This window comes from Pantoea sp. F_5 (assembly GCF_008631595.1).
Lineage (GTDB): Bacteria > Pseudomonadota > Gammaproteobacteria > Enterobacterales > Enterobacteriaceae > Pantoea > Pantoea gossypiicola.
Window position 1 is genome coordinate 1 of record NZ_VWUO01000004.1, and the last position, 346,996, is coordinate 346,996.

Annotated in this window: 311 protein-coding genes, 2 tRNA genes, 1 other RNA gene, 3 pseudogenes and 1 other annotated feature; of the genes and pseudogenes, 155 read left to right on the top strand and 162 right to left on the bottom strand. The window is 55.4% G+C overall.

Annotation, left to right across the window (positions count from 1 at the left end):
• Positions 1-252: 252 nt before the first annotated feature.
• Entirely contained in the window at positions 253-1,734 is a 1,482-nt protein-coding gene (gene dtpA, locus F3I44_RS06650; RefSeq protein ID WP_150016004.1) for a dipeptide/tripeptide permease DtpA, read from the bottom strand.
• A 679-nt stretch (positions 1,735-2,413) separates the two neighbouring features.
• Between dtpA and F3I44_RS06655 the strand changes: the two genes are divergently transcribed.
• A complete protein-coding gene (locus F3I44_RS06655) occupies positions 2,414-3,109 on the top strand; it encodes a CTP synthase (RefSeq protein ID WP_150016005.1) in 696 nt (231 codons plus the stop codon).
• 40 nt (positions 3,110-3,149) lie between these two features.
• On the opposite strand, the gene F3I44_RS06660 is transcribed toward F3I44_RS06655, so the two are convergent.
• The 12 genes from F3I44_RS06660 to ydgT form a co-directional block, all read right to left on the bottom strand.
• Complete coding sequence (locus tag F3I44_RS06660; protein WP_150016006.1) at positions 3,150-4,493, bottom strand: enolase C-terminal domain-like protein; 1,344 nt, start codon at positions 4,491-4,493, stop codon at positions 3,150-3,152.
• The gene (locus F3I44_RS06665) at positions 4,471-5,814 is read right to left on the bottom strand and encodes an MFS transporter (RefSeq protein ID WP_150016007.1); all 1,344 of its coding nucleotides are present in this window, start codon (positions 5,812-5,814) and stop codon (positions 4,471-4,473) included. Before F3I44_RS06665 ends, F3I44_RS06660 begins: the two co-directional genes overlap by 23 nt.
• Positions 5,815-6,057: 243 nt before the next feature.
• Positions 6,058-6,777 (bottom strand): HPP family protein, encoded by a 720-nt coding sequence (locus tag F3I44_RS06670; protein WP_150016008.1) that lies wholly within the window; start codon positions 6,775-6,777, stop codon positions 6,058-6,060.
• 204 nt (positions 6,778-6,981) lie between these two features.
• Entirely contained in the window at positions 6,982-7,614 is a 633-nt protein-coding gene (gene nth, locus F3I44_RS06675; protein ID WP_150016009.1) for an endonuclease III, read from the bottom strand.
• A complete protein-coding gene (locus F3I44_RS06680) occupies positions 7,611-8,315 on the bottom strand; it encodes an electron transport complex subunit E (protein WP_150016010.1) in 705 nt (234 codons plus the stop codon). Before F3I44_RS06680 ends, nth begins: the two co-directional genes overlap by 4 nt.
• Positions 8,308-8,940 carry an electron transport complex subunit RsxG gene (gene rsxG / locus F3I44_RS06685; RefSeq protein WP_150016011.1) on the bottom strand — a complete coding sequence of 211 codons (633 nt, stop codon included), beginning with the start codon at positions 8,938-8,940 and terminating at the stop codon, positions 8,308-8,310. The genes F3I44_RS06680 and rsxG overlap by 8 nt, the downstream gene beginning before the upstream one ends.
• A gap of 3 nt (positions 8,941-8,943) precedes the next feature.
• A complete protein-coding gene (gene rsxD, locus F3I44_RS06690) occupies positions 8,944-10,002 on the bottom strand; it encodes an electron transport complex subunit RsxD (RefSeq protein WP_150016012.1) in 1,059 nt (352 codons plus the stop codon).
• Positions 10,003-12,582 (bottom strand): electron transport complex subunit RsxC, encoded by a 2,580-nt coding sequence (gene rsxC, locus F3I44_RS06695; RefSeq protein WP_150019361.1) that lies wholly within the window; start codon positions 12,580-12,582, stop codon positions 10,003-10,005.
• Positions 12,575-13,153, bottom strand: a complete 579-nt coding sequence (rsxB, locus tag F3I44_RS06700; RefSeq protein WP_010245386.1) for an electron transport complex subunit RsxB — start codon at positions 13,151-13,153, stop codon at positions 12,575-12,577. The genes rsxC and rsxB overlap by 8 nt, the downstream gene beginning before the upstream one ends.
• Complete coding sequence (rsxA, locus tag F3I44_RS06705; protein WP_150009952.1) at positions 13,153-13,734, bottom strand: electron transport complex subunit RsxA; 582 nt, start codon at positions 13,732-13,734, stop codon at positions 13,153-13,155. The genes rsxB and rsxA overlap by 1 nt, the downstream gene beginning before the upstream one ends.
• A 123-nt stretch (positions 13,735-13,857) precedes the next feature.
• Positions 13,858-14,301 carry a DUF2569 domain-containing protein gene (locus F3I44_RS06715; RefSeq protein WP_150009956.1) on the bottom strand — a complete coding sequence of 148 codons (444 nt, stop codon included), beginning with the start codon at positions 14,299-14,301 and terminating at the stop codon, positions 13,858-13,860.
• A 111-nt stretch (positions 14,302-14,412) separates the two neighbouring features.
• The gene (ydgT, locus tag F3I44_RS06720) at positions 14,413-14,628 is read right to left on the bottom strand and encodes a transcription modulator YdgT (RefSeq protein WP_033782999.1); all 216 of its coding nucleotides are present in this window, start codon (positions 14,626-14,628) and stop codon (positions 14,413-14,415) included.
• A 683-nt stretch (positions 14,629-15,311) separates the two neighbouring features.
• Here ydgT and ytfQ point away from each other — a divergent pair.
• The 4 genes from ytfQ to yjfF all read left to right on the top strand — a co-directional run bounded on the left by ytfQ (position 15,312) and on the right by yjfF (position 19,857).
• Positions 15,312-16,268: a galactofuranose ABC transporter, galactofuranose-binding protein YtfQ gene (ytfQ, locus tag F3I44_RS06725; protein WP_150009958.1), complete on the top strand. Its 957-nt coding sequence runs from the start codon at positions 15,312-15,314 to the stop codon at positions 16,266-16,268.
• 76 nt (positions 16,269-16,344) lie between these two features.
• Entirely contained in the window at positions 16,345-17,865 is a 1,521-nt protein-coding gene (locus F3I44_RS06730; RefSeq protein ID WP_150009960.1) for a sugar ABC transporter ATP-binding protein, read from the top strand.
• Entirely contained in the window at positions 17,858-18,874 is a 1,017-nt protein-coding gene (gene ytfT, locus F3I44_RS06735) for a galactofuranose ABC transporter, ATP-binding protein YtfT (protein WP_150009962.1), read from the top strand. The genes F3I44_RS06730 and ytfT overlap by 8 nt, the downstream gene beginning before the upstream one ends.
• A complete protein-coding gene (gene yjfF, locus F3I44_RS06740) occupies positions 18,871-19,857 on the top strand; it encodes a galactofuranose ABC transporter, permease protein YjfF (protein WP_150009964.1) in 987 nt (328 codons plus the stop codon). Before ytfT ends, yjfF begins: the two co-directional genes overlap by 4 nt.
• 46 nt (positions 19,858-19,903) lie before the next feature.
• On the opposite strand, the gene F3I44_RS06745 is transcribed toward yjfF, so the two are convergent.
• From F3I44_RS06745 to F3I44_RS06755, 3 genes are all read right to left on the bottom strand, one after another.
• A complete protein-coding gene (locus F3I44_RS06745; protein ID WP_150009966.1) occupies positions 19,904-20,368 on the bottom strand; it encodes a GNAT family N-acetyltransferase in 465 nt (154 codons plus the stop codon).
• A gap of 583 nt (positions 20,369-20,951) precedes the next feature.
• Entirely contained in the window at positions 20,952-22,451 is a 1,500-nt protein-coding gene (araA, locus tag F3I44_RS06750) for an L-arabinose isomerase (protein WP_150009968.1), read from the bottom strand.
• Positions 22,452-22,654: 203 nt separating this feature from the next.
• Positions 22,655-24,358, bottom strand: a complete 1,704-nt coding sequence (locus tag F3I44_RS06755; protein ID WP_150019362.1) for a ribulokinase — start codon at positions 24,356-24,358, stop codon at positions 22,655-22,657.
• 365 nt (positions 24,359-24,723) lie between these two features.
• Between F3I44_RS06755 and F3I44_RS06760 the strand changes: the two genes are divergently transcribed.
• The 5 genes from F3I44_RS06760 (at position 24,724) to F3I44_RS06780 (ending at position 30,465) form a co-directional block, all read left to right on the top strand.
• Positions 24,724-25,707: an arabinose ABC transporter substrate-binding protein gene (locus F3I44_RS06760; RefSeq protein ID WP_150009972.1), complete on the top strand. Its 984-nt coding sequence runs from the start codon at positions 24,724-24,726 to the stop codon at positions 25,705-25,707.
• Positions 25,708-25,806: 99 nt separating this feature from the next.
• Positions 25,807-27,327, top strand: a complete 1,521-nt coding sequence (gene araG, locus F3I44_RS06765) for an L-arabinose ABC transporter ATP-binding protein AraG (RefSeq protein WP_150009974.1) — start codon at positions 25,807-25,809, stop codon at positions 27,325-27,327.
• 12 nt (positions 27,328-27,339) lie between these two features.
• On the top strand, positions 27,340-28,323 hold the full coding sequence (gene araH / locus F3I44_RS06770) for an L-arabinose ABC transporter permease AraH (RefSeq protein ID WP_013357784.1): 984 nt from the start codon (positions 27,340-27,342) through the stop codon (positions 28,321-28,323).
• 76 nt (positions 28,324-28,399) lie between these two features.
• Positions 28,400-29,317: an arabinose operon transcriptional regulator AraC gene (gene araC / locus F3I44_RS06775; protein ID WP_150009976.1), complete on the top strand. Its 918-nt coding sequence runs from the start codon at positions 28,400-28,402 to the stop codon at positions 29,315-29,317.
• Positions 29,318-29,418: 101 nt separating this feature from the next.
• Positions 29,419-30,465: an oxidoreductase gene (locus F3I44_RS06780; RefSeq protein ID WP_150009978.1), complete on the top strand. Its 1,047-nt coding sequence runs from the start codon at positions 29,419-29,421 to the stop codon at positions 30,463-30,465.
• 373 nt (positions 30,466-30,838) lie between these two features.
• Here the strand turns inward: F3I44_RS06780 and add are convergent, their stop codons facing one another.
• From add to manA, 3 genes are all read right to left on the bottom strand, one after another.
• Positions 30,839-31,834: an adenosine deaminase gene (add, locus tag F3I44_RS06785; RefSeq protein ID WP_033732594.1), complete on the bottom strand. Its 996-nt coding sequence runs from the start codon at positions 31,832-31,834 to the stop codon at positions 30,839-30,841.
• A gap of 180 nt (positions 31,835-32,014) precedes the next feature.
• A complete protein-coding gene (locus tag F3I44_RS06790) occupies positions 32,015-33,514 on the bottom strand; it encodes a YdgA family protein (RefSeq protein ID WP_150019363.1) in 1,500 nt (499 codons plus the stop codon).
• Positions 33,515-33,637: 123 nt separating this feature from the next.
• A complete protein-coding gene (gene manA / locus F3I44_RS06795) occupies positions 33,638-34,822 on the bottom strand; it encodes a mannose-6-phosphate isomerase (RefSeq protein ID WP_150019364.1) in 1,185 nt (394 codons plus the stop codon).
• 199 nt (positions 34,823-35,021) lie between these two features.
• Here manA and fumC point away from each other — a divergent pair, with 199 nt between their 5' ends.
• Positions 35,022-36,419, top strand: coding sequence for a class II fumarate hydratase (gene fumC, locus F3I44_RS06800; protein ID WP_150009984.1), 1,398 nt, complete (start codon positions 35,022-35,024; stop codon positions 36,417-36,419).
• A gap of 41 nt (positions 36,420-36,460) precedes the next feature.
• Here fumC and tus read toward each other — a convergent pair whose 3' ends face one another.
• Positions 36,461-37,390: a DNA replication terminus site-binding protein gene (tus, locus tag F3I44_RS06805; protein WP_150009986.1), complete on the bottom strand. Its 930-nt coding sequence runs from the start codon at positions 37,388-37,390 to the stop codon at positions 36,461-36,463.
• A gap of 186 nt (positions 37,391-37,576) precedes the next feature.
• Between tus and F3I44_RS06810 the strand changes: the two genes are divergently transcribed.
• The 4 genes from F3I44_RS06810 (at position 37,577) to F3I44_RS06825 (ending at position 40,259) form a co-directional block, all read left to right on the top strand.
• Positions 37,577-38,776, top strand: coding sequence for an MFS transporter (locus F3I44_RS06810; protein WP_190285915.1), 1,200 nt, complete (start codon positions 37,577-37,579; stop codon positions 38,774-38,776).
• Positions 38,777-38,983: 207 nt separating this feature from the next.
• Positions 38,984-39,478, top strand: coding sequence for an Rrf2 family transcriptional regulator (locus F3I44_RS06815; RefSeq protein ID WP_150009990.1), 495 nt, complete (start codon positions 38,984-38,986; stop codon positions 39,476-39,478).
• A 195-nt stretch (positions 39,479-39,673) separates the two neighbouring features.
• Positions 39,674-39,910 (top strand): type II toxin-antitoxin system HicA family toxin, encoded by a 237-nt coding sequence (locus F3I44_RS06820; RefSeq protein ID WP_150010322.1) that lies wholly within the window; start codon positions 39,674-39,676, stop codon positions 39,908-39,910.
• Complete coding sequence (locus F3I44_RS06825) at positions 39,903-40,259, top strand: type II toxin-antitoxin system HicB family antitoxin (protein ID WP_150010324.1); 357 nt, start codon at positions 39,903-39,905, stop codon at positions 40,257-40,259. Before F3I44_RS06820 ends, F3I44_RS06825 begins: the two co-directional genes overlap by 8 nt.
• A gap of 68 nt (positions 40,260-40,327) precedes the next feature.
• On the opposite strand, the gene oqxB is transcribed toward F3I44_RS06825, so the two are convergent.
• Both oqxB and F3I44_RS06835 read right to left on the bottom strand, forming a co-directional pair.
• Positions 40,328-43,480, bottom strand: a complete 3,153-nt coding sequence (gene oqxB, locus F3I44_RS06830; RefSeq protein ID WP_150009992.1) for a multidrug efflux RND transporter permease subunit OqxB — start codon at positions 43,478-43,480, stop codon at positions 40,328-40,330.
• A gap of 12 nt (positions 43,481-43,492) precedes the next feature.
• A complete protein-coding gene (locus tag F3I44_RS06835; protein WP_033732608.1) occupies positions 43,493-44,647 on the bottom strand; it encodes an efflux RND transporter periplasmic adaptor subunit in 1,155 nt (384 codons plus the stop codon).
• A gap of 301 nt (positions 44,648-44,948) precedes the next feature.
• Here F3I44_RS06835 and F3I44_RS06840 point away from each other — a divergent pair, with 301 nt between their 5' ends.
• The 3 genes from F3I44_RS06840 (at position 44,949) to F3I44_RS06850 (ending at position 46,077) form a co-directional block, all read left to right on the top strand.
• Positions 44,949-45,290 (top strand): helix-turn-helix domain-containing protein, encoded by a 342-nt coding sequence (locus F3I44_RS06840; RefSeq protein WP_013357796.1) that lies wholly within the window; start codon positions 44,949-44,951, stop codon positions 45,288-45,290.
• An 86-nt stretch (positions 45,291-45,376) separates the two neighbouring features.
• Complete coding sequence (locus tag F3I44_RS06845) at positions 45,377-45,811, top strand: ribonuclease domain-containing protein (protein WP_150009994.1); 435 nt, start codon at positions 45,377-45,379, stop codon at positions 45,809-45,811.
• 2 nt (positions 45,812-45,813) lie between these two features.
• On the top strand, positions 45,814-46,077 hold the full coding sequence (locus F3I44_RS06850) for a barstar family protein (RefSeq protein ID WP_150009996.1): 264 nt from the start codon (positions 45,814-45,816) through the stop codon (positions 46,075-46,077).
• On the opposite strand, the gene F3I44_RS06855 is transcribed toward F3I44_RS06850, so the two are convergent.
• The 4 genes from F3I44_RS06855 to F3I44_RS06870 form a co-directional block, all read right to left on the bottom strand.
• Positions 46,074-48,440, bottom strand: coding sequence for a virulence factor SrfC family protein (locus tag F3I44_RS06855; protein ID WP_150009998.1), 2,367 nt, complete (start codon positions 48,438-48,440; stop codon positions 46,074-46,076). The genes F3I44_RS06850 and F3I44_RS06855 overlap by 4 nt on opposite strands.
• Complete coding sequence (locus F3I44_RS06860; RefSeq protein WP_150010000.1) at positions 48,437-51,400, bottom strand: virulence factor SrfB; 2,964 nt, start codon at positions 51,398-51,400, stop codon at positions 48,437-48,439. Before F3I44_RS06860 ends, F3I44_RS06855 begins: the two co-directional genes overlap by 4 nt.
• 2 nt (positions 51,401-51,402) lie before the next feature.
• Positions 51,403-52,797 (bottom strand): SrfA family protein, encoded by a 1,395-nt coding sequence (locus tag F3I44_RS06865; RefSeq protein WP_150010002.1) that lies wholly within the window; start codon positions 52,795-52,797, stop codon positions 51,403-51,405.
• Positions 52,798-52,968: 171 nt separating this feature from the next.
• Positions 52,969-54,141: a benzoate/H(+) symporter BenE family transporter gene (locus tag F3I44_RS06870; protein ID WP_150019365.1), complete on the bottom strand. Its 1,173-nt coding sequence runs from the start codon at positions 54,139-54,141 to the stop codon at positions 52,969-52,971.
• A 122-nt stretch (positions 54,142-54,263) separates the two neighbouring features.
• Here F3I44_RS06870 and F3I44_RS06875 point away from each other — a divergent pair, with 122 nt between their 5' ends.
• The 3 genes from F3I44_RS06875 (at position 54,264) to F3I44_RS06885 (ending at position 55,889) form a co-directional block, all read left to right on the top strand.
• The gene (locus tag F3I44_RS06875) at positions 54,264-54,821 is read left to right on the top strand and encodes a helix-turn-helix domain-containing protein (protein ID WP_150010007.1); all 558 of its coding nucleotides are present in this window, start codon (positions 54,264-54,266) and stop codon (positions 54,819-54,821) included.
• Between the two features lie 66 nt (positions 54,822-54,887).
• Positions 54,888-55,313 (top strand): MarR family winged helix-turn-helix transcriptional regulator, encoded by a 426-nt coding sequence (locus tag F3I44_RS06880; protein ID WP_150010009.1) that lies wholly within the window; start codon positions 54,888-54,890, stop codon positions 55,311-55,313.
• A gap of 15 nt (positions 55,314-55,328) precedes the next feature.
• Positions 55,329-55,889 (top strand): isochorismatase family protein, encoded by a 561-nt coding sequence (locus F3I44_RS06885; RefSeq protein ID WP_150010011.1) that lies wholly within the window; start codon positions 55,329-55,331, stop codon positions 55,887-55,889.
• A gap of 52 nt (positions 55,890-55,941) precedes the next feature.
• On the opposite strand, the gene pqqU is transcribed toward F3I44_RS06885, so the two are convergent.
• Positions 55,942-58,062 carry a TonB-dependent receptor PqqU gene (pqqU, locus tag F3I44_RS06890; RefSeq protein WP_190286016.1) on the bottom strand — a complete coding sequence of 707 codons (2,121 nt, stop codon included), beginning with the start codon at positions 58,060-58,062 and terminating at the stop codon, positions 55,942-55,944.
• A 182-nt stretch (positions 58,063-58,244) separates the two neighbouring features.
• On the opposite strand from pqqU, the gene F3I44_RS06895 reads away from it, so the two are divergent.
• The 9 genes from F3I44_RS06895 (at position 58,245) to F3I44_RS06935 (ending at position 66,617) form a co-directional block, all read left to right on the top strand.
• Positions 58,245-59,117: an NAD(P)-dependent oxidoreductase gene (locus F3I44_RS06895; protein WP_150010013.1), complete on the top strand. Its 873-nt coding sequence runs from the start codon at positions 58,245-58,247 to the stop codon at positions 59,115-59,117.
• 152 nt (positions 59,118-59,269) lie between these two features.
• On the top strand, positions 59,270-60,286 hold the full coding sequence (locus F3I44_RS06900; protein ID WP_150010015.1) for a dipeptidase: 1,017 nt from the start codon (positions 59,270-59,272) through the stop codon (positions 60,284-60,286).
• Positions 60,287-60,429: 143 nt separating this feature from the next.
• Positions 60,430-60,501, top strand: a complete 72-nt coding sequence (gene pqqA / locus F3I44_RS06905) for a pyrroloquinoline quinone precursor peptide PqqA (protein ID WP_010245082.1) — start codon at positions 60,430-60,432, stop codon at positions 60,499-60,501.
• A gap of 54 nt (positions 60,502-60,555) precedes the next feature.
• Positions 60,556-61,473 (top strand): pyrroloquinoline quinone biosynthesis protein PqqB, encoded by a 918-nt coding sequence (gene pqqB / locus F3I44_RS06910; RefSeq protein WP_150010017.1) that lies wholly within the window; start codon positions 60,556-60,558, stop codon positions 61,471-61,473.
• A gap of 3 nt (positions 61,474-61,476) precedes the next feature.
• Positions 61,477-62,232 carry a pyrroloquinoline-quinone synthase PqqC gene (gene pqqC, locus F3I44_RS06915; protein WP_010245074.1) on the top strand — a complete coding sequence of 252 codons (756 nt, stop codon included), beginning with the start codon at positions 61,477-61,479 and terminating at the stop codon, positions 62,230-62,232.
• Between the two features lie 3 nt (positions 62,233-62,235).
• Positions 62,236-62,514: a pyrroloquinoline quinone biosynthesis peptide chaperone PqqD gene (pqqD, locus tag F3I44_RS06920; RefSeq protein WP_098050560.1), complete on the top strand. Its 279-nt coding sequence runs from the start codon at positions 62,236-62,238 to the stop codon at positions 62,512-62,514.
• Positions 62,477-63,643, top strand: coding sequence for a pyrroloquinoline quinone biosynthesis protein PqqE (pqqE, locus tag F3I44_RS06925; protein ID WP_370452830.1), 1,167 nt, complete (start codon positions 62,477-62,479; stop codon positions 63,641-63,643). Before pqqD ends, pqqE begins: the two co-directional genes overlap by 38 nt.
• On the top strand, positions 63,643-65,916 hold the full coding sequence (pqqF, locus tag F3I44_RS06930; protein WP_150010021.1) for a pyrroloquinoline quinone biosynthesis protein PqqF: 2,274 nt from the start codon (positions 63,643-63,645) through the stop codon (positions 65,914-65,916). Before pqqE ends, pqqF begins: the two co-directional genes overlap by 1 nt.
• Positions 65,917-66,032: 116 nt before the next feature.
• A complete protein-coding gene (locus F3I44_RS06935) occupies positions 66,033-66,617 on the top strand; it encodes a YceI family protein (protein ID WP_013357817.1) in 585 nt (194 codons plus the stop codon).
• Positions 66,618-66,670: 53 nt separating this feature from the next.
• Here the strand turns inward: F3I44_RS06935 and F3I44_RS06940 are convergent, their stop codons facing one another.
• The gene (locus tag F3I44_RS06940) at positions 66,671-67,573 is read right to left on the bottom strand and encodes a pyridoxal-phosphate dependent enzyme (RefSeq protein WP_150010023.1); all 903 of its coding nucleotides are present in this window, start codon (positions 67,571-67,573) and stop codon (positions 66,671-66,673) included.
• A 586-nt stretch (positions 67,574-68,159) separates the two neighbouring features.
• On the opposite strand from F3I44_RS06940, the gene F3I44_RS06945 reads away from it, so the two are divergent.
• The 9 genes from F3I44_RS06945 to F3I44_RS06985 all read left to right on the top strand — a co-directional run bounded on the left by F3I44_RS06945 (position 68,160) and on the right by F3I44_RS06985 (position 74,505).
• Complete coding sequence (locus F3I44_RS06945) at positions 68,160-69,140, top strand: 6-phosphofructokinase (RefSeq protein WP_150010025.1); 981 nt, start codon at positions 68,160-68,162, stop codon at positions 69,138-69,140.
• A gap of 10 nt (positions 69,141-69,150) precedes the next feature.
• Entirely contained in the window at positions 69,151-69,465 is a 315-nt protein-coding gene (locus tag F3I44_RS06950) for a PTS sugar transporter subunit IIB (protein WP_013357820.1), read from the top strand.
• A complete protein-coding gene (locus F3I44_RS06955; protein ID WP_033732644.1) occupies positions 69,458-70,825 on the top strand; it encodes a PTS sugar transporter subunit IIC in 1,368 nt (455 codons plus the stop codon). The genes F3I44_RS06950 and F3I44_RS06955 overlap by 8 nt, the downstream gene beginning before the upstream one ends.
• Positions 70,812-71,654 carry a class II fructose-bisphosphate aldolase gene (locus tag F3I44_RS06960; protein ID WP_150010027.1) on the top strand — a complete coding sequence of 281 codons (843 nt, stop codon included), beginning with the start codon at positions 70,812-70,814 and terminating at the stop codon, positions 71,652-71,654. Before F3I44_RS06955 ends, F3I44_RS06960 begins: the two co-directional genes overlap by 14 nt.
• 94 nt (positions 71,655-71,748) lie before the next feature.
• Entirely contained in the window at positions 71,749-72,018 is a 270-nt protein-coding gene (locus tag F3I44_RS06965) for a hypothetical protein (RefSeq protein WP_150010029.1), read from the top strand.
• Positions 72,019-72,027: 9 nt separating this feature from the next.
• Positions 72,028-72,465, top strand: a complete 438-nt coding sequence (locus F3I44_RS06970) for a PTS sugar transporter subunit IIA (protein ID WP_033732648.1) — start codon at positions 72,028-72,030, stop codon at positions 72,463-72,465.
• Complete coding sequence (locus tag F3I44_RS06975; protein ID WP_150010031.1) at positions 72,462-73,085, top strand: AAA family ATPase; 624 nt, start codon at positions 72,462-72,464, stop codon at positions 73,083-73,085. The genes F3I44_RS06970 and F3I44_RS06975 overlap by 4 nt, the downstream gene beginning before the upstream one ends.
• Positions 73,054-73,494 carry a thiol-disulfide oxidoreductase DCC family protein gene (locus F3I44_RS06980; RefSeq protein WP_150010033.1) on the top strand — a complete coding sequence of 147 codons (441 nt, stop codon included), beginning with the start codon at positions 73,054-73,056 and terminating at the stop codon, positions 73,492-73,494. Before F3I44_RS06975 ends, F3I44_RS06980 begins: the two co-directional genes overlap by 32 nt.
• Before the next feature lie 111 nt (positions 73,495-73,605).
• Complete coding sequence (locus tag F3I44_RS06985) at positions 73,606-74,505, top strand: LysR family transcriptional regulator (RefSeq protein WP_150010035.1); 900 nt, start codon at positions 73,606-73,608, stop codon at positions 74,503-74,505.
• On the opposite strand, the gene F3I44_RS06990 is transcribed toward F3I44_RS06985, so the two are convergent.
• Positions 74,480-75,289 carry a substrate-binding domain-containing protein gene (locus tag F3I44_RS06990; protein WP_150010037.1) on the bottom strand — a complete coding sequence of 270 codons (810 nt, stop codon included), beginning with the start codon at positions 75,287-75,289 and terminating at the stop codon, positions 74,480-74,482. The two genes, F3I44_RS06985 and F3I44_RS06990, sit on opposite strands and share 26 nt — an antisense overlap.
• Before the next feature lie 10 nt (positions 75,290-75,299).
• Positions 75,300-76,604 carry an MFS transporter gene (locus F3I44_RS06995; protein ID WP_370452831.1) on the bottom strand — a complete coding sequence of 435 codons (1,305 nt, stop codon included), beginning with the start codon at positions 76,602-76,604 and terminating at the stop codon, positions 75,300-75,302.
• 314 nt (positions 76,605-76,918) lie between these two features.
• On the opposite strand from F3I44_RS06995, the gene F3I44_RS07000 reads away from it, so the two are divergent.
• On the top strand, positions 76,919-77,812 hold the full coding sequence (locus tag F3I44_RS07000) for a dihydrodipicolinate synthase family protein (RefSeq protein ID WP_150010041.1): 894 nt from the start codon (positions 76,919-76,921) through the stop codon (positions 77,810-77,812).
• A 12-nt stretch (positions 77,813-77,824) separates the two neighbouring features.
• Here F3I44_RS07000 and F3I44_RS07005 read toward each other — a convergent pair whose 3' ends face one another.
• The 3 genes from F3I44_RS07005 to F3I44_RS07015 form a co-directional block, all read right to left on the bottom strand.
• Positions 77,825-78,319, bottom strand: a complete 495-nt coding sequence (locus F3I44_RS07005; protein ID WP_150010043.1) for an ATP-binding protein — start codon at positions 78,317-78,319, stop codon at positions 77,825-77,827.
• 307 nt (positions 78,320-78,626) lie between these two features.
• Positions 78,627-78,866, bottom strand: a complete 240-nt coding sequence (locus tag F3I44_RS07010) for a hypothetical protein (RefSeq protein WP_150010045.1) — start codon at positions 78,864-78,866, stop codon at positions 78,627-78,629.
• Positions 78,867-79,130: 264 nt separating this feature from the next.
• A complete protein-coding gene (locus tag F3I44_RS07015; RefSeq protein ID WP_150010047.1) occupies positions 79,131-79,460 on the bottom strand; it encodes a cupin domain-containing protein in 330 nt (109 codons plus the stop codon).
• 139 nt (positions 79,461-79,599) lie between these two features.
• On the opposite strand from F3I44_RS07015, the gene F3I44_RS07020 reads away from it, so the two are divergent.
• The gene (locus F3I44_RS07020) at positions 79,600-80,238 is read left to right on the top strand and encodes an RpiB/LacA/LacB family sugar-phosphate isomerase (RefSeq protein ID WP_150010049.1); all 639 of its coding nucleotides are present in this window, start codon (positions 79,600-79,602) and stop codon (positions 80,236-80,238) included.
• A 65-nt stretch (positions 80,239-80,303) separates the two neighbouring features.
• Here the strand turns inward: F3I44_RS07020 and F3I44_RS07025 are convergent, their stop codons facing one another.
• From F3I44_RS07025 to F3I44_RS07050, 6 genes are all read right to left on the bottom strand, one after another.
• The gene (locus F3I44_RS07025) at positions 80,304-81,068 is read right to left on the bottom strand and encodes an ABC transporter ATP-binding protein (protein ID WP_150010051.1); all 765 of its coding nucleotides are present in this window, start codon (positions 81,066-81,068) and stop codon (positions 80,304-80,306) included.
• A gap of 10 nt (positions 81,069-81,078) precedes the next feature.
• Positions 81,079-81,945 (bottom strand): ABC transporter ATP-binding protein, encoded by an 867-nt coding sequence (locus F3I44_RS07030; protein WP_150010326.1) that lies wholly within the window; start codon positions 81,943-81,945, stop codon positions 81,079-81,081.
• Positions 81,917-82,822: an ABC transporter permease gene (locus F3I44_RS07035; protein WP_150010053.1), complete on the bottom strand. Its 906-nt coding sequence runs from the start codon at positions 82,820-82,822 to the stop codon at positions 81,917-81,919. The genes F3I44_RS07030 and F3I44_RS07035 overlap by 29 nt, the downstream gene beginning before the upstream one ends.
• A complete protein-coding gene (locus F3I44_RS07040; RefSeq protein ID WP_150010055.1) occupies positions 82,819-83,850 on the bottom strand; it encodes an ABC transporter permease in 1,032 nt (343 codons plus the stop codon). Before F3I44_RS07040 ends, F3I44_RS07035 begins: the two co-directional genes overlap by 4 nt.
• Positions 83,847-85,478, bottom strand: coding sequence for an ABC transporter substrate-binding protein (locus tag F3I44_RS07045; RefSeq protein WP_150010057.1), 1,632 nt, complete (start codon positions 85,476-85,478; stop codon positions 83,847-83,849). The genes F3I44_RS07040 and F3I44_RS07045 overlap by 4 nt, the downstream gene beginning before the upstream one ends.
• Positions 85,479-85,568: 90 nt before the next feature.
• Positions 85,569-86,723 (bottom strand): mandelate racemase family protein, encoded by a 1,155-nt coding sequence (locus F3I44_RS07050; RefSeq protein WP_150010059.1) that lies wholly within the window; start codon positions 86,721-86,723, stop codon positions 85,569-85,571.
• A gap of 346 nt (positions 86,724-87,069) precedes the next feature.
• On the opposite strand from F3I44_RS07050, the gene F3I44_RS07055 reads away from it, so the two are divergent.
• The 4 genes from F3I44_RS07055 (at position 87,070) to F3I44_RS07075 (ending at position 91,336) form a co-directional block, all read left to right on the top strand.
• Entirely contained in the window at positions 87,070-88,185 is a 1,116-nt protein-coding gene (locus tag F3I44_RS07055) for an ABC transporter substrate-binding protein (RefSeq protein ID WP_150010061.1), read from the top strand.
• Positions 88,186-88,350: 165 nt separating this feature from the next.
• Positions 88,351-88,758: a DUF2231 domain-containing protein gene (locus F3I44_RS07060; RefSeq protein ID WP_013357848.1), complete on the top strand. Its 408-nt coding sequence runs from the start codon at positions 88,351-88,353 to the stop codon at positions 88,756-88,758.
• Positions 88,759-88,770: 12 nt separating this feature from the next.
• The gene (locus F3I44_RS07065) at positions 88,771-90,072 is read left to right on the top strand and encodes a sorbosone dehydrogenase family protein (protein WP_150010063.1); all 1,302 of its coding nucleotides are present in this window, start codon (positions 88,771-88,773) and stop codon (positions 90,070-90,072) included.
• Between the two features lie 631 nt (positions 90,073-90,703).
• Positions 90,704-91,336: a DapH/DapD/GlmU-related protein gene (locus tag F3I44_RS07075; RefSeq protein WP_150019366.1), complete on the top strand. Its 633-nt coding sequence runs from the start codon at positions 90,704-90,706 to the stop codon at positions 91,334-91,336.
• A 62-nt stretch (positions 91,337-91,398) separates the two neighbouring features.
• On the opposite strand, the pseudogene F3I44_RS07080 reads toward F3I44_RS07075, so the two are convergent.
• Positions 91,399-91,653, bottom strand: a pseudogene (locus F3I44_RS07080) (MFS transporter); the annotation flags it as partial.
• Between the two features lie 393 nt (positions 91,654-92,046).
• Here F3I44_RS07080 and F3I44_RS07090 point away from each other — a divergent pair.
• Positions 92,047-93,477 carry a cytosine permease gene (locus F3I44_RS07090; protein ID WP_150010065.1) on the top strand — a complete coding sequence of 477 codons (1,431 nt, stop codon included), beginning with the start codon at positions 92,047-92,049 and terminating at the stop codon, positions 93,475-93,477.
• Positions 93,478-93,589: 112 nt separating this feature from the next.
• On the opposite strand, the gene F3I44_RS07095 is transcribed toward F3I44_RS07090, so the two are convergent.
• Positions 93,590-94,912 carry an MFS transporter gene (locus tag F3I44_RS07095; protein WP_150010067.1) on the bottom strand — a complete coding sequence of 441 codons (1,323 nt, stop codon included), beginning with the start codon at positions 94,910-94,912 and terminating at the stop codon, positions 93,590-93,592.
• A 190-nt stretch (positions 94,913-95,102) separates the two neighbouring features.
• Positions 95,103-96,107 (bottom strand): GT-D fold domain-containing glycosyltransferase, encoded by a 1,005-nt coding sequence (locus F3I44_RS07100; RefSeq protein ID WP_150010069.1) that lies wholly within the window; start codon positions 96,105-96,107, stop codon positions 95,103-95,105.
• A gap of 668 nt (positions 96,108-96,775) precedes the next feature.
• On the opposite strand from F3I44_RS07100, the gene F3I44_RS07105 reads away from it, so the two are divergent.
• The gene (locus F3I44_RS07105) at positions 96,776-99,133 is read left to right on the top strand and encodes a membrane-bound PQQ-dependent dehydrogenase, glucose/quinate/shikimate family (protein WP_150010071.1); all 2,358 of its coding nucleotides are present in this window, start codon (positions 96,776-96,778) and stop codon (positions 99,131-99,133) included.
• Positions 99,134-99,391: 258 nt separating this feature from the next.
• On the opposite strand, the gene F3I44_RS07110 is transcribed toward F3I44_RS07105, so the two are convergent.
• Positions 99,392-100,423: an NADP-dependent oxidoreductase gene (locus F3I44_RS07110; protein WP_150010073.1), complete on the bottom strand. Its 1,032-nt coding sequence runs from the start codon at positions 100,421-100,423 to the stop codon at positions 99,392-99,394.
• A 188-nt stretch (positions 100,424-100,611) separates the two neighbouring features.
• On the opposite strand from F3I44_RS07110, the gene F3I44_RS07120 reads away from it, so the two are divergent.
• Complete coding sequence (locus F3I44_RS07120; protein ID WP_223811657.1) at positions 100,612-101,280, top strand: glutamate racemase; 669 nt, start codon at positions 100,612-100,614, stop codon at positions 101,278-101,280.
• Between the two features lie 50 nt (positions 101,281-101,330).
• On the opposite strand, the gene F3I44_RS07125 is transcribed toward F3I44_RS07120, so the two are convergent.
• Both F3I44_RS07125 and F3I44_RS07130 read right to left on the bottom strand, forming a co-directional pair.
• Positions 101,331-102,431: an NADH:flavin oxidoreductase/NADH oxidase gene (locus F3I44_RS07125; protein WP_150010075.1), complete on the bottom strand. Its 1,101-nt coding sequence runs from the start codon at positions 102,429-102,431 to the stop codon at positions 101,331-101,333.
• A gap of 229 nt (positions 102,432-102,660) precedes the next feature.
• Complete coding sequence (locus F3I44_RS07130; protein ID WP_150010077.1) at positions 102,661-103,410, bottom strand: SDR family oxidoreductase; 750 nt, start codon at positions 103,408-103,410, stop codon at positions 102,661-102,663.
• 152 nt (positions 103,411-103,562) lie between these two features.
• Between F3I44_RS07130 and F3I44_RS07135 the strand changes: the two genes are divergently transcribed.
• Positions 103,563-104,486, top strand: a complete 924-nt coding sequence (locus F3I44_RS07135) for a LysR family transcriptional regulator (RefSeq protein WP_150010079.1) — start codon at positions 103,563-103,565, stop codon at positions 104,484-104,486.
• 14 nt (positions 104,487-104,500) lie between these two features.
• Here the strand turns inward: F3I44_RS07135 and uraH are convergent, their stop codons facing one another.
• A complete protein-coding gene (uraH, locus tag F3I44_RS07140; RefSeq protein ID WP_150019367.1) occupies positions 104,501-104,923 on the bottom strand; it encodes a hydroxyisourate hydrolase in 423 nt (140 codons plus the stop codon).
• A gap of 369 nt (positions 104,924-105,292) precedes the next feature.
• Here uraH and F3I44_RS23890 point away from each other — a divergent pair, with 369 nt between their 5' ends.
• The 3 genes from F3I44_RS23890 (at position 105,293) to F3I44_RS07155 (ending at position 108,504) form a co-directional block, all read left to right on the top strand.
• Positions 105,293-106,486 (top strand): thioredoxin domain-containing protein, encoded by a 1,194-nt coding sequence (locus F3I44_RS23890; RefSeq protein ID WP_223811658.1) that lies wholly within the window; start codon positions 105,293-105,295, stop codon positions 106,484-106,486.
• 314 nt (positions 106,487-106,800) lie between these two features.
• Positions 106,801-107,316 (top strand): O-acetyl-ADP-ribose deacetylase, encoded by a 516-nt coding sequence (locus F3I44_RS07150; protein ID WP_150010083.1) that lies wholly within the window; start codon positions 106,801-106,803, stop codon positions 107,314-107,316.
• A gap of 852 nt (positions 107,317-108,168) precedes the next feature.
• Positions 108,169-108,504, top strand: a complete 336-nt coding sequence (locus F3I44_RS07155) for a gamma-glutamylcyclotransferase family protein (protein WP_150010085.1) — start codon at positions 108,169-108,171, stop codon at positions 108,502-108,504.
• A gap of 308 nt (positions 108,505-108,812) precedes the next feature.
• Here F3I44_RS07155 and F3I44_RS07160 read toward each other — a convergent pair whose 3' ends face one another.
• From F3I44_RS07160 to hipB, 5 genes are all read right to left on the bottom strand, one after another.
• Complete coding sequence (locus F3I44_RS07160; protein WP_150019368.1) at positions 108,813-110,858, bottom strand: FUSC family protein; 2,046 nt, start codon at positions 110,856-110,858, stop codon at positions 108,813-108,815.
• Positions 110,859-110,972: 114 nt separating this feature from the next.
• Entirely contained in the window at positions 110,973-112,355 is a 1,383-nt protein-coding gene (locus tag F3I44_RS07165; protein ID WP_150010089.1) for a Xaa-Pro peptidase family protein, read from the bottom strand.
• A gap of 227 nt (positions 112,356-112,582) precedes the next feature.
• The gene (locus F3I44_RS07170; RefSeq protein WP_013357880.1) at positions 112,583-112,789 is read right to left on the bottom strand and encodes a type II toxin-antitoxin system MqsA family antitoxin; all 207 of its coding nucleotides are present in this window, start codon (positions 112,787-112,789) and stop codon (positions 112,583-112,585) included.
• 104 nt (positions 112,790-112,893) lie between these two features.
• A complete protein-coding gene (locus tag F3I44_RS07175; protein WP_150010091.1) occupies positions 112,894-114,207 on the bottom strand; it encodes a type II toxin-antitoxin system HipA family toxin in 1,314 nt (437 codons plus the stop codon).
• Positions 114,207-114,455 carry a type II toxin-antitoxin system antitoxin HipB gene (hipB, locus tag F3I44_RS07180; RefSeq protein WP_150010093.1) on the bottom strand — a complete coding sequence of 83 codons (249 nt, stop codon included), beginning with the start codon at positions 114,453-114,455 and terminating at the stop codon, positions 114,207-114,209. Before hipB ends, F3I44_RS07175 begins: the two co-directional genes overlap by 1 nt.
• Positions 114,456-114,635: 180 nt before the next feature.
• On the opposite strand from hipB, the gene F3I44_RS07185 reads away from it, so the two are divergent.
• Positions 114,636-115,037 carry a GNAT family N-acetyltransferase gene (locus F3I44_RS07185; protein WP_150010095.1) on the top strand — a complete coding sequence of 134 codons (402 nt, stop codon included), beginning with the start codon at positions 114,636-114,638 and terminating at the stop codon, positions 115,035-115,037.
• Positions 115,038-115,112: 75 nt separating this feature from the next.
• Here F3I44_RS07185 and F3I44_RS07190 read toward each other — a convergent pair whose 3' ends face one another.
• The 4 genes from F3I44_RS07190 to F3I44_RS07205 form a co-directional block, all read right to left on the bottom strand.
• Positions 115,113-115,904 carry an inositol monophosphatase family protein gene (locus F3I44_RS07190; protein WP_150010097.1) on the bottom strand — a complete coding sequence of 264 codons (792 nt, stop codon included), beginning with the start codon at positions 115,902-115,904 and terminating at the stop codon, positions 115,113-115,115.
• Between the two features lie 23 nt (positions 115,905-115,927).
• On the bottom strand, positions 115,928-116,989 hold the full coding sequence (locus F3I44_RS07195; RefSeq protein ID WP_150010099.1) for an ABC transporter ATP-binding protein: 1,062 nt from the start codon (positions 116,987-116,989) through the stop codon (positions 115,928-115,930).
• Positions 116,986-119,211, bottom strand: a complete 2,226-nt coding sequence (locus tag F3I44_RS07200; protein ID WP_150010101.1) for an iron ABC transporter permease — start codon at positions 119,209-119,211, stop codon at positions 116,986-116,988. The genes F3I44_RS07195 and F3I44_RS07200 overlap by 4 nt, the downstream gene beginning before the upstream one ends.
• Before the next feature lie 88 nt (positions 119,212-119,299).
• A complete protein-coding gene (locus tag F3I44_RS07205; RefSeq protein ID WP_150010103.1) occupies positions 119,300-120,322 on the bottom strand; it encodes an ABC transporter substrate-binding protein in 1,023 nt (340 codons plus the stop codon).
• 224 nt (positions 120,323-120,546) lie between these two features.
• On the opposite strand from F3I44_RS07205, the gene F3I44_RS07210 reads away from it, so the two are divergent.
• The 3 genes from F3I44_RS07210 (at position 120,547) to F3I44_RS07220 (ending at position 124,655) form a co-directional block, all read left to right on the top strand.
• Positions 120,547-121,581, top strand: a complete 1,035-nt coding sequence (locus tag F3I44_RS07210; RefSeq protein ID WP_150010105.1) for a substrate-binding domain-containing protein — start codon at positions 120,547-120,549, stop codon at positions 121,579-121,581.
• A 264-nt stretch (positions 121,582-121,845) separates the two neighbouring features.
• Positions 121,846-122,739 (top strand): SDR family oxidoreductase, encoded by an 894-nt coding sequence (locus F3I44_RS07215; protein ID WP_150010107.1) that lies wholly within the window; start codon positions 121,846-121,848, stop codon positions 122,737-122,739.
• Positions 122,740-122,831: 92 nt separating this feature from the next.
• The gene (locus F3I44_RS07220; protein WP_150010109.1) at positions 122,832-124,655 is read left to right on the top strand and encodes a glycoside hydrolase family 15 protein; all 1,824 of its coding nucleotides are present in this window, start codon (positions 122,832-122,834) and stop codon (positions 124,653-124,655) included.
• 13 nt (positions 124,656-124,668) lie between these two features.
• On the opposite strand, the gene F3I44_RS07225 is transcribed toward F3I44_RS07220, so the two are convergent.
• The 4 genes from F3I44_RS07225 to F3I44_RS07240 form a co-directional block, all read right to left on the bottom strand.
• A complete protein-coding gene (locus F3I44_RS07225; RefSeq protein WP_150010111.1) occupies positions 124,669-124,953 on the bottom strand; it encodes a hypothetical protein in 285 nt (94 codons plus the stop codon).
• Positions 124,953-126,107, bottom strand: coding sequence for a class C beta-lactamase (ampC, locus tag F3I44_RS07230; protein WP_150010113.1), 1,155 nt, complete (start codon positions 126,105-126,107; stop codon positions 124,953-124,955). The genes F3I44_RS07225 and ampC overlap by 1 nt, the downstream gene beginning before the upstream one ends.
• 30 nt (positions 126,108-126,137) lie before the next feature.
• Positions 126,138-126,383, bottom strand: coding sequence for a hypothetical protein (locus F3I44_RS07235; RefSeq protein WP_150010115.1), 246 nt, complete (start codon positions 126,381-126,383; stop codon positions 126,138-126,140).
• Between the two features lie 67 nt (positions 126,384-126,450).
• Positions 126,451-127,632 (bottom strand): glycosyltransferase family 4 protein, encoded by a 1,182-nt coding sequence (locus F3I44_RS07240; protein ID WP_150010117.1) that lies wholly within the window; start codon positions 127,630-127,632, stop codon positions 126,451-126,453.
• Between the two features lie 628 nt (positions 127,633-128,260).
• Between F3I44_RS07240 and hpxO the strand changes: the two genes are divergently transcribed.
• Entirely contained in the window at positions 128,261-129,418 is a 1,158-nt protein-coding gene (gene hpxO / locus F3I44_RS07245) for an FAD-dependent urate hydroxylase HpxO (protein ID WP_150010119.1), read from the top strand.
• A gap of 43 nt (positions 129,419-129,461) precedes the next feature.
• Here the strand turns inward: hpxO and dcp are convergent, their stop codons facing one another.
• Genes dcp through guaD form a run of 5 tightly spaced genes read right to left on the bottom strand, consistent with a single transcriptional unit; the run spans position 129,462 to position 137,451 of the window.
• Positions 129,462-131,504, bottom strand: coding sequence for a peptidyl-dipeptidase Dcp (gene dcp, locus F3I44_RS07250; protein WP_150019369.1), 2,043 nt, complete (start codon positions 131,502-131,504; stop codon positions 129,462-129,464).
• A 60-nt stretch (positions 131,505-131,564) separates the two neighbouring features.
• The gene (xdhC, locus tag F3I44_RS07255) at positions 131,565-132,341 is read right to left on the bottom strand and encodes a xanthine dehydrogenase accessory protein XdhC (protein ID WP_150010123.1); all 777 of its coding nucleotides are present in this window, start codon (positions 132,339-132,341) and stop codon (positions 131,565-131,567) included.
• Positions 132,328-134,694, bottom strand: a complete 2,367-nt coding sequence (gene xdhB / locus F3I44_RS07260) for a xanthine dehydrogenase molybdopterin binding subunit (protein ID WP_150010125.1) — start codon at positions 134,692-134,694, stop codon at positions 132,328-132,330. The genes xdhC and xdhB overlap by 14 nt, the downstream gene beginning before the upstream one ends.
• Complete coding sequence (gene xdhA / locus F3I44_RS07265) at positions 134,684-136,126, bottom strand: xanthine dehydrogenase small subunit (RefSeq protein ID WP_150010127.1); 1,443 nt, start codon at positions 136,124-136,126, stop codon at positions 134,684-134,686. Before xdhA ends, xdhB begins: the two co-directional genes overlap by 11 nt.
• A complete protein-coding gene (gene guaD, locus F3I44_RS07270; protein ID WP_150010129.1) occupies positions 136,123-137,451 on the bottom strand; it encodes a guanine deaminase in 1,329 nt (442 codons plus the stop codon). The genes xdhA and guaD overlap by 4 nt, the downstream gene beginning before the upstream one ends.
• 403 nt (positions 137,452-137,854) lie before the next feature.
• Between guaD and ydfG the strand changes: the two genes are divergently transcribed.
• Entirely contained in the window at positions 137,855-138,601 is a 747-nt protein-coding gene (gene ydfG, locus F3I44_RS07275; RefSeq protein ID WP_150010131.1) for a bifunctional NADP-dependent 3-hydroxy acid dehydrogenase/3-hydroxypropionate dehydrogenase YdfG, read from the top strand.
• A 31-nt stretch (positions 138,602-138,632) separates the two neighbouring features.
• On the opposite strand, the gene F3I44_RS07280 is transcribed toward ydfG, so the two are convergent.
• A complete protein-coding gene (locus F3I44_RS07280; protein WP_197042345.1) occupies positions 138,633-138,959 on the bottom strand; it encodes a YnfA family protein in 327 nt (108 codons plus the stop codon).
• Positions 138,960-139,092: 133 nt separating this feature from the next.
• On the opposite strand from F3I44_RS07280, the gene F3I44_RS07285 reads away from it, so the two are divergent.
• The gene (locus F3I44_RS07285; protein WP_150010136.1) at positions 139,093-139,416 is read left to right on the top strand and encodes a DUF1283 family protein; all 324 of its coding nucleotides are present in this window, start codon (positions 139,093-139,095) and stop codon (positions 139,414-139,416) included.
• A gap of 45 nt (positions 139,417-139,461) precedes the next feature.
• Positions 139,462-139,758 carry a DUF1161 domain-containing protein gene (locus F3I44_RS07290; protein WP_150010139.1) on the top strand — a complete coding sequence of 99 codons (297 nt, stop codon included), beginning with the start codon at positions 139,462-139,464 and terminating at the stop codon, positions 139,756-139,758.
• Positions 139,759-139,797: 39 nt separating this feature from the next.
• Here the strand turns inward: F3I44_RS07290 and F3I44_RS07295 are convergent, their stop codons facing one another.
• Positions 139,798-141,264, bottom strand: a complete 1,467-nt coding sequence (locus tag F3I44_RS07295; RefSeq protein ID WP_150010141.1) for an MDR family MFS transporter — start codon at positions 141,262-141,264, stop codon at positions 139,798-139,800.
• A gap of 392 nt (positions 141,265-141,656) precedes the next feature.
• On the opposite strand from F3I44_RS07295, the gene F3I44_RS07300 reads away from it, so the two are divergent.
• The 4 genes from F3I44_RS07300 to osmV are packed head-to-tail and all read left to right on the top strand — an operon-like array spanning position 141,657 to position 145,095.
• Positions 141,657-142,373, top strand: coding sequence for an ABC transporter permease (locus F3I44_RS07300; protein ID WP_150019370.1), 717 nt, complete (start codon positions 141,657-141,659; stop codon positions 142,371-142,373).
• 17 nt (positions 142,374-142,390) lie between these two features.
• The gene (locus tag F3I44_RS07305; protein ID WP_150010145.1) at positions 142,391-143,302 is read left to right on the top strand and encodes a glycine betaine ABC transporter substrate-binding protein; all 912 of its coding nucleotides are present in this window, start codon (positions 142,391-142,393) and stop codon (positions 143,300-143,302) included.
• A gap of 9 nt (positions 143,303-143,311) precedes the next feature.
• A complete protein-coding gene (gene osmW / locus F3I44_RS07310; RefSeq protein WP_010244802.1) occupies positions 143,312-143,959 on the top strand; it encodes an osmoprotectant ABC transporter permease OsmW in 648 nt (215 codons plus the stop codon).
• Positions 143,959-145,095: an osmoprotectant ABC transporter ATP-binding protein OsmV gene (gene osmV / locus F3I44_RS07315; protein WP_150010147.1), complete on the top strand. Its 1,137-nt coding sequence runs from the start codon at positions 143,959-143,961 to the stop codon at positions 145,093-145,095. Before osmW ends, osmV begins: the two co-directional genes overlap by 1 nt.
• Before the next feature lie 272 nt (positions 145,096-145,367).
• On the opposite strand, the gene F3I44_RS07320 is transcribed toward osmV, so the two are convergent.
• The 4 genes from F3I44_RS07320 to F3I44_RS07335 form a co-directional block, all read right to left on the bottom strand.
• On the bottom strand, positions 145,368-146,744 hold the full coding sequence (locus F3I44_RS07320; protein ID WP_150010149.1) for a nucleobase:cation symporter-2 family protein: 1,377 nt from the start codon (positions 146,742-146,744) through the stop codon (positions 145,368-145,370).
• A gap of 180 nt (positions 146,745-146,924) precedes the next feature.
• Complete coding sequence (gene bioD / locus F3I44_RS07325; RefSeq protein ID WP_150010151.1) at positions 146,925-147,623, bottom strand: dethiobiotin synthase; 699 nt, start codon at positions 147,621-147,623, stop codon at positions 146,925-146,927.
• Between the two features lie 113 nt (positions 147,624-147,736).
• Positions 147,737-148,954: an ROK family transcriptional regulator gene (locus F3I44_RS07330; protein WP_150010153.1), complete on the bottom strand. Its 1,218-nt coding sequence runs from the start codon at positions 148,952-148,954 to the stop codon at positions 147,737-147,739.
• Between the two features lie 130 nt (positions 148,955-149,084).
• Entirely contained in the window at positions 149,085-149,978 is an 894-nt protein-coding gene (locus tag F3I44_RS07335; protein WP_150010155.1) for a LysR family transcriptional regulator, read from the bottom strand.
• A gap of 95 nt (positions 149,979-150,073) precedes the next feature.
• On the opposite strand from F3I44_RS07335, the gene F3I44_RS07340 reads away from it, so the two are divergent.
• The 3 genes from F3I44_RS07340 to F3I44_RS07350 all read left to right on the top strand — a co-directional run bounded on the left by F3I44_RS07340 (position 150,074) and on the right by F3I44_RS07350 (position 153,225).
• A complete protein-coding gene (locus F3I44_RS07340; RefSeq protein ID WP_150019371.1) occupies positions 150,074-151,324 on the top strand; it encodes an MFS transporter in 1,251 nt (416 codons plus the stop codon).
• A 168-nt stretch (positions 151,325-151,492) separates the two neighbouring features.
• Positions 151,493-151,753, top strand: coding sequence for a hypothetical protein (locus tag F3I44_RS07345; RefSeq protein WP_033732735.1), 261 nt, complete (start codon positions 151,493-151,495; stop codon positions 151,751-151,753).
• A gap of 287 nt (positions 151,754-152,040) precedes the next feature.
• Complete coding sequence (locus F3I44_RS07350) at positions 152,041-153,225, top strand: sugar transporter (protein ID WP_150010159.1); 1,185 nt, start codon at positions 152,041-152,043, stop codon at positions 153,223-153,225.
• A gap of 75 nt (positions 153,226-153,300) precedes the next feature.
• Here the strand turns inward: F3I44_RS07350 and F3I44_RS07355 are convergent, their stop codons facing one another.
• Complete coding sequence (locus F3I44_RS07355) at positions 153,301-153,558, bottom strand: YdgH/BhsA/McbA-like domain containing protein (protein WP_090960886.1); 258 nt, start codon at positions 153,556-153,558, stop codon at positions 153,301-153,303.
• A 37-nt stretch (positions 153,559-153,595) separates the two neighbouring features.
• A complete protein-coding gene (locus tag F3I44_RS07360) occupies positions 153,596-153,853 on the bottom strand; it encodes a DUF1471 domain-containing protein (protein ID WP_150010161.1) in 258 nt (85 codons plus the stop codon).
• 308 nt (positions 153,854-154,161) lie between these two features.
• Here F3I44_RS07360 and F3I44_RS07365 point away from each other — a divergent pair, with 308 nt between their 5' ends.
• Complete coding sequence (locus F3I44_RS07365) at positions 154,162-154,812, top strand: TetR/AcrR family transcriptional regulator (RefSeq protein WP_150010163.1); 651 nt, start codon at positions 154,162-154,164, stop codon at positions 154,810-154,812.
• Positions 154,813-154,846: 34 nt separating this feature from the next.
• On the opposite strand, the gene rhaM is transcribed toward F3I44_RS07365, so the two are convergent.
• Genes rhaM through rhaB form a run of 4 tightly spaced genes read right to left on the bottom strand, consistent with a single transcriptional unit; the run spans position 154,847 to position 158,725 of the window.
• A complete protein-coding gene (gene rhaM / locus F3I44_RS07370; protein ID WP_150010165.1) occupies positions 154,847-155,161 on the bottom strand; it encodes an L-rhamnose mutarotase in 315 nt (104 codons plus the stop codon).
• Entirely contained in the window at positions 155,151-155,993 is an 843-nt protein-coding gene (gene rhaD, locus F3I44_RS07375; protein ID WP_150010167.1) for a rhamnulose-1-phosphate aldolase, read from the bottom strand. Before rhaD ends, rhaM begins: the two co-directional genes overlap by 11 nt.
• 10 nt (positions 155,994-156,003) lie before the next feature.
• Positions 156,004-157,260: an L-rhamnose isomerase gene (locus F3I44_RS07380; RefSeq protein WP_150010168.1), complete on the bottom strand. Its 1,257-nt coding sequence runs from the start codon at positions 157,258-157,260 to the stop codon at positions 156,004-156,006.
• Positions 157,253-158,725 carry a rhamnulokinase gene (gene rhaB, locus F3I44_RS07385; protein WP_150010170.1) on the bottom strand — a complete coding sequence of 491 codons (1,473 nt, stop codon included), beginning with the start codon at positions 158,723-158,725 and terminating at the stop codon, positions 157,253-157,255. Before rhaB ends, F3I44_RS07380 begins: the two co-directional genes overlap by 8 nt.
• A 291-nt stretch (positions 158,726-159,016) precedes the next feature.
• Between rhaB and rhaS the strand changes: the two genes are divergently transcribed.
• The gene (rhaS, locus tag F3I44_RS07390; RefSeq protein ID WP_150010171.1) at positions 159,017-159,838 is read left to right on the top strand and encodes an HTH-type transcriptional activator RhaS; all 822 of its coding nucleotides are present in this window, start codon (positions 159,017-159,019) and stop codon (positions 159,836-159,838) included.
• Positions 159,839-159,849: 11 nt separating this feature from the next.
• On the top strand, positions 159,850-160,716 hold the full coding sequence (gene rhaR, locus F3I44_RS07395) for an HTH-type transcriptional activator RhaR (protein ID WP_150010173.1): 867 nt from the start codon (positions 159,850-159,852) through the stop codon (positions 160,714-160,716).
• A gap of 54 nt (positions 160,717-160,770) precedes the next feature.
• Here rhaR and rhaT read toward each other — a convergent pair whose 3' ends face one another.
• Positions 160,771-161,805: an L-rhamnose/proton symporter RhaT gene (gene rhaT / locus F3I44_RS07400; RefSeq protein ID WP_095707163.1), complete on the bottom strand. Its 1,035-nt coding sequence runs from the start codon at positions 161,803-161,805 to the stop codon at positions 160,771-160,773.
• Positions 161,806-162,163: 358 nt separating this feature from the next.
• On the opposite strand from rhaT, the gene F3I44_RS07405 reads away from it, so the two are divergent.
• Together F3I44_RS07405 and F3I44_RS07410 are read left to right on the top strand one after the other, a co-directional pair.
• A complete protein-coding gene (locus F3I44_RS07405; protein WP_013357928.1) occupies positions 162,164-162,487 on the top strand; it encodes a hypothetical protein in 324 nt (107 codons plus the stop codon).
• Positions 162,488-162,530: 43 nt separating this feature from the next.
• Positions 162,531-162,629 (top strand): YoaK family small membrane protein, encoded by a 99-nt coding sequence (locus tag F3I44_RS07410; protein WP_008925225.1) that lies wholly within the window; start codon positions 162,531-162,533, stop codon positions 162,627-162,629.
• A 3-nt stretch (positions 162,630-162,632) separates the two neighbouring features.
• On the opposite strand, the gene F3I44_RS07415 is transcribed toward F3I44_RS07410, so the two are convergent.
• On the bottom strand, positions 162,633-162,899 hold the full coding sequence (locus F3I44_RS07415) for a DksA/TraR family C4-type zinc finger protein (protein ID WP_098050469.1): 267 nt from the start codon (positions 162,897-162,899) through the stop codon (positions 162,633-162,635).
• Positions 162,900-163,095: 196 nt separating this feature from the next.
• On the opposite strand from F3I44_RS07415, the gene aldA reads away from it, so the two are divergent.
• Positions 163,096-164,532, top strand: coding sequence for an aldehyde dehydrogenase (gene aldA, locus F3I44_RS07420; protein ID WP_150010175.1), 1,437 nt, complete (start codon positions 163,096-163,098; stop codon positions 164,530-164,532).
• A gap of 418 nt (positions 164,533-164,950) precedes the next feature.
• Here the strand turns inward: aldA and F3I44_RS07430 are convergent, their stop codons facing one another.
• On the bottom strand, positions 164,951-166,219 hold the full coding sequence (locus F3I44_RS07430) for an MFS transporter (RefSeq protein ID WP_150010178.1): 1,269 nt from the start codon (positions 166,217-166,219) through the stop codon (positions 164,951-164,953).
• Positions 166,216-167,637, bottom strand: coding sequence for a M20 family metallopeptidase (locus F3I44_RS07435; RefSeq protein ID WP_150010180.1), 1,422 nt, complete (start codon positions 167,635-167,637; stop codon positions 166,216-166,218). Before F3I44_RS07435 ends, F3I44_RS07430 begins: the two co-directional genes overlap by 4 nt.
• A 140-nt stretch (positions 167,638-167,777) precedes the next feature.
• Between F3I44_RS07435 and F3I44_RS07440 the strand changes: the two genes are divergently transcribed.
• Complete coding sequence (locus tag F3I44_RS07440) at positions 167,778-168,692, top strand: LysR family transcriptional regulator (protein ID WP_150010182.1); 915 nt, start codon at positions 167,778-167,780, stop codon at positions 168,690-168,692.
• Between the two features lie 346 nt (positions 168,693-169,038).
• On the opposite strand, the gene F3I44_RS07450 is transcribed toward F3I44_RS07440, so the two are convergent.
• Complete coding sequence (locus tag F3I44_RS07450) at positions 169,039-170,634, bottom strand: ABC transporter substrate-binding protein (protein WP_150010185.1); 1,596 nt, start codon at positions 170,632-170,634, stop codon at positions 169,039-169,041.
• Positions 170,635-170,761: 127 nt separating this feature from the next.
• Here F3I44_RS07450 and pepT point away from each other — a divergent pair, with 127 nt between their 5' ends.
• Complete coding sequence (gene pepT / locus F3I44_RS07455) at positions 170,762-171,988, top strand: peptidase T (RefSeq protein WP_150010187.1); 1,227 nt, start codon at positions 170,762-170,764, stop codon at positions 171,986-171,988.
• A 36-nt stretch (positions 171,989-172,024) separates the two neighbouring features.
• On the opposite strand, the gene F3I44_RS07460 is transcribed toward pepT, so the two are convergent.
• Both F3I44_RS07460 and F3I44_RS07465 read right to left on the bottom strand, forming a co-directional pair.
• A complete protein-coding gene (locus F3I44_RS07460) occupies positions 172,025-172,801 on the bottom strand; it encodes a transporter substrate-binding domain-containing protein (RefSeq protein WP_150010188.1) in 777 nt (258 codons plus the stop codon).
• 60 nt (positions 172,802-172,861) lie between these two features.
• A complete protein-coding gene (locus F3I44_RS07465) occupies positions 172,862-174,028 on the bottom strand; it encodes a methionine aminotransferase (RefSeq protein ID WP_150010190.1) in 1,167 nt (388 codons plus the stop codon).
• 125 nt (positions 174,029-174,153) lie between these two features.
• On the opposite strand from F3I44_RS07465, the gene F3I44_RS07470 reads away from it, so the two are divergent.
• Positions 174,154-175,035: a LysR substrate-binding domain-containing protein gene (locus F3I44_RS07470; RefSeq protein ID WP_150010192.1), complete on the top strand. Its 882-nt coding sequence runs from the start codon at positions 174,154-174,156 to the stop codon at positions 175,033-175,035.
• On the opposite strand, the gene F3I44_RS07475 is transcribed toward F3I44_RS07470, so the two are convergent.
• From F3I44_RS07475 to F3I44_RS07490, 4 genes are all read right to left on the bottom strand, one after another.
• A complete protein-coding gene (locus tag F3I44_RS07475) occupies positions 174,993-176,657 on the bottom strand; it encodes a methyl-accepting chemotaxis protein (RefSeq protein WP_150010193.1) in 1,665 nt (554 codons plus the stop codon). The two genes, F3I44_RS07470 and F3I44_RS07475, sit on opposite strands and share 43 nt — an antisense overlap.
• Positions 176,658-176,874: 217 nt before the next feature.
• On the bottom strand, positions 176,875-178,395 hold the full coding sequence (locus tag F3I44_RS07480) for a carboxylesterase/lipase family protein (RefSeq protein WP_150010195.1): 1,521 nt from the start codon (positions 178,393-178,395) through the stop codon (positions 176,875-176,877).
• 431 nt (positions 178,396-178,826) lie between these two features.
• Positions 178,827-180,170, bottom strand: coding sequence for a VOC family protein (locus F3I44_RS07485; protein WP_150010196.1), 1,344 nt, complete (start codon positions 180,168-180,170; stop codon positions 178,827-178,829).
• A gap of 67 nt (positions 180,171-180,237) precedes the next feature.
• Entirely contained in the window at positions 180,238-181,572 is a 1,335-nt protein-coding gene (locus tag F3I44_RS07490; protein WP_150010198.1) for an aromatic acid/H+ symport family MFS transporter, read from the bottom strand.
• A gap of 322 nt (positions 181,573-181,894) precedes the next feature.
• Here F3I44_RS07490 and F3I44_RS07495 point away from each other — a divergent pair, with 322 nt between their 5' ends.
• Positions 181,895-182,815: a LysR substrate-binding domain-containing protein gene (locus tag F3I44_RS07495; RefSeq protein WP_150010199.1), complete on the top strand. Its 921-nt coding sequence runs from the start codon at positions 181,895-181,897 to the stop codon at positions 182,813-182,815.
• Here the strand turns inward: F3I44_RS07495 and smrA are convergent.
• On the bottom strand, positions 182,812-183,378 hold the full coding sequence (gene smrA, locus F3I44_RS07500; RefSeq protein ID WP_150010201.1) for a DNA endonuclease SmrA: 567 nt from the start codon (positions 183,376-183,378) through the stop codon (positions 182,812-182,814). The two genes, F3I44_RS07495 and smrA, sit on opposite strands and share 4 nt — an antisense overlap.
• Before the next feature lie 317 nt (positions 183,379-183,695).
• Between smrA and F3I44_RS07505 the strand changes: the two genes are divergently transcribed.
• Together F3I44_RS07505 and uspE are read left to right on the top strand one after the other, a co-directional pair.
• On the top strand, positions 183,696-184,448 hold the full coding sequence (locus F3I44_RS07505; protein WP_010244686.1) for an FNR family transcription factor: 753 nt from the start codon (positions 183,696-183,698) through the stop codon (positions 184,446-184,448).
• Positions 184,449-184,565: 117 nt separating this feature from the next.
• The gene (gene uspE, locus F3I44_RS07510; RefSeq protein WP_150010203.1) at positions 184,566-185,522 is read left to right on the top strand and encodes a universal stress protein UspE; all 957 of its coding nucleotides are present in this window, start codon (positions 184,566-184,568) and stop codon (positions 185,520-185,522) included.
• A gap of 47 nt (positions 185,523-185,569) precedes the next feature.
• Here the strand turns inward: uspE and pntB are convergent, their stop codons facing one another.
• Complete coding sequence (gene pntB, locus F3I44_RS07515) at positions 185,570-186,958, bottom strand: Re/Si-specific NAD(P)(+) transhydrogenase subunit beta (RefSeq protein ID WP_033732759.1); 1,389 nt, start codon at positions 186,956-186,958, stop codon at positions 185,570-185,572.
• A 3-nt stretch (positions 186,959-186,961) separates the two neighbouring features.
• Positions 186,962-188,494, bottom strand: a complete 1,533-nt coding sequence (gene pntA / locus F3I44_RS07520) for a Re/Si-specific NAD(P)(+) transhydrogenase subunit alpha (protein WP_150010205.1) — start codon at positions 188,492-188,494, stop codon at positions 186,962-186,964.
• Positions 188,495-189,034: 540 nt separating this feature from the next.
• Between pntA and ydgH the strand changes: the two genes are divergently transcribed.
• On the top strand, positions 189,035-189,988 hold the full coding sequence (ydgH, locus tag F3I44_RS07525) for a DUF1471 family protein YdgH (RefSeq protein ID WP_150010207.1): 954 nt from the start codon (positions 189,035-189,037) through the stop codon (positions 189,986-189,988).
• A gap of 205 nt (positions 189,989-190,193) precedes the next feature.
• On the top strand, positions 190,194-191,585 hold the full coding sequence (locus F3I44_RS07530; RefSeq protein WP_150010209.1) for a basic amino acid/polyamine antiporter: 1,392 nt from the start codon (positions 190,194-190,196) through the stop codon (positions 191,583-191,585).
• A 19-nt stretch (positions 191,586-191,604) separates the two neighbouring features.
• On the opposite strand, the gene F3I44_RS07535 is transcribed toward F3I44_RS07530, so the two are convergent.
• Positions 191,605-192,018, bottom strand: coding sequence for a hypothetical protein (locus F3I44_RS07535; protein WP_135910551.1), 414 nt, complete (start codon positions 192,016-192,018; stop codon positions 191,605-191,607).
• Between the two features lie 178 nt (positions 192,019-192,196).
• On the opposite strand from F3I44_RS07535, the gene rstA reads away from it, so the two are divergent.
• The 5 genes from rstA (at position 192,197) to F3I44_RS07560 (ending at position 197,455) form a co-directional block, all read left to right on the top strand.
• Positions 192,197-192,922 (top strand): two-component system response regulator RstA, encoded by a 726-nt coding sequence (rstA, locus tag F3I44_RS07540; RefSeq protein ID WP_150010211.1) that lies wholly within the window; start codon positions 192,197-192,199, stop codon positions 192,920-192,922.
• Positions 192,919-194,220: a two-component system sensor histidine kinase RstB gene (gene rstB / locus F3I44_RS07545; RefSeq protein ID WP_150019372.1), complete on the top strand. Its 1,302-nt coding sequence runs from the start codon at positions 192,919-192,921 to the stop codon at positions 194,218-194,220. The genes rstA and rstB overlap by 4 nt, the downstream gene beginning before the upstream one ends.
• Positions 194,221-194,239: 19 nt before the next feature.
• The gene (locus tag F3I44_RS07550; protein WP_150010215.1) at positions 194,240-195,727 is read left to right on the top strand and encodes a carboxypeptidase M32; all 1,488 of its coding nucleotides are present in this window, start codon (positions 194,240-194,242) and stop codon (positions 195,725-195,727) included.
• 159 nt (positions 195,728-195,886) lie between these two features.
• Positions 195,887-196,351, top strand: a complete 465-nt coding sequence (gene asr, locus F3I44_RS07555; RefSeq protein ID WP_150010217.1) for an acid resistance repetitive basic protein Asr — start codon at positions 195,887-195,889, stop codon at positions 196,349-196,351.
• Positions 196,352-196,645: 294 nt separating this feature from the next.
• Entirely contained in the window at positions 196,646-197,455 is an 810-nt protein-coding gene (locus F3I44_RS07560; RefSeq protein ID WP_150010219.1) for a serine protease, read from the top strand.
• 55 nt (positions 197,456-197,510) lie between these two features.
• Here the strand turns inward: F3I44_RS07560 and hrpA are convergent, their stop codons facing one another.
• Positions 197,511-201,413, bottom strand: coding sequence for an ATP-dependent RNA helicase HrpA (hrpA, locus tag F3I44_RS07565; protein WP_150010221.1), 3,903 nt, complete (start codon positions 201,411-201,413; stop codon positions 197,511-197,513).
• Positions 201,414-201,670: 257 nt separating this feature from the next.
• Between hrpA and F3I44_RS07570 the strand changes: the two genes are divergently transcribed.
• Positions 201,671-202,270 carry an FMN-dependent NADH-azoreductase gene (locus tag F3I44_RS07570; RefSeq protein ID WP_150010223.1) on the top strand — a complete coding sequence of 200 codons (600 nt, stop codon included), beginning with the start codon at positions 201,671-201,673 and terminating at the stop codon, positions 202,268-202,270.
• 61 nt (positions 202,271-202,331) lie between these two features.
• Here the strand turns inward: F3I44_RS07570 and F3I44_RS07575 are convergent, their stop codons facing one another.
• From F3I44_RS07575 to F3I44_RS07585, 3 genes are read right to left on the bottom strand one after another with little or no spacing between them, the layout of a single operon-like run.
• Positions 202,332-202,670, bottom strand: a complete 339-nt coding sequence (locus F3I44_RS07575) for a YdbL family protein (protein ID WP_150010225.1) — start codon at positions 202,668-202,670, stop codon at positions 202,332-202,334.
• A gap of 11 nt (positions 202,671-202,681) precedes the next feature.
• A complete protein-coding gene (locus tag F3I44_RS07580; protein ID WP_013357961.1) occupies positions 202,682-202,870 on the bottom strand; it encodes a YnbE family lipoprotein in 189 nt (62 codons plus the stop codon).
• A complete protein-coding gene (locus tag F3I44_RS07585) occupies positions 202,867-205,494 on the bottom strand; it encodes a YdbH family protein (RefSeq protein ID WP_150010227.1) in 2,628 nt (875 codons plus the stop codon). The genes F3I44_RS07580 and F3I44_RS07585 overlap by 4 nt, the downstream gene beginning before the upstream one ends.
• 145 nt (positions 205,495-205,639) lie before the next feature.
• On the opposite strand from F3I44_RS07585, the gene F3I44_RS07590 reads away from it, so the two are divergent.
• Entirely contained in the window at positions 205,640-206,632 is a 993-nt protein-coding gene (locus F3I44_RS07590) for a 2-hydroxyacid dehydrogenase (protein WP_150010229.1), read from the top strand.
• Between the two features lie 46 nt (positions 206,633-206,678).
• On the opposite strand, the gene F3I44_RS07595 is transcribed toward F3I44_RS07590, so the two are convergent.
• Positions 206,679-206,954 carry a DUF333 domain-containing protein gene (locus tag F3I44_RS07595; RefSeq protein ID WP_003853763.1) on the bottom strand — a complete coding sequence of 92 codons (276 nt, stop codon included), beginning with the start codon at positions 206,952-206,954 and terminating at the stop codon, positions 206,679-206,681.
• 184 nt (positions 206,955-207,138) lie between these two features.
• Here F3I44_RS07595 and F3I44_RS07600 point away from each other — a divergent pair, with 184 nt between their 5' ends.
• The 3 genes from F3I44_RS07600 (at position 207,139) to ttcA (ending at position 210,319) form a co-directional block, all read left to right on the top strand.
• Positions 207,139-207,795 (top strand): MgtC/SapB family protein, encoded by a 657-nt coding sequence (locus F3I44_RS07600; RefSeq protein WP_150010231.1) that lies wholly within the window; start codon positions 207,139-207,141, stop codon positions 207,793-207,795.
• A 232-nt stretch (positions 207,796-208,027) separates the two neighbouring features.
• Positions 208,028-208,288, top strand: coding sequence for a hypothetical protein (locus tag F3I44_RS07605; RefSeq protein WP_150010233.1), 261 nt, complete (start codon positions 208,028-208,030; stop codon positions 208,286-208,288).
• 1,095 nt (positions 208,289-209,383) lie between these two features.
• The gene (ttcA, locus tag F3I44_RS07615; RefSeq protein WP_150019373.1) at positions 209,384-210,319 is read left to right on the top strand and encodes a tRNA 2-thiocytidine(32) synthetase TtcA; all 936 of its coding nucleotides are present in this window, start codon (positions 209,384-209,386) and stop codon (positions 210,317-210,319) included.
• A gap of 45 nt (positions 210,320-210,364) precedes the next feature.
• On the opposite strand, the gene F3I44_RS23700 is transcribed toward ttcA, so the two are convergent.
• The 3 genes from F3I44_RS23700 to F3I44_RS07625 all read right to left on the bottom strand — a co-directional run bounded on the left by F3I44_RS23700 (position 210,365) and on the right by F3I44_RS07625 (position 213,556).
• Positions 210,365-210,511 carry a hypothetical protein gene (locus tag F3I44_RS23700; protein WP_190285916.1) on the bottom strand — a complete coding sequence of 49 codons (147 nt, stop codon included), beginning with the start codon at positions 210,509-210,511 and terminating at the stop codon, positions 210,365-210,367.
• Positions 210,512-210,834: 323 nt separating this feature from the next.
• Positions 210,835-211,818 carry a zinc transporter ZntB gene (gene zntB / locus F3I44_RS07620; RefSeq protein ID WP_150010239.1) on the bottom strand — a complete coding sequence of 328 codons (984 nt, stop codon included), beginning with the start codon at positions 211,816-211,818 and terminating at the stop codon, positions 210,835-210,837.
• Positions 211,819-211,936: 118 nt separating this feature from the next.
• Positions 211,937-213,556: an ABC transporter substrate-binding protein gene (locus F3I44_RS07625; RefSeq protein WP_150010334.1), complete on the bottom strand. Its 1,620-nt coding sequence runs from the start codon at positions 213,554-213,556 to the stop codon at positions 211,937-211,939.
• Between the two features lie 152 nt (positions 213,557-213,708).
• Here F3I44_RS07625 and mpaA point away from each other — a divergent pair, with 152 nt between their 5' ends.
• A complete protein-coding gene (gene mpaA / locus F3I44_RS07630; protein ID WP_150010241.1) occupies positions 213,709-214,416 on the top strand; it encodes a murein tripeptide amidase MpaA in 708 nt (235 codons plus the stop codon).
• Here mpaA and ycjG read toward each other — a convergent pair.
• Positions 214,391-215,374 carry an L-Ala-D/L-Glu epimerase gene (gene ycjG, locus F3I44_RS07635; protein ID WP_150010243.1) on the bottom strand — a complete coding sequence of 328 codons (984 nt, stop codon included), beginning with the start codon at positions 215,372-215,374 and terminating at the stop codon, positions 214,391-214,393. The two genes, mpaA and ycjG, sit on opposite strands and share 26 nt — an antisense overlap.
• A 146-nt stretch (positions 215,375-215,520) precedes the next feature.
• On the opposite strand from ycjG, the gene tpx reads away from it, so the two are divergent.
• Positions 215,521-216,024, top strand: a complete 504-nt coding sequence (gene tpx / locus F3I44_RS07640; protein WP_150010245.1) for a thiol peroxidase — start codon at positions 215,521-215,523, stop codon at positions 216,022-216,024.
• A 321-nt stretch (positions 216,025-216,345) separates the two neighbouring features.
• On the opposite strand, the gene tyrR is transcribed toward tpx, so the two are convergent.
• Complete coding sequence (tyrR, locus tag F3I44_RS07645; RefSeq protein ID WP_150010247.1) at positions 216,346-217,911, bottom strand: transcriptional regulator TyrR; 1,566 nt, start codon at positions 217,909-217,911, stop codon at positions 216,346-216,348.
• Positions 217,912-218,140: 229 nt separating this feature from the next.
• On the opposite strand from tyrR, the gene F3I44_RS07650 reads away from it, so the two are divergent.
• Genes F3I44_RS07650 through F3I44_RS07660 form a run of 3 tightly spaced genes read left to right on the top strand, consistent with a single transcriptional unit; the run spans position 218,141 to position 220,914 of the window.
• Entirely contained in the window at positions 218,141-218,497 is a 357-nt protein-coding gene (locus tag F3I44_RS07650; protein ID WP_150010249.1) for a GtrA family protein, read from the top strand.
• The gene (locus F3I44_RS07655) at positions 218,497-219,447 is read left to right on the top strand and encodes a glycosyltransferase family 2 protein (protein ID WP_150010251.1); all 951 of its coding nucleotides are present in this window, start codon (positions 218,497-218,499) and stop codon (positions 219,445-219,447) included. Before F3I44_RS07650 ends, F3I44_RS07655 begins: the two co-directional genes overlap by 1 nt.
• 48 nt (positions 219,448-219,495) lie before the next feature.
• Positions 219,496-220,914: a hypothetical protein gene (locus tag F3I44_RS07660; protein ID WP_150010253.1), complete on the top strand. Its 1,419-nt coding sequence runs from the start codon at positions 219,496-219,498 to the stop codon at positions 220,912-220,914.
• Between the two features lie 42 nt (positions 220,915-220,956).
• On the opposite strand, the gene F3I44_RS07665 is transcribed toward F3I44_RS07660, so the two are convergent.
• Genes F3I44_RS07665 through pspA form a run of 6 tightly spaced genes read right to left on the bottom strand, consistent with a single transcriptional unit; the run spans position 220,957 to position 224,972 of the window.
• Positions 220,957-222,018, bottom strand: a complete 1,062-nt coding sequence (locus F3I44_RS07665) for a YcjF family protein (protein ID WP_150010255.1) — start codon at positions 222,016-222,018, stop codon at positions 220,957-220,959.
• Positions 222,015-223,412, bottom strand: coding sequence for a YcjX family protein (locus tag F3I44_RS07670; protein ID WP_150010257.1), 1,398 nt, complete (start codon positions 223,410-223,412; stop codon positions 222,015-222,017). Before F3I44_RS07670 ends, F3I44_RS07665 begins: the two co-directional genes overlap by 4 nt.
• Positions 223,393-223,641 carry a phage shock protein PspD gene (pspD, locus tag F3I44_RS07675; RefSeq protein WP_003853796.1) on the bottom strand — a complete coding sequence of 83 codons (249 nt, stop codon included), beginning with the start codon at positions 223,639-223,641 and terminating at the stop codon, positions 223,393-223,395. Before pspD ends, F3I44_RS07670 begins: the two co-directional genes overlap by 20 nt.
• A 55-nt stretch (positions 223,642-223,696) precedes the next feature.
• Positions 223,697-224,047, bottom strand: coding sequence for an envelope stress response membrane protein PspC (gene pspC / locus F3I44_RS07680; RefSeq protein ID WP_150010259.1), 351 nt, complete (start codon positions 224,045-224,047; stop codon positions 223,697-223,699).
• Positions 224,044-224,271: an envelope stress response membrane protein PspB gene (gene pspB / locus F3I44_RS07685; protein ID WP_150010261.1), complete on the bottom strand. Its 228-nt coding sequence runs from the start codon at positions 224,269-224,271 to the stop codon at positions 224,044-224,046. Before pspB ends, pspC begins: the two co-directional genes overlap by 4 nt.
• A gap of 35 nt (positions 224,272-224,306) precedes the next feature.
• The gene (pspA, locus tag F3I44_RS07690; RefSeq protein ID WP_098050427.1) at positions 224,307-224,972 is read right to left on the bottom strand and encodes a phage shock protein PspA; all 666 of its coding nucleotides are present in this window, start codon (positions 224,970-224,972) and stop codon (positions 224,307-224,309) included.
• Positions 224,973-225,136: 164 nt separating this feature from the next.
• Between pspA and pspF the strand changes: the two genes are divergently transcribed.
• Entirely contained in the window at positions 225,137-226,138 is a 1,002-nt protein-coding gene (gene pspF / locus F3I44_RS07695; protein WP_150010263.1) for a phage shock protein operon transcriptional activator, read from the top strand.
• 2 nt (positions 226,139-226,140) lie between these two features.
• Positions 226,141-226,451: pseudogene (locus tag F3I44_RS23895) on the top strand (type VI secretion system tube protein Hcp); the annotation flags it as partial.
• A 12-nt stretch (positions 226,452-226,463) separates the two neighbouring features.
• On the opposite strand, the gene F3I44_RS07705 reads toward F3I44_RS23895, so the two are convergent.
• Positions 226,464-227,699, bottom strand: a complete 1,236-nt coding sequence (locus F3I44_RS07705; protein ID WP_150010265.1) for an MFS transporter — start codon at positions 227,697-227,699, stop codon at positions 226,464-226,466.
• Between the two features lie 707 nt (positions 227,700-228,406).
• Here F3I44_RS07705 and sapA point away from each other — a divergent pair.
• From sapA to F3I44_RS07740, 7 genes are all read left to right on the top strand, one after another.
• Entirely contained in the window at positions 228,407-230,029 is a 1,623-nt protein-coding gene (gene sapA, locus F3I44_RS07710; protein WP_150010267.1) for an ABC transporter substrate-binding protein SapA, read from the top strand.
• Positions 230,030-230,995, top strand: coding sequence for a putrescine export ABC transporter permease SapB (sapB, locus tag F3I44_RS07715; protein ID WP_150010269.1), 966 nt, complete (start codon positions 230,030-230,032; stop codon positions 230,993-230,995). It abuts the gene before it with no gap.
• Complete coding sequence (gene sapC, locus F3I44_RS07720) at positions 230,982-231,872, top strand: putrescine export ABC transporter permease SapC (protein ID WP_150010271.1); 891 nt, start codon at positions 230,982-230,984, stop codon at positions 231,870-231,872. Before sapB ends, sapC begins: the two co-directional genes overlap by 14 nt.
• Positions 231,873-232,868, top strand: a complete 996-nt coding sequence (gene sapD / locus F3I44_RS07725; RefSeq protein ID WP_150010273.1) for a putrescine export ABC transporter ATP-binding protein SapD — start codon at positions 231,873-231,875, stop codon at positions 232,866-232,868.
• Between the two features lies 1 nt (position 232,869).
• Positions 232,870-233,673 (top strand): putrescine export ABC transporter ATP-binding protein SapF, encoded by an 804-nt coding sequence (sapF, locus tag F3I44_RS07730; RefSeq protein WP_013357993.1) that lies wholly within the window; start codon positions 232,870-232,872, stop codon positions 233,671-233,673.
• Between the two features lie 141 nt (positions 233,674-233,814).
• The gene (gene fabI / locus F3I44_RS07735) at positions 233,815-234,603 is read left to right on the top strand and encodes an enoyl-ACP reductase FabI (RefSeq protein ID WP_009090006.1); all 789 of its coding nucleotides are present in this window, start codon (positions 233,815-233,817) and stop codon (positions 234,601-234,603) included.
• Positions 234,604-234,820: 217 nt separating this feature from the next.
• Positions 234,821-235,930 carry an oxidoreductase gene (locus F3I44_RS07740; RefSeq protein ID WP_150010275.1) on the top strand — a complete coding sequence of 370 codons (1,110 nt, stop codon included), beginning with the start codon at positions 234,821-234,823 and terminating at the stop codon, positions 235,928-235,930.
• Between the two features lie 5 nt (positions 235,931-235,935).
• Here F3I44_RS07740 and F3I44_RS07745 read toward each other — a convergent pair whose 3' ends face one another.
• The 7 genes from F3I44_RS07745 to F3I44_RS07775 all read right to left on the bottom strand — a co-directional run bounded on the left by F3I44_RS07745 (position 235,936) and on the right by F3I44_RS07775 (position 245,277).
• Positions 235,936-236,832 (bottom strand): LysR family transcriptional regulator, encoded by an 897-nt coding sequence (locus tag F3I44_RS07745; protein WP_150010277.1) that lies wholly within the window; start codon positions 236,830-236,832, stop codon positions 235,936-235,938.
• A gap of 295 nt (positions 236,833-237,127) precedes the next feature.
• The gene (locus tag F3I44_RS07750; protein ID WP_150010279.1) at positions 237,128-238,618 is read right to left on the bottom strand and encodes a sensor domain-containing diguanylate cyclase; all 1,491 of its coding nucleotides are present in this window, start codon (positions 238,616-238,618) and stop codon (positions 237,128-237,130) included.
• 431 nt (positions 238,619-239,049) lie between these two features.
• Complete coding sequence (locus F3I44_RS07755; protein ID WP_150010282.1) at positions 239,050-239,616, bottom strand: DUF4142 domain-containing protein; 567 nt, start codon at positions 239,614-239,616, stop codon at positions 239,050-239,052.
• Between the two features lie 228 nt (positions 239,617-239,844).
• Positions 239,845-240,030, bottom strand: a complete 186-nt coding sequence (locus tag F3I44_RS07760; protein WP_150010336.1) for a general stress protein — start codon at positions 240,028-240,030, stop codon at positions 239,845-239,847.
• Between the two features lie 1,055 nt (positions 240,031-241,085).
• Entirely contained in the window at positions 241,086-241,817 is a 732-nt protein-coding gene (locus tag F3I44_RS07765) for a YoaK family protein (RefSeq protein WP_150010284.1), read from the bottom strand.
• 143 nt (positions 241,818-241,960) lie between these two features.
• Complete coding sequence (locus tag F3I44_RS07770) at positions 241,961-243,505, bottom strand: methyl-accepting chemotaxis protein (protein WP_150010286.1); 1,545 nt, start codon at positions 243,503-243,505, stop codon at positions 241,961-241,963.
• Positions 243,506-243,690: 185 nt separating this feature from the next.
• Positions 243,691-245,277, bottom strand: a complete 1,587-nt coding sequence (locus F3I44_RS07775) for a PTS transporter subunit EIIC (protein WP_150010288.1) — start codon at positions 245,275-245,277, stop codon at positions 243,691-243,693.
• A gap of 261 nt (positions 245,278-245,538) precedes the next feature.
• Here F3I44_RS07775 and F3I44_RS07780 point away from each other — a divergent pair, with 261 nt between their 5' ends.
• From F3I44_RS07780 to pdeR, 5 genes are all read left to right on the top strand, one after another.
• On the top strand, positions 245,539-247,842 hold the full coding sequence (locus tag F3I44_RS07780; RefSeq protein WP_150010290.1) for an FdhF/YdeP family oxidoreductase: 2,304 nt from the start codon (positions 245,539-245,541) through the stop codon (positions 247,840-247,842).
• A 112-nt stretch (positions 247,843-247,954) separates the two neighbouring features.
• A complete protein-coding gene (locus F3I44_RS07785) occupies positions 247,955-249,889 on the top strand; it encodes an exoribonuclease II (protein WP_150010292.1) in 1,935 nt (644 codons plus the stop codon).
• A 200-nt stretch (positions 249,890-250,089) separates the two neighbouring features.
• A complete protein-coding gene (locus tag F3I44_RS07790; protein ID WP_150010294.1) occupies positions 250,090-252,159 on the top strand; it encodes a carbon starvation CstA family protein in 2,070 nt (689 codons plus the stop codon).
• Entirely contained in the window at positions 252,152-252,442 is a 291-nt protein-coding gene (locus F3I44_RS07795) for a YbdD/YjiX family protein (protein WP_150010296.1), read from the top strand. The genes F3I44_RS07790 and F3I44_RS07795 overlap by 8 nt, the downstream gene beginning before the upstream one ends.
• Positions 252,443-252,601: 159 nt before the next feature.
• On the top strand, positions 252,602-254,587 hold the full coding sequence (pdeR, locus tag F3I44_RS07800; protein WP_150010298.1) for a cyclic di-GMP phosphodiesterase: 1,986 nt from the start codon (positions 252,602-252,604) through the stop codon (positions 254,585-254,587).
• A 12-nt stretch (positions 254,588-254,599) separates the two neighbouring features.
• Here pdeR and F3I44_RS07805 read toward each other — a convergent pair whose 3' ends face one another.
• The 3 genes from F3I44_RS07805 to araD form a co-directional block, all read right to left on the bottom strand.
• Positions 254,600-255,466 (bottom strand): crotonase/enoyl-CoA hydratase family protein, encoded by an 867-nt coding sequence (locus F3I44_RS07805; protein WP_150010300.1) that lies wholly within the window; start codon positions 255,464-255,466, stop codon positions 254,600-254,602.
• 145 nt (positions 255,467-255,611) lie between these two features.
• The gene (gene kdgT / locus F3I44_RS07810) at positions 255,612-256,595 is read right to left on the bottom strand and encodes a 2-keto-3-deoxygluconate transporter (RefSeq protein ID WP_150010302.1); all 984 of its coding nucleotides are present in this window, start codon (positions 256,593-256,595) and stop codon (positions 255,612-255,614) included.
• A gap of 205 nt (positions 256,596-256,800) precedes the next feature.
• Positions 256,801-257,499 carry an L-ribulose-5-phosphate 4-epimerase gene (gene araD / locus F3I44_RS07815; RefSeq protein ID WP_150010304.1) on the bottom strand — a complete coding sequence of 233 codons (699 nt, stop codon included), beginning with the start codon at positions 257,497-257,499 and terminating at the stop codon, positions 256,801-256,803.
• Between the two features lie 348 nt (positions 257,500-257,847).
• Here araD and osmB point away from each other — a divergent pair, with 348 nt between their 5' ends.
• Positions 257,848-258,063 carry an osmotically-inducible lipoprotein OsmB gene (osmB, locus tag F3I44_RS07825; protein WP_003853848.1) on the top strand — a complete coding sequence of 72 codons (216 nt, stop codon included), beginning with the start codon at positions 257,848-257,850 and terminating at the stop codon, positions 258,061-258,063.
• 77 nt (positions 258,064-258,140) lie between these two features.
• On the opposite strand, the gene yciH is transcribed toward osmB, so the two are convergent.
• The 5 genes from yciH to pgpB form a co-directional block, all read right to left on the bottom strand.
• Positions 258,141-258,464: a stress response translation initiation inhibitor YciH gene (yciH, locus tag F3I44_RS07830; protein ID WP_150010306.1), complete on the bottom strand. Its 324-nt coding sequence runs from the start codon at positions 258,462-258,464 to the stop codon at positions 258,141-258,143.
• Positions 258,464-259,183, bottom strand: a complete 720-nt coding sequence (pyrF, locus tag F3I44_RS07835; protein ID WP_190285917.1) for an orotidine-5'-phosphate decarboxylase — start codon at positions 259,181-259,183, stop codon at positions 258,464-258,466. The genes yciH and pyrF overlap by 1 nt, the downstream gene beginning before the upstream one ends.
• Before the next feature lie 196 nt (positions 259,184-259,379).
• Positions 259,380-260,549 carry a lipopolysaccharide assembly protein LapB gene (lapB, locus tag F3I44_RS07840; RefSeq protein WP_150010308.1) on the bottom strand — a complete coding sequence of 390 codons (1,170 nt, stop codon included), beginning with the start codon at positions 260,547-260,549 and terminating at the stop codon, positions 259,380-259,382.
• Between the two features lie 6 nt (positions 260,550-260,555).
• Positions 260,556-260,864 carry a LapA family protein gene (locus F3I44_RS07845; protein ID WP_013358009.1) on the bottom strand — a complete coding sequence of 103 codons (309 nt, stop codon included), beginning with the start codon at positions 260,862-260,864 and terminating at the stop codon, positions 260,556-260,558.
• Positions 260,865-260,998: 134 nt separating this feature from the next.
• Entirely contained in the window at positions 260,999-261,757 is a 759-nt protein-coding gene (gene pgpB, locus F3I44_RS07850; RefSeq protein ID WP_150010310.1) for a phosphatidylglycerophosphatase B, read from the bottom strand.
• A 227-nt stretch (positions 261,758-261,984) separates the two neighbouring features.
• Here pgpB and ribA point away from each other — a divergent pair, with 227 nt between their 5' ends.
• A complete protein-coding gene (gene ribA / locus F3I44_RS07855; protein WP_033783243.1) occupies positions 261,985-262,578 on the top strand; it encodes a GTP cyclohydrolase II in 594 nt (197 codons plus the stop codon).
• Positions 262,579-262,920: 342 nt separating this feature from the next.
• On the opposite strand, the gene acnA is transcribed toward ribA, so the two are convergent.
• The 4 genes from acnA to topA all read right to left on the bottom strand — a co-directional run bounded on the left by acnA (position 262,921) and on the right by topA (position 270,711).
• Positions 262,921-265,602 (bottom strand): aconitate hydratase AcnA, encoded by a 2,682-nt coding sequence (acnA, locus tag F3I44_RS07865; protein ID WP_150010314.1) that lies wholly within the window; start codon positions 265,600-265,602, stop codon positions 262,921-262,923.
• Between the two features lie 597 nt (positions 265,603-266,199).
• Complete coding sequence (locus F3I44_RS07875; protein WP_003853864.1) at positions 266,200-266,358, bottom strand: YmiA family putative membrane protein; 159 nt, start codon at positions 266,356-266,358, stop codon at positions 266,200-266,202.
• A 496-nt stretch (positions 266,359-266,854) separates the two neighbouring features.
• Entirely contained in the window at positions 266,855-267,829 is a 975-nt protein-coding gene (cysB, locus tag F3I44_RS07880; protein WP_150010316.1) for an HTH-type transcriptional regulator CysB, read from the bottom strand.
• Between the two features lie 257 nt (positions 267,830-268,086).
• The gene (topA, locus tag F3I44_RS07885; RefSeq protein ID WP_150010318.1) at positions 268,087-270,711 is read right to left on the bottom strand and encodes a type I DNA topoisomerase; all 2,625 of its coding nucleotides are present in this window, start codon (positions 270,709-270,711) and stop codon (positions 268,087-268,089) included.
• Between the two features lie 371 nt (positions 270,712-271,082).
• Between topA and F3I44_RS07890 the strand changes: the two genes are divergently transcribed.
• Positions 271,083-271,331 (top strand): YciN family protein, encoded by a 249-nt coding sequence (locus F3I44_RS07890; protein WP_150015109.1) that lies wholly within the window; start codon positions 271,083-271,085, stop codon positions 271,329-271,331.
• Between the two features lie 27 nt (positions 271,332-271,358).
• Here F3I44_RS07890 and sohB read toward each other — a convergent pair whose 3' ends face one another.
• Positions 271,359-272,405, bottom strand: coding sequence for a protease SohB (sohB, locus tag F3I44_RS07895; RefSeq protein ID WP_150015111.1), 1,047 nt, complete (start codon positions 272,403-272,405; stop codon positions 271,359-271,361).
• A 171-nt stretch (positions 272,406-272,576) separates the two neighbouring features.
• Between sohB and F3I44_RS07900 the strand changes: the two genes are divergently transcribed.
• Both F3I44_RS07900 and cobO read left to right on the top strand, forming a co-directional pair.
• Positions 272,577-273,338, top strand: a complete 762-nt coding sequence (locus F3I44_RS07900; protein ID WP_150015113.1) for a YciK family oxidoreductase — start codon at positions 272,577-272,579, stop codon at positions 273,336-273,338.
• Positions 273,338-273,928, top strand: coding sequence for a cob(I)yrinic acid a,c-diamide adenosyltransferase (gene cobO / locus F3I44_RS07905; RefSeq protein WP_150015115.1), 591 nt, complete (start codon positions 273,338-273,340; stop codon positions 273,926-273,928). Before F3I44_RS07900 ends, cobO begins: the two co-directional genes overlap by 1 nt.
• 54 nt (positions 273,929-273,982) lie before the next feature.
• On the opposite strand, the gene rluB is transcribed toward cobO, so the two are convergent.
• Positions 273,983-274,873 (bottom strand): 23S rRNA pseudouridine(2605) synthase RluB, encoded by an 891-nt coding sequence (gene rluB, locus F3I44_RS07910; protein ID WP_150015117.1) that lies wholly within the window; start codon positions 274,871-274,873, stop codon positions 273,983-273,985.
• Positions 274,874-275,654: 781 nt separating this feature from the next.
• Between rluB and F3I44_RS07915 the strand changes: the two genes are divergently transcribed.
• Positions 275,655-276,302, top strand: a complete 648-nt coding sequence (locus F3I44_RS07915) for a serine protease (RefSeq protein ID WP_150015119.1) — start codon at positions 275,655-275,657, stop codon at positions 276,300-276,302.
• 12 nt (positions 276,303-276,314) lie between these two features.
• Here F3I44_RS07915 and F3I44_RS07920 read toward each other — a convergent pair whose 3' ends face one another.
• Positions 276,315-276,935, bottom strand: coding sequence for an L-threonylcarbamoyladenylate synthase (locus F3I44_RS07920; protein WP_150015121.1), 621 nt, complete (start codon positions 276,933-276,935; stop codon positions 276,315-276,317).
• A 12-nt stretch (positions 276,936-276,947) separates the two neighbouring features.
• The gene (locus F3I44_RS07925; protein WP_190285974.1) at positions 276,948-277,865 is read right to left on the bottom strand and encodes a PHP domain-containing protein; all 918 of its coding nucleotides are present in this window, start codon (positions 277,863-277,865) and stop codon (positions 276,948-276,950) included.
• 120 nt (positions 277,866-277,985) lie between these two features.
• Positions 277,986-278,087, top strand: a sequence feature (Trp leader region).
• A 23-nt stretch (positions 278,088-278,110) separates the two neighbouring features.
• On the opposite strand from F3I44_RS07925, the gene F3I44_RS07930 reads away from it, so the two are divergent.
• From F3I44_RS07930 to F3I44_RS07960, 6 genes and pseudogenes are all read left to right on the top strand, one after another.
• On the top strand, positions 278,111-279,676 hold the full coding sequence (locus tag F3I44_RS07930) for an anthranilate synthase component 1 (RefSeq protein WP_150015124.1): 1,566 nt from the start codon (positions 278,111-278,113) through the stop codon (positions 279,674-279,676).
• Positions 279,676-281,270: pseudogene (trpD, locus tag F3I44_RS23900) on the top strand (bifunctional anthranilate synthase glutamate amidotransferase component TrpG/anthranilate phosphoribosyltransferase TrpD). The gene F3I44_RS07930 and the pseudogene trpD overlap by 1 nt, the downstream one beginning before the upstream one ends.
• A gap of 2 nt (positions 281,271-281,272) precedes the next feature.
• A complete protein-coding gene (gene trpCF / locus F3I44_RS07945; RefSeq protein ID WP_150015126.1) occupies positions 281,273-282,634 on the top strand; it encodes a bifunctional indole-3-glycerol-phosphate synthase TrpC/phosphoribosylanthranilate isomerase TrpF in 1,362 nt (453 codons plus the stop codon).
• A 46-nt stretch (positions 282,635-282,680) separates the two neighbouring features.
• A complete protein-coding gene (gene trpB, locus F3I44_RS07950) occupies positions 282,681-283,871 on the top strand; it encodes a tryptophan synthase subunit beta (protein ID WP_150015127.1) in 1,191 nt (396 codons plus the stop codon).
• A complete protein-coding gene (gene trpA / locus F3I44_RS07955; RefSeq protein ID WP_150015128.1) occupies positions 283,871-284,674 on the top strand; it encodes a tryptophan synthase subunit alpha in 804 nt (267 codons plus the stop codon). The genes trpB and trpA overlap by 1 nt, the downstream gene beginning before the upstream one ends.
• Before the next feature lie 149 nt (positions 284,675-284,823).
• Positions 284,824-285,138, top strand: a complete 315-nt coding sequence (locus F3I44_RS07960) for a BON domain-containing protein (RefSeq protein WP_009089937.1) — start codon at positions 284,824-284,826, stop codon at positions 285,136-285,138.
• A gap of 47 nt (positions 285,139-285,185) precedes the next feature.
• Here F3I44_RS07960 and ompW read toward each other — a convergent pair whose 3' ends face one another.
• Positions 285,186-285,875 (bottom strand): outer membrane protein OmpW, encoded by a 690-nt coding sequence (gene ompW, locus F3I44_RS07965; RefSeq protein ID WP_223811659.1) that lies wholly within the window; start codon positions 285,873-285,875, stop codon positions 285,186-285,188.
• A gap of 197 nt (positions 285,876-286,072) precedes the next feature.
• On the opposite strand from ompW, the gene F3I44_RS07970 reads away from it, so the two are divergent.
• The 4 genes from F3I44_RS07970 to yciA are packed head-to-tail and all read left to right on the top strand — an operon-like array spanning position 286,073 to position 288,324.
• The gene (locus F3I44_RS07970) at positions 286,073-286,489 is read left to right on the top strand and encodes a YkgJ family cysteine cluster protein (RefSeq protein ID WP_150015129.1); all 417 of its coding nucleotides are present in this window, start codon (positions 286,073-286,075) and stop codon (positions 286,487-286,489) included.
• A gap of 27 nt (positions 286,490-286,516) precedes the next feature.
• Positions 286,517-287,251: a YciC family protein gene (locus F3I44_RS07975; protein WP_150015130.1), complete on the top strand. Its 735-nt coding sequence runs from the start codon at positions 286,517-286,519 to the stop codon at positions 287,249-287,251.
• A 51-nt stretch (positions 287,252-287,302) separates the two neighbouring features.
• Positions 287,303-287,842, top strand: coding sequence for a septation protein A (locus F3I44_RS07980; protein WP_111140053.1), 540 nt, complete (start codon positions 287,303-287,305; stop codon positions 287,840-287,842).
• 59 nt (positions 287,843-287,901) lie between these two features.
• Positions 287,902-288,324 carry an acyl-CoA thioester hydrolase YciA gene (gene yciA, locus F3I44_RS07985; protein WP_013358032.1) on the top strand — a complete coding sequence of 141 codons (423 nt, stop codon included), beginning with the start codon at positions 287,902-287,904 and terminating at the stop codon, positions 288,322-288,324.
• A gap of 36 nt (positions 288,325-288,360) precedes the next feature.
• Here the strand turns inward: yciA and tonB are convergent, their stop codons facing one another.
• Positions 288,361-289,098 (bottom strand): TonB system transport protein TonB, encoded by a 738-nt coding sequence (gene tonB / locus F3I44_RS07990; RefSeq protein WP_150015131.1) that lies wholly within the window; start codon positions 289,096-289,098, stop codon positions 288,361-288,363.
• Between the two features lie 197 nt (positions 289,099-289,295).
• Between tonB and F3I44_RS07995 the strand changes: the two genes are divergently transcribed.
• Both F3I44_RS07995 and F3I44_RS08000 read left to right on the top strand, forming a co-directional pair.
• Positions 289,296-289,592, top strand: coding sequence for a YciI family protein (locus tag F3I44_RS07995; protein ID WP_150015132.1), 297 nt, complete (start codon positions 289,296-289,298; stop codon positions 289,590-289,592).
• Between the two features lie 77 nt (positions 289,593-289,669).
• Entirely contained in the window at positions 289,670-289,849 is a 180-nt protein-coding gene (locus F3I44_RS08000; RefSeq protein WP_150015133.1) for a hypothetical protein, read from the top strand.
• 208 nt (positions 289,850-290,057) lie between these two features.
• On the opposite strand, the gene ycgZ is transcribed toward F3I44_RS08000, so the two are convergent.
• The gene (gene ycgZ, locus F3I44_RS08005) at positions 290,058-290,300 is read right to left on the bottom strand and encodes a regulatory protein YcgZ (RefSeq protein WP_033732828.1); all 243 of its coding nucleotides are present in this window, start codon (positions 290,298-290,300) and stop codon (positions 290,058-290,060) included.
• Between the two features lie 345 nt (positions 290,301-290,645).
• Between ycgZ and F3I44_RS08010 the strand changes: the two genes are divergently transcribed.
• Positions 290,646-290,963, top strand: coding sequence for a hypothetical protein (locus F3I44_RS08010; RefSeq protein WP_150015134.1), 318 nt, complete (start codon positions 290,646-290,648; stop codon positions 290,961-290,963).
• A gap of 22 nt (positions 290,964-290,985) precedes the next feature.
• On the opposite strand, the gene F3I44_RS08015 is transcribed toward F3I44_RS08010, so the two are convergent.
• Positions 290,986-291,159: a YciY family protein gene (locus F3I44_RS08015; protein WP_095707117.1), complete on the bottom strand. Its 174-nt coding sequence runs from the start codon at positions 291,157-291,159 to the stop codon at positions 290,986-290,988.
• A 160-nt stretch (positions 291,160-291,319) separates the two neighbouring features.
• Between F3I44_RS08015 and cls the strand changes: the two genes are divergently transcribed.
• A complete protein-coding gene (gene cls / locus F3I44_RS08020) occupies positions 291,320-292,780 on the top strand; it encodes a cardiolipin synthase (RefSeq protein WP_150015135.1) in 1,461 nt (486 codons plus the stop codon).
• A 45-nt stretch (positions 292,781-292,825) separates the two neighbouring features.
• Entirely contained in the window at positions 292,826-293,149 is a 324-nt protein-coding gene (locus F3I44_RS08025) for an HI1450 family dsDNA-mimic protein (RefSeq protein WP_003853921.1), read from the top strand.
• A 43-nt stretch (positions 293,150-293,192) separates the two neighbouring features.
• Here the strand turns inward: F3I44_RS08025 and oppF are convergent, their stop codons facing one another.
• From oppF to F3I44_RS08060, 7 genes are all read right to left on the bottom strand, one after another.
• Entirely contained in the window at positions 293,193-294,194 is a 1,002-nt protein-coding gene (oppF, locus tag F3I44_RS08030) for a murein tripeptide/oligopeptide ABC transporter ATP binding protein OppF (RefSeq protein WP_150015136.1), read from the bottom strand.
• Positions 294,191-295,204: an ABC transporter ATP-binding protein gene (locus tag F3I44_RS08035; RefSeq protein ID WP_033732831.1), complete on the bottom strand. Its 1,014-nt coding sequence runs from the start codon at positions 295,202-295,204 to the stop codon at positions 294,191-294,193. The genes oppF and F3I44_RS08035 overlap by 4 nt, the downstream gene beginning before the upstream one ends.
• An 11-nt stretch (positions 295,205-295,215) precedes the next feature.
• A complete protein-coding gene (gene oppC, locus F3I44_RS08040; RefSeq protein ID WP_150015137.1) occupies positions 295,216-296,124 on the bottom strand; it encodes an oligopeptide ABC transporter permease OppC in 909 nt (302 codons plus the stop codon).
• A gap of 14 nt (positions 296,125-296,138) precedes the next feature.
• A complete protein-coding gene (gene oppB / locus F3I44_RS08045) occupies positions 296,139-297,059 on the bottom strand; it encodes an oligopeptide ABC transporter permease OppB (protein ID WP_061062598.1) in 921 nt (306 codons plus the stop codon).
• 92 nt (positions 297,060-297,151) lie between these two features.
• Entirely contained in the window at positions 297,152-298,792 is a 1,641-nt protein-coding gene (gene oppA / locus F3I44_RS08050; protein WP_150015138.1) for an oligopeptide ABC transporter substrate-binding protein OppA, read from the bottom strand.
• A gap of 154 nt (positions 298,793-298,946) precedes the next feature.
• The gene (locus tag F3I44_RS08055) at positions 298,947-300,572 is read right to left on the bottom strand and encodes an ABC transporter substrate-binding protein (protein ID WP_150015139.1); all 1,626 of its coding nucleotides are present in this window, start codon (positions 300,570-300,572) and stop codon (positions 298,947-298,949) included.
• 581 nt (positions 300,573-301,153) lie between these two features.
• Entirely contained in the window at positions 301,154-301,801 is a 648-nt protein-coding gene (locus F3I44_RS08060; RefSeq protein WP_150015140.1) for a YchE family NAAT transporter, read from the bottom strand.
• Positions 301,802-302,260: 459 nt separating this feature from the next.
• On the opposite strand from F3I44_RS08060, the gene adhE reads away from it, so the two are divergent.
• Complete coding sequence (gene adhE / locus F3I44_RS08065) at positions 302,261-304,948, top strand: bifunctional acetaldehyde-CoA/alcohol dehydrogenase (protein WP_150015141.1); 2,688 nt, start codon at positions 302,261-302,263, stop codon at positions 304,946-304,948.
• A gap of 67 nt (positions 304,949-305,015) precedes the next feature.
• On the opposite strand, the gene tdk is transcribed toward adhE, so the two are convergent.
• A complete protein-coding gene (tdk, locus tag F3I44_RS08070) occupies positions 305,016-305,636 on the bottom strand; it encodes a thymidine kinase (RefSeq protein ID WP_150015142.1) in 621 nt (206 codons plus the stop codon).
• A 407-nt stretch (positions 305,637-306,043) separates the two neighbouring features.
• Between tdk and hns the strand changes: the two genes are divergently transcribed.
• A complete protein-coding gene (gene hns, locus F3I44_RS08075; RefSeq protein WP_150015143.1) occupies positions 306,044-306,454 on the top strand; it encodes a histone-like nucleoid-structuring protein H-NS in 411 nt (136 codons plus the stop codon).
• A gap of 77 nt (positions 306,455-306,531) precedes the next feature.
• Here hns and F3I44_RS08080 read toward each other — a convergent pair whose 3' ends face one another.
• The 5 genes from F3I44_RS08080 to rssA all read right to left on the bottom strand — a co-directional run bounded on the left by F3I44_RS08080 (position 306,532) and on the right by rssA (position 312,034).
• A complete protein-coding gene (locus tag F3I44_RS08080; protein ID WP_150015144.1) occupies positions 306,532-307,539 on the bottom strand; it encodes an NAD-dependent epimerase in 1,008 nt (335 codons plus the stop codon).
• A 14-nt stretch (positions 307,540-307,553) separates the two neighbouring features.
• Positions 307,554-308,894 (bottom strand): UDP-glucose/GDP-mannose dehydrogenase family protein, encoded by a 1,341-nt coding sequence (locus F3I44_RS08085; protein ID WP_150015145.1) that lies wholly within the window; start codon positions 308,892-308,894, stop codon positions 307,554-307,556.
• A 22-nt stretch (positions 308,895-308,916) separates the two neighbouring features.
• Complete coding sequence (gene galU, locus F3I44_RS08090) at positions 308,917-309,825, bottom strand: UTP--glucose-1-phosphate uridylyltransferase GalU (protein WP_150015146.1); 909 nt, start codon at positions 309,823-309,825, stop codon at positions 308,917-308,919.
• A gap of 193 nt (positions 309,826-310,018) precedes the next feature.
• Positions 310,019-311,035: a two-component system response regulator RssB gene (rssB, locus tag F3I44_RS08095; RefSeq protein WP_150015147.1), complete on the bottom strand. Its 1,017-nt coding sequence runs from the start codon at positions 311,033-311,035 to the stop codon at positions 310,019-310,021.
• A gap of 99 nt (positions 311,036-311,134) precedes the next feature.
• The gene (gene rssA, locus F3I44_RS08100) at positions 311,135-312,034 is read right to left on the bottom strand and encodes a patatin-like phospholipase RssA (protein ID WP_150015148.1); all 900 of its coding nucleotides are present in this window, start codon (positions 312,032-312,034) and stop codon (positions 311,135-311,137) included.
• Positions 312,035-312,130: 96 nt separating this feature from the next.
• Here rssA and F3I44_RS08105 point away from each other — a divergent pair, with 96 nt between their 5' ends.
• From F3I44_RS08105 to xthA, 6 genes are all read left to right on the top strand, one after another.
• Complete coding sequence (locus tag F3I44_RS08105; RefSeq protein ID WP_150015149.1) at positions 312,131-312,586, top strand: YchJ family protein; 456 nt, start codon at positions 312,131-312,133, stop codon at positions 312,584-312,586.
• 56 nt (positions 312,587-312,642) lie between these two features.
• The gene (purU, locus tag F3I44_RS08110) at positions 312,643-313,491 is read left to right on the top strand and encodes a formyltetrahydrofolate deformylase (RefSeq protein ID WP_150015150.1); all 849 of its coding nucleotides are present in this window, start codon (positions 312,643-312,645) and stop codon (positions 313,489-313,491) included.
• 144 nt (positions 313,492-313,635) lie between these two features.
• A tRNA-Tyr gene (locus F3I44_RS08115) sits at positions 313,636-313,720 on the top strand.
• 38 nt (positions 313,721-313,758) lie between these two features.
• Positions 313,759-313,843, top strand: a tRNA-Tyr gene (locus F3I44_RS08120).
• 41 nt (positions 313,844-313,884) lie between these two features.
• Positions 313,885-314,012, top strand: a non-coding RNA gene (locus F3I44_RS08125) — RtT sRNA.
• Between the two features lie 170 nt (positions 314,013-314,182).
• Entirely contained in the window at positions 314,183-314,989 is an 807-nt protein-coding gene (gene xthA / locus F3I44_RS08130) for an exodeoxyribonuclease III (protein WP_150015151.1), read from the top strand.
• Between the two features lie 33 nt (positions 314,990-315,022).
• Here xthA and F3I44_RS08135 read toward each other — a convergent pair whose 3' ends face one another.
• The 3 genes from F3I44_RS08135 to F3I44_RS08145 form a co-directional block, all read right to left on the bottom strand.
• Positions 315,023-315,334 carry a YnjH family protein gene (locus F3I44_RS08135; RefSeq protein WP_150015152.1) on the bottom strand — a complete coding sequence of 104 codons (312 nt, stop codon included), beginning with the start codon at positions 315,332-315,334 and terminating at the stop codon, positions 315,023-315,025.
• Entirely contained in the window at positions 315,331-317,247 is a 1,917-nt protein-coding gene (locus F3I44_RS08140; protein WP_150015153.1) for a DNA topoisomerase III, read from the bottom strand. The genes F3I44_RS08135 and F3I44_RS08140 overlap by 4 nt, the downstream gene beginning before the upstream one ends.
• Before the next feature lie 194 nt (positions 317,248-317,441).
• Positions 317,442-317,993, bottom strand: a complete 552-nt coding sequence (locus F3I44_RS08145; RefSeq protein WP_150015154.1) for an NAD(P)H nitroreductase — start codon at positions 317,991-317,993, stop codon at positions 317,442-317,444.
• Positions 317,994-318,166: 173 nt separating this feature from the next.
• Here F3I44_RS08145 and sppA point away from each other — a divergent pair, with 173 nt between their 5' ends.
• The 3 genes from sppA (at position 318,167) to pncA (ending at position 321,753) form a co-directional block, all read left to right on the top strand.
• Positions 318,167-320,029: a signal peptide peptidase SppA gene (gene sppA, locus F3I44_RS08150; protein ID WP_150015155.1), complete on the top strand. Its 1,863-nt coding sequence runs from the start codon at positions 318,167-318,169 to the stop codon at positions 320,027-320,029.
• Positions 320,030-320,114: 85 nt separating this feature from the next.
• Positions 320,115-321,128, top strand: a complete 1,014-nt coding sequence (gene ansA, locus F3I44_RS08155) for an asparaginase (protein WP_150015156.1) — start codon at positions 320,115-320,117, stop codon at positions 321,126-321,128.
• 16 nt (positions 321,129-321,144) lie between these two features.
• A complete protein-coding gene (gene pncA, locus F3I44_RS08160; protein WP_150015157.1) occupies positions 321,145-321,753 on the top strand; it encodes a bifunctional nicotinamidase/pyrazinamidase in 609 nt (202 codons plus the stop codon).
• A 28-nt stretch (positions 321,754-321,781) separates the two neighbouring features.
• Here the strand turns inward: pncA and F3I44_RS08165 are convergent, their stop codons facing one another.
• Both F3I44_RS08165 and msrB read right to left on the bottom strand, forming a co-directional pair.
• Positions 321,782-322,063, bottom strand: coding sequence for a YeaC family protein (locus tag F3I44_RS08165; RefSeq protein WP_013358061.1), 282 nt, complete (start codon positions 322,061-322,063; stop codon positions 321,782-321,784).
• 4 nt (positions 322,064-322,067) lie between these two features.
• Positions 322,068-322,478: a peptide-methionine (R)-S-oxide reductase MsrB gene (msrB, locus tag F3I44_RS08170; RefSeq protein ID WP_150015158.1), complete on the bottom strand. Its 411-nt coding sequence runs from the start codon at positions 322,476-322,478 to the stop codon at positions 322,068-322,070.
• Between the two features lie 341 nt (positions 322,479-322,819).
• Between msrB and gapA the strand changes: the two genes are divergently transcribed.
• Together gapA and F3I44_RS08180 are read left to right on the top strand one after the other, a co-directional pair.
• On the top strand, positions 322,820-323,818 hold the full coding sequence (gene gapA, locus F3I44_RS08175; RefSeq protein ID WP_013358063.1) for a glyceraldehyde-3-phosphate dehydrogenase: 999 nt from the start codon (positions 322,820-322,822) through the stop codon (positions 323,816-323,818).
• Positions 323,819-323,892: 74 nt separating this feature from the next.
• Positions 323,893-324,792, top strand: coding sequence for a D-hexose-6-phosphate mutarotase (locus F3I44_RS08180; protein ID WP_150019374.1), 900 nt, complete (start codon positions 323,893-323,895; stop codon positions 324,790-324,792).
• Here F3I44_RS08180 and F3I44_RS08185 read toward each other — a convergent pair.
• On the bottom strand, positions 324,789-325,640 hold the full coding sequence (locus F3I44_RS08185) for an aldo/keto reductase (protein ID WP_150015160.1): 852 nt from the start codon (positions 325,638-325,640) through the stop codon (positions 324,789-324,791). The genes F3I44_RS08180 and F3I44_RS08185 overlap by 4 nt on opposite strands.
• 72 nt (positions 325,641-325,712) lie before the next feature.
• Positions 325,713-326,462, bottom strand: a complete 750-nt coding sequence (locus tag F3I44_RS08190; protein WP_150015161.1) for a MipA/OmpV family protein — start codon at positions 326,460-326,462, stop codon at positions 325,713-325,715.
• Positions 326,463-326,882: 420 nt separating this feature from the next.
• Here F3I44_RS08190 and yeaG point away from each other — a divergent pair, with 420 nt between their 5' ends.
• The 6 genes from yeaG (at position 326,883) to F3I44_RS08220 (ending at position 335,633) form a co-directional block, all read left to right on the top strand.
• Complete coding sequence (gene yeaG, locus F3I44_RS08195; RefSeq protein WP_003852739.1) at positions 326,883-328,817, top strand: protein kinase YeaG; 1,935 nt, start codon at positions 326,883-326,885, stop codon at positions 328,815-328,817.
• Positions 328,818-328,906: 89 nt separating this feature from the next.
• A complete protein-coding gene (locus F3I44_RS08200; RefSeq protein WP_150015162.1) occupies positions 328,907-330,181 on the top strand; it encodes a YeaH/YhbH family protein in 1,275 nt (424 codons plus the stop codon).
• Between the two features lie 248 nt (positions 330,182-330,429).
• Positions 330,430-332,157, top strand: a complete 1,728-nt coding sequence (locus F3I44_RS08205; protein WP_150015163.1) for a potassium/proton antiporter — start codon at positions 330,430-330,432, stop codon at positions 332,155-332,157.
• Between the two features lie 78 nt (positions 332,158-332,235).
• The gene (locus F3I44_RS08210) at positions 332,236-332,469 is read left to right on the top strand and encodes a DUF1480 family protein (RefSeq protein WP_013358069.1); all 234 of its coding nucleotides are present in this window, start codon (positions 332,236-332,238) and stop codon (positions 332,467-332,469) included.
• Between the two features lie 376 nt (positions 332,470-332,845).
• Positions 332,846-334,312 carry an undecaprenyl-phosphate galactose phosphotransferase WbaP gene (wbaP, locus tag F3I44_RS08215; RefSeq protein WP_150015164.1) on the top strand — a complete coding sequence of 489 codons (1,467 nt, stop codon included), beginning with the start codon at positions 332,846-332,848 and terminating at the stop codon, positions 334,310-334,312.
• Between the two features lie 127 nt (positions 334,313-334,439).
• Entirely contained in the window at positions 334,440-335,633 is a 1,194-nt protein-coding gene (locus F3I44_RS08220; protein ID WP_150015165.1) for a multidrug effflux MFS transporter, read from the top strand.
• On the opposite strand, the gene dadX is transcribed toward F3I44_RS08220, so the two are convergent.
• Together dadX and F3I44_RS08230 are read right to left on the bottom strand one after the other, a co-directional pair.
• Positions 335,626-336,696 carry a catabolic alanine racemase DadX gene (gene dadX, locus F3I44_RS08225; RefSeq protein WP_150015166.1) on the bottom strand — a complete coding sequence of 357 codons (1,071 nt, stop codon included), beginning with the start codon at positions 336,694-336,696 and terminating at the stop codon, positions 335,626-335,628. The two genes, F3I44_RS08220 and dadX, sit on opposite strands and share 8 nt — an antisense overlap.
• 19 nt (positions 336,697-336,715) lie before the next feature.
• Positions 336,716-338,017 (bottom strand): D-amino acid dehydrogenase, encoded by a 1,302-nt coding sequence (locus tag F3I44_RS08230; protein ID WP_150015167.1) that lies wholly within the window; start codon positions 338,015-338,017, stop codon positions 336,716-336,718.
• A 504-nt stretch (positions 338,018-338,521) separates the two neighbouring features.
• Between F3I44_RS08230 and F3I44_RS08235 the strand changes: the two genes are divergently transcribed.
• Entirely contained in the window at positions 338,522-340,057 is a 1,536-nt protein-coding gene (locus F3I44_RS08235) for a SpoVR family protein (RefSeq protein WP_150015168.1), read from the top strand.
• Positions 340,058-340,099: 42 nt separating this feature from the next.
• Here the strand turns inward: F3I44_RS08235 and fadR are convergent, their stop codons facing one another.
• Complete coding sequence (gene fadR, locus F3I44_RS08240; RefSeq protein WP_150015169.1) at positions 340,100-340,819, bottom strand: fatty acid metabolism transcriptional regulator FadR; 720 nt, start codon at positions 340,817-340,819, stop codon at positions 340,100-340,102.
• A 471-nt stretch (positions 340,820-341,290) separates the two neighbouring features.
• Here fadR and dsbB point away from each other — a divergent pair, with 471 nt between their 5' ends.
• On the top strand, positions 341,291-341,821 hold the full coding sequence (gene dsbB / locus F3I44_RS08245) for a disulfide bond formation protein DsbB (RefSeq protein ID WP_150015170.1): 531 nt from the start codon (positions 341,291-341,293) through the stop codon (positions 341,819-341,821).
• 72 nt (positions 341,822-341,893) lie between these two features.
• On the opposite strand, the gene F3I44_RS08250 is transcribed toward dsbB, so the two are convergent.
• The 3 genes from F3I44_RS08250 to F3I44_RS08260 form a co-directional block, all read right to left on the bottom strand.
• Entirely contained in the window at positions 341,894-342,340 is a 447-nt protein-coding gene (locus F3I44_RS08250) for a YcgN family cysteine cluster protein (protein ID WP_150015171.1), read from the bottom strand.
• A gap of 65 nt (positions 342,341-342,405) precedes the next feature.
• A complete protein-coding gene (locus tag F3I44_RS08255) occupies positions 342,406-343,065 on the bottom strand; it encodes a fumarylacetoacetate hydrolase family protein (RefSeq protein WP_150015172.1) in 660 nt (219 codons plus the stop codon).
• Positions 343,066-343,381: 316 nt separating this feature from the next.
• Positions 343,382-343,657 carry a YcgL domain-containing protein gene (locus F3I44_RS08260; protein ID WP_003852719.1) on the bottom strand — a complete coding sequence of 92 codons (276 nt, stop codon included), beginning with the start codon at positions 343,655-343,657 and terminating at the stop codon, positions 343,382-343,384.
• 155 nt (positions 343,658-343,812) lie between these two features.
• Here F3I44_RS08260 and minC point away from each other — a divergent pair, with 155 nt between their 5' ends.
• From minC to minE, 3 genes are read left to right on the top strand one after another with little or no spacing between them, the layout of a single operon-like run.
• A complete protein-coding gene (gene minC / locus F3I44_RS08265) occupies positions 343,813-344,526 on the top strand; it encodes a septum site-determining protein MinC (RefSeq protein ID WP_150015173.1) in 714 nt (237 codons plus the stop codon).
• 33 nt (positions 344,527-344,559) lie between these two features.
• Positions 344,560-345,372, top strand: coding sequence for a septum site-determining protein MinD (gene minD / locus F3I44_RS08270; RefSeq protein WP_003852716.1), 813 nt, complete (start codon positions 344,560-344,562; stop codon positions 345,370-345,372).
• Positions 345,373-345,375: 3 nt separating this feature from the next.
• Positions 345,376-345,645, top strand: a complete 270-nt coding sequence (minE, locus tag F3I44_RS08275; RefSeq protein WP_008925314.1) for a cell division topological specificity factor MinE — start codon at positions 345,376-345,378, stop codon at positions 345,643-345,645.
• A gap of 53 nt (positions 345,646-345,698) precedes the next feature.
• On the opposite strand, the gene rnd is transcribed toward minE, so the two are convergent.
• Positions 345,699-346,820, bottom strand: coding sequence for a ribonuclease D (gene rnd / locus F3I44_RS08280; RefSeq protein WP_150015174.1), 1,122 nt, complete (start codon positions 346,818-346,820; stop codon positions 345,699-345,701).
• Between the last annotated feature and the right edge of the window lie 176 nt (positions 346,821-346,996).

Sequence of the window (346,996 nt, forward strand, 5' to 3'; positions counted from 1 at the left end):
ACACTTTGGCGTCCAGACTATATGGTATTGACAATGCCACAGCACGTGGGAAGCTTTTTGAAACCTGCTCATGTTGAATTTCCTTATCAGTTGTGGGGACAACAGATGAGGAGTTTGACATGGGCAGATCTTTACAGGCAGAGCCAGAACCGAGGCGATAACCACGTCCATAGGACGTGGTTTTAAGTTGGCAATAAAAAAGCCGGGCAGAGCCCGGCTGATTCGTGTCACGGCCGCAATGACGCCTGCACGTTATTTTTCCGTGTCAGGAGCCTGCGCCATACGGTTCAGCACCGGTGCCGTAATCAGCATCAACAAGGCGATAACGGCGGTCACAATACCGATCTGCTGGAATACACGGCTGTAGGTCGCCAGTGAAATCAGCGGGTCGGTCACGTTTTCAGGCACCGCCATCAGGTTAGCCACTTTACCGGCAATGACCGCCGCGCCTGCGGTGGTCAGGAACCACGCGCCCATGATAAAGCCCATCAGACGCTGAGGCACCAGCTGTGCCACCATCGCCAGGCCAAGACCCGCAATCATCAGCTCACCGATACTCTGCAGTGCGTAGCTCAGGATCAGCCAGTTAACAGAAACGATACCGGCATTGCTGGCAAATTTCGCGCCCATCGGCAGTACCAGGAACGCAGCGGAGCAGAGCACCATACCAAAGGCAAACTTGTGCGGCATAGGCAGCTTATCGCCCAGCTTATTATAGAGCGCAGCCAGCAGCGGGCTGGCCAGCATGATCCAGAACGGGTTCAGTGCCTGGAACTGCTCGGGCGCAAAAGTAATGCCGAGAATCGTGTGTTCAACGTTGCGGATAGCAAAGAAGTTGAGTGATGTTGGCATCTGCATATAGAGCACGAAAAACAGAATCGCTTCGACCATCAGCAGGAAGGCCACAATCATTTTACGACGCGCCGCGCCCTGCAGCGAAAACGTCTCTTTAGCAAACACCAGCACGATACCCAGCGCAATGACCGCCAGCACCAGGCGTGCAATGGCCTGATGATGCAGCATCCAGTTTGCCAGCGCTATCAGCACCACGACGCCCACCAGGGTCATCAGCAGTTTTCCAACCTGTAACGGCTCAAAATCGGGTTTAGAACCATAGTCTTTGACCATGTGTTTGCAGAACAGGAAATTAAACAGAGTAATAACCAGACCGATAACGCACAGCGAGAACGCGACGCTGTAACCATATTTCGCCGCTAACCACGGGGTCAGCATCATCGAAAACAGTGAACCGATGTTGATCGACATATAGAACATGGTGAAGGCACCATCAATGCGCGGATCATCTTTTTCATAGCAGGTGGAGAGCAGCGCAGAGGGATTAGCCTTGAACAGGCCGCTACCCACGGCGATGGTCGCCATACCGAGATAGACGATGCCTGCATGGTGACCGGAGAAGGCCACCAGCGCATAACCCAACGCCAGCACCACTACACCCAGGACGATCACGCGTTTGGTACCCAACACCTTATCGCCGAGCCAGCCACCAATGGCCATCAGTCCATACACCAACGCACTGAAAGAGGAAAACAGAGCAATTGAATCCGATTCGGACATACCAAGCTGTTTGACAAGATAAACCGCGATGATGGCTTGCAGACCATAGAAACCAAAACGTTCCCATAACTCAATTGAGAAAATTAAGTAAAACGCCTTTGGCTGTTTAAACGCATTGAGACTGACGGCCTCATCGGTGTGTTTGTTTGCAGTTGACACATATACCTCAGTTTTTTCATACCCTGTTTCGGGACAGCAATTAAGTCCGCGTCATGTGAGTTTTCATGCGCGAGATTGTTATTAGAAGGGAAAAGCGGCGACTAATTTGGCTGATTACGGGCGGCAGGGCAAGAATTTTCTGACAACCTGCCTGAGCTGATAATCCATGGTTAAAAACCTTATAATAAACTGTTGCCCAGATTTAAATATTGATGACAAAGAGCATATCAGTATAAATCAACTGAATGCGAGTGAGGCGCTGGATGAATTTAACATTAACTGCTAATAGAGGGTAATTCAGATGAAACGTTTGCCGCAGATTTAATCGGCAGCATGTACAGGAAGTTTCAGGCCATTAACCAGGCAATATGACGACAAAGTAAACGTAAGGCGTCTCATCTGGCGGCAAAGCATACAATTCCTGAACGAGAGCATAAACCCGCGATTTAATTCAGAAAGCAAAACAAGAAACCGATTGCGTTGCTGCGCAGGAAAGGTGAAAAGCCTGTGGACAGCATAAACCTGCAAAAAATTTTCCGCTGAAGAAAAGGGGAGCAGGCTGTGATGAAGAGATGATGCTTCCTGTACTGAGTAGCAACATTATGACGCGGCTTTCAGGCTGCTCGACTTAAAATTAACATTCCTGTAACCTCTCAATTTCACCGAGAAGGATCTGTTTATGTCGTCCCCCCTGCGTTTATCTCTGGCTGGTGACTACCGCGCGAATGCGGTTGCCCATCAGGCCATACCTCTTGCTCTTGAACGTGCTGCCCGCTGGCTTAACATAACGGTTGAAGCTGAATGGATTGCCAGCGAAAAACTCGCTGAATCCGACCTCAGGCGCAGTGACGCGGTCTGGGTCGTGCCTGGCAGTCCCTACCATAATGATGAGGCCGTTTTTGACACCATTCGCTGGGCGCGGGAAAGTGGAACGCCTTTCCTGGGCTCCTGCGGGGGATTCCAGTATGCGGTCATCGAGTATGCGCGCAATGTACTGGGCTGGCACGATGCGAGTCATGCCGAAACCGACGCCGGCGGGCGCATGGTCATAGCGCCGCTGAGCTGCTCGCTGGTGGAGCAGCGCGGCGCGGTCAGGTTTGAACCCGGTTCACGTATTGCTGCAGCCTACGGCACGCTGGAGAGCGATGAAGGCTATCACTGTAACTTTGGCGTCAACCCGGAATTCAGTGCGGCGCTGGGCGATAACACGCTGCGCATTACTGCCTGGGATGACGCGGGGGACGTACGCGGTGTGGAGCTGCCGGATCATCCTTTCTTTGTTGCCACCCTGTTCCAGTCAGAACGCGCTGCGCTGCAGGAAAAAGATTCTCCTCTGGTGATTGCCTGGATGCAGGCAGCGCTGGCACAACGCTAAAAAGAGAGCAGCCTGTGACACTGTCACAGGCTGCTGTTCTTCAGCGCAGCAGCGCCGGGCGTTTGGCGTTAAACGACCAGTTTTCAATCAGAAACTGCATGCCCAGCGCATCGTTACGGTTTTTATCCGGCAGCGAAGTGTAGAGTGCGTGTGCCGCTTCGACCCGTTTCATATTCAGGGTAATACCCAGCCCTGGCCCCTCTGGCAGTTCCAGATGCCCATCACGAATCTGCGGCGCATGCTGCGTCAGCTGTTGTCCATCCTGCCAGATCCAGTGCGTATCAAAGGCCGTCAGGCGATCGCCGGGTGCAGCCGCCCCCAGATGCGCCACCATCGCCAGTGAGACATCAAAATGATTGTTTGAATGGCAGCCGGTGGTCAGTCCCCACTCCTGACAGAGCTGTGCCACGGTGTGCGCATGGCGCATCGTCCAGAAGTGCGGATCGGCCAGCGGAATGTCGATAGCATTGAGCTGTAACGCATGCTGCAACTGTCGCCAGTCATTGGCGATCATATTCGTGGCGACCGGAATACCGGTGGCCCGTTTAAACTCGGCCAGCGTTTCCCGGCCGGAATAGCCCTGCTCCGCGCCACAGGGATCTTCCAGATAGGGAATGCGGCCCGCCAGCTGTTTACCATAATAAATGGCTTCATCCAGCGACCAGCTGGCGTTGGGGTCGACCGTTACCCGCGCCTGCGGAAAGCGTTGCAGCAGGGCGTTAACCGTCTCTACCTCCACTTCGCCGTGGTGTACGCCGCCCTTGAGTTTGAAGTCGCGGAAGCCATAGCGTTCCGCGGCGGCCTCAGCCAGCCGCACGACGCTTTGCGCATCCATCGCTTTTTCATGGCGCAGTTGCAGCCAGGCATCACCGCCAGCCTGGCCTGCCTGATAGTTCATGCTGGTCAGGTTGCGGTCGGCGATATAGAACAGATAGCCGAGCACCGGCACACGATCGCGCTGCCTGCCGCTGGCAAGTAAATCGGCAACCGGCAGATTGAGGTGCTGGCCCATCAGATCAAGCAGCGCGGCTTCAATCGCCGCGGCGGCGTTGTAGAACTTTTCCGGGTTCATCTGTGGAATGTGGATGTCATCGGTATGCGCGGTCTGCTGATGGCGTGCATCACTGGCAAACAGCGTGGCGATCGTCGCATTCAGCCGCAGCAGCTCGCTGCCCTCAATCTGCGATTGAAAACGTGCCAGCAGCCCCAGCGTCGAAGCGTGACAGGGACTTTCGCCCACGCCGGTACGGCCTGCGGAATCGGTCAGGATTACCAGGATGCGGGTAAAGTAGCAGTTATGCGCGCCACCAATGTTCAGCAGCATGCTGTCATACCCGGCGACCGGCACCACCCGCATTGTTTTAATGACTGGACTGTCTGACATGGTGATTCTCCATAGGGTCAAGGGACGGCGGGGATGGCCTGCGGCGCAGCAGCAGCCACAGCCCGGTCAGTAGCGAGACGCTGGTCAGGGCATAGAGACCGCCGGTAGTGGAGCCGGTCTTCATCTCCAGATAGCCAAACACCGTCGGTGCGAAAAAGCCGCCAAGATTGCCAACAGAATTCACCAGCGCAATGCCCGGTGCGACAATTGAGGCGGGCAGTTCTCCCTGTGGCATCGGCCAGAAAAAGGTGGCGCTGACTTTAGAACCGATACAGGCCACGATCATCGCCAGGAAACCAAACCACGGGGAACCCAGCGTCGCCATATAGGTGCCACAGGCGGCGACCAGCATGGCGACGCCCAGCGCTTTATCGAGTCTGTCGCGGTGGCGGTCTGAAAAGCGGCTCAGCAGGTTGATGGCGATAATGGCGCATAGCCATGGCACAGCGGTGAGCATCCCGATGCCAAAACTGCTGAAGCCCTGAATGCGCTGAATAATCTGAGGCAGCCAGAACACCAGCGTATAACCGGTCATGGTCATGGTGAAGAAGATTGCGCAGAAGAACAGCAGGCTGCGATTGCGTAACAGCGACATTTTGCCCGGCTCGCGATTAAGCGCGTCACGCTGTGTCTCTTCACTATCCAGTTGCTGTACCAGCGCCTGTTTCTCCGCGTCAGTCAGCCAGCGCGCCTGGTCGGGACGTGATACCAGTACCCAGGCGGCGAGGATCCCGACCAGCACCGAGGCACCGCCTTCGAGAAACATCACCCATTTCCAGCCCGCTATCCCCAGAAAGTTGTGCATCATCAGGATGGCACCCGTGATCGGCCCGGAGAAGAGAAAGGCACCAGCCGTGGCGCTCAGCACCATCGCGGTAGCCCGGCCGCGCCAGGCATTCGGTACCCACTGACGGAAATAGAACAGCACGCCGGGAAAGAAGCCCGCTTCGGCGACGCCAAGTAAGAAGCGCAGCAGGTAAAACTGAATGGGCGAGGTGACGAATCCGGTTAGGATCACCACCAATCCCCAGGTCATCATGATGCGTGTCAGCCAGACACGTGCGCCAAAGCGCTTCATCATCAGATTACTCGGTACTTCAAACAGCGCATAACCAATGAAAAAGAGGCCCGCACCCAGACCAAAGGCGGCGGCGCTGATCCCGGCATCGCTGCGTAGCTCGGCTTTGATAAAACCAATATTGGCACGGTCAATCTGATTAATGATCAGCATGACCACCAGCATCGGGATGATATGGATGAAGAATTTTTTGATGGCGGAGGCGATCAGCTCATCGTGCTGCGGGGACAAGGCGCTATCCATCGTGCTTCCTCATAAGAAACGTAAAGAAGAGCAAAGTGTAGAGCGCGGCTAAGACAGGCTCTATGGGCATCCGCCCTGGACCGGATGGGCGTCCGGCCTGGGCGATTTTGTTATCAAGAGGTTACCGGAAAGGCGAGGCGCAGCGGCTGAGCAAAACTGTGGCAGCGATCAACTTCGTGTGTGTCTTTCGGCCACGCGGAGCGTGCCGGCACGACAGGATAAGGTGGTGTCAGCAGGCAGACTTCAGCCGCTGAACTGGCGGCGTTGCGCAATCTCTTCAGCGCGCAGCAGCAGCGCCTGCAAATCATCTTCGTCAATATCCAGCAGTTCGCCACCCTGTAAAGCCTGATGCAGATCGGCACGCGTCAGCGGGACTGGCATGGCAACCGGCTCGGGTTTAATTTCCTGAGGCGCCAGCGGATGAGGGTAGCGACGACCGGCCAGATTATTTAACAGCAGGGCCAGTAGTGCCAGCGTCAGTGAGTTGAGCAGAATCGGCGTCAGGACAAACTGATAACCCAGCTGCTGCACCGACGGCCCGCCCAGAATAGCGGTCAGGGCCACTGCGCCGCCAGGCGGATGCAGACAGCGCAGCTGGAACATCAGCAGGATCGCCACACAGGCCGCGACGCCGCAGGCGATGGCTGGTTCGGGTATCAGCTGGCTGACGGTGACGCCAGCCAGCGCAGACAGGCTGTTGCCACCGACGATTGCCCACGGCTGCGCCAGCGGACTGGCAGGCAAACCAAAGAGCAGGACGGCTGATGCGCCAACCGGGGCGACAAACCAGAGGTTCAGCTCGCCCAGCATCCAGTGGCTCAGCAGGCTGGTCAGCACCAGGCCAATGCCTGCACCCAGTCCGGCAATCACCACATGTTTTTGACTCACCGCTAGCGGATGTGGCCAGAGTCGCGCCAGAAACAGGCGCAGAGGATGCCTTCCGGCAGAAGGGCTTTTCTTCATTACGTTACTCACCGTGTCATAACTTTTTCTTATCGTCAGGGGCGGCGATTTTCCATCATCAACATCGATGTAACAACCCGACAAACTGTGCCGGTATTCAGGCGCGTCAGATAGCGTGGTGAAAAGGGGGGATCGCGCAGGAGAGGTCATGCAGCGGGCACAGGCAGATAATAAAAAACCCGCCACAGCGGGTCAGGTATCAAATCACTCGACTTTGTCGGGATACTCACAGAGATCTTCAATCAGGCAGGCACCGCAGCGCGGTTTACGCGCCACGCAGGTGTAGCGGCCATGCAGAATCAGCCAGTGGTGACAATCGACCTTGTAGGCGGCCGGAACCACCTTCAGCAGCTTCTGTTCCACCTCTTCGACATTCTTACCTGGCGCAAATTTTGTGCGGTTGCTGACGCGAAATATATGGGTATCAACGGCGATCGTCGGCCAGCCAAAGGCGGTATTGAGCACCACATTGGCAGTTTTACGGCCAACGCCGGGCAGGGCTTCCAGCGCCGCACGATCTTCCGGCACTTCGCCGTTGTGCTGCTCCAGCAGAATGCGGCAGGTCTTAATCACATTCTCCGCTTTGCTATTAAACAGGCCGATGGTTTTGATGTACTCCTTTACGCCATCCACACCCAGCGCCAGCATCGCGGCGGGCGTGTTGGCCACCGGATAGAGCTTCGCGGTGGCTTTGTTCACGCTGACATCGGTCGCCTGCGCCGAGAGCAGCACCGCAATCAGCAGCTCAAACGGCGATCTGAAGTTCAGCTCGGTGGTCGGATGCGGATTGTTCTGCTGCAGCCGATGGAGAATTTCGGTGCGTTTGGTCTGATTCACACTGGCTTCCCGACAACGTTCTGAGGTGCCTCGGTTTCAGCCGCCTGAGCACGCAGCGCTGCACGCTGTTTCATCTTCTGGTCAATCAGATATTTGCCCGCCAGCATCATGCCCAGGCCGATAAACGCGCCAGGCGGCAGCATCGCCAGCAGCATCGGCGAATCGAAATGAACCACTTCGATACGCAGCGATTTCGCCCACGGACCAAGCAGCTGATCGGCACCGTTAAACAACGTGCCGCTGCCGATAATTTCACGTAGCGAACCCAGCACCACCATGGCGCAGGTCGCGCCCATGCCGATGGCAAAACCATCCAGTGCGGCAAGTGGAATGCTGCTCTTAGAGGCGACAGCTTCAGCACGGCCAACCACGATGCAGTTGGTCACAATCAGCGGGATAAAAATCCCCAGCGACTGATAGAGACCGTAGGCATAGGCGTTGATCAGCATCTGCACGCAGCTCACCACCGAGGCGATGATCATGACATAAATCGGGATACGGATTTCCGACGGCACCCAGCGGCGCGAGGCGGAAATAAAACTGTTGGTCAGGGTCAGCACCAGCGTGGTCGCCAGCCCCAGACCGAGCGCATTGGTGGCCGTTGCGGTAACCGCCAGCAGCGGACAGAGGCCCAGCAGCTGTACCAGTGCCGAGTTGTTTTTCCACAGTCCACCAACCAGCAGACTTTTAGCTTCACTCATTTGTGTCTCCACATGCTGGTAACGAAGAGAGTCTCTCCGGAAGCGTTTTCATCAACAGCGCGGTGCGTTTCGTCGCATTGACCACCGCGCGTGGGGTAATGGTGGCACCGGTAAACTGATCGAAGTCGCCGCCATCTTTTTTAACCGCAAAGGCTCTATCCGCCGGACCCTGCACCACTTTGCCATTAAAGCTGTTGATCCAGTCAGAGATGCGCAGTTCGATTTTATCGCCCAGGCCAGGCGTTTCATGGTGTTCAATCACCCGCACGCCCAGTACTTTACCCTGGAAATCAGCACCGACCAGCATCTGGATCGCACCAGAATAGCCGTCAGGCGCGGTTGTCTCCAGTGCAGCCGCGACCGGCTGGCCACCTTTACGCGCCAGGAAAAGATGATGCGGCGCACTGTTGCCCAGTGCTGCATCCGTGACAACGTAACAATCCTGCTGGATGTTATTGTCATAAAGCTCAACAGGCACCACCTGATCCAGCAGATTTTTCTGCTGTAACTGAGTCTGATGCTCTACCGTTGGTTTGGTCACCGTATTGATAACTGCCGTAGCGGCCGTGGTAATCGCAGCGAAAATCGCCAGCGTGACGCCATTTTTGCGAATCGTCTCCAGCATCGCTTAATCCTTCTGATGGCCGTAAACGCGCGGCTGGGTGTAGTAATCGATGAGCGGCACGCAAATGTTGGCCAGCAGCACAGCAAACGCCACGCCGTCAGGATAGCCGCCAAAGCTGCGGATCAGCCAGACCAGCAGTCCGATCAGCGCGCCATACACCAGACGACCTCGATTAGTGGTCGACGCGGTTACCGGGTCGGTGGCAATAAAGAACGCGCCCAGCATGGTGGCCCCGGAGAAAAGGTGAATCAGCGGACTATTCAGTGATTCCGGGGAGAAGAACCAGCCCAGCGTGGCGCAGAATGCCAGTGACAGCAGCATGGCGACCGGGATATGCCAGCGAATCGCACTCTTCCACAGCAGGAACAGGCCGCCCGCCAGATAGCCGACGTTAACCCACTGCCAGCCGAGCCCGGCCAGCACGCCGCTGTAAATCGGCTGCGCCAGCAAATGTTCGGCACTGTGACCGGCACGTAAGCCGGTTTTGAAGGTATCCAGCGGGGTCGCCTGGCTGATGCCATCCACACCCATCTGCAACTGCTGCATGGTATCGCCCGCCAGCGTGTGGCCACGGAACACCATGCTCAGACTGTCCATCAGGCCGGGTTTGATCGCCTGTAACGTGTCAGGCGGCAGCCAGCTGGTCATCTGCACCGGGAAGGAGATCAGCAGCACCACATAACCGACCATCGCCGGATTAAACGGGTTCTGGCCCAGTCCGCCATAGAGCTGTTTGGCAATGACCACCGCAAAGAGGGTACCAATCACCACCAGCCACCAGGGTGCCAGCGGCGGCAGGCTGATACCGATCAGGATGGCGGTCAGCAACGCTGAGTTATCCGCCAGCGTGCTGGCGACAGGCGCTTTGCGCAGACGCAGAATCGCTGCCTCGGTCAGCCAGGCGGTAAGGGTCGCCAGTAAGACCTGCAGAACGGTGCCGTAGCCAAAGAAATAACACTGTGCAGCAAAGCCCGGCACCGCGGCCAGCACCACCAGCAACATGATGTTGCCGGTACTGCGGCGGTTATGGGTATAGGGAGAACTTGCAATACGAAAAGCCATTTAATCCTCAAGCGTCGTAGACGACTGCGCTTTACGCGCTTTGGCACGGGCGATGGCGGCAGCAATAGCGGCCTTGCGCGCATCATCGGGTTGATTCAGTTCAGGTGCCTGTTCAGGTTCAGCATTGGCGTTGTTGGCCTGCTCCTGAGCCTGTTCCGCTTTCTCTACCGCAAAGTGTGCGGCGGTGGCGAGCGCGGCGGCGTCACGTGAAGCGGCATCCGCATCACTTTCAGCCTGCGCGGCTTTCTTCGCTTTGGCGCGGGCGATAGCGGCCTGAACCGCGGCTTTACGCGGATCAGTTTCCACGGCGGCGTCCGGTGCGGCGTCAGTAACGCGCTCCGTTACAGCCGGAGTTGTGGCATCAGCGCCTTCAGCCTGCGCGGCTTTCTTCGCTTTGGCGCGGGCGATAGCGGCCTGAACCGCGGCTTTACGCGGATCAGTTTCCACGGCGGCGTCCGGAGCGGCGTCGGTAACGCGCTCCGTTACCGCCGGAGTTGTGGCATCAGCGCCTTCAGCCTGTGCGGCTTTCTTCGCTTTGGCACGGGCGATAGCGGCCTGAACCGCGGCTTTACGCGGATCGGTTTCCACGGCGGCGTCCGGTGCGGCGTCAGTAACGCTCACCGTTACCGCCGGAGTTATGGCATCAGCGCCTTCAGCCTGTGCGGCTTTCTTCGCTTTGGCGCGGGCGATAGCGGCCTGAACCGCGGCTTTACGCGGATCGGTTTCCACGGCGGCGTCCGGTGCGGCGTCAGTAACGCGCTCCGTTACCGCCGGAGTTGTGGCATCAGCGCCTTCAGCCTGTGCGGCTTTCTTCGCTTTGGCGCGCGCTACAGCGGCCTCGACGGCGGCTTTACGCGGATCGACACTGGCGTCAGCAGCCGTATCAGCCGGTGAAACTTTCTTCGCTTTTGCCCTGGCAATCGCGGCTTCAACCGCCGCTTTACGCGGATCGACTGACTGACGCGTCACCGGCTGAGTTTCAGCCTGCGCCTCGGCCTGACGCAGACGCGCCTGCGCATGGCGGGCTTCACGCTGCGCTTCAAGCGTCGCTTCATCCGGTTCAGCGGTCTGACGGGCTTTCACCCGCGCTTTGGCTGCCGCCAGTTCGCTGGTATCGGTGCGGGCAACACGCTGTTTCGCCTCTTCATGACGCGCTTCACGGGCCTGCTTCTCACGCTCCAGACGCGCCTGACGCGCTTCGAAGCGGGCTTTGGCCTCCAGCGTACGTTTCGCTTCCAGATCGATGGCGCGCAGTTCCGCTTTTTCCTGACGGTAATATTGCACCAGCGGGATATTACTCGGGCAGACATAGGCGCAGGCACCGCATTCGATGCAGTCATCAATATGGTGTGCACGCGCTTTATCGTGATCGCCGCCCTGGCTGTACCAGTAAAGCTGCTGCGGCAGCAGCTTAGCCGGACAGGCGTCGGCACAGGCGGAGCAACGAATGCAGGACTGCTCTTCGTCGTTATTACCCATCTCACTGGAAGAGGGCGCAAGAATACAGTTGGTAATCTTCACCACCGGCACATCCAGCGATGGCAGGGTAAAGCCCATCAGCGGACCGCCCATAATCACCATCTGCCGCGGTGCAGGCGTGAAACCCACCTGATGCAGCAGATGGCTGATTGGCGTGCCAAGACGACTCCAGACGTTACGCGGCTGGGCAATCGCCTCGCCAGTCAGCGTCACCACGCGTTCGGTGATCGGTTCACCATTGATAATCGCCCGCTTAACCGCCCAGGCGGTGCCGACGTTCTGCATCAGTACACCAATATCGGTCGAACGCCCGCCATGTGGCACTTCCATGCCGGTCAGAATGCGGGTCAACTGCTTGGCACCGCCGGAAGGATATTTGGTCGGGATCACCCGGATTTGCAGATCGCGCTCGCTACCCAGCGCCTGTTTCAGTGCGGCGATCGCTTCCGGTTTATTATCTTCAATGCCAATCAACACCCGCTCAGCCTGTAATACCCAGGCGAGAATGCGGCTGCCTTCCAGCACTTCGGCGGCATAATCCTGCATCAGGCGATCGTCAGCCGTGATGTAAGGTTCACACTCTGCCGCATTGATAATCAGGGTTTTAACCCCCCGCAGGCCGCCTTTCAGTTTGGTGGCGGTCGGGAAGCCTGCACCGCCCAGACCCGCGATGCCCGCATCATGAATTCGCTGCACGATGTCGGCGCGCGGATGCTGACGGTAGTCTGGCAGCGGATCGAGCGGCATCCAGCGGTCTTCACCATCGGGCGTCAGGAAGATGCAGAGTTCGGACAGACCAGAAGGGTGCGCGGTCATATGCTGACCGATATCCTCAATCACGCCAGAGGTGGGCGCATGGACCGGCAGCATACGGCCGGTACCAAAGGTCAGGGGCTGACCGCGCAGCACCTTATCGCCAGGCGCAACGCAGATCTCACCTTCATGGCCGATATGCTGTTTTAACGGAATAACAAAACGGTCCGGCAATGGCAGTTCGCTGAGCGGCGTGCCGTTGGACTGGGTTTTCATTTCTGGCGGATGAATACCGCCCTGAAAATCCCAGACCTTCTCTTTTTTCAGGAGGTTAAACAGATTAAGCATGAGTTTCTACCGGGATCACCCGTACAGGAATGGTATTCAAATCCCACTTCCAGTTAGCTGGCGTGGTGGCGACCGGACGCATTTCAATACAGTCAGTCGGGCAGGGCGCGACACAGAGATCGCAGCCGGTGCAGACATCGCTCAGCACGGTGTGCATGGCGCGGGTTGCGCCGACAATCGCATCCACCGGACAGGCCTGAATACATTTGGTGCAGCCAATGCAGTTGGCTTCATCGATGAACGCCACGGTGCGCACCGGCTCTTTTGCTGTTTCATCGCCATCAATCGGCTGCGGTTCAACGTTAAGCAGCGCAGCCAGCTTGAGCATGGTTTGCTCCCCGCCCGGCGCGCATTTATTGATTGCTTCTCCGTTGTTACCGACCGCATCGGCATAGGGGCGGCAGCCCGGATAGCCGCACTGACCACACTGGCTCTGTGGCAGAATGGCATCAATCTGCTCAACGATAGGGTCTTCTTCGACCTCAAAACGGCGCGAGGCGTAACCCAGCAGAGCGCCGAACACCAGGCTCAGGGCACTTAATACGGCTACAGCAATCCAGATCGCGGTCATCAGAATTTCACCAGACCGCTGAAGCCCATAAACGCCAGCGCCATCAGGCCTGCGGTAATCAGGGCAATGGAGTTGCCTTTGAACGGGGCAGGCACGTTGGCCAGCACCAGTCGCTCACGCATCCCGGCGAACAACACCATGACCAGCGAGAAGCCGATAGAGGCACTGAATCCATACAGCGCAGCCTGCATAAAGGTGTGGTTAAGGTTAACGCTCAGCAGAGGCACACCCAGCACCGCACAGTTGGTGGTGATCAGCGGCAGGAAGATACCCAGCAGACGATAGAGCGACGGACTGGTTTTACGCACCACCATTTCGGTGAACTGCACGACGACAGCGATCACCAGGATATAGGCCATGGTGCGCAGATAGACCAGATCCAGTGGCAACAGGATCAGGTGGTTGACCAGCCACGCGCAGATAGAGGCCAGCGTAATCACGAACGTCGTGGCGAGGCCCATGCCAATCGCCGTTTCCAGTTTTTTGGAAACGCCCATAAAAGGACAGAGGCCGAGAAACTTCACTAAGACGAAGTTATTCACCAGCACGGTGCCAATAAAGAGAAGCAGATAATCGGTCATTTTTTCGCCTGGGAGCCGGAAAGCGGCTTATTATCATTGATAGCGCGGCGTATCTCAATATCCGCGCCTCCTGCATGGCGGCAGACAGCACTCAGAATTAAATTCCTGACATAACTCACAGCGTTACGGCGCGATAAAGGTGGCTTTAACCCGCTTTGAACGTTTGAAATAGGGCACAAATACCGCCGCCGCAAGCAGTGACAGCAGTAACGTCTGAAGGGCACGGCTATCGGCAACCGGCGTAAAAGCGAAGGTTTTCAGCGCCAGCAGCACGGTGATCAGCAGCCAGAGCAGATAGTGGCGCGGCAAACGGCGGGAGCGCTTAAAGAAAAGCCAGCTGATCCAGAGGCTGTAGGCCCAGACCGCCACGGCGGTAAGCAGCGAAATAGCCCAGTAAGAGAGGAGTGTGCTGCCGTGTGAAAACAGCGCCACACGCCATTCCGGATTAAAGAGAGGGGTCAGATACATCGCCAGCACCAGAACGGTGGTTAACAGGGTCATTATCAGCCAGGCCAGCGGCAGCAAAAGCCAGCCACCAATACGCGGCGCAGCAACCTGTTCATTCATCGTGGTTATTCCTGTCTCGGGGGAGTCGAAGCGCAGCAGGATAACATGTCCAGAGGGGCACGCCCATCCGGACAAGGTCAGAGGTAAAGAGAGCGATTAACCAGCCGGAAATCAGACCACGTAGCGCCACACCGTTTTAGGGACACAGCCAAGATCATATAACCGTCCGCCAGAAACCAGCTCGGCACGACGATGATCGGCAGCCCGATACATATTGATGATTTCCATATCATTTGTAAGGGAGTAGTTAAGGTGATCGAAAAGCTTTTCCAGACTGTCTGAATTATTTACTTTGCGGAATTTAAGCAGGTAATCGTGCGCAGTCATCATTGCCATAACAGATAGAAGTACAAAGGAGTGCTCAGTATAGGGGGCAAGCCAGGGCTGTCCAGATCGAGCTGGTTAAAAAAGACAAAAATCAGACTAAAGCACCTTACCAGCGATTAAAAGTCCAAATCTGCTATTTTTATGGCAGTCAGTGCCAGCCTGCCCGCACGATGATAGTAAATAGGGCATTGGCTCACAGAAATCCCTGCCGGAATGCATCGTTGAACGCGTATTTTAAATATTATTTTACATTCCTTCAGGCCAGCCAATGCATCAACGCCTCCTTTCTGACAATTTCGGGCAGAAGAATTAATCCTTTTTAAACCACGCGCATAGAAACGTTTCGCGCCCATTCAGCACGCGCAAACGACTGTGCGGGCAATCACAAATCCCATTTTTTGTTCAACGCAGGCCGGATAACCCATTTAGTACGCCTGTCTGTAATCGTTTCCAGTGGCGTTAAGCATAAGCGATTCTGTTTATTACAATTATTTAACGAAGATTGTTTTATTACTCAGCCGTTTTATCCATAACGCCGTAGCCAGCGAACCCGTACTGCTGCACGTAAGCCCTTTAAATTGCTCTGTTTTGTGAAGTATGTCGCCATTATGCACGCTTTTTTAGTCCAGTCTAAGCAGGCTCTCTACCCTAAACAGCAAACGCCTTTCAGAGGATTAAAAACTATGTGGAAACGTTTACTTCTGACCACGCTGGTCAGCGCCGCGTTAACCGGACCGGTGCTAGCTGCAGATATGACGGTCGGCTTCTCGCAGGTAGGTTCGGAGTCTGGCTGGCGTTCGGCAGAGACCAGCGTGGCGAAAAGCGAAGCCAAAAAACGCGGAATCACCCTGAAAATCGCCGACGGGCAGCAGAAACAAGAGAATCAGATTAAGGCAGTACGTTCGTTTATAGCGCAGGGCGTTGATGCCATTTTCATCGCGCCAGTCGTACAGACCGGCTGGGAGCCGGTTCTGGAAGAAGCTAAAGACGCCAAAATCCCGGTTTACCTGCTGGACCGCGCCATCGTGGTCAAAGACAAATCGCTCTATCAGGCCGTAGTGACGGCGGACAACGTGCTGGAAGGCAAACTGATTGGCGACTGGCTGGTGAAAACCGTGGGCGACAAGCAGTGTAATGTGGTGGAACTGCAGGGTACCGTCGGTGCCAGCGTCGCGATCGATCGTAAGAAAGGCTTTGCTGAAGCGATCAGCAACCATCCAAACATTAAAGTGATCCGCTCGCAGTCCGGTGACTTTACCCGCAGTAAGGGCAAAGAGGTGATGGAGAGCTTTATCAAGGCTGAGAACAACGGCAAAAACATCTGCATGGTTTACGCGCATAACGATGATATGGCGATCGGTGCTATTCAGGCGATTAAAGAAGCTGGCCTGAAACCGGGCAAAGACATTCTGACCGGCTCGATTGATGGTGTACCGGATATCTATAAAGCGATGCTGGCAGGGGAAGCCAACGCCAACGTAGAGCTGACACCGAACATGGCGGGTCCGGCGTTTGATGCGCTGGAGAAATTCAAAAAAGATGGCACGCTGCCGCCAAAAGTCATCAAGACCGAGTCGAAGCTGTTCCTGCCTGCTGACGCTCAGGCGGAGCTGGATAAGAAAAAGGGTATGGGTTACTGATCCACAGACCCGTCCCAGACCAGCCGCAGACCGCCTCTCGGGGCGGTTTTTCATGACGTAAGGCGGAGTGAGCAGAATGACGACGCAAAATGATACACCGCTGTTATCCATCAGCGGCGTCAGCAAAGGGTTTCCCGGCGTTAAAGCGCTGAGCAATGTTTCCTTTGATATTCGCAAAGGGGAGATCATGGCGCTGCTGGGGGAAAACGGTGCGGGGAAATCGACCCTGATAAAGGTGCTGACCGGTGTTTACAGCCGTGATACCGGGACGATTACCCTCAATGGTGAGCCGATTACCGCGCATAGCACCGCGCAGGCGCAGGAGATGGGCATCGGCACCGTTTATCAGGAAGTGAATATGCTGCCGAACATGTCGGTGGCAGATAACCTCTATATTGGTCGTGAGCCGCGTCGCTTTGGCATGATCGACCGTCGCCGCATGGTGCGTGATGCCGATGCGCTGATGCGGAACTACGGTTTTTCGCTCGATGTGACGCGCCCGCTGGGACACTACTCGGTGGCGATGCAGCAGATTGTTGCCATCTGCCGCGCGGTGGATCTTTCGGCACAGGTGCTGATCCTCGATGAGCCGACAGCCAGCCTGGATGCCAGCGAAGTCGAAATGCTGTTTACCCTGATGGCGCAGCTAAAAGCCAAAGGGATGAGCCTGATTTTTGTGACCCACTTTCTCGACCAGGTGTATCGCATTACTGACCGGATTACCGTGCTGCGTAACGGGCAGTTTATCGCCACCCGTGATACCGCCACGCTGTCGCAGATTGAACTGATTAAGCTGATGCTGGGTCGTGAACTGCTGGAGACGGCATTACAGCGTCAGGGCAGCACGCTGCGCAGTAATCAGCCAGTGGTGTCGTTTGAAGATTACGGCAGGAAGGGCACCATCGAACCCTTTAACCTGGCGGTGCGTCCCGGTGAGGTTGTGGGACTTGCTGGTCTGTTAGGTTCTGGCCGCACAGAGACCGCTGAAGTGCTGTTTGGTATTCGTCGGGCCGATCGCGGAACCGCGAAGATCAAAGGCAAAGTGCAGCGCATTACCAACCCGGCGAAAGCCTCGCAGCTCGGCATGGGATTTTGTCCGGAGGATCGGAAGACGGACGGGATTATTGGCGCAGCCTCCGTTCGCGAAAATATTATTCTGGCGTTGCAGGCGCAGCGCGGCTGGTTAAGGCCGATTAAGAAGCGCGAGCAGCAGGTGATTGCCGATCGTTTTATTAAGAGTCTGGGCATTCGCACGCCGCACGCAGAGCAGCCGGTGGAACTGTTATCGGGCGGCAACCAGCAGAAGGTGCTGTTGTCGCGCTGGCTGGTGACTAAACCGCAGTTTTTGATTCTCGACGAACCGACGCGCGGCATTGATGTAGGCGCACACGCCGAGATTATCCGTTTAATTGAATCCCTATGCGCCGATGGTCTGGCGCTGCTGGTGATCTCCTCTGAACTCGAAGAGCTGGTCGGTTATGCCGATCGGGTGTTGATCATGCGCGATCTGAAGCAGGTGGCCGAAATTCCGCTGGAGCAGCTTTCGGTGGCGTCGATCGTCAATGCTATCGCGGACGGAGGGGCTAAACATGCCTGATTCCTCTATGACAACTGAAAAAATGCCACGTCGTAAGCTGAAGTTCCCGCCAGGGATGCCGCAAATCGCCGCGCTGATGCTGGTGCTGCTGATCGACAGTCTGGTAGCCAGTAACTTTTTTGCTGTACACCTGCAGGATGGCCGTTTGTTCGGCAGCCCGATCGATATTCTTAACCGTGCGGCCCCGGTTGCCCTGCTGGCAATTGGCATGACGCTGGTGATTGCCACCGGCGGTATCGATCTGTCCGTGGGTGCGGTGATGGCGATAGCGGGCGCGACCGCCGCCACACTGACCGTCGCCGGACACGGTGTGCCGTTCATTATTCTCTGTACGCTGGGAACCGGTTTAGCCTGTGGGTTATGGAATGGGGTGCTGGTGGCGCTGCTGCGTATTCAGCCGTTTGTTGCCACGCTGATTCTGATGGTCGCCGGGCGCGGTATCGCTCAGCTGATTACGCAGGGACAGATTGTGACGTTCGACAGTGACAGTCTCGGCTGGTTTGGTAACGGCTCGCTGTGGATGTTGCCGGTGCCGGTCTGGATCACGCTGGTGGTGGCGCTGGCCGTCTGGCTGCTGACGCGCAAGACCGCGCTGGGTCTGTTTATCGAAGCAGTGGGGATTAATCTGCGCGCGGCCCGCAACGCGGGCGTGACCGGCTGGCTGGTGGTGATGTCGACTTATGCGATCAGTGGCGTCTGTGCCGCCGTTGCGGGTCTGATTGTCACGGCGGATATTCGCGGGGCGGATGCCAATAACGCCGGTTTGTGGCTGGAGCTGGATGCGATTCTCGCCGTGGTGATTGGTGGCGCATCGCTGATGGGTGGCCGCTTTAATCTGGTGTTGTCGCTGATTGGCGCGCTGATTATTCAGTCGATGAATACCGGGATTCTGCTCTCCGGCTTCCCGCCGGAGCTGAATCAGGTGGTGAAAGCGGTGGTGGTGATGTGTGTGCTGTTGCTGCAGTCACCGCGGTTTATTGCGATGTTGAAACGGAGACGCCCGACATGATTAAACGTCATCTTCCGCTGATGATCACCTTGCTGGTGTTTGTGGCGGGTTACCTGTTTTGTCTGAGTCAGTTCCCGGGCTTTGCTTCAACCCGGGTCATCTGCAATATCCTGACCGATAACGCCTTCCTCGGGATTATCGCCGTCGGCATGACCTTTGTGATTTTGTCGGGTGGTATCGATCTGTCTGTCGGCGCGGTGATCGCCTTTACCGGCGTTTTTCTGGCGCGGGCAATTGGTGATTTTCATATCGATCCGTTGCTGGCGTTTGCACTGATTCTGTCACTGGGTGCGCTGTTCGGTGCCATGATGGGCTGGCTGATTGATGCCCTGAAGATCCCGGCCTTTATCATTACGCTGGCGGGGATGTTTTTCCTGCGCGGCTGTTCTTATCTGGTGTCCGAGAATTCGATTCCCATCGATCATCCGTTTTACACCCTGCTGTCCAGCCTGGCGTGGAAAGTGCCGGGCGGAGGGCGTCTTAGTCTGCTGGCGGTGATTATGCTGGTGGTGGTGTTGGGCGGGATTATTCTGGCGCACCGCACGCGGTTTGGTAACCGGGTTTACGCCATCGGCGGCAATATGACGTCGGCTCAGTTGATGGGGGTTTCAACCCGAGCCACCACCATTAAGATTTATATGCTTTCCACCACGCTGGCGACGCTGGCGGGCATCGTGTTCTCGATCTATACCTCGGCAGGTTATGCGCTGGCCGGGTTGGGTGTGGAGCTGGATGCAATTGCGTCGGTGGTGATCGGCGGCACGCTGCTGTCGGGTGGTGTGGGGACGGTGCTGGGCACGCTGTTTGGTGTGCTGATTCAGGGGCTGATCCAGACCTGGATTAATTTCGACGGCACGCTGAGTTCGTGGTGGACCAAGATCGCCATCGGGGTCCTGCTGTTTGCGTTTATCGCGTTGCAGCGGTTGCTGACGGTAATCTGGGATCGTCAGCAGAACGCGCCGGTTAAACGCATCCCTACCTGAGTACTGAGTATCCTGGATAAAGGCGGCTCTCAGGAGCCGCCTTTTACTACGCCAGATGCAACACCATCACCGTGACGTCTTCACCCGCTATGTGCCGCTGTTCGACCACCCGCCATCCTGAACGCTGATAGTATGCCTGTTGATCGGGTGTATAGAGCCAGAGCTCGCCAATCTGCTGGTGTTTTGCCCGGGCAATCGCCCGCTGGATCAAGGCTTTCGCCACGCCCTGGCCCCGGAATTTCTTATCCGTCACCACTTCGCCAATCCAGTATTCCCGTGCCGCGATGTCGTCCAGTTCATAACGGATGACGCTACAGGTCGCGATAACCGTTTCGCCGTCCGATGTGGCGACGAGGGTAAATTCTGCCCAGGCGGTCTGATTCCGTTTAGTTAAACGCGTAAGTATAGTGGGCTGATGCGACCATGCAGGAAGATGTGACCATTCGGTGTGCAGCAGTTGTGCGGTTTGTGAGGCGTAGTCAGGATGCTGGTTCAGATCGGCAATTTGCATGGCGCTTTCACCTTGTTTTATCAGGTATGTAGCAATACAGGCTGATGGAGGAAAGTTCAAGATGATGAAAGAGTAGGGTTATAGCAAAGACTAAAACGCTCTTTTGTATGTCCGTAAAAACAATCGCTATGGGATTTGGGTGCAAGGTCAGGAATGGTATGCCTGATCGCAAAGAATTCCCGCATCCATGCGGATCGGCCGCGCCATCCCTGGCGCGGACGCTTTGCTCTTCAGGCATACCATTCCTTCCCGATTGGGCTTAATCATTGCTGTAAAAGGCAGTGCGAAATTGAAAGAGTGGAGTGCACAGTTGCAGCGAAATGGGACTTTCGCAGTAGGGGCTTTTATTACATGCTGAGCTTTTGAATATTCGCAAAAATGCAAAATTAAGGAGGGGATGGCGGGCAGTGGAGTAAAGCGTCCGCCGCATGGATGCGGCGGCAGAGCCTACAGGGATGTATTTACGGCGTCTTTACGCAACGCCCGCCATTTCCGACTGAATTGCACTGATTCTCAACCAAACGGCGCTTTGCCTTTCCTGAAACTATCTTTTAAAGAGTCCTAAAGTGCCAATGATCGCTAATTAACGTTTTAACCGGTAATAAGCTTCATTCCAGCGCAGCGCGTCTTTAAACGCAGGCAAGGTGGTGTGCTCATCAATCACCAGCACTTCGATATCGTTCATCTCACCGTACAGATACATATCGTCGAGCGTCAGCGCCTGACTGAACACCGTATGGTGCGCACCGCCGCCCAGAATCCACGCTTCGGAAGCGGTCGCCAGTGAAGGCTGCGCTTTCCACAGTGCGCGGGCAACCGGCAACTTCGGCAGCGGTTTCGGCTGCTCGATAGCATCTACCACGTTAACCAGCAGACGGAAACGGTCACCCATATCGATTACGCTGGCGTTAACCGCACGGCCCGCTGGCGTGGAGAAAATCATCCGCGCCGGGTCGGCTTTATCGCCAATGCCGAGGAACTGCACATCAATCAACGGTTTCTCTTCAATGGCGATCGACGGACAGACTTCCAGCATGTGTGAGCCAAGCACCAGATCGTTGCCCGGTGAAAAGTGATAGGTGTAATCCTCCATAAATGAAGTACCACCTTTACGGTCGCCAGCCAGCACTTTGAAAATGCGCAGCAGCGCAGCGGTCTTCCAGTCACCTTCGCCGGCGAAACCATAACCCTGACCCATCAGACGCTGAACCGCCAGACCGGGCAACTGCGTCATGCCGTGCAGCGTCTGGAAGTTAGTGGTAAAGGCGTGGCAGCCTTCCGCGTCCAGGAAACGCTTCAGGCCCAGCTCGATGCGCGCGGCATCCAGCACGTTCTGACGTTTTTCGCCGCCAGATGAAGCAACATCGGTAAAGCGATACAGGCTTTCATATTCGTCGATCAGTGCATTCACGTCGCCATCGCTGACGCCATTGATCACCTCAACCAGATCGCCCACGCCCCAGCCATTCACTGAATAGCCGAACTGAATCTGTGCGGCAACCTTATCACCTTCGGTCACGGCCACTTCACGCATGTTGTCGCCAAAACGGGCGACTTTCAGCTGCTGGCTGGCCTGTTTTGCCAGCGCTGCACGCATCCAGTTCCCCAGACGCTGCTGACTGGCGCTGTCTTTCCAGTGACCGGTCACCACGCTGTGCTGGAGGCCCATGCGCGCCCCGATGAAACCGAACTCACGGCCGCCGTGCGCGGTCTGGTTCAGGTTCATAAAGTCCATGTCCATGCTGTCCCATGGGATCTCCGCATTGAACTGGGTATGGAATTGCAGCAGCGGCTTATTCAGCACGCTCAGACCGCCAATCCACATTTTGGCCGGAGAAAAGGTGTGCAGCCAGGTAATGATCCCGACGCACTGCTTGTCATAGTTGGCGTCGCGGCACAGGGCCAGGGCTTCATCCGGTGACTTCACCAGCGGTTTCAACTCCAGATGCACGGGTAAGCCGGCCTGATTCAACCCTTCGACGACCTGACGTGCATTCTGTTCAACCTGGCGTAACGACTCCGGCCCGTAGAGGTGCTGCGTGCCGATGACAAACCACACGCTGTAGTTGTTTGACTGTTCCATAAAACCACTCCTTTACTTTGAGCCGACCTTAGTGGGCTAATTTATTTGTCAGTCTGAACCCGGGCAGTGCTCACACAGGCTGCTTTAGCAACCCGAACGCCCTGAAGTGCGACCCTGAAGGACCGAGCACCGCGAGTAATCCTCACGTACTCCGTGTACGCCTGCTTGTTCCGCGCTGTCCGTGTCCAGACTGCCTGCAACAATTACGCCTGTTGGGCCAGGCGCGTAGCGGAAGCGGGGCGGGCGGCGTATTGCGGTTCTGCCGTCACGCACCATTGTTGATAGCGTTGATAAAGTTGTTGATAGCGGGCGACGCGCGCCGGATCAGGCTGCAGCGTCACGGCAATCGGACTGGCCATGACTTGCTGTGCATCCGGGACGCTGGCGTGAACGCCGGCGGCGACGGCGGCGAAAATGGCTGCACCCAGCGCACAGCACTCGTCAGAAGCGACGATATCCAGTGGCCGGTTCATCACATCGCAGCAGGTCTGCATAATTGCCGGGGATTTCCGCGCGATGCCACCGAGTGTCAGAATGCTCTCTACCGGGATCTGCTGCTGCTCGAAGCACTCCATGATGGCGCGTGCGCCAAACGCGGTTGCCGCGACCAGACCACCAAACAGCGCGGGGGCATCGGTGCCCAGATTCAGGTCAGTAATCACCCCTTTCAGCCGCTGATTGGCGTTTGGCGTGCGCCGACCGTTAAACCAGTCCAGCACCACCGGCAGATGGTCGAGTTGCGGATTGGCAGCCCAGGCCTCGGTCAGATCTTTAATCAGATTCTTTTGCATCTCCGCCAGCTGAGGCTTCAGCTCAGGATGCTGCTGCGCCGCCAGCTGTAACGGCCAGCCCAGTAAACGGCTGAACCAGGCGTAGATATCACCAAAGGCAGACTGACCCGCCTCCAGTCCGATAGCACCTGGCATGACGCTGCCATCGACCTGACCACAGATGCCTTTGATATCGCGATCGCCGACTTTATCTGCGTCAGCAATCAGGATGTCGCAGGTGGATGTGCCGATCACTTTCACCAGGGTATAGGGTTTAGCTCCGCCACCGACTGCGCCCATATGGCAGTCAAACGCGCCACCGGAGAGCGTGACGGTTTGCGTCAGGCCCAGACGCTGTGCCCACTCCGGGCTGAGCGTGCCAACCGGCAGATCGGCGGTCCAGGTATCCCTGAACAGCGGCGAGTCGAGCTGCTGGGTTAACAGCGGGTCGAGTGCATTAAGGAAATCAACATCGGGCAGGCCGTTCCAGTCGCCGTGCCACAGCGCTTTATGCCCGGCCGCACAGCGACCACGGCGCAGCTTATCTGGCGCGGTCGTGCCGCTTAACAGGGCAGGTATCCAATCGCACAGCTCGACCCAGGAGACCGCGGCCTCACGCACTGCCGCATCTTCACGCGACACGTGCAGAATCTTCGCCCAGAACCACTCCGAGGAGTAAATGCCGCCGATATAGCGGCTGTAATCCTGGAAGCGGCCGCTGTGACACAGCTGATTGATCTCTTCTGCTTCTTCTATCGCCGTGTGATCTTTCCACAACACAAACATCGCGTTGGGGTTCTCCGCGAACTCCGGGCGCAGCGCCAGCACGTTGCCGTCGCGGTCAATTGGCGCCGGGGTTGAGCCGGTGCTGTCAACGCCAATGCCGACCACGGCGGCGCGTTGATCGTCGCTCAGTGCATTCAGCACGCCGAGCAGCGCCTGCTCCATCGCGTCGATGTAATCCTGTGGATGGTGACGAAAACGGTTAGTGTGCGGATCGCTGTATAAGCCCTGCTGCCAGCGCGGATAGCTGCACACCGCACTCTGCAGCTCTTTGCCGCGATGACAATCTACGGCCAGCGCACGCACCGAATCACTACCAAAGTCCAGCCCAAGGGTGATGGCTCCAGCACGCATCGGAATCTCCTGTCGTTAGTTAACTCCTGTATCCTGGGTTCGGCGCGCCAAATCAGTTAGTCATGACTGGCTGACAATATGCACTTTCCTGCCATCGGCAGTGATTTTGTGATCCATTGCAAAAGTTAATCTCCGGTTAAATTTGCTGAATATATGGATCATTTTGTCGTGATTTTAAGATGTGATACCGCTCTACATTTTTCTCCGCTAATACCGCTAAAACTAGCCCAGCGTCTGGACAGGCTGACAACACATAGCAACCTAACGCACTGATTTATGGCTGTACCCTCAAAACAAGACCAACTGGTAGCGCTTACACCGATTCGTTATGAGCAGCGAAAAATAACCTGGTACCGGAGAGCATCATGCATAAATTCACTAAAGCATTCGCGGCCATCGGCCTGGCAGCGGTTATGTCACAATCCGCTATCGCCGAGACCATGAAGCTGGGTTTTTTGGTCAAGCAACCCGAGGAACCCTGGTTCCAGACTGAATGGAAATTCGCCGACAAAGCGGGCAAAGATCTTGGCTTTGATGTCATCAAAATTGCCGTGCCGGATGGTGAAAAAACCCTGAATGCCATCGACAGCCTGGCGGCGAATGGCGCGAAAGGTTTTGTTATCTGTACCCCCGATCCGAAACTCGGCTCGGCCATCATGGCGAAAGCACGTGGCTACGGTCTGAAAGTCATCGCCGTGGATGACCAGTTCGTGACTGCCAAAGGCAAGCCAATGGACACCGTGCCGCTGGTGATGATGGCGGCCACCAAAATTGGTGAGCGCCAGGGCCAGGAACTCTATAAAGAGATGCAGAAACGCGGCTGGGATGTGAAAACCACCGGCGTGATGGCGATTACCGCGAATGAACTTGATACCGCACGTCGTCGTACCGGCGGCTCAATGGACGCGATCAAAGCTGCAGGCTTCCCGGCAGCGCAGATCTACCAGGTGCCAACCAAATCTAACGATATCCCAGGCGCGTTTGACGCCGGTAACTCCCTGCTGGTTCAGCATCCTGAAGTTAAACACTGGCTGGTTGTCGGCATGAACGACAATACCGTGCTGGGCGGCGTGCGTGCCACCGAAGGTCAGGGCTTTAAAGCGGCTGACGTCATCGGTATCGGTATCAACGGCGTGGATGCCATCAGTGAACTGTCGAAAGACAAGGCGACCGGCTTCTACGGTTCGCTGCTGCCAAGCCCGGATATCCACGGCTACAAAAGCAGCCAGATGCTCTACAACTGGGTCAGCAAAGGTGAAGATCCACCGAAATTCACCGAAGTCACCGATGTGGTGCTGATCACCCGTGACAACTTCAAAACTGAGCTGGCGAAAAAAGGACTGATGTAACTCTGAGCCTGTCGGGCTGTCCGCAGCCTGGCATCCTTAATAGCCGATTTCGCGCCGCCCGCCCTGACAGGCCGGTGGCGCGAAAGAGTGAGGATCAACATGAACACTGATTCAGCATTTCTGTCGTTTCATGGCATCAGTAAAACCTTTCCTGGCGTGAAAGCGTTGCAGGATATCTCCTTCGACTGCCGGGGCGGTGAAGTCCATGCGTTGATGGGCGAAAACGGCGCAGGCAAATCGACGCTGTTAAAAATACTCAGCGGCAGTTATCAGCCGAGCGGCGGTGAGATTCGTATTAAAGGCAAGCCGATGAGCTTTCAGCGCACCACAGATGCGCTTGACGCGGGCGTCGCCATTATTTACCAGGAACTGCATCTGGTACCGGAAATGAGCGTGGCGGAGAACATCTATCTCGGTCAGATTCCGCACAAGCACGGGCTGGTCAATCGTAAGCTGATGCGCTTTGAGGCGGGCGTGCAGCTGAAAAATCTCGGCATGGATATCGATCCTGATATGCCGCTGAAATACCTGTCGCTGGGACAGTGGCAGATGGTTGAGATTGCCAAAGCGCTGGCGCGCAACGCGCGCATTATCGCCTTTGATGAGCCAACCAGCTCCCTGTCGGCGCGAGAAATCGACAACCTGTTCCGCGTCATCCGCCAGCTCCGCGAGGAGGGCCGGGTGGTGCTCTACGTTTCTCACCGCATGGAGGAGATCTTTGCCCTCAGCGATGCCATCACCGTCTTCAAAGATGGTCGCTACGTGCGAACCTTTACTGATATGGCCAACACTCATCATGACGATCTGGTGCAGGCGATGGTGGGACGTAACCTGGGTGATATTTATGGCTACTCACCGCGAGCCAAAGGCGACGTGCGGCTGGAGCTGGACAAGGTTGAAGCGAAGGGCGTGCGGACGCCGATTTCGCTGAAAGTTCATGCTGGTGAAATCGTCGGGCTGTTTGGCCTGGTCGGAGCCGGACGCAGTGAACTGCTGAAAGGATTATTTGGTGGCACGCGGCTGCGTGGCGGTCAGGTGATCCTGGACGGCAAACCGCTGCCGCTGCGTGAACCCATCGATGCTATTCGTGCGGGCATCATGCTCTGCCCGGAAGACCGCAAAGCCGAAGGCATTATTCCCGTGCACTCGGTGCGCGACAACATCAACATCAGCGCCCGTCGTCATAATCTTACCGCCGGGTGCCTGATTAAAAACGGCTGGGAAAACAAAAACGCCGACAGCCATATCCGCTCGCTGAACATCAAAACGCCCAGCGCCGATCAGCTGATCATGAACCTCTCCGGCGGTAACCAACAGAAGGCGATTCTGGGACGCTGGCTCTCCGAAGATATGAAAGTGATCCTGCTGGATGAGCCAACGCGCGGTATCGATGTCGGTGCCAAACATGAAATTTATAACCTGATTTATCAGCTGGCAAACCGGGGCATTGCGGTGCTGTTCGCCTCCAGCGATTTACCGGAAGTGATGGGCCTGGCCGATCGCATCGTGGTGATGCGTGAAGGTGCCATTGCCGGTGAACTGCTGCACGACGACGCCACGGAGCAGCAGACGCTGAGCCTGGCGATGCCCAAAACCACTCAAGCGGCCGCCGTGGCCTGACAGGAGATCATCATGGCTTCATCCACGACCTCAAATACGCCGCAGCCTGCTTCACGCGGCGGCCTGCAGTTAGGTCGCATCTGGGACAACTTCGGCATGCTGGTTGTCTTTGCACTGCTGTTTATTGTCTGTGCGATTTTTGTGCCGAACTTCGGCTCGTTTATCAATATGAAAGGCTTAGGGCTGGCGATGTCGATGTCCGGCATGGTCGCCTGCGGCATGCTGTTCTGTCTGGCCTCCGGGGATTTCGACCTGTCGGTCGCCTCGGTTATCGCCTGTGCGGGTGTGGTGACCGCCGTGGTGATTAACATGACCGAAAGCCTGTGGATTGGCGTGGCAGCCGGTCTGGTGCTGGGTATGATCACCGGCTTTATCAACGGCTTTGTGATTGCCCGACTCAAGATCAATGCGCTGATCACCACGCTGGCGACCATGCAGATCGTGCGCGGCCTGGCCTATATCTTCTCTGACGGTAAAGCGGTCGGGATTGAAGATGAGCGCTTCTTTGAACTGGGCTTTGCCAACTGGCTTGGCGTGCCTGCACCCATCTGGCTGACGCTGGCGACCATGCTGATCTTCGGCTTCCTGCTTAACAAAACCACCTTTGGCCGTAATACCCTGGCGATTGGCGGCAATGAAGAGGCCGCACGACTGGCCGGTGTGCCGGTGGTGCGAACCCGTATCATCATCTTCATTCTTTCCGGTCTGGTTTCGGCGGCGGCGGGCATCATTCTGGCGTCGCGTATGACCAGCGGTCAGCCCATGACCTCCATCGGCTATGAGCTGGTGGTGATTTCTGCCTGCGTACTGGGCGGCGTGTCACTGAAGGGCGGCATCGGCAAGATCTCCTACGTGGTGGCAGGGGTGTTAATTCTCGGCACCGTCGAGAATGCGATGAATTTATTGAATATCTCGCCATTCTCACAGTATGTGGTGCGCGGTCTGATACTGTTAGCTGCGGTGATATTTGACCGTTACAAACAGAAAAAAGCCTGATTGCGCGAGCCGTTGGCCCGCAGACGCTGACGCCTCTGCGGGCTATCTGAACAATAACAGACTGAGTGAGGACGCTATGTATCACCGCGAATTACCGGCCGGGCAGCAAAACCCCTTGTTGCCGGGCTATTCATTCAATGCCTGGCTGGTGGCGGGGCTGACGCCCATCACCGCTGATGGCCCGCTCGATTTCTTTATCGATCGCCCGCACGGCATGAAAGGTTACATTCTGAACCTCACCATCAAAGGTAAAGGGCGGGTATTCGACGGCGAGCGGGCCTTTGACTGCGAGCCCGGCGAAATGCTGCTGTTTCAGCCAAAAACCGCGCACTATTATGGGCGAGCGCCGGACAGCCTGCAGTGGTTCCACCGCTGGGTCTATTTCCGTCCACGCGCCTACTGGCACGACTGGCTGCGCTGGCAGGATGAGCAGGAGGGCGTAGGACGACTGCTGCTGCCGGAATCGCTGCGTGGCGAGTTCGACCGATTGTTTGCCAGTATCGAACAGACCCACAACTCGGGCCGCCGCTTTGCGGAAGAGCTGGCGATGAACCTGCTGGAGCGGCTGCTGCTGCGCGCCGTTGAAGAAGATCCGCGCAGCCATCAGTTAATCCGCGATCCGCGCGTCATCGAAGCCTGTCAGTATGTCACTAATCATCTTGCCAGCGAGGTCAGGATTGAAGAGGTGGCGCGCCACGTCTGTCTGTCACCGTCGCGGCTGGCGCACCTTTTTCGCGAGCAGATGGGGGTGAACCTGCTGCGCTGGCGCGAAGATCAGCGCGTTATCCGCGCGAAACTGCTGCTGCAAACCACCCAGGAACCCATCGCGTCGGTCGGGCGTGAAGTGGGTTACGACGACCAGCTTTATTTCTCACGCGTCTTTCGCAAGCGTGTTGGCGTCAGTCCCAGCGACTTCCGCCGCCGCAATCAGGATGCGCACGACAGCCTGGCGGCGCAGACGGCCTGGCCCCTGGCGCGAAGTGCTATCTCTTAGTTTTTTCGGGGGATTCCGCCTTGTTCTCACCTGGTTAATAGTCTTAAATCAATCAGGTTATCAACTAAGAGCCTGCCAGGCAGGCTCTGAGAGGAATCCAAATGAGCGATAAATTACGTGTTGGTCTGATCGGCTACGGCTTTGCCAGTAAAACGTTTCATGCCCCGCTGATTGCGGGAACGCCGGACGTCGAACTGGCCGCCATTTCCAGTAGCGACGCCAGCAAAGTCCACGCCGACTGGCCCGCCGTGAAGGTGGTGGCCGATCCTCAGGCGCTGCTGGACGATCCGACTCTGCAATTGATTGTTATTCCTACCCCCAACGATACGCACTTCCCGCTGGCTAAAGCGGCGCTGAATGCCGGTAAACATGTGGTGGTCGATAAGCCGTTTACCGTGACGTTGTCACAGGCACGTGAGCTGGATGCGCTGGCTAAAGCCAAAGGGCTGCTGCTGTCGGTATTCCATAACCGCCGCTGGGACAGTGACTTCCTGACGCTTAAATCCCTGCTTGAAGCTGGCTCACTCGGTGAAGTGCGCTATTTCGAATCGCATTTTGATCGCTTCCGTCTGGAAGTGCGCAATCGCTGGCGTGAAATGAAGGGCGCAGGCAGCGGGATCTGGTATGACCTGGGACCGCATCTGTTGGACCAGGCGCTTCAGCTGTTTGGCCCACCGGTTGCCATCCATGTTGACCTGGCCGAAATGCGTCCGGGCGCGCAGACTACTGACTACTTCCACGCCACGCTGACTTATCCGCAGCGCCGCGTCGTGCTGCACGCCAGCATGCTGGTGGCGGCAGAATCCGCTCGTTACACCGTCCACGGCACGCGCGGCAGTTACGTTAAATATGGTCTGGATCCGCAGGAAGATCGCCTGAAGTCGGGCGACTTCCCGCCGCAGGAGGACTGGGGCTATGACATGCGCGATGGTACGCTGACGCTGGTTGAGGGCGACTCCCTGACCGAAACCACACAGCTGACCCAGCCGGGCAACTATCCGGCTTACTATGCGGGCATCCGCGATGCGATTGCCGGACGCGGTAATAATCCGGTGACGGCGGAAGAGGCGATTCAGGTGATGGAGCTGATTGAGCTGGGTCTGCAATCCGCCGAGAAACGCCAGACGATGTCGCTGAAGCGCGTCTGATTGGTGAGTGTATAATGCAAAAGCAGAACGGGTCGAATATCCGGCCCGTAATGTTCGCGGAATCAGCGGTGAGATCGAGCCAGCGAAGGGAACAGGGTCAGATCGGAAAGTCGCAAAAGCCGCCATCCCTGGCTTGCTCGGCCCGCGCGATTACGCACCTCATCCCTGAGGTGCGCCCGTAGCCGGGCCAACGCGTTGCGTTGTTCAAAAACGCTCCCGGCGTTTTTGTCCCTTGCGCGGGACGCTTTCCTCCTCTGACCCTGTTTCCTGCGCGTTAAGCCTTTGCGTTGCTGTCAGAACTTCCGGGACTGGGTTTTGGCAGCAAAGTATCGGGCCGGATTTCTGGCCCGTTTTTTATTCCTGATGCGGCAGATTACTGCACGCGAGCGCGAATAGCCGCTTTCTCAGCGTCGCTGAGGAAGGCAATCGTCAGACCATTTTCCTGCGCCTGACGGATCTGTGCCGCGCTCAGACCGGCAGCCGGTGCGGCATGATGATATTCATGCGCCAGTTCAATGCCCTGAACCGCGGGATCATCGGTATTGATGGTCGCCAGAATGCCATGCTCAAGGAAGGTCTTCAGCGGATGCTGCGCCAGTGAAGGCACGGTGCTGGTCTGGATGTTGGAGGTCAGGCAGGACTCAATACCAATATGGTGCTCCGCCAGGAAATCCATCAGCGCGCGATCTTCAATCGCTTTTACCCCGTGACCGATACGTTCTGCGCCCAGCTCACGAATCGCCTGCCAGATGCTCTCCGGGCCAGCCGCTTCGCCCGCATGCACGGTAACGCGGAAACCGGCATCGCGCGCCTGGGTAAAGTGACTCAGGAACTCGCTGCCCGGGAAGCCCAGCTCATCACCCGCCAGATCGACTGCGGTAATGTGATCGCGATGAGCCAGTAAACCTTCGAGTTCGGCAAGGCAGGCATCTTCGCCAAAGGTCCGGCTCATAATACCAATCAGACGCACGTCGATATCGTGCTGCTGACGGCCTGCGCGTACGCCGTCAATGACCGCTTCAACCACACCGGCAATGGGCAGGTTGTGGGTCATCGCCATATAACCGGGCGAAAAACGCAGTTCAGCGTAATGAATGCCCGCGCGCGCGGCATCTTCGACATTTTCCTGCGCAATGCGGCGGCAGGCATCCAGATCGCCCAGCACTTTCACGCCCCAGTCGAGTTTCTGCAGGAAGCTCACCAGATCAGGTTCATTCTGGCCAACCTGTACATGCGGACGCAGCGTCTCCAGCGTTGATGCGGGCAGGGCGAGATTAAACTGGCGGCCTAAATCGAGAATGGTTTGTGCACGAATGTTGCCATCAAGGTGGCGGTGAATATCAGTCAGAGGAATTTTAGAATCGATCATGGCGCACTCGCTGAGTTGTCGGTGAAGTGCAGAGCATTATAAAAATATCTTGCGCAACCACGCCAGTTATTTGCGCAACAGCCGCACCGGATGCTGCTTAATTGCCCATAACCGGCGGGCAAATCAGCGGTCAGGCATAAAAAAAGCGACCCGAAGGTCGCCTTTGATGGAAGACAGCGCTTACTGCGGCATGCCTTCGCTGGTCGGCATACCCAGCATGTAGCGGGACATAAACTGTTCCAGCGTCATCTTGTCGCCGTTCATGTTCACCTGACCGTTGGTGTACTGCAGGCTGGTCACGATGTTGTTATCCTGCTGCTGAGTCAGGCGGAACATCTGACCCATCGCCGCCAGACCTTTCACCTGCTGATCCGCCAGCTTCTGTGCGTCATCCGCCTGATACCCCTCAGCCAGACCCACTTTGTGCATGGTTTCAGTCGCCATCGGCATATTGATGACCAGCTTGCTGTCCAGGCTTTTCAGTACCCGATCAACCATAGCGCTCAAAGTCTGGGCTTCACCAGTAACGGCAGAAGGGTCGTTGAAGCTGGCCGTCAGATTAAAGGTGCTTTCACCTTTGTCATTCTTCCAGCTCAGCGGAGCGATGCTGATGGATGGCGAGCCTTTTAGCAGCATCGGCAGATTGGCCATCAGAATCTGATGCACGCCTGCCTGATAGCGGATAGGATCTTCTGCAACGCCAGGCTGGGTCAGCAGTTCCTGCATCTGTTGGTTATAACGATCGGAGAACGCTTTGACCGCCTGCGCATCAAACTGAGACAGCTTCATCTTAAGCGCAGCCTGACCGAAGTCCTGCTTCTGCAGCTGAACGCTTTCCACTTTGTAATCAATATCGCCGCCAATTTTACCGGCGCTGTTGTCGAAAGAGGAGGTGCCTTTCATTTTGTGCAGCGTCAGGGCGTCCTGACCATTAATGCTGGCATTCACCTTCTCAATATCGACCGACTGATCGCCGATGCGCACGCCTTCCGGGCTGAGGTGCGTGTTACCGCTCAGCTTCAGACCATTGACAGTGAACAGTACCGGCTGGCCCATCTCATTTTTACTGGTGAGCGCGAGACTATCCACATCGCTGTCCAGCGACACTTTATCGCCTTTATTATCGGCGCTGACGTTGAAGGTGCCGCCATTAGTGGCAAAACGCTCGCCGGTTTGCGCATTCTGATAGTCAACCGGCAGAACACGAAGTGCGGTATCGGTAGCACCGCTGTAGCCGATGCGGGTGTCGGCGCTAATCAGCGATTTATTGCCGGTCAGCTCAAACAGCTTCTTCACCGCATCGGTGTTAGCCAGTTCGGTATGAACGGATGCCATGCTCGGGATCAGATTGAAATGCTTCAGCTGCGCAAACGGGAAAGGGCCATGATCGATGGTTTCATTCAGGATGATGCTCTGACCCGGCTTCAGCAGCGGATTATCTTCCGTCTGCGAATTGGCCTGAACCACCAGATTCACTTTGCTGCTGAACACGCCGCGCTGATAGTCCTGATAGCTGATCTTCAGTCGACTGTTAGGGGCATAAGCGTTCAGCTGTGCATTGGCGTTCTGCACCAGCTCATCCCTGTGGCTTTCAATTTGCTTGCCGGTGAACCACGCCGCACCCGTCCAGACTACGCCCAGTGCGATGATGACACCTACGGCAACATTGGTCTTTTTCATTGCTGATTCGTCCTTATCCTTGAGTCCGCTTATGCCGCAGGTTAACCCCAGCGACCGAAGAAAAACGCCCGCAGGCGTTTAAAAGCTAATAGGTTGAAATAATAGCAGTTAACAGGGATTCCGTCAGCCGCGCAGCCCTAAGTCGTTAAATACCCGCGCCAGCCGGCCCGCACCGGCGACTGTTACCGGCGATTCGCTGGCGGCAATAAAGCAGGATTCACCCGGTTTCAGCGTCAGTTGCTGGTCGTCTTTGGCGATAACCGCCTGGCCTTCGATGCAGAACAGCAGGGCAGCGCTCTGCTGCGCCAGCGATTGCGGTTCTGCGTTCAGGCTATGGATGGCAAAGGCGAAATCTTCGACCGGAATCGGGAAGCGCAGCGCATGACCCTGTTGCTCTGGCTTCGTCAGCAGCGAGCTGGCAGGCTTCTCCTCAAACTTCAGGTTGGCCATCAGCTCGTCGATATCGATATATTTCGGGGTTAAACCGGCCCGCAATACGTTATCAGAGTTGGCCATCACCTCCAGCGCCACGCCTTTCAGATACGCGTGCGGGGTTTCAGCGTAGAGGAACATCGCCTCGCCGGGCTGCAGGGTGATGACATTCAGCAGCAGCGGTGAAAACAGGCCGCTGTCGTCAGGATACTCTGCCGCAATCATGCGAATGGTTTCCCACGGCTCGCCCTGCTGCGCATCAAGTGCGGATTTCAGCACACCCAGCGCCAGCGATTTCGCCTCGCCCTCCAGTGACAGCAGGGTAGAGAAGAGCGCAGCCAGCGTCTCCTGATCGGGATGCTGCAGAAAATGGGCAATCTGAGGATGTGCGCCCGCGACCGGCTCCAGCAGTGAGACCATCTGCGTCAGCGTGCGAAAACCGTTCATCGCCTGAAAGGGCGTCAGCGCATAGACCAGCTCCGGCTTGTGGTTAGCATCTTTATAGTTGCGCTCGGCTGCTGTCAGCGGGATCCCCGCCGCATTCTCACGGGCAAAGCCCACTTCGGCCGCACGTTTGCTGGGATGGACCTGAATCGACAGGGGCTGATCGGCACACAGCACTTTGAACAGGAAGGGCAGTTCACCAAAGCGCTGTGACACCGCGTCGCCCAGCATCGCGGCGGGCGCGGCATCAATCACGTCGCGTAAGGAACGCTCGCGGCCCTGATCCATCACAGTTGAGGGACTTTTCGGATGTGCGCCCATCCACAGCTCTGCCATCGGCAGACCCTCGGGGTTGGCAATCCCATACAGCTCAGTCAATGCCGTTTTGCTGCCCCATGCGTAATTTTGCAGCGAATTGTTCATTTTTTGCATTGTATAACCCTTTTTCACGGGAAATTATTGCGGCTATTAAAGCAGAAACTACCGGTAAAAATACATATCCAGCGCAAAAGGACGCTAAGCTCTGATAATGTTAAATTATTGTGTATCAGTATCCTGACCGCCGGGTTATCGGATGCGATGACAGAACGGGCGATCATTCTTTTAAAAAACAGGTGAAGGAGACGTATTCATGGCAGCCAATCGCATTGAGAAAGATTCAATGGGCCCCATCGATGTACCGGCAGACAAACTGTGGGGGGCGCAGACGCAGCGTTCACTGGAACACTTCCGTATCTCAACCGAAAAAATGCCGACCGCGCTGGTGCATGCGCTGGCATTGACCAAACGCGCGGCGGCCAGCGTCAACCGCGATCTCGGACTGCTGCCCACTGACCGCGCGGATGCGATTGTCAGCGCGGCGGATGAAGTGCTGGCGGATAAGCATGCGGACGAGTTCCCGCTGGCGATCTGGCAGACCGGCTCCGGCACCCAGACCAACATGAACATGAATGAGGTGCTGGCGAACCGCGCGAGCGAAATCCTCGGCGGGGAGCGTGGGATGTCGCGCCTGGTCCATCCCAACGACGATGTGAACAAGAGCCAGAGCTCCAACGACGTCTTCCCGACGGCGATGCATGTTGCCGCCGTGATCGCGCTGCGCGAACAGTTAATCCCTCAGATTCAGGTACTGAAAAACACGCTGAGCCAGAAGTCTGACGCCTTTAAAGACATCGTTAAGATTGGTCGTACTCACCTGCAGGATGCGACGCCGCTGACGCTGGGCCAGGAGATTTCAGGCTGGGTGGCGATGCTGGAGCATAACCTGAAGCATATCGAACAGAGCATTCCGCACGTGGCGGAACTGGCGCTGGGCGGAACCGCGGTGGGCACCGGTCTGAATACCCATCCTGAATATGCAGTGCGCGTGGCGAAGGCGCTGGCCGATCTGACGCAGCAGCCATTTGTCACCGCACCAAATAAGTTTGAGGCACTGGCAACCTGTGATGCGCTGGTGCATGCGCATGGCGCGCTGAAAGGGCTGGCCGCCTCGCTGATGAAAATCGCCAACGACGTACGCTGGCTCTCTTCCGGCCCGCGTTGCGGCATCGGCGAAATCGCCATTCCGGAAAACGAACCTGGTAGCTCCATTATGCCGGGCAAAGTCAACCCAACGCAGTGTGAAGCGATGACCATGCTTTGCTGTCAGGTGATGGGTAATGACGTGGCGATCAACATGGGCGGCGCGTCGGGTAACTTTGAGCTTAACGTCTTCCGTCCGATGGTGATCCATAACTTCCTGCAATCGATTCGCCTGCTGGCGGACGGCATGGACAGCTTTAACCATCATTGCGCCGTCGGCATTGAGCCGGTGCGTGAGCGCATCGATCAACTGCTCAACGAATCACTGATGCTGGTGACCGCGCTGAACACCCACATCGGCTATGACAAAGCGGCTGAGATTGCCAAGAAGGCACACAAAGAGGGGCTGACGCTGAAGGGTTCGGCGCTGAAGCTGGGCTATCTGACCGAAGAGGAGTTTGATGCCTGGGTCCGTCCGGAAGAGATGGTCGGCAGCATGAAGTCGTAAGGTCAGCCATAAGGAACAGGCCAGCGGATGCTGGCCTTTTTTTATATCGGGCAATCGACCCACAGATGCAGTCGGGGTATCAGCAGATTAAGCGGTTCAGCGGCGGGTTTATGACGATGCGTGATGTTATCGGCATCGTAATTGAGCAACTCGCCCAGCACCGGAACCTGAGTGCGATCACGACAGATCACCAGAATCGGTGACGGGCAGGCCAGCTGGGTCTGCTTTTGTTCATCCGCGCGCCAGACGCGTGCCACCGGCTGGACTTTCACCGGACGCTTGATTTTCAGTCGTGCCGAGGCGGGCAGGGCGCGCACGCTTGCCAGCTCCTCCTGCACTTTTTCCGCCCACTGTTCGCGTGACCAGGGTGCCTTCGCGCGCCCCGACTTCAGACTTTTTTCCAGCTGGGCGATCACCTCTTCGCGCTTGAGATTTTTAATGATGTGCTTGTTGGCCCAGCCAAAACGCAGGCTGTCAGGAGCGCTGAGCAGGGTGATCGTGCGATAGGCATTCAGGGTAATCAGGCCGCGTAAATGCTGGTGGACGAACTCAAAACGCGCTTCGCTCGGCAGGCCCGAGTCCACCGTGATCAACTGCTCCAGCCGGGCTTTCAGCTGGTTGATGAGGTCGACCAGCGAGCCGATCTCCGCTTCGCGCTGTTCATCACATTCGATACAGAGCGCGCCGGGTAAGCGCACGGCTGCCTTGGTGCTCAGCTGTTCAGACTGATGCTGCATAAACAGGCGGCAATAGTGGTCAAGTGCCATCTTCAACGCGCGCTCACCGAGATGCTGCTCAACGGCAATCTGAGTTATCGCTTCATGTTCACGGCCTTTCACCACCGGCGGCAGGCTGAAGACGCGGGCGATGAGCAACGGCTGCGCCTCAATCTGCTGACGGAGCGCGCCCAGCGCCAGTTCCAGGTCGTTTACACACTGATGCATATCAGCCACTAAGTCGTAGCGCGTCATGTTGTGCCTCCATAGTTACAACGTCCACAATGTGGCAGAAGCCTGCCAGGGATGCAAGCTCTTTATAGTTACAACATACTATTATTGTCACAATAAAAATCGTGCGGCCTGCCGGGCGGTCCAGTGAAATGAGCGTCACGCATTCTGGCTTCTGGCAGAACATGTTATAAAAAGGTTCGCCTGCTAATGAAGAGATCGCCTGTGAGTCAGAACAATAAACCCGGTATCGCCGCCATTTTTACTCTGGGCCTGGTGCAGATCCTCTCCTGGGGAGGGTCGTTCTACCTGATGGCGGTGATGGCGAACCCGATTGCAGCTGAGACGGGCTGGTCGCAGCAGTGGATCTACGGCGCGCTCTCGACGGGGATACTGGTGTCAGGCCTGCTGTCACCGCTGGCTGGCAGGCTTATCGCCCGTACCTGTGGTCGTCTGCTGCTGGCGCTGAGCGGTCTGGTAATGGCGGTGGGGCTGGTGATGATGGCGGTCAGCGACTCGCTGCCGCTGTTTCTGTTTGCCTGGGTGATTATCGGCATCGGTATGGCGATGGGCCTTTATGATGCTCTGTTCGCTACACTCGGCACCTGCTATGGCGGTCAGGCGCGTTCAGCGATCACCGGTATTACGCTGATTTCAGGCTTCTGTACCACGCTGGTCTGGCCCGGCACAGCGTTGCTGATTCATGGATTCGGCTGGCGGGATGCGTCACTGATTATTGCGGCAATGATGGTGGTCTGCGTGCTGCCTGCCTATCTGTTTGCTTTACCGGCGAGCCATGCTAAGCCGCCTGCGAAAAGGGTGGTTAGACAGTCTGCTACGCCGGAGATTGAACCTGCGCTGTTCTGGCTGCTGTGCGCCATTTTTACCCTCGCGTCGGTGATCATGACGGCGATTTCCGTGCAGCTTATCGCCCTGTTGCAGGCGAGTGGCCATACGCTGACGTCGGCGCTGGCGATCAGCGCTGTGCTCGGCCCGTGTCAGGTAGGCTCGCGCATCGTCGATATTGTATTCAAACGCAGTCATCCGATCCGCACGACCTTTTTTTCTGTCGGGCTGGTGGCGCTGGGCCTGCTATTGCTGGCACTGTTTCCGCAGATGGCGCTGCTGAGCATGGTCCTGTATGGCGCAGGTAATGGCTTACGCGCCATCGTGCGCGGAACTTTACCGCTGGCGATGGTCAAACCAGAGTCATACGCAATTGTGGTGGGTAAAATGGCCCGCCCGGCGCTAATGGGACAGGCACTGACGCCGCTGATGGGTGGATATGTGTTTGAAAAGATGGGAGCATCGGCGACGCTATGGTTGCTTTGCGCTTTAGCAATCTTTAACGTGGTGCTGGTTATGGCGCTAAAGCAGCGATTACCGGCGGCAGCGGTCACCACCGCATGACCGAACGGCTCACCGTGTCCAGCAGGATAAGGATGAGGAGCAGGGTAAGCACCTTGTGCTATCAGGCCTACGCCTTTGGTGAATACGTGCCTTGTCATTGCCGGCTTGCTTCAAAAAAGCAACAGTGTTTGTTATATTTATTGCTCATTGATTGTTCACTTATGCGGCAATAAAACAATAAGATGCACCGCAACTCAGGATAAAGAAATGCTTGATTACCGCTTCCCGACAGCTTTGCAAATGGTTCTGAGCGTAGCGATGGCGGAGCAAATGGGTAAACGCTCTACCAGCGCGATTCTGGCCTACGGGCTGGAAGCGAATCCCAGTTTCATTCGAAAATTAATGGTCCCGCTGACCCGTGACGGCATTATCGTCTCAACGCTGGGCCGTACCGGTTCGATTCATCTCGGCCGTCCTGCTGCGGAGATTACCCTCAAGGATATCTATGTCTCCGTCATCGAAGACAAAAAGATCTGGGCCGCGCGTCCTGATGTCGCGCCTCGCTGTCTGGTCAGTGCCAACCTCTGCTGGTACTTCAAATCGATAGCCGATGAAGCCGAGCAGGCGTCGCTGGATGTGCTGGCAAAACGCACCGTGGCAGATGCGCTCAACGAGCTGAAGAAACGCGATACCAGTAACTGCACCGCCGTACCGGAACCTGAACCCGAAGAGAGTGAAGAACTCTGCAAAAAAAGCCGCTGATGAGCGGCTTTTTTTATGCGTGTCAAATGCACATTTCTGACCCTTTTTTCACCCAACCTGCCTTTCAGACACCTGTCTCCATTAATCCCCACTTGACCTCTTACTTCAGCAGAATAAAATGACTTCACTGTATGAAGTCGCGGAGATCAGGATGAACGACGCCGTCAGGAACTTAAGGAAAAACAGCGTGAAACGCTGGAGCAGATATTTCAAACGCCGCCGCCGTCCGGCTTAAAATGGCAGGCTGTTGAGTCACTTATCAGGGCACTGGGCGGAGAGATTAAAGAGGGTAGCGGTTCACGGGTGCGTTTTCTTCTCAGAGGAAAAATTGCGCGGTTTCATCGCCCACATCCTTCGCCAGATACTGATAAAGGGGCTGTTGTTAATCTGCGTGAATGGCTGGAAAGTATTGGAGTCGATCCCTATGAATAATCGTTCAAATTCATCAATCACCGTCGCCGGGCAACCCGCAGTTATCACCTATGCTCCCGAAATCAATATGTTCCGTGGACGCTTTACTGGCCTGTCTGGCTATTGTGATTTTGTCTCTGACAGCGTGCAAGGTTTGCATAAAGAAGGGGAAATTTCGCTGCGTGAATACCTGGAAGATTGCGCTGCCTCCGGCATTAATCCCTATGCGGAGCAGGAAAAAATTAAGACCTTCACGCTGCGCTACCCTGAATCGCTGGGCGTGCGGCTGTCGCAGGCTGCGGCCCAAAATGAAACCTCGCTGAATGCGTTTATCATTGAAACGCTGAATGAAAAATTAAGGCAGCGTTAATCAACATGCTGCCAATCTCAGACAAAAAAAGGGGCGATCATCCGATCGCCCCTGTTAACGTTTACGGTTTACGCCGTCACGGTTTCGGCATCTCCTGACCGGCGCGTCACCAGCTTGCGCAGGGCGACGTAGAACACCGGCGTCAGGAAAAGGCCGAACAGCGTCACGCCGAGCATGCCGGAGAAGACGGTAATCCCGGTCACGCCGCGTACTTCTGCACCTGCGCCTTCACCCAGAATCAGCGGTATGGTACCGGCGATAAAGGCGATGGAGGTCATCACAATCGGACGCAGACGCAGGCGACACGCTTCCAGCGCCGCTTCGATAATCCCTTTGCCCTGAATCTCCAGCTCACGCGCAAATTCCACGATAAGAATCGCGTTCTTACAGGCCAGCCCCATCAGCACCACCAGTCCGACCTGTACGAAGACGTTGTTATCACCGCCGGTCAGCCAGACGCCAAACAGCGCAGAAAGCATCGTCATCGGCACAATCAGGATCACCGCCAGCGGCAGCGTCCAGCTCTCATACAGCGCCGCCAGCACCAGAAACGCCAGCAGGACGGCCATCGGGAAGACAATCAGCGCGGTATTGCCCTGGGTTGACTGCTGATAGCTCAGGTCGGTCCACTCGATGTTCATACCGTTAGGCAACAGCTGACCGGACATTGCTTCCAGCTGACTCATCGCCTGCGCCGAAGAGAGCACGCGCGGGTCGGCATCGCCAATCAAATCCGCCGCCGGATAACCGTTATAGCGGATCACCGGGTCGGGACCGTAAGTGGTGGTGATATTAACCATGCTGCCAATCGGCACCATCTCACCGCGATCGTTACGGGTACGCAGGTTAGCAATATCTTCGACACTGTCGCGGAACTCACCATCTGCCTGCGCCATGACCCGCCAGGTGCGACCAAAGCGGTTAAAGTCATTCACGTATGACGAGCCAAGATAGGTCTGCAGCGTGCTGAACAGTGCGGTCAGCGACACGCCCTGGGCTTTGGCTTTATCCCGGTCAACCTGCACATCAAGCTGTGGAACGTTGGCCTGATAGGAGGAGATAGGGAAGTGCATCCCTGGCGTCTGCATTATGCTGCCTGACAGCGTATTAATCGCCGTTTGCAACGCGCCATAGCCCAGGCCGGCACGGTCCTGCACATACAGTGAATAGCCAGAGCCTTGTCCCAGTCCCAGAATCGGCGGCGGCATAATCGAGAAACCAAAGCCCTGCTGGATTTGCGCGATCTTCGCATTGATCTCCGCGTTGATCTCCGCCGCGGTGTGCCTGCGCTCACTGAACGGCTTCAGGCCGAAGAACACCGTGCCGCTGTTCGGGGTATTGGTGAACTGCAGCGCATTCAGGCCGGGGAAGGCCACCGCATAGGCGACGCCTTCGGTCTGCATACCGATTTCGCTCATCTTACGAATCACTTCATCGGTGCGGGCCAGTGAGGAGCCTTCCGGCATCTTCACGCCACCAATCAGATAGAGCTTATCCTGGGTTGGGATAAAGCCACCCGGCACGGTGTGGAACATAAAACCGGCACCAGCCAGCAACAGGATATAAACGCCAAATACCGCGCCACGGCGACGCAGCGTGCGGCCTACCAGCGATTCATAACCGTGCGCGCTGCGCTGGAAGAAGCGGTTAAACGGACGGAACAGCCAGCCGAACAGGGCATCGATGATCCGCGTCAACCGATCTTTCGGCGCGTCATGTCCTTTCAGCAGCATCGCCGCCAGCGCAGGCGAAAGCGTCAGCGAGTTAATCGCCGAGATCACCGTAGAGATCGCGATAGTGGTGGCGAACTGCTTGTAGAACTGCCCGGTCACGCCGGAAAGAAACGCCATCGGCACAAATACGGCGCACAGCACCAGCGCAATGGCGATGATCGGCCCGGAGACCTCGCGCATCGCCTGATGGGCGGCGGCGCGCGGAGACAGCCCCATCTCAATGTTACGTTCGACGTTCTCCACGACCACAATGGCGTCATCTACCACGATACCAATTGCCAGTACCAGCCCAAACAGGCTCAGGGTGTTCAGTGAGAAGCCAAGCAGATAGAGCACGCTAAAGGTACCCACCACCGACACCGGCACCGCCAGCAGCGGAATGATCGAGGCGCGCCAGGTCTGCAGGAACAGAATCACCACCAGCACCACCAGGATCACCGCTTCCAGCAAAGTCTGAACCACGGCCTTAATCGAGTCGCGGACAAACACTGTCGGATCGTAAGGCGCAGCCCATTTCACATCGTTGGGGAAACGGGTTGCCAGCTCATCCATTTTGGCGCGCACCGCATTAGAGAGATCGATGGCGTTGGCACCCGGAGCCTGGAAGATGCCGATTCCGACCGCATCTTTATTATTGAGCTGGGAGCGCAGGGCGTAACTGCCCGATCCCATCTCAATCCGCGCTACATCGCGCAGCCGCACCAGCGAACCATCTTCAGACGTTTTCAGGATGATATCGCCGAACTGCTGCTCGCTCTCCAGTCGCCCCTGGGTGTTGATCGACAGCAGGAAGTCACTCTGCTTTTTCAGCGGCTCTGCGCCCAGCTGACCGGCAGAGACCTGGACGTTCTGCTCCTGCATCGCCGTCACCACGTCAGCGGCGGTCAGGCCACGCGCAGCGACTTTGTTGGGATCAAGCCAGACGCGCATCGCATATTCGCCCGCGCCAAAAATCTGGATCTGACCGACACCCGGCAGGCGCGCCAGCTCATCTTTCACCTTGAGCGTGGCGTAGTTACGCAGGTAGAGCGAATCATAGGTATTGTTGGGTGAGAACATGTGCACGACCAGCGTCAGCGTCGGCGACATCTTCTGGGTGGTAACACCCAACCTACGCACATCTTCCGGCAAACGGGCTTCCGCCTGTGCCACGCGGTTCTGCACCTGCACCTGTGCCTGATCGGGATCGGTGCCCGGACGGAAAGTCACGGTCGTCACCAGCACGCCATCCGAACCGGCCACTGACTTCATGTACATCATGTTTTCGACGCCGTTGATCGCCTCTTCCAGTGGCGTCGCCACGGAATCCGCAATCACTTTCGGGTTAGCGCCTGGATACTCGGCGCGTACCTGCACGCTGGGTGGCACGACGTCGGGGTACTCACTGATTGGCAGCAGCGGGATGGCAATCATGCCGGTGACAAAAATCAGAATCGACAGCACCGCAGCAAAAATAGGCCGGTCGATAAAAAAGCGGGAAAAGTCCATAGCGGCCTCGAATTATTGAGCGGCTGCCGCACGCATGGCGACCTGCTGAGCAGTGACCGGCATGCCGGGCATAAATACTTTTTGCAGACCGGCAATGATGACTTTGTCACCGGCTTGCAGACCCGATTTAACGATACGCAGGCCATCCACCATCGCGCCGGGTTGGATATCGCGCCGCTGTGCTTTACCTTCCCCATCCACCACGTAGACATATTTGCGATCCTGATCGGTCAGGACGGCTTTATCGTCAATCAGCACCGCCTCAAACTGCGCGCTGCCAGGCAGACGCACACGGGCAAACAGCCCCGGCGTGAACTGACGCTGCTGATTGTCGAGCAGGGCGCGCATACGAATGGTGCCGGTACTGGCGGTCAGCTGGTTATCCATGAAGTCGATCCTGCCCTGATGCGGAAAACCCTGTTCGCCGACCAGCCCAATCTCAGCGGGAAGGGCATGGCGCTGCTGGCCCTGACGCGCCATCGCCTGATAGTTGAGGAAGGTGTTTTCATCGACATCGAAGTAGACATACATCTGTTGCTGCGACACCAGCGTGGTCAGCACACTGGCGCTGTCGCCAGCGGTCACCAGGTTACCCGCGGTGATCATCGCCCGGCTGGCGCGACCATCAATCGGTGCGGTAACGCGGGTGAAGTCGAGGTTCAGCTGCGCCATATCGACCGCGGCTTCGGCAGCCAGCACATCGGCCTGCGCCTGGCTGGCAGCAGAGCGACGCTGTTCCCACGCCTCGCGCGAAATCGCCTGCGTGCCAATCAGCTTCTCGCTGCGGCCCGATTCGCTGCGGGCCAGACTGGCCTGACTGCGCGCCCGCGCCAGTTCCGCTTTAGCCTGCTCCAGCGCCGCGCGGTAGCTCCGGTCATCAATGGTAAACAGCACCTGACCTTTTCTGACTTCATCGCCTTCGCGATAGTTAACGGCGTCGATATAGCCCGAGACGCGTGGCCGCAGCTGTACGCTCTGCACCGCTTCCACCCGGCCATTGAAATTGTCCCACTGGCTGACCGGCTTGATCAGCACCGGCGCGGCACTCACCTCCGGCGGTGGCGGTGGGGCATTTTGCGCCACACCTTTATCGCAGCCGCTCAGTTGCGTGATGAGCAGTACCATCCCTAAGAGGGTTAAACCCTGACGAACCCGGTTCGTAATCATTGTTGTTATTCCGCGATAGATATAAAAGACGACCTGCAGGCCAATATTTGCAACTTTTAAGATTGCAATTAATCGCAGGGAGTGTAGGCTTGCGTCGCGGGCAACTGCAAGAATAACAGATACACTTTATGTGCGGTTTTGGGCAGAGCGATGAAAGCCTGACCAGTTGCGCTAAAACCCTATAAACAGTGCGGCATTTAATGTACTAATAAAACTTGCATTAAATGGCATAGTCAGCCACCCTTAAGTGTAACTGCAACTGATACTAATACTTTTCGCTACAGCGACGGGAGAGACTGGAATGATGAGTGACGCCTTTATTCACGATTTAATCGACTGGATTGATAACAACATTGAAGCACGCCTGGACCTGGATACGGTTTCAGAACGCGCGGGTTACTCCAAATGGCACCTGCAGCGTATGTTCAAAGAACATACCGGTTACCCACTGGGTGAATACATTCGGGTTAAGAAGCTGAAGAAATCAGCCGATCGTCTGACCAGCACCGATGAACCGATTCTCAATGTGGCGATCTCGTTAGGGTTCGACTCCCAACAGTCCTTTAACCGCAGCTTCAAACGTCAGTATGGTGTCGCGCCGGGTGCATGGCGTCGTCACAGCGGGGAATCGCACGCCGCATAACCTCGCCAGGGCCAGCTTGTCTGGCCCGCGCTTTTCTCCGCGCGCAAAACTGGTATCATCTGCGTCCTGTTGTCTGGGATGCCATCATGTCAAAAAAACTCTGGATTGGACTTTTCCTTGTCCTCGCGGCCTGTTTCTACGGCCTTAAACCTTATCTGAACACCGTTTCAGCCCCTGCCGAGGCGGATATCGCCACCCTGACTGACGCCCATACCGTGGCGCGCTGGGTGTTGCAGCATCAGCAATTACCGGACTACTACCTCACTAAAAGTGATGCGCGTAAGCGTGGCTGGAATCCGGCCAAAGGGAATCTGTGCGAGGTGCTGCCGGGCAGAGCTATCGGCGGCGATCGCTTTTCCAACCGTGAAAAGCGTCTGCCAGCACGTGCGGGCCGTCAGTGGTATGAAGCGGATGTGAATTATCGCTGCGGTCACCGCGACGCCGACCGCCTGGTTTACTCCTCTGACGGGCTGGTATTCCTCTCCACCGATCACTACCGCAGCTTCAGACAGGTGCCCTGATCATGCTTAACCTGACCTTTGACCTGCGTCAGCTCACTACGCGTGCGGCCTTTTATCAGCAGTTTGCTGAGCAGAGCGGCTGCCCGCAGAGCTTCGGACATAATCTGGATGCATTGTGGGACTGGCTGACGGGCGGGATGGCGCTGCCTGCCACGATGTGGCTGCAGCACTATGCTGCGCATGAAGCGGATTTAGCGCCGGTGCTGGCGCTGCTGGAAGAGGCGGCGCAGTCGCTGGAGGGCGAACTGCGCCTGATTATTGATTAAGTGCGCAGGGGCTTAAGGAGCGCAATCAGCGCTTCGCGGGCCGCCAGCGGCAGATCGCCGCCGCCGGTGTAACCATTGTTCTCAATGATCACCTGATTCAGCCCCACCAGCCAGTCGTAGATATAGTATGCGGTGTGGTTGGCCGGCGCAGCAGAGAGTTTGGTCAGGCGCTGACCGGCACTGAAGCTGACGCTGGGTGCCGGAGGACGGGAGAAAATCACCTGCCCCCGGTTAACCCGGCTGGCCGGACGTTCCGATTCAGGCCGCTGTAAAAAGCCGAGCCAGGCCACAAAATCCCCCAGCACCGTCATCGCCCGCGTCACCTGACGATCGGCGCGGGATTCATGGCTGACGCTCTGGGTATCCGGCTCATGCAGCGCCTGCTGCAGCTTCTGCGCGATATCGGTGCGGAATCCGGCCGTGATCAGCTCCTCTACCAGCCACTCCATCGTCGCTTTGTCGACGTTCAGCAACGCCAGCAGGCTGCGATTCTCGGGTAGCTGACGCAGATGATCCAGCCACAGCAGCAGCACCTGACGCGGATACTGCTGAGTGCTTTGCAGACTCTGACGCGACTGAACCGGCGCTTCCGCCGGACTTTCGCTGAACAGGTCAAATTCAAACCCGATACCAAACTGATTTTCCGGTGCCTGAATCGTGGCCGGTTTACTGCCTGGCTGGGCCGACTGATTGAGCCAGAGCTGGCGCAGCGCTTCACGCGGCGGCTGCAGGCGCTCCAGCAGCTCGCCATGCAGGCCGGTGCGATGCTGTAAACACTTCAGCAGCGTGTCGGCGATATTCTGTTTGCGTGCCGCCTGCTCCGGGCTGGCACCCGCTTCGGTCCAGGGCAACAGACGTCGCTCCACCACGGTGTGCTGGATCTGCGCCAGCTGAGCCAGCAGCATGTCGCGACGGGCTTCCGGCTGCATCTCTTCCAGCAACCAGTTCGCCATGCGATCGACGCCTGCGCGATCCAGTGCCAGCATCGATCCCCAGTGTTGCCCCGGCTGTCCCATCTGACGCTGAACGGCTTCATCGACGTTGACCTGCTGATGACGGGCATCGAACGGGGTAATCGCCCAAATCAGACGCGGTTTCTCTGCGGAGTCCTGGGCAGGCTGGTGACGCTGCCATTCGCGCAGCGTTTCGCTGGCAAGGTCAGCATCCTGACGCTGGCTGGCGGCGGTGCAGACCAGCAGCAGATCAATAGCCTGCCGCGCGGCATAGAAGCCGGGCAGCAGGGCGCGTTTCTGTTCCAGCAGCAGTGCACGCAGCGGATCCTGCTGCTGCAGGCGCTGACGATCTTCCTGCGTAGCCGCATCACTGGGCTGACCCGGCGCGGGCAGCTCCAGCATATCGGCATCATCATAAAGCGCGGTTCGCGGTGTGGAGCTCAGCGGGACCAGTACCTCCAGCGTCAGCAGCGCCAGTAATCCCAGCGGCACGTTCTGCGCCTTGCCGATGCGATTACCGTTCATCGGGCAGACTTCCACTGACTGCTGCTGATCCTGTTCACTGCCTGGCACAATCAGCTGCTCGGCGGGCAGCAGTGATGCGTTGGTCAGCAGGCTCAGCGGCGCGAGTACCCGGCTGCTGTTACGCAGCTGATGACGCAGGTGCAGCAGGGTACGCAGCATCTCATTCAGGTCAGGCTGAGCAGGCCACAGCAGTGAAAAGAGCTGCACCCGGTCGTCAACGCTGAGCCAGGGTGCCAGCTCAACGGCCTGCGGCCAGAAATGGCGATCCAGCCGCGCATCGTGATGCGGGCGACGGCGGCACCAGGACCAGAGCGTCACCAGCGCGTCGCCTTCCAGACCGGCCAGCGGCGTGGTGAGACGATGACGCTGCAGGCGCTGCAGGGTGCTGTCGATTTGTGTGGTGTCGGGCGTGGACGCTCTGGCACAGGCGACCATCAACCGCACCAGTTCCGCTTCGCTCAGCAGCGTCAGTTCAACCGGCCATTCGCCAGACAGCGGCTCGCGCTGATGGCTGAAGCGGGTGGCGGTCGCAAAATCGAGGTTGCCGGGATTGATATGCTGGAACCAGCTCAGCTGTTTATCGCCCATCCGGGTCACTAACTGGCCCTGGGCATCGGCCACCATTTCGTTCAGCAGCCAGGCTTTACCCGCCTGTGACTGGCCAAACAGCGCCAGCGTGACCGGACGCGCGACCTGCTGCGCCAGCGCCTGAGTCTGCACGCGCGCCTGGCGCAGTTGCAGCGTCAGGGTTTCGGCTTCCAGCGCCAGACGCGGCGACTGCTCACGGGTGGTCTCAATCCAGTTCAGACTGTTATTCAGTGCGTCCTGCAACAGGCTAAGACGTTTTGCCAGCGTTTGTGGCTGACGGGGTTTTAACGCTTTCATCGTTTACACACGCTCCCGCTGTCAATCCAGTATTGCGCATTGGCATTGCCGGTTGCTGACAGGGTGTTCAGCTTCAGACTTAACTGCTCCAGCGGCACGCGGGTACCATCGTCCAGGCGCGCATCGCTCAGCACCAGACTTTCCGGGCCGGCGGCGTCGGGACCGGCTTTGACAGCCAGACGAATGCGCAGCACGCTTTCACCGGCCACTTTGCGCGCCAGCGTAGCGTCGTTCAGCGTCAGGCTGTAGAGCGGCGAGGCGGGCCAGCGTTCATTGTCCAGTTGACGGAAACCGAGACAGACGTTGCCGCGAATACGGAAACTGCTTTTTTTATCCAGCGCATAGCCGGGATCGTCGAGGTCAATTTCGCTGTAGCAGAGGTTCTCGTCTGTCAGCGCCTGGTTTTCATCGAGCATACCAAGGTAGCGGATGGTCGAATAGGGTTCAAAATCGCCCGCGCGGAACCAGAAGCTGCTGAGGCGCAGATCCAGCGCCAGCAGGCAGAGCATCGCGCCGACCGCCGCAGTCGATTTCGGGTTATCGATGCGGCCATGTTTGTTAAACGGATACCAGTCGCTGGTGTGATAGCCCTCCAGCGACAGAATACGGCTGCCCGGCAGCGGCTGCAGATGGCGTACCAGCGCCTGAATACCCGGAAAGCGCGACGGGCGTCCGGTCAGTAGCAGCACGTCACACTGATAGAGCGACACCACTTCACACATGGAACGCAGCGCCGGAATAATAGCCATGCGGTGCTGCATAAATTCGCCGTGCAGCTGCGACAGGCTCACCACCAGCGGCACCTGCAGCAGGTCAAAGCGGCTGTTACCGCCCAGTTCGCGCTGAATTTCGCCGTTAACAAACGCCAGCACCGCCTCGCCCGGTGGCTGATCGACCAGCTCACCAAACAGCGCATTTATCTCCGCATGGCTCTCCAGCGGATCCCAGTTTTCGTAACGCTCAAGCACCGCCTGCGCCAGCGGAATAAACAGCTGTAAGGTGACCTGCTGACGCAGCGTCGCCTGACCGTCCATGCGGCTGTCGTGACCAAACAGCTTGTTCATCAGCGGTTCTGCCAGGGTCAGACCCGCTTTCTGCAGATGCTGTTGCAGCGCCGGTAAAATCCACAGCTGAATCACATCCAGCAGGATGTCGTCGCCCGCCACTTTGAAACCTTCACGGAACAGCAGCCGTGGCGTGATTTTGACGTTGTTGCCCTGACCATCATCCAGACGATACTGGGTGATGGCGAGGTCGGTGGTGCCGCCGCCGATATCAATCGAGGCGATCCGCAGGCTTTTGCCTGGCAGTTCGTCGGCCTCACGCGGACGATCGGGACGGACCATGCTGCTGAAAAAGTCTTCGGCGCGACCGGCAAAGTTGACCTGGGTTTCATTGAACAGCCAGACCATCTGACCACAGGTCGCTTCATCCCACTCCATCTGCACATCCGGCAGCGGTTTCGGGTTCTGACGCGGCAGAGAAGGTGACAGGTCATCGTCGTCCGCCAGCCAGCCCTCGGCTTTCCAGACCAGCGCCAGCGCTTCCTGCATCCGGCGGCGGAAAATTTCCCGCTCCGGCTTCGGCATCGCTGACGGCAGCGTCAGGATCACATGGCGCAGCTGACGCGGCGCGTGGCTCTGCGGCATCCGCTGACGCTGTGCTGCACTGTTCATCTGCATCAGCGCCTGTGCCAGCAGCTCACACAGCATAAAGGTCATCAGCGAACTGCGGCTGTAGTGCGGTGAAAAGACCGGCAGACGATCGTCGGGTGCCAGTGAAGAGAGCGGCTGGCCTTCGTCGTTCAGCAGAGCGGTAAAGGGGGCAGCATAGGCCAGGGGTTCAGCCTGATCGCCAGGCGTGTTAAAACGCCAGCCTGGCTGATAGCGGGCTTCATCCCACAGGTAACGACGCGGACTGGAGAGGCCGGTGCTGCCTTCCAGACCCACACGCTGCAGGGCCAGACGGCTTGCTTCACGTCCGACGCGCGTCAGTGACGGCCACATAAAGGCCTGCTCACGACCGCTCTCCAGCGAGAAGTTCGCTTTACCGAAACGCGCCTCAGCAAACTCCAGACGGCTGTCAAACAGCTCATTGTAAACCTGATGCGGCTGGGAGAGATCGCGCAGCTGCAGCTCATAGGTCTGCTTCAGGCCGTTGCTCTCTTCCGGGTGATCTTCCACCAGAATGCCGCAGGTATGGGAGTTGCCGACATCCAGAATGATATCGACGTTGACCGCCGGAGTCTGCAGCGTGGCGGCCTGGATGTAGATCTCGCTGAGGTCGAGCTGCTCGCCCAGCAATTCCAGCAGATTGAGGTAGTGCGCCTGATACTCAAACTCGCGCAGGGCCTGATTAATCGCCTGTTCACGGCGATCGGAAACGCGGTCGGTAAAAGATTCGCGCAGCCAGCCGTCAACCCAGGTCAGGTCAAGAAAATCACCCAGCTCGTAGTTGTGCCAGGCCAGCGCAAAGGTCACGCCGTTCTGCGCATCGGCAGTGCTAAGGCCGAGCTGTTCGCCGCCATCCTGTTCCGCGACACAGCGGGTATCAAAGGCCAGGGTGACGCGATGGGTATTGCCTGCCGCATCGGGCGCGGGCAGGGCCACCAGACGCATCCGCGCCCAGTTTTCCGGGCCGCCGATGAAACGACGACCGCTGGCGCAGCGCAGCATCGGCAGCGGCAGCCAGCAGGCGGCCAGAAGAGTGAGTGAGTCTGCCAGGGCGATATCGGACTCCGGGCGCACGACTTCAGCAGCACCCCCATCTTCCGGGTAGAGCAGGAATTTACCGCTGTTGCCATCGACGTTCAGGCGCAGCAGCGGGCCGTTAGCGGTCTGGCGCACAAACTGCCGACGCGCCTGGGTAGCTGAGAGTTGCAGGCCAAAATCCAGAAACTGCACACCGCTGTTTTCAATCAGCGAAATTTTTTGTTTGTCATCGATCAGGGGAGCCAGCATCGTTATTTACTCTCACGCTTAATCGTCATCGGGAAGACCCGGTCTTCAGCATACTGTGCTTCACACACGGCGGCACCCATACTCGCATGGCAGACCAGCAGCGGCATACGGTAGCGCGAATTGTTCTGGCACTTCGCCGTGTAGCGGCTCTCAATCACCATGTTACCGGCGCTGGTCATGGCGGCGCTGACATCCGCTTTACAGGTGGTATTCCCCTGGGCAACCTGCACGGTGCCTTTGCCATTTTTAAACTGGAAGCGCATCACCGGCGGCTTACCGGTCGGCGTTGGCATCTGGTCGATAGTCACACGCCAGCGGCCATCAATCACCTGTACCTGACCTTCGCGCACGGCGTCCGGCGTGACAATCAAATCATCAGGTTTAGCCGGAACCGGCGGAGTGACCACACTGGCAAGGGTAGCAGATGAAGCGGCAGGTGCGGCTTCGGTCGTGCCAGCGCTGGCTGGTTTTTGCGGCTGTGACTCGGGTTGTTTCTCCTCTGTTGCTGTCTCCGCAGGTGTCGTCGCTGACGGTGTAGCAACAGGTGTGTTCGCCGCCGGGGTCTGATTCGCCAAAGGTGTCGGAGTAGAAACTGCAGCGGGCGCTGAAACAGCCGCAGGGGGGGCGGCTGGCTTCGTTGATGCCACCGGTGTGGCGACAGGTTCAGGACGATGCAGCAGCACGGCCACCGTCACGGCCGCAGCAATCGCCACTGGCGGGACCAGATACCAGACGCGGAAACGGCGGCGAGCTGCCACAGGTGCAACCGACTCTGGCTCAACGGCTGCCGCGACCGGCAGCGGCTCATCTTCAGGTTCAGGTACAGGTTCAGCGACGATGACTGGCTCGACGGCAACCGGTGCGGCAGGTAGCTCAGGCAGCGGTTCAACCAGCGCCACCGGCAGATTCTCCTCCAGCGTGTCGCGCAGGCAGGCCAGCGCATCGTCGCGGCTGCGCGCCTGGGCATCGACAAAGCCCCAGAAGGTAATAACCGGTTTGCCATCAACCAGATAAACATACTGCTGATCGGGGAATTGCAGGGTTTTGCTCAGCAGCGCACCAAACAGCCGCATCGACGGGTTCTCTGCCGCGCGCGCGCGCGTACTGAGATCCTGCATATCCTGCTGGCAGGCGGTGAGTTGCTGCAGCGCCGCCCGACGTTCATGATCGCTGGCACCCAGCCAGGATTTCACCCGGCCGCTGAAAGGGGCATACCAGTCGAGGCGATCGCCTCGTTCATTGGCCTGAGGAATGGCCAGGCAATCTGCCAGTGCGCTCTGACGGCGCAGGCGCAGGGTTTCACGAATTTGCAGTGCCGAGGCGTAGACCGGCTGGCCATTTTCACCTAATGCCAGAACTGCATCTAAATTACCGCTGCGCAGAAAAGTTTTTGCCACCTGTTGGGCCCTTATCGGTCGTTGTCTGAGGCAGAAAATCGCGTGTTATCGACGATTAGGTTGATTTTACGCGGGGCAATGACAAATCAAACGGCAGAAAAGGAGGCAAATCCAGTGTTTTTTTCAGCGGCGGGCGGAAAAAAAACCGATATTTCAGCAGCTATCACGCAATCAGGTGGTTTTATGCACCAGCACCAGGTGAGCGATAACGCCACCGATCAGTCCCCAGAAGGCCGGGCCAATGCCCAGTAAAGAGACGCCTGATGCGGTGATCAGAAACGTGATCAGGGCGCTGTCGCGTTCGGCAGGCACATCGAGTGCGCGATGCAGACTGCCGGCCAGCGTGGCCAGCAGAGCCAGACCCGCCAGCGCCTCAATCAGCACGGCGGGCAGGGCACTGAACAGCACCGCGATCAGCGCACCGGACGCGCCCGCCAGCAGATAGAACACCCCGGCCAGCACCGCTGCCCGCCAGCGTTGCTGGGGATTTGCATCGACTTCATCGCTCATGCAGATCGCCGCCGTAATCGCCGCGACGCAGACCGAAAAGCCGCCAAACGGCGACAACAGCAGCGCCGTAACACCGGTCCAGCTCATCAGAGAAGAGACCGGCGGACGGTAACCGTGCGCCTGTAACGTCGCGATGCCGGGGGCATTCTGCGACGCCATGGTCACCAGAAAATAGGGCACGCCGATCCCCAGCAGCGTGGTCAGGGTAAAGTGCGGCATTACCGGCTCGGGCAGCGCCAGCATCATCGACTGTGGCGGAAAGTGGATGGCGTGCTGGGCCAGTGCCACGGCAATCCCCACCATCAGCGTCACCAGAATGGCATACCGTGCCAGCCAGCGACGGGCCAGCAGCCAGGCGAGACACATGCTGCCACACAGCACAACGTTGTTCTGCAAATCGGCAAAGGTCTGCAACCCAAAGCGCAGCAGAATGCCCGCCAGCATTGCCGCCGCCAGCGAGGCGGGAATATGGTTCATCAGCCGGGCAAACAGGCCAGTGACGCCGCACACCACAATCAGCAGATTGGCGAAAACAAACACGGCCACCGCCTCATTCAGCGTAACGCCGTGAAAGCTGGTCGCCAGCAGCGCGGCACCCGGCGTGGACCAGGCGGCCAGCACGGGCATGCGGTAGCGCAGTGAAAGACCCAGCGAGACAATCCCCTGCGCAAGACCCAGCACTGACAGCCAGCCACCAATCTGTGCCGGCGAGGCACCCGCCGCCTGAAACATCTGATAAATAATCGCGCCGCTGCTGCTGTAGCCCACCAGCACAGCAACAAAGCCGGAGACCAGCATCGGCAGGGTAAAACGGGACTGTTCGGCTCTCGTCATGGTCAGGCTCATCATAAAGTGTGCGTTATAGCGCACATGTTCGCATAGTGCGCTATAACGCACAAGTGTTACACTGTCGGCATAACGTCACCAGCCAGGGTGACGAGAACACAGGAGAAAAAATGGCAGATTTTCAGCAACACCTGAGCGATGCGCTCAGACAGTTGCGCCAGGCCAATGGCTGGAGCCTCACGCTGACGGCGGAGCGAACCGGCGTCAGTAAAGCGATGCTGGGGCAGATTGAGCGGGGTGAATCCAGTCCGACGGTGGCAACGCTGTGGAAGATTGCTACCGGGTTCAACGTTCCCTTTTCCTTTTTTATCGACGGGAGCGCGTTACCTTCTGGCACCCTACCGGGATTCAGTCAGCCCAATGCTGATATGTCGGTGCGCTCCGTGCTGCCCTACGATCCGCAACTGCGATTTGATCTGCTGGCGGTGGAGCTGGCCGCAGGCGCGCAGAGCCATTCCTCGCCACATGAAGCGGGCTGCGTGGAACAGGTGGTGGTTATTGAGGGTGAACTGTTGCTGGGGGTCAACGATCGCTGGCGGCGTCTGCTAAAAGGCGAGGCGTTTCAGTTCAGCGCCGACGTGCCGCACAGCTACCGCAACCCGCTCAGCACGCCGCTGCGCTTTCACAGCCTGATTCACTATCTGCAACGCCCGGACGTTACAAATTGATACCGGAGCAAACTACACAGTTTACCTTCGTATCTTTATACTTTCGCTTATCGATGGAGACGGGAAATGCGCGATCTGACTGAATCTGCTGCTACGCTGCGCATGCTGGTGGGCAAGCTGGGCCGCCGGTTGCGCGAGTCAGCACCGCCTGGGGAACTCACCTGGTCGCAGGTGGCGGTGCTGGGGCATCTGGTGCGCGATGGGGCGATGACGGTGACGCAACTGGCCGCCGCCGAGGGCGTACGCACCCAGTCGATGGGGGCGACCGTCGCCGGATTAGTGGCGGCAGAACTGATAACGGGCGAGCCCGATCCCCATGATGGCCGTAAAACACGCTATCTGCCCACCGCGTCGAGCCTGGCGGTGATTACGTCGAGTCGCGCAATGCGCGATGACTGGCTGGTCCGGACGCTGGACGCGCGGCTCAGCCCGGCAGAGCAGCAGCAACTGACCGACGTTCTCCCTCTGCTGCAACGACTCACTGACTATTAAATCCGAGGATCCAACATGGCTGTAACCACACTTGATGCAAAAACTGCGCTGATTGTTATCGACCTGCAACACGGCATTGTCGCGCTGCCGCTGGTCCATGAGCCGCAGCCGGTGATTGAACGCTGTGCCGGTCTGGCTGAGGCATTTCGCGCGCACGACCTGCCGGTGGTGCTGGTTAACGTGGCCGGTGGGGCACCTGGCCGTAACGAGCAGGCGCGTCACAGCGGCGACCTGCCTGCCGACTGGGCCACGCTGGTGCCGGCGATGACGCCGCAGCAGAATGATCTCACCATCACCAAGAAAACCTGGGGCGCGTTTCATAACACGGCGCTGCATGAGGAACTGCAAAAGCGCGGCATCACTCAGGTGGTAATTTGCGGTATCGCGACCAGCATCGGCGTGGAGTCAACGGCACGTCAGGCGTATGAATTGGGTTACAACGTCACCTTAGCAACAGATGCGATGACCGATCTCAATATGGATACGCACAACAACAGTGTGACGTTGATCTTCCCGCGCCTGGGTGAAACCGGCAGCTGTGAAGATATTGTGGCGCAGCTGAAATCCCGCGCCTGATAAGCGTATGACGGTATGATCCGGGCCACGGCAAGGGTGGCCCGGATGGTTTTTAGCGGAAGGCGTAACCCAGCGTTAAGCCAACGCTATAGTTACGGCCCGGCGCAGATTCGAAGTAGCGACCATTGCTTTCGTTCACAATTACTGAACCCACGTAGTGCCGGTCAAACAGGTTATCGACCCGGCCAAACAGATCCAGCGTCCAGTTTTCCACCAGCCACTTATAGCCGCTGTTAACCGCCGCCACGGTGTAAGACGGGGTATTCACGTTGTTCTGATCGTCAGCGGCGATCTGGCTCAGATAACGCACTTCACTGCCTGCATAAAAGCCCTGTTCCGGCAGATAGCCGAGTCCGGCATAAGCCATATGGCGGGCAATGCCCGGAATGCGGTTGCCGTCACAGCTGTCACTGCCGCAGGCGTTGCTGCGATAGCGCGCATCCAGCAGGGTATAGGCCATTTTCAGCCGCCAGTCCCACCCAAACTGCTGATCCAGACTTAATTCCAGACCGCGTCGGCGGGTCTGACCGGCATTTTTATAGGTAGTCCGTCCGCCGCTGCTGGCATCCGCCACAATCTCATCGCGGGTATCTGTCTGGAACAGCGCCGCGCTGACCAGGCCATTGCCGATGCGTTTTTTGCTGCCGATCTCCAGCGTGTCGCTGGTGGCCGGTTTCAGCCCCAGGTTCAGGCCGTTCGCGCCATCCGAGCGGTAAGAGAGCTCATTAATGGTCGGGGTTTCAAAGCCGCGACCGGCGGAGATCCACGCGTTCCAGCTCGGGTCAAAAGCGTACTTCAGCGCGGCAGCGGGCAGCCATTTGTGATAACGCGCCTCGCCGCTGTCGTCGCCGTTATCGGGCCGGATATAGAAGTCATTGGAGTCAAAGTTGACGGTGCTGAAGCGCACGCCTGCATCCAGCGACAGTTTATCGGTGAGCTGCCAGTTGGTCTGCACATAAGGATCGAGCGTCCACATCAGGTTGCGCTCGTTGCGGCGCAGATTGCCCTGTTCGCCCAGCTGCGTGACGCCGTTGCTGACGGTGTAGTTTTCATAGCCCTTGCGGCGCTCGGTCATGGTTTCGTAGGCGAGGCCACCGGTCACCGCCACCGGCATCGACAGCAGCGTGTCGCGATGGGTCCAGCGGGTATCGACGCCCTGATAGTGGCGGGTCAGGTCGATCACGCCTCCTGGATGGGACGGATTACGCTGAACGGCGGCGGGAATGGACTGGAACTGCGTGGTTTCGCGCACTCCTGCATAGAGCATTACGCTGAGGTCATCGTTTTCACTCATCTGGCGCTGATAACGCAGGCCGCCCTGGGTCTGATCCACCGTTTTACGGGTGTTGTAGAGAGTAACGTTGCTGACCACCTGGCGCGGATTGTCACGCCACTGTGCCTCGGTTAAGCCGCCGGGATCCTGGGCGTCGATGTGCACGCTGTTAAACAGTAGCGTTAGCGTGCTGACATCATCGATGCGCACGCCGAGCCGGGCGTTGCCGAGGTTCTTCTGCGCAGAACTGTGATCGCGATAACCGTGGGTGGTAAAGCGGGAAGCGGAGACGGTGTAATTCACATCGCCGGCGTGCGTGCCGTCACCGGTTGCGCCGCTGGCTTTAACGCTGTTGCGCCAGCTGCCGTAACTGCCGTACCAGCTGCTGGCTTCCAGCGTGGTCGGCTGCTGACCCTGCCGGGTGGTCACATTGATCACGCCGCCCGAGGCATTGCCGTAGAGCGCAGAAAAGGGGCCGCGCAGTACCTCGACATGATCAATCGAGCCGATGTCGATATTGGAGGTCTGCGCCTGACCGTCCGGCATGGTGGCCGGGATGCCATCCACGTAGATACGTAAGCCGCGCACGCCGTAGGTTGAGCGGGAGCCAAAGCCGCGCATCGACAGCTGCAGGTCCTGGGCATAATTCTGGCGGTTCTGGATCTGCAGACCCGGCACGCTGCTGAGGTTTTCCGACAGGTTCACGCGCGGTGCCGCCTGACGCATATCGTCGCCAGTGACCACACTCAGGGCGGCGGGGGTATCGAGTTCGTTAAGACCCGTTTCCGGCGGGGCGGCCGTCACGACCAGGGTATTGTCATTGTCTGCCGCCAGCAGCGGCAGCGGCAAAATGGCAGGCAACATCAGCAGCGTCGCCTGACGCAGAGAGAGTATTTTCATTATCAGAGGCCTGAAAAAAGAAGCGTAAATGAACCAGGTAGAACCATTGCCGCATAGGGTAAGGCTTCGGGGTGCCGGGGTACACCGTTTCACGCTGGATTTTTTCTCTGTTTACCGCCAGGCTGGAATCCATCTTTTGCAGTCATAAGGCATCCAGCGTTGACGGATGCAGACACAAACTTATGGGAGTCAGCATGAAACAACCTGAAGTGGCGGTTCTGGGATTAGGCGCAATGGGGCACGCATTTGCCGCCAATCTGCTGAAAAAAGGTTTTCGCGTACACGGCTGGAACCGCACCCGCGCGCGCGGCGAGGATTTGCTGGAGGCCGGATTGCAGCTGGCTGATTCACCGGAAGAGGCGGTGCGTGAAGCCGATGTGGTGATCGCCATGCTCTCCGATGGCGGCACCACAGAGCAGGTGCTCCATCAGGCGAAAGCGGCGTTTAAACAGGGCGCGACGCTGTGCCAGATGGGTACCATCGGCGTGGAAAAAACCGACGCGCTCATCGCCTTTTTCACAGCGAAACGACCAGATCTGCTGTTTATTGACGCGCCGGTTTCCGGCACCAAAGCACCCGCAGAAAACGCACAGATTCTGGTGCTGGCCAGCGGCGATCAGAGCCGTGCCGAGGCGGCAGAAGCAGTGTTTGCCGCCATCAGCAAAGGGACAAAGTGGCTGGGCGAGGCGGGCAAAAGTACCCGCATGAAGCTGGTCATCAACAGCTGGCTGATCGGCATGATGCAGAGCCTGGCGGAGAGCACCCGGCTGGCGGAGGATTTCGGCTTTTCCACCGACGATCTCTGGCAGGTGCTGGAGGGCGGTCCGCTGGCCGCGCCCTATGCGAAGATGAAGCTTGGGATGATCGCCAGCGACGACTATACGCCGCAGATGCATCTGATCTGGGCGCTGAAGGATGCCCGCCTGGCGCTGGATGCGGCTGAAACGCCCTTACCGACGCTGGAGAACATTGCGCAACTCTGGCAGCAGGCGGTAGACGCCGGACACGGTGACGAGGATCTGGCGGTCATCTACCGCTACCTGAAGGCGCAATGAGTCAGCCGCCGTTTGACTTTAACACCCGCCCGCGGGTGCACAATTACCTGCACGGTGCCAGCGCACGCTGACCCACACCCTGCGTGCGCGCCTGTTTGATGAATCCACCAGGCAGGGTTAGCATGGTCGCCTGTTTATTCGGGTGAACACTTATGCTGATTTTTGACGGTCATAACGATCTGTTGCTTAACCTATGGCTGCATCATCGCGATGCGCCCGCGCAGGCGTTTTATCAGGGCATTGAACGGGGCCATCTCGACTTTCCACGCATTCAGCAGGGCGAGATGGGCGGCGGGCTGTTTGCGATTTTTGTACCGCCGCAGGCGTACATCGCCAGCACGGTTCCGGCCCGCGCCGATGAGCCTTATGAGCCGCTGGAGATCATGTGGCAGCAGCTCGATATCCTGCAGCAGCTGGCTGATGCGTCCGGCGGACGGGCGCGACTCTGCCGCAGCAGTGACGAGATTGCCGCCTGCCGCGCGGAAGGCGTGCTGGCGATGGTGGCGCACATTGAAGGTGCCGACGCGCTGGACGAGGAGGGCGAGCAGCTGCGCGCCTTCTGGCAGGCGGGGGTGCGCAGTATCGGGCCATTCTGGAATCTGCGCAGTCGCTTTGGTGAAGGCGTCAGCGGCTCGTTTCCCGGCACGCCCGATACCGGACCGGGTCTGACCGCCGCCGGTGAAAAGCTGATTCAGCAGGCGAGTGAGCTGAAGATGATGATCGACGTGTCGCACATGAACAGTAAGACGTTCTGGGAAACCGCCCGGCTTTCCCGTGCGCCGCTGGTCGCCAGCCACTCCAACGCGCATGCCCTCTGCCCGCAGCCGCGCAATCTGACCGACGATCAACTGGTAGCGATCCGCGACAGCGGCGGTCTGGTTGGCCTTAATTTCGGCAATGCGTTTCTGCGCGCCGATGGAAAACGCGGCGCTGACACGCCATTAACAGAAATTGTTAAGCATTGTGATCACCTGTTGAAGATAATGGGCAGCGACCATGTGGCCTTTGGCTCTGATTTCGACGGGATTACCCCTCCGGCCGCGCTGGGCGATGTCAGCGGAATGCCGCGATTGCTCGCCGCTTTTCAGGAAGCGGGCTATGATCAGAGACTGACAGAGAAGCTGGCATGGGGAAACTGGCAGCGGGTTTTACATCTGACCGGGCTGTGATAACAATTTCCTTACGTTCCGGGCTTGATCCCGACGCGCCATTGGCGCAACATCTGCCTGGAAATTGTGACGGTGCTCTCATTTAACAGCCGTCACGCCGATTTCAGACAGCACATTTACTGTTAACCAAGAGGAAGTAACTCATGTGGAAAAAACCAACTTTCGTTGATATGCGTCTCGGTCTGGAAGTGACTCTTTACATCTCCAACCGTTAATCGTTCTGCCCGCCCTCTGAGCGGGCATTTTTTTTCAACTTCTGGTTTTCCTCTATGTTTATCAAAATCCTCGGCTCAGCCGCGGGTGGCGGGTTTCCGCAGTGGAACTGTAACTGCGCCAACTGCCACGGCGTGCGTAATGGTACCATTCAGGCTCAGGCACGCACACAATCGTCGATTATCCTCAGCGATAACGGTGAAGACTGGGTGTTATGTAATGCGTCACCCGACATCGGCCAGCAGATCCTGCACACGCCAGAGCTAACCCGCAAGGGCGTACTGCGCGGCACGGCGATCGGGGGAATTATCCTCACCGACAGCCAGATCGATCACACCACCGGGCTGCTGAGCCTGCGTGAGGGCTGTCCGCATCAGGTCTGGTGTACGCCGGAAGTCCATGCCGACCTCAGTACCGGCTTCCCGATCTTTCCGATGCTCACCCACTGGAACGGCGGTTTACAGCACCGACCGATTGCACCCCTGACGCCGTTCAGCGTCGATGTCTGCACCGATTTGCAGTTCACCGCGATTCCTATCATCAGTAATGCACCGCCTTACTCGCCCTATCGCGATCGGCCGCTGCCGGGCCATAACGTGGCGCTGTTTATTGAAAACCGGGTGAATGGCCAGACGCTGCTCTACGCGCCAGGTCTGGGCGAGCCGGATGCGGTGATCCTGCCGTGGCTGCAAAAAGCGGACTGCCTGCTGATTGACGGCACCGTCTGGCAGGATGATGAGCTGCTGACCACCGGCGTGGGTCACAACACCGGCAAGGCAATGGGTCATCTGGCGCTGGCGGAAGAGCAGGGGCTGATGGCGCTGCTGGCGTCACTGCCGGCTAAACGCAAAATTCTGATCCACATTAACAACACCAATCCGATCCTTAATGAGCAGTCACCCCAGCGTCAGTTTCTGACGGAGCAGGGAATAGAGGTGAGCTGGGACGGAATGGCGATTCATCTTCAGGGCTAAATCATGCAGATTACTGACACGCTGTCGCCGCAGGCTTTTGAACAGGCCCTGCGCGACAAAGGCGCTTACTACCACATTCATCACCCGTATCACATCGCGATGCATAACGGTCAGGCCACACGGGAGCAGATTCAGGGCTGGGTGGCGAATCGCTTCTATTACCAGACCACCATTCCGCTGAAAGATGCGGCGATCATGGCTAACTGCCCGGATCCGGCCACCCGGCGTAAATGGGTGCAGCGCATCCTCGACCACGACGGCAGCAACGGTGAAGAGGGCGGTATTGAGGCCTGGCTGCGGCTGGGCGAGGCGGTCGGGCTGACGCGTGAAGAATTATTGTCTGAGCAGCATGTGCTGCCGGGCGTGCGCTTTGCGGTTGATGCCTATATCAACTTCGCCCGCCGTGCCAACTGGCAGGAGGCGGCCTGCAGCTCACTTACCGAGCTGTTCGCGCCGCAGATCCACCAGTCACGACTCGATAGCTGGCCGCAGCACTATCCGTGGATCAAAGAAGAGGGCTACTTTTACTTCCGCAGCCGCCTGGGTCAGGCGAACCGCGATGTAGAGCATGGCCTGGCGCTGGCGCTGGAGTACTTCACCACCGCAGAAACGCAGAACCGGATGCTGGAAATTTTGCAGTTTAAGCTCGATATTTTATGGAGCATGCTGGATGCCATGACCATGGCTTACGAGCTGAAACGTCCGCCTTATCACACCGTCACCGACAAGGCGGCGTGGCACACCACCCGACTGGTATAACAGATGAATGAAAACTCGATTGCCGTGTTTCGTCGCGGCTACCGTATGCAGTGGGAAGCTGCTCAGGATACCCATGTGGTGCTCTATCCCGAAGGCATGGCGAAGCTGAACGAAACCGCCGCCGCCATTCTTGAGCTGGTGGATGGCAAACAGGATATTGCCGCGATCATTGCGACGCTGGATAGCCGTTTTCCGGAAGCGGGCGGCGTGGGGCCGGACGTTTTAGAGTTCCTGCAGTCAGCCTATGAACAAAAGTGGATACAGTTCCGTGACCCCGCATAAACCCGGCGTGAATCCCCCGCTCTGGCTGCTGGCCGAGCTGACCTATCGCTGTCCGCTGCAGTGTCCCTACTGCTCCAACCCGCTGGATTTCGCGCAGCAGGAGAAGGAGCTGACCACGGAGCAGTGGATTGAGGTCTTTCGTCAGGCGCGCGCCATGGGCAGCGTCCAGCTTGGATTCTCCGGCGGCGAGCCGCTGGTGCGTAAAGATCTGCCTGAACTGATTAAGGCGGCGCGCGATCTCGGCTTTTACACCAACCTGATCACGTCGGGCATTGGCCTGACGGAGAAGAAGCTGGATGCGTTCAGCGAGGCCGGTCTGGATCATATCCAGATCAGTTTCCAGGCGAGTGACGAAACCCTGAATGCGGCGCTCGCCGGGTCGAAGAAAGCGTTTCAGCAGAAGCTGGAGATGGCGAAAGCGGTAAAAGCGCACGGCTATCCGATGGTGCTGAACTTTGTGCTGCATCGCCATAACATTGACCAGATTGATAAGATCATCGAACTCTGCATTGAGCTGGAAGCGGATGACGTAGAGCTGGCGACCTGTCAGTTCTACGGCTGGGCGCAGCTCAATCGCGAAGGCCTGCTGCCGACGCGTGAACAGATCGCTCAGGCGGAAGCGGTGGTCAGCCGCTACCGTGAGCGGATGAGCGACAGCGGCAATCTCACGAATCTGTTGTTTGTGACGCCTGACTACTACGAAGAGCGACCTAAACCCTGCATGGGCGGCTGGGGGGCGATCTTTCTCAGCGTCACACCAGAAGGCACCGCGCTGCCGTGCCACAGTGCGCGCCAGCTGCCGATTGAATTTCCGTCGGTGCTGACACAGCGCCTGGATGATATCTGGTACAACTCGTTCGGCTTCAACCGCTATCGCGGTTTTGACTGGATGCCGGAGCCGTGCCGCTCCTGTGATGAAAAAGAGAAAGATTTTGGTGGCTGTCGCTGTCAGGCCTTTATGCTGACCGGTAATGCTGACAACACCGATCCGGTCTGCAGCAAATCACCGCATCACGGCAAAATTCTCGAAGCCCGGCGTGAGGCGGATTGCAACGACATAAAAATTGGTCAGCTGCAGTTCCGCAACCGAAGTAACTCGCAACTGATCTACAAAACCCGGAACCTCTGATGACCACGCGCGGACTGGTGATAGAGGGTCTGACGGTGGAACTGGTGCATCAGGCTGATGCCAGCCAGGCCGCCGCCCTGATTCGGGTAGGGGCAGGGAGTCACGACGAGCCGGATCGCTGGCCCGGACTGGCGCATCTGCTGGAGCATCTGCTGTTCACCGGCAGCACCGGCTGGCCCGATGAGGGCCGGCTGATGAGCTGGATCCAGACGCAGGGCGGCAGGGTTAACGCCACCACGCTGGCCCGGCGCAGCGCGTACTTTTTTGAGGTCACGCCGTCGCTGCTGGCAGACGGGCTGGCAAGACTGCAGGATATGCTGGTCTCTCCGCTGCTCGATAATCAGGCGATTGCGCAGGAAGTGGCGGTCATCGACGCGGAGTATCAGCTGTTGCAGCGCCATGAGCCATCCCGCATTGAAGCGGCATTGCTGCACGCCGCGGAAACCTCCGCTGAATTTCAGCGCTTTCATGTCGGCAGCCGGGCGAGCTTTGGCGACGAGCTCTCTGCGCTGCAACGGGCATTGCGCCAGTTTCACCAGCGCTACTACGTTGCCAGCAATATGCGGCTCTGGCTGCAGGGACCGCAGTCGCTGGATGAGCTGGAACAGCTGGCGCATCAGTTTGCCGCCGCGCTGCCTGCCGGTCAGTGGCGGCAGGATTTGACACCGCCGCAGCTCAACAGCGATACCTGCTGGCAACTGGCGGAGACAGCCCAGGCAGCGTTATGGCGCACCTGGCTGCTGGACAATAGTGACGGTGTCACGTTATGGCGTGAATTTCTGTTGGATGAAGCGCCTGGCTCGCTGCTGGCGACTCTGCGTGAGCAGGGGCTGGCCGAGGGACTGGAGCTTAAATGGATTTATCAGGCTGAAGATGCGTGCTGGCTGGCGTTGGGTATCGAAACCAGCGAGCCTGAGAAGGTAAATCATCTGGTTAACGGTTACCTCACTGCGCTGCGCCAGACGACTGCACAGCAACATCTGCACTATCATCAGCTTGCATATCAGCAATTTGTGACATTGTCACCACTGGAGCAGTTGCGTCAGCGCGCTATCGGCTTCACACCTGATATAAGCCTGCCTGCGCTGCAGCCGCTACTGGATAAACTCACCCATGCGCCTGGCACAGTGCTGTGCTGTACGTCGCAACCGGCAAGGGAACAGATCGTCACGCAGGGCTTCACGCTGGCGCTGACGGCCTGTGAGCCAGCCCAGGATGAGAGGCTGCCCGCTGCCCGTTTCACCTTCTATCCGCTCGACATCACTGCCACGCCTTCGCCGCTGCCCGCGCAGGCGGTGGCATTGCCGCATCATCCGTCAGAGGACCCGCAGGCAACGCTGATCCTGCGCCCGGAATTTTATTCAACCTTTACCGCCGAAACCGGCGAAGCGCTGGGACGACGGTTGCGTCCGCTGTTTGCAGCGCTGCGTCACCAGGGCGGTCACGGCAGCTGGCAGGAAACAGAGGGCGTGTGGCAACTGACGGTCCGGCTGACATCGGATCAGGCGGTCGCTGACCAGGCGCTGAGCCAGATTGTCTCTGCCCTGGCATTGCCGGTTGAGGCAAATCTGCCATTGCCTGTTGAAAGCATCGCTATCCGTGCGTTGCTGCGACAGTTGCCTTATCAGCTGGCAGCCAACGTTACGCCAGGATGCTGGCGGGCGGCGCTGAAGGGCGGCGATGCGATGCTGCACTCAGTGATTGCCCGGCGGCTGAGCGCGCTGTCGCTGCCGGTCAACCCTGACACGTCGCCCAAACGTATGACTACGCAGACCGGCATGACGCGCCTGCCGCACGCCAGTGCAGACAACGCGCTGCTGCTGTTTATTCCGCTGCAGCGTCCTGAGCAGCTGGCGGCATTGCGCGCGCTGGCGCTCATCTATGAGCCGCGTTTTTTCCAGCGCTACCGCGTTGAGCAGCAGATAGGTTATGTGGTCAGCAGTCGCTATATGCGCTGTGCCGATGAAGATGGGGTGTTATTTGCGCTGCAGTCGCCCGATTACAGCGCATTGTCACTGCTGCGCTACTGCCGCAACTTCCTGCGGTCACTGAACGAGACGCTGGCGGGATGTGATCTGGTGGCCCTGAAAGCGCGACTGCTGAGCCAGCAGGCTGAGCAGCCACTGGCCCTGTTGCGCCGTGAAAATGGCCTGGCCGAACCGGACGCGGCGCAGATTGCGGCGCTGACCCTTGCAGATTTACAGCAATTGCACCGCACGCTGATTCAGGATCGCCGCCGCTGGCGGGTGCTGTTCACCGGCAGGAATGCATAGTGACCGGTTTTAAGGTTGCTGAATTTATTTGAAAATTACCGACAAATCTCTTCACTGTCTATTCCGGGAAAACTGGACCACACTCAATTCACTTTTGTCCGCATAAGGAATTGACCGTGAAGAACTTCAAACGTATTGCACTGCCCCTGTTAGCCGCTGCTACCCTCTACGCTCCGTTATCTCAGGCCGAGGCGATGCACTACCAGCTGAACCCTGAGCATACGTCGGTAATTGTTGCCTGGAATCACTTTGGCTTCTCAAATCCTACCGCGGATATCCCGGATGCAACCGGTACGCTGGTGTTTGATAAAGATCATCCTGAGGCCTCACGCGTTGACGTGACCCTGCCCGTCAGCAAAATCGACAGCCACGTTGCCGCGCTGACCAAAGAGTTCAAAGGTGCTGAATACTTCGATACCGCCAAATACCCGACTGCGACCTTCCACAGCACCAAAGTGGTTGCGAAGGGCGACAACAAGTTTGACGTTGAAGGTAACCTGACCCTGAAAGGCATCACTAAGCCAGTGACGCTGCACGCGACGCTGAACAAGCAGGGCGAGCATCCGATGGTCAAGAAGCAGGCGATTGGTTTTGACGCCACCGGCACCATCAAGCGTTCTGACTTCAAGCTGGACAAATATGTCCCGGCAGTCAGCGACGACGTTACGCTGACGCTGTCTACTGAAGCTTACGCGAAGTAACAAACGGCTGGCGCAGCCCCTCTGGCTGCGCCATCGCTTTTCCCTTTAATTCCTCAGCCTTGCAGACTCGCCAGGGTAACTGAAGCCCCCCCACAGACGATAACCAGCACGTTATCATCCGGTTTAAAGCCGATTTTCCCGTCATACAGCATCGATAATGAGACGCCACAGGCTGGCTCTGTCAGAACACGATGATCGTCCAGGAAGCGGCGACAGGCATTCACAGCTTCATCATCGCTCACAACCTTTCCCCTGACATCTGCCCGACGTGCCACGTTAAACGCATTTTCACACACCTGACTGGCTGCCAGCGTGGTGGCGATACCGCTGACCCGGTCCAGCGTGACCCGCTCACCGGCTTCCAGTGCGGCGTTAAGCGACGCGGTTCCCTCAGTTTCAACCGCATAAATCGGGATATGGCTGAGCTGATGCCTTTTCAGACCCTGGACAATACCGGAGAGCAGACTGCCGCCGCCCACGGAGAGGATTATCGCATCCGGCCGCAACCCCTCACTGATTACTTCATCTATCAGCGTGCTGATGCCGTCCCACAGCAGCGGATTGTCAAAGGGATGGATGTAGATATGTTCGTGCGACGCCAGCGATAACGCGTACGCATTGGCCTCACTCCAGACATTGCCGTGTACGATCAGCCTCGCACCTTCCTGTTCGATAAGCTGTCTGGCGCGCGCGGAGGTGGTTTCAGGCACCACCACCGTGACCGGTAGCCCCAGTCTGCGGCCGCTGTGCGCCACGGCAATACCCGCATTGCCGCCGGAGGAGCTGACAAACGCCTTAGCGCCCTGTGCAGCATAGTGTTGACAGATATGGCCTGCGCTTCTGAGCTTAAACGATCCGGTTGGCTGCGCTGATTCCATTTTCAGCCAGACGTTGCTGCCGCTGAGCTGACTCAGTGGCAGGGAGTGAATGAGAGGGGTACGGATAGCTATTTCCATGCGTCTTATCCTGGTCAAATGGTGTCATAGGAAACCGGTTTGTCGTCACGGTGAACGTCGGTCTTGCCGTGCGGAATAGCAGCGTCGAACGCAGAAGAAAAAGTCACCCTTTCAGAAGAGCGTGGAGAATTTTCCTTAAAAATCATTATCGTCGGGCTGCGTTTTTGTCTGCAGTGAAGGTTATACCGAAGAATGCTACTCGTTCGCAACAGAGATAATAAATCTGCTTAACATCTGACTGCAGATTTTCTTTCTGCACCTTAGTTGCGGTTTCTGCTCTGTGAAACCAGGAAAAATGAGGTGAAAGTCACAAATCTGCAACGCCACCTGGATGACCGATTTTACCCCCTCCGGCTTTCTGACAGGTTCACCCGCGCCAGCCGCTAACCCAATGATTTATATCGATTCGCCTTAAGCACAATAAGTTGGAATAGTGTGAGTCATATCACAAATAAAGCGATGTTAAGAGCACTGTCAATATCCCCGTCTGAAAAATACCGCGCGTAACTGTGATCTCCTCTGCAAATAGCAACCCCGCGAACCGGAAGAATGGCCCTCAGCAGAGTAAGCCAGCGAGGTGAGGGAAATGCGAATTGGAATGGTGATCAGTGGCGGTGACGTGACCGGCATTAATAATTTTGTCTTTCAGATTGGGCGTATGGCGCAGGCTGAGATGGTGATATTTGACGGCGGTATTCCCGGCCTGCTGGAAAATAATCATCGTGAGATCAGCCAGCGCGATCTGCTCGACTTTTCCATCGCCTCTATTCCGGTTATGCAATCGGGACGCACTGAAAAGAAACTGGTGCGCAGCGAATATGAGTTAATTGCACGCCAGCTGAAAAGTGCCCGTATTGATATAGTAATTATGGCGGGGGGGGACGGGTCGCTGCAATTTCTTCATACCCTGTCGGCATATGGTGTGAATTGTTTTGGCGTCGGTATGACCATCGATAATGATGTCTTCGGCAGTGATTACACGCTGGGATTTTCTACCGCCTGCGAGCAGGTATTAAAAGAGGTCGCGAAACTGCGTAATACCGGCCGCGCCTTACCGGGCCGGGTTTTTATGCTGGAATTACTCGGCGGCTATTGCGGTGAATTGACCCTGCAGTCCGCGATTAAATCTAACGCGGATATTGCGCTGATCCCCGAGTGCCAGATCCCGCTGCCACAACTGGCGCAGCGCATCACCCGGCGGCTGGCAGAGCAGAACAGCGTGGTCATCCTCTGTTCAGAAGGCTACACCCGCGAATACTCGCCCGGTTTTCAGGGGGCGATCGACACCTTAATCAAACAGCTTGAACCGCTTATTGGCGTGCGCATCCGTAAGACCATTCTGGGTTACGGGCTGCGCAATGGTGATCCGACCTGCGAAGAGATCTTTCAGGGCACCATTATAGCCAGTGAAGTGGTGCGTTGTATTCAGTCAGGTATGCGGAATAAAGCGGTCATTATTAATGGCAGCAATAAACCGATCCCGATTGATTTAATAAGCATGCAAAAACGCCTGGTCGATATTGACGGGCACCATTACAAACTCGCTAAGCAACTCAATATAGTGTGAGGAAAAAACCATGCTGAAAATACTCTGTGTCTGTGGTTGTGGATTAGGTTCCAGTTTTGCAATTGAGATGAGCGCAAAAGCAGTATTAAAAAAGCTGGAAATTGAGGCTGATATCGATCACACCACCATTTCAGAAGCGAATGCCTTTAAGTCAGATATGATCCTGACGCAAAAAGCCTTTGCCGATGTTTTAAACGCCGACGCCAGTCCGGAGCAGATTAAACGGGTCATTATTCTTAACCGGCTGACCGATAAAGCGGAAATAGAGCAGAAGATCCTGGCCTTTTTAAAAGAACGCAACCAGAAGGTCGCCGCCCATGAATAGTGTGATCGACTTCCTGGTAAAAGATCTGCTGGGGCAGGCGTCGATTCTGATCGCCTTTATTGCCCTGATTGGTCTGCTGCTGCAAAAAAAATCGGCAGGCAAGGTGGTGGAAGGCACCTTTAAAACCCTGCTCGGCTTTTTAATTATGATGGCGGGTATCAATATTATTGTGGGCACCCTGACGTTCCTCAATACTATTTTCACCCATGGCTTTGGCATGCGCGGCTATATCACCGATGTGGCCGCCATTGCCGGGCTGGCTAACCGTGAGCTGGGGTCGGAAGTGGCGCTGACACTGCTGGTGATCTTTATCGTCAACATCATCATCGCCCGACTGACGCCGTTTAAGTACATCTTCCTGACCGGCCAGGCGTTGCTGTGGATGGCGACCATTGGCGCGGTGATCGGCTATAAAGCGGGGCTGACCGGCCTGCCGCTGATTCTGACCGGCGGCATCTTTGGCGGGATTATGGCGGTCGTGATGCCCGCGCTGGCGCAGCCAGTGGTGCGGCGCATCACCGACTCGGACGACGTGGCACTGGGTCATTTCTGCACCATCGGTTATCTGGTCACGGCGGCGGTCGCCAAAGTGGTTGGCAAAGGATCGCGTTCCACCGAAGACCTGAAGCTGCCCGATAACTTTAAGTTTCTGCAGGATACCTATCTGTCGATGGCGCTGGTGATGGTGCCAATGTACCTGATCCCCGCCGTGGCAGCCGGTCCGGCCTTCATTGCCCAGTACAGCAACGGCATGAACTACCTGATGTACGCCTTTATGCAGTCGATTCAGTTCGTGGCCGGGGTCTTCGTGCTCTACAGCGGCGTCCGCCTGCTGCTGAACGAACTGGTGCCTGCCTTCCGGGGTATCGCGATGCGCGTGGTGCCAGATGCGAAACCGGCGCTGGACTGCCCGGTGATGTTTCCGTACGCCCCGAATGCGGTGATTGTCGGCTTCCTTGCCACCACCCTTGGCTCCATCGTCGGCATGCTGGTCTTCCCGATGTTTGGTCTGGCGATGATCCTGCCTGGCCTGCTGACCAACTTCTTTGCCGGTGGCACCGCCGGAGTATTTGGTAATGCCATGGGCGGGCGGCGCGGCGCGATGATCGGCGGCTTCGTCCACGGTCTCTTTATCACCATTCTGCCCGCCATCCTGGTGCCGATGCTGGAGAGCTACGGCTTCACCGGCGTCACCTTCAGTGACTCCGACGTGATCAGTACCGGCCTGGTGCTTGGTCATGCCTTCCAGAATAACTGGCTGTTTGTCGCCCTGTTTATCGCCTTTATTACCGCGCTTGCCTGGTTTGTTAATGGCAAATCGACCAAACCTCAGGAGGAAAAAATTCATGAAACTTTATAACTTCGCCGATCTGTTACAGCTGGCCAAACAGCGTGACTTTAAAGCGGTCGGTTCGTTTAATCTCCACTGTCTGGAGATGCTGCCCGCCTATTTTAAAGCGGCAGAGAAAACCAACAGCCCGTTAATGATTCAAATCTCCACCGGCACGGCGAAATATCTCGGCCATAAACTGCTGGTCGATGCGATTAAATCGCTATCAGAGAGTACGAATGTGCCGACCTGCCTGCATCTCGATCACTGTTCCGATTTAGCGGCGATTCAGACGGCGATTGATGCCGGATTCAGTTCTGTCATGTACGACGGCTCACATCTGCCCATTGATGAGAATATTGCGAATACCCGTCGTGTGATTGATATGGCGCGGCCACACAATGTCTCGGTAGAAGCGGAGCTGGGTGCCATCGGCGGGTCGGAAGATGGTCAATGCGTAGAGATGGAGGCGATAGCGTTCACGCCGGTGGAAGATGCTCGCCGCTTCGTTGAAGAGACCGGCGTCGATATGCTGGCGATCTCCATCGGCACCGTGCACGGGCTTTACACCGGTAAAGCGCATATTCAGCATCAGCGGCTGGCAGATATTACGGCGGCAACCCATACGCCCCTGGTGCTGCACGGCGGTACTGGCGTCAGCGATGAGGATATGCGGCTGGCGGTCAGCAGCGGAATTGAGAAGGTGAATGTCGGCACCGAAATGAATGTGCAGTGGGTGGCGCAGTGCAAATCGACCTTCGAAAAAGGCAAAGTTAATGACAGCGTACGTAATTTCCTGGTACCGGCTAATGATGCGGTGACGAATGTGCTGGTAGAGAAAATGCAGTTATTCCGGTAATTACCCGTGCCGCCATCACCGGGTTAATGCGTTAACGATCTTTTATTCACTGTTTAGATTAGCTACCCCAATATTATATGGGGCAGGAGAGCCTATGTTTGGATTTCTCAAAAAGTCTCCGGCTGTGGAACCACTCAGCGAGCAGCAGCAGGATCATCTGGCGGAATTAAGTCGCGAGAAAATAACGCAACTGGAGCAGCAGCTGGCAATGAATCCGCGTGATGGCGAAACGCAAAAACAATTAATGCTGGAATATAACCGGGCATTAAGCCTGTTTGCGAAAAGCCGTCGCTACCGCAATGAAATTGATGCGCTGTTTGTCAAAATCGATGAATTACGCAATGTGGTTCGCCAGTCGATTTAAGGAGAGCTGATGACGATAAAGCAGTTATTGCAGGAGGCCAACGCCATTCAGATTGGCATCGATGCCACGGACTGGCGTCAGGTTATCGCGCTGGCCGCCGAACCGCTGGTCAGCGGCGGTTATCTTGATGCCACCTATCCTGATGCCGTGATCGCCAATACGCTGGCTCACGGCGCTTATTATGTGTTTGAGGAGGGGATCGCCATTCCCCATGCGCGACCGGAAGCGGGGGTGATCCGCGACTGTTTCAGTCTGATCCTGCTGAATGAGCCGATCTCATTTGAGGGCAGCGATAAGGCGGACATTGTGATTATGTTTGGCGCACGCGACAGCAACGCGCATATTGAAGAGGGGATCCGCGCGATTGTGTCGCTGCTGGAGGATGAGGAGACGCTGGTCCGGCTACGTCAGGCCAGCAGTGTGGCGGAGGTTATCGACATTCTATGACGCAAAACATTCCCCCCAAACGTGTGGTGCTGGTTAACGGCATCCCCGCCTCAGGTAAAAGCACCCTGACGCACGCGCTGTCACAATACTTTGGCTGGCCGGTGCTGACCCTCGACAGGCTGAAAGAGCCGTTTATGCAGGCTTTTGCGCCGGTCGATCGCTCGCGTAACCGGCAACTGGGCTGCGCGGCTTATCAGGCGATCTGGAACATCGTCGAACAGGCATCCGCCAGTCAGGTCTGGCTGATTGATGCCTGGTTTGGGTTTCAGCCGCGCACGCTGCTGGAGCAGGGACTGCAACAGGCTGGCGTCGAAGAGGTGCTGGAACTGTGGCTGAAGATTGCGCCGGAGGTGGCGGTGGCGCGCTATCAGGCGCGGCTGTCGCAGCGGCTGCCGGGCCATCCGGGGGCTGAGTATCTGCCGGAGTTGCGCCAGCTGGCGCAACAGGCCAGGCCGATGGCGCTGGGTCCGGTGTGTGAAGTGGATGCCTGCGCTCAGGATCACGCGGCCATTATCCACTGGCTGCAACAGCAACTGACCAGAACCCGCTACACTTCAGCTCATCATCAGAAGAGTGAGGAGTTGCAGGATGTCATCACCCCCGTATCTGCAAACCGGTGAAAGCGCCGTACTCTATGACGGCGTCTGTAAGCTGTGTAACGGCTGGGTTCAGTTTCTGCTGCGTCACCATCTGGCGCGGCAGGTCCGTTTTGCCTCGGTGCAGAGCGAGCAGGGCAAAGCACTGTTGCGCTGGGCCGGGATGCCGGAAGAGAACATCAGCACCATTGTCTACATTGATGGTAATCAGCACTGGCTGCGGGCGCAGGCGGTGTTCCGCGTGATGCAGCATCTGCCTGCCCCGTGGCGCGGGCTGGCAGTGCTGCGCCACTTTCCCGACGCGATCGGTAATTTTGCCTACGATCGCATCGCCTTAAACCGCTATAAGCTGTTTGGCCGCTACAGCAGCCAGCACGCCATCCAACCCGATTATCCGGGTCGATTCCTGCATAAGGTGGAGCCGTCCCATTAAGGTTTTACCTTCAGCTGCAGGCGGCAATGAGGTCAGTGAGAGCAATGATGTTATTGTTACGTTTCCTCAATGTTAATCGCCAGCACTGACAGACCACGGATAGAAGGACTTATGCCGGTTAATTTCGATCTCAATGACCTCTACGCGTTTCGCGCGCTGGTGGAGTTTGGCAATTTTCGTCTGGCGGCGGAATCGATCTGCCTTTCGCAATCGGCGCTGAGCCGCCGCATCGACAAGCTTGAAACCACGCTGGGAATCAAACTGTTTGAGCGGACCACGCGCCGCGTCACGCTGACGCTGAAAGGGCATGCGTTTGCTCAGCGTTCGGAGAAGCTGCTGGCCGATTTTGAAGAGGTGATGGCCGATCTGAGTGAAATAAGCTTAGCCCGCACCGGCCTGATTACTGTGGCCTGTGTGCCGTCAGCCGCCTACTACTTTATGCCCAGCATCATCCGGCTGTTTCAGGCGCGCTATCCAAAGGTGCGGGTGAAGCTGATTGATAGCAGCGCGGCCAACGTCTATGACGCGGTTATTGGCGGGCAGGCCGACTTCGGCATCAGTTTTTCCAGCCGCTCGCAGCCGGATGTGCACTTCCAGCCGCTGATGGACGACCCATATGTGGCGGCCTGTCGGCGTGACCATCCGATAGCAGGCAAAAAGAGTCTGAGCTGGCAGGCGTTTTATCAGTATGAGTGGGTCGGACTCGATAAGACTTCCGGCAATCGCAACCTGCTGGACCAGGCGTTGCAGGCGATCATGCCGGAGAAGCCCTGTGTCTGTGAAACCCGGCACGTGACTACCATGCTGGGGATGGTTGAGGCGGGGCTTGGCATTGCTGCCGTCCCCGCCATGTCGATGCCCGGCTACGATCACGCTCTGCTGATGGCGGTGCCGTTAACCGATCCGCAGGTGAAGCGCACTGTAGGCCTGTTGCGTAAAAATGGCCGGATGCTCTCGCATATCGCCAGCGAACTGGAAAATCTGATTATTGAACAGTATCAGCGACTTTAGCCGGTTTTGACGCCTTCACGCTGTGCAGGCCGCTGGCGTGTACTGCCTGCTGTGCCTCAGGCGAGGCGAGCCAGTGCAGCAGCTTCGCCGACTCGTCGGGCTGCGCTGAGCTGCGTACTACGGCACCGGCAAAGCGGGTAGTGTATTGCAGCTTGTCCGGCAGTTCGCCAATAAAAGTAACGCCCGATACCGGCAGCAGCTCACTGACCTGCTGAAAGCCGATGGCGTAGTTACCGGCCGCGACCTCAGAGGCCACCGGGATGCGCTCAACTTTGACCGCCTTCGCTTTCACCTGATCCTCAATGCCCAGTCGGCTGAAGAGCTGGCTGCTGACATATTTGCCGCTGGCGCTGTCAGAGTAGGCGATGGAAGAGGCGTTCAGCAGGGCAGTACGCAGCTCGATTTCGCTGCCGATTTTAACCGGTGTGGCACCCTGTTTAATCACTGCACCGATGCGCGAGTCCGCCAGCTCAACCCGTGAACCCGGCAGCGTTGCGCCCTTTTTTTGCAGATCGCTTAACGCATCGCCCACCATAATCACCACATCAGCCGGTTCACCACGCGCCAGCCGCGCCGGAATCGCCTGTGGCGTCTTGCCCATCGACGGACCGGCCACCGTGTTAATGGTGATCCCTTCACGCTGGGCGAAGCGGGGCGAGAGCGTATCCCATGCCGCTTTAAATCCGCCCGAGATCATTACCGTCAGCTCTTTTGCCTGCGCCGTGGCACTGCCCGCCACACTGAACAGCAGGGCAGCGTACAGCGACATCGTTTTCAGTTTCATCTTCAATTCCTCAGCTAACGGTTTTATGGACAGGTGATACGGCACTGCGGGTGCGGCGATAGAGATACAGTGTTGCGCCCAGTGCGCAGAGAGCCGCGAAACTCATCCAGTAACCTGGCGAAGCTTTGTCGCCGGTCAGCTCGATCAGGCCAGTCGACATCACCGGGGTAAAGCCACCAAACACCGCCGTTGCCAGGCTATAGGCTAGCGAGAATCCCGCCACACGGACTTCCCCTGGCATGATTTCGGTCAGTGCCGGGATCATCGCGCCGTTGTAGAGGCCATAAATCATTGAAAGCCACAGCAGCACGCCCAGCATCATGGAAAAGCCCGGTGCCGCTGCCAGCATGCTCAGGGCTGGATAGCTGGTAGCGATCGCCAGCAGGGTCATGGCAACCAGGACAGGTTTGCGGCCAAAACGGTCGGAGATCGCGCCGCCAATCGGCAGCCAGATGAAGTTCGACACCGCCACCAGCAGCGTCACCAGCAGGCTGTCCGAGGCGCTCAGCAGCAGGACTTTCTTGCCAAAGGTCGGCGCGTAAACCGTAATCAGGTAAAACGCCGTGGTGGTCATCGCGACCATCAGCATCCCGGCAATCACCACCTGCCAGTTACTGAGCAGAATGCGGAACACCTGTTTCACATCAGGATGACTGCGACGACTGCTGAACTCCTGCGTCTCTTCCAGCTTGCGACGCAGCACGAAGATAAACGGCACAATCAGGCAGCCAAACAGGAACGGAATGCGCCAGCCCCATTCGCGGATAGCACTTTCTTCCAGCACGGCGTTAAGGATAAAGCCCATCGCCGCCGCCACCATAATCGCGACCTGCTGACTGCCCGACTGCCAGCTGGTGTAAAAGCCTTTGCGGCCCGGCGTCGCGATCTCGGCCAGATAAACCGACACGCCGCCCAGCTCTGCACCGGCGGAGAAACCCTGTAGCAGTCTGCCGATCAGCACCAGCAGCGGTGCCCACAGGCCAATGCTCTGGTAAGAGGGGATGAGCACGATCATAAAGGTGCCCGCCGCCATGATGGAGAGCGTGACGATCAGCCCCTTACGACGGCCGACCTTATCGATGTACGCCCCCAGCACCACTGCGCCAATGGGGCGCATCAGGAAGCCTGCACCAAAGACGGCAAAGGTCATCATCAGTGAGGCAAACTCACTGCTGGCCGGGAAGAAGGTATGGGCGATATAGGTGGCATAAAAACCGAACAGGAAGAAATCGAACTGTTCGAGAAAATTGCCGGAGGTAACACGAAATATAGCGCCAATCCTGGCGCGGTGAGTCATGGGTGAGGTTGTCTGCATCAGTAACTCCAGTAAGGTATGACGCTTTTTGCCGCGCCTGTGACTGAAGAGTGGATCAGCGCCCGGCGCTAAATAAGTGCAAAAAGGACAATGATTAATGTGTGTTCCGCATGATTGCCTGGTGTTATCATTTAAAACCTCTTTGATTCAAAAGGTTAAACTAACAGTCGATTTTTTGAATGTGTTGGCAGGTCTGAGACGAGTTTGCGGAATTGTGACAGAATTCATAAGCGTGTTACGGGCTGGAGCAGTCGGAAATCACTCTCAGGCTCCGGTTCTTAGTACCCGTCACCCTCGATAAACAGGAGCAGACCATGTTTGCAGGACTCAGTGCCTTTCCCCTTACTCCCTTTGCAGAGGGTAAACCCGATGAAGCGGCCTTTCTGCGGCTGCTGAGCAGGCTGACGGAGGCAAAGGTCGACTCCCTTGGCGTGCTGGGATCAACCGGCAGCTATGCGTATCTGACCCGCACGCAGCGCAGGCGCATCGCAACGCTGGCAGTGGAACATGCAGATTCGATTCCGGTGATGATCTGCGTGGGTGCGGTGAGCACCGATGAGGTGCTGGCGCTGGCGGAAGATGCGCAGCAGGCGGGTGCCGCCGCGTTACTGCTGCCGCCGCTGGGTTATCAGGCATTGAAAGAGGAGGAAGTGTTCACGCTTTATGAGACCGTGACGCGTCACGCCTCGGTGCCGATCTGCATTTATGACAATCCGGGCAGCACCCATTTTACGTTTTCGGATGCGCTGCTGGGCCGCATCGCTGAACTGCCTGGTGTGGGTTCAGTGAAAATTCCGGGTGTACCGGCGGAGCAATCCGCGGCGAATGATCGCCTCATGCAACTGCGCGGCACGCTGCCTGCTTCCGTGTCGATTGGTGTTAGCGGTGATGCCTCTGCTGGCAACGGGTTGATTGCGGGCTGCGATGGCTGGTATTCGGTGTGCGGCGGGCTGTTTCCGCGCGTGGCAAAAGCGATGACCGAGGCGGCAACCGCAGGCAATTATGCAAGCGTCAGAGCACAGTCCGATCGTCTTCAGCCGTTGTGGGCACTGTTCCGCCAGCACGGCGGGAGTTTCCGGGTAATCAGCGCTGCGGCAGGGCTGCTGGGGCTGACCGAACGAGACTGCCTGCCACGTCCGCTGTTGCCGCTTTCCGCTGCCGACTGTCGGGCGATTGCTGACGTGCTGGCCGCTCTTGAACTCACCTGATATCAGAAGACGTCAACCGTGGCGCACCAGGTTAAAACCTTCTGCCTCGTGTGGCGGTTCAAAATAGCGGGTAATCAGCGCGAACTGCTCGTCCGTTGCAGCAAAGGCGTGTTCGCCACCCTGATTACGGGCGTGCAGACGCGATTTACACAGCGCGTCTGGCACGTCCAGATAATGCAGGCGATGATCAGCAGAAGACGCCTCTATCACCGAGCGCAGCCAGTCACGATTGGCTCGGGTGTTGGCCGGGAAATCGAGCACCACCGATACCCCTGCCTTAAGCAGCGCTACCAGATGGGGCGTTATCGCCTTCCTGAGTTTTGTCGCAACGCGCACGTAATCGGCCACTGAATGCATCTCGTCCTGGTAGAGCGCGGCCAGCCACTGATCCTCACTGATGACGACGTAACCGGGCAACGTACCCAGCTGAGCCGCCAGCGTCGATTTCCCCGAAGCCATTTTTCCACACAGCAGATGCAGTGTGGCAGGTGCAGAGGTCATGAACATGTCACTCCTTTAACAGACGGGTAATAAACCGTGCGGCCGGAGTAAGCCACGTCTCGTCGATGTGCGATTCAGGCTAACAAAAGCGTGGAGGGATAAGCAATGAGAGGATGGGGGATTGTAAGCAAACCTGCATTGACCACCCGGATCAGCATCCGTTGCTACAGGCAATTGGGTGTTGGGAACAGCAGGTAATTTTTAGATGAACATAAATACGCCTGAACGGCGAAGTGCGGTCAGGCGAATGTGCAAAATATCGATTGAGGTCCCGAAGCGTAGTGAATCTGCGCTATACAGCCAGCCACAGCCATCATTTTTGCGCCATCAGCAACGTCAGCAGTTCGCGACAGCACGCTTCTTCTTCGGCGCTGTCCGCGGAAGCCAGATGACGCAGCAGTTCCATGCAGCTTTTTTCTTTACCTGCTTCCAGTAACTCCTCAATCAGAAAATTGAGTTTGTCCTGCTCAGAAGCGGCAAAGGATGATGTGAACTCATTTTTGACCGGGATGGTAGGGTTCACCGGCAGGGTCAGCGTGTTTTGCATTGGCATATTATCGTCCTGTTTCGGGTTAAAAAATGGACTGGTGTGGTTATTAAACTTATACAACGATCCGGTTTTTGTACAGAAATCTGCCTGAATGATTTTTAAGCCGGCGCTAAGCGTAGCGCGGTTCCAGAGGAAGTACCGGCTAATCATTCAGTTAGCAGTGAAGGGAATGTCAGAGAAATTGCACCGGTTTTAAGTCAAATCCGGCGGGCAGGTCAAAGACACAGCACAGGTCAGTCAGACAAGCGGCCCATCGGGCCGCATGAGTTATTTAGCGGCGAGAAAATCTTCGCGTTGCGGCGTAAAGGTATCCAGCAGCACACCCGCCTCCAGACAAACGCAACCATGAACCACATCAGGAGCTTTGTAGAGTGTATCCCCCGGACCCACTTCCCGCGTTTCACCCTCAATGGTGAAAGCAAAGCGTCCGCTCAGTACATAGGTCAGCTGCTCATGGGGATGGTGATGCAGCGGGCCAGTCGCCCCTTTTTCAAAACGGACTTCAACTGCCATCATTGTGCCCCCATGCGCCAGCACGCGGCGGGTCACGCCACCACCCAGATCGTCCAGTGGCTGGTCTTTATGATAAATAAACATCGGAACCCTCATGCGGTAACAGGCACTGCAATGGCCGTTTTGTGATGGCTCTCACAGCGCGCAGGTGAATTAGCCCATGCACTTTAGTGCTTTTTCATTAAAATGAAACGGTGTTTCAATTAATTTATAAGGGTAGATCATGAAAATCGCATTAATGATGGAAAACAGCCAGGCCGCTAAAAACGTTACCGTGCTGAAAGAACTGGAAGGCGTCGCACAGCCGCTGGGCCATCAGGTCTTCAACGTCGGGATGAGCGATGAGCAGGATCACCATCTGACCTACATTCACCTCGGTATTCAGGCCAGCATACTGCTCAACAGCCAGGCAGTGGATTTCGTGGTCGCGGGCTGCGGTACCGGGCAGGGCGCGCTGATGTCGCTTAACATCCATCCGGGCGTCAACTGCGGCTACTGTATCGATCCGGCGGATGCCTACCTGTTTGCCCAGATTAACAACGGTAACGCACTGGCGCTGCCGTTTGCCAAAGGATTTGGCTGGGGCGCAGAACTGAATCTGCGCTTTATCTTTGAAAAGGCGTTCACCGGTGAGAAGGGCAATGGCTATCCGCCAGAGCGTAAAGAGCCGCAGGTACGCAATGCCGGTCTGCTGAATCAGGTTAAGGCTGCGGTGATCAAAGATAACTATCTCGACACCCTGCGCGCCATCGATCCTGAACTGGTACGTACCGCTGTCAGCGGCCCGCGTTTCCAGCAGTGCCTTTTTGAGCATGGTAAAAATCAGGAGATCGTTGCTTTTGTGCGTCAGCTGACGCACTAAGCCATCCGATTTCACGAGGCCGGTCTGACCGGCCTTTTTTATCTTCTCTCTGCGACCATTACTCTTCAGCTCTGCTGCGCAAGTGCCGGAGGTTTGTGGCGACTCGCCTCTACCAGCATCCGCGTATAGGGCATCGCGGCGCGATCGGCCACCAGCGTCGGCACATCCAGCGTCTCCAGCACCTTACCCTGTTGCATGACCGCCACGCGATGGCAGAGATGCGCCACCACGCCCAGATCGTGCGTTACCATCAGATAGGTCAGGTTCTCCTGCTGCTGCAGATCGCTGAGCAGATTCAGGATCTCCGCCTGCACCGAAACATCCAGTGCAGAAGTCGGCTCATCCAGCAGCAGTACGCGCGGCTCTAAAATCAGCGCCCTGGCAATCGCCACGCGCTGACGCTGGCCTCCCGAAAGCTGGTGCGGATAGCGCGTCTGCCAGGCGCGATTTAGCCCGACCTTATCCAGCATCGCCACCACCCGCTGCTGGCGCTGCCCGATACCCTGAATCTGCAACGGCTCTTCCAGGATGTCACCCAGCGTGTGACGCGGATGCAGCGAACCATAAGGGTCCTGAAACACCATCTGCACCTGACGACAGCGTGCCCGATCGATGCGGTGCGTCAGTGGCTGGTCATTAATGCTCAGCTCACCCTGCCAGTGAGTAAATAATCCCGCCAGGCACTTTAGTACCGTAGTTTTGCCCGATCCCGACTCGCCCACCAGCCCGAAAATTTCACCCGGTTTCACCTGCAGATTGACGTCGAACAACACCTGACTCCGGCGATCGTCATCACCAAAACTCAGGCTGAGATTTTTCACGTTAATCATCGCGAACTCCTTAGTCCGTCAACCAGCTGGCATGACGTTGTAATACCGGCAGGCGCGTACGCCGGTGATCAAGGTCGGGCAGTGCCGCCAGTAATCCCTGCGTATAGGGATGCTGCGCGCGATCGAGTTCACGGGCGGCCAGCGACTCCACCACGCGTCCGGCATACATCACCAGCACCCGATCGCAGAAGCTGCGCACCAGACTGATGTCGTGGCTGATAAAAATCAGCCCCAGCCCGCGCGCCTTCACCAGATCGTCCAGCAGCGCCAGCACCTGCAGGCGCACCGAGACATCCAGCGCAGAGGTCGGCTCATCGGCAATCACCAGTTCCGGCTCGGTGATCAGCATCATGGCGATCATCACCCGCTGCCCCTGACCGCCGGAAATCTCATGAGGATAGAGCTGATATACCCGCTCAGGATCGCGGATCTGCACCTCTTCCAGCATCGCCAGCGCCCGCTGACGGGCCGCCGCTTTCTGGCCGCGATGATGACTGCGCCAGGCTTCGGCAATCTGCTCGCCCACCCGAATCACCGGGTTCAGGGAATATTTCGGGTCCTGCATAATCATGGAGATGCGTTTGCCGCGAATGGCGCGCATCTGCGCCGGGCTGGCGTGCAGCAGGTCGATATCACCAAACTGCATCCGGCTCGCCTCGATGCGCGCCCTGGCCGGATGCAGCTGCAGCAGGGCGCGGCCCACGGTCGATTTACCGGAGCCGGACTCGCCGACAATCGCCAGCTTCTCCTGACCGAGCTGAAAGGAGACGCCGCGCACCGCCGGGGTGATCTGGCGTCCGTTAACAAAGTTCACGTGCAAATCGCGCACGTCGAGCAACGGCGAGGCGTTACTCACTGCGGGGATCGAGCAGGTCACGTAGGCCATCTCCTAAGAAGTTAAATGCCAGGCTGTTAATCAGGATCGCCAGACCGGGCACGGTAACCACCCACCAGCACTCCAGCATGTAGGTACGGCCGCTGGCGATCATCGCGCCCCATTCCGGATCTGGCGGCTGCGCGCCCAGTCCGAGAAAGCCCAGCCCGGCGGCGGTAAGGATAATGCCCGCCATATTCATGGTGATGCGGATAATCACCGACGGCAGGCAGAGCGGAATAATATGTTTCCACAGTACCCGCAGCGGCGACGCACCCTGTAAGCGCACCGCCGAAATAAAGTCCGCCTGACGCAGCGACAGCGTTTCGGCGCGCGCCAGACGGGCAATCGGTGGCCAGGCGGTAAGGGTAATGGCGATCACCACATGCTCCAGACCCGGACCCAGCGCCGCCACAAATGCCAGCGCCAGCACCAGGCTGGGAAAGGAGATGAAGATATCGGTGACGCGCATCAGCACGCTATCGACTTTGCCGCCAAAGTAACCCGCGGTAACGCCCAGCAGCAGGCCCAGCGGTCCGACGGTCACTGAGACCAGCAGCACGATGTAGAGCGTGATGCGCGCACCCCACACCAGACGGCTGAATATATCCCGGCCAAACTCATCAGTGCCGAACCAGTGGGCCGCACCGGGCGGCGTCAGGGCGTTGTTCAGATCCTGAATCAGCGGATGATACGGTGCGATCCAGGGGGCAAACAGCGCCACGATACAGAGCAGCAGCACAATGCCACCGCCGATGGCGGTCAGGGGATTACAGGCCATGCGCCAGAGGAAAGACCCGCAGCGGGCAGCAAATCGCCGACAGCGCGCCAGCCGCTCGCGGGAAGGACTGACAGACGCAGCATCAAACGAGATAGTCATACTTTGGTCCTCGGATCGAAGACCTGGTAGAGCAGGTCGGAGATCAGGTTAAGCAGCACAAAAATCAGACCCACCACCAGCACGCAGCCCATTACCGCATTCATATCGCCCAGCATCAGGCTGCCCGTGAGATAAGAGCCGAAACCGGGCCAGGAGAAGACCGTTTCAATCAGCACGGCACCCTCCAGCAGCGAACCATAGGCCAGCGCCACCACGGTCAGCAGCTGAACCAGGATATTGCGAAACGCGTGCTGCCAGATCACCTGCCATTCGGTCAGGCCTTTGACCCGCGCGGTCAGAATGAACTCCTGCGACAACTGCGCGAGCATAAAACTGCGCGTCATCCGGCTGATGTAAGCCATGGAGTGAAAGCCGAGCAGTGAGGCGGGCAGCACCAGATGATTCAGCGCATTCCGGAACACCTGACCGTTATCCGCCAGCAGGGCGTCAATCAGCATAAAACCAGTGCGGCGCGGCACGATGCCATCCAGGCTGAAGTCCACTCGTCCTGCACCGCCGACCCAGCCGAGATGGGCATAGAACAGCAGCAATCCCATCATGCCAACCCAGAAGATCGGCGTGGAATAACCGGCCAGGCTGAGCATCCGTACCAGATAGTCGATGACGCTGTTACGCCGCGCCGCCGCCAGCACGCCCAGCGGGACGCCCAGCCCTGCGCCAATCACAATTGCCAGCGTGGCCAGCTCAACCGTGGCGGGAAAGACGCGCAGGATGTCATGCATGACCGGCTGGCCGGTGAGCAGCGCGTGGCCCAGGTCGCCATGCAGCAGCGCATTGAGATAGATGCCAAACTGCACCCACAGCGGTTTATCAAAGCCAAGCTGGTGGTAGACCTGCTGATAAGTGGCCTGGTCGGCATCGGGACCGACTATCGCCAGCACCGGATCCAGCGGCATCACCCGGCCAATAAAAAAGGTCAGCAGCAGCAGGCCGAACAGCGTGATTAACACCTGCACCGCGCGATGGCTGATGCGGCGGCACTGATTTCGTGTCAGGGTCAGTATCATGGTGTGCCTCCCGCCAGGGCTTCAGGCGTTTTCCAGACGTCGCGCAGGAAGGTCGTTGCAGAAGGATGCGGCTGATACGCCTGCACACGGTTACTGACCACCACGGAGTCGAGCATTTGTGAAATCGGCATCAGCGCAGGCACCAGCTGGTCATAGCGTTGCTGGATGGCGTAATAGGCCTGCTGCTGGCGGTTTTTGTCACGTTCCACCAGCGCCTGATCGATCATGCGGTTGAGCTGGGCGTCGTAGAAACCGGTTCGCCAGCCCTGGAAGTTAGTCAGCCGGGCGTTGTCGGCATTGTTCGGGTTGTAGACCAGCGCGCGCAGGCTGGAGTGGGGGTGTGGCTCGACGCCGCTGCCGCCGCGTCCGACCAGCAGGCTGAACTGGCGATCGCGCATCGCGCCATAAATCTGGTTGCCGGTGCCGGTAATGATTTTTGCCCGGATGCCGCCCTGCAGCAGCGTTGACTGAATGGCGATGGCAATATTCAGGAACGGCTGATCGGCCAGCACCCGCAGCGTGGTGTCGAAGCCGTCCGGATAGCCGGCTTCAGCCAGCAGCGCACGGGCGCGCGGTACATCAAGCCGGTAACCCGGGTCAGGCAGCGTGGCAGGCATGCCCGCCTGAATCGGGCGCTGATGCAGTTCGCCGTAGCCGGTCATCAGGCTCTTGTTGATGCCCTGATAATCGACCAGGTAGCGGACCGCCTCACGCACCTTAATATTGTCAAAGTGCGGATCTTTCATGCTCATCGCCAGGTAGTAAATTGTCCCTTTTCTGACGGCATCAAGGGTGAGGTCGGGATCGTGACGCAGGGCGCGCACGTCGGGGATCGCCATGTTGCTGGCGATATCGAGATCGCCTTTCTGCATCATCAGCCGCAGGGTCTGCGACTCCTGCAGGTGGCGGAATACCACCCGCGACATCTTCGCCTCACCGCGCCAGTAGTCTGTCGCGCGACTCATGCGCAACACGTCTTTTGCCTGCCAGACATCCAGTCGGAACGGGCCGGAACCCGCTTCATGCGTGGTGAGCCAGCGGTTGCCCCAGTCGCCATCGACTTCATGCTGCTGCACCGTTTTACGGTCCAGCACCACCATGCTGCCCAGCGCCGCCAGCGAGTAGATCACCAGCTGCGGATCGTTGGGTTTAGGCAGGGTGATCACCAGCGTGCGGTCGTCGGGTGCGGTGACCATCTGGTCCACATTGTCGCGGCTGAAACCGTAGGACTTCCACACCGACGCCTGCGCCAGATTCAGATGCAGCACCCGGCGCATCGACCAGACTGCATCGGCGCTGGTGAGCGGATTGCCGGAGTGAAACCTGACGTTGTCGCGCAGGTGAAAGGTCAGGGTGCGGTTATCCGGACTGACTGACCAGCGTTCCGCCAGCGCCGGGCGCACCTCGGTGAGCTGCTGCGGATTCAGCTCCACCAGGCCGTCATAGAGATTCACCACAATGCCGACCACCTCGTTGCCGGTCATCGCGGCCGGATCCAGGGTGAGCAGGTTGTTCATGTTCATGCCGACGATCAGCTGGTCATCCGGGGTCTTTGCCTGGATTGACGCGCTGCCCGTGAGCACCAGCAGCGTGATCAGCCACGCGCCACATCGTTGTGTCAGGGTCATAGGTAAAGTCCAGCAGGTCAGAGGTTTTTCCCGTTTACCGCGTCATCAGGGCTGCGCGGCAACGGGGTTATTATTGTTTGCCGTACTTCATTACCAGCGGTTCAGCGTGTGGGTCTCAATCCAGCTGAAGTTGATATCCTCTCCCAGCCCGCTGCGGGTGGGCAGGGTGACAAAGCCCCGATCGTCCATCGGATCAATCAGGCTGTTGAGATACGCAGGCGGCGTCTCATAATCCAGGAAGGGATGCAGCAGGCCACGCTCATACCAGCGGCAGTTACGGATTGCCCCGACGACCGCCAGGCTGGCTGCGCCGTTGCCGTGAACTTCGCAATCCATGCCGAAGGCTTCCGCCAGACTGGCCACTTTCATCGTGGCGGAGATGCCGCCTACGCCATTGGCCCCGGCACGCAGAATGTCGCAGGCACCAGCACGGACCCAGTCGGCGCGGCTGTGATGTTTGCCGCCCAGGCTCTCCGGGCCGAGCACGTCGATAGAGAGGTTATCCGCCAGCCAGGTGTAAGAGGCCATGCTCTCTTCCTCCATCGGCTCTTCAAACCAGGTGAAGTTAAGCTTCTCCAGCGCCTTGCCGATGGTCAGCGCGTCGCTGCGACTGTACCAGTGGTAGCCGTCCAGCATCAGTGCGATATCCGGGCCAACCGCTTCACGCACCGCGGCGCAGGCTTTGATGTCCATGGTCGGACTGGGTGCAAAGGCGACCGGCGGCATCCAGGTGTGCAGCTTGATTGCCCGATAGCCGCGTGCCACCAGCTTTTCCGCGAACTGTGCGTACTCATCCGGTGTCGATAACCCACCGCTGAGTTCGTCGCCACACATGGTGCTGCCGTAAGCCGGGATCTTCTCGCGATAGCCGCCCAGCAGCTTGTGCACCGGCTGTTTCAGCCTGCGCCCAATCAGATCCCACAGCGCCTGCTCAACAGCGGAGAGCGCACGCTCGGTGAGCTGATGGGCGCTGCCGCGCTGCCAGTGCACCAGATCCTGCCACAGCCGCTCGCGGTCAAAGGCGTTCTGACCGATCAGCACCTTGCGGAAGAAGGCGTTAACGACATGAGATCGCACCACTTCCGGCGGCGCAAAGGCGTAGCCGCAATCGCCATCCTCGCTGGTCAGGGTCAACAGTGCCATCTGCGCATCATTTTCCGGGCCGGGATGGGAGTGGCCGGCGCTGTCGGCAACGCGCCGGGTAGGATAGGTAAAGAGGGTGACATCTATGGCGCTGATCTTCACGGTTATACTCCTGTGGATGACTTCCCAATGGATTATTAAAACGCTGTTTCATTTTTAATCTAGCGTTCACAATTCATTAACGCATTGGCCAAATCGATACGATTAATGGCTAATATGTGTGCAGCCGCCCAGGGTGTTGTGAGCATATTCACGAAAGCTGTCTGTTTTGTGAGCAGCAACACGCTGCGCTTGTTCGCTGATTAACAGCCCTGTTATTGGCCAATTAACCCATTAACCTCGCCGCAAAAAACATTTAACCGGATGACTTCCCCTGAACGTCGTTTTAGGTGATAGTAACGCCGCTTTACATTAATAATTCTCATTATCATTTGTGCGGGTTTTCATAATGAAAAAATGGTTTTTAGCGCTGGGGCTGCTCACGCTGGCAGGGACAGCTTCGGCCAAAATGATTACCGATGTCGCAGGCCGTCAGGTCGAGGTGCCGCAGGAGGCAAAGCGCATCATTCTGGGTGAGGGCCGTCAGATCTATCTGCTGGCCGCATTTGACACCGACGCCCCGTTCAGGCGGGTGATTGGCTGGCGTGATGATCTCCACAAGGCGGACTGGGACGGTTATCAGGCTTATGAAAAGCGCTATCCGGAAATTAAAACATTACCGACCTTCGGCGGCGCGAAAGATGGCACCTTCAATGTCGAGCAGGCGCTGACCCTGAAGCCCGATCTGGTGCTGATGAATCTGGAATCGAAAGCGGCGACCGATGAAGGCAAGCTGATTGAAAAACTGCAGGCGGTCGGCGTGCCGGTGGTGTTTATCGATTTCCGTGAAGCGCCGATGATGAACGCGGAGAAAAGTATCCGCATCATGGGCGAACTGGTGAACAAACCGGCGCGTGCGCAGGAGATTATTACCTTCCGCCAGCAGCAGATTGACCTTGTGACGTCGCGCCTGAAGAACTTTACCGGCTACCGTCCGAAAGTGATGATCGACCGCGCAGGTGGCTACAGTGACGAATGCTGCATGTCGTTTGGTAATGAGAACTTTGGTCAGATGGTGGAGATCGCAGGGGGTCGCAACATCGCAAAAGATCTGATCCCTGGCACCTTCGGCACCGTTAACCCGGAGCAGATTATCGCCAGCCAGCCGGATGTGGTGGTGGTAACCGGCGCGAACTGGAAGAACTACAACACCGTGGGCAAATGGGTCGGCGTCGGTCCTGGCGCGAATGTCACCGACGCGACGGCGCGTCTTAAGGCACTGATGATGCGCGATGCCTTTAAAACCCTGCCGGTAGCACACAATGGCAACGTCCACGCCATCTGGCATCAGTTCTACGACAGCCCGTATCAATTTGTCGCTATCCAGGCGCTGGCGAAATGGCTGCATCCGGATCTGTTTGCCGATGTCGATCCGGATGCCACCTTCCGCACGTTCCACGAGAAGTTCCTGCCGCTGCCTTACCAGCCAGGCTACTGGGTCACCTTACCCGCTGATAAGCCCTGACTGACCGGCGATGACAGGGACGTCATCCGCCTGATTTGCAATTCCCTCCGAATAAACCCTCTGTTTCTCTTCAGATTTACTAATCTTTTACAGGCGCGGGGTCGGATGCTCTGAGCAGCGCGACATCTGACCTGGTCCGCATTCACGTTAAAAATGGAGAGAAACATGCGCAATACCCTGGGAAGATCGGCATTTGCCGTGACGCTGTATGCTCTGCTGGAGCCAGTACCGCTTGGATTCTTTGTGGCGGCCTGGCTGTTTGACATTCTCTACATGCAGACCTTTGTGCAGTTCTGGACGGATGCCGCAGGCTGGCTGATTGCGCTGGGACTGATACTGGCCATCGTGCCACGTCTCATTGCACTGGTTTATCTGTTTCGCGGCAGTGACAGCGCGGAAAAGGGCCATTTCTGGCTCTGGCTGGTGGCCATCATTATCGCTATCGTCAATGCGTTTATTCACAGCCGTGATGCTGCCGCGGTGATCCCGCTGGGCGTAACGCTCTCGACGCTGGTGGTAGCGCTGCTGCTGCTGGCGAATGTGCAACTTGCGTTACGTCAGCGTAGCGCTTAAGGAGGAGCCACCATGAACATACCGCATAAAACGCTGCTCGCGCTGACCCTGACCGCATTGCTGGCAGGCTGCGATGATGGTGCGCTGGTCGATCCGCAAAAGCAGATCGGACCCAATCCCGAACTGCCGCAGGCGCAGAACTTCTTTATGCCGCCGATGCAGGTACCGGAAGGCACGCCCTGGAAAGCCGGTGAAATGCCAAAAGTGGCTGACGGGTTAAAGATTGAAAAGATTGCTGAGAATCTGCAGCATCCGCGTCAGGTCTACGTGCTGCCAAACAATGATGTGCTGGTCGCAGAATCCAACGGCCCCTCAAAACCGACGACCCGACCTAAGCAGCTGATTATGGGCATCGTGCAGAAAGCGTCAGGTAAGGGTGGCGCAGGCGGCAACCGCATTACGCTGCTGCGCAACGTCAATGGCAAATGGGAGCAGCATCGTTTTATCGAGAATCTGCACTCACCGTTTGGCATGCAGTTGATTGGGAATACGCTCTATGTGGCGAATGCTGACAGCCTGGTGAAGTTCCCCTATCGCGAAGGGGACACGGAGATTCGCACTGCTCCTGAAGAGGTAACGGAGCTGCCGGGCGGACCGATTAACCACCACTGGACCAAAGCCCTTTTAGCCAGCCCTGACGGCAGTAAGCTTTATGTGGGCGTCGGCTCCAACAGTAACGTCACCGAAAACGGCATTGGCGCAGAGTATCGCCGGGCAGCGGTGCTGGAGGTGGATGCGGCCAGTGGTGCCAGCCGTATTTACGCCAGCGGTCTGCGCAATCCGACTGGCCTGCAGTGGGAACCGCAGAGCGGCAAGCTGTGGGCGATCGTCAATGAGCGTGATGAAATCGGCTCCGATCTGGTGCCGGACTACATGACCTCGGTGCAGGATAAAGGCTTCTACGGCTGGCCCTACAGCTACTTTGGTCAGCATGTGGATACCCGTGCCGAACCGCAGCGTCCCGACCTGGTTGAGAAGGCGATCAAGCCGGATTATGCCCTGAGTTCGCATGTCGCGCCACTGGGCCTGCTGTTCTACGGTGGTGATAATATGCCGCAGTACCGTGGTGGTGCGTTTATCAGCGAGCATGGCAGCTGGAACCGAACGCCGCTGAATGGCTATAAAGTCGTATGGGTGAAGTTCGAAAACGGTAAGCCGGTGGGTCAGCCGCAGACGGTGGTTTCAGGTTTCCTGACGGACGATGAAAAGCAGGTACGTGGTTTGCCGGTGGGTCTCGCCAGCGATAAACAGGGCGGCGTGCTGATTGCTGACGACGCAGGGAACACCATCTGGCGTATCAGCGCCGCGAAGTAAGTTCTGCGCGGCCTGGGTTATCGCCGTAAAACAGGCATAAAAAAAGGATTTGGCATCGCGCCAAATCCTTTATTTTTTTGTTCGCTTCCCGGCTGGTAACCGCGTTGCGAACGAGGTGCTCAGCACTCTCCACAAGCAAGATTGTAAAATGTGCGGCTAAGGATTTCAAGTTTCGCCAAAATACTGTATGTTTATACATGTGTTGAGTGTTGAGCATCGCCTCATTGTCGACTGGCCGCTCCCAGGGGCACGGTTTTAAAATCCCGGCAGGCATCAGGTGGTGCTGGCCTGTGGCTTTAACCATGAGTGCCGCTCAGCCCTCTCCACAAAGATGTGCTTAGGCGCCCGGCGGGTAGAGTCAAAGCCCTGGTTGCCGAACAGCGCGCTCCTGAAAAAGGAGAAGGAAAGTGATGGAACTGACTAAGCTGATTCTGGATCTTATCCGGGTCATCTTGCAGATCATCGTTGCCCTTATGCAACTGACCGGTCACGCAGGTTAACCGGAACTTGAAACAAGGCGGAGCTAACCACTCCGCCTTTTTTCTGTGTCAATTCTCTGTCATTAAAGGCGGGTAAGGTGGTTCGGCAAAAGCACGCCGCCGGGGTGCTGCTTATCCTGACCGGGAGTAATATGTCCATTGCCGCCGTTATGCCCGCCCGATTAACGCACACCTGGATTGATGAGAGTGTACGGATGCGGGAAACCACCGTGGGTCAGCAGTGTGAGATCCTGGCGCACAGCACGCTGGAGTACAGCGTGCTGGGTGACTTCTCCTATGTCGGCGAGCACTGCTGCCTGGCTGATACCAAGGTGGGGCGTTTCTGCGCCATTGCCAATCAGGTGCGTATCGGTGCGCCGAATCATCCTATGGATCGGGCTTCGCAGCATCGCTTTACCTACTGCCCGGAGTATTATCATCCCGACGCACGGCGCGATCAGGGCTTCTTTGCAGCCCGCCGTGCCGATAGGATAGTCATCGGAAATAATGTCTGGATCGGGCACGGCGTGATTGTGCTGCCTGGCGTCACTATTGGCGATGGTGCGGTGCTGGCCGCGGGCGCAGTCGTAACCAAACACGTTGCGCCTTACACCGTGGTGGGCGGTGTTCCGGCCCGGCCGTTGCGGGTCCGATTTACGCCCGCGATTGCCGCCCGCCTGCAGCGCATTGCCTGGTGGAACTGGCCACTGGAAAAACTGCTCGCAAATCTGCCCGACTTTCAGCACGGCGACATCGACGCGTTCTGTCAGCGGCACGGGGAGTAATCATCTCAACGTCAGCCGGTTCGCACACCGATTCAGCACGGCGAGTAGCAGATGTATGAATTTCATGATTGACGTGCGCCATACCAACAGAGAAAGGCAGAGGCGCTGACGGCTGCCCCACCATAACAGACGGCCTGCCATCCCCAGTGAGCGTAAAGCTGAGTCGCCGCGATGGCCCCCAGCGCACTGCCCAGCGAGTAAAAGCACATGTACGCACCGACCAGACGACTGGCCGCCCCGGGCCGGGCAGCTACGAGCAGGCTCTGATTGATCACGTGGACTGTCTGAACAGCGAAATCGAGCAGGATCACCCCCGAAAACGAACACCATCTGTTTGAGAAGGGCGAAACGCACTCGGTGCTGCTGGATAATGCGGAAGGAAAGCCGCTGCCGCGCCTGGAGATCTGTTCCTCAAAGGAACAAAAACTGGACCCGGCCGACTGTCATCGCCAGCGGGTAGTGGCTAAAGGTTAACCTCCAGAAGATTTACGTCTCCACCCTCTCTTAATCTGGCAGGCCTGACACTCCACGCGATCCCGATCATCATCGTCAGCCTGTCGGTATCATCACATTTTCCAATGACAGGTTACCTTGTAACTTGCCCATGCCCATGACATTCTCGCTGATTGTATAGACATGTATCTTCAATCCTGGGTCGGGCACTTCACTTTTTCAGTTAACGCGTCTCTCACTGTTTCAGCGAGGAATCTATGTCGGTCAAAACATCTGTAGCAGACTATTCAGGCGCAGAGAAACAGCGCCTGTCAGAAACCCGTTCCATTGATTACATCCCATTGCGCGAACGGCACGGTCATCCCTTCAGCCAGTTCACGCTCTGGTTCGGTGGCAATCTGCAAATCACGGCCATTGTCACGGGCGCGCTGGCCGTGGTGCTGGGTGGCGACGTTGTATGGTCGCTCATCGGGTTACTGGTGGGGCAGATTCTGGGTGCAGCGATCATGTCTTTACATGCTATTCAGGGCCCGCGCCTGGGCTTACCACAGATGATCACCAGTCGTATGCAGTTTGGCGTATTTGGTGCCGTCATTCCGCTGGTGCTGGTCTGCATGATGTATGTAGGGTTCTCAGCCAGCGGGACAGTGTTAGCGGGGCAGGCGCTGGCTAAACTTATCCATGTCAGCAATTCAGCCGGAATGATCCTGTTCAGCATCCTCATCGTGATTATTGCGGTTCTGGGCTATCGCGTCATCCATCAGCTGGGGAAAGTGGCGAGCGTTATCGGCGTTTTAGCCTTTGCTTATCTGTTCATAACGCTGTTTTCTGCGCATGATTTATCCGCCGTCTGGCAGAATCAGCACTTTACCGTAGCGAATTTCCTGCTGGCGGTCTCCCTTTCTTCGTCATGGCAGATTGCTTTCTGTCCCTATGTCTCGGACTATTCGCGCTATCTGCCGGCGGATGTCTCTGCAAAGAAACTGTTCAGCGCGGTCTTTTTCGGCACTGTGCTTGGCACGCAGGCTTCAATGACGCTGGGGGTGATCGTCGCGGCGATTGCCGGTAGTGCGTTTGCAGGTAATGAGGTGGGTTACATCGTGAGCATGGGCAGCACGGCGACCATGGCGATGGTGATTTATTTCGCAATTTGCTTTGGGAAAATCACCTTTACCACGCTGAATGCCTACGGCAGTTTTATGTCACTGACGACCATTGTGTCTGGCTTCCGGCAGCAAACCACGCTGAGCCGGGGCGCACGCATTCTGTTTGTGGTGCTGATGGTGGCGCTGGCCTGCGTCATTGCTCTGCTCAGTGAACCGGCGTTTTTGAAATCCTTCACTCACTTCCTGCTCTTCCTGCTGGCTTTTTTTGTGCCCTGGAGCGCGATCAGCCTGACCGATTTCTATCTGATCACCAAAGGCAGGGTTGATGTCCCGGCGCTGTCGCAGCCCGATGGACGCTATGGACGCTGGAATCTGGCCGGTATCACCGTCTATTTCCTGGGCGTGCTGGTACAACTGCCGTTTATTGATAATCCGCTGCACCATGGCTCGCTGACCTGGATTTTTGCCGGCAATGATGTCTCGTGGATCATCGGCTGGTTTGCGACGGCGCTGTTATGGCTATTCACCAGCCGCTGGGATCGCCGTGGCAGACCTGAACAGTCAATCTATACCGCGATATGAAAAGGTAAAAGCCGCCCTGGAGGGCGGCTTTTTTTCAGGGGCTGGATGTGTGACAGGCAGGGTGTCAGGCTGAGGCGCAATCCGTCAAATCAGAAAATCTCGCCGCCTGAGATTATGCCGCCGAAACATCCGCCGCGCCGGTCTGCGCTTCGGCCACCAGCGGTTTCTCCGGCTGTAACAACGTCATCGCCAGCATGCTGCCAAAGGCGATGACTGCAGTGACGGTAAACATCGCGTTGTAACCGTAATATTCCGCCAGCCAGCCACAGAGCATCGGAGAGATAATTGCCGCCAGGTTGGCTATGGCCAGTGTCATGCCGCTATAGGTGCCAACCGACGCTTTCGGGGTGACATCGATGACTACCGACCAGTAGACATTATTCACCAGCGCATTCAGCGCATTGCCCAGGGTCATCAGCGCGATAATCCCGGCGGCCGACTGCACGTAGGGGATCGCCATAAAACAGCATGCGGTGCCGCACAGCGTGACCGCCGCAAACAGATTGCGCGCCAGCCGCAGATTACCGAAGCGGGCCAGCAGGGCATCGGCAATACGACCGCCCAGCAGCACGGTGATGCAGGCACCACTCCAGGGGATCATCGCCACGTACCATAGTGAGTGCAGGTCGTAATGGAAATTATCCTGCAGATACTTCGGCATCCAGGTCACCAGGGTAAAGGTGATGTAGAGGAAGGAGAAGTAGCCCAGCGCGTTGCAGACCAGCGTGCGGCTGGTAAAGAAGCGCCACCAGGGCAGGGAGACGCTGTCGCCTGTGCTGCGGCGCTGACCGTTCTGGATCAGTGTGCGTTCAGCCGCGCTGGTGTGAGGGCTCTTATCCGGGCTGTCACTGAAGGTGCGGGCAAACAGCGCCATCGCCAGCAGGGAGAACACACCCAGCAGGATAAACATCATACGCCAGTCATGAGTCAGCAGCAGCAGGCCAACCGCAATCGGCGCAGTCAGCAGTGCGCCAACCTGAGTAGAGAGCAGGCCAATACCCAGTGCAAAGCCGCGCTCGTTATCGGGTGCCCAGTGGGCAATCGCTTTGTTCATCAGCGCATAGGCCGGGCCTTCAGAAAAACCAAACAGGATGCGCAGAGCCGCAAAGCCCATAATGGCAGAGCCGCCAAACAGTGCCATGCCCAGTTCACCCGCCCAGGCGGTGGCGATCTCCAGCAGCGACCAGAGCACGCCGGCCAGCAGCCAGACTTTCTTCGTGCCGATACGGTCGGCAAGGAAGCCACCACACAGCGAACCAAACAGATAACCGAAGCCAAAGTAACCCAGCACGGCACCGAGCTGGACTTTGCTGAAGTGGTACTCTGCCGCAATGGCGTTGGCCGCAAATGACAGCGCGCCGCGATCGATGTAGTTGATCAGGGCGATCAGGAACAGCAGTGAAAATATTGTGTAACGGTAACGGCTGGATCTCATCTCACGTCTCCTGATTAGGTATCTCAGGAGAGCCAAAGCAAGATTAATGCCGGAGAAGAGCTCTCTCCGACAAAAACACCGCTGACAGAGGCTGCGGGCTGCTGAGCCTGCGTTTAACGGGTTAACTGATCCCGCTAATTATTCGCCTGCGCATCAATGCGGTGCAGTCATTGCCTGTCGATGGTGAAGCTCATGCAGCGTTATGATGCGTGCTGCTGACGTGGGGCAGCGGGATAACCAGGGCTTCCGCTTCAGCCGTGACTTTATCCTGTGGCGTTTCGCCAACATGCTGCAAAATCTGCCGCTGATACGTCGCATCAGCCACTGTTGTCTGTTCACTCAGCAGCACACCCGCTTCATTAACATTTTTTCCTGCCACTTTTACTTTGCTGGTGGCACTGACCAGCATCCACTCATATTCAATATCGACATGACCGCTATCAATACAGCGAACTCCACGCTGACTTAAATCATAAGCCAGCACGGTCGCCGTCGGACCTAAAGAAATTAAGACCAGATCAAAGTCGACGGCATTCGCTAATACCGTATCGAAGAGACGATCATAAACGGAAAAAGCATTACGGTTCAGCGTTGTAATACGTTTTATTTCGCTGGCCCCCTCCAGTAAATCATTGCCTAATCCCAGACGTGTGCCACTGCCCTCAACAATTAATACCCGGCGACCCTGGTAGAGCTGTTTAAATTTATCGAATATCGTCCTGGATAAGTGTTTGCTTTTATAGTCGTGATAAGGGCGGGTCACCGAGGTATTGCCATACTGGTATTGATGATTCAGCAGATCATCATAATGTTTAAAGTAAAATGATTTATGGAAGAACCAGAACAGGGCCGATCCATTTTTCATATTGCGGGTGGTGCGAAAAGCATCCGGCAGGCAAATCAGACAGTTCGGGTTGTCCCGGGGCTCCTGCTGCAGCAGCGTCTTGAGCCTTGCCGACAGTTTTGGGTCAAATGGCTGAAAGCCAATGTTTTTATACCAGGTCATCTCCAGTTCCCCGTCGCCGTAACGGGCCAGTGATAATTGCGGTTTACGTAATAGCAGATCGATTGTTTCTTCTATCGACATGACGGAATAACGCTTTACCCGTGCCTGCGCGGCAGGATAGCGAATGGCCGCATTAATGAATTTAAACGGGAAACGAAACTTACGATAAATAGCATGAAGTGCGGACATAGTTAGCCTGCCTGGGTTATTGTTGCCAGAGAAAATCCCGCCTGCTTGCCGGATAAATTCTTATAAGAGTGATGATATATATCACAGATAAAAGTAGGGTCGGGCTACGGAATATCTGAAATCGTTTTATTCAACAGAATCCCTGACATTATTAATATATTCCTCACTGAAGGCAGCGCTAAAAAATAATGTCAGAATAAAGTCAATTACCAGAAATAATAATCTGAAAATCATTGAAACCGCATGAGCACTGATAACCTGACGGTATAAGACATCAGCGAACTACGTTTTCTGATTTTAGCATTAAGAGTTGTTGCAGCAAGACGTTAATAAACCATTATGCTTATTTGACACTCATTATCCCTGTCTGATCAGACTTAAGCTGGCGTTAATGAAGCGTGGCTGGTCTGTCAGTTATTCACCTTTGAACAAAAGGTGCGATAATTCACGTCCTATCGTTAATTTTTTGTGATGAATATCGCGTATTTTCCCCTTAGGAAAGTAAATAAAGCGGTCTTAACGCTTCTGCAATCGCTATTTTTAATCAATATTACTAATGATTTACGCCTGTACACGTTTTTACATATTTCACATGTAAGTTAAAATCTCGTTGAATTTATGTTTCCAGCTTAACTTTCTGATGACCGCTAATGACCCGAGGAAGGATCATGATCAATAAAATAACCAGTGTAATCATGGTGATATTTGCTATCGCCCTGATTTACATGGGAGGACAACTTCTGCTTGCGGGAGGCAGCGCGTTCTACGCGTTGATGGGTGTTGGCGTTCTGCTCAGCGCGATTCTGCTGATGATGAACAAACGCAGTGCACTGACGCTGTATGCGCTGCTGATGTGGGTCACGCTGTTCTGGACGATCTGGGAAGTGGGCTTCGACAAATGGCAGTGGATTCCGCGCGGCGATCTGTTTGGTGTGCTGGGTGTCTGGCTGGCTCTGCCGTGGGTGGTTCGTCCTCTTTATCAGGGACAGCGCCGCTTCCATCCTTTCCTTGGCGGCTCAGTGGTGCTGATGGTGCTGCTGGTGATTGGCCTCTGCTTCTACGATCCGCTGCCGCAACAGGGCACCATTAATACCCAACGTAATAGTTCCGCGACCGGCGGTGCTGCTGAAGAGTGGAACGCCTATGGCGGGACGACGGATGGCCAGCGTTTCTCGGCACTGAAGCAGATTACTAAAGATAATGTGAAAGATCTGGAAGTCGCCTGGACCTATCACACCGGCGATCTGCGCCAGGGTGATGATGCGACTGAATACACCTTTGAAGCGACGCCGCTGAAAGCCAACGGCATGCTCTACTTCTGTACGCCGCACAACGAGGTACATGCTCTTGACCCGGAAACCGGTGCCGTGAAGTGGAAAACAGCGCCGGATAAAAACCGCTCTTATCTGCAGCAGCACCAGACCTGCCGTGGCGTGAGCTACTTCGATGCGGGTCAGCAGGTGGAGCAGCAGACAGGCGCATCCCCGGCTATCTGCCGCAAACGTATCTTTAATGCGACCACCGATGCCCGCCTTCTGGCGCTGGATGCCGACACCGGCAAGCCCTGTGCTGACTTTGGTAACAACGGTGTGGTAAACCTGCGTACCAATATGGGCGAAGTGCGTCCGCATGCACTGATGCAGACTGCGGCACCACTGGTGGCAGGCAATCTGGTGATCGTAGGCGGTTCGGTGATGGATAACGGCTTCAACAGCGGCAACCCATCGGGTGTGATCCGTGCCTATGATGCCGTTACGGGTCGTCTGGTGTGGAACTTCGATCCGGCTAATCCGGATAACACTGCACCGGTCGCCGCAGGCGCAACGTATCCGCAGGATACCCCGGTTGCCTGGGCCACCCTGAGCGCCGACCTGAAAAACGGTCTGGTCTATGTGCCGTTTGGTAATGCCTCGCCGGATGAAGTAGGGATTAAACGCGATCCTGCCAGCAACACCGAAAAATTCCGTGATGCACTGGTGGCACTGGATCTGAAAACCGGCGCGTTCAAATGGCGTTATCAGAGTTCGAACCACGACCTGTGGGATCGCGATAATCCGTCACAGCCGTCGCTGGTGGACATCAACTATCAGGGCAAACCGCAACCGGCGGTGATCCTGCCGACCAAAACCGGCAACCTGTTTGTGCTCAACCGCCTGACCGGGGAGCCGGTTTACCCGGTAGAGCAGGTTAAGGTCTCCACGGATGGTATTAAGGGTGAGCAGTATGCGGCGACCCAGCCGGTCTCCAGCCTGAACTTCATTCCGCAACCGCTGACTGAGAAGTCGATGTGGGGCATTACGCCGTTTGACCAGATGGCCTGCCGCACGACCTTCCGTGAACTGCGCTATGACGGTAACCCATGGACGCCGCCAACCGAGAAAGGCTCGCTGATCTTCCCGGGCAATATCGGCGTGTTTAACTGGGGTTCCGTGGCTGTTGATCCGCAGCGTCAGATGCTGATTGCGGCACCGGTGCGCCTGGCCTACAAATACAACCTGATTAAGCGCACGCCGGAAACCGAAACCCAGCGTACCTTCACCAAAGATGGCACGCCGTACTGGAATGAAAACTTCCACGGAGATTACGCTATCCACATCCAGCAGATGGCGTCAGGTCTGGGTATTCCCTGCATCGCGCCACCGTGGGGACGGATGGTGGGTGTGGATCTGACCACCGGCAAAACTGAATGGCTGCGTCGCGTCGGCACCACCAAAAACCTCAAGACCAGCTTCCTGCCTGGCCGCTTCCCGCTCGGTTTCCCGATGGGGATGGTGGCGCACGGCGGACCGCTGCTGACGGCGGGTGATCTGGTGTTCCACGGCGCAACGGCAGATAACTTCTTCCGTGCTTACGACAGCACCACCGGCGAACTGCTGTGGCAGACGGAACTGAGCGCGGGTGCGCAGGCCACGCCATCCACCTTTATGGGTAAAGATGGCAAGCAGTATGTCGTGATTGCAGCTGGCGGCCACGGCTCGCTTGGCACCACGGCGGGCGACAGCGTTGTCGCTTTCCGTCTGAAGTAATCCTGACCCGCTGAGCGCCGCCCCGGCGCTCAGCTTTTTTACGCGCTTGCCTGGCTGACTTTCCTGCCATATTACCTCTTCGCTTTTTTACCTTCTGAATATGTTTATTGCTAAGCGTCGTCAGTAACAGGTGCGCCTGATGTGAGTGAGAGTCTTTGAGTTACGCGCGGGATTGAGGCCGGAGAGGTCACACTGCGGGAACAGGGATATGGCATTCATTGCAGCGTGCCACGTCAGTGGCGTGGCACGCTAACGTCATTATGCGCCGACGTTCACCACGGTTTTACCGAAGTTTTTGCCATTCAGCATATCGATAAACGCCTGTGGTGCGTTATCCAACCCTTCAATCATGTGCTCGCGATAGTGGATTTTTTTGCTCTCCACCATAGGACGCATTGCCTCCAGGAACTCCGGATAGCGGTCACCGTAATCCTGGAAGATGATAAAGCCCTGCATACGGATACGGCGCTTCAGAATGCCCGCCATGATCAATGAGGTTCTGTCCGGGCCTTCCGGCAGCTCACGCTGGCTGTAGGCGGAGACCAGGCCACAGACCGGCACCCGCGCGGCGGTGTTAAGCAGCGGGAATACCGCATCAAACACTTTGCCACCCACATTTTCGAAATAAATATCGATGCCATCCGGGCAGGCGTTTTTCAGCTGCTCTTCAAAGTCGGCACTGTGGTGATCGAGGCAGGCATCAAAGCCCAGTGTATCAACTGCATAACGGCATTTCTCTTCACCGCCCGCGACACCGACGACACGACAGCCTTTCTGTTTTCCTAACTGACCCACTGTTGCGCCTACCGGACCGGTTGCCGCGGCGACAACCAGGGTTTCACCCGCTTTAGGCTGACCGATATCCATCAGGCCCATATAGGCGGTAAAGCCTGGCATTCCGAGAATGCCCAGCGCCCAGGACGGATGCGGCAGATCGTTGCCCAGCTTCGCAATCTCTTTACCATCGGAGACGGCATATTCCTGCCAGCCACTCTGCGCCAGCACCCAGTCACCGGTTTTAAACTCGCTGTTTTTTGATTCGACGACCTGACAGACGGTACCACCGACCATCGGCTGATCCAGCTCTGCCGGTGCAGCGTAGGATTTACCGTCATCCATCCGGCCACGCATGTAGGGATCCAGTGAGAGGTAGATGGTCTTCAGCAGCACTTCGCCTTCTTTGATTTCCGGCAAGGGCTGCGCCACATGGCGGAAATTCTCTTTGGTCGGCTCACCGTGAGGGCGTGAAGCCAGTAACCAGGCGTGGTTCTGGGTTGCTTGTTCAGTCATATTGTCTTCCTTTTATAGCCGGGCGATGCACAGGGCATTACCGTATGAATACCGGAAAAGTGTAGATGACTGCGGCAGGAATGGGTTTAGCGCTGTGAGCGGTAAGGTGATATTAATCCTTACCGGGAGCAGCGGGGCGTGACATTTATCGACAGGGATGGTTATCGTGTTGTTATCCAGCATGCCTTGTGGCAACCCACACACTGACCCTGCACCTGTCAGAAAAGGAACTCACCCTGAATATTCTTTGCTTTCACACTGCCGCCAGCAATATCCCGATATTTGATGATGCCGCCACCACACTGACGGGTGACAACGCGCCGCTGAATCATCTGGTGATGCCTGCACTGCTGGCCGAGGCGGCGCGCAGTGGCGGGATGACGACTGCGTTACGCCGCCGTATTGCCCAAATGATTGAAACGCTGCTGCCGCAGTTCGATGCGGTGCTGATCACCTGCTCGACGCTGGGGCCAGTTGCCGATGATTTCTCTGTGCAGGATCGGGTCATGCGCACCGACGGGATGTTAGCGCAGGCGCTACAACGCCATACGGGGCCGACGGTAGCCCTCTGTGCAGCAGAATCAACGCTGACGGCGACGCGGGCGCTCTTCTGCCAGCCGGGCAGCCAGACAGAGGTTGCGCTGGTGGAGGGCGCGTGGGCGGCGTTTAAAGCGGGGGACACAACAGAATACTTTACACTGATTGCGGCAGCCGCCGAGCAGGCGTATCAGCAGGGTGCCGTTGCGGTGGCTTTGGCGCAAAGCTCAATGACGCCGGTTGCCCGGCAGTTTCCCGCGGCACGGCGACCGCTGACTGGCCCGCATCTTGCGTTGCAGGCCTGCTACGATCTCAGATGATCGTTACGTTATGCGGGCAGAGCGCCATCTATGCGCTCTGCCCATAAAGCTTACTGATCCTGCGTCAGAATGCCTTTGACATCGTGCGGTTCAGAACGCAGATATTGCGGCGGAACCTGGACTTTGCCTTCCAGCACAGCCGCAGCGTGCCACGGCCAGCGTGGATCGTAGAGAATACCGCGCGCCAGTGCGACCAGGTCGGCATCGCCCTGTTGAAGCACACCTTCCGCCTGCTGCGGTTCAGTAATCAGGCCAACCGCAATCACCGGAATCGACACCTGTTCACGGATATCGCGTGAGAACGGCACCTGGTAATTAGGTCCGACGCTGATTTTCTGATCTTCCGACAACCCCCCACTTGAGACGTGGATATAGGCGCAGTTCAGCGCTTCCAGCTCACGTGAGAAGGCGATCGACTGCTCGATTTCCCAGCCGCCTTCGACCCAGTCCGTAGCGGAAATGCGCACGCCTACCGGCACGGACGCGGGTACGGCTTCACGGACGGCTTTGAACACCTCCAGCGGGAAGCGCATACGGTTTTCCAGCGAATCGCCATATTCGTCACTGCGCTGATTCGACAGCGGCGACAGGAACTGATGCAGCAGATAGCCGTGCGCTGCATGGACTTCGATCAGCTCAATGCCCAGGCGTACCGCGCGATGGGCGCTGTCGACAAAGGCCTGTTTTACACGCTGCAGATCGTCAATGCTCATCGCCAGCGGTTTCACTTCGTCCGCGCTGTAGCTCAGGGCAGATGGTGCTACGGTCTGCCAGCCGCCGGCATCCGGTGCAATCTGCTTACCGCCTTCCCAGGGCACGGCGCACGATGCTTTGCGGCCCGCATGGCCCAGCTGAATACCCACCGGAATAGAAGAGTAGCGGCGCACATCTTCCAGCACCGTTTTCAGTGCGGCTTCATTGTCATCATTCCACAAGCCCAAATCGCCGGGAGAGATACGACCAATGTCCTCGACGGCCGTGGCTTCGATAATCATCAGACCCGCACCGGAAAAAGAGAGCTGGCCAAGATGAATACGGTGCCAGGCGGTGGCATTGCCTGCTTCAGCCGAGTACTGGCACATCGGCGCAATCACAATGCGGTTATCCAGCGTAAGTTCGCCCAGTGAGACAGTGGAAAAAAGTTGGCTCATGTTATCTCCGTGGTTTTATGACTGACGTGACAGGCAATAACTATAGCGGGAGATCTCACAGGGCGGGGTTAAAGCAACGTGTCATTTTATGACGACAAGCCGCAATCAGTGCAAAAGCAGCGTACCCTGCAGCAGCAGCAGGGCATGTGGCACGTTCAGTTGGCCTCTGATTAACGGGGAATGCCTGTGATGCTGAGTGACCAACCCCTGTTTACTTTTTCGCTCAACTTCAGACCTGCGCCATTCCGCCATCAACAAACAGCTCTGTCGCATTGATAAAGCTGGCGGCATCAGACGCGAGAAAGGCAACGGTTCTGGCCACTTCCTGCGATTCTCCCAGACGGCCAAGCGGTATCTGTGCAGCCAGCGCATCAAATAGCCCCTGACGCTGATCTTCACTGACCAGATCACCCAGCCCCGGCGTGCGGATTGGGCCGGGACTGACGACATTAACCCGGATGCCGCGCTCTTTCAGATCCAGCGCCCACGAACGGGCAAAGTTACGCACTGCTGCTTTACTGGCGCTGTAGACGCTAAAGGCCGCTGTACCCTGTGAAGCAGCGGTTGACCCGGTCAGAATCACTGACGCGCCATCAACCAGCAGAGGCAGGGCTTTCTGTACCGTAAAGAGCACGCCGCGCACGTTGGTGCCAAAGATCCGATCAACGTGCTCTTCAGTAATCGCGCCCAGCGGCAGCATGTCGCCGCCTCCGGCGTTAGCAAACAGAATATCCAGCCGTCCAGCCTGCGCCGCAATGCGCGAGTAAACATTGTCGAGATCGTGCAACTGAGAGGCGTCGGCCCGGATGCCGCTGATGGTTCCGCCGATTTCAGCGACCGCAGCATCCAGCTCCGCCTGACGTCGGCCGGTAATAAAGACCTGTGCGCCCTGTGCCGCCAGTTCACGTGCGGTGGCCAGGCCAATTCCGCTTGTTCCGCCTGTTACCAGAGCAATTTTTCCTGCAAGTGATGCGTTCATGAGCGTTTCTCCGAAGAGTGGCATTAACAGATTTATCTCTTCCCGGTCAGCGGGGCTGCCGGACTGATTGCTACTGTAAGAGAGGAGGATTGACGGATAAATCCGCAAAAATGAAAATGACTATCCATGTGGGTGGATAATAGGGGACGTGAATGGATCAGTTGCTGGCGATTAAAGCCTTTTCACGGGTAGTGGAAAGCGGCAGTTTTACCCGTGCGGCGGACTCGCTTAACATGCCGAAAGCCACGCTGAGCAAGCTGGTTCAGGAGCTGGAAGCGCATCTTTCCGTCAGGCTTCTGCAGCGTACTACCCGACGCGTGACCGTCACCGCGGAAGGGCGGGAATACTACGAGAAGGCACTGCGTATCCTGCGCGATCTGGAGGATATCGATGCCTGTTTCAATGCGCTGCGCAGTAAGCCGCGCGGACACTTACGTGTCGATATTGGCGGATCGACCGCGCGGGATATCCTGATTCCGCTGCTGCCCGATTTCTTTGACCGCTATCCGGATATTACGCTCGACCTTGGCGTCTCCGATCGTCCGGTTAACCTGATTAGCGATAACGTTGACTGTGTAATCCGTGGCGGTCCCCTGGCTGACTCCTCACTGATCGCCCGACTGATTGGGCATGCAACGCTGATCACCTGCGCGACACCCGCCTATCTGAAAGCGTCTGGCGTGCCTGCCTATCCTGATGAACTGCGTAACGGGCACCGACTGGTGAGTTACCTTTCGCCGCTAACCGGCAAGCCATTTCCGCTACGATTCGAACGACAGGGAGAAAAAGTTGAGATCACCAGTGCGCATCGTATTGGCGTCAATGAGAGTAACGGGCATCTGGCTGCGGGGCTGGCAGGGCTGGGGATTATTCAGACGTTCAGCTATTCGCTGTCGTCGATTCTGCGGCGGGGTGACATGGTTGAGATCCTGCGCGACTGGCGTCCCGCGGGTTATCCGTTTCATCTGGTCTATCCGCAAAATCGGCACGTAACGCAACGCTTAAGGGTCTTTATTGACTGGCTGGTGGCCCGTTTTCCGGCGCGTGTCGCGGGAGAGGGGGAATCCGGCACCTGAGTGCCGGACTGTCATCAGTTGCCGCGATAGGTTGAGTAACCAAACGGACTAAGCAGTAACGGGATATGGTAGTGCTCACCGTTTGCTTCCATGTTGAACTCAACCGGGATTTCCGGGAAGAAGCTTTTCTGGTTGCTCTTTTTATAGAAGTCACCGGTTTTAAATACGACGCGGTAGCTGCCTGCGCTGGCCGTTTTGTCCTGCGGGAACAGGGCGCTGATACGACCATTGTTATCGGTGACGCCTGACGCCAGCTTCACCCAGTTATCCTGCTGCTTCTGGTCCAGTTCAACCTCAATACCGGCTGTCGGCTGGCCAGTCTGCAGATTCAGAACGTGTACGCTCAGTGGGTTTTTTGCGGCAGTCGGCTGAGCTGCGATAGTGGACGCGGCAGAGGTCATCAGTAATGTAGCAATCAAAGCATATGAAGTTTTCATCAATGTTTCCTTTATTGACTGTTTGAGGACGGGTGACAATGCTGAGAGAGTAATGTGCCTGAGGACAAAAGGATAATGAGTGGAAGGAAATGTGAAATTTCCGAGAAAAAGGAATGTATTTAGTTACATCATACAAAGGTTGTCTTAACCGATTACTCAACATTTGTGCGGTTGAAGCTAACCAGGAAACGAGGGTGCCAGGTTAAATTTTCTGTAAATCCAGCAAAGAAAGCAGGGCGGCAGCAGGCTTAAATCGGCTTTATATGACGTGAGTCAATGAGTTACAGAACTCACTAATGAAAATACCCAGCGCGGCGCTGCCGAAATCGCCATCATACATGAGCGATCCCACATTCAGGACGACAATTAATGATTAAAAATAAACTGGCACTAGCCATGATGTTACTGGCTGGTGCGACCAGCGTTTCGACGGCAATAGCGGCAGAACCAGCGGCTGCCGATCCTGCTGTGAATACCGTTATCCAGCCTGAAGCGGCTGCATCTGCTATTTCGCAACCTGATCAGCAGCCAGCCCGTTCTGAAGCGCCAGCCGTTACAGCAACTCATGAGGCCTCGCAGCAACCGGATGATTCTGTGGCGACAGCGCCATCCAGTCCGGATTCGGCAGAGCAGCCATCCGTTGCGACTGCGCCAGAAGCCAGCGCCGCTCCGGTATCGCAGGAAGCCGCGACTTCTGTGCCGGTTCAGCCACAATCTGAGAGCAAGCAGTCGTCACAGGCTGTTAATCCGTCTGCTGAGGCAGCTTCCGTGGCGGAAAAGAGTGAGCCGCAACCAGCAGTAACCGATATGGATGCCACACAAAAATCCGCGCAGACGCCAGCTGCTGAACCTCTGTTTACGCCAGAACAGGAAACGCGCATTGGTGAGCTGGCGAAAGCTTATCTGCTGAAGCACCCTGAATTACTGATTGAAGTGGATCAGAAACTACAGAAAATTCAGTATGACGAGCAGATAAAAGCGATGACCACAGCAGCTATTCAGCATCAGGACGACCTGCTGAATGATAAAACCGTGCCTGCCATCGGGCCGGAGGACGCAAAAGTCGCGGTGATAGAATTCTTCGACTATCAATGCAGCGTCTGTGCACGACAGGCACCCATCATTCAATCGCTGATGAAAAATAATCCTCAGGTACGCTTTATCTTCAAAGAGTGGCCCATTTTTGGTTATCGCTGGAAACCCTCTTTCCAGGCGGCCGAAACAGGTTTAAGAATCTGGCAGCAAAAGGGCGGTGATGCCTATATGAAATACCACAATGCGCTATTTGCCAGTGGTCATATTGAGGGTGCGCTGACACAGAAAGATATCACTAAAGCAGCGTCTGCAGCCGGTGCCGGTAAGTTAAAAAGCAATGATATGCTCGACACATTATCCCACACGGATATCCTGGCGAAAAATACCGGTTTTCAGGGTACGCCGGCAATGATTGTTATGCCTCTGTCGGGTGCGACCGCAGAGACGGTAACGATTTACCCAGGCGGTGCGATGGAAGAGATGTTGCAGTCGGCGATTAATAAAGCCCTTGGTCAGGCGGGAAACTAAATCATTGTCCAAAACAGGATGCCGGAAGGTGAATGATAATCCTTCCGGCATCTTTTTATTTTTCGTTTTTTGCTGACTGAGATGGCCTGATTATTTTTGGCATCATTGACAGGCCGCTGGCAATGCATCCCTTAATCAATTTGCCAGGTTATGTTGCGTGCCTGAGTTGTTGAGAAAATCGTCTTAACTGGCTCGACCTTGTTTCACCAGATTCAGGCTATATTTGACTACGTCGCAAATTTTCAGTCATGACAACAAAGAAATGCAACGTCAGCAGGTTCGGGCATGTAGCTACAGTAATCAGGTGGGGTCAGATGAATAAAATAACTGTAATTCAGGGCGATATCACTAAAATCTCCGCAGAAGCGATTGTTAATGCAGCCAACTCTTCATTGCTGGGTGGTGGTGGTGTAGATGGCGCAATCCATCGCGCAGGCGGACCTGTGATTCTGGCTGAGTGTCATTTAATCCGCAGTCGTCAGGGTGGATGCAAAGTCGGTGATGCCGTGATAACGGGTGCAGGTAATTTGCCAGCGGATTATGTCATCCACACTGTAGGCCCACGCTGGAGCGATGGACGACATGACGAAGATGCACTGTTAAAACGTGCTTACCTGAGCTGTTTTAAACTTGTCGACCATCACGGCATTAAAACGGTCTCGTTTCCCAATATCAGCACAGGAATTTATGGTTTCCCTAAAGAACGTGCTGCGGCGATTGCCTTAGATGTCATTAAACATTGCATCGCTGAAAACCGCACAATCGAGAACGTTAACGTAGTCTGTTTCGATGCAGAAAATTACGATCTCTATCTTAAGCGACTTAACTGATAATACGCATGAGAAGGTCAGGGGAGACGTCTTTCAGTCAGAGGATCGCAATCTGCCAGAAGAATGCAGGCAGAAAAAAGGAACCTGATACCTTATTTAACATAATATACATTATGCGCTCTTTAGTGCGTGTCTGATTATGATGCCCGGACATCCCGACATTGCTGGATTCTGACGACTGGATCAGCTTTACCACCCAACTTGTCTCTTTCATCAAACACTGCTCAAACTCTGGATTGTTCATGAGACGCTGCCATTATCAGGTTTACCTTGATCTCCTGAAAGAAAAACGTCCCTTTTTGTTTTATGACTTGCGTCTGATGCTGTGATGACTATTACAGTGCTGCGCCTGATTACACCGCAGCACTCTCGCTACGGTATCTGGTTGCAGCGACAACACGGGGATCACACTGCTGAATCTGCTCCCCAGGTTTCCAGGATGACGTCATCCCTGAGCTTTGTGCTATTACAATGGCGTCACGGCTTCAACGTTCTCAGGTCAATCGATCTTCACAGCTCACTGCACTTTGCTGGCGTTAACGTCTGGCAAAGAAAACGCTGTTATTTTCCTGCTTCCGGTTACGGCCATGGACTCGCTCATCGAAAATCACTATGCCGTTCTTTCATGCATTCTGGCTTTCAGGAGACATCATTACAGATTACTGCCCGCAAAATGGCAACGCTACGTGAATTCTGAGACGTCCGCGTGGCTCATGGACCGCAGAATTAACGACAGCCCGTCATTTTTACCATGGCTTCTTGCCTCATTTCAGGAAATCCCCACAGCCACATGACATCTGATTTCAGGCACGTTAAAGTTGCGGGCTTCGACGGATTCCATGATGAAAGAAAATGAAACGCTTATTTGTCTACGGCACGCTCTGTCCGGGCCGCGAGAACGCCCATATTCTGGAAAACATTGGCGGAGAATGGCTGGCCGGTTCGGTGAACGGAACCTTCTACGAGCGTGGCTGGGGTGCGGCGGCCGATTTCCCAGGCATCGTACTGGATGAGCATGGGCCCGATGTACCGGGCTATCTGTTTGTCTCTGACCAGCTGGATGCGCACTGGCCGATGCTGGATGCGTTTGAAGATGGCTATGATCGCGTCGAAGTTCGCGTGTCTGCCGGAGATAATCAGCATTACACCGCATGGATTTATCAGCTCCAGCCACAGGGAATCAGTTAGCCCGCTCAAAGATATGTGCGCCCTGCTCTTATTACTGGCTTCAGGCGCGACAGGATGCGTGTCGTACCTGAAGACTCAGGCTTGTATCTTTTTCTTACTGACTGGAAATAGTATGCAACATACTGATTTTAAACCGGTATAATGCCAGTCAGCCCCGCCTTTTTTACTGACAGACCAGATAAACAGGCACAATGCCTGCTCCTTTTTGAATCAAGAGTTATTGTATGATGTAACTAAAATGCACCTCCTTTATATCTTCCGGGCGCTGTTCACGCCTCTCTCTCCGCCACCAGCTACTCTTCTACACTTTATTCCGGCCAGCGTTGATGGGGAAACAGAGAAACCCGAATATTAAACAGATGGATTAACGGTGCGACTGCAACACTCTCCTGTCTCGCAATCGGCTCCAGCCGCAGCAGTAACAGGTCCAGTTCATCCAGCAAATCCTGATGCGGCGTTAGCTGTAGCGACTTCATCTTACGTTTCAGATAGAGCGCCAGCTCGTAGAACATCTGCCCGCTATCAATCCGATGCCCTTCCAGCACCTCTCGATGACGTGCGTAAAAGTCATAGCAGTTCGCACCCAGCCAGGTTTCAGTAATCAGATAGCCCCCCACCACGATATCCGGCACCGGATCGAGCCGTTTGCGCGGCAGAATCACGTTCACCCTGTCGAGCATCCGCGCAATAAACTGCTGGCGTGACAGCAGCGTGGCGGAATTGCGCTCCACCATTTTGATAAACCCTAACAGATCGCGAAGTCCGCGCTGCACCGCTCTTCTGGCAATCCATGACGGTCGTTTGTTACGGATCAGCGCCGTCAGCACCACCGCAAACATAATTCCCACCATTGATGAGATGGCCGCATTCAGCGTGACGATCAGGTTCGGTACAAAGTGATGGCTCAGGCCGATAAAGCCAGGGATCTGAATGGCAACACTCAGCCCCACCATATTGGTCGCCGGATTAGCGACGACCAGACTCAACAGCATCAGGCCCGGCAGCAGACAGATCATCAGCGCCTGTAAGGTATTGGCCTGCGGGATCAGAAAGGCGATATAGAACAGACTGACCACCAGCGCAATCATCACTCCTTTCACAAAAAGTTTCATGGGTGTTACCGGGGAATCAACGCCGGCAAAAAATGAGCTGATGATCGCCGCCATTAAAGGCGCATTCGCGCCATCGGCCCAGCCGCTGCCAATCCAGAACAGGCTGGAGAGAAAGGTTGCCAGAAAAGCGGTTAGTGCAGAGAGTCTCAGCAGCCCCTTGTCGATATGCCGGTGTTCGCGGATATTGCGGATCGCCGCCCCATCCCCATGGCTATAGAGATCCCCGGCGCGCGCACTGACGTTCTCAAAGGCATCGGCAATACGGACAAAGTTAGCCATCCGCTCCAGCAGGCCGATCAGCAGCAGGCTCTCTTCGGTGGCCAGCTGCCCTGCCCGCCATTGATTTTCCAGGGTGGCCTGACTGGCAGCAATCGCCTCACGCAGTCCGGCGATATCATTAATCCGGTCATGATGCAGCCATAGCAGAAACGCCTGAAACACATCGGTAACGCATTGCGGAAAACGAATATTCAGTTCGGCCAGCACGCCCAGCCGTGCCTCAATCGCAGTCAGGGTTGGCAGCAGATAGGTCAGATGCTGATACTGCACGCTGACCAGACGAATGACATTACGCGCCGCTTCGCCTTCATAGACACAGTGGGTCAGCAGCGTTTCAACACTCAGTGGATAGCCCGCCATCTGGATCAGGATATCCTCCCGCTCCAGCGATTTGTTCCTGGCCATCCCACTAATCAGTTCATCGCATAATTTGCGCGCGTTCTGAAACCAGAGATTGACGCTCTGCCCCAGCAGATGGTGCATCGACACCGGGAATACCAGCCTGTGAACCAGCGTGCTGCAAAGGATCCCCAGCGTGATCTCCTCAATACGTGAGATCACGGTATTGATAATCGCAGACGGCGTATCCACATCAGGAAAGCCCATAATCGCCGCGCTGTAACCCGCCAGCATGAAGATATAGCTCTTCGGCGTGCGGTCATGCAGAGAAAGATACAGGCAGACCGTCACCCACAGCGACACACAGAGGCTGAACAGCACTGGCGACTGCACGGTTTCGGGATAGATCAGCAGAATAAAGATGCCGCCGAGCAGGGTGCCCATCAGACGAAACAGCGATTTCGAGACGGTCGAGGCGGCATAGAGTTGTGAGGTGACAAACACGGTGGTCAGTGCCCAGGCCGGTTTTTCAAAGTTGAGTAACAGCGCCACAGAGAGTGCGATAAACGCGGCAAGGGAGGTTTTGCAGGCAAACAAAACCGCGTTTTTGGTAAACCATTTCATCGAATGAGAGCAACCAGGAACTTTCTGAGGCGCGTATCCTGACAGAAGCGCCTGCGTTTTACTCCCAGTTAAATTTTACAAATTATTACCGGCCTGTTGCAGCTTGTTTATTCTCTACTGGCGAACCAGCGCACGCTGCTTATCCAGTAAGAAAGGGCGCAGATACCCTACTGTGTTCGAGAGCAAAATCACCTCCCCGGACAACCGGATTTTAAGTACGTCGGTCAGGTAGGCTTTGCGCCGGGTCATACGCTGCCAGACCTCCGGAAAATGGCTCGCCAGCTCCTCACGTAATGCCGCATCTGCCAGTCCAACCGTATCTTCAATACTGCAGCCGCCATAACCCGGCACCGATGGGATGATATCAATCTGCAACAGCATACCGCTCTTCAGGGTCACGGCTGAATCGGGATAGATGGGCGAGCTTAACCACTCTTCGTCAGCCACCAGATGCCCCGGATTGAGATGCCAGCCATATTGCGCTTTGGGCAGTACCGTTTCGATAAGCGTATAGAGTTCGCCGCCGGTAATGCCGATTCGCAACTGCTCCAGCCAGCTGACCACAGCATGATAATAGGGGATCGCCAGCCGGGTCAGCCAGTCAGAAACGTGACACTGTAACTCAGATGCCTCACTGACGACATATGCAGAGCGGCTGGTCAGGCCGCCTTTGTAGCCGACCGTCAGTGAAAGTTTGTCGCCAGTTGAAATCGGTTTGTCTGAAGGATAGAGCCGGGCCTGGGCGAAACGATCACCGGTCGCGGCGATCGTGACGACGCTGTTTGGCTGCCCTTCTGCGTTCAGCTGTGCGCCTGACGCCTTCTCCGTAACGCCCGGCGTAACGCTATCCAGCGCAGCCAGCATCGTGGTTGACGCAAGATTGGCTCCCGCCTCATAAAAGGCGACTTCATCGGTGCAGTTCACGCAACGCGCACCGTTGTCAGGCGAGATAAACAGCCCGGTGGCGTTAACCAGGTGCACATCGCCACCCGCCGCCTGAGCCGCTGCGCTATAGACGAACTGCGGCAGATCAAATAACGCATGCTGACTGCCGGTAAACAGCTTCCAGCCCACCAGCCCGGTGCGTTCACCTGCCGTAATGCCTGCCTCTGTTAACAGCTGATCCAGCGGCTTCTCCCCATTCATCGGCTGATTGGGCAACGAAAACACCGGCGCATGCAGACAGCGTCCCGGATTGCGGGCAAAAGGCACCAGCTTGAGGTTCTCATTTCCCATGATATAGGTAAGCCCGCCCTGCTGATTCACCACCAGCAGCGCCTCCTCAAAACGCGGAATGAATCCCGCCAGGTACTCAAAGTTACTGCCGTGCTCTTTGTCGGCATAGATAATCAGCTGTGTAATCTGCTGCTGCTGCATCCGCTGAATAATGGCAGCCAGACGGCTATGCAGTGTGTCATCAGACATTACCGGACTGGCGGCACCAGGGAAAGTCGGCGGTGAAGGGATTATTTTCAGGGCATAGCGATTGGCATCCATAACGCACTCCAGCAGCCAGATTGATGTGATTGTGATTTCCGTTCCCAGGGTAAACCTGATGTTTCTCCTGTACGGTGCCACCCTCACACAACTTACTCGTTGCGTGTTATCAAAAGATGGACATTCCCTTGTAACGATTTTGCCTGCCTTGTGCAGGCTTTTTTATTTATGACGCGCCGCTGCGTGGAGCAGGATAACGAAAGCCCGCATTAAGCGGGCTTTTTGTATCATTTAACAGGCACGCCTGCATTCTCCAGCGCTTCCGCCTTTTCGGGGTACAGCTCCGACGTTCCGGCATTCATAATCACCGCGCCACAGCGAATGCAGTGATCGCCCTTCACATCCGGCACAACATCATCGGGATTACCCGTATTCAGACTGACGTCACGCGTGGCGTAAACAAACGCCTCTCCTTCACATCCCGGACACTTCATACCCTTACTCCCTTGATAAGCCTGTCAGATAAGCATAGCTGACAGGCGGTTTACCAGAGAGCAGTGAGAGGCGTTTTCAGGATAGTGCCAGCTCATACCCGCCATCAATCGTTATACCGTAACCGCTCCAGCATAATCAGTGAATGGCTGAAAATCGCATCCGCGATGTGCTGCGGGAAATCGGCCGGTAAGGCTTCGCGCACTGAGACCACCGCCCTGGAAAACTCACGAACGAAGAAGTCGAAGATCTGCTGCAGGCTGTCACGATCAAAATTTACCTGCTTCGCCGTGGCGATAAAATGGCGCGGAAAGATTTTGTCGATTTCTGTCTTCTTCCCTTTAGTGGCTCGCAGCCCCATCGCCAGTTTAAGTGCACGCCTGTTCAGGCCGGTACCGCCCAGCACCGGATAAGCGGAGATCACATCATAAAAGGGTGTCAGTCGATAACTGCCGCCGCGCTCGATAAACAGCGAGAAGTTTTTAGCGTGACCGTCGGTTGCGCCTGTCAGCCACTGAAACACCTGAAACATCATAAAGCGATAGCGATCCTCAATGGCGTTGCTCGATCCCATCAGTATCTGCATTATTTCGGCGATGCCCGGCCCGCCGTCCGACTCATATTTGGTCGAGGATGGCAGCCCAAGCGCCTGACAGAAATCCTCCTGTGGCAGACGAATCAGCCGGGTTTTGTCGCGTGACCAGCGGCGATCAAAGCGCTCAACGGCCAGGGCGCGCATCTTACCGGCCCGGATAATCGTCGCCTGCGGCACATCAATACCCAGTGCGCGGGCCAGCGCCAGACAGAGATACTCATTCTCTACGCTTTCACGCATATCCAGCGTCGCGGCTGGCTGCTTAATCTCACCGATCGGCAGCTTAATAATGTGCGAAGTGGGGGTGGCACCGGCAGGAATGCTCCAGCCCTCTTCGGTCAGCAGCAGCGCCGTTTTCTCCTGTGCGCCCGCCACTGAAATGCGGAAGTCGGTCTCTTCACGAAGCATCCCCAGCGGGATATCTGACTGATAGGCTGACAGCACACTTTCGAGCCGGGCTTCATCCAGCACCTCATAGCGAGCCTGCAGCGCAGGCAGCGGCATATCGGGCGGCAACAGCATAGTCGCGCCGACGCTGTCACGTCCCACTTCCTGCAACAGGTCAAACGGCTGACGGGATTTAATCTGATAACGCGCCACGATTCTGTCACGAATCAGTGGGCTATCTGGCAGCAGGTTGTCGAAGAAGTTAATTACGGCGTGTGAGGTGATTGCCTTAACCTGCAGCGGCAGTGAGAGTGACAGCGGCCTGGAGAGCGGGTTACTCAGCCATCCTGTGTCATACTGAAACTCATGAGCGCCATTTCGCTGCCGGGTAAGTACGCCTACCCGCTCACCGTTCATCCACGCAATCAGCCTTTGCATTACCAATCATCCTCATCATGCAACTGAGGCGCACTGGCCTCCTCTTTTTCCACTACGGCCAGACTCACTTCCAGCGCCTGTAAAAGCTTAAACAGCGTGGCCAGCGAGGTACTGTCAGGCGCATTTTCAAAGTGAGAGATGGTCGCCTGTTTCAGGCCAACCTTTTTTGCCAGTTCACTCTGGGTCCAGCCGTTGCGCTGGCGGATAAGCTTTAGCCGGTTTGCCAGCTGTAGCGGGCTATATATCATGAGGTGACTCCTTCAGGATCACAGGCTGTAAGCATAGCGCAGAGAGATTATCCCCGACAGGGTATAAAGAGTATTTTATACCCATAAAAGGATAATATGCAATTTATACCCTGTAGAGGATAAATTCGCAATTATCCTCTACAAGGTATAAAGGCAGTATGTGGATAGCAGAGGAACAGGATGCGCACATTTACCCTTACCCATCAGCAAAACGACGACGTTCGGGAAGAGTTACTGGCAGGGTTAGGGGCTTATAACCGGCAATTTATCAGTCGGGAGAACGAGGGCCCGCTGTCGGTTTCTCACCGGGATGCAGAAGGTGTGTTACACGGTGGATTGATCGCCTCGCGCAAAGGAAACTGGCTCTGCATTGATTATCTCTGGGTGGATGAAACGCGGCGTGGCAGTGGTCTGGGTCGTGCGCTTATGGAAGCGGCAGAGCAGGAGGCGGCTAAGCTGGGCTGTCTGTTCGCGCGGGTGGATACCTTCAGTTTTCAGGCGCTGCCGTTTTATCAGAAACAGGGTTATCAGCAGCAGATGTCCCTGTCCGATTTTCCGCAGGACGGAATGCAGCGCCACTAAGCGCCACCATCTGACGAAAACGCTACGACCCTGTCACGCTGACCTGAGTAGAGCCAGCGTGACAGGGTCACCAACCTACAAACCCGCAATGTGGCGAAGGTCTGCTTCGGCACCGGGTGCCACAGCAAGCACCTGCGCCCCTTTAGTGATGCGGTCGCCTTCGATGTTAAACGGGTGGTACCAGCCGCCCGCCTCTTTCACCAGGCAGTAACCCGCCAGGCAATCCCAGGCATGCATATAAGGTTCGTAATAACCCACGACCCGACCAGCCGCGACCCAGGCCAGCATCAGCGCGCCGGAGCCAATGCGGATAAAGTTACCGCCCGCCGACAGCAGCGCCGCCACAATCTCGCCAACCTGTTGCGGACTGACATAGCTGTTGGCACCAAAACCGGTGACGTGGTTTTGCAGTGTGCGAGTGGGATCGACCTGCAGACGCCGGCCATTTAGCGTCGCGCCCTGCCCCAGCGCCGCCACGTAGCACTCCTCATAGGTGGGTGCAAAAATCACGCCGATAACGGGCACATCGCCACGCAGCACCGCGACTGAAACACACCAGCTCGGCATCCCATTGAGAAACGGGCTGGTGCCATCTATCGGATCAACCACCCAGGTATAGTGAGAGGTTCCCGCCTGCAGTCCCGTCTCCTCGCCAAGAAAACCATCATCGGGAAACGCATCCCGTATGCGGCTGGCGATGAGCTGCTCGACGTCACGGTCAGCTATCGACACCACATCCTGCAAATCGTACTTCGTTTCTACCACCAGCGTCTCGCGGCGGTTGAAGTAAGATAGCGCGGTCGCGCCACCTTCGCGTGCAACGGCTTCCGCTAACGCCAGTCGCGCCACTATTTCCTGCGATTCCATGCGAACTCCTCGGATTAATCAGATTAACGGGCTATCAGGGCTAACCCCTGCGACTTAAAGTTGACGCCAACCGTGGCGGCAAGCGGCAAACGCTGTTCCATCTGCGGGTCGATAATGAACAGCGCGCCAAGCTCGGTAGCGACTTCATATTCAATATGATCGCCCAGCCAGGTGCTGTGGATCACTTCACCCTGTAACGCGCCCTGACCGTCGCCGGACAGCGTAATAAACTGTGGCCGCACCGCCAGCTGAGCAGTGCCGGGTTTAGCGCCGGCACCCCGCACCCGGAAGCGCTGATTACCCAGCCGCACCAGCGCGTCATCCGCATTCGCCTGTTCAACTTCACAGGGCAAAATATTGGCTTCCCCCATAAAATCCGCGATGAAGACTGAATTGGGCGAATGGTAAAGCGTCTCCGGCGCGCCCTGCTGAGCAATATCCCCCTCTTTCATGACAATAATCTTATCGGAGACCGCCAGCGCCTCCTCCTGGTCATGGGTCACGTAGACGGCGGTAAAGCCGAGCCGCTGCTGCAGATCACGAATATCGGTGCGCACCCGACGGCGCAGACGCTCATCAAGGTTCGACAGCGGCTCATCGAGCAGCAGCACCTGCGGTTCCAGCACCAGCGCACGCGCCACCGCAATACGCTGCTGCTGTCCGCCAGACAGTTCGGACGGCAGACGCTGGCCCTGACTCTCCAGCCCCACCAGCTTCAGCCCCTCGCGCGCCCTGTCCTGCGCCTCGCGTTTGTTCATGCCCGAAGAGAGCAGCCCGTAAAGAATGTTGTCGAGGGCGTTCATATGCGGAAACAGCGCGTAGGACTGAAACACCATCGCCACGTCGCGCTCGTTAGCGGGCAGATGGGTCACCTCTTTGCCACCAATCAGAATCCGCCCCGAGGTGGGATGCTCCAGCCCGGCCAGCAGCCGCAGCGTGGTGGTCTTGCCGCAGCCGGATGGGCCGAGCAGCGTCACCAGCGTGCCCGGCTCTACGGTGAGCGACAGGTCCGGCACCGCAGTAAAACCGGCAAAACGTTTCGCGACATGTTCAAACACCACCGATCCGGCGTTAATGGTCGTCATATGGCTCTCTCCTGAGTCAGCGTGGATGCAGAGGGTGCGGCAACAATCACCGCCGGTTGGGTTGCGCGACGCAGGCGGCGTTCACCCACCAGCAGCTGGAACAGGCCAATGATCAGGAGCATCACCACAATCAGTACCGAGGAGTAGGCAATCGCGACGCCATACTCACCGTTCTCCACCAGCCCGACAATATAAGAGGTCGCCATGTTGTACTGGGCGCTCACCAGAAAAATCACCGCACTGATCGACGTAATGGCCCGCACAAAGGCGTAGACCAGCGCGGCGCTGATCGCTGGTTTCAGCAGCGGCAATACCACTTTACGCAGCGTGCGGAAACTGTTGGCACCCAGCGTCAGTGATGCTTCATCCAGGCTTTTATCCAGCTGGCTCATCGCCGCAATCCCACCCCGCACGCCCACCGGCATATTACGAAAGACAAAACAGGCGATCAGGATCATCGCGGTGCCGGTGATCTCCAGCGGCGGCAGGTTATAGGTCATCACATAGCTCACGCCGATGACCGTGCCGGGAATGGCGAAGCTCAGCATCAGCATGAATTCAAAGGTCTGTCGGCCGGCAAACTTCTGCCGCACGATCAGCCAGGCAGTCAGCAGCCCCACAATAGCGGTAAGCGGTGCGGCAATCAGGGCGATTTCCAGCGTGGTCCAGAAGGAGTTCCATGCGACGCCGCGCCAGACCAGTTGACCCTGATTCACGCTGACGCTGAAGGCGCGGATATAGTGATCCAGCGTCAGGTTATTATTCAGCCCCCAGGACTGCACAAAGCCGCCAATCATGATCATGCCGTAAATCACCAGGGTGAAGAGTCCCCACGGGATCACCATGCCATAGACGCTGTAGCGTACCGGACGTGGCAGCATCACATGACGGCCGCCGTCGCCTTTGCCGGTTACGGTGGCGAAGCTTTTGCCGGAGAGCCAGACGCGCTGCAACAGAAAAGCGGTAAGGGTAAAGCCCAGCAGGATCATCGCCAGCACCGCCGCGCGGCTTGGGTCGTTCTGAGCGCCGACCACCGAGAAGAAGATCTCCGTTGAGAGCACGCCGTGACTGCCGCCCAGCACCATCGGGTTACCGAAATCAGCCATGCTTTCGATAAAACTGATTAAGAACGCGTTGGCCAGACCTGGCGCCATCAGCGGCAGCGAGATGCGGGAGAAGGTGCGCCAGCGGCTGGCGCGCAGGGTCTGCGACGCCTCTTCCAGTGACGGACTGACCCCCTCAACTACGCCAATCAGCACCAGAAAGGCAATGGGAGTAAACGACAGCACCTGGGCAATCCAGATGCCGGTCAGTCCATAGAGCCAGCGACCCGGCTCGATACCGAACAGCGTCGCCAGCGATGCAGTCACCACGCCGGAGCGGCCAAACAGCAGGATCAGTGCCAGACCGATAACAAACGGCGGCGTGATAATCGGCAGAATGGTCAGCATCCGAAGCGCTTTTTTATACGGCAGCGCCGTGCGCGTGGCCGCCAGCGCAAACGCCAGGCCCAGCAGCGTGGAACCACTGGCGGTCATCAGCGCCAGTCCCAGCGTGCGCCAGGCCGTGCCGCAGGTCCCGCCGGTGAAACAGGCGAGGCTCCAGATGGCGGGGTCCTGCATATTGGCAATCAGTCCGTCCGGTTTAAAGCTGCCGTCACTATCCTGCACCGAGGCAACAAACAGGCTGAGCACCGGATAGAGCACAAAAGTCGACACCAGCGCCACCAGCAGCACAATCGACGCCACCACAAAGGCATCGCCTTTCAGCACGCCGCGCTCCGCCAGGGCAAAAGCGAAGATCAGCAGAAAGACGGTCAGCAGCAGCAGTGCGCCCGCGCCCATCGCCGGTTGACCCTGCGCCAGCGGCCCAAAGAGGTTCTCCAGCCACAGCCAGTTCCAGCCACTAAACCCAATGGCATGCCCTTCCAGCACCAGAAACAGAATGCCCGCCACGCTGAACAGCAGCAACAGCGTGCTGCGGGAGCGGCCTGGCGGCAGAAAGACGCTGGCCGCAGAGAGCAGCCATAGCGCGACGGCGATCCCCAGCCAACTGCGTAACGCAAGCTGTCCCAGCGCCGGTGTGCTGTTCTCATCGGCCCAAAGGCTGAACAGCCAGTCACCCGCAAAGAAGCCCTGCTCCAGGCTATACCAGGGCAGTAGCGTCAGTGCAACGGCACCCGCCAGTAGCGCGCCGGTTAAGCGACGATTATGCGCATTCATAAATCACCTCCATCAGGAAGCGGACATCAGGCTTACGCCACCGCGGTCTGGCACAGACCCGGCTCAGGCGGCCGGGCTGATACCCCCGTTATTGTGCGCTGGCACCGATCTCTTTATCCCAGCGGCCCAGCAGCGCTTTACGTTTTGCCGAGTCGCCATAGGTTTTGAAGTCATAATCGATCAGTTTGATGTTCTCAAAACGCGGCGCATAGTCAGAAATCGCCGCCTTACGGTTGGAAGGCAGCTGAAACGATTTCGCCTCTTTCATGTGCGATTGCGCCTCCGCGCTGAGCGCCCAGTCATACCAGCGTTTAGCATTCGCCAGGTTGCGCGCGCCTTTAATGATCGACATTGAACCAATTTCATAGCCGGTGCCTTCGCAGGGTGCGACGGGTTTAATCGGGAAGCCATCCACCTCCATCGCCACGGCATCATGCATAAAAACAATGCCGACGGTGGTTTCACCGCGCGCGGCGGCCTTGACCGGTGCAGAGCCGGACTTGGTGTACTGAGAGATGTTGGCGTTGAGCTTCTTCAGATAGTCAAAGGCCTTGTCTTCACCCATGATCTGCACCAGCGTCGCCAGCGTGTTATAGGCCGTGCCGGAGGAGTTAGGGTTGGCGATCTGAATCTTCCCTTTAAAGCCAGGGTCGAGTAAATCCGCCCAGCAGGCAGGGACCTTCAGCTTTTTCTCCGCCAGCAGTTTCGTGTTGTAGCCCCAGCCCAGCGCACCGGCATAGACGCCCACGGTGCGATACCCGGAGATGTCCGCCACTTTCTGTGACCAGGGTTGCTGCTGATCGAGCAGGGGTGACTTGTAGGCCTGGGTTAAGCCCTCTTCGGCGGCCTGCATATGCGGGTCACCGGTGCCCGCCCACCAGATATCGGTACGGGGATTGCGCGCTTCACTGCGGATACGGGCATAGGCTTCACCGGCAGAGAGCCGCACCATGCTGAGTTTGATGTCGGGATGACTCTGGCTGAACAGCGTGGTCATCTGCTCGCACACCACCACATCAGCAGAGCAGATCATATTAAGGCCTGCCGCCGGGGCAGCAAACGGCACCATAGGGCAGACGATGACAGCAGCGAGCAGAGAGGGATAACGCATGGTGTTCTCCTGGGGCTGGATGACGCGAGTGCGTCAGCTTTTGCACATGTGTGCAAAGATGTAGGCAAAGTAATACGGCGACCCGGTAACACTGTCAATTAAGTTGTTATGCAATTGTCAGGCTCTGTCACAAACTTGAAACATCTGATAAGCAGGCACCCTTTGCACACCCTTGCAATTTCAGGCAGACTCAGTGCAGGCAACACAGGGGCGAGGGAAAAAAGATGCAGCAGCTTAAGGCGGTAGTGAGTGCGCAGGATGTTGCTGACCGGGCGGGCGTCTCCCGGTCAGCGGTCTCACGCACATTTACAGAAGGTGCCAGTGTGTCGGAGTCCACCCGTCAGCGGGTGATGAAAGCGGCTGAAGAGCTGGGCTATCACGTCAATCATCTGGCTCGCGGCCTCGTACGCAACCGCAGCGGCATTGTCTGCTTAATCGCCTCCGAAGTGGATACGCCCTATCGTGCCAGCCTGGTGCGCTGGATGACCCAGTATCTGCAGGAAGCGGGAAAAGTGGCGATGCTGATCAACACCGACCGCTCGGATGCGCGGGTTTCCGACGCACTGCAACAGGCGATTAATTTCCGTGCCGACGCCTCAATCATTCTTTCCGGTATGCCGGACAGCGGCATTACGCGGCTCTGCTACAAACATGGTCAGCATCTGGTGCTGATAAACCGCGACGAATCCCTGCCCGGCACGCTCAATATTAATCTAGACTCCCGCCCTGCCGCCGAAATGGCGGTCAACGCCTTTATCAGGGCGGGCTGCAATCGCATCGCCTTTGTCAATTCTCTGGCGGGGACGCCGAGTCTGCTGAAGCGCGAAGCCGATTTTCTGGCGGCGGCGCAAAAAGCGGGTATCACAGTTCAGGTGGAGCGATTCGGTACGACCTCCTATGAAAGCGGCCAGATTCTGGCCCAGCGTCTGCTGACGCGTAACATTCGCCCGGATGCGGTTTACTGTGCTACCGACCTGCTCGCCTGTGGCTTTATGGATGAGGCACGTCACCGCTTTGCACTGCGTATTCCGGAGGATCTCTGCATCATGGGGCATGACAATATCCCGCAGTCGGGCTGGTCCTCGTATAACCTCACCACCTTTGCCCAGCCAGTGGAGCAGTTTGCCCGCGATGCGATTGCCTGGCTGGCAGAGACAGAAGCGCAACCGGAAACATTAACACCCAAAAATGAACAGCAGCAGGAGCGGAGAATATATCCGGTCGATGTGGTCTGGCGGGGTTCAGTACGGGGCGGTTAACCGCCCTTTTTTTATTTTCAGCCGGAACATTTCACCTGCTGAAATAATTCCCATCCGGTTTCACGCTTCGCTTTAATTATTCCCTGCCCCCCTTTGAAAATAATCGGACAGTGCCGCACACAATATCGATTTCCTGACTACGCTTTATCTGCATTATTAAGTTCTTCTGGTTTTATCTGCTCAATGAATCAGCAGTCAGATGTGACAAATATCACATTTGTGCCAGGCTTAATGTCTCAGATAACTTTGTTCAAGGAGCATACAATGGCTACACCAACTAACAAGACGCTCGATCTGGATCACTTTCCTAAGCCTCCGTTTGAGGACCAGCCACAACAGGCACCAGGCCTGGCCAGCAAGATGATCCCGGTTCCGGATCACGGGGAAACCAGCTACCGCGGTACTGGCCGACTGACCGGTCGTAAGGCGCTGATTACGGGCGGTGACTCTGGTATTGGCCGCGCCGTAGCCATCGCTTACGCCCGTGAAGGTGCAGACGTGGTAATTAACTACCTGCCGGAAGAACAGCCCGATGCCGATGAAGTGATTAAATTAATCGAAGCGGAAGGCCGTAAAGTTTTCGCTATTCCCGGCGACATTCGTTCTGAAGAATTCTGTCAGCAGCTGGTGAAAGACGCCGCTGATAAATTAGGCGGTTTGGATATTCTGGTGAATAACGCGGGTCGTCAGCAATTTAATGAGTCCATTCGTACCCTGAGTACGGAAGATTTCGATGCAACGTTTAAAACCAACGTTTATGCGATGTTCTGGATCACCAAAGCGGCGCTGGAATATCTGCCACGCGGTGCGTCTATTATTAATACCTCATCAGTACAGGCCTTTAAACCCAGCGATATTCTGCTCGACTATGCGCAGACCAAAGCCTCTATTGTTGCCTTCACCAAATCGCTGGCTAAGCAGCTGGGAGGCGACGGTATCCGCGTCAACGCCGTAGCACCTGGCCCATACTGGACGCCGCTGCAATCCAGCGGCGGACAGCCGATGGAAAAAGTGAAGCAGTTTGGGGCCGATTCACCGATGGGGCGTCCCGGTCAGCCGGTTGAGATCGCCCCGCTCTACGTTACCCTGGCCTCAACCGAGAGCAGCTACTCCTCCGGTCAGGTCTGGTGCTCTGATGGCGGCACCGGCACGCTGTAATCACACTCTGATGGCCGCATAGCGCGGCCATTTTTTTGTCCCGCTTTTGGTCACAGAAGAATTCTCGTTACCGTGAAATAAGGAAGCAGACCATGGAAAACCCGATCTTTCATTCGCCGGTCAGAGAAGATGGCTTTGCGGGTCTGGGTGATTATGCCGCCATTGGTGAAGGTCGCTCGGTGGCGCTGATCGCGCCGGATGGGGCTATTGACTGGTGGTGCGCGCCTAATCTCGACGCGAAACCGTTGTTTGATCGCCTGCTTGATGCCGGACTTGGTGGCTATTTTCAGATCGCGCCGCGCACGCCCTATCAGGTTTCGCGCCGCTACCGTAACAACAGCAATGTGCTGGAAACCCGTTTCGAAACGGACAGCGGCAGCGTGCTGCTGACGGAATCAATAAACAGCACGCTGGCGGGCCGTCTGCCGTGGTGTGAACTGGCGCGCCGCATTGAAGGCGTCAGCGGTGAAGTGGAATTAGCGATCACCCTGCGCTTCGGCACTGCCGCCGAAACCCGTTCGCCGTGGGTAGCCGACAATGAGAAAGGCAAGGTGTTTCACATCGCGGAGATCATGGCGATGTTCCGCACCAGCGAAGATATTCAGATCACCGAACTGGATGATGAGCAGGTCTGCGCCACGCTGCGCACGACGGCCGGTTCCCGATCGCTCTGCGCCCTGCTGGTAACCGAAAAAGAGCCGCTGGCGGTGCCGCCACTGGACGCTATCGATCAGCGAATTGAAACCAGTCACACCGGCTGGACCAGCTGGGTGGAGAGCCTGAGCTACGCTGGCAGCTACCCGGCACTGGTAAAGCGCTCTGCCCTGTCGCTGAAGTTTCTCTGGTACTCCCCGACCGGCGCGCTGGCCGCTGCCGCGACCACCTCACTGCCGGAAGGTATCGGCGGCGAGAAAAATTATGATTACCGCTACGCCTGGGTACGCGATGCCTGCCTGATTATTAAAGCGTTCGTTTATATCGGGGCGCTGGAAGATTGTAAGGCGGCCTTTTCCTGGCTGTCGCAGACCATTATGCGTCACGGTGTCAGGCTGCGGGCCTGCTATGCCCTGAACGGCGATGAAGTGCCCGCCGAGCGTTATCCGCCGCTGAGCGGCTATAAAAACTCTCAACCGGTGCGGGTCGGCAATAACGCCCGCGACCAGCTGCAGCTCAGCATGTATGGCGACATGCTTGTCACCGCACAGCACTTTATTGAAGCGGGACACGTGCTGGATATCACCACCTCGCGCATGCTGGGCGAGCTGGCAAACTGCTGCGCCGATCACTGGCGGCAGAAAGATTGCGGCATCTGGGAACTGCCGGAGCTGCAACATTATACCCACTCCAAGATGGCCTGCTGGATGGCGCTGGACCGGGCGGTCGCCCTGGCCGAAAGCCATCATATCGAACCGACGTGGCTGGGGCGCTGGCAGCGGGAACGTGACCGCATTCGCGACTGGATTGAGTCGCACTGCTGGTCAGAACAGAAGCAGGCTTATCTCTTCTACGCCGGCAGTGACGACCGCCTTGATGCGTCGCTGGCACTGGTTCACAACTACGGTAGCGCGGTTAATCGGCAGCGGATGCTCCTGACCTACCGCGCAATCCAGCAGGAGCTGGGCGACGGCAGCGCCATGCTCTACCGCTACAGCGGCGTCAGAGAGGAAGAGAGCACCTTTCTCGCCTGCTGCTTCTGGCTGGTGGAAGCGTGGGCAGAAATGGGCGAGACCGGCCAGGCGGAACAGGCGATGCAGGAGATTCTTGATACGCTGGACGGCCAGGGTAACGTCGATATCTTCAATGAGATGTATGACGTCCGCAGTCAGAGCTGGCGCGGCAATATGCCGCAGGGGCTGAGCCATCTGGCATTGATCTGTGCGGCGCAGGCGTTATCGGAAGCGCAGTCGTCAGCATGATGCATCAGTCATGTTACAGGGGAGTCGGGGAACCGGCGTCCTGTTGCAGCCGGAAGCGCGGGTCGAAGTAAAACGGTTCTGCCACCGCTTTACTGATGATGCCCGCCGCCGAATGACGGGGATTGAACAGCGGGTTCCATTTACCCGTCAGCGTGCCCGGCACCTTCAGCAAAAGGCCGTTGTCCGGGCTGTGTAGATGGCGATGGACATAGCAGCCCTCCTGTTCATTTGATTTTTGTTTCAGCGCAAATGAACAGAGGGTGCCAGCCTGCTCCGGCTGAGCAGGCGTGAGGCACATTATTCAGCCGTACCCTGTTGGAGCGCCTGCAGAATCTGCCACGCTACCCGGATGCGAAGCGGATTGGGGTAATTTTTGTTGGCAAGTAGCACGATGCCGCTGTTCTGCTCAGGAATAAAAGCGATATAGGCACCAAATCCATTAGTGGAGCCGGTTTTATGTACCCAGCTGGCGCTCTGCGACGGCCCGGCCGGATTGATCAGAGTCGCCGGACGCGGTTTCAGCGCCACGCCATTATCGTTATCGTTGAGCAGCGTCTCAGCATCGACGGGCCAGTCGTAGATCTCCCAGCCCAGCCCCTGATAGAGACTCCCGACTTTGAAGTAGCGTGACTGCGCAGTACGGATGGCATTCCGCAGCACCGCGTTGCCCGCCGATAAACGGTTGGGATCGACGTTGGCCTGCATAAAGGTCAGCATGTCACGCGCGGTGGATTTGACGCCATAGGCTTCTGCATCCAGCATGCCGGGGGACACCCGAACCGGCTGACCATTTTTATAGCCCCAGGCGTAGTTCAGCATCATCGACGGCGGCACAGTAATGTAAGTGCGCGTCAGGCGCAGCGGCTGAAACACATGTCGCTCCATCGCCTGCTCATAATCGCCCTTCACCATCAGCGAGCCAAACAGACCAATACTGGCGTTAGAGTACTGGCGCTGCAAACCTGGTGCTGCCGTTGGCTGCCAGTTCTGATAGAAGCGGAGCAGAGAAGCCTGGTCGGTGACCTCATCAGGCAGCTGTAAAGGCAGGCCGCCTGCGGTATAGGTCGCCAGATGTAGCATACGCACCGCATGCCATTGCTCACCCGTCAGCTGCGGCCAGCGCTTTTGCACCGGATCGTTAAGACGGATTTCGCCGTTGCGGATCATGATCCCGGCCAGCGTACCGGTAAAGGTTTTGCTCACCGACCCCAGTTCAAACAGCGTATTTTCCGTGACCCGGCGGCGTGACTCAAGATCGGCCACGCCGAGATTCACAAACTGCGCCCGGCCCTTGTAAAGCACCGCCACCGACATTCCGGGGATCGCCTGCTGCTCCATCAGCGGTTCAATCGCGGCTTTAACCAGAGAAGCGACCTGCTGTGAGGAGAGATCGGCGGCAACACAGCTGGCAGAGAGAGAAAATAAAGCAAGGTAAAACAAGGACTTTTTCATCGTTAACTAAGCGTTCTTCACTGAATCGAATTATTTACACTGGCTGGAACAGGCCTGTACGCACATCTGAGCCTTTGAGCTACAGGCCCCGCTATCCCGGGTGTTGCAATGGGACTGCTCGACGTAGCAGTTGGTCTGACAGGTGGAGAGATCGCAGCGGTCAGCGACGGGCGTCAGCTGCACCAGCGGCGCGCGGGCCGGAAAAAGCGCCGCAGGCTGAGCGAAGGCGCTGCTGCCCAGTAATCCGGACAGCAGCAGAGTGAGGATAATTTTCATAACATTTCTCCTGAGGTACGCAGCACTAAGTATGGCCAGTCTGGCGCGCGCCGTCAGAGAAATCTCATCAAATTGAGACAACAGGAGGGTGTTGAGTGACATTCATCACGCCACGACTGTAGATTTCGTTGAGCCGGGCGATATAACGCTGAGTGTCATGCTGCTCTTTGATGCGCAGAATGGCCGCTTCCCCTTTCTCCTGCAATATTTCAGGACGTTCAATGATGGCGAGCAGCGTCGATTTCAGCCCGTCCACCAGCGACCGGCGCAGCTGCGATTTTTGCTCTGCCGAGGTGATGCTGTATTCGCGATCGGCGTTCAGCGGACTCGTAATGACCCAGCCCGCATTGGCTGGATTGATTTCCGGCAGCGCACGTACGTTGCTGGTGATCACCGGACAGCCGTTGGCCTGCATCTCCAGCACGGAGAAACCGTAAGTCTCCTGCCAGGTCGGTAACAGACCGGCATCGCTCTGACGGAACAGCTGCATCAGCGCACTATTTTCCATCTGTGAATGATGCGTAATGCAGCGATAGCGCTTGATGCGGTTCTCAATGTCGCGGCAGAAAGCATCATCATCCTGGAACTGACGATGAGCAACATTACGACGTTTGGTGAGATCGCCAATCAGCTGCAGGTCCAGCTGCGACTCGTCCAGCCGGTGCTCTTCAATCAGCTCACTGATTGCCAGCACCACTTCCGCCCCGCCTTTACGGTAGAACTCATTACCGGCAAAGATCAGCTTCAGAACACCTGGCTGACGCGGCGTTTTTTGCTGAACGAACAGCTTTTGCGGCGGATGCAGAACCAGGGTTTTACGACGGATTTGCTGCGCAACATCCGGTTTGAACAGTTTCATCTGAATGTTCAGCGTAGCGTCTGAGATAGCAATCAGCCCCAGACAGTTATCTTTTAACAGATAAGGAATAAGCCGTTGCAGCTCAGGATTATCCTGCTTGGCAACACCCGCGACCGGCAGCACGCGCGGCAGCTCGGTTTCAAACGAGGCGACCCACTTCTGCTGAGTAATGGCGACTTCGTTGAACAGATGGAGGATGTCAGCCCGCGATGCCCCGGAAAAAGGCACAGGCTGAAAGACAAAGGTTTTATTCTTTTTCAGCAATCGGGTACGTAACGGATTAATAAAATAGAACAGATTGCTCTTTTTCAGATTTATATATTCGTTATCCGGATTAACTAAGATATTACGTTGCTCCGGATACTGGTTATTCGTGATTCCAATTTTCATGATCGTCTTCCAGAGTCCTTTATGTCCAGAGTGATCTATATCACGCGATCGCGGCTGATACGTTTGAGCAATTTCCTAAAAGCCTTTTCTGATGCGGCTTAAGCAGTTTTGCTAATGATTGCGCCCGGTGATAAAACAACCATAATTATGTCTGTTTATGAATATGCATTTTTGATTAACAGGTATGTTTAATTGTTTCAGCCTAACTGCCTGTTGACCATGGTGAGAATTTTCCAGGCAATATTTCTGCCAGTTGTTGTTTATATGTATAATTATTTGTCAGAAGTGTTATCGAAGCGAGGCGGTAATTTAGTTTATAACTTTTAAAGTAATTTCCAGGGTGGGTTAACGGGATGTCGGCTCTCTCTGACTGATAACTGTCCCGGAGGCCTGACATCGATTACTAACCAAATGATGAAACAAAAGATACAGCCAGATCGTTTCTGCACCCTTTTTGCGCCCTGATTTGCCACATTAAAGTGCATTACGTCAGAAAACGCATGTTAGCTGCATACCTTAACACTATAAATAACCTGATGTTTTAGTTAGGTTTTATAGTGAAATCCAACCTGACCGCTCCTCTGGTACAAAAGTTGCAGGAGTCTCTCCATGCAGACAGGAGAGCACTATGAAAGCAATCGTAATTGGTGGCGGTATTGGCGGAATGAGCAGCGCGATTGCGCTGGAGAAAGCCGGAATCGACGTTGAGGTGTTTGAAGCCGTTCAGGAGATGAAGCCCGTCGGCGCGGCGATTTCCATCTGGCCCAACGGCGTTAAATGCCTGAATGCGCTGGGAATGAAAACCGCGCTACGTGAGCTGGGTGGCAATATGGCCTATATGGCCTATCACGACGGCGCAACCGGTGCGGCCCTGACCCGCTTCAGCATGGCACCGCTGGTACAGCAGGTGGGCGAATATCCCTGTCCGGTGGCACGGGCAGAACTGCAGGCGATGTTGATTGATACCTTCGGGCGTGAACGGGTGCAGTTTGGTAAGCGGGTGATCCAGGTCGAACAGTCTGAAAATGGCGTCATCGCAACCTTCTCTGATAACAGTCAGGCGCACGGCGATTTTCTGATTGCCGCCGATGGCACCCATTCCGTCGTCCGCGACTATGTGCTGGAGCAGAAGCTGGAACGACGTTATGCCGGTTACGTTAACTGGAATGGTCTGGTCACCATAGACGAAAGCATTGCGCCCGCCGATCAGTGGACAACCTTCGTCGGTGACGGTAAGCGTGTTTCACTGATGCCGGTTAGCGGCAATCGGTTCTACTTCTTCTTTGATGTGCCGCTACCGAAGGGACTGCCGCAGGATCGCAGCACGGTGAAAGCGGACCTGACCGGCTATTTCCATGGGTGGGCGGAGCCGGTGCAGCAACTGATTGCGGCAATTCATCCTGATAATACTAACCGGGTTGAGATCCACGACATTGAACCGTTCAGCCGCTTTGTCAAAGGGCGTGTTGCGCTGCTTGGCGATGCGGCCCACAGCACCACGCCCGATATTGGTCAGGGTGGCTGTGCGGCGATGGAAGATGCCGTGGTGCTGGCGGCGACGCTGGCTTCGCATTCGCTGGGTATAGAAGATGCCCTGCTGCGCTATCAGGCGCGACGGGTTGAGCGGGTAAAAGATCTGGTGCTGAAAGCGCGCAAACGCTGTGACGTGACCCATGGGCGCGACCCGGCAGTCACGGCAGAGTGGTATCAGTCATTGAAAAACGAAACCGGTGAGCGAGTACTGGCCGGAATGTGCGAAACCATCGAAGGCGGTCCGCTGGGCTAACCAAAAAAAAAGGGGGCTGTCACCATGGCAGCCCTTTTAGTTATCAATCCGCCAGACCGCGATTCTTCAGCATTGGCTCAAGCTGAGGTGCTGCGCCCCGCCAGCTTTCATACAGCGTTTTAAGATCGCTGCTGTTACCCCGTGACAGAATCTTCTGCCGGAAGATGTCGCCGTTTTCACGGGTTAGTCCGCCATGCTCCGCAAACCACTGATAGCCATCGTCGGCAAGCATCTGCGTCCAGATATAGGCGTAATAACCTGCGGCGTAACCACCGCCCCAGATATGCTGGAAATAGCTGGAGCGATAGCGCGGCGGCACCGCCGTCAGCGCCATGTTATCGCTCTGCAACGCCTGCTGCTCGAACCCTTCTACGCTTTGCGGTGCGGCATCACGGTTAAGGCTGTGCCAGTGCAGGTCCAGCAGCGCGGCAGCCAGCAGCTCGCTCATCTCATAGCCTTTGTTAAACGTCGCGGCCCGGACAATCTTTTCATGCAGCTCAGCAGGCATTAACGCCTGAGTCTGATAGTGACGAGCGTAGTGGCGGAACACCGCCGGCTCGCTGGCCCAGTGCTCGTTGATCTGCGAAGGAAACTCAACGAAATCGCGCGGGGTTTCCGTGCCCGACAGGCTCGGATAGCGCTGGCTGGCAAACAGGCCGTGCAGCGTGTGGCCGAACTCATGAAACATCGTGATGACGTCGTCCCAGCTCAGCAGCGCCGGTTCCCCCGCTGGCGGTTTGGTGTAACCACATACGTTGTAGATCACGGGTTTGCTGTCGAGCAGCGTTGACTGGTTGACGAAGTTACTCATCCAGGCACCGCCGCCTTTGCTGTCGCGCTTAAAGAAATCGGTGTAGAACAGCGCCAGCGGCGTGTCACCGGCATCGAAAATCTCATAAACCTGAACGTCGGGATGATAAACCGGCAGATCCTGACGCGGTGTAAAGCGGATGCCGTAAAGCTGGGTTGCTGCCCAGAAGACCCCATTCCGGAGCACTGAGTTCAGTTCAAAATAAGGCTTAATCTGGCTCTCATCGAGATCGTAGCGGGCACGCCGCACCTGTTCGGCATAAAAACGCCAGTCCCATGCCTGCAGAGTAAAATCGCCCTGCTGCTTATCGATAGTCTGCTGAATGGCCGCCGCTTCACGCTCCGCACGGGCGCGTGCGGCGGGCACGATGTTGCGCATAAAGGCCAGTGCCGCATCGGGGGTTTTCGCCATCTGATCCTGCAGCTTCCATTCGGCATAGCTGGCAAAACCCAGCAGCCGGGCCTGCTCCGCCCTGACCTGCGCCAGCCGTAATACCAGCTCGCGGGTATCGTTCTCATCGCCTTTTTCCGTACGCGTCACACTTGCTTTAAATATCGCTTCCCGGGTTGTGCGATCGGCCAGGCTCTGCAACGCCGGTTGCTGCGTGGTGTTCTGCAACACCAGCAACCAGCTTTTTTCCAGTCCACGCGCCTGCGCTTCCGCCTGGGCCACTGCCAGGTCGGCCGGTGACAGTCCCGCCAGCTGCTGCAGATCATTAACGACCAGTCCGCCCGCTTTGGTGGCAGCCAGCAGTTTATTGGTAAAACGGGTACTGAGGCGCGCCGCTTCCTGATTCAGGGCTTTAAGCTGCTGCTTCTGCGCTTCCGGGAGATTGGCCCCCGCCAGCTGGAAACGCTGCCAGATCACCTCAACCAGCCGTTTTGATTCGGCATCCAGTTTGGCGCGCTGCAGATAAACCGCATCGAGTCGTGAAAACAGCGGGCGGTTCAGCATGATGTCGTCGTTAAGCGCAGTAAGCTGCGGCGCAATCTCCTCATCCACCTGCTGCAGATAAGGGCTGGTATGGGCCGAGGTCATCGCGCTGAAGACCAGGTTCACCCGGTTGAGGAGCTGTCCGCTCTTCTCTAGCGCCTCAAAGGTGTTGAGAAAAGTGGGCGCTTCGCTGTTCAGGGCGATAGCCTCGACTTCCTGACGCTTCTCCTCAATGCCAGCCTGCAGCGCGGGCAGGAAATCCTGCTCCTCAATCTGGTCAAAGGGAGGCGCCTGGTAAGGCAGTGTGCTGACGCTAAAGAAGGGATTCTGACGGGCGTTCATGGTTCGCTCCTGATGGGCATCGCAAAGTCTTATCCTGACAGGTTGCCGCGAAAGCGCAACTCAGGCAACGTGCTGCTGATACACGCTGATGATTTCACCGGCAATTGCCACCGCAATCTCGGCGGGCAGCTTGCCTTTAACATCCGGCAGGCCTATCGGACAGCGCAGGCGCGCCAGTGGCTCGCTGGCCACGCCCCTGCCTGCCAGCCGGTAGCGGAAACGCTGATTTTTCGTCGCTGAACCGATGACGCCAGCATAGCGAAAGTCGCCGCGTTTCAGCACCGCTTCGCACAGTTCAAAGTCGAGCGGATGGTGATGGGTCATAATGATGAAGTAACTGCCCGCAGGTGCCTGGGCCACACAGTCGAGCGGGTCGTCAGGCTGCAGTGTGACCACGCCAGGCGGAACAGAGCTGAACTGATCCGGACGGCTGTCGATCCAGTTTATGTGACAGGGTAACGTCGACAGCAGATTCACCAGCGCCTGTCCGACATGGCCCGCGCCAAACAGGTAAATTTCCGGCTGCGCCTGTAGCAGCGGCTCAAACAGCAGCGTGGTTTTACCGCCACAGCACTGTCCGAGCCGTGCGCCGAGGCTGAAATCCTCGGTGTGTGGCGCGGTCGCTCCACTTTGCAGCATCGCTCTGGCCTGGGCGATGCATGCAAATTCCAGATGACCGCCCCCGATCGTGAGAAAGCTCTCGTGCTGCGTGACAACCATTTTGCTGCCGCTGTCACGCGGCACCGAACCGTGCTCACTGAGCACGGTAATTAATACGCAGCTCTGGCGTTTTTCACGCAGCTGATGCAGCACACCGATCCAGTCATGATAGTCCATCAACAACTCCCGTCAGGCGCTGTACGCCCCAGAAGATCCGCTCCGGCGTCGCGGGCGCATCCAGCCCAGGGTGCTGACGGTAACCGGCGACGCTGGCGACCGCATCCTGCAGCGCACACCAGGCGGCAATGCCTAACATAAACGGCGGTTCGCCTACAGCCTTGGAGTGGAACACCGTGTCTTTCGGGTTTTTGCGGTTCTCCACCAGCGTCACCCGCAAATCCGCCGGGACGTCACTGATGGCGGGAATTTTGTAGCTTGCCGGACCATCGGTCAGCAACTGGCCTTTGTCGCTCCACACCAACTCTTCGCAGGTGAGCCAGCCGACACCCTGCACAAAGCCCCCTTCGACCTGCCCGATGTCAATGGCAGGGTTCAGCGAGGCCCCGACGTCATGCAGGATATCGGCGCGCAGCAGGCGGGACTCACCAGTTAAAGTATCGATCACCACCTCGCAGCAGGCAGCCCCAAAGGCGTAGTAGTAGAACGGCTTGCCGCGCCCGGCCAGCCGGTCGTAATGAATCCCCGGCACACGATAGTAGCCGGTGGCAGAGAGTGGCACCTGATTAAGCCACGCCAGCTTCGCGACCTCCGCAAAGGTGTAATGCTTTTCGCCAGCGCGCACTACGCCATTACGAAAGCTCACCGTCGATGCGTCGCACTGATGCAGCTCACAGAGCATGGCGATCAGGCGGTCGCGCAGGATTTCCGCGGCGTTCTGCGCTGCTTTACCGTTAAGATCAGCGCCGCTGGAGGCCGCCGTCGGCGAAGTGTTGGGCACTTTGCCGGTGTCGGTGGGGGTGATCTGAATTTTATCGGTTTCAATCTGCAGCACTTCGGCGACAATCTGAATCACCTTGGTGTTCAGTCCCTGGCCCATTTCGGTGCCGCCGTGGTTAAGCTGCACCGTGCCGTCGGTATAGATCAGAATCAGCGCGCCCGCCTGATTGAGGAAGCTGGAGGTAAAGGAGATACCGAATTTTACCGGCGTCAGCGCCAGGCCGCGTTTCAGCAGCGGACTGCGGGCGTTAAACGCCGTAATTTCCGCACGCCGCGCCTGATAGTCGCTACTCAGCTCCAGCTGTTCAGTGATCTCATCCAGCAGATTGTCCTCGACCTGCTGGTGGTAATGGGTGATGTTGCGATCCTGCTTGCCGTAATAGTTACGCTTGCGCAGCGCCAGCGGATCCAGCCCACGGTCGCGGGCGATGTGATCCATGATCTGTTCAATCACCACCATGCCCTGCGGCCCGCCAAAACCGCGATAGGCGGTGTTCGAGGCCGTATTGGTGCGACAACGATAGCCGGTTACCCGCGCATCGCCGAGATAATAAGCGTTATCGGCGTGGAACATGGCACGATCGACAATGGATCCGCTCAGATCCAGCGAATAACCGCAGTTGCCGGCGAGATCGATTCTGATGCCGCACAGACGCCCGTCCTCTTCCACGCCCGCGTCGTAGCGCACAAAGAACGGATGCCGTTTACCGGTCACGCGCATATCGTCGCGGCGCGAGAGCCGCATTTTTGCCGCACGGCCAGTCTGACGTGCCACGATAGCGCAGAGGCAGGCAACCCCGGCCGCCTGCGTTTCTTTACCGCCAAAGCCGCCGCCCATCCGGCGCATATCGATGGTCACCTGATTCAGGCTGATGCCCATCACTTCCGCCACCAGCTTCTGCACTTCGGTGGGGTTCTGGGTTGAGGAGAAGACCTGCAACTGCTGATCTTCGCCAGGAATGACCATTGCCGTCTGGGTTTCCAGATAGAAATGCTCCTGGCCGCCGATATGGAACGATCCACTGACCCGATGCGGCGCGCGTGCCAGTGCCGCGTCAACGTCACCGCGCTGGTGAATGTGCGGTTCCTGCACAAAGCTGCCCTGCGCCAGCGCCTGCTCCACATCCAGCAGCGGTTCCAGCACGTCGTACTCAATCACCGCCGCGGCCGCGCCCAGACGCGCAGCGTCAGGGGATTCTGCCGCCACCGCAATCACGATCTGCCCCAGGTACTCTACTTTGTCATGCGCGAGCAGCGGATCGCCCGGCTCCAGCGGGCCAACATCATTAATGCCCGGCACATCCTGCCAGGTTAAGACGCTGACAACGCCAGGCACGGCATAACAGGGCTGCACATCTATGCGCAGGATGCGTGCATGCGCATGCTCACTCAGGCGCGGACAGAGATGCAGCAGACCCGGCAGTTCAGGCTTGTCGTCGATAAAACGCGCCTCGCCGGAGACATGTTTTTCCGCGCTTTCATGACGGTGACTGCGACCCACGCCGCTCTGTAAATCCGCGGCATACTGCGCCTTGATCACCTCTTCGTTGAGTTCAGGACGGTTATGAGACATAGCGGGAGACCTCAAGACAGGTTATTTCGCCATTATGGCGATGCCAGTAGCGGCGGAGCAGATTGCGTGCCACCTGAAGGCGGTAGTCACTGCTGGCGCGGAAATCAGAAAGCGGCTGGAAATCTTCAGCCAGCGCGGCGGCTGCTCGTGACACCGTCACGGCATTCAGCGGCTGACCGATCAGCGCCTGTTCACAGTGACGGGCGCGTTGCGGTGTGGCCGCCATGCCACCAAAAGCGATGCGGGCGGAACTGACAATGCCCTGTTCCATTTGCAGGTTAAAGGCAGCAAACACCGCCGAAATATCATCATCCAGCCGCTTCGAGACTTTCCATGCCACGAAATCAGGTGACACCGTCACTTTATTGATGCGAATGGCACGGATAAACTCCCCTTTTTCCAGCTGCGTCTGCCGGTAGCCGGTAAAGAACTGATCCAGCGGCAGGCTGCGCTGCTGCTCTCCGCGCTGCAGCAGCAAGCTGGCATTGAGGGCCAGCAGCACCGGCGAGGCATCCCCTATCGGAGAGGCGTTACCGATGTTGCCGCCGAGTGTCCCCTGTAAACGGATTTGCAGTGAAGCAAAGCGCTGCAGCATCTCACTGACGCCGGGAATGCGACTGGCGAGAAACTCGCTGACCTGCTGCAGCGATGCGCCTGCACCCAACAGAAAGTGATCGTCAAATTCGCTGCAGACTTTCAGTGCGGCAACCTGCTCCAGTGCAATCAGCAGTGGTATTTTTTTATGCTGCTGGGTGATCTGCAGGCTGAGATCGGTGCCACCCGCAAGCAGCTTCGCATCGGGATGCGCCAGATAGATTTCGGCCAGCTGTGACGGGGTTTTAGGCAGAAAGCAGCGGCGACCCTCATCGCCTATCTCCTGCATCTCGGGGGTGGCCAGCGCCGCCAGCCGCTGCACCGTGGCAGCAGCGCCATGATCAAACTGGTCAGTGATCGGCTGCGAGCAGAGCTGTTCGGCCGCAGCCATAATTGGCCGGTAGCCGGTGCAGCGACAGAGGTTGCCCGCCAGTGCGGTTTCCGCCTGATGCCGATCCCAGCCCGCCGCCTTTTTTTGCAGGCTGAACAGCGACATCACAAAGCCTGGCGTGCAGAACCCGCATTGCGATCCGTGGCAGTCGACCATCGCCTGTTGCGCCGGGTGCAGTGCGCGACCGTGACGCAGATCCTCAACCGTGATCAGCTGTTTGCCCTGTAACGCAGAGACCAGCGTCAGGCAGCTGTTAACCGTTTCATACTGCATCTCACCGCCGACAGCGTTACCCAGCGTGACGCTGCAGGCACCGCAGTCGCCGGAGGCGCAGCCCTCTTTAGTGCCAGGCCGATGCTGACGAGTGCGCAGGTAGTTGAGCACCGTGAGATTCGGGTCGAGCGCATCTTCGCTGACCAGCTGGTTATTTAACAGAAACTGAATCATGCGGCTTGCTCCTGTGCATCGCGCTGCCAGACCGGACGACCACCGACCCAGGTCTGGGCAATGTTGCGGTCGTCGCCCAGCGTCATTAAGACAAACAGTTTTTCCCAGATATCTTTGCTGTTGCCGATGCGAAGTTGCTGAAGCGCAGAGACCGCCGGATCGAGCACCACAAAGTCCGCCTCTTTACCGACGCTGAAATTCCCGATCGCATGGTCGAGATCCAGCGCATGCGCCCCGCCCAGCGTGGCATGATAAAAGGCTTCAGCGGCGCTGAGCCGGTAGTGCTGTAGCTGGCCCACTTTGTAGGCTTCGCCCAGGGTCTGCAGCATATTAAAGGTGGTGCCTGCGCCAACATCGGTGCCAATCCCCACTTTTACGCCCTGCTGCCAGCTGCGTTTGATGTTAAACAGGCCGCTGCCCAGGAACAGGTTTGAGGTAGGACAGAAGGCAATGGAGGAATCGGTATCGTGCAGACACTGCCATTCCTGCTCTTCCAGATGCAGACAGTGCGCAAAGACGCTGCGGCGACCGGTCAGCTGATGATGATGATAAACATCCAGATAACCCTCGCGCTCCGGGAACAGTTCTTTCACCCAGGCAACCTCCTGCGGGTTTTCGCTGAGATGGGTGTGCAGCCAGGTATCCGGGAATGCCTGACGCAGCTGCTGCACTTTCTCCAGCAGCTGCGGGGATGAGGTCGGCGCAAAGCGCGGCGTCAGGGCATAATTCAGCCGTCCACGCTTGTGCCAGCGTTCAATCAGCGCTCGCGTCTGCTGATAGCTCTGTTCAGGGGTTTCGATGAGATTGTCGGGCGCATTACGATCCATCATCACTTTGCCGGCAATCAGCCGCATGTTCAGGGCTTCAGCCGCGCTGAACAGCGCCTCCACCGATTGCGGATGCACGGTGCCAAACACCAGCGCGCTGGTGGTGCCGTTGGAGAGCAGCTGATGCAGGAAAAAGGCGGACATCTTTGCGGCGTGATCCGGGCAGTGATACTGCGCTTCGACCGGGAAGGTGTAATGATTCAGCCACTCCAGCAACTGTTCGCCAAAGGCACCAATCATTTCCGTCTGCGGATAGTGAATATGGGTATCGACAAAGCCCGGCACGATCAATTTGCCGCGCAGATCGATAACAGGCTGTCCCGCCAGCTTCGCCTCGCTGTTCTCCCAGCTATCCAGCCCAATTACGTGTCCGTCGCGCAGCAGCAGCAGGCCATCCTCCAGGTAGCGAGCCTTTCCGGTCAGGTCATCGGGATGATCCACCACGCCAGTGAAGTCAAAAAAGCTGGCGCGTATCGCCGTATCGGTTGCTGATAGCATGGTATGTCCTTTCTGAAAGCGCGATTAATTATCTGCAGATGATTCTCTGTTAATAACCCTGCAACCTGCATGCCAGATCTGAAATACAAAAAAAGCGCTTAAATATCAGTATATTAATGACATAAAGTGAGCGTTGCGCAACAAAGGTGGCCTTTGATAGCGTCGCAACCGTTTGCGGAGCCGATGCAAACGGTTGCGATTCGATATCGCGCAGATAGGTTAACCTGAGTATGGCCTGCCACCCGATAATCCGCCCTTTTACGGTGCAGGCTGCCCTGAAAAGGCGCAGCGGGATACCCGTTAAAATACGTTTACAGGCCAGGCTACTTTTCCACGCGCAGAAGCAGAAATGAAATGCTATGGTGAAGCCATCGACTCTGAAAATGGCATAAGGAACAGTGAGATGATTATTTTTGTCACCGGCGCGACTGCCGGTTTTGGTGAAAGCATCACCCGCCGCTTTATTAAGAACGGTCACAAAGTAATTGCCACCGGACGACGCGCTGAACGTCTGAAAGCGCTGAAGGATGAGCTGGGCGACAATCTTTATACCGTACAGCTGGATGTGCGTAACCGTGCCGCTATTGAAGAGGCGGTGGCGCAGTTACCGGCGGAATGGCGCAATATCGACGTGCTGGTCAATAACGCCGGTCTGGCGCTGGGCATTGAGCCTGCGCACAAAGCTAACGTTGAAGACTGGGAAAATATGATCGACACCAACACCAAGGGGCTGGTCTATATGACCCGCGCCCTGCTGCCACAGATGGTGGAGCGGGATGTGGGTCATATCATCAATATCGGTTCCATTGCCGGCAGTTGGCCGTATGCCGGGGGCAACGTTTACGGAGCGACCAAAGCCTTTGTGCGTCAGTTCAGCCTGAACCTGCGTACCGATCTGCACGGCACCGCGCTACGTGTTACCGACATTGAGCCGGGTCTGGTTGGCGGCACCGAGTTTTCTAACGTGCGCTTTAAAGGCGATGATGACAAAGCCGGTCAGGTCTATGAAGGTGCTACTGCTCTGACGCCGGAAGATGTGACAGAAGCGGTCTGGTGGGTCGCCACGTTGCCTGAGCATGTCAATATCAATAGCCTGGAGATGATGCCGGTCAGCCAGACGCTGGCGGGTCTTAAAGTGCATAAGCCGTAAGCCTCTGCCGCGCCAGCCATTATGGCTGGCGTTAACCGCGTCCCCAGCCCATGACGATGATCAGCATGCCGCTTAAGGCAATCAATGCCCCGCTCCAGTCCCACGCACTTAACTTCACACCATCCACCACCCGTAACCAGAGCAGTGCGGTGAGCACGTAGACGCCACCGTAGGCGGCATACACCCGTCCGCTGGCAGCCGGATGCAGCGTCAGCAGCCAGACAAACAGCGCCAGACTGGCGACTGCAGGCAGTAACAGCCACGTCGATCCCCCTTTCTTCAGCCACAACCACGGCAGAAAGCAGCCGGTAATCTCCGCCAGCGCGGTTATAAAAAACAGCAAGGCGGTCTTAATCAGCACGCTTACCTCTCCTGAACATAAACAAACGACTCACCGCTGGTGAGCAAAGAAACGGCGATGATATACTATGAGTACTCGCTGCAACAGCCGTCCCGGATGGCGATGTTTGCGTTAACTAAAGGAAATTGTGATGAAAAAAATGATCCCTGCCGTGCTGATGGTGCTGCTTTCCACAGCAGCTGTGACTGCCACTGCGAATACTAATCGTCTGATCATTGAAGATGGCAGTTCTGCGCTGAGCAATGAAGCAGCGCGTCAGGACAAAGAGCAATGGAATGACACGCGTATGCTGCGCCACAAAGTGAATACCCGCGTCGAAAAAGAGTTTGATAAAACCGATCGCGCCTTTGATACCCGCGACAAGTGCGAGCAGAGCCTCAATCTCAACGCCTACTGGGAACCTAACACCCTGCGTTGTCTGGATCGCCGTTCAGGTCGCCCGGTAGCGCCGTAAATTTGAGCTATAGTAATGACGGACGACTAACATAAGGAAGACGTGATGAAGCTACAGAGGGTTTTGTTAAGCGCGGCGTTTTTAGCTCTGCCGCTGATGGCGCAGGCATCCTGCGAATCGGTAAAAGCCGATATCAGCCAGAAGATTATTCAGAACGGTGTACCTGAATCGGGTTTTAGTCTCGATATCGTTGCCAATGATCAGGTTGATCAGGCGGGTGGTCAGGTCGTCGGACATTGTGAAAACGACACACAAAAGATTGTTTACAAGCGTACAGGCCGTGACGATGAAGCCAGCGTCCCGGCCAGTGCCGGCAGTTCTCAGGACGCGCCAGCACAGTAGTAAGCGTCAAACCAGGGCGACATCCTGTCGCCCTGCCACTTAGTCCGACTGTTCCGGCCGCTGACGCGGCATCATCCATGCCACTCCCACCGCAAACAGCGCAATCACCAGTGCTACCACGAACACCCAGTGCAGTGATGCGGCTATCGCCGCCACCATATGCTGCAGGGTTTCTGGCTGCAACTGCTGGCGACTGGGTTCAGACATGATCTGCTGCACCGGATCCTGCACCTGCGGCAGTCGCCACTGCAGATTAAGATTCAGCACCGCGCCCATAATCGCCGTGCCCACCGCCGAACCGATCATCCGGCTGAACATGATAGACGCGGTACAGATGCCGCGAATCTGGTAGTCCGCCTGGTTCTGCACTGAGACCAGGAAGGTGGTGCTGGTCATGCCCATGCCAGTGCCAATCAGAAACGCCGTGAAGCCCGCCTGATAGAGTGAGCTGGCGGGCTGCAGGAACAGCAACAAGGTGCTGCCGGCGACCAGCAGTAACGCGCCGAGCTGGGCGGTAAAGCGGTAGGAGGTGTGCAGCATCAGCCTGCCGCTTAGCGTGCTGGCCAGCGGCCAGCCAATCGACATCATCGCCAGCACACTGCCTGCCTGTAATGGCGAACCGCCACTGATCCCCTGAATCCAGGTGGGCAGAAACGCGCTGATGCCCATCATCGCCGCACCGATAATCAGGTTACCCGCATTGCCTGCCACAATTAGCCGGCTGCGCCAGATCACCAGCGGAAACAGCGGTGCCACTGAGCGCTGCTCGTGGCGCTTGAGCTGCCAGCCCGCGAACAGAGAGAAAAGCAGGAACGGCACCAGCCAGAGGCCCAGCTGTTCCGCCTGCAACAGTGCAATCAACAGGGCCGTCACGCTAAGCATCAGCCAGCTGCTGCCCGCCAGGTTCAGTGGCTGCGACGTCTCCTCTTTCTGATGCGCCGGTAACCAGCGCGCCAGCATCAGCATGCTGATCAGGCCTATCGGCAGATTGACCCAGAAAATTACCGACCAGCTAAAGTGCTGCACCAGCCAGGCCCCGGTCAGCGGCCCCACGATCGCCGCCACACCCCAGACACTGGAGAGCCAGCCCTGCACGCTGGCGCGTTCACGCGGCGAGTAGATGTCGGCCACGATGGTGGAGCTGAGCGGCATAATGGCCCCCGCGCCAAGGCCCTGAAAGGCCCGAAAAAGGATCAGCCAGGTCATGGTATGGGCAAAGCCACACAGCACCGATCCCACCAGGAAAATCGAGGTGCCGATAAAAAACATGGTTTTGCGCCCCACCATATCCGCCAGACGCCCATAGAGCGGCACGCTGACCGCCTGAGTTAGCAGATAGATGGAGAAGACCCAGCCAAACTGCGAAAAACCGCCAAGGTCAGCAATGATGGTCGGCATCGCGGTGGCCACAATGGTGACTTCAATGGCCGCCATAAACATCGCCAGCATACAGGCGATTAAGATCCAGTGGCGATGTCCGGTCTGAAGTTGTGCGCTGTCAGTCATAGGGTTCCTTTTTTAATCTGCAAGGCTAGCTCAAAAACAGCCCGTGCAGTTTCCCGCGCGTGCGCATCTTGTGCGCCATCTGTGACGGTGTCACTTAAAGTCGATGAATTTTTTTTATTGTCGCATTAGCCCAGCGGCTACGCGGCTTTAACACCCTTTTAACCCGTTTCTATCTGCCTGATTTTGGGCTTAAAAGCTGGCTTGTGCAAAAAAGGCCTGCTATAGCATTACTCCATCTTATTCGGTATTCACTGAAAAAGAGTGGATAAACAGTCATTTTATCTACATTTTATCGCAGTTTCGGTATTGGGCGCGGCGGCAGTTTTTGTCGCACCTGTCGGACTGTTTAGGGTTGTTATAACAATTGAGATCGTCATCAGGGAGATTCTCCTATGCAAAATGCTTCACTGGCCCGACGCGCCGGTCTGGCACTGCTTGCCGTGGTCGCCGTGATCGCAGTACTGATCTGGGGCTTAGGCTGGGATCAGCTGGTCGCACGTAAGGTCGATCTGCTCTATCTCGGGCAGCAACACCTCTTCTTAGTTTTCTGGTCAATGTTGTTCGCTCTGCTGGTCAGTATTCCCAGTGGCATCCTGCTCAGCCGCCCGTTTGCGCGTCGCTGGGCCGAGTATGTGATGCAGATTTTCAATGTCGGTAACACCCTGCCGCCGCTCGCGGTTCTGGCACTGGCGATGGTTATCATCGGGATTGGTGACCGTCCGGCGCTGATTGCGCTGTTTCTGGCGTCACTGCTGCCCATCGTCCGCAACACCTTCTCGGGTCTGAGCGCGGTTCCTCCGTCGCTGATTGAGGCCGCCAACGGCATCGGCATGACCAAATGGCAACGTCTGCGTCAGGTTGAGTTGCCCAACGCGATGCCGGTGATCCTCTCTGGCGTGCGTATCGCCACCGCCATCAATGTCGGCACCGCGCCACTGGCCTTCCTGATTGGTGCCAGCAGCTTTGGTGAGCTGATCTTCCCGGGTATCTACCTGAATGACTTCCCGACGCTGATTCTGGGTGCCGTTGCGACTGCGCTGGTGGCACTGGTTCTGGATATGATGCTGGCCGTGCTGGGCCGCTTTCTGAGTCCGCACGCTGCGGCCTGACCACAAGGAGCTTTGCAATGCTAACGAAGTGGATTAAGAAAAGCGCTGTCGCGCTGACCGCGACGCTGCTGCTTAGCCAGACGGCACAGGCGGCTGCCCCGCTGGTAATGGCAACCAAGAGTTTCACCGAGCAGCATATCCTGTCAGCCATGACGGTACTCTGGCTGCAAAAGAAAGGTTTTGAGGTGGTCCCTAAGCGCAATATCGCCACCACCATTGGCCGTAACGCGCTGCTGAATAAGCAGATTGATATGGTCTGGGAGTATACCGGTACGTCACTGATCATCTTCAACCACATCAGCCAGCCGATGTCTTCTCAGCAGGCGTATGAGACGGTGAAACAGCTGGACGGAAAACTGGGACTGGTATGGCTGAATCCGGCACCAATGAACAACACTTACGCCTTTGCCATGACTCAGGAGCGGGCCCAAAAAGAGGGCATTAATACAATGTCACAGTTAGTCGCGAAACTGGAACAGGTTCGTCAGTCTGACCCGGACCACAACTGGCGGCTGGGGCTGGATCTGGAATTCGCAGGTCGTTCAGACGGTCTGAAACCGCTGCAGAAGACTTACAACCTGGCGCTGGATCGCCCGCAGATCCGTCAGATGGATCCGGGCTTGGTCTATAACGCCATTCGCGACGGATTCGTAGATGCAGGTCTGATCTACACCACCGATGGCCGGGTTAAAGGCTTTAACCTGAAAGTGCTGGAGGATGATAAACACTTCTTCCCGAGCTACAACGTGACGCCTGTCGTGCGCCAGGATGTGCTGGCGAGCCATCCCGGACTGGAACCCGCCCTTAATCAGCTCTCTGCACAGATTACCAATGAGGCGATCACCGAGCTGAACAAGCGGGTCGATATCGATCATCAGTCACCGGAAAAAGTGGCGCGTGATTTCCTTCAATCCAAAAACATGCTGTAAGGAGGCACTGTGGATACCCTTCACTACATCATGGATAACTGGAGCACCCTGCTCACTCTTAGCTGGCAGCACAGCTGGCTTGTGCTGGTGGCGGTCGGTCTGGCCATTGTAATTGGCGTGCCGCTGGGCATTCTGATCGTGCGCGTCAGATGGCTGGCAACGCCAATTCTCGGTATCGCCACCGTAGTACTGACCATCCCGACCATTGCGCTGTTTGGTCTGATGATCCCGCTGTTTTCGCTAATCGGTCAGGGCATCGGTGCGCTGCCAGCCATCACTGCCGTGTTCCTCTACTCGCTGCTGCCGATTGTACGTAATACCCACACCGCGCTGGAGAATTTGCCGGACGGTCTGCGTGAAGCGGGTCGCGGCATTGGCATGACCTTCTGGCAGCGTCTGCGCTGGGTTGAAATCCCGATGGCGCTGCCGGTGATTTTCGGCGGCATCCGAACCGCTGTGGTGATGAACGTTGGCGTGATGGCGATTGCCGCCGTGATTGGCGCAGGCGGTCTGGGCCAGCTGCTGCTGGATGGCATCAGCGGCAGTGATATTCGTATGTTAATTGCCGGCGCATTGATGATTTGTCTGCTGGCTATTTTCCTTGACTGGCTGCTGCACCGTTTGCAGCAGGCGCTGACTCCAAAGGGGATTCGATAATGATTACGCTGGAAAACCTGACGAAAACCTTTACCCAGAAAAACGGCACCACTAACAAAGCCGTCGATAACGTCAGCCTGCATGTGCCAGCCGGTGAGATGTGCGTGCTGCTGGGTCCATCGGGCTGCGGTAAAACTACCACTCTGAAGATGATTAACCGTCTGATCCCGGCCACCAGTGGCCGGATCCTGATTAATGGCGAAGACACCAGTACGCAGGACACCACCACCCTGCGCCGCAACATTGGCTATGTGATCCAGCAGATTGGTCTGTTTCCCAACATGACCATCGAGGAGAACATTACCGTCGTGCCGCGCATGCTGGGCTGGAATAAGAAGCAGTGTCATGAGCGCGCTACAGAGTTAATGAGCATGGTGGCGCTGGACCCTAAAAAGTTTCTGCACCGCTATCCGCGTGAGATGTCCGGCGGTCAGCAGCAGCGTATCGGCGTCATTCGTGCGCTGGCGGCGGATCCACCGGTATTGCTGATGGATGAGCCGTTTGGTGCTGTCGACCCGATTAACCGTGAAGTGATCCAGAACGAGTTTCTCGACATGCAGCGTCAGCTTAAAAAAACCGTGATGCTGGTGAGCCACGACATTGATGAGGCGCTGAAGCTGGGCGATCGCATCGCGGTATTTGGTCAGGGCAGGATCGTGCAGTGCGCCAGTCCGGATGAATTGCTCGCGACGCCTGCGAATGAGTTCGTCGGCTCGTTTGTGGGTCAGGACCGTACGCTTAAGCGCCTGCTACTGGTGCAGGCGGGCGACGTAACCGATCAGCAGCCGACCATTACTGTGCGCCGCTCGACGCCGCTGGAAGAAGCCTTTGGCACCATGGATGAGAACGACATGCGGTCGATTACCGTGGTTGATGAGGATGGCAAACCGCTGGGCTTCGTGAAGCGTCGTGAGGCGCGTAACGTGAGTGGCCGCTGTGAAGAGAAGCTGCATACCTTTAAGGTCACCGGTAAAGCCGAAGAGAACCTGCGCGTAGTGCTGTCAAAACTTTATGAGCACAATACGGTCTGGATGCCGATTGTTGATGAAGAGGGGCGCTACAGCGGCGAGATTTCGCAGGATTATATTGCGGATTACCTCAGCTCGGGTCGAACCCGTCGTCGTCTGAGTCCGTAATTTCGTCACATGATAGGGTCTCATAGACCCTTTAAAATAGCTGGCATACTTAGACTCTGATCAATCTGGCAGCAATAAATAAGCCTGACGCGATGGGAACTGGGTCAGAGGAGGAAAGCGTCCCGCGCTTGGGACAAAAACGCCGGGAGCGTTTTTGTCCATGGCCCGCTATGCTTTGCTACTGGCGTATGCTCCCATCGCTTTAATTTCTATGTTGTCTGTAAGAAATACATCGATTCTTCTGTATTTCTAAACTTCCTGATTATCTGCTTTTAACTTTCAGTCAGCGTTTCCGCCTCAACCTCTTCCACCGCAGGTGCCTCGTCTGGCAGGACCAGATTGAGCACAATCGCCAGAATGCCGCCGGTCGTCACCGCGTGACCAAATAAATTGTTAATCAGCGGTGGGAACTGCTTCAGCACCTCCGGCACCGCTTCCACCCCCAGTCCAATCCCGAATGAGATCGCGACAATCAGCATCTCACGGCGGCCCAGCGGCGTCTGCGTCATCACCCTGATACCGGCAGCGACTACACTGCCAAACATCACCACTGTCGCTCCGCCCAGCACGGGCGGCGGGATCTGCTGCACCAGCGACCCAACATAGGGAAAGAGCCCCAGCAGCGCCAGCATAATCCCCAACAGCATACCGACATAACGACTGGCGACGCCGGTCATCTGGATCACCCCATTGTTCTGCGCAAACGTGGTGTTAGGAAAGGCAGAAAAGAGTGCGGCCAGCACGCAGCTCAGGCCGTCGGCAACAATGCCGCCCTGCAACCGTTGCTGAAAAGGCTTACCTGTGATTGGCTGCCGGGAAATCAGGCAGTTAGCGGTAAGATCCCCGACCGCCTCAATCACCGCAATCACAGACACCAGAGCAATAGGCAGAAAAATGGTCCAGTCAAAGGCAAAACCAAACCGGAAGAAAGCTGGCAGCACCAGCCAGCTGCTCTCCGGCGCGGCTCTGAGTTGCAGATGACCGGTTAAGGCTGCTGCAATACATCCCACCGCAATGCCGGCCACTACCGCCACCAGTCGTGCCCAGCGGTTACGCGAGCGGTTCAGCGCCACGATCACCAGCAGCGTCAACGCACCCAGCGCCAGATTCCCGGGCGAGCCAAAATCTGTAGCGTTGTGACCACCCGCCCAGTCAGTGATGCTGACTTTAATCAGGCTGATGCCTATCAGGGTTATTACCGTACCGGTTACCACGGGTGTCAGCACTTTGCGCAGCGTGCCGACGTAGCGACTGATCAGAATCGGAATCAGCGCTGCCACCAGATTGCAGCCAAACAACATCGCCATAATCTCTTCCGGCGAACCGCCGCGTCCTTTTACCATCAGGCCACCCGAGAGAATCACGCCCAGAAATGCGAAGCTTGTTCCCTGCAGGCAGATCATGCCCGCCCCAACGCCATAAAAACGTCTGGCCTGCATAAACGTGCCTAAGCCGGAGACGAACAGCGACATGCTAATCAGATAAGGGATATAGGCCTGCAATCCCAGAACCGAGCCAATAATCAGGGGGGGTGTGATGATGCCCACTACACTGGCCAGCAGATGTTGCAGCGCGGCTAAGAACGCCGGGACGGGACCTATGCGGGCTTCAAGCCCATATAACAAACCTTTCTCGTGCGAGTGCGACATGGTGGTGCTCCGGCTCTGTGTGATAAGCGGAGTTAATGCATTTTCTGCGCCATGACATCAGAATTTCACGATATCCGATCCAGGTCTTTCAAATTTAAACAGAAATAGTTACAGACAGGTCGCGGTGAGCCTGTAACTTTAGGCTCACTGCTGACTCAGATGACTTGTTTTGTTTCATAATCAGGCGATCTTTGCACTCACAGCGTGCAGAGCATCCTGTTCCAGCAGAGAAATATCCATCCAAGGGGTGAGATCGCGCTGTTCAGCGCGCGGCAGATAAGGCAGTTCTCCCAGCAGTGGCGCGTCAATTTTCTCGCGCAGAATTTCAATAATATCGCTGTACTGTGCCAGCCCTGGATTAATGCGATTCGCAACCCAGCCGACCAGCGGCAGTCCATCCCGCGTTATCGCCTCTGCTGTTAACAGAGCATGACTGATACAACCCGACTGGATGCCGACCACCAGCACCACCGGAAGCTGCTGCTCAACGACCCAGCAGGAGAGCGGACATCCATCGTTCATCAGGCTGCGCCAGCCGCCTGTGCCCTCGACAACCACACGATCGGCCTGCTGCGTCAGGCTGGCTAAGCCCCGGGTCAGCATTCCATAATCGATAATCTGCCCCGGATGGGTGCAGATCTCCTCTTCCTGGAAAGCCAGCGGATTAATCGCCTGGTATGCCAGGTCGATTGACGACGCGCTTTGCAGAACCTGTGCATCTTTGTTACGCAGGCCATCAGCGGTTTTGACCGCACAGCGCGCGACGGGCTTGAAGCCCACAGCACTCTGTCCGGACTGGATAAAACTTTGTAACAGCGCGCAGGACACTACCGTTTTGCCTACTGCGGTGTCGGTGCCGGTAACAAATAGTCTGTTCACTCAACTTCTCCTCTCGAACCGTTGCGGTTAATCGGTGATTAACCCTGCTGCGAAACAGCATTTTAAGGAATGGAGGATGAGAACGGATTGCGTTAGCGCAAGTTCAGGCCTGCTTAACCTTGCAACAGTTTCACTAACAGGTGCCCGTTGTAGAGCGCATCTTTAATTAACGCGGCTCCGCCCAGCGTTCCAGGCTCGCTGAATTCAGTGGGTGCCAGCTGAATGCCTGCACTGTAGGCAGGCAGTGACTGCTGCAGAATAGTGTTGCTCACCGCGGGAAACAGCACATCAGCGGCGGCATTGAGAGGAGAACCGATAAGAATATGTTGTGGATTGAAGATGTTGACCATCATTGCCAGGATCCGTCCAACGTGATGCCCGACGCTGGCAATGGTGTCACGCGCCAGACGGTCGCCCGACTGCGCGGCCGCACACAGGGACTGAAGCGTCAGCGGCTGATTATTGAGCAGGCTGTCAGGCTGGGCAGGCAGACGCTGCGCTGCCAGCGCCAGCAAACTGCCAGTGCTGGCCACCGTCTCCAGACAGCCATGATTCCCGCAGTAGCACTGCTGGCCATAAGGGTCGATCTGAGTATGCCCAATCTCAACCAGCGCCCGGCCACTTTTATGCAACAGTTGACCGCCGCTGATAACGCCCGCCCCCACGGTTTCATCAATCACAATCTGAATCACATCCTGCGCCCCCCGGGACGCACCAAACAGCGACTCCGCCAGCGTCCAGGCTGAAATGTCGTGCTGCACAAATACCGGCAAGCCGGTTCGCGCTGCCAGCGCATCGCCCAGCGGCATATCCCGTACCTGATAACCCGGCAGCCGATGCACCACACCTGACGCAGCGTTGATCAGCCCCGGCAGCGTAATGGCGATGGCCGTAAGACGTTCCAGCTTCTTCTGATGACGAATAAAGAAAGCATCGACCTGTTCAATCAGCGAAGTCAGTAAGGGCTGGGCAGTTTCATCCGGCAGCGGGAGACTCTCTTCTGCCAGCTCACGGCTACTGAGATCGCGCAGCGTAAAGGTCATGGCACCGCGATGCAGACGAATCGCCAGGTAGTGCCAGGCATCGGTATCCAGTATCAGGCCAATTGCCGGACGTCCACGGCTGCCGGGATCCTGAAACTCGGTCTCCTGCACCAGATGCGCATCCAGCATCTCACGCACAATTTTGGTTATGCTGGCCGGCGCAAGCTGGGCACGGCGGGAAAGTTCGATACGCGAAATGGGACCGTAACGGTCAATTAATCGATATACGACACCTGCATTGGTCTGTTTGATCTGGTCAATGTGGCCAGGCTGACTGTCCGGATTCACAACCCTGCTCCCGGTTATTTTCGCGCTTCTAAATAAACATGCGCCATGGTGAGGCAGATCAGGTGACAGCGTCAAATATTTGATTAGAAATGTGATTTATCGCACAGATTGATGCTGTGTCGCGCTCGCTTCAGACACGGTTTTCCCGCAGCAACGTCATCATATTCTCCATCTGCGCATTTATTTCGCGTCCCGCTGACCAGACCAGCCAGAGTTCTGAAATCGCATCCTCTTCCGTTAACGGCAGCCAGACAAGATCGGCCAGCCGCGCCCGGCGAAAAGAGGCGGGCAGAATGGAAACGCCTAAACCGGTTGCCACCAGCCCCAGGATGGTCATCGCCTCGCCGACTTCCTGGGTGATGTACGGCTTGATGTGATAGCGGTGCAGCAGCGCCAGAATGTCGCTATAGAGCGCGGTTCCGCCCTGAGGATCGAAAAAGACAAAGGGTTCAGCCGCCAGCGCCGTCACAGAGATCTTTTCAGCCTCAGCCAGCGGATGTGCCTTGTGCACCACAGCATAGAGCGGCTCGCTCAGCAGCAGCTGATGACGCAGGTCGGCTGGCAGCGGCGTGTTGCGCATCACGCCGAGATCGAGCCGTCCGTCATGTAACGGGACCAGCTGCTGGCGGGTATTAATCTCCTGCATCTGAATATGCACCTGTGGCCAGCGCTGACGGAACCGGAAGAGTGCATCAGAAACCACAGCGGTGAAGGGTGCCGACGAGGTAAAGCCGATACGCAGCTCTCCCTCTTCACCACGATGCAGCCGGGCAGCACGATCGGCGGCCTGCTCAACCTGCAACAGTATGGTGCGGGCATCACTCAGCAGTTGCTCTCCGGCAGCGGTAAGCTCCACGCTGCGGTTAGTGCGATTGAAAAGCCTTGCGCCGGTCTCCGCTTCCAGCTGAATAATCTGCTGACTCAGCGGCGGCTGGGAAATATTCAAACGCTGGGCTGCCCGCCCGAAATGGAGCTCTTCCGCCACCGCAATGAAGTAGCGCAGATGACGCAGTTCAATATTCATATTTTAAACGTCTTATTTGAGATTATTAATATATTAGACAGCATAATGCCGCTTTCCTAAGCTGACGACAGGTATTCTGACTGAGAGGAAGATGTGTGAGTCGCTCAATACAGGCAACAGTGGATGAGAAAGCGGTGACTGAACCGCAGGCGTCCGTTGCCGCGGCAGGTTATATCCGACGGGGAACACCCGCCTTTATGCGCGTCACGCTGGCGCTTTTCTCTGCGGGGCTGGCGACATTTGCCCTGCTCTACTGTGTGCAGCCGATTCTGCCGGTGCTGTCACAGCAGTTTGGTGTTTCTCCGGCGACCAGCAGCCTTTCGCTCTCTATTTCTACCGGCCTGATGGCGCTGGGCCTGCTGATGACCGGGCCGCTCTCTGATGCCATCGGGCGAAAATCGGTGATGGTGACTGCTCTGATGCTTGCGGCCATCTGTACGCTGATCTCCGCCACCATGACCAGCTGGCACGGCATTCTGATTATGCGGGCGCTGATGGGACTGTCGCTCAGCGGTGTTGCGGCGGTCGGTATGACCTATCTTAGCGAGGAGATGGATGCACGGGTCGTCGCCTTTTCAATGGGATTGTACATTAGCGGTAACTCCATTGGCGGGATGAGCGGGCGTCTGTTAAGCGGTGTCCTGACCGACCTCTTCTCCTGGCGTATCGCCGTGGCGGTGATTGGCTGTTTTTCGCTGGCCTCAGCACTGATGTTCTGGAAGATTCTGCCTGCATCGCGTCATTTCCGCCCCATCACGCTTCGTCCGCGTAATCTGCTGATTAACTTCCGGCTGCACTGGCGCGATCCGGGCCTGCCCAGGCTGTTTGCCGAAGGCTTTCTGCTGATGGGTGCCTTTGTCACCCTGTTTAACTATATTGGCTACCGTTTACTGGATGCCCCCTGGCATCTCAGTCAGGCCGTGGTGGGTCTGTTGTCAGTGGTCTATCTCACCGGATCATGGAGTTCACCTAAAGCGGGTGCACTAACCAGTCGCCTGGGACGCGGGCCGGTGATGCTGGGCGCAACAGCCATCATGCTGCTGGGTTTGCTGGTCACTGCCTTTAACTCACTCTGGCTGATTCTGCCTGGAATGATGTTGTTCACCGCCGGTTTTTTTGCCGCTCACGCGGTCGCCAGCGGCTGGATTGGTCCCCGTGCACGCCGGGCGCGTGGCCAGGCATCGTCGCTCTATCTGTTCAGCTACTACGTGGGTTCCAGCGTGGCGGGCACGCTGGGCGGTCTGTTCTGGCATAATTTTGGCTGGAGCGGAATCACGCTGTTTATCAGCGTCCTGCTGATCCTGGCCCTGCTGGTTGCCTGGGGTCTGCATAGTAAAAGACTCTGACAGCTTACTTCCGAGCCAGGCCCCGACCTCTCCTGCGGGCCTGGCAGCTTGACACACTGAACACTCCCTTCAGATCCATAACAAACAAAACGTGCTTTTCCCGCTATAATCCTTTTTATTGTAATAATTCATCTGCTTTGCCTTTTAACACGGCAACAAGGAACGCCTGTGGCTCTCTACTACTACGTTAATAAACAATCGGGATATAACGATAATCATGTTGTCCATGCCGCGGGCTGCCCCCATCTTCCCGACATGGATAACCGACTGTTTCTGGGCAGTTTCTATCATGTGAATGCCGCTATCCTTCAGGCCAAAAAATATTATGCGGGCGCTATCGGCTGCGAAAACTGCTGTCCGCTTAATCACAGCGACCCGCAGGCCAGTCAGCTCAGTGTGGCCCTGAAACATACTCCGCCTTCGCGTTAATCGACCGGACAGCCCGTAGCTGAAACGCTTCCCGCTGTGCTGTCCCATCACATCCTGCCTGAGGGAAACTCCCTGCTCTGAATGATGACTGCACCTCATTCGCTCTTAATAACCTCAGACTATCGCTCTATGACGGGGAGATAATAAAAAATCAGCAATAAAAGACATTTATAAGGTTTCGCTTCCCGCTTTATTCACTACAATGGTCAGTAATTTGTGACGCAGGTCACTTTCACTGGATGTTTCTGCCACATCCGATTTCGCTGTACTGACTGACTTGACTCCTCATGCAACCAACAACTGTTTCACGTAAAACTGCCTGGCTACGCGTAGTATTGCTGGCCATCGCCGCATTTGTTTTCAATACCACCGAGTTCGTGCCGGTTGGCCTGTTATCTGATATCGCTGCTGACTTTTCAATGCAGACGGCTGATGTCGGGATCATGCTGACCCTCTACGCTTGGGTCGTCGCGCTGCTTTCACTGCCGCTGATGCTGCTGACCCGCAATATTGAGCGACGGCTGCTGCTGGGCGTGCTGTTCCTGATATTTATCGTCAGCCACGTGCTGTCAACCGTCGCCTGGGATTTTCGGTCGCTGATGGTGTCGCGCGTCGGCATCGCCCTGTCTCATGCGGTGTTCTGGTCGATCACAGCCTCGCTGGCGATTCGTGTTGCCCCGGCGGGTAAGAAAACCCAGGCGCTGAGTATGCTGGCGACCGGTACCGCGCTGGCGATGGTGCTGGGCGTGCCGATTGGCCGCGTGGTGGGTCAGTATCTTGGCTGGCGCACCACTTTCGGCGCGATTGGTCTGTCGGCCCTGGTGCTGATGATCATGCTGGTGCGTATTCTGCCGCGCCTGCCAAGTGAGCATACCGGCTCGCTGAGCAGTGTGCCGATGCTGTTTCGCCGTCCGGCGCTGGTCAGCATGTACCTGCTGGTGACGCTGGTGGTGACCGCGCATTACACCGCCTACAGCTATATTGAGCCATTTATGCAGACCGTTGCCCACGCCAGCGGCAATTTCACAACCCTGCTGCTGCTGCTGTTTGGTTCAGCAGGCATTGTCGGCAGCCTGCTCTTCAGTACGCTGGGTAACAAATTTCCTTCCGCCCTGCTGATTGCCGCCATTGCGCTGATCACCCTTTGCATGGGCCTGCTGATTTTTGCCGCCGTTCGCCCTGCCGCTATATCCACGCTGTGTGTTGTCTGGGGAGTGGCGATGATGATGATCGGGCTGGGTATGCAGGTGCGGGTACTCTCGCTGGCACCGGATGCCACGGATGTCGCAATGTCGCTGATGTCTGGCATCTACAATATTGGTATTGGCGCGGGCGCGCTGCTGGGTAACCAGGTCAGTCTCCATCTGAGCATGGCTGAAGTGGGGAATGTCGGCGGGATGATTGGTCTGGTGGCGTTGCTGTGGTGTGTTTATATTTTCCGACGCTATCCTCAGTTACGCAGTAACGGATAATCCGCGCTGTACTCAGTAAAAAAGGCTTCAGATAAGTGGGTTTATCTGAAGCCTGTTTATTATTTATAGCGACTGTTACTTATAAAGAACGGCTGTGCCATGCAGGTTGTTGCTGCCAGAGGTCGAAGTGATGCGGAAAGACTTTGCGCCGACATCGCTGGCCTTCTCTGACAATTGCTGCTCCAGCGAGGTCAGATTCGTACTGCCCGTTGCGCTGATGACACCGATTTTTTGCTGATCCAACGGGGTGCTGCTCACCTGTTGGGCCGCCACGCTGGCAAAGGAGAGGCCACTTAGCACCGCCGCCGCCACCATCATATTGATACGTTTCATAACGAACCCCTTCTCACATTATCTGATGAACAACCTGTTACTGATAGATCACAGCCGTGCCGTGCAGTTTGTTCTGACCGCTGGTTGAAGTGATGCGGAATGATTTCGCACCGGCTTCATCCGCTTTGGCACTCAGCTGTGATTCAACAGAACTCAGGTTGGTGCCGCCTTGTACTGAGATGGTGCCAACGGGCTGCTGATTAACCGGTTCACTGGTGACGAGATCAGCGGCAGATGCGCCAAAAGCCAGGGTAGTGAGTGCCAGTGCTGCCAGGGTGGTTTTGATGGTTTTCATAATATTCTCTCTGTTCAGTATTTGAATTTGGTGTGTCTGAATTGGGTTGTCGCGATTTAGTTAACGACCGTTAAATAAATGATAGACCGCGATCTGGTTCGTCGTCAATATTTATTTAATGAGCGTTATTTTATTCGCGAAGTGGCGTGATTATGGGCTTCAGCCCCTTTTATGACTTAACCATAGGGACGGTAAAAATGCGCTGGCGCACAAAATGACAACGCTTGCGGCTGACCTTTCCAGTGGGCCTTGCACATTTTTATAATGATCGGTAATTTAATAGGGTGTTTTACTGTCTGTGAGGGTGTATGAGTCAGGTTCAGGATTGCGATGTAAAAAAATGCCGCGGCCGACCCAAAGTGTTCGATCGCGAAGCTGCGCTCGATAAAGCTCTGACCCTGTTCTGGACACACGGTTACGAGGGAACATCTCTGGCCGATCTGGTCGCCGCAACTGGCGCAAAAGCGCCAACCCTCTACGCTGAGTTTGTGAATAAAGAGGGATTGTTTCGCGCAGCGATGGAGCGTTATGTAGAGAAGTTCAGCGCATGGCGTGAAGCAGCATTAGGCGATGATCAGTTATCGGTGGATCGGGCCATTGAAGCCTATTTCCGCTCTACTGCGGCCTGTTTTACCGAACGCGACTCTCCCGGCGGATGTTTCTTTATCTGCACCTCAACTGCCCTGTCGGCAGCTTCGGCAGAGATTGCCACCATGCTGCAACAGCAGCATCAGTCGCAGGAGCATGTGCTGAGTGATTTTCTGCTGGTGCGCCAGCAGCGTGGTGAACTGAGTGCGGCAGTAAATATTCCGGCGCTGTCTCGTTATCTGGGTTGTATGCTTCAGGGCATGTCGGTGCGCGCGCGCGAAGGCGCAGAGCGTGACGATCTTGAGGGTATTATTGATACGCTGATGGCGATGTGGCCAACGCTGACCGGCTTGTGTCAGGACGGGGGTTAGAAAAACAGGGCGGCATTGCCGCCCTTTTCGTCATCTAGCTCAGGAAAAACACCGGTTTTAACGGCTGACTGACAGGACTGTTATCTGCATTAGACGGCATGAGATCTTTCATTGACGCCCACCAGCGCTGACACACCTCGGTTTTTGCCACCGCTTCCCAGCGTGCTTCAGATTCAATCTCAACGCTGCCGAACAGCAGATTCCGCTCTGCGTCCAGCCAGATGGCATAGTTGTGCGCGCCGTGTGCCTTCAGCGTCTCAGCCAGTTCAGGCCAGATTGGGGAGTGACGACGTTCATACTCAGCATGACAGTCGGCATTCACCTGCATCACAAAAGCTTTACGCAGCATTGGCTGGGCCCACATCCAGCGCCGGTTGCCACGGCTTGACACCAAAGCGCTCACCCAGCGCGATCAGCTGTTCGGTGGTGATGCTCTGGCGAATACCGCCCATCGACAGCACTTTGACGATCACTTCTGACGATTTTTCCGCCGTATCAATCAGACCAAAGGTTTCATCGAGTGTCGGGCCTGTGCCAAAGACACCGTGGAATGGCCACATCACCAGCGTATGAGACTGCATCTGTCCCGCAGTCGCTGTGCCGATTTCATCGGTGCCAGGAACCATCCATGGCAGCACACCCACGCCATCCGGGAAGACCACCAGACATTCGGTACTGCCTTCCCACAGCAAACGGGTAAAGCGGGCAGAGTCCATCTCAACCACGTAGCTCAGAGCCATAAAGTTGGTCGCATGGCAGTGCATAATCACCCGATCTGCGCCTTTACTGACGGCTTTACGTACCGCATGAGACTGAAAGTGTGATGCCAGCTCAGAGGTCGGCAAACCGCCATTCGACAGGCCCCAGTGAATTTTATAGGAAAGTCCCTTGCCATCGACCTGCAACAGCGCCAGACAATCCGCCGGATCAAGCTGGACGTTACGCATGAATTTTCCTGACCCGGTCACCAGAAACCAGTCGTTCGCCAGCGCAGGTGCAGGCTGTGTCAGCTCAATGCAGCGCGGTTCCTTATAGAAGTCGGCGGCAAAGGGTTTAACCTCCTCCTCCAGCAGACGGAGGCTGACGTTACCGCCGTTACGTTCGTCCCAGCCCTTCAGCCACATGTCACTGGTCGCTTTGACCATTCCCTTAACAAACCCGGAAGAAAGAATGTTTTGCATAGTGAAATCCTTAACGTTGGCTCAAGATCTGTTGTTCATAATGACGGACATCGCCTAACCAGCTGGCATCAGCCGGGACGTCCTGGCGCAGGCACCACGCTTCCCAGACCGCCTGCCATGGCAGTGATTTTTGCTCTTCCAGCAGGGTAAGCCGTGCGGTGTAATCGCCACTGTTCTCGGCCTGGCGTAAGCGGTCGGTTGGCTCCAGTAAGGCACGCAGCAGCGCTTTTTTAGTGTTACGGGTGCCGATAACCCAGGCGGCAATCCGGTTAATTGAGGCGTCGAAGAAGTCGAGGCCGATATGCACTTTGTCAAACAACTGATGACGGACGATCTCACTGGCGATAGCCTGGGTTTCATCATCCAGCAGCACAACATGGTCGCTGTCCCAGCGCACCGGACGGCTGACGTGCAGCAGCAGGTGCGGCACATAGAGCATGGCGGCGGAAATTTTGTCGGAGATCACTTCGGTTGGATGGAAATGCCCTGCATCCAGACACAGCGCCGTCTGGCGACTGGCGGCATAGCCGAGATAAAACTCGTTAGAGCCTACGGTGTAGCTCTCAGCGCCTATGCCAAACAGCTTGCTCTCAACCGCATCGATATGATGCTGCGGATTGATTTTTTCTGAGATAATTTCATCCAGCGCACTCATCAGACGCTCACGCGGGGCCAGCCGATCCACGGTGATATCTTTCATACCGTCCGGCACCCAGATATTCATCACTGAGGGCGTGCCAAGCTGCTCGCCAAATGAGGCAGAGATGCGGCGACTCGCTTTGCAGTGGTCGATCCAGAACTGACGGATGGTTTCATCACTGTGCGATAGCGTAAAGCCATCAGCGCTTTTGGGATGCGAGAAGCAGCTTGGGTTAAAATCGAGGCCCAGCTTATTCTCTTTGGCCCAGGCGACCCAGTTGGCGAAATGGGCAGGTTCAATGGCATCCCTGTCCACCGGCGTGTCGCTTTCAAGGTAGATAGCGTGCAGGTTCAGACGTTTCGCCCCAGGAATCAGCGACATAGCCTTGTCGATATCACTGCGTAGTTCACTGGCATTCCGTGCCCGTCCCGGGTAGTTGCCGGTCGCCTGAATGCCGCCGGTCAGTGCGCCCTGCGGGTTTTCGAATCCCCGGACATCATCACCCTGCCAGCAGTGCATGGAGACCGGAATGCGGTCCAGCTGGCGGATGGCTTGTTCAACATCAACCCCATTATCAGCGTAGCGTTGTTTAGCCAGTTCAAAAGCCTGTTCAATCTGCTTAGTCATAAGCGGGTTCCTTAGCGGGTTGACTCAGCGTCGCGAAGCTTGCCTGACTGGCACTGAAGACGCTGTTTGTTTGCGGTTCGAATTTTTCGAGTGGGAAGTTGTTAATGACGCTGCAGCGGAAATCAGCCACATCGGTCAGTTCGCCCAGGGCAATCAGCTGGCAACCCACGTTACCCAGTGTGGAGGCTTCAACCGGGCCTGACAGTACCGGGATCTGGCAGGCATCGGCGCAGAGCTGGTTAAGAAAGCGGTTCTGACTGCCGCCCCCCACCACGTGCAACTGGCTGAAAGGCTTGCCGCGCAACTGAGCCAGCTCCTGGATTACTTCACGGTAGAGCAGCGCCAGGCTGTCAAATATGCAGCGAGCCAGCGCAGCGGCAGATTGGGGCACTGGCATGCCCTGCTCAGCGCAGGCGTTCTGAATCTCATTAACCATGCTGTCTGGATTGATGAAGCGAGCATCATTGGGACTAATGAGTGAAACACAGGCGGGCTGACGGGCTGTCTCTTCAATCAGCATGCTGAGATCGTCAATCTGCAGTTCGCTGCAGATACGCTGCAACAGCCATAGCCCCATGATGTTTTTCAGTACGCGATACCCCTCAGCGCCGCCTTCGTTGGTGATGTTGGCGCGCAGGGCCGTATCGCAGGCATAGGGCTGCAGACTTTCGAAGCCCATCAGCGACCAGGTACCCGAACTGAGATAGGCGGCGTCGTCCTGTATCAGCGGCGTCGCCAGAACCGCGCTGGCAGTGTCGTGAGTGGCGACGGCGATCACCGGAACCGCCGTGCCCGCGCGATTGATCCAGTGACCGACGGTATTGCCTGGTGCCTGCGGCTGACCGAACCACCGCGCGTCTACGCCCGCCCAGGCGAGTAAATCGCGATCCCACTCACCGCTGTGAATATTGAGCATTTGCGTGGTGGTCGCGTTGGTATATTCCCAGTTGAGATTACCGGTCAGGCGATAATGCAGGTAGTCAGGTATCATCAGCGCATGCGCTACGCGGGCCTGCCAGTCGGGCTGCTGATGATGAAGAGCGCGCATCTGATAGAGTGTATTGAACGGCAGAAACTGAATGCCGGTCCGGGCATAAATGGCGCTGCGGCTCAGCTCATGCTGCGCCTGCTCCATCAGGCCGTGCGTGCGCGCATCACGATAGCTGACCGCCTCACCCACCTGCTCACCCTCTGCATCCAGCAGCACCATATCAACACCCCAGGTGTCGATGCCAATACTGTCAGGGACAATGCCTTCATCATCTAACTGAGCCAGCCCGGCGCGTATCTCCCGCTCCAGCATAGCCAGATCCCAGCAGTCATAACCGGCACAACGCTGGCGCTTATTTTCAAAGCGCCGGACCTCCCGCAGTGCCAGCTGGCGCTGCGCGGCATCCCAGCTGGCGAGCATGACCCGCCCGCTGGATGCACCGAGATCGATAGCAACAATGTTTCTCCTGGTCATGGCGACTTTTTCCTGTGATTAAGTGGTCACAGAGTAAAAATCTTGCCAGGTCGTCACCTTCCCGAGAATGCCAACAGGCGTAAGTGGCTGGCAGATGGGCAAAGAACTTCGTGAGGGAGATCACAGAGATGGCAGCAGAGGTGATGTGACCCCTGCCGCAAAACTGTTAACTGCCGGGGATTTCTTGAAAAATCAGCATGATTCCTGCTGAGTCCAGCTGAAAATTCAAGGTAAGGTAACAGCGTCCTGATTAGACTGCGTTACGGTTTTGTTAAGCAGCGAGAGACGACGATGACCATCTTGCACAGTGCAGATTTTTTTCCCGAAGGCGATTACGCGATAGCGATTGAACCCCGCATACCGCAGGCAGCTTTTCCGGAACATCATCATGATTTTCATGAGATTGTGCTGGTAGAGCAAGGCTCAGGCATTCATGTGTTTAATGGTCAGCCGCAGACGCTGTGTGCAGGTTGTGTCTGCTTTGTGCGCGATCACGATCGTCATCTCTATGAGCAGACCGACAATCTTTGCCTGACTAATGTGCTTTATCGCAGTCCCGGCGCGTTTCGCTTTCTCTCCGGGCTGCAGGCTTTGTTGCCCTGCGATCAGGACGGGCAATACACCTCTCACTGGCGTATCAATCACAAAGTGATGGCGCAGGCGCTGAGTGTGACAGCGAAGATGCAGCAGGATGATACCTGGTCGCTGGAAAAACAGGCGCACCAGGAACAGCTCTTTTTGCAGTTGCTGGTGTTGCTGCGGGAAGCCTGTATTGACGGGCAGAGTCAGGATCAGGAAGCACGATTGCACCGCCTGCTCGACTGGCTCGGCGACCATTACAGTGACGAGATTGTCTGGGAGGAGCTGGCTGATCGTTTCTCCCTTTCGCTGCGAACCCTGCATCGGCAGATGAAGCAGCAAACCGGCAGTACGCCGCAGCGTTATCTGAACCGTTTGCGTCTGTTACAGGCTCGTCATCTGCTGCGTCACAGTGATATGCGAATTACCGATATCGCCTTCCAGTGTGGATTTGGTGACAGTAACCATTTCTCAACCCTGTTCAGGCGCGAATTTGGCTGCGCACCGCGAGCGGAGCGCCAGCAGATGTTGTAAAGGAGCAAAGTATGGCATTGATACTCAGTCGGGATGACTATTTTCCCGCTACCAGTTTACCGGTGGCGGTTGCCGAAAGGATGCCCCAACCCTCCTTTCCGCTCCATCAACACGAGTTCAGTGAAATCGTGATTGTCTGGCGCGGTAACGGCCTGCATGTCCTCAACGATCGTCCCTGGCTGATAACCTGCGGCGACGTTTTTTATATCCGCGACAGTGACTGCCATAGCTACGATAGCGTCAACAATCTGGTGCTGGATAATATCCTCTACTGCCGTGACCGCTTTGGCCTTAGCCTTGACTGGAATCAGCTGCTGCCACAACAGGGACCGGACACGCCCGGCTGCTGGCGTCTGACCACGCGCGGCATGTCACTGGCCCGTGGTGTTATCAGCCAGCTGGAGCGTGAAAGCCGCAAAAGCGATCCGCTGTCAGTGCAGCTCTCTGAGGCACTGTTTTTACAGCTGGCATTGATTCTGCGCCGCCATGGCTATGCCGCCGATCGTCCCTGGGCATTGCCGGAGGGTGAACAGCTCGATCTGCTAATGTCAGCCTTACAGGGTGCGCTTGCCCGTCCCTTCGATCTGGCGGCGTTTTGTCATCAGAATCAGCTCAGCGAACGGGCGCTGCGGCAGCTTTTTCGTCAGCAGACCGGGATGACCATTGGTCATTACCTGCGTCAGTTGCAGCTCTGCCAGGCAAAATATCTGCTGCGCACCCAGGATTGCCTGATTAGTGAGGTCGCCGCCCGCTGCGGCTTTGATGACAGTAACTATTTCTCGGTGGTTTTCACCCGTGATACCGGTTTAACACCCAGCGCCTGGCGTCAGCGATTTATTGCCCCACGGCAGGCGCTGAAGCGTGCCGAGTCTGAATAATAGAGGCCTGCTATGCAGGCCCGTTATGTATAAAGACAACAGCAGTATTTGCGATCAGGCCGCCATACCCAGACCAACGATATTGGCGGCAATGATGATCACCACACAGCCGATCGATAACACGCTCACCGGGCGACGTCCTGCTGACTTCCACTCTTTCATCAGCAGGCCTACCAGCCCACCACACAGGACGTAAAGGCTCATGTGCAGCATCCAGCTCACATAGTCATACTGCGCCGGGATTCTGGCATGGCCCCAGGCGTAAAAGAAGAACTGCAGATACCACATGGTGCCGCCGAGCACCGCAAAAGCAGTATTGGCAATCAGCAGCGACTTCCCGACAGAGAAGTCTTTACGTACCGACAGCTCAGGCCGGGTGGCCAGCCGCCAGAAACAGAAGGCCAGATTCACCAGTGCCCCGCCGCCCATGATGATGACGTAGCTGGGTAAAGCCACATAGAGCGGATCGATGCCCAGATTAGCGGCGGCCTGATGCATCGGTTTCGCCGCGTCCATCGCAAAGGACATGCCGGCTGAGAAAATGCCGCACATCACCGCCAGCAGCAGTCCTTTTCTGAGATTAAACTCTTCGGCATTTATCCCCAGCGCCCGCTCCTTTAATAATCCGGCACGTGTCACAATCCCAACGCCAATGAGTGCCACCAGCACGCCCAGCAGAGTTAACCGGCCCCCTGCCGAAGCAAACAGTTCGCCAAAACGCCCCTGCAAAAGTGGTGTCATTAGCGTGCCGACCACGAGGGTAATGCCAATCGCGATACCGATCCCCATCGACATGCCAAGGTATCGCATGGTAAGGCCGTAGTTAATATTGCCAATACCCCACATCGCACCAAACAGAAAAACCGGCGTCAGTTGCGACAGCGTAAAACTGCTGTAATAAGCCCTGAAGTCTGGCAGTAAAATGGCACTCACCGCCCACGGCAGGATAAGCCACGACATCAGGCCACCAATTGACCACATGGTTTCCCATGACCATCTTTTCACCTGTTTAAAAGGCGCGTAAAAACAAGCGGCGCTGGCAGCACCGACAAAATGCCAGAAGATACCTGCAATAATGGCGCTGTTCATTGTTATTCCCCGGTTAGGTTGAGGCCTGTCGGAAACCTGTCAGCTTCCGTTCAGCAGGCAGTCTACGTTTTGCAGGAATTCCTCAGCCTTTGGATAAATGCCGGAGGCCGCAGCGAAGTGGCAATATTTACCCATTATTAACGTCAGGGATCACAATTTCACCGTTGTCAGACAACCGGAAAATAAATAAGGTAAGTGGCTTATTATTCTGACTTTTTTATCGTTTTGCTGTGTGGCGCAGCACACTTTTAAACTGACTGCCATTTAAACGGGTATGGTGGCAAAAGGACAAAGAAGCCTTCTTTACCGCAGACAAGGTCGTATAAACTGGGGCAAATTGATGGGATCAGGGATTGGGATGACAACGAAGTGGTTAACACTGTTTCTTTCGCAGTCAGTCAGCCGGGTGATGCTGGATGATCTCCGGGCGATATTACCTGCAGATGCGATAAAGGTGTTTGTGAATGGTCTGGATGAAACGCACTATGCCACCATTGAGTGTGTGCAGGCGGAGCAACATTGCGCCCTGATCGCCTCGGCGATTGTGGTCTGGCGTCAACTCGGCCATGTGCACCATATTATTTATAAAAAAGGCGAGGTGCTGCGTGAGGAGAACGAGGCAACGCAATTCCAGCTTTTCACCCTGCTGAAAACCCACCGCGCAGTCCTCCAGATCTCATGATAAGATCGCGCTCCCTGAAATCGCTGTTTGCAGCAGGTTGAATATGAGAATTGGAATTCTGTTTCCGATTGCCATCATCGTGGCAGGTGTGGGCTTTCTGGCGTGGTTTATTGGCAGCGGCCTGGCGATGCCAGGCTCCTGAGCGTTAGCGCAGCTGACTGTCTTTACTGCCCCGACGGTTATATAAGCTGCTGGTCTGCTGCTGTTTGTCGATTTTTTCCTGACACGCCACGCAGTAATGTACCCCTTTGAGTGCCTGACGGCGCGCTTCAGGAATCGGTTCGCCGCAGAGTTCACATTCGGTGGCGCTTTCGCCCTGCCCGAGCGATTGTCTGACCCGCTCAATCCCGTCGTTAACGGTGCTATCAATCTGTTCCTGTACTGCGCCTTCTGCCGCCCATCCGCTTGCCATGATTTAACCCCTTTCTCACGATTTCACTCCTTTAAATCTACAACAGATTGACGTTTTTGCTGCAGAACTCACCGATATCTGTGATTGGCTGCCAGGCGGACGCGCAGGCTGGCAATAAGCTAAAGGTCACGCTTAGCGATCTGTTTCACCCTGCTATCACATTACTGCAACGTATCGATAGCGGAGAGCCAAGCGAATGACAACACATCATCAACATTACATTAATGGCGAGTTTGTCGCCCATCAGGGTGACGAGTGGATTGACGTCATCAATCCGGCCACTGAAGCGTTGCTGTCACGCATACCCCAGGGCACTCGTCGGGATGCCAGCCTTGCCATCAGTGCCGCCGAAGCCGCTCAGCCAGCCTGGGAAGCGCTGCCAGCGGCAGAGCGCGGCGTCTGGCTGCACAAAATCGCCAGCGCCATCCGCAACCGCGAGCCTGAACTGACGGCAACCATCGTGGCGGAAGGCGGTAAAACCCAGGGGCTGGCGAAGACGGAAGTGCTGTTCACCGCCGACTACCTCGATTACATGGCGGAGTGGGCGCGTCGTTATGAAGGCGAGATCATCAACAGCGACCGCCCTAATGAAAACATCTTCCTGTTTAAAAAAGCGATTGGCGTCACCACCGGGATTTTACCGTGGAACTTTCCCTTTTTCCTGATCGCCCGCAAAGCTGCGCCAGCCCTGATCACCGGCAACACGATTGTGATTAAACCCAGCGAGCTGACGCCGAATAATGCCGCACTGTTTGCCGAGATTATTCAGACGCTGGGTCTGCCGGCTGGCGTCATTAACATTGTCTATGGTCTGGGACCGGAAGTGGGACAGGAACTGGCGGCCAACCCTAAGGTCGGGCTGGTAAGCCTGACGGGCAGCGTCGGCGCAGGTATCGCCACCATGGAAGCCGCGGCTAAAAATGTAACCAAAGTATCGCTGGAACTGGGCGGCAAAGCGCCCGCCATCGTGATGGAAGATGCCGACCTGGATCTGGCGGTGCGATCCATTATCAGCTCACGCGTGATCAACAGCGGCCAGGTCTGTAACTGCGTGGAGCGCGTCTATGTGCAGGAAGGCATTTACGATCGTTTTATCAGCGCACTGACTACCGCGTTTCAGCAGGTAACGTTTGGCGATCCCGCCGAACGCAGTGATATCGATATGGGACCGCTGATTAATGCCGCCGCACGGGATCGGGTCGAGCAGAAAGTGGCAGACGCCGTTACCGCAGGTGCAAAAGTGGTAATGGGCGGCAAGCGTGCCGGAGAGCGAGGCTTTTTCTTCCAGCCCACGCTGCTGACCGATGTGCGTCAGGAGATGGCGATTATGCAGGAGGAGATTTTTGGCCCGGTGCTGCCGGTGATGACGTTCAGAACGCTGGATGAGGCAATTGCGCTGGCCAACGATTGCGAATATGGACTGACCTCCTCACTTTATACGCAGAATCTCAATACCACCCTGATTGCGCTGCGGAAACTTAAGTTTGGCGAAACCTATGTTAATCGTGAGAACTTTGAGGCGATGCAGGGCTTTCACGCCGGATGGCGTAAGTCGGGTGTCGGCGGAGCCGATGGAAAACATGGTCTGGAGGAGTATCTGCAGACCCATGTTGCCTATCTGCAGTTCAGTTAAAAGCAGGCCGGTTAAACGGCCCGTTGAGATTGATAACGCAGGCTGGTTCGTTTCGCGGTTGAGATCGCGCCTGCGCAGGAAACAGGGTCAGATCGGAAAGCCGCAAAATCCGCCATCCATGGCATGCCCGGCCCGCGCAATGACGCACCTCATCCCTGAGGTGCGCCCGTTGCCGGGCCAACGCTCTGCGTTGTTCAAAATCGCTCCCGGCGTTTTTAGTACGCACCTCATCCCTGAGGTGCGTCCGTTGCGGGCCAACGCGTTGCGTTGTTCAAAAACGCTCCCGGCGTTTTTGTCCCTGAGGCGGGACGCTTTCCTCTTCTGACCCTGTTCCCTTCACTTTGAGCTTCTTTATTGCTGCCAGAGCCTGATTAGCTATGTCAGCGGCCTGAAAAGGCTAATGAACGTTCCTGATTTGCTATGCCATCCGCTTACTGCAACGCAGCAGTGCGATACCGCTCAACACTGCCACTGCCATCAGGTAGTAGCCTGGTGCCAGACTGCTGCCGGTGGCGACAATCAGCATGCTGCAAATCAGGGGCGCAAACCCGCCAAATACCGTTACGGCCACGTTGTAACTGATCGCCATCCCGCTGGCGCGGGTAGTCGCCGGGAAGAGATCGGCCATCACCGACGGCACCGTCGAGAAGTAGATCGACTTCAGCAGCGCCATCCAGGCCACCAGCAGGATCAGCGTTGTCGGCGTGGTGTGATCGACCATCCATTTAAATGCGGGATAGATGGTAACCACCAGTAACAGCAGCGATCCCCACATCAGCGGTAACCGGCCAATCCGCTCCGCCCACAACCCCATGATCGGCGTTACCACCGTCAGGATAATCCCCGCTATCAGCGTGGCGGTGAAGGCGACCGAGCCTGGCAGATGCAGCGTTTTGGTGGCGTAGGTCGGAATGTAATTGAGCATGTAGTTTACAGCGGTCGAGATCACCATCACGCCAATTGCCAGCGCGATCAGCGCTTTCTGCCGCCCAAACAGCGTTTTCAGCGGTGCGGCTTCCTTTTCCTGCGACGCAAAGCTGGCGGGTTCCTGCACGTGACGGCGAATGTAGATCCCCAGCGGCCCAATCAGTAAGCCAAAAGCAAACGGGATGCGCCAGCCCCACGCCTGAATCTCACTTTCGCTCAGCCAGTGGGTCAGCCCCAGCCCGAATCCCGATGCCATCAGCGTGCTCGCCCCCTGGGTGGCGAACTGCCAGCTGGCGATAAAGGCTTTGCGCTCCGGAAAGTGCTCCACCAGAAAGGCGGTCGAACTGCCAAATTCACCGCCTGCAGAGAAGCCCTGAATCAGACGCGCCAGGATGATCAGCAGCGGTGCCGCCAGACCGATAGTGGCGTAACCCGGCATAAACGTAATGATCGCCCCGCCCAGCATCATCAGGTTTATCGACAACAGCAGCGCCTTTTTGCGGCCATGCCGGTCGGCATAGTTGCCGAGCACAATGGCACCCAGCGGGCGGATCAGGAAGGAGATACCGAAGCTGCCGAAGGTCAGCAGCAGTGACACCGAGGGATCGCTGACCGGAAAGAAAACGTGGGCGATGTAGCTGGCAAAAAAGCCATAAACTGCAATATCGAACCACTCCAGCGCGTTACCGATGCAGGTGGCAAACAACGTTTTGTGCAGGCTCGGTTTCACCTGCAGGGCACTTTGCGCAATGCTGCTCATTGTTCACCTCTCCGCCACTGATGGTGGCGCGTCATCAGCTGTTCACCCTCGTCTCCCAGTTGCCAGAACAGCCGGGTCATGATCGCCAGACCCTCCCGTGCAATCGAGGAGAGCATATGTTCGTTGACGCCGTGCTGGCCGCAGGCGGGATAAGAATGTGGCACCCATAGCGTCGGCAGGCCCAGGATATCGGCGAAGACCTCATTGGGCAGTGAACCGCCGAGATTGGGCAACAGCGCCGATTTTTTGCCGCTGCTGTGGGCCAGCGTATTCAGTGCCCAGTCCACCAGCGGATCCTGCGGATCGAGTCGTGTTGCCGGGGAACCGCGCAGAAACTCCACGCTGACGTTATCGAAGCCGTGCTGATGCAGGTGACTTTCTACGTGCTGAACCAGATTTTCCCAGTCGGTGCCGACCACAAAACGCAGCTGACATACCGCCGTGGCGCTGCCCGGAATGGCGTTCATGGGTCGTGCCGGATTGCCAGTTTCAAAGGCCAGCACCTCCAGCGTGTTCCAGCCGTAGAGCCGCTCGGCAGGTGTGAGACCAGGCTCGCCCCAGCCGTCAGCAAGTGTGGGATCGCCCGGCATGCCGCCCACCTCAATATCACTGAGGATGGCGCGCACGGTGTCGGTCAGAGAGTCCGGTTTCAGCGCGGTAACCTGTAATACGCCCTGCGCATTCACCAGACAGGCGATCGCACTGGCCAGCTGGGTACCGGGATTGCTCAGCAATCCGCCCCAGTTGCCGGAATGGTAGGCGTTATCACGCGCCCGAATCGTCAGACGAAAGTTCGCCGCACCGCGCGAACCCAGAAACAGTGTGGGCCGCAACGCATTAAGACGTGGGCCATCCGAGGCGATAAAAAGATCGGCCTTTAACAGCGCCTGCTGTTGCTGGCAGATCTCAGCCAGCCCCGGTGAACTGATCTCTTCACCCATTTCGAACAGGATTTTGCAGTTAAAGCCCAGTGCGCCACCCCGAGCCTGCCATACCTGCTCCAGTGCCGCGAGATTAACGCAGTGTTGCCCCTTATTATCTGCGCTGCCGCGCCCATACAGGCGGTCGCCTTCAGCTGTGAGTTGCCATGGCGATAATCCTTCGCGCCAGTTTTCATCGTCACCAAACACGACATCGCCGTGCCCATAGCAGAGCAGCGTCGGTTTTAGCGGATCTTCAATGCGGGTAGCGATCAGAAACGGCGGGCTGCCGGGTTGCGGATTTTCAAACGGGTGCAGCGTAAACCCCAGCTTCGCCAGCTGCGGGCCAATTTCCTGCTGCAGATAGTGGTCCAGCTCTGTCCGTCGATGGGTGTGCTGGCTTTCTGTCACGCAGGCGACACGCCGTGCCAGCAGCTTCTGAAACTCACCGCTATCGAAATAGTTCATCGCCTGGTTAACTGCCTGTTGCTCTGTCATGTTTGCCCTGTCCGTTATTTTTATCGTGCTTTATCTTTGACAAACTTCGCGCTTTGCCACAATTATCAATTTATCGAGTGAACTTTGCTTTTAAAGCAACGTTTCGCTGCCCTTTTATGATGCATTTTGTCGGAGTGACCATGTTAAGCAGCGAGATACGCTATTTCCTGGCGGTCGTCGAGAGCGGCTCGCTGAGCGCCGCCAGTGAGAAACTGTTTGTGGCGGTGTCCGCTATCAGCCGTCAGATTCAGCGGCTGGAAGCGCAGATCGGTGTGCCGCTGTTTGAACGGCATGCGCGCGGCATGGTGCTCAATGAGGCAGGTGAGATTTTTGCGCATCATGTGCGCAAGAGTCAGCTCGATATGGAATATGCGCTGGCGGAGATTAAGGGCCTGAAAGCGGTACGCCGCAGCCTGATTCGTATCGCCTGCACGGATGGGATGGCGTTCAGTCTGTTGCCTGGCCTGCTGGCAGAGTTCCGGCAGGCGAATCCCGGCGCGCTGTTTGCGATTAACGTGACGCACTCACAGGGCGTGGCAGCGTGCGTCAGAGCGGGTGAATGCGATCTGGCGCTGCAGTTCAGTCTGCAACCTGAGCGCAGCGTTGAGGTGCTCGGCTCATGGCCTGCCCCGGTTTTACTGGCGATGCATCAGTCACATCCGCTGGCGTCACGTGAGGTAACACTGGGCGATCTGCATCGCTGGCCGCTGGCGCTGCCGGGCCACCACACGACCGTGCGGCAGCTGTTTGATCTCTCCTGTCAGATGAATGACTGCGTGGTTGAACCGGTATTGACCTGCGACTATTTCGCCACGCTCTATCAGTTTTTGCTGCATACGCCCCAGGCGGTGACCATCTGCAGCGCGTTTACCCTTTTGTTTGAACGCGAGTCCCAAAATCTGCTGTTGCGATCGATGGGGGTGGATCAACTGAGTCAGCGCACGTTGCAGCTCCAGACGGTGTCAGGACGTCAGCGCAATGCGGCTCTGACGCTGTTTCTGGAGTTTTTGCAGCTGCGACTGACGGAGATGGATCAGCAGGTGAGGATGGGATAACAAGCCCGTGGGACTCTACGCTCTTCACGTATTTAAAGACGTGTTCCGAGCCGCGGTGAGATCGAGGTGGCTAAGGGAACACGACCCGATCGGAAAGTCGCAAAAGCCGCCATCCCTGGCATGCCCGGCCCGCGCAATTACGCACCTCATCCCTGAGGTGCGCCCGTTACCGGGCCAACGCTCTGCGTTGTGCAAAAACGCTCCCGGCGTTTTTGTCCATGGTGCGGGACGCTTTCCTCTTCGGGTCATGTTCTCTTCGCGTTGAGCTTTATCGTTGCTGTCGGATTTACTCTGGCTTCGAGGGATCTACACAGGCCCAATACGTATGGGCCTGTGCAGGAGGGTATTACTGCTTAATATCCACCTGATAGAAGATATGCTTGCCGAACGGATCGACCTGATAGCCGCTGACCGATTTGCGCACCGGCTCGAAGATGGTGGAGTGCGCAATCATCACGGCAGGCATCTGGTCATGCATTATCTGCTGCGCCTGCAGATAGAGCGCGGTGCGTTTGCCCTGATCCGGCTCGGCGCGGGCTTCGGTGATTAACTTCTCGAACGGCTGATAGCACCATTTTGAGGAGTTGGAACCGCCCTGAGCAGAGGTGCAGCTGTAGAGCGGGCCAAAGAAGTTATCCGGGTCGCCGGTCGCAGTGGTCCAGCCCATCAGCGCCGCCTGATGCTCGCCGCTGCGAACGCGTTTCAGGTACTCTCCCCACTCATAGCTGACGATATTGGCTTTGATGCCAACTTTGGCCCAGTCCGATTGAATCATCTCCGCCATGCGGCGCGCATTTGGGTTGTAAGGCCGCTGAACCGGCATCGCCCAGAGCGAAATTTCGGTGCCGGGTTTCACGCCCGCCTGTTGCAGTAACGCTTTGGCCTGTTCTGGATCGTAGGCGTAATCTTTCAGATCTTTGTCAGCACTCCAGACGCCAGGCGGCAGGATATTTTTCGCGACCGTGCCGGTGCCTTTAAATATCGCCTCGATGATCGCCGGTTTGTTAATCGCCATCGCCAGCGCCTGCCGCACCTTGACATTGTCGGTTGGCGCTTTAGTGGTGTTAAACGCCAGGAAGCCAGTGTTCAGACCCGCCTTCTGTTCGAGGGTGATATCCGGGTTGGCGTGCATCTTGTCGAGATCGGCGGGATTCGGGAATGGCATCACCTGACACTCGTTCTTCTCCAGCTTGGCATAGCGCACAGAGGCATCCGGCGTGATGCTGAACACCAGTCGATCCAGCTTCGCCTTGCCCTGCCAGTAGTCCGGGAACGCTTTGTAGAGGATGCGGGAATCTTTCTGGTACTGCACCAGCTCAAACGGGCCGGTGCCGATCGGGTTCATATCGACCTTCTCCGGCGTTCCCGCTTTCAGCATGGCGTCGGCATATTCTGCTGAGTGAATCGACGCGAAATACCACGCGAGATCGGCAAGGAACGGCGCTTCCGGATGGGCGAGCGTGAAGCGCACGGTGTGGTCATCAACCCGGTCGATACTTTTAATCAGCGTGGAAAGCTCGAGGCTTTCGAAGTTGGAATAGGTGCCGCCAGAGACATTGTGGTAGGGATTTTTCGGGTCCATCTGACGCATAAATGAGAAGATCACATCATCGGCGTTGAAGTCGCGGCTGGGCCTGAACTGTTTGTTACTCTGGAACTTGACGTTTTTGCGCAGATGGAAGGTGTAGACGGTGCCATCCGGGCTGATCTCCCAGCGTTCCGCCAGGCTCGGCACCAGATTGGTGGTACCGGGCGTGAAGTCCACCAGCCGGTTAAAGACCGGCACCGCACTGGCGTCAACACTGGTTCCCGAGGTATAGAGCTGAGGGTTGAAATTCTCTGGCGATCCCTCAGAACAGTAGACCAGCGTTTTGGCGTTAACGCTGCCAGCCAGCGCTATCCCCGCAGTAACAAGCGCTAAGGTGGCTATCTTGATTTTCATTATCATCCTCGCTTTGTATTGACTTCCGGTGATCACAATATCTAAATGAATCATTCAGATGCTTCATTGATAGCACGATTCGGCACCATAGCGAACCCCGCCTGTGGCTGACTAATAAGGAATAGTGATGACAGACAAACTTGAGTCGCAACTCACCGAACGTTTTTTCCGTTACCTCGCCGTCAGCAGTCAGAGTGATGCCAAATCCACGACTCTGCCGAGTACGCCGAGCCAGCACGCCATGGCGGAACTGCTGGCTGACGAGCTGCGAGCACTGGGGCTGGATGAGGTGGTGATTGATGACCATGCCACGGTGACCGCGGTGAAACGTGGCAACCGTCCTGGCGCGCCGCGCATTGGATTTATTACGCATATCGATACCGTTGATGTGGGTTTGTCGCCCGACATCCACCCGCAGATCCTCACCTGGCAGGGCGAAGACCTTTGTCTGAATGCAGAGCAGGATATCTGGCTGCGCCGCGATGAACATCCGGAGATCGCGCCCTACGTCGGTCAGCAGGTGATCTTCAGCGACGGCACCAGCGTGCTGGGCGCAGACAATAAAGCGGCGGTCACCGTGGTGATGACGCTGATGGCGAACCTTAAAGGCGATCATGGCGATATCGTGGTAGCCTTTGTGCCGGACGAAGAGATTGGCCTGCGCGGGGCGAAAGCGCTGGATCTTGACACGCGATTCAATGTCGATTTCGCCTGGACTATCGACTGCTGCGAACTGGGCGAAGTGGTGTACGAGAACTTTAATGGTGCCGCGGCAGAGATTGTGTTTACCGGTGTGCCGGCACATCCGATGTCGGGCAAAGGCGTGCTGGTCAATCCGCTGCTAATGGCACATGACTACATCAGCCTGTTTGATCGTCAGCAGACCCCGGAGCACACTGAAGGCCGCGAAGGTTACATCTGGTTTAATGAGATTCAGGCCAACGCCAGCAAGGCGACGCTGAAGGCTTCAATCCGTGATTTTGATCTGACCAGCTTCGCCGTGCGTAAGCAGCAGTTGCAGCAGGCGGCAGCGGATCTTGCGGCGCGCTATCCGACTGGCGAGGTCAGCATTACGATTAGCGATATCTACAGCAACATCAGTAATGCACTGGGTGAGGACCGCCGGGCAATAGATTTGATCTTTAGCGCCTTTGCCGCACTTGAGATTGAGCCAAAAGTGATTCCGATGCGTGGCGGCACGGACGGCGCGGCGCTGTCCGCCAAAGGGTTACTGACGCCGAACTTCTTTACCGGCGCACATAACTTCCATTCACGCTTCGAGTTTCTGCCGATACCGTCGTTTGTGAAGTCCTATCAGGTGGCAGAAAAGCTCTGTTATCTGGCGGCAGGTTAAGCGGGAAAATCGGGCGCAGAACGCGCCCGATTGCGATTATGGCTTCACGCTGACATCAATACCCGGGAAGTATTTTTCAGCCAGCTTTTCGAGGGTGCCATCGCCCTGCACTTTGGCGATTGCCGCGTCCAGCGACTGCTTCAGCGGCGCGTCATCTTTACGCAAGCCGTAGCCGATGCCTGAACCCAGAATCGCGTCATCTTCGACGGGCTTGCCCACAAAACCAAACCCTTTGCCCTGAGGCTTATCGAGGAAGCCAGACTGACCGGCGGCGGACATCACCAGCGTGCCATCAAGGCGGCCTGCAACCATGTCGTTATATACCTGGTTCTGATCCTGATACGACGTCACCGTCACGCCCTGTGTCTCCCAGTGCTTCTTCGCATAGGTTTCCTGAATCGATCCCTGCAACACACCGATATTTTTGCCTTTCAGACCTTCGGCGGTCGGAGCCAGATTTTCACCTTTTTTCGCCACTAACATGGTCGGAATACGGTAGATTGGCTGCGTAAACGCGATGCTTCTGGCGCGCGCTTCGGTGATGTTCATCGCCGAGTTTATGGCGTCGAACTTTTTCGCCTGCAGTGCCGGGATCAGCGCATCAAAGCTGCTCTCGACCCAGTGGCAGTTGAAGTTGCCTGCCTTGCAGATAGCGTTGCCCAGTTCAATATCAAAGCCCTCCAGCTCACCCTTAGCATTGCGGCTTTCAAACGGCGGATATTGTGACTCTACGCCGTAACGTAAATCCTGAGCCAGTGCCTGTACCGTTGTCATCATGCCCAGAGCGAGAAAAAGCACGTTCAGTTTTTTCATTATGTTTACCCCGAAATGTCCTGGTTACCTGTTCCCCGTACTGAATCACGCTCACGTGATTCAGTGAGAAAAAGCACATAGCGCAGCCGCGCCAGCCTCTAGTGTCGCCTCGTCCTTCGCAAAAGAGAGACGAATCAGTTTGTTGTCTGTGCCATCCATATAAAACGCCGACAGCGGTATGGTTGCCACACCGTGATCGACGATAAGACGTTTTACCATTTCACTGTCTGGTTCGTCACTGAAATGTCCGTAGCTGGCGAGCATAAAGAACGAACCGGCGCTCGGCAGCAGCCGGAATGGGGAGTTATCCATCAGCGCGATCAGCCGATCGCGCTTCTGCTGATAGAAAGCGTTAAGTGACAGGTAGTTCTCTGGCGTCTGCAGATAGTGCGCAAACCCAACCTGCATCGGCGTATCGGCGGCGTACATCATAAACTGATGCACTTTCACCAGCTCGGTCATCAGTTCTGCCGGTGCCAGACAGTAGCCGACCCGCCAGCCGGTGACGTGGAAGGTTTTGCCAAACGAGGAGACGATAACGCTGCGTGCGGCCAGCTCCGGATGCGTCGCCATGCCGCAGTGCGGGCGACCATCAAACAGAATATGTTCATAAACCTCATCGGATAGCACCACGATATCGGTGTTGCGGATCAACGCTGCCAGCTGGTTGAGATCGTCACGGGTCAGCACCTGCGCGCTGGGGTTGTGCGGCGTATTAATAATGATCATCCGGGTGCGCGGCGTGATGGCGGCCCGCAGCTGATCCCAGTCGATAGCAAATGATGGCACCTGGAGCTTCAGGCCTATCGGCGTACCGCCCTGTAACCGTACCACCGGCGCATAGCTGTCAAACGCCGGTTCAAAGAAGATCACCTCATCGCCCTGATGAACCAGCGCGGTAATCGCCATATAGAGTCCCTGGCTGGCGCTGCCGGTGATCAGCACTTCACTGGCGACATCATATTTCTGGCCATAGAGCGCCTCTGTTTTACTGGCGAGCGCTTCACGCAAGGCAGGCAGACCCATCATGGCGGCATACTGATTATGCCCCGTCTCCATTGCACGGCTGACTGTGTCGATCAGGGCCGGATCGCAGGGGAAATTGGGTGCGCCCTGTGACAGGTTAATCGCCTGATGCTGTGCCGAAAGCTGGCCAATCACGCTAAAAATAGTGGTGCCGACGTCCGGCAATTTTGAGTGAATAGCGACAGGCGTTTTCAGGGACATATTTTCTCCGTCAGGTGCATAACTGGTCAGATGCGATAAATCGTTATTCAACGGGCTGCGGCTTGAGTCGGCAAGCGAAATGTCGTCATAATAGCCATGACAAAATTGCATAGCTGAGGTCCACCGTGTCACGCTCATCGCTGCCGCTTAATGCCATTCACGCCTTTCTGGTGACGGCCCGTCATCTCAACCTGACCCATGCTGCCCGCGAGCTCTGCCTGACACAGGGCGCGGTCAGTCGTAAGATCGCCGCGCTGGAGCAGTGGCTGGGCGTGACGCTGTTTGACCGCCATGCGCGCGGGCTGCGGCTGACCCCGCAGGGTGCCGCGCTGCTGCCTGAACTCAGCCAGGGCTTTGAGCTGATGGTTCAGGCCAGCGAAAAGGTCCGTCGCAGTCAGGTCAGCCTTCGCCTGAAAGCGCCGACCTGTGCCATGCGCTGGCTGGTGCCGCGGCTGATGGCGCTGGAGCTTCACCGCCCTGAACTGCATGTGGCCCTGACCACCACCCTGGATCATGCGGCGCAGCTTGAAAACTTTGATGCGGCGATTGTCTATGGCAAGCCGCATCCTGATGGCATCTGTCTGTTCAGCGAGTCACTGACGCCGGTGATGGCCGCTGATCAGCCCTGCCCGGACACGATGGCAGCACTGGCCGCAATGACCTTTTTGCATCCCACGTCAGACACGCGTGACTGGCAGTGCTGGTTACAGGCGCAGCAGGTAACGCTCAGCATGAAGCGAAACCAGCATTTTGCCACGATGGACTTAGCGATTAGTGCAGCAATTCAGGGGTATGGCGTGGCGATTGCCGACAGCAATCTGGTGGAGAGTGATATCGCCAGCGGCAGGCTGATTAAGCCGTTCCCTGGCGAGGTCAAAACCGGAGCCGTATACAGTTTACTGCAACGGCCCGCGCAGGATGCGCCACCGTCCCTGACGGAACTGGTGGCGTGGCTCTGCAGGGATCAGAACGTCACCCAGTCGCCATTATCAGCAGGTTTCGCCTGAGGTGCACTCTGCGCAGGCGCTTTTGGGGCAGCCGGTTTATTGCTGACGGCAGGTGAAGCCGGACGGTTGCTGGAAAGGCGGAATTTCGACACAGAGGCCTGTAGCGCTTCCGTCTGCAGCGCCAGCGCACTCGCGGCGGCGGAGACTTCCTCGACCAGTGAGGCGTTCTGCTGCGTCACGCTGTCCATCTCGGTAACCGCGGTGCCCACCTGAGAAATGCCCTTGCTCTGCTCTTCCGATGCAGAAGCGATCTGTTTCATGATCGCATCCACATCCTGCACCGATTTCAGAATGTTATTCATGGTGCCGCCCGTCGTGCTGACCAGCTCCGCGCCTTTTCCTACACGCTGCACCGAGTCTTCAATCAGTGTCGCAATCTCTTTGGCGGCGTTGGCGCTGCGCTGCGCCAGGTTACGCACTTCAGATGCCACGACCGCAAAACCACGTCCCTGTTCGCCGGCACGTGCCGCTTCGACCGCGGCGTTCAGCGCCAGGATGTTGGTCTGGAAGGCAATGCCGTTAATCACGTTGGTAATCTCAGCAATCTTCTTCGAGCTGCCGGAGATGCCATCCATGGTGCTGACCACTTCACTCACCAGCTGACCGCCACGTTGTGCCGTGGTGGTGGCGGTTTCTGCCAGCAGGCTGGCCTGACGAGCGTTATCGGCATTGAATTTCACTGTGGCCGTCAACTGCTCCATGCTGGCCGCAGTCTGTTCCAGCGCAGCGGCCTGCTCTTCGGTACGTGAAGAGAGGTCATTGTTACCGGCAGAAATCTCTGCAGCACCGCGCGAGATGTTCTCGGTGCCGCTGCGAATGGCGCTGACCGCTTCACGCAGGCTATCCTGCATAGCGCTCAGCAGCGGCACCAGTTTACCGACACAGTTGCGACCGAAATCCGCTACCGGCTGGCTGAGATCGCCTGTCGCGATCACCGCGAAGTGGGTACGAATACTTTCCAGCGGACGAACCAGCATCGCCACCAGATAGCGGTCTGTAAACAGCAGAATCAGCAGGCCAATAATTACCGTGATGGTAATAATCGTCTTGGTCATCGCGGTGAGGTGATCAACTTCAACCCGGGTTTTGTCCAGTTTTTCGGCTGCGCCCTGGTTAAACTTCTCTGCGCTGACACCAAAGGCACGACTGAGCGGCGGGGTGACATTGTTTGCCTGCTGGCGATACGCATCCTGTGAGGCCTGGCGGGCCAGTTGCAGTTGTGGCGTCACGCCCTCATCCAGCAACTTTTGCCAGCTCTGAATTACGCCGTCGACGACTTCCGGATTCATCGGACCGGGTGCAAGCTGTTTAAAGCGCGCCAGTTGCTGAGTCATGCTGTCCAGCGCCTGCTGCACAGGGGCATAGGCCTCATCAGTCAGCGTTTTACCTGCTGCTTTGCTTTCCATTACGCGGGAAAGGCGCGTGATAACACGAAAATATTGATCGTTGCCTTTGCTCAGCACCGTCATTTGCTCAACCAGATGACGGTCAACATTGTTGCCTTCGCTGAGCGCGCCAAGCGAGTGGATGCTGTACAGCCCGACGCCGCTCCACAGTAAACAAAACAGGCCCAGAATAGTGAGCATCACTGCGCGAATGGTAAAATTTTTGAGCATTCCCATACCAAAATCCTATACACGTTGACCCGCAAGCGTCGGGCATAGGAGATTTATCGGCATGAGATAGTGAAAATGTAACTGTTTTGTTACCTGATTTTTTACAGCGTCCTCATGCGTGAATTTTTTGAAAGATAAATAATTTCAATAAATTACGCTTTATAACGCAGAAAAATTCCATTCGCGCAGTTTAATGGTTAGCAGATTAACTATCACCTCCGGCCTATAGCCGGACCATGCGCGTCATCAACAGCCTGAAAAGACGCATACGGGCGCGCATAAAGTTTCGCTTCAAAACAAGTCCGTTTTTACGCTCATTTCCAAGTGACATTGTCACGTCATTTCCGGGATGCCAGGCTGGCCAGACAACCTCGCCTTCAAGCTGATGCTTATATTCCGTGGCGTCACGGGCGAAAGTAAACCAGTATTCGCTGACACGGGCCGCAAAAGCGCGATCGGCTTCACTGAATGGCCGCGCTTCATTGGGATCCGGCATCTGACTCAGGGTGTTAAGGACATAAGGCACTTCATTGCCGTGCCAGGTGCCATGAGGATAGAGGTCGCGAGCGTGCTCAGAAACATAATCGAACCAGTAGCGCCAGCCCGGCATGCCGGCATTGTGCTGCGCGCGCATCACCAGCCAAGGCACAAGGCTGAAAGCCATATCACGCGCCACGGCACGTCCCAGCAGCTGATCATCATGGATGTCATACATCCATTTCAGCGTCCGATAGGTGAGCCGGTTTTTATTGCGCAACTGATGCAATACCGCGGTGGCATCCACGCCAAAATATTCCAGCACGCTGGCTTCATCGCTGTTACTGCCCGCCATCAGCGGCAGGCGATGCTGTTTTGCTGCCATAAAGGTTTTCAGCATCGGCTCAGGCAGCACGGCATCACCGGCAATCGGCACCGGCGGGATCGCCAGTGCCCCTTCCAGCGACCAGAAGGCATCGGCAGGCAGTGCGCGTAACACATCAGCGCTGGCATCGGGTGGCAGACCAAAATGGCGGGCTACCGCTATTCCCTGCTGACGCGCTTTTTTCAGCGGCGTATCCGGCAGGCTATAGGCACTTTGCACAATCCCTTTATGAAACAGTCCTTCTGCCAGCGGTGAACAGCAGAGGGAGAGCACGCTGCGCGCGCCAGAGGATTCACCGAAAAGCGTCACATTGCGGCGGTCGCCACCAAAAGCTGGAATGTTGCGCTGCACCCACTGCAGTGCGGCAATCTGATCGAGCAGGCCAAAATTGGTTACCGTACCCGTAGCAGGGTATTCAGCATCCAGTGAAGGATGGGAGAAGAAACCGAGGTGACCCAGCCGGTAGTTCAGCGTGACCACCACTGCACCACGTGAAGCCAGCGGCTTGCCGTTATACGGTGCCAGCCCGCCACCACCGATGGTGAAGCCTCCACCATGCAGCCACACCATTACCGGCAGCGGCTTTGACGGCGCAACATCGGGCGTCCAGACATTCAGATAGAGGCAATCTTCACTAAACTCACCGGGATCGCCACCGCCCACCGCCTGACAGTATGTGCGATTTTGCCAGCCGGAAGGCCCAAATGCGCTGGCATCGCGCATCTGATGCCAGGGCGTGACCGGCTGTGGCGGACGCCAGCGCAGCGCGCCAACCGGAGCCGCCGCATAAGGTATACCTTTGAATACGAAAAGGTCATCGTCCATGCATCCACGCAACTCCCCCTCGGCCGTCATGATCCTCAGACCTGTTTCGTTTTTCATTCCTGTTTCCCTGTTTAGACGTTCCTCCATTATTTGCAGGCCCGCCACCATTGTCCAGGTACAGAGGGGATTTGCAGAATATGCCGAAACGTCAGAGGTGAGCATGAACATGCTCGTCAACAGGTTCAGAGCGCCAGTTGTAGCCAGGCTTAAACAATGTTTATCCTTTTGCCCGCGATAAATGGCGTGCCAGTGCGTCGCTGAGCGATATCCAGCCGTGAACCGGGTCAGTTCTGCGAGCGTGAAGCAGTCAGATTGTTAATTGATTAAGATACTTACGCCGCGAAACCTGCGCTGGCAGGTAAAGCGTCCTTTTTCTGTTCAGAAGCAAGGATATTCTTCCTTATTGCACAGCTTCAGGACCATAAGCGTTGGCAAAACCGACTTAATAAAAGGGTTGCGGGCAACCGGGTTGTTGCCCGGAGAGTGAATCAGGCCGTCTGTATTCCGCACTGCGCCAGCGAGCGCTGCTGTCGTTCTTCGTACAATGCCATCTCATCCAGCACCGCAAAGCCCAGCGCTGCTTCAAACGCCTGCCGGCTCGCCTGTCCCGCCAAACGGACCTGCGCCCGATCGCCGAGGTTGGACTGAAAAATTCCCGCCGCGCTGACGGGCAGAAAATCTTCATAGACGATCGGGTCTGCCAGCACACGCCCCTCCCTGATCAGATCCTCCAGCGCTTCCCCCTGATCCGGCGGCGTCGCGACGCCCTTTTCACTCAGGCGATAGTGGAACCAGGCCAGCCCCTGCTGGCGTAGTGTGGTTTCATCGTCGGGGAAGTCCCGGAAAATGGCCGCCAGATGTTGCTGGTGCTGCTGATTGTCCTGACCGCTGCCCGCCTCGCTGAGCAAGCGATCGTAGAGCGCACGACCTGCAGGCGTCAGCGCCGCGCCGCGCTGCTCAATTTCACCGAAGCGCGCTGTGTGGGTGCCCTGATACCCGTCCTTAAAGATGATCGGCTCTTCCAGCGCTTTGAAGCTGGTCTGACGCAGCAGGATCGGCACCTGACGACGCGGTGGTCCCTCAATCAGGATTTTCGGATCGATTCCACGTGACGGCATCAGTTGCTGGACGCGGTCGATATCGAGCGTGCGCGGGGTCAGGTGGTTGATGTGGCAGCCGGGAAAGCAGACGACATCTGCGATCAATCGATGCTGCTGGTTCAGCGCCTGATAGGTCTGACTGTCCACGCTGCTGTGGGCGTGCCAGCGGAAGGTTTCAAGTGCTTCGGTAACAAATTCGGTGGCCTGATCATCGGTTAATCCGCCCTGCTGCTCATGCAATTGCAGCAGCGCCCGGCAACGGGCGGTGAAAATGTCGCGTGCGGCCAGAATCTCCGCCGCCTTTTCACGCAACGCGGAATCGTCAATCAGTTCAGGACGCAACAGTGACGTAAAGACCCGGAAAGGATTGCGCCGCAGCGCCGTATTGGTGACCGGCCGGAACGCTGTGGAGTGGACCGGCACACCCGCCTGAGAGAGATCGTAATAGCCCACCGGGTACATTCCCATCACCGCAAAAAGCTGCCGCAGCGTGGCTAATTCGTCTGCCGTGCCGACGCGGATTGCGCCGTGCCGCTCAAGGCTGAGTCGGTCAATTTCATCGGCGGCCGTGAGACGATCTTTCAGCGCGATATCGGCTTCCAGCGTGCGCTCGTTGACGGTGGCGACCAGTTGCATCAGCGTGCCATACTGCGGCACCTCCTGCTGATACATCGCTGACATCGCCTGAGAGAAACGGGTGCGGATGAGATCCGCGCTGATAAACTTGTCCATCTTATCCACCTGACACCATGAGCGTTGCTGCTAATGTAATGCAACGCGCTGGCCTCAGTGGAAAAAATCACGAATCTGTGATCGGCTTAAAGCCATAGCGATTTTTTAACAGCAGCATCAGGGTGGTGATCACAGCCGGTATCGCCAGCAGCAGAAAAATAACGCTGAAAGACCAGCCGAGTGACAACATCTCTGCACCAACGAAGGCGCTCAGGATTGCGCCGATGCGACCCACACCATGCATCCAGCTGGAGCCGGTGGCGCGTGCGTGTGTAGGATAGTAGCTGGCAGATAATGCATTCATCCCGGTGTTGGCACCGTTGAAACAGAAGCCACTGCAGAAGGCGATCGCGCTCATCATCCCTACTTCGGCGGGCGAAAAGCCAAGTGCCACAATAAACAGTCCGCCGCAGCCGTAGATGACCGCCAGCGCCAGATTGGCGTTGAAGCGATCCATCATCCAGCCCGCAAAGAGTGAACCCAGGGTTCCGCCAGCCTGATACATGGCAGTGATAACAGCCGCTTCGGTAACTGACATGCCCAGGGTATTCACCAGAGACGGCAGCCAGCTGCCAATCAGGTAAACCATGAACAGCCCCATGAAATAGCCACCCCACAGCATTGTGCTGCCAAACAAATAGCGGCGCGACAGGACGGTGCTAATCGCGCCGCCTGCCGGCAATGTTGCTTCAGGCGCGTGAAATGCGCAATCGGGCGCGGTTTTGCCCGGCATCATCCGTTCAAGAATGGCGTGAATGCGGGCAGCGGGTGCGCCACGACTGATAAGAAAACGCACCGATTCCGGCAGGCCGCGGATCAGGAATGGCAACACCAGCAGCGGCAGAATGCCACCCAGCAGCAACACCGAGTGCCAGTTATAACGCGGTAACAGCCAGGAGGCAGCAAATCCGCCGCTGGCGGCACCGAAGGTAAATCCGCAGAACACGACAGTAATAATGAAGGCCCGTCTCCGCTCAGGCGCATATTCCGCCACCAGCGTGCCGACGTTGGGCATTGCCGCACCTAGTCCCAGACCGGTCAGGAAGCGGAATAGCATCATCTGCTCGATGTTCTGAGACAGCGCTGTTGCCAGTGTCCAGAGACCAAAAAAGAAAACGCTGAGGATAATCATCATACGTCGGCCATAGCGGTCAGCCAGAGGCCCTGCCACCATGGCACCCAGCGCCAGCCCGATCAATGCTGCGCTGATGACAACGCCGAGCTGATGATTGGTAACGCCCCATGCAGCTTTAAGTGTTGGCGCAATAAATCCCATGATCGCAATGTCCATGCCATCGAGTGCCACCACAATAAAACAGAGCGCAATGAGCCGTTTTTGCCAGTGGCTCAGGCCCTGCTGGTTGATAAGCTGGCGGACATCTACCGCCCCGATGCTGGTCAATGAACACTCCCTGGCAATAGCGCAATCTGGCATCAGATTAAGTAAAAAAAACGGCGCTTATGATAGCCCATCGTTAACCTTAAGCGGTCAGATTTTTATATGATAGTGAGAATTATTCAAATTTAAAGCGTTAACCTCTTGATATAGCGTACTCTTGGTAACTACCGGGTGAGTGCCAATCTGAAATGAGTGCTTCTTAATCAATGAGTTAACGGATAAAGTTGCCATTCTGCCTTGTTTGTTAAAATAAATTTGCAGCAAAGTTAACAAAATTCATTTTAAACAGTTGCCTGTAAGCGGTCATTCTCATTAAGTTTAGGGTATGGAAAAAAATATCCTTTTCAATCAGCGCATTCGCTTGCGCCATCTTCATACCTTTGTTGCGGTCGCGCAACAAGGCACACTGGGCCGGGCAGCGGAGACGCTGAACCTGAGTCAGCCTGCTTTGTCCAAAACCCTGAATGAACTGGAAGAGCTGACGGGCGTTCGTCTCTTTGAGCGGGGTCGCCTGGGTGCCCAGCTCACTACGATGGGAGAACAGTTTCTGACGCATGCGGTGCGGGTACTTGATGCGCTGAACCACGCCGGACAGAGCTTTAATGAGCAGCCGGGCGATGCACCGGTGATTATCCGGCTTGGCGCACTGACCACCGCTGCGATGGGCATGCTGCCCCGCATCCTTGATCGTTTTCATCAGCTACAGCCTAACACCACTATCCAGGTGGCGACGCTGCATAACAATGTGTTACTGGCGGGATTACGCGGCGGCGAGTTTGACATTGGCATTGGCCGGATGGCGGACAGCGACATGATGACAGGGCTGACCTATGAACTGCTGTTTCTGGAGTCACTGAAGCTCGTGGTCAGACCCGAGCACCCATTGCTGAGTGACAACGTCACTCTATCGAGGGCGATGCAGTGGCCGGTTGTGATCTCCCCGGAAGGCACCGCACCGCGCCGGATTGCGCAGCAGATGCTTGACGAACAGGGCTGCACGCTGCCCCCCCATTGCATTGAAACGTCGTCGACTTCACTGGCGCGCCAGCTGGCGCTCCGCTACGACTACATCTGGTTTGTGCCGTCCGGCGCGATTAAAGAAGACCTCAGCCATAACGCGGTCTGTGCGCTGCCAATTAACTCCTCCGGGCCAGGCGAACCGGTGGGCATCATTACCCGTACTGGCGCAGAGCTGAGCCTGAGTGCTGAGGTGTTAATGTCCACCATTCGTAAGTTTCACAGCTAGCGGCTGCGTTTCGCATGCCGTTCGCGGTTTTCAAGGCGCGCCTTATCGGTTTTCCTCAGTCCCACATAGAGCGCCCCGGCTCCGCCATGGCGGGTTTGGGCTACGCAAAAAGTCTGTACGTCATCAAACTGCTGTAACCAGCGTGCCAGATAGCTACGCACAATATTGGCATGTGATTCGTCATCACGGCCCTTGCCATGAATGATGAGCAGATTTCGTAAGTCCTGCTTTTGCGCCTGCATCATAAAGTTAAACAGCGCCTGACGGCAGGTCTCCACCGGTTGCCGCAACAGGTTGAGACTGGCATCCAGTTTGTACTCACCCCGACGCAGTTTATCCAGAATACCCTGCTGTATGCCATCGGCTTTATACTCCAGCGGTGTGTTAAGCGGGACAATCTCCAGATAACCCCGTGTCAGGAAATTCTCCTGCTCAGTATCGCCTGGTGGTTTACGAGGCGCTTTAGTCGAGGGCGACTTAAGCCATAAGGTTGTGGTGGTGTCTTTTAACGGCGTGACATCGCCCATGGCATCCCGAAAGAGATCGTTGTCATCAAGGTTCATGGTCTTCTCACACCTGATTAAAATTGATGGAACCTATAAAACAGGCCTAAACAGTTAGCGTAGCAAAAGCTGCAATCACCGGACTCCCCCGCTTTCACCCATGTTGCCGCTGATGAAAATGTGGGTGACAGATCACAAAAGCGGAAACTTTTCGTGACAGTCAACGGTAACGGCAATCTGAGAAGCCCGTCACATCTGCGTTTGTCGATGTGTGCTTCATCCATGATGTTTGTGGGTGTAAAACTGCTCGGATGAGTTCCCTTCAGCACAAAAAATGTTAAAATTGACCCCAGTCAATAATCGTCGAGCAAACCATTATGATCCCTGAAAAACGCAGCATTCGTCGTATTCAGTCGGGCGGTTGTGCCATTCACTGCCAGGATTGCAGCATCAGTCAGCTCTGCATCCCCTTCACGTTAAATGAACATGAGCTGGATCAGCTCGACAATATCATTGAGCGTAAAAAACCGATTCAGAAAGGGCAAACTCTTTTCAAAGCAGGCGACGAACTGAAATCTCTGTATGCCATTCGTTCCGGCACAATCAAAAGTTACACCATTACCGAGCAGGGCGATGAGCAAATCACCGGTTTCCACCTGGCGGGGGATCTGGTCGGCTTTGATGCCATCATGGGTTCCAGCCATCCCAGCTTTGCACAGGCGCTGGAAACTGCAATGGTCTGTGAAATCCCGTTCGAAACGCTGGATGATCTGTCAGGAAAAATGCCTGCCCTGCGTCAGCAGATGATGCGTCTGATGAGCGGTGAAATCAAAGGCGATCAGGATATGATCCTGCTGCTGTCGAAGAAGAATGCCGAAGAGCGCCTGGCGGCGTTTATCTGGAACCTTTCCCGTCGCTTCGGCCAGCGCGGTTTTTCACAGCGTGAATTCCGCCTCACCATGACACGTGGTGACATTGGTAATTATCTGGGCCTGACGGTTGAAACCATCAGCCGCCTGTTGGGTCGTTTCCAGAAGTCCGGCATGCTGGCGGTGAAAGGAAAATACATCACTATTGAAAACCACGCCCTGCTGGAAGAGTTAGCCGGTCAGAGCCATCAGGCCGCCTGATCCGCAGCCGGATCAATAAATCTTATTTTGTTGATCCGGCAGTAACTTTTTCCCTTCTTCCGCTGTGCAACATAGGCTATCTTTATTCCAGTCGCTCTGGTTTAAGGAGAACGCCTCATGTCCCAGTACCAAAATATTCTGGTCGCCATTGATGCCCAGCAAGACGATCAGCCCGCGCTGCGACGTGCGGTCTATCTGAATCAACGCATTGGCGGAAGGATCAAAGCTTTCCTGCCTATCTATGATTTCTCATACGAGATGACCACCCTGCTTTCGCCTGACGAACGCGCATCAATGCGCCAGGGCGTCATCAGCCAGCGCACTGAATGGATCCGTGAGCAGGCCCGGGCTTATCTGGATGCCGGTGTCGAAATTGACATCAAAGTGATCTGGCACAACCGCCCTTTTGAGGCCATCATTCAGGAAGTGCTTGCCCATCAGCATGACCTGGTGCTGAAGATGGCGCATCAGCATGACCGGCTTGAATCCGTGATCTTCACCCCGACCGACTGGCATCTGCTGCGTAAATGCCCGTGCCCGGTCTGGATGGTCAAAGATCAGCCGTGGCCGGAAGGCGGTAAAGCCATTGTCGCGGTCAATCTTGCCAGTGAAGAGCCACATCACGATGGCCTGAATCAGAAGCTGATTCGTGAAACGGTCAAACTGGCAGAAAAAGTGAATCAGACCGAGGTGCACCTGGTCGGCGCTTATCCGATTACCCCTATCAACATCGCTATCGAATTGCCCGACTTTGATCCCAGCGTCTATAACGATGCTATTCGTGGTCAGCATCTGGTGGCGATGAAAGCGCTGCGGCAGAAGTTCTCGATTGGTGAAGAGTTTACGCATGTGGCTAAAGGCCTGCCGGAAGAAGTCATCCCGGATCTGGCGTCGCATCTCGGTGCTGGTGTGGTGGTGTTAGGTACCATAGGACGCACCGGCCTGTCGGCAGCCTTCCTGGGTAATACGGCGGAACAGGTGATTGATCATCTGCGCTGCGACCTGCTGGCGCTCAAGCCTGACGATTTCAAATCGCCGATTGATCTGGATGATGAAGAGGATGAGGAGGATTAATTCTCCCCTGATTGAAGACGGGCGGCTGATTAGCCGCCCTTTTTTTATTACAGCGCTTTGAGAATGGCTTCCACGCTGGCTTTGGCATCGCCAAACAGCATTTGGCTATTCTCTTTGAAGAACAGCGGATTCTGCACCCCGGCATAACCGGTGTTCATTGAGCGTTTAAACACCACGACGTTGTGCGCTTTCCACACTTCCAGTACCGGCATGCCGGCAATCGGACTGCGGGGGTCATCCTGCGCCGCCGGGTTAACCGTGTCATTGGCACCGATGACCAGCACCGTGTCGGTGTCGCTGAAATCGTCGTTGATCTCATCCATCTCCAGCACCACGTCATAAGGAACTTTGGCCTCGGCCAGCAGCACGTTCATGTGACCTGGTAAGCGCCCCGCCACCGGATGGATGCCGAAGCGCACGTTGATGCCGAGTGCACGCAGTCGGGCAGTAATTTCCGCGACCGGGTACTGCGCCTGCGCCACTGCCATACCGTAGCCTGGGGTGATAATCACCGAGCTGGATGCCTTGAGCATCTCTGCGGTTTCTTCAGCTGTGATCTCACGATGCTCGCCCGCTTCCTGACTTTCATCGCCGCTGCTGACTTCAGTCCCAAATCCACCCGCGATCACGCTGATGAACGAACGGTTCATCGCTTTGCACATGATGTAGGAGAGAATTGCACCCGACGAACCCACCAGCGCACCGGTTACAATCAGCAGATCGTTGCTCAGCATGAAACCCGCTGCGGCCGCAGCCCAGCCTGAATAGGAGTTCAGCATGGACACCACGACGGGCATGTCCGCGCCGCCGATAGAGGCAACCAGATGCCAGCCAAACGCCAGCGCAATCACTGTCATCAGGAGCAGTGCAAATACCTGAGCACCCGTGCTGCTGGTGTTAACAAACCACAACAGCAGCAGGAACGAGACGACCAGCGCCAGCAGATTCAGCTTGTGACGATGCGGTAACGCCAGCGGTTTTGAAGAGATTTTGCCGCACAGCTTGCCAAACGCTACCAGCGAGCCGGTAAAGGTGACAGCACCGATAAAGATACCGATAAACACTTCGCTCAGATGGATATTCTCCATCACAGCGGGCAGGCCAGGCGCGTGGTCAATATAGCTGTTGATACCGACCAGTACCGCGGCCAGGCCGACAAAACTGTGCAGAATCGCGACCAGCTCCGGCATTTCTGTCATTTCGACTTTCTTCGCCAGACGAATCCCTATAGCGCCGCCAATGACCATCGCCAGCAGGATCCAGACAACGTTGCCGCTGTCCGGGCCAAAGATGGTGGCAACCAGTGCAATCGCCATGCCGCTGATGCCAAAAATATTCCCGCGCTTTGAGGTCTCGTGACGCGAGAGACCCGCGAGGCTACAGATGAACAGAATTGCAGCCACAATATAGGCTGCAGTGACTAATCCGCCAGACATGTGTTACCCCTTACGAAACATTTTCAGCATGCGCTGGGTGACGGTAAAGCCACCAAAGATATTGATGCTGGCAATCAGCACGGCAATAAAGGAGATAAAGGTGACCCAGCCACCATGGCCCATCTGCAGTACCGCACCGATGACAATGATGCCGGAGATGGCGTTGGTAACGGACATCAGCGGCGTATGCAGCGCGTGACTGACGTTCCAGACCACGTAATAACCCACCACACAGGCGAGCGCAAACACGGTAAAGTGGGAGAGAAACTCAGCTGGCGCTACGTTGGCCAGGCAGCCAAACAGCACGATAGCCAGTGCAATCAGCAGGGTGTTGCGCCACGGAGACACAGGCTTTGCTTCAGCCTTCTCTGCGGGTTGCTGGGCTGCCGGTTTATTCTGTGGCGCAGCAGAGACCTGAATCGGCGGTGCCGGCCAGGTGACTTCACCCTCGCGCACGACAGTCACGCCCCGCACCACTACATCGTCGAAATCGACCTGGATTTCGCCATTTTTCTCTTTACACAGCAGCTTAATCAGATTGACCAGGTTGGTGCCGTAAAGCTGGGAAGATTGTGTCGCGAGACGGCTGGGAAGATCGGTATAGCCGATGATTTTCACACCGTTAGGCGTTATGGTCACCTGATCAGCGACGGTCAGCGCACAGTTGCCGCCGGTCTGCGCCGCCAGATCAACAATTACGCTACCAGGCTTCATGCTGGCGATCATCTCTTCGGTGATCAGTTTCGGTGCCGGTTTACCGGGGATCAGCGCCGTGGTGACAATGATGTCTACTTCTCTGGCCTGACTGGCAAACAGCGCCATCTCTGCCTTGATGAACGCTTCAGACATGACTTTAGCGTAGCCATCGCCACTGCCCGCTTCCTCTTCAAAATCGAGTTCAAGGAATTCGGCACCCATACTCTGCACCTGCTCTTTAACTTCAGGACGGGTATCAAAGGCCCGGACAATCGCGCCCAGGCTGCCCGCTGCACCAATCGCAGCCAGCCCCGCCACACCGGCCCCAATCACCATGACTTTGGCCGGTGGCACTTTACCGGCTGCCGTGATTTGACCGGTAAAGAAGCGACCAAATTCATGGGCGGCTTCGACGATAGCGCGATAACCGGCAATGTTCGCCATGGAGCTCAGGGCATCCAGCGACTGCGCACGCGAAATACGCGGCACCGAGTCCATTGCCATAACCGTGACCTGACGCGCAGCCAGCTTTGAAAGCAGGTCAGGATTCTGTGCAGGCCAGATAAAGCTGACCAGCGTGCTGCCCGCACGGGTGAGCGCAATCTCATCATCATCCGGTGCATTCACCTTCAGCACGATATCGGACTGCCAGACCTGTTCCTGACTGCAGAGTGTGGCACCTGCAGTTCTGTAGCTTTCATCATCAAAGCTGGCGCGCTGACCGGCGTCATGCTCCAGGGTGACGCTGAAACCCAGCTTAATGAGTTGTTCCACGGTCTTTGGCGTGGCAGCCACGCGCGACTCGTTTGGCAACCTTTCCTTGGGAATTCCAATTAACATAGTGTTTCCTTTCATCGGTTGAGGATGATGGGCCCGAATCTGCATGACGACATTGCAGATGAAACAGCGTTTCAGCTACTTATAGTCGGAATGCATCTATTTCAAAGTGTTTATAACCTACTGAAAATGTGACGAGCGATCCAGAGCGGCTAAGCAGAGTAGTGACATTCACATGATTATTCAGGATTCTGCTAAAAAAGCTGCGTTATCCCACTGCGAAACAGCCCTGCAGGCAGATATTCTGCCAGAAAAAATTGTGCCCGGCCGAATTAACCCTCAATAAAAACCTTTATTTAACAACGCATTAACTATTTAAGCGCTAACAGTTATCGCTTTTAGTGGTAACCCGCATTAAAACGCGCCATAACTGCGTTTGATGACAAAAAAATGAAAAAATCATGGTTAGATAACGCGATCTGACACAAAAAATCGCTGCGACAGTCTGTTTATAACATGCAATAATCAGCGGCTAATCTGTTATACATCAAGAGTCCAGCACGTTTTCGTACTCATTTTTGCGTAAGGCGAAGGATTATTTTTATGAAGCTGAAGAACACTATTCTGGCGTCCACTCTGTTGTCTCTGCTGGCAGCCAATGCATTCGCTGCGCAGGAGTTAACGCCAGAAAAAGCGGCCGCGCTGAAGCCATTCGAACGTATTAATATCACCGGCCGTTTTAACGCAATTGGCGACGCAGCCGATGCGGTCTCTAAGCGTGCAGATCAGATGGGCGCTGCCTCTTTTTACATCCAGGCGATCAACGACAGCAACGGTAATAGCGGTAACTGGCGCGTCACGGCTGACCTCTATAAAGCCGATGCCCCGGCGGCCGTGCAGTCCACGACTTACCGTCGTTTCAACGGCGTAAACGAACTGCCTAAAGCCGAAGCGTATAAGCTTGAACCGTTCGATACCGTTTCGGTCAGCGGCTTCTTTGCCAGCCAGCCGGATGTGAACGACGCGATTTCAAAAGCGGCAAAACAGAAAGGCGCGGCCTCCTTCTTTATTGTTCGCCAGATCGATGCCAACAGCGGCGGCAATCAGTATGTCACCGCTTATGTCTATAAAGCGGATGCTAAAGAACGCAAGGTACAGACACCGAATGCAATTCCTGCCGATTCAGAAGCCGGTAAAGCCGCACTGGCAACGGGTGGTGCTGCAGCCGCTAACGTCGAGATTCCAGGCGTAGCCTCGTCTGAAACACCAAGCAATAAAGTGGGCCGTTTCTTCGAAACTCAAAGCTCAACCGGTAAGCGCTATACGGTGAATCTTCCAAACGGTAAATCCGTGCAGGAAGTGAACGCAATCACTGCTGCGCAGATGCAGCCGTTTGATACCGTCACCTTCACCGGGCACTTCGGTACACCAACGGCGATTTCAGAAGAAGTGGCGAAGCGTGCAGCCGATAAAGGTGCGAAGTTCTACCACGTCACCCGCCAGTGGCAGAACCAGAGTGGCGGTAACCTGACCGTTACGGCTGACCTGTTTAAGTAATCCCTTCAGGGCGGCACCCGCCGCCCTGCTGTTTGCATAATTACTGCGCTGTTTTGCATAGTCACGCATTGCCATCCCCTGCCACTCTCCGTAAAATCCCCCCCCTGTTTTACCGGATATTGTCTCTGTATTTTGCCGCTGCGCTGCGATAACACAGTGATGAAATCCGATTTACCCAGCCATATATGCTAGCGGGAAGGTTGTTTTGGAGAAAAAATTAGGTCTCGGTGCGCTGACGGCGCTGGTGCTCAGCTCAATGCTGGGCGCAGGCGTATTCAGCCTGCCGCAAAACATGGCCGCAGTGGCCGGTCCGGCCGCGCTGTTGCTGGGATGGCTGATTACCGGTGTCGGCATTATCTTTCTGTCGCTGGCGATGCTGCTGCTGACCCGCCTTAAGCCCGAACTGGACGGCGGCATCTTTACCTATGCACGCGCCGGGTTCGGCGAACTGATGGGCTTCTGTTCCGCCTGGGGCTACTGGCTGTGCGCCGTGATCGCCAACGTCTCCTATCTGGTGATTGTCTTCTCTGCCCTGAGCTTCTTCACCGATACGCCCGACCGGATTATTTTTGGTGATGGCAACACCTGGCAGGCGATGCTGGGTGCGTCCGTGCTGCTGTGGCTGGTTCACTGGCTGGTACTGCGCGGCGTGCAGACCGCGGCCAGCATCAATCTGATGGCGACGCTGGGCAAACTCGTGCCGCTGATGCTGTTTATTCTACTGGCGGTGATGGCGTTCAACTATGATCGCTTCCGCTTCGATTTTTCTGGCATCACACTGGGAAAACCACTCTGGGAGCAGGTTAAGCAGACCATGCTGATTACTCTGTGGGTCTTTATCGGGGTTGAAGGTGCTGTGGTCGTCTCTGCCCGTGCACGCCAGAAAAAGGATGTGGGCCGTGCAACCTTATTCGCCGTGCTGGCTGCGCTGCTGGTCTATCTGCTGGTCACGCTGCTGTCGCTGGGCGTGGTGCCGCGTGCTGAACTGGCTGAGATGCGTAACCCGTCAATGGCCGGATTAATGACCCGACTGATGGGTCACTGGGGCGACGCGGTAATTGCGGTGGGTCTGATTGTTTCCGTGTGCGGTGCCTATCTGAGCTGGACGATTATGGCCGCGGAAGTGCCGCTGATTGCCGCGCAACAGGGAGCCTTTCCCCGCAGTATCGCCCGGCAGAACCGCCATAACGCGCCAGCCGCCTCGCTGTGGCTGACCAACGGCAGTATTCAGCTCTGCCTGATCCTGATTGCCCTGACTGGTGCCGACTACAACAACCTGTTGACCATCGCCTCGGAGATGATTCTGGTGCCCTATCTGCTGGTGGGGTTATATCTGATCAAAGTGGTGCGCGGACAGCATAAGCCGCTGGCGATGGCGATCGGTATGGGTGCCAGCGTGTATGGCATCTGGCTGTTGTACGCCTCGGGACCTATACACCTGATGATGTCAGTGGTGCTCTACACACCGGGGCTGCTGCTGTTTCTGTTTGCACGACGCGGCGGCCGCGCCAATATTGCGCTGACCTCGCTGGAGCGGATTGCGATGGGACTGCTGATTGTCGCCACATTGCCCGCCGTGTGGGAGCTGACGACGTAAAGCCTGCCAGAAAGAGCTCTTAGTGTGAAAGTGCTGGAATGGATACACACAGCAGGTCATCCTGCTGTGTGAGATTCAGCGGCTTCGCATATTCATAGTGGATGGCATCCAGCTGCTCCGCCGAAAGCGGATAAGGAAGCTGGATATCAAAGCGACTAATCTGCTGTTGTTCTGCGAGAGTAATCAGGCGCGCGATATTAATTTCGTCGCTGACCTGGGTAGAAATGATTTGTAATGCTAATTCTTTTAACGGGTCGTCACTGCCCTGTAAGCGGTGTGCCGATTTACGTGTCACCATGCCAAATATCGGCATCACGCCATAAATAGCATCGACGAAGCTCCAGCGCTTTTTGCAGGAAGCGGAAAGAAAGTCACTGTAATTGAAGCAGATGCGGTCAGGGTATATGGCTGATGCCAGCTCTTTATCAGACACACTAACGCTCCTCATGATAATCATCAATAACCCAAAGCTGGCGCAAAAAGGCCGCGCTAATGATTGCACATTTTGCCGGTTATATACCAGCAAGCCACGGATATTTCGTGCGATAACGTAGAGCTCAGGACCAGGAAAAGATATGCTTTCATCCATCTTTGACTCTGCCTTGTGAACTATGAACAAAATTGTTTATGTAGAAGATGAGCCCGAAGTGGGTTCGCTGATTGCGGCCTATCTTGGCCGTCACGATATTGAAGTCATTGTTGAAACACGCGGCGACCGTGCTGAAGCGGTCATCGCCGAACAGCAGCCCGACCTGGTGATGCTGGATATCATGTTACCGGGCAAAGATGGCATGACCATTTGCCGCGACCTGCGGGCCAACTGGCAGGGACCGATCGTGTTGCTGACCTCACTGGACAGCGACATGAACCATATTCTGGCCCTGGAGATGGGTGCTCAGGATTACATTCTGAAAACCACACCACCCGCTGTGCTGCTGGCCCGCCTGCGCCTGCATCTGCGCCAGTCTCAGCATGGGCAGCCAGCAGATGCGCCTGCTGCGTCTGCCGCAAACCGTATGCTGCGTTTTGGCTCGCTGACCATTGATGCCCTGAACCGCCAGGTGACGCTGTTTGACGAGCAGATCGCGCTCTCCACTGCGGATTTCGATCTGCTGTGGGTTCTTGCCAGCCATGCGGGTCAGACACTTAACCGTGATGCATTGCTGAAAACATTGCGCGGCGTCAGTTATGACGGCCTGGACCGCAGCATCGACGTGGCCATCTCCCGCCTGCGTAAAAAGCTCCACGACAGCGCAACCGAGCCGTTTCGCATTAAAACCATCCGCAATAAAGGCTATCTGTTCGCACCCCAGGCCTGGGATACCCGCGAATTATGAGAAAGCTATTTATTCAGTTCTATCTGCTGCTGTTTGTCTGCTTTCTGGTCATGGCGCTGCTGGTGGGTCTGGTCTACAAGTTCACCGCGGAGCGTGCGGGCCGACAGTCGATGAATGATCTGATGGCCAGCTCGCTCTACCTGATCCGCAGCGAACTGCGTGAGATCCCGCCGCGTGACTGGAACAAAACCATCAAGAGCCTTGATCTCGGCCTGTCGTTCGATCTGCACATCGAGCCGATGAACAAATATCAGCTCGATGAGGCCAACATGCGGCGGTTACGGGCAGGCGAGATCGTGGCGCTCGACGATCAATACACCTTTCTGCAGCATATTCCGCGCAGCCACTATGTCTTATCGGTAGGGCCGATTCCCTATCTCTTTTATCTGCACCAGATGCGACTACTGGATATTGCTCTGCTGGTGTTTATTGGCATGTCGCTGGCGCTGCCGGTGTTTATCTGGCTCCGCCCGCACTGGCAGGAGATGCAGCGCCTGGAAAAAGCGGCACAGCGCTTTGGCCGTGGCGAACTGGATGTCCGTACCCATTTCGACAGCACCTCCAGTCTGTTCCGGCTGGGCATCGCCTTTAACCAGATGGCCGAGAACATCAACACGCAGGTCGCCAGTAAGAAGCAGCTGATTGACGGAATTGCCCATGAACTGCGAACGCCGCTGGTGCGCCTGCGCTACCGGCTGGAGATGAGCGATAACCTTACGGATGGCGAACGGGTTGCGCTGAACCGCGACATCGGCCAGCTTGAAAGCCTGATTGAGGAGCTGCTGACCTACGCGCGTCTTGACCGGCCGCGCGTCGATCTGAATCTGAAATCGCTGGATCTGGCCAGCTGGCTGAGCGAGCGGCTGGACGATTTCCGCACCATTAACCCTAACATACGGCTCGACCTTGACCTGCCGCAGCGTGAAAACATCGGCGTTTCTGATACCCGACTGATGGAGCGGGTGCTGGATAACCTGGTGAACAATGCGCTGCGTTATGCGCAGCAGCGACTGCGCGTCAGTTTATGGTTCGACGGTCCGGTCGGGTGTCTGCAGGTGGAAGATGACGGTCCGGGCATTCCGCCCGACGAACGTGAACGGGTATTCGAACCTTTTGTCCGGCTTGATCCCAGCCGCGATCGCGCCACAGGCGGCTGTGGACTCGGCCTGGCCATTGTTCACTCCATTGCCCAGGCACTCAGCGGCAAGGTCACTATTGAGTCCAGCCCGCTGGGGGGTGCCAGCGTTCGCTTTTGCTGGCCGGTTGATCTAACCTTGCGTGAAATTCCGCTGCGTTAAAATCCACAAGGAGTCTTACGTGACCTCAGCGTATCAACAACTGACCAAAACGTTCCAGCGCCTTTCCCGTTTCAGTCACGTCACGGCCATCGCAGGCTGTGACATGCAAACCACCATGCCACCTGGCGGCAGTCAGGCGCGTGGTGAAGCGCTGGCCGAAATGAGTGTATTGCAGCACCAGATCCTGACCGCCCCACAGGTCGGCGAATGGCTTAAAGCCGCCGAGCAGCAGTCGCTGAACGATGTCGAGCGTGCCAATCTCAATGAGATGCAGCGCGCATATCAGCAAGCCACACTGCTCCCTGATGATTTTGTGGAGGCCAAATCGATCGCCGGTTCCGTATGTGAACATGCGTGGCGCACACAGCGTCCCGCCAATGACTGGCAGGGATTTGCTGCCAACCTTAAAGAGGTCGTAAAACTGAGCCGCGAAGAGGCACAGCGCCGCGCCGACGCCAGTGGCTGTTCGCGTTACGATGCGCTGCTGGATCTCTATGAGCCGGGTATGACCCGCGCCCGACTGGATGAAACCTTTGGCGAGCTGAAAACCTGGCTGCCCGATCTGCTGCAGCAGGTCGTGGAAAAACAGGCACAGCAGTCAATTGTCACGCCGCAGGGGCCGTTCGCCGTTCCAGCGCAGCGCCAGCTCGGTCTGAGCATTATGGAGACGCTGGGTTTCGACTTTAACCATGGCCGCCTCGACATCAGTGCGCATCCCTTCTGTGGCGGCGTCCCGGAAGATGTGCGCATCACCACCCGTTACAACGAGAATGAGTTCCTCAGCGCCATGATGGGCGTGATTCACGAAACCGGTCATGCCCGCTATGAGCAGAATCTGCCGCGGCAGTGGCGCGGTCAGCCGGTGGCGCTGGCGCGTTCCACGGCTATTCACGAATCACAAAGTTTGTTTATGGAGATGCAGCTGGGTCGCAGCCGTGAATTCCTCCAGCGCATTCTGCCGCAGGTGATTGCCACCTTTGGCGATCAGCCCGCCCTGCAGGCGGATAATTTCGTGCGCCTGACCCAGCAGGTGAAACCAGGCCTGATCCGGGTTGACGCCGATGAGCTGAGCTACCCGGCGCATGTCATTCTGCGCTATGAAATCGAGCAGGCGCTGATTGAAGGCGAGATTGAGGTTGAGGACATCCCGGCGCTGTGGGATGAGAAGATGATGCAGTCACTGGGTCTGGATACCCGGGGTAATTACCGCGATGGCTGTATGCAGGATATCCACTGGACCGACGGCGCATTTGGTTACTTCCCGACCTATACGCTGGGCGCGATGTATGCCGCACAGCTGTTCCGGTCGGTACAGAATGCCATTCCTCAGCTCAGCGAGCTGATTCTGCACGGTGAACTGCAGCCGGTATTTGACTGGCTGCAACAGAACATCTGGCAGCACGGCAGCCGCTTCTCCACCGACCAGTTGCTGATCAATGCCACCGGCGAAGCGCTGAATCCGGCTTTCTTCCGCCAGCATCTTGAACAACGCTACCTGAATAGCTAAGCTTCCGGGCGGTCTGCTGACCGCCCTTTCCCGCCTTTGTACAATCGGTTACACGCCGATACCAAACACCCACGGACACCGTTCATTGATTTCCCTATAGTCTCTTCACCGGCCCCGCAGTGGGCTACACATGAAAAAATAGTCTCCGAGGGATTTGCAATGAAAAAATTATTTGCACTGGTTGTCGCCGCTGCTATGGGTATGTCTTCTGTTGCTTTCGCTGCTGACACCACAGCTGCTCCAGCTGCTGCGCCAGCCGCCACAACAACTACCGCTGCAGCACCGGCTAAAACCGTTCACAAAACTGCGCACAAGAAACACCATAAAGCAGCTCAGAAAGCCCAGGCTGCTAAGAAACACCACAAAAAAGCAGTGAAAAAAGATGCCGCGCAGAAAGCGCAGGCTGCTAAAAAAGTTCACCACAAGAAAGCGGTAAAACCTGCTGCACAGAAAGCGCAGGCCGCTAAAAAAGTTCACCATAAAAAAGCAGCTAAACCAGCCGCTCAGAAAGCCCAGGCTGCTAAAAAAGTGCACCACAAAAAAGTGGTAAAACCTGCTCAGAAAGCGCAGGCCGCTAAAAAAGTTCACCACAAAAAAGTTGTGAAACCAGCAGCTAAAAACTAAGGTCGCCTTCAGCGCACGGCCACGAGATGATAATTAAAAACACCCGGTTATGCCGGGTGTTTCTTTACTGGAGTGGATGAAATGACGAGAGTGGATGAAATAGTGCGTCGCTATCGCTTCGAAATTATTCTGCTTGTTATGATCCTGTGTGGCATTGTTGCAGCCAGCTTTTTTATTTAGCCGCTGTAGCGTACTGATTAACCAATAAAACTCCCTTTTTCAACGCTCACCGACTATAGTTACCGTACTTACGTAATAACAATAACGTTAATTTTTCTCGCCATTGAGATTTCTATGCGCCTGGCTACCCTGTTAATGGTTGGACTCTTCAGCTTTGCCACCACGGTTCACGCCGATGATGACGATGACTCGCCTACTCCTGCTGAAATTAAGATGCTGTTCTTCGGCAAGGATCATCGCCAGGCAATCACCGATATTGCCATGGCCCCCTGGGATGCCATTGGTCAGCTGGAAACCGAAAGCGGCAACCTCTGTACTGCCACGCTCATCTCTCCGCATCTGGCGCTGACGGCCGGACACTGCCTGCTCTCCCCACCGGGTAATTTCGATAAGCCGGTTGCGCTGCGATTTATGGCCAGTGATAAAGGCTGGCGCTACGAGCTTCATGATATTGATGCGCGGGTTGAACCCTCGCTGGCGTCAAAATTAAAAGCAGATGGTGAAGGCTGGATCGTGCCGAGCAGTGCTGCGCCATATGATTATGGCATCGTGATTTTACGCAATCCGCCCTCCGCGATTACGCCGATTCCCTTGTTCGATGGCTCACGCAGCAATCTTACTGCGGCGCTGAAGCTGACCGGACGCAAAGTGACGCAGGCAGGCTATCCGGCCGATCATCTGGATACGCTCTATTCTCACAGTGATTGCCTGATTACCGGCTGGGCGCAGCGCGCCGTGCTGTCGCATCAGTGTGACACCCTGCCGGGCGACAGTGGTTCACCGCTGCTGCTCAAAAGCGATAAAGGCTGGCAATTAATCGCGGTACAAAGCTCTGCACCGGCAGCGAAAGATCGCTATCTGGCTGACAACCGCGCGATTTCGGTCACCTCGTTTAAAGATAAGCTGGAATCTCTCGCGCAGTAACCTTCTCAATCCTTTATCCTCGGATGCTCGCCTGTTACGGCGCGCATCCTGGCTTTTATCCTGCTATCTGCTCCATTGTCTGCAGAATTCGCTTCTCTGAGATGGGATACGGCGTGCCCAGTTGCTGAGCAAAGTAGCTGATACGCAGCTCCTCAATCATCCAGCGGATGCTCTGCACCTCTTCATCATCCTGACGCTGCGGCGGCAATTTGTTGCGCCACGCCTGATACGCCTGTTCCACTGCCTGCACTTTTAACATCCGCGCACGGTCGCTGTGTGGATCGGCAGGCAGTTTTTCCAGCCGACGCTCAATGCCGTGCAGGTAACGCAGCGTATCTGCCAGTCGCTGCCAGCCGTTGCCGGTGACAAAGCCGCGATAGACCAGACCACTTAGCTGCGCCTTGATGTCGGACAATGCCAGCGCCATCGTCATATCGACCCGGCCCTTCAGACGCTTATTGATGTTGAAAACCGCCGTCAGGATCTGCTCAACCTGCTTCGCAATGGTCACGACGGTCTCGTTGAGTTCGCCGCGAACTTTGTCACGCAACTGCTCGAACGAGGTCTGATCCCAGGCCGGACCGCCCGCTTCACCCATCAGTTTGTCGATGCCGCAGGCGATGCAGTCATCAATCAGCTCCAGCACTTTGCCATAAGGGTTGAAGTAAAGTCCGAGCTTGGCTTTGTTCGGCAGCTTCTCGTGCAGATATTTCACTGGTGACGGCACATTCAGCAGCAGCAGACGACGCTGACCGCGCCACATCATTTTCTGCTGCTCCTGCTCGCTGTCAAACAGGCGAATGGCGACGCTCTCTTTCTCATCGACCAGCGCAGGCCAGGCTTTGACCTGATAGCTACCGCGCTTCTGTTCGTAGCTGCGCGGCAGTTCACCAAAGCTCCAGATATGCAGACCGCTCTGCTCCAGCCCGTCATCTGCCACTTTCGACAGCGTCTCCTGCACTTTGCCTTTCAGCTGTGCCTTGAGCGCGGTAAGATCTTTGCCTTCCAGCAGTTTACGGTTGTGCTCATCCACCACCCGGAAGGTCATTTTCAGATGATCGGGCACCTGTTCCCACTGCCAGTTTTCCCGCTCCAGCGTGACGCCGGTCATGCGTCGAAACTCACGGGACAGCGCATCGAGAAGCGGCATCTCCATTGCGTTGACGCGTCCCAGGAAGGCCTCGGCGTAGTTGGGTGCCGGCACCAGGTTACGGCGCAGCGGCTTGGGCAGTGACTTAATCAGCGCGATGATCAGCTCACGGCGTACGCCCGGGATTTGCCATTCAAAACCGCTATCTTCAATCTGATTCAACAGCGGCAGCGGAATATGTACCGTCACGCCATCCGCATCGGCACCCGGCTCGAACTGGTAACTCAGCTTCAGTTTAAGGTTGCCCTGATGCCAGAAGTTAGGGTAATCAAGCTGGCTGACCTTATCCGCGCCCTCTTTGATCAGCATCTGTTTGTCGAAGTTCAGCAGCTCCGCGTTTTCACGGCTGGCCTTTTTCCACCAGCTGTCGAAATGCTTCGCTGACACAACCTCTTTACCAATGCGCTGGTCATAAAAAGCAAACAGCGTTTCGTCATCCACCAGGATATCGCGACGGCGGGATTTGTGTTCCAGATCTTCGACTTCACTGCGCAGCTTCTGGTTAGCCCGGAAGAAGGCATGCCGGGTTTGCCAGTCGCCCTCCACCAGCGCGTGACGGATAAACAGCTCACGGCTCAGAGTGGGATCAATGCTGCCATAGTTCACCTTGCGGGCGGCCACAATCGGCAGGCCATAAAGCGTAACCTTCTCAGCAGCCATTACCGCGCCCTGCGATTTCTCCCAGTGCGGTTCGCTGTAGCTGCGTTTAATCAGATGCTGCGCCAGCGGCTCAATCCACTCTGGTTCAATACGCCCCGCCGTGCGACCCCACAGGCGGCTGGTCTCGACCAGTTCTGCCACCATGGTCCACTTCGGCGGCTTCTTAAACAGCCCGGAGCCGGGGAAAATCGAGAAGCGGGTATTGCGTGCGCCGGTGTACTCCTGCTTGTCGGTGTCCTTCTGGCCGATATGTGACAGCAGACCGCTGAGCAGCGCGCAGTGGACGGGCTGCAGCTCAGCCGGCTCGCTGTTAACCGGAATCCCCAGTTCACGCACCACCTGCCGCAGCTGGGTATAAATATCCTGCCATTCCCGCACGCGCAGATAGTTAAGGAAATCGCTTTTGCACTGGCGGCGGAAAAGGTTGCCCGACAGCGCTTTCTGCTGCTCCGCCAGGTAGTTCCAGAGGTTCACATAGGCGAGGAAGTCGGAATCTTTGTCGGCAAAGCGCCGGTGCTTCTCATCGGACGCCTGCTTTTTCTCTGCCGGGCGCTCGCGCGGGTCCTGAATCGACAGACCGGCGGTGATGATCATCACTTCACGTACGCAGCCAAATTTCTGTGCTTCCAGCACCATCCGCGCCAGACGCGGATCGACCGGCAGCTGTGCCAGCTGACGCCCGGACCCGGTGAGTTTATAGTGTCCGCTCTCCTCATTCAGGGTCAGCGCGCCCAGCTCTTCCAGCAGGCGGATGCCATCCTGAATATTGCGCTTATCGGGCGCTTCCACAAACGGGAAGGCGGCGATATCGCCAAGTCCCAGCGAGGTCATCTGCAGGATCACCGACGCCAGGTTGGTGCGCAGGATTTCCGGATCGGTAAAAGCCGGACGGCTCAGGAAGTCATCTTCTGAGTAGAGGCGAATACAGATGCCGTCTGAAACACGGCCGCAACGCCCTTTACGCTGGTTGGCGGAGGCCTGCGATATCGGCTCAATCGGCAGGCGCTGCACCTTGGTGCGGAAACTGTAGCGGCTGATACGCGCCGTGCCAGGATCGATGACATATTTGATGCCCGGCACCGTCAGTGAGGTTTCCGCGACGTTGGTCGCCAGCACGATGCGACGGCCACTGTGTGACTGAAACACCCGGTTCTGTTCGGCATTCGATAGTCGCGCATAAAGTGGCAGCACTTCGGTATGCGGCAGGTCACGTTTGTTCAGCGCATCAGCGGTATCGCGGATTTCGCGCTCACCGCTCATGAAGATCAGGATATCGCCGCGACCCTCGCGTCCCAGTTCATCCACCGCATCAAAAATCGCCTGCAGCTGATCGCGATCGCCATCATCCGCTTCTTCAACCACCGGCCGGTAGCGCACTTCGACCGGATAAGTCCGGCCAGAGACTTCAATCACCGGCGCGTTGTTGAAGTGCCGCGAGAAGCGTTGGGGATCGATGGTCGCCGAGGTAATAATCACTTTCAGATCGGGGCGGCGCGGCAGCAGCTCACGCAGATAACCGAGCAGGAAATCGATATTCAGGCTGCGCTCGTGCGCCTCATCAATGATGATGGTGTCATACTGCATCAACAGGCGATCCTGTTGGATCTCCGCCAGCAGGATCCCGTCGGTCATCAGTTTAATCTGCGTCAGATCGCTGACCTGGTCGTTAAACCGCACTTTATAGCCGACGCAGCCACCCAGTGAGGTGCTGAGCTCATCAGCAATACGGTTCGCCACGGTGCGCGCAGCCAGACGGCGCGGTTGCGTATGACCAATCAAACCCGTGATACCACGTCCCAGTGCCAGACAGATTTTCGGCAGCTGCGTGGTTTTACCTGAGCCGGTTTCACCTGCAACAATCACTACCTGATGGTCGCGAATCGCCGCAGCTATATCCTGCTGCTTCTGACTGACCGGCAGATTATCCGGAAAGGTAATGGCTGGCGTAGCCGCGCGGCGCTGGGCCACGCGCTGTTCAGCAGCAATAAATTCCTGCTCCAGCTCGCTGGCAATGCCCTGCTGTGCCTCGGGATTTTTAGCTTTTCTGGCTCCCTGCAGACGGCGCTGCAGACGCTGGCGATCGCGCAGCATTACAGAGTCAAGCCGTGGCCAGAGCGCTGACAGTGGGGAAGTATCGGGAGATGACATAATAGTGACGTACCTTACTCAGACGGTGTCGCTGCGATAAACAGCGCCCTGAAAGCCGGGGTAACCAGCTGATTCAATAAAAATAATTGTGCGCATCATAGCACATTCTGAACCGTTCCGGCGGCTGGTCCCGGTTACGCTTATTCAATAAATTCGAACATGGGTCTCGAAATATTGCGCTTTCACCGCGCCATCGATAACCGTAGAGTGTAAACCATTGAGCGGAAAGTCTTCCGCGTAACAGACAGGAAACCACCATGACCAAAGTTTTAGTTCTGAAATCAAGCATCCTCGCAGACTACTCACAGTCAAGCCAGCTCGCTGACTTCTATGTTGAACAGGCAAAGGCACAGGGTAAAGAAGTCACTGTACGTGATCTGGCCGCTAACCCGATTCCGGTTCTGGATGGTGAGTTAGTGGGTGCAATGCGCCCATCCGAAGCGCCATTGTCACCACGTCAGCAGGAAGCACTGGACCTGTCCGATAAACTGATTGCAGAACTGCAGGCTCATGATGAAGTGGTGATTGCCGCGCCAATGTACAACTTCAACATTCCTACACAGCTGAAAAACTATTTCGACCTGATTGCCCGTGCTGGCGTGACGTTCCGCTACACCGAAGCAGGCCCGGAAGGTCTGGTTAAAGGTAAAAAGGCCGTGGTGATCTCCAGCCGTGGCGGCATTCACAAAGATACCCCAACCGATCTGCTGACTCCATACGTTAAGCTGTTCCTGGGCTTCATCGGCATCACTGACGTTGAGTTCGTGTTTGCTGAAGGCATCGCTTACGGTCCGGAAGTGGCCAGCAAAGCGACCGCTGAGGCGAAAGACGCACTTAAGCAAATCGTGACTGCATAAGTCTTAGTCATCTCATGATGACGCTGAAAACCGGGCCATGCGTCCGGTTTTTTTTCGCCGGTTACTGGCCGCTGTCTGCTTCTTTTCTCAGCCACTGACCGTTAATGCCGCGCACATATTCCCCCACTGCCGCACGGCCCACCAGCTTCTGTCCGGCAATACTGGCGATATCAGCCGTGGAAAGATTATTCTGCTCAGCCAGCCGCTGATACTCCTGCTTACGTCCGGCGTTGATACGCTGCACCAGCGCCAACGTTTCACTGTCCTGCGAACGTGCCGCCAGATAGCCGGAAAGCGTTTCACCTGCCCGGCCCGATTGCCGCGCCTCATCGAGCGTCAGAGCCCAGGCAGGCTGTGCCATCGCCAGGGCGAGTAACAGCGCCGCGCTTATGCGTTTCATCGTTGCTCTCCTCAGAACAGACCGCTCTGGTTTTTCAGTAACGCTTCCACATCTTTATCAACTTTGATGTGGATCTCATGCTCGATTCTTACGTTCATATTGATAGTGATGGGATCTTTGGGTGCCGTGACTTCAATGCGCGGCACGCAGCCAATGCTCAGCAGTCCGGCTGCCAGAACCAGTAGTGGCCTCAGGCTCATGGTGAAGTGTCCTTGTTCGATGGCAAAGTCGCATGTTGCTCTAACCAGGATTGCAAATTATCGCCAAAGCGCAGGCTGCGCCAGAGCTGAAACAGGTTTTCCTGATGATGATAGTTAAGATTGACCGTCTGCCGACGGTTACTGAACTGGCTGACGCCCTGCACCTGAGCTTCCATAGTAAGGTCGCCGAGGTTGTCCAGATTGATCGTGGCCCAGCTGCGTGAGACTTCCATATAGCGTAACCAGTCCAGCGCCGCGCCGGTCGCTACGTTGTTGCGGGTAATGGCATCTGCCATATCTTTATCCAGCCGGAAGGTCAGTGGACCACTGTTGGCAATCCACCCTTTCTCCACCAGCCAGTGTGGGTTATTAAGCCACAGCGGAAGCTCTCCGTTGACCTTGCCCGACATGGCGAACTGTTTAGGCTTCAGCGCCGTGACAAGTTCGCTGAGGCTGATTTGACGCAGCGACACCCGGGCGGGATCATGCTGCGGCATTCGCAGGGATGGCAGCGTGATTTGTCCGCCCAGCAGGTCGAGGCTGACATCCTGCAGCGTCAGCGGTGCCTGCTCAGACCATGGCCAGTTACCCTGCAGGCTGGCGCGAATATTCTGCATCGCAAACTGGTTCTTCACCTCGGCAATGCGCAGTGAAACCGGGCCATGCTGCCCAAACTGCCACTGCTGCTCATGAAATCGGAACGGCAGTGAAAAGTCGATACCGTTCACCTGACTGTCAGGCGTCCAGATGCTGCCCTGTCTGACCGTCCAGTGGCCTCCGGCCTGGAAGCCCTGATCGCTGGCGGCGGAAAAAGCGACCTGTGCCTGCAGACTGCCGCCCTGAATCTGCATTTTCATATCGGGGCTGAGCAGCGGCTGAAAAACCGTCAGCGACTGAGCGGGCCACCAGGCCTGCCCACGTAACCGATCACCGTCCCAGCGACCATTCACACGCAGCGGGCCAACCTTCCCCGCTTTTAACTCGCCCCGCCAGAGGAAATAGCCGGGATCCCGGCCTTTAGCTTCAAAGTCGAGCGCTGAGTCAGCCAGACGTCCGCCATAAGTGAAGCGGGTCGGTCCCGCCTGCAGTCTGAAATGGCCATTAAAAGAGGGGTGTGCCACATTACGCTGCCAATTTACCGGTTCAGTCAGCGTCAGACGCGGTTTTGCTATGTTGACGCTGCCGTAAGCCAGCTGATTAAAGCCGGCAGACAGGGTATCAAGGTGGATCAGCGTGTCGTGCCAGCCGCCGGTTCCTTTGACATCCCAGCGAGCCTGCAGCGGCAGCATCTCGCCTCCGCCCCAGTAGCGCCAGTTCCATTCGCCCTTATCGGGCCAGAAATCTGTGGCGCGACCATCAAGATGCAGCCGGAAGCGGCCAAAGCTGGCATTGTGCGCGTTAAGAATGGCCTGCAGGCGACCATCAATACCCTGCGAGGAGAGTCGCACACCCGCCAGCGGCCAGCGCGCCTCGTCCACTTCCAGCGTTGACAGCAGCCGGCCGCGCAGGCGCAGCAGCGATTTAGGTTGCAGCACCAGTTTAGGATCGAGCAGCGAACCGCTGATCACACCAGGAATCGAGCCGTAAAGTTGCAGATCGGCCAGTTTGCTTTCACCGGTCAACTGAAAAGGCAGGTTGCTGCTGGTCAGGCTAAGGTTACCAGGACCAATGCCCAGAACCACGTTGCCCTTGCCGCCGCGTCCCTGCGTCAGCAGGTTGACGCGACCCGTGATCTGGCTGCTTTCAACGCCCGACTGCCAGTTATCCAGCGTCAGGTTAACGAATCCAGATAAGGGCTGAGACGCCAGCGGCCAGTAATATTCACCCTTTTCAATCCGAATCTGATCGCGGCTGACCTGCCAGGGTAATCGGAGAAGCGGCCGATTCTCTTCCGCCATTGCCACCCGCAGCTCGCCCTGCTGCTGCTGCCAGTTGAGCGTCAACTGCAGCGGATGCGGCAGAGCGTCAAGCGCCAGCTGTCCGGCCACCTCACCGTTTACCGGCAGCTCTGTAGCATAGGTGGGTAACGTCAGATGACCACTCAGCGTGACGGGTTCAGGCAGTGCAGGATGGGTGAGCGTCAGGCGACGGATAGCGAGCTGCTGACCGGTCAGCGTGGCTGTCAGCTGCAAATTATCGCCCTGATAACTGAGTTGCTGGCGATCTTTTTCCAGCGTCAGGTCCAGCGCGCCCGCCCAGGTCTGCCAGGGCGCGACAATCAGTTTGCCCAGATGAACATCGGTGCCAGGCAGCATCGACTGCCATTCGGCCAGCGTTTTGGGGGCAGCCGTACTGTTACTGGCAGGTAATTTTTGCAGGCAGGCGCTATCCAGCGTCAGCGCTTCCGCATTGAGTTTCCAGCGTGACTGATGCCAGCCAAGTGACACCGCTTTTACGGTGGCCAGCGAGCAATCACCGGCGAGATAACGAATCTGAGGCAACCACAGTCCACCGTTCCGCCAGCGCGGCGCGCCTGATAGCGCAATGCGCGTCCCGTCAGGCAGCCAGATGCCGGCCAGCCGTGGCAGCCATTGCGTCACAGTCAATATCAGGCCGAGCAGCAGCAGGATCAGCGCCAGAATGGCCGCCAGCCGTCGCCGGAAAATCCGTGGCATAAAAGCCATAATCCTTTTCCTTACAGTATCCTGACAGGAATGATGGCATGTAATCTCCCGGAGGTGAAGGCCTCTGCCAGCCGCAAATCAGCTGTTTCAGCAAAGTCAGTCAGAAAACGTTATCCTTGGTTTATCACTCTGCAGGAGCATAACGATGAAGATCGCGGTTTACAGCACCAAACATTACGATCAGAAATACCTTGAGCAGGTCAATCAGCAGTTCGGCTTTGAACTGGTGTTTTATGACTTTTTACTCTCTGAAAGCACGGCTAAAACCGCTGTGGGTTGCGATGCCGTCTGCATCTTTGTCAACGATGACGGCAGCCGTCCGGTACTGGAAGAGCTGGCCGGACTGGGTGTGAAATACATCGCGCTGCGCTGTGCCGGTTTCAATAATGTCGACCTGGCTGCGGCGAAAGAGCTTGGTCTGGAAGTCGTCCGGGTTCCCGCTTACTCACCTGAAGCGGTGGCTGAACATACGATCGGCCTGATGATGACCCTGAACCGCCGTATTCATCGCGCTTATCAGCGTACCCGTGACGCGAACTTTTCGCTCGATGGGCTGACCGGCTTCAATATGCACAACAAAACTGCGGGCGTTATCGGCACCGGTAAAATTGGGATTGCGACGATGCGCATTCTGAAAGGTTTTGGTATGCGGCTGCTGGCATTTGATCCCTACCCAAGCGAACAGGCACTGGAGCTGGGCGCGGAATATGTCGATTTGAAGACGCTGTTTGCTGAATCACACGTCATCACGCTGCACTGCCCGCTGACGCCGGAGAATCATCATCTGCTTAACGCCGACGCGTTTAAACAGATGCGCGATGGCGTCATGATTATTAATACCAGTCGCGGTGGTCTGATTGATTCACAGGCTGCCATTGACGCGCTGAAACAGCAGAAAATCGGCTCGCTTGGCATGGACGTTTACGAGAATGAACGCGACCTTTTCTTTGAAGACAAGTCGAATGATGTGATTCAGGACGATGTGTTCCGCCGTCTGTCGGCGTGCCATAACGTTTTGTTCACCGGCCATCAGGCGTTTTTAACCGCTGAAGCGCTGACCGCCATTTCTGAAACGACGCTGAGTAATCTCAGCCAGCTCGATCGGGGTGAAAACTGCCCGAACCGACTTTCAGCCTGACTTTTCGCTGTATAACTGCGCGGGCCGGAGCAATCCGGCCTGTTCATCAGCGCGCGCAATTCCCGCCAATCAACGCCTGCTCATCACAGCGGCGTCCATTCACTAACTGACACATTCCCACGCGCGAGCCATCAAGCTGATGCGAAAATGCCAGCGTTCCGCCTGCATTCGAACAGGTGCTTTCTGCCAGGGAAGACATTACCACCCGTGGCTGGATATGGGCGGCGGTGGCTTGTTGCGGTGGCTCGTTATCATCACTGTTGCTGCTGCAGGCAGAGAGTAATAGCGCGGCACCGGCCAGCAAAAAGGTGGCTGCTTTCATCAGTCGGACTCCGGGAATTGAGGTAAAAGGCTGGCTCAGCATATGTCAGGCAGCACAAGGGGTCGAGAGGTGAAACAGCTTTTTACAAAATTCTGCAGCGTCATTTGCAAGCAGAATTATCTTGTTTACCTGTTATCACTCAACTGCCACCCTTTTTCAGCCCTTATTAATTCGGAGTAAACCCATGTTAATGGATATGTTAATTCGCATCGCGCTGGCCGGTATTCTCGGCGGCCTGATAGGCCTGGAGCGGCAGATGCGGGCTAAAGAAGCGGGATTACGTACTCATATTCTGGTCGGTATCGGCAGTGCCATGTTTATGCTGGTGTCGAAATATGGCTTCGCCGACATGCTCAGCAGCGACCACGTGGCACTGGACCCCAGCCGTATTGCCGCTCAGGTGGTCAGCGGAATGGGATTTCTTGGCGCGGGCACCATTATGATCCAGAAGCAGGTGGTAAAGGGTTTAACCACTGCGGCGGGCCTGTGGGTGACGGCAGCAATTGGTCTGGTCATCGGCAGCGGCATGTATGAGATTGGCATCTATGGCACGGTGCTGGCGCTGGTCGTGCTGGAAGTGTTCCGCCGCCTGAGCCATCTTTTAATCGGCAAACACCATACGCTGCTGGTTTTTCTTAAGCCTAAAAGCGTGCCGCTGGTGCTGCTGGTCATGCAGCGGGAAGGCATACGCTACGGCAATGTGACGGTGATTAATCGTGATGAAGAGAGCGGTCTGTGTGAACTCAGTGTTCAGGTGACGCTTTCCCGCAAATCGAATGATGCGTACCTTTATGACAAGGTTATGGAGATCAAGGGTGTTCAGTCACTGGAGATGATGTAATCCCGCCACAAATGCCGCTCAGACCAGATATATCCCTGCGGGCATCCGGACGTTGCAGAAGGCGGTTCTTAGTAGCCAGCGCCTTCTGCACTCCCCCATCCGGATCTGGCTGACCGCACACCTGGCTATCCTGTAAAGCAGCTTACTGACTGACCTGAGACATAGAGCGTGCCGGGAATTAATGGCATAATCCGTTATTGTTTATCATTGTAATCATTTTAGCCGGGGACAAATGCGCCAAAACTCTGACCATTCTGAAGAAACCCTGCCTGCTGCTTCGCGCAAAAATTACCAGCCAGCATTAATCGTGCTGATTTTTACGCTGATTGCGGGTGCTGCGGGGATCATGATGATACTGGATCATCGGAACTCGGTTAATAACGCGCTGGAGACCGGACAATGTCTGGTTGAAGAAGGTGCGGAAGATATTCTGGAAGTACTCAGGCATTTTTTACATCATGCTTATCGCTGGATTTTTAAGGCCTGCGGCTGAAGTCAGTGCAGCATAAAATGGAGTAAACCATGCCGGTTGACGAGCAGCAGAACACCGCAATACATAACCGCAACATAGCATAATAAAAAGAGTATCAGCGTTGTAATAAATCTGATGCCGTACTTTTTTATTTTGCGATTTTTATCGGGGTGCCTCATAGACATTAAATATTGATTCATTTTTTATTCACATTGATAGCCCGACATTAAACGGCTTCACAGGCAGTCTGTATTGACGAATTGTGCGAACCGACAGTTCACTGTATAAGAGAGTCTGCGTAAACGCATTTAAGCATAAAACGTAAACGCCCGCTCTTGCGCAATCTGCTTATCGGAGGTCATTAACCTCACCTGATTTATTGAAAAATCACTTTTTAGTGCGTGCTACACGGATTATAAAACCATCGTTTTTATTGAGGTGCAGAACACGCCAGTACATTTGAATTTATTATAAACCCAGCGGGTCAACACACATTCAACAGAGCCTTTTTCGATGAAAACGAGCGCTGCGATTAATATCTGACTCTCTTCTAATTTAATGAAAGCATTTCTTTTGATGTACATCAAATCAGAACAATACAACCCGGAATCTATTTAGGCCCGATTGATTCATAGCAGCGCATGCTATGTTTTTTATTAATCCGGTAGTGCTGATGAAATTTTTTTTAATTATCTCTGTCATTTTTATGGCCTCAGGCTGTGCGGTTAAAAGAGATCATGCGCGGACTGATGCTTACCCGTCATCACCGCCTTCCTGCTCAACGCACAGTGATGAAATTGATTGTCAGTGGAAAGATGTGCCCGTCAGCTGACATCGCGCAGCTGAACACTTTCCATTTGCTTACGATTAAGCAAAGCTCGCCCTCTTTCCTCGCGCGCTTTCGCAGCACCGCATTCCGGCAATAATCGCCCTGACGGGTAACGCGGCCTGTGACGCTGATGGTGATTATCCGCTGATTGCTTCACTCCGGGCTGGCATTCGCGGCAACAATCCGTACCATACGCTGCATATTCGTAACATCACAGTGAAGTGACCGGCCGGGCGTACATCGATTCGCCCTTTAGCTACGCTTTCTGGTTTTTGAGATAGGTAAAAATGCAAGATAATCAAACGGTTGGCAAGAAAGAACAGTACAACCTGAATAAACTGCAGAAGCGTTTGCGTCGTAATGTCGGCGAAGCCATTGCAGATTTTAATATGATCGAAGAAGGCGATCGCATCATGGTCTGTCTGTCGGGCGGTAAAGACAGCTACACCATGCTGGAAATTTTACGCAGTCTGCAAAAAAGCGCACCGGTCAACTTCAGCCTGATTGCCGTCAATCTCGACCAGAAACAGCCGGGCTTCCCTGAGCACATCCTGCCGCAATATCTTGAGTCGCAGGGTGTTGAGTACCGGATTGTCGAAGAAGATACCTACTCCATCGTCAAAGATAAGGTCCCGGAAGGCAAAACCACCTGTTCACTCTGCTCACGCCTGCGCCGTGGCATTCTCTATCGCGTCGCGACAGAACTCGGTTGCACTAAAATTGCGCTGGGCCACCATCGCGATGACATCCTGCAGACGCTGTTCCTGAATATGTTCTACGGTGGAAAACTGAAAGGCATGCCGCCAAAGCTGATGAGCGACGATGGTAAGCAGATTGTGATCCGTCCACTGGCCTACTGCCGTGAGAAAGATATCATTCGCTTCTCCGACGCGCGTCAGTTCCCGATTATCCCGTGCAACCTTTGCGGTTCTCAGCCGAACCTGCAGCGTCAGGTGGTAGCCGATATGCTGCGTGACTGGGATAAGCGCTATCCTGGCCGCATCGAAACCATGTTCAGCGCGATGCAAAACGTGGTGCCGTCGCACCTGGCCGATGTCAATCTGTTCGATTTTAAAGGCATCAAACATGGTGATGCAGTCATTGATGGCGGCGATCTCGCCTTTGACCGGGAAACGCTGCCTTCACAGCCTGTAGGCTGGCGGATCGATGAAGACGATGCACCCGATATCAGCGTGCGTCTGGATGTACTACAGATTAAATAAGTGCGGGAACGTTTAAGGGCGTGCTGCGAGCAGCACGCCCTTTTTTTATATGTTGCGATGTGGCGGTGGATCCATTATCGGCGGAAATTCCGGATCGGTTGGCGGATCAGGCTGCGGTTGCGGATGGGGAATGGGCTCAGGAATCGGGACAGGATCCGTGGGGATCGGCTCGCTGTTAATAATCGCGCTCATGCCGTACTCCTTTTCTTGCGAATGGACTTTAAGCTTAGATAAGGAACGGCGTTACAGCCAGGCAGACAAAAAAAAGCCGGCACACTGGCCGGCATGTTTCGAATTAAATGTGCTATGCATTAATTCTAAATATGGAAGTAAGACAATATGGAGCGCAACGCCCATCGCTTGACGTTGCATTCACCTGCGGGAGAGAGTTTGCGTCAGCAGCGACAATGAGTTCTTGATGTCGATCAGCTTTTGTTCGCTTAACGCGATTTTCAACCCACATATCAGGATTTCCGCTTTAAACAGGGGACTATGCCGACATCACCTTTGCCGCATCAGAGCCAGCGCCGTTTACGCAGATAGCCCGCGACCCCTGATGCCAGCGCCACCAGCAGCAGACAGAAGATTGAAAACCCATATTTCCATTCACCGCCCGGAATACCGCCCAGGTTAACGCCAAACAGGCCGGTCAGAAACGTGGCGGGCAGAAAGATCATCGCCATCAGTGACATGGTATAGGTGCGGCGGTTCATCGACTCCGCCATTGCAGAGGCGACTTCATCAGCCAGAATCGCGGTGCGTGCCACGCCTGCATCCAGATCGTCCAGTCCGCGCCCCAGACGGTCGGCAATTTCCTGCATCCGGCGGCGTTCGCTGTCATCCATCCAGGCCAGTTTTTCACTGGCCAGCCTGGCATAGACATCGCGCTGAGGTGCCATGTAACGCCGCATCACAATCAGTTGCTTGCGCAGCAGGCCCAGCTCGCCGCGCGCGGGCATCCGCTGATCAAGCAGCGCATCTTCCAGCTCGATGATTTTGTCATGTAACTCTTCGATAAATTCGCTGGTGTGATCGGTCAGCGCATCACAGACATCTACCAGCCAGCTGCCGCAGTCAATCGGGCCATTACCGTTTTGCAAATCGGTGAGCACTTCATCGACTGCAGAGACTTTGCGCCGCCGGGTCGAGACGATGAGCTTATCGTTGATAAACACCCGCATGACTACCAGCTGGTCGCGACGTGCATCGCTATTGTGGTTGACGCTGCGCAGTACGATCATAAACCCGTCGCCCAGTCGGCTGACGCGAGGACGCATGCTGTCGCCCGCTAAGGCGTCACGCACCGTATCGGGGATCTGTGGCGTTGACTGCAGCCATTCGGCGCTCTTGCGATGGGTATAGTTGAGATGCAGCCAGCAGGGCTGCTCACACTGGATGACTTCATCTTCAGCAATCGGGATCATTCCACCCTTACCATCCAGCTGGCAGGAAATAATGGCATCTGAAACCTGTAATGCTTTTCCTTCAATAACGTCCACACCGTCCCCTCTCTACTAAAATCAATACGATACAGTCTAGCGTGACGGCGTTGAGTTGCAATCTCCGGGCTGTGTAGAAAGATGTCAGCCGATGGCCGGAAAACCGGCCACCTGTGGCTTAGTGCTTTTCAATCCAGAGTTCACGGCTGTAGGCGACGTCTTCAGGATTGGTAATGGGATAGCCTTTGACCCAGGGTTTAATCAGGCGGCCATTGGTGTACTGATAGATAGGAGCAATCGGCGTCTGTTCGGCCAGGATCTGCTCCGCCCGGTTGTAGTCGCTGTTGCGCGCCTGGTCATTGGTCTCTTTGCTGGCTTTGGCGATGACCGCATCATAATCCGCGTTGCTGAAACGCGAAATATTGCTGCTGTTGCCTGAGGTCAGCAGATTCAGGAAGGTAGATGGCTCATTGTAGTCACCCACCCACGAAGCACGGATCACATCAAAGTTCCCGCTATTACGGCTGTCGATATAAGTTTTCCACTCCTGATTCTCCAGCGTGACATCTGCCCCGAGGTTCTTTTTCCACATTGAGGCCACGGCAATCGCAATCTTCTGATGACTCTCAGAGGTGTTATAGAGCAACTTAAGTTTCAGCGGCTTAGCCGGGCCATAACCGGCGGCGGTGAGCAGCGCTTTCGCCTGCGCGTTCAGGGTGTTCTGATCGTGCTGTTGCATGAAAGTGGGCAATGGCTTAAAGCCGGCTGTCACATCTGGCGTAAAGTGCCACGCTGGCTTCTCACCGGTGCCCAACACTTTTTCAGCAATCACTTTGCGATCGATAGACCATGACAGCGCTTTGCGGACTCGCACATCGGCAGTCGGCCCCTTCTGCGTGTTAAAGGCATAATAATAGGTACCCAACTGGTCAGGTGTGTAGACCTCTCCCGGCAACGTTTTTTTCAGCATCGCATACATATTTTTAGGGAAGGATTCGGTGATATCGACATCATTCGCGCGATAGCGCTTGGTGGCGCTCGACTCTTCATTGATCGGGACAAAGGTTACTTTTGTCAGCACCGAATGCGCATCATCCCAGTAGTCCGGATTACGGATCAGAACGATTTTTTCATTTACCACCCGCTCGCTGAGCTGATAGGCACCGTTGCCCACCAGTTTGCCGGGTGCTGTCCAGCTGTCGCCCTCCTGCGCAATCATCTTCTGAGGAACCGGGAAGAGCGCCACGTTAGCCACCAGCGCCGGGAACCACGGCACCGGACGATCCAGCGTCACTTTCAGCTGCGTTTTACCCTGAGCGATCACACCCAGCTTATCGGGCGTCATTTCACCTTTGTTAATCGCTGCCGCATTTTCAATGCCGCTTAAGCCCGCGAACCAGGCAAAGGGCGAACTGTTTTTAGGATCGACCAGGCGCTGCCAGCTGTAGACAAAATCCTGTGCGGTAACCGGATCGCCGTTTGACCATCGCGCGTTATTGCGCAGGGTGAAGACCCAGGTTTTGTTGTCGCTACTGCTCCAGCTCTGCGCCACGCCCGGCACAATTTTGCCCTGCGCATCCTGATTGGTCAGGCCTTCAAACAGATCGCGAATCACCTGAATTTCCGGCAGGCCGACCGCTTTAAGCGGATCAAGTGAAGCGGGTTCATCTTTAATGTGGCGAACGATCTGCTGCTGTTCGGCCAGCTGTGCGCCAGCGGGTAGATTCGCCGCGATAGCGGGTGTGATAACGCTACTCAGACTGATTGCTGCCAGCGTCATGCGAAAGGTCTTAACCATCATCACTCCTTTACCCTAAAGAAGTGCTGCATCAGTCTGTTGCTGATGCAGCGTGTGCAGGGCACTTTAGCGCAAATGGCTGACAGATAAATAGCTATTTTCCGCGCACAGCTTTTCCGCTACTTTGAGTAAAACCCTTTGAGGAAATGAGTATGTCACTACTCCATCCGCGTCCCCTGCGGGGCAAACTTGACGTTCCCTATCAGCAGTATGGCCGCTCTGTGCTGGGCGCACCGCTGTTGTGGTTTCCGGCCCCTCTGGGCGATGCCGATAGCGGTCTGATCCTGGCCGGCACCCACGGTGATGAGAATGCGGCCATTGCGACGCTTTCCGCCGCATTGCGCACGCTGCCCGACGGCATGCGTCGGCACCACGTGGTATTAGCGATCAATCCGGATGGCTGTCAGCTCGGGCTGCGCGCTAATGCAAATGGCGTCGATCTCAACCGTAATTTCCCGGCAGCAAACTGGCAGTCAGGCGAGACGGTGTATCGCTGGAACAGTGCGGCCGATGCGCGAGATGTGGCGCTCTCAACCGGCACGCATCCGGGTTCTGAACCGGAAACCCAGGCGCTCTGTGCCCTGATTCATCAGCTTAAGCCGTGCTGGATCGTCTCATGGCATGAACCGCTGGGCTGTATTGACGATCCGCATCAGGTGGAGATTGGCGGCTGGCTGGCCAGCCATACCCGCCTTCCCCGAGTCAGCAGCGTCGGCTATGACACGCCAGGCTCATTCGGCAGCTGGTGTCACGATCTCAGTCTGCCCTGCGTGACCGCTGAAATGCCGGTCATTTCCGTGGATGAAGCCACGGAGACTTACCTTGAAATGATGGTTAACCTGCTGCGCTGGCAGCAATAATCAGCTGACCGTTGCGCACGTTGATCGCCGGTTCTGCATCGACCGCCAGCCAGGTTGGCCCGTCGAGATCGGCGAAGCGGGTCTGCGGCACCAGCGGCAGCGCAGCGCGTATTGCCCGCGAGGTACAAAGCATGCAGCCCAGCATCACCGCAAAACCCTGCTGCTGAGCCGCATCGGCCAGTGCAAGCGCCTCGGTCAGTCCGCCCGTTTTATCCAGTTTAATGTTGACCATCTCATAACGGCCTCGTAGTGCCGCCAGGCTTTCGCGGGTATGACAGCTCTCATCAGCGCAGATCGGTAACGGATGGATAAAGTTCTCCAGTGCCGCATCCACATCCGCGGGCAGAGGCTGCTCAAGCATCGCCACATCGATATCGGCCAGTAACTGACAGCGTGCCGCCAGGCCTTCGGCGTGCCATGACTCATTGGCATCCACAATCAGGGTCGCGTCCGGCACGGCGGCGCGGATCGCCATCAGCCGTTCGGTGATGAAATTATCGTCCAGCTTAACCTTCAGCAGCGTTGCACCATGCTGCCACAGCGCCAGCGCGCTGCTGGCCATCGCTTCCGGGGTATCGATACTGACGGTCTGTGCGGTGACCACATCCTCAGGGGGGGTAACGCCACTAAGCTGCCAGAGGCTGCTCTGCTGCTGATGTGCGGCTAAATCCCACAGGGCGCTGTCAATGGCGTTGCGCGCGGCACCAGCAGGCAGAGCCTGTTGCAGCGCTTCACGCGTCATGCCCTGTTGCAGCGCCGGCAGCAGCGTGGCGATTTGCGCCAGTACTGACGCCTCGCTTTCACCGTAGCGCGCATAGGGGGTCGCTTCTCCGACGCCTTTGACGCCGTCTTCCTCAATTTCAACCACCACCACTTTGGCTTCGGTTCGCGTTCCACGGGCAATGACAAACGGCGTATGCAATGGCCAGGCTTCGGGATAACTTTTTACCGTTCTCATTTCCACTCCACAATGTAGGACGCAGTGGCAGAGCGCCACGTTAAATTCAACAATTGAACTCGTAAACCCTTAACATTTATGTCATAAACAACGGCTATCTTTAGCCGTTTTGTGTCAGATCTTTTTTTTCATCAAAAGGAATCACTATGTCTCAGACTGTTCATTTTCAGGGTAACGCCGTACCGGTTGCTGGTCAGTTTCCTCAGGCTGGCGATAAAGCCAAAGCTTTCACACTGGTCGCTAAAAATCTGGTCAACGTTGCGCTCTCTGAGTATGCAGGAAAACGCAAAATTCTGAACATTTTCCCGAGTGTTGATACCGGCGTCTGTGCTTCATCTGTGCGCAAATTCAATCAGGCCGCGAGTGAACTGAATAATACGGTGGTGCTGTGTATTTCTGCGGACCTGCCGTTTGCCCAGTCACGTTTCTGTGGTGCAGAAAACCTGAGTAACGTTGTGACCCTGTCGACGCTGCGCGGCTCAGAGTTTAAGTATGATTATGGCGTGGAAATTGCCGATGGTGCGCTGGAAGGCCTGACTGCGCGTGCGGTGGTCGTGCTGGATGAGAACGATAAAGTAATCTACAGCCAGCTGGTGGATGAAATCACTACTGAGCCTGATTACGACGCTGCACTGGCCGCGTTGAAGTAATAAAAAAGCGGATAACCTGGTTATCCGCCGATGTTACAGATATTGCCAGGCTCGATTAGCTATCAGATCGAGCCTGCACAAAAACCGGGTCAGATCGGAAAGACGCAAAATCTGTCATCCATGACCGCTCGGCTGGCACAATTACGCCCCTCATCCCTGAGGGGCGCCCGTAGCCGGGCCAACGCTTCGCATTGTTCAAAAACGCCTGGCGTTTTTGTTCATGGTGCGGGACGCTTTCCTTCTCTGCCCCCGTTCCCTGCGCGTTGAGCTAATCTATTGCTGCCAGATTCGCCATGAGTCTGCGAAGAGGAACTGAGAAGCTTATTCGCTTTCGGTACGCTTCTGCCCCAGACCATATTCCCGCAGCTTATTGGCAATCGCGGTGTGTGATACACCCAGCCGTTTTGCCAGCTTTCGGGTACTGGGATAAGAGAGATAAAGCCGCGTCAGAATCGAGCGTTCGAAACGGCTGGTGATCTGATCCAGCGTCCCTTCCAGGGCTTCATCGCCGAGTGACACATCCAGCGCCTGTTCGGGCAACACGATATCCTGTGGACGAAGCTCGTAACCTTCCAGCTGGGTTAATGCCCGATACAGCGCGTTTTTCAACTGACGCACGTTGCCAGGCCAGGCATAACGGGTCAGAAACGCATTGAGCTGTGGCGAGAGACGAGGACGCGCCATTCCCTGCTCATCCGCGAAGCGGGCCACAAACATCTCAGTCAGTGGCAGAATGTCCTGTGGACGATCGCGCAGCGGCGGCAGTTGCAGCGTCAGTACATTGAGACGGTAGAAGAGATCTTCGCGAAACTCCCCGCGCTGCACCAGTTCAATCAGGTTCTTCTGCGTGGCGCAAATCACCCGCACATTGACATGGACTTCATGCTCTTCGCCGACGCGACGGAAAGTGCCGTCATTAAGAAAACGCAGCAGCTTGGTCTGCATTCTTGGCGACATCTCGCCAATCTCATCCAGCAGTACCGAGCCGCCATTGGCCTGCTCAAAAAAGCCTTTTTTGCCTTCCAGCGCATTCGGATAAGCGCCGGCTGCATGACCAAACAGTTCGCTTTCGGCAACATCGTCGGGCAAAGAGGCACAGTTCAGCGCCAGAAAAGGATTTTTCCCGCGGGCACTACGCAGATGACAGGCGCGTGCCAGCATATCTTTCCCGGTGCCGGTGTCGCCAACAATCAGTAGCGGCGCATCAAGCATCGCCAGTTTACGTGCCTGATCGACGACCTGACGCATCTTCGGCGTGACGGCAATGATATGGTCAAACTCCGATTCGTCAGTGACCACCAGATTCTGCAACTGGCGGCCCATACGGGCTGTCGACTTCAGCATCACCATCGCCCCAACCGGCCTGTCGCTCTGGCCCTCTTCACCCGGCAGGTAGATAGGACGTGCCTCCATCAGAAAATCACGCCCCTCAATGACGACATGCTGGGCCTGCGCCTCAACACGATCGCTTTCGAGCCAGCGCATGAAATTAAAGCCGTTAATCAGATGACCGGCGCTAAAGTTGCGCATCTTCTCTTCATCGAGATTAAACAGGTTCTGAGCAGCGGGATTCGCCAGTTCAACCTTGCTTTTCAGATCGATGGAGAAAACCGGATCCGGCATCGCCACCAGCAGCGCACTCAGCGCCCGATGCTCCCGTTCAGAGGGCATGTACGTTACCGTGCGCACATCTGTTACGCCGGGTGTACGCCGGATTTCCGCCATCAGATTACTGAAGGCGTCAAATTCCAGTGCAGAAAAGTTCAGGTAGATGCGGCCCAGTGCCGTGATTTCGATACCGCGTAAATCAATGTTGCGTGCCACCAGCAGGTCAAGCAGCTCACGCGTCAGACCGATACGGTCCTGACAGAACACTTCCAGACGCATTGCGTTCGCCTTAATCAGGTTCAGATAAAACAATAATACGCTATGTGGCGCACCTGCATAAAGGTATCTGTCAGGAAATGTTGACAGTTCTGGCTCGTATGGCGGAGTTTTGTACTGACCTGCTGTCGACTCTCATTTCCGGCTGAATGTCAGTCTTAGTCAGCGCCGGACTGTTGATTGCGGGCTGATTACGGTATATTTTTCTTAATTGATTAAAATTGATTATAAAATGCTGACTTTCTTCGCAAAATATTTGACTGTGGGTATGGTTAATACCCTGATTCATTGGCTGACCTTTTTCCTCGCGCTGAGCCTGGGTCTCATGCAGTCGACTGCTAACCTGATTGCTTTTTGCATGGCCGTCACCTTCTCTTTCTTTGTTAATGCGCGCTGGACCTTTAAACAGCAGGCCACGGCATGGCGTTATAGTCTTTACGTCGTTTTTATGGGCGCGATGGCATTCAGCGTAGGTTATCTGGCTGACCAGTTGGGCCTCTATCCGATCATGACATTGATTGCTTCATCGGCTATCAGTCTGGTATGTGGCTTTCTTTTTTCCCGCTTTGTCATATTCAAAGGAGAATAATGAAAATCTCTTTGGTGGTGCCGGTATTTAATGAAGAGGAGGTTATCCCTCTTTTTTATGATGCTGTCAGAAAATATGAAGCGCTTGCAGAGTGGCAGGTTGAGATTGTATTTATCGATGATGGCAGCACAGACGCAACGTATAAACTGATAACTCAACTGAGTCAGCGCGATCCCCTGGTGCGCAGCCTGTCGTTTATCCGTAATTTCGGCAAGGAACCGGCGCTGTTTGCCGGACTGGAAGCCGCCACCGGCGACGCCGTGATCCCGATTGATGTGGATTTGCAGGATCCGATCACGATTATTCCCGACATGATCCGAAAATGGCAGGCGGGCGCTGATATCGTGTTAGCCAAGCGGATTGACAGACGTGCCGATGGTCACCTCAAACGCAAAACAGCGCACTGGTTTTATAAGCTGCACAACAGCATCAGCGATCCGCAGATAGAAGAGAACGTCGGTGATTTCCGGCTGATGTCGCGAGAAGTGGTTGAGAACATTAAGCTGCTGCCTGAGAAGAATCTCTTTATGAAGGGCATTCTGAGCTGGGTGGGCGGACAGACGGACATCGTGGAATATGTGCGCACTGAGCGAATGGCTGGCCGCAGTAAATTCGGGGGCTGGAAGCTGTGGAATCTTGCGCTGGAGGGACTGACCTCATTCTCTACTGTTCCGCTACGCATCTGGTCATATCTGGGTTTCTTAGTGGCCTCGCTGGCCTTCCTGTATGGACTCTGGATGATCGTGGATAAACTGCTGTTCGGTAATCCGGTGCCGGGTTACCCCTCTATTCTGGTATCGGTGCTGTTTCTCGGTGGTGTTCAGCTTATTGGCATTGGCGTGTTGGGTGAATATATTGGCCGCATCTATATGGAAACCAAAAACCGGCCTCGCTATATTTTGCGAAAATCCGCGACGACCCGTTTGCCCCCACCTCAGAACACGGATTAAACCGCGCGTTCAGGCGCAGAGAGATAGCCTGATTAATAAGGATGTGAGATGTTCACCACTGATACCGTACTGGCACGCCGTAAGGTTTTTTTTCTTATTGCGGTAGTTTTTCTGATTGTTTATAGCCCCGCATATTTAACCCATTACGCCTATACCGATGACTGGACGAATCTCTACTGGGCAAACGTTGACAAGCTCAGCATCTTAAACTGGGATACGCTATCCGGCAGGCCGGTGTATGGGATTATTCAGTACAGCGCCTCTTTTCTGGTAGAGAGCGTAGAGCGGCTGGCGCTGCTGCGTTCTGTCGCGATTGTTCTGCTCATTTTCACCGGGTATTACATCTATACTCTTTGTCAGAAAGATGGGCTGCTGGAGAATCAGGCTCAGCGGATCACTTTTGCATTATTGCTTTGTCTGCTCCCTTCATTTCAGGTTTACGTTGCATGGGCATCCTGCTTCCCCTATATCGCTGCGATTTTACTGGCGGGTTCCAGCTACCGTTTGTCGATTAAACCGGGCATCTCAGCCCGCCTGTTAGCATTCTGCCTGCTGACCATCGCTTTCTGTCTCTACCAACCGGCCGCGATGAGCTTCACCTTCTTTGCTGCGCTGGACCTCTGCTTTTCCGCGCGGAAAATTAATAAGAAACAGGCGCTCATCTCCCTGATAGTGCTGGGTGCAGGCATGTTTGCTGCGCTAATCGCCTCGAAAGTGCTGCCCGTCCAGCTTTATGGTCACACGCTGCCCCGCTCGGCATTCAGCTACGACATCCCGGTTAAGCTGAAATGGTTTTTTACCGAATACCTGAAGAACGTGATCTGCAACTTTGACCTCGGCGCAAAAACGGTGTCGGTGATTGTCTCATCGATTATTATTGGTTTTGGACTTAAAAAAATTAAAGCCGCGGGCAACGACAAATTTTATCTGATGTTTGTCTTACTGCTGATTGCCGCACTGCCTAATCTGATTGTCAGCGAAAGCATGGCGGCTTACCGCACATTAATTGCCGGTGCGCTGATTACCACCAGCGCATTTATTCTCGGTCTGTTTGAAATCAGCAAAAAGTTAAAATGGAAAAAGCCTTTTTATGCGCTGCTGGTGATAGCGGCTGGCTCGCTGACGATAAGCCATCTGATCAACGGCTACTCAGTTCCGGCTCGCAAAGAGTTTGCTCTGCTCGATCAGGCAATCATTCAGCAGGTTCCGAAAGATTTTAATGGCGCACTCCATTATCGCCTGACCGGCGAGTACCTGCCGAAGGTTGCGACGTTACGTAAATATGATGATTTCGGTGGGCTTGGGCTGAGCATGTCATGGACATTCGCCGGAATGGCGCATTTTATCAGGGAGAAAAACGGAATGGCTTTTACGCTGCCAGCGGACCCGGTGATCACCGATGAATCTGCCTGTCCGGGTAAATGCCTGACTATTGATTCGCGGCAGGTCCTGCGTCAGCCGCACTAAATAATAGAGGCGGCCAGGCCGCCTCTGTTGTCCATCAGAGATTCAGGCTGACTTATTGCCACCCTTCTGCAGCGCCTCTTTCAACTGGCCCAGCAGCTCACGACGAAAGTCGCCGAGCCTTGGCTTATCCTGCTCCAGCCAGGGCAACGGACGGCAAAGCTCCATCGCTTTGATGCCCAGTCTTGCGGTTAATAAACCTGCACCAATACCCTGCGCAGCCCGCGTAGAAAGCCGGGCGGCGATATCCTGCGACATCCAGTCCATGCCAACTTCCCGCACCAGTTCGGACGCCCCGGCAAAGGCCATATTAAGCAGCACCAGACGGAATAGCCGGATGCGGCTGAAGTAGCCCAGCTCAATGCCATAGATTGCTGCAATACGATTGACCAGCCGCAGATTACGCCAGGCGATAAACGCCATATCCACCAGCGCCAGCGGGCTGACCGCGATCATCAGTGTGGCTTCAGCGGCATGACGGCTGATCTCGCGTCGCGCCTGGCGATCCAGCACTGGCTGCACCAGTTGCGCATATAAACGGACAATTTCACTGTCATTGTGGGTTTCATGCAGTGAAGCATGCCAGCGCTGCAGAGCCGGATGCGCCTGATCCAGCTCCGCCTGCTGCGCCAGCTTTTCGCAGAATGCGCGGCCTTTGCCGATGCCATGACTGTGCAGCAGCTCGCGGCCCACATCCCGTTCCTCTGCGCGCTGACGCAACTGATAGAGGCGACGCCACTCGGTGGTCAGCGCGCCCACACCTGCCAGGACGATCAGGCCACCTGCCACGCCGCTGCCCAGCGAAAACCAGTCGCGGGCCAGCCAGGCATCGTGCGTCCACTGTACACCCTGCGCCATCACGCTGACGCCAAACAGTAGCGCGCCTGCTGTCACCATTTTGCGCCACAGGCTGCGCTTAGGCTTCAGCGCGGCTTCTACCGTCCGTTCACCTGCGCCCTCCTCTTCAACGGCGGCATCTTCATCCTGCACCGCCAGAAACGCAGCCTGCGCTTCTGCTTCAAAGGTCTGCGCCGGGCGCAGCGGCGTCGTGCTGCTCTCATCCAGCGGACGGGCAAAATCGATACGCGGCTTCAGCGGATCGCTCATCGCAATTTATCTCCTAATAAAAATTCCAGCGCGGCATCCATGCGGATATGCGGCAGCGGACGATCGACGTCGAGCTGCTGCGGCCGGAACTGTTCAAACTGAAAGCCCTGCTGCTGCCAGAACGCATTACCGGGCAGGCGCGGCGGCACTTCGCCAGGATAGACGGTGAGCGGCTCGCCATCCGCCAGACGATGACCGCGCAGGGCCGGGATCTTCTCGCCACGATGATCGACCAGCCCGCTCTGTGTCGCCTGCACTGACGCAAGCCCGATGCAGTCCATACTGATGCCTTCAAACGCCGCGTTCTGCCAGGCATCCTGCACCAGTTGCTGCAGCAGGGAGACCATGTTGCCATGCTGATCGCTGGTAATATGGTCCGCCTTGGTGGCGGCAAACAGTAATTTATCGATCACCGGTGAGAACAGCCTGCGGAACAACGTGCGCTGACCATAATGAAAACTCTGCATCAGTTGCGTAAGTGCCAGTCGCATATCATTGAACGCCTGGGGGCCGCTATTCAGCGGCTGCAGGCAGTCAACCAGCACAATCTGGCGATCAAAACGCAGGAAATGATTTTTATAAAAGCCTTTGACCACATGCTGACAATAGTAGTGAAACCGCTGCTGCAACATGCTGAAGTTACTGCCTTTGTCGGCCTGCGCCAGCTTAGTCAGTTGCGCCTCATCAGAAGTCGGCCAGGGGAAGAACTGCAGTGCGGGCGCACCGGCCATATCGCCGGGCAGTACGAAGCGACCAGGCTGAATAAAGTGTAAGCCTTCCGTTTTACAGCGATGCAGGTAGTCGGTCCAGGCGGCAGCAATTTCCGCCAGTTGGGTTTCATCAGCGGGTGCCAACGGGTCGAGTTTTTCGCAGAGTGCGCGCCACGGTTTAGCCCACTCAGCGCGGTCGCCCTGCAGCAGACCGTTCATCTGTCGGGACCAGGCGAGGTAATCCTGCGCCAGCATCGGGAGATCCAGCAGCCATTCGCCGGGATAGTCGACAATCTCAAGATAGAGTGTCGCCGTCTCTTTCAGGTGGCGCAGCAGTGAATCGTTGGGCCGGTAGCGCAGCGCCAGACGCATTTCGCTGACGCCGCGGGTTGGCGTGGGCCAGGCGGGTGGCGAGCTGTAGAGCTGAGCCAGGCCTTCGTCGTAGGTAAAACGCGCCGTGCCCATGTCACGCTGCGGCACCCGTTTTACGCCCAGCAGACGCTCATCCCGTACAACGGAAAACAGCGGCAAACGAGCGCCGCTGTGAACCGTTAAAAGCTGATTAACCAGTGAGGTGATAAAGGCGGTTTTACCGCTGCGGCTTAAGCCGGTGACCGCCAGTCGCAGGTGGCGATCAACGCCACGGTTCATCAACGCCACTAATTCAGTTTGCAGTCTTTTCATCGTTCTCCCTGATGAAGCGCGATGCCACCCGGTTCATCACGCGTTTCAGCAGTGGCTCAAGTGCCACAGCCAGCAGCAGACGTAACGGGCGTCGCGCTACCGATTTCACCGCCCAGCCAGTCACACCAGCGGGACCGTAGGTAACAGCATTGATAATGATGAATTTAGCCGCCGACTTCAATGCAGGTGCCGCGCGGTGACGAAAAGCAGTGGATCGCGAAAAAGACATTAACACCTCCATTGAGCCAGCGTTCGGGCCTGAAACAGGCCCGGTAATAGCAGAATTAAATCTGACGGAAGCGGCTGCGTACGCTGAAGGTTTCAGACGTGACATAGCGTTCCAGGTCGCGCACGTTGCGCTCATCCCGTTGCAGAGTGCTCTCCAGCTGATCCAGCAACTCGCTGGCGGTTGGCTGGCGCTCGCCGTCACTGACGTTGGCAGGCTTCTCATCCAGCACAAAACCCAGCACGAAATAGGCGATCACCGTAAAGACAAACAGTCCAAAGAACAGCGATAACACCACAATAACCCGCAGCAGGCGAACCGGGATGTCGAGATACTCTGCCAGACCCGCGCAGACGCCCATCAGCTTGCCTTCATCAGGCTTGCGCCATAACTTACGACCTTTCATCATGGCTGCCTCCAGTTGGGATGCTCAGCGTCCAGAATCGCTTCCAGCGCATCAATACGTTCACGCATCCGCTGCGCATCCTGCGTGACGCGCTGCAGCCGCTGGATGTCGCTTTGCGACAGTTCCGAACCGCCGTTGCGTTTGTTGCTGTAATGCAGCCATAACCAGATCGGTGCGACAAACAGCACGAAGATCGTTAGCGGTATGGCGAGAAAAAGTGCGCTCATTGACTCTCCTTAATCACTTATCGCAACGTCGATGATTACTCACTGCGGTTCATTTTGGCTTTCAGCGCATTAAGCTGCTGGCTGATTTCATCATCCGCTTTCAGGTCAGTAAACTGCTGGTCCAGGGTTTTCGGTTTACCAAAACCGTGGCTTTCAGCTTCCGCTTCCATGTGGTCAATGCGACGTTCAAAAGACTCAAACCGAGCCATCGCTTCGTCGATTTTGCCGCTGTCGAGCTGACGACGCACATCGCGTGATGAAGAAGCCGCCTGATGACGCAGGGTCAGCGCCTGCTGACGGGCACGCGTCTCGCTCAGTTTTTTCTCCAGCTCGCTGATTTCGCCTTTCATGCGTTCCAGCGTCTCTTCAACCTGGCCCACTTCCTGTTTCAGGGAGGCGATCAGGTCGGTGAGTTTCTGTTTTTCAATCAGCGCCGAACGGGCCAGATCATCTTTGTCTTTGCGCAGCGCAAGCTCCGCTTTTTCCTGCCAGTCAGCCTGCTGCAGCTCTGCCTGCTCAATACGGCGTGACAACTGTTTCTTTTCAGCCAGCGCCCGTGCAGAGGTGGAGCGCACTTCGACAAGCGTGTCTTCCATTTCCTGAATCATCAGGCGGACCAGTTTCTGTGGATCTTCCGCACGCTCCAGCAGGGAATTAATGTTGGCATTTACGATGTCAGCGAAACGAGAAAAAATACCCATAATGATGTTCCTCTTTTAATGTTTTAAAACGTGAAGCCCTGCCTGTTTAATACAATATGCGTGCCAACTTTATATATTGTTGATTTTAAAACACTTTTAAACTTTACAGTTTTTTCACCTTGCTTTAAGATAGTCAAAATGATTAAGGGGTGGCGAAATTCATCATGACAGGCACAAATGATAATCTGCTGGGTGAGTCTAATAATTTTCTTGAGGTACTGGAGCAGGTTTCAAAACTGGCTCCCCTTGAGAAACCGGTGATGGTGATTGGCGAGCGCGGCACGGGTAAAGAGCTGATCGCCAGCCGGCTGCATTATCTTTCTGACCGGTGGCAGGGACCCTTTATTTCACTGAACTGCGCCGCGCTGAATGAGAATCTGCTCGACTCTGAGCTGTTTGGTCATGAAGCCGGTGCCTTTACCGGCGCACAGAAGCGCCATCTGGGACGTTTTGAACGTGCTGACGGCGGCACGCTGTTTCTGGATGAGCTGGCAACCGCACCGATGCTGGTGCAGGAAAAACTGCTCAGGGTAATTGAGTACGGGCAGCTGGAGCGCGTAGGCGGCAATCATGCCCTGCAGGTTAATGTACGGCTGGTCTGCGCCACCAACGAAGATTTGCCCGCCCTGGCGGCGGCAGGAAAATTTCGCGCCGATTTACTGGATCGTCTTGCCTTTGATGTGGTTCAGTTGCCGCCACTGCGCGAACGGCGCAGTGATATCCTGGTGATGGCCGAACATTTTGCTATCCAGATGTGCCGCGAGCTTGGCCTGTTGCTGTTTCCCGGCTTTACCGCCAGGGCGCAGCAGGCCCTGCTTGATTACCACTGGCCCGGCAATGTTCGCGAGCTAAAAAACGTGGTTGAGCGCTCCGTCTATCGTCATAACAGCAGCGAGTTGCCACTGGATAATGTCATTATCAATCCGTTCGCTTCACGCTCTGAACCGGTTCTGCTCCCGCGGTCCAGCCAGGAGACGCAGAGTGGCGGCCTGCCTGAACTGCCGCTGGATCTGCGTCAATGGCAGAATCAGCAGGAGCGGGATCTGGTCGATGCCAGTCTGCACCAGGCTCGTTATAACCAGCGCCGCGCTGCCGGATTATTAGGCGTCACTTACCATCAGCTACGCGCAATGATGAAGAAACACGATATAAAAGCGGAGAGTTAATCCGTTCTGCCGCGACCGGTCAGGCACGCGAAAGCGCAGAGATCATGTTTTACCACATCAACGATGCCGGTCAGGATATCTGCTATTACAGCGTCCTGATGAAAATGTAAAAATGACCGGCGTCAACTGCGGCGTCCCGAATGTGAAATTAGCGGATAACGACAGAAAGAATCACATCGAAAATGTGAGTCTGCAGGTTGAAAAAATTACCAGGAAAATAATCGATGGTAATATTCACTACTCAGATGCATGGAACAGAAGGCCTGCGCTTAAGATGTTAAATCAGTCCGATATCAGACTGTTCAGGCCTTAACAAATATATCTTTTACAGACTGCGCGGCTGAACGCCCATTTTTTCAGGCTGTCGGACGGCGGGAACCAGTCCGACGCCAGCCGTAGCAATGATTACGGCCAGCGCTGACATCAGCAGCACATTGCTCATATCATATTTTGCTGCCAGCGGACCCGCTACCAGCTGTCCAAAGGGAATGGCAATAAAAGAACCCATTGCATCATAGGCATAGACGCGGGCGAGTTTATCCGGTGGAATATGAGTCTGTAAGGAGTGCGCCCATATTACGCCGAACAGACCTAATGTAGTGCCGGCAATAAAGAACCCTGCTATCAGCCATATTGCTGTTGCATTCTGACTCAGCATAAATATCGGGAGGGCGTAAAGTCCTGCCAGCATAGCGCCAGTGAAGAGATCGCGACGTGGATGCCATTTCATGGCCAGTAAAGAACCAGCGATTAACCCTGCACTGTGGGCAGCTACAATTATCCCCCATTGTGTGCGTCCGAATGAGGCGTCAGCAATCATCGGGCCCAGTACCACGACGATGCCATTGAAAGCGACGTTGATAACAGCGAACTGGACGACTATCGACCAAATCCAGCTTCGGCCAGCAAATTCCGCCCACCCCTCTTTTAAATCCTGCAGGATATTGCCCGACAAGGTTCCGGCCTTCTCTGCGTTGACACGAATGAAGAAATAAAGGGGCGCAGAAGCGGCAAAGCCCAGGGCATCAATTGCCAGTCCCCAACCCGGTCCGACAGCACTGGTGATAACACCGCCCAGCGATGCTCCCATCACCGTGCCGCCATAAACACCGAGCTGAATCAAAGCGTTGGCCTGACGCAGATGCCTGGCAGGCACGACCTGTGGAACCAGCGCAGACGAAGCTGGCAGAGCGATGCCTGCTGACGCACCATTCAGAGCGCCTAGTAAGGTGAGGCTAATGACAGAGGCTGAACCCTCAAGCACAGACCATGCAACAAAAGCCTGAGAAACAGCGGCAACCAGCGCCGATACGACTAATACCCGGCTGCGTGAGTAGCGATCGGCAATGACACCCCCCACCAGCAGAAACAGCACGTTGAACAGTGAGCGGGACGCCACTACCATCCCTAAGTCAGAAGCAGAGCCGCCAATGTCCAGTACTGCAAAGGCCAGCGCAATGGGAGCAATTCCATTGCCCAGTACGGTGAAGAGACGTCCGAAAAAGAGATAACGAAAGGATGAATGCTGAAAAGCCTGAGCGTTTTTCTGGAATTTATTCATTGTCAGGAATGTGATGGCCGGAGGTTAGGCTTATGATAACTGCGTTTCTCTGTTTGTTAAGTATGCGTTGATAAAACCTCAACGTTGATCAATCAGATGATCGCAGAAATATAAATGATTTCTCATGACTCAAATAACAGTATTTATATCAGGCAGAAGCCGGGGGTTTTCTGACATTTAATTAATCTGTATTGTTTTTTTATACTTTTTAAGAAGGCCCTTACCCTGTTTTGCCTTCCATATATCGTGCCTTTTTAAATATCCCCTGGAGTTCTGTTAAAACTTTTATGAGATACCACATCAGAACGAAATGTGTGTAGATAAACCCGGATTTCACCTACACCGGTTGTCATTTTTAATGACGCATTGACCCGCCATGGACTTTGCTCTGTGACGCCCCCCTCACTGCCGCCTCCATCACACCAGTCAAAAAAAAAGCCCGCCATAAAGACGGGCAACAATACTGGAAGCAATGTGAGCAATGTCGTGCTCTTCTTCGGCAGAGTCACCGTCGAAGTGCAGGTGAATAATAATCATTCTTATTATCATCTGTAAAGCAGTTATTGAGAATTTTTCTCATTACCACACCGTTTGTATGCACATTTCGTTTCGCTATGACGAAAATCAGTCTGGCAGCCGTTGCAGGTTTTGGGACTCTGCCTGCTTTGCGATACACTCTGGTTAATGCCTCAAAATCGTTGAGTTCTATGTCAAAACTACTTTGTTCGCTGTTGCTTGGCCTCAGCGCGTTAAGTGCCCCTGCGTGGTCAGCGCCTGCCGGTGATATACGTCAGACCGGCTTTGTCTATTGCGTCAGCGGCACGCTGAACACCTTTAATCCGCAGATGGCCAGCAGCGGGCTGACTGTCGATACGCTGGCAGCACAGTTGTATGACCGCTTACTGGATGTCGATCCCTACACCTATCGTCTTAAGCCCTATCTGGCGTCGAGCTGGGAAGTACGCGATAACGGCGCGACGTATCGCTTTCATCTGCGAAGCGGCGTCCAGTTTCAGCAAACCAATCAGTTTCGCCCGACCCGGCCGCTGAACGCCGACGATGTGGTATTCAGCTTCGCAAGGATGTTTGACCGTCATCACCCCTGGCATAACGTCAACGGCGGTAACTACCCCTACTTTGATAGTCTGCAATTTTCCGATTCCGTACAGAGCGTGAAGAAGATCGACAACAGAACGGTTGAGTTCAGGCTTAACAGCCCGGATGCCTCGTTCCTGTGGCATATGGCGACCCACTATGCGCCGGTATTGTCGAAAGAGTATGCCGACCAGCTCACCGCTAAGGGCCGTCAGGAAGAGATGGATCGTCAGCCAGTGGGCACCGGTCCTTATCAGCTCAGTGAATATCGCACCGGTCAGTACATCCGTCTGGCGCGCAATCCTCACTACTGGCGTGGGGTACCGCGTCTGCAACAGGCGGTGATCGATCTTGGCTCCGGCGGAACCGGTCGTCTCTCCAAACTGTTAACCGGTGAATGCGATGTACTTGCCTATCCCGCTGCAAGCCAGCTCAGCATACTGCGCGATGACCCGCGCCTGCGGATGACACTGCGTCCCGGTATGAACATCGCCTATCTGGCTTTTAATACCCGTAAACCGCCGCTCGACCGTCCTGAAGTGCGGCATGCGCTGGCGCTGGCCATCAACAATGAGCGGTTGATGGAGTCGATCTATTACGGCACTGCTGAAACGGCCGCTTCGATATTACCGCGCGCGTCCTGGGCTTATGACAATGATGCGCGTATTACCGGCTACGATCCGGAAAAGTCCCGCGCCGCGCTGGCCGCACTCGGCATCAGCGACCTTCATCTGAGGCTGGTTGTGCCTGCCGCCTCGCAGTCGTGGAATCCCAGCCCGCTCAAAACCGCCGAACTGCTACAGGCGGATCTGGCGCAGGTTGGTGTCCGGTTGACCATTGTGCCGGTTGAGGGCCGTTTTCAGGAGGCGCAGCTGATGGCGATGAATCACGATCTGACGCTGTCAGGCTGGGCTACCGACAGTAACGATCCGGACAGTTTCTTCCGCCCGCTGCTCAGCTGTGCGGCGATCCGCTCGCAGACCAATTACGCGCACTGGTGCTCTCCGGCTTTCGACGAAACGCTGCAGAATGCTCTGCTATCGCAACAACTTTCTGGCCGCATCGACAGTTATGACAAAGCGCAGCAGATTCTGGCGCAGGAGTTACCGGTGCTGCCGCTGGCCTCCTCTCTGCGACTGCAGGCATTTCGTCATGACATCAAAGGGCTGGTACTGAGTCCGTTTGGCAACGCCTCGTTTGTCGGGGTTTATCGTGAAGCTGATGAGGGTAAGTAAGTGATCATCTACATTTTGCGCCGCCTGCTGCTGCTGCTCATTACCCTGTTCCTGCTGTCGCTGGTCAGCTTCAGTCTGAGCTACTTTACCCCTAACGCCCCGCTGGAAGGCGCTGCGCTCTCTGATGCCTGGTGGTTCTGGTTCAAAGGGATGCTGCAGTTTGATTTCGGCGTCTCCAGCACCAACGGTCAGGAAATTGGGCTGCAGCTGCGTGAGGTTTTCCCGGCCACCATGGAGCTCTGTATCCTGGCATTTCTGTTTGCGCTGCTGGTCGGTATCCCGCTGGGGATTTGCGCCGGTGTGATGCGCAATAAATGGCAGGATAAAACCATCAGTGCGCTGGCACTGGTCGGCTTCTCTGCCCCCATCTTCTGGCTGGCACTGCTGCTGACGCTGTTCTTCTCGCTGACCCTTGGCTGGCTGCCGGTATCGGGACGTCACGACCTGCTCTATCCGGTGCAGAATATCTCCGGCTTTGCGCTGATTGACGCCTGGCTGAGTCCTTCACCGTGGCGGCATGAGATGATTGTCAGCGCTCTGTACCACCTGATTCTGCCGGTGCTGGTGCTGGCGATGGCGCCAACGACAGAAGTGATCCGCCTGCTGCGCAACAGCACCAGCGATGTGATGGATAAAAACTATGTCAAAGCGGCGGCGACACGCGGTCTTTCGCGCTTTACGGTCATTCGCCGCCACGTGTTGCACAACGCGTTACCGCCCGTCATCCCGCGTCTGGGCCTGCAGTTCTCCACCATGCTGACGCTGGCGATGATAACCGAAATGGTCTTTAACTGGCCGGGTCTGGGCCGCTGGCTGATCAACGCGATTCGTCAGCAGGATTATGCTGCGATCTCAGCCGGTGTCATGGTGATTGGCGGACTGGTTATTCTGGTAAATGTGATTTCTGACGTGATTGGTGCGGCAATGAATCCGCTGAAACATAAGGAATGGTATGCCCTCCGATAATATCTACGCCGAAAAACGCCTGCCCAGCGCGTTTCGTCAGAGCTGGCATCATTTCTATGGTAATCCCATTTCGATGGTCGGCCTGTATGGATTTGGTGCACTGCTGCTGCTCTGCCTGTTTGGTGGATTGATGGCACCTTATGGTATCGACCAGCAGTTCCTGGGTTATCAGTTGCTGCCGCCGTCATGGTCGCGCTACGGCGATGTCTCGTTTTTCCTGGGTACCGACGATCTGGGCCGTGACGTACTGAGTCGCCTGCTGAGTGGTGCCGGCCCGACGGTGGGTTCCGCGATTCTCGTGACGCTATTCGCTACGCTGGGCGCGCTGGTGCTGGGCGTGCTGGCGGGCATGACACACGGTATTCGCTCGGCGGTGATGAATCACGTGCTGGACACCCTGCTCTCTCTTCCGTCGCTGTTGCTGGCGATTATCGTGGTGGCGTTTCTCGGGCCGCGTCTTGAGCATGCGCTGCTGGCGGTGTGGCTGGCACTGATGCCACGCCTGGTGCGCGAGATTTACAGTGCCGTGCATGATGAGCTGGAAAAAGAGTATGTGGTTGCCGCACGCCTGGACGGTGCCCGTGGCCGTAATATTCTGCGCTACGCTATATTGCCAAACATTTTACCGTTACTGATTACCGAAATTACCCGCGCGCTGTCGATGGCGATTCTGGATATTGCCGCACTCGGCTTTCTTGACCTTGGCGCGCAACTGCCTTCGCCGGAATGGGGTGCGATGCTGGGCGATTCGCTGGAGCTGATCTACGTTGCGCCCTGGACCGTGATGCTGCCGGGTGTGGCGCTGATGGTCAGCGTATTAATTGTTAACCTGCTCGGTGACGGCATCCGTCGCGCCGTCGAAGCGGGAGTGGAATAAATGCCGTTACTTGATATCCGTAATCTGACCATTGAATTTATGACCGCTGACGGGCCGGTCAAAGCGGTTGACCGCGTCAATCTGACGCTGGGCGAAGGTGAAATACGGGGGCTGGTTGGTGAATCCGGCTCCGGTAAAAGCCTGGTCGCCAAAGCTATCTGCGGCGTAACCAACGATAACTGGCGCGTGACCGCCGATCGCATGGTATTTGATGATGTGGACCTGTTGCGCCTGTCTCCGCGCGAGCGCCGCCGCATTATCGGGCATAACGTCTCGATGATCTTTCAGGAGCCGCAATCCTGTCTTGATCCCTCCGAAAGTATCGGTCGCCAGCTGATGCAGGTGATCCCGCGCTGGACCTATAAAGGGCCGTGGCTGAAACGCTTCTGGTTCTGGCGTAAAACCCGTGCTATCGAACTGCTGCATCGCGTCGGTATTAAGGATCATAAAGACATCATGCGCAGCTTCCCCTATGAGCTGACCGAAGGCGAGTGCCAGAAAGTGATGATCGCCATTGCGCTGGCGAATCAGCCGCGCCTGCTGATTGCCGATGAACCGACCAATGCTATGGAGCCCACGACGCAGGCGCAAATATTCCGCCTGCTGAGCCGTCTGAACCAGAATAACAACACCACTATTTTGTTGATCAGCCACGACCTGCGCACCATGAGTCAGTGGGCGGACCGCATTAATGTGATGTACTGCGGTCAGACGGTGGAAACCGCTCAGAGCGAAGATTTAATGACTACGCCGCACCATCCTTATACGCAGGCGCTGATTAGGGCGATGCCCGACTTTGGCCGCGCGCTGCCGCACAAAAGCCGTCTCAATACGCTGTCAGGTGCCATCCCGTCGCTGGAGAGCCTGCCGATTGGTTGCCGTCTTGGCCCACGCTGCCCTTACGCGCAGCGCAAATGTGTTGAAACGCCGCGCCTCACCGGCAGTAAGACACATCTCTTCGCCTGTCATTTCCCGCTGAATATGGAGGGCCAGTAGCATGGAGACCCTGCTGGAAGTGCGCAACCTGAGTAAAACCTTTCGCTATCGCACCGGCCTGTTCCGGCGTCAGCACGTTGAAGCGGTGAAGTCGGTCAGTTTTACCCTGCGCGAAAAACAGACGCTGGCGATTATCGGTGAAAACGGTTCCGGCAAGTCCACACTGGCGAAGATGCTCAGCGGCATGATCGCGCCAACCGAAGGTGAGATTCTGATTGACGATCATCCGCTGACTTTTGGCGATTATGGCTATCGCAGTCAGCGCATCCGCATGATTTTTCAGGATCCCTCAACCTCACTCAATCCGCGTCAGCGCATCAGTCAGATTCTGGAATTTCCGCTGCGACTCAATACCGAACTGGATGCAGAAGCGCGCGAGAAACGCATTATCGCCACCCTGCGCCAGGTGGGATTGCTGCGTGATCATGCCGGATATTATCCGCACATGCTGGCTCCCGGGCAGAAACAGCGTCTGGGTCTGGCGCGCGCGTTGATCCTGCAACCTAAAGTGATTGTGGCCGATGAAGCGCTGGCCTCACTGGATATGACCATGCGTTCCCAGCTGGTGAATCTGATGCTGGAACTGCAGGAGAAACACGGAATCGCCTACATTTACGTCACTCAGCATCTGGGCATGATGAAGCATATCAGCGATAAGGTGCTGGTGATGCATCAGGGCGAAGTGGTCGAGCGCGGCGGCACGGCTGATGTACTCGCTTCCCCGCTGCACGATCTGACCCGACGCCTGATCAGTAGCCATTTTGGCGAAGCCCTGAGTGCCGAAGCCTGGCGGCGCGAGCGCTGATTTTTGCTGCATATCGCGGAAATTGCGGGCCGATTTACCTGATTTATAAGAGACGTGCTAGAATCCGCACGTCGATTAACGTCGGTCGCTTACTTTTTAACCACGCGACCGCCAACTACAATGACCATAAGGATTACAGCTATGGGTTTTCTTTCCGGTAAGCGCATTCTGATTACTGGCGTTGCCAGTAAACTTTCCATCGCCTACGGTATTGCACAGGCGATGCACAAACAGGGCGCAGAACTGGCTTTCACCTACCAGAACGACAAGTTAAAAGGTCGTGTGGAAGAGTTTGCTAAAGATTTGGGTTCAGACATCGTGCTGCCATGTGACGTCGCAGAAGATGAGAGCATCAAATCGCTGTTCACTGAACTGGCAAAAACCTGGCCGAAATTTGACGGTTTCGTTCACTCTATCGGCTTCGCGCCTGGCGACCAGCTGGATGGCGACTATGTGAACGCCGTTACCCGCGAAGGCTTTAAAATCGCGCATGACATCAGTGCTTACAGCTTCGTTGCGATGGCGAAAGAGTGCCGCGAGATGCTGAATCCAGGCTCCGGTCTGCTGACCCTCTCTTACCTGGGTGCTGAGCGCGCAATCCCGAACTACAACGTAATGGGTCTGGCGAAAGCGTCGCTGGAAGCTAACGTGCGTTACATGGCAAACGCGATGGGGCCTGAAGGCGTGCGTGTTAACGCCGTTTCTGCCGGTCCAATCCGCACCCTGGCCGCATCAGGCATCAAAGATTTCCGTAAGATGCTGGCACATTGCGAAGCGGTGACCCCAATTCGCCGTACCGTTACCATCGAAGATGTCGGCAACTCAGCAGCATTCCTCTGCTCTGATCTGGCTGGCGGCATTACCGGTGAAGTGGTACACGTTGATGGCGGCTTCAGCATCGCCGCAATGAACGAACTGGAACTGAAATAAGTTCTGTAAGGGCGAGCCTGGCTCGCCCTTCTCATGACGCCGGTTTTGCCCTTCCCGCCTGATTTCGCTGCCGTTATACCGTAACGCTATTAATTATCACCGATCATTCTTTTGTCCCGGACTGCCCATCAGCGACGATAAGCCTGCCCTTCGGTTTATGCACATTTTCAGATTGTGCCGCCTGCATGCCGAACCTGAATTTGCAAAAGGATTGATCATGGAACAACGCCGCTACCCGGGCCATAACCACTGGTTTTACGAGAGCCAGACCAGTCCACGTACCGCTCAGGCCGCACCGCTGGTGCCAGAGGCCGCCCATATCGACGATCGTTTCCTGCTGGGCTGCTATACCGATAACGCCGTGGTGCAGTCATTGCTGCGCACGAATCAGCCGGCCCTGCTGGCAGCACGCGATCTGGCACAGTTGCTTTTTCCCGATCGCGTTGTCACCTCGCTGACGCACACCTTAACCCTCTACGACCGCCTCAGCACCGCGCTGACCGTGGCGCAGGTCGCGGGTGTGCAGCGGTTGTGTAACCACTATTCTGCCCGCCTGAATCCGCTGCCCGGCCCTGACTCTTCACGCGAGAGTAATAACCGCCTGACCCAGATTACGCAGTATGCGCGCCTGCTGGCGATGCAGCCTGAGCTGATTAACGCCAGTGCGATCACCGCTCTGGATGCCGTAGGCCTGACCGAACCCGATATTGTGACGCTGAATCAGGTGATCGGATTTGTCAGTTACCAGGCGCGCGTCGTCGCCGGATTACAGGCGCTGCAGGCCCAGCCGGTACGCTGGCTACCGGGCAGCACAGCACCACCCGACGCCGAGGCCACCGGTTTTGACCAGCCTGCCCACTGGCAGCCCGTGCTGAAGCCGCTGGAGCTGCGGTATGCCAGTGCCGAGCAGCTCGCTGCCGTTACCCGCTGTCAATCTTTGCCCGGCATGCAGGATGCGGTATGGTTGCTGGCTCACGATCCGTCTGCGCTTTATGGCTGGGCGCAGCTGCGTCAGCATCTCTCGCAGGAAAACACCCTGGCAGAGGCGACCGCCGCCCGTATTCTGGGCAGTCGCTGGGCGTTCCGGCTGCTGGCCGGGAGTGACGTTTTAATCGACGGTGTGGACGGAGTTTCTCAAGGTGAAGAGCAGCAGATTATTGCGCTGGCAGCGCAGCTGACCCGCTCACCTGAGCGATTCAGCGCGGCTCACCTGCAACCGCTGATGGAGGCGGGCTGGGAGCCTGAGGCACTGTTCGCGCTGATTCAGCTTGTCGCGATAGGAAACTGGAACAGTCGCCTGTTTTACGCACTGGGCGAAGCGCATTAGCCGCGCTAAATCGGCAACAGACCACGCGCTTCGTCAAAAAAGTGCTGAGCCAGCGGTGTGGCCCGGCCAGGTTCGGCAATGACCAGCGCCGCCTGGCGCGCCATCGGCGGCAGCGTAATGGCGCGCTGCTGCAATCCCTGTAATGAAGCGGGAAGCAGGTGACCGACCGGCGAAACCAGCAGCCCCAGACCAACCTGCGCGCACTGCATCAACTGCATGATAGAGGCGCTCTCCACGATAACCCGCGGCACCAGCGTCGCTTCGCGGAAAGCCATATCAAGGTAACGACGGAAATAGCGCGTCGGCTCCGCCAGACAGAGCGGCTGCTGTGCCAGTTCGTCCAGCGTAAGCGGCGTTTCTCCCACCAGCGCCGGGAAATGGTCGGGATGGAATACGGCTTCAACGCCCCGATCGGCCAGCATCTCGGTCTGGAAATGAAGCTCCCGCAAGGTTGCCATCTCAAAAAAACCGATGCCGACATCCACGGTGTGGCTGTTTAACGCTTCCAGCAGCTGGTCAGCACTGAGCACCGCAATGCGATAGTCGAGCTGGGGATAGCGCGCCTGCACGGCTTTCAGCAGAAGCGGCAATGCTACGCTGCACTGCGGCACCACGCCAACCCGCAGCGTACCGTTCACCCCATGTTTCAGCGATTCCACTTCCAGCTTCAGCCCCTGATAGACCGAAACAATTTCCCGCGCCCACGCCAGCACCCGATCGCCCTCGGGCGTAAATCCGGCAAAGTTGTTGCTGCGATTAATCAGCGGCAGGCCCAGCTCGCGCTCGAGATTTTTCAGACGCATGGAGAGTGTTGGTTGTGTAACAAAACTGGCTTCCGCGGCCCGTCCGAAATGACGTTCCCGCTCCAGGTTACACAGGTAAATAAGTTGTTTAATGTCGATGTTCTTTTACCATCAGTAACTTACAGATTAATATTTCAGAAGGGCATACTTTTATGCACTAAACGATGGATTAAAATTTAATTACCCACTTGCTGCCATTATTACGTTTATCTTATGCCTAATGCAGCCATGCTTCAAACTGGCAGAATCCCGCACCGGCAGCCATTGAGTCAATGATCAGTTTGCGTCTGATTGGTTAAACCATACAGGCGAACAGCCATCCTGGAGTCCTTCTCAACTCAGGTCTGACCGAGCTTTCTGGTAAACAAGGCTTTAGAAGCGTTCCGGCTCACTATCAGATCAGGACATGGACACGGTTACGACCTTTATTTTTTGCTTCGTAAAGTGCTTTATCGGCCTGTTGCCTGAGTCGTTGAGCCTCATCTGGATGTCCGTCTGAAATCAGGCTACTGTATCCGGCGCTGAGGGTCACGACATGTTCCGGAAGGCCAGAGCTTTCATGAGGTATCCTGGCAGCCAGGACGGCGTTAACTGCGCGTTCTGCCACCTTTTTCGCGTCGTTTTTTCCTGTAAAAGGCAAAATAATGGCAAATTCTTCTCCGCCATAGCGTGCGACCACGGCATCCTGCCGCTGTGTCATTTCTTTCAGAATGGTACTTACACGCTGCAGGCAGCTATCGCCCGCCACATGCCCGTAGGTATCGTTGTAGCGCTTGAAAAAGTCGATATCAATCATGATGAGTGACACAGGTTCGCCTGATTTCTGAGAGCGCTTCAGGATCTGGTCAAGCATGGCGTCAAACTGGCGGCGATTTGCCAGTCCGGTGAGCCCGTCAATCAGAGCCAGAGACTGCAGCGTATGATTGATTGTGGTCAGTTCATCCCGGATTTGTGTTAGTTCCAGCTGATTCTTTACGTTCTTTTTCACCTGCCTGAGAACAACCATCCCCATACCTGAAATCATGACCAGCAGGATCAGATTCAGCAGGACGTCGATAATATTGGCTGCGAACCAGTCTTCATGGATCTTATCGAGGTCATATCCTGCAGTGACAATAAGCGGATACTGCTCAAGACGGGCGTAACCATACACCCGCTCTACCCCATCCAGTGCTGAGCGCCACGTTGCACTGCCGCTAGAGGATGTTTTCAGGACAGTTGTGAACAATGGACTTGAGGACAGACTCTTGTTTATGGCTGTATCCGGAAAAGGCCGGATATATAGCACGGATGTATCAGCCAGAATCAGCCCCAGAACATCGCGTTCACCCAGCGTATAGTAACTGTAGAACTGCCGGAAATAGTCTACTTTGACCGTCGCCAGCGCCACCCCGGCAAAGTTTCCTGTTGCATCGTTAAGACGCAGTGATACCGGAATAACAAGGTCACCGGTTGATCGGCTACGGATAACACGGCCAATCCGTACCCGGCTATCGTCATGGGTGCGGTGCCAGACAAAATAGTCACGATCGGCGTTGCTTCCTTTAGCCGGAGCATAGTTGCCCGAGGTGGCCAGCCATCTGCCCTGAGCATCATAGATAAACAGGCCGTGAAGCTGACGCAGTTTTCCCTGCTGCTCCTTGAGCTGATAGGCGAAGACGGGCGTTGACGCATACTCCAGTCCGTTCAGGCTGAGCTGCCTGACGGCATCAGCCAGCGTAATATCCACCTGAAGAAAGGCATCTTCTGCCTGTTTAGCCAGCGAAACAGAGAGGTTGCGGGCATCATCTTCACGTACTTTCTGATTGTGCTGCCATGAACCCCATAGCGTAAATATATTGATGACCACGACAGCAAACACCGTAATCATAAGGAAAAGGGTCATGGTCCGGCCAAGCGAATTATGCAAACCGGATGATTTGAAACTTTCGGGTGTTTTCTTCAAAGCTATTTTTCCAGTCCATGCTGATACTGAAAAATAATTTATGAATCAAATAATCGCAAGCAAGCCGGTATCGCTTACCTCCTTTTATCTTCGTTACTGAACGCACCGGGTATAGCCTTGCCAGCCAGGTCATAAGGGCGTTTAAGGATCAATGCCGGGGCTGGCAGGCCTTAGCAGGCAGAGCGGGTTATGGCGCTCCTGTGCTCACGCGTGGAGTCAGTCCGGCCCACTATAAAAACTTCTTCAGAGAGACGTCAGCATGAAGAAAGATGCCCCTCAGTCGATATTTCCAGCCAGTACTGAAAAAGGCGTCCGGTCAGCAACACGGTGTTTACCGGACGGCTTCATTACGTATTAGCCGGTTAATCCGGTTACATCGCCATATGCTCGGCAGACTTCAGATGCTGTTCTACTACAGGGGTATGTTCGTCTGCCAGTGTCTTCACATCCGGATCTTTTATATTCACGGCATCACTCTTCAACGTCGAAAGCACCATTTTATGGTCCATTACGCCTGCGTTTTCCATATACATTTTGTCAAATGCGCTACCGCTCTGCTTTTCCAGCTTATCGGCTATGGCCTTGTGTTTAGCATCCGGTTCAGCAGGCAGTGTCACGCCTTTTTGCCGGGCAACCGCCTTAACTTTAGTCAGGGCGCTACTGTGATCATCGACCATTTTCTGAGCAAACGTTTTAACGTCCGCGCTTTGCGTTTTGCTCAGCGCGATTCTGGCTGCGGCAACTTCATTAATATTTGCCTGCGCCATATCTTTCAGCGCTTTTTCATCGCCCGCGCTCAGCTTGCCTTTGGCAACGGTCTGCTCTGCATTCCCGCCCTGCGGGGCGCTCGTTTCAGTCTGAGCCTGTACGCTGACAGCGCTGAACAGAGTGACGACTGCTGAAATAGCCAGCAACTTGAGGGAGTGATTCTTTTTCATTGTATTCTCCTGAATATCACGAAGAGACCGATGGCAAATAACGCTTTTCAGTACCGACGTGAAATAACACATGTAATGGCCCATAAAGTGGACCACCGATTTTAAGAAAGCCGTCAGAATGTTGTTCTGCCACGGTATGGCTGCAAATTACCCAGGCAGACAACAAAAAAGCAGGCAGAAGGTTTCGGACAGATCACCTTTAAATTAAACCTGACACCATTCTTTATTTTAAACACGATCCTCCTGCGCCTTACCTCTTCGACTGACCGAGCCGCCTTTACGCCCGGCCTCAACCGCCCTCTCAGGGTTATTTTTGAAATTTCCACTGCTGGCCTTGCCTCCTTTACTTCCCGCTTCCGCTGCACGCTGTGGATTTTCTGCAAAATTACCTGCTCCGCCCCGATGATTCGTCATATTATTTTCCTCATATATCATTTTTAAATAGGGTTTACTCATTAAGCGTGGTTGTCTTTGCAGATAATCACAAACATAAACAGATAATTGCAGCAGAACAAAAACAATAAAAAAGCCTTCCGTTCCGCTTATAAAAGAATTTTTATCTATCATAAGCAACAGCTTCGGAATAAAGATTGTACAAAAAATAAATTATTGTACAGATTAATTTAAGTTTTTTTTGAGATAATTCTTATAAGCCACGCTTTCCTCATCGGCATTTTAATCAGTCATTATCAATTTATGGGCTGGCATAAGGGTGTACCGCCTGCCGTGCCTGTTATATTGATGACTTTCACCGCAGCAACGGTTTTTAAAAATCCCGACTGAACCTGCAAAAGAAAGTGTGCGATCTGTCGCTTACTTTAAATAGTGCCTGATTCTGTGGAATGATGAACCTGCTTCAGACGGGCTGAGCTCTCTGAAACTTCAGCACCGGACCTGTTTCCGGTTTCACTGGTACAGCAGCAACTCAGTTACACATTGTCCAGAGAGCTGGTTTTATATTGCGCGGTTTTTATACAACTTAAGCGCAGAATGAATGTGTTTACAGTCAATTTGGGCCAGACCAACTCAAAGGAGAATGCAAACCAGCCTGCAGACTCTGAACGTAAACCCTCTGTAACTCTACAGCGCCATGAAAAAAACTGATGGTTCAGGATTCTGCAGAAAGTGTGGGCTTGCATAAAAACCAGAGCGGGATAATTAGGGCAAAGACAAACAATAAAATAGTGGCATGACCGAGCGGGTCATTAACTCAATGATTTATTGATTTTTATAAGAGTGTTCAAAGATAAGAAGGAACGCTGACGGGCAGGCGATGTTTTCTCAGTTCACTTTCCAGGTTAATCATTATGTCATGCCGATGTTAATTATCCATCAGCACATTTAAGGATGTTACCGCCCTGATGACAGCGTCAACCAGAAAATATTGCTTATTATTCAGCTATAGCTCAGATTATTTAACCACAGGGTCCATCTGTGTTCGCGTATAAGCCGCAGAGATAATTGTCTGCTTAGTTAAGTATGCCCTTTGATTTTACTGGCCTGGTAAAAATGGCATTCAGCGCCAGACAGAGTAACCCGCCCCCCACTGGCAATAAAAAATCATAGCTGAGCAATCTGTAAAGTCCTATACCGGCAATCCCTCCAGCCAGAAACGAGAGCAATGTCAGGCAATGCAGCCTCAACCGGCTCAGCCAGGTCGGCGCATCTTTTGGTGAAGCTTTGCGCCGCAGCACCTCAAACAGCATCGCCAGCTCGATTCCGATATCGGTCGCCGTACCGGAGATATGAGTGGTGCGAACGCGGGCATTGGAGATCCGCGTTACCACCGCATTCTGCAGCCCCATCAAAAAACTCAGACTCAGGATCAACACGACACCGGGCGACAGCGGCGGAAAGTGTTTCTCGATTACGCCCAGCGTAATCAGCGCGATGCCCTCAATCAGGATAACGAAGGCATAGATAGTACGGATATTTCTGCGGTGCCCGGCATTAATCATCAGCGTTGAAAACATTGAGCCCGCAATAAACAGCAGGACGACTGACAGAAAAAACAGGCCTGGCCCCAGATTCGCTTTTGCCAGATGATCGGACAGCAGCGAGATATTTCCGGTCATGTTAGCTGAAAAGAAACCGACAATCTCAAAGGCGGCGGTATTCAGCGCGCCTGCGGCAGCGGCAAGCGTGCAGGCCAGTCGGGTATCGGCGCTGATGCTGCGGGCACTTTCTGTGCTGATTAGCATGAAAACCCCGTATTCAGTGGAAAACCGTATAATCCGCTCATTCTGCCGCCGTCACAAGGCGCTGAATCAAACATGCTCTTCTCTGCCTGACGCTATTCATCACAGCATTCCGCGCTGCATAGACGCCGCGCGGAAGAAACCGATTAGCTGTTTGCCAGACGGAAGGTGGAAACCGACTGCGTCAGGTACTGCACCTGCTCCTCCAGCGAGGCTGACGCCGCCGCAGATTCCTGAACCAGCGCCGAGTTCTGCTGGGTGACGCTGTCCATCTCGGTGACCGCCTGTTCAATCTGACCGATGCCGCGACTCTGTTCATCAGACGCGGTAGAGATGTGCTCCATCAGCAGATTCACGCGGCTGACCGAAGAGATAATCGCGCTCATCGCTTCGCCCGTCCGGCTGACCTGATCGGAACCAGCGTGGATGATGGAGACAGATTCTGCAATCAGCCCCTCAATCTCTTTGGCTGCGGTAGCACTGCGCTGGGCCAGATTACGCACTTCCCCTGCGACTACCGCAAAGCCACGACCCTGCTCACCTGCACGGGCGGCTTCGACGGCCGCATTCAGCGCCAGAATGTTAGTCTGGAAAGCGATACTGTCGATAACGGTCGTGATCTCTTCAATCTTCTTCGAGCTGGCGTTAATCAGCGCCATCGATGTCACCACTTCCTGCGAGACTTTTTCGCCACTTTCCGCATTTTTCACCGCTTCACTGGTCAGACGGCAGGCTTCAAAGACGTTTTCAGTGTTCTGTTTCACCGTTGCGCCCAGCTGCTCCATGCTGGCTGCGGTTTCCGTCAGCGCGGCGGCCTGCTGTTCGGTGCGCGAGGCGAGATCGATGTTACCCGCCGCAATTTCCTGCGAGGCGGTGGAGACTGAGCGGGTTGAATCTCGTACCTGCAGAATAATGGCGGTCAGCGCGCTGCGCATCTGCTCCAGCGAACCCATCAGCATCTGAATCTCACTGCGTGAACCCGGTTTCACTGGCACGGTGGCATCCAGAACGCCTGCCGCAATCAGCTTACAGTGTTCCTGCGCATCATTGATTGGCGAAAGCACATAGCGCTTCATGAAGATGTAAATGGCGATGATGATGCCGAAAAACAGCACGCCAAAGAGACCCAGCAGGGTAATACCCGAAGTGAAGTGACTCTGTGCGTCGTTGTTGAGCTTTTTGGCGTAGGTTTCGTGCTGGGCCAGTACACGGTCCAGAATAATTTCATACTGGCGGTCAAGACGAACCACGGTCGGGATCTGATTTTTAAAACGCACCTGATCGTGCGCCTCTGCTGCCTCAATTAACGGCTGCAACCCCTGCTGACGATAAGCCTGATAAGCCTGGCTATAGGCATCTGCCTCCGCCTCTTCGCCCGGCAGACGCGGCGCGTTCATGTAGGCCTGAAAGGCGGCATCCGCTTTTCCGGCCACGGTCCGCACGCTGTCCAGCGTGGCGGGATTGCTGGCGTCACTGCCCTCAATCTCCTTCATGTACTCCATCAGACGAACACGCAGCGTACGGCTGTGGTTGATCGGGTCAATGACCGAAAGCACCACGCGGATCTCTTTGTTGACCGCGTTCAAAGATTGATTGCTCTGAATCAGCAGCCAGGTACTGATTGCCACGCTGGTAAGAAACAACGCCAGCAGGAAGGTGAAGATAATCAGGGAGGACTTTTTTAACGACATCGCGAAGTTCCGAAAATAAGGAGGATAAGTCGCTATATCGGCATAAAGATGCGGCCCATTAGGGCTGTGCTTTTTTTAGTTACAATAAGCGGAACGGCAGCGTTCAGTATATGTGCAGGGAAATGTGCTAACCGCCCGCGAGCGCCGGACGGTTAGCCTGGTCATCAAGCCTGAAGAGAGAGTCGTTACGCAACACCCAGCGCCATTTTCACTTCGTTAGCGATCTTCTCGACCTGAGGACCGTAAATTACCTGAATGTCATGGGCGCTGACGCGATTCACCCCGTTAGCACCAGTGCTCATAAGCGTCTGATCGACCACCTGATTCATCTCTTTGACCCTTACCCGCAAACGGGTAAAGCAGCAATCGACATCTTCAATATTGGCCTGCCCGCCCAGCCCGCTGATAATCACCTGCGTCCGCTCATCCGCCGTGACCTGTTGGGGTTTCTCCTCTTCAGACTCACGGCCCGGCGTCTCGACATGCATTCGCGTGATTACCAGACGGAATGCGTAGTAGTAGATCGGTGCGTAGATGACGCCCAGCGCCAGCGTCCACCACCAGTGGGTTTTCGCGCCGCCCAGCATGCCGAACACCACCAGATCGATAACACCACCCTGCACATTGCCGATCATCAGATGCAGCATCGACATCAGCATAAACGACAGGCCGGTCAGGAAAGCATGCAGCAGATAGAGCACCGGCGAGACAAAGATAAAGCAGAACTCCAGCGGCTCGGTAATCCCGGTGGTAAATGAGGTCAGTGCGCCCGCCATCACCAGCGCTTTAACACGCTGTTTATGTTCGGGCCGTGCGGTGTGGTAGATTGCCAGCGCCGCAGCGGGAAGACCAAACATCATCACCGGAATCTTGCCCTGTGCCAGAAACTGCGTGGCGGTGCGCAGCGTCTCATCGGGTATTGATCCCGGATGGGTCAGCGACGCATTGAAGATGTTCAGCGCACCGACCACCGTCTGACCATCAACTACCGCCAACCCGCCAATCGGTGTAAAGCGCACGGTTTCGTTAAGGATATGGTGCAGGCCGGTGGGGATCAGGATGCGCTCAAAGGCCCCCAGAAGAAATGCGCCGTACTGGCCGCTTTTTCCAATCATCTGGCCAATCCAGGCGATACCCTGCCCGATGGTGGGCCAGACCAGCGCCAGCAATACCCCAATCAGCGGCAGACAGACCACGGTCACGATCGGGACAAAACGCCGTCCGCCAAAAAAACTGATCGCGGTTGGCAGCTGCTGGGTATAGAAGCGATTATGCAGCGCCACCGTGATCAGACCGGCAATCACCCCGCCCAGCACGCTCATGTTGTAGGTAAAGACGCCCAGCATGTTGATATATTCCGCTGAGGTCATCATGGCCGTGGTCTGATCCAGACCCGCCTGCTGCAGCGCGGCCGGTGTAGTAGTGGCCGCCGTAATCCCTTTCGCCGCCAGCGTAGCGCTGATGCCGACATTCATCACGATGTAGCCAATCACCGCGGCAAAGGCGGCAGTGGGTTTTTCCGCTTTCGCCAGCCCGATGGCACTCGCCACAGCAAAGAAGACCGGCAGGTTGGCAAACAGCGCCCCGGCGACCTTGCGGATAAATCCAATGATTAACTGCGGCACCTGCATCTGCGCAAAGGCCTCGCCGGTCACCGCCGGGTTCTGCATCGCTGCCGCCAGCCCGAGGAAAATACCGGCGGCAGCGATGACCGAGATTGGCATCATCAACGCTTTGCCAAATGCATGGATCTGGCTGGTCAGCTGTTTCATGGAGTTGCGCCCTCTCTGAGAGTGAACAGCAAGTATTAGCCTGTTGTGGGGAGAACTCCCGTTATCAGCCGGTTAAAGGCGGGTAAAATCTGACCACCATCACAATTCTGGCCGATGCACGATAAACGCCAGCTATCGCACCATTAAGTCAATCAATTAGACAAGGTATGAGGATATCTGCAGACTTTGTTTCACCATCAGGCTATAACCTGATAACAAACACCAAACAATAATTCCTACTATAAAAAGCCTGCACTCAATATGAAATTTAAACGCCAAATCAAACCCTACCGCGCGGCTGCGGGCGGCTGGGGTTCACTGGAAGCCACCACGCGTTTCGTTCTTGACAGCAAAGCGGCCCTGAAAAATATGCGCAACCTGATGCGCATGAACAAAGCACGCGGTTTTGACTGTCCGGGCTGCGCCTGGGGTGATGACAATAAAAGTACCTTCAGCTTCTGCGAAAACGGGGCGAAAGCGGTGACCTGGGAAGCAACACGCCGCATGGTCGACAGCGACTTTTTCGCTAAGCACAGCGTGACAACCCTCTATACCCAGAGTGACTATTTCCTGGAGTATCAGGGGCGTCTGACCCATCCACTGCGCTACAACGCGGAAACCGACCACTACGAGCCAATCAGCTGGGATGATGCCTTTGCGCTGATCGCGCAGCACATCAAGGCGATGGACCACCCGGACCAGATGGAGCTTTACACCTCGGGTCGCGCCAGCAATGAAGCCTCCTGGCTTTATCAGCTGTTTGGCCGCCTGATGGGCACCAATAACTTCCCTGACTGTTCCAATATGTGCCACGAGGCCAGCGGCACCGGGCTGAAGCGCAGCATTGGCGTCGGTAAAGGGACCATTCGCCTTGATGATTTCGACCACGCTGATGCCATTTTTGTCTTTGGGCAGAACCCTGGCACCAACCATCCGCGTATGCTGCACAGCCTGCGGCACGCTGCCGATCACGGCGCGAAAATCGTCACGTTTAATACCCTGCGCGAGCGCGGTCTGGAACGTTTTGCCGATCCGCAGAAACCGCTGGAAGTGGTGACCTCGAAAGCGGGCAACATCAGCTCCTCTTATTACCAGCCGAACCTGGGCGGTGATATGGCGGCGGTGCGCGGCATGGTGAAATCCCTGCTGGAAACCCATCGCGCGCGTCTGGCAGCCGGTGAAAGTGGCCTGTTTGATCAGACGTTTATCAATGCCAAAACCCACGGCATTGAGGCCTATCTCGACGCGGTGGATAACACCAGCTGGATGCAGATTGTGGCGCAGTCTGGTCTGACTCAGGCGCAAATCCGTGAAGCCGCGGCGATCTACCAGAGCGCTGATCGTGTGATCTGTACCTGGGCGATGGGCATTACCCAGCATAAGCACTCTGTCGACACGGTGCGCGAAATCACCAACCTGCAGCTGCTGTTTGGTCAGCTGGGTAAAAAAGGTGCAGGCCTCTGCCCGGTTCGCGGTCACAGTAATGTGCAGGGCAACCGTACCATGGGTATCGATGAGAAACCGGCTAAAGCCTTCCTGGATGCGCTGGGTAATCACTTCGGTTTCGAGCCACCGCGTGCGCCAGGCCACAACACCGTTGAAGCGCTGAACGCGATGCTGCGTGATGAAGTCAAAGTGCTGATCGCGCTGGGTGGTAACCTGGCTGCGGCTGCGCCCGATTCACCACGCACCGAAGAGGCGCTGTCACGCTGTGGTCTGACCGTGCATATCAGCACCAAACTGAACCGTAGTCATCTGGTGCCGGGTCATGAAGGGCTGATTCTGCCCACGCTGGGTCGCACCGAGCGCGATCTGCAGGCAACCGGTAATCAGTTTATTACCGTAGAAGACTCTTTCAGCATGGTCCACGCCTCTGAAGGTATCGGTATTCCGCTGGCGGAAACACAGCGTTCAGAGACTTCGATTGTTGCGGGTATCGCCCAGGCAGTGCTGGGTGATGCGAAAGTGAAATGGCGCGAGCTGGCGGGTGATTACAACCTGATCCGTGAGCACATTGCCGCGACGATTCCGGGTTTTGCCGACTTCAACGCCAAATGCGATATCCCGGGTGGGTTCTATCTGGGCAATGCAGCAGCGGAATTGCGCTTTAATACGCCAAGCCAGAAAGCGGAGTTCAACGCCTCGGCGCTGCCGACCTCGCTGTTCCCGACGCTGGATCAGGACGTGCCGTTCACGCTGCAGACGCTGCGTTCCCATGACCAGTACAACACCACTATTTACGGCCTTGATGATCGTTACCGTGGCGTGTTTGGTCAGCGTGAAGTGGTGTTCATTAACCCGGACGATATGGCAGACCTGGGCTTCACCGAAGGCCAGAATGTTGATATCGAGACGCTGTGGAATGATGGTATCACCCGTCGCGTCAGCGGCTTCAAACTGGTTCCCTACAATATTCCGCGCGGTAACCTGGCGGCATATTACCCGGAAACCAACCCGCTGGTGCCGCTGAACAGCTTTGGCGATGACAGCGGCACACCGACCTCTAAATCGGTGCCGGTAAAGCTGGAACTCTCTGAGTCACTGGCCGATCAGCGCATCGCCTGATAGCGCCTTCGCCACTCCCTGAAAAGCCGGTTCGTCCGGCTTTTTGCCTTGCCGCGCGGCGTCGATTCGCGTAAAACTGTCAGCCGCAATCAGCCAACGAAACGTAAAAATTATGTTCCAGGATAACCCGCTGCTCGCGCAGCTGAAAGAGAAGCTCCATTCGCAAACGCCTCGTGCTGAAGGCGTCGTTAAAGGCACCGAAAAAGGCTTCGGCTTTCTGGAAGTCGATGCGCAAAAAAGTTACTTCATTCCGCCACCGCAGATGAAGAAAGTAATGCATGGCGATCGTATCACCGCCGTGATCCACAGCGATAAAGATCGCGAAAGCGCTGAGCCGGAAACCCTGATTGAACCGTTCCTGAGCCGCTTTGTTGGCCGGGTCCAGAAGAAAGACGATCGCCTGTCGATTGTGCCGGATCATCCCCTGCTGAAAGATGCAATCCAGTGTCGCCCTGCACGCGATGTCAGCCATGCATTTGAAAATGGCGACTGGGCCGTGGCGGAAATGCGTCGCCATCCACTCAAGGGCGATCGCGGTTTTTATGCCGAACTTACCGATTTTATTGTCAAAGCTGATGATCACCTGGCACCGTGGTGGGTGACACTGTCGCGTCATAACCTTGAACGTGAAGCGCCTGACGTCAGCTTTGGCGAGATGCTGGATGAAAATCTGACGCGTGAAGATCTGACCGCGCTGGATTTCGTCACCATTGACAGCGCCAGTACCCAGGATATGGATGATGCGCTCTATGTGGAAGCGCAGGATGATGGCACGCTGCGTCTGACCATCGCTATCGCCGATCCGACTGCCTATGTGGCGGAAGGCAGTCAACTCGATAAGCTGGCGGCAGAGCGTGCGTTCACCAACTATCTGCCAGGCTTCAACATCCCGATGCTGCCGCGCGAACTCTCGGATGATGTCTGCTCGCTGCGTCCGAATGTGCGTCGTCCGGCGCTGGCCTGCCGCGTCACGGTGGCCGCCGATGGCACCTTAAGTGATGATGTGGCGTTTTTTGCGGCCTGGATTGAGTCCAAAGCCAAGCTGGCCTACGACGACGTCTCGGACTGGCTGGAAAACAGCGGCACCTGGCAGCCGGAGAGTGATGCGATTGCAGAACAGATTCGTCTGCTGCACCGTCTCTGCCTGGCGCGCAGCGAATGGCGTCAGACCCACGCGCTGGTGTTTAAAGATCGCCCGGACTACCGCTTCCTGCTGGGTGAAAAAGGCGAAGTGCTGGAGATCGTGGCTGAACCTCGCCGCATCGCTAACCGCATCGTTGAAGAGTCCATGATTCTGGCGAACGTCTGCGCGGCGAAAGTGCTGCGTGACCGTCTTGGTTTCGGCATTTATAACGTCCATGCCGGTTTCGATGCGACCAATGCTGAGCAGGCCGCCGCCGTGCTGGCCAATCACGGTATTACCGTGGATGCACAGGCGATCACCACGCTGGACGGTTTCCGCATGCTGCGTCGTGAGCTTGATGCCCAGCCAACCCAGTTCCTCGACAGCCGCATCCGTCGTTTCCAGACCTTCGCGGAGATCAGCACCGAGCCTGGCCCCCACTTTGGCCTGGGTCTGGAGGCATATGCTACCTGGACCTCACCGATTCGTAAGTTCGGCGACATGATCAACCATCGTCTGCTGAAGGCGATTATTCGCGGTGAGCAGATTGCCCGCCCGGATGATGCCGTAACGGTGACGATGAGTGAACGCCGCCGCCTGAACCGGATGGCGGAACGTGATGTTGGCGACTGGCTCTACGCCCGTTATCTGGCCCCGTTTGCGGGCACTGACCGTCGCTTCAGCGCTGAGATTATCGATGTGTCGCGTGGCGGTATGCGCGTTCGCCTGGTCGAGTTTGGTGCCGTCGCCTTTATCCCGGCCCCGTTCATTCATGCAGTGCGTGATGAGCTGCTCTTAAGCCAGGAAAATGGCAGCGTACAGATCAAAGGTGAACTGGTTTACCGCGTGACTGACGTGATTGATGTGACCATCGCCGAAGTCCGTATGGAAACCCGCAGCGTTGTGGCTCGTCCTGCCGTCTGAACACAGCGTGATTAAGCTTTAAATCTGGCGGGATAACTTCGGTTATCCCGCCTGTTCCTGCCTATTCTCGTTACGAAAACGTTAAATTTGTACCCCGCTTCACACTTCTCCACTGATTAACTTTCACTTACATTCCATTACATTAAGTTTAACTCGTTGTTTTCGATCGCTTTCCTCTCGGTCCCTACAAGGAGTTAGTCATGAAAAACGTCAAAACCAGCGTCATCTGGTTAGTGGTGGCGTTAATCGGCGCGGGCGCTTTCGCCATGCTGGCCCTCAGCCGCGGCGAACACGTCAACGCAGTCTGGCTGGTGATAGCCGCTGTCGCCTGTTACAGCATCGCGTATCGCTTCTACAGCCTGTTTATCGCCCGCAATATCTTCGAACTGGACGATCGCCGAATGACCCCCGCCGAGCGGCTGAGCGACGGACTCGATTATGTCCCGACCAATAAATGGGTGCTGTTTGGTCATCACTTCGCGGCTATTGCCGGTGCCGGTCCGCTGGTTGGCCCGATTCTGGCAGCGCAGATGGGCTTTCTGCCGGGGACCATCTGGATTCTGGTTGGTGTCATGCTGGCGGGCGCGGTACAGGATTTCCTGATCCTGTTTATCTCAACCCGCCGTGATGGCCGCTCGCTGGGCGAGATGGCGCGACAGGAGCTGGGGGCGTTTGCCGGTGTGGTGACAATGCTTGGCGCGCTGGGCGTGATGATCATTATCCTGTCGGCGCTGGCGCTGGTTGTCGTAAAGGCGCTGGCAAACAGTCCATGGGGCCTGTTTACCATTGCAGCCACCATTCCCATTGCGCTGTTTATGGGCGTTTACATGCGCTTTATCCGCCCCGGTAAAATCGCCGAAGTGTCACTGATTGGCTTTGTGCTGATGATGGCGGCAATTATTTATGGCGGCGACGTGGCACAGCATCCTTACTGGGGCCCCTTCTTTACCCTGAAAGGCACCTCGCTGACCTGGGTACTGGTGATTTACGGCTTTATTGCTTCGGTACTGCCGGTCTGGCTGCTGCTGGCACCCCGCGACTACCTTTCGACCTTTCTTAAAATCGGCGTGATTGTCGGGCTGGCGGTGGGCATTGTCTTTGCGATGCCTGAGATGAAAATGCCCGCGGTGACCAAATTTATCGACGGCACCGGCCCGGTCTTCTCCGGCGCGATGTTCCCGTTCCTGTTTATCACCATTGCCTGCGGCGCGATCTCCGGCTTCCATGCACTGGTCTCCAGCGGCACCACGCCGAAGCTGGTAGAGCGGGAAAGTCATATCCGCTTTATTGGCTATGGTGCAATGCTAATGGAGTCCTTTGTGGCGATCATGGCGCTGATTTGTGCCTCGGTGCTGGATCCTGGCGTCTACTTTGCCATGAACTCACCCGCTGCATTGATTGGCACCACCGTTGAAAGCGCTTCGCAGGTGATCAATGGCTGGGGCTTTGTCGTGACGCCCGAAATGCTGAGCGGTATTGCCCGTGATGTGGGAGAAGGCTCGATTCTCTCCCGCGCAGGCGGTGCGCCCACTTTCGCGGTCGGCATGGCCCACATCATTACTGAGATCTTTAACAGCCGGGCGATGATGGCGTTCTGGTATCACTTCGCCATTCTGTTCGAAGCGCTGTTCATCCTGACCGCGGTGGATGCGGGTACCCGCGCCTGCCGTTTTATGGTGCAGGATCTGGTGGGAACTGTGGTGCCTTCTCTGGCGAACAACCGATCCTGGCTGGGGAACATGGCGGGCACCACCGTCGCGGTCGCGGGCTGGGGCTTCTTTGTCTACCAGGGCGTGGTCGATCCACTGGGCGGCATTAACACCCTGTGGCCACTGTTCGGTATCGGCAACCAGATGCTGGCGTCGATGGCGCTGATTCTTGGCACCGTGGTGCTGTTCAAAATGAAAAAGCAGCGCTACGCCTGGGTGACGATTCTGCCTACCGTCTGGCTGTTTATCACTTCAATGACGGCGGGCTGGCAGAAAATTTTCCACGAAAAGCCCTCCATTGGCTTCCTGGCCCAGGCGAATAAGTTCCGCAAAGGGCTGGATGAAGGCGTGATCATTGCACCGGCAAAAAGCGTGGCGGATATGCAGACCATCGTGTTCAGCAATCAGATTAATGCGGCGCTGTGCGCTTTCTTTATGCTGGTGGCAGTCACGATGCTGGTCGCCGCGTTCTTTGTGATTCGTCGCGCGCTGAACAGTGCGGTGCCGACCACCAGCGAGACGCCTGTGACACTGCGTAACAAGGCGGTGCGTCATGTCTGATGCTATTCATCAGGGCCATCGTCCACAGGGTGAGTGGCAGATTATCCGTTGCCATCTGACCGCTTCGCCGATGCCGCAGGCATTCAGCTGGCGGAGATTGTGGCGCGGCCTGCAACAGTGCTTCCGCTTAATGGTCGGGGTCCAGGATTATCAAAAATATCTGCAGCATATGCGTCTGCATCATCCTGAGCAGCCGCCGATGAATGAGCGCGATTTCCACCGCTACTGCCTGGATGCCCGCTTTCCCAGCCAGGCGGGAAAGCTGGGTAAATGTCCCTGCTGACCGCACGCTACAGCCTCGCATTGCCGGGGCTTTTTTGTGCCATTCTTATCTGGATGGGAAAATATATTTGGTTTGCATCTTGTGCTGGCGTCAGATGATGAATACTGTTGCTAAAATAATGAGATAACGCCTGCAGAGCACTTCCCGGAGGAAGTTTCCATGACCGATGAACACGGGCAAACGTTGTTGTACACTCTTTTTGGTACAACCAGCCCTCATTGGCGTCTGACCGCGGACAGCGATGCATTGCATTTTGCCGAAGATGAGTCATCACAAACCAATATCGCCCTGCCGCTAACTCCCGGCCAGGCCGCAATGATCCGCGCGATGCCGGTCATCACCTCAAGCATTAATCTGACTATGACCCTTCAGGGCATTGACGTGCCAATGCATTTTGTCGGACGCAAAGTGAACCAGGCTTCATGGGCTGGCACCGCCTCTGCCTGGGGTGATACGTCTGCGGTTGCCCGGGATTTAACCCTGGGACTGTCATTCGCTGAACAGGTGGTTTCTGAAGCTAATTCGGTGATTGTGATCCTCGATCAGCGGGGCAATATCCAGCGTTTTAACCGCCTTAGTGAAGAATATACCGGCCTGAATGAGCACGAGGTTATTGGCCGTAACGTCTTTCAGCTTTTTATGACCAAACAGGAAGCCTCACAGTCACGACGCAACATTGCGGGCTTCTTCCGTGACGGTAACTCTTATGAGGTTGAGCGCTGGGTCAAAACCAAAAAAGGTCAGCGACTGTTTCTGTTTCGTAATAAGTTTGTTCACAGCGGCAGTGGCAAAAATGAAATTTTCCTCATCTGTTCTGGCACAGACATCACCGAGGAGCGACGCGCTCAGGAACGTCTGCGGGTGCTGGCAAACACCGATACAGTGACCGGTTTACCCAATCGCAACGCCATTCATCAACAGATTAGCCTGGCGCTGGAGCGATCCGAGGGTGATGAGACCGGCGTGGTTTATCTCGACCTCGATAATTTTAAAAAGGTGAACGACGCCTACGGTCATATGTTCGGCGATCAGTTACTGCAGGCAGTATCACTGGCCATCCTCAGCTGTCTGGGTAAAGACCAGACTCTGGGCCGTCTGGGTGGCGACGAATTTGTGGTGCTGGCTGAGCACACCAGCCAGGCGGCACTGGAAGCGATGTCTTCCCGTATTCTTGAGCGGCTGCGTCAGCCGTTCCGTATCGGGCTGATAGAAGTTTACAGCGGCTGTTCTATTGGCATCGCTTTCGCGCCGCTGCATGGCGACGATCGCGAGAGCCTGATTCGCAACGCAGACACCGCGATGTATCACGCCAAAGAGAACGGGCGCGGCAAGTTCTGCGTGTTTGCGGCTGAGATGAACCAACGGGTCTTTGAGTATCTGTGGCTGGATACTAACCTGCGCAAGGCGCTGGAACTGGATCATCTGCTGGTACACTACCAGCCAAAAATCGATAGCGATGGCCAGGTCCGCAGTGCTGAAGCCCTGGTGCGCTGGAACTCGCCAGAACGTGGTCTGGTCTCGCCTGCTGACTTTATTCCCTATGCTGAAGAGTCAGGGCTGATTGTGCCGCTGGGACGCTGGGTCATGCTCAACGTGCTGAAGCAGATTATCGCCTGGCGTGAGCAGGGCATGTTTCTGCGCGTCGCCGTCAACGTTTCTGCCCGTCAGTTGATTGATCAGAGCATCTACACTGACCTGAAACAGGCGCTGCATGAGGCTAATATCACCGACTGCCCCATCGATATTGAGCTGACCGAAAGCTGCCTGATTGAGAATGAGACTGAAGCGCTGAAGCTGATGAAGCAGTTTCAGGAACTGGGCGCACAGGTGCACCTGGATGACTTTGGCACCGGTTACTCCTCGCTTTCTCAGCTGGCACGCGTGCCAATCAATGCCATCAAACTCGACCAGAGCTTTATCCGCGATATTAACAAGCAGCCGGTTTCACAATCGCTGGTGCGTGCTATCGTCGCCGTCGCCAAGGCGCTCGATTTGCAGGTGATCGCTGAGGGTATTGAAACCCCGGATGAAGAGAAGTTTGTTCTCAAAAGTGGTGTCGATGGGCGTCAGGGTTACTATTACGCAAAACCAATGCCCGCGGAACAATTTGGGCATTGGCTGGCTAAGCATCCTGCCCGCGTTTAACGCTGGTTAAGATTAACCCGCTTTACGCAGTGATGCGCTGTGGCGGTTTTGTAACTGTACCAGGCGTTCCATGTAAGCAATGTCTTTGGGTTCGAGAGTGAAGGCATAATCAACCCAATCCTCAGTGATGTCCATCAGCTCAGCGCGTGACAGTTGCAGCACGCGCTGACGTGCTTTCAGCATCGCCCGTACGCCATTGAGTTTAGGCCGTAACGTATCGATGAAGGTGCGTGTGGCGCGGTAGCTGTCGCCAGGCTGGAAGACTTTATCCACCAGTCCGCGGGTCTCATACCACTCCGCACTATGGGACTCCCCTTCGCAGATTAACTCCTCTGCCAGCTTCATGCCGGAACGACGCGCCACCAGCGAATAGCCGCCCATGCCAGGAAAAAGGTTAAAAGCGATTTCCGGGAAGCCCATCCGCGCGTTGTTCTGCGCCAGAATGAAGTGATGCGCCAGCGCCGCCTCAAATCCGCCGCCCAGCGCACTGCCTTCAATCATCGCCAGCGTCACCGCGCCGGTATCGAAACCACGTGCTGCCGAATGGATACAATCCACACAGGCACGGGCATAAGCTCGCAGCGCCTCACGACGGTTATTGCGAATGCACTCGACGAAGAAGCGCAGATCGCCACCGGCGTTAAACATCTGCGGCACCAGTGAGCCGGTGACCCAGAAATCGATTGGCAGACCGGAGCGCTGAGCGGCATAGCTCAGGTTCATTATCTCCTCAATCAGTTCGTGGTTGAAGCTCGGACGGGGCTGAGCACGCAGCATCATCCACATGGTACGACGCCCTTCTTCGTAATAGGCGACTAACTGCGTGGTGTTGCCGACTTCGGTAAATAATCTGCACGTTGCTTGGTTAATAACTGTCATTGTCTCATCCTCTGTTTATATTTTGATGCGTTAAATACGCCACATCAGCGTAATGCAGAGTGAGGCCAGACCAAATGAGAGATTGATTTACAACACAAAATCCAGAGTGATCCCCGACTGGCGCGTCGGGGATTGATTAGGCGGGTTACTTAATAGCGGCACGCTGTCCGACGGCAACATGAAGACGCTTAAGACGTTTTGAATAGATGGCGGTGATGATGGGCACCAGCACAGAGGTCACAATCACGGAAGTGGCCACCAGCGCTGTGGCCGCCGGGGCAACCGCTTTAAACTGCGGCAGCATTTCGGCAATCAGCACCGGTGTTGCCACCGCCGCGCCTGCCGTACTGGATGCGGCCACGCCAGCCGTGCCATCTCCCCCACCAATCAGCCGATCGGCCAGAATAAGCGGGATACCGGTAATGATGATGACGGCTACCCCCAGCATGATGCCCAGAAGGCCGGTTTCCGCAATCACGCCCAGGTTAATGGTGTTACCCAGTGCAAAAGCGAAGAAGGGAATCAGCGTATGTACCGCTTTGCCGAAGAAGTCGCGCAACTCCGGATCAAGATTCCCTAATGCAAATCCCACCACAAACGGCAGGACTGCGCCGACAAACACGTGCGGCTCAAATGATGCGATACCGGCAGTGCCCAGTATCACCATGGTCATTAATGGCCCGGACTCCAGTGACATCAGCACAAAGGCGCCCGCTTCCTCTTTGGAACCGTACTGTTGCATGATGGAGGCATAAAGACCGCCATTGGTCATATCCATCGCGGCAACCAGCGCCAGCGTCGATAAGCCGGCAAACATCCCCACTTCTACGCCATTTTCCGGCATCACCCGCGAGGCGATTGCGGCCACTACCCATGCCACGGCAATTTTGGTGAGCACCAGCGTGCCGGATTTACGTAGTACCGTTCCGGTGGCGCTGAGCTTTATCGACGCCCCCATGCAGAAGAACCAGACGGCCAGAATGGGCACGGTGCCGGTCATCAGACCGTTGGTGAAAGAACCGAAATATTTCCCGGCCCCCGGCGAGAACGTATGGCAGAGTGCGCCGATAAACAGCGGAATGAGCATCATGCCGCCCGGAATTTTATCTATTGCCCGTTTGATGTGCATATACATGTCACCTTTGCTATGCCAGAGGGTGCCCGGAGGCGATGCAGGCAAAGTAGTGACTTGAAGTAATCAAAACAGTGATCAATCCGATAAAATGAAACACTGTTTTATTTATGTTGATAAGTTGTTTTGATAATTATGATAGGGATCGCCATACCAGTCTCAAAAGAGACTAAAAAAACGGGACGCTATTGCGTCCCGCCTGTTATTTTTGCCCGTACCAGGCATTCTCGCCATGCTTTCGCAGATAGTGCAGGTCAAGCAGCGTCTGGTTAATCGGCGGCAGGTCTGGTGTCAGCTGCTGGCTGAACAGGCCCATATAGGCCACCTCCTCCAGCACTACCGCGCTATGCACGGCCGCATGGGCGTCTTTGCCCCAGGCAAACGGGCCGTGTGAGTTGACCAGCACCCCAGGAATTGCCGAAGGTGACAATCCGCGCTGTGCAAAGGTTTCGATAATCACTTCACCCGTATTCCACTCGTACTCGTGCTGAATCTCTTCATTGCGCATTGCGCGGGTACAGGGGATCTCGCCATAGAAATCGTCAGCGTGAGTGGTTCCCCAGGCTGGGATCGGTCGTCCAGCCTGCGCCCAGATGGTCGCATGCCGCGAATGGGTATGGACAATGCCACCAACTTCCGGCCAGGCGAGATAGAGCGCGCGGTGCGTTGCCGTGTCTGATGAAGGGCGTTTATCCCCTTCCACTACCTCGCCACTCGCCAGATCGACGACCACCATGTCGTCGCGCTTCATCACGTCATAGCTTACGCCAGACGGTTTAATCACCAGCAAACCCTGTTCGCGATCAACCGCGCTGACATTGCCCCAGGTGAAGGTCACCAGGTTATATTTGGGTAAATCCAGATTCGCTTCCAGAACCTGCTGTTTAAGGTGTTCCAGCATGCCTTTTCTCCTGCTGACAATCGTCCCTGAATTTTGCGGAGTCAGACGCCAAAGGGTTATGGAGCAAATGGCTATAAACGCAGAAGGAATGGCTGTGAATCCAAAAATGTGTCGTGATTTAAGAATTTTCTATCTTCGGAATTTATCCAGAATGCTTAGAATCTTCTCAGGCAATGCGTGGACCTGTCGGGTCCGGCATTGTGCCTCACCCGCTACAAACAGTTTGTCCATGGTGTTCACATTTCGATGCCGTCACGGATGCGGCAATGATGCGACACAAGCGGGCTGAGGAAATATCGGAGCTATACTAAGAGTGTTGCCTCTGTGAGCACATCAAAGGAGAAGTGTATGACAACAACAATGAAACGAATCACTGCCGTTGTACTGGCGACCACGTTAGCTGTTGCACTGAGCGGCTGTTCTAACTGGTCTAAACGTGACCGCAACACCGCGATTGGCGCGGGCGCGGGCGCAATTGGTGGTTCAGTATTGACCAATGGTAGTGCACTCGGCACAGTCGGCGGTGCCGCTGTCGGTGGTATTATCGGTCATCAGGTCCACTAAGGACCTTATTAAAAGAATATTCGGCTACGCTAAGCATCTGCATGACAATCGGGCTACTCTGGTAGCCCGATTTTTTTTCAGCCGCCCGCCAGTTTGACCTTCATTCCTTTGGCTTCCAGCAGCGTTTTCAGCAAATCGCGTTTGTCGCCCTGAATCTCGATAACGCCCTCTTTTACCGAACCGCCACAGCCACACTTCTTTTTCAGTTCTGCCGCCAGCAGCGTCAGAGCCGCATCATCCAGGTCGACGCCGGTAATCAGGCAGACGCCTTTGCCCTTGCGTCCGCTGGTCTGACGCTGGATCCGCACAACACCATCCCCTTTTGGCCGCTCTGCTTTTGGCTCCGGCTGCATGATGCGCCCGCTGTCTGTTGAATAAACCAGTGGATTGTCATTTGCCATTATTGCGTCTCCAGACTGTCCAGGATCGCCTGCAGGGCAGCGGCGGGGTCGGCGGATTGCGTAATCGGACGCCCGATAACCATGTAATCTACCCCCGCCTGCTTCGCCTGCTGCGGTGTCATAATACGACGCTGATCGCCGGCATCGCTGCCTGCCGGACGAATTCCCGGCGTGACCAGCGCAAACTCCTTGCCCAACACCTGTTTGAAGCGAACCGCTTCATGTGCGGAACAGACCACACCATCCAGTCCGCACGACTGGGTCAGCTTCGCCAGTCGCTCTGCCTGTTCGGCAGGGGAAAGCGTAATGCCCAGCTCTCTGAGATCGTCTGCATCCATGCTGGTCAGCACGGTCACCGCAATCAACAGCGGCGCATCTTTACCGAAAGGAAGCAGCGCCTCACGCGCCGCGTTCATCATCCGCGCCCCGCCGCTGGCATGAACGTTGACCATCCAGACGCCAAGATCGGCAGCGGCAGCCACGGCATGCGCGGTGGTATTTGGAATATCGTGAAATTTAAGATCGAGGAACAGCTCAAAGCCGCGCTGCTGCAGAGTGTTAACCAGCGAGGGACCAAACAGCGTAAACATCTCTTTGCCCACTTTCAGGCGGCAACTGCGGGGATCGATCTGGTCGACGAAACGCAATGCGCTGTCGAGGTCATGATAATCCAGCGCTACCAGAATAGGCGAAGCGGTCACGTTGTGGGGTGAAGGCATGGCATTTCCTCTGCAGTAAGCACCCGCAGGCGCGATTGACAAACGGCAAGCATTCTACCTGCGGTGTCTGCCCATCACAATCGCCATTGCCCCTCTGCCTGGCAATAAGTGCACCTTTGCCAAATCCGGTTGATTGTCACTCGTATAGTATGTTGTAACTATTTAGGGCGTTATTTATTTGACCATAACGCCCGCTTTACTGGCCGTCGAGACCGCGAATCGGCTTCACTGAAGACCAGGTCCGGCAGGATGGACAGTGCCAGTAAAGTGCATGCGCGGTAAAGCCACATTTCTGACAGCGATAGCGTGGCTTGGTGCGAATCTGCTCACCCACCATGTCGCGCAGCACCATCAGACTCTCTTTGGCCCGGCCATCTTCTGCTTCACGCAGGTTTAAATCCATGAGGCGATGGAAAACACGCATCGTTGGATGGCGCTCAAGCTGACGACTGATGTAATTTTGTGCCGCTTCAGCGCCCTGCTGCTGCTCAAGGATGTCAGAAAGATAAAGTTCCGCTGCCGCGCCAGTGTTCTGTTCCACACAGCGCTGCAGAAAGTCTGCCCAGGCGTCAGGCTGATTGAGCTGCAGGAAACAGGTCTCCAGCATGCCCAGCGTTTCACTCACCAGCTCTTTATCCTGATCCAGCACGCGCTGCAGATGACCCACCGCTTTAGCGAAATCCTCTTTCTCCATCAGAATACGGCCCATCATGATAGAGATACGTGCGCTGTTGCGATCGGCCGCCTCCCCTTTCTTCAGCAGGCTCATCGCTCGCTCCAGGTCGTCGCTGCTCATCGCCTGCAGTGCGAGTTCACAGTAAAAGTGAGCGATTTCGCCTTTCTGCTTCTCTTTGCCGAGCTTAACCAGGCGTTCTGCGACTTCGATGGCCTGTTGCCAGTCACTGGTGGCCTGGTGAATCAGCAACAGCTGCTGCAGCGCCCCGATGCGAAAATCCGTTTCATCAGTAAGCTGCTTAAACATATCTTCTGCGCGGTCATATAAGCCCGCCGCCATATAGTCGCGACCCAACTGCTGAACGGCAAGCAGACGCTGCTCGTAGCTCAGGGAAGCACTTTCCATTAATGCCTGATGAATACGGATAGCGCGGTCAACTTCTCCGCGTGATCGGAAGAGGTTACCCAGCGTCAGATGTGCCTCAACCGTCCCGCTGTCCTCTTTTAGCATATCGAGGAACAGGTCAACGGCTTTGTCCTGCTGATTTGAGAGCAGGAAATTGACGCCCGCGACATATTCACGTGACAGCCGGTTGGCTTCCTGTTGCTTATCCTGATGCGCGCTGCGGCGGCCCATATACCAGCCATAGGCAGCCGCAACCGGCAGTAACAGAAACAGCAATTCATGCATTGAGGATTATTCCCGGCCAGCCGGAGAAGATGGCGTGGTCGCCAGGGCAGTGCTCTGCTCAATTTGCGTCTGCATACGCTTAATTTTCCGGTTGGCATTGGCCAGTGAAACACGGGTCCGTAACCAGAACAGCCCGCAGATGACCCAGCCAAGGACAAAACCTGCGCCAAACAGTGATGCCAGTAAGGTCGAGATGCTGAACTCACCCTGCGCCAGCAGATAGTTAAAAGTAATGACCTGATCGTTATGCGCGCCTAAGGTGACGGAAATGATAAAAATGACCAGTACCACTAAAAAAATCAGCAAATATTTCACAGTGCATCCTGTTGTGAGGTTATCAGGTAGAATTATGCCAAAACGGCGGCAAAAATGCTGCTCCCAGCAGCATCGGGCGAGTCGCTTTTGCGCAGGCCCGACTAATAATATGGGGTCTTAAGGGTGAATTACAATCAGGGCTCCCGCTGTGCCACCTCTTTTTGCTCTTCCGGCGGCAGCGTCAGCGGGCCACAGAAACGCTGTGCCAGCCATGTCGCCACGGTGACCAGCAACCAGGAGAGCACCGTAGCCATCGCCAGATCGCGTGGCCAGTGCATGCCCAGCAGCAGACGGCTTGCCATCACGCCCATCGCCCACAGAAAAATGACCACCACGGTTTTATAGTGTCGACGCGGCCAGAGCAGACCCAGTGCCAGCAGTGCCCAGCTGGCGGCAAACATGGTATGCCCTGACGGAAAAGCAAAGCCGGTTTCAAACGCCCAGTGTCGTTTCAGCCAGCCCGGAATCTGCGTCTCATCGGCAATCAATGACGTTACCATCTCACCACGCTGTTTTCGCTTCAGCTCGTAAAAAGTCTTCTCATCCAGCCCGTGATGCTGCTCCAGCCAGATCACATAGGGACGCGGCTCCTGAATCTGCTCTTTGATAAAGGATTTGGTGTATTGCCCCGCCAGAATGGTGGCGTTCATGATCAGCAGCAGCAGTATGGCGGGCTTCAGGCGAAAGCGCAGGCACCAGAGCATCCAGGCGCTCAGCAGCACGCTGGTGACAATACCCCACGGACTGGTGACGGTTTCCGTCATCCAGAAGAGACCTTTCAGCAGCGCATTGCTTTCATCTGGCTGCCAGCGCCAGCCAGTAAGCCAGACGGCAACCGGCATGATGAGCAGTAGCAGCATTCCAAAGGTGGTACGACGCGAAATCTTAAACATCTTCTTCCCTTATCCTGGCGTCAAATGACAACATTTGCATAACTTTAGCTTAAAAAAGAATAACATAACCGTTGCCGATTGGATAATTGTGCTTTATCACTGCAATTGGTCTCAGAGATTACCAGCCCGCTTCCGGGTTGTGGCACAATATTGCACGTTTGTCGGGCCACACTGGCCTGTGCGCTATCATGATGATAGCGCATCCTCTGAAGGTTCTGGAGAGTCACATGCAGCTTAAACGGGTGGCAGAAGCCAAACTGCCCACGCCATGGGGAGATTTCCTGATGGTTGGTTTTGAAGAATTGGCAACCGGACATGACCATGTTGCACTGGTCTTTGGCGATATTAATGACAACGAGCCGGTACTGGCGCGCGTTCACTCCGAATGCCTGACCGGCGATGCACTCTTCAGCCTGCGTTGCGACTGTGGTTTTCAGCTGGAAGCCGCGCTCAATGCCATCGCAGAAGAAGGGCGCGGCGTGCTGCTCTATCACCGTCAGGAAGGCCGTAACATTGGTCTGCTGAATAAGATCCGCGCCTATGCGTTGCAGGATAAAGGTTATGACACCGTAGAAGCGAACCATCAGCTTGGCTTTGCCGCCGATGAGCGCGACTTCACCCTGTGCGCAGATATGTTCAAACTGCTGGGCGTGAATGAAGTGCGCCTGCTGACCAACAATCCGCGCAAAGTGGAGATCCTCAGCGAAGCAGGAATCAACATCGTTGAACGTGTGCCGCTGGTCGTGGGACGTAATCCGAAGAATGCGCACTATCTGGATACAAAAGCGGAAAAGATGGGGCATCTGCTGCCGAAGTCATAGATAAGCTGAGCCTCACTGGCATCTGACCATTGAAGAAGCCTAATCTGAGAGAATCCTCAATCAATGGATTAGCTCAACGCGCAGGGTGCTCGGTCAGAAGAGGAAAGCGTCCCGCCGCCCGGAAAAAAACGCCGGGAGCGTTTTTGAACAACGCAACGCGTTGGCCCGTTTACGGGCGCATCTCATGGATGAGGTGCGTAATCGCGCAGGCCGAGCATGTCATGGACTGGCCTTAGCGTCTTTCCGATCTGACCGTGTTCCCTGTGCAGCCACGATATTAAAGCTTCTCATTAATGACTTTGTAAGCCACATAAAAAAGCCGGGTTTTCCCCGGCTTTTTTGTCAGTCCAGCATATTGCGGATAACATAGTGCAGGATGCCGTCATTGCGGTAATAGGTCAGCTCATTACCGGTATCGATGCGACAACGGGTGTCCAGCTCTTCTTTACTGCCGTCAGCACGGGTCAGCGTGACTTTCACGCTACAGCCTGGCGTGAGTGCCTGAAGATTTTCCACATCAATGCGCTCTTCACCGGTCAGCCCCAGGCTTTTACGCGTCACACCCTGCGGAAACTCCAGTGGCAGAATGCCCATCCCTATCAGATTGGAGCGGTGAATACGCTCAAACGATTCGGCAATGACGACCCTCACTCCCTGCAGACGTGGCCCTTTAGCGGCCCAGTCGCGGCTGGAGCCAGACCCATACTCTTTACCCGCAATGACCGCCAGCGGCACGCCTTCCGCCTGGTATTTCATTGCAGCATCATAGATAGCCAATTGTTCGCCACTTGGATAGTGTCGTGTGTAGCCACCTTCTACGCCTGGCACCATCTCATTGCGGATACGAATATTGGCGAATGTGCCACGCATCATCACCTCATGGTTACCGCGACGTGACCCATAGGAGTTAAAGTCGTTGCGCTCAACGCCGTGTGACAGCAAATAGCGTCCGGCGGGACTTTCCGCTTTAATGCTGCCCGCTGGCGAGATATGGTCCGTGGTGACAGAGTCGCCCAGCAGGGCGAGCACCCGCGCACCGCGAATATCCTGCACCGGCTTAGGCTCTTTCTCCATATCATCAAAGAACGGCGACAGACGGATGTATGTCGAGCCTTCATCCCAGTCATACGTTGCCGCTTCACTGACCCTGATCGCCTGCCACTCTGGCGTGCCATCAAAGACTTCGGCGTACTCTTTGTGGAACATATCACTGGTGACCTGCTGCACGGCTGTAGCGATCTCTTCGGGCGACGGCCAGATATCTTTCAGGTAGACCGGCTGGCCTTGCTGATCCTTGCCCAGCGGCTCCGTCTGCAGGTTGATCTTCATATTACCCGCCAGCGCGTAAGCCACCACCAGCGGCGGCGAAGCCAGCCAGTTGGTTTTAATCAGCGGATGAATACGGCCTTCAAAATTGCGGTTGCCGGATAAAACGGCACCGACTGTGAGATCGCCTGCTTTGATCGCAGACTCAATCTCATCTTTCAGCGGGCCGGAGTTACCGATACAGGTGGTGCAGCCGTAGCCCACCAGGTTAAAGCCCAATTCGTCGAGATATGAGGTCAGCTGCGCGACGGCCAGATAATCGGAAACCACTTTAGAACCGGGTGCCAGAGAAGCTTTGACCCACGGCTGACGTTTCAGCCCACGCTCTACCGCTTTCTTCGCCAGTAAACCGGCCGCCATCAGCACACTAGGGTTAGAGGTGTTGGTACAGGAGGTAATCGCACTGATCACCACCGCGCCATCAGTCAGTGTGTGAGTCAGGCCGGTGTCGCTATCGGTATACTCAACATTTTTATGCGGTTTTTGCGCCTGATTCACTTCCAGCTCGTTGCTGGCATCAAACGCAGCGGGCACATCACCCAGTGACACCCTGTCCTGCGGACGTTTTGGTCCGGCCAGGCTTGACTCCACCTCGTTCATATCCAGTGCCAGGGTACTGGTGAAACGGGGCTCGTCGCCGGGATTGCGCCACAGACCCTGCGCTTTGGCATACGCTTCCACTAAGGCCACCTGATCGGCATCACGTCCGGTCAGCGTCATATAGCTCAGCGTGACGTCATCAACCGGAAAGAATCCGCAGGTCGCGCCATACTCCGGTGCCATGTTAGCGATGGTCGCACGGTCGGCCAGCGGCAGATCGGCCAGGCCGTCACCGTAAAACTCAACGAATTTGCCGACAACGCCATGCTTACGCAGCATCTGAGTGACGGTCAGAACGAGGTCGGTTGCGGTAATGCCTGCGCGCAGTTTGCCGGTAAGTTTGAAACCTACGACATCCGGGATCAGCATCGAGACAGGCTGACCCAGCATAGCTGCTTCAGCTTCGATGCCCCCTACTCCCCATCCCAGCACGCCAAGCGCGTTAATCATGGTGGTGTGTGAATCGGTACCGACCAGCGTGTCGGGCCAGGCATACTCTTCGCCATTGAGGGTTTCATGCCAGATCGCCTTGCCGAGATATTCCAGGTTCACCTGATGACAAATGCCGGTTCCCGGCGGCACGACGCGGAATTTATCAAACGCTTTCTGACCCCAGCGAAGGAAAACGTAGCGCTCATGGTTGCGTTCCATCTCCAGCCTGACGTTCTCTTCAAAAGCGTCATCATCACCAAAGTGGTCAACGGTGACCGAGTGGTCGATAACCAGATCGACGGGCGACAGTGGATTCACTTTGGCGACATCGCCGCCCAGACGATTCACCGCTTCACGCATGGCCGCCAGGTCGACTACGGCCGGCACGCCGGTAAAATCCTGCATTAATACGCGGGCAGGCCGGTAGGCGATTTCGCGGTCTGCGTGAGCATCTTTCTGCCAGTCAACCAGCGCCTGGATGTCCTCTGTGGTGACAGAGTCGCCATCCTGCCAGCGCAGTAAGTTTTCCAGCAGAACTTTTAAAGATTTGGGCAGGCTATCGATGTTGCCGAGATGTTGAGCCGCGCGGGGAAGACTGAAGATGTGATATTTGTTGGTGTCGACCTGCAGTATTTCCTGACTTAGCTCGCGTAGGGTAGACGACATAGCTCCTCCTTTTCATTCATGGTCTTAAACCTTAGTGAGACAAAGGTTTATGTTAAAGATAGACCACAAATTCGTTAACGTTTTGATTACAACACAAATTGCTACAATCGCCGAAAACGAAAATGCCCCGTGAAAACACGAGGCATCAGAAAGAGGTGATTTAATTCAAATTACAGCGTTATCCACACCGCCGCAGACCAGAACGCAAAGGAGAAAGCATACGCGCTAAGCCAGGACATTTTAATAATATTCATTTGGTTCACTCCTTCGCCGGAATCGGGCGTAAAAGTTTTTGCGGTCGCCTGTCAATCGGCGACACCCTTTGGTCTTACAGGATGTGGAAAGGGGCATTTAAAAGCCCACCGGAAACACCGGTTATAAAAGAGCAGTGACGAATAGATGGTCTTACAACGTTATTTGTTTTTAGGGTCCAGAAACGACTCAATAAAAAGTCGCTGATTATCACTCAAGTCCCATGACTCGGGGATAGACACTTTTTCGTCCTTTGCAAGGGCTTCTTTTCCTTTGCAGGATACTGGCTTGTGCTGACCCGTGGTCAAAGAACGCTTATGACTGAGTGTATGTGCCCACATGGCTTTAGCCCCAGATACGCCAAATCATTAACGCTACAACCACCCAGAACAGCGCAGAGGCAGCGAATACGGTTAACCAGGCATTGCGACGGGTATTGCCAGTACGCTCAACCTTGGTGCTTTTTGCCGGGAAACCCGGTTGTACAGTCAGTCGTGTATTCATAGTTTTTGATAATCACTCTCAACAAAATGATTGATAACATCGATTAAGATTTAGGAGGAATCCTAAACGCGTTAAGGCCAAAAATCCAGTTATTTTTATTGAGTAAAACGATTAACGGTATTAATCAATAGGCTTCGGTAACGTAAGAAATCATTAACTCCTGAACGAATATTTAATTAAACAGACAACTAATAAATTTGAGTTAATTTAAAAACAGATCCACTTAAAACTAAAGGCGAATCTAAAGAACCTTATGTTTACTGGCTTCACACTTCAGCTCTTAACTGGAGTATGGGAATAATCCTGGCGAGTCGCAAAGTGACATAGTTAAAAGTGTGTTGTATTTCGCATTTAAGAAAGCCCAACCGGAAAACATGTGATCAATGTTTCATTTACAAAAAAATCATAAAAACTTTTGATTCTCATTTGGCGCTAAAGCCTGGCAACAAAAAAGGCTGCACCAGGCAGCCTTATGTTGTCGTGGAGAGCATCAACGCTATTTAAATGGCAGCTTAATGTCCTTAAACATCGCCTCAATGTCTTCGTTTGAACGCAGCGCCACAGCGGTATCTACCACGTCGCGGGTCAGGTGTGGCGCAAAACGCTGGATAAAATCATACATATAGCTGCGCAGGAAGGTGCTGCGGCGGAAACCAATCTTGGTGGTGCTGTTGGTAAAAATATCGGCGGCCTCAATACGAATCAGGTCAGGATCGGCCACCGGATCAACTGCCATACTGGCAATTACCCCCACACCCAGGCCTAAACGGACATAGGTTTTAATGACGTCGGCATCGGTAGCAGTGAAGACGATGCGGGGTGTTAATCCTGCCCGATTAAAGGCCGTATCAAGTTCTGAGCGCCCGGTAAAGCCAAAGGTGTAGGTCACCAGCGGATGTTCAGCCAGTTCTTCGATGCTCACCTGCCCTTTTCCAGCTAGCGGATGATCAGCCGTGACGACAATCGCGCGGTTCCAGTGGTAGCACGGCAGCATGATGAGATCGTCATAAAGATGCAGCGCTTCGGTGGCAATCGCAAAGTCCGCATTGCCCTTGGAAACCGCTTCGGCGATCTGGGTTGGAGAACCCTGATGCATATGTAAAGAGACGCGCGGATAGCGCTCGATAAATCCCTTGATCACGCCAGGCAGCGCGTAACGTGCCTGGGTATGCGTGGTGGCGACATAAAGCGAGCCTTTATCCGGCCAGGTATGCTCGCCGGCCACGGATTTGATCGCATCCACTTTGGAAAGGACTTCACGCGCTATACGGATAATCTCTTCGCCTGCAGGCGTCACCTGAGTGAGATGTTTACCGCTGCGGGCAAAAATTTGCACGCCCAGTTCATCTTCCAGCATACGCACCTGTTTGCTGATGCCGGGTTGAGAGGTGTAGAGACCTTCCGCTGTCGAAGAGACATTGAGATTATGGTTCACCACTTCGACGATATAGCGCAACTGCTGTAATTTCATATCTGTTCCATCCCGGTAAGTTACAGAGTCGCATCCCCGCTTGACGTATAGTCGCAAGGGTCAAGAAATGCTATGCATCAGGAAAGGTCGGAAATGCTATAACAACTATATCAGTTTAAGTGACAGAGTAGAACGGATTGATATAAGGCTCAGAAAAAGGCCAGCGAGCGCTGGCCAGAATGTGGTGTATTGTCACTATCAGTGGACAAATCGGGTAAGCACAGTGAGAAGAAGGCCAGCAAAGGCTGGCCTTTGAATTACTTTTTCGCTTCCTGCCACTTGCCATCTATATAGAAGGCGGACCAGCCGGTTGCCTTACCCTCTTTTTCAGAGGAGACATACTGCTGTTTGGTTTTGCGGCTGAAGCGTACCAGCGTTTTATTGCCTTCCGGATCGGCTACTGGCGCGTCGGCCAGATATTTGAGCTTCTCAGGCAGACGATCTTTGAAGCGCTGAAGCTCCTCCACCAGCGGTGCACGCGTTTCGCGTGATTTCGGGAAGGTGTTGGCCGCAAGGAAAACGCCCGCTGCGCCGTCACGCAACACGAAGTAAGCATCGGACTTCTCACACGCCAGCTCTGGCAGTGGAACCGGATCTTCTTTCGGCGGTGCAACTTCACCACTGCGCAGAATCTTGCGGGTGTTTTTGCACTCTTCGTTGGTACACGCCATGTACTTACCAAAGCGTCCCATTTTCAGGTGCATCTCCGAACCACACTTCTCGCACTCAACTATCGGGCCGTCATAGCCTTTAATGCGGAATTCGCCCTTCTCGATTTCGTAACCGTCACACTCCGGGTTATTACCACAAACGTGCAGTTTACGTTCGTTGTCGATCAGATAGCTGTCCATCGCGGTGCCACACTTCTGGCAGCGTCGACGGGCACGCAGGGCGTTAGTTTCAGCATCGTCGCCTTCCAGAATATTGAGGACTTCATTTTCCGGAATCAGGTTGATGGTCTGTTTGCAGCGCTCTTTAGGCGGCAGCGCATAGCCGGAACAGCCCAGAAAAACACCGGTACTGGCGGTACGGATTCCCATCTGACGGCTGCAGGTCGGACACTCAATTGAGGTCAGCACCATCTGGTTGGGTTGCATACCACCCTCTTCAGGATCTTTCTCAGCCAGTTCAAGCTGCTGAGTAAAGTCGGCGAAGAAGTGATCGAGAACCGCTTTCCATTGCGCCTCGTTATTGGCCACCTGGTCGAGGTTGCTCTCCATGCGGGCGGTGAAATCATAATTCATCAGTTCGCGGAAGTTCTCTTCCAGACGATCGGTGACGATTTCACCCATTTTTTCCGCATAGAAGCGGCGGTTTTCTACCCGCACGTAGCCACGATCCTGAATGGTCGAGGTAATGGCCGCATAAGTGGATGGACGACCAATGCCGCGCTTCTCAAGTTCACGCACCAGTGACGCTTCGCTGAAGCGCGCCGGTGGCTTGGTGAAGTGCTGACCCGGAAGAAGCTGTTGCAGATCCAGAACATCACCCACGCTGACGGCAGGCAATGTACGATCTTCATCATTCTTACGCAGCGCTGGCATGACTTTGGTCCAGCCATCGAAACGCAGAATACGGCCTTTTGCTTTGAGTTTAAATTCACCCGCCGCCGCTGTAATGGTGCTGGAGTCATATTTTGCTGGTGTCATCTGACAGGCAACAAACTGACGCCAGATCAGCTGATAGAGTTTCTGCGCATCCGCTTCCATATCCTTCAGCTTTTCCGCCACCACTTCCACATCAGATGGACGAATCGCTTCGTGCGCTTCCTGGGAGTTCTCTTTGCTGGCGTAAGTAATGGCGTTTTCAGGCAGATACTTTTTGCCAAAATTACTTTCGATATAGCCACGCGCCATGGCGACTGCATCCTGACTCAGGTTGGTCGAGTCGGTACGCATATAAGTGATGTGACCGGCTTCGTACAGGCGCTGAGCCATCATCATCGTTTTCTTCACGCCAAAGCCCAGACGCGTACTGGCAGCCTGCTGCAGTGTGGAGGTAATGTAAGGTGCGCCCGGCTTGCTGCTGGTCGGCTTATCTTCGCGGTCAATGATCTCATAGCGCGCTTTTTCCAGCAGCGCTACCGCGGCATAGGTCTCGTCGCGATTGACCGGACGGAAGGCTTTATCACCTTTGTGCGTCACGTCCATCGACAGCTCATCGCCTTTTGGCGTAGTCAGTGCGGCATTAACTTCCCAGTACTCTTCGGGAACAAAGGCTTTGATTTCACGTTCACGTTCCACCACCAGGCGAACCGCAACAGATTGCACACGTCCGGCCGAGAGACCACGGGCGATTTTTTTCCACAGCAGTGGCGAGACCATATAGCCCACCACGCGGTCCATGAAACGACGCGCCTGCTGAGCATTTACCCGATCGATATTCAGTTCGCCCGGCTTTTCAAATGCCTGACGAATCGCATTTTTGGTGATTTCATTAAAGACCACGCGGCTGAAACGCGAGTCATCTCCACCGATTACTTCACGCAGGTGCCAGGCGATGGCTTCCCCTTCGCGGTCAAGGTCGGTTGCGAGATAGATGTGGTCAGCATTGGCGGCTAACGCCTTCAGTTCAGCAACCACTTTCTCTTTGCCGGGCAGAATCTGATAATCCGCTTCCCAGCCGTGATAAGGGTCTACACCCATGCGGCTGACGAGTGCAGCTTTCTCATCTTTTTTTACTTTTTTAACTTTCTTGTCAGTTGAAGCGTCGTTGACTTTCTTATCTGTCGAAGCGTCAGCACTCTTCTTCGCGGTTGAACCACTGGTCGGCAGATCCCGGATATGACCTACGCTGGATTTAACCACGTAGTCACTACCCAGGTATTTATTGATTGTTTTAGCCTTTGCCGGGGACTCAACAATAACGAGTGCTTTACCCATATTTACCTTTACCTAATGAAAACATCCTGCTTAACGGGAGAGGATTGGATGCCCAAAAACCCAGTGGGTTCAATATTGCTGCGCCTGTTTAACATTTCAAGGCGGAGGGGTCAATCTCAGATCAGATGATGTAGCATGATGCAACTGCATGATAAAGCGTACTTTTTCCATCTGAACTCTTCGCACATCCTGGTGCAAAATCCCTGAAATCGGAATCGCCCACACTCTACCTGATAAAATCTGTTACGCAACTTAATTAGCACTCAGCCCGAACTTACGCCAGGTTTTCATCGTTCAGACCGATTTGTCATAGCGCGTGACAGGCCAGTAATATAGAAAGGATTTGGATGCTGTCAAAAAGGAGCGAATATATGCAGAGATCGACTCAGGCTATTTCCCGCCAGGCATTGCTGGAAAAGGCCAATGCGCTGATTAAAGAACATGATGATTATTTAGCAGGCATGCAGGCGGATGAGGTGATTCAGCAGGCGGATGTACTGGTCTTTCGCGGACCCTTCTTTCTTGATGCGGATGGACTGCCGACCACGAAAACCACGGCAGTGTTTAACGTCTTCAAATACCTTGCTGTGGAGCTGTCGCCGCGCTATCACCTGGAATAAAAAACCCGGCACAGGCCGGGTTTCGCATCAGAGCAGTGGCTTTTCGCCGCGCTGCCAGAGTTTCAGCAGCAACCGCTCAGCCACCGAGCCGGCGCTCTGGGTAAAACGGTCCATCATTTTACGACGGCGGGCGTAATGCACGCCAAGTACGCTGAATTGATCCATCTGACGGATGATCAGGTCATCGCTGGTGCCGATTTCGTCAATCAGGCCGAGATCCAGCGCCTGTCGACCATACCAGTGCTCACCGGTTGCTACCCGATCGATGTCGAGCGACGGGCGCATCTGGTGAACAAACTGCTTGAACAGCAGGTGCGTTTCATCAAGATCTTCCTGAAACTTCTCGCGCCCTTCGTCGGTATTCTCACCAAACAGCGTCAGCGTGCGCTTGTACTGTCCGGCGGTATGCAACTCAACGTCAATATCGTTACGCTTCAGCAGGCGGTTGAAGTTAGGGATTTGCGCAACCACGCCGATGGAGCCAATGATCGAGAACGGTGCGGCCACAATGCGATCGGCCACGCAGGCCATCATGTAGCCCCCGCTGGCTGCCACTTTATCTACGGCTGCCGTGATGCGCAGACCCGCATCGCGCAGACGCTGCAGCTGCGATGCTGCCAGGCCATAGCCATGCACCACGCCGCCCGGGCTTTCCAGGCGCAGCAGCACTTCGTCGCCAGGCTGCCTGACCGCCAGCACAGCTGAAATTTCTTCACGCAGTGAGCTCACCTCACCGGCATCCATGCTGCCTTTAAAATCGAGTACGTAGAGCGTGGGCTTAATGCTGTCTGTCTGTCCCTGCTTTGCCGCCTGTTTTTCCGCTTTGGCTTTCAGCTTTTCACTTTTTTTATGATTTTTCAGCCAGACTTTTTGCGCCTGCGGCTTCATTTTTGCCAGCTGCAAATCCTCTTTCATCTGCTGATAGTCATCACTCAGATGGGTCAGACGAAGCTGACCATTTTGTGCCCGTTTGCGTAACGCGGCATTCATGATAATCATGACAATCGCAGCGACGGCAACCACAAGTGTCACCGCTTTCGCTAAAAACAGTCCATACGTTGAAATAAAATCCATCAGGTCGCCTTCACAAAAGAATAAAAAACAATTCGCCAGTTTAGCCGTTTTACCCTGCTCCGTCGCCTGAAATGCCAGCAGCCGGCACAGAATGGGTGGTCTGGCGATTGCGCCCATTCGTAAATTCAGGCATAAAGCGGAATCATGCTGTTTTCGCTGGAGGACCCCGCTGTGTATTATCAACCAAAAAGCGACCTGCTCAATCACCGTATTATCCTGGTCACGGGTGCTTCAGATGGCATTGGCCGGGAAGCGGCGCTGACGTATGCCCGTTATGGCGCTGAAGTGATCCTGATGGGCCGTAACCCTCAGAAGCTTCAGCAGGTCAAAGAGGCAATCGATCAACTTAATAAATGTGCTGCTCATACCGTCGTGTTTGATCTGGCTGAAGCGACACCGGAACGTTGCCATCAGATAGCAGAACAGCTGTCACAGCAGTTTCCTCGCCTTGATGGCGTGCTGCACAATGCCGGTATCCTTGGTGAAATCGTTCCGCTGGCGGAACTCGACCCTCAGATCTGGCAACAGGTAATGAACATCAACCTGGACGCCACCTTCTTCCTGACCCAGGCGCTGTTGCCGCTGTTGTTAAAATCAGATGCCGGTTCACTGGTGTTTACCACCTCCAGCGTTGGCCGTACCGGTCGCGCGGGCTGGGGCGCTTACGCCGTCTCTAAATTTGCTACCGAAGGAATGATGCAGGTACTCGCCGATGAGTATAAAACGCAGGCATTGCGGGTGAACTGCATTAATCCGGGCGGGACGCGGACCAAAATGCGCGCCAGCGCCTTCCCGCAGGAAGATGCTAACAAGCTGAAAACACCTGCCGATCTGATGCCGCTCTACCTTTATCTGATGGGTGATGACAGCCGGCGCAAAACCGGTATCAGCTTTGATGCGCAGCCGGGCAGAAAACCCGGAGCCGCAGAGTAATGGCTGACGATCGTCATCAGCAGCGTCAGCAGCGGCTAAAGGAGCAGGTTGATGCGCGGATTGCGGCAGCCACCGAGGTGCGTGGCATCCTGATGGTGTTTACCGGCAATGGCAAAGGTAAAACCACCGCAGCTTTTGGCACCGCCCTGCGCGCCACCGGACACGGTAAGCGCGCAGCGGCTGTCCAGTTCATTAAAGGGGACTGGCCGAATGGTGAGCGTATCCTGCTGGAACAGCATGGTGTAGAGTTCCAGGTGATGGCAACGGGTTTCACATGGGATACGCAGAACCGCGAAACGGACACCGCCGCCTGTCTGGCCGTGTGGCAGCATGCAAAACGGATGCTGGCCGATACGCAGCTCGACCTGGTCGTGCTGGACGAAATAACCTATATGGTCAGCATGGATTATCTGCCGCTGGACGACCTGATTATCGCTCTGCAACAGCGCCCTGCGCATCAGAGCGTAATCATTACCGGACGTGGCTGTCATCGTCGCCTGACCGAAATGGCAGATACAGTGACGGAGATGCGGCCGGTGAAGCACGCTTTTGATGCCGGTATTCAGGCTCAGCAGGGAATTGACTGGTAATATAAAAAGAAAACGCAGCCCTGGGGCTGCGTTTTTAGCGATCGGGCAACGATATTAACCAGCGTTACGTTTGCTGCCCGGATTGCGGCGTGGCGCACGTGGCGTGCTGCTCACTTTACTGTGGCGTTTCACCGCACGACGGATCTGGTTTGCTTTGGTGCGCCGACGATCTTTCTCAACGACCAGTTTGGTCACCGTCTCATCATCCATCTCCACCAGGTTGCGCAGATAGTTCACCGCCGGCAGATCCAGCTCCGTCCAGCCGCCGCGCGGCAGGCCTTTCGGTAAGGTAATGTCGCCATAGCGAACGCGCATCAGACGGCTGACCTGTACACCAACCGCCTCCCATAAACGACGCACCTCACGGTTACGTCCTTCCGTCAGAGTGACGTTGTACCACTGGTTAATGCCTTCTCCGCCACCAAACTTCAGGGTTTTAAACGCAGCCGGACCATCTTCCAGCTGAACGCCCTTGCTCAGCTGACGAATTTTATCGTCGTCTACCTGACCAAACACGCGCACCGCATACTCACGTTCCACTTCACGGCTCGGATGCATCAGGCGGTTCGCCAGTTCACCGTCGGTGGTGAAGAGCATCAGACCACAGGTATTCACATCCAGACGGCCAACGGCAATCCAGCGTGAACCGCGCAGGCGAGGCAGGCGGTCAAACACCGTCGGGCGGCCTTCAGGATCGCTGCGGGTACAGAGTTCGCCTTCAGGTTTGTAGTAAGCCAGCACGCGGCAGACTTCGGTTGCTGATTCAGCAATCGATACCAGATGGCCATCAATACGGATTTTCAGGGATTTACTGCTTTCGACGCGGTCGCCCAGGGTGGCGATCTTGCCGTCAACGCTGACACGGCCGGCAGCAATCATTGATTCGATTTCACGACGCGAGCCATGACCGGCACGCGCTAAGACTTTCTGTAACTTTTCGCTCATTGAGCTTCCTCTTTGTCGCCTTCCCAGGCGTCATGACTAGGTGATAATCCCTTCTAAATCAACAGGTTAACTTAGTAAGTTTGCCCCATTATACAGGCATTTAACGCTGATGTAACGCGCTTTATGAATGGTCGAATAGTAATAAAGAAAGGTTAACCTCTGATAGTTTGAGATCTGATAATTCTTAATACTGAATAAAATAATACCCGTCCGAATGATAAGAAAATATGTTTAATAAAGCGTATGCTTCGAAAACTTTATAGCTGAAGACAATTAAATTTTCTAACCACTCTCTTTTCATCAACGCGATGTTCTGAGGGTAAAAATCTTAACGCAATCTTACACTTCCATCATTTTGATCTGCCTTTTTATCCTCCATGAATAATATTAAAGTCAGCATAAAATGCTGGTTAACTGAATTTATCCATTCCGTATGCACTGCAAAAATAAAAATATAAGATTATTCTTAATGAAAATTCGTTTAAAACCTTATTTTCCATGACATTTGATTGTCATTAGCTTTAATAAATTGTACGACATTATTAAGCTGATACACTTTATCCCAGCAGCATAATAAAAAAGCAAAGCACGCGATAAAGCGTTCTTGCGACATTTAAGCCTTGCTTAATTCATTCGTTAATAAAAATAGTGTTTTTACATTAATCCAATAAACCGGCGCATCCGGAGTTGTTGCGTTAATACGGTTCAGTGATGAACCTTGCTTGCATGTCAAAAATCTTCACCAGGGATTTCCCGACATGCCTGAATAAAGAAAACCATCATGAAAAACCTGTTTCTGTGCCCGGTGCTAGCTGCACTGGTCCTGAGCGGGTGCTCTGTGGGCCATACTGAGTACAGTCGTACAGCGATGCAGCACGTAGATATGAGCGTGACGGGCATTCCGACGATCCTCGGTCTGGGTACACTGGGCACCAGCATTCCTCTGACGCCTGAATACAGCCTTACAGCTGCGCACGTGGCGAAAACCGCCGTGCAGCGTGTGAAGTCTTATCATCCTTATTGCGACCTTGCGATTATTTATCACAAGAATGATGCCAGCACGCTGACTAAGTTCCGCAGCAGCGACATCGGCGATCCGGTTAAAATGTATGGCTACAGCTTTATTTCAGCGATGCCGGTTGAATCGTCCGGGGTTAATTTAGCCCGCACGGCTATTCGGAATAAATGGAATAAAAGTCCCTGCTTAGCGATGGCCTCGAACGCGGGCGTCGTTCAGGGAATGTCTGGCGGTGGCGTTTATAATCGGGATGATACGCTGGGCGGCGTTATTGTTGGCTATTCTGACTCGATTAAGAACGGGCGTAATAACAAAGTGATCCTGAAAGATGTATCACTTTATATTCCTTACGGTCAGTTTAAGAACTGGTTAGAGTCGAATCTGGCCCAGACACCGACGCACGGTGTCTGAAGCCCGACGTAATTACAGGAACGGGCGGGTATCGCCCACGCCTTCACGCACAATTTCCGGCGAATCGGTGGTCAGATCGACCACCGTGGTCGGCTGCTGACCCAGCGTACCGCCGTCGATGATCAGATCGACCAGCTTACCAATGCTGTGCTGGATCTCTTCCGGGTCTGACTCGGTAAAATCGTTGCCTGGCAGAATCAATGAGGTCGACATCATCGGCTGATTCAGCGCTTCCAGCAGCGCCAGCGCCACCGGATTGGAGGGCACACGCAGACCAATGGTCTTACGCTTTTCATTCATCAGGCGGCGCGGCACTTCTTTGGTCGCCTTGAGAATAAAGGTGTAGTTGCCTGGCGTGTTGTTTTTCAGCAGGCGAAAAGCCGAGTTACCGACCTGCGAATAGACCGACAGCTCTGAAAGATCCCGGCACATCAGAGTGAAGTTGTGGTGCCCGTCGAGCTGACGGATACGGCAGATGCGCTCCATCGCGCCCTTCTCCTCCAGCCGACAGCCCAGTGCATAGCCGGAGTCGGTAGGATAGACAATGACGCTGCCTTTGTTCAGGTACTCGACCGCCTGGTTAATCAGCCGTGGCTGGGGATTGTCCGGATGAATGTGAAACAATTGACTCATAGAAACCTCGTGTCACCTTTCCGTGATTGTCAGGCCGGGCGCGAGAGCCGGGAAGCGTTCCCAGACCGGCTCAACCGCTGCGGGCAGCCAGAGTTTACGGCCCAGTTCAATCCACGGGCAGGGTTGATGAAAATCAGAACCTTGTGATGCGGCCAGTTCATTATCTCTGGCATATTGTGCCAGCGTTGTACGCTCATTGGGTGCTTGCTGGCACTGCGCAACTTCCATCGCGTCGCCGCCCGCCTCGCGGAAATGGGCGACCAGCCGTTTGAGCCACTTCGCCGATAACCCATATCGGCCAGGATGCGCCAGCACAGCACACCCACCAGAATGATGAATTGCATCAATGGCTTGTTTAATTGTACACCATTGTGGCGGCACGTAGCCGGTTTTGCCACGCGCCAGATAATTTTTGAATACCTGTACCATGTTGTCGGCTTTGCCCTGCTCAATCAGGAAGCGGGCAAAGTGACCACGGGTAATGATACCGCCATCAGCCAGACGCATCGCACCTGCCAGCGCATCCGGAATCCGTGCTTTCGCGAGTCGCTCACCAATCTCTTGCGCCCGCGTCCGGCGGCAGTCATGTTGTCCGGCCAGAAACGTCACCATGGCCGGATGGTGAATATCAATGTCCAGGCCGACGATGTGAATCTCATGGTTCTCCCACAGCGTGGAGATCTCTGCCCCAGCCAGCACTTTTATCGGTAAATCGTGGTCGCGTGCCGTCTGCTGCGCTTCTTCCACCCCTGCAACGCTGTCGTGATCGGTGATCGCCAGTACGCCCACGCGCATCTCAACGGCTCGCTGCACCAGCTCTGCTGGCGTCAGTAAGCCATCGGAGGCGCGCGTGTGGCTGTGTAAATCATAAACCGGGAAACGGGCGATATCGCTCAAGAGAACTCCTGCTAAAACTAAACCGGCCAGCATGATAACGATTTTCATGGTCAGTGAAAAAGTGTATTGACATTTACGCCATGAACCCGTTAACTAGTACACAAGTTCACACGTAACGGGTATTTAATCATGGCTGTTGTAATCACGCATTTAAACGGTTGGCGCGATGTTCCCGATAACGGGCGACAGGATCGTGCACACGTTGCGTAACCGCTGTGCTAATACCTGAGCCCGCCACCGAGCGGGCTTTTTTTTGAGCGAAATTCAGAGAAATCATCATGCCAAATGCGAAACCTACAGTGAAGTTGATTACCGGCACCGCGCCTTACCGCGAAGATCCGGCCGCAGTGTTTCACCAGCTGTGCGGCGCACGTCCGGCAACCCTGCTGCTCGAATCTGCGGATATTGACAGCAAGCGCAATTTAAAAAGTCTGCTGATTGTAGACAGTGCGCTGCGTATCAGCGCCATGGGCAACACGGTTACCGTTCAGGCGCTGTCAGAAAATGGCCGTGCCGTTCTGCCGCTGCTGGATGAGGCCCTGCCTGCTTCCGTCAGCAATCAGGTCCGTCCCGATGGACGTGAGCTGACTTTTCCGCAGAGCACCGATCCGCATCAGGACGAAGATTCACGTCTCAAAGCACTCTCGGTGTTTGATGCACTGCGACTGATTCCCCAACTGGTTAATGCCTCTGCCGACGAGCGTGAAGCCGTGCTGCTGGGTGGCCTGTTTGCCTATGACCTGGTGGCTGGTTTTGAAACCCTGCCGGAACTGGATAATCAGCAACGCTGTCCTGACTACTGTTTTTACCTGGCAGAGACATTACTGGTGATCGATCATCAGACCCGCAGCGCGCGTCTGCAGGCCAGCCTGTTCTGCCCGTCCACCAGCGAGTTCCAGCGTCTGCAGCGCCGTATTGAGCAACTGCACGGTCAGATGCTGCAGCCAGCACCTGCACTGCCGGTACAAAAGGTCGAACAGATGACGCTGACCACCAGCCAGAGCGATGAAGAGTATTGTGACGTGGTTCGCACCATGCAACAGGCGATTCGCATCGGTGAAATTTTCCAGGTCGTACCCTCACGCCGCTTCTCGCTGCCGTGCCCGTCACCGCTGGCTGCTTATGACACGCTGAAAAACAGCAATCCCAGCCCCTATATGTTCTTTATGCAGGATCAGGAGTTCTCGCTGTTTGGCGCGTCGCCAGAGAGTTCATTGAAGTATGACGCCACCTCGCGTCAGATTGAGATCTACCCGATTGCCGGTACCCGCCCGCGCGGCCGCCATGCTGATGGTTCCCTGGACCGCGACCTTGACAGCCGCATTGAGCTTGAGATGCGCACCGACCATAAAGAGCTGGCTGAACATCTGATGCTGGTCGATCTGGCGCGTAACGATCTGGCGCGCATCTGCGTGCCAGGCAGCCGTTACGTGGCAGACCTGACTAAGGTAGACCGTTACTCCTTCGTCATGCATCTGGTCTCCCGCGTTGTGGGCACGCTGCGTGACGACCTTGACGTGCTGCATGCCTATCGCGCCTGTATGAACATGGGCACCCTGAGCGGTGCGCCGAAGGTGCGTGCCATGCAGCTGATAGCCGGGGCGGAACGCACCCGCCGCGGCAGCTACGGCGGTGCGGTGGGCTACTTCACGGCTCACGGCGATCTCGATACCTGCATCGTGATCCGTTCGGCCTACGTTGAAGAAGGCGTGGCCACCGTCCAGGCGGGCGCCGGTGTGGTGCTGGACTCCAATCCGCAGGCTGAAGCGGATGAGAGCCGTAATAAAGCCCGTGCCGTTCTGCGTGCTATCGCGACTGCCCATCACTGCAAGGAGATCTTCTGATGGCCGATATTTTGCTGCTCGATAACATCGACTCTTTTACCTACAACCTGGTTGATCAGCTGCGGGCCTTTGGTCACAACGTGGTGATCTACCGCAATAACCTGCCCGCTGAATTGTTAATTGCTCAGCTGGAACGTATGGAAGATCCGGTGCTGATGCTGTCACCGGGTCCCGGCGCACCAAAAGATGCCGGTTGTATGCCGGAGCTGCTGCGGGTGCTGCGCGGACGTCTGCCGATTATCGGCATCTGCCTGGGTCATCAGGCCATTGTGGAAGCCTATGGTGGCCATGTGGGTCAGGCGGGCGAGATCCTGCACGGCAAAGCCTCTTCTATCGTCCATGACGGCGAGGCGATGTTTGCCGGCCTGAGTAATCCCCTGCCGGTGGCGCGCTATCACTCGCTGGTGGGCAGCAACACGCCGGATGAGCTGACGGTTAACGCCAGTTTTAACGGGATGGTAATGGCGGTTCGTCATGAAACCGATCGCGTCTGCGGGTTTCAGTTCCATCCGGAATCGATTTTGACTTCTCAGGGCGCGCGCCTGCTTGAGCAGACGCTGGCCTGGGCGCTGGCGAAGTAACAGGGAGAATAACGATGCAACAGACACTGGAAAAACTTTACCAGGCGCAGACGCTGAATCAGGCTGAGAGTCATCAGCTGTTCAGCGCCATCATTACCGGACAGCTGGAGCCCACGCAGCTCGCCGCTGCACTTGTCGCTATGAAAGTGCGCGGTGAAACCCCGGAAGAGATCGCCGGGGCCGCGACGGCGCTGCTGGAAGATGCGAAACCTTTTCCCCGCCCGGATTACGCTTTTGCCGACATCGTTGGCACCGGCGGCGATGGCAGTAACAGCATTAATATCTCGACGGCCAGCGCCTTTGTTGCCGCCACCTGCGGTCTGAAAGTGGCGAAGCACGGCAACCGCAGCGTCTCCAGTAAGTCAGGCTCGTCTGACCTGCTGGCCGCTTTTGGTATCAATCTTGATATGCCCGCTGACCGGGCGCGTCAGGCGCTGGACGATCTTAACGTCTGCTTCCTGTTTGCGCCGCAGTATCACACTGGCTTTCGCCACGCGATGCCAGTGCGCCAGCAGCTGAAGACCCGCACGCTGTTCAACGTGTTAGGCCCATTAATTAACCCGGCGCGCCCGCCACTGGCAGTGATTGGCGTCTACAGCCCGGAACTGGTGCTGCCGATTGCGCAGACCCTGAAAGTGCTGGGTTATCAGCGTGCAGCGGTGGTTCACGGTGGCGGTATGGATGAAGTCGCACTGCACGACGTGACGCACGTGGCTGAGCTGCGTGAAGGCGAAATCACCCGCTATCAGCTCTCGCCCGAAGACTTTGGTTTTGGCTTCCATCCCAAAGAGGCGCTGGCGGGCGGTACGCCGGAAGAAAATCGTGACATTCTGACGGCTTTACTCCAGGGTAATGGCCAGCAGGCCCATGAGGAAGCGGTCGCCGTTAACGTGGCGATGCTGCTTAAGGTATTCGGTCAGGAAGATCTGCGTGAAAACGCTCAGCAGGCGCTTAACGCCATTCGCAGCGGGCAGGCTTATGAACGCGTCGTCGCACTGGCAGCAAGAGGATAATCATGAAAGGCACCGTGTTAGAAAAAATTGTTCAGGACAAAGCGATTTGGGTTGAAGCCCGTCAGCAGCAGCAGCCTCTCTCCACCTTTCAGAACAGCATTGAACCTGCCAGCCGTCATTTCTACGACGCGCTGCAGGGTGCAAGAACCGCGTTTATCCTGGAGTGTAAAAAGGCGTCCCCCTCAAAAGGTGTAATTCGCGAAGATTTCGATCCAGCCGCCATTGCCGGGATCTACCGCCACTATGCTTCTGCGGTGTCTGTGCTGACCGATGAGAAATATTTTCAGGGCGACTTCGCCTTTTTGCCCATTGTCAGCGCCGCCATTACTCAGCCGGTGCTGTGCAAAGATTTTATCATCGACCCCTATCAGATCTACCTGGCACGTTACTACCAGGCGGATGCCATTTTGCTGATGCTGTCGGTGCTGGATGATGAGCAGTATCGTCAGCTGGCCGCCGTGGCGCATAGCCTGAAGATGGGCATTCTGACTGAAGTGAGTAATGAAGAGGAACTGGAGCGAGCTATCGCGCTTCAGGCAAAAGTGGTGGGGATTAACAATCGCGATCTGCGCGATCTCTCTATCGATCTCAACCGTACCCGTCAGCTGGCACCACGCCTGTCACACGGTGTCACCGTGATCAGCGAATCGGGCATAAACAGCTACGCTGATATTCGTGAGCTGAGCCACTTTGCCAACGGCTTCCTGATTGGCTCTGCCCTGATGGAAGAAGCTGACCTGACCAGTGCGGTGCGTCGGGTTACGCTAGGCAGCAATAAAGTGTGTGGCCTGACCCGTGCTGAAGACGCCCGTGCCGCGTATGAAGCCGGTGCAATCTATGGCGGTCTGATCTTCGCGGAAGGGTCACCACGTCAGATTGATACCGCCGCCGCACAACATGTGATCGCCGCCGCGCCGCTGCGTTACGTCGGGGTGTTCCGCAACAACTCCGTCAGTGACGTTGTCACGCAGGCCAGCGCGCTCTCCCTATCAGCAGTGCAGCTTCATGGCATTGAAACGCCGGAATTTGTGGCAGAACTGCGTGCTTCACTGCCAGCCGAGATTCAAATCTGGAAGGCGCTGCGCATTGAAGGTGCCCTGCCGGCACGCGACTGGCCACACGTCGACCGCTATGTGTTTGATAATGGTGATGGCGGAACCGGACAGCGTTTCGACTGGTCGCTGTTACAGGGTCAGACCCTGGACAATGTGCTGCTGGCCGGTGGCCTCGGTGCGGACAACTGTGTTGAAGCCGCGCAGCTCGGCTGTGCCGGACTTGACTTCAACTCTGGCGTGGAAAGCGCGCCCGGTATCAAAGATGCCCGTAAAATTGCCGCCGTGTTCCAGACACTGCGCGCGTACTGATTTGCCTGGCCTGCCCGACGGCGGGCCTGAGAAAGGAAGAGAAAAGATGACGTTACTGAATCCCTACTTTGGCGAATTTGGCGGAATGTATGTTCCGCAGATCCTGATGCCTGCCCTGCGCCAGCTCGAAGAGGCGTTTGTCGATGCGCAGAAAGATCCTGCCTTCCAGGAAGAGTTTACCGAACTGCTGAAAAACTATGCGGGGCGTCCGACCGCGCTGACGCTGTGCAAAAACCTGACCAAAGGCACAAAAACGCGCCTCTACCTTAAGCGTGAAGATCTGCTGCACGGCGGTGCGCACAAAACTAACCAGGTGCTGGGTCAGGCACTGCTGGCTAAGCGCATGGGTAAAAATGAAATTATCGCCGAGACCGGTGCCGGTCAGCATGGTGTGGCCTCTGCGCTGGCCTGTGCGCTGCTGGGCATGAAATGCCGTATTTATATGGGTGCGAAAGATGTGGAGCGTCAGTCGCCTAACGTCTTCCGTATGCGACTGATGGGCGCGGAGGTGATCCCGGTTCACAGCGGCTCTGCCACGCTGAAAGATGCCTGTAACGAGGCGCTTCGCGACTGGTCTGGCAGCTATGAAACGGCGCACTACATGCTTGGCACCGCCGCGGGCCCGCACCCCTTCCCGACTATCGTGCGTGAGTTCCAGCGCATGATCGGTGAAGAGACCAAAAAGCAGATTCTGGAAAGAGAAGGCCGTCTGCCCGATGCGATCCTCGCCTGCGTAGGCGGCGGTTCAAATGCCATCGGGATGTTTGCTGACTTTATCGATGAGACCAGCGTGAAGCTGATTGGCGTTGAGCCTGCAGGTCACGGCATTGAAACCGGCGAGCATGGCGCACCGCTCAAACATGGTCGCGTCGGCATCTACTTCGGTATGAAATCGCCGATGATGCAGACCCACGATGGCCAGATCGAGGAATCTTACTCCATCTCTGCCGGTCTCGACTTCCCATCGGTCGGTCCGCAGCATGCGCACCTGAACAGCATTGGTCGCGCAGAATATGTCTCCATTACCGATAACGAAGCGATGGATGCCTTTAAACAGCTCTGCCGGGCGGAAGGGATTATTCCGGCCCTCGAGTCCTCTCACGCGCTGGCGCACGCCCTGAAGATGATTCACGCTGAGCCGGAAAAAGAGCAGTTGATCGTAGTCAACCTCTCTGGCCGCGGCGACAAAGATATTTTCACCGTTCATGACATTCTGACAGCGCAGGGAGAAATCTGATGGAACGTTACAATCAACTGTTTACCCGGCTGTCAGCGAATAACGAAGGTGCTTTCGTTCCTTTCGTTACGCTGGGCGATCCCTCTCCGGAGCTTTCACTGCGCGTGATTGACGCGCTGGTGGAAGGTGGCGCGGATGCGCTGGAGCTGGGAATTCCCTTCTCCGATCCCCTGGCGGATGGCCCGACCATCCAGAACGCGACGCTGCGCGCCTTTGCGTCGGGTACCAACACCAGCCAGTGTTTTGAAATGCTGGCGACTATCCGCCGTAAATACCCGGATATGCCGATTGGCTTATTGATGTACGCGAACCTGGTCTTCACTAACGGCGTGGATGAGTTCTATGCCCGTTGCGCAGAAGCCGGTGTGGATTCGGTGCTGGTCGCGGATGTGCCGGTTGAAGAATCTGCGCCCTTCCGTCAGGCGGCGCTGCGTCATGGCATAGCCCCTATCTTTATCTGTCCGCCTAACGCCAGCGATGAGCTGCTGCGTGAGATCGCATCGCACGGACGGGGTTACACCTATCTGTTGTCACGCGCGGGTGTGACCGGTGCTGAGAACCGTGCCAGCCTGCCGCTGAAGCATCTGATCGACAAGCTGCGTGAATACCACGCCGCGCCGCCGCTGCAGGGCTTTGGTATTTCAGAACCTGAACAGGTGAAGGAGGCGATCGCTGCCGGTGCAGCGGGCGCTATCTCCGGCTCTGCGATTGTCAGAATCATTGAAAAACACCATGCAGAGCCTGAAGTGATGCTGAGTGAACTGAAGAATTTTGTCAGCCGCCTCAAGGCCGCCAGCCGTTAATCCTGCCACCATGCCTTATCACGCGATAAGGCATGATTTGTTTCCTTTTTTTTCATTCCGCTATTTGCCCTTTTTGCAAAATCTGCACCACAATGACAATGCGCCGTTACGGTAACGTCGCATCCATTTTGTGACAGGGAGTGAAAGCAATGAAATTCGTTAAACTGCTGACAGGTGCTGTACTGGCGGGCGTGGTTGCGCTGACACTGAGCGCCTGTGCGCCAACCGCAACCAAAGAGGGAACCGGTGGCTATATTGATGACACCGTGGTGACCACAAAAGTAAAAGGTGAACTGCTGAAAGATGACTCGCTGAAATCGACTGAAATCAACGTAGAAACCTTTAAAGGTAAAGTTCAGCTGAGCGGTTTTGTTTCATCACCACAGATGGCGAATCGTGCCGTTCAGGTTACGCGCAGCGTGCCGGGCGTAAAATCAGTCGTCAACAATATGCAGATCAAATAACGTCTTAACAGACAAAAAAGGCCGCTGATTCAGCGGCCTTTTTCTCATCAGAACCGGTAACCCGCCCCGAAGAAGAACACCCATGGATCGATACGCATATTGATGTTCTGCTGTTCGCCAGCGGCTTTGAACTTCACTTCCGTATCAATATCCATGTACCACACCGACGCATTCAGCATCCAGTCGCGGTTAATCTGGTAATCCAGACCGACCTGGCCCGCCACCCCCCAGGAATCCTTGACGCTGAGATCGGTCAGGCCTGCATCGCGACCGGTCTGGTTGAAATCGGCGTCATAAAAAGTGGTGTAATTGATACCCACGCCAACGTAAGGGCGCGCTTTGCTTTTACTGTCGAAGAAGTAGTACTGCGCCATCAGCGTCGGCGGTAACTGGCGTACGGTAGCCAGCGTACCGGTCGGGCCAAGGCCCACTTTGTGACGGAAAGGCGTGGCGGCCAGTAACTCAACACCAATATTATCTGTTGCCATGTACGTGAAGGTCAGGCCCAGCTGCGTGTCGTTAGTGGCGCTGAACTCGCCCATTCCTAACACATTATCGGAACCCTCGGTGGGCCGGACGGTGGCGCTGCCGGCACGCATAAAGAAGTCGCCTGCTTCGTGGGCCATCGCCAGTTGAGGCAGTGCCAGGGCCAGCAGCATCGCGCATTTTGCCAGTTTCATTATCACTCCTTTGCTTAATGTTAATGTCGCGAACGGAATCGCTTTTTTTGCTGGCAATTATTTAACGTGATTTACAGAAAATTGCACTCAGTAGCCCTGATATAAATTACTTAAAAAACAATGAATTGATTTAGATCAATTTCAGCGCTTTCATCAGGACGCAAATAGCGCTTGCTGAATAATTTCGCCCGCTCTATTTTGCTTATCTTCATTGTTGATTTTGGTTCGATGCCCTGGGAGGGGCGGGTGATCAAATGAGTGAGCTCTCTAACCCTTGTGTCAGCTGTGGTGCCTGCTGCGCCCATTTCCGCGTCTCATTTTACTGGGCTGAAGCCGACGATGCGGGCGGTCTGGTCCCTACTGAATTAACTGAGCCGTTAAGCCTGTTAATGCGCAACATGCGGGGTACGAACGATCGTGCGCCCCGCTGCGTCGCCCTGCAGGGCGACATTGGCGGCTGTGTTTCCTGTGGCATTTATGAACAACGACCGACGCCCTGTCGGGAGTTTTCAATGTCGGGTGAAGCGGGTATCCATAACGAAGCCTGCGACCGTGCCCGCGCGCGTTACGGCCTTCCTCCCCTTTTTGCGCCCTCTTTACCTCATATTACAGAAAGTTATGCCCTGCCGGGTGCCCCGGAGCTGCCAGAACATGTACAATCGCCGGGTTAATTAACCCGGTTCCTCCAAGGAGTGTACATGTCTATCACGGCAAGTTCGTTATACCGTGACACAGGAAATTTCGCGCGCCATCAACTGACTACGGTGCTATTGATGTCGCTGCTGGCCGCGTTCGTCACCGTCATGCTGGTGCATGTGCTGACGCCTGGCACCGATCAGATGGCCATTCTGCAGCAGGGTGATGACAGCGCCAGTTCGCTGTTTGAGATGGTGCAGAATATGTCACCGGAACAGCAACAGGTACTGTTGCGCGCCTCAGCGGCCAGCACTTTTGCCGCGCTGATGGGGAATACCCTGCTGCTTGGCGGTATGCTCTATCTGATCCCGATGGTCTCTTCCGGCCAGCGTGTCAGTGCCTTGCGGGCCATTGGTGCTTCAGCGCCGCTGTTGCCAAAGCTGCTGCTGCTCACCTTCCTGATGACGCTGGTCGTGCAGCTGGGCTTTATGGTGCTGGTCGTGCCGGGCATTCTGCTGACGATCCTGCTATCGCTGGCACCGGTGATGGTGGCGAGTGAGAAGATGGGTGTCTTTGCCGCCATGCGCGCCAGCATGCGGATGGCGTGGAAGAATGTCAGGCTGATCGCCCCGGCAATTCTGCTCTGGCTGCTGGCTAAAGTCATTGTGATGCTCTTCTTCTCATCGCTGACGGTCTTACCCCTCAATGTTTCGTCGGTAATTTTTACCGCGGCAGGCAATGTGGTTTCAGCCATGTTGATTATCTATCTCTATCGGCTCTATATGCTTTTACGTTGATTGGCGATGTGCCCCCGGGCACATTCGCAGCCAACTATGAATGGAAAAACTATGAAGCAGCTACTCGACTTTCTTCCCCTGGTGGTCTTTTTCATCTTCTATAAGCTGTATGACATTTTTGTCGCCTCGGGCGCACTGATTGTGGCCACCGGCCTGGCCCTGGTTGTCAGCTGGGTGCTCTATCGCAAGCTGGAAAAGATGACGATTTTCACCTTTGTGCTGGTGGCCGTCTTTGGCACCCTGACGCTGGTGTTCCACAACGATGAGTTCATTAAGTGGAAAGTCACGGTGATCTACAGCCTGTTTGCCGCCGCCCTGCTTTACAGCCAGTGGTTTATGCAACAGACGCTGATTCAGCGCATGCTGGGTAAAGAGCTGCAGTTGCCTGACGCGGTCTGGCGTCGGCTGAACATCGCCTGGGCGCTGTTCTTTCTTATCTGCGGTCTGGTAAACATCTATGTCGCCTTTTGGTTATCTCAGGCGTTTTGGGTTAACTTTAAAGTGTTCGGTCTCTCCGGCCTGACCTTACTGTTTACCCTGCTCAGCGGGCTTTATATCTGGCGTCAGATGCCGCAGCAGGAACAAAAATAATCATCTGCCCGGTACGCCGGGCATTTTTTTAGCATTCATCTGCATAAGAAGTGGAAGCAATGAGCGAAAAACATAAATTGCCGCAAGGCGAAATGGTGCTGCGTACGCTCGCCATGCCGGCAGATACCAACGCCAATGGTGATATTTTTGGTGGCTGGCTGATGTCACAGATGGATATGGGCGGCGCTATCCTGGCGAAAGAGATCGCTGAAGGGCGCGTTGTTACCGTGCGCGTCGACGGCATGTCATTTATGAAGCCTGTCGCGGTGGGTGACGTGGTGAGCTGTCATGCGAGCTGTCTACGAACCGGCAACAGCTCCATGACGATTAATGTGGAAGTGTGGATTAAAAAAGTATCGTCTGAGCCAATCGGGCAGACCTACTGTGCTACAGAGGCGGTCTTTATCTATGTGGCGGTCGACAATGAGGGTAATTCACGTCCTCTGCCAGCCGGCCGCGCCAATCAGCAGCCTGCCGGATAAGTAACGGGTCAGGCGGCTTCTGCCTGACCCGACGCCTTATTCAATGCTGGCACCACCATTAATTTTAAACACGATATTCATGGTAAGGCCCTGTCCTGGCTGTCCGCTCTGATAACGCCATTTTTTCATCGCCTGCTTTACTTCCCGCTCAAACATATTGCGCGGTTCAGCAGAGAGGATCTGGATGTTATCCACCCGCCCGTCGCTGTCCACATCAAACTTCACCCTTACACGCCCTTCTACCCGTAATGCAAAAGCACGTTGAGGATAGCCAGGCTTACTCACGCTCAGTGCCTTAGGACCGTTTGATGCCGACGCGGTGGGGGCAGGCGTTGCTTTCGGTGCCGTCGCGGGTTTGTTCTGAGTGGCCGGGGCCGCCTGCTTAAACGGGCTGGCCTCAGGTTTGCTCTCCTGACGCGGCTTCACCTCGCGTTTTGGCTGCTCCCGTTTATGTTCCGGCTTTGGTTTAGGTTTGGGCTTTGGTTCAGGTTTCGGAATGGGTACCGGCTCGGCTTTTGGCGGTTCCGGCACTGGCTCCGGCTCAGGCTGTGGTTCAGGTTGTGGCGCAGGCGGCTCTGCGATAGCCGGTGCAGGCTCGGGCTGGACTTCAGGCGCGACCATGGTAACGCTGATGGGCTGCGATGCTTTGGGTACCTCAATCACCTGCTGGAACGAAGCATAAAGAATTCCGGCAATCACGACTCCATGCAGAGCAACAGACAACAACATAGAGACAGGCGTGCGTTTAGGTAATGGCATAGTCAGCGTGGTCATAACAGTCGCAGTGATTGAATAGAGCAGCGATTTTAAATGCAAATAGCAATCAGTTTCAATAACTCCCGCCATCCGGCCTGAAGAAAAGCGCTTTTTAGCCCTTTATGCTGAGCCATTAGCCGCCCACAGGTTTCGTTTGCACTCTAATCTTCAATCCCTTAACGTGTTGCAAAATTCTGATAACCAGGAGTTCCTTAGTGCTTTACGTCATTTATGCAGAAGATACTGCAAAGTCGCTGGAAAAACGTAACGCCGTGCGCCCTGCCCACCTGGCGCGGCTCAAACTGCTGCAGGAAGAGGGACGTCTGATCATCGCAGGCCCAATGCCTGCTGTGGATAGCAACGATCCTGGCGTGGCGGGCTTCACCGGCTCAACCGTTATTGCTGAGTTTCCGTCATTAGAAGCCGCGCAGTCCTGGGCGCAGGATGATCCTTACTTTGCGGCGGGTGTCTATAAACAGGTCTCGGTTAAGCCCTTTAAACGCGTCTTCTGATAACGTATCTGCAGTCAAAATGGCTTCTGTGCCCTGGCACAGAAGCCATTTTTGTTTTAAATATTCAGAGAGGAAAGATGCAGATAATCATACTGGGGCTACTGGCAATTATCGCTTTGCTGATTGGCGGTGCGCTATACCTCTGGCGAACAAAGGGCTGGCGTAGCAAAAAGCAGTGGATTGTGATGCTGATCGTGCTGGCGGCAGCACTGCAGCTGGTGAATGTTACGCTGATGATGACGTCACAACGTCTTTAACGTTGGTTATACATGACAGCTTATTGCGATAGCAGCTTAAACAGACTCTGCGAAAACAGCGCCTTCATACTGCATGACTCTTCTGCCCGGACGGCTGAACGTGACGATCACTGTATAACCGTTGACAGCTTATTCATGGCTAAGCGGGCCTGCATTCTCAGTTAACCCGCTTTGATTTCCCGTCACTCACTGGCATAGTTGCGTTGAATTAACCCCTGTCCAGAATCAGACCGATCAGCGCATGATAGTGCTGCTCTTCTTCCGGGCTGGTGACATGCTGTAAACGGCTGATCAGCTTTGAGCAAATCGCTTTACGATTCAGGCTACGGCCAGAAGCGATAATTTCCGTCACTACAGACCCCAGAATGGCCTGCTGTGAAGGCTGTGCAGCACTGTGTAAATAAGCGGAGATGTCAGATACTGAAGCGGGAATACGAACGTTAGTCTGCATGGTTGGCCCTCATAGGATTCATTAAAAGTTAGTAACCGATACGGTAAAGTTATACAACAACCCCTTAACTGTACAGATATTTAACTCAAAATTTTGCCCCGCCTGCTGATTAAATGAATAAATCATTATAGAACATCGACTTGCAATAATGTAAAGTTGTACAGGTTTAACGTCAACGGCTGTACACATCTTAAATTACACCTTGAGATAGCCTGTTTAGCTTTAAAAAATGATCTCTGTGTCATTTTTTTAGACGTCGGGAGGAATTATCTGACAGAGCTGTCTACATTTAGATTTTGTGAGTTAAACCTCTGAATGGAAGCACAGCGGAATCGCGGGCAAATTATGAATAAAACGTATCCCGGCCAGGCACTTACTCTTCTCGACCCACTCTTATCCCGGATTGCGGCGATTATTGATCCGAAAATCGAAGTCATGAGTGGTTACCCTGCAAACTGCTCTGCGTGGCTGACCCTCTATTACCAGCGTAAATCGGGAAAGTGGTCTTACGAATGGTACGATCGGACGGGATATCGCAGACCGACGGCGCTGGGCAGCACGATGGAGTGCCTCATGCGCGAAGTCAGTGACCGGGGTGCGTCGCGTCAGGAGCATGCTATGGCGCGACAAGTCATGGCAGAATCGGGATTTTTTGAAGCCTGAACAGGGCGGCTCTCTATATAACCTAAACTAACTGCGTAATAAACAGGATCGAGCGACGTTGCTGCTGTGCCAGTTGATGGCGAATGCAATGGATACGCTTGTAACGCCGCGACTGCCCTTCCAGCCAGCGGGAGCGGCGGCGATGCACCTGACGTAACATTCTCCAGCGCGCCACTTCATTTCTGCTTCGTTTCATCACTTCCTCTCTGACTTCATACATTCAACACCTGTGCGTGGGCATTATAGAGATCTCCGTCGTAATGCCAAATCAGATCTCTCATCGAGACAAAGGGTTTCGTTAGCGATGATCTGCACGTAAACTTGCCAGACGAAAGCGCGAACGGGATGTCCACTTTATGACCACTTTTTATACCCTGATCAGCTGGTTGCTGGTATTTGGTTACTGGCTGCTGATTGCCGGGGTCACGCTACGCGTGCTGATGAAGCGGCGGGCCGTGACGTCCGCGATGGCCTGGCTGCTGGTTATCTATATTCTGCCGCTGGTGGGTATTGTCGCTTATCTTTCGTTTGGCGAACTGCATCTGGGTAAACGTCGTGCGGAGCGTGCCCGCACCATGTGGCCGTCGACCGCCCGCTGGCTCAATGATCTTAAACAGTGCCGTGAAATTTTTGCCACCGAGCACAGCGATGTCGCCCGTTCACTGTTTGAGCTTTGCTACCATCGTCAGGGCATTGCCGGGGTCAAGGGCAACCAGCTCCAGCTGCTCACCAGCGCCGACGACGTCATGCAGGCGCTGATTCGTGATATTCAGCTGGCCCGTCATAACATTGAGATGGTGTTTTACATCTGGCATCCCGGCGGGCTGGCGGATGAAGTCGCCGAATCGCTGATGGCTGCATCACGCCGTGGCGTCCATTGCCGACTGCTGCTCGACTCCGCAGGCAGCGTCAACTTTTTCCGTAGCCCGTGGGTCGGCATGATGCGCAATGCCGGTATCGACGTCGTGGAGGCCTTACAGGTCAGCCTGCTGCGCGTCTTCCTGCGACGGATGGATTTGCGTCAGCATCGCAAAATCGTCCTGATTGATAATTACATTGCCTATACCGGCAGCATGAACCTGGTGGATCCGCGATTCTTTAAACAGAGCGCAGGTGTGGGCCAGTGGATTGACCTGATGGCGCGAATGGAAGGTCCGGTCGCCACCGCGATGGGCATTGTATTCAGCTGTGACTGGGAGATTGAGACCGGTAAACGCATACTTCCACCACCGCCCGATCGCAACATCATGCCGTTTGAGCAGGAGAGCGGCCACACCGTGCAGGTGATCGCCTCTGGTCCTGGCTTTCCGGAAGATATGATCCATCAGGCGCTGCTGACCGCGGTTTATTCAGCGCGTGAACAGTTGATTATGACCACGCCCTACTTAGTGCCCAGCGACGATCTGCTGCATGCTATCTGTACGGCGGCGCAGCGTGGCGTCAGTGTCAGCGTGATTGTGCCGCGCCACAATGACTCACTGCTGGTCGGCTGGGCCAGCCGCTCCTTTTTCAGCGAACTGCTGGAAGCGGGCGTGAAAATCTATCAGTTTGAAGATGGTCTGTTGCACACCAAAAGCGTGCTGGTCGACGGACAGCTGAGTCTGGTGGGAACCGTTAACCTCGACATGCGCAGTTTATGGCTGAATTTTGAAGTGACACTGGTGGTGGATGATGCAGGATTTGGCAGCGATCTTGCCTGTGTGCAGGATGACTACATTGCCCGCTCCCGCCTGCTGGATAGCAAACGCTGGGCAAAACGTGCCTGGTGGCAGCGCATCGTCGAACGACTGTTTTACTTCTTCAGCCCTTTACTGTAAAACGAGCCAGATTGTGTAAATGGCCGCAGGCCGACAGGACAGACTATGGATTTGAATAATCGCCTTACCGAAGATGAAACGCTGGAGCAGGCCTACGATATTTTTCTCGAGCTGGCCGTCGACAACCTCGATCCGGCAGACGTCATTCTCTTCAATCTGCAGTTCGAAGAGCGCGGTGGCGCAGAGCTGTTTGATCCCTCTGAAGACTGGAAAGATCATGTCGATTTCGATCTGAACCCGGACTTTTTCGCCGAGGTGGTTATCGGGCTGGGTGAAGCGGATGGTGAGCCGATCACGGATGTCTTTGCCCGCGTGCTGCTGTGCCGAGAGAAAGATCACAAGCTCTGTCATATCCTGTGGCGCGAGTAAGCATCAGATAATAAAACGCCGGGCACGTGCCCGGCGTTTTGCTTTATAGCGGATCGACCTTCAGGCAGGAGACCGCATGGTGGAAACTGCCTTCCAGCAGCGGCCGGGTTTTCGCACACTCCGGGCCGGCAATCGGACAGCGGGTGCGGAACACGCAGCCTGACGGCGGATTAATCGGCGACGGCAACTCCCCTTCCAGCAGCTGAATCTGCTTGTTCTTTTCCAGATCAGGATCGGGAATCGGCACGGCAGACATCAGCGCACGGGTGTAAGGATGCTGCGGATTGCTGTAGACCTCGCTGTAGGTGCCCAGCTCCACCGCATGCCCCAGATACATGACCAGCACCCGATCAGAGATATGTTTCACCACCGCCAGATCGTGGGCAATAAAGATTAGCGACAGCCCCATCTCACGCTGTAACTGCTGCAGCAGGTTCACCACCTGCGCCTGAATCGACACATCCAGCGCCGAGACCGGTTCATCGCAGATGATCAGTTTCGGCTCCAGAATCAGTGCACGGGCGATACCGATACGCTGACACTGACCGCCCGAAAACTCATGCGGGTAGCGGTTAATCAGGTTGGGCAGCAGCCCCACTTTCATCATCATATTTTTGACGCGGTCTTTCACTTCCTGACGCGCCATTTTCGGATGATAGGTGCGCAGTGGCTCGGCGATGATATCGCCGATGGTCATACGCGGGTTCAGCGACGCCAGCGGATCCTGGAAAATCATCTGGATATCGCTGCGCGCCTTGCGCCACTCCTCTTCACTCTGACCGAGCAGATCGCGGCCTAACCAGGCCACCCGACCTTCCGTGGCTTTAACCAGACCAATAATGGCGCGCGCCAGGGTCGATTTGCCGCAGCCAGACTCGCCTACCACGCCCAGCGTTTCTCCCTCATAAAGGCGCAGGCTGACGCCATCCACTGCCTTCAGGGTTTTTGACGGCTGCCAGAACCACTGCTTGCCATCTTTGATATCGAAATGAACTTTGAGGTCGGCGATTTCCAGTAACACTTTTTTTTCAGCTACGGTGCTCATACTAACTCCTCCACCGGCTTAAAGCAGGCACGCAGACGGCCATCGCCAAACGGCTCCAGCGGCGGAGCCTGGGTGCAGATATCCATCGCATGCGGACAACGCGGCTGGAACGGACAGCCCTGCGGCAGACGCAGCAGATTGGGTGGATTGCCCGGAATGGTGGTCAGGCTCTCGCCCTCCGCATCCAGGCGCGGCACGGCATTGAGCAGACCGATTGAGTAAGGATGCGCAGGCTGATAAAAAACATCGCGGGCGCGGCCATACTCCATGGTGCGTCCGGCATACATCACCAGCACCTTGTCGCAGATCCCGGCCACCACGCCGAGATCGTGAGTGATCATGATAATGGCGGTGTTGAATTCACGCTTCAGATCGTTGAGCAGCGTCATAATCTGCGCCTGTACCGTCACATCCAGTGCCGTGGTCGGTTCATCGGCAATCAGCAGTTTTGGCCGGCACAGCAGCGCCATGGCAATCATTACGCGCTGACGCATCCCGCCGGAGAACTCGTGCGGGTACATCTTCATGCGTTTACGTGCCTCCGGCATTTTCACCGCGTCCAGCATTCTCACTGACTCTTCAAAGGCCTGGGCGCTGTTCATCCCTTTGTGCAGTTTGAGCACTTCCATCAGCTGCTCGCCTACCCGCATATAGGGGTTCAGCGAGGTCATCGGGTCCTGGAAAATCATCGCAATCTGTTCGGCGCGCAGTTTATTGAGCTGGTTCTCAGGCAAATTCAGGATCTCTTTGCCGTTGAACATCGCCGAGCCGCCAATGCGGCCATTTTTCGCCAGCAGCCCCATCAGAGCAAAGGCCGTCTGTGACTTACCGGAACCGGATTCGCCAACAATCCCCAGCGTCTCACCGGCACGCAGCGAGAAGTTCAGGTCGTTGACGGCGGTCACATCCCCATCGTGCGTGCCAAAGGTCACGCGTAAATCTTTGACCGTAAGTAGCTGTTCGCTTCCCGCGCGGGCCGCCATCGCTGGCTGGAATTCATGAATAGTCATCGGGAAACTCCTTAACGATCTTTCGGGTCGAGGGCATCACGCAGGCCATCGCCAATAAAGTTGAAACAGAACAGCGTGACCACCAGGAAGCCCGCCGGATAGAGCAGCAGCCACGGCGACACTTCCATGGAGTTAGCCCCATCGCTGAGCAGTGCGCCCCAGCTACTCAGCGGCTCCTGCGTACCCAGACCCAGGAAGCTCAGGAAGGATTCAAACAGGATCATGCTTGGTACCAGCAGTGAGGCGTACACCACGACCACACCCAGCACGTTCGGCACGATGTGGCGCAATACGATTTTCCAGGTTGATACCCCGCCGACATGGGCCGCTTCAATGAACTCTTTGCGCTTCAGGCTCAGCGTCTGGCCGCGCACAATACGCGCCATATCCAGCCACGAAACCATGCCGATAGCGGCAAAAATCAGCAGGATATTACGACCAAAGAAGGTCACCAGCAGGATGACGAAGAACATAAACGGGAAGGAGTTAAGAATTTCCAGAATACGCATCATCACCGAGTCTGTTTTGCCACCGAGATAGCCAGCAATCGAACCATAAAGTGTGCCCACGATCACCGCGATCAGCGCAGAGGCCACACCTACCATCAGGGAGATGCGGCCACCAATCGCCACGCGCACCAGCAGGTCACGACCTGATGAGTCAGTGCCGAACCAGTGGCCGGACGTGGTATCCGGCGGCGAGGACATCATGGCCCAGTCGGTATCGTCGTAAGTGAACTGCGCCAGCATCGGCGCAAAAATCACGAACAGGGTAATCACCAGCAGCACCAGCAGGCTGATTAAGGCCGCCCGGTTATGGATAAAACGACGACGCGCGTCCTGCCAGAGGCTGCGCCCTTCTACTTCCAGCTTCTCACTGAACGCATCAAGAGCTTCGCTGTTTTTCTTACTTAACATCATGGCGAACTCCGCAATCAGTAACGAATTTTTGGATCGATAACGGCATAGAGCACGTCAACAATCGCGTTGAAGATAATGGTCAGCAAACCGACCAGAATGGTCAGGCTCATCACCAGTGAGTAATCACGGTTCAGCGCACCGTTCACAAACAGCTGACCGATACCCGGCAGACCATAGATCGACTCAATGACCATCGACCCGGTGATGATGCCGACAAACGCCGGTCCCATGTAGGAGATCACCGGCAGCAATGCGGGCTTCAGCGCATGACGCAGCACAATGCGGCGCAGCGGTAAGCCTTTGGCGCGCGCGGTACGGATAAAGTTGGAGTGCATCACTTCAATCATCGACCCACGGGTGATACGCGCGATACTGGCGATATACGCCAGCGACAGCGCCACCATCGGCAGCAGCATGTAGTTCCACTGCCCGCCATTCCAGCCGCCGCCCGGTAGCCATTTCAGGCTGATGGCGAACAGCAGGACCAGCAGCGGTGCGACCACGAAACTGGGTATCACCACGCCGGTCATTGCCACCCCCATCACCGCGAAGTCCCACAACGTATTTTGTTTGAGCGCCGCGATAACGCCGGCGGTCACGCCCAGCACTATCGCCAGCAGGAACGCGGCCAGACCGAGTTTGGCAGAAACCGGGAACGCATGTGCGACCAGATAGTTGACTGAATAGTCTTTGTATTTAAACGACGGACCGAAATCGCCGTGCGCCAGCTGCACAAGGTAATCGACATACTGCTTACCAATGGGATCGTTGAGGTGGTACTTCGCCTCAATGTTGGCCATGACTTCGGGTGCCAGCGTACGCTCGCCGGTAAAGGGACTGCCAGGCGCAAGGCGCATCATAAAGAAGGAGATGGTAATCAGGACGAACAGCGTCGGTAGCGCTTCAAGCAAGCGACGCAGGATGAATTTTAACATTGCCGTACCTACCAGGCTGTTGCTTCACAACATATAAAAAATTAAAAAAGGCGGCGTCAGACGCGCCGCCACTGCTGATAGCCTGAATGCTATTAGTGTTTAATGATGTAGAAGTCTTTAGACAACGTTTTATCCAGTGGATCTTTACCGGTATAACCACCAACGTAAGGTTTCACCAGACGCGTGTTCACGTAGTAATAAACCGGTACGATGGTGCTGTCTTTATCCAGAATCTGCTCAGCTTTCTGATAGTCCACTGCGCGGGCTTTGGCATCCGGGGCTTTGATCGCGTCACGCACTACTTTGTCAAACGCATCGCTCTTGTAGTGCGATGTGTTACTGCTGCTGTTGGACACCATGGTGTTCAGGAATGAAGTCGGTTCGTTGTAGTCAGCACACCAGGCCGCACGCGACACATCGTAGTTACCCTGATGACGGGTATCCAGGAAGGTTTTCCACTCCTGGTTTTCCAGCTTGATGTTCACGCCGATATTTTTCTTCCAGATCGACGAGGCGGCAATCGCCAGCTTCTTGTGCAGATCGGAGGTGTTATACAGCAGGTTAAAAGTCAGGGGTTTGTCGGCGGTGTAGCCCGCTTCAGCCAGCAGCTTCTTCGCTTCAGCGTTACGTTTGTCCTGTGACCAAGTGAACCAGTCTGGCGGCAGAATGTCCATGCCGTCTGTAGATGGCGGCGTGTAGCTGTAGGCCGGCTTCTGGCCCTGTGCCAGAACTTTATTCACCATGATGTCACGATCCAGACCCAGCTTCAGGGCCGCGCGCACGCGAGGATCGGTGAATGGCGCTTTCTGGTTATTGATTTCGTAGTAGTAGGTGCAGAGGTAAGGATCGACGTGCAGCTCTTTAGGGTTGTCACGCTGCAGTTTTTTAAACAGCTCAATTGGCAGATTGTTGTAGGTCATGTCACTGCCGTTCTCAGAGAAGTAACGGTTAACGTCACTGACTTCAGAACTGATTGGCAGGTAGGTAACTTTGTTCAGCACGGTGTGTTCGTTGTCCCAGTAGTTCGGGTTACGTACCAGGGTGATGCGCTCGTTAATCACGTGTGCGTCCAGTTTAAAGGCACCGTTGCCGACCCAGTTCTGTGGCTGGGTCCACTGCTCGCCAAACTTCTCAATTGCCGGTTTGTAAACCGGTGACATGACGGAGTTAATCAGCAGCTTATCAAAATAGGGAACCGGCTCGCTCAGGGTAACTTCCAGCGTGTGGTCATCAATGGCTTTTACGCCCAGATCGGTAATCGGTTTTTTCCCGGCGATGATGTCATCGACGTTCAGAATATGACCATACTGCGGATAGCTGGCGTACGGTGAAGCCGTTTTAGGATCGACCAGACGCTCCCAGCTATAGACGAAGTCCTGCGCGGTAACCGGCTCGCCATTGGACCATTTGGCATTTTTACGTAAGTGGAACGTCCACACTTTGAAATCTTTGTTTTCGTAACTTTCCGCTACGCCCGGAATCGGTTTGCCGTTGCTGTCATTGACCAGCAGACCTTCATAAAGGTCGCGCGCCACGTTGTCTTCCGGCACGCCTTCAATTTTGTGCGGATCAAGCGACTGTACTTCATCGCCATTGCCGCGAACCAGCTCCTGTTTTGCGGCCAGCTCAACGCCCGCAGGCACGGTTGCTGCGAAAGCCGCATTCCCTGCCAGGGCACTTACTGCGGCGAAAACGCCCGCTGCAATCAGGCTTTTTTTCGTGATGTTGTTCATTATTACACTCCAGTTTTATTATCGTCACCGCGGCGATGCTCTGTCACGGCGTCCCCCGTCTCCGGGCTCCCTGGCCTGTTCCCAGGGAGATTGACCCCAAAATGGTCTGTACGCTGATACGTGTTCCGACTGTCTCGCCGAAGCGGCGATCAGATCAGTGTTGTTTGATGAAATAGTACTTCAGGTCTGTCATGTCCTGCGGGTCTTTGCCCGTAAAGCCGCCAACCCAGGGCTTTACCAGGCGCACACTTACGCGGTAGTAAACTGGCACAATTGGTGAGTCTTTGTCGAGTTGTGTTTCAGCCTGCTGATACAGGTCGGCGCGCTGCGCCTCGCTGCCCGCCGTCAGCGTTTCCGCCATTAAGCGATCGAAGATCGCGCTGCTGTAAAATGCGGTGTTGATTGAGGCATTGCTGATCAGCATGTTCAGGAAGGTAGAGGGCTCATTGTAATCGGCACACCAGGTGGCACGCACCACATCATACTGAGCCTGATGACGGGTCTCCAGCATGGTTTTCCACTCCTGATTCTGCAGCGTCACCTTCGCGCCCAGGTTTTTCTGCCACATTGACGCGGCTGCAATCGCCTGCCGCTTATTTTGATCAGAGGTGTTATAGAGCAGCGTAAAGGTCAGCGGATGACTGGCATCAAAGCCCGCCTCTGCCAGCAGCTTTTTCGCCGCCTCATTACGCTGCGCCTGTGTCCAGGTGAACCATTCTGGTGGGGATAGCTTAATACCGGCCGTGAACGGTGGCGTTAGGCTATAGGCCGGAATCTGCCCCTGAGCCATGATCTTATTGGCAATCACCTCGCGATCGAGGGTCATTTTCAGCGCGGCGCGTACCCGTGCATCGGTAAACGGCGCTTTTTTGTTGTTGATTTCGTAGTAGAAGGTGCAAAGCAGCGGACTCACTTTTACTTCATCACCCAGCTCTTTGCGCAGCTTGCCAAACATCTCTGGCGGAACAGCACTGTTAGTGATATCCGTGCCGCCACTGCGATAGCGATTAATGTCACTGTTTTCAGAAGCGATCGGCAGGAAGGTCCCCTGCTCAATCACCGTATGCGCATTGTCCCAGTAGTGGGGATTACGCTTCACGACGATTTTTTCATTCACCACCCAGTCGTTCAGTGTATAGGCACCGTTACCGATATAGTGATCGGGACGGGTCCAGGCGTCGCCCCACTGCTTAATGGCTGGCGCATAAACTGGCTTCATTGCCGTATGCGCTAACATCGCCACCAGGTAAGGCACCGGCTCACTCAGGGTTATCTGCAGCCGATGTGCATCCAGCGCTTTGACGCCCAGCTCATCGGGTGACGCTTTACCGGCAAGGATAGCATCAATACTGGCAAAATGGGCTGCCTGCAGATAGCTGGAATAAGGCGATGCCGTTTTCGGGTCCACCAGCCGACGCCAGCTATAAACGAAATCGGCGGCGGTCACTGGTTCGCCATTGCTCCACTTTGCATCATCACGCAGAGTAAAAATCCAGACCGTGGGTTGTGGATTCTCCCAGCTTTTGGCGACGCCCGGCACGACCTGACCGCGGTTATCGGTGTTAACCAGCCCATCCAGCAGGTTGTGAATAACATTAGATTCCGGCACGCCTTCGGTTTTATGTGGATCCAGCGAAGAGACTTCGCTTCCGTTGTTGATCACTATTTGCTGTTGCGCGGCCAGTGTCGTTCCCGGCGGAACCGTAGCGGCATAGGCTGGAGAAAAAGCCGTGAACAAAAAGAGTGCGATTACTGACCGCTGTTGTTGCAAGTTTTCCATCCCAATCATGCGAAACGCCAACCTTTAATTAAGTATCCCGATAGGCTTAAGCAAAAAGCGTTCTCACTTTGGGCTTACGGAGAAAAAAATCGCGTTGGGCCAAAAATTATCAGAAGCCGCGAAGGGGTGCCAAAGCAAAATAGCTAAAATGTTAACTAATTCTCTTTTATCATGAGATGTCAGGCAGCGAAAGTGTTAATTTTCGTCCTGAAAATATTATATCGATATGAAAAATAAACTGTTTAGCTGGAAACCTGTTTCCGGGCCGGTATGCAGCCACAAAAAGCGTCTTATTCGGTATTTGTATTGATATAAACGGCATCGGCGTGATGAAATTCAGGCTGAGCACTGTAAACCGGGGGGTTTATAGGGTTGGGTGGAGATCAGGCAGCAGATTATCGTGTGAAAATCGTGACATTATTTTGCAAAAAAAAGTCTGTGAGCAAACCCACAGTAACGGAATTTATAATCGTCTGTTTATATTAAGCAGGATGAATAACTGCATTATTATGGTGCAATAAAATGCTTTACTGCACCATTTCAGGTCACCAATTCACTTCGCCGCATGAAATAAGTGAGTTTTAGTTCAGTAAGCCGGGGAAAATCGACTTCAAACCGGTCACAACAAATTCAATTCCCAGCGCCATCAGTAGCAGCCCCATAATTCGGGTAATCACGTTAATACCGGTCTGGCCAAGCATGCGCACCATTAACGGCGCGGCGCGGAACAACAGCCAGCAGCAGAAAGCAAAAATAGCAATTGCCAGCGTGAATCCCAGCAGATTTATCCAGCTGTGGTAGCGGGTACTCCAGACGATGGTTGAGCTGATGGCACCCGGGCCCGCCATCAGTGGTAATGCCAGCGGCACAACCCCCACGCTTTCACGAATCGCCGTTTCTGACTTCTCCTGCTTGTTCTGCTTATCCTCGCCCAGCTTGCCGCTGATCATCGACATGGCAATGGTGACGACCAGAATTCCGCCCGCAATACGGAACGAGTCAATCGAAATGCCAAACACACGCAAAATCGCATCGCCGAGGAAAAGTGACGTCCAGAGAATAATGGCAACGGCCAGAGTAGCCGTAAGGTTGGTTTTGTTACGCTCAACTACCCCCTGATAACGGGTCATGCTGATGAACACCGGAATAATGCCTACCGGATTGACCAGCGCAAAGAGCCCGACAAAAAATTTTATATAGCCTGATAGATCTAAAAGCGCTGGATTCACGACTCTACTCCGTACCACAGGGGGTAAACGCGCCTAATGTATGTGAAAACGTGCAGAGACGCCAGATGTGCACATAGGTATTTATCCTGATGAACAGTAAAGCATTTAGCGCTTTCCGCCAGAGATTAAAAAGTGGCTGGATTTAGCCACTGCCAGGAGGGCTGAGCACAGGAGCACGCGGACCTGACAGGAAAGCTCTCTAAAGGGGTGCTGAAAGGTGTCAGCTTGAACCTAAATTGATCTGCATCAAAATTGATCTACCCCAAACCAGGTAATCTTTTCTTAACGGAAGTATAAGCGTCAGCGTAAGAAACCTCGCAAACGCCAGCAGAAGACTCGTTCAGTAAACAGTTGAAAATCCGGGCTTTTCCTGTCAGCCAGTCACGTTATTTCAGCGAGACTATACTCAGGACGCAGGATTGTTTACTAAAAAAGTTTAACTTCCTTCAGGAGAACACCATGGCCGTAACCAATGTCGCTGAACTCAATGCACTGGTCGAACGTGTAAAAAAAGCCCAGCGTGAATATGCCAACTTTTCTCAACAACAGGTCGACGCCATCTTCCGAGCCGCCGCCCTTGCCGCCGCTGACGCCAGAATCCCGCTAGCCAAGATGGCCGTTGCCGAATCCGGTATGGGCATCGTCGAAGACAAGGTCATTAAAAACCACTTTGCTTCCGAGTATATCTACAACGCCTATAAAGATGAAAAGACCTGTGGCGTGTTAGCCACTGACGATACATTCGGTACCATTACCATCGCCGAGCCAATTGGCCTGATTTGCGGTATCGTCCCGACCACCAACCCAACCTCAACCGCTATCTTCAAAGCGTTAATCAGTCTTAAAACCCGTAACGGCATTATCTTTTCGCCACACCCACGCGCCAAAGACGCAACAAACAAAGCTGCCGATATCGTATTGCAGGCCGCCATTGCTGCCGGTGCGCCTAAAGACATTATCGGCTGGATCGATGCCCCGTCTGTTGAACTGTCAAACCAGTTGATGCATCACCCTGACATCAACCTGATTCTTGCCACCGGCGGTCCGGGCATGGTGAAAGCAGCATACAGCTCCGGTAAACCGGCGATTGGTGTCGGTGCTGGTAACACGCCGGTAGTGATCGATGAAACAGCCGATGTGAAACGTGCCGTTGCCTCTATTCTGATGTCGAAAACCTTCGATAACGGGGTGATCTGCGCCTCTGAACAATCTGTTATTGTGGTTGATTCTGTTTATGACGCCGTGCGTGAACGTTTCGCCAGCCATGGCGGCTACATGCTGCAGGGTGCTGAACTGAGCGCAGTGCAGAATATCATCCTGAAAAACGGCGGCCTGAATGCGGCCATCGTGGGTCAGCCTGCCTTCAAAATCGCAGAGATGGCCGGTCTCAGCGTGCCGCCGGACACCAAGATCCTGATTGGTGAAGTGCAACTGGTAGATGAATCTGAACCATTTGCCCACGAAAAACTCTCACCTACCCTCGCGATGTATCGGGCAAAAGATTTCCAGGATGCTGTAGATAAAGCGGAGAAACTGGTTGCCATGGGCGGTATCGGTCACACCTCCTGCCTTTACACCGACCAGGATAACCAGACTGAGCGCGTGCACTACTTCGGGGACAAAATGAAAACCGCGCGTATTCTGATCAACACCCCGGCCTCTCAGGGCGGTATCGGTGACCTCTATAACTTTAAACTGGCCCCGTCTCTGACGCTGGGTTGTGGTTCCTGGGGCGGTAACTCTATTTCAGAGAACGTCGGTCCAAAACACCTGATCAATACCAAAACTGTCGCCAAGCGAGCTGAGAATATGTTGTGGCATAAACTTCCTAAATCCATCTACTTCCGTCGGGGTTCACTGCCAATTGCGCTGGAAGAGGTGGCAACGGATGGCGCGAAACGTGCCTTTATCGTCACTGACCGCTTCCTGTTCAATAACGGTTATGCTGACCAGGTGACCCGCGTACTGAAATCACACGGCATCGAAACTGAAGTGTTCTTCGAAGTTGAAGCTGACCCAACGCTGAGCATCGTACGTAAAGGTGCAGAGCAGATGAACAGCTTTAAACCTGACGTCATCATTGCGCTGGGCGGCGGTTCCCCAATGGATGCCGCGAAAATCATGTGGGTGATGTACGAACATCCGGAAACCCACTTCGAAGAGCTGGCGTTACGTTTCATGGACATCCGTAAACGTATTTACAAGTTCCCAAAAATGGGCGTCAAAGCACGCATGGTTGCCATCACGACCACCTCAGGTACCGGTTCAGAGGTCACACCATTCGCTGTGGTAACCGATGATGCGACCGGTCAGAAATATCCTCTGGCTGACTATGCATTGACGCCGGATATGGCGATTGTCGATGCCAATCTGGTGATGGATATGCCGCGTTCACTCTGCGCCTTCGGGGGTCTGGATGCAGTAACCCACGCGCTGGAAGCCTATGTTTCCGTACTGGCGAATGAATACTCTGATGGTCAGGCGCTGCAGGCTCTGAAACTGCTGAAAGAGAACCTGCCGGCCAGTTATGCCGAAGGTGCTAAAAACCCGGTGGCGCGTGAACGCGTACACAATGCCGCAACTATCGCCGGTATTGCGTTTGCCAACGCCTTCCTTGGGGTCTGTCACTCAATGGCACACAAACTGGGTTCAGAGTTCCATATCCCACACGGCCTGGCGAATGCCCTGTTAATCTCGAACGTTATTCGCTACAACGCGAATGACAATCCGACTAAACAGACCGCATTCAGCCAGTATGATCGTCCACAGGCGCGTCGTCGTTACGCAGAGATTGCTGATCACTTAGGTCTGAGCGCACCAGGCGACCGCACTGCGCAGAAAATTGAGAAGCTGCTGGCATGGCTGGACGAGATCAAAACTGAACTCGGTATTCCGACCTCAATCCGTGAAGCCGGTGTGCAGGAAGCTGACTTCCTGGCGAAAGTCGATAAACTGGCCGATGATGCATTCGACGACCAGTGTACCGGCGCGAACCCACGCTATCCGCTGATTGCTGAGCTGAAACAGATTATGCTCGACACCTACTACGGACGTGAATTTGTCGAACCGTTCTCAACTGTCGCCGAAGCCGTAGCTGAGCAGCCGGTGAAAGGCGTGAAGGTTGAGAAGAAAGTAAAAAAAGTCTGATAGTCCGCTTCTGACTGTCTGATAAAAAACCCGCCTCGGCGGGTTTTTTATTGCCTGAATGACGCGGTTAATTCAGCGGAGTCTGTGCGCCGTGAATCGCCTGTAACGATCCCTGTTCTATCGCCTGTTTATAATGCTTACGGCAGACGGAAATATAGCGTTCGTTACCGCCAATGACCACCTGCTCGCCTTCGCTGAAAGGTTTACCCTCACTATCCAGTCGCAGCACCATGCTCGCCTTGCGACCACAATGACAAATGGTTTTAAGCTCAACCAGCTTGTCTGCCCATGCCAGCAGATACTGACTGCCCACAAACAGTTCACCGCGAAAATCGGTTCTCAGACCATAACAGAGCACCGGAATATCCAGATCGTCTACGACATCTGAGAGTGCTTTAACCTGCTCCCGGGTCAGGAACTGACTCTCATCAACCAGCACACAGTGGATTGGCTGCACGGCATGCTCGGCGGCAATGTCACTATAGAGTGCGGTTTCAGCATTGTAGAGCAAGGCCGGCGACGAGAGTCCGATACGGGAACTCACCTGTCCGGCACCGAACCGATTATCGATTTCAGCGGTATAGACCAGCGAACGCATGCCGCGCTCCTGATAGTTATAGGAGGATTGCAGCAGTGCTGTCGATTTCCCTGCATTCATGGCAGAGTAATAAAAATAGAGTTGAGCCATAGGAGCGTATCTTCATCAGGACTTAACGGAATGGCGCGCATATTAACACAAAGTGCAGGTAATACGTTGCGGTGTAGCGGTAATTAAAGCGTAACCGCTGACCACTTATTCATCTTTGTGCTTCGCCGGGAGCCAGTTATGTGCACTACACGCAGGATAAGTTTTGCTTATTTTACCCGCAACAAAAGGAACGACATTTTTGTCATCACGCTTAATACATTAAATTTATTGCATATCAGACCCGCGGAAACTATTTTTTATTTGCCATAACCGTGGAATTCTGACTGTGATTATTTTAATTACTCAGGGGATTATCGTTCTGAATATTTTTTAAGATTGAAGTTATTTAATGTCACCACTACTATTAGCGGGCAACACAACTTTTCCCTTATTCAGAGACCAGCACAATGAGCGAAGCACTAAAAGTTCTTAATAATATCCGTACGCTGCGCGCCCAGGCCAGAGAGTATTCCGTCGAAACACTGGAAGAAATGCTGGAAAAACTGGACGTAGTGGTAAAAGAACGCCGCGAAGAAGAGTCACATTTTCAGGCAGAAAATGAAGAACGCACGCGTAAGCTTAATCAGTATCGTGAAATGCTGCTGGCGGATGGAATCGACCCGAATGAACTGATTAACACGCTGACCGCTACTCCCCGAGCTGCGGCAAAAGGAAAACGCTCAGTGCGCCCGGCCAAATATGGTTATACCGATGAAAAAGGCGAGTCAAGAACATGGACAGGTCAGGGACGGACACCGGCCGTGATTAAAAAAGCGCTGGAAGAACAGGGTAAAACGCTGGACGATTTTTTACTGTAATGCTGACTGCTTCGCTGCTTAAGCGTTAGCCTGATACCTCAATAAAAAAGGAAGCCGAAGCTTCCTTTTTCTTTTAATCAGGCGCAATAGAAATCCCGATACCAGTCAACGAAGTTTTTAACGCCCTCTTCGACCCCGGTCTGCGGTTTAAAACCAATGGCCTTATACAATGCTTCGGTATCCGCACTGGTTTCCAGCACATCACCGGGCTGCATTGGCATCAGGTTTTTCTTCGCCGTAATCCCCAATGCTTTCTCAATCGCTTCGATATAGTTCATCAAGGTAACCGGCTGACTGTTACCAATATTATAAACCCGATAAGGCGCAGAGCTGGTTGCGGGTGAACCGGTTTCAACGGTCCAGTTATCATCCTGTTGCGGAATAACATCCTGCAGACGGACAATCGCTTCAGCAATATCGTCAATATAGGTAAAGTCGCGTTTCATCTGGCCCTGGTTATAAACATCTATCGCTTCACCCGCAATCATTGCCCGGGTGAACTTAAAGAGTGCCATATCAGGACGGCCCCATGGACCGTAAACGGTAAAGAAGCGCAATCCGGTCGTCGGCAACTGATAAAGATGCGAGTAAGAGTGCGACATTAACTCATTAGCTTTTTTGGTCGCCGCATATAAAGAAACCGGGTGATCAACGCTGTCTTCGGTTGAGAACGGCATTTTTCGATTCAGGCCATAAACTGAACTGGATGAGGCGTAGAGCAGGTGTTCAATTTTATGATGACGGCAGCCTTCAAGAATATTGAGGTGACCGATCAGATTTGAGTCTGCGTAGGCATGGGGATTTTCAATGGAGTACCTGACGCCAGCCTGAGCGCCAAGGTGAATAACGCGCTGGAATGTGTGCTGGTCGAACAGTGACGCCATTGCGTCACGGTCCGCCAGATCCAGCTCAATGAATGTAAAACCAGAATCAGCTTTAATTAAATTGAGACGGGCATGTTTGAGATTTACGTCGTAATAATCATTCAGGTTGTCGATACCGACAACCTGGTGACCGGCGGCCAGCAGACGCTGACTGACATGAAAACCAATAAAGCCTGCGGCGCCGGTGACCAGAAAGTTCATAAATCCCTCGTTAATTATGCAGTTTGAATTGACGCTCCGCGGCCGATTGCATAATAAACGAAACCGCGTTTGCTGATACGCTCTGGATCATACAGGTTACGACCATCAAAAATCACGGCTTCTTTCAGTGCATTTTTGATAACGTCAAAGTCAGGCGCACGGAAGTTTTGCCACTCTGTACAGATGACCAGACCGTCTGCGCCCTGCAGTGCGGCCTCTTTGGTACCCATCAGCTTCAGATCGCTGCGGTGACCATAGATGCGCTGCGCTTCATCCATCGCTTCAGGGTCAAACGCCTGGACAGATGCGCCCGCTTCCCACAGCGTTTCCATCAGCACACGGCTGGAGGCTTCACGCATGTCGTCAGTGTTCGGCTTAAATGACAGGCCCCAGAGTGCAAACGTCTTACCTTTCAGATCGTCACCAAAATGACGCTTGATGAAGGTCGGCAGCTTGTTTTTCTGGTTGTCATTCACATCTTCCACCGCCTGCAACAGACGTGGCTGATAGCCAATGGACTCAGCGGTACGGATTAACGCCTGCACATCTTTCGGGAAGCAGGAGCCGCCGTAGCCACAGCCAGGATAGATAAAGTGGTAGCCAATGCGGGGATCAGAACCGATACCCTGGCGTACTTTCTCGATATCCGCGCCTAAACGTTCAGCCAGGTTAGACATCTCGTTCATAAAGCTGATTTTGGTAGCCAGCATGCAGTTTGCAGCATACTTGGTCAGCTCTGCGCTGCGGATATCCATCATGATCATGCGATCGTGGTTACGGTTAAACGGCTCATAGAGCTCGCGTAACAGTTCGACCACGTCGTCGTTGTCGGTACCGACAACAATACGCTCCGGACGCATACAGTCATTAACTGCTGCACCCTCTTTCAGGAATTCCGGGTTTGAAACCACATCGAAGGTGATGTTGGCGTCACGCGCTTTAAGCGTTTCCGTCATTACTGCACGAACTTTGTCTGCTGTGCCAACCGGAACGGTTGATTTGTCGATAACCACTTTGTGATCGTTCATATGCTGCGCAATGGTGCGCGCTACGGCGGTCACATATTTCAGATCGGCAGAGCCGTCTTCATCCGGTGGTGTACCGACTGCAATAAACTGCATAACACCATGGTTTACGCCCTGCTCAGCCTCAGTGCTGAACTTCAGACGACCCGCTTCGTAATTGGACATTACCAGCGGCGTTAAACCTGGTTCGAAAATAGGAATGATGCCTTTTTTCAGATTTTCGACTTTATTAGCGTCGACATCAATGCAGAGAACGTCATGTCCGACTTCGGCTAACACCGCAGCCTGAACCAGACCGACATAGCCGATACCAAATACAGTGACTTTCATCGAGTTATCCTGTGTTTATGAATTACTTTTTGTTGCCAACTGCGCCATCGAGCCATTCAGAAAAATCTTTGCCCAATACCGGATGACGAACACCGTACTCAACGAAAGCCTGCATGTAGCCCAGCTTGTTACCACAGTCATGGCTCACGCCTTTCAGGTGATAAGCTTCAACCGTCTCTTTTTCCATCAGCATAGCAATGGAGTCAGTCAGCTGAACTTCGCCGCCTGCACCTGGAGGCGTTTTCGCCAGCAGTGGCCAGATCTCTGAAGACAGCACATAACGACCTACAACGGCCAGATTTGATGGTGACTCTGACGCTTTAGGCTTCTCAACCACACCAACCATAGGTGCGCTGTCGCCTGGGTTCAGTTCTGCGCCCTGGCAATCAACAACACCGTACGCGGTAACATCGTCAACCGGCTCAACCATGATCTGGCTGCGGCCAGACTCTTCATAACGGCTCAGCATCTCTGCCAGGTTATCTTTGGTTGGGTTGGATTCATATTCGTCGATAATGACGTCTGGCAGGATGACCGCAAATGGCTCATCACCGATCAGCGGGTGTGCACACATCACAGCGTGACCCAGACCTTTAGCGATGCCCTGACGGACCTGCATAATGGTAACGTGTGGCGGGCAGATTGACTGGATTTCATCCAGCAGCTGACGCTTAACGCGTTTTTCCAGCATTGATTCCAGTTCGAAGCTGGTATCAAAGTGGTTTTCGATGGCATTTTTTGATGAATGCGTAACCAGCACAATTTCGTTGATGCCAGCAGCGATACACTCGTTAACGACATACTGGATTAACGGCTTATCAACCAGCGGTAACATCTCTTTTGGAATCGCTTTGGTAGCCGGGAGCATACGCGTACCCAAACCCGCTACCGGGATTACCGCTTTTTTTACTTTGGTATTATTGGCAGACATTAAGATACCTCTCTCATAGGCCGTTCAAGTTAATACTTGATATGTCGGTTTAAAATCGGAAATGAGTATATCAGTTAGTATCGAACGGATTTATCCTGGAAGGGACTAAACCGGCGAAATTAAGACAATTACCCAACTGTAAAGCTAAACTCTGGCCCTGAGATCAGCGCCAGAATTTCTGTGTAATGGCGGTTTATTCTTCCGTCGACAGCATCAGCCGAATGCGACCGCCTGCGCCCCAGACGTGGCACTGCCAGTTGTCTGCGCGCTGACTGATTTGATTAAGGTGGGTGCTGCCCATAGTGCCAAGCGGGACACCATTACTGAGCTGTATCTGATGGGCATGGACATGAAGCGTGGCGTTTAATCCGGCCGAAACCAGAATCAGATTTTTTAAACCACGATGATAGTAACCTACCAGCAGCGGGAACTGACCGCTCAGGTTCGCCTGCCGCAGCAGCAGATTGACCTGTCTGAGTAGTCCATTCAGCTCCGGCAGACGCTGTTTTTGGCCCGTGAGCTGCTCCTGCAGCAGGCCATTAAACAGTGCACGCAGCAGCAGTGCCGCCAGCACGCCGTTATCACCGGCGCGCGTCACGTCGAGACAGTAGAACGCCAGATCTTTATCAGAGAGTGCCGCGATATCAAGTACCAGCCCAGGCTGCTCGGCCATCGTCAGCTGACGATAGTTAATCCGGCAGTTGGCAATGGTCTGCTGAACCGGCGGCTGGAGTTGCTTGAGCAGCTTGGCGGCTGCTTTTGGATCGCGAACCAGCGCATCCCAGTCCTGGAAAAGCTGCTCATCCTCCTCCACTTTAGAGGTGAACATTGAGGGATAAAGGCACTCATAAACCGCTTCACGGAAGCGTTCGAAGTTTTTGAGTGGCTTAAGCAACACATCCTGCACCCCAAGACGCAGCACATGAGCGATATCGGACATGTTTTCAGTGGCCGAGATGATTAATATCGGCACGACATTGCCACGTGTACGAATATGCTCTACGAACTGGATGCCACTCATACGCGGCATTTCCAGATCGGAGATAATCAGGTCGACAGTATGCTGTTGTAGTTGTGCAATTGCTTCCAGACCATCTTCCGCTTGTAACGTCACAGCACCCATCGATAACAAAAATTGGTCCAGCAACGAACGGAAAACAGCCTCATCTTCGACAATGAGTATCTTTTTGCCGAGTAGTGGTTTTTCCATTCTTTCCCCCTGCGTACCAGATAATTCAATAGTGGTTCATAAAACGCAGTTGCGCCTTTCAGAATTGCCCGAAGTCACCGTTTTGAATGAACAACCTGATTATCTGCCACGGACCAGTGGTAATAGTTCATCCATTTTCTTCTCTACGGCGGCCCTGCCTGCCTCAATGGCCTCTTCAGCACGATGAAAGTCCAGCGTCGAAATCTGCGGACAGACCGGCTGTATCAAAACATCGGGTGGATCGCCTGCCATACGGTTTCGCTTAAGGCGATTCTCCAGTACCTGAATAGAGGTAGACATAATCTCCATCGCGCCAGGTGACTGAGATGCACGGCGCTGGGTGAAATTCACCAGGCGCTGTCGCAACTTTCCACTCCAACTCAATGCCGCTGCGGCTTCTTCACTGTTCTGAGGTGTAACGGAAAAGAGATCCTGCTGCATTAAATGTGCGTCATGCTGTAAGTCAACGGCGATAACAATGTCTGCCCCCAGGGCTCGCGTCAGTGAAATCGGTACCGGGTTTACCACAGCACCATCCACCAGCCAATACCCATTGTAGCCCACCGGCGGTAATAAACCTGGCATACTGCAGGATGCGCGTACCGCCTGATGAAGATCGCCCTCCGTCAGCCAGAGCTCACGACCGGTACTGAGGTTGGTGGCCACCACGCCGAAGGGTTTATTACAGTGTTCAATCGCATCATTGGGAATCAGCTGACGGACATGGCTGAATACTCTTTCGCCGCGTAACAACCCGCCACGCTGCCAGGAGACGTCCATCAGGCGAATCACATCCCAGTAGCGAAATGCACTGACCCATTTTTCCATCAGCGGTAAACGGTTATTCACATAGGCAGACCCGACCAGTGCGCCGACGGAGCAGCCTGCAACTACGTCGATCTCAATACCAGCCCGCTCCAGCGCGTTAATCACGCCAATATGCGCCCATCCTTTGGCCGCTCCAGACCCCAGAGCCAATCCAATTTTTACCTTTCTCATTTGTATCTGGTCCTGCCGTCAATACGTAGCGCCACAACGTGGGGTCAGCTAACATAGCGCGCTTGTGAAATCGACTCATCATTCCCGGGAGACAATGTGTCAGAAACCTGCCCATGTTGTAGCGGAGAGCAGTATAGCGTATGTTGCGGGCCCTTTCTGCAGGGTAACCAGGTTCCTTTTACAGCTGAACAACTTATGCGTTCCCGTTATTGCGCCTATGTTCAGCAGAATGCGGACTATCTGGTTGCTACCTGGCATCCTGACAAACGCCATCCGGCGCTATCGGGGCTTTTATCTGAAAGTTTTCCATGCACCGAATGGCTAAGCCTGAATGTAACCTGTTGTAATCATGGAAGCCATGAGAACGAAGCCTTCGTTACCTTTTTTGCGCGATACCGCGAGAAAGCCAACATTCATGCTATTCATGAGCGTTCACGCTTTCTTCGCGAGGATCAACGCTGGTACTATGTTGACGGTACAATACTGCCCGTGGGGCGTAACGATCCCTGCCCGTGCGGCAGTGGCAAAAAATACAAAAAATGTTGTGGTTAAGCTGACGGCTACCCCAGCGGTTTACACCCTAATGCTTTGACAGGACTCTGATTGAGATGCAAGCGCAAACCATGCAAAGAAAAGTTTTACGAACCATTTGTCCCGATGCAAAAGGTCTGATCGCCAAAATCACCAATATTTGTTACAAGCACGAACTTAATATCGTGCAGAACAATGAGTTTGTTGATCATCGCACCGGGCGTTTTTTCATGCGCACCGAGCTGGAAGGGATTTTCAACGATAATACCCTGCTCGCCGATCTCGACAGCGCCCTGCCTCAGGGTTCAGTGCGGGAACTTCACAGTGCCGGTCGTCGTCGCGTGGTAATTCTGGTGACTAAAGAGGCACACTGCCTGGGCGATCTGTTAATGAAGAGCGCATTTGGTGGCCTGGATATGGAAATTGCAGCGGTTGTGGGTAACCACGACACCCTGCGTTCACTGGTTGAGCGTTTCGATATTCCCTTTGTGCTGGTGAATCACGAGGGGTTGACGCGGGAAGAGCACGATAACCGCATGGTGGAAGAGATTGATCGCTATCAGCCCGATTACGTGGTGCTGGCAAAATATATGCGCGTTCTGACGCCCGCTTTCGTGCAGCGTTATCCGAACCAGATTATCAATATTCATCACTCCTTCCTTCCCGCTTTTATCGGTGCCCGCCCATACCACCAGGCCTATGAGCGTGGCGTAAAAATCATTGGTGCTACTGCGCACTACGTGAATGACAATCTCGATGAAGGTCCAATCATCATGCAGGATGTGATTAACGTTGATCACAGCTATACCGCGGATGAGATGATGCGTGCCGGCCGCGACGTAGAAAAGAATGTCCTGAGCAACGCACTGTATAAAGTGCTGGGACAGCGCGTGTTCGTTTACGGCAACCGTACGATTATTCTTTAATCAGCCAGGACGCTGAATTGTCTGCAGATTCAGCGCTACGCGTAAAAAGTGGGCAAACAGTTGTGGTTTTGCCAGCGGGCGCTTTACACCCTTATCGCATTTGGTATGATGCGCCCCGCTTTAAGAGACAAAGATTCAGGCCATGGTGGGATTCCCGAGCGGCCAAAGGGAGCAGACTGTAAATCTGCCGTCACAGACTTCGAAGGTTCGAATCCTTCTCCCACCACCATCTGAATCTGAATCATCTTAAGCCACTTCATTATCCCTGGTGGGATTCCCGAGCGGCCAAAGGGAGCAGACTGTAAATCTGCCGTCACAGACTTCGAAGGTTCGAATCCTTCTCCCACCACCATCTCGTATGTTGCACTCAATTCCAAATCAAATATCAAAGCTTCCTGTTCTGCAGGGAGAGGGATGAGAACCTTCGACTAAGGTTCGGGGCGAGCATCGCGAGACAACGCGCTTCAGCGCGGCCCGAAGGGTGAGGCGCAACGCGCCGAATAATCCTTCTCCCACCACCATCTCGTATGCTGCACTCAATTCCAAAACAAATATCAAAGCCTCCTGTTCTGCCTTACAGCTGCTCACCTTCTTACCCGCTTTCGCACAATCTCAGCCTGTTCTGCCATGACTTCTTCAACAAAAATCGCTACCATCTTCGCCCATTACTCGCTGAACAATGGTCGATCTCATGAAATTTGTTTCATTTAACATCAATGGGTTGCGTGCCCGCCCGCATCAGCTTCAGGCGCTTGTCGAACAGCATCAGCCTGATGTGATCGGTCTGCAGGAAACCAAGGTCCATGATGACATGTTCCCGCTGGAGGAGGTGGCAAAGCTTGGCTATCACGTCTTTTATCATGGACAGAAAGGCCACTATGGGGTGGCGTTGCTGACCAAAGCGCAGCCCGTGTCAGTGAGCCGGGGCTTTCCGGGCGATGACGAAGAGTCCCAGCGCCGCCTGATTATGGCGGAAATCCCCAGCCCGATCGGCGACATCACAGTGATCAATGGCTATTTCCCACAGGGCGAAAGTCGCGACCATCCCACCAAGTTCCCGGCTAAAGAGAAGTTCTATCGCGATCTGCAACGCCTGCTATCCGACGATCTGCCTGCTGATAAACCGGTTCTGGTTATGGGCGACATGAATATCAGCAGCACCGATCTGGATATTGGTATTGGTGAGGAGAGCCGCAAGCGCTGGCTGCGCACCGGCAAATGCTCTTTCCTGCCGGAAGAGCGCGAGTGGATGGATCGCCTGCTGGGCTGGGGACTGGTGGATACCTGGCGCGAGCACAACCCGGAGGTGGCGGACCGTTTCTCCTGGTTCGATTATCGTTCGAAAGGGTTTGATGATAATCGTGGGTTACGCATTGATTTAGTGCTGGCAAGTAAAAATCTGGCAGCACACTGCGTTGAGAGCGGCATTGATTATGAGATTCGGGGCATGGAGAAGCCGTCTGACCACGCCCCCATCTGGTCAACCTTCCGCTTTTAATTAATGGTCGCGTGGCAGAGCGCCACGCGACGACTATTTCACTATTTTCCAGATCAGGTTGTTGGTGCCAAGAGACTGTTCATCACGCGCGCACTGCAGCAGCACGCCCTCAGATTTCACCACCGCGCCTTCTGTGTAGTTGCGGTTCTCAAAGATACAGCAGCGAAGACACTCCTGCTGACGTCTCTCTGACTGCGTCCAGGCTTCCGGCGGCATATCCACCACCACATCGGTATTCCCACCGTTGCTGCCTTGAGGTGGCATCGACTGATAACGACTATTAGCCTGCACTGCGCTGGTCGCCAGCGTCAGAGCCACAACCAGAAATACTGAATAACGCCTCATTCCGTCTCCTTCACTTTACGCCTGATTTTGCGCACCGGACGTTTCTGTCCGGTGGACGGTAATCCCCGAAATGCATGCGCCGCAGGCTGATGCCGCGCCTGCTGGATAAGGCCGGTTAAGGTCTGCACCAGTGGCTGCATAAACTCATCATAGCGGCAGGCCTTTTCGCTGATACGCGTCAGTGTCGATTCCCACTGCGCCGTCATATCCGGGCGCGCTGCCAGATCGGGCAGAGAGTGAATCAGGGCGCGTCCGGCATCCGTGGAATTGATGTAACGGCCCTTCTTCACCAGGAACCCACGACGAAACAGTAATTCGATAATGCCGGCACGTGTGGCTTCCGTTCCTAAACCATCGGTCGCACGCAGCACTTTCTTTAATTCTTTATCCTGAACGAAACGGGCTATGCCGGTCATTGCAGAAAGAATTGTCGCATCAGTAAACGGACGTGGCGGCTGAGTCTGCTTCGCCAGCACCTCGCCACGCTCACACAGCAACTCATCGCCCTTTGCTACCACTGGCAGCGGCATACCATCGTTCTCTTCATCCCGCTCTTTGCTGCCCAGCAGTGCCCGCCAGCCTGCCTCAGCCAGGAAGCGCGCTTTCGCCACAAATTTTCCGCCCGCGATATCAAGGTCGATGACACATTTACGGAATACCGCATCCGGGCAGAACTGCATCAGATACTGGCGCGCTACCAGCTCATAAATATGCTGTTCATTTTCGCTGAGCTTTACCGCTCTGCTTCGGGCCGTGGGAATAATGGCGTGGTGAGCATCGACTTTTTTATCGTCCCAGCAGCGATTTCTGCGATCGGCGTTAAAGTCTGCTGGTGGGGTAAGCTGGGGCTGATGCGCCTGTATCGCCTTTAAGACCGCATGACGACCGGCAAAATGCTCTTCCGGAAGATAGCGGCTGTCTGAACGCGGGTAGGTAATCAGTTTGTGGGTTTCATAGAGCCGCTGACAGGTATCCAGGACCGTCTGGGCACTCAGTCCGTAACGTTTTGCGGCCTCTATCTGCAGGCTGGACAGGGAGAATGGCAGCGGTGCGACGTCATTTTCGCGCTTATCATTGTAGGCCGTGACGATGGCCGGCTGACCGGTGATACGCGCCACCACGTGATCGGCCAGTGCACGTTTGAGCAGCCGGCCCTCTTCATCCTGCCACGGCTCACAGGCTTCGCTGGGGATCCAGCTGGCAATAAATCTGGCACCATCAGGTGTGAGGATATGCGCTTTAACTTCGAAGTAATCTTTCGGTACGAAGTTTTCGATCTCCTCATCGCGCCGGACCACCAGCCCCAGCACCGGCGTCTGCACCCGACCCACCGACAGCACGCCATCGTAGCCCGCATTGCGTCCCAGCAGCGTCCAGGCGCGAGTCATGTTTATGCCGTAGAGCCAGTCCGCCCGGGCGCGGGCCAGCGCAGAAACGCAGAGCGGGATAAACTCGCGGTTCTCACGCAGGCGATTTACTGCACGATCCACTGCCTGAGGGTTAAGATCGTTGATCAGACAGCGCTGCACTTTGCTGCGTTTTTCAGCGGGCAGGTTCAGATAATCCAGCACCTCATCTACCAGCAACTGCCCTTCCCGATCCGGGTCACCTGCATGCACCACTTCACTCGCCTGCGCCAGCAAACCTTCAACCACTTTCAGCTGCTTCGCAACTGACGGACGCGGTTTCAGCTGCCATTTTTCCGGGATGATCGGCAGATCGTTCAACGACCAGCGTGCGTAACGGCTGTCATAACTGTCGGGCTGCGCCTGCTCCAGAAGGTGTCCCACGCACCAGGTCACGATCTGATCGTTGCCGCAGGCAATAAAGCCATCGCCGCGACGATGCGGTTTCGGCAGCACATCTGCGATAGCACGCCCAAGGCTCGGTTTTTCCGCAATAAACAAACGCATTGAATCAGGACATCCTTAACATCAGGGGGAACACAGTGATAACCGGTTGTTCGCTGTCGGTTTGAATCTCGCGGGCTATGTTAGCCTGGCAGGGCGTCGGGCGTAAGCGTGACGCGCAGTGTTAGCGATCGTTCGCACAGGAACCGTGCAAAAGGCAGGGCTGAAATGCACCCCGCCGGAACCGGACAGGCAGATCAGAAGTAACGGACGAATGGTGCAGTGTCAGGCGGGAGCACCGTGGTGCTGGATTTCAGTTGCGGGGTACCCAGATAAAGGAAGCCGACGATGGCATCCTGCTCGCGGCAGCCAAAACCCTGCCGGACCTGCTCGTCATCGGTCCAGGGACCGCTGCGCCAGATACCGTTGTAACCCTGAGCAAGCGCTGCCATCTGCATCGCCATTACCGCACAGCTGGCCGAGGCAATCTGTTCCCAACGCGGCACTTTGAGGTGCGCTTCACAATGTGCCACTACTGTAATAATCATTGGTGCGCGAAACGGTGCCTGGCTTGCTTTATTGATCGCCTTTTCATCCAGTTGGCTATCGCGTGCCGCCTTCTCCAGCAGTCGACTCATCCGGTCACGCCCTTCATTTTCTACAATGATGAAGCGCCAGGGTTGCAGCGTGCCGTGATCCGGGGCGCGCATGCCAGCCCGCAGGATATTTTCCAGTGCGTCACCTGCCGGTGCCGGCTCAGTCAGGCGTGAAGCCGAACGTCGGTTGACCAGTAACTCCAGTGCGTCCATGTTTCTCTCCCGATCTCTGTAATGTTGCCATTATCCTGGCACAGGCAGATTTTTTGTAACAGTGCGCAGTGATTTCCTGCTGACTTTTCACACGCCGCTCTTTAGGATGAGCTCGTCGGGGAAGTCTGGTCCGCGCGGCGGCCACTTCCTGCTACATATTTATGGAGAGTCTGATGCGCACATTGTGGCGAATAGTTGCAGGTCTGTTCCGCTGGAGCTGGCGGGTATTGAATTTTATCAGGGAATTTATTCTGAATATTTTCCTGATTTTATTGATTGTGGTGGGTGTGGGGATCTGGCTGCAGGTCAGCGGATCGGGCGGCAGTTCAGCGCCGATTCAGCAGGGCGCGCTGAAGGTCGATCTCAGCGGCGTGCTGGTGGATAAACCGTCGGTAAGCAACCGTCTGAGTAAAATTGGCCGCCAGCTGCTGGGTGCCAGCAGTGACCGCTTACAGGAAAATTCGCTGTTTGATGTGGTCGATGCCATTCGCCAGGCAAAAGATGACAGCAACATTAAAGGCATGGTGCTCGATCTACGCGAGTTTGCTGGTGGCGATCAGCCTTCCCTGCAATATGTGGGTAAAGCACTGCGTGAATTCCGCGACAGCGGCAAGCCAATTTATGCTCTGGGCGACAGCTACAGTCAGGCGCAATACTACCTTGCCAGCTACGCCACGAAAATCTATCTGTCGCCGCAGGGCACCGTGGATCTGCATGGTTTCGCCACCAACGGACTCTATTACAAAACCCTTCTGGAGAAGCTTAAAGTCACGTCACACGTCTTCCGTGTCGGGACCTACAAATCAGCGGTCGAGCCATTCCTGCGTGACGACATGTCACCCGCGGCACGTGATGCTGACAGCCGCTGGGTAGGTCAGCTGTGGCAGAACTATCTGAATACCGTGGCGGCGAATCGCCAGCTGACGCCGGAACAACTCTTCCCTGGCGCAGCAGCGATTATTGCTGGTTTAAACGCGGTTAAAGGCGACACCGCGCAATATGCGCTGGATAACAAGCTGGTCGATGCCCTGGGTTCCCGTGCAGCAGCCGATCAGGAGCTGGTGAAAACTTTTGGTCTGGATAAGCAGAGCAACGATTACCGTAGCGTCAGCATCTATGACTACAGCGTGAAACCGACCTCCTCGCAGCAGGATGGCAACATTGCGGTCGTCATGGCCAGCGGTGCCATCATGGATGGCGAAGAGACGCCGGGTAACGTGGGGGGCGACACAACAGCCGCTCAGATCCGCGATGCGCGTCTCGATCCGAAAATCAAAGCGATCATTCTGCGGGTGAACAGCCCGGGTGGCAGCGTGACAGCTTCGGAAGCGATTCGTGAAGAGCTGGCGGCGGCCCAGGCCGCAGGTAAGCCGATTGTGGTCTCTATGGGCGGCATGGCGGCATCCGGCGGTTACTGGATCTCAACGCCTGCCAGCTACATTGTGGCGAACCCCAGTACGCTGACTGGCTCGATTGGTATCTTCGGCGTCATCAATACGCTGGAGAACAGTCTGGACAGCATTGGCGTGCACACAGATGGTGTCGCGACCTCCCCGCTGGCGGACATCTCCACCACCAAAGCGCTACCAGCGGAAGTTCAGCAACTGATGCAGCTGACTATCGAAAATGGCTACCGCAACTTTGTGGGTCTGGTGGCGAAGTCGCGTCATAAAACCCCAGAGCAGATTGATGCGATAGCGCAGGGCCATGTCTGGACCGGCAGCGACGCCAAAGCCAATGGTCTGGTGGATGCGCTGGGCGACTTCGATGATGCCGTGAAGAAGGCGGGCGAGCTGGCGAAAGTCAGTAAACCCATGCTGAGCTGGTATCAGGATGAACCGACCTTCCTGGATATGCTGCTGGGCCAGATGAACGCCTCAGTACAGGCCGTATTGCCGGATACGCTGAAAGCCTGGCTGCCCGCACCGATGCTGGATGTGATGAGTGCCATGAAAGCCCAGCCGGGTCTCTTCGACAAGCAGAACGATCCTCAGAACCGTTATGCCTTCTGCCTGAACTGCGGCGAAGTGCGATAAACCTCTCAGCCCGGCCGCTGGTCGGGCTGCTTTTCCCCGCTATTCCCCTTATACTGCGCGTTTTATGGCGAGTCTGAGTTCTCTAATGCACAAGAAAAACATCTACGTAGCCTACACGGGCGGGACAATCGGTATGCAGCGCTCTGCGCAGGGCTACATTCCGGTCTCAGGGCACCTGCAGCAGCAGCTGGCGAATATGCCCGAGTTCCACCGTCCCGAGATGCCTGATTTCACCATCCATGAATATCAGCCGCTGATCGACTCATCCGATATGACCCCGGAAGACTGGCAGTTTATCGCCAACGATATCCGACAAAATTACGATCGCTATGATGGCTTTGTGATTCTGCATGGCACGGACACCATGGCGTTTACCGCTTCTGCGCTCTCGTTCATGCTGGAAAATCTGGCCAAGCCGGTGATCGTGACCGGGTCACAGATTCCACTGGCGGAGCTGCGCTCAGATGGTCAGCAGAATCTGTTAAATTCCCTCTATGTGGCGGCTAACTATCCGATTAGCGAAGTGTCTCTGTTTTTCAATAACACACTTTATCGCGGCAACCGTACTACCAAGGCTCATGCCGATGGCTTCAACGCCTTTGCCTCGCCGAACCTCTCTGCACTGCTGGAAGCGGGCATTCATATTCGCCGCCTCAATACGCCACCTGCCCCATCCGGCAAGGGCGAACTGAACGTTCACACCATTACGCCTCAGCCCATTGGTGTGGTCACCCTCTATCCTGGTATTTCTGCCGACGTGGTCCGTAACTTCCTGCGGCAGCCGGTGAAGGCGCTGATCCTGCGTTCTTATGGCGTAGGCAATGCCCCGCAGAACAAGGAATTTCTGGCCGAACTTCAGCAGGCCAGCGAACGTGGTATCGTGGTGGTGAACCTGACCCAGTGTATTTCAGGCAAGGTAAATATGGGCGGATACGCCACCGGCAATGCGCTTGAAGAGGCTGGTGTGATTAGCGGATTTGATCTGACGGTAGAAGCCGCACTGACCAAGCTACACTTTTTACTCAGTCAGGAACTCTCTGCCGATCAAATCCGTGCCAGAATGCAGCAGAATTTGCGCGGCGAACTGACTGAAGACTGAAACGGAGCGACATGTAATGAAGCGGGCACTCATCATTATTGATATTCAGAACGATTTTTGCCCCGGCGGCCCGATGGCAGTCCATGAGGGCGACCACACGGTCGAGGTGGCTAATCGTTATGCGCGTTTGTTCCGTGAAAACGGTGAATGCGTACTGGCGCTGCAGGACTGGCACCCGGCCAATCACGGCAGCTTCGCCTCGGTTTCCGGTGAGCCGGTCTACACGCTGGGCGAGTTAAATGGTCTGGCGCAAATCTGGTGGCCCGATCACGGCATTCAGGGCTCGGCGGGCGCGGACTTCCATCCCGCTCTGGATCGATCACTGTTCGATGCAATTTTCCATAAAGGTGAGGATCAGGATGTCGACAGCTACAGCGCCTTTTTTGATAATGGCCACCGTCGTAAAACCGAGCTGGACAGCTGGCTGCGTGAGCGTGGCATCACTCATCTGGTGATGCTGGGGCTGGCGACAGATTACTGCGTGAAATATAGCGTGCTGGATGCGCTGGAATTGGGGTATCACGTCGAGGTAGTCAAAGAAGGCTGCCGCGGCGTTAATCTGAATCCTGAGGACAGTGAAATCGCCTTTGCTCAGATGACGGCTCAGGGCGCGATTCTGATTTAAAATGGAGCTGGCATGACGCCAGCTTTTTTTAATGCAGATGAATGCGGGTGACATCCGGGTCGATGCCGAACGCTTCTTTCAGCTCTTTTTTCGACTTCATTACCATCTCGCCGCCCTTAGCGATGGTCATATGCTGCGGCGCATCGTTGTGTCTTGCCTGCCACAACATAACCAGTTGCAGGCAGTTGTCGCGCTGCTCCTGCGTCAGTGCCACGCCATCCGGCCATTTCCCAATCTCAACGGCTGTTGCCAGTCGCTCATAGACTTCAGGCGTCATCGACGCAAGCATTGCTTCAAGTTGTTCCTTCATCGCCTTACCCTTTGGTCTGTTCGCCCTGCTCGTCGGTGAAATTCAGCGAGGCGGAGTTAACACAGTAGCGTTCACCGGTCGGTTGCGGACCGTCTGGAAAAACATGCCCCAGATGTGCATCGCAACTACTGCAGCGGATCTCAACACGCTGCATGCCATGAGAATTGTCCTCGATATAGCGAATCGCATCATCATTCACCGGCTGGTAAAAACTGGGCCAGCCACAGCCTGAATCATATTTGGTCTCAGAGAGAAAAAGTGGCGCCTCACAGACCAGGCAGTGGTAGATCCCTTCCTGCTTGTTGTGCAGCAGTGCGCCGCTGTAAGGCGGTTCCGTTCCGCGTTGCTGTGTCACATAACGCTGCATTTCTGTCAGCTCGGCGATTTTTGCGTCGGGTGCGGTGTCTTTAGCCATTTTAGGATTCCGGGGAAGTGCCATTCTGAAAAATTCGACTATTATTCTAACAAATGATCAACATTACCGGGTCTTTTTTTGTGCTCACCCTTTCATGCCGTCCACTGCAAAGCGTAATTGTGACTTCGATCACCTTTTATCCCGGGCATCACTATATATTCGGCGATTGATTAGACGAAAAGCGATATCATTGGCGGCGCGCAAGCGGTTGCGCATCGAATTATTCCTATCAGGCGAATTGACCTGTCGCAACAATTGACACGATTCCGCTTGACGCCTGGTAAGGTTTTTGTAATTTTACAGGCAACCTTTTATTCACTAACCAATAGCTGGTGGAATATATGACTATCAAAGTAGGTATCAATGGTTTCGGCCGTATCGGTCGCATCGTTTTCCGTGCTGCTCAGAAGCGTTCTGACATCGAAATCGTTGCTATCAACGACCTGCTGGACGCGGATTACATGGCGTACATGCTGAAGTATGACTCTACGCACGGTCGTTTCGACGGTACCGTAGAAGTTCAGGATGGCGCACTGGTCGTTAACGGTAAAAAAATCCGTGTTACTGCTGAGCGTGATCCGGCCAACCTGAAGTGGGATGAAGTGGGCGTTGACGTTGTTGCTGAAGCAACCGGTATCTTCCTGACCGACGAAACCGCGCGTAAACACATCACCGCAGGTGCTAAGAAAGTCGTTCTGACCGGTCCATCTAAAGATGACACCCCTATGTTTGTTCGTGGTGCAAACTTCGACAAATATGATGGCCAGGATATCGTTTCTAACGCGTCCTGTACCACTAACTGCCTGGCACCACTGGCTAAAGTCATCAACGACAAGTTTGGTATCGTTGAAGGTCTGATGACCACCGTTCACGCTACCACTGCGACTCAGAAAACCGTTGATGGCCCGTCTCACAAAGACTGGCGCGGCGGCCGTGGTGCATCGCAGAACATCATTCCTTCATCAACTGGCGCAGCAAAAGCGGTTGGTAAAGTTCTGCCAGAGCTGAACGGCAAACTGACCGGTATGGCATTCCGCGTCCCTACCCCTAACGTTTCCGTTGTTGACCTGACCGTACGTCTGGAAAAAGCGGCCTCTTACAAAGAAATCTGTGCTGCAATCAAAGCGGCTGCAGAAGGTGAGATGAAAGACGTTCTGGGCTACGTTGAAGATGACGTGGTTTCTACCGACTTCAACGGCGAAGTCCTGACTTCAGTATTCGATGCTAAAGCGGGTATCGCGCTGAACGACAACTTTGTGAAACTGGTTTCCTGGTACGACAACGAAACCGGCTACTCAAACAAAGTTCTCGACCTGATTGCGCTGGTTTCTGCTAAATAAGGCAGACAGACATCATTGAGATTAAGGGCGACTTCGGTCGCCCTTTTTTTGATCCGCACAGGAAGGAATCGAACATGCAAGATAAACTGTTTTCACTGCCCGTAGTCACGCAGATCTCCCCTTACCTTTCGCAGCGACAGGTTGGCGAACTGCCGGCGATTGTCATCAGCCATCCTAAGGTACGAGCAGCGATTACGCTGCAGGGCGCGCACCTTATCGCCTGGCAGCCGAGTGGCGAAAAGCCGGTACTCTGGCTGAGCGACAAGAGTCTTTTTTCACCCGGTAAAGCGATTCGTGGCGGCGTACCGATCTGCTGGCCCTGGTTTGGTCCGGCAGGCGAACCGGCACACGGTTTTGCCCGGATTCAGACATGGAAGCTTAAGGCGCATGATGAGAATGAAGATGGCGTGATGCTTACGCTGGTGCTGGAAAGCAACGCTCAGACGCTGAAACTGTGGCCACACGAATTTACCCTCATCGCCCGCTTCCGCCTGGGTCAGCATTGTGAGATTGAACTGGAAGCTCATGGTGACTTTGAAGCCACGGCAGCGCTGCATAGCTACTTTACTGTCAGTGACATCAACGGTGTTGAGGTCTCCGGTCTGGGCAACAGCTATATCGACAAAGTAAATAACGGTGAGGTTGCCAGCAGTGATGGCAAACAGCGCTATCCTGGACGCATCGACCGTATCTTCACGGCGGCAGAAGATTGCTCCGTTATCAATGATACAACGGGTGAGCGACAGATCGAAGTTTACCACCACCATCACAGTGACGTTGTCACCTGGAATCCGGGTGTGGAACTCTCCTGCAGCATGGCGGATATGGCGAATGAAGGTTATAAGACAATGGTCTGTGTAGAGACGGCCCGAATCAATAAACCGCTGCGCAGTGCGGGTGAAAAGCCGGCACGCCTGGCCACGACGTTCCGCCTTAAGAAGAAAGTCGCAGCCAGCGACAGAGCTAACGGCTAAACGATATCCAGCGGTAATTTATGCTGTGGTGCTGGCCACGCACGATCGATGAGCTGCAACTCTTCATCGGTCAGTTCCACCTCCAGCGCCGCAGCATTTTCCTGAACGTGAACCACAGAACTGGCTTTGGGAATGGCAATGACCCCTGGCTGACGAACCACCCAGGCCAGCAGTAGTTGCGCCACGCTGATGCCCTTCTGTTGTGCAATCTGATTCAGCACCGCATCGGTAAACAGCGCATCCCGTAGTCGTCCAGCCTGTGCCAGCGGACAATAGGCCATCACCGGCACGCCACGCTGCTGACAGACGGGCAGAAGATCAAACTCGATACCGCGTGAAGCCAGATGATACAGGACCTGATTGGTCGCGCACTGATTGCCTCCGGGTTCATCCCACAGTTCGGCCATATCATCAGTGTCAAAATTCGAGACGCCCCAGTGACGAATCTTGCCCTGCTGCTGCAGGTGCTCCATGGCGCGCAGAGTCTCTTCCAGCGGGATATTACCGCGCCAGTGCAACAGATAGAGGTCAAGGTAATCGGTCTGCAGACGGCGCAGGCTACGCTCACAGGCTTCAATGGTATCCACTTCGCCGGCATTCCAAGGGTAGACCTTCGACACCAGCAACGCTCTATCGCGACGCCCCAGCAGCGCCTGCCCGACGACCTCTTCAGCGCCGCCGTCTGCATACATTTCGGCGGTATCAATCAACTGCAACCCACACTCAAGACCTGCCTGTAATGCTGCGACTTCACCGGCCCGCTGCGCCGGGTTTTCGCCCATATACCACGTGCCCTGGCCGATTACCGGCAGGTCATTAAAACCAGCGAAGTTAATCGTGTTGCGCATTCTGCTCTCCCGCCTCATTCTGAGGCCCCATAAAAGAACAGAGGGCACCGTATGCCCTCTTTTAGTGCATTATCAGAAGGTGTAGCTGACACCTGTCCAGATTGTCGTCTGCCCGCTCTTATCGATCATCGGGCTGTCTTTAATCTCGCTGTCGAAACGGGTGTAACGTCCCACAATGCCAACATTCCACTGCGTTGCTATCTGATAGCTGGCACTCAACTCAACATAAGGCGACCAGCTGTCGTCCGGATTGTAACGGCTGATGCCGGTACGTGCGCTTTCATGCGCGGAAACACCGTAGTAATAACGGTTTTGATTGGCGCTATTCCACATGGCACCGATGCCCGGCGTCAGGCTGAAGTCGCCCATCTGGATGGGGTAGAGGTAAGTCAGGTCCCAGATCATCCCGTTGCTGTTATTCAGCACGTCGCCCAGCAATGCCGTCCGGACAACCCCCCAGTCGGCGGTGTGACGATAGGTTGCGCCACCCATCAGTGTCATGCGGCGCTTATCCAGCCCTTTCATATCACCCAGATCGTTGTCGCTGGGTTTGTACTCCTGCGGTGAGCCCAGCAGCGTCAGAGAGAGCTGATTCTGGGGATCTTTCCACAGGTAGTAACCGCCCTGCAGGCTGCGGAACCAGAAGTCTTCACCCTCATAATTGATGACCGGAACCGGAAGATAACGGTCCTGTCCGCCGCGATACGGTGAGTCGGCATAGATGACCGACGCACCCACAGAAAGCGGAGCGGCATTGGCGTGCGTAGCCAGCAAATAACAGGGTAAAAGTGCAACAAGCGTCTTAAATTTGAATTGGTTCACAATTTATTCATTCCATAAATATAACAATCAAACAGGAAGTCTAACGTTTTTTTACGGCTGGATTAACTTATATCGAAATCCTTTAAGCAACCAACAGATGAAAGTGGCATGAAAGGTTAAAAACAAGTTAAGTTAAAGCATCATCCATATGAACTCATCTCATAACTGACCCGAATTAGTCTTGATCTTCCCCTCATTCGCCCAAACCCATGGAGGAAATTTCCTAGAAGCCATCTACAGTTAGAATTAACAGCAGAGATTTTGTACGAGCAGAGTAACCACAAACGTTGTGTATCCCGATAAAAAAGATCAGGTTGGCATAAGGGTTGCTGTACTCAACAGAGAATATCTTCCGGGAGCTGCTACAAGTCTTAAATTACGCTCCTTACCTGTGCTAAAAACGAAAGGACGGGCATCGCTATGAATATATTCGATCACTATCGTCAGCGTTATGAAGCTGCCAAGGACGAAGAGTTCACACTGCAGGAATTTCTTGCTATCTGTAAGCAGGATCGCAGTGCATACGCCAACGCTGCAGAGCGACTGTTAATGGCTATCGGAGAGCCAGTAATGGTCGACACTGCTCAGGAGCCACGCCTTTCCAGAATATTCTCCAACCGTGTGATGGGACGCTATCCGGCGTTCGAGGAGTTTTACGGCATGGAGGAAGCGATTGAACAGATCGTCTCCTATCTGAAACATGCCGCTCAGGGACTTGAGGAGAAGAAACAGATCCTCTATTTACTGGGTCCGGTGGGTGGCGGTAAATCTTCACTGGCGGAACGACTTAAGTCGCTGATGCAGCGGGTACCCATCTATGTACTGAGCGCTGATGGTGAACGCAGCCCGGTTAACGATCATCCTCTCTGCCTGTTCAATCCTCAGGAAGACGCGCATATTCTTGAAAAAGAGTATGGCGTGCCGCGCCGTTACCTCGGCACCATCATGTCGCCGTGGGCAGCGAAACGCCTGCACGACTTTGGTGGCGATATTTCGCGGTTTAAAGTCGTAAAAGTCTGGCCGTCCATTCTGGAACAGCTGGCGATCGCCAAAACCGAGCCGGGTGATGAGAACAATCAGGATATCTCTGCGCTGGTAGGTAAAGTGGACATCCGTAAACTGGAAAACCATGCGCAAAACGATCCTGATGCCTACGGTTACTCTGGTGCACTCTGCCGCGCGAACCAGGGCATCATGGAATTCGTGGAGATGTTTAAAGCGCCGATTAAGGTGCTGCATCCACTCCTGACAGCAACGCAGGAAGGGAACTACAACGGCACCGAGGGGATTTCGGCGCTGCCGTTTAACGGCATTATTCTGGCGCACTCCAACGAATCAGAGTGGGTGACGTTCCGCAACAACAAGAATAATGAGGCGTTCCTGGACCGCGTTTACATCGTCAAGGTGCCCTACTGCCTGCGGGTTTCTGAAGAGATCAAAATCTACGACAAACTGCTTAATCACAGTGAGCTGGCAACCTCGCCCTGCGCACCGGGCACGCTGGAAACGCTGGCACGCTTCTCTATCCTGTCACGTCTCAAAGATCCGGAGAATTCCAGCATCTACTCCAAAATGCGGGTATACGATGGTGAGAGCCTGAAGGATACCGACCCTAAAGCGAAGTCCTGGCAGGAATATCACGATTATGCCGGTGTGGATGAAGGTATGAACGGTCTCTCGACCCGCTTTGCCTTTAAGATCCTGTCGCGGGTATTTAACTTCGATCACGCCGAAGTGGCGGCTAACCCGGTGCATCTGTTCTACGTGCTGGAGCAGCAAATCGAGCGTGAGCAATTCCCGCAGGATCAGGCTGAGAAATACCTTGAGCACCTCAAAGGCTATCTGATTCCCAAATATGCTGAGTTTATTGGCAAAGAGATTCAGACCGCCTATCTGGAATCCTACTCTGAATATGGTCAGAACATTTTTGACCGCTACGTGACCTATGCCGACTTCTGGATTCAGGATCAGGAATATCGCGATCCCGATACCGGACAGTTGTTTGACCGTGAGTCGCTCAACGCGGAGCTGGAGAAGATCGAGAAGCCTGCTGGCATCAGTAACCCGAAAGATTTCCGTAACGAGATCGTCAACTTTGTGCTGCGCGCCAGGGCACACAATAACGGTCGCAATCCGAACTGGACCAGTTACGAGAAATTGCGCACCGTCATTGAGAAGAAAATGTTCTCGAATACGGAAGAATTGCTGCCGGTCATCTCGTTTAACACCAAGACCTCTACCGATGAGCAGAAGAAGCATGATGATTTTGTCGATCGCATGATGGAAAAAGGCTATACCCGCAAACAGGTTCGCCTGCTGTGCGAATGGTATCTGCGTGTGCGTAAATCGTCCTGATAAGAGTCTGTAAGCTTGCCGGTAAGTGATACCGGTCTGACAGGGTCGGGTTCGCCCGGCCTGCTTACAATGTAGTTTGGGGGAATACCATGGCCTATTTCATCGATCGCCGGCTTAACGGCAAAAACAAGAGCGCGGTAAACCGCCAGCGCTTCTTGCGCCGTTATAAGTCGCAAATTAAGCAGTCGATCTCCGAGGCCATTAATAAACGCTCGGTGACCGACGTGAGCAGCGGTGAGTCCGTCTCTATCCCGATTGACGATATTAACGAGCCGATTTTCCATCAGGGGCGCGGTGGTAACCGCCATCGGGTCCATCCGGGCAACGACCATTTTGTTCAGAACGACCGCGTTGAGCGTCCGCAGGGTGGCGGTGGCGGCGGCAGTGGTCAGGGCAATGCCAGTCAGGATGGTGAAGGTCAGGATGAGTTTGTCTTTCAGATATCGAAAGATGAGTATCTCGACCTGCTGTTTGAAGACCTCGCCCTGCCTAATCTGCGCCGCAACCAGCATCGTCAGTTGAATGAATTTAAGACCCATCGTGCCGGTTTCACCTCTAATGGCGTGCCGGCCAATATCAGCGTTGTGCGCTCATTGCAGAACTCGCTGGCGCGTCGTACGGCGATGACGGCAGGTAAACGCCGGATGCTGCACGAACTGGAAGAAACGCTGCAGGAAATTGAGAACGCTGAACCGGCACAGCTGCTGGAGGAGGAACGGCTGCGCAGAGAGATTGCCGAGTTACGGGCGCGCATTGAACGCGTCCCCTTTATCGACACTTTCGATCTTCGCTACAAAAACTTTGAGAAGCGCCCGGAGCCTTCCAGCCAGGCAGTCATGTTCTGTCTGATGGATGTCTCCGGCTCAATGGACCAGGCGACTAAGGACATGGCAAAACGCTTCTATATCCTGCTCTACCTGTTCCTGAGCCGCACCTACAAGAATGTCGATGTGGTTTATATCCGCCATCATACGCAGGCTAAAGAAGTCGATGAACAGGAGTTTTTCTACTCTCAGGAGACCGGCGGCACCATCGTTTCCAGTGCGCTGAAACTGATGGATGAGGTAGTAAAAGAGCGTTATGACCCGGCGCAATGGAACATCTATGCAGCACAGGCCTCGGATGGTGACAACTGGGCTGATGACTCACCGCTCTGTCATGAGATTCTGGCGAAGCACATTCTGCCGGTCGTGCGTTACTACAGCTATATCGAGATCACCCGCCGGGCGCATCAGACCCTGTGGCGCGAGTATGAGCATCTGCAGGCGACGTTTGATAACTTTGCCATTGAACATATTCGTGAGCCGGAAGATATCTATCCGGTGTTCCGATCGCTTTTCCATAAACAGGCAACGGAAGCCTGATGCACTAAGCCGGTTAATGACCGGCTTTTTTTATCTGCCGAATAACCTGTTAAAACAGTCTGTTTTCTCCCGCTTGCCTGCCAACCCCCTCATTCTTCACATTAATCTGATTCCATATGCTGTTAAGCAATTCGTATAATACGCATTTTCACAATGACAACTCCTTGATAAAACATTATCTTTCAGAGATAGCATGGATATTTGTCACCCCTTGCTGCATCGCACTGTCATATCTCAGGAGACCGGGTTTGAACCACACTATTGTCTACAGTCTGTTTATCATCGGTTCCGTGCTGGTCGCATCGAGTATTCTGCTCAGCTCTTTCTCGTCCCGGCTGGGCATTCCTATTCTGGTTATCTTCCTTGCACTGGGTATGCTGACCGGTATTGATGGTATCGGCGGCATCGCCTTTGATAACTATCCGGCAGCCTATCTGATTTCAAACCTGGCGCTGGCCATCATCCTGCTGGATGGCGGCATGCGCACGAAAGCCAGCTCGTTTAAAGTCGCGCTGGGGCCAGCGCTGTCGCTGGCCACTGTCGGGGTAATGATCACCGCAGGTCTGACTGGCGTGGTGGCGGCCTGGCTATTTAACCTCGATATGATGCAGGGCTTCCTGATTGGTGCCATTATCGGCTCTACGGACGCCGCCGCTGTCTTCTCCCTGCTGGGTGACAAAGGCCTGAATGAGCGCGTCAGCTCTACGCTGGAGATTGAGTCGGGCAGTAACGACCCGATGGCAGTCTTTCTGACCATTACCCTGATTGAGATGATCGAGCAGGGCCGCAGCGGCCTTGACTGGATGTTCCTGGTGCATCTGGTGCAGCAGTTCGGCCTGGGTATCGTGTTGGGTCTGGGCGGCGGCTGGGCGCTGCAGCAGTTGATTAACCGTATCAGTCTGGCCCCAGGACTTTATCCGCTACTGGCGTTGAGCGGCGGCATTCTGGTGTTCGCCCTCACCACCGTGTTAGAGGGCAGCGGCATCCTGGCGGTCTATCTGTGCGGCTTCTTACTGGGCAACCGCCCGATTCGTAACCGTCACGGCATTCTGCAGACCTTTGATGGGATGGCCTGGCTGAGCCAGATTGGCATGTTCATTGTGCTGGGTCTGCTGGTGACGCCGTCTGATTTATGGCATATCGCGGTGCCCGCGATGATCCTCTCGCTGTGGCTGATTCTGGTGGCGCGTCCGCTCTCGGTGTTTATTGGCCTGTTGCCGTTCCGCAACTTCACCACCCGCGAGCGGGTTTTTATCAGCTGGGTCGGCTTACGCGGTGCGGTGCCGATTATCCTCGCCGTCTTCCCGATGATGGCCGGCTTAGAGAACGCCTCGCTCTATTTTAATATCGCCTTTTTTGTGGTGCTGGTCTCCCTGATGTTGCAGGGCACCTCGCTGGGCTTTGCGGCAAAAAAAGCCAAAGTCGTGGTGCCGCCGACCGCCTCGCCGATCAGCCGTATCGGTCTGGACATTCACCCCGAAAATCCGTGGGAGCAGTTTGTCTATCAGCTCAGCGCCGACAAGTGGTGCGTGGGTGCCGCGCTGCGTGACCTGCAGATGCCGCGCGAGACCCGCATCGCTGCCCTGTTCCGTGACAATGTGCTGATGCACCCCAACGGCGGCACACGGCTGAAAGAGAACGACGTCATCTGCGTGATTGGCCGTGAGCGCGATCTTCCGGCGCTGGGCAAAATGTTCAGCCAGTCGCCGCCGGTTTCGCTCGACCAGCGCTTCTTTGGAGACTTTATTCTGGATGCAGAGGCCCGCCTGCGCGACGTTGCGCAGATTTACGGACTCGAGCTGGATGAGAGCACCAACGATCAGCAGTCACTGGGGCAACTGGTGCTGGCTATGCTGGGCGGCTCACCGGTCGTCGGCGATCAGGTGGAGTGGAATCAGCTGACCTGGACCGTCGCGGAGAAAGAGGATAACCGCATTGTTAAGATTGGTGTCCGTCCGGCTGAAGAGAAGGAATAATCCTAATCATTCAGCCACGTTGTTTTCTCTCAGTGCGCTAAGCTTAACTCTCTATGCCAGTTAAAACGGGAGAAATGAATGGGACACGTGGTTAAAATTGGTCGTTATGAGATTGTAGATGCCGATCTTGACAGTGAGAACGCCGACACCGTCAGTATCCCCTGTCACACTAATCCCGGCTTAATTACCCAACTCGATGGCTGGGATCGCGATACCAGCGTACCGGCCTGGATTGACGGGGAGCCAGTGAATCTGCAGATTGGCCATTACGATAAGCAGCAGGACCGCTGGATTTTAAAGAAACCTGCCTGAGCCACTATCACTACCGCCAGTCATATGATTTGGCGGTAATTCCTAAAAAGCGTCTTAAACAGTTTGGTTATAACCGCACCCTTCCTTATTTTATCTAATAAAAACGTGCAGTTAGCGCTTTAAAACTTTAATCACTTTTGATGTTTTCAGATTTTTTCCGTATTAACTCTGTCAAGTAACTCCTGCATACTCATTCTCAATGCTGCAACATTTCGTGAGTACCATCACGCTTTAATCGTTACCTTTTTTGCAGCTGCACTGGCTGTACTGACTGCAACAGACTGAAAATTATTTTTTAATTTTTCAGAGGCCCACTCCTGAGCGCGTATTTGATTTTGATCAGGCCATCTTTTACTTGAGAAAGAGAGCAGGTTTTATGGCAAGTACATTGATAATGAATAGCCCGAGCCGCTCATGGAGCGGAACGCGTAAAAATATCATCGTGAAATTCGCCCTGAGTTTTTCCGATCTGATTGCACTTAACCTGGCACTGTTTTTATCTGCCGCGACGATACAGGGTATTTGGGGCGAGCTGGATACGTTTATTCCACCGCATCAGATTGAATATCGTTTTGTGGCTCAGTTTATTATGTCAGTCATGTGTACCGGTTGGTTCTGGGTACGTCTGCGCCATTACACCTATCGCAAACCCTTCTGGTTTGAACTGAAAGAGATCGTTAAAACATTATTTGTTTTCTCGCTGCTCGACCTTGCGCTTATTGCCTTCTCTAAGTGGGACTTCTCCCGCATGGTGTGGGTCTTCAGCTGGACATATGCCCTGCTGCTGCTGCCGCTGATGCGTGCTCTGGTTAAACGTGCCATTAACAAGGCGGGCCAGTGGCAGAAAGAGACCATCATTATCGGTTCCGGCCGCAACGCCACTGAAGCGTATGCGGCGCTGCAAAGTGAAGAGATCCTGGGCTACAACGTACAGGCATTTATTTCGGTCGACGATGTTCCTGCTCAGCAGAGCGTGAATGGTGTGCCAGTGATCACCTGGAAAGACATTAACTGGCAGACCATTGACCGTGACAATGTGCAGTTTATTGTTGCCATGGAGTATGAGCAGCAGCCGATGCGCGATCGCTGGCTGAAATTCCTGTCGAAGATGAACTGCCGGTCAGTCTCGGTGATCCCGACGCTGCGCGGCGTGCCGCTTTACGGTACGGACATGTCCTTTATCTTCAGTCATGAAGTGATGATCCTGCGCGTCAGCAATAACCTGGCGAAACACTCATCCCGTTTCATGAAGCGTGCCTTTGATATCGTCGTAGCGTCGATGCTGCTGCTGTTCCTTGGCCCGATCTTCGCCCTGCTGTGCTTTATGGTGAAACGTGACGGCGGCAATGCAATTTATGGTCACGAACGTGTGGGCCAGAATGGCAAAAAATTCAAATGTCTGAAATTCCGTTCCATGGTGACCAATTCCAAAGAGGTACTGGAGAAATTGCTGGCGACCAGTGAAGAGGCCCGGATGGAGTGGGATAAAGATTTCAAACTGAAGAATGATCCGCGCGTAACCCGGATCGGCAGCTTCCTGCGTAAAACCAGCCTCGACGAATTGCCGCAACTGTGGAACGTGATTCGGGGTGAGATGAGTCTGGTCGGCCCGCGTCCGGTCATCGAAGCTGAGCTGGAACGCTATGCCGGTGACGTCGACTACTACCTGATGGCCAAACCAGGCATGACCGGCCTCTGGCAGGTCAGTGGACGTAACGATATCGACTATGATACACGCGTCTATTTTGACTCCTGGTATGTCAAAAACTGGGCGCTCTGGACCGATATCGCGATCCTGTTCAAAACCGCAGGCGTGGTGCTACGCCGCGACGGTGCTTACTAAGCAAGACCCTGCGATGCCTGTTTACAGCAGGCATCGCACTTTCCGCACGACTTCCTCTATCTTTTTTGCCTCTTAATCATTACCCTCTGCGCTCGTTTTTTAACAGAACGTTTACCCTCTGGTTGTTATGCAAAAATTTACTCTGCTGTTATTAAGCCTGGTGCTGCTGGCACCTTTAGGCATCGATCTCTATTTGCCCACGCTGCCGCAAATCGCAGAAGGGCTGGATACGCCAGTCTCGCTGGTACAGACTACCATTCCTCTGTTTCTGCTGGTGATGGGACTGGGGCAACTGGTGACCGGTCCGCTGGTGGACAACTATGGGCGTAAGCCGATTGCCCTGCTGGGGCTGGGGCTCTACATCACCGGCAGCGCCATCGCCGCTACAGCCACCTCATTTCCGCTGTTCGTTCTTGCCCGTCTGGTGCAGGGTTGTGGCGTCTGCTGCAGCGCGGTCGTCGCCTTCAGCGGCGTGCGTGACCGACTCAGCGGTGATGATGCCGCCCGCGCCTATGGCTTCCTGAACGGTGCGTTAAATATCGTTCCAGCCCTGGCCCCGCTGCTGGGCGGATTGCTGGCCAGCGCCTTCGACTGGCGCGCGCCCTTCTGGTTCCTCTGCGCCTATGGCGTGCTGATTACGCTGCTGGTGATTATCTGGCTGCCGGAAACACGTCCGGCGGATACGCTGCGGGTGAAAGGCTTGCCGATTAAGCAGTACGCTGAAATCCTGCGTCAGCCGCGCTTCCTGGCCTTCGCCTTTGCCAATGCCGGTGCGCTGGGCATGGTGCTTACCTATGTGTCGCTTGCACCGCAGGTATTGATGACCGAAGGTGGGCTGACGCCGATCCAGTTCTCTTTTGCGTTTGGCGCTAACGGTTTCTGGATCATGTTTGTCAGTATGTTCGTGAATAAAGCGATTCGTAAAGCAGGTCGACCGTTCTGCCTGGCAATGGGATTCTTCACGATGCTGCTGGGCGCGGTGCTGCTGGTGGGAGGGATGCAGATTTTCCCGGCGGAGATGCAGACGCACTGGGCGCTCTACATGTTCCCGGTCGCTGTGTCGGTGGCCGGACTGGCCTTTACAGTGGGACCGGCCACCAGCTATGCGCTGGAACCCTATCAGCAACAGGCGGGCGTAGCGTCCGCCCTGCAGGGCTTTATTCAGATGGCCGGTGGTGCGGCAGGCAGCCTGGTGATTGTCGCCCTGCCGGTGGCGGAGAAGCTGTCGCTGAGTCTGATGATGCTGCTGGGTGCAGCGCTGGCCTTTCTCGCCTGGCGCTGCAGCAGAAAGATGCGCGGCAGCCTGACCGCGCTTAAATAACCGTGACCGGGACGCGGGGTGCCAGCGCGCACATCAGCTCGTACCCTACCGTTCCGGCCGCTTTTGCCACCTGATCGATTTTCACCTGCTCACCCCACAGCTCAACAGATGAGCCGATGCCCGCCTGCGGACAGGGTGTTAAATCCACGGTGATCATATCCATGGAAACCGCGCCAACCACCTGAGTCATCACGCCATCGACGCAGACCGGCGTGCCCGTCGGGGCATGGCGCGGATAGCCATCGGCATAACCACAGGCTACGACGCCAATCCGCTGCGTCGTGCTGGCGTGATACCGGTAACCGTAACCGACACCATCGCCCGCCTGTAACTGCTGAACCGCAATAATCTCACTGCTCAGAGTCATCACTGGCTTCAGGCCGCTGCCGGCAATGTCCTGCCAGTCACCGCTGGGCGACGCGCCGTACAGAATAATACCGGGCCTGACCCAGTCAAAATGCGCGTCAGGATGCCATAAGGTACAGGCGGAATTCGAGAGCGACCGCGGGCAGTTCAGCCCCTCTGCCGCCTGCTCAACACGCTGCAACGGTGCAATCAGGCCCTGCGGATTTTCGGCATCGGCAAAATGGGCCATCAGCGTCATCTCACCGACATTGTTCAGCGCCCGCAGCTTTTGCCAGACGCCAGAAACCTGCTCCGGGCGAAAGCCCAGACGGTTCATGCCGCTGTTCATTTTAAGATAGATATCAACCGGCGCAGAAAGGCTGGCACTGGCCAGCGCCTTGATTTGCCAGTTACTGTGTACGCTGGTGGTCAGGCGATAGCGGTCAATCAGTTGCAGATCCTCTGGCTGGAAAAATCCCTCCAGCAACAGAATCGGTTTTTTCCAGCCCTGCTCACGCAGCAGAATGGCTTCTTCCATATTAAGCAGCGCAAAGCCGTCGGTGGCAGATAACGCTTCGCGTACGCGATCAATGCCATGGCCATAAGCATTGGCTTTCACCACTGACCAGATGCGGGATGCGGGGGCCGCCTGGCGAACAACAGTCAGGTTATGACGAAGCGCCTGCTGGTTAATGGTAGCGACAATCGGACGTGACATCCTCTCTCTCCCTGAATACTTAACGAGTTGCGTTGGCGTTACGCAGCGGCGATGAGGTCGCCGCGAAACCGGGTAAGTAGCGGAACACCGCTAAGTCATCCGCCGCAATGGCTGGCTTTTTACCGGAGATGAGATCGGCCAGCAACTGACCAGAACCACACGCCATTGTCCAGCCCAGTGTACCGTGACCGGTATTAAGATAAAGATTGGAGAGTGGCGTGGCACCGACAATCGGCGTACCGTCTGGCGTCATCGGACGGAGACCGGTCCAGAAACTTGCCTGCGCGAGATGACCGCCTTCAGGATAGAGATCACTGACCACCATCTCCAGCGTTTCCCGCCGCGCTTCGGTGAGTCTGGTGTTAAAACCAACAATTTCCGCCATTCCGCCGACGCGGATACGGTCGTCAAACCGGGTCACCGCCACTTTGTAAGTCTCATCCAGTATCGTCGAAACCGGGGCAGCATCAGGATTTTTAATCGGAATGGTGAGTGAGTAGCCTTTCAGCGGATAGACCGGAATATCAATAACGTTTTTCAGCAGTGCAGTCGAGTAGGAACCAAAGGCCACTACATAACTATCCGCCTTGATGATCTCCTCGCCGCACTTCACACCATAAATGCGATTGCCATCGCGCAGCAGGTGATCGACCTGAGTGTTAAAGCGGAAGACCACCCCCGCCTCTTCGGCCATTTTTGCCAGTCGCTGCGTAAAGAGCTGGCAGTCACCTGTTTCATCGTTAGGCAAGCGCAGTCCGCCAGTGAGTTTATGCTGGGTTGCCGCCAGCGCCGGTTCCACGCGAGACAGCTCATGTGCCTCCAGCAGCTCATAGGGCACGCCCGCGTCGCGCAGTACCGCAATATCTTTACTGGCGCTGTCGAACTGCTGCTGCGTGCGGAAAAGCTGCAATGTTCCGCCCTGACGACCCTCATAGGCGATGCCGGTTTCAGCGCGTAACGCTTTCAGACAGTCACGACTGTATTCGGCTATCCGCACCATGCGGCTTTTGTTCTGTTGATAATGGTTGATGTCGCAATTACGCAGCATGTGCCACATCCACTCCAGCTGAAAACTGCTGCCATCGAGCCGGATAGCCAGCGGCGCATGACGCTGGAACATCCACTTCACGGCTTTCAGCGGCACGCCAGGCGCTGCCCAGGGTGCGGCATAACCCGGTGAGATCTGACCCGCATTTCCTGCGCTGGTCTCCATCGCCGCGGCTGGCTGACGATCAATGACCGTAACCTGATGTCCGGCACGCGCCAGATACCAGGCGCTTGCCACGCCAACCACACCACTTCCAAGAATGACTACGTGCATAGCTCCCCCACCCGGCATGTAAAAGCATAATTCACTGTTAAGGAGATGATAGTCAGCGGATTTACACAGCGAACACCACCCCATAAATTCAGCATCTATTTCACATCTTTTTCACTTTTCAGGTAACTAAAATCTTGTCGCACAGCCAATTTCAGCGCTTTATGCGCCTTATTCCATAAACACAGAAATAAATGACAACGGATGCAGTTAAATCTACGCATGGCAGGAGAATGCTTCAACTCCATACATTCCGCTTATAAACAGGATGATATCCCGCGTTTTAAAATAACGTTCGAATTAAAGGCTATTAAATTCTTTGCCGCATCTGTCTGAATGATTTTGTGCCAAAGAATTCGTTTGAGTTCGCATTTCGGATAAGCGACAGTGGGCTATCATTGTTGTGTTCGCTCAGTTTTTTTCGGGTTCCCTTTTTCAGGATGAAGCCTTAAATAACCAGAACGGGTTGTCTTTCGGGTCAGCCGGTTTGCCATAAAGAGGTGCGCTATGACGACAATCTTTGACGAAGCCATCAGAGACAGCAAACGACTCAATGACGGACCAGACTGGACATTCGAACTGCTCGATGTCTACTTAGCGGAGATCGACCGCGTCGCGAAGCTCTACCGTCTGGATACCTACCCGCACCAGATTGAAGTGATTACCTCTGAACAGATGATGGATGCCTATTCCAGCGTCGGCATGCCCATTAACTATTCACACTGGTCATTCGGTAAAAAGTTTATCGAGACCGAGCAGCGCTATAAGCATGGTCAGCAGGGTCTGGCCTATGAAATCGTTATCAATTCCAACCCCTGCATCGCCTATCTGATGGAAGAGAACACCATGACCATGCAGGCGCTGGTGATGGCACATGCCTGCTATGGCCATAACTCCTTCTTCAAGAATAACTATCTGTTTCGCAGCTGGACGGATGCCGGATCGATTGTCGATTACCTGCTGTTTGCCAAAAACTACATCAGTGACTGCGAAGAGCGCTATGGCGTCGAAGAGGTCGAGCGGCTGCTCGACTCCTGCCATGCCCTGATGAATTATGGCGTGGATCGCTATAAACGTCCGCAGAAGATCTCTCTGCAGGAGGAGAAGGCGCGGCAGAAAAGCCGTGAAGAGTATCTGCAGAGCCAGGTGAATACCCTGTGGCGTACACTGCCACGACGTGAGAAAGAGACAGTGGCTTTTGAAGCGGCACGCTACCCTTCTGAGCCGCAGGAAAACCTGCTCTATTTTATGGAAAAAAATGCCCCGCTACTGGAGCCATGGCAGCGGGAGATCCTGCGCATTGTCCGCAAGGTAAGCCAGTATTTCTATCCGCAGAAGCAGACACAGGTAATGAACGAAGGCTGGGCGACGTTCTGGCACTACACCATCCTTAATCACCTGTACGATGAAGGCAAAGTGTCGGAACGCTTTATGATGGAGTTCCTGCACAGTCACACCAACGTCGTGTATCAGCCGCCCTATAACAGTCAGTGGTACAACGGTATCAACCCTTATGCGTTAGGGTTTGCGATGATGCAGGATATCAAGCGGATCTGTCAGTCACCGACAGAAGAAGATCGCTACTGGTTCCCGGACATCGCCGGCTCCGACTGGCTGGAAACGCTGCATTTTGCGATGCGTGAGTTTAAGGATGAAAGTTTTATCAGCCAGTTCCTGTCGCCGAAAGTGATGCGTGATTTCCGTCTCTTCACCGTACTGGATGACGACCGCAACAACTATCTGGAGATCGCCGCCATCCATGATGAGGCAGGCTATCGGGCCATTCGCCAGCAGCTTTCTGCACAGTACAACCTGAGTAATCTTGAGCCTAATATTCAGGTTTACAACGTCGATCTGCGTGGCGATCGTTCGCTGACTCTGCGTTATGTGCCACAGAGCCGTACGCCGCTCGATAAGAGTCGTCGTGAGGTGCTGAAGCATGTGCATCGTCTGTGGGGATTTGATGTGATTCTGGAACAGCAGAACGAAGATGGCAGCGTCGAGTTACTGGATCGTAATCCGCCGCGCGGTTCATCGCTCTGATAGAGCTAAAAACAAAAAACCGGACGCGATGTCCGGTTTTTTTTATCGTTTATTGCCAAGGTCATCTGGCAGGTTCTTCTGCATACTGTGCCAGATTTCGCCGCTACGGCGGCCATAGTTGCGTACCACCTCAACAATCTCATCCTGGCCTGGCTGTTTGTCGCACAGCGCCAGAAGTGTCAGATAGAAATCCCGCGCAACCTGGCGCGCTTCCGCACTGGAAAAGTAGTGGCGACCCACCCGGGTATAGAGGCCTTTCAGACCATTGAGGATCAGACCGTAAATCGGATTGCCCGATGCAAATGCCAGACCGCGGAACACCCGGTAGTCGAGTTCGGTATAGGCATCCGCCTGATCGGCCGCGGCACTTACCGTCTCGAGCACTTCACGCGCCTTCTCCGGATGATGGCGCAGCGCACGGCTGATAAAGATCGACGAAATATTGCTGCGGACCGATAGCAGGTTATCAATCAGCACCGGCACACTGTCATGATCGAGGCGGGCGAGCGTTTCCAGAATATTAAGGCCGGATGTCTCCCAGAAATCATTCACACGGGTCGGTTTGCCGTGCTGAATCGTCAGCCAGCCGTCACGTGCCAGGCGCTGTAACACCTCACGCAAGGTGGTACGCGTTACCCCAATCAATTCAGAAAGCTCACGCTCAGCAGGAAGAATCGATCCGGGCGGAAAGCGACTGTTCCAGATGCTTTCAATAATATACTCTTCAGCAAATCCCGCTGGACTCTGAGCCTTTATAACCATAGCAATGTGTTCTCGTTGCTTTTCTAATCATGATAGGGACTCATCATACCAGACGCCCTATAGCGGATATAGCCTGCGTAACCATTAAAACCGGGCGCGGGCGCATATTTCAGACAGGCTGGTGGCGAACGCTGCTGTTATAAGACGATGGCCGGGTGCACGATTTTCTGCACCGGAATATTCCGTCTCAAAAGCAGCAGAAAATCATCCTTAAAGTACAGCTTGCGGGTTCCGGATGGCCTGCACTTGCCGTTTCGCTTTCTGCCGTTCGCAGCCGGGTTTTTCGTAACGTCGCCATCTTCGCGCTGTTTACTGAGCAGGCATCAGCTGGAGGGACTCCGCTTATCCTCCTGTAACCTGCTCTGGATCAGAATCAGGTCATGTTTGCACACGATTTTTCCCTGTACCTGGCTGGTTTGCCCGCGCTTTTGGTTTACACTGCGTGGCATTAACGTTTACAGGGAATGCAATATGTTGCGATATCTGAATCAATGCTCTCGTGGTCGGGGAGCCTGGTTATTACTGGCACTGACGGCGCTTGCACTGGAATTGACGGCACTCTTTTTTCAGCATGTGATGGGACTAAAACCCTGCGTGATGTGTATTTATGAACGTAATGCGCTGTTTGGGGTACTGGGCGCGGGTCTGGTGGGCGCGATTGCGCCGAAATCACCGTTGCGTCTGGCGGGGCTGGCATTATGGATTTACAGCGCCTGGGAAGGTCTGCGCCTCTCTTATGAACATACGATGATTCAGCTGCATCCGAACCCGTTTACTACCTGTGATTTTGCTGCCCGTTTTCCCAGCGGATTACCGCTGGATAAGTGGCTGCCGTCGGTGTTTCTTGCCAGCGGTGACTGCGCAGAACGTAGCTGGACTTTCCTGACGCTCAGCATGCCGCAGTGGATGATTGGGGTCTTTGCCGGTTATCTGCTCGTCGCCGTGCTGGTACTGATTGCCCAGCCTTTCAAACCTAAGCGTCGCGATCTCTTTGGACGCTGACACGAAACGTTGCTGAGATCAAAAAAGGCTGCCACTGGCAGCCTTTTTACGTTTCATATGATGCAGTGGCGCTTAGCCGTTAAGATCGGGCCGATCAATAATGTGATCTTCCCAGTCACGCACTTCACTCTCCCGCACCGCAATATAGCGTACCGATATACGCTGCGCATGCATCGCGGTTTTGGAACCGGCTCGCAGCGGATGCCAGGCCGGCAATCCTTTGCCCTCACCCAGCAAACGATAGGCGCAGGTGCGCGGCAGCCAGTTGAAGGTGGTCAGATTTTCGCGCGTCAGCTTGATACAATCCTCTTCTAATTCGAAGCGGCGCTCATAGTTACGGCACTGGCAGGTTTTAATATTGAGCTGATTGCAGGCGACGTTGGTGAAGTAAATCTCATCCGTGTCAGCGTCCTGCAACTTGTTCAGGCAACACTGGCCACAACCATCACACAAGGATTCCCATTCCTCATCGCTCATTTGTGCCAGGCGTTTTTGTTGCCAGAAAGGGGTGTCAGTCATGATGATTTGTCCGGGTTGTGCCTGAAACGCACCTTATAAAGCCTATGTTGCGGTGATGCAAGTTTTTAGAGTACGCGCGTGCTGATGCCGTGACCCGCCAGCGACACTTCCAGCTTGTCACCCGAGCGCATCGGCCCCACACCCTCAGGTGTCCCGGTCAGAATGACATCGCCTGCACGCAGTGTAAAATAGTGGCTCATATGAGCAACCAGCGGCAGAATTTTGTGGATCATATCGGCGGTGTTGCCGTGCTGACGCACTTCTCCGTTTACCACCAGCTTTAGCTCGACATTCTGTGGATCATCACTGAATTCGGCTACCGGGATGAAACCGGAGATGGGACAGGCGTTATCAAAGCCTTTTGATTTTTCCCATGGCTGACCCGCTTTTTTCAGCCCGGACTGCAGGTCACGCAGCGTCAGATCCAGCGCCACGCCATAGCCTGCAATCGCCTTAGCCACGTGTTCTTCACTCGCCTGCTTCAGCGTCGCACCTATCAGCACCGCCAGTTCGACTTCATGATGAACTTCGCCAAAGGAGTCGGGAATGGAGAGCGGCTGGCGCAAATCACACAGCGCCGTTTCCGGTTTGATAAAGATTACCGGCTCGGTTGGCGTCGCACTGCCCATCTCTTTAATGTGTTTTGCATAATTACTGCCGACGCAAACCACTTTGCTGACCGGAAAATCTAACAGAGCGCCTTGCCAGTTATGATGCTGATACATGCTCATTCCCTGTTCAGGTTAGGTGTGATGCCAGCGCGGCTGGCGGGTTGATGTTTACTGATGCGTTGATCGAAATGCCAGCAACAGAGCGTGATAATAAGATCCTTTTAACCAGTCGGGGTGCGGAATTTGTCAAAAAGCGTAAACGATGTCCTGGTATGCTGAATAATCGTACAAATAAGGTGGGGAAATGTGGACTGGGTATTTAAACAGGGGTGAAACAGATAAGCTGCGCCGTTAATTTTGCGCAGCTTCAGAGCAATATTAACCCTGCAGTATCGCACCAACAGGATTTATATTTACAGAAGAATCCGAGTTAAACTTTTTTATCGGCCTCTAAATGAATTTTTAGCAGACTTTCAATCGGCGGTGGAAGCTGTAAATAATAACCCTGCTCGCTCAATCCCTGCTTAACTTTATTGATATCCGCATTAGCCAGCCTGTCGCGGCCCGCCAGCTTTAGCACCATCGCCAGCTGCGGCTTGCCAAATCCTTTCAGCAATTCTTCCGGAACGCGCGAGAAATCGTCCTTTTTTTCAACATAGAGATAAGTCTGGTCACGTAACGGGCTTCTGTAGATCACACAAAACATATTTTTTACTCGAATTAACCGGCGTTGAGGCTTGTCTGAATATAGCTGTAACTATAACATGCTTGCAGAACTTCGAATATTCACCGTTAGCGCTTCAGCGATGATTTTATCATCGACAGGTTAACGGTAGTGAAAACAGGACTGAGTCGGGACAGATGTCGCAAACGCCAATCGAATTCAAAGGTAGCAGTTTCACCCTGTCTGTCGTCCATTTGCATCACCATGACCCTGCGGTGATTCGCAAGGCACTCCAGGACAAGATTGATCAGGCTCCCGATTTCCTGAAAAACGCCCCGGTGGTGCTTAACGTCGCCACATTGAGTGCCGATGTTAACTGGAAACAGCTGCAGCAGGCGATTCTTGCTACCGGTTTACGCATTGTCGGCGTAAGCGGCTGCAAAGATGAAGCACTGAAACGCATGATCGCGCGTGCAGGGCTGCCGGTACTGGCGGAAGGCAAAGAGGCCAGGCCGCGCGCCGAGACACCGCAGCCGGCCCCCACTCCTGAACCGCAGCCGGTTGTAACCGAGACGGCAGCAGCGAAAACCCGCATCGTGAACACGCCGGTGCGCTCAGGCCAGCAGATTTATGCGCGTGACGCCGACTTAATCATCACCAGCAGCGTCAGTGCCGGTGCTGAACTGGTCGCCGATGGCAACATTCACATTTACGGCATGATGCGCGGTCGCGCCCTGGCAGGTGCCAGCGGCGATCGCAACTGCCAGATTTTCTGTACTAACCTGGCTGCCGAGCTGGTCTCAATTGCCGGGGAGTACTGGATCATGGATCAGATCCCGCAAGAATTTTTTGGTAAAGCCGCGCGCCTGTGCCTGCAGGATGGCGCGCTGACTATCCAGACACTTAATTAGGCCCCTTTTCTTTTGTTAAGGAAATCAACATTTATGGCACGCATTATTGTAGTTACATCCGGTAAAGGGGGCGTTGGTAAGACCACGTCAAGCGCGGCCATCGCCACCGGTTTAGCGCAGAAAGGCAAAAAAACGGTCGTTATCGACTTTGATATCGGTCTGCGTAACCTGGATTTGATCATGGGCTGTGAGCGCCGTGTGGTCTACGACTTCGTTAACGTAATCCAGGGCGATGCCACGCTGAACCAGGCGCTGATTCGCGACAAACGCACTGAGCAGCTCTACATTCTGCCTGCATCGCAGACCCGCGACAAAGATGCGCTGACCCGTGAAGGTGTTGAAAAAGTCCTGAACGATTTAGCCGCCATGGAGTTCGATTTCATCGTCTGCGACTCACCGGCAGGGATTGAAACGGGCGCACTGATGGCGCTCTACTTTGCTGACGAAGCGATTATCACCACCAACCCGGAAGTCTCTTCTGTCCGCGACTCCGACCGCATCCTCGGCATCATCTCCTCTAAATCCCGCCGCGCTGAAAACAGTCAGGACCCGGTGAAGGAGCATCTGCTGCTGACCCGCTATAACCCTGGCCGGGTAAACCGTGGCGATATGCTGAGCATGGAAGATGTGCTGGAAATCCTTCGCATTCCTCTGGTCGGTGTGATCCCTGAAGATCAATCGGTGTTACGTGCCTCTAACCAGGGTGAGCCGGTGATTCTTGACGGCGAATCTGATGCTGGCAAAGCCTATGCCGATACCGTTGAACGGTTACTCGGTGAAGTACGCCCCTTCCGCTTTATCGAAGAAGAGAAGAAGGGTTTCCTGAAACGCCTGTTCGGGGGATAAACCATGGCATTACTTGATTTCTTTTTATCCCGGAAGAAGAACACTGCCAACATAGCCAAGGAACGGCTGCAGATTATCGTGGCAGAACGGAGAAGGGGCGACAGTGAGCCCCACTATCTTCCGCAACTTAAGCGCGACATTCTGGAAGTGATTTGCAGATATGTGAAGATCGATCCGGAAATGGTCACGGTCCAGCTCGATCAGAAAGGTGATGATATCTCGATTCTGGAGCTGAACGTCACGCTGCCGGAAACGGATGAAGTGACTAAATGACGCTGACCGTTTCCTGAATTTCCCCTGCGCAGTGGCAGGGGAAATTTAACCGGTTAACAACCCGCAAGAATCTCTTCAATGCCGGGTTTCAGCAGTTCGCCCCGCCATCCGGTAAGTAGCTCCGGCTGACGTCCCTGTGGCTTCAGGCCCCAGTGCAGGCTTAACACCTGATTTATCTGACGTCGCGAGGCCAGTAACTCCTGACTGAACCCGCTCTGTTCGCTGACCTGCTGCACCAGCGCCTTCATCGCTTTGAAGACCGATTTGTAGTTCGGATGGTCGATCAAATTTCCCAGCGGAGCCGGTAATTCACTCTCCTCCAGTGCCGCCGCTTCCGCCACCAGCGCCACCAGCGTTTTGCCGTGGAAACGAATTTCGTGGCCTGACAGCCCCAGATGATCCAGCTCACCCAGCGAGCCAGGCATAAAGCGCGCCACCTTCCACAGATGCTCTTCGCGCACCACAAAGTTCACCGCCATATCTTTTTCACGCGCCAGTTTCAGACGCCAGGCCGCCAGCCGTTGCAGTGCTGCCAGCTGACGCGGACGCAGTTGCCAGGCGTTGGTGATATCACGCCAGGCTTCATCCGGTGCCACGCTGTCCAGACGACGCTGACACAGGTTATCGCACTCACTAAGTGCCGCCGCCATGTTGCCAGCCTCTTCCGTGTTGATCATCAACTGACGGGCAATCGGCAGCAGATAGTGAACATCCGCCGCCGCATACTCACACTGACGCGGGGTCAGAGGACGTGCCAGCCAGTCGGTACGGGATTCACTTTTATCCAGCTCGACCTGCGTGAAATGCGCCACCATGGAAGCAAAGCCCCAGGAGAGGGGCTGACCGGAGAAGGCTGCCAGAATCTGGGTGTCGATCATCGGCGTCGGCAGCACGCCGAAACGATGCAGGAAGACTTCCAGATCTTCCCCTCCTGCATGCAGGAATTTAGTCACGCTGGTGTCGGTCAGCAGCGCAATAAAGGGTGACCAGTCACGGATATTCAGCGGGTCAATCAGCACCAGCTGGTGATCGTCGAACAGCTGGATCAGGCCAAGCTGAGGGTAGTAGGTGCGAGTGCGGACAAATTCGGTGTCCAGTGCCACCGCTGCATGCTGGCGGGCTTTCTGGCACACGTCAGCCAGTTGTTCATCCTGGTCAATAAGGGAATAATTCACGTCTGATTTCCACCGCAGCCAACAACGCGCGGCGCTCCATGTTAAAAACAGTAAAAATCCGCCTTCATAGAAGGCGGCTTTGTTTTCCGCCCCATAGGGGCGTACTAAGTTCGGACTCTTAGAGCCCTCTCTTCACACCTCATGAAGCGACAGTTGTTTATCTTCAACTTCATGCT

Coding starts and splice junctions, on each gene's coding strand:
- F3I44_RS06655 (WP_150016005.1), top strand. CDS start 2,414: ATGTCGTCCCCCCTGCGTTTATCTCTGGCTGGTGACTACCGCGCGAAT.
- F3I44_RS06660 (WP_150016006.1), bottom strand. CDS start 4,493: ATGTCAGACAGTCCAGTCATTAAAACAATGCGGGTGGTGCCGGTCGCC.
- F3I44_RS06665 (WP_150016007.1), bottom strand. CDS start 5,814: ATGGATAGCGCCTTGTCCCCGCAGCACGATGAGCTGATCGCCTCCGCC.
- F3I44_RS06670 (WP_150016008.1), bottom strand. CDS start 6,777: ATGAAGAAAAGCCCTTCTGCCGGAAGGCATCCTCTGCGCCTGTTTCTG.
- F3I44_RS06680 (WP_150016010.1), bottom strand. CDS start 8,315: ATGAGTGAAGCTAAAAGTCTGCTGGTTGGTGGACTGTGGAAAAACAAC.
- rsxG (WP_150016011.1), bottom strand. CDS start 8,940: ATGCTGGAGACGATTCGCAAAAATGGCGTCACGCTGGCGATTTTCGCT.
- rsxD (WP_150016012.1), bottom strand. CDS start 10,002: ATGGCTTTTCGTATTGCAAGTTCTCCCTATACCCATAACCGCCGCAGT.
- rsxC (WP_150019361.1), bottom strand. CDS start 12,582: ATGCTTAATCTGTTTAACCTCCTGAAAAAAGAGAAGGTCTGGGATTTT.
- rsxB (WP_010245386.1), bottom strand. CDS start 13,153: ATGACCGCGATCTGGATTGCTGTAGCCGTATTAAGTGCCCTGAGCCTG.
- rsxA (WP_150009952.1), bottom strand. CDS start 13,734: ATGACCGATTATCTGCTTCTCTTTATTGGCACCGTGCTGGTGAATAAC.
- F3I44_RS06715 (WP_150009956.1), bottom strand. CDS start 14,301: ATGAATGAACAGGTTGCTGCGCCGCGTATTGGTGGCTGGCTTTTGCTG.
- ydgT (WP_033782999.1), bottom strand. CDS start 14,628: ATGACTGCGCACGATTACCTGCTTAAATTCCGCAAAGTAAATAATTCA.
- ytfQ (WP_150009958.1), top strand. CDS start 15,312: ATGTGGAAACGTTTACTTCTGACCACGCTGGTCAGCGCCGCGTTAACC.
- F3I44_RS06730 (WP_150009960.1), top strand. CDS start 16,345: ATGACGACGCAAAATGATACACCGCTGTTATCCATCAGCGGCGTCAGC.
- ytfT (WP_150009962.1), top strand. CDS start 17,858: ATGCCTGATTCCTCTATGACAACTGAAAAAATGCCACGTCGTAAGCTG.
- yjfF (WP_150009964.1), top strand. CDS start 18,871: ATGATTAAACGTCATCTTCCGCTGATGATCACCTTGCTGGTGTTTGTG.
- F3I44_RS06745 (WP_150009966.1), bottom strand. CDS start 20,368: ATGCAAATTGCCGATCTGAACCAGCATCCTGACTACGCCTCACAAACC.
- araA (WP_150009968.1), bottom strand. CDS start 22,451: ATGGAACAGTCAAACAACTACAGCGTGTGGTTTGTCATCGGCACGCAG.
- F3I44_RS06755 (WP_150019362.1), bottom strand. CDS start 24,358: ATGCGTGCTGGAGCCATCACCCTTGGGCTGGACTTTGGTAGTGATTCG.
- F3I44_RS06760 (WP_150009972.1), top strand. CDS start 24,724: ATGCATAAATTCACTAAAGCATTCGCGGCCATCGGCCTGGCAGCGGTT.
- araG (WP_150009974.1), top strand. CDS start 25,807: ATGAACACTGATTCAGCATTTCTGTCGTTTCATGGCATCAGTAAAACC.
- araH (WP_013357784.1), top strand. CDS start 27,340: ATGGCTTCATCCACGACCTCAAATACGCCGCAGCCTGCTTCACGCGGC.
- araC (WP_150009976.1), top strand. CDS start 28,400: ATGTATCACCGCGAATTACCGGCCGGGCAGCAAAACCCCTTGTTGCCG.
- F3I44_RS06780 (WP_150009978.1), top strand. CDS start 29,419: ATGAGCGATAAATTACGTGTTGGTCTGATCGGCTACGGCTTTGCCAGT.
- add (WP_033732594.1), bottom strand. CDS start 31,834: ATGATCGATTCTAAAATTCCTCTGACTGATATTCACCGCCACCTTGAT.
- F3I44_RS06790 (WP_150019363.1), bottom strand. CDS start 33,514: ATGAAAAAGACCAATGTTGCCGTAGGTGTCATCATCGCACTGGGCGTA.
- manA (WP_150019364.1), bottom strand. CDS start 34,822: ATGCAAAAAATGAACAATTCGCTGCAAAATTACGCATGGGGCAGCAAA.
- fumC (WP_150009984.1), top strand. CDS start 35,022: ATGGCAGCCAATCGCATTGAGAAAGATTCAATGGGCCCCATCGATGTA.
- tus (WP_150009986.1), bottom strand. CDS start 37,390: ATGACGCGCTACGACTTAGTGGCTGATATGCATCAGTGTGTAAACGAC.
- F3I44_RS06810 (WP_190285915.1), top strand. CDS start 37,577: ATGAAGAGATCGCCTGTGAGTCAGAACAATAAACCCGGTATCGCCGCC.
- F3I44_RS06815 (WP_150009990.1), top strand. CDS start 38,984: ATGCTTGATTACCGCTTCCCGACAGCTTTGCAAATGGTTCTGAGCGTA.
- F3I44_RS06825 (WP_150010324.1), top strand. CDS start 39,903: ATGAATAATCGTTCAAATTCATCAATCACCGTCGCCGGGCAACCCGCA.
- oqxB (WP_150009992.1), bottom strand. CDS start 43,480: ATGGACTTTTCCCGCTTTTTTATCGACCGGCCTATTTTTGCTGCGGTG.
- F3I44_RS06835 (WP_033732608.1), bottom strand. CDS start 44,647: ATGATTACGAACCGGGTTCGTCAGGGTTTAACCCTCTTAGGGATGGTA.
- F3I44_RS06840 (WP_013357796.1), top strand. CDS start 44,949: ATGATGAGTGACGCCTTTATTCACGATTTAATCGACTGGATTGATAAC.
- F3I44_RS06845 (WP_150009994.1), top strand. CDS start 45,377: ATGTCAAAAAAACTCTGGATTGGACTTTTCCTTGTCCTCGCGGCCTGT.
- F3I44_RS06850 (WP_150009996.1), top strand. CDS start 45,814: ATGCTTAACCTGACCTTTGACCTGCGTCAGCTCACTACGCGTGCGGCC.
- F3I44_RS06855 (WP_150009998.1), bottom strand. CDS start 48,440: ATGAAAGCGTTAAAACCCCGTCAGCCACAAACGCTGGCAAAACGTCTT.
- F3I44_RS06860 (WP_150010000.1), bottom strand. CDS start 51,400: ATGCTGGCTCCCCTGATCGATGACAAACAAAAAATTTCGCTGATTGAA.
- F3I44_RS06870 (WP_150019365.1), bottom strand. CDS start 54,141: ATGACGAGAGCCGAACAGTCCCGTTTTACCCTGCCGATGCTGGTCTCC.
- F3I44_RS06875 (WP_150010007.1), top strand. CDS start 54,264: ATGGCAGATTTTCAGCAACACCTGAGCGATGCGCTCAGACAGTTGCGC.
- F3I44_RS06880 (WP_150010009.1), top strand. CDS start 54,888: ATGCGCGATCTGACTGAATCTGCTGCTACGCTGCGCATGCTGGTGGGC.
- F3I44_RS06885 (WP_150010011.1), top strand. CDS start 55,329: ATGGCTGTAACCACACTTGATGCAAAAACTGCGCTGATTGTTATCGAC.
- pqqU (WP_190286016.1), bottom strand. CDS start 58,062: ATGAAAATACTCTCTCTGCGTCAGGCGACGCTGCTGATGTTGCCTGCC.
- F3I44_RS06895 (WP_150010013.1), top strand. CDS start 58,245: ATGGGAGTCAGCATGAAACAACCTGAAGTGGCGGTTCTGGGATTAGGC.
- F3I44_RS06900 (WP_150010015.1), top strand. CDS start 59,270: ATGCTGATTTTTGACGGTCATAACGATCTGTTGCTTAACCTATGGCTG.
- pqqB (WP_150010017.1), top strand. CDS start 60,556: ATGTTTATCAAAATCCTCGGCTCAGCCGCGGGTGGCGGGTTTCCGCAG.
- pqqC (WP_010245074.1), top strand. CDS start 61,477: ATGCAGATTACTGACACGCTGTCGCCGCAGGCTTTTGAACAGGCCCTG.
- pqqD (WP_098050560.1), top strand. CDS start 62,236: ATGAATGAAAACTCGATTGCCGTGTTTCGTCGCGGCTACCGTATGCAG.
- pqqE (WP_370452830.1), top strand. CDS start 62,477: ATGAACAAAAGTGGATACAGTTCCGTGACCCCGCATAAACCCGGCGTG.
- pqqF (WP_150010021.1), top strand. CDS start 63,643: ATGACCACGCGCGGACTGGTGATAGAGGGTCTGACGGTGGAACTGGTG.
- F3I44_RS06940 (WP_150010023.1), bottom strand. CDS start 67,573: ATGGAAATAGCTATCCGTACCCCTCTCATTCACTCCCTGCCACTGAGT.
- F3I44_RS06945 (WP_150010025.1), top strand. CDS start 68,160: ATGCGAATTGGAATGGTGATCAGTGGCGGTGACGTGACCGGCATTAAT.
- F3I44_RS06950 (WP_013357820.1), top strand. CDS start 69,151: ATGCTGAAAATACTCTGTGTCTGTGGTTGTGGATTAGGTTCCAGTTTT.
- F3I44_RS06955 (WP_033732644.1), top strand. CDS start 69,458: ATGAATAGTGTGATCGACTTCCTGGTAAAAGATCTGCTGGGGCAGGCG.
- F3I44_RS06960 (WP_150010027.1), top strand. CDS start 70,812: ATGAAACTTTATAACTTCGCCGATCTGTTACAGCTGGCCAAACAGCGT.
- F3I44_RS06965 (WP_150010029.1), top strand. CDS start 71,749: ATGTTTGGATTTCTCAAAAAGTCTCCGGCTGTGGAACCACTCAGCGAG.
- F3I44_RS06970 (WP_033732648.1), top strand. CDS start 72,028: ATGACGATAAAGCAGTTATTGCAGGAGGCCAACGCCATTCAGATTGGC.
- F3I44_RS06975 (WP_150010031.1), top strand. CDS start 72,462: ATGACGCAAAACATTCCCCCCAAACGTGTGGTGCTGGTTAACGGCATC.
- F3I44_RS06980 (WP_150010033.1), top strand. CDS start 73,054: ATGTCATCACCCCCGTATCTGCAAACCGGTGAAAGCGCCGTACTCTAT.
- F3I44_RS06985 (WP_150010035.1), top strand. CDS start 73,606: ATGCCGGTTAATTTCGATCTCAATGACCTCTACGCGTTTCGCGCGCTG.
- F3I44_RS06990 (WP_150010037.1), bottom strand. CDS start 75,289: ATGAAACTGAAAACGATGTCGCTGTACGCTGCCCTGCTGTTCAGTGTG.
- F3I44_RS06995 (WP_370452831.1), bottom strand. CDS start 76,604: ATGCAGACAACCTCACCCATGACTCACCGCGCCAGGATTGGCGCTATA.
- F3I44_RS07000 (WP_150010041.1), top strand. CDS start 76,919: ATGTTTGCAGGACTCAGTGCCTTTCCCCTTACTCCCTTTGCAGAGGGT.
- F3I44_RS07005 (WP_150010043.1), bottom strand. CDS start 78,319: ATGTTCATGACCTCTGCACCTGCCACACTGCATCTGCTGTGTGGAAAA.
- F3I44_RS07010 (WP_150010045.1), bottom strand. CDS start 78,866: ATGCCAATGCAAAACACGCTGACCCTGCCGGTGAACCCTACCATCCCG.
- F3I44_RS07015 (WP_150010047.1), bottom strand. CDS start 79,460: ATGTTTATTTATCATAAAGACCAGCCACTGGACGATCTGGGTGGTGGC.
- F3I44_RS07020 (WP_150010049.1), top strand. CDS start 79,600: ATGAAAATCGCATTAATGATGGAAAACAGCCAGGCCGCTAAAAACGTT.
- F3I44_RS07025 (WP_150010051.1), bottom strand. CDS start 81,068: ATGATTAACGTGAAAAATCTCAGCCTGAGTTTTGGTGATGACGATCGC.
- F3I44_RS07035 (WP_150010053.1), bottom strand. CDS start 82,822: ATGACTATCTCGTTTGATGCTGCGTCTGTCAGTCCTTCCCGCGAGCGG.
- F3I44_RS07040 (WP_150010055.1), bottom strand. CDS start 83,850: ATGATACTGACCCTGACACGAAATCAGTGCCGCCGCATCAGCCATCGC.
- F3I44_RS07045 (WP_150010057.1), bottom strand. CDS start 85,478: ATGACCCTGACACAACGATGTGGCGCGTGGCTGATCACGCTGCTGGTG.
- F3I44_RS07055 (WP_150010061.1), top strand. CDS start 87,070: ATGAAAAAATGGTTTTTAGCGCTGGGGCTGCTCACGCTGGCAGGGACA.
- F3I44_RS07060 (WP_013357848.1), top strand. CDS start 88,351: ATGCGCAATACCCTGGGAAGATCGGCATTTGCCGTGACGCTGTATGCT.
- F3I44_RS07065 (WP_150010063.1), top strand. CDS start 88,771: ATGAACATACCGCATAAAACGCTGCTCGCGCTGACCCTGACCGCATTG.
- F3I44_RS07075 (WP_150019366.1), top strand. CDS start 90,704: ATGTCCATTGCCGCCGTTATGCCCGCCCGATTAACGCACACCTGGATT.
- F3I44_RS07090 (WP_150010065.1), top strand. CDS start 92,047: ATGTCGGTCAAAACATCTGTAGCAGACTATTCAGGCGCAGAGAAACAG.
- F3I44_RS07095 (WP_150010067.1), bottom strand. CDS start 94,912: ATGAGATCCAGCCGTTACCGTTACACAATATTTTCACTGCTGTTCCTG.
- F3I44_RS07100 (WP_150010069.1), bottom strand. CDS start 96,107: ATGTCCGCACTTCATGCTATTTATCGTAAGTTTCGTTTCCCGTTTAAA.
- F3I44_RS07105 (WP_150010071.1), top strand. CDS start 96,776: ATGATCAATAAAATAACCAGTGTAATCATGGTGATATTTGCTATCGCC.
- F3I44_RS07110 (WP_150010073.1), bottom strand. CDS start 100,423: ATGACTGAACAAGCAACCCAGAACCACGCCTGGTTACTGGCTTCACGC.
- F3I44_RS07125 (WP_150010075.1), bottom strand. CDS start 102,431: ATGAGCCAACTTTTTTCCACTGTCTCACTGGGCGAACTTACGCTGGAT.
- F3I44_RS07130 (WP_150010077.1), bottom strand. CDS start 103,410: ATGAACGCATCACTTGCAGGAAAAATTGCTCTGGTAACAGGCGGAACA.
- F3I44_RS07135 (WP_150010079.1), top strand. CDS start 103,563: ATGGATCAGTTGCTGGCGATTAAAGCCTTTTCACGGGTAGTGGAAAGC.
- uraH (WP_150019367.1), bottom strand. CDS start 104,923: ATGAAAACTTCATATGCTTTGATTGCTACATTACTGATGACCTCTGCC.
- F3I44_RS23890 (WP_223811658.1), top strand. CDS start 105,293: ATGATTAAAAATAAACTGGCACTAGCCATGATGTTACTGGCTGGTGCG.
- F3I44_RS07150 (WP_150010083.1), top strand. CDS start 106,801: ATGAATAAAATAACTGTAATTCAGGGCGATATCACTAAAATCTCCGCA.
- F3I44_RS07155 (WP_150010085.1), top strand. CDS start 108,169: ATGAAACGCTTATTTGTCTACGGCACGCTCTGTCCGGGCCGCGAGAAC.
- F3I44_RS07160 (WP_150019368.1), bottom strand. CDS start 110,858: ATGAAATGGTTTACCAAAAACGCGGTTTTGTTTGCCTGCAAAACCTCC.
- F3I44_RS07165 (WP_150010089.1), bottom strand. CDS start 112,355: ATGGATGCCAATCGCTATGCCCTGAAAATAATCCCTTCACCGCCGACT.
- F3I44_RS07170 (WP_013357880.1), bottom strand. CDS start 112,789: ATGAAGTGTCCGGGATGTGAAGGAGAGGCGTTTGTTTACGCCACGCGT.
- F3I44_RS07175 (WP_150010091.1), bottom strand. CDS start 114,207: ATGCAAAGGCTGATTGCGTGGATGAACGGTGAGCGGGTAGGCGTACTT.
- hipB (WP_150010093.1), bottom strand. CDS start 114,455: ATGATATATAGCCCGCTACAGCTGGCAAACCGGCTAAAGCTTATCCGC.
- F3I44_RS07185 (WP_150010095.1), top strand. CDS start 114,636: ATGCGCACATTTACCCTTACCCATCAGCAAAACGACGACGTTCGGGAA.
- F3I44_RS07190 (WP_150010097.1), bottom strand. CDS start 115,904: ATGGAATCGCAGGAAATAGTGGCGCGACTGGCGTTAGCGGAAGCCGTT.
- F3I44_RS07195 (WP_150010099.1), bottom strand. CDS start 116,989: ATGACGACCATTAACGCCGGATCGGTGGTGTTTGAACATGTCGCGAAA.
- F3I44_RS07200 (WP_150010101.1), bottom strand. CDS start 119,211: ATGAATGCGCATAATCGTCGCTTAACCGGCGCGCTACTGGCGGGTGCC.
- F3I44_RS07205 (WP_150010103.1), bottom strand. CDS start 120,322: ATGCGTTATCCCTCTCTGCTCGCTGCTGTCATCGTCTGCCCTATGGTG.
- F3I44_RS07210 (WP_150010105.1), top strand. CDS start 120,547: ATGCAGCAGCTTAAGGCGGTAGTGAGTGCGCAGGATGTTGCTGACCGG.
- F3I44_RS07215 (WP_150010107.1), top strand. CDS start 121,846: ATGGCTACACCAACTAACAAGACGCTCGATCTGGATCACTTTCCTAAG.
- F3I44_RS07220 (WP_150010109.1), top strand. CDS start 122,832: ATGGAAAACCCGATCTTTCATTCGCCGGTCAGAGAAGATGGCTTTGCG.
- F3I44_RS07225 (WP_150010111.1), bottom strand. CDS start 124,953: ATGTGCCTCACGCCTGCTCAGCCGGAGCAGGCTGGCACCCTCTGTTCA.
- ampC (WP_150010113.1), bottom strand. CDS start 126,107: ATGAAAAAGTCCTTGTTTTACCTTGCTTTATTTTCTCTCTCTGCCAGC.
- F3I44_RS07235 (WP_150010115.1), bottom strand. CDS start 126,383: ATGAAAATTATCCTCACTCTGCTGCTGTCCGGATTACTGGGCAGCAGC.
- F3I44_RS07240 (WP_150010117.1), bottom strand. CDS start 127,632: ATGAAAATTGGAATCACGAATAACCAGTATCCGGAGCAACGTAATATC.
- hpxO (WP_150010119.1), top strand. CDS start 128,261: ATGAAAGCAATCGTAATTGGTGGCGGTATTGGCGGAATGAGCAGCGCG.
- dcp (WP_150019369.1), bottom strand. CDS start 131,504: ATGAACGCCCGTCAGAATCCCTTCTTTAGCGTCAGCACACTGCCTTAC.
- xdhC (WP_150010123.1), bottom strand. CDS start 132,341: ATGGACTATCATGACTGGATCGGTGTGCTGCATCAGCTGCGTGAAAAA.
- xdhB (WP_150010125.1), bottom strand. CDS start 134,694: ATGTCTCATAACCGTCCTGAACTCAACGAAGAGGTGATCAAGGCGCAG.
- xdhA (WP_150010127.1), bottom strand. CDS start 136,126: ATGATTCAGTTTCTGTTAAATAACCAGCTGGTCAGCGAAGATGCGCTC.
- guaD (WP_150010129.1), bottom strand. CDS start 137,451: ATGCTATCAGCAACCGATACGGCGATACGCGCCAGCTTTTTTGACTTC.
- ydfG (WP_150010131.1), top strand. CDS start 137,855: ATGATTATTTTTGTCACCGGCGCGACTGCCGGTTTTGGTGAAAGCATC.
- F3I44_RS07285 (WP_150010136.1), top strand. CDS start 139,093: ATGAAAAAAATGATCCCTGCCGTGCTGATGGTGCTGCTTTCCACAGCA.
- F3I44_RS07290 (WP_150010139.1), top strand. CDS start 139,462: ATGAAGCTACAGAGGGTTTTGTTAAGCGCGGCGTTTTTAGCTCTGCCG.
- F3I44_RS07295 (WP_150010141.1), bottom strand. CDS start 141,264: ATGACTGACAGCGCACAACTTCAGACCGGACATCGCCACTGGATCTTA.
- F3I44_RS07300 (WP_150019370.1), top strand. CDS start 141,657: ATGCAAAATGCTTCACTGGCCCGACGCGCCGGTCTGGCACTGCTTGCC.
- F3I44_RS07305 (WP_150010145.1), top strand. CDS start 142,391: ATGCTAACGAAGTGGATTAAGAAAAGCGCTGTCGCGCTGACCGCGACG.
- osmV (WP_150010147.1), top strand. CDS start 143,959: ATGATTACGCTGGAAAACCTGACGAAAACCTTTACCCAGAAAAACGGC.
- F3I44_RS07320 (WP_150010149.1), bottom strand. CDS start 146,744: ATGTCGCACTCGCACGAGAAAGGTTTGTTATATGGGCTTGAAGCCCGC.
- F3I44_RS07335 (WP_150010155.1), bottom strand. CDS start 149,978: ATGAATATTGAACTGCGTCATCTGCGCTACTTCATTGCGGTGGCGGAA.
- F3I44_RS07350 (WP_150010159.1), top strand. CDS start 152,041: ATGCAACCAACAACTGTTTCACGTAAAACTGCCTGGCTACGCGTAGTA.
- F3I44_RS07355 (WP_090960886.1), bottom strand. CDS start 153,558: ATGAAACGTATCAATATGATGGTGGCGGCGGCGGTGCTAAGTGGCCTC.
- F3I44_RS07360 (WP_150010161.1), bottom strand. CDS start 153,853: ATGAAAACCATCAAAACCACCCTGGCAGCACTGGCACTCACTACCCTG.
- F3I44_RS07365 (WP_150010163.1), top strand. CDS start 154,162: ATGAGTCAGGTTCAGGATTGCGATGTAAAAAAATGCCGCGGCCGACCC.
- rhaM (WP_150010165.1), bottom strand. CDS start 155,161: ATGCTGCGTAAAGCTTTTGTGATGCAGGTGAATGCCGACTGTCATGCT.
- rhaD (WP_150010167.1), bottom strand. CDS start 155,993: ATGCAAAACATTCTTTCTTCCGGGTTTGTTAAGGGAATGGTCAAAGCG.
- F3I44_RS07380 (WP_150010168.1), bottom strand. CDS start 157,260: ATGACTAAGCAGATTGAACAGGCTTTTGAACTGGCTAAACAACGCTAC.
- rhaB (WP_150010170.1), bottom strand. CDS start 158,725: ATGACCAGGAGAAACATTGTTGCTATCGATCTCGGTGCATCCAGCGGG.
- rhaS (WP_150010171.1), top strand. CDS start 159,017: ATGACCATCTTGCACAGTGCAGATTTTTTTCCCGAAGGCGATTACGCG.
- rhaR (WP_150010173.1), top strand. CDS start 159,850: ATGGCATTGATACTCAGTCGGGATGACTATTTTCCCGCTACCAGTTTA.
- rhaT (WP_095707163.1), bottom strand. CDS start 161,805: ATGAACAGCGCCATTATTGCAGGTATCTTCTGGCATTTTGTCGGTGCT.
- F3I44_RS07405 (WP_013357928.1), top strand. CDS start 162,164: ATGACAACGAAGTGGTTAACACTGTTTCTTTCGCAGTCAGTCAGCCGG.
- F3I44_RS07410 (WP_008925225.1), top strand. CDS start 162,531: ATGAGAATTGGAATTCTGTTTCCGATTGCCATCATCGTGGCAGGTGTG.
- F3I44_RS07415 (WP_098050469.1), bottom strand. CDS start 162,899: ATGGCAAGCGGATGGGCGGCAGAAGGCGCAGTACAGGAACAGATTGAT.
- aldA (WP_150010175.1), top strand. CDS start 163,096: ATGACAACACATCATCAACATTACATTAATGGCGAGTTTGTCGCCCAT.
- F3I44_RS07430 (WP_150010178.1), bottom strand. CDS start 166,219: ATGAGCAGCATTGCGCAAAGTGCCCTGCAGGTGAAACCGAGCCTGCAC.
- F3I44_RS07435 (WP_150010180.1), bottom strand. CDS start 167,637: ATGACAGAGCAACAGGCAGTTAACCAGGCGATGAACTATTTCGATAGC.
- F3I44_RS07440 (WP_150010182.1), top strand. CDS start 167,778: ATGTTAAGCAGCGAGATACGCTATTTCCTGGCGGTCGTCGAGAGCGGC.
- F3I44_RS07450 (WP_150010185.1), bottom strand. CDS start 170,634: ATGAAAATCAAGATAGCCACCTTAGCGCTTGTTACTGCGGGGATAGCG.
- pepT (WP_150010187.1), top strand. CDS start 170,762: ATGACAGACAAACTTGAGTCGCAACTCACCGAACGTTTTTTCCGTTAC.
- F3I44_RS07460 (WP_150010188.1), bottom strand. CDS start 172,801: ATGAAAAAACTGAACGTGCTTTTTCTCGCTCTGGGCATGATGACAACG.
- F3I44_RS07465 (WP_150010190.1), bottom strand. CDS start 174,028: ATGTCCCTGAAAACGCCTGTCGCTATTCACTCAAAATTGCCGGACGTC.
- F3I44_RS07475 (WP_150010193.1), bottom strand. CDS start 176,657: ATGGGAATGCTCAAAAATTTTACCATTCGCGCAGTGATGCTCACTATT.
- F3I44_RS07480 (WP_150010195.1), bottom strand. CDS start 178,395: ATGAAAAACGAAACAGGTCTGAGGATCATGACGGCCGAGGGGGAGTTG.
- F3I44_RS07485 (WP_150010196.1), bottom strand. CDS start 180,170: ATGGACAAGTTTATCAGCGCGGATCTCATCCGCACCCGTTTCTCTCAG.
- F3I44_RS07495 (WP_150010199.1), top strand. CDS start 181,895: ATGGAAAAAAATATCCTTTTCAATCAGCGCATTCGCTTGCGCCATCTT.
- smrA (WP_150010201.1), bottom strand. CDS start 183,378: ATGAACCTTGATGACAACGATCTCTTTCGGGATGCCATGGGCGATGTC.
- F3I44_RS07505 (WP_010244686.1), top strand. CDS start 183,696: ATGATCCCTGAAAAACGCAGCATTCGTCGTATTCAGTCGGGCGGTTGT.
- uspE (WP_150010203.1), top strand. CDS start 184,566: ATGTCCCAGTACCAAAATATTCTGGTCGCCATTGATGCCCAGCAAGAC.
- pntB (WP_033732759.1), bottom strand. CDS start 186,958: ATGTCTGGCGGATTAGTCACTGCAGCCTATATTGTGGCTGCAATTCTG.
- pntA (WP_150010205.1), bottom strand. CDS start 188,494: ATGTTAATTGGAATTCCCAAGGAAAGGTTGCCAAACGAGTCGCGCGTG.
- ydgH (WP_150010207.1), top strand. CDS start 189,035: ATGAAGCTGAAGAACACTATTCTGGCGTCCACTCTGTTGTCTCTGCTG.
- rstA (WP_150010211.1), top strand. CDS start 192,197: ATGAACAAAATTGTTTATGTAGAAGATGAGCCCGAAGTGGGTTCGCTG.
- rstB (WP_150019372.1), top strand. CDS start 192,919: ATGAGAAAGCTATTTATTCAGTTCTATCTGCTGCTGTTTGTCTGCTTT.
- asr (WP_150010217.1), top strand. CDS start 195,887: ATGAAAAAATTATTTGCACTGGTTGTCGCCGCTGCTATGGGTATGTCT.
- F3I44_RS07560 (WP_150010219.1), top strand. CDS start 196,646: ATGCGCCTGGCTACCCTGTTAATGGTTGGACTCTTCAGCTTTGCCACC.
- hrpA (WP_150010221.1), bottom strand. CDS start 201,413: ATGTCATCTCCCGATACTTCCCCACTGTCAGCGCTCTGGCCACGGCTT.
- F3I44_RS07570 (WP_150010223.1), top strand. CDS start 201,671: ATGACCAAAGTTTTAGTTCTGAAATCAAGCATCCTCGCAGACTACTCA.
- F3I44_RS07575 (WP_150010225.1), bottom strand. CDS start 202,670: ATGAAACGCATAAGCGCGGCGCTGTTACTCGCCCTGGCGATGGCACAG.
- F3I44_RS07580 (WP_013357961.1), bottom strand. CDS start 202,870: ATGAGCCTGAGGCCACTACTGGTTCTGGCAGCCGGACTGCTGAGCATT.
- F3I44_RS07585 (WP_150010227.1), bottom strand. CDS start 205,494: ATGGCTTTTATGCCACGGATTTTCCGGCGACGGCTGGCGGCCATTCTG.
- F3I44_RS07590 (WP_150010229.1), top strand. CDS start 205,640: ATGAAGATCGCGGTTTACAGCACCAAACATTACGATCAGAAATACCTT.
- F3I44_RS07595 (WP_003853763.1), bottom strand. CDS start 206,954: ATGAAAGCAGCCACCTTTTTGCTGGCCGGTGCCGCGCTATTACTCTCT.
- F3I44_RS07600 (WP_150010231.1), top strand. CDS start 207,139: ATGTTAATGGATATGTTAATTCGCATCGCGCTGGCCGGTATTCTCGGC.
- F3I44_RS07605 (WP_150010233.1), top strand. CDS start 208,028: ATGCGCCAAAACTCTGACCATTCTGAAGAAACCCTGCCTGCTGCTTCG.
- ttcA (WP_150019373.1), top strand. CDS start 209,384: ATGCAAGATAATCAAACGGTTGGCAAGAAAGAACAGTACAACCTGAAT.
- F3I44_RS23700 (WP_190285916.1), bottom strand. CDS start 210,511: ATGAGCGCGATTATTAACAGCGAGCCGATCCCCACGGATCCTGTCCCG.
- F3I44_RS07625 (WP_150010334.1), bottom strand. CDS start 213,556: ATGGTTAAGACCTTTCGCATGACGCTGGCAGCAATCAGTCTGAGTAGC.
- mpaA (WP_150010241.1), top strand. CDS start 213,709: ATGTCACTACTCCATCCGCGTCCCCTGCGGGGCAAACTTGACGTTCCC.
- ycjG (WP_150010243.1), bottom strand. CDS start 215,374: ATGAGAACGGTAAAAAGTTATCCCGAAGCCTGGCCATTGCATACGCCG.
- tpx (WP_150010245.1), top strand. CDS start 215,521: ATGTCTCAGACTGTTCATTTTCAGGGTAACGCCGTACCGGTTGCTGGT.
- tyrR (WP_150010247.1), bottom strand. CDS start 217,911: ATGCGTCTGGAAGTGTTCTGTCAGGACCGTATCGGTCTGACGCGTGAG.
- F3I44_RS07650 (WP_150010249.1), top strand. CDS start 218,141: ATGCTGACTTTCTTCGCAAAATATTTGACTGTGGGTATGGTTAATACC.
- F3I44_RS07655 (WP_150010251.1), top strand. CDS start 218,497: ATGAAAATCTCTTTGGTGGTGCCGGTATTTAATGAAGAGGAGGTTATC.
- F3I44_RS07660 (WP_150010253.1), top strand. CDS start 219,496: ATGTTCACCACTGATACCGTACTGGCACGCCGTAAGGTTTTTTTTCTT.
- F3I44_RS07665 (WP_150010255.1), bottom strand. CDS start 222,018: ATGAGCGATCCGCTGAAGCCGCGTATCGATTTTGCCCGTCCGCTGGAT.
- F3I44_RS07670 (WP_150010257.1), bottom strand. CDS start 223,412: ATGAAAAGACTGCAAACTGAATTAGTGGCGTTGATGAACCGTGGCGTT.
- pspD (WP_003853796.1), bottom strand. CDS start 223,641: ATGTCTTTTTCGCGATCCACTGCTTTTCGTCACCGCGCGGCACCTGCA.
- pspC (WP_150010259.1), bottom strand. CDS start 224,047: ATGATGAAAGGTCGTAAGTTATGGCGCAAGCCTGATGAAGGCAAGCTG.
- pspB (WP_150010261.1), bottom strand. CDS start 224,271: ATGAGCGCACTTTTTCTCGCCATACCGCTAACGATCTTCGTGCTGTTT.
- pspA (WP_098050427.1), bottom strand. CDS start 224,972: ATGGGTATTTTTTCTCGTTTCGCTGACATCGTAAATGCCAACATTAAT.
- pspF (WP_150010263.1), top strand. CDS start 225,137: ATGACAGGCACAAATGATAATCTGCTGGGTGAGTCTAATAATTTTCTT.
- F3I44_RS07705 (WP_150010265.1), bottom strand. CDS start 227,699: ATGAATAAATTCCAGAAAAACGCTCAGGCTTTTCAGCATTCATCCTTT.
- sapA (WP_150010267.1), top strand. CDS start 228,407: ATGTCAAAACTACTTTGTTCGCTGTTGCTTGGCCTCAGCGCGTTAAGT.
- sapC (WP_150010271.1), top strand. CDS start 230,982: ATGCCCTCCGATAATATCTACGCCGAAAAACGCCTGCCCAGCGCGTTT.
- sapD (WP_150010273.1), top strand. CDS start 231,873: ATGCCGTTACTTGATATCCGTAATCTGACCATTGAATTTATGACCGCT.
- sapF (WP_013357993.1), top strand. CDS start 232,870: ATGGAGACCCTGCTGGAAGTGCGCAACCTGAGTAAAACCTTTCGCTAT.
- fabI (WP_009090006.1), top strand. CDS start 233,815: ATGGGTTTTCTTTCCGGTAAGCGCATTCTGATTACTGGCGTTGCCAGT.
- F3I44_RS07740 (WP_150010275.1), top strand. CDS start 234,821: ATGGAACAACGCCGCTACCCGGGCCATAACCACTGGTTTTACGAGAGC.
- F3I44_RS07750 (WP_150010279.1), bottom strand. CDS start 238,618: ATGACCCTTTTCCTTATGATTACGGTGTTTGCTGTCGTGGTCATCAAT.
- F3I44_RS07755 (WP_150010282.1), bottom strand. CDS start 239,616: ATGAAAAAGAATCACTCCCTCAAGTTGCTGGCTATTTCAGCAGTCGTC.
- F3I44_RS07760 (WP_150010336.1), bottom strand. CDS start 240,030: ATGACGAATCATCGGGGCGGAGCAGGTAATTTTGCAGAAAATCCACAG.
- F3I44_RS07765 (WP_150010284.1), bottom strand. CDS start 241,817: ATGCTAATCAGCACAGAAAGTGCCCGCAGCATCAGCGCCGATACCCGA.
- F3I44_RS07770 (WP_150010286.1), bottom strand. CDS start 243,505: ATGTCGTTAAAAAAGTCCTCCCTGATTATCTTCACCTTCCTGCTGGCG.
- F3I44_RS07775 (WP_150010288.1), bottom strand. CDS start 245,277: ATGAAACAGCTGACCAGCCAGATCCATGCATTTGGCAAAGCGTTGATG.
- F3I44_RS07780 (WP_150010290.1), top strand. CDS start 245,539: ATGAAATTTAAACGCCAAATCAAACCCTACCGCGCGGCTGCGGGCGGC.
- F3I44_RS07785 (WP_150010292.1), top strand. CDS start 247,955: ATGTTCCAGGATAACCCGCTGCTCGCGCAGCTGAAAGAGAAGCTCCAT.
- F3I44_RS07790 (WP_150010294.1), top strand. CDS start 250,090: ATGAAAAACGTCAAAACCAGCGTCATCTGGTTAGTGGTGGCGTTAATC.
- F3I44_RS07795 (WP_150010296.1), top strand. CDS start 252,152: ATGTCTGATGCTATTCATCAGGGCCATCGTCCACAGGGTGAGTGGCAG.
- pdeR (WP_150010298.1), top strand. CDS start 252,602: ATGACCGATGAACACGGGCAAACGTTGTTGTACACTCTTTTTGGTACA.
- F3I44_RS07805 (WP_150010300.1), bottom strand. CDS start 255,466: ATGACAGTTATTAACCAAGCAACGTGCAGATTATTTACCGAAGTCGGC.
- kdgT (WP_150010302.1), bottom strand. CDS start 256,595: ATGCACATCAAACGGGCAATAGATAAAATTCCGGGCGGCATGATGCTC.
- araD (WP_150010304.1), bottom strand. CDS start 257,499: ATGCTGGAACACCTTAAACAGCAGGTTCTGGAAGCGAATCTGGATTTA.
- osmB (WP_003853848.1), top strand. CDS start 257,848: ATGACAACAACAATGAAACGAATCACTGCCGTTGTACTGGCGACCACG.
- yciH (WP_150010306.1), bottom strand. CDS start 258,464: ATGGCAAATGACAATCCACTGGTTTATTCAACAGACAGCGGGCGCATC.
- pyrF (WP_190285917.1), bottom strand. CDS start 259,183: ATGCCTTCACCCCACAACGTGACCGCTTCGCCTATTCTGGTAGCGCTG.
- lapB (WP_150010308.1), bottom strand. CDS start 260,549: ATGCATGAATTGCTGTTTCTGTTACTGCCGGTTGCGGCTGCCTATGGC.
- pgpB (WP_150010310.1), bottom strand. CDS start 261,757: ATGTTTAAGATTTCGCGTCGTACCACCTTTGGAATGCTGCTACTGCTC.
- ribA (WP_033783243.1), top strand. CDS start 261,985: ATGCAGCTTAAACGGGTGGCAGAAGCCAAACTGCCCACGCCATGGGGA.
- acnA (WP_150010314.1), bottom strand. CDS start 265,602: ATGTCGTCTACCCTACGCGAGCTAAGTCAGGAAATACTGCAGGTCGAC.
- F3I44_RS07875 (WP_003853864.1), bottom strand. CDS start 266,358: ATGAATACACGACTGACTGTACAACCGGGTTTCCCGGCAAAAAGCACC.
- cysB (WP_150010316.1), bottom strand. CDS start 267,829: ATGAAATTACAGCAGTTGCGCTATATCGTCGAAGTGGTGAACCATAAT.
- topA (WP_150010318.1), bottom strand. CDS start 270,711: ATGGGTAAAGCACTCGTTATTGTTGAGTCCCCGGCAAAGGCTAAAACA.
- F3I44_RS07890 (WP_150015109.1), top strand. CDS start 271,083: ATGCAGAGATCGACTCAGGCTATTTCCCGCCAGGCATTGCTGGAAAAG.
- sohB (WP_150015111.1), bottom strand. CDS start 272,405: ATGGATTTTATTTCAACGTATGGACTGTTTTTAGCGAAAGCGGTGACA.
- cobO (WP_150015115.1), top strand. CDS start 273,338: ATGGCTGACGATCGTCATCAGCAGCGTCAGCAGCGGCTAAAGGAGCAG.
- rluB (WP_150015117.1), bottom strand. CDS start 274,873: ATGAGCGAAAAGTTACAGAAAGTCTTAGCGCGTGCCGGTCATGGCTCG.
- F3I44_RS07915 (WP_150015119.1), top strand. CDS start 275,655: ATGAAAAACCTGTTTCTGTGCCCGGTGCTAGCTGCACTGGTCCTGAGC.
- F3I44_RS07920 (WP_150015121.1), bottom strand. CDS start 276,935: ATGAGTCAATTGTTTCACATTCATCCGGACAATCCCCAGCCACGGCTG.
- F3I44_RS07925 (WP_190285974.1), bottom strand. CDS start 277,865: ATGCTGGCCGGTTTAGTTTTAGCAGGAGTTCTCTTGAGCGATATCGCC.
- F3I44_RS07930 (WP_150015124.1), top strand. CDS start 278,111: ATGCCAAATGCGAAACCTACAGTGAAGTTGATTACCGGCACCGCGCCT.
- trpCF (WP_150015126.1), top strand. CDS start 281,273: ATGAAAGGCACCGTGTTAGAAAAAATTGTTCAGGACAAAGCGATTTGG.
- trpB (WP_150015127.1), top strand. CDS start 282,681: ATGACGTTACTGAATCCCTACTTTGGCGAATTTGGCGGAATGTATGTT.
- trpA (WP_150015128.1), top strand. CDS start 283,871: ATGGAACGTTACAATCAACTGTTTACCCGGCTGTCAGCGAATAACGAA.
- F3I44_RS07960 (WP_009089937.1), top strand. CDS start 284,824: ATGAAATTCGTTAAACTGCTGACAGGTGCTGTACTGGCGGGCGTGGTT.
- F3I44_RS07970 (WP_150015129.1), top strand. CDS start 286,073: ATGAGTGAGCTCTCTAACCCTTGTGTCAGCTGTGGTGCCTGCTGCGCC.
- F3I44_RS07975 (WP_150015130.1), top strand. CDS start 286,517: ATGTCTATCACGGCAAGTTCGTTATACCGTGACACAGGAAATTTCGCG.
- F3I44_RS07980 (WP_111140053.1), top strand. CDS start 287,303: ATGAAGCAGCTACTCGACTTTCTTCCCCTGGTGGTCTTTTTCATCTTC.
- yciA (WP_013358032.1), top strand. CDS start 287,902: ATGAGCGAAAAACATAAATTGCCGCAAGGCGAAATGGTGCTGCGTACG.
- tonB (WP_150015131.1), bottom strand. CDS start 289,098: ATGACCACGCTGACTATGCCATTACCTAAACGCACGCCTGTCTCTATG.
- F3I44_RS08000 (WP_150015133.1), top strand. CDS start 289,670: ATGCAGATAATCATACTGGGGCTACTGGCAATTATCGCTTTGCTGATT.
- ycgZ (WP_033732828.1), bottom strand. CDS start 290,300: ATGCAGACTAACGTTCGTATTCCCGCTTCAGTATCTGACATCTCCGCT.
- F3I44_RS08010 (WP_150015134.1), top strand. CDS start 290,646: ATGAATAAAACGTATCCCGGCCAGGCACTTACTCTTCTCGACCCACTC.
- F3I44_RS08015 (WP_095707117.1), bottom strand. CDS start 291,159: ATGAAACGAAGCAGAAATGAAGTGGCGCGCTGGAGAATGTTACGTCAG.
- cls (WP_150015135.1), top strand. CDS start 291,320: ATGACCACTTTTTATACCCTGATCAGCTGGTTGCTGGTATTTGGTTAC.
- F3I44_RS08025 (WP_003853921.1), top strand. CDS start 292,826: ATGGATTTGAATAATCGCCTTACCGAAGATGAAACGCTGGAGCAGGCC.
- oppF (WP_150015136.1), bottom strand. CDS start 294,194: ATGAGCACCGTAGCTGAAAAAAAAGTGTTACTGGAAATCGCCGACCTC.
- F3I44_RS08035 (WP_033732831.1), bottom strand. CDS start 295,204: ATGACTATTCATGAATTCCAGCCAGCGATGGCGGCCCGCGCGGGAAGC.
- oppC (WP_150015137.1), bottom strand. CDS start 296,124: ATGATGTTAAGTAAGAAAAACAGCGAAGCTCTTGATGCGTTCAGTGAG.
- oppB (WP_061062598.1), bottom strand. CDS start 297,059: ATGTTAAAATTCATCCTGCGTCGCTTGCTTGAAGCGCTACCGACGCTG.
- oppA (WP_150015138.1), bottom strand. CDS start 298,792: ATGAACAACATCACGAAAAAAAGCCTGATTGCAGCGGGCGTTTTCGCC.
- F3I44_RS08055 (WP_150015139.1), bottom strand. CDS start 300,572: ATGGAAAACTTGCAACAACAGCGGTCAGTAATCGCACTCTTTTTGTTC.
- adhE (WP_150015141.1), top strand. CDS start 302,261: ATGGCCGTAACCAATGTCGCTGAACTCAATGCACTGGTCGAACGTGTA.
- tdk (WP_150015142.1), bottom strand. CDS start 305,636: ATGGCTCAACTCTATTTTTATTACTCTGCCATGAATGCAGGGAAATCG.
- hns (WP_150015143.1), top strand. CDS start 306,044: ATGAGCGAAGCACTAAAAGTTCTTAATAATATCCGTACGCTGCGCGCC.
- F3I44_RS08080 (WP_150015144.1), bottom strand. CDS start 307,539: ATGAACTTTCTGGTCACCGGCGCCGCAGGCTTTATTGGTTTTCATGTC.
- F3I44_RS08085 (WP_150015145.1), bottom strand. CDS start 308,894: ATGAAAGTCACTGTATTTGGTATCGGCTATGTCGGTCTGGTTCAGGCT.
- galU (WP_150015146.1), bottom strand. CDS start 309,825: ATGTCTGCCAATAATACCAAAGTAAAAAAAGCGGTAATCCCGGTAGCG.
- rssB (WP_150015147.1), bottom strand. CDS start 311,035: ATGGAAAAACCACTACTCGGCAAAAAGATACTCATTGTCGAAGATGAG.
- rssA (WP_150015148.1), bottom strand. CDS start 312,034: ATGAGAAAGGTAAAAATTGGATTGGCTCTGGGGTCTGGAGCGGCCAAA.
- purU (WP_150015150.1), top strand. CDS start 312,643: ATGCAAGCGCAAACCATGCAAAGAAAAGTTTTACGAACCATTTGTCCC.
- xthA (WP_150015151.1), top strand. CDS start 314,183: ATGAAATTTGTTTCATTTAACATCAATGGGTTGCGTGCCCGCCCGCAT.
- F3I44_RS08135 (WP_150015152.1), bottom strand. CDS start 315,334: ATGAGGCGTTATTCAGTATTTCTGGTTGTGGCTCTGACGCTGGCGACC.
- F3I44_RS08140 (WP_150015153.1), bottom strand. CDS start 317,247: ATGCGTTTGTTTATTGCGGAAAAACCGAGCCTTGGGCGTGCTATCGCA.
- F3I44_RS08145 (WP_150015154.1), bottom strand. CDS start 317,993: ATGGACGCACTGGAGTTACTGGTCAACCGACGTTCGGCTTCACGCCTG.
- sppA (WP_150015155.1), top strand. CDS start 318,167: ATGCGCACATTGTGGCGAATAGTTGCAGGTCTGTTCCGCTGGAGCTGG.
- ansA (WP_150015156.1), top strand. CDS start 320,115: ATGCACAAGAAAAACATCTACGTAGCCTACACGGGCGGGACAATCGGT.
- pncA (WP_150015157.1), top strand. CDS start 321,145: ATGAAGCGGGCACTCATCATTATTGATATTCAGAACGATTTTTGCCCC.
- F3I44_RS08165 (WP_013358061.1), bottom strand. CDS start 322,063: ATGAAGGAACAACTTGAAGCAATGCTTGCGTCGATGACGCCTGAAGTC.
- msrB (WP_150015158.1), bottom strand. CDS start 322,478: ATGGCTAAAGACACCGCACCCGACGCAAAAATCGCCGAGCTGACAGAA.
- gapA (WP_013358063.1), top strand. CDS start 322,820: ATGACTATCAAAGTAGGTATCAATGGTTTCGGCCGTATCGGTCGCATC.
- F3I44_RS08180 (WP_150019374.1), top strand. CDS start 323,893: ATGCAAGATAAACTGTTTTCACTGCCCGTAGTCACGCAGATCTCCCCT.
- F3I44_RS08185 (WP_150015160.1), bottom strand. CDS start 325,640: ATGCGCAACACGATTAACTTCGCTGGTTTTAATGACCTGCCGGTAATC.
- yeaG (WP_003852739.1), top strand. CDS start 326,883: ATGAATATATTCGATCACTATCGTCAGCGTTATGAAGCTGCCAAGGAC.
- F3I44_RS08200 (WP_150015162.1), top strand. CDS start 328,907: ATGGCCTATTTCATCGATCGCCGGCTTAACGGCAAAAACAAGAGCGCG.
- F3I44_RS08210 (WP_013358069.1), top strand. CDS start 332,236: ATGGGACACGTGGTTAAAATTGGTCGTTATGAGATTGTAGATGCCGAT.
- wbaP (WP_150015164.1), top strand. CDS start 332,846: ATGGCAAGTACATTGATAATGAATAGCCCGAGCCGCTCATGGAGCGGA.
- F3I44_RS08220 (WP_150015165.1), top strand. CDS start 334,440: ATGCAAAAATTTACTCTGCTGTTATTAAGCCTGGTGCTGCTGGCACCT.
- dadX (WP_150015166.1), bottom strand. CDS start 336,696: ATGTCACGTCCGATTGTCGCTACCATTAACCAGCAGGCGCTTCGTCAT.
- F3I44_RS08230 (WP_150015167.1), bottom strand. CDS start 338,017: ATGCACGTAGTCATTCTTGGAAGTGGTGTGGTTGGCGTGGCAAGCGCC.
- F3I44_RS08235 (WP_150015168.1), top strand. CDS start 338,522: ATGACGACAATCTTTGACGAAGCCATCAGAGACAGCAAACGACTCAAT.
- fadR (WP_150015169.1), bottom strand. CDS start 340,819: ATGGTTATAAAGGCTCAGAGTCCAGCGGGATTTGCTGAAGAGTATATT.
- dsbB (WP_150015170.1), top strand. CDS start 341,291: ATGTTGCGATATCTGAATCAATGCTCTCGTGGTCGGGGAGCCTGGTTA.
- F3I44_RS08250 (WP_150015171.1), bottom strand. CDS start 342,340: ATGACTGACACCCCTTTCTGGCAACAAAAACGCCTGGCACAAATGAGC.
- F3I44_RS08255 (WP_150015172.1), bottom strand. CDS start 343,065: ATGTATCAGCATCATAACTGGCAAGGCGCTCTGTTAGATTTTCCGGTC.
- F3I44_RS08260 (WP_003852719.1), bottom strand. CDS start 343,657: ATGTTTTGTGTGATCTACAGAAGCCCGTTACGTGACCAGACTTATCTC.
- minC (WP_150015173.1), top strand. CDS start 343,813: ATGTCGCAAACGCCAATCGAATTCAAAGGTAGCAGTTTCACCCTGTCT.
- minD (WP_003852716.1), top strand. CDS start 344,560: ATGGCACGCATTATTGTAGTTACATCCGGTAAAGGGGGCGTTGGTAAG.
- minE (WP_008925314.1), top strand. CDS start 345,376: ATGGCATTACTTGATTTCTTTTTATCCCGGAAGAAGAACACTGCCAAC.